Origin of the sequence: Actinomadura sp. 3N508 (assembly GCF_044326375.1) — a bacterium.
Lineage (GTDB): Bacteria > Actinomycetota > Actinomycetes > Streptosporangiales > Streptosporangiaceae > Spirillospora.
The window spans coordinates 115,344-567,170 of sequence record NZ_JBIRAX010000002.1; the positions used below are offsets into that span (position 1 = coordinate 115,344).

At 70.4% G+C, this 451,827-nt stretch carries 416 protein-coding genes, 1 tRNA gene and 3 pseudogenes (2 of these 420 running past the window's edge); 193 read left to right on the forward strand and 227 right to left on the reverse strand.

The annotated features are described in order from the left end of the window. From ACH34S_RS06855 to ACH34S_RS06865, 3 genes are all read right to left on the reverse strand, one after another. Positions 1-597, reverse strand: the 5' portion of a protein-coding gene (locus ACH34S_RS06855; RefSeq protein WP_395951561.1) for a TauD/TfdA family dioxygenase. The gene continues 414 nt to the left of window position 1, outside the view; 597 of the gene's 1,011 nt are visible here — the first part of the coding sequence; the start codon lies at positions 595-597; its stop codon lies off the left edge, out of view. 123 nt (positions 598-720) lie between these two features. Then, a complete protein-coding gene (locus tag ACH34S_RS06860) occupies positions 721-1,884 on the reverse strand; it encodes an acyl-CoA dehydrogenase family protein (protein ID WP_395951562.1) in 1,164 nt (387 codons plus the stop codon). Next, positions 1,877-3,049, reverse strand: coding sequence for a CaiB/BaiF CoA transferase family protein (locus tag ACH34S_RS06865; RefSeq protein WP_395951563.1), 1,173 nt, complete (start codon positions 3,047-3,049; stop codon positions 1,877-1,879). Before ACH34S_RS06865 ends, ACH34S_RS06860 begins: the two co-directional genes overlap by 8 nt. 228 nt (positions 3,050-3,277) lie before the next feature. Here ACH34S_RS06865 and ACH34S_RS06870 point away from each other — a divergent pair, with 228 nt between their 5' ends. From ACH34S_RS06870 to ACH34S_RS06910, 9 genes are all read left to right on the forward strand, one after another. Next, positions 3,278-3,982: an IclR family transcriptional regulator gene (locus ACH34S_RS06870; RefSeq protein ID WP_395951564.1), complete on the forward strand. Its 705-nt coding sequence runs from the start codon at positions 3,278-3,280 to the stop codon at positions 3,980-3,982. Positions 3,983-4,055: 73 nt separating this feature from the next. Next, positions 4,056-4,841 carry a hypothetical protein gene (locus tag ACH34S_RS06875; protein WP_395951565.1) on the forward strand — a complete coding sequence of 262 codons (786 nt, stop codon included), beginning with the start codon at positions 4,056-4,058 and terminating at the stop codon, positions 4,839-4,841. Next, entirely contained in the window at positions 4,834-5,643 is an 810-nt protein-coding gene (locus tag ACH34S_RS06880) for an alpha/beta fold hydrolase (protein WP_395951566.1), read from the forward strand. Before ACH34S_RS06875 ends, ACH34S_RS06880 begins: the two co-directional genes overlap by 8 nt. Then, positions 5,640-6,800 carry a thiolase domain-containing protein gene (locus tag ACH34S_RS06885; RefSeq protein ID WP_395951567.1) on the forward strand — a complete coding sequence of 387 codons (1,161 nt, stop codon included), beginning with the start codon at positions 5,640-5,642 and terminating at the stop codon, positions 6,798-6,800. The genes ACH34S_RS06880 and ACH34S_RS06885 overlap by 4 nt, the downstream gene beginning before the upstream one ends. Beyond that, positions 6,797-7,231, forward strand: coding sequence for a Zn-ribbon domain-containing OB-fold protein (locus ACH34S_RS06890; protein WP_395951568.1), 435 nt, complete (start codon positions 6,797-6,799; stop codon positions 7,229-7,231). Before ACH34S_RS06885 ends, ACH34S_RS06890 begins: the two co-directional genes overlap by 4 nt. A gap of 1,240 nt (positions 7,232-8,471) precedes the next feature. Beyond that, positions 8,472-8,810, forward strand: coding sequence for a hypothetical protein (locus ACH34S_RS06895; protein WP_395951569.1), 339 nt, complete (start codon positions 8,472-8,474; stop codon positions 8,808-8,810). Between the two features lie 367 nt (positions 8,811-9,177). Further along, positions 9,178-9,885, forward strand: a complete 708-nt coding sequence (locus ACH34S_RS06900; RefSeq protein WP_395951570.1) for an ATP-binding protein — start codon at positions 9,178-9,180, stop codon at positions 9,883-9,885. Between the two features lie 56 nt (positions 9,886-9,941). After that, positions 9,942-10,658, forward strand: coding sequence for a GAF and ANTAR domain-containing protein (locus ACH34S_RS06905; RefSeq protein WP_395951571.1), 717 nt, complete (start codon positions 9,942-9,944; stop codon positions 10,656-10,658). Between the two features lie 135 nt (positions 10,659-10,793). Beyond that, positions 10,794-11,567: a GAF and ANTAR domain-containing protein gene (locus ACH34S_RS06910; protein WP_395951572.1), complete on the forward strand. Its 774-nt coding sequence runs from the start codon at positions 10,794-10,796 to the stop codon at positions 11,565-11,567. Between the two features lie 286 nt (positions 11,568-11,853). On the opposite strand, the gene ACH34S_RS06915 is transcribed toward ACH34S_RS06910, so the two are convergent. The 5 genes from ACH34S_RS06915 to ACH34S_RS06935 form a co-directional block, all read right to left on the reverse strand. After that, on the reverse strand, positions 11,854-12,204 hold the full coding sequence (locus ACH34S_RS06915; RefSeq protein WP_395951573.1) for an STAS domain-containing protein: 351 nt from the start codon (positions 12,202-12,204) through the stop codon (positions 11,854-11,856). Between the two features lie 578 nt (positions 12,205-12,782). Further along, entirely contained in the window at positions 12,783-13,970 is a 1,188-nt protein-coding gene (locus ACH34S_RS06920) for a cytochrome P450 (RefSeq protein WP_395951575.1), read from the reverse strand. Next, the gene (locus ACH34S_RS06925; RefSeq protein WP_395951576.1) at positions 13,967-14,815 is read right to left on the reverse strand and encodes a TauD/TfdA dioxygenase family protein; all 849 of its coding nucleotides are present in this window, start codon (positions 14,813-14,815) and stop codon (positions 13,967-13,969) included. The genes ACH34S_RS06920 and ACH34S_RS06925 overlap by 4 nt, the downstream gene beginning before the upstream one ends. Beyond that, positions 14,809-15,774 carry a pyridoxal-phosphate dependent enzyme gene (locus ACH34S_RS06930; protein WP_395951577.1) on the reverse strand — a complete coding sequence of 322 codons (966 nt, stop codon included), beginning with the start codon at positions 15,772-15,774 and terminating at the stop codon, positions 14,809-14,811. The genes ACH34S_RS06925 and ACH34S_RS06930 overlap by 7 nt, the downstream gene beginning before the upstream one ends. Positions 15,775-15,800: 26 nt before the next feature. After that, entirely contained in the window at positions 15,801-16,619 is an 819-nt protein-coding gene (locus ACH34S_RS06935) for a GNAT family N-acetyltransferase (protein WP_395951578.1), read from the reverse strand. Positions 16,620-16,941: 322 nt separating this feature from the next. Here ACH34S_RS06935 and ACH34S_RS06940 point away from each other — a divergent pair, with 322 nt between their 5' ends. Further along, complete coding sequence (locus tag ACH34S_RS06940; protein ID WP_395951579.1) at positions 16,942-20,208, forward strand: AfsR/SARP family transcriptional regulator; 3,267 nt, start codon at positions 16,942-16,944, stop codon at positions 20,206-20,208. Between the two features lie 86 nt (positions 20,209-20,294). Here the strand turns inward: ACH34S_RS06940 and ACH34S_RS06945 are convergent, their stop codons facing one another. Further along, entirely contained in the window at positions 20,295-23,576 is a 3,282-nt protein-coding gene (locus ACH34S_RS06945; protein ID WP_395951580.1) for a BTAD domain-containing putative transcriptional regulator, read from the reverse strand. Positions 23,577-23,730: 154 nt separating this feature from the next. On the opposite strand from ACH34S_RS06945, the gene ACH34S_RS06950 reads away from it, so the two are divergent. Then, positions 23,731-24,321, forward strand: a complete 591-nt coding sequence (locus tag ACH34S_RS06950) for an NADPH-dependent FMN reductase (protein ID WP_395951581.1) — start codon at positions 23,731-23,733, stop codon at positions 24,319-24,321. A gap of 37 nt (positions 24,322-24,358) precedes the next feature. Continuing rightward, positions 24,359-25,810: an MFS transporter gene (locus ACH34S_RS06955; RefSeq protein ID WP_395951582.1), complete on the forward strand. Its 1,452-nt coding sequence runs from the start codon at positions 24,359-24,361 to the stop codon at positions 25,808-25,810. Positions 25,811-25,914: 104 nt separating this feature from the next. On the opposite strand, the gene ACH34S_RS06960 is transcribed toward ACH34S_RS06955, so the two are convergent. Next, a complete protein-coding gene (locus tag ACH34S_RS06960; RefSeq protein ID WP_395951583.1) occupies positions 25,915-26,466 on the reverse strand; it encodes a nuclear transport factor 2 family protein in 552 nt (183 codons plus the stop codon). Between the two features lie 118 nt (positions 26,467-26,584). Then, a complete protein-coding gene (locus ACH34S_RS06965) occupies positions 26,585-27,079 on the reverse strand; it encodes a nuclear transport factor 2 family protein (RefSeq protein WP_395951584.1) in 495 nt (164 codons plus the stop codon). A gap of 290 nt (positions 27,080-27,369) precedes the next feature. Between ACH34S_RS06965 and ACH34S_RS06970 the strand changes: the two genes are divergently transcribed. Then, complete coding sequence (locus tag ACH34S_RS06970) at positions 27,370-28,281, forward strand: LysR family transcriptional regulator (protein WP_395951585.1); 912 nt, start codon at positions 27,370-27,372, stop codon at positions 28,279-28,281. Positions 28,282-28,380: 99 nt separating this feature from the next. Here ACH34S_RS06970 and ACH34S_RS06975 read toward each other — a convergent pair whose 3' ends face one another. Genes ACH34S_RS06975 through ACH34S_RS06990 form a run of 4 tightly spaced genes read right to left on the reverse strand, consistent with a single transcriptional unit; the run spans position 28,381 to position 31,891 of the window. Next, positions 28,381-29,238 carry a metal ABC transporter permease gene (locus ACH34S_RS06975; RefSeq protein WP_395951586.1) on the reverse strand — a complete coding sequence of 286 codons (858 nt, stop codon included), beginning with the start codon at positions 29,236-29,238 and terminating at the stop codon, positions 28,381-28,383. Next, on the reverse strand, positions 29,235-30,101 hold the full coding sequence (locus ACH34S_RS06980; RefSeq protein WP_395951587.1) for a metal ABC transporter permease: 867 nt from the start codon (positions 30,099-30,101) through the stop codon (positions 29,235-29,237). Before ACH34S_RS06980 ends, ACH34S_RS06975 begins: the two co-directional genes overlap by 4 nt. A 9-nt stretch (positions 30,102-30,110) precedes the next feature. Further along, positions 30,111-30,890: a metal ABC transporter ATP-binding protein gene (locus tag ACH34S_RS06985; RefSeq protein WP_395951588.1), complete on the reverse strand. Its 780-nt coding sequence runs from the start codon at positions 30,888-30,890 to the stop codon at positions 30,111-30,113. Between the two features lie 2 nt (positions 30,891-30,892). After that, positions 30,893-31,891, reverse strand: coding sequence for a metal ABC transporter substrate-binding protein (locus tag ACH34S_RS06990; protein ID WP_395951589.1), 999 nt, complete (start codon positions 31,889-31,891; stop codon positions 30,893-30,895). 101 nt (positions 31,892-31,992) lie between these two features. On the opposite strand from ACH34S_RS06990, the gene ACH34S_RS06995 reads away from it, so the two are divergent. From ACH34S_RS06995 to ACH34S_RS07010, 4 genes are all read left to right on the forward strand, one after another. After that, a complete protein-coding gene (locus ACH34S_RS06995; protein WP_395951590.1) occupies positions 31,993-32,493 on the forward strand; it encodes a Fur family transcriptional regulator in 501 nt (166 codons plus the stop codon). A 100-nt stretch (positions 32,494-32,593) separates the two neighbouring features. Then, positions 32,594-32,977, forward strand: coding sequence for a Fur family transcriptional regulator (locus ACH34S_RS07000; RefSeq protein WP_395951591.1), 384 nt, complete (start codon positions 32,594-32,596; stop codon positions 32,975-32,977). Between the two features lie 37 nt (positions 32,978-33,014). Further along, positions 33,015-34,043: a permease gene (locus ACH34S_RS07005; protein WP_395951592.1), complete on the forward strand. Its 1,029-nt coding sequence runs from the start codon at positions 33,015-33,017 to the stop codon at positions 34,041-34,043. Next, on the forward strand, positions 34,040-34,792 hold the full coding sequence (locus ACH34S_RS07010) for a TIGR03943 family putative permease subunit (protein WP_395951593.1): 753 nt from the start codon (positions 34,040-34,042) through the stop codon (positions 34,790-34,792). The genes ACH34S_RS07005 and ACH34S_RS07010 overlap by 4 nt, the downstream gene beginning before the upstream one ends. Positions 34,793-34,841: 49 nt before the next feature. Here the strand turns inward: ACH34S_RS07010 and ACH34S_RS07015 are convergent, their stop codons facing one another. Further along, positions 34,842-36,653: a carboxypeptidase regulatory-like domain-containing protein gene (locus ACH34S_RS07015; protein ID WP_395951594.1), complete on the reverse strand. Its 1,812-nt coding sequence runs from the start codon at positions 36,651-36,653 to the stop codon at positions 34,842-34,844. A 119-nt stretch (positions 36,654-36,772) separates the two neighbouring features. Beyond that, positions 36,773-37,918 (reverse strand): epoxide hydrolase family protein, encoded by a 1,146-nt coding sequence (locus tag ACH34S_RS07020; protein WP_395951595.1) that lies wholly within the window; start codon positions 37,916-37,918, stop codon positions 36,773-36,775. A 62-nt stretch (positions 37,919-37,980) separates the two neighbouring features. Between ACH34S_RS07020 and ACH34S_RS07025 the strand changes: the two genes are divergently transcribed. Continuing rightward, on the forward strand, positions 37,981-38,943 hold the full coding sequence (locus tag ACH34S_RS07025) for a helix-turn-helix transcriptional regulator (RefSeq protein ID WP_395951596.1): 963 nt from the start codon (positions 37,981-37,983) through the stop codon (positions 38,941-38,943). Positions 38,944-39,027: 84 nt separating this feature from the next. Here ACH34S_RS07025 and ACH34S_RS07030 read toward each other — a convergent pair whose 3' ends face one another. Together ACH34S_RS07030 and ACH34S_RS07035 are read right to left on the reverse strand one after the other, a co-directional pair. Beyond that, complete coding sequence (locus ACH34S_RS07030; RefSeq protein ID WP_395951597.1) at positions 39,028-39,453, reverse strand: hypothetical protein; 426 nt, start codon at positions 39,451-39,453, stop codon at positions 39,028-39,030. A 19-nt stretch (positions 39,454-39,472) separates the two neighbouring features. Beyond that, a complete protein-coding gene (locus ACH34S_RS07035; protein WP_395951598.1) occupies positions 39,473-41,392 on the reverse strand; it encodes a WD40 repeat domain-containing serine/threonine protein kinase in 1,920 nt (639 codons plus the stop codon). A 111-nt stretch (positions 41,393-41,503) separates the two neighbouring features. Between ACH34S_RS07035 and ACH34S_RS07040 the strand changes: the two genes are divergently transcribed. Next, on the forward strand, positions 41,504-42,139 hold the full coding sequence (locus ACH34S_RS07040) for a DsbA family protein (protein ID WP_395951599.1): 636 nt from the start codon (positions 41,504-41,506) through the stop codon (positions 42,137-42,139). 49 nt (positions 42,140-42,188) lie between these two features. Here ACH34S_RS07040 and ACH34S_RS07045 read toward each other — a convergent pair whose 3' ends face one another. The 3 genes from ACH34S_RS07045 to ACH34S_RS07055 are packed head-to-tail and all read right to left on the reverse strand — an operon-like array spanning position 42,189 to position 44,598. Then, positions 42,189-43,235: a CU044_5270 family protein gene (locus tag ACH34S_RS07045; protein WP_395951600.1), complete on the reverse strand. Its 1,047-nt coding sequence runs from the start codon at positions 43,233-43,235 to the stop codon at positions 42,189-42,191. Beyond that, on the reverse strand, positions 43,228-43,653 hold the full coding sequence (locus ACH34S_RS07050) for an RNA polymerase sigma factor (protein WP_395951601.1): 426 nt from the start codon (positions 43,651-43,653) through the stop codon (positions 43,228-43,230). The genes ACH34S_RS07045 and ACH34S_RS07050 overlap by 8 nt, the downstream gene beginning before the upstream one ends. Before the next feature lie 24 nt (positions 43,654-43,677). Beyond that, positions 43,678-44,598, reverse strand: a complete 921-nt coding sequence (locus tag ACH34S_RS07055) for a LysR family transcriptional regulator (protein WP_395951602.1) — start codon at positions 44,596-44,598, stop codon at positions 43,678-43,680. Positions 44,599-44,671: 73 nt separating this feature from the next. On the opposite strand from ACH34S_RS07055, the gene ACH34S_RS07060 reads away from it, so the two are divergent. Continuing rightward, the gene (locus ACH34S_RS07060) at positions 44,672-45,019 is read left to right on the forward strand and encodes a hypothetical protein (RefSeq protein WP_395951603.1); all 348 of its coding nucleotides are present in this window, start codon (positions 44,672-44,674) and stop codon (positions 45,017-45,019) included. Next, positions 44,965-45,627, forward strand: a complete 663-nt coding sequence (locus ACH34S_RS07065; protein WP_395951604.1) for an EamA family transporter — start codon at positions 44,965-44,967, stop codon at positions 45,625-45,627. Before ACH34S_RS07060 ends, ACH34S_RS07065 begins: the two co-directional genes overlap by 55 nt. Here ACH34S_RS07065 and ACH34S_RS07070 read toward each other — a convergent pair. Genes ACH34S_RS07070 through ACH34S_RS07100 form a run of 7 tightly spaced genes read right to left on the reverse strand, consistent with a single transcriptional unit; the run spans position 45,531 to position 52,911 of the window. Then, the gene (locus ACH34S_RS07070; RefSeq protein ID WP_395951605.1) at positions 45,531-46,865 is read right to left on the reverse strand and encodes an FAD-dependent oxidoreductase; all 1,335 of its coding nucleotides are present in this window, start codon (positions 46,863-46,865) and stop codon (positions 45,531-45,533) included. The two genes, ACH34S_RS07065 and ACH34S_RS07070, sit on opposite strands and share 97 nt — an antisense overlap. Further along, a complete protein-coding gene (locus ACH34S_RS07075; RefSeq protein ID WP_395951606.1) occupies positions 46,862-47,671 on the reverse strand; it encodes an aspartate/glutamate racemase family protein in 810 nt (269 codons plus the stop codon). Before ACH34S_RS07075 ends, ACH34S_RS07070 begins: the two co-directional genes overlap by 4 nt. Further along, positions 47,668-49,110 (reverse strand): FAD-dependent oxidoreductase, encoded by a 1,443-nt coding sequence (locus ACH34S_RS07080; RefSeq protein ID WP_395951607.1) that lies wholly within the window; start codon positions 49,108-49,110, stop codon positions 47,668-47,670. The genes ACH34S_RS07075 and ACH34S_RS07080 overlap by 4 nt, the downstream gene beginning before the upstream one ends. An 11-nt stretch (positions 49,111-49,121) precedes the next feature. Continuing rightward, on the reverse strand, positions 49,122-49,709 hold the full coding sequence (locus tag ACH34S_RS07085; RefSeq protein WP_395951608.1) for a cysteine hydrolase family protein: 588 nt from the start codon (positions 49,707-49,709) through the stop codon (positions 49,122-49,124). Between the two features lie 24 nt (positions 49,710-49,733). Then, positions 49,734-50,510 (reverse strand): SDR family oxidoreductase, encoded by a 777-nt coding sequence (locus tag ACH34S_RS07090; RefSeq protein ID WP_395951609.1) that lies wholly within the window; start codon positions 50,508-50,510, stop codon positions 49,734-49,736. Beyond that, entirely contained in the window at positions 50,504-51,919 is a 1,416-nt protein-coding gene (locus ACH34S_RS07095; RefSeq protein ID WP_395951610.1) for an FAD-dependent oxidoreductase, read from the reverse strand. Before ACH34S_RS07095 ends, ACH34S_RS07090 begins: the two co-directional genes overlap by 7 nt. After that, entirely contained in the window at positions 51,916-52,911 is a 996-nt protein-coding gene (locus tag ACH34S_RS07100) for an oxaloacetate decarboxylase (RefSeq protein WP_395951611.1), read from the reverse strand. The genes ACH34S_RS07095 and ACH34S_RS07100 overlap by 4 nt, the downstream gene beginning before the upstream one ends. A gap of 157 nt (positions 52,912-53,068) precedes the next feature. On the opposite strand from ACH34S_RS07100, the gene ACH34S_RS07105 reads away from it, so the two are divergent. Genes ACH34S_RS07105 through ACH34S_RS07130 form a run of 6 tightly spaced genes read left to right on the forward strand, consistent with a single transcriptional unit; the run spans position 53,069 to position 58,979 of the window. After that, positions 53,069-54,313, forward strand: a complete 1,245-nt coding sequence (locus tag ACH34S_RS07105; RefSeq protein WP_395951612.1) for a hypothetical protein — start codon at positions 53,069-53,071, stop codon at positions 54,311-54,313. Further along, positions 54,310-55,233, forward strand: coding sequence for a VOC family protein (locus tag ACH34S_RS07110; RefSeq protein ID WP_395951613.1), 924 nt, complete (start codon positions 54,310-54,312; stop codon positions 55,231-55,233). Before ACH34S_RS07105 ends, ACH34S_RS07110 begins: the two co-directional genes overlap by 4 nt. Further along, a complete protein-coding gene (locus tag ACH34S_RS07115; RefSeq protein WP_395951614.1) occupies positions 55,230-56,078 on the forward strand; it encodes an alpha/beta fold hydrolase in 849 nt (282 codons plus the stop codon). Before ACH34S_RS07110 ends, ACH34S_RS07115 begins: the two co-directional genes overlap by 4 nt. Next, positions 56,075-57,268 (forward strand): acyl-CoA dehydrogenase family protein, encoded by a 1,194-nt coding sequence (locus ACH34S_RS07120; protein WP_395951615.1) that lies wholly within the window; start codon positions 56,075-56,077, stop codon positions 57,266-57,268. The genes ACH34S_RS07115 and ACH34S_RS07120 overlap by 4 nt, the downstream gene beginning before the upstream one ends. Continuing rightward, positions 57,265-58,125 carry an alpha/beta fold hydrolase gene (locus ACH34S_RS07125; protein ID WP_395951616.1) on the forward strand — a complete coding sequence of 287 codons (861 nt, stop codon included), beginning with the start codon at positions 57,265-57,267 and terminating at the stop codon, positions 58,123-58,125. The genes ACH34S_RS07120 and ACH34S_RS07125 overlap by 4 nt, the downstream gene beginning before the upstream one ends. An 11-nt stretch (positions 58,126-58,136) precedes the next feature. Then, entirely contained in the window at positions 58,137-58,979 is an 843-nt protein-coding gene (locus ACH34S_RS07130) for a fumarylacetoacetate hydrolase family protein (protein ID WP_395951617.1), read from the forward strand. Positions 58,980-59,049: 70 nt separating this feature from the next. Here ACH34S_RS07130 and ACH34S_RS07135 read toward each other — a convergent pair whose 3' ends face one another. Genes ACH34S_RS07135 through ACH34S_RS07150 form a run of 4 tightly spaced genes read right to left on the reverse strand, consistent with a single transcriptional unit; the run spans position 59,050 to position 63,777 of the window. Further along, positions 59,050-59,772: an ABC transporter ATP-binding protein gene (locus ACH34S_RS07135; protein WP_395951618.1), complete on the reverse strand. Its 723-nt coding sequence runs from the start codon at positions 59,770-59,772 to the stop codon at positions 59,050-59,052. Positions 59,773-59,785: 13 nt separating this feature from the next. After that, the gene (locus tag ACH34S_RS07140; protein WP_395951619.1) at positions 59,786-61,483 is read right to left on the reverse strand and encodes an ATP-binding cassette domain-containing protein; all 1,698 of its coding nucleotides are present in this window, start codon (positions 61,481-61,483) and stop codon (positions 59,786-59,788) included. Between the two features lie 5 nt (positions 61,484-61,488). Next, positions 61,489-62,403, reverse strand: coding sequence for a branched-chain amino acid ABC transporter permease (locus tag ACH34S_RS07145; RefSeq protein ID WP_395951620.1), 915 nt, complete (start codon positions 62,401-62,403; stop codon positions 61,489-61,491). Between the two features lie 57 nt (positions 62,404-62,460). Continuing rightward, entirely contained in the window at positions 62,461-63,777 is a 1,317-nt protein-coding gene (locus ACH34S_RS07150) for an ABC transporter substrate-binding protein (RefSeq protein WP_395951621.1), read from the reverse strand. 191 nt (positions 63,778-63,968) lie between these two features. On the opposite strand from ACH34S_RS07150, the gene ACH34S_RS07155 reads away from it, so the two are divergent. From ACH34S_RS07155 to ACH34S_RS07165, 3 genes are all read left to right on the forward strand, one after another. Continuing rightward, entirely contained in the window at positions 63,969-64,604 is a 636-nt protein-coding gene (locus tag ACH34S_RS07155) for a TetR/AcrR family transcriptional regulator (protein ID WP_395951622.1), read from the forward strand. Positions 64,605-64,609: 5 nt separating this feature from the next. Further along, on the forward strand, positions 64,610-65,242 hold the full coding sequence (locus ACH34S_RS07160) for a TetR/AcrR family transcriptional regulator (RefSeq protein WP_395951623.1): 633 nt from the start codon (positions 64,610-64,612) through the stop codon (positions 65,240-65,242). A gap of 76 nt (positions 65,243-65,318) precedes the next feature. Then, on the forward strand, positions 65,319-65,855 hold the full coding sequence (locus ACH34S_RS07165; protein WP_395951624.1) for a flavin reductase family protein: 537 nt from the start codon (positions 65,319-65,321) through the stop codon (positions 65,853-65,855). Between the two features lie 63 nt (positions 65,856-65,918). Here ACH34S_RS07165 and ACH34S_RS07170 read toward each other — a convergent pair whose 3' ends face one another. After that, entirely contained in the window at positions 65,919-67,094 is a 1,176-nt protein-coding gene (locus ACH34S_RS07170) for an MBL fold metallo-hydrolase (protein ID WP_395951625.1), read from the reverse strand. Positions 67,095-67,250: 156 nt separating this feature from the next. After that, positions 67,251-68,795 carry an SDR family oxidoreductase gene (locus ACH34S_RS07175; RefSeq protein WP_395951626.1) on the reverse strand — a complete coding sequence of 515 codons (1,545 nt, stop codon included), beginning with the start codon at positions 68,793-68,795 and terminating at the stop codon, positions 67,251-67,253. 68 nt (positions 68,796-68,863) lie between these two features. Here ACH34S_RS07175 and ACH34S_RS07180 point away from each other — a divergent pair, with 68 nt between their 5' ends. Then, on the forward strand, positions 68,864-69,217 hold the full coding sequence (locus tag ACH34S_RS07180; protein WP_395951627.1) for a DUF3140 domain-containing protein: 354 nt from the start codon (positions 68,864-68,866) through the stop codon (positions 69,215-69,217). Positions 69,218-69,259: 42 nt separating this feature from the next. Here the strand turns inward: ACH34S_RS07180 and ACH34S_RS07185 are convergent, their stop codons facing one another. After that, positions 69,260-69,853 carry a DUF6461 domain-containing protein gene (locus tag ACH34S_RS07185; protein ID WP_395951628.1) on the reverse strand — a complete coding sequence of 198 codons (594 nt, stop codon included), beginning with the start codon at positions 69,851-69,853 and terminating at the stop codon, positions 69,260-69,262. A gap of 276 nt (positions 69,854-70,129) precedes the next feature. Next, a complete protein-coding gene (locus ACH34S_RS07190; RefSeq protein ID WP_395951629.1) occupies positions 70,130-70,609 on the reverse strand; it encodes a hypothetical protein in 480 nt (159 codons plus the stop codon). Positions 70,610-70,695: 86 nt separating this feature from the next. Here ACH34S_RS07190 and ACH34S_RS07195 point away from each other — a divergent pair, with 86 nt between their 5' ends. Next, positions 70,696-71,271, forward strand: coding sequence for a TetR/AcrR family transcriptional regulator (locus tag ACH34S_RS07195; protein ID WP_395951630.1), 576 nt, complete (start codon positions 70,696-70,698; stop codon positions 71,269-71,271). A 132-nt stretch (positions 71,272-71,403) separates the two neighbouring features. Here ACH34S_RS07195 and ACH34S_RS07200 read toward each other — a convergent pair whose 3' ends face one another. Together ACH34S_RS07200 and ACH34S_RS07205 are read right to left on the reverse strand one after the other, a co-directional pair. After that, entirely contained in the window at positions 71,404-71,682 is a 279-nt protein-coding gene (locus tag ACH34S_RS07200) for a methyltransferase family protein (protein WP_395951631.1), read from the reverse strand. A gap of 143 nt (positions 71,683-71,825) precedes the next feature. After that, on the reverse strand, positions 71,826-72,350 hold the full coding sequence (locus ACH34S_RS07205) for a winged helix-turn-helix transcriptional regulator (protein ID WP_395951632.1): 525 nt from the start codon (positions 72,348-72,350) through the stop codon (positions 71,826-71,828). A gap of 742 nt (positions 72,351-73,092) precedes the next feature. On the opposite strand from ACH34S_RS07205, the gene ACH34S_RS07210 reads away from it, so the two are divergent. The 3 genes from ACH34S_RS07210 to ACH34S_RS07220 all read left to right on the forward strand — a co-directional run bounded on the left by ACH34S_RS07210 (position 73,093) and on the right by ACH34S_RS07220 (position 74,280). Continuing rightward, positions 73,093-73,569 carry a 4-oxalocrotonate tautomerase family protein gene (locus ACH34S_RS07210; protein ID WP_395951633.1) on the forward strand — a complete coding sequence of 159 codons (477 nt, stop codon included), beginning with the start codon at positions 73,093-73,095 and terminating at the stop codon, positions 73,567-73,569. A 239-nt stretch (positions 73,570-73,808) separates the two neighbouring features. Further along, complete coding sequence (locus ACH34S_RS07215) at positions 73,809-74,000, forward strand: hypothetical protein (RefSeq protein WP_395951634.1); 192 nt, start codon at positions 73,809-73,811, stop codon at positions 73,998-74,000. A gap of 34 nt (positions 74,001-74,034) precedes the next feature. After that, entirely contained in the window at positions 74,035-74,280 is a 246-nt protein-coding gene (locus tag ACH34S_RS07220; RefSeq protein ID WP_395951635.1) for an isochorismatase family protein, read from the forward strand. Here the strand turns inward: ACH34S_RS07220 and ACH34S_RS07225 are convergent. After that, positions 74,202-74,378 carry a hypothetical protein gene (locus ACH34S_RS07225; protein ID WP_395952433.1) on the reverse strand — a complete coding sequence of 59 codons (177 nt, stop codon included), beginning with the start codon at positions 74,376-74,378 and terminating at the stop codon, positions 74,202-74,204. The two genes, ACH34S_RS07220 and ACH34S_RS07225, sit on opposite strands and share 79 nt — an antisense overlap. Positions 74,379-74,449: 71 nt before the next feature. Between ACH34S_RS07225 and ACH34S_RS07230 the strand changes: the two genes are divergently transcribed. The 3 genes from ACH34S_RS07230 to ACH34S_RS07240 all read left to right on the forward strand — a co-directional run bounded on the left by ACH34S_RS07230 (position 74,450) and on the right by ACH34S_RS07240 (position 79,068). Further along, a complete protein-coding gene (locus ACH34S_RS07230; protein WP_395951636.1) occupies positions 74,450-75,130 on the forward strand; it encodes an alkylmercury lyase family protein in 681 nt (226 codons plus the stop codon). A gap of 625 nt (positions 75,131-75,755) precedes the next feature. Continuing rightward, entirely contained in the window at positions 75,756-76,469 is a 714-nt protein-coding gene (locus tag ACH34S_RS07235; protein WP_395952414.1) for an ABC transporter ATP-binding protein, read from the forward strand. Between the two features lie 4 nt (positions 76,470-76,473). Further along, a complete protein-coding gene (locus tag ACH34S_RS07240; protein ID WP_395951637.1) occupies positions 76,474-79,068 on the forward strand; it encodes an FtsX-like permease family protein in 2,595 nt (864 codons plus the stop codon). 179 nt (positions 79,069-79,247) lie between these two features. On the opposite strand, the gene ACH34S_RS07245 is transcribed toward ACH34S_RS07240, so the two are convergent. Beyond that, positions 79,248-79,904 carry a DUF4360 domain-containing protein gene (locus ACH34S_RS07245; RefSeq protein WP_395951638.1) on the reverse strand — a complete coding sequence of 219 codons (657 nt, stop codon included), beginning with the start codon at positions 79,902-79,904 and terminating at the stop codon, positions 79,248-79,250. Positions 79,905-79,951: 47 nt separating this feature from the next. Further along, positions 79,952-80,770, reverse strand: a complete 819-nt coding sequence (locus ACH34S_RS07250) for an NAD(P)/FAD-dependent oxidoreductase (protein ID WP_395952415.1) — start codon at positions 80,768-80,770, stop codon at positions 79,952-79,954. 163 nt (positions 80,771-80,933) lie between these two features. Here ACH34S_RS07250 and ACH34S_RS07255 point away from each other — a divergent pair, with 163 nt between their 5' ends. The 6 genes from ACH34S_RS07255 (at position 80,934) to ACH34S_RS07280 (ending at position 88,629) form a co-directional block, all read left to right on the forward strand. Beyond that, positions 80,934-81,992, forward strand: a complete 1,059-nt coding sequence (locus ACH34S_RS07255) for a FecCD family ABC transporter permease (RefSeq protein WP_395951639.1) — start codon at positions 80,934-80,936, stop codon at positions 81,990-81,992. A 77-nt stretch (positions 81,993-82,069) separates the two neighbouring features. Further along, positions 82,070-83,119 (forward strand): FecCD family ABC transporter permease, encoded by a 1,050-nt coding sequence (locus ACH34S_RS07260; RefSeq protein WP_395951640.1) that lies wholly within the window; start codon positions 82,070-82,072, stop codon positions 83,117-83,119. A 3-nt stretch (positions 83,120-83,122) separates the two neighbouring features. Then, complete coding sequence (locus ACH34S_RS07265; RefSeq protein ID WP_395951641.1) at positions 83,123-83,983, forward strand: ABC transporter ATP-binding protein; 861 nt, start codon at positions 83,123-83,125, stop codon at positions 83,981-83,983. 101 nt (positions 83,984-84,084) lie between these two features. Next, the gene (locus ACH34S_RS07270) at positions 84,085-85,128 is read left to right on the forward strand and encodes an iron-siderophore ABC transporter substrate-binding protein (protein ID WP_395951642.1); all 1,044 of its coding nucleotides are present in this window, start codon (positions 84,085-84,087) and stop codon (positions 85,126-85,128) included. Then, complete coding sequence (locus tag ACH34S_RS07275; RefSeq protein WP_395951643.1) at positions 85,125-86,924, forward strand: ABC transporter ATP-binding protein; 1,800 nt, start codon at positions 85,125-85,127, stop codon at positions 86,922-86,924. The genes ACH34S_RS07270 and ACH34S_RS07275 overlap by 4 nt, the downstream gene beginning before the upstream one ends. Before the next feature lie 4 nt (positions 86,925-86,928). Then, positions 86,929-88,629, forward strand: coding sequence for an ABC transporter ATP-binding protein (locus ACH34S_RS07280; RefSeq protein ID WP_395951644.1), 1,701 nt, complete (start codon positions 86,929-86,931; stop codon positions 88,627-88,629). 38 nt (positions 88,630-88,667) lie between these two features. On the opposite strand, the gene ACH34S_RS07285 is transcribed toward ACH34S_RS07280, so the two are convergent. From ACH34S_RS07285 to ACH34S_RS07325, 9 genes are all read right to left on the reverse strand, one after another. After that, entirely contained in the window at positions 88,668-88,817 is a 150-nt protein-coding gene (locus ACH34S_RS07285; protein ID WP_395951645.1) for a hypothetical protein, read from the reverse strand. 31 nt (positions 88,818-88,848) lie between these two features. Beyond that, positions 88,849-89,136, reverse strand: coding sequence for a hypothetical protein (locus tag ACH34S_RS07290; protein WP_395951646.1), 288 nt, complete (start codon positions 89,134-89,136; stop codon positions 88,849-88,851). Between the two features lie 150 nt (positions 89,137-89,286). Then, positions 89,287-91,590 (reverse strand): xanthine dehydrogenase subunit D, encoded by a 2,304-nt coding sequence (gene pucD, locus ACH34S_RS07295; RefSeq protein WP_395951647.1) that lies wholly within the window; start codon positions 91,588-91,590, stop codon positions 89,287-89,289. Then, positions 91,587-92,069 carry a (2Fe-2S)-binding protein gene (locus ACH34S_RS07300; RefSeq protein WP_395951648.1) on the reverse strand — a complete coding sequence of 161 codons (483 nt, stop codon included), beginning with the start codon at positions 92,067-92,069 and terminating at the stop codon, positions 91,587-91,589. The genes pucD and ACH34S_RS07300 overlap by 4 nt, the downstream gene beginning before the upstream one ends. Then, a complete protein-coding gene (locus tag ACH34S_RS07305) occupies positions 92,066-92,956 on the reverse strand; it encodes an FAD binding domain-containing protein (protein WP_395951649.1) in 891 nt (296 codons plus the stop codon). The genes ACH34S_RS07300 and ACH34S_RS07305 overlap by 4 nt, the downstream gene beginning before the upstream one ends. Positions 92,957-92,960: 4 nt before the next feature. Next, the gene (locus tag ACH34S_RS07310; protein ID WP_395951650.1) at positions 92,961-94,310 is read right to left on the reverse strand and encodes an MFS transporter; all 1,350 of its coding nucleotides are present in this window, start codon (positions 94,308-94,310) and stop codon (positions 92,961-92,963) included. A 55-nt stretch (positions 94,311-94,365) separates the two neighbouring features. Continuing rightward, on the reverse strand, positions 94,366-95,574 hold the full coding sequence (locus tag ACH34S_RS07315; protein WP_395951651.1) for a M20/M25/M40 family metallo-hydrolase: 1,209 nt from the start codon (positions 95,572-95,574) through the stop codon (positions 94,366-94,368). Further along, complete coding sequence (locus tag ACH34S_RS07320) at positions 95,567-96,628, reverse strand: LLM class flavin-dependent oxidoreductase (protein ID WP_395951652.1); 1,062 nt, start codon at positions 96,626-96,628, stop codon at positions 95,567-95,569. The genes ACH34S_RS07315 and ACH34S_RS07320 overlap by 8 nt, the downstream gene beginning before the upstream one ends. Continuing rightward, entirely contained in the window at positions 96,625-97,515 is an 891-nt protein-coding gene (locus tag ACH34S_RS07325) for an isoaspartyl peptidase/L-asparaginase (RefSeq protein ID WP_395951653.1), read from the reverse strand. The genes ACH34S_RS07320 and ACH34S_RS07325 overlap by 4 nt, the downstream gene beginning before the upstream one ends. A gap of 126 nt (positions 97,516-97,641) precedes the next feature. Here ACH34S_RS07325 and ACH34S_RS07330 point away from each other — a divergent pair, with 126 nt between their 5' ends. The 3 genes from ACH34S_RS07330 to ACH34S_RS07340 all read left to right on the forward strand — a co-directional run bounded on the left by ACH34S_RS07330 (position 97,642) and on the right by ACH34S_RS07340 (position 101,871). Then, entirely contained in the window at positions 97,642-98,385 is a 744-nt protein-coding gene (locus ACH34S_RS07330) for a FadR/GntR family transcriptional regulator (protein WP_395951654.1), read from the forward strand. 193 nt (positions 98,386-98,578) lie between these two features. Beyond that, complete coding sequence (locus tag ACH34S_RS07335; protein WP_395951655.1) at positions 98,579-98,968, forward strand: hypothetical protein; 390 nt, start codon at positions 98,579-98,581, stop codon at positions 98,966-98,968. Continuing rightward, positions 98,968-101,871: a hypothetical protein gene (locus ACH34S_RS07340; RefSeq protein ID WP_395951656.1), complete on the forward strand. Its 2,904-nt coding sequence runs from the start codon at positions 98,968-98,970 to the stop codon at positions 101,869-101,871. The genes ACH34S_RS07335 and ACH34S_RS07340 overlap by 1 nt, the downstream gene beginning before the upstream one ends. A gap of 35 nt (positions 101,872-101,906) precedes the next feature. Here ACH34S_RS07340 and ACH34S_RS07345 read toward each other — a convergent pair whose 3' ends face one another. The 10 genes from ACH34S_RS07345 to ACH34S_RS07390 all read right to left on the reverse strand — a co-directional run bounded on the left by ACH34S_RS07345 (position 101,907) and on the right by ACH34S_RS07390 (position 113,554). Further along, positions 101,907-103,610, reverse strand: coding sequence for an APC family permease (locus tag ACH34S_RS07345; protein WP_395951657.1), 1,704 nt, complete (start codon positions 103,608-103,610; stop codon positions 101,907-101,909). Between the two features lie 166 nt (positions 103,611-103,776). Continuing rightward, positions 103,777-104,274 (reverse strand): SMI1/KNR4 family protein, encoded by a 498-nt coding sequence (locus ACH34S_RS07350; RefSeq protein WP_395951658.1) that lies wholly within the window; start codon positions 104,272-104,274, stop codon positions 103,777-103,779. 140 nt (positions 104,275-104,414) lie between these two features. After that, complete coding sequence (locus ACH34S_RS07355) at positions 104,415-104,864, reverse strand: hypothetical protein (protein WP_395951659.1); 450 nt, start codon at positions 104,862-104,864, stop codon at positions 104,415-104,417. 67 nt (positions 104,865-104,931) lie between these two features. Next, complete coding sequence (locus ACH34S_RS07360) at positions 104,932-105,426, reverse strand: hypothetical protein (protein WP_395951660.1); 495 nt, start codon at positions 105,424-105,426, stop codon at positions 104,932-104,934. 3 nt (positions 105,427-105,429) lie between these two features. Further along, positions 105,430-105,753 carry a hypothetical protein gene (locus tag ACH34S_RS07365; protein WP_395951661.1) on the reverse strand — a complete coding sequence of 108 codons (324 nt, stop codon included), beginning with the start codon at positions 105,751-105,753 and terminating at the stop codon, positions 105,430-105,432. Continuing rightward, a complete protein-coding gene (locus ACH34S_RS07370) occupies positions 105,750-106,583 on the reverse strand; it encodes a hypothetical protein (RefSeq protein ID WP_395951662.1) in 834 nt (277 codons plus the stop codon). Before ACH34S_RS07370 ends, ACH34S_RS07365 begins: the two co-directional genes overlap by 4 nt. A gap of 151 nt (positions 106,584-106,734) precedes the next feature. Further along, positions 106,735-107,964, reverse strand: coding sequence for a Wadjet anti-phage system protein JetD domain-containing protein (locus ACH34S_RS07375; protein ID WP_395951663.1), 1,230 nt, complete (start codon positions 107,962-107,964; stop codon positions 106,735-106,737). Continuing rightward, a complete protein-coding gene (locus ACH34S_RS07380; RefSeq protein WP_395951664.1) occupies positions 107,961-111,305 on the reverse strand; it encodes an ATP-binding protein in 3,345 nt (1,114 codons plus the stop codon). Before ACH34S_RS07380 ends, ACH34S_RS07375 begins: the two co-directional genes overlap by 4 nt. 73 nt (positions 111,306-111,378) lie before the next feature. Next, positions 111,379-112,047, reverse strand: a complete 669-nt coding sequence (locus ACH34S_RS07385; protein WP_395951665.1) for a DUF4194 domain-containing protein — start codon at positions 112,045-112,047, stop codon at positions 111,379-111,381. Then, positions 112,040-113,554, reverse strand: coding sequence for a DUF3375 domain-containing protein (locus tag ACH34S_RS07390; protein ID WP_395951666.1), 1,515 nt, complete (start codon positions 113,552-113,554; stop codon positions 112,040-112,042). The genes ACH34S_RS07385 and ACH34S_RS07390 overlap by 8 nt, the downstream gene beginning before the upstream one ends. A gap of 304 nt (positions 113,555-113,858) precedes the next feature. Between ACH34S_RS07390 and ACH34S_RS07395 the strand changes: the two genes are divergently transcribed. The 5 genes from ACH34S_RS07395 to ACH34S_RS07415 all read left to right on the forward strand — a co-directional run bounded on the left by ACH34S_RS07395 (position 113,859) and on the right by ACH34S_RS07415 (position 120,061). Then, positions 113,859-115,391: a Re/Si-specific NAD(P)(+) transhydrogenase subunit alpha gene (locus ACH34S_RS07395; RefSeq protein WP_395951667.1), complete on the forward strand. Its 1,533-nt coding sequence runs from the start codon at positions 113,859-113,861 to the stop codon at positions 115,389-115,391. A gap of 2 nt (positions 115,392-115,393) precedes the next feature. Next, positions 115,394-116,860 (forward strand): Re/Si-specific NAD(P)(+) transhydrogenase subunit beta, encoded by a 1,467-nt coding sequence (gene pntB, locus ACH34S_RS07400; RefSeq protein ID WP_395951668.1) that lies wholly within the window; start codon positions 115,394-115,396, stop codon positions 116,858-116,860. A 132-nt stretch (positions 116,861-116,992) separates the two neighbouring features. Next, positions 116,993-117,703: a DUF4386 domain-containing protein gene (locus ACH34S_RS07405; RefSeq protein ID WP_395951669.1), complete on the forward strand. Its 711-nt coding sequence runs from the start codon at positions 116,993-116,995 to the stop codon at positions 117,701-117,703. Between the two features lie 131 nt (positions 117,704-117,834). Continuing rightward, positions 117,835-118,539: a DUF305 domain-containing protein gene (locus ACH34S_RS07410; RefSeq protein ID WP_395951670.1), complete on the forward strand. Its 705-nt coding sequence runs from the start codon at positions 117,835-117,837 to the stop codon at positions 118,537-118,539. A 286-nt stretch (positions 118,540-118,825) separates the two neighbouring features. Next, complete coding sequence (locus ACH34S_RS07415; RefSeq protein ID WP_395951671.1) at positions 118,826-120,061, forward strand: vanadium-dependent haloperoxidase; 1,236 nt, start codon at positions 118,826-118,828, stop codon at positions 120,059-120,061. A 3-nt stretch (positions 120,062-120,064) separates the two neighbouring features. Here the strand turns inward: ACH34S_RS07415 and ACH34S_RS07420 are convergent, their stop codons facing one another. After that, a complete protein-coding gene (locus ACH34S_RS07420) occupies positions 120,065-120,967 on the reverse strand; it encodes a LysR substrate-binding domain-containing protein (protein WP_395951672.1) in 903 nt (300 codons plus the stop codon). Positions 120,968-121,039: 72 nt separating this feature from the next. Between ACH34S_RS07420 and ACH34S_RS07425 the strand changes: the two genes are divergently transcribed. The 7 genes from ACH34S_RS07425 (at position 121,040) to ACH34S_RS07455 (ending at position 130,298) form a co-directional block, all read left to right on the forward strand. Continuing rightward, a complete protein-coding gene (locus tag ACH34S_RS07425; protein WP_395951673.1) occupies positions 121,040-122,098 on the forward strand; it encodes an SDR family oxidoreductase in 1,059 nt (352 codons plus the stop codon). Between the two features lie 63 nt (positions 122,099-122,161). After that, positions 122,162-122,569 carry an ArsR/SmtB family transcription factor gene (locus tag ACH34S_RS07430; RefSeq protein WP_395951674.1) on the forward strand — a complete coding sequence of 136 codons (408 nt, stop codon included), beginning with the start codon at positions 122,162-122,164 and terminating at the stop codon, positions 122,567-122,569. Next, positions 122,569-123,498 carry a cation diffusion facilitator family transporter gene (locus ACH34S_RS07435; protein ID WP_395951675.1) on the forward strand — a complete coding sequence of 310 codons (930 nt, stop codon included), beginning with the start codon at positions 122,569-122,571 and terminating at the stop codon, positions 123,496-123,498. The genes ACH34S_RS07430 and ACH34S_RS07435 overlap by 1 nt, the downstream gene beginning before the upstream one ends. A 43-nt stretch (positions 123,499-123,541) precedes the next feature. Further along, the gene (locus ACH34S_RS07440; RefSeq protein WP_395951676.1) at positions 123,542-124,147 is read left to right on the forward strand and encodes a methyltransferase family protein; all 606 of its coding nucleotides are present in this window, start codon (positions 123,542-123,544) and stop codon (positions 124,145-124,147) included. Between the two features lie 144 nt (positions 124,148-124,291). Next, entirely contained in the window at positions 124,292-124,864 is a 573-nt protein-coding gene (locus tag ACH34S_RS07445) for a glycoside hydrolase family 25 protein (RefSeq protein WP_395951677.1), read from the forward strand. Positions 124,865-125,011: 147 nt separating this feature from the next. Continuing rightward, positions 125,012-125,869 (forward strand): hypothetical protein, encoded by an 858-nt coding sequence (locus tag ACH34S_RS07450; RefSeq protein ID WP_395951678.1) that lies wholly within the window; start codon positions 125,012-125,014, stop codon positions 125,867-125,869. Further along, positions 125,862-130,298: a hypothetical protein gene (locus ACH34S_RS07455; protein WP_395951679.1), complete on the forward strand. Its 4,437-nt coding sequence runs from the start codon at positions 125,862-125,864 to the stop codon at positions 130,296-130,298. Before ACH34S_RS07450 ends, ACH34S_RS07455 begins: the two co-directional genes overlap by 8 nt. Here ACH34S_RS07455 and ACH34S_RS07460 read toward each other — a convergent pair. From ACH34S_RS07460 to ACH34S_RS07515, 12 genes are all read right to left on the reverse strand, one after another. Then, a complete protein-coding gene (locus tag ACH34S_RS07460) occupies positions 130,295-131,305 on the reverse strand; it encodes a hypothetical protein (protein WP_395951680.1) in 1,011 nt (336 codons plus the stop codon). The two genes, ACH34S_RS07455 and ACH34S_RS07460, sit on opposite strands and share 4 nt — an antisense overlap. A 10-nt stretch (positions 131,306-131,315) precedes the next feature. Continuing rightward, positions 131,316-131,672 (reverse strand): hypothetical protein, encoded by a 357-nt coding sequence (locus ACH34S_RS07465; protein ID WP_395951681.1) that lies wholly within the window; start codon positions 131,670-131,672, stop codon positions 131,316-131,318. A gap of 112 nt (positions 131,673-131,784) precedes the next feature. Beyond that, positions 131,785-132,552 (reverse strand): SDR family NAD(P)-dependent oxidoreductase, encoded by a 768-nt coding sequence (locus tag ACH34S_RS07470; protein WP_395951682.1) that lies wholly within the window; start codon positions 132,550-132,552, stop codon positions 131,785-131,787. A 119-nt stretch (positions 132,553-132,671) separates the two neighbouring features. Continuing rightward, positions 132,672-135,503 carry an ATP-binding protein gene (locus ACH34S_RS07475; protein WP_395951683.1) on the reverse strand — a complete coding sequence of 944 codons (2,832 nt, stop codon included), beginning with the start codon at positions 135,501-135,503 and terminating at the stop codon, positions 132,672-132,674. Positions 135,504-135,581: 78 nt separating this feature from the next. Further along, a complete protein-coding gene (locus ACH34S_RS07480) occupies positions 135,582-138,386 on the reverse strand; it encodes an ATP-binding protein (protein WP_395951684.1) in 2,805 nt (934 codons plus the stop codon). 125 nt (positions 138,387-138,511) lie between these two features. Then, on the reverse strand, positions 138,512-139,237 hold the full coding sequence (locus ACH34S_RS07485; RefSeq protein ID WP_395951685.1) for an alpha/beta fold hydrolase: 726 nt from the start codon (positions 139,235-139,237) through the stop codon (positions 138,512-138,514). Beyond that, entirely contained in the window at positions 139,234-140,196 is a 963-nt protein-coding gene (locus ACH34S_RS07490) for an alpha/beta hydrolase (RefSeq protein ID WP_395951686.1), read from the reverse strand. The genes ACH34S_RS07485 and ACH34S_RS07490 overlap by 4 nt, the downstream gene beginning before the upstream one ends. A 191-nt stretch (positions 140,197-140,387) precedes the next feature. Further along, a complete protein-coding gene (locus ACH34S_RS07495; RefSeq protein WP_395951688.1) occupies positions 140,388-140,987 on the reverse strand; it encodes a sigma-70 family RNA polymerase sigma factor in 600 nt (199 codons plus the stop codon). Positions 140,988-141,182: 195 nt separating this feature from the next. Continuing rightward, positions 141,183-141,416, reverse strand: coding sequence for a hypothetical protein (locus ACH34S_RS07500; RefSeq protein WP_395951689.1), 234 nt, complete (start codon positions 141,414-141,416; stop codon positions 141,183-141,185). Positions 141,417-141,455: 39 nt separating this feature from the next. After that, complete coding sequence (locus tag ACH34S_RS07505; RefSeq protein ID WP_395951690.1) at positions 141,456-142,205, reverse strand: SDR family oxidoreductase; 750 nt, start codon at positions 142,203-142,205, stop codon at positions 141,456-141,458. 104 nt (positions 142,206-142,309) lie between these two features. Next, complete coding sequence (locus ACH34S_RS07510; protein ID WP_395951692.1) at positions 142,310-142,882, reverse strand: DUF6506 family protein; 573 nt, start codon at positions 142,880-142,882, stop codon at positions 142,310-142,312. Positions 142,883-142,916: 34 nt separating this feature from the next. Next, positions 142,917-143,408, reverse strand: coding sequence for a hypothetical protein (locus tag ACH34S_RS07515; RefSeq protein ID WP_395951693.1), 492 nt, complete (start codon positions 143,406-143,408; stop codon positions 142,917-142,919). Positions 143,409-143,531: 123 nt separating this feature from the next. Here ACH34S_RS07515 and ACH34S_RS07520 point away from each other — a divergent pair, with 123 nt between their 5' ends. Continuing rightward, the gene (locus tag ACH34S_RS07520) at positions 143,532-144,449 is read left to right on the forward strand and encodes a carbon-nitrogen hydrolase family protein (protein ID WP_395951694.1); all 918 of its coding nucleotides are present in this window, start codon (positions 143,532-143,534) and stop codon (positions 144,447-144,449) included. Here the strand turns inward: ACH34S_RS07520 and ACH34S_RS07525 are convergent. After that, complete coding sequence (locus ACH34S_RS07525; RefSeq protein ID WP_395951695.1) at positions 144,405-145,625, reverse strand: MFS transporter; 1,221 nt, start codon at positions 145,623-145,625, stop codon at positions 144,405-144,407. The genes ACH34S_RS07520 and ACH34S_RS07525 overlap by 45 nt on opposite strands. A 72-nt stretch (positions 145,626-145,697) precedes the next feature. Between ACH34S_RS07525 and ACH34S_RS07530 the strand changes: the two genes are divergently transcribed. The 6 genes from ACH34S_RS07530 to ACH34S_RS07555 all read left to right on the forward strand — a co-directional run bounded on the left by ACH34S_RS07530 (position 145,698) and on the right by ACH34S_RS07555 (position 155,002). Beyond that, positions 145,698-146,669 (forward strand): GlxA family transcriptional regulator, encoded by a 972-nt coding sequence (locus tag ACH34S_RS07530; protein ID WP_395951696.1) that lies wholly within the window; start codon positions 145,698-145,700, stop codon positions 146,667-146,669. Positions 146,670-146,734: 65 nt separating this feature from the next. Next, the gene (gene ligA, locus ACH34S_RS07535) at positions 146,735-148,726 is read left to right on the forward strand and encodes an NAD-dependent DNA ligase LigA (RefSeq protein WP_395951697.1); all 1,992 of its coding nucleotides are present in this window, start codon (positions 146,735-146,737) and stop codon (positions 148,724-148,726) included. Positions 148,727-148,851: 125 nt separating this feature from the next. Further along, a complete protein-coding gene (locus ACH34S_RS07540) occupies positions 148,852-149,826 on the forward strand; it encodes a LysR family transcriptional regulator (protein WP_395951698.1) in 975 nt (324 codons plus the stop codon). Between the two features lie 430 nt (positions 149,827-150,256). Then, positions 150,257-152,701, forward strand: a complete 2,445-nt coding sequence (locus tag ACH34S_RS07545; protein WP_395951699.1) for a N,N-dimethylformamidase beta subunit family domain-containing protein — start codon at positions 150,257-150,259, stop codon at positions 152,699-152,701. Between the two features lies 1 nt (position 152,702). Further along, a complete protein-coding gene (locus ACH34S_RS07550; RefSeq protein WP_395951700.1) occupies positions 152,703-153,947 on the forward strand; it encodes an MFS transporter in 1,245 nt (414 codons plus the stop codon). After that, on the forward strand, positions 153,944-155,002 hold the full coding sequence (locus ACH34S_RS07555) for a TolB family protein (RefSeq protein WP_395951701.1): 1,059 nt from the start codon (positions 153,944-153,946) through the stop codon (positions 155,000-155,002). Before ACH34S_RS07550 ends, ACH34S_RS07555 begins: the two co-directional genes overlap by 4 nt. A 39-nt stretch (positions 155,003-155,041) precedes the next feature. Here ACH34S_RS07555 and ACH34S_RS07560 read toward each other — a convergent pair whose 3' ends face one another. The 7 genes from ACH34S_RS07560 to ACH34S_RS07590 form a co-directional block, all read right to left on the reverse strand. Continuing rightward, on the reverse strand, positions 155,042-155,911 hold the full coding sequence (locus ACH34S_RS07560) for an alpha/beta fold hydrolase (protein ID WP_395951702.1): 870 nt from the start codon (positions 155,909-155,911) through the stop codon (positions 155,042-155,044). Between the two features lie 48 nt (positions 155,912-155,959). Further along, positions 155,960-157,663 carry an ATP-binding cassette domain-containing protein gene (locus ACH34S_RS07565; protein ID WP_395951703.1) on the reverse strand — a complete coding sequence of 568 codons (1,704 nt, stop codon included), beginning with the start codon at positions 157,661-157,663 and terminating at the stop codon, positions 155,960-155,962. Further along, positions 157,660-159,435 carry an ATP-binding cassette domain-containing protein gene (locus ACH34S_RS07570; RefSeq protein WP_395951704.1) on the reverse strand — a complete coding sequence of 592 codons (1,776 nt, stop codon included), beginning with the start codon at positions 159,433-159,435 and terminating at the stop codon, positions 157,660-157,662. Before ACH34S_RS07570 ends, ACH34S_RS07565 begins: the two co-directional genes overlap by 4 nt. Before the next feature lie 144 nt (positions 159,436-159,579). Then, the gene (locus tag ACH34S_RS07575) at positions 159,580-159,735 is read right to left on the reverse strand and encodes a VenA family class IV lanthipeptide (RefSeq protein ID WP_395951705.1); all 156 of its coding nucleotides are present in this window, start codon (positions 159,733-159,735) and stop codon (positions 159,580-159,582) included. Then, positions 159,735-161,606, reverse strand: coding sequence for an alpha/beta hydrolase family protein (locus ACH34S_RS07580; RefSeq protein WP_395951706.1), 1,872 nt, complete (start codon positions 161,604-161,606; stop codon positions 159,735-159,737). The genes ACH34S_RS07575 and ACH34S_RS07580 overlap by 1 nt, the downstream gene beginning before the upstream one ends. Beyond that, the gene (gene lanL / locus ACH34S_RS07585; protein WP_395951707.1) at positions 161,603-164,395 is read right to left on the reverse strand and encodes a class IV lanthionine synthetase LanL; all 2,793 of its coding nucleotides are present in this window, start codon (positions 164,393-164,395) and stop codon (positions 161,603-161,605) included. Before lanL ends, ACH34S_RS07580 begins: the two co-directional genes overlap by 4 nt. A gap of 397 nt (positions 164,396-164,792) precedes the next feature. Continuing rightward, entirely contained in the window at positions 164,793-165,974 is a 1,182-nt protein-coding gene (locus ACH34S_RS07590; protein ID WP_395951708.1) for an epoxide hydrolase family protein, read from the reverse strand. Positions 165,975-166,267: 293 nt separating this feature from the next. Between ACH34S_RS07590 and ACH34S_RS07595 the strand changes: the two genes are divergently transcribed. Together ACH34S_RS07595 and ACH34S_RS07600 are read left to right on the forward strand one after the other, a co-directional pair. Next, a complete protein-coding gene (locus ACH34S_RS07595) occupies positions 166,268-167,530 on the forward strand; it encodes a S8 family peptidase (protein ID WP_395951709.1) in 1,263 nt (420 codons plus the stop codon). Positions 167,531-167,607: 77 nt separating this feature from the next. Continuing rightward, entirely contained in the window at positions 167,608-168,660 is a 1,053-nt protein-coding gene (locus tag ACH34S_RS07600) for a glycoside hydrolase family 113 (protein ID WP_395951710.1), read from the forward strand. 138 nt (positions 168,661-168,798) lie between these two features. Here the strand turns inward: ACH34S_RS07600 and ACH34S_RS07605 are convergent, their stop codons facing one another. Further along, positions 168,799-170,628: a DUF2334 domain-containing protein gene (locus tag ACH34S_RS07605; RefSeq protein WP_395951711.1), complete on the reverse strand. Its 1,830-nt coding sequence runs from the start codon at positions 170,626-170,628 to the stop codon at positions 168,799-168,801. A gap of 282 nt (positions 170,629-170,910) precedes the next feature. Here ACH34S_RS07605 and ACH34S_RS07610 point away from each other — a divergent pair, with 282 nt between their 5' ends. From ACH34S_RS07610 to ACH34S_RS07625, 4 genes are all read left to right on the forward strand, one after another. Continuing rightward, positions 170,911-171,135: a hypothetical protein gene (locus ACH34S_RS07610; RefSeq protein WP_395951712.1), complete on the forward strand. Its 225-nt coding sequence runs from the start codon at positions 170,911-170,913 to the stop codon at positions 171,133-171,135. Beyond that, positions 171,132-172,379: a glycosyltransferase family 2 protein gene (locus ACH34S_RS07615; protein ID WP_395951713.1), complete on the forward strand. Its 1,248-nt coding sequence runs from the start codon at positions 171,132-171,134 to the stop codon at positions 172,377-172,379. Before ACH34S_RS07610 ends, ACH34S_RS07615 begins: the two co-directional genes overlap by 4 nt. A gap of 133 nt (positions 172,380-172,512) precedes the next feature. Further along, complete coding sequence (gene wecB / locus ACH34S_RS07620; RefSeq protein ID WP_395951714.1) at positions 172,513-173,700, forward strand: non-hydrolyzing UDP-N-acetylglucosamine 2-epimerase; 1,188 nt, start codon at positions 172,513-172,515, stop codon at positions 173,698-173,700. 22 nt (positions 173,701-173,722) lie between these two features. Then, complete coding sequence (locus ACH34S_RS07625; RefSeq protein ID WP_395951715.1) at positions 173,723-174,394, forward strand: family 16 glycoside hydrolase; 672 nt, start codon at positions 173,723-173,725, stop codon at positions 174,392-174,394. Positions 174,395-174,398: 4 nt separating this feature from the next. On the opposite strand, the gene ACH34S_RS07630 is transcribed toward ACH34S_RS07625, so the two are convergent. Beyond that, positions 174,399-175,538 (reverse strand): DUF6461 domain-containing protein, encoded by a 1,140-nt coding sequence (locus ACH34S_RS07630; protein WP_395951716.1) that lies wholly within the window; start codon positions 175,536-175,538, stop codon positions 174,399-174,401. Between the two features lie 162 nt (positions 175,539-175,700). Between ACH34S_RS07630 and ACH34S_RS07635 the strand changes: the two genes are divergently transcribed. Both ACH34S_RS07635 and ACH34S_RS07640 read left to right on the forward strand, forming a co-directional pair. Beyond that, entirely contained in the window at positions 175,701-176,429 is a 729-nt protein-coding gene (locus ACH34S_RS07635; RefSeq protein ID WP_395951717.1) for a TetR/AcrR family transcriptional regulator, read from the forward strand. A gap of 160 nt (positions 176,430-176,589) precedes the next feature. Continuing rightward, positions 176,590-177,570: an NAD(P)-dependent alcohol dehydrogenase gene (locus ACH34S_RS07640; protein ID WP_395951718.1), complete on the forward strand. Its 981-nt coding sequence runs from the start codon at positions 176,590-176,592 to the stop codon at positions 177,568-177,570. A gap of 60 nt (positions 177,571-177,630) precedes the next feature. On the opposite strand, the gene ACH34S_RS07645 is transcribed toward ACH34S_RS07640, so the two are convergent. The 4 genes from ACH34S_RS07645 to ACH34S_RS07660 all read right to left on the reverse strand — a co-directional run bounded on the left by ACH34S_RS07645 (position 177,631) and on the right by ACH34S_RS07660 (position 180,923). After that, positions 177,631-178,434 carry an ABC transporter permease gene (locus ACH34S_RS07645; protein WP_395951719.1) on the reverse strand — a complete coding sequence of 268 codons (804 nt, stop codon included), beginning with the start codon at positions 178,432-178,434 and terminating at the stop codon, positions 177,631-177,633. After that, the gene (locus tag ACH34S_RS07650) at positions 178,431-179,408 is read right to left on the reverse strand and encodes an ATP-binding cassette domain-containing protein (protein WP_395951720.1); all 978 of its coding nucleotides are present in this window, start codon (positions 179,406-179,408) and stop codon (positions 178,431-178,433) included. Before ACH34S_RS07650 ends, ACH34S_RS07645 begins: the two co-directional genes overlap by 4 nt. A 41-nt stretch (positions 179,409-179,449) precedes the next feature. Further along, positions 179,450-180,307 carry a DUF4097 family beta strand repeat-containing protein gene (locus tag ACH34S_RS07655; RefSeq protein WP_395951721.1) on the reverse strand — a complete coding sequence of 286 codons (858 nt, stop codon included), beginning with the start codon at positions 180,305-180,307 and terminating at the stop codon, positions 179,450-179,452. Between the two features lie 79 nt (positions 180,308-180,386). Then, positions 180,387-180,923 carry a toxin-antitoxin system HicB family antitoxin gene (locus tag ACH34S_RS07660; RefSeq protein ID WP_395951722.1) on the reverse strand — a complete coding sequence of 179 codons (537 nt, stop codon included), beginning with the start codon at positions 180,921-180,923 and terminating at the stop codon, positions 180,387-180,389. 154 nt (positions 180,924-181,077) lie between these two features. On the opposite strand from ACH34S_RS07660, the gene ACH34S_RS07665 reads away from it, so the two are divergent. Continuing rightward, positions 181,078-181,506: a hypothetical protein gene (locus ACH34S_RS07665; protein WP_395951723.1), complete on the forward strand. Its 429-nt coding sequence runs from the start codon at positions 181,078-181,080 to the stop codon at positions 181,504-181,506. Positions 181,507-181,714: 208 nt separating this feature from the next. Here ACH34S_RS07665 and ACH34S_RS07670 read toward each other — a convergent pair whose 3' ends face one another. The 8 genes from ACH34S_RS07670 to ACH34S_RS07705 all read right to left on the reverse strand — a co-directional run bounded on the left by ACH34S_RS07670 (position 181,715) and on the right by ACH34S_RS07705 (position 189,179). Continuing rightward, a complete protein-coding gene (locus tag ACH34S_RS07670; protein WP_395951724.1) occupies positions 181,715-183,085 on the reverse strand; it encodes an LLM class flavin-dependent oxidoreductase in 1,371 nt (456 codons plus the stop codon). Next, on the reverse strand, positions 183,082-183,873 hold the full coding sequence (locus tag ACH34S_RS07675; protein WP_395951725.1) for an ABC transporter ATP-binding protein: 792 nt from the start codon (positions 183,871-183,873) through the stop codon (positions 183,082-183,084). The genes ACH34S_RS07670 and ACH34S_RS07675 overlap by 4 nt, the downstream gene beginning before the upstream one ends. Further along, a complete protein-coding gene (locus ACH34S_RS07680; RefSeq protein WP_395951726.1) occupies positions 183,849-184,721 on the reverse strand; it encodes an ABC transporter permease in 873 nt (290 codons plus the stop codon). Before ACH34S_RS07680 ends, ACH34S_RS07675 begins: the two co-directional genes overlap by 25 nt. Then, complete coding sequence (locus tag ACH34S_RS07685; protein ID WP_395951727.1) at positions 184,718-185,803, reverse strand: ABC transporter substrate-binding protein; 1,086 nt, start codon at positions 185,801-185,803, stop codon at positions 184,718-184,720. The genes ACH34S_RS07680 and ACH34S_RS07685 overlap by 4 nt, the downstream gene beginning before the upstream one ends. 143 nt (positions 185,804-185,946) lie before the next feature. After that, a complete protein-coding gene (locus ACH34S_RS07690) occupies positions 185,947-186,063 on the reverse strand; it encodes a putative leader peptide (protein WP_395951728.1) in 117 nt (38 codons plus the stop codon). A gap of 29 nt (positions 186,064-186,092) precedes the next feature. Next, positions 186,093-186,275: a SulP family inorganic anion transporter gene (locus tag ACH34S_RS07695; RefSeq protein WP_395951729.1), complete on the reverse strand. Its 183-nt coding sequence runs from the start codon at positions 186,273-186,275 to the stop codon at positions 186,093-186,095. A 106-nt stretch (positions 186,276-186,381) separates the two neighbouring features. Beyond that, on the reverse strand, positions 186,382-187,362 hold the full coding sequence (locus ACH34S_RS07700; protein ID WP_395951730.1) for a DUF389 domain-containing protein: 981 nt from the start codon (positions 187,360-187,362) through the stop codon (positions 186,382-186,384). Positions 187,363-187,388: 26 nt separating this feature from the next. Then, entirely contained in the window at positions 187,389-189,179 is a 1,791-nt protein-coding gene (locus tag ACH34S_RS07705) for an alkyl/aryl-sulfatase (protein ID WP_395952416.1), read from the reverse strand. 277 nt (positions 189,180-189,456) lie between these two features. Between ACH34S_RS07705 and ACH34S_RS07710 the strand changes: the two genes are divergently transcribed. From ACH34S_RS07710 to ACH34S_RS07735, 6 genes are all read left to right on the forward strand, one after another. Beyond that, positions 189,457-189,960, forward strand: coding sequence for a DUF1269 domain-containing protein (locus ACH34S_RS07710; protein WP_395951732.1), 504 nt, complete (start codon positions 189,457-189,459; stop codon positions 189,958-189,960). Positions 189,961-190,025: 65 nt separating this feature from the next. Then, complete coding sequence (locus ACH34S_RS07715) at positions 190,026-190,247, forward strand: hypothetical protein (protein ID WP_395951733.1); 222 nt, start codon at positions 190,026-190,028, stop codon at positions 190,245-190,247. 27 nt (positions 190,248-190,274) lie between these two features. Next, positions 190,275-191,360 (forward strand): amidohydrolase family protein, encoded by a 1,086-nt coding sequence (locus tag ACH34S_RS07720; protein ID WP_395951734.1) that lies wholly within the window; start codon positions 190,275-190,277, stop codon positions 191,358-191,360. 219 nt (positions 191,361-191,579) lie between these two features. Beyond that, entirely contained in the window at positions 191,580-192,245 is a 666-nt protein-coding gene (locus tag ACH34S_RS07725; RefSeq protein ID WP_395951735.1) for a hypothetical protein, read from the forward strand. Beyond that, a complete protein-coding gene (locus tag ACH34S_RS07730) occupies positions 192,242-194,248 on the forward strand; it encodes a GMC family oxidoreductase (protein ID WP_395951737.1) in 2,007 nt (668 codons plus the stop codon). Before ACH34S_RS07725 ends, ACH34S_RS07730 begins: the two co-directional genes overlap by 4 nt. Beyond that, complete coding sequence (locus ACH34S_RS07735) at positions 194,245-195,447, forward strand: ferritin-like protein (protein WP_395951739.1); 1,203 nt, start codon at positions 194,245-194,247, stop codon at positions 195,445-195,447. Before ACH34S_RS07730 ends, ACH34S_RS07735 begins: the two co-directional genes overlap by 4 nt. A 114-nt stretch (positions 195,448-195,561) precedes the next feature. Here ACH34S_RS07735 and ACH34S_RS07740 read toward each other — a convergent pair whose 3' ends face one another. After that, positions 195,562-196,020, reverse strand: coding sequence for a hypothetical protein (locus ACH34S_RS07740; protein ID WP_395951740.1), 459 nt, complete (start codon positions 196,018-196,020; stop codon positions 195,562-195,564). Between the two features lie 99 nt (positions 196,021-196,119). Next, complete coding sequence (locus ACH34S_RS07745) at positions 196,120-196,698, reverse strand: TetR/AcrR family transcriptional regulator C-terminal domain-containing protein (protein WP_395951742.1); 579 nt, start codon at positions 196,696-196,698, stop codon at positions 196,120-196,122. A 455-nt stretch (positions 196,699-197,153) separates the two neighbouring features. Between ACH34S_RS07745 and ACH34S_RS07750 the strand changes: the two genes are divergently transcribed. The 3 genes from ACH34S_RS07750 (at position 197,154) to ACH34S_RS07760 (ending at position 199,696) form a co-directional block, all read left to right on the forward strand. Next, on the forward strand, positions 197,154-198,131 hold the full coding sequence (locus ACH34S_RS07750) for an endonuclease/exonuclease/phosphatase family protein (protein WP_395951743.1): 978 nt from the start codon (positions 197,154-197,156) through the stop codon (positions 198,129-198,131). 138 nt (positions 198,132-198,269) lie between these two features. Then, on the forward strand, positions 198,270-199,370 hold the full coding sequence (locus tag ACH34S_RS07755; protein ID WP_395951745.1) for a zinc metalloprotease: 1,101 nt from the start codon (positions 198,270-198,272) through the stop codon (positions 199,368-199,370). Beyond that, complete coding sequence (locus tag ACH34S_RS07760) at positions 199,367-199,696, forward strand: hypothetical protein (RefSeq protein ID WP_395951746.1); 330 nt, start codon at positions 199,367-199,369, stop codon at positions 199,694-199,696. Before ACH34S_RS07755 ends, ACH34S_RS07760 begins: the two co-directional genes overlap by 4 nt. Positions 199,697-199,705: 9 nt before the next feature. On the opposite strand, the gene ACH34S_RS07765 is transcribed toward ACH34S_RS07760, so the two are convergent. The 3 genes from ACH34S_RS07765 to ACH34S_RS07775 all read right to left on the reverse strand — a co-directional run bounded on the left by ACH34S_RS07765 (position 199,706) and on the right by ACH34S_RS07775 (position 203,452). Continuing rightward, entirely contained in the window at positions 199,706-200,839 is a 1,134-nt protein-coding gene (locus ACH34S_RS07765) for a hypothetical protein (RefSeq protein ID WP_395951748.1), read from the reverse strand. Between the two features lie 4 nt (positions 200,840-200,843). Further along, entirely contained in the window at positions 200,844-201,326 is a 483-nt protein-coding gene (locus ACH34S_RS07770; protein ID WP_395951750.1) for a peptidoglycan-binding protein, read from the reverse strand. A gap of 143 nt (positions 201,327-201,469) precedes the next feature. After that, a complete protein-coding gene (locus ACH34S_RS07775) occupies positions 201,470-203,452 on the reverse strand; it encodes a DNA/RNA non-specific endonuclease (RefSeq protein WP_395951752.1) in 1,983 nt (660 codons plus the stop codon). A gap of 221 nt (positions 203,453-203,673) precedes the next feature. Between ACH34S_RS07775 and ACH34S_RS07780 the strand changes: the two genes are divergently transcribed. Next, positions 203,674-204,303 carry a ClpP family protease gene (locus tag ACH34S_RS07780; protein WP_395951754.1) on the forward strand — a complete coding sequence of 210 codons (630 nt, stop codon included), beginning with the start codon at positions 203,674-203,676 and terminating at the stop codon, positions 204,301-204,303. Beyond that, the gene (locus ACH34S_RS07785) at positions 204,300-204,902 is read left to right on the forward strand and encodes a ClpP family protease (RefSeq protein WP_395951756.1); all 603 of its coding nucleotides are present in this window, start codon (positions 204,300-204,302) and stop codon (positions 204,900-204,902) included. The genes ACH34S_RS07780 and ACH34S_RS07785 overlap by 4 nt, the downstream gene beginning before the upstream one ends. Before the next feature lie 12 nt (positions 204,903-204,914). On the opposite strand, the gene ACH34S_RS07790 is transcribed toward ACH34S_RS07785, so the two are convergent. Next, a complete protein-coding gene (locus tag ACH34S_RS07790; protein WP_395951758.1) occupies positions 204,915-205,316 on the reverse strand; it encodes a helix-turn-helix domain-containing protein in 402 nt (133 codons plus the stop codon). A gap of 118 nt (positions 205,317-205,434) precedes the next feature. On the opposite strand from ACH34S_RS07790, the gene ACH34S_RS07795 reads away from it, so the two are divergent. Next, entirely contained in the window at positions 205,435-206,544 is a 1,110-nt protein-coding gene (locus tag ACH34S_RS07795) for an NAD(P)/FAD-dependent oxidoreductase (protein ID WP_395951760.1), read from the forward strand. Here the strand turns inward: ACH34S_RS07795 and ACH34S_RS07800 are convergent. Continuing rightward, the gene (locus ACH34S_RS07800; protein WP_395951761.1) at positions 206,541-207,344 is read right to left on the reverse strand and encodes an SAM-dependent methyltransferase; all 804 of its coding nucleotides are present in this window, start codon (positions 207,342-207,344) and stop codon (positions 206,541-206,543) included. The genes ACH34S_RS07795 and ACH34S_RS07800 overlap by 4 nt on opposite strands. Before the next feature lie 65 nt (positions 207,345-207,409). On the opposite strand from ACH34S_RS07800, the gene ACH34S_RS07805 reads away from it, so the two are divergent. After that, complete coding sequence (locus ACH34S_RS07805; protein ID WP_395951762.1) at positions 207,410-208,366, forward strand: D-2-hydroxyacid dehydrogenase family protein; 957 nt, start codon at positions 207,410-207,412, stop codon at positions 208,364-208,366. Positions 208,367-208,505: 139 nt separating this feature from the next. On the opposite strand, the gene ACH34S_RS07810 is transcribed toward ACH34S_RS07805, so the two are convergent. The 3 genes from ACH34S_RS07810 to ACH34S_RS07820 all read right to left on the reverse strand — a co-directional run bounded on the left by ACH34S_RS07810 (position 208,506) and on the right by ACH34S_RS07820 (position 210,275). Then, positions 208,506-209,036 (reverse strand): SMI1/KNR4 family protein, encoded by a 531-nt coding sequence (locus tag ACH34S_RS07810; RefSeq protein WP_395951763.1) that lies wholly within the window; start codon positions 209,034-209,036, stop codon positions 208,506-208,508. Between the two features lie 244 nt (positions 209,037-209,280). Continuing rightward, a complete protein-coding gene (locus ACH34S_RS07815) occupies positions 209,281-209,472 on the reverse strand; it encodes a DUF397 domain-containing protein (protein WP_395951764.1) in 192 nt (63 codons plus the stop codon). Next, complete coding sequence (locus tag ACH34S_RS07820; protein ID WP_395951765.1) at positions 209,469-210,275, reverse strand: Scr1 family TA system antitoxin-like transcriptional regulator; 807 nt, start codon at positions 210,273-210,275, stop codon at positions 209,469-209,471. Before ACH34S_RS07820 ends, ACH34S_RS07815 begins: the two co-directional genes overlap by 4 nt. 108 nt (positions 210,276-210,383) lie before the next feature. Between ACH34S_RS07820 and ACH34S_RS07825 the strand changes: the two genes are divergently transcribed. Next, positions 210,384-210,707, forward strand: coding sequence for a hypothetical protein (locus ACH34S_RS07825; protein ID WP_395951766.1), 324 nt, complete (start codon positions 210,384-210,386; stop codon positions 210,705-210,707). Between the two features lie 334 nt (positions 210,708-211,041). Beyond that, on the forward strand, positions 211,042-211,236 hold the full coding sequence (locus ACH34S_RS07830) for a hypothetical protein (RefSeq protein ID WP_395951767.1): 195 nt from the start codon (positions 211,042-211,044) through the stop codon (positions 211,234-211,236). A gap of 202 nt (positions 211,237-211,438) precedes the next feature. On the opposite strand, the gene ACH34S_RS07835 is transcribed toward ACH34S_RS07830, so the two are convergent. The 3 genes from ACH34S_RS07835 to ACH34S_RS07845 all read right to left on the reverse strand — a co-directional run bounded on the left by ACH34S_RS07835 (position 211,439) and on the right by ACH34S_RS07845 (position 214,569). Next, on the reverse strand, positions 211,439-212,221 hold the full coding sequence (locus ACH34S_RS07835; RefSeq protein WP_395951768.1) for an MFS transporter: 783 nt from the start codon (positions 212,219-212,221) through the stop codon (positions 211,439-211,441). Further along, positions 212,218-212,673, reverse strand: coding sequence for an MFS transporter (locus ACH34S_RS07840; RefSeq protein WP_395951769.1), 456 nt, complete (start codon positions 212,671-212,673; stop codon positions 212,218-212,220). Before ACH34S_RS07840 ends, ACH34S_RS07835 begins: the two co-directional genes overlap by 4 nt. Positions 212,674-212,844: 171 nt before the next feature. Beyond that, complete coding sequence (locus ACH34S_RS07845) at positions 212,845-214,569, reverse strand: hypothetical protein (protein ID WP_395951770.1); 1,725 nt, start codon at positions 214,567-214,569, stop codon at positions 212,845-212,847. A gap of 160 nt (positions 214,570-214,729) precedes the next feature. On the opposite strand from ACH34S_RS07845, the gene ACH34S_RS07850 reads away from it, so the two are divergent. Then, complete coding sequence (locus tag ACH34S_RS07850) at positions 214,730-214,969, forward strand: hypothetical protein (RefSeq protein ID WP_395951771.1); 240 nt, start codon at positions 214,730-214,732, stop codon at positions 214,967-214,969. Positions 214,970-215,027: 58 nt separating this feature from the next. Here the strand turns inward: ACH34S_RS07850 and ACH34S_RS07855 are convergent, their stop codons facing one another. From ACH34S_RS07855 to ACH34S_RS07870, 4 genes are read right to left on the reverse strand one after another with little or no spacing between them, the layout of a single operon-like run. Then, positions 215,028-216,656, reverse strand: coding sequence for an ABC transporter substrate-binding protein (locus ACH34S_RS07855; RefSeq protein WP_395951772.1), 1,629 nt, complete (start codon positions 216,654-216,656; stop codon positions 215,028-215,030). Beyond that, the gene (locus tag ACH34S_RS07860) at positions 216,653-218,497 is read right to left on the reverse strand and encodes an ABC transporter ATP-binding protein (RefSeq protein WP_395951773.1); all 1,845 of its coding nucleotides are present in this window, start codon (positions 218,495-218,497) and stop codon (positions 216,653-216,655) included. The genes ACH34S_RS07855 and ACH34S_RS07860 overlap by 4 nt, the downstream gene beginning before the upstream one ends. Next, on the reverse strand, positions 218,494-219,381 hold the full coding sequence (locus ACH34S_RS07865) for an ABC transporter permease (RefSeq protein WP_395951774.1): 888 nt from the start codon (positions 219,379-219,381) through the stop codon (positions 218,494-218,496). Before ACH34S_RS07865 ends, ACH34S_RS07860 begins: the two co-directional genes overlap by 4 nt. After that, entirely contained in the window at positions 219,378-220,355 is a 978-nt protein-coding gene (locus ACH34S_RS07870) for an ABC transporter permease (protein WP_395951775.1), read from the reverse strand. The genes ACH34S_RS07865 and ACH34S_RS07870 overlap by 4 nt, the downstream gene beginning before the upstream one ends. Positions 220,356-220,595: 240 nt before the next feature. On the opposite strand from ACH34S_RS07870, the gene ACH34S_RS07875 reads away from it, so the two are divergent. Genes ACH34S_RS07875 through ACH34S_RS07890 form a run of 4 tightly spaced genes read left to right on the forward strand, consistent with a single transcriptional unit; the run spans position 220,596 to position 226,409 of the window. After that, on the forward strand, positions 220,596-221,543 hold the full coding sequence (locus ACH34S_RS07875) for an LLM class flavin-dependent oxidoreductase (RefSeq protein ID WP_395951776.1): 948 nt from the start codon (positions 220,596-220,598) through the stop codon (positions 221,541-221,543). After that, positions 221,540-223,747, forward strand: coding sequence for a N,N-dimethylformamidase beta subunit family domain-containing protein (locus ACH34S_RS07880; protein WP_395951777.1), 2,208 nt, complete (start codon positions 221,540-221,542; stop codon positions 223,745-223,747). The genes ACH34S_RS07875 and ACH34S_RS07880 overlap by 4 nt, the downstream gene beginning before the upstream one ends. Further along, a complete protein-coding gene (locus ACH34S_RS07885) occupies positions 223,744-225,132 on the forward strand; it encodes a transaminase (protein ID WP_395951778.1) in 1,389 nt (462 codons plus the stop codon). Before ACH34S_RS07880 ends, ACH34S_RS07885 begins: the two co-directional genes overlap by 4 nt. A 2-nt stretch (positions 225,133-225,134) precedes the next feature. After that, a complete protein-coding gene (locus ACH34S_RS07890) occupies positions 225,135-226,409 on the forward strand; it encodes a hypothetical protein (protein WP_395951779.1) in 1,275 nt (424 codons plus the stop codon). On the opposite strand, the gene ACH34S_RS07895 is transcribed toward ACH34S_RS07890, so the two are convergent. Continuing rightward, a complete protein-coding gene (locus ACH34S_RS07895; RefSeq protein ID WP_395951780.1) occupies positions 226,399-226,815 on the reverse strand; it encodes a hypothetical protein in 417 nt (138 codons plus the stop codon). The two genes, ACH34S_RS07890 and ACH34S_RS07895, sit on opposite strands and share 11 nt — an antisense overlap. A 74-nt stretch (positions 226,816-226,889) precedes the next feature. Beyond that, positions 226,890-228,287 (reverse strand): DUF4419 domain-containing protein, encoded by a 1,398-nt coding sequence (locus ACH34S_RS07900; protein ID WP_395951781.1) that lies wholly within the window; start codon positions 228,285-228,287, stop codon positions 226,890-226,892. 277 nt (positions 228,288-228,564) lie between these two features. On the opposite strand from ACH34S_RS07900, the gene ACH34S_RS07905 reads away from it, so the two are divergent. The 4 genes from ACH34S_RS07905 to ACH34S_RS07920 all read left to right on the forward strand — a co-directional run bounded on the left by ACH34S_RS07905 (position 228,565) and on the right by ACH34S_RS07920 (position 233,497). Continuing rightward, positions 228,565-230,829 (forward strand): serine/threonine-protein kinase, encoded by a 2,265-nt coding sequence (locus ACH34S_RS07905; protein WP_395951782.1) that lies wholly within the window; start codon positions 228,565-228,567, stop codon positions 230,827-230,829. Beyond that, entirely contained in the window at positions 230,826-232,184 is a 1,359-nt protein-coding gene (locus ACH34S_RS07910) for a hypothetical protein (protein ID WP_395951783.1), read from the forward strand. The genes ACH34S_RS07905 and ACH34S_RS07910 overlap by 4 nt, the downstream gene beginning before the upstream one ends. Then, on the forward strand, positions 232,181-232,819 hold the full coding sequence (locus tag ACH34S_RS07915; RefSeq protein ID WP_395951784.1) for a 4Fe-4S single cluster domain-containing protein: 639 nt from the start codon (positions 232,181-232,183) through the stop codon (positions 232,817-232,819). The genes ACH34S_RS07910 and ACH34S_RS07915 overlap by 4 nt, the downstream gene beginning before the upstream one ends. A 111-nt stretch (positions 232,820-232,930) precedes the next feature. After that, positions 232,931-233,497 (forward strand): hypothetical protein, encoded by a 567-nt coding sequence (locus ACH34S_RS07920; protein ID WP_395951785.1) that lies wholly within the window; start codon positions 232,931-232,933, stop codon positions 233,495-233,497. Between the two features lie 525 nt (positions 233,498-234,022). On the opposite strand, the gene ACH34S_RS07925 is transcribed toward ACH34S_RS07920, so the two are convergent. Both ACH34S_RS07925 and ACH34S_RS07930 read right to left on the reverse strand, forming a co-directional pair. Next, on the reverse strand, positions 234,023-234,634 hold the full coding sequence (locus ACH34S_RS07925; RefSeq protein ID WP_395951786.1) for a DUF4419 domain-containing protein: 612 nt from the start codon (positions 234,632-234,634) through the stop codon (positions 234,023-234,025). Further along, positions 234,541-234,822, reverse strand: a pseudogene (locus ACH34S_RS07930) (DUF4419 domain-containing protein); the annotation flags it as partial. The gene ACH34S_RS07925 and the pseudogene ACH34S_RS07930, both read right to left, overlap by 94 nt. A gap of 373 nt (positions 234,823-235,195) precedes the next feature. On the opposite strand from ACH34S_RS07930, the gene ACH34S_RS07935 reads away from it, so the two are divergent. Together ACH34S_RS07935 and ACH34S_RS07940 are read left to right on the forward strand one after the other, a co-directional pair. Then, positions 235,196-240,022: a caspase family protein gene (locus ACH34S_RS07935; RefSeq protein ID WP_395951787.1), complete on the forward strand. Its 4,827-nt coding sequence runs from the start codon at positions 235,196-235,198 to the stop codon at positions 240,020-240,022. A 301-nt stretch (positions 240,023-240,323) separates the two neighbouring features. Continuing rightward, positions 240,324-240,929 carry a hypothetical protein gene (locus tag ACH34S_RS07940; RefSeq protein WP_395951788.1) on the forward strand — a complete coding sequence of 202 codons (606 nt, stop codon included), beginning with the start codon at positions 240,324-240,326 and terminating at the stop codon, positions 240,927-240,929. Positions 240,930-240,964: 35 nt separating this feature from the next. Here the strand turns inward: ACH34S_RS07940 and ACH34S_RS07945 are convergent, their stop codons facing one another. The 4 genes from ACH34S_RS07945 to ACH34S_RS07960 are packed head-to-tail and all read right to left on the reverse strand — an operon-like array spanning position 240,965 to position 245,616. Then, positions 240,965-242,197, reverse strand: coding sequence for a barstar family protein (locus ACH34S_RS07945; protein ID WP_395951789.1), 1,233 nt, complete (start codon positions 242,195-242,197; stop codon positions 240,965-240,967). A gap of 19 nt (positions 242,198-242,216) precedes the next feature. Further along, positions 242,217-243,062 carry an alpha/beta fold hydrolase gene (locus ACH34S_RS07950; protein ID WP_395951790.1) on the reverse strand — a complete coding sequence of 282 codons (846 nt, stop codon included), beginning with the start codon at positions 243,060-243,062 and terminating at the stop codon, positions 242,217-242,219. After that, positions 243,062-243,985, reverse strand: a complete 924-nt coding sequence (locus ACH34S_RS07955) for a VOC family protein (protein WP_395951791.1) — start codon at positions 243,983-243,985, stop codon at positions 243,062-243,064. The genes ACH34S_RS07950 and ACH34S_RS07955 overlap by 1 nt, the downstream gene beginning before the upstream one ends. Next, entirely contained in the window at positions 243,982-245,616 is a 1,635-nt protein-coding gene (locus ACH34S_RS07960) for a bifunctional 3-(3-hydroxy-phenyl)propionate/3-hydroxycinnamic acid hydroxylase (protein ID WP_395951792.1), read from the reverse strand. The genes ACH34S_RS07955 and ACH34S_RS07960 overlap by 4 nt, the downstream gene beginning before the upstream one ends. A gap of 171 nt (positions 245,617-245,787) precedes the next feature. Between ACH34S_RS07960 and ACH34S_RS07965 the strand changes: the two genes are divergently transcribed. Together ACH34S_RS07965 and ACH34S_RS07970 are read left to right on the forward strand one after the other, a co-directional pair. Further along, positions 245,788-246,453, forward strand: a complete 666-nt coding sequence (locus ACH34S_RS07965; protein ID WP_395951793.1) for a TetR/AcrR family transcriptional regulator — start codon at positions 245,788-245,790, stop codon at positions 246,451-246,453. 29 nt (positions 246,454-246,482) lie between these two features. Then, positions 246,483-247,325, forward strand: coding sequence for a hypothetical protein (locus tag ACH34S_RS07970; RefSeq protein WP_395951794.1), 843 nt, complete (start codon positions 246,483-246,485; stop codon positions 247,323-247,325). On the opposite strand, the gene ACH34S_RS07975 is transcribed toward ACH34S_RS07970, so the two are convergent. From ACH34S_RS07975 to ACH34S_RS07990, 4 genes are all read right to left on the reverse strand, one after another. Then, complete coding sequence (locus ACH34S_RS07975; RefSeq protein ID WP_395951795.1) at positions 247,322-247,735, reverse strand: arsenate reductase ArsC; 414 nt, start codon at positions 247,733-247,735, stop codon at positions 247,322-247,324. The genes ACH34S_RS07970 and ACH34S_RS07975 overlap by 4 nt on opposite strands. Continuing rightward, entirely contained in the window at positions 247,732-248,799 is a 1,068-nt protein-coding gene (gene arsB, locus ACH34S_RS07980; protein ID WP_395952417.1) for an ACR3 family arsenite efflux transporter, read from the reverse strand. The genes ACH34S_RS07975 and arsB overlap by 4 nt, the downstream gene beginning before the upstream one ends. A gap of 50 nt (positions 248,800-248,849) precedes the next feature. Further along, complete coding sequence (locus ACH34S_RS07985) at positions 248,850-249,137, reverse strand: ArsR/SmtB family transcription factor (protein ID WP_395952418.1); 288 nt, start codon at positions 249,135-249,137, stop codon at positions 248,850-248,852. A gap of 98 nt (positions 249,138-249,235) precedes the next feature. Continuing rightward, positions 249,236-249,772: a hypothetical protein gene (locus ACH34S_RS07990; protein ID WP_395951796.1), complete on the reverse strand. Its 537-nt coding sequence runs from the start codon at positions 249,770-249,772 to the stop codon at positions 249,236-249,238. A gap of 275 nt (positions 249,773-250,047) precedes the next feature. Between ACH34S_RS07990 and ACH34S_RS07995 the strand changes: the two genes are divergently transcribed. Then, positions 250,048-252,876: an AfsR/SARP family transcriptional regulator gene (locus ACH34S_RS07995; protein ID WP_395951797.1), complete on the forward strand. Its 2,829-nt coding sequence runs from the start codon at positions 250,048-250,050 to the stop codon at positions 252,874-252,876. Here ACH34S_RS07995 and ACH34S_RS08000 read toward each other — a convergent pair. Then, positions 252,873-253,523: a DUF305 domain-containing protein gene (locus ACH34S_RS08000; protein WP_395951798.1), complete on the reverse strand. Its 651-nt coding sequence runs from the start codon at positions 253,521-253,523 to the stop codon at positions 252,873-252,875. The two genes, ACH34S_RS07995 and ACH34S_RS08000, sit on opposite strands and share 4 nt — an antisense overlap. Before the next feature lie 247 nt (positions 253,524-253,770). Between ACH34S_RS08000 and ACH34S_RS08005 the strand changes: the two genes are divergently transcribed. Continuing rightward, a complete protein-coding gene (locus tag ACH34S_RS08005; protein WP_395952419.1) occupies positions 253,771-255,129 on the forward strand; it encodes an LVIVD repeat-containing protein in 1,359 nt (452 codons plus the stop codon). A gap of 107 nt (positions 255,130-255,236) precedes the next feature. Here the strand turns inward: ACH34S_RS08005 and ACH34S_RS08010 are convergent, their stop codons facing one another. Continuing rightward, positions 255,237-255,665 (reverse strand): ATP-binding protein, encoded by a 429-nt coding sequence (locus tag ACH34S_RS08010; protein WP_395951799.1) that lies wholly within the window; start codon positions 255,663-255,665, stop codon positions 255,237-255,239. 101 nt (positions 255,666-255,766) lie between these two features. Between ACH34S_RS08010 and ACH34S_RS08015 the strand changes: the two genes are divergently transcribed. Further along, positions 255,767-256,582 carry a helix-turn-helix transcriptional regulator gene (locus ACH34S_RS08015; protein WP_395951801.1) on the forward strand — a complete coding sequence of 272 codons (816 nt, stop codon included), beginning with the start codon at positions 255,767-255,769 and terminating at the stop codon, positions 256,580-256,582. Further along, complete coding sequence (locus ACH34S_RS08020; protein ID WP_395951802.1) at positions 256,579-256,767, forward strand: DUF397 domain-containing protein; 189 nt, start codon at positions 256,579-256,581, stop codon at positions 256,765-256,767. The genes ACH34S_RS08015 and ACH34S_RS08020 overlap by 4 nt, the downstream gene beginning before the upstream one ends. Positions 256,768-256,817: 50 nt before the next feature. Here the strand turns inward: ACH34S_RS08020 and ACH34S_RS08025 are convergent, their stop codons facing one another. The 6 genes from ACH34S_RS08025 to ACH34S_RS08050 form a co-directional block, all read right to left on the reverse strand. Continuing rightward, on the reverse strand, positions 256,818-257,354 hold the full coding sequence (locus tag ACH34S_RS08025; protein ID WP_395951803.1) for a hypothetical protein: 537 nt from the start codon (positions 257,352-257,354) through the stop codon (positions 256,818-256,820). Beyond that, complete coding sequence (locus ACH34S_RS08030) at positions 257,351-257,809, reverse strand: hypothetical protein (protein WP_395951804.1); 459 nt, start codon at positions 257,807-257,809, stop codon at positions 257,351-257,353. The genes ACH34S_RS08025 and ACH34S_RS08030 overlap by 4 nt, the downstream gene beginning before the upstream one ends. Next, positions 257,790-259,244: a hypothetical protein gene (locus ACH34S_RS08035; protein ID WP_395951805.1), complete on the reverse strand. Its 1,455-nt coding sequence runs from the start codon at positions 259,242-259,244 to the stop codon at positions 257,790-257,792. The genes ACH34S_RS08030 and ACH34S_RS08035 overlap by 20 nt, the downstream gene beginning before the upstream one ends. Before the next feature lie 272 nt (positions 259,245-259,516). Next, positions 259,517-260,302 (reverse strand): N-acyl homoserine lactonase family protein, encoded by a 786-nt coding sequence (locus tag ACH34S_RS08040; protein ID WP_395951806.1) that lies wholly within the window; start codon positions 260,300-260,302, stop codon positions 259,517-259,519. After that, positions 260,299-261,351, reverse strand: coding sequence for an Ldh family oxidoreductase (locus ACH34S_RS08045; RefSeq protein WP_395951807.1), 1,053 nt, complete (start codon positions 261,349-261,351; stop codon positions 260,299-260,301). The genes ACH34S_RS08040 and ACH34S_RS08045 overlap by 4 nt, the downstream gene beginning before the upstream one ends. A 9-nt stretch (positions 261,352-261,360) precedes the next feature. After that, positions 261,361-262,800, reverse strand: coding sequence for an aldehyde dehydrogenase family protein (locus ACH34S_RS08050; protein ID WP_395951808.1), 1,440 nt, complete (start codon positions 262,798-262,800; stop codon positions 261,361-261,363). Positions 262,801-262,917: 117 nt separating this feature from the next. Between ACH34S_RS08050 and ACH34S_RS08055 the strand changes: the two are divergent. Next, positions 262,918-264,135: pseudogene (locus ACH34S_RS08055) on the forward strand (RNA-guided endonuclease InsQ/TnpB family protein). Between the two features lie 8 nt (positions 264,136-264,143). Here ACH34S_RS08055 and ACH34S_RS08060 read toward each other — a convergent pair. From ACH34S_RS08060 to ACH34S_RS08125, 14 genes are all read right to left on the reverse strand, one after another. Then, on the reverse strand, positions 264,144-265,526 hold the full coding sequence (locus tag ACH34S_RS08060; protein WP_395951809.1) for an amidase: 1,383 nt from the start codon (positions 265,524-265,526) through the stop codon (positions 264,144-264,146). Between the two features lie 8 nt (positions 265,527-265,534). Beyond that, positions 265,535-266,926 (reverse strand): 3-oxoacid CoA-transferase, encoded by a 1,392-nt coding sequence (locus ACH34S_RS08065; RefSeq protein ID WP_395951810.1) that lies wholly within the window; start codon positions 266,924-266,926, stop codon positions 265,535-265,537. After that, complete coding sequence (locus tag ACH34S_RS08070) at positions 266,923-267,369, reverse strand: Zn-ribbon domain-containing OB-fold protein (RefSeq protein ID WP_395951811.1); 447 nt, start codon at positions 267,367-267,369, stop codon at positions 266,923-266,925. Before ACH34S_RS08070 ends, ACH34S_RS08065 begins: the two co-directional genes overlap by 4 nt. After that, entirely contained in the window at positions 267,366-268,550 is a 1,185-nt protein-coding gene (locus ACH34S_RS08075) for a thiolase domain-containing protein (RefSeq protein WP_395951812.1), read from the reverse strand. Before ACH34S_RS08075 ends, ACH34S_RS08070 begins: the two co-directional genes overlap by 4 nt. 58 nt (positions 268,551-268,608) lie before the next feature. After that, positions 268,609-270,951 (reverse strand): CoA transferase, encoded by a 2,343-nt coding sequence (locus ACH34S_RS08080; RefSeq protein ID WP_395951813.1) that lies wholly within the window; start codon positions 270,949-270,951, stop codon positions 268,609-268,611. Further along, positions 270,948-271,760, reverse strand: a complete 813-nt coding sequence (locus ACH34S_RS08085; protein ID WP_395951814.1) for an enoyl-CoA hydratase/isomerase family protein — start codon at positions 271,758-271,760, stop codon at positions 270,948-270,950. Before ACH34S_RS08085 ends, ACH34S_RS08080 begins: the two co-directional genes overlap by 4 nt. 12 nt (positions 271,761-271,772) lie before the next feature. Continuing rightward, positions 271,773-272,213, reverse strand: coding sequence for a Zn-ribbon domain-containing OB-fold protein (locus tag ACH34S_RS08090; protein WP_395951815.1), 441 nt, complete (start codon positions 272,211-272,213; stop codon positions 271,773-271,775). 14 nt (positions 272,214-272,227) lie between these two features. Continuing rightward, positions 272,228-273,352 carry a thiolase family protein gene (locus ACH34S_RS08095; protein ID WP_395951816.1) on the reverse strand — a complete coding sequence of 375 codons (1,125 nt, stop codon included), beginning with the start codon at positions 273,350-273,352 and terminating at the stop codon, positions 272,228-272,230. 94 nt (positions 273,353-273,446) lie between these two features. Beyond that, positions 273,447-274,124 carry a GntR family transcriptional regulator gene (locus ACH34S_RS08100; RefSeq protein ID WP_395951817.1) on the reverse strand — a complete coding sequence of 226 codons (678 nt, stop codon included), beginning with the start codon at positions 274,122-274,124 and terminating at the stop codon, positions 273,447-273,449. 109 nt (positions 274,125-274,233) lie between these two features. Further along, positions 274,234-275,349 carry an ABC transporter ATP-binding protein gene (locus tag ACH34S_RS08105; RefSeq protein WP_395951818.1) on the reverse strand — a complete coding sequence of 372 codons (1,116 nt, stop codon included), beginning with the start codon at positions 275,347-275,349 and terminating at the stop codon, positions 274,234-274,236. Continuing rightward, positions 275,346-276,359: an ABC transporter ATP-binding protein gene (locus tag ACH34S_RS08110; RefSeq protein ID WP_395951819.1), complete on the reverse strand. Its 1,014-nt coding sequence runs from the start codon at positions 276,357-276,359 to the stop codon at positions 275,346-275,348. The genes ACH34S_RS08105 and ACH34S_RS08110 overlap by 4 nt, the downstream gene beginning before the upstream one ends. Before the next feature lie 76 nt (positions 276,360-276,435). Then, positions 276,436-277,392 (reverse strand): ABC transporter permease, encoded by a 957-nt coding sequence (locus tag ACH34S_RS08115; RefSeq protein ID WP_395951820.1) that lies wholly within the window; start codon positions 277,390-277,392, stop codon positions 276,436-276,438. Further along, positions 277,389-278,333 (reverse strand): ABC transporter permease, encoded by a 945-nt coding sequence (locus tag ACH34S_RS08120; RefSeq protein ID WP_395951822.1) that lies wholly within the window; start codon positions 278,331-278,333, stop codon positions 277,389-277,391. The genes ACH34S_RS08115 and ACH34S_RS08120 overlap by 4 nt, the downstream gene beginning before the upstream one ends. 86 nt (positions 278,334-278,419) lie before the next feature. After that, complete coding sequence (locus tag ACH34S_RS08125) at positions 278,420-280,006, reverse strand: ABC transporter substrate-binding protein (RefSeq protein ID WP_395951823.1); 1,587 nt, start codon at positions 280,004-280,006, stop codon at positions 278,420-278,422. A 393-nt stretch (positions 280,007-280,399) separates the two neighbouring features. Here ACH34S_RS08125 and ACH34S_RS08130 point away from each other — a divergent pair, with 393 nt between their 5' ends. Then, positions 280,400-281,419: a hypothetical protein gene (locus ACH34S_RS08130; protein ID WP_395951825.1), complete on the forward strand. Its 1,020-nt coding sequence runs from the start codon at positions 280,400-280,402 to the stop codon at positions 281,417-281,419. 81 nt (positions 281,420-281,500) lie between these two features. On the opposite strand, the gene ACH34S_RS08135 is transcribed toward ACH34S_RS08130, so the two are convergent. The 3 genes from ACH34S_RS08135 to ACH34S_RS08145 form a co-directional block, all read right to left on the reverse strand. Further along, positions 281,501-283,006 (reverse strand): MDR family MFS transporter, encoded by a 1,506-nt coding sequence (locus ACH34S_RS08135; RefSeq protein WP_395951826.1) that lies wholly within the window; start codon positions 283,004-283,006, stop codon positions 281,501-281,503. 205 nt (positions 283,007-283,211) lie between these two features. Next, positions 283,212-284,507 (reverse strand): DUF2079 domain-containing protein, encoded by a 1,296-nt coding sequence (locus ACH34S_RS08140; protein ID WP_395951827.1) that lies wholly within the window; start codon positions 284,505-284,507, stop codon positions 283,212-283,214. Between the two features lie 1,845 nt (positions 284,508-286,352). Then, positions 286,353-286,904 carry an Lrp/AsnC family transcriptional regulator gene (locus ACH34S_RS08145; RefSeq protein WP_395951828.1) on the reverse strand — a complete coding sequence of 184 codons (552 nt, stop codon included), beginning with the start codon at positions 286,902-286,904 and terminating at the stop codon, positions 286,353-286,355. A 118-nt stretch (positions 286,905-287,022) separates the two neighbouring features. On the opposite strand from ACH34S_RS08145, the gene pdhA reads away from it, so the two are divergent. From pdhA to ACH34S_RS08165, 4 genes are read left to right on the forward strand one after another with little or no spacing between them, the layout of a single operon-like run. Then, positions 287,023-288,132, forward strand: coding sequence for a pyruvate dehydrogenase (acetyl-transferring) E1 component subunit alpha (gene pdhA, locus ACH34S_RS08150; protein ID WP_395951829.1), 1,110 nt, complete (start codon positions 287,023-287,025; stop codon positions 288,130-288,132). Beyond that, entirely contained in the window at positions 288,129-289,139 is a 1,011-nt protein-coding gene (locus tag ACH34S_RS08155; protein ID WP_395951830.1) for an alpha-ketoacid dehydrogenase subunit beta, read from the forward strand. The genes pdhA and ACH34S_RS08155 overlap by 4 nt, the downstream gene beginning before the upstream one ends. A 50-nt stretch (positions 289,140-289,189) precedes the next feature. After that, the gene (locus ACH34S_RS08160) at positions 289,190-290,437 is read left to right on the forward strand and encodes a dihydrolipoamide acetyltransferase family protein (protein WP_395951831.1); all 1,248 of its coding nucleotides are present in this window, start codon (positions 289,190-289,192) and stop codon (positions 290,435-290,437) included. 57 nt (positions 290,438-290,494) lie between these two features. Beyond that, complete coding sequence (locus ACH34S_RS08165) at positions 290,495-290,689, forward strand: hypothetical protein (RefSeq protein WP_395951832.1); 195 nt, start codon at positions 290,495-290,497, stop codon at positions 290,687-290,689. 133 nt (positions 290,690-290,822) lie between these two features. Here ACH34S_RS08165 and ACH34S_RS08170 read toward each other — a convergent pair whose 3' ends face one another. Further along, the gene (locus ACH34S_RS08170; protein WP_395951833.1) at positions 290,823-291,467 is read right to left on the reverse strand and encodes a TetR/AcrR family transcriptional regulator; all 645 of its coding nucleotides are present in this window, start codon (positions 291,465-291,467) and stop codon (positions 290,823-290,825) included. A 114-nt stretch (positions 291,468-291,581) separates the two neighbouring features. Between ACH34S_RS08170 and paaZ the strand changes: the two genes are divergently transcribed. The 16 genes from paaZ (at position 291,582) to ACH34S_RS08250 (ending at position 309,381) form a co-directional block, all read left to right on the forward strand. Beyond that, the gene (gene paaZ, locus ACH34S_RS08175) at positions 291,582-293,621 is read left to right on the forward strand and encodes a phenylacetic acid degradation bifunctional protein PaaZ (protein ID WP_395951834.1); all 2,040 of its coding nucleotides are present in this window, start codon (positions 291,582-291,584) and stop codon (positions 293,619-293,621) included. A 35-nt stretch (positions 293,622-293,656) separates the two neighbouring features. Continuing rightward, the gene (gene paaA, locus ACH34S_RS08180; protein WP_395952420.1) at positions 293,657-294,631 is read left to right on the forward strand and encodes a 1,2-phenylacetyl-CoA epoxidase subunit PaaA; all 975 of its coding nucleotides are present in this window, start codon (positions 293,657-293,659) and stop codon (positions 294,629-294,631) included. A 5-nt stretch (positions 294,632-294,636) separates the two neighbouring features. After that, positions 294,637-294,921: a 1,2-phenylacetyl-CoA epoxidase subunit PaaB gene (gene paaB, locus ACH34S_RS08185; RefSeq protein WP_395952421.1), complete on the forward strand. Its 285-nt coding sequence runs from the start codon at positions 294,637-294,639 to the stop codon at positions 294,919-294,921. A gap of 7 nt (positions 294,922-294,928) precedes the next feature. After that, entirely contained in the window at positions 294,929-295,822 is an 894-nt protein-coding gene (paaC, locus tag ACH34S_RS08190) for a 1,2-phenylacetyl-CoA epoxidase subunit PaaC (RefSeq protein ID WP_395951835.1), read from the forward strand. Continuing rightward, positions 295,816-296,307: a 1,2-phenylacetyl-CoA epoxidase subunit PaaD gene (paaD, locus tag ACH34S_RS08195; protein WP_395951837.1), complete on the forward strand. Its 492-nt coding sequence runs from the start codon at positions 295,816-295,818 to the stop codon at positions 296,305-296,307. Before paaC ends, paaD begins: the two co-directional genes overlap by 7 nt. 2 nt (positions 296,308-296,309) lie before the next feature. Further along, positions 296,310-297,368 carry a 1,2-phenylacetyl-CoA epoxidase subunit PaaE gene (gene paaE / locus ACH34S_RS08200; protein ID WP_395951838.1) on the forward strand — a complete coding sequence of 353 codons (1,059 nt, stop codon included), beginning with the start codon at positions 296,310-296,312 and terminating at the stop codon, positions 297,366-297,368. 475 nt (positions 297,369-297,843) lie between these two features. Continuing rightward, positions 297,844-299,025, forward strand: coding sequence for a DUF222 domain-containing protein (locus ACH34S_RS08205; protein WP_395951839.1), 1,182 nt, complete (start codon positions 297,844-297,846; stop codon positions 299,023-299,025). Between the two features lie 355 nt (positions 299,026-299,380). Continuing rightward, complete coding sequence (locus tag ACH34S_RS08210) at positions 299,381-299,920, forward strand: SigE family RNA polymerase sigma factor (RefSeq protein ID WP_395951840.1); 540 nt, start codon at positions 299,381-299,383, stop codon at positions 299,918-299,920. After that, entirely contained in the window at positions 299,917-301,083 is a 1,167-nt protein-coding gene (locus tag ACH34S_RS08215; protein ID WP_395951841.1) for a TolB family protein, read from the forward strand. Before ACH34S_RS08210 ends, ACH34S_RS08215 begins: the two co-directional genes overlap by 4 nt. Next, complete coding sequence (locus tag ACH34S_RS08220; RefSeq protein ID WP_395951843.1) at positions 301,077-301,847, forward strand: phosphotransferase; 771 nt, start codon at positions 301,077-301,079, stop codon at positions 301,845-301,847. The genes ACH34S_RS08215 and ACH34S_RS08220 overlap by 7 nt, the downstream gene beginning before the upstream one ends. Positions 301,848-302,179: 332 nt before the next feature. Then, positions 302,180-302,398, forward strand: a complete 219-nt coding sequence (locus tag ACH34S_RS08225; protein ID WP_395951844.1) for a hypothetical protein — start codon at positions 302,180-302,182, stop codon at positions 302,396-302,398. 14 nt (positions 302,399-302,412) lie between these two features. Beyond that, a complete protein-coding gene (locus ACH34S_RS08230; RefSeq protein WP_395951845.1) occupies positions 302,413-302,754 on the forward strand; it encodes a PadR family transcriptional regulator in 342 nt (113 codons plus the stop codon). A gap of 1,009 nt (positions 302,755-303,763) precedes the next feature. Beyond that, complete coding sequence (locus ACH34S_RS08235) at positions 303,764-306,541, forward strand: BTAD domain-containing putative transcriptional regulator (protein ID WP_395951846.1); 2,778 nt, start codon at positions 303,764-303,766, stop codon at positions 306,539-306,541. Positions 306,542-306,670: 129 nt separating this feature from the next. Next, complete coding sequence (locus tag ACH34S_RS08240) at positions 306,671-306,994, forward strand: MiAMP1 family antimicrobial peptide (RefSeq protein WP_395951847.1); 324 nt, start codon at positions 306,671-306,673, stop codon at positions 306,992-306,994. Positions 306,995-307,101: 107 nt separating this feature from the next. Beyond that, positions 307,102-308,508: an indoleacetamide hydrolase gene (gene iaaH / locus ACH34S_RS08245; RefSeq protein ID WP_395951848.1), complete on the forward strand. Its 1,407-nt coding sequence runs from the start codon at positions 307,102-307,104 to the stop codon at positions 308,506-308,508. Positions 308,509-308,526: 18 nt separating this feature from the next. Beyond that, positions 308,527-309,381 carry an aldo/keto reductase gene (locus tag ACH34S_RS08250; protein ID WP_395951849.1) on the forward strand — a complete coding sequence of 285 codons (855 nt, stop codon included), beginning with the start codon at positions 308,527-308,529 and terminating at the stop codon, positions 309,379-309,381. Here the strand turns inward: ACH34S_RS08250 and ACH34S_RS08255 are convergent. Next, the gene (locus tag ACH34S_RS08255) at positions 309,370-310,266 is read right to left on the reverse strand and encodes a LysR family transcriptional regulator (protein ID WP_395951850.1); all 897 of its coding nucleotides are present in this window, start codon (positions 310,264-310,266) and stop codon (positions 309,370-309,372) included. The genes ACH34S_RS08250 and ACH34S_RS08255 overlap by 12 nt on opposite strands. Positions 310,267-310,384: 118 nt before the next feature. Between ACH34S_RS08255 and ACH34S_RS08260 the strand changes: the two genes are divergently transcribed. After that, positions 310,385-310,891, forward strand: a complete 507-nt coding sequence (locus tag ACH34S_RS08260) for a nuclear transport factor 2 family protein (protein ID WP_395951851.1) — start codon at positions 310,385-310,387, stop codon at positions 310,889-310,891. Positions 310,892-311,173: 282 nt separating this feature from the next. Here the strand turns inward: ACH34S_RS08260 and ACH34S_RS08265 are convergent, their stop codons facing one another. The 3 genes from ACH34S_RS08265 to ACH34S_RS08275 all read right to left on the reverse strand — a co-directional run bounded on the left by ACH34S_RS08265 (position 311,174) and on the right by ACH34S_RS08275 (position 316,242). Beyond that, a complete protein-coding gene (locus ACH34S_RS08265) occupies positions 311,174-314,278 on the reverse strand; it encodes an AfsR/SARP family transcriptional regulator (protein WP_395951852.1) in 3,105 nt (1,034 codons plus the stop codon). Between the two features lie 54 nt (positions 314,279-314,332). Continuing rightward, entirely contained in the window at positions 314,333-315,643 is a 1,311-nt protein-coding gene (locus ACH34S_RS08270; protein ID WP_395951853.1) for an MFS transporter, read from the reverse strand. A gap of 395 nt (positions 315,644-316,038) precedes the next feature. After that, positions 316,039-316,242, reverse strand: coding sequence for a hypothetical protein (locus ACH34S_RS08275; protein WP_395951854.1), 204 nt, complete (start codon positions 316,240-316,242; stop codon positions 316,039-316,041). Positions 316,243-316,433: 191 nt separating this feature from the next. On the opposite strand from ACH34S_RS08275, the gene ACH34S_RS08280 reads away from it, so the two are divergent. From ACH34S_RS08280 to ACH34S_RS08290, 3 genes are read left to right on the forward strand one after another with little or no spacing between them, the layout of a single operon-like run. Beyond that, the gene (locus ACH34S_RS08280; RefSeq protein WP_395951855.1) at positions 316,434-316,835 is read left to right on the forward strand and encodes a VOC family protein; all 402 of its coding nucleotides are present in this window, start codon (positions 316,434-316,436) and stop codon (positions 316,833-316,835) included. A gap of 35 nt (positions 316,836-316,870) precedes the next feature. Then, complete coding sequence (locus ACH34S_RS08285; protein ID WP_395951856.1) at positions 316,871-317,209, forward strand: YciI family protein; 339 nt, start codon at positions 316,871-316,873, stop codon at positions 317,207-317,209. Between the two features lie 10 nt (positions 317,210-317,219). Continuing rightward, the gene (locus ACH34S_RS08290; protein WP_395951857.1) at positions 317,220-318,458 is read left to right on the forward strand and encodes an RNA polymerase sigma factor; all 1,239 of its coding nucleotides are present in this window, start codon (positions 317,220-317,222) and stop codon (positions 318,456-318,458) included. Between the two features lie 140 nt (positions 318,459-318,598). Here ACH34S_RS08290 and ACH34S_RS08295 read toward each other — a convergent pair whose 3' ends face one another. Then, positions 318,599-319,027, reverse strand: coding sequence for a hypothetical protein (locus ACH34S_RS08295; RefSeq protein ID WP_395951858.1), 429 nt, complete (start codon positions 319,025-319,027; stop codon positions 318,599-318,601). 97 nt (positions 319,028-319,124) lie between these two features. Further along, positions 319,125-319,595 (reverse strand): MarR family winged helix-turn-helix transcriptional regulator, encoded by a 471-nt coding sequence (locus ACH34S_RS08300; protein ID WP_395951859.1) that lies wholly within the window; start codon positions 319,593-319,595, stop codon positions 319,125-319,127. Between the two features lie 95 nt (positions 319,596-319,690). On the opposite strand from ACH34S_RS08300, the gene ACH34S_RS08305 reads away from it, so the two are divergent. Next, on the forward strand, positions 319,691-320,746 hold the full coding sequence (locus ACH34S_RS08305) for an amidohydrolase family protein (RefSeq protein ID WP_395951860.1): 1,056 nt from the start codon (positions 319,691-319,693) through the stop codon (positions 320,744-320,746). 366 nt (positions 320,747-321,112) lie between these two features. Beyond that, positions 321,113-322,183: a S1 family peptidase gene (locus ACH34S_RS08310; RefSeq protein WP_395951861.1), complete on the forward strand. Its 1,071-nt coding sequence runs from the start codon at positions 321,113-321,115 to the stop codon at positions 322,181-322,183. Positions 322,184-322,278: 95 nt separating this feature from the next. On the opposite strand, the gene ACH34S_RS08315 is transcribed toward ACH34S_RS08310, so the two are convergent. From ACH34S_RS08315 to ACH34S_RS08335, 5 genes are all read right to left on the reverse strand, one after another. Then, entirely contained in the window at positions 322,279-322,704 is a 426-nt protein-coding gene (locus ACH34S_RS08315; RefSeq protein WP_395951862.1) for an SgcJ/EcaC family oxidoreductase, read from the reverse strand. An 85-nt stretch (positions 322,705-322,789) separates the two neighbouring features. After that, complete coding sequence (locus tag ACH34S_RS08320) at positions 322,790-323,965, reverse strand: FAD-dependent oxidoreductase (RefSeq protein WP_395951863.1); 1,176 nt, start codon at positions 323,963-323,965, stop codon at positions 322,790-322,792. Between the two features lie 51 nt (positions 323,966-324,016). Beyond that, positions 324,017-324,613: a maleylpyruvate isomerase family mycothiol-dependent enzyme gene (locus tag ACH34S_RS08325; protein ID WP_395951864.1), complete on the reverse strand. Its 597-nt coding sequence runs from the start codon at positions 324,611-324,613 to the stop codon at positions 324,017-324,019. Then, positions 324,610-325,440 (reverse strand): fumarylacetoacetate hydrolase family protein, encoded by an 831-nt coding sequence (locus tag ACH34S_RS08330; protein ID WP_395951865.1) that lies wholly within the window; start codon positions 325,438-325,440, stop codon positions 324,610-324,612. The genes ACH34S_RS08325 and ACH34S_RS08330 overlap by 4 nt, the downstream gene beginning before the upstream one ends. Then, positions 325,437-326,543 carry a cupin domain-containing protein gene (locus ACH34S_RS08335; RefSeq protein WP_395951866.1) on the reverse strand — a complete coding sequence of 369 codons (1,107 nt, stop codon included), beginning with the start codon at positions 326,541-326,543 and terminating at the stop codon, positions 325,437-325,439. The genes ACH34S_RS08330 and ACH34S_RS08335 overlap by 4 nt, the downstream gene beginning before the upstream one ends. A gap of 109 nt (positions 326,544-326,652) precedes the next feature. Between ACH34S_RS08335 and ACH34S_RS08340 the strand changes: the two genes are divergently transcribed. Further along, a complete protein-coding gene (locus tag ACH34S_RS08340) occupies positions 326,653-327,423 on the forward strand; it encodes an IclR family transcriptional regulator (RefSeq protein ID WP_395951867.1) in 771 nt (256 codons plus the stop codon). Here the strand turns inward: ACH34S_RS08340 and ACH34S_RS08345 are convergent. Then, positions 327,395-328,876: an IclR family transcriptional regulator C-terminal domain-containing protein gene (locus tag ACH34S_RS08345; protein ID WP_395951868.1), complete on the reverse strand. Its 1,482-nt coding sequence runs from the start codon at positions 328,874-328,876 to the stop codon at positions 327,395-327,397. The genes ACH34S_RS08340 and ACH34S_RS08345 overlap by 29 nt on opposite strands. 103 nt (positions 328,877-328,979) lie before the next feature. On the opposite strand from ACH34S_RS08345, the gene ACH34S_RS08350 reads away from it, so the two are divergent. Further along, complete coding sequence (locus ACH34S_RS08350; protein ID WP_395951869.1) at positions 328,980-329,729, forward strand: CoA transferase subunit A; 750 nt, start codon at positions 328,980-328,982, stop codon at positions 329,727-329,729. Then, entirely contained in the window at positions 329,729-330,358 is a 630-nt protein-coding gene (locus ACH34S_RS08355; protein WP_395951870.1) for a 3-oxoacid CoA-transferase subunit B, read from the forward strand. The genes ACH34S_RS08350 and ACH34S_RS08355 overlap by 1 nt, the downstream gene beginning before the upstream one ends. On the opposite strand, the gene ACH34S_RS08360 is transcribed toward ACH34S_RS08355, so the two are convergent. Together ACH34S_RS08360 and ACH34S_RS08365 are read right to left on the reverse strand one after the other, a co-directional pair. Beyond that, a complete protein-coding gene (locus ACH34S_RS08360; protein WP_395951871.1) occupies positions 330,351-332,387 on the reverse strand; it encodes a collagenase in 2,037 nt (678 codons plus the stop codon). The two genes, ACH34S_RS08355 and ACH34S_RS08360, sit on opposite strands and share 8 nt — an antisense overlap. Further along, on the reverse strand, positions 332,384-333,838 hold the full coding sequence (locus ACH34S_RS08365) for a tetratricopeptide repeat protein (RefSeq protein WP_395951873.1): 1,455 nt from the start codon (positions 333,836-333,838) through the stop codon (positions 332,384-332,386). The genes ACH34S_RS08360 and ACH34S_RS08365 overlap by 4 nt, the downstream gene beginning before the upstream one ends. 180 nt (positions 333,839-334,018) lie before the next feature. Here ACH34S_RS08365 and ACH34S_RS08370 point away from each other — a divergent pair, with 180 nt between their 5' ends. Further along, entirely contained in the window at positions 334,019-334,954 is a 936-nt protein-coding gene (locus tag ACH34S_RS08370; protein WP_395951875.1) for a hypothetical protein, read from the forward strand. Between the two features lie 33 nt (positions 334,955-334,987). On the opposite strand, the gene ACH34S_RS08375 is transcribed toward ACH34S_RS08370, so the two are convergent. Next, positions 334,988-335,380 (reverse strand): VOC family protein, encoded by a 393-nt coding sequence (locus ACH34S_RS08375; protein WP_395951876.1) that lies wholly within the window; start codon positions 335,378-335,380, stop codon positions 334,988-334,990. Positions 335,381-335,513: 133 nt separating this feature from the next. On the opposite strand from ACH34S_RS08375, the gene ACH34S_RS08380 reads away from it, so the two are divergent. Beyond that, the gene (locus ACH34S_RS08380; RefSeq protein WP_395951878.1) at positions 335,514-336,164 is read left to right on the forward strand and encodes a phosphatase PAP2 family protein; all 651 of its coding nucleotides are present in this window, start codon (positions 335,514-335,516) and stop codon (positions 336,162-336,164) included. An 82-nt stretch (positions 336,165-336,246) separates the two neighbouring features. Here the strand turns inward: ACH34S_RS08380 and ACH34S_RS08385 are convergent, their stop codons facing one another. Together ACH34S_RS08385 and ACH34S_RS08390 are read right to left on the reverse strand one after the other, a co-directional pair. After that, positions 336,247-337,029 carry a hypothetical protein gene (locus ACH34S_RS08385; RefSeq protein WP_395951879.1) on the reverse strand — a complete coding sequence of 261 codons (783 nt, stop codon included), beginning with the start codon at positions 337,027-337,029 and terminating at the stop codon, positions 336,247-336,249. Between the two features lie 272 nt (positions 337,030-337,301). Beyond that, positions 337,302-337,817, reverse strand: a complete 516-nt coding sequence (locus ACH34S_RS08390; protein WP_395951880.1) for a CGNR zinc finger domain-containing protein — start codon at positions 337,815-337,817, stop codon at positions 337,302-337,304. Between the two features lie 186 nt (positions 337,818-338,003). On the opposite strand from ACH34S_RS08390, the gene ACH34S_RS08395 reads away from it, so the two are divergent. After that, a complete protein-coding gene (locus ACH34S_RS08395; protein WP_395951881.1) occupies positions 338,004-338,867 on the forward strand; it encodes an alpha/beta fold hydrolase in 864 nt (287 codons plus the stop codon). Between the two features lie 46 nt (positions 338,868-338,913). Here ACH34S_RS08395 and ACH34S_RS08400 read toward each other — a convergent pair whose 3' ends face one another. Next, complete coding sequence (locus ACH34S_RS08400; protein ID WP_395951882.1) at positions 338,914-339,366, reverse strand: VOC family protein; 453 nt, start codon at positions 339,364-339,366, stop codon at positions 338,914-338,916. A 21-nt stretch (positions 339,367-339,387) separates the two neighbouring features. On the opposite strand from ACH34S_RS08400, the gene ACH34S_RS08405 reads away from it, so the two are divergent. After that, the gene (locus ACH34S_RS08405; protein ID WP_395951883.1) at positions 339,388-339,990 is read left to right on the forward strand and encodes a CGNR zinc finger domain-containing protein; all 603 of its coding nucleotides are present in this window, start codon (positions 339,388-339,390) and stop codon (positions 339,988-339,990) included. Positions 339,991-340,001: 11 nt separating this feature from the next. On the opposite strand, the gene ACH34S_RS08410 is transcribed toward ACH34S_RS08405, so the two are convergent. Continuing rightward, positions 340,002-340,553 (reverse strand): hypothetical protein, encoded by a 552-nt coding sequence (locus ACH34S_RS08410; RefSeq protein WP_395951884.1) that lies wholly within the window; start codon positions 340,551-340,553, stop codon positions 340,002-340,004. Positions 340,554-340,731: 178 nt separating this feature from the next. Here ACH34S_RS08410 and ACH34S_RS08415 point away from each other — a divergent pair, with 178 nt between their 5' ends. Next, positions 340,732-341,328 carry a putative glycolipid-binding domain-containing protein gene (locus ACH34S_RS08415; protein ID WP_395951886.1) on the forward strand — a complete coding sequence of 199 codons (597 nt, stop codon included), beginning with the start codon at positions 340,732-340,734 and terminating at the stop codon, positions 341,326-341,328. Here ACH34S_RS08415 and ACH34S_RS08420 read toward each other — a convergent pair. Continuing rightward, positions 341,325-341,933, reverse strand: coding sequence for a TetR/AcrR family transcriptional regulator (locus ACH34S_RS08420; RefSeq protein ID WP_395951887.1), 609 nt, complete (start codon positions 341,931-341,933; stop codon positions 341,325-341,327). The two genes, ACH34S_RS08415 and ACH34S_RS08420, sit on opposite strands and share 4 nt — an antisense overlap. A gap of 62 nt (positions 341,934-341,995) precedes the next feature. Between ACH34S_RS08420 and ACH34S_RS08425 the strand changes: the two genes are divergently transcribed. After that, complete coding sequence (locus tag ACH34S_RS08425; protein WP_395951888.1) at positions 341,996-342,403, forward strand: RidA family protein; 408 nt, start codon at positions 341,996-341,998, stop codon at positions 342,401-342,403. Between the two features lie 23 nt (positions 342,404-342,426). Here ACH34S_RS08425 and ACH34S_RS08430 read toward each other — a convergent pair whose 3' ends face one another. The 5 genes from ACH34S_RS08430 to ACH34S_RS08450 form a co-directional block, all read right to left on the reverse strand. Continuing rightward, positions 342,427-343,092 (reverse strand): dienelactone hydrolase family protein, encoded by a 666-nt coding sequence (locus ACH34S_RS08430; protein WP_395951889.1) that lies wholly within the window; start codon positions 343,090-343,092, stop codon positions 342,427-342,429. Positions 343,093-343,133: 41 nt separating this feature from the next. Continuing rightward, positions 343,134-343,571, reverse strand: a complete 438-nt coding sequence (locus ACH34S_RS08435; RefSeq protein ID WP_395951890.1) for a hypothetical protein — start codon at positions 343,569-343,571, stop codon at positions 343,134-343,136. Between the two features lie 58 nt (positions 343,572-343,629). After that, positions 343,630-344,871 carry a tetratricopeptide repeat protein gene (locus ACH34S_RS08440; protein ID WP_395951891.1) on the reverse strand — a complete coding sequence of 414 codons (1,242 nt, stop codon included), beginning with the start codon at positions 344,869-344,871 and terminating at the stop codon, positions 343,630-343,632. After that, positions 344,847-346,199 carry an AAA family ATPase gene (locus ACH34S_RS08445; protein ID WP_395951892.1) on the reverse strand — a complete coding sequence of 451 codons (1,353 nt, stop codon included), beginning with the start codon at positions 346,197-346,199 and terminating at the stop codon, positions 344,847-344,849. The genes ACH34S_RS08440 and ACH34S_RS08445 overlap by 25 nt, the downstream gene beginning before the upstream one ends. Positions 346,200-346,276: 77 nt before the next feature. Continuing rightward, on the reverse strand, positions 346,277-346,699 hold the full coding sequence (locus tag ACH34S_RS08450) for a PGPGW domain-containing protein (RefSeq protein ID WP_395951893.1): 423 nt from the start codon (positions 346,697-346,699) through the stop codon (positions 346,277-346,279). 244 nt (positions 346,700-346,943) lie between these two features. On the opposite strand from ACH34S_RS08450, the gene ACH34S_RS08455 reads away from it, so the two are divergent. The 6 genes from ACH34S_RS08455 (at position 346,944) to wecB (ACH34S_RS08480) (ending at position 355,486) form a co-directional block, all read left to right on the forward strand. After that, the gene (locus tag ACH34S_RS08455; RefSeq protein WP_395951894.1) at positions 346,944-348,083 is read left to right on the forward strand and encodes an acyltransferase family protein; all 1,140 of its coding nucleotides are present in this window, start codon (positions 346,944-346,946) and stop codon (positions 348,081-348,083) included. A 247-nt stretch (positions 348,084-348,330) separates the two neighbouring features. Next, positions 348,331-349,749 (forward strand): SDR family NAD(P)-dependent oxidoreductase, encoded by a 1,419-nt coding sequence (locus ACH34S_RS08460; protein ID WP_395951895.1) that lies wholly within the window; start codon positions 348,331-348,333, stop codon positions 349,747-349,749. Positions 349,750-349,970: 221 nt separating this feature from the next. After that, positions 349,971-351,713: a CDP-glycerol glycerophosphotransferase family protein gene (locus tag ACH34S_RS08465; RefSeq protein ID WP_395951896.1), complete on the forward strand. Its 1,743-nt coding sequence runs from the start codon at positions 349,971-349,973 to the stop codon at positions 351,711-351,713. A 39-nt stretch (positions 351,714-351,752) separates the two neighbouring features. Then, positions 351,753-353,714 (forward strand): glycosyltransferase family 2 protein, encoded by a 1,962-nt coding sequence (locus ACH34S_RS08470; RefSeq protein WP_395951898.1) that lies wholly within the window; start codon positions 351,753-351,755, stop codon positions 353,712-353,714. Between the two features lie 54 nt (positions 353,715-353,768). Beyond that, a complete protein-coding gene (locus tag ACH34S_RS08475) occupies positions 353,769-354,386 on the forward strand; it encodes a DapH/DapD/GlmU-related protein (RefSeq protein ID WP_395951899.1) in 618 nt (205 codons plus the stop codon). After that, positions 354,383-355,486 (forward strand): non-hydrolyzing UDP-N-acetylglucosamine 2-epimerase, encoded by a 1,104-nt coding sequence (wecB, locus tag ACH34S_RS08480; RefSeq protein WP_395951901.1) that lies wholly within the window; start codon positions 354,383-354,385, stop codon positions 355,484-355,486. Before ACH34S_RS08475 ends, wecB (ACH34S_RS08480) begins: the two co-directional genes overlap by 4 nt. 37 nt (positions 355,487-355,523) lie before the next feature. On the opposite strand, the gene ACH34S_RS08485 is transcribed toward wecB (ACH34S_RS08480), so the two are convergent. From ACH34S_RS08485 to ACH34S_RS08525, 9 genes are read right to left on the reverse strand one after another with little or no spacing between them, the layout of a single operon-like run. After that, complete coding sequence (locus ACH34S_RS08485; RefSeq protein WP_395951902.1) at positions 355,524-356,102, reverse strand: hypothetical protein; 579 nt, start codon at positions 356,100-356,102, stop codon at positions 355,524-355,526. After that, positions 356,099-357,508, reverse strand: coding sequence for a glycosyltransferase (locus tag ACH34S_RS08490; protein WP_395951904.1), 1,410 nt, complete (start codon positions 357,506-357,508; stop codon positions 356,099-356,101). The genes ACH34S_RS08485 and ACH34S_RS08490 overlap by 4 nt, the downstream gene beginning before the upstream one ends. Before the next feature lie 5 nt (positions 357,509-357,513). After that, the gene (locus tag ACH34S_RS08495; protein WP_395951905.1) at positions 357,514-358,053 is read right to left on the reverse strand and encodes a hypothetical protein; all 540 of its coding nucleotides are present in this window, start codon (positions 358,051-358,053) and stop codon (positions 357,514-357,516) included. Then, positions 358,050-359,306: a glycosyltransferase gene (locus ACH34S_RS08500; protein WP_395951906.1), complete on the reverse strand. Its 1,257-nt coding sequence runs from the start codon at positions 359,304-359,306 to the stop codon at positions 358,050-358,052. Before ACH34S_RS08500 ends, ACH34S_RS08495 begins: the two co-directional genes overlap by 4 nt. 7 nt (positions 359,307-359,313) lie before the next feature. Then, positions 359,314-360,969, reverse strand: coding sequence for a glycosyltransferase family 4 protein (locus ACH34S_RS08505; RefSeq protein WP_395951907.1), 1,656 nt, complete (start codon positions 360,967-360,969; stop codon positions 359,314-359,316). Positions 360,970-361,015: 46 nt separating this feature from the next. Then, a complete protein-coding gene (locus ACH34S_RS08510) occupies positions 361,016-362,326 on the reverse strand; it encodes a nucleotide sugar dehydrogenase (protein WP_395951909.1) in 1,311 nt (436 codons plus the stop codon). 3 nt (positions 362,327-362,329) lie between these two features. Further along, a complete protein-coding gene (locus ACH34S_RS08515) occupies positions 362,330-363,964 on the reverse strand; it encodes a glycosyltransferase family 2 protein (RefSeq protein WP_395951910.1) in 1,635 nt (544 codons plus the stop codon). Positions 363,965-363,983: 19 nt separating this feature from the next. Next, a complete protein-coding gene (locus tag ACH34S_RS08520) occupies positions 363,984-365,003 on the reverse strand; it encodes a Gfo/Idh/MocA family protein (protein ID WP_395951911.1) in 1,020 nt (339 codons plus the stop codon). After that, entirely contained in the window at positions 365,000-366,106 is a 1,107-nt protein-coding gene (locus ACH34S_RS08525) for a DegT/DnrJ/EryC1/StrS family aminotransferase (protein WP_395951912.1), read from the reverse strand. Before ACH34S_RS08525 ends, ACH34S_RS08520 begins: the two co-directional genes overlap by 4 nt. A gap of 566 nt (positions 366,107-366,672) precedes the next feature. Here ACH34S_RS08525 and ACH34S_RS08530 point away from each other — a divergent pair. Further along, the gene (locus ACH34S_RS08530; RefSeq protein WP_395951913.1) at positions 366,673-369,858 is read left to right on the forward strand and encodes an NACHT domain-containing protein; all 3,186 of its coding nucleotides are present in this window, start codon (positions 366,673-366,675) and stop codon (positions 369,856-369,858) included. Positions 369,859-369,867: 9 nt separating this feature from the next. On the opposite strand, the gene ACH34S_RS08535 is transcribed toward ACH34S_RS08530, so the two are convergent. Then, positions 369,868-370,536, reverse strand: a complete 669-nt coding sequence (locus ACH34S_RS08535) for a response regulator (RefSeq protein WP_395951914.1) — start codon at positions 370,534-370,536, stop codon at positions 369,868-369,870. Then, positions 370,533-372,530 (reverse strand): sensor histidine kinase, encoded by a 1,998-nt coding sequence (locus ACH34S_RS08540; RefSeq protein ID WP_395951915.1) that lies wholly within the window; start codon positions 372,528-372,530, stop codon positions 370,533-370,535. The genes ACH34S_RS08535 and ACH34S_RS08540 overlap by 4 nt, the downstream gene beginning before the upstream one ends. A gap of 333 nt (positions 372,531-372,863) precedes the next feature. Between ACH34S_RS08540 and ACH34S_RS08545 the strand changes: the two genes are divergently transcribed. Continuing rightward, the gene (locus ACH34S_RS08545) at positions 372,864-373,133 is read left to right on the forward strand and encodes a hypothetical protein (RefSeq protein ID WP_395951916.1); all 270 of its coding nucleotides are present in this window, start codon (positions 372,864-372,866) and stop codon (positions 373,131-373,133) included. A 105-nt stretch (positions 373,134-373,238) separates the two neighbouring features. Then, positions 373,239-373,796: a hypothetical protein gene (locus ACH34S_RS08550; protein ID WP_395951917.1), complete on the forward strand. Its 558-nt coding sequence runs from the start codon at positions 373,239-373,241 to the stop codon at positions 373,794-373,796. 4 nt (positions 373,797-373,800) lie between these two features. Here the strand turns inward: ACH34S_RS08550 and ACH34S_RS08555 are convergent, their stop codons facing one another. Next, a complete protein-coding gene (locus ACH34S_RS08555) occupies positions 373,801-374,397 on the reverse strand; it encodes a hypothetical protein (RefSeq protein ID WP_395951918.1) in 597 nt (198 codons plus the stop codon). Positions 374,398-374,500: 103 nt separating this feature from the next. Next, positions 374,501-374,671, reverse strand: a complete 171-nt coding sequence (locus ACH34S_RS08560; protein ID WP_395951919.1) for a hypothetical protein — start codon at positions 374,669-374,671, stop codon at positions 374,501-374,503. Between the two features lie 312 nt (positions 374,672-374,983). Between ACH34S_RS08560 and ACH34S_RS08565 the strand changes: the two genes are divergently transcribed. Continuing rightward, entirely contained in the window at positions 374,984-375,193 is a 210-nt protein-coding gene (locus ACH34S_RS08565; protein WP_395951920.1) for a DUF397 domain-containing protein, read from the forward strand. A gap of 214 nt (positions 375,194-375,407) precedes the next feature. Continuing rightward, positions 375,408-375,941 (forward strand): GNAT family N-acetyltransferase, encoded by a 534-nt coding sequence (locus ACH34S_RS08570; protein ID WP_395951921.1) that lies wholly within the window; start codon positions 375,408-375,410, stop codon positions 375,939-375,941. 70 nt (positions 375,942-376,011) lie between these two features. On the opposite strand, the gene ACH34S_RS08575 is transcribed toward ACH34S_RS08570, so the two are convergent. Further along, positions 376,012-376,410: a VOC family protein gene (locus ACH34S_RS08575; protein WP_395951922.1), complete on the reverse strand. Its 399-nt coding sequence runs from the start codon at positions 376,408-376,410 to the stop codon at positions 376,012-376,014. A gap of 253 nt (positions 376,411-376,663) precedes the next feature. On the opposite strand from ACH34S_RS08575, the gene ACH34S_RS08580 reads away from it, so the two are divergent. Continuing rightward, a complete protein-coding gene (locus ACH34S_RS08580) occupies positions 376,664-376,981 on the forward strand; it encodes a hypothetical protein (protein WP_395951923.1) in 318 nt (105 codons plus the stop codon). A 227-nt stretch (positions 376,982-377,208) separates the two neighbouring features. Here ACH34S_RS08580 and ACH34S_RS08585 read toward each other — a convergent pair whose 3' ends face one another. The 6 genes from ACH34S_RS08585 to ACH34S_RS08610 all read right to left on the reverse strand — a co-directional run bounded on the left by ACH34S_RS08585 (position 377,209) and on the right by ACH34S_RS08610 (position 383,698). Beyond that, positions 377,209-378,819 carry a cation acetate symporter gene (locus tag ACH34S_RS08585; RefSeq protein ID WP_395951924.1) on the reverse strand — a complete coding sequence of 537 codons (1,611 nt, stop codon included), beginning with the start codon at positions 378,817-378,819 and terminating at the stop codon, positions 377,209-377,211. Next, positions 378,816-379,184: a DUF485 domain-containing protein gene (locus ACH34S_RS08590; protein WP_395951925.1), complete on the reverse strand. Its 369-nt coding sequence runs from the start codon at positions 379,182-379,184 to the stop codon at positions 378,816-378,818. Before ACH34S_RS08590 ends, ACH34S_RS08585 begins: the two co-directional genes overlap by 4 nt. A 256-nt stretch (positions 379,185-379,440) precedes the next feature. Then, positions 379,441-381,171, reverse strand: a complete 1,731-nt coding sequence (locus tag ACH34S_RS08595; RefSeq protein ID WP_395951926.1) for a cation acetate symporter — start codon at positions 381,169-381,171, stop codon at positions 379,441-379,443. After that, on the reverse strand, positions 381,168-381,545 hold the full coding sequence (locus ACH34S_RS08600) for a hypothetical protein (protein WP_395951927.1): 378 nt from the start codon (positions 381,543-381,545) through the stop codon (positions 381,168-381,170). The genes ACH34S_RS08595 and ACH34S_RS08600 overlap by 4 nt, the downstream gene beginning before the upstream one ends. A 74-nt stretch (positions 381,546-381,619) precedes the next feature. Beyond that, positions 381,620-382,366, reverse strand: coding sequence for a LytR/AlgR family response regulator transcription factor (locus ACH34S_RS08605; RefSeq protein ID WP_395951928.1), 747 nt, complete (start codon positions 382,364-382,366; stop codon positions 381,620-381,622). A 126-nt stretch (positions 382,367-382,492) separates the two neighbouring features. After that, complete coding sequence (locus ACH34S_RS08610; RefSeq protein WP_395951929.1) at positions 382,493-383,698, reverse strand: sensor histidine kinase; 1,206 nt, start codon at positions 383,696-383,698, stop codon at positions 382,493-382,495. A gap of 108 nt (positions 383,699-383,806) precedes the next feature. Between ACH34S_RS08610 and ACH34S_RS08615 the strand changes: the two genes are divergently transcribed. From ACH34S_RS08615 to efeU, 7 genes are all read left to right on the forward strand, one after another. Then, positions 383,807-384,313 (forward strand): hypothetical protein, encoded by a 507-nt coding sequence (locus ACH34S_RS08615; protein WP_395951930.1) that lies wholly within the window; start codon positions 383,807-383,809, stop codon positions 384,311-384,313. Next, positions 384,310-386,796 (forward strand): Hsp70 family protein, encoded by a 2,487-nt coding sequence (locus tag ACH34S_RS08620; RefSeq protein ID WP_395951932.1) that lies wholly within the window; start codon positions 384,310-384,312, stop codon positions 386,794-386,796. The genes ACH34S_RS08615 and ACH34S_RS08620 overlap by 4 nt, the downstream gene beginning before the upstream one ends. Beyond that, positions 386,793-387,656, forward strand: a complete 864-nt coding sequence (locus ACH34S_RS08625; RefSeq protein ID WP_395951933.1) for a flagellar motor protein MotB — start codon at positions 386,793-386,795, stop codon at positions 387,654-387,656. Before ACH34S_RS08620 ends, ACH34S_RS08625 begins: the two co-directional genes overlap by 4 nt. Beyond that, positions 387,653-389,164 (forward strand): hypothetical protein, encoded by a 1,512-nt coding sequence (locus tag ACH34S_RS08630; RefSeq protein ID WP_395951934.1) that lies wholly within the window; start codon positions 387,653-387,655, stop codon positions 389,162-389,164. The genes ACH34S_RS08625 and ACH34S_RS08630 overlap by 4 nt, the downstream gene beginning before the upstream one ends. A gap of 133 nt (positions 389,165-389,297) precedes the next feature. After that, positions 389,298-390,437, forward strand: a complete 1,140-nt coding sequence (gene efeO / locus ACH34S_RS08635; protein ID WP_395951935.1) for an iron uptake system protein EfeO — start codon at positions 389,298-389,300, stop codon at positions 390,435-390,437. Then, positions 390,434-391,672, forward strand: a complete 1,239-nt coding sequence (gene efeB / locus ACH34S_RS08640; protein ID WP_395951936.1) for an iron uptake transporter deferrochelatase/peroxidase subunit — start codon at positions 390,434-390,436, stop codon at positions 391,670-391,672. Before efeO ends, efeB begins: the two co-directional genes overlap by 4 nt. Then, complete coding sequence (efeU, locus tag ACH34S_RS08645; RefSeq protein WP_395951937.1) at positions 391,672-392,502, forward strand: iron uptake transporter permease EfeU; 831 nt, start codon at positions 391,672-391,674, stop codon at positions 392,500-392,502. Before efeB ends, efeU begins: the two co-directional genes overlap by 1 nt. A 37-nt stretch (positions 392,503-392,539) precedes the next feature. On the opposite strand, the gene ACH34S_RS08650 is transcribed toward efeU, so the two are convergent. The 6 genes from ACH34S_RS08650 to ACH34S_RS08675 all read right to left on the reverse strand — a co-directional run bounded on the left by ACH34S_RS08650 (position 392,540) and on the right by ACH34S_RS08675 (position 399,249). Beyond that, a complete protein-coding gene (locus ACH34S_RS08650; RefSeq protein WP_395951938.1) occupies positions 392,540-393,628 on the reverse strand; it encodes an acyl-CoA dehydrogenase family protein in 1,089 nt (362 codons plus the stop codon). Next, positions 393,619-394,557 carry a VOC family protein gene (locus ACH34S_RS08655; protein WP_395951939.1) on the reverse strand — a complete coding sequence of 313 codons (939 nt, stop codon included), beginning with the start codon at positions 394,555-394,557 and terminating at the stop codon, positions 393,619-393,621. The genes ACH34S_RS08650 and ACH34S_RS08655 overlap by 10 nt, the downstream gene beginning before the upstream one ends. A gap of 9 nt (positions 394,558-394,566) precedes the next feature. After that, positions 394,567-395,325: an enoyl-CoA hydratase/isomerase family protein gene (locus ACH34S_RS08660; protein WP_132168723.1), complete on the reverse strand. Its 759-nt coding sequence runs from the start codon at positions 395,323-395,325 to the stop codon at positions 394,567-394,569. Between the two features lie 22 nt (positions 395,326-395,347). Then, positions 395,348-396,580, reverse strand: coding sequence for an acyl-CoA dehydrogenase family protein (locus tag ACH34S_RS08665; RefSeq protein WP_395951940.1), 1,233 nt, complete (start codon positions 396,578-396,580; stop codon positions 395,348-395,350). Beyond that, a complete protein-coding gene (locus tag ACH34S_RS08670) occupies positions 396,577-398,175 on the reverse strand; it encodes an AMP-binding protein (protein ID WP_395951941.1) in 1,599 nt (532 codons plus the stop codon). The genes ACH34S_RS08665 and ACH34S_RS08670 overlap by 4 nt, the downstream gene beginning before the upstream one ends. Positions 398,176-398,550: 375 nt before the next feature. Further along, positions 398,551-399,249: a TetR/AcrR family transcriptional regulator gene (locus tag ACH34S_RS08675; RefSeq protein WP_395951942.1), complete on the reverse strand. Its 699-nt coding sequence runs from the start codon at positions 399,247-399,249 to the stop codon at positions 398,551-398,553. 120 nt (positions 399,250-399,369) lie between these two features. On the opposite strand from ACH34S_RS08675, the gene ACH34S_RS08680 reads away from it, so the two are divergent. From ACH34S_RS08680 to ACH34S_RS08735, 12 genes are all read left to right on the forward strand, one after another. Then, positions 399,370-399,888, forward strand: coding sequence for a hypothetical protein (locus tag ACH34S_RS08680; RefSeq protein WP_395951943.1), 519 nt, complete (start codon positions 399,370-399,372; stop codon positions 399,886-399,888). A 56-nt stretch (positions 399,889-399,944) separates the two neighbouring features. Then, entirely contained in the window at positions 399,945-400,892 is a 948-nt protein-coding gene (locus ACH34S_RS08685; protein WP_395951944.1) for a fumarylacetoacetate hydrolase family protein, read from the forward strand. Between the two features lie 52 nt (positions 400,893-400,944). Further along, positions 400,945-401,973 carry an ABC transporter substrate-binding protein gene (locus tag ACH34S_RS08690; RefSeq protein WP_395951945.1) on the forward strand — a complete coding sequence of 343 codons (1,029 nt, stop codon included), beginning with the start codon at positions 400,945-400,947 and terminating at the stop codon, positions 401,971-401,973. A gap of 35 nt (positions 401,974-402,008) precedes the next feature. Next, positions 402,009-402,551 (forward strand): VOC family protein, encoded by a 543-nt coding sequence (locus ACH34S_RS08695; RefSeq protein WP_395951946.1) that lies wholly within the window; start codon positions 402,009-402,011, stop codon positions 402,549-402,551. Then, positions 402,548-403,306: an ABC transporter permease gene (locus ACH34S_RS08700; protein WP_395951947.1), complete on the forward strand. Its 759-nt coding sequence runs from the start codon at positions 402,548-402,550 to the stop codon at positions 403,304-403,306. Before ACH34S_RS08695 ends, ACH34S_RS08700 begins: the two co-directional genes overlap by 4 nt. Before the next feature lie 23 nt (positions 403,307-403,329). Further along, positions 403,330-403,731 carry a VOC family protein gene (locus tag ACH34S_RS08705; protein ID WP_395951948.1) on the forward strand — a complete coding sequence of 134 codons (402 nt, stop codon included), beginning with the start codon at positions 403,330-403,332 and terminating at the stop codon, positions 403,729-403,731. Beyond that, the gene (locus ACH34S_RS08710; RefSeq protein WP_395951949.1) at positions 403,728-404,555 is read left to right on the forward strand and encodes an ABC transporter ATP-binding protein; all 828 of its coding nucleotides are present in this window, start codon (positions 403,728-403,730) and stop codon (positions 404,553-404,555) included. The genes ACH34S_RS08705 and ACH34S_RS08710 overlap by 4 nt, the downstream gene beginning before the upstream one ends. Positions 404,556-404,613: 58 nt before the next feature. Beyond that, positions 404,614-405,549 carry a 4-hydroxy-tetrahydrodipicolinate synthase gene (gene dapA / locus ACH34S_RS08715; protein ID WP_395951951.1) on the forward strand — a complete coding sequence of 312 codons (936 nt, stop codon included), beginning with the start codon at positions 404,614-404,616 and terminating at the stop codon, positions 405,547-405,549. Continuing rightward, a complete protein-coding gene (locus tag ACH34S_RS08720) occupies positions 405,550-406,173 on the forward strand; it encodes a malonic semialdehyde reductase (RefSeq protein ID WP_395951952.1) in 624 nt (207 codons plus the stop codon). Between the two features lie 26 nt (positions 406,174-406,199). Further along, on the forward strand, positions 406,200-406,862 hold the full coding sequence (locus tag ACH34S_RS08725) for a GntR family transcriptional regulator (RefSeq protein WP_395951953.1): 663 nt from the start codon (positions 406,200-406,202) through the stop codon (positions 406,860-406,862). After that, positions 406,859-407,635, forward strand: coding sequence for an alpha/beta fold hydrolase (locus ACH34S_RS08730; RefSeq protein WP_395951954.1), 777 nt, complete (start codon positions 406,859-406,861; stop codon positions 407,633-407,635). Before ACH34S_RS08725 ends, ACH34S_RS08730 begins: the two co-directional genes overlap by 4 nt. A gap of 184 nt (positions 407,636-407,819) precedes the next feature. After that, positions 407,820-408,143 (forward strand): hypothetical protein, encoded by a 324-nt coding sequence (locus ACH34S_RS08735; protein ID WP_395951955.1) that lies wholly within the window; start codon positions 407,820-407,822, stop codon positions 408,141-408,143. Positions 408,144-408,349: 206 nt separating this feature from the next. Here the strand turns inward: ACH34S_RS08735 and ACH34S_RS08740 are convergent, their stop codons facing one another. Continuing rightward, positions 408,350-409,297, reverse strand: a complete 948-nt coding sequence (locus tag ACH34S_RS08740) for a GlxA family transcriptional regulator (protein ID WP_395951956.1) — start codon at positions 409,295-409,297, stop codon at positions 408,350-408,352. A 70-nt stretch (positions 409,298-409,367) separates the two neighbouring features. On the opposite strand from ACH34S_RS08740, the gene ACH34S_RS08745 reads away from it, so the two are divergent. Together ACH34S_RS08745 and ACH34S_RS08750 are read left to right on the forward strand one after the other, a co-directional pair. Then, positions 409,368-410,792 carry a pyridoxal phosphate-dependent decarboxylase family protein gene (locus ACH34S_RS08745; protein WP_395951958.1) on the forward strand — a complete coding sequence of 475 codons (1,425 nt, stop codon included), beginning with the start codon at positions 409,368-409,370 and terminating at the stop codon, positions 410,790-410,792. Between the two features lie 86 nt (positions 410,793-410,878). After that, positions 410,879-412,594: a BCCT family transporter gene (locus ACH34S_RS08750; RefSeq protein WP_395951959.1), complete on the forward strand. Its 1,716-nt coding sequence runs from the start codon at positions 410,879-410,881 to the stop codon at positions 412,592-412,594. Between the two features lie 52 nt (positions 412,595-412,646). Here the strand turns inward: ACH34S_RS08750 and ACH34S_RS08755 are convergent, their stop codons facing one another. After that, positions 412,647-413,378, reverse strand: coding sequence for an isocitrate lyase/phosphoenolpyruvate mutase family protein (locus ACH34S_RS08755; RefSeq protein WP_395951960.1), 732 nt, complete (start codon positions 413,376-413,378; stop codon positions 412,647-412,649). A 167-nt stretch (positions 413,379-413,545) separates the two neighbouring features. Here ACH34S_RS08755 and ACH34S_RS08760 point away from each other — a divergent pair, with 167 nt between their 5' ends. From ACH34S_RS08760 to ACH34S_RS08775, 4 genes are all read left to right on the forward strand, one after another. Next, the gene (locus ACH34S_RS08760) at positions 413,546-414,574 is read left to right on the forward strand and encodes an alpha/beta hydrolase (RefSeq protein ID WP_395951961.1); all 1,029 of its coding nucleotides are present in this window, start codon (positions 413,546-413,548) and stop codon (positions 414,572-414,574) included. A 303-nt stretch (positions 414,575-414,877) separates the two neighbouring features. Then, entirely contained in the window at positions 414,878-416,449 is a 1,572-nt protein-coding gene (locus tag ACH34S_RS08765) for a M4 family metallopeptidase (protein ID WP_395951962.1), read from the forward strand. A 103-nt stretch (positions 416,450-416,552) separates the two neighbouring features. Then, complete coding sequence (locus ACH34S_RS08770; protein WP_395951963.1) at positions 416,553-418,094, forward strand: M28 family peptidase; 1,542 nt, start codon at positions 416,553-416,555, stop codon at positions 418,092-418,094. A gap of 355 nt (positions 418,095-418,449) precedes the next feature. Further along, a complete protein-coding gene (locus ACH34S_RS08775) occupies positions 418,450-418,668 on the forward strand; it encodes a DUF2277 domain-containing protein (protein ID WP_395951964.1) in 219 nt (72 codons plus the stop codon). A 13-nt stretch (positions 418,669-418,681) separates the two neighbouring features. Here ACH34S_RS08775 and ACH34S_RS08780 read toward each other — a convergent pair whose 3' ends face one another. After that, positions 418,682-419,701: an aspartate-semialdehyde dehydrogenase gene (locus tag ACH34S_RS08780; protein WP_395951965.1), complete on the reverse strand. Its 1,020-nt coding sequence runs from the start codon at positions 419,699-419,701 to the stop codon at positions 418,682-418,684. Between the two features lie 343 nt (positions 419,702-420,044). Here ACH34S_RS08780 and ACH34S_RS08785 point away from each other — a divergent pair, with 343 nt between their 5' ends. After that, a complete protein-coding gene (locus ACH34S_RS08785; protein ID WP_395951966.1) occupies positions 420,045-420,383 on the forward strand; it encodes a PspC domain-containing protein in 339 nt (112 codons plus the stop codon). Between the two features lie 41 nt (positions 420,384-420,424). Here ACH34S_RS08785 and ACH34S_RS08790 read toward each other — a convergent pair whose 3' ends face one another. Beyond that, the gene (locus tag ACH34S_RS08790; protein WP_395951968.1) at positions 420,425-421,765 is read right to left on the reverse strand and encodes an MFS transporter; all 1,341 of its coding nucleotides are present in this window, start codon (positions 421,763-421,765) and stop codon (positions 420,425-420,427) included. 133 nt (positions 421,766-421,898) lie between these two features. Beyond that, on the reverse strand, positions 421,899-422,240 hold the full coding sequence (locus tag ACH34S_RS08795; protein ID WP_395951969.1) for a metallopeptidase family protein: 342 nt from the start codon (positions 422,238-422,240) through the stop codon (positions 421,899-421,901). 32 nt (positions 422,241-422,272) lie between these two features. On the opposite strand from ACH34S_RS08795, the gene ACH34S_RS08800 reads away from it, so the two are divergent. The 3 genes from ACH34S_RS08800 to ACH34S_RS08810 all read left to right on the forward strand — a co-directional run bounded on the left by ACH34S_RS08800 (position 422,273) and on the right by ACH34S_RS08810 (position 424,696). Further along, on the forward strand, positions 422,273-424,003 hold the full coding sequence (locus ACH34S_RS08800) for a metallophosphoesterase (RefSeq protein WP_395951970.1): 1,731 nt from the start codon (positions 422,273-422,275) through the stop codon (positions 424,001-424,003). A gap of 73 nt (positions 424,004-424,076) precedes the next feature. Further along, positions 424,077-424,152 (forward strand) — tRNA-Glu (locus ACH34S_RS08805). Between the two features lie 154 nt (positions 424,153-424,306). Beyond that, positions 424,307-424,696, forward strand: coding sequence for a hypothetical protein (locus ACH34S_RS08810; protein WP_395951971.1), 390 nt, complete (start codon positions 424,307-424,309; stop codon positions 424,694-424,696). Positions 424,697-424,852: 156 nt separating this feature from the next. Here ACH34S_RS08810 and ACH34S_RS08815 read toward each other — a convergent pair. The 8 genes and pseudogenes from ACH34S_RS08815 to ACH34S_RS08850 all read right to left on the reverse strand — a co-directional run. Beyond that, positions 424,853-426,052: pseudogene (locus tag ACH34S_RS08815) on the reverse strand (recombinase family protein); the annotation flags it as partial. An 89-nt stretch (positions 426,053-426,141) separates the two neighbouring features. Further along, the gene (locus tag ACH34S_RS08820; protein WP_395951972.1) at positions 426,142-427,182 is read right to left on the reverse strand and encodes a DNA-methyltransferase; all 1,041 of its coding nucleotides are present in this window, start codon (positions 427,180-427,182) and stop codon (positions 426,142-426,144) included. Then, positions 427,179-427,931, reverse strand: a complete 753-nt coding sequence (locus ACH34S_RS08825) for a replication-relaxation family protein (RefSeq protein WP_395951973.1) — start codon at positions 427,929-427,931, stop codon at positions 427,179-427,181. The genes ACH34S_RS08820 and ACH34S_RS08825 overlap by 4 nt, the downstream gene beginning before the upstream one ends. 190 nt (positions 427,932-428,121) lie before the next feature. Continuing rightward, complete coding sequence (locus ACH34S_RS08830) at positions 428,122-430,029, reverse strand: type IV secretory system conjugative DNA transfer family protein (protein ID WP_395951974.1); 1,908 nt, start codon at positions 430,027-430,029, stop codon at positions 428,122-428,124. A 266-nt stretch (positions 430,030-430,295) separates the two neighbouring features. Then, positions 430,296-430,472, reverse strand: coding sequence for a hypothetical protein (locus tag ACH34S_RS08835; protein WP_395951975.1), 177 nt, complete (start codon positions 430,470-430,472; stop codon positions 430,296-430,298). Between the two features lie 336 nt (positions 430,473-430,808). Continuing rightward, positions 430,809-430,955 carry a hypothetical protein gene (locus tag ACH34S_RS08840; RefSeq protein ID WP_395951976.1) on the reverse strand — a complete coding sequence of 49 codons (147 nt, stop codon included), beginning with the start codon at positions 430,953-430,955 and terminating at the stop codon, positions 430,809-430,811. A 26-nt stretch (positions 430,956-430,981) separates the two neighbouring features. Further along, complete coding sequence (locus ACH34S_RS08845) at positions 430,982-431,182, reverse strand: hypothetical protein (RefSeq protein WP_395951977.1); 201 nt, start codon at positions 431,180-431,182, stop codon at positions 430,982-430,984. Positions 431,183-431,189: 7 nt separating this feature from the next. Then, a complete protein-coding gene (locus tag ACH34S_RS08850; protein WP_395951978.1) occupies positions 431,190-431,399 on the reverse strand; it encodes a hypothetical protein in 210 nt (69 codons plus the stop codon). Positions 431,400-432,214: 815 nt separating this feature from the next. Between ACH34S_RS08850 and ACH34S_RS08855 the strand changes: the two genes are divergently transcribed. Both ACH34S_RS08855 and ACH34S_RS08860 read left to right on the forward strand, forming a co-directional pair. Then, entirely contained in the window at positions 432,215-433,618 is a 1,404-nt protein-coding gene (locus tag ACH34S_RS08855) for a hypothetical protein (RefSeq protein WP_395951979.1), read from the forward strand. 16 nt (positions 433,619-433,634) lie between these two features. Next, complete coding sequence (locus tag ACH34S_RS08860) at positions 433,635-434,933, forward strand: hypothetical protein (protein WP_395951980.1); 1,299 nt, start codon at positions 433,635-433,637, stop codon at positions 434,931-434,933. A gap of 100 nt (positions 434,934-435,033) precedes the next feature. On the opposite strand, the gene ACH34S_RS08865 is transcribed toward ACH34S_RS08860, so the two are convergent. Continuing rightward, positions 435,034-435,501 (reverse strand): ATP-binding protein, encoded by a 468-nt coding sequence (locus tag ACH34S_RS08865; protein WP_395951981.1) that lies wholly within the window; start codon positions 435,499-435,501, stop codon positions 435,034-435,036. Positions 435,502-436,000: 499 nt separating this feature from the next. Here ACH34S_RS08865 and ACH34S_RS08870 point away from each other — a divergent pair, with 499 nt between their 5' ends. Next, positions 436,001-437,278 (forward strand): XRE family transcriptional regulator, encoded by a 1,278-nt coding sequence (locus tag ACH34S_RS08870; protein WP_395951982.1) that lies wholly within the window; start codon positions 436,001-436,003, stop codon positions 437,276-437,278. Here ACH34S_RS08870 and ACH34S_RS08875 read toward each other — a convergent pair. Further along, the gene (locus ACH34S_RS08875; protein WP_395951983.1) at positions 437,255-438,085 is read right to left on the reverse strand and encodes an alpha/beta hydrolase; all 831 of its coding nucleotides are present in this window, start codon (positions 438,083-438,085) and stop codon (positions 437,255-437,257) included. The two genes, ACH34S_RS08870 and ACH34S_RS08875, sit on opposite strands and share 24 nt — an antisense overlap. A 112-nt stretch (positions 438,086-438,197) precedes the next feature. Between ACH34S_RS08875 and ACH34S_RS08880 the strand changes: the two genes are divergently transcribed. Genes ACH34S_RS08880 through ACH34S_RS08890 form a run of 3 tightly spaced genes read left to right on the forward strand, consistent with a single transcriptional unit; the run spans position 438,198 to position 440,507 of the window. Next, on the forward strand, positions 438,198-438,818 hold the full coding sequence (locus tag ACH34S_RS08880; protein WP_395951984.1) for a hypothetical protein: 621 nt from the start codon (positions 438,198-438,200) through the stop codon (positions 438,816-438,818). A 9-nt stretch (positions 438,819-438,827) separates the two neighbouring features. Further along, on the forward strand, positions 438,828-439,739 hold the full coding sequence (locus tag ACH34S_RS08885; protein ID WP_395951985.1) for a nucleotidyltransferase: 912 nt from the start codon (positions 438,828-438,830) through the stop codon (positions 439,737-439,739). A 12-nt stretch (positions 439,740-439,751) separates the two neighbouring features. Then, on the forward strand, positions 439,752-440,507 hold the full coding sequence (locus ACH34S_RS08890) for a restriction endonuclease (RefSeq protein WP_395951986.1): 756 nt from the start codon (positions 439,752-439,754) through the stop codon (positions 440,505-440,507). Positions 440,508-441,088: 581 nt separating this feature from the next. On the opposite strand, the gene ACH34S_RS08895 is transcribed toward ACH34S_RS08890, so the two are convergent. The 10 genes from ACH34S_RS08895 to ACH34S_RS08940 form a co-directional block, all read right to left on the reverse strand. Further along, a complete protein-coding gene (locus tag ACH34S_RS08895) occupies positions 441,089-441,745 on the reverse strand; it encodes a hypothetical protein (RefSeq protein WP_395951987.1) in 657 nt (218 codons plus the stop codon). Positions 441,746-442,126: 381 nt separating this feature from the next. Next, positions 442,127-442,969, reverse strand: coding sequence for an NAD(P)-dependent oxidoreductase (locus tag ACH34S_RS08900; RefSeq protein ID WP_395951988.1), 843 nt, complete (start codon positions 442,967-442,969; stop codon positions 442,127-442,129). Positions 442,970-442,975: 6 nt separating this feature from the next. Further along, entirely contained in the window at positions 442,976-443,740 is a 765-nt protein-coding gene (locus tag ACH34S_RS08905; RefSeq protein ID WP_395951989.1) for an ATP-binding cassette domain-containing protein, read from the reverse strand. Next, entirely contained in the window at positions 443,727-444,443 is a 717-nt protein-coding gene (locus tag ACH34S_RS08910) for an ABC transporter ATP-binding protein (RefSeq protein WP_395951990.1), read from the reverse strand. Before ACH34S_RS08910 ends, ACH34S_RS08905 begins: the two co-directional genes overlap by 14 nt. A gap of 31 nt (positions 444,444-444,474) precedes the next feature. Then, the gene (locus ACH34S_RS08915) at positions 444,475-445,455 is read right to left on the reverse strand and encodes a branched-chain amino acid ABC transporter permease (RefSeq protein WP_395951991.1); all 981 of its coding nucleotides are present in this window, start codon (positions 445,453-445,455) and stop codon (positions 444,475-444,477) included. After that, the gene (locus ACH34S_RS08920; protein WP_395951992.1) at positions 445,452-446,324 is read right to left on the reverse strand and encodes a branched-chain amino acid ABC transporter permease; all 873 of its coding nucleotides are present in this window, start codon (positions 446,322-446,324) and stop codon (positions 445,452-445,454) included. Before ACH34S_RS08920 ends, ACH34S_RS08915 begins: the two co-directional genes overlap by 4 nt. A 31-nt stretch (positions 446,325-446,355) precedes the next feature. Next, positions 446,356-446,775, reverse strand: a complete 420-nt coding sequence (locus ACH34S_RS08925; RefSeq protein WP_395951993.1) for a VOC family protein — start codon at positions 446,773-446,775, stop codon at positions 446,356-446,358. A gap of 46 nt (positions 446,776-446,821) precedes the next feature. After that, positions 446,822-447,565 (reverse strand): SDR family NAD(P)-dependent oxidoreductase, encoded by a 744-nt coding sequence (locus tag ACH34S_RS08930; protein WP_395951994.1) that lies wholly within the window; start codon positions 447,563-447,565, stop codon positions 446,822-446,824. After that, positions 447,565-448,737, reverse strand: a complete 1,173-nt coding sequence (locus ACH34S_RS08935; protein ID WP_395951995.1) for an ABC transporter substrate-binding protein — start codon at positions 448,735-448,737, stop codon at positions 447,565-447,567. The genes ACH34S_RS08930 and ACH34S_RS08935 overlap by 1 nt, the downstream gene beginning before the upstream one ends. A gap of 239 nt (positions 448,738-448,976) precedes the next feature. Further along, positions 448,977-450,128, reverse strand: a complete 1,152-nt coding sequence (locus ACH34S_RS08940; RefSeq protein ID WP_395951996.1) for an acyl-CoA dehydrogenase family protein — start codon at positions 450,126-450,128, stop codon at positions 448,977-448,979. A 78-nt stretch (positions 450,129-450,206) separates the two neighbouring features. On the opposite strand from ACH34S_RS08940, the gene ACH34S_RS08945 reads away from it, so the two are divergent. Both ACH34S_RS08945 and ACH34S_RS08950 read left to right on the forward strand, forming a co-directional pair. After that, positions 450,207-451,355: a thiolase family protein gene (locus tag ACH34S_RS08945; RefSeq protein WP_395951998.1), complete on the forward strand. Its 1,149-nt coding sequence runs from the start codon at positions 450,207-450,209 to the stop codon at positions 451,353-451,355. A 133-nt stretch (positions 451,356-451,488) separates the two neighbouring features. Next, positions 451,489-451,827: the 5' end (the start) of an SDR family oxidoreductase gene (locus ACH34S_RS08950; protein ID WP_395952000.1), read on the forward strand. It continues 414 nt past the right edge of the window; 339 of the gene's 753 nt are visible here — the first part of the coding sequence; the start codon lies at positions 451,489-451,491; its stop codon lies beyond the right edge, outside the window.

Genomic DNA, 451,827 nt, shown 5'->3' on the forward strand with positions numbered 1-451,827 from the left:
GACCCAGTCGGTCGGGAACCGCTTGTAGAGGACGTCGAGCCATTCGGGGTGCTCGTCCAGGACGATGTTGTAGAGCGCCATCGCGCTGGCGACCAGGCTGATCCCTCCGCTGCGCGCCGGGCGCAGGCACATCAGCCCGACGATGTCGGTCTGGTCGGTGTGGAACGCGGCGGCCGAGGCGGTCGCGTACCCGCGCGTGTTGTGGCCCTTGGCGCCGAGGTTGCGGATGTGCCCGATCAGCTCGCCCCTGCGGTTCTGCGGCACCAGTTCGCCCAGGTGCAGGCCGATCGCCCAGTAGATCTTGGCGGCCTCCTCGACGCTGTAGCGGTCGTGGATCGGCAGGCCGCGCAGCAGGACGAAACCGGTGCCGTGCTCGAGCTCGTCCAGGACGTCGCGGACCTTCGCCGAGAACGACGGCAGCGGGAAGTCGCGCTTGGACAGCTCCGGCGCGGACTTCTCCCGGACGCCGGCCAGCGCCCGGTCGAACTCCTGGAGGTCGTCCTCGGTGAACCTCCGGGCGTAGGAGTCCTCGGCGCCGATGTCGGCCGCCGTCCAGACGCTCCGCCCGGTCACCGGCTCTCTCAGAATGTCAACCATCACAGAACTCCGAACAGGGACGATTAGTGATCACGTCGAGCCGCCCGTGACAGGTCGCACGGTCGTGGAGGCGGCCGTCTCGCGCACGGCCGGATACCGGTGTGGGCTTGTGGCTACACCGGGCTAGACGACAGTTCCGTTCTCGTCGTGGAGCCGGGCGAGGAGTTTCGCGATGGTGAGCAGCTGGATCTGCGAGGTGCCCTCGTAGATCCGGAAAATCCGGCAGTCCCGGTAGAGACGCTCGATCTCGCTCTCCTTCACATAGCCGTAACCGCCGTGGACCTGGAGTGCCATGTCCACGGCCTTGAAGCAGTTCTCGCTGGCCACGTACTTCGCGATCGACCCGGCCCGCCGGACGTCCCGGCCCTGGTCGCGCAGCGCCGCCGCGTGGTAGGCGTGCAGGCGCCCGGACTGGACGAGCGCGTCGATCTCGGCGAGCAGCAGCTGGATCGCCTGCAGCTCGCGGATCGGCCGGCCGAACTGGACCCGGGTCGAGGCGTACCCGGTCGCGAGGTCCAGCGCGCGCATGGCGACGCCGCCGGCCAGCGCGGCCACGTCGATGCGCGCGCTGTTGAGCACCTCCAGCGCGATGCGCCCGCCGCCGCCGGGCTCGCCGAGCACGGCGCCCCGCTCGACCCGGACGCCGTCGAAGGAGATCTCGTACGCATGCTCGCCGCGGATGCCGAGCTTCTCGATGGGTGCGGAGAAGGCGAGGCCGTCCGCGCCGGAGGGGACGAGGAACGCGGTGATGCCCTTGAACCCCGCGCCGGGTTCGGTCATGGCGAACACGACGATCTCGTCGGACTCCCGCGCGTTGCTGGTGAAGGTCTTGCTGCCGGACAGGGTCCAGCCGTCCGGCCCGGCGGTGGCGCGGGTCCGGATGCGGCTGATGTCGGAGCCCGCGTCCGGCTCGGTCAGAGCGAAGGCGACGCGGACAGATCCGGCGGCCAGGCCCGGCAGGTACCGCTTGCGCTGCTCGGACGAGCCGAACTGGCGCAGGGTCTCCATGCCGAGGTAGTGGCCGGCGAACACCGACCCCAGGGACGCGTCGGCGTAGGCGACCTCCTCCATCGCGAGGACCTGGGTCACCATGTCCAGGCCCAGGCCGCCGAACTCCTCGGGGATCGTGATGCCCATCAGCCCCATCCCGGCGAGCCGGGTCACCAGCTCGGCCGGGTACTCGGCCTCGGCGTCGCGCCGCGCCGCGCCGGGCATCACCTCCTTGCGGCAGAACGCCCGCAGGGTGTCGCGGAACTCCCGCCGCTGGTCGTCGAGCAGGTCAAACATCGGTTCCCTCCCGTCCGGCGCCGGTGCGCACCGGTTCGTCGAGCCAGCCGGCGATCAGGTCGTCGTGCTGGCCCAGCGCGGGCGCGGGGGCGGTGTCCGCGCGCGAGCCGGCGATCCGGAAGCCGCCGGCCAGCGTCGGGAAGCCGTCCGGCTCGGTGCGCACCATGCCGCGGGCCTCGGCCTGCGGGTGGCGCAGGGACTCGCGGACGCCGAGCACCGGCCCGCAGGGGACGCCGGCGTCCGACAGCGCGGCGATCGCGTCGTCGCGGGTCATGCCCGCCAGCGCCGCCTCCAGCTCCTTGCGCAGCTCGTGGCGGTTCCGGCCGCGGTCGGCGTCGGTGCCGAAGCGGGCGTCGCCGGTCCACTCGCGATGGCCGAGCGCGGCGGCGAGGCTCGCGAAGAGGGTGTCGTTGGCCACCGCGATGGCGATCGGCTCGTCGCGCGTGGCGAAGGTGCCGAACGGCGCGCTGATCGCGTGGTGGCTGCCGGTCGGCTCGACCGGCTCGTCGGTGAGCAGCGCGCGCATCGCGACGGACTCCAGGATGGACAGCAGCCCGTCGAGCATGGCCACGTCGACGTGCTGGCCCCGTCCGCTCCGCGCCCGCTCGTGCAGCGCCGCCAGGACGGCGGTCGCGGCGTACATGCCGGGCACGATGTCGCCGATGCTGACGCCCACCCGCGCCGCCGGGCCGCCGTCCGGGCCGGTCACCGACATCAGCCCCGACGCCGCCTGGACGATCAGGTCGTAGGCGGGCCGGTCGGCCAGCGGACCGGTGCGGCCGTAGCCGCTGATGGCGACCGCCACCAGCCGCGGGTTGAGCTCCAGCAGCCGTGCGGGCGGGAAGCCGAGCCGGTCGAGGACCCCGGGCCGGAAGTTCTCGACGAGCACGTCCGCCCGCTTGATCAGCTCGGTGAACGTCCGGCGGCCCGCGTCGGACTTCAGGTCCAGCGTGATGCCGAGCTTGTTCCGGTTGAGCAGCCGGTGGTAGCTGCTGACGCCGTCGTAGAAGGGCCCGAAACGGCGCCCGTCGTCGCCGGACGGCGGCTCGATCTTGATGACCTCGGCGCCGAGGTCGGCGAGGATCCGCCCGCAGAGCGGGCCCGACAGAACTCGCCCGAGGTCGAGGACCCTGATGCCGCCGAGTGCGGCCACCTGCTCACGCACCGCGCCTCCCCGCCTTGACGGAACGTTCCAGGCGAGGCCGCCGAGCCCTGCCCGCCCCGGCCGGGAACGCGACCCGGAGGTCGCTGTGCGGCGGGGCTCCAGTGCTGGACAGCTCGGCTCTCATCTGCAACCCTGTCATCTAGTAAAAATCGAAGGTCACTAGATGAAAGCATACGACCGGGGACCTGGCAAGACTTGCTCCCGGGACGACCACGGAGGACAGACAGGGTGTCGACAGGCAACGGTCCAGCGCCGACGCGCACGGTGGAGCGGGCTCTCACGCTGCTGGTGGAGGTCGCCACCAACGACGGTCTCGGCCTGGTGGACCTCGCGCGACGGGTCAACCTGTCGCCCGCGACCGCGTCCCGGCTGCTGCGCACGCTGGAGGCGACCGAGTTCGTGCGGCGGGACGAGGACGGCGCGTACCACGGCGCGAGCCGGCTCATCCAGGTGGCGGTGACGTTCATGGGCAGCGTCCCGATGTACCGGCTCGCCGAACCGCACCTCGCCGCCCTGCGCGACGAGGCGGGCGAGAGCGCCTATCTGGGCGTCGCCGGCCCGCAGAACACGGTGCTGTACGCGCGCATGGCCGAGAGCGGCAAGTCGATCCGGCACAGCGGCTGGCTCGGCCGGACCGTGCCCGTCGAAGGCACCGCGATCGGCACCGCGCTGCGCGGCCGCTGCGGCGACCTCGGCTACGTCACCGCGAGCCACGCGCTGGAGGACGGCGTCACGGCCATCGCCGGAACCGTGCGCTGGGCGGACGGCAGCGTCGCGGCCGCGATCAGCGTCGTCGGCCCGACGTTCCGGCTCCCGGACGCGCAGGTGCGGAAGATCGGGAAGCTGGTCGCCGCGCGTGCCCAGGCGATGTCCCGGGAACTCGGCACGCCGGACTTCGCCACAGACGAGGCGTCCGACCCGTCCGACGGCTAGCCGAGGCAACGGCTCCCGAAGACGGCGGCGAACGCCCCTGCCCCGCTCCGAACCCGACCCCGAGGGGGACCTGATGTCCGAGGATGCCGCACCGGCCGTGGGCACGCGTTCGCGCAGCGCCCGTCATGTCGCCGGGGCCGCCGGCGCCACGGCCGACCCGCCGTACGCCGCGGACCTGCCGACCCTGCTGCGGCTGCTGGAGCAGGTACGCCCGGCCGAAGGCGCGGAACTGGTGTCGTTGCGCTGGGACCCGCAGAGTCCGCCTCCGCCCGTGGAAAACGGCGGGACGGCCGTGCGCCTGGAAGCCACCGTCACCAGAAGGGTGGCCGGCGCCGCGCAGGCGACGATCCACCAGACGGTGCACGTCGTGGACGATCTCGACCGTGTCCGGTCACGCTCGACGGTGGCCTGGAGCGTCCCGGTCGCGCTGGACCGGGAGGCGGCCGCGGAGTGGGAGGCGGCCGACTTCGCGTCGGTGCGCTGGGGCGGCCGGCTGCGCGAGCGGCTGGCCGGCGACGCCCGCTTCGCCGCCGCCGCGCGCAGCTTCGACGGCGCGATCGCGTTCGCCGCCCAGGACCGGCAGGCGCACTTCCGGATCTACCGGGGCGAGGTCATCGACGTCGCCCGCAAATCCCTGGACGGCGCGACGTTCACGGTCGAGGGCGCCGACCTCGCGTGGGTCGGCCTGCTCACCGCCGATTCCAACGACTTCATCCGCCGCACGAGCGACGGCCTGTTCCGCGTCCAGGGCAGCGGCTACCAGTACCTGCGCATGATCAAGGCAGTCATGATCATGCTCGACCATGCCCGCGAGCTGGCCCGCGAAAGCGCGCACGAGAGGGAGGCGACCCGTGCATAACGCCGACTACCTGGAACTCGACGGCCGGCTGGCGTTCGTCGAGAGCTGGCCGGGCGAGCGTCCGGCCGTCCTGTGCGTCCACACGGCCGGGCAGAGCGGCGTGCAGTACCGGCACGTGGCCGCCGGGCTGGCCGAGCTGGGCTTCAGGGTCGTCGTGCCCGACCTGCCGGGACACGGCCGCTCGGAGCCGGCACCCGGCGGCCCGGTCAGCGACCTGTCCTGGTACACCGACTGGTGCGTACGGCTGATCACCGCGCTGGGGCTGGAGCGCCCCTACCTGCTGGGCTGCTCGATCGGCGGCAGCATCGCGCTGGACATGGCCACGAAGATGCCCGATGGCCTGTCCGGGGTAGTCGCGCTGGACCCGTCCGGTGTGCTCGGCAGCGACGGCAGACCGCCGCCGCCACCGTCCCTGGAGGACTCCGGCTCCCCGAGCATGCGCGACCGCACCTACTACGGCACGCTCGAAGCCTGCGGACGATCGGTCCCGCCCGAACGGGTCGAACTGATCGCCCAGATGCACTGCCGCGAGGACTGGCACATCACCGTCAGCGACATCCACGGCGCGCTCACCCACGACATCCGCGACGCGCTGGCCCGCATCACGTGCCCGGTGCGCATCCTCGCCGGCGAGGACGACTACTTCGTGCCGCCGAGCCGCGTCCGGCGCATCGCCGCCCTCGTCCCGCACGCGGCCTTCGAGCTGATGCCGGGCATCGGGCACTACCCGATGGAGGAAATCCCGGACTTCGCGGCGCGCTTCGAACGCTGGGTGAAGGACTTCGAGGAGGTCACGCCATGACGGTGGTACGCGGCGCGGCGTTCATCGTCGGTGCCCACGAGCATCCGCGCCGCGACATCCCCGACCTGTCGGTGGCGGAGATCCACGCCGAGGTGGCGCTCGCCGCGCTGGCCGACGCCGGGCTGTCCCCGCCGGACGTCGACGCCTACTTCTGCGACTCCGACGCTCCGGGCGTGGGGCCGCTGTCGATGGCGGAGTACCTGGGGGTGCGCTCCCGGTACCTGGACACGACCGAGACGGGCGGCGCGTCGTACCTGTCGCACGTCGGGCACGCCGCCGCCGCGGTCGCCGCCGGCAAATGCCACGTCGCGCTGGTCGTCATGGGCGGCCGCCCGCGCACCCTGCGGCTCGCCTCCGGACCGAACCTCTCCGGGGCGCCGGAGACGCACTACGAGACGCACTGGGGGATCACGGACACCGTCCACAACTACGCGCTGGCAGCCATGCGGCACATGCACGAGTTCGGGACGACGAGCCGGCAGCTCGCCGAGGTGAAGGTGGCCGCGTCGCTGCACGCGCAGCACAACCCGAACGCGTTCCTGCGCAAACCGGTCACCGTCGACGACGTGGTGAACTCGCCGATGATCAGCGATCCGCTGCACCGGCTGGACTGCTGCGTCATGACCGACGGCGGCGGCGCGGTGGTCGTGGCCGGCGCGGAGGTCGCCCACCGGCTGCCGCGCCAGTCCGTCGCCGTCCTCGGCCACGGCGAGGCGGCCAAGGGCACCGGCAGCGACCTGACCCACACCGCCGGGGTCTGGTCCGGTCCGGCGGCGTTCGCCGAGGCCGGGGTGACGCCCGCCGACATCGACTACGCCTCGATCTACGACTCCTTCACCATCACGGCGCTGATGGCGCTGGAGGACCTGGGCTTCTGCGAGAAGGGCGAGGGCGGGCGGTTCGTCCAGGACGGCGCACTGCTCGCCCCGCACGGAGCGCTGCCCATGAACACCGACGGCGGGGGCCTGTGCAACAACCAGCCCGACAACCGGGGAGGGATGGCGCGGATGATCGAGGCGGTGCGCCAGCTACGCGGCGAGGCCGCGACGGAGGTGCAGGTGCCCGACTGCCGCCTGGCGGTCGTGCACGGCTCCGGCGGGCGGCTGGCCACCCGAAGCTCCGCGGCCACCCTGATCCTGGGACGTGAGGACGCATGAGCACCCCTTTGCCCCCGGCCGATTTCACATCAAACGAGACCTTCTGGACGGCCACCGCCGAGGGGCGGCTACTGCTCCCCCGCTGCGAATCGTGCGCGACGGTGATCTGGTATCCGCGCCCGTTCTGCCCGCGCTGCGGCGGCCGCCACGTCACCTGGTTCCCGGCGTCGGGCGAGGCGACCGTCTACTCGTACACGGTGGTACGCAAGGCGCGCGGTGAGTACCGCGACCTGACGCCGTACGTCGTGGCCTATGTCGAACTGGCCGAGGGGCCGAGAATCCTCACCAACATCGTGGGCTGTGACCCGTCCGAGGTAAGCATCGGCCAGCCCGTGACACTGATGTTCGACCCCCCCGAGGAGGGCGCCGCTGCCGGCCCAAGGCTGTACCGCTTCCGCCCGCACCCCGCACCCAGCGGCGGCACCCCTTGAGAAGGCGCACGAGCGACGCCGGCCACCCCTTCCTTGCCGTAGCCGCTTGACACGCGGCAGTTGACCCGGATCACCTCGCCAGCGCCTCGTGGCGCTCGATGTCCCCCAGCCACAGGCGGTCCGCCCAATCCGCGGTGGCCGCCGGTCGACCAGGTCCGGGAGGTCGGAATGAATCCAGCAACACCGCGACAGCAACGCTCGCCCGCCTGGACCTCGGCCGGCTACCGCTGGCCGAACACGTTTCCTCGTTGTCCGCTCGGCGGCTCGTTCCCGGCCAGCGATGGCCCAGCTGCTCTGGTCTTCCTAAGCCGGTCCAGCGGGAGTTGACCAGTCCCCTCCTCTGCCCCTGCTGGCATTGGTAGGGAACTGATCGAACTGGCGCGCGGCGGTCGTCCGCGGCGCTCGGCCGCTGCCATGCGCGGTGTTCGAACCACGTTTCTCCGGGCACGCCCTCCCTTAGGACCTGGCTCTGACCTGGGAGGACGTTCCGACAAGGGGGCCGGCCGATGAAGGTGAGCAGGCCAAGCGCGGATGCGCGGATTTCCGAGTTTGAAGGCCGCGCCCCGAATGCGCTGCGTCAACGGGAGGATCTCCCAGCGATCGGGCCTCCGCCGGGTCGGAGTGCACCCGTCCAGAAGTCATGCGCGAAGTTCGCAATCGCAACGATCATGGGGGCGGCGGTGCTGGCCACCGGATGCGCGCAGGAGGATCCACCCGCTCCCCCGACGACTCGAACATCGCCGACCACTCAAGCGCCCAGCCCGACGACGTCGCCCCCGAGTCGGACTCGACAGGCTCCGGCATCGAGCCCTCAGCGGACGACTCAGGAGCCCGAGCAGCGCCTTCCAGCCGAGTGCAGGCACCCGCCAGGAGGGAGTGTTCGACAGAGCTGCATTGAGAAGTACGGACCGGAAGGTGTTGGGTCGGTCGAGCCGGTTCAGCCGTCGGGCGACGAGACCGAAGAGGCACCGGGGGTGCCGCCGAAGGAAGAACAGATCCGGCAGTGCATCGAGCAGGAAGGGGATCCGGAGGGCTGCCGGGAGAAGATCGACCCGCAGGACTCAGAGGACCCGTCGGAGTCGCCGACCGGGCCGGACGGCCGAGAGCCCCGGTAGGCGCGAAGGGAATGCCTACCGCCAGTTCGAGCAGGTGCGGGAAGCGAGGTCAAGCTAACCCTCCGCAATAACCGAAGGCGTGGCAGAGCTGTTGTCAGCCGCGCCCGACCAGTTGACTCCTCGGAATGGTGGTCATCCTTCTTCAGCTTCTTTCAGCCGATCTGGTGGCCCCATTGCGGGGGGCTTCTCTCCCTCCGCTTTCAGAACGCCGAACGTCCGGCACCGCCGTCCCTTCCCCAGGTGGTTCGCCGATATCTCCGAGCGGCGGAGGCTACAGCGCCGAGGTGCGCTTTGATGCCGATGCGATGAGGAGGCTCGGCGCGCAGATCGAGACGTGGCTTCAGGCGATCTTCAAGGTGATCCGCGACGCCGTGGTCGTCGGCCGGCGGTCGGTCTCGGGTAACGGACGCCCCGCGCCTTTCCTTCCTGCGGGTCCACGCAGCCGTATCGAACCACGAAGCTGAATCAGACCAGATCACGCACCCCCTTGGGGACACGGCGTAAGGCGCGCTGGGCGCCGGGTTCGTTGACGGCGCGATGTCGTCATGTTGTGCGGGGTTAAGCCCCCTGGCGGGGGGTAGCGGTGGGTATCGACGGGTTCGCGGCGGCGACGGCGACCAGGGTCGTACCGCCGGTGGGCCTGAGGGGCGTTCGCTCCGGACCCTGGTGTCGCCCTGGTCTGTGCAGGTTTCCGGATCGGGTGAGGTCGTGATGGTGTCCAAATGGCCGAGGTCTTCGGATGTCTCCGCCGACGCGAATGCTCGGGCGGCCGCGGATGCGTCGGTCAGGGGCGCGCGGTTACGGGTAGAGATCGACGCCGAGCAGTGGGACGTGCTGGCTGAAGCCGCCGCGTTGGCCGGGGTGAGCGTCGCGGAGTATGTGGATCGAGCGGTGGCCGCCCGGGTCCGGCGGGAACTGACGGCCGCGGCCGGTGCGCCGAGTGGGCAGGATCGTGGACGGCCTGACCGTGGGCCGGGCGAGCCGACGACGGCGCTGGTGACCGCCTTCGGGTGGCAGAAGGCGGTGGCGGACGCGGCGGCCGGCGCCGGCGGGTGGGCGGATCGGGAGTGGGTGGGTGCGGACACGGCGCTGCCGCGGGGCCGGGAACTGCTGCGCGACGCCTGGCTGGGGTGGGGTGCTGCGGCGCTGGCCGGTGAGGGGATGGTGATGGTCAGCGAGCTCGTCACCAACGCGGTGGTGCACGGTGGCGGGAACGTGTCGCTGCTGCTGGCAGGTCCGGCGGCGGGTGACGACGAGGGCGGCGAGGTGGTGTGCGGCGTGGGCGATGCGAGTACGGTTCCGCCCCGGACGCGGCGGGCGCGTCCGGGTGATGAGAGTGGTCGTGGCCTTGCGCTGGTGGCGGGGCTGGCGTCCCGGTGCGGGTGGTATCGGGCCGGGGCGGGCAAGGTGGTGTGGTTCTCACAGCGGCTGACGGCCGCGGACGGTTGCCGCGGGGACGGTTTCCCCGTCGATGCGGGCCCGCCGCATCCGCTGCTGGACGGGGCCGCGCGGTGGCGATGGTCGGCGCGGCACCCCTAGCGGCTGCCGGGGGCGTAGGTTAATGGTGCATACGTCGGAGCGCGGGGCGGTCGTTGGTGGTCGACGGTGGTGAGGTCGATGTCTGGGCGTTGATCGCCGCGTGCGCGCGACGGCGGGCCGCCCCGATCGCGACGCAGGACGCCTGCACCGCATGCCTGCAGGCGCTGGCGCTCAGCGGGGTCGGGGTGTCGCTGGTCACCGATGGCTGGTTGGAACCGGTGCATGTGGCCGGGGAGCTGGGCCGCGGGCTGCTGGAGGCCGAGCTGACCAGCGGGGACGGCCCGTGCGTTGAGGCGATGGCCACCGGTGGTCCGGTGCTGGCGGCCGACCTGGCCGCACCCGAGTGCGGACGGCGGTGGCCGGCGTTCACCGCCGTCGCGCAGGCCGTCAGGGTACAGGCGGCGTTCGCGTTCCCGTTGGCCAGTGGCGCGGCCAGGGTCGGGGTGCTGGTGCTGTGCCGGGACCGGCCCGGCGGGCTGGAGGTCGCCGAGTGCACCCGCGCCCTGATCTTCGCTGATGCGATCTTGGCGCTGCTGCTCAACGACCGGGCCGGCGCCGGTGCGCAGGCGCTGCCGGCCGGTTCGCTGGCGCTGGGCCCGCAGATCCATCAGGCGGCCGGGATGGTGTCGGTACAGATGGACTGCGGGATCGACGAGGCGCTGGTGCGGCTGCGCGCGCACGCCTTCGCCCACGACGTCCCGCTCACCCAGGTCGCCCGGCAGGTCGTCGAGCGGCACCTGCGGTTCACGCCGGACGCCCCCTCGCCGAGCTGACCCCGCCGCGCACCCGTCCCGCCTACGACGCCGCAAGCGTCGATGTCGGTGGTTTCGGACGACCGGTATCCAGGACGGGTTCGGAGTGCGGCTTGGACCGCTACACACACCGGCGGCGGGCGTAGGCTGCGATGTGTGAGCGGCAACCCGGCCCCAGCGCAGCAGAGCGTGGCCCAGACGTTCGTGGCGCTGGCCGACACGTTGGTGTCGGAGTTCGACGTCATCGACTTCTTGCAGCAGCTATCGGAACGGTGCGTGGAACTGCTGGAGGTGGACGCTGCCGGGCTCTTGGTCACCGACCAGCGCGGCCATCTGCGGTTGATGGCCGCCTCCAGCGAGCAGACCCGGCTGCTGGAGCTGTTCCAGCTCCAAACCGAGCAGGGCCCGTGCCTGGACTGCTTCCATACCGGCACCGTCGTGCACTGCGCCGACCTTCGCCAAGACGACGCGACGCGGCAATGGCCGCAGTTCGCTCCGCGCGCCCGCGACACCGGATTCGGGGCGGTGTCGGCGCTGCCGATGCGGCTGCGCACCGAACTGATCGGCGCGATGAACCTGTTCCGCGCCCGGCCCGGCCCGCTGACCGCCGACCAGGTCACCCTCGGGCAGGCGATGGCCGACGTCGCCACCATCGGACTGCTACAGGAACGCGCGATCCGCCACAGCCAGATCCTCACCGAACAGCTGCAGACCGCGCTCAACAGCCGGGTGGTGATCGAACAGGCCAAGGGTGTGCTGGCCGAACGGCACGACTGCTCGATGGAGCAGGCCTTCACCGCCCTGCGTGATCACGCCAGGAACCACAACCATCGCCTCACCGACCTGGCCCACGCCCTGGTCACCCGCACCTTGAACCCCACCGACCTCGACCGGCTCGCCGAGCGCGCCGCCGGCGGCACCACAGGCTGATCATCCCCGGCCACCAAGCGTCCGGGCCGGCGTGCAGTCCCGCCCCGACGACATGTCGGCCGCCGGACCCGGGTGACCTCACCCGTCCAAGCCCGGCTCCACCCTCGACCGGCATCCCACAACCTGCCGGGCGACCTGGTCGGCCGACTCATGACCGGGCGGCGACCTCGTCCAGCGCTCCGGCTGCCAGACCCGCCCTGCTGGGCCCCACCGGCACCGTAAACCGGCAGGCGACGCGGACATCCCGCATCAATCGGCGGCGCCGCACACGCCGGCATGCCCGGGCTCAGCCGTCCTCGATCTCGCCCGGTCCGGCCAGCCCGGTCAGCCCGGTCAGCCTCAGCAACCGCCACAACGCCGGAGACACACCCACCAGCAGCAGCCGCACTCCCTCCCGCCGAGCGCGTTTCCGCAGTTCCACCAGCGCCCCCAGCCCCGCCGCGTCGATGAACGACACGCCGCTGACCTGCATCACAACCCGCTCGGCGGCCCGCCCGTGCACAATCCCGGCCAGCACAGCACCCACATAACCGCGAAGAAGTTCGACCGTGGCCATGTCCACCTCGCCGACCACGGTCACCGTCACCGTGCCACCGGCACGGCCAATCGACACACGAAACGCGTCGACATGATCCATCCAGCCCAGTCCCGGGGAAGTCGCGACAGAAACGTTCACCGGCAGCCGCGAACACGCGGCCCAGCCGGTACCCGGCACAGGCCCGGCACCGAACCAAGAGACACGCCAACGACCACCGGCACCGACATCCGCCGTGACGCAGGGTCTGGACGACACGCATCAGATCATTCGGTGTGCGATGCACCAGACGTTGTGATCATCCTGATCACATCATCTGCCACTAAACGTAGCGATACACGCGAGATCAAATCCGCCGAACACCCACTCCGCGCTCCTACCGCACGACGGCACCGGGCCGGTCGCCACACAGGCACTGACGGCTCAGCGATGTGTCCGCGAGCCACCGCCGGTGGCCTCGTCGGCCTCGTGGCCCGGAGTATGGGGTCTGGTCCCTGGCCCACGCCCCTTGCGGGGGGCGTGCGGCCTCCGAACGGTGGCTTGGCGGCCCGGGGCATCCTGCTCCCCGTGCGGAGGGGGTTGTGCGGGATGGGAATCCCAAGGGCAAGTCGATGTGATGATCTTGCTTAGCTGATATCCGTCTCTGGCCTATCGCGGACAGCCGGTCGAGCAGTGTGCTGCTAGGAGATGGGATCGCAGGGGGACGGAGATGTCCAGGTTACTCGCAGCGGAACCGCGGTGGGGCAGCGAAAGATTGGATTGGGCAGGTAGCTGATTTTCTGCTCTGCTGGACGGATCTGCACGGTATTGGCCAGCAGGGTTTGGAGAATGATCCGGCTTTGCAGCCGTACCAGCGACGAGCCGAGACAGGAGTGCGCGCCATGGCCGAAGGTGAGGTGATTGGCCGCGTCGGTGCGCCGCGGGTCGAAGGTGGCGGGGTCGGCCCACCGGGCCGGGTCGTGGTTGGCGGATCCGAAGAGCACCAGGATCCGGGTGCCCTCGGGGATGGGGACGCCACCGATTTCGCAGTCGCGTGTCGCCTTCCGGTACATCCCTTGCAGCGGGTTCTCCAAGCGCAGGGTCTCTTCGACGAATCCGGCCATGTCGGCGGGGTGGAGGCGCAGATGGTCGGCGAGTTCGGGAGAGCGCGCGAGGATGTGAATGGCGCTGGACAGATAGGCGGTGGTGGTGAAGTTTCCGGCCACGAGGAGATCGATGACGAAGCGGGCGGCGTCGGCGGGTGGAATGCCGGACTGGTCGATGAGGGGTAGGACGCCGTGGCTCGCGTCGCTGAAACGCCGGGTGATCCGTTCGGCGAGGCGGCGCCCCGGCGGGATGATCCGCTGCGGCTCGAACTCCTCCACGCCCACCGTGGCCTCGACGAGCGCCTGGGACCAGCGCAGCAGCTCGGGCAGGTCTTCATCGGGGAGGCCGAGGACGTGGGCGATGGCCGAGATCGGCAGGGGGACCGCGATGTCCTTGACGAAGTCGACGTCGTCCTTGTGCCGTAGCGAGTTCACCAGCCGTTGGCAGATTGCCTCGATGGCCGGTTCGTGCTCGGCGATGTGTCTGGGAGTGAACGCCCGGTTGACGATGGACCGGCGGTGGGCGTGTTCGGGCTCGGACGAGGTCAGCAGGTAGGGCAGATAGTTCGACATCTCCTCTTCGGGCCCGGGCGCCGGCGCGCCCAAGGCGTTGGAGGACGAGAAGGTCTGCGTGTCCAGGACGATGCGGAGTACGTCCTCATAGGAGCTGACGACGTAGGCGTTCATCGACGCGGAGAAGTGCACCCCCTTTTGACGGGCGCTGTGGTATGCCGCCGCGGGGCACTGCAGGGCGGCGGGATTGCCGCTCAGGAGGTCGGTCATTTCTTGCCCTCCCCTTGCAGGACGTTCATGCGATACATCAATCGCTCGTGAGGGAAGTAGTCGGCGACCGCGTAGTGCTGCAGGCAGCGGTTGTCCCAGATGAGGAGATCGTCGTCCTGCCATCGGTGCCGGTAGACGAACTCGTTCGTTTCGATGTGCCGGTAGAGGAAATCGAGGAGGGCCCGGCTTTCCTGCATCGAAAGGCCGTCGATTCCCGTGATATAGGGAGCCGAGATGTAAAGGGCCTTCCTCTTGGTCTCGGGGTGGATTCTCACGATGGGATGATGCACCGCCTCACCGCCACCGAACCTGTCGTTGATCTCGATGGACTTCCTCTTGAGCATCTCGCTCAGTTCGGGGTAGTCGGTACCGAAGGCCTTCTTGACGTCGTGGGTCGCGGTCAGCCCGCCGAGCATCTCCTGCATCGACGGCGAGAGCGACTCATAGGCCAGGTACATGTTGGAGAACAAGGTGTCACCGCCGACGCTCGGCGTCTTCTTCGCGTACAGGACGGTGCCCAAGGGCGGTTCGGGCCAGCCGCTGTTGTCGGTGTGCCAGGCGTTGAGTCCGGGCGGATTGTCCGCGTCATTGTGCAGCCGCATGCACTCGGGGTGGCCCTCGACCGTCATCGGCAGCAGGTGCTCGTGGATCAGCAGCTCACCGAAACGGCGGGAGAACCTTATCTGATCCTCGATGGTCAGCATCTGATCGGGGAAGATGAGGACGCTGTGCCGGTGAAAGGCCCGCCTGATCTCCGTCCACTGCTCTTCGGACAGTTCCCGGGAAAGGTCGACCCCGGTCACCCGGGCACCGGCGGCCACGCTGACCTGTTCGATGGTTAGCATACTTTCTCCCTTTTCTCAGGCGCGTCGTTGAGTACGCCCAGCAGGCTGGAGAGATCGATGGTCCCGCCGCTGACAATGGCGCACGGAGTTTCCCACTGGTAGGCGTTCCGGTACTTGCGCACGGCCGCGAGGGCTGCCGCTCCGGCGCCCTCGGACAGCATCTTGTCGTCGAGGAGCAGCGAGCTCAGCGCTCCGGCGACCTCGTCCGGTGTCACGGTGAGGACGCCCGCGATGACGTCCTTGACCCGGTAGAACTGCTGCGGGAGGACGAAGCTGGCGCCGATGCCGTCCACGAACGAGGATCTGTACTCCACCTCGACGGGTTCTCCCGCGCGCAGCGAGGCGGAAAGGGCGGCGCCGGTGGTGATCTCGACGGCGAAAACGCCGATGTCGCGCTCGGCGAACAATGTGGCGAGGCTGTAGGTCAGGTTACCGCCGCCATATGGGACCAGGACGGCGTCGACCTCGGGTAGGTCCTGGAGTATCTCCAGCCCGACGGTGCCGTTGCCCCGCGTCACGTACTCGTCCGTTTCGCAGGAGAGAAAGAAACCCGTGAAATCCGGATGCTCGCCGGCCAGCATCGTCTCCCGCCACTTCTGGTACGGGACGTGCACGATTCGCGTGAGCGGATTGTTCTCGATGATGCCGGCCAGCTTCGCGGGCGCTATCTGCTCGGGCACGATGACGGTGTAGTCCAATGCCAAACGAGCCGTCGCGTGCGCCAGCGCCTGGGCGAAGTTTCCTGAGCTGCAGGTCACCACCCCGTGCGTTCTGATCCGGGCCCACGTCTCGGGCTGGAAGCGCCTGTAGCCGAGGAGACCGCTCAGCGCGCCCCGCACCTTGAACGATCCGGTGAGCTGAAGATTCTCGCATTTGAGGAAGACGTCCCCATGGCCGGCCGACTTCACGAGAGGCGTCCGCCGGATGTAGGGCGAGATCATCTGATGGGTGTCGGCCACCAAGGAAGGCGCCGGTGTGTGGACGCTCATGAGCCCAGCAACGCGACTTCGTAGCGGAAGTCCTCGGTCAGGCCGATCCGCTTCGCCACCGCGACGCTTGCCCCGTTGTCGGCCTGGCACGACAACACCGGGCGCAGGCCCAGTTCCGCGCCGTACCCGATGACCTGGGCGCTCATGGCGGTGTACAGATTCCGGTGCCGGTATTTCGGATGGGTGAAGCCGCCCAGTTCGACGAGCCCTCCGCCCACCACTCCATGGCCTTCCGCCGCGACGTGTCCGTCACGGGCCAGGCAGAAGCCGTACCCGTTTCTCAGGTAGTTGGCGGCCGACCCGAAGATGGAAAGGACCATATCCCGCCAGTTCAGCTTCTCGAACAAGCGTGCGTCGACTCTGTGCAGATCGAACTCTGCGCGCGGCGCACGTTCAGTCCCGTTGGAATCGTGATGGCGGCTGAACTGGACGCGTTCCGCCTTGCGGAAGCCCCGTCGCAGGCCGACGTCATGTCCCGCGGGATAGATGAGCGTTATCGGCGGCCTGCCCCGTACCAGGGCGCAGACCTCGTCCATGAGCTCCGATGTGATCGCCCCGGCGACGAAGCAGAAACGAGAGCGCGTGGTGATGAGGCACGCCGAAGCGTCGTCGCCTTCGTGCTGCGCCCATATTTTCGCAGGAATCTTCTTCTCGAAGGCGGCATGGACGAATGCGAGGTTGGGATAGGACGGGCCGAAGAGTGACGCGATTGTCTCGTACCGGCTCGGCTTCACCGTTCGCAGCATCGTGTCACTCCATTCATCGGCGCCGATGTCATCGCTCGTGCCATGACGTCTCTCGTTGTCCGTCGGCACCCTCCCGGCACGGTGTGACGAAATGGCCCCGTTGCATTTCCGTTCGTGTGCTCGCCGCGACGGCCGGCCATCGCTGAGGCACCTAGACCCGATGGATTTCGATATGGCATGCGAGCAACGTAGATAGCGCCATCCCGGCCCGGTCCTCGCCGGGTCCTGCTCTCGTCCCAGCTCTCGGAGGACGCGGATCATGACGCGTAGAAAGAGACGTGACGGACAGCCTTAATGCGGACGGCCTGCGGCGGATCTCCCACCGCCGCGTATGCTGCAAACCGAGTTGACATGTGTGCTGGCGGTCAGACGATTCCCACCGGTGAGGGCGATGGAATTCAAGATCCTGGGGCCGTTGGAGTTGCGGACGGCTGACAAACCATTGCATCCGGGGACGGCACGCCATCAGAAAGTACTGGCGGCCCTGCTTCTGGCCGCCGATCAGGTGGTCCCGCTGAACCGGCTGGTCAACGCCGCCTGGCATGAAGACCCGCCGGCCACGGCGAAAAAGCAGGCCCGCAACATCGTTTCGGACCTGCGCCGCGTGCTGAACGGCACGGCCGCGGCCGATCTGCTGACGGCGGGACAGAGCGGCTACCGGCTGTCGGTCGACGCGGAGGCACTCGACGCGCTCGTTTTCGACGACCGGGTCTCCCGGGCGCGCAGGAACGCCGCCGAGAACCGGCGCCGCGCCGCCGTCACCGAGTTCCGCACCGCGCTCGCATTATGGCGGGGAACGGCTCTGGCGGGTCTGGACAGTCCCGCGCTGGCACCCCAGCAGAACGCTCTGGACGAGAAGCGCCTCGCCGCCCTTGAGGAATGCTTCAACCTGGAACTGGCCCTCGGACGGCATCATGCGCTCTCCGTCGAACTGGTCCAATGGGTGGCGGAATATCCGCTGCGAGAGCGCCTTACCCGCCTTTTCATGCTGGCGTTGTACCGGTCCGGCCGGCAGGCCGAAGCGCTCCGGGCCTTCCAGAACGTCCGGGGTGTACTGATCGAGCAGCTCGGAATCGAGCCCGGCGAAGAACTGCAGCATCTGCACCAGCGGATACTCACCCGCGACGCCGTGCTTTCCCCATCACCGACCTCGCCCGCACCGACCTCGCCCGAGCCGAGCTTGTCATCGGCCTCGCCCGCGCCGAGCTCGCCGCCGGCCTCGCCCGCACCAGGCCCGACATCGGCGTCCTCCACCCCGGTGGAGTCATCGGCGTCGTCCGCGCCGGAGCCGTCACCGGCCTCGTCCTCCACGTGCGCCCATTTCCTGCCTCGCGACATCACCGACTTCACCGGCCGCTCAGCCGAACTGGACCGCCTTTTCTCGGTCCTGCCGGCGGATGGGAAAGGCACCGAGGCCGTGGTGATCGGTGCGATCGACGGGATGGCCGGCATCGGCAAGACCGCTCTGGCCGTCCACGCGGCCCACCGCATGGCCGATCGCTACCCGGACGCCCAGCTGTTCGTCGATCTCCACGCGCACAGCCCCGAGCAGGAGCCCATCAGCGCGGCGGCCGCGCTGGACACGCTGTTGCGCGCGGTGGGCGTCCCCAGCGAGATGATCCCGGGAGGAGCCGAGGAGCGGGCCGCGCTGTGGCGCGCCCGGCTCGCCGGGCGCCGTGCCGTGGTGGTCCTCGACGACGCGGCCAGCGCCGCCCAGGTCCGGCCGCTGCTCCCCGGCGCCCCCGGTTGCGTGGTGCTGATCACCAGCCGTCGCCGGCTCGCCGACCTGGAGAACGCCCACGCCCTCTCGCTCGACGTCCTGTCCCCGGACGAGGCGGCGGCGCTGTTCACCGGCGTCGTCGGCGACGCCCGCGCGGCCGCCGCCCCGGAGGGCGTCAAGGAGGTGGTGCGGCTGTGCGGGCGCCTGCCCTTGGCGGTCCGCATCGCCGCCGCACGGCTGCGCACCCGTCCCGCCTGGGACCTCGCCCATCTGATCGAACGGCTGCGGCACGAGCATCGGCGGCTGGGAGAACTCGCGGTCGGGGACCGCGGCGTCGCCGCCGCCTTCGCGCTCTCGTACCAGCACCTCACCGGGGACCAGCAGCGCCTGTACCGGACGCTGGGGTTACACCCCGGCGCCGATTTCGACACGTACACGGCCGCCGCGTTGGCGGGCATGACGTTCGACGAGGCGGACCGGCTCCTCCAGCGACTCGTGGACGTGCACCTGCTGCAGCAGCGCACCGCCGACCGCTACCGCTTCCACCGGCTCCTCCGGCTGCACGCCGTCCACCTCGCGAACGTCGAAGACCACGAAAAGGATAGGCGCGCCGCTCTGACGCGGGTGCTCGACCATTATCGGCACACCGCCGCCCTCGCCGTGAATTCCGCCGTCTGCTACGACCAGTACTACTGGCCCAGGATTCCCGCCGCCACGACCCCGGCACCGCATTTCGCCGACTTCGACCAGGCCGTGGCGTGGCTGGAGACAGAACGGGCCAATCTCATCTCCGCCGCCACGCACGCCGCCGAACACGGCTGGCCGGCCCATATCGCCGATCTCGCCAACGCCCTGTGGTGCTTCATCGAGCACCGCTGCAGCTACGACGAGGCCATCGGCCTCTACACGCATGCGCTCGAATCCGCGCGCGGAGCCGGAGACCGCGAACACGAGAGCCAGGCGCTGCATTACCTCGGCCTGTTCCATCGGCACCGAGGGTGTAACGAGCAGGCCCTCACCCATTACGAACAGGCCCTCACCCTGGCAGGCGAAACGGGCAATCGCCTCCTTCAGGGCCGCATCCTCGGCAACCTCGGCGCAACATTGTGGTATTTGGGACGCGGCGACGATGCGCTTGACCGCTACGGGCGGGCTTTGACGCTGGCACGCGAGATCGGCGATCTCGCCCTCCAGAGCAATGCCTTGGAGGGGGTCGGTTCCGTTTACAAGCAGCAGGGACGCTACGAACAATCCATCGCTCATTACAGGCAGTCCCTCGCCCTGACGCGTGACAACGGAAACCGCCGGCACGAGCCCTTCGTGCTGTGTGAACTCGCCGGCGTCCACGGCCGGATGGGGCGGTACGACGAAGCGCTGGACCACCTTCACCAGGCACTCGACCTCGCCCGCGCGACCGCCAGCCGTCTCCTTGAAGGCTCGGCGTTGTGCGAGCTCGGCGCCGTTTACGGCCGGACGGAACGCCACGACCAAGCGCTGGACCACCTCCACCAAGCACTCGACCTGGCCCGCGCCACCGCCAATGCTCTCCTCGAAGGCTCGGCGTTGTGCGAGCTCGGCGGCGTCTACGGCCGGACGGAACGCCACGACCAAGCGCTGGACCACCTCCACCAAGCACTCGACCTCGCCCGCGCCACCGCCAACCGTCCGCTCGAAACCGAGACGCTGAACAACCTGGGCGAGACGGTGCGCCGCACTGGCGATCCGAACAGCGCCCGCGCCCATCACCAGGAGGCCCTGGCCGTCGCCGTCGAGATCGGTGACCGCTACGAGCAGGCCCGCGCCCACGACGGCCTCGCCCGCGCCCACCACGATCTCGGCCGCCACCAGCACGCGGGCAGGCATCGGCGCCAGGCCCTGGCCGGGTACACCGCGCTGGGCGTCCCCGACGCCGAAAGGGTCCACGCGCCCACTCGCTGACCCGCCCCCCGCGCAGCGCGTCCGCGCAGCGCGCGCCCTGATGGACGACCTGGACGTCCCCCGGTGCCGGCGGTTCAGGGTGGTCGTTAGCGGTCGGGGCGCTCTGGTGCGCGTTCAGGTGGGTGAGGGCGGTCGGAGGTATGGGGCGTGGTGAACGCCTTGGTGAAGGCTTCGTCGCCGAGGACCGATCGTGCCGTGTTCGTGATGCGGTCGACGTCCGTGCGTTCTTCGGGCGGCAGGGGTGCGCCGGTGGACTCACGCAGGGCGGCGGCCTCGCCGAGGAGCCGGGCGGCGTCCTCCGGGGCGCCGGTGAAGGCCGCCACGCCGGCCAGCCCTTCGAGGGCCAGTGCGATCGCCCGGGGGTCGCCGGTGTCCTGGGCCACGGCGAGGGCCGCCCGGTGGAGTTCCGCTGCCGCCGCGGCGTCCCCGCGCTGTTCCGCGGTGAAGCCGAGTTCGGCCAGGGCGAGCGTGATGCCCGGCGCGAACCGCACCTCGCGTTCCCAGGCGAGGGCGTTGCGCATGTGGGTCTCGGCTTCGTCGAGGCGGCCCGCGCGGCGAGCGGTGAGGGCCAGGCCGGTGAGGGCGAAGGCCTCGCCGGGGCGGTAGCCGTGCTCGGCGGCGAGGCTCCTGGCCCGCTCGTGGCGGCGGTCGGACTCGGCGTGGTCGCCCGCCAGCAGGGCGAGCCGGCCGAGCCCGGACTGGAGCAGCGAGACCTGCAGCCACAGCCCGAGCTCCTCGGCGGGGCGGAGGCCGGCGCGGACGAGCGCGGCGGCCCGGCGGTGGTCGCCCTTGATCTCCGCGAGCTTGGCGAGCAGGTCGGTGGCCCGGACCTGCCCCCACCGGTCTCCCAGCTCGTCGAACAGCGCCAGGCTCTCCGTCCCGGCCCGTTCGAGCGTGCCGAGGTCGCCGCGGACGAGGGCCTGGTTCGCCTCGGTGGCCAGGGCCGCGGCGGTGCCCCAGCGGTCGCCGAGCCGCCGGAACACCGGCAGCGCCCGGTCCACCAGGTCGCGGCTGACGGTCAGATCGCCGGCGCCGAGCAGCACGTCGCTGAGAAACCACTCCGCCCTGGCCCGCTCGCCCGGATCGGCGATGCCCTCCGGGGGCGTGCGGAAGTCCGCGGTCCGGTCGCCCAGGAGGTCCAGGCCCGTCTTCCATGCCTCGGCCCGCGCCCTCGTCGCGGTGGGGGCCTCGTTTTGGACGCTCATCGCCGCCGCGAACGCGCGCCGTCCCTCGCCGATCCTGCCGCGCAGGTACCAGTACCAGGCCATCGCGTTGACCAGCCGCAGCGCGAGGGCGGCGTGGCGGCCTCGGACGGCCTCCTCCAGCGCCCCGCGCAGGTTGCCGTGCTCGGCGTCCAGTCGCTGAAGCGCGCGCCGCTGGTCAGGGCCGCGCAGCCGCCGCTCGGACCGTTCGGCCAGTTCCGTGTAGTAGATCAGGTGCCGCAGGCGAAGCCGTTCGGTCTCCCCGGCCTCCGCCAGGCGGTCCAGAGCGTACGCGGCGACCGATTCCAGCAGCCGGTAGCGGGTCCCGGCCGGGCCGCCGGCCATGACCACCATCGAGCGGTCGATGAGGCGGGCCAGCAGGTCCAGGACGTCCTCGGGCGCGACGTCGCCGTCCGCGCAGACCTCCTCGGCCGCCTCCAGCGTGCAGCCGTCGGCGTGCACCGCGAGCCGCCGCAGGACGAGGCGTTCCGCCTCGGACAGCAGCTCCCAGCTCCAGTCGATCATCGCGCGCAGGGTCCGCTGCCGCGCCGGGGCGCCGCGGTGCCCGGACGAGAGCAGCCGGAACCGGTCGTCGAGCCGGTCCGCCAGGTCGTGGACGTCCAGCGCCCGCAGGCGGGTGGCCGCCAGCTCCAGGGCCAGCGGGACGCCGTCCAGCCGGCGGCAGATCGCCGCGACCGCGCGGGCGTTGGCGGCGTCGATCTCGAACCCCGGCGCGGCGGCCGCCGCCCGCGCCTCGAACAGCCGGACGGCGCTGAACCGCCGGAGGGTCGCGGGCCCGCTGTCGGAAGGAGAGTAGGGCAGCTCCAGCGGAGGGACCGGCCAGACCGACTCTCCTGCCAGCCCGAGGGGCTCCTGGCTGGTGGCGAGGATCCGGATCTCCGGCGCCGCCCGCAGCAGCCGCCCGCTCAGCGCGGCGACCGCGTCGATCACGTGCTCGCAGTTGTCCAGGACGAGCAGCGCCCGCCTGCCCCGCAGCACCCCGGCGAGCCGGTCGACCGGATCGGCGGGCACGCCGGAACGCGGCAGGCCCGCCGCGGCGTCGTCGCGGACGTCGAGGACGGCGATCACGGTCTCCGCCAGCCGGTCGCCCTCGCGCGCTCCGGCCGTGCGCTCGCCCTCGCGCGCTGCGGCCGTGCGGTCGCCCTCGCAGGCTCCGGCCGTGCGGTCGAGTCCGGCCAGCTCGACGAGCCACACACCGTCCGGGTGGCTCCCGGTCGCCCTTGAGGCGGTCTCCAGCGCCAGCCTCGTCTTGCCGACGCCGCCGGGTCCGGTGAGCGTGACCAGCCGGGCGGACTCCAGCAGCGCCCGGACCCGGGCCACCGCCTCGTCACGGCCGACCAGCTCGCTGATCTGCGCGGGGAGGTTGGTCCGCGGAGGCGTCCCGGACGGCACGGCGAGGGCGGAGTCCTGTTCGAGGATCCGCCGGTGGAGTTCGGCGATCTCGGGACCGGGGTCCACGCCCAGTTCGTCGCGCAGGCGCGCCTGGAGGTCGGCGTAGGTCTCCAGCGCCTCGCCCTGGCGTCCGGCGCCGTACAGGGCGCGCATGTACGCGGCACGGAGCCGTTCCCGCAGGGGATGCCGCTCGACCAGGTCGCCCAGCTCGCTCACCGGCGATCCCTGCTCGCCGAGCTCCAGGCTCGCCTCCGCCCGTTCTTCGACGGCCGTGAGCCGCTGCTCCTCCAGGAGGGCGATGGCGGGACGCGCGAACTCCTCGTCGGCGAAGTCGGCGAAGGCCGGTCCGCGCCACAGGCTCAGCGCCTCCGTCAGCAGGCCCGCCCGCGACCGCGGGCCGGAGGCCTCGCGCGCCCGCGCCAGCAGGCCGGTGAACCGCGTCGCGTCGACGGCTTCGGCGTCCACCCGGAGCCGGTAGCCCAGCGCCTCCTCGAAGGACACCAGGGCCCGGGAGCCCGGCTCGGCCTCGTCCAGGGCGCGGCGCAGTTGCGAGACCTTGACCTGCAGCGCCCCCGCCGGGTTGCGGGGCGGCGCGTCGCCCCACAGGTCGTCGATCAGCCGGTCCACCGGCACGGGCCGTCCCGCGTGCCCGAGGAGGACGGCCAGCAGCGCCCGGACCTTCGCCCCGCGCATCGCCACCGGGGCGCCGTCCGCCGTCCACACCTCCAGCGGCCCGAGCACCCCGAATCGCATGTCCCCCACGATAACGGGCGCCTTCCTCAAGATCGGCTCGGCTTACGCCCACTCCGCGCCGAGGGAAAGCGCACGGTAAGTGCCGGATCAGCGCTGGTCGGCAGCCTCGACTCACCGAACCGCACGGGATTCGAGACTTCGAAGGGAGCGCGCGATGACCGCGACCGGACCGCTGAACATCGCCATCATCGTCGGCAGCACACGGCACGGCCGCTTCGGCCCCACCGTGGCCCGATGGTTCGCCGGGGAGGCCCGCCGGCGTCCCGACCTCGCTCTCGACGTCGTCGACCTGGCCGAGGCCGTCCTCCCCGAGGTCCTCCCCGCCGAGGCGGGCGCTCCCGGCGCGCCCGTGCCGGTGCGCGAGCTGGGCGTACGGCTGGCCCGAGCCGACGCGTTCGTGGTCGTCACACCCGAGTACAACCGCAGCTTCCCCGCCTCGCTCAAGACGGCCATCGACTGGTTCGTGGACGAATGGCGGGCCAAGCCAGTCGGCTTCGTCTCCTACGGCGGAGCGTCCGGCGGCCTGCGCGCCGTCGAGCATCTCCGGCAGGTGTTCGCCGAGCTCCACGCCATCACCGTCCGCGACACCGTCAGCTTCCCCTCCTGCCGGGACAAGTTCGACGACCACGGCCGGCCGATCGACGCCGCGGGCTGCGGCGCGGCGGCCGAGAGCCTGATCGACCAGCTGGCCTGGTGGGCGCGCACCCTGCGCGACGCCCGTGCCGAACGCCCCTACGCGGCATGACCGAAGCCTTGATCCCGACTCTGTGAAGGAGCCCGTCATGAAGCCCCGAACCGAGACCGCCACCGGCAGGAGGCCGCGCCTGGCCCTCGGCCTGCTGGCCTTCTCCAGCCTGATCACTTCGCTTGACTTCACCATCGTGTACGTGGCGCTGCCCAACATCGCGCGGGACGTCGGGCTGTCCGGCCATGCGACCCAGTGGGTGGTCAGTGCCTACGCCATCTTCTTCGGCGGTTTCCTGCTGCTGGGCGGCCGCTCGGCCGATCTCCTGGGCCGCCGCCGCATGTTCGTCCTGGGGATGCTGGTGTTCGGCGGCGCGTCGCTGCTGGGCGGCCTGGCCACATCGCCCGCGATGCTGATCGCCGCGCGGGCCGTCCAGGGGATCGGCGGGGCGGTGCTGTTCCCCGCCACCCTCTCGCTGGTCACCACCAGGTTCGCCGAAGGCCCCGCCCGCGTCCGGGCGCTGGCGGTGTGGGCCATGGCCGGCGCGGGCGGGCTGAGCCTGGGCGCGCTGCTCGGCGGCGTCCTGACCCACGCGTTCGGCTGGGAGGCGGTGTTCCTGGTGAACGTGCCGCTGGTCGCGGCGGGAGCCGCGGGCGCGTTCGTCCTTCTCGACCCCGACGGCCCGCGCCGGCGGGGACGCGGTTTCGACATCCCGGGCGCCCTGACCGGAACGGCCGGGCTGACCCTGCTGGTGTTCGGTATCGCCCAGGGCCCGGAGGTCGGCTGGACCCAGCCGCCGGTCATCGCGTCCGCCGTCCTCGCGGCGGCGCTCCTGACCGCCTTCGTCATCATCGAGGCGCGCACCGAGAACCCGCTGATGCCGCTGCGGCTGTTCGGCAACCCCAACCTCCGCGCCGCCCTGCTGGTGATCCTCACCTTCGGCATCACGATGCAGAACCTCGTCTACTTCCTCAGCCTGTACATGCAGGGCGTGCTCGGCTACTCGGCCCTGCAGGGCGGGCTGGCGTTCCTGAGCCTCTCGGTGGTGATCGGGATCGCCAACTTCGCCGCCGAACGGCTGATCATCCGCATCGGGGCCCGGCCGACCCTGGTCATCGCGCTGCTGCTCGGCTCCGGGGGCGGCGCGCTGATGGCCGCCGGGATGCTCGCCAACGGCTCGTACTGGACGATCCTCGCGGGCCTGATCGTCTACGGGCTGGGCATGGGCTCCATCTATCCGACCATGTTCGGCGCGTCCGGGACCGGGGTCGCCGACGAGGACCAGGGCGCCGCCGGGGGCATGGCCAACACCGCACTGCAGATCGGGACGAGCATCGGCCTGGCCGTCCTGGTCGGGATCTCCACCTCCGGTCTCGGCGACCTGACCGGCGAGGCGCTGCGCACGGCCACGGCCGGCGGCCTGCGCGACGCGGTCTACGTCGCGTCCGGGCTCACCCTGGCCGGCATCCTCGCCGCCCTGGCCCTCCCCCGCCGCGCCGCCCCGTCCCCCACCGGCACCACCGAGGAGCCCGCGCCCGCCCTCCGCTGAACGGCTGAATCGAGCCGCCCCTTGGAGCCCACTCCAAGGGGCGCCTCGATGGCACATCGGCCTTCTGCATCGCGCTCGCGTGGTTGACCGCGTGAGACGCGTTTTCAGCGTCGCGCTTGAGGGTGGAGCCGGTCCGGTAGGTCGGCCAGCGTGAAGACCTTCCAGAAGTAGGCATCCGCCGCGTGCTGGTCGCCGGGATAGTTGATCGCCTCGGCGATGCGGCCCTCCTCGACGCGGAAGGCCAGCGCCCAGGTGATGTCCAGTCCCTCGGGTTTCGTGCTCCACCCGCGGTGCAGGTCGACCACCCAGTCGCCGTCCGCGGCCAGGAAGATCGTCTCGGCCTTGAAGCCCGCCCGGCCGAGCGCCTTGAAGAAGGCCAGCACCTCGTCCGGACCCTCCTTCGTGCCCGCCAGGGGATGGTGTCCGGGGATGGTCCAGGTGATGTCCCGGGCGAAGAACCTCGTGCGCAGCGCTTGGAGATCGCCCTTTCCGTAGGCCTCGTAATACTTGCGGATCAGGCTGACGTTCGGATGCTCGCGAGGCCTGCCGACGGGCGCCGCCGCGGCCGGTTCGGGGCCCGCGATGGTTGCGGCGGCCGCGGCGGCCGCGGTGACGCCAGCGGCGCGCAACAGGCTCGCGCGAGAGATCTCGGTCAAGAGGAACTCCTTTCGGGAACGGGGACGGCATTTGTCCCGCCCATGTAGTGGCCGTAGGAAAGGGACGGCGATTGCCGGCGCGCCCAACGCCGCTACGGTGGTGCCGCATACCGGCGGCTCAGTAGCGGCCTACAACGTCGCGGATCAGCCCGTCCTGGATCAGGAATGCGTAAGAGAAGCTCTCGCCACCGCCCCCGCTCGTCGTGAATTCGTAGTTCACGACGTACCGGTCGCCGTCCCAGCGGCTCCCGGTGACCTTGTAGCGGCCGCCGACATCGAGCACTTCGGGAATGAGGAAGCGATTCATGATGTCCGCGCGCGACGGGTAGACGCGGCCAACGCTGTCGAAGCGGGCGTTCTCCGCGAAGGTGGCCGCGACCCCTTTCGTGTCCCCCGCGTTGGCCGCGTCCAGGAAGCGGCGCGCGACCCGTTCGGCCTCCGCCTTGTCGGCGGGCCCGGCGACGGTGGACGCCCGAGGGGAATCCGGGGCGCCCGCCCCTATGCCGGCGCCCGCTGAATGTTCCGGCGAACCGCCGGTATCCCCCGCGCCACCGCAACCTGCGAGCAGTAACGCCGCCACCATTGCGAAGCCGATGTGCATACGAAAGCGCATGACAAATCTCCAGCCCCTGCTTTTCCTTCGCTTCCCGGCCGACGAGCGGACCCTGTGCCCCGTCCTGGCGAGCGCGGCGTCTCACGCGGAGCCGAGGGGATGCCTCCGCTGCCGAAGGTCGTCTGGGCTCAGCAAAGCGCGGTCTCCCCGCGCGAGTCCAAGACCTTTGTCCATGCAAAAAGCGCATAGAGGTCCAGGGCGGTCGTCTCACTCGAGATGGCAAAGGAGTGTGAGACCCGTGCCCATACAGTTGACGCCTAGATCAGCCCTTGGGTCAGGGAGGCCTGCGCATGGACGTGGACACGCGGTCCCTGCGGTATTTCATCGAACTCGCCGAACAACTGAACTTCACCCGCGCCTCCGAACGGCTCTTCGTCTCCCAGCCCGCGCTGAGCCGAAGGATCCGCCGGCTTGAAGAGGACCTGCGCACGCCGCTGTTCGAGCGGACCGGTCGCGAGGTCCTGCTGACCGCCGCGGGCGAGGCGCTCCTCCCGTTCGCGCGGCAGCTCGTCGCCGACTGGCAGGCGGCCCAGCGCGCCGCGCGCGTCGCGGCCGCGGCGAGGTCCCGCATCCTGCGAGTCGGGTTCGAGGCTTCGGGCGCCGGGACGATGGCCACCCAGGCTTACACCGAGTTCATGCGGCGGCACCCCGATTCCTCCGTCGAGCCCAAGCGCTTCGAGTGGGGCGGAGAGGTGACGGCGCTGCACGAGGGCCTGGTCGACGTCGCCTTCGTCTGGCTCCCCGCCGACACCACCGGATTGCACACCGAGGTCGTGGCCGTCGAGCGGCGGATGGCCGGACTGGCCGCCGGTCACCCGCTGGCAGGACGGGACACCATCTCGATCCTGGAGCTGAACGACGAGCCGATCGTCTGGACCCGGCAGGCACCAAGGGACTGGGTCGACTGGTGGGCGGTGAACCCGCGTCCCGACGGGCGGGAGCCGCTGTGGGGACCAGAGAACGACAACGTCGAGGAGATGCTCGAACACGTGGCCTCCGGCCGGGCGATCTGCATCAGCCCTGAGTCGATGACACTGCACTACAGCCGTCCGGATCTGGCGTGGGTGCCTGTGAACGACGTCTCACCGCTGCGCATCGCTCTCTGCTGGCCGGTGAGCACCACCAACCAGTCCGTCGCCGACTTCGCCTCCGTGGTCAGGCGTCTGTCCAGAAGACCCACGTCCGAAGGGGCAGGACGCTGAAGACCCCGATCATCCCTTCCGCTGAGCCCTGGCACTCGCCGACGGGATCACCGGGACACACCTGGCAGCCGAGACCTCCCACCCCGGGCGGCGGCTCGTTCACCGTGCGGGCGCCGGCTTGGGGGGTGTTTGGTGTGCGGGGGGACGGCTGCGGCGGTGGTGGGAGGCCATCGCGCTCCATGCCGTGGTCGTGGCCAGGGACAGGACGAACAGGGTTCCGGTGACGAGTGTGATGGTGCCGCCCGCGGCGACGTCGTAGCGGGTGGACAGGTGCACGCCGATCAGCCCGCTGGACGCGCCCGCGGTCACGGCGATGGCGGTCATGGCGGGGATGTTGTGGGTCCACAGGCGGGCGATGGCGGCCGGGCCGACCAGGACGGCGACGGACAGGATCGCGCCGGCGGCGGGTACGGAGACCACGATGACCGCCTCGATCGTCAGCAGCAGCGCCAGGTCGGTCAGGACCGGGCGGTAGCCGGCGGCGGCGTATCCGCCGGGGTCGAAGGCGCGGAAGGTGAGCTGCCGGCCCGCTCCGAGGAGGAGGGCGGCGACGATGGCGCCGGCCACGGTCACGGCGATCAGGTCGCCGGTTCCGACGGTGAGGATCTGGCCGACGGTGTAGGCGGTCAGATCCTTGGAGAAGCCGTCGCGCGTGGAGGCCAGGACGACGCCGAGCGCGAAGCCCGCCGACAGGACGATCCCGATCGCCGTGCTCATGGCCTGGGCCGGTCGCCGGGACAGGGCCAGCACCCCCAGCACGATCAGTACGCCGAACAGGCCGCCGCCCGCGTACAGGTCGATGCCCGCGACCGCGGCCAGGACGACGCCCGGGAAGGTGGCGTGTGTCATGGCCAGGGTGAAGAACGGCAGCCTGCGCAGCACGATCTGCACGCTGATCATTCCGCCGACGACGCCGAGGAGGACGGCTTCGATGAGCGCGCGGTCGACCGCCGTCATGCCGCGCTCCCCCGGACGCGCAGCCGCCGCCGGATCGTCCCGGTGGCGAGGGCGCCCGCGTAGCAGGCGATGAGGACGAGCACGACGGTGCCGCCGGAGGCGAGCCGCAGCCCGTGGTGGATCGAGGCGTCGTAGCTGATCGCCAGGCCCGCCCAGCCCGCCAGCGCGCCGAGGGCGGCGGCGAGCGGCACGATCAGCGCCAGCCGGTCCGACATCGCGCGGGCCGCGGCGGCGGGCACGATCAGCAGCGCGATGACCAGGACCGTTCCGACGGCCCGGACGGAGGCGACCACGACCAGGGCGACGAGGGTGTTGGTGACCAGGTCCAGCAGGCCGATCCGGTACCCGGCGGCCTGGGCGCCCTGCGGGTCGAACGCGCGGGCGGTCAGCGGTCGCCGCAGCACCGCCAGCGCGGCGATGACCAGAATGGTGACCGCCAGGGTCTGCGCCAGCTGCTGCCCGGTGACGGTGAGGATCCGGCCGAACAGGAAGGCGGTCAGGTCGGCGGTGTAGCCCGACTGCCGGGAGACCAGCACGACCCCGACGGCGAAGAAGGTGGTCAGCAGGACCGCCAGGGCGGTGTCCTCGGTGACGGCGCGGTGCCGGGTGAGGAGGGTGAGCAGTGCGGCGGTCGCGGCGCCCGCGGCCAGCGCGCCCCAGAAGATGCCGCCGTCCCCGCTGAGGAGGTGGCCGACGACGACGCCGGGGAAGACCGTGTGGGTCAGCGCGTCGGTGATGAACGCGAGGCGGCGCAGCAGGATCAGCACGCCGACGGTCCCGGCCAGCGCGCCCAGGATCACCATCACGGCCAGCGCCCGGCCCATGAACGGGAACGTGAACGGTTCGACGAAGAACTGGTACATGGCAGCCGCCTACGAGTGGGCGACGATGACACGGTCGCCGCGCAGTTCGAGCGCGTGACCACCGTAGGTGGCGCGCAGCCGGTCGGGGGTGAGCGTGGCGCGGGTGGGCCCGAAGCCGAACTGCTTCCGGTCGAGCAGGCACACCTCCTCGCAGGCCAGGTGGGCCAGCGCCAGGTCGTGGGTGGCCACGACCACGGCCGCGCCCCGCTCCTTCAGCGCGGCGATCGCGTCCAGCAGCGCCTGCTCGCTGACGGCGTCGACACCGTTGAACGGCTCGTCCAGCAGCAGCAGCCGGGGTTCGGCGGCGATCGCGCGGGCCAGCAGAACGCGCTGGCGCTGCCCGCCCGAGAGCGTCCCGAACCGGTGCCGGGCGCGGTCCGCCAGGCCGACCTGTTCCAGGGCATGGTGGGCGGCCTGCCTGTCGGCGGCCTTGGGACGGCGCAGCCAGCCGATCCGCCGGTAGCGGCCCATCAGCACGACCTGGCCGACCGAGATCGGGAACTCCGGATCGAGCGTGTCGGCCTGCGGGACGTAGGCGACGTCGCGGCGCGCCTTGGCGGGCGAGGTGCCCAGCACGGTGACCCGTCCCGCGACCAGCGGCACCAAACCCAGAATCGCCTTGATGAGGGTCGACTTGCCCGCACCGTTCGGGCCGATCAGCGCGACGGCCTCACCCGGCGCGACCTCGCCGTCGATCTTCTCCAGGGCCAGCGCCGGACCGTAGGCGACGCTGACCTCCTCCAGCCGCAGTGCCCGCGGCCGGACCTCCGCTTCCTCGTGAGTGTCCACGTTCAGCCCTTGAGCGCCGTGACGATGGTGGTGGTGTTGTGCCGCTCCATCTCCAGGTAGGTCGCGCCCGCGGAACCCGCCGGGCCGAGCGTGTCCCCGTAGAGGGAGTCCTCCCCCGCCACGACCTTCACCCCGGCCTCGCGGCCGATGGCCTCGGCGGTCTTGGGCGGCAGCGAGGACTCGGAGAAGACCGCCTTGACGCCGGTCGACCTGATCTTGGCGGCCAGCGAGTTGAGCTGCTTGCCCGACAGCTCGGCCGAGGTGTCGAAGCTCGGGATGATCGAGCCGACGAACGTCAGGCGGTAGCGGTCGATGTAGTACCCGAAGGCGTCGTGGTTGGTGACCAGCTTGCGCTGCTCAAGGGGCAGCGAGCCGATCTGGCCGGCGATCCAGGCGTCGAGTTGCTTGACCTTGGCGGTGTAGGTCGTGAGGTTCGTCTCGTAGGCCGCCTTGTCGGCGGGGTCCTCGGCCCCGAACGCGGTGGCGATGTGGCGGATCATGATCTCGACGTTCCTGGGGTTGTGCCAGATGTGCGGGTCCCCGTCCGCCTCTTCCTCCTCGTGCTCGTGGCCCTCCTCCCCGTGCTCGTGGCCGCCCTTGCGGATCGCCACGCCCTTGCTGGCGTCGACCACCGTCCCGTCGAAGCCGGCGGACCTGATCGTCTGGTCCAGCCATTTCTCCAGGCCGACGCCGCCCTTCACCACCAGGTCGGCGCCGGCGATGGCCTGGATGTCGGCCGGTGAGGGCTCGTAGTCGTGCGGATCGACGTTGGGCTTGAGGATCTGGGTGACCGTGACCTTGTCGCCGCCGATGTTGCGGGCGAAGTCGGCCACCTGCGTGGTCGTGGCGACCACCTTCAGCTTCATCGCGCCGCCGCCGCCGGCGTTGTCCGCGGAGCTGGAGCTGCCACAGGCGGTGGCCGCGGCCAGCACGGCGGCCAGCGCGCCGGCCAGCACGGCGGCCGGGACCGGTAGGGCGGGCCCGAGGGTTCGGATGCGCAACGTGTCTCCCCGCAGGTCGGAGGTGAGAATGAAAACGGATCCCATATTCTTCTTATTGGGAATGATTGTCAATGTCGATCGATGCTCATACCGTCACCCCCATGGGCTCCCACACCGCCCCCGCCGGCCATCACTCCCGCGATGGGAACACCGACGAGACCGCCCGACGGCTTCGGGCGGCCGGGCTCTCCCCGACCCCGCGCAGGCGCCAGGTACTCCAGGCGCTCGACCTCCGCCAGCGGCCCGCGAGCGCGCATGAGCTGTACGTCGACCTCACCCGCCAGGGACACGACATCGGGATGTCGACGGTCTACCGGACGCTGTCCGCCCTCGCCGGCGCCGGGCAGCTGCACGCCTTCGTCCGCGACGGCGAGACCCGCTACCGGCTGTGCGCCCCAGGCCGCCACTACCACCTGGTGTGCCGCGGGTGCGGCGACGTCCAGGAACACGCCGCCGCCGACGACGGCGGCTGGCTCGACGGCATCACGGCCACGGCCGACTTCCTCCCCGACCCGCACGAGACCGAGGTGCACGGCCTGTGCGGCCGCTGCCTGCGTGGTCAGAGCGATGATCCGGCCGATTGGTACCCTGTGGAAAAGTGAAGATCGGACCGTCGACCGGCCGGAGCAGCTCCCCATGACTTTGCACGCGTCCCCCCGCCGCCCGACACGACAGCCCCCCGCGTCCCGCGGAGGAACGCGGGTGCGGGGCACCCAGCAGGCCGAGGCCCTCTCCCGGGTGCTGGCGGACCTGTCCGAGTTCCGCAGCGCCCAGGACATCCACGGCGAGCTGCGCCGCCGCGGCGAGGGCATCGGGCTGACCACGGTCTACCGCCATCTTCAAGTGCTGAGCCAGGACGGCACCATCGACACGCTCCGCGACGAGACCGGCGAGACCCGCTACCGGCGCTGCCGGACCAGCGCCCACCACCACCATGTGACCTGCCGCTCATGCGGGCACAGCGTCGAGGTGGAAGGGCCCACGATCGAGCGCTGGGCCGACCGCGTCGCCGCCGAGGCGGGCTTCACCGACATCAACCACACCGTGGAGATCTTCGGCCTGTGCCCCGGCTGCCGGCAGGACTGACCGCCGGAGTTCCTTTCCCTCTGGGACGATGACGGGCATGAACGACCATGTCGGCCTTCGATCGCCCGAGGACGACCTGCTCCCGCCCGCGGACTGGGGCCGGCGCGGACCCGCCGCGCCCGGCACCCGCGCCGCGTGGGCTTTCGGGGTCCTGGCGGCCGGGCTGGTGGCCGGCCGGACCTGGGTCGCTCCGGCCGTCGCCGCACGCGAGCTGGACGCCTGGGCGACGATCTTCATCGCGGTATGCGTCCAGGCGCTGCCGTTCCTGGTCTTCGGGGTCGCGGTGTCGGCCGCGATCACCGCCTTCGTCCCGCCCTCGGTGTGGCGGCGGGTGCTGCCGCGCCGGCCGGGGGCCGCGGTGCCGGTCGCCGGGGCCATGGGGGCGGTCCTGCCGGGCTGCGAATGCGCGTCGGTGCCCGTCGCGGGCGGGCTGATGGCACGCGGGGTGGCTCCGGCCGCCGCGCTGACCTTCCTCCTCGCCGCCCCCGCGATCAACCCGATCGTGCTGGTCGCCACCGCGGTCGCCTTCCCCGGGAATCCGGAGATGGTCGCCGGCCGGTTCGCCGCCTCCCTCCTGGTGGCCGTGCTGGCGGGGTGGGCGTGGCTGCTGTGGGGGAAGGGCGAGTGGCTCAGGGTCCCGGCACGGCCGCACGCCGCCGGAGCGGCCGGTCGGCTGGAGGCGTTCCGGCAGGCCATGCGGCACGACATCATGCACGCCGGGGGCTTTCTGGTGGTCGGCGCCGCCGCGGCCGCCGCCATCAACGTGGTGGTGCCCGCCGGCTGGGTCACCGCGGTCGCCGGGATTCCGGTGGCGTCGGTGCTGCTGCTGGCGCTGCTGGCGGTGCTGATGTCCATCTGCTCGGAGGCCGACGCGTTCGTGGCGGCCAGCCTGTCGCAGTTCTCCACCACGGCGCGGCTGGCCTTCCTGGTGGTGGGGCCAATGGTGGACCTGAAGCTGATCGCCCTCCAGGTGGGCTTCTTCGGCCGCCGCTTCGCGGTCCGCTTCATCCCGCTGACCTTCTGCCTGGCAGTCGGGGTCAGCATGGTCATAGGGGGCCTGCTGTGAGCCGGGCCGCGCAGAACCTGCTGCTGCTCCTGATCGCCGCCGCGGTGTTGTGGATCACCCTGGGCAGCGGCGAGTACGTCAACTACGTCCGGCCCGGCTTCCGGTTCCTGCTGGTCCCCGCGGCGGTGGCGCTCCTCGTCCTGGGCGCCGCCGGGCTGCGCCGGGAGTGGCGCGCCACCCAAGGCACCTCCCGACACGAGGAGAGCGAAGCGCCGTCCGGTGACGACCACGGGCACGACCACTCCCGCGGCCCCAGGACGGCCTGGCTGCTCTGCCTCCCGATCCTGGCCGTCTTCCTGATCGCCCCGCCCGCCCTCGGCTCCTTCACCGTCACCCGCGACACCAGCCGCACCGCACCGCCTCCCGCCGGCCCGGCCGGAGGGTTCAAGCCACTGCCGGCCAACGGGACGCCGGTCACGATGAGCATGGGCGAGTTCATCGGCCGCGCGTGGGAGGCCCACAACAGAGACCCCAGCAGGCTCCAGGGCGTCACGGTCCGGCTGACCGGCTTCGTGACCCCCGCGGGCAAGGGCTGGCAGATCACCCGGCTGAAGATCGCCTGCTGCGCCGGCGACTCCGTTCCGTTCCCGGTACGCGTACGCGGCCTCCCCCGCCCACCGGCCGACACCTGGGTCGAGGTCATCGGCGTCTGGAAACCACCGCGCCCCGGCACCAAGGGCACAAGCGTGCCGGAACTGACCGGACACTCGCTCAAGCGAATCAAGAAGCCCAAGAACCCATACGAATAGCAGGGACGCGCCGTCATTCAGCTTGATAAGAGCGGCCGGCACCGATTGGTCACTCCTTCGGGACCACCAGATCGGGGCCGTTGCTCGTCTCTCCTGCGACCACATGCAGGGGCCGGGGATACCAGATCAGATCGCCGGGTCCGCCCGAATAGCCGAGCCTGATCCATTGCGTGGCCAGACCGTACAGGGCGTATTCAGCGTCGCCCGTGACCGTGGCCCAGGGCGCGGCGATGTCGCCGGTTCGCGCGCTGACGGCGACGACGGTCACGTACTCGTTGGGGACCACGGCACCGATGACCTTGCCGGTCATCTTGCCGGTCTGCGGCAACCGGGCGTCGGCGGTCGCCGTCCGCCCGGCCACGACCCGCACCGGGCGCGCGGCGAAGCGATCGGGCGCTCCACCGGACCATTGCCAGACATACCGTCCGTGGAAGTCCGGGTACTGGACGCGCCAGTCGTAGGGCCCCAGGCCGTCGATCGTGTAGCGGCCGCCGGAGCCGGTGCAGTTGCGTTCCCACACGTCCGGGCCGGACGGGCCCGCCGGCTGCACCCAGGCGCACACATCCTCGACCGGCTTGCCGGTGCGGGCGTCGGTGACGGTCCCGGTGATGGCTCCGGCCGCGTCCATTCGCACCCCGGACCTGACGACCCGACCGCTGGTCAGCGTGAACCACGCCGCCTTCTCCATGTCCCCGGTGCCGCCGTTCGCACCGACCCACTGGCGGCCGTGCACCCCGTCGGTGGGCGTGATGAACAGCCGGTACCTGCCGGGCGGCAACTGGGGGAGGCGGAGCGTGCCGCTGGCGTCGCTGCACTCCTCGCTGAGTGAGCCGCGTCCCCGCTTCCGGGCGGCGGCCTTGGTGGTGGCGGCCTGCGGGCCGAACAGCGTCACGCAGGCGCCTGGTACCGGTTCGGCCGTCCTGGAGTCACGGAACGTCAGGACGATCAATGCCTCGCGCATCAACCTGCCGGTGACGCTCGCGGTGGCGTCCGCCCGTACGACGACATCGTCGATCGTTCCGTAGAGGTAACCCTCCGGCGGTGCGATCGAGAACGAATAGGTCCCGGTGAGGACGTCGTCGAACGACACCTTTCCCTCGGCGCCGGTCACGCCGGAGAGCGTCCTGGGCCCTTCCCGCGTCGCCACGGTCGCACCGGCCAGCGGTTTGCGGGTCCTGGAATCGACGACGCTCACCTCGATGTCCCCTGTCGGGAACGCGGTCTCGGTGACGGTCGTCTCTTCGCCGGGCCGCACCGTGATCGGATCGGCCTGATCCTGGTGCGGCTTCCCGTGGGCCCATTGCAGGTTGCCGTTCGAGTCGAAGGACAGCCGGTAATCACCGGGCTCCAGCCGGGGGAACCTGAACGCTCCGTCGCCGTCGGTGATCTGGCGGTCGCGCTGGTTGCCCGAAGCGTCGAACACCTCCACGGCGGCGCCGGCCACCCCGGATCCGGAAGCCGTCGTGAACCGGCCTGAGATCGAGCCGTACTCGACGGGCTTCAGGCGCAGCGAAGCCGTGCCGGGCGAGGCCACCGGATCGGCCGACGCCTGTTCGGACCTGTCGAAGGCCCATTGGTCGTGGTAATCGGTGGCGACCACTTTGATCCGGTATTCCCCCGGGCGCAGCCAGAAAAGATCGTAATGACCGGACTCGTCGGTGTTCGCGCCACCGGAGTTCCCGCCCGAGGAATTGAACGCCTCGACCCAGGCGCCGGCCACCGGATCTCCGGTCTTCGCGTCAGTGATCGTTCCTTCGATTCCGGTGCTGTCCGCCCTGGCCGGGGCCGTCATGGCCCCGACCAGGACGACGGCGATGAACGCTGCGATGAACCAACGGCAGCGTCGAAACAACACGGACATGGCCCCCTCCGTCCGCTCGACGGGCAATCGGTGACGTAAAGGAGACCTCCACCCCCGCGGCCCGGTTGACCGAGAACCGCCGGAACGCCGAAAGCTGGCCTCATCCGGCCGACCAGGGGTCAGGAAATGCCGCGGAAGAAGGTGCGGATGTCGTCGGCGAGCAGTTCCGGCTCCTCCATTGCGGGGAAGTGACCGCCCTCGGCGAACTCGCTCCAGTGGCCGATCGCCTTCCACGGGTCCATCGCGCGGCGAATGAGCGGGTGGGTGTCGAACACGGCCCATCCAGACGGCACGCCGGAGCCCATGACCAGGTCGAGTCCGGAGTGCTCGGCCTCGTAGTAGAACTGCGCGCTCGACTCGCCGCTACGGGTGAACCAGTACAGGCTGATGTTCGTGAGTAGCTGGTCGCGGTCGACCGACTCGTCCGGCGTCCGGTGGGCGCCGCCGCCAGCCCTGGTCTTGAACTTCTCGGCGATCCACGCGAGCTGACCGACCGGCGAGTCGGTGAGCGCCGCGCCGATCGTGTCGGGACGGTGGTTCTGCATCAGGAGATACCCGCGGTCGGCCGCGTCCTCGGCGCGCACCGCCTCGATCTGGGCGATCTCGTCATCGGACAGACCGTCGGGGTAGGGGAACTTGTCGCCGACCAACCCGAGCAACCGGGGGTCGCATCCGATGTGCGTGCCGACTACGCGCTCCGGGTAGAGCGCCGCGAGGCGGCCGGCGATGCCCGAGCCGATGTCGGTGCCGTGGGCCGCGAACCTCTCGTAGCCGAGACGCGTCATGATCTCGGCGTAGGCATCCGTCGTCCGCGCCAGCTCCCAGCCGGTCCCTGACAGCGGGGTGGAGAACCCGAAGCCCGGCAGCGACGGGATGACCACGTGGAACTCATCGGTCAGCAGCGGGATGAGCCGCCGGTACTCGACGAACGAGCCCGGCCAGCCGTGGTTCAGGATCAGCGGGGCGGCCTCCGGGTTCGCCGACCGCGCGTGGACGACGTGGAACGTCTGGCCGTTGACGACCGTCGTGACCTGTTCGTATTCGTTGAGCTTCGCCTCCTGCGCACGCCAGTCGAACCCGTCGCGCCAGTACTCGGCGAGCTCCTTGAGGTACACCAGCGGGATGCCGCGGCTGAAGTCGGTGCGATCGTCTCGGCCCGGCACGGGGATCGGCCAGCGCGTGCGGGCCAGCCGGTTGCGCAGGTCGTCGATGTCGGCCTGCGGGACGTCGATGCGAAACGGCGTGAGCGCGTTGTTCTCGTTCATGACACCCACGCTCCTAGGCAATGCGGAAGGATAGCTTCCGCAATTGCTGGATGATGGAGAACATGTTGGAGACCTCGGCCCGCCTGCTGGAACTGCTGTCCTTGCTCCAGCTCAAGCGCGACTGGACGAGCTCCGAGCTCGCCGGCCGCCTCGGCGTGAGCACCAGGACCGTGCGCGCCGACATCGGCAGGCTGCGCTCCCTCGGCTATCCCGTGGACGCGCGCCCCGGCGTCGCGGGCGGGTACCGGCTGGCCGCCGGGACGGCGATGCCCCCGCTGCTGCTCGACGACGACGAGGCCGTCGCCGTCGCGGTCGGGCTGGGCGTGGTCGCGACCCAAAGGCTCGGCGTCGAAGAGACGTCGCTCACCGCGCTCGCGAAGCTGGAGCAGGTGCTGCCCTCGCGCCTGCGCCGGCGCGTCGAGGCGGTACGCGAGGCGACGAGCGTCGTTCCAGGGGCTCGGCCGCCGCTCGATCTCTCGGTTCTCGGCGCGGTCGCCGCCGCGATCCGCGGCCAAGAACGGCTCCGGTTCGGCTACACCAAGCCCGGGGGCGGCGAAGAGGCCCGCCACACCGAACCGCACCGGCTGGTGACCTGGGGGCCGCTCTGGTACCTGCTCGCGTGGGATCTCGACCGTGACGACTGGCGGGTCTTCCGTGTCGACCGCATGGTTCCGCGCGCACCGACCGGTGCGCGGTTCCAGCCGCGTGTGATCCCGGCGGACGATGCCGTCGACTACGTCGTCAGACGCGTCAGCAAGGCGGGCTGGAAGTACCGCGCCCGGGTACTCGTGCATGCCCCCGCCGCCAAGGTCGCCGCGAAGATCCCCATCCCGGTCGACATCGAGGTGGCCGACGAGTCCACGTGCCTTGTCGAGCTGGGTTCCGACGACCCGGACCGGCTCGCACTGTGGATGGCACAGCTCGACGCCGACATCGAGGTGATCGACGGAGACGAGCTCGCGGTGGCGTTCGATCGCCTCGCGACGAGGTTCCGCCGCGCGGCGGGCGACGCATCCACGACGTGAAACTCGGCCGCCGGTCATTCGACGATGTCGCCGAGACCCGGCGGCCGGGCCCCGTGGCTTCGCAAACTGCGGACCGCAACGCTGCTAGGGCAGTCTAATGAGCGCGAAACTGCCGCTCTGGAAGAGCGCGGTCGACGTGCCGAAGAACTTGTGCTCGTAGCGCTGGCACGGGTTGCCGAAACACGCGTCCACGTTAGCGGTCGCCTCGTAGGTGACGTTCGACTCCGGCGGACGCGCGGGCAACGAAAAGGCCTTTAGATCGACGAAAATAATGGGATCCGGCACCGCGGGTTCGACTATGTCGAAGCTCAGTTCTCTGGTGAAAGCCAGGTCGCCGATGGCGCACCGTTTCACGAAGGCGGTGAAGGTGTAGACGACCCGCTTGGTGTCGGTCCGGAAGATCCGGCTGCGGTACGTCTGGCCCGCATCGCACACCTCCCCATCCGCCGCTGCTACGGGTTCACCGAGCAATTCGGCTGCGCCGCGCTTCTGGATGTTCAGAATCGTCAATATCCTTCGACGGCTGGGCTCACCCGTCCCACATTCGCACCGACCCGTCGCTGAAGCCGGTGGCCAGGAGCAGACGTCCATTCGGCGCTTGTGGGGCGAAGGCCAGTGACTTCACTGGTCTGGTGTGGTGGGTCTGACCGAGCGGTGCCCCGGTGGCCGCGTCCCACAGCCTTACCGTTTTGTCGTCGGAACCGGTCGCCAGCAGCAGCCGACCTTCGACCGGCTGCGGCGCGAACGCCACCGCCCGCACCGGCCTGGTGTGGCCGGTCAAGGGGTGGCCGACCGGTTCTCCCGTGGTCGCGTCCCATAGCCGCACCGTCCCGTCGGCGGAGCCGGAGGCCAGGAGCAGGCGCCCGTTCACCGGCCGGGGCGCGAACGCCACGGCCCGTACTGGTCTGGTGTGGCCCGTTAGGGGTTCGCCGACTGGCTTCCTTGTGGCCGCGTCCCACAGGCGAATGGTCTTGTCGAGAGAACCCGTGGCCAGAAGTGTCCGCCCGTCGATCGGGTGCGGCGCGAACGCCACGGAGTTCACGGCCTCGGTGTGGCCGGTCAGAGGCCGGCCGACCGGCTTCCTCGTGGCCGCGTTCCACAGCCGTACCGCTTTGTCGTCCGAGCCGGTCGCCAGTAGCAGGCCTGGGCCAGGGACGGGCTGCGGCGCGAATGCCGCCGCCCGTACGGGTCTGGTGTGGCCGGTCAGGGGTTCGCCGACCGGCTTCCTGGTGACCGCGTTCCACAGCCGTACCGTTTTGTCGTCGGAGCCGGTCGCCAGCAGCAACTCTCCATCGACGGGTTTCGGCGCGAATGCCACCGCTCGCACCGGCTTGGTGTGGCCGGTCCGAGTGCGCCCGGTCGATCTTCTTGTGGTGGCCTCCCACAACCGTCCCAGCTTGGTGTCGGCGGCCTGGCCAGCTGGTTCTCCGGTGGCCGCATCCCACAGTTGCACCGTGTTGTCGTGGGAGCCGGTTGCCAGTAGCAGCCGCCCATCGACCGGGTGTGGCGCGAACGCCATCGCTTGCACCGAATTGCTCTCACCGCGCGTTGGAGCATGCGGTTCGCTGGCCCAGAGTAGGTGCCACTCTGGTTTCCAGCCCGTGTTGAGCGCAGGGACCTGCATGTGCGGTCGATCCGCGTGGCGGGAGATGGCGTGTAGGCGGTCGACTACCGCGGCCGCGGACTCGGGTCTGTGCTCGGGACTGTCAGCGAGTAGAGCGCTGATGAGGGCGTCGAGGGCCGGGGGGACGCCGGTCCGGTGAGCACCGGGCGGGTCGGAAGTGCGCGCACTGCCGGTCAGAAGGCGGTACAGGGTCGCGCCGAGGGCGTACAGGTCCGCCCGGTGGTCGACGGTGAGGCCCTGGCGCTGTTCGGGGGCCATGTAAGCGGGCGTGCCGAGGGCCGCCCCAACTCTGGTCAGGCCGCAGGTGGCGTCGTCGATGCGGGCGATCCCGAAGTCGCAGATCTTCAGCGTCCCGTCGGCCACCAGCATCAGGTTGGCGGGCTTGATGTCGCGATGCACCACACCGGCGGCGTGGACCGCGGCCAGACCCTCGCACGCCTGGACCGCGTACTCGAGGACCTGGCCGATCGGCAGGCCCTGCCCGCGAGCATCCGCCAGCAACGACCCCAGGTCGCCACCCGCCAGAAATTCCAGGACCAGGAACGGGACTATCTGGTCGTCACCGGCGCGGCGATGCTCGCCGAAGTCATGGACCGTGGCGATGTTGCGATGGTTGAGCCTGGCCGCGGCCTCACCCTCCCGCCGGAACCGGGCCATCACCTGCTCGGCCACCTGAGGGTGATCGCGCAGATCGGCACGGACCAGTTTGACCGCCACCCGGCGCCGCAGAACCTGGTCGTTCCCCTCCCACACCTCACCCATCCCGCCACCGCCCAGCCGCCGGTCCAACCGGTAGCGGCCCGCCAGCACGGTCCCCTGCTCCATGCCGCCAAAGTATCGGGACCGCGGCTTCATCGGCCGCCGCCACGGTTGACCTCAACTGTGATTGAGGTTGCACGATGGCGGCTTGTTACCTCCTCTCTGCGCGGGACGTTCATGAAGCTCGAGATTTACGCCGACGTACTGTGCCCCTGGTGCTACATCGGCAAGAGGCGCCTGACGGCCGCGTTGGCCCGGCAGCCCAGCGGCACCGACATCGACATCGTCTGGCGTGCCTACGAACTCGCGCCGGACGAAGGCCGGACCCCCGGCCCGACCGCCGCGGAGGCCATGGCCGGCTGGTGGGGTGAGCAGGCGCCTGCTCGCATCGCCCGGATCCGGTCGCTTGGCGCGGCCGAGGGCCTGGAGTTGAACCTGCATCTGGCCCGTCCGGTGAACACCTTCGACGCGCACCGGCTGGTCAAGCTCGCCGCCGACCACGGCCGGGCCGACCAGATGATGGAGTCGCTGCTGCGCGCCTACCACACCGAGGGCTGCGATGTGGCCGACGCGCAGGTCCTGCGGCGCCTGGGTGGCGAGGCCGGGCTGGACACCGGAGAGATCCGCGCTGTCCTGGACGGCGACGACTACGCCGATGAGGTGCGCGCCGACCGGCGCCGCGCGGTGGAGCACGGTGTCACCGGCGTGCCCAGCCTCGTGATCGGTGGCCGCCCGCCGGTCCCCGGAGTCCAGCCCGTCGCCGATCTGCAGGCGCTCCTGCGGGAGGCCCGACCGGCTCACCCGTCGTCCTGACCGAGCCCCGCAGGCCGGACGGTCTGCGGGGCGGTCGCCGGTCGCGTGGTCAGCCGGTCTCGGCGGGGCGGTACTCCGGGACGGTGTCGGTCCAGCCGTAGGAGACGACGGCGTCGTAGGAGACCCGGTCGCCGGCCTTGAAACCCTTCCAGTCCGGGCCCGGCTTGATCAGGACGGTTTCGAGGGCGAGCAGCCGCCCGGACGAGGCGTCGATGACCAGCCGCTCCTCGGTGTCCGCGCCGGGGGTGGGGCGGGCGATCGCCGTTCCGCGCCGGCCCAGCGGGTCGGTGACGGGGCCGATGACGCGCAGGCCGGGGTCGGCGGCGAGCATCCGGTACGCCGCGCCCAGCACCCGGGGCGGCACCGGCGCCGTCCCGATCTTCTGGATGTTGCCGAAGAGCCACTCGCCGGGCTCGATCCGGAAGCCAGGCCCGTTCGCCTTCGTGGTGCGCTCGAGGGCGTCGTCGAGGAAGCGCTTCAGCGCCGCGGGCTCGGCCGGCAGGCGGCGGACGTCCGGCGCGGTGATCCCCTCCCAGTCCGCCAGGCGGTACGCCTCCCCGCCCTTCACCCTGGTCCGCGTCCATTCGGTCGGGCCGGCGTCGCCGCGCGCGGGGGCGCCGCGCGGGCCCACGACCACGGGGCCTCCGGCCGGGGCGGGGCCGAGGTCCCGGCGGCCGAGGTCGCGGTGGGCGATCCACGCCTCGCGGCCCGGTCCCGCGTCCCAGAGCCCGATCTGCTTGAAGGTGTCGAACGCGTGGCCGCCGGCGGTCACCAGCATGCGTTCCTGGCGCACCACCGACCAGTACCGGCCCTTGGCGGCCGGGGCCCGCTCGGCCTTGGACGCGACGGACAGCAGGACGGTCCTGGCCGTCGGCGCCGGGCCGGCCGGCCCTTGCGGCGCCGTCCCGCCGGGGAGGACGGCGACCGCCGCGACAACCGCGACCACCGCGCCGAGGCCGGTGAGCGGCCAGGTCAGGCGGCGGACGCGCCGGGCGGGACGGTGGATCTCGCGCACCAGCCGGTCGCGGCCCGCGGCGGCGCTCCTCTCGGACGGCTCCTCCGCCAGCGCCGCGCCGATCATCTGCAGCTCATCCATGGTCGAGTCCTTCCTGCCTGAGCGTGGTGCGGAGCTTCTTGCGGGCGCGGCTGAGCCGGGAACCCACCGTGCCGTACGAGACGTCCAGCGCCTGGGCGATCTCCTCGTGGGTGAACCCGCTGAGCGCCACGAGCAGCACGACGTCTCGTTCCTGCGGGGACAGCGCGGCCAGCGCCCGGCCGATCCGGGGCTGCATCCCCTCGGCGGTCACCCAGCTCACGACCCGGTCCTCGTGGCTGCCCGCCGCGGGTTCCGCGGCCACCCGGGCCAGTGCCCGGTAGCGCCGGGCCTCGGCGCGCCGGTGCTGCGCGACCAGCTTGGTGGCGATGCCGAACAGCCAGGGCCGCACGGCGCCCTGCGCCGCGTCGAACGCCCCTCCTGGCTCATGGATCCTCCGGGGGGTCGGGACGATGGTCACCCCGTACTCCGCCGGACCCCCCGATCACTTTCCCGCCCGCTCACCGCCCTCGATGGTTCGCGCGGCGTCCTGGAGGGCCGCGAGGCCGTGGGCGATCGGTGGCTGGCGTTCGCTGCCCCGGCGGACGCAGGTGACGATGCGGCGCACCGGCACCACCTCGCCCCGCAGCGGCACGCGGACGGTCCCGTCGTCCGGTGGCAGCGGCGCGAGCCGCGGCACCAGGCCGACCCCGAACCCGTGCGCGACGAGAGCGGAGACCGCGAACCACTCGTAGGCCTCGTGGACGATCCGCGGCGCGAACCCGGCGGCCGAGCACGAGGCGAGCATCAGCCGGTGCTGGTCGGAGCGGTCCGGTGAGCCGATCCAGGGCTCCTCCGCGGCGTCGGCGAGCCGTGCCGTGCCGGCGGCGAGGTGGTGCCCGGCCGGGACGAGCAGGTCCTGCGGCTCGGCCAGCAGGGGCCACTGGCCGAAGCGGGTGTCACCGGGCGCGGGCGTGTGCGCGCTCGGGATGAAGACCGCGATGTCGGCGCGCCGGGCCAGCAGGAGGTGGGCGGCGTCGTCGCTCTCCCTCTCGCTCATGTGGACGGTGAGGCGCGGATGCTCCCGCCGGAGTGTCGCGGCGGCGGGCGCGACGAGCGCCGCCAGCGCGCTGGACACGCTGCAGAACCGGACCTGCCCGGACGTGCCCTCCCGGTGCTCGGCCAGATCGGCGCGGGCCTGTTCCCACTGGGCGTGCAGGACGTCGGCGTGGCGCAGGACCGTCCGCGCCGCAGGTGTCAGCCGCACCCGCCGCCCCTGTGCCTGCAGCAAGTCCACGCCGAGGTCGCGGGCGAGCTGGCGGAGCTGCTGCGACACGGTCGAAGGGGTGAGGTGCAGCGCCTCGGCGGCCGTGACCGTGCCGCGCTCGGCCAGGACCCGGAGCGTCTGGAGACGGGGATCGACCATACGGCCATTCAACATGGTTCCGTTCGGAATCTTTCGATGGACCCGAACGATCGGGTGATCGCAGACTGGCCGCATGACCGCGACGATGCAGCCGGCCGCGCGCCCCGGCGGCGGGCGGAGCGGGCGATCCCGCGTCCCGGGCCCGGCGCTGGTCCTTGGCAGCGTGGTCTCGATACAGGCCGGGATGGCCTGCGGGAAGGGGCTGTTCGCGTCCGTCGGACCGGCCGGTGTGGTGGCGCTCCGGCTGGGGTTCGCCGCGCTGATCCTTCTGCTGCTCTGGCGGCCCCGGCCGCCGCGCCGGGAGTCGTTCGGCCTGGTCGCCGCGCTCGGCAGGCCATCGCCGGAATGCATCTCATCTTCCCGGCGATGGAGCGGCTGCCGGTCGGGGTCGCGTCGGCGTTCCAGTACCTCGGCCCGCTGACGCTGGCGCTGCTCCGCGCGCGCCGGAGGCGTGACCTGCTGCAGGCCGCGGTCGCGGGCGCGGGCGTGCTGCTCCTGCACGGCCCGGCGGGCGGCCCGCTCTCCCTCACCGGAGCCGCGTTCGCCCTCGGATCGGGCGCCTGCATGGCGGCCTATCTCGTCCTCAACAAGAGCGCCGGCGCGCGGGCGGCGGACGGCGCGCCGTTGGCCTGGGCGGTCGCCTTCGCGGCCCTGCTTACCCTCCCGCTGGCGCCGCTCGCCGGTCGCGAACCGGCGCGGCCCGGCCTGCTCGCGGCCGGGCTGGGCGTCGCGGTCCTGTCCGCGGTCGTTCCGTGGTCGCTCGACATGGCGGCGCTGCGCCGCCTGCCCGCCGGCGTGGTCGCCGTGCTGGTGAGCCTCGAACCCGCCGCGGGCGCGGTCGCCGGGCTCGTCCTGCTCGGCGAGCACCTCACGTGGTCCGGCTGGGCGGCGATCGGCTGCATCTCCGCCGCCTGCGCGGGCGCCTCCCTCGGCTACGGCGCGCGGCGCCGGCCGTGTCCGGTGGCGAGGTCGTTGCCTACGAGCCAGCCCATTCCGAAGGCCGAGAGCAGACCGTTGCCGGACAGGTAGCCGTCGGAGTGAGCGCCCGCCAGGCCGCAGGCGGTGCCGCCGCCCGCGTACAGGCCGGGGATGGGGTCGCCCGTGGCGGTCAGGACGCGGCCGGACGGGTCGATCACGAGCCCGCCCTGGGTGGCGAGCAGGCCGTGGGTGACCCAGGCCAGGTGGTACGGCGCGGTGAGGTGCCGGCGGCCTGGGAGGGGCGTGAGGGCCTTTTCGGTTTGCTGCGGTGTGCGGTGCAGGGACGCGGCCAGGGCCTCGATGGTGGGCCGGTCGTGGATGGCGCCCGCGGCGAGGCATTCGCGCATCATCTCCGACTCGCGGGTGGCGGCCATGGCGGTGGCGTCCCAGATCATCGCGGCTCGTTCGCCCGGCTGGTGCCGCAGGACGCCCGCCATGGACGAGTAGCCCTTCGACTCCTCGTCGACGAAGCGCTCGCCGTGCAGGTTGACCAGGACGGCTCCGTTGAACGGCAGCGCCGGGGACACGCGGGTGCCGTGGTCGACGACGACCAGGCCGGAGCGCAGGGCGGCTCCCATGTTCCGCGGCTGGGCGCCCAGGCGCAGTGCCCAGCCGAGCGCGTCGCCGGTGGAGGTGGAGACTCCGCCATAGAAGGGCGTGCCGAGGTGGGGCAGGTGTTCCTTGAGCAGTGCGTGGTTTCCCGCGAAACCGTCGGCGGCGAGCACGACGGCGCCGGCCCGGATTCGCTGGACGGAGCCGTTCTGGGAGACGACGATTCCGGTGACGTCGCCTAGGAGGTCGGTTACGGGGGCCTCGTCCACGAAGGCGATGTTGTCGCGCCTTTCGAGGAGGGCGCGCAGGTGGCGCATGAGGCGGGCGCCGCCCTGGCGTCCGGTGTCGGTGTGCAGGCGGCGGGCCGTCATTCCGGCCCTGGGCATGTCGGTGCCGAGCTCGATGGGATAACCGGTGTCGGCGATCCAGTGCACCATTTCCGGGGCCGCCGTGCAGAGTGCCTCCACTACCGGACGCCATTCCTCGTCGCCGCTGGCGCGCAGGATGTCCTCGGCGTGCCGTTCCGGCGAGTCCTCGATTCCGGCGGCGGCCTGCCAGCGGGTGCCTCCGGCTGCGAGAGAACCCGAGGAGATGGCGGCGTTGCATCCCTCGCGGGTGGACTTCTCGAAGACGGCGACGGTCAGGGAGGGGTCGCGCGCCGCGCGAAGGGCGGTCATCACGCCGCAGGCCCCGCCGCCGACGACGGCGACGTCCACTTCGGCGTCCCAGGCGGTCATCCCAGGGTCCTCGACGTCCCGTAGAAGTTGCGGGCGGCGTCGACCAGGGGACGGGGCGGGCGCGCGCCGTAGAAGCCCGTGCGCGCCGGGGCCAGGCCGGTGGCGCGGAACTGCTCGGCGCGGAGTTCCGCGACGCGGACGCAGGTGCCGAGGGAGTCCAGCACCGGGACGTCGTCGACCCGGGAGATCCCCTGGTCGGCGAGGAACACGTTGAGCGGCCCCTCGCCGGGGACGATGACGTTCGCGCCCGCCTCGATCGCCTTCCGCGCGGCACGGGTGAAGGCGTCGAGGAGCGGCCCTGGGTCGGCGTAGGCGGCCATCACGTCGGCGAACTCCGCGTCCACCTGGACGATGGGGCCGACGAGCGGATCCAGCCGGTAGCCGCGCATGTTCCGGCGCAGTTGCGGTTCGAGGGCGCCGATGAAGTTGACGATCCCGACGCGGTCGCCGAGCTGGGCGGCCATCAGGACCGACGTCTGGCCGAACGCGATGACCGGGATGTCGATGAGCGTCCGGACCTTCTCGTACGCGGTGTCGGGGATGGTCGCGATCAGGAAGGCGTCGTATCCCTCGTCCTCGGCCTGGAGCGCCGCGTGCACGAACTGCTCCTCGTGGAGCCCGGCGAGGTAGGCGTAGCCGATGTGCGTCCCCGGATAGTCGGACGGGTACGTGCCCGGCCTCATCCCGTGGAGGTCGATCTCGGTGCCGGGCCGCGCCTGCGAGCGCAGATGCCGGGCCAGGGCGTCGCGGTAGTGCGGGACGTCGTCCAGGACCGTGAACGACTGGTGCCAGATCCGCATGCTCATGCCCCCGCGGCGGCGTTCTCGCCCGCGATGCGCCCGAACGTCGCGCCGCGCAGGACCGAGGTGGAGCCGGTGTAGTTCGAGTAGTACAGCCCGGTCAGCTCCCCGGCCGCGTACAGGCCGGGCATGGGACGGCCGTCGCGGTCCACGACCTCGGCGGAAGCGGTGGTCTTGAGCCCGCCGAAGCTGAAGACGTTCGCCGCCATGATCGGGTAGGCCGCGAACGGCCCGTCCGCGATGGGACGGCTCCAGTTCGACTTCGCGGGGACGAGCCCGCTGGTCGAGAGCCCGTCGGGACGGGTGTGGTCGAAACCGTCCGGGGGCGGGCAGGCCGCGTTGTACGCCGAGATGGTCGACTCCAGGGTCGCGGCGGGAAGCTCCAGCCGCCGCGCCAGATCGCCGATGGTGCCGGCGGTGACCGGCGCGACGTCGGTGCGCACCCCGGCCATCAGGTTCGGCACCGCCAGGCCCCGCTGGTCGAGGATCACCCAGGCGATCCCGCCGGGCTGGTCCTGGATGGAGCGGGTCGTGCGCTCGTACCAGGCGTCGACGGTGCCGCGCGCCTCGTCCACGAACCGCCGTCCCTCCGCGTTGACCAGCACGCCGTAGGGGAAGCAGAAGATCGCGGCTTCGGGCTCGCCGCTGCGCGGGTCGACCGGTTCGGCGTGGAAGAGCGCGAAGTTCCCGGCGGTGGCGGCGCCGAGCGCGAGCGCCATCTCCAGCCCTTCGCCCTTGTTGTAGTTGCCGCCCCTGGCGACGGGGCGGCAGGTCAGCGCCCGGTCGCCGTGGTAGCGGGCCATCAGCTCGAAGTTCCCCTGGTAGCCGCCGCTGGCCAGGACGACCGCGCCCTTGAACTCCGCCGGGCCGGTGGGAGTGTGCGCGAACACGCCGCCGGCGCCCTGCCCGGACGGGATGAGCCGCCGGGCCGTGGTCTCGAAACGGAACTCGGCCCCGAGCCCGCGGGCGGCCTTGCCCATCGTCTCCACGATGGCGAGCCCGCCGCCGACCGGCGCCATCCGGGTGGTCGACCGGGTGAGGAACGGGGTCGGCATGAAGTCGAACCGCACGCCGTGCGCGGACATCCAGCGCAGCGTCGGCGGCGCCTTCTCGGCCAGCGTCGCGACGTAGTCGGGGTCGACGGTGTGGGTGGCGCGGTAGAGGGCGCTCTGCCGTCGCGGCGGGAGCGCGGCGTCGTTGACGATGGACGGGTCGGGGTGGCCCATGAAGTCGTCGACGAGGGCGTCCTCGAAGCCGTCCGCGACCTCGTCCAGCGACTTCATGCGCAGGAACGCCTCGGTGTAGCGGGTGTTGCCGCCGGTCTCGGCCTCCGGGGAGCGCTCCAGGACCGCGACGCGGGCGCCGTTCTCCGCCGCCGCGACGGCGGCGGACAGGCCCGCGACTCCCCCGCCGACCACGACGACGTCATAGGTGTGGGACTGCACGACCGCCTCCCTCAGAACCCGAGCTCGGCGGAGCCGATAACGGAACCGAAGAGCGGCAGCATGTTCGTCACGGAGAACTCGTGGAAGTCCGGGCGGAACGAAGCGCACATGTCCTCGACCACCGTCACCTGGAGGCCGGAGTCGGACGCGTGCCGCGCCGCCGACTCGACCACCAGGTTCGTCGCGACGCCGCCGAGGACGACCTCCGTGATCCCTTCGGCGGCCAGCAGGTCGCGCAGCGGCGTCCCGACGAACGGGTCGACGCAGCCCTTGTCGATGACGGGCTCGCCCGCCTCCGGAGCGAGCGTCTTCACGATCTGCGCCTCCGGCGAATCGGCGAGCATCGCGCGCTGCTCCTCGTAGGGGTCGAAGCGCGGCAGCCGGTTGGTGCGCAGCTTGTAGGACGGGTCGAACGCGAGCCGCACGTGCACGACGAGCGTCCCGGCCGCGCGGGCGGCGGTCAGCACCCGCTCCGCCGTCGCCAGGACGCCGCGTTCGGCGATCTGCGCGGCGAGCGGCGGCATCCGCAGGTGCGGACCCTCCTCGCATAGCGCGACCTGGTAGTCGAGCATGAGCAGGGCCTTCTTGGCGGCGGTCATCACAGTCTCCTCGATCGGAAGGGGTTACCAGGCGGACCAGCCGCCGTCCACGTACACGACCTGCCCGGTCATGTACGCGGCGGCGGGGCTCGCGAGCAGCAGCAGGGGGCCGGCGAAGTCGGTGTCGGGGTCGCCGAGGCGGCCGAGCATGGTGCGGTCGCCGAACCACTTCAGCCGGTCGGGCCGGTCGCCGAGCGCGGCGGTCATCTGCGTGGGGTAGAAGACGCCTGGGGCCAGGCAGTTGACGGTGACGCCGTGCGGGCCGAGTTCGGCGGCGAGCGCCCGCGTCACGTTCACGACCCCGGCCTTGGACGCGTAGTACGCCGACTCCGGCACGGGCCCGACGCGTTCGGCGTAGACGGTGGTGAGGTTGACGATGCGCCCGCCCTGTCCCTGCCGGGTGAGGGCCTTGCCCGCTTCGCGCCCGACCAGCCAGGTGCCGGTGAGGTTGACGCGGACGACGCGCTCGAACTCCTCCACCGTCGTCTCGTCGTAAGGTTTGCGCAGCATGACGCCCGCAGCGTTGACGATGATGTCGAGCCGTCCGTGCTCGGCGACGGCCGCCTCGAATAGAGCCGTGACGGACGCCTCGTCGGTGACGTCGACCTCGTGCGGGCTCGCCCCGCAGGCGCTCGCGGTGGCGGCGAGGTCGGCGGCGCGCGACGCCAGGTCGGCGGCGGCGACCCGTGCGCCCGCGTCCGCGAGGGCCCGCGCCGCGCGCTCCCCGAGACCGCCGGACGCCGCGCCCACCACCAGCGCCACCTGCCCGGACAGGTCGAACAGCTCCGCCGGCCTCACCATTCGAGCTCGCTTTCCTCGGTAGCGGCGCGGATGCCTGCGAGGCGTCCGAAGACGCCCGACTTTCCGATGGACGTGCCGGTCATGTAGCCCGCGCCGTGGAACCCGCCGGTGATCTCCCCGGCCGCGTAGAGGCGTCCGATCGGCGCGCCCCACCAGTCGAGGACGCGCATTCGCGTGTCGACCGTGAGCCCGCAGTACGTGGCGAGCACGACCGTGCCCGACGGGTGCGCGTAATAGGGTGGGCGGTCGATCGGCGCCGGCTTCCCGACTCCGCCGGAGAGGTGGGCTCGCCCGAATGGATCTGGGCGGCCCTGCAGAATCGCCTCGTTGTATTCCTCGACGGTGCGCTGCAAGGACCCTTCGGGAAGGCCGATCTCGGCTTCGAGTTCCGCGATAGTGCCGGCCTTGGCGAGCATTCCGGCGCGCTCGCGTCCGGCGAACTCGTAGATCGGGACCTCGTCGTTGGCCTGCGCCATCGTCCGGGAGTCGAAGACCTGCCAGGTGGTCACGCCCGGCTGGGCGAGCGCGGCGTCCCCGATCTCCTTGTAGTTCTTCGATTCGTCCACGAACCGGCGCCCTTCGCGGTTGACCGCGATGGCGCCCTTGTAGACGGCGAGGATTCCGGTGCCGTCCTCGTCCGGGTGCTCGACGTGATAATGGCCGTAGGTGCCTTTGATGTAAGGGGTGTCGCGCAGCCCGGCGCCCAGCGCCATGGCCATCTTCAGGCCGTCGCCCTGGTTGCCCGCACCGCCCTGGCGCAGCGCGTGCTCCATTTGCGGCGCGAACGTGGCGAGCAGTTCCGGGTTCATGGAGAACCCGCCGGTGGCGAGGACGACCGCGTCCGCGCGGACCTCGCGCCCGTCCGCCAGCCGGACGCCGGTGACCCGCGAGCCGTCGTGCAGCAGCCGGTCCCCGGCCGCGTCGAACATGATCCGGGCGCCCCGCGCACCGGCCGCCTTGAGCAGCAGTTCCAGCATGCGGGTGGTGTCGGCGGGATGGCTGCGCGGCGCCGACTGGCCCGACGCCGCGTGGATCTCGCCGTACCGGACGCCGTGCCCCTTCAGCCAGCGGTACGTCTCCAGCTGATGCTCGCAGTACAGGTCTACGAGCGCCGGATCGTTGCGGTGTTTGCCGACGTCGAGCAGATCCTTGCGGAGCAGGTCGACGGAGTCGGCGATGCCCTGCTCGGCCTGCTCGTCCGTCCCGGCGAAGGCGGAGAGCCCGGCGGACTTCACGGTGGAGCCGCCGATCGCGCCGGTCTTCTCCAGCAGGAGTGCGTACCGTCCCGCTTCGGCGGCGGCCAGCAGCGCGGCGCATCCCGCGAGCCCCGCGCCCAGCACCAGGACGCCGACGCGCTCGGGCGGCTCGGTCTCGACCGGCAGGCCGGTGGCGCCGGTGCCGCCGTTCACCCGAGCTTCCCGTACTCGCGGTCCAGTGCGCTTTCCGCGGCGGTGAAGCGCGGCAGGTTGAACAGCTCCTGGCGCTGCGCCCAGCCGGCCATCCGCCCGGTCCGGGACGCGGTCTCGCCGTGCTCGCGCAGGTGCGCCAGCGCCTCGCGTCCGGCGAAGTGCATCGAGCGCATCAGGTAGTTGGCGAACAGCACGACCGCGAACCCGAGTTCCGCGTACTCCGCGACCGTGAGCTGCGGGGTCTTGCCGCCCTCGACGACGTTGACGACCAGCGGGACGCCGGCCAGCTCGCGCCCGACGCGGGCCAGCTCGTCGACCGTCCGGGGCGCCTCGACGAACACAACGTCGGCGCCCGCCTCGGCGTAGGCGCGGCCCCGCTCGATCGCCTCGTCGATGCCGTACACGGAGCGGGCGTCGGTGCGCGCGATGATCACCAGCGCGTCGTCCGTCCGCGCCGTGCGGGCCGCCGCGATCTTGGTCTGCATGTGCCCGGACGGGATCAGCGCGTGCGAGTCGAAATGCCCGCACCGTTTCGGGGACTCCTGGTCCTCGAGTTGGAGGCCCGCGACCCCGGCGCGCTCCAGCAGCCGGACGGTGCGCATCGCGGCGAGCGGCCCGCCGTAGCCGGTGTCGGCGTCGCAGATCAGCGGGACGCGGGTCGCCTCGGTGAGCCGCCCGGCGTGGGCGGCGACCTCCGCCTGGGAGATCAGCCCGATGTCGGGCAGCCCGTAGCCGGCGTTGGCCAGCCCTGCGCCGGTCGCGTACGCGGCGGCGAAGCCCGCCTCCTCGGTGAGCCGGGCGCCGAGCGCGTCGGTCACGCCGGGCAGCACCAGCGGCTCGCCTGCCGCGCCGGGGACGGCCGCCGCCAGCGCGGCGCGCAGCGCGAGCCGCTTGTCGCGGGCGCTCGGGCCGGGCCCGACTCCGGTCAGCGACGCGAGCAGGCCCGGCTCCGGCTCCCAGGGCGGGGTGTGCGGCACGGCGAGCTCCTCCATGTAGTGATTGCTACAGAACTTAACCGTGACATCAGTCACCGCCTAAGCGCAACCTCGGGGGCGGGCTCCGATCTCCGCAGAGATCACTGCGGGCGCGGTCACGATTTACCGCCCGACCTCTTGCGTTCCCCGGAGCGATCGTTCTACCATCCATGTAGTGACTGCTACAGAGATGCCGGTCACGCCCGGGATCACCCGCTCTCGACTACCGAAGGAACTGACGCCGATGACCGTCCTGGACGAGCTCCGCCGGCTGGAGCCGGAGTTTCGCGCCGAGGAGGACCTGTCGGCCGAGCAGCGCACGCTGACCGGCCGGGCCTTCACGCTCATGCAGGAGACCGGCCTCATGCGCGGCCTGCAGCCGAAACGCTGGGGCGGTGCCGAGCTGTCGCTGCGCGAGCACCTCACCGCCGTCTACGAGCTCGGCCGGATCGCGCCGTCGGCGGGCTGGGTCGCCGGGGTCATGGGCTCGCACCCGTGGCAGCTCGCGCTGTTCCCCGAGGAGACGCAGGCCGAGATCTGGGCGTCCGACCCGGACTGGAACGCCTCGTCCTCCTACGCCCCGACCGGGAAGATCGAGCCGGTCGACGGCGGGTACCGGGTGTCGGGACGCTGGTCGTTCTCGTCCGGCTGCGACCACGCCCAGGGCGTGATCCTCGGCGGCTTCGCCGGGAAGGTCGAGGTCGCGCCCGGCGTGGAGGTGCCGAACTACGGCTCCGCGCTGCTGCACCGCGACCAGTACGAGATCGAGGACACCTGGCACGTCCGCGGCTCGCGCGGCACGGGCAGCAAGGACATCGTCGTCGCGGACGCGTTCATCCCCGGACGCCGCTTCCTGTCCAGCCCCCTGTACGAGTACAACCCGGACCGTCCCGCCCCCGGCATGGAGACGAACCCGGCCGCGCTCTACAAGGTGCCGTGGGCGGTGATGTTCAACCTCGTCCTCGTCGCGCCGATGCTGGGGCTCGGACGCCGCGTCCTGGACGACTGGACGTCCGACACCCGCGTCCGCAAGGCGAACTGGGGCGGCACCTACGCCGACGACCCGCTGATGCAGATGCACCTGGCCGAGGCCGAATGGGTGCACGACGCCGCCGTCATGAAGATGTACGACGCGATCGACACGATCACCGAGGCCGCCGAGGCGGGCGTGCACCTCGGCAAGCGGCAGCGGGCCCGGCTGCGCTGGAACATCACCAAGGGCTGCCAGGACGTCGGCTTCGCGATCAACCGGCTGATGCGCGCCGCGTCCGGCCGGACCGTCTTCGTCGACCACCCCCTCCACCGCGTCTACCAGGACGTGGTCGCCGAGCTGGGGCACGCGTTCCTGGTCTCCGACGGCGTCGGCCGGTACTACGGCGCCGCGCTTCTCGACTCGTCCGCTCCGGAGGTCATGCTGTGATTTCGCAACTCGCGTACCTGGGGATCGCGTCCCCGAAGGCCGAGGAGTGGCGCGACTACGCCACCCGGCTGCTCGGCGCGGTCATCGCCGAGGACGGGCCGGACGGCGCCGTCCGGGTCAAGGTCGACGACCGGGGCTACCGCATCGCCGTCCACCCGGCGGAGGAGGACGAGCTCCGCTACGTCGGCTGGGACTGCGCCAACGAGACCGTCCTGCGGGACTATGTCGCGGAGCTGCGCGGCAAGGGCGTCGAGGTGCGCGCGGGCGGTGCCGACGAGCTGAAGGAACGGCAGGTCGCCGAGCTGTACTGGTTCACCGACCCGTTCGGGAACCGGCACGAGCTGGTCTGGGGCCAGTACTCGAACCCGAACTCGTTCTTCCCCGGACGCCCCATGCGCGGCCGCTTCGTCACCGGCGACCTCGGCCTCGGCCACGTCGTGCTGATCGTCCCGGACCTGGAGAAGGCCAACGCGTTCTACGCCGGCACGCTCGGCTTCCGGCTCTCCGACCGGGTGAAGAGCGACATCTTCAACCTGCGCTTCTACCACTGCAACGGCCGCCACCACTCGCTGGCCGTCGCCGAGATCCCCGGCATGACCGGCATCAACCACCTGATGCTGGAGGTCGAGTCGTTCGACGATCTCGGCACGGCGATCGACCTGTTCACCGCCGACCCGGAGCGGGAGATCCTGCTGTCGCTCGGACGGCACACCAACGACCTGATGACGTCCATCTACGTGCAGACGCCGTCCTCGATGCAGATCGAGTACGGGTACGGCGGGATCACCGTTGACGACCTCACCTGGGTCGCGGGCACGCACGACCTGCCGTCCATCTGGGGCCACCACCGCTCGCAGGCGTACCTGGACGGTCCGCCCGGGATCTTCCGCACGATCGCCTCGCCGGAGGCGGCCGGATGAGCGCCGCGATCCGGGTCGAGGACGTCGCGATCGGCGGCGGCCGGCACCTGCGCGTCAACCAGACCGGCACGCCGGGCACGCCCGCACTGCTCTTCCTGCACGGCTCCGGGCCGGGCGTGACGGCCGCGTCGAACTGGCGGGAGGTCATCGAGGGGCTAGGCGACACCTACCACTGCGTCGCGCCCGACATCCTCGGCTTCGGCGACTCCAGCTACCCCGACCCGCAGCCGCAGGGCTTCGCGGCGCAGGCAGAGGTGCGCATCGAGGCGCTGTTCCAGCTCCTGGACGCGCTCGGCCTGGAGAAGGTCGTCCTCGTCGGCAACTCGATGGGCGGGATGTACTCGCTGCGCATGGCACAGCTCCGCCCCGACCTGGTCGACGGGATCGTGCTGATGGGCTCGGGCGGCATGCCCGCCCTGGAGCCGACCCCCGAGCTGATCAAGCTGATCACCTATTTCGACGACCCGACCGTCGAGGCGATGGCGGAGCTGCTGATCCAGTTCGTCCACGACAAGAGCGCGTTCGGCGACACGGTGGAGAAGGTCGCGGCCGAGCGGATGCCGGTCGTGGAGCGCCCGTGGATCGAGGCGGGGCACCGGGCCATGTTCGGGCCCGAGATGCTGAGCTTCGCCCCGGACGACCTCGCGAAGATCGACAAGCCGGCGCTGGTGGTGCACGGCCGCCAGGACGTCATCGTCCCGCTGGAGTGCGGCTACTACCTGGCCGAGCACCTGCCGCAGGCCGACCTTTACGTGATCAACGAGTGCGGGCACTGGACGCAGATCGAGCAGGCCGCGCGCTTCCAGGCGATCGTGCGGACCTTCCTCGGAGGACGGAACCTATGAGCATGATCGACCCTATGAGCATGATCGGCAGGGCGCGGGCGGCGGCGCCCGCGCTCGCGGCGGCCGACGCGGCGAGCGCCGAGCAGGGAAGGCTGACCGCCGAAGCGGTGGAGGCGCTCGAATCGACGGGCGTGTTCCGCGCGCTCCAGCCCGCCCGGTGGGGCGGCGGCGAGGTCCATCTCGCCGAGTACGCGGACACGGTGATGGAGATCGGGCGGGCGTCCGCGTCCGCCGGGTGGGTGGCGTCCGTCGTGGGCGTCCACCCGTGGCAGATCGCCCTGTTCCCGGAGGAGACGCAAAAGGAGATCTGGGGCACGGACCCGGCGCGGCGGATCGCCTCGTCCTACACGCCGACCGGGAAGATCGAGAAGGTGCCCGGCGGATATCGGGTGTCGGGACGCTGGAGCTTCTCCTCCGGCAGCGGGATCTGCTCCGGCGTCATCCTCGGCGGCATCGCCGGGCGCCGCGAGCTGAACGGCGTGGAGTACCCCGACTTCACGTCCGTGCTCCTCGACGAGGGCGACTACCGGATCGAGGAGACCTGGAACGTCGCGGGCCTGCGCGGCACCGGGTCCGACGACATCGTGGTGGACGGCGTGTTCGTCCCCGAGCACCGGGGCCAGTCGCACGTGTTCTACACGCACGGGCTCGGCACGCCGCTGCCCGGTCAGGAGCTCAACGACGGGCCCCTGTACCGGACGCCCTGGGCCGTCGTCTTCAACCTGATCATCGCGGCGGGCGCGGTCGGCGCGTGCCTCGGCTTCTACGACCAGTGGGTCGGTGAGACCCGGGGCCGCCGCACCAACTACGGGCAGCTCCTCCGCGAGGAGCCGACCGTGCAGAACCAGGTCGCCGAGGCGGCCTGGCAGCTCGACGCGGCCGTCCTCAAGGTGCGGCGGACCGCCGGCGAGCTGATGGAGCACGCCGGGCGCGGCGAGATCCCGTCGCTGGACCAGCGCGCCTTCTGGCGGTGGGACGTCGCCCGGTCGGCGAACGCGGCGCTCGACACCGTCCAGGCGCTGATGCGGGTCTCGTCGGGCCGTTCGGCGTTCGTCGACCACCCGCTCCAGGCGAAGTTCCAGGACGCGGTCGCGGCCGGAAGCCACGCCTTCCTCTTCGGCGACCCGCTCGCCAAGGCGTGGGGCGGGCGCCATCTCGGCGCCGAGAAGCCCGCGGAGGTGCACCTGTGACGGCCGTGATCACCTCGTCGGACGTGGCCGTCCGCGTCCGCGGGGACGAGCTGTCCTTCCGGCTGCACGAGACCGGCGAGCGCGGCCCGGAGGCCGTGCTGTTCCTGCACGGTTCCGGGCCCGGCGCGACCGGGCTGTCGAACTGGGAGCGGATCATCGCCGATCTCGGGCACCGGTTCTGGTGCCTGGCACCCGACCAGATTGGGTTCGGCGACTCCTCGCACCCGCTCGACGCGCCGCGCGGGATGGGGCCGTTCAACGAGCTGCGGGCCGAGGCGCTGCTCGCCCTGGTGGACGTTCTCGGCCTGGAGAAGGTCCACCTGGTCGGCAATTCGATGGGCGGGCAGCTCGCCGTCCTGATGACGCTGGCCCGTCCGGAACTGGTGGGCAAGGTGCTGCTGATGGGCAGCGGCGGCGCGCCGGACATGCCGGTCAGCCCCGGCCTCAAGCATCTCCGCGAGTTCTACGCGTCGCCGAGCGCGGAGTCGTTGAAGGGGCTGCTCAGCGAATTCGTGTACGACCTCGAACCGCTGCTCGGCACCGTCGACCGGGTCGTGGCGGAGCGGATGGCGTATGTGAACCGGGACGACGTCCGCCGGTCGCACGAGGCGTCCTTCGACCCGGACGGCGCCCGCCGGTTCTTCTCCCGCGAAGAGCTCGCGACCATCACGCACGACGTGCTGTGCGTCCACGGCCGCGACGACCGCATCATCCCGGTGGACGCGAGCCGCTACTTCGCCGGCTCGCTCCCCAAGGCCAATCTCTACGTCATCGGGCAGTGCGGCCACTGGACCCAGATCGAGCATCCCGAGACGTTCGAGAAGCTCCTGCTGGGTTTCGTCGACGGCCAGATCTGAGGAAGCGGCACATGCGCATCGCCAACCACGCGGGACGGGCCGTCCTCGTCCTTTCCGACGGCAAGGGCGCGGACATAGCGACCGCCTCGGGCGGACGTTTCGGCCCCGGCCCGCAAAGCGTCTACGACCATTGGGACGCCTTCACGGCCTGGGCGGAGAAAGCCGCGCCCGTGCCGGATGTCGAGATCGACCGATCCCGGCTGGAATCACCGTCGCCGGAACCGTCGCAGGTGGTCGCGATCGGGCTGAACTACGCCGATCACGCGGCGGAGACCGGATTCGAGCCGCCGAAGGATCTGCCGCCGGTGTTCACGAAGTTCGCCTCGTCAATCACCGGGCCGTACGGCGAGATCGCGCTGCCGGACGGCGGCCACACCGACTGGGAGGTCGAGGTCGTCGCGGTCATCGGCCGCACGGCCCACCGCGTCTCGGCCGGCGACGCCTGGGACCATGTCGCCGGTCTCTCGGCCGGCCAGGACCTTTCAGAGCGGATCCTGCAATTCGTCGGTGAGGCGCCCCAATTCGGCTTCGCCAAGTCGTATCCGGGATTCGCGCCGATCGGCCCCTGGCTGGTGACGCCCGACGAGTTCGCCGACCGCGACGACCTCGCGCTCGGCTGCTCCATCGACGGGGAGACGGTGCAGGACGGGCGCACGTCCAAGCTCATCTTCTCCATTCCCCGGACGATCGCGAAACTGTCCGAGGTCATCACGCTGCGCCCAGGCGACGTCATCTTCACGGGCACGCCGGACGGCGTCGGACTCGGCCGCAGCCCGCAGCGCTTCCTGCGCTCCGGCGAAACACTCCGCACCTGGGTGGAGGGCATCGGCGAAATGGAGCACACCTTCCGCTGAACCGCCCGCGCTGAACCGCCCATGCCAAGGCCCCGGGACTTCACCTCATCCCGGGGCCTTGAGCGCGTCCTTAGAACAGATCCCAGAAATCGGTTCGCTGCTTCATCTGCTCGGCGGTCTCCTCAAGGATGACCTCGCCGGAGCGCATCACGTAGGCGCGGTCCGCGATCTGCAGGGCCTGCTTGACGTTCTGCTCCAGCAGCAGGATGCCGATGCGCTCGCCGTCGGCGAGCGAGCGGAGCCGTCCGAAGATGGTCTCGACGACGGACGGCGCGAGCCCGAGGGACGGCTCGTCCAGCAGCAGCAGGCGGGGACGCGCCATCAGCGCCATTCCCAGGCTCACCATCCGCTGCTGCCCGCCCGACATCGACCCGGCCGGCTGCTTCTCCCGCTCGTCCAGGATCGGGAACAGTTCCCTGACCGCCGCGAGCCGCTCCCCGGTGTCCGACCCGGACGGCGCGTTCGCCGCGCCGAGCAGCAGGTTGTCACGCACCGAAAGGTCCGGGAACACGAACCGCTCGGACGGGATCATCGCGACGCCCGCCGCCACGACCCGGCGGACCGGGCCGCGCGTCAGGTCCCGTCCGCCGATCCGGACCGTTCCGGACCGGGGGCGGACGGCCCCGAGCACCGACCTGATCGCGGTGGTCTTCCCGGCGCCGTTGTGCCCCATCAGCGCCACGATCTCGCCCGCGTCGACCCGGAGGCCGACGCCGTGCAGCACCTCCTTGCGGCCGTAGCCCGCCACCAGGTCGCTCACGTCGAGCAAAGGCGCGTCCCGCACCGCGGTCATCGGCGGTCCTCCCTCACTGTGCGCCGAAGTAGGCTTCGGCGAGCCGGGCCGAGCCGGTCAGCTCGGCGATCGTGCCCGACGCGGTGATCTCGCCGAGTTCCATGAAGCAGGTGTGGTCGGACAGCTCGCGCACCACGTCGAGGTTGTGCTCGACCAGGCAGACGGTGCGGCCCTCGTCCCGGACGGCGGCGACCATGGCGAGCATGGTCTCGACCCAGGTCGCGTCCACGCCGGACGCGGGCTCGTCCAGCAGCAGGACGTCCGCGCGGGTGGCGAGCGCCCGCGCCAGCGAGACGAGCTTCGACTGGCCGTAGGAGAGCGCCCCGGCGGGCGTCCCGGCGTGGTCGGCCATGCCGACGAAGCCGAGCCATTCCATCGCCTCCGCGGCGGCGGCGCGGTCGGCGCGGGAGACGCCGCGGCCGGGCACGAACAGCCGGCCGAGGCGTTCGCCCGGCTGGCCGGGCACGGCGAGCATGACGTTCTCCAGGCACGTCAGCCGGTCCAGCAGCCGGACGTCCTGGAACGTGCGCACCAGCCCGGCCCGGACGATCAGGTCGGGGCGCATCCCTACCAGCTCCGCGCCGTTCAGCCGCACCGATCCGGAATCGGGGACGACGATGCCGGTGAGCAGGTTGAACGCGGTCGTCTTCCCGGCCCCGTTCGGCCCGACGAGCGCCGTGATCGTGCCGCGGCGCAGTTCGAGCGCGATGTCCTTGGCGGCGGTGATGCCGCCGAAGCGCTTCGACAGCCCGTCCGCGCGCAGCACCACCTCCGCGTCCGCGTAGGCGACGCGGCCCGACGACGCTTCGCGAGGCGACACCGCTACCCGCGCCGTCCCGGGCGGGGCGACCCGCCTGGACCGCTCGGGGAACAGCCCCTGCGGCCGGACGATCATCACGAGCACCAGCAGCGCGCCGTACAGCACGACCTGCCACAGCGCGGCCTGCGTGCTCTGCACGCCGAGCACCTCGCGCAGCACCGGCTCGATCATCGTGAGCGCGATCCCGGCCACGACCGAGCCGAGCAGGTTGGCGTTGCCGCCGACGATCACCATCGCGAACACCGCCATCGCGAGCGGGAACCCGAACGCCGACGGCGTCGCCTGCCCGAGCCAGCCCGCGTAGACGCCGCCGACCAGCCCGGTCAGCCCGCTGGTGATCGCGAAGATGCCGACCTTGCGGCCGAAGGTGTCCTTGCCGAGCGCCCGGGTCGCGACGGCGTCCTCGCGGATGCCCTTGAGCACCCGCCCGTACGGCGACTCGCCGAGGCGGTGGCAGACCGCGAAGACCAGCGCGAGAACGGCCGCGGACGGGACCAGCCAGTCGGACGGCCCGTCCAGTTCGAACCCGAACAGCCGCAGCCCGCCGACGCCGGTGATGCCCATGACGCCGCCGAGGGAGTCGAACGTGGCGAAGACTCCGATGATCCCGAGCGAGAACGCCAGCGTCATCAGGATGAGGAACTCCTGCGCGAGCCCGAGCGCGATCAGCCCGATCACCACGCCGAACGCGGTCGCGACCAGCACGGCGACGGCCAGCGACGCGAGGTAGGGCCAGCCGTGCACGCCCGCGAGGAAGCAGACGGCGTACCCGCCGACGCCCGCGAACGCGGCGTGCGCGACGGAGACCTGCCCGGCGTAGCCGACGAGCAGGTTGACGCTGACGGCGAGCGCCGCGAGCAGGAGCGCCTGGTCCAGATAGTTGATCCACATGGCGTTCAGGCCCTCCGCACCGGCGCGAGACGAATTGCGGGCAGCCGGTCCTTCACGGCGAGGAACGCGAGGTACCCGGTGAGGACGGTGAACACGGCGGTCTGCGTCCATTGCAGCGACAGCCAGATCGACGCCCACTGCTCCAGCAGCCCGAGCCCGATGCCCACCGGCAGCGCCCGCAGCGGGGAGGAACGCGTCCCGGCCAGGAAGGCGACCACGAAGCCGTAGATGACCGTCGTGTCGCCCATCGTCGGCTGCACCGTGTAGAGCAGGCCGTACCAGAGCGCGCACACGCCGGAGACGAGCCCGGCGATCGCGAAGCAGACGAGGTTGACCCGGCGGACGCTGATCCCGAGCACGGACGCCAGTACCGGGTTGCTGCGCACGGCCTTGATCGAACGTCCGATCGGCGTGAACGCCAGGAACGCCGCCAGCCCGGCGACGAGGACGAGGCACGTCGCCACCAGGTAGAGCTCGAAGTTGGAGACCCGCACCGGGCCGACGTCGTGCCGCACCTGGTCGGGGCCGTAGAACGGCACGCCGCTGGTCCCGAACTTCAGCTGGAGCAGCGCGATGCCCGCGGTGCTGACACCGATCGACGTCACCAGCACGGCGAGCATGGCGCGGTCGGCGGCCCGGCGCGCGACCGGCTCGTAGACACCGGCCTCCAGCAGCATGCTCACCGCGACCGCCGTGCCGAGCCCGATCAGCGCGGACGGCCAGAACGGCACGCCGAGACCGTCCATCACCCAGAAGGCGGCGTAGGGCGCCGCGGTGTAGGTGAGCGCGTACGCGAAATGGAAGCGGGCGGTGACCCCGATGACGAGCGCCAGCCCGGCCCCGAGCGCCGCGTAGAACGCGCCCCGGACGAGGCCGTTCGCCGTCAGCTGCCAGAGTTCGGCGTCCAGCAGGTCATGCATGGCTCCTCCGGAATCGAGGGACGGGGACGGCCCGCCGGGCCGCCCCCCGACAGTCGGTCACTCCGCGAGGCGGAACTCCTGCCCCTTGACGTCATAGGTGGCGAGCGCCTTGACCTTGCCGTCCTTGTACTCGAAGACGCCCATCGGGCGCTTCGCGACACCGTGCGTCGCGAGGTCGATCTGGAGAGAGCCGACCGTGCCGGTGTCACCGCCGTAGACCGACGCGAACTTCGGGTCCTTCTCCAGCGCGGCCTTGAGCTGCGTGCTGTCGGAGGGGTTCCCTCCGGCGGCCACGACGCGGCGGATGAGGTCCCAGATCATCAGGGTCTCCTCGTAGGCGTTCGCGGCGTAGAAGTCGGCGGGCTCCCCGTACGCCTTCTCGTAGGCCTCGGCGAACAGCTTGGCCAGCGGGTTGGACGGCTTGGACGCGTCGAAGTAGTCCATCGCGAACTTGAACCCGTCCTTGTCGAGCACGCCCTTGGACGCCTTGACCGCCTCCTGCGTGAACTCGATCCCGAGCAGCTCGCTGCCGATCCCGGCGCTCTTGGCCTGCGCGACGAACGCGCCGGGCGCGGCGCCGCCGAAGGCCACCCAGAGCAGGTCGGGCTCGTTCTTCTTGACCTTGGAGATCATGCTCCCGTAGTCCTGCGAGGTGGGCGCGACGGTCTCCCAGAGGCCGTTGTAGGTCAGGCCCGCGGCCTCGATCTTCGCCTTCATGTCGGCCTGGATCGCCGCGTTCAGCGGGCCGAGGTCGACGCCGACGAGGCCGACCGTCCGGCCCTCGGGGTGGGCGCGCTTGAACCACTCCAGGGCGCCGGGCACCGCGTCGGACGGCGCGACCTCGCGCGTCCCGTAGAAGTACTGGGTGCCCTTGGTGAAGACCTGGGCGCCGCCGACGCCGTCCAGGCTGAGGATCTTGTTCTTGTCGGTGTCGGCGAGCATCGCGCCGAGCCCGTCGCCCATCGAGGTGATCTTCGCCGGGACGCGCTCGGCCGCCAGCTCGGACGCGGCCTGCTTGGCGGCGACGGGGTCGGGGCCCTTGATGTCCTTGACGCTCAGCTTGATCGCGGGGCCGCCGGCCGCCTTGATCTGCTTGGTCGCGAGCTCGATGGCGTTGCGCATCGACTCGCCGTTGGCGGCGGACGGGCCGGACAGCGTCAGCGCGGCACCGAGCGTGAAGCCGACCTTGCCGCCGAGGTCGGCACCGTCCTTGATGCCGAGAAGTTTGACCAGGTCGGTGGCCTGGGTCTTGGCGTCCTCGGCACTGACTCCGGCATCGCCGGAGCCGCAGGCCGCGAGGGTCAGGGCCGTGACCGCCGCGAGGACGGGGGCGATCAGCCGCCGGCGGCGGGGTCCGCTGCGAGGGATGGGCATGTTCTTCTCCGTTTCGCTGACCAACGCCGCGGCGTTGCCACGAAGCAACCGCGCCCGAAGAGTCCGTATTGATCACTACACTGATTGGAGTGATCACTACAGGGACGCATGGCGACCGTACCCATGATGTGATGGGCGGCACAACCCCCTGCAGGGGCCGAGTTTTCACAGGCCAGAGGAGCGACAAGCAGATGCGGAAGACGGCGCGCCGCCACCAACAGGGCGAGGAGTCGAGGGTGCGGATCCTGGAGGCGACCCTCGCCATCGCCGCCGAGCGCGGCTACGACGGCACCTCGATCGCCCTGGTCACGGAGGCCACCGGGCTGCCGGCCAGCTCCGTCTACTGGCACTTCCGCAACAAGGACGAGCTTCTCGCCGAGACCCTGGAGTTCAGCTACCGGCGCTGGCGGGAGACCGCCCCGACCTGGCAGGACCGGGTCGGGATCGCCGACCCCGCCGAGGAGGTCCGCGACCGGCTGCAGCGGGCCTCGCGCGCGATCGCCGACCGTCCCGAGTTCTGGCGGCTCGGGCTGATGCTCGGGCTCGCGAACCGCCCGAAGGAGCCCGCCGCGCGGCGCCGCTACATCGAGGTCCGCGCCGAGACCCGCGACGCCATCCGCGACTGGTGGGAGCAGGTGCTCCCGGACGGCGCGCCGGAGCGGGCGCGTGAGGTCGCCGACCGGATGTCCCGGTTCCACCTCGCCGTCATGGACGGGCTCTACGTCGGCGTCCACGCGGGCCGGGACTGGAACCTGGAGCGCCTTGTGAACCTGATCGCCGCGGGCGTGCACGCGCAGGCCATGACGTGGCTCGGCGAGTCGAGGTGAGCGCGATGCCGCCGTCCTCCCGCCGCGCGTCCCGTCCCGCCGAAGACCGTGAGATCTCCCGGGTCCGCATCCTCAAGGCCGCCGCCGAGATCGCCTCCGAACTCGGCTACGAGGGCACCACGATCTCCCGGGTCACCAAGCGGTCCGGCCTCCCGGCCAGCTCCGTCTACTGGTTCTTCCGCGACAAGGACCACCTCATCGCCGAGGTCGTCCGGCACAGCTTCGAGCAGTGGATCGCCGCCCAGCCGCGCTGGGAGCGCGACCCGCGCGACGAGCGCCCGCTGGCGGACGGGCTGCGCGCGATCCTGTCGCGCTCGGTGCGCACCCTGCCCGGCGCGCCGGACTTCCTCCGCATCGGCCACATGCTGCTGCTGGAGTCCCGCGAGGTGGAGGCGGAGGCACGGCAGTACTTCCTCGCCACCCGCGACGCGGTCGCCAGCAGCATCGCGGCCTGGTTCACCTCGTACTTCGACACCGAGCTGCGGGCCCGCCGTCCCGAGCTGGCGATGGACCTGGCCCGCATCGTCCTCGCCTCGACCGACGGGCTGTTCCTGGCCCACCAGATCCACGACGACTGGGACCCGGACGACTTCATCGAGATCATCGTCGCCATCGTCGAGGCGGCCGTCGCGGACTGAGTCCGGGGAGACGGTTGTCACGCGGGGGTCGCCCATGGCAGTCTCTGTAGTGATCGCTACAGGGAGGAGTTCCGCCATGCCGCTGACCGCGAACGGCGCCATCGACCCGGATTGCTTCCGTCACGTGCTGGGCCGGTACCCGACCGGCGTCGTCGTCGTCACCGCGCTCGCAGCGTCCGGCGCGGCCATCGGCATGACGGTCGGCTCGTTCACCTCCGTGTCGCTCGACCCGCCGCTGGTGGCGTTCCTGCCCGACAAGAACTCCAGCTCGTGGCGGGCGCTGCGCGAGTCGGGCGAACGGTTCTGCGTGAACGTCCTGTCCGCCGCCCAGGAGGACGTCTGCCGCGCGGTCGCGATGCGCAAGACCGACAAGTTCCACGACATCGGCTGGCGCCCGTCCCCCGCCGGGAACCCGGTCATCAACGGCGCGGTCGCCTGGATCGACTGCGTCACCGAGCAGCTGCACGACGCCGGCGACCACCAGATCGTCATCGGCCGGGTCGTCCACCTCCAGCTGGGAGACGACGACACTCCCCTGCTCTTCCACCGCGGCGCCTACGGCACCTTCACCCCCACCGACTCCGCCGCCCGCCGTCGCACCCCCACCGGCTGAGGCGCCTGCCCGCGACGGCACAGGACCCCCGGCCCCGCGCGCGGGGCCGGGGGTCCCGGCGGTTCAGCGCTTCCTGCGCCCCACGCCGATCTGCATGAGGTCGCGCCCGGGGACGACCGGCCCGCCGAAGTCGCGGCCCGGCCGCCGCCACCGTCCGTCCGGGAGGTGACCGGGCGTGAAGTGGTTCAGGACGAGCTTGCCCGCCCCCGCCCGCCGCGCCACCTGGCCGACCTGCTCCGTGGTGGTGTGGGCGCCGATCATGTGGTTGATGTAGCCCTCCTTGATCTCCGGCGGGACGGGCAGCGCCGCGATGCTCTGCTCGACCCACGCCTGGTCGATCACCTCGTGGACGAGGACGTCGCAGTCCCCGGCCAGGTCCACCAGGTTGTCCGAGACCGTGGTGTCGCCGGAGAACACCACCGAGCCGTCGTCGGTGTCGAACCGGAACCCGAACGCGGGGAACATCTGCCCGTGGTCGACGAGCGTGGCCGTCACGCGCACCCGGTCGTCCTCGTAGACGCGGATGGGCGTGCGCAGGCGCGGGATCCTGTTGGCGGGCGAGGCTCCGTCCGGCAACGCGATGTCGTGGGCCCTCACCCGAGCGGTGATGGCCGGGGACCCGGTGTCGAAGAGCCGGTCGTTGAAGTCGGTGGCGAACGCGGCGACCAGGGACGCGGTCATGTCGGCCGTCCCGGCCCCCGGGTTGTCCGGGTGCACGGGGTCGGGCACGGGCCGGGCGGGCGGGAACACCGCCGGAAGCGCCCCGCGCCTGCCCGGGCCGAACACCTGGACGGGCCGGTCGTCCCGGCCGAGCCCGCCGCCGCAGATGCCGTAGAGCAGCAGCCCCGGGTAGTCGGCGATGTGGTCGGAGTGCAGGTGGGTGAGGAACACGGCGCGCAGGTGGCCGAGGTCGTTCTTGCCCTCGCCCGGTCCGAGCAGCCCCGCGTCCCTCAGGTTGTGGACGGACGAGTTCCCGCAGTCGACCAGGTAGAGGGCGTCGCCGACGACGAGTGCGGAGGACACGCCGTCCCGGTCCGACCCCTTCCACCAGATGGGCCCTCCAGAAGTGCCGAGGAGGACGAGCCGCGTCCCGTACCCCTGCGCGGCCGCCGGGGACGGCGCCCCTTCCGCCGACGCGGTGCCGCCCAGGAAGCCGGACACGGTCACCGCTCCGGCCGCCGCTCCGGCGGATCGCAGCAGCCCTCTGCGGGACAGCCGCGGACGTGACTCTTCGCACATGATGACGACCTCTTCTTTCGCTGGGGTGGCCAGAGGCTTGAGACGAGACGCGCACCGGCGACCGGCCCGCGCACGTTCCCTGTAGTGTTCACTACAGGGACTGGCCGCGACCATACGGCCGATCGAGGCGCGTTGACAAGGGCCCGGCCGCCCGTCCTAGACGGTCTTGGAGCCGCCGTCCGGCTCTCGGCCGGTCGCTTGAGAGGTCTGCTCGGCCGTGCGGGCGATGCCCCGGCACATCCCTCCGAAGATCCGGTCGTGGAACGGCCGGAACGCCCACCAGTACGCGTGCCCCGCGAGCCCTCTGGGGTGGAACAGCGCGCGTTGCGCGAGGACGGTGCGGGAACCGTCCCGGCGCACGCCGAATTCAAGCCAGGCCAGACCGGGCAGCCGCATCTCCGCTCGCAGCCGCAGCAGCCGCCCCGCCTCGTTCTCCTCCACCCGCCAGAAGTCCACCGTCTCCCCCACGCGCAACCGCCGCGGGTCCCGGCGGCCGCGCCGCAGCCCGACCCCGCCCACCAGCCGGTCCAGGGCGCCGCGGACGCGCCAGGCGATCGGGAACGAGTACCAGCCGCGTTCCCCGCCGATCCCCTCGATGACCTCCCACAACCGCTCGGGCGTCGCGCCGGTCCGGCAGGTTCGCTCGTCGGTGTAGAGGCTGCCGCCCGCCCAGTCCGGATCGGTCGGCAGCGGGTCGCTGGGCGCGCCGGGTGTGCTCGCCGACGACCACCGCGTCGCGACGTCGGCCTCGCGGACCCGGCGCAGCGCCAGCTCGACGGAGCGCTCGAAACCGACCGGCCCATCGGGCGGCGAAGGCAGGTGCTCGGCGATGTCGTTCTCGGCGCAGACCACCTCGTTGCGCAGCGACTCCACCAGCGGACGCGCGATCCCGCCGGGAACGGGCGTGATCGCCCCCACCCACAGACTCGACAACCGCGGGCTCAGGACCGGGACCGGCACGATGACCCGGTGCCTGAGCCCGGCCACGGCGGCATAGCGCCGCATCATGTCGCCGTAGGTGAGGACGTCCGGGCCGCCGATGTCGAACCCGCGGGTCACGTCCGCGGGCAGCTCGGCGGCGGCCACCAGGTAGTGCAGGACGTCCCGGATCGCGATCGGCTGGATGCGCGTGTGCACCCACCGCGGCGTGACCATCACCGGCAGCCGCTCGGTCAGGTAGCGCAGCATCTCGAACGACGCCGAACCCGAGCCGATGATCACGGCGGCCCGCAGCCACACCGCCGGGACCCCGCTGCCGAGCATGATCTCGCCGACCTCGGCACGCGACCGCAGGTGCGCCGACAGCTCCTCCTCGGGATCCATGCCGCCGAGATAGACCAGCCGCCCGATGCCCGCCTCCCGCGCCGCGCCGGCGAAGGTCCGGGCCGCCCGGCGGTCGGTCTCCGCGAAGCCGCCCTTGCCGCCGATCGCGTGGATCAGGTAGTACGCGACGTCCACTCCGTCCAGGGCGCGCCGGGTCGACGCTGGATCGGTGGCATCGGCCTCCACGATCTCCACGCGCCCGGCCCATGGGTGATCACGCAACCGCCGGGCCGAGCGGGCCATGCACCGCACCCGGTGGCCGGCGTCCAGCAGCTCCGGCACCAGTCGGCCGCCGATATAGCCGCTGGCCCCCGTCACCAGGCACAGCCGCGGGTGGTGGTCGAAGGCGACGCCGGGTCGATCGGGTTCCGCGGGCATGTCCATCTCCAGGTTGACCAGGTGTTCTGTGGTGACTACCCATCTCGGCGGCGGGTACCGCGAGGCATATGGGCAAGAAGGAGACGAAAGATCCCCATGAGGCGGACGAGAAGGTGGCCGCCGAGTTCGGCAGGGTCGTCAATATGGGGTCCGAGGAACTGGAGCGCTGGCTGCGGACCGAAGAATCGCAGTCGGTCGGCCAGAAGGACGGCGGCGGAGAATCGACCGGCCACGCGTCCGGCCGGAGGATCGTCGAACTTCTGCGCACGAAAAGCTCGGACCTGAGCGAGCAGGACTACGCGCACATGAACAAGGTCGTCGGCTACGTCCATCGCCATCTCGCGCAGAGGCCGTCCGGCGACGTCACAGAGACCAGATGGCGCTATTCATTGATGAACTGGGGCCACGACCCGCTGAAATGACATCACGGACCTATCGGCCACGTGCTTTAGAGCGGTGTCGGGTCAGTCCGGCACGACGCCCAGCAGGTAAGCCGCCTCCTCGAACGTCTCCTCGGTGAGGGAGACACCGGTGATGTGTTCTGCCAGCGCGAACGCCTTGGCGATCGGATTGGTCTCGCCTTCGTCCTCGACGAGCTGGAAGCCTATGGCGCGCATGGCGTCCGTGAGGTCGGTGACGGCGGGGCCCTCCCGCTCCTCGGGCCAGAACGGCGGGAGGTAGAGGCGCAGGTCTCCGTCGTCCAGCCAGTAGAAGTGATCCTGGGTGTAGATGCTGTTGGAATGGCAGACCAGCCGGGTGCCGGCTGACAGCCCAGTGAGCCGTTCACGGTCGGCGAGCAGGTACGCGCCGGGCTCGAACGCCACCGCCCAATCGTCGATCGAGAAGATGCCGACCAGGTCGTCGTGCTCGCGCTCGTTCATCCATTGCTCGTACAGGGCTTCAGCTCCGATGATGCGCGGCGGATCGGTCGGGCGAAGTCTCAGCCTCTCCAGAAGGTGTTGAGGCGACAGGCCGCGCACCATCGCCACGGCGTAGTTCTCGCGAGGGTCCCCGGGGCAGCGGCCCGTCCAGGCGAAGTCTTCGACAGACTTGATCATGGGGTGGCATGTTGTCATCTATGGCGGACATTTCACCCTAAGACCCGAGAGTCACATCGTGCGGTGAGAGCGCGCCCAACCCTCGGCCGAGGGGCTGGTACCGCAGTCCGTCCGCACTGCCGGCTGGTGTGGCGCTACTCGCACCCGGGGTGGTAGGCGGCGTGTACGGCAGCGAACGTCAACGACAGAAGGCAGGACGACCGCTCACTCGATGACGCCTGCCAGGGAGTGGTGGATCACGCTCAGAGGCGAACCGCAGGGATGGCGTGCCGTGCGCTATTGAGGCGGGCCGATCTTTGCCGCCGCGCCATGGAGCAGACCGGGTGCGAGCCGGCGGTGCACAGCGGACAGCGGTGACCACGCGAGACGGCCGAGGGTCCGGTCGTAGCGGAGGAAGGTCGCCAGCGACACGCGCCCGTCGGCCGCCTGGACGAGAAGGTTGCCGGTCAGGAACCAGGAAGCCGCCTCGAGCCGGATCCAGTCCTGGCCACGTCCGGTGATCCGCCATCCGGCCACGGTGTCGGACGATCGGCCCTTGGCGAGCCGGAGTCCGAGCAAGGCGCGCCAGATGAATCGTTCCGCGAGGGTGGGAACGTCGCCGAACATCGCCCGGGCCCACCGTTCCGGCGTGGCGTCCTTGTCGGTGGTGAGGGTGAACATGTCGACGTAGTCGACATCGGACAGCGAACTGAGAGCGCGGACGGGGCGCGGAACGTTGAGCGTCCCCACAGATCTGTCGACCAGGCCGACTGCCATTTCGCGGCCTCCATTCATATATACGGTAGCGTATAGATAGAGGCTAGGCGATGTATACGGTGGCGTATATATCGTGGAGAGGTGAGGTGGGGCACATCGTGGGCGCGACTCGCACGCCGCGTGACAGATGGATCGAGGAGGGGCTGCGGGCGCTGGCCGCGGGCGGTCCGGACGCCGTCCGCGTCGAGGCGCTGGCGAAGAGGCTCGGTGTCACCAAAGGCGGGTTCTACGGGTATTTCGCAGACCGCGGCGCACTGCTGGCGGCGATGCTGGACGCCTGGGAGCGGGAGAGCGTCGACGAGGTGATCGACCGCGTCGAGCGCGAGGGCGGCGACCCGAAGACCAAGATCCAGCGAGCGGGCGGGCTCACCTTCTCCAACGACCGGCTGCTGCCCATCGACCTCGCGATCCGGGACTGGGCCCGGCGCGACGAGGCGGTCGCCGCGCGCCTGCGGCGGGTCGACAACCGGCGCATGGCGCTGCTGCGCGAGGTGATCGGCACCTTCTGCGCCGACGCCGACGAGGTCGAGGCCCGCAGCCTGCTCGCCTTCTGCGCGGCGATCGGCGAGCACTTCCTGGCCGCGGACCACGGCGGCCGCACCAGGGCCCAGGTCCTCGCCCGCGCCGCCGACCTACTGCTCGACCGCCCCCGCAGCGCCTGAAGGGCCTGGTTCGGAAACTCCGAGCGGACGCACGGCTCAGTCAGCGGTGAGGCTGCCACCCGAGCGGACGCGCATGGTGCGAGGCCGCCCGACCGTGCGCGCATGGGCGGGACGCCACTGCCGTAGGCGGTCTCACGGGTTCCGCGGATGCGGGCGCGGCAGCCAGGCCGGGACCGCGCGCCGGTACTCCTCGTGGGCGCCGCCGAATCGCCGGTGCAGGGCAGGCTGCTCGTACAGGTGCACGAAACCCGCGCACGTCACGAACACCGCTGCCGCGTACCAGACCAGTTCGAGCCGGGCGAGCACCAGAACCTGGCCGAAGATCACCGCGAGCACCGCCACGTACATCGGGTTGCGCACATACCGGTAGGCGCCGCTAACCACCAGCCGCTCCGGCGCGGCGACCGGCATGGGCGAGCCGGACGAACGCGTGCAGCACAGGGCGACCACTACCGCGCCGACGGCGAGCAGGGGCAGACGCCGGCACCCCCGAGCCGCTCGGACGTGCCGCCCCCAAGGGGGAGGCTGATCTGGCTGCGGCGGTTCGCCGCACTTCATTCGCTGGGTGCGCTCGTCCCCTCGGAAGAGCCGGGCAGCATCCTTTCGCGAAGGAGCTTCGCCAGGTCGTCGGGCAGGCCCGGTCCTGGCATCGCGACGATCTGGCGAATGTCGACCGGGCGGCCGGTTCTCGCGTCGACCACCTCGATGTCGATCGGCCGGCCCGTCACGCGGTCACGCAGTTCGATGGGCGGCCCGGCGGGATCGGAGAGCCAGCGGTCGCCCCAGCGGATCATCGCGGCGAGCACCGTGAAGAAGTCGCGGCCCTTCTCCGTCAGCCGGTACTCGTGCCGGACCGGGCGCTCCTGGTAGGGGACGCGGTCGAGCATGTCCTCCTCGACGAGGCGGTCGAGGCGCTGGGTGAGGACATTGCGGCTCAGGCCGAGCCGCTGCTGGAACTCCTCGAAACGGCGGGCACCATAGAACGCCTCGCGCATGACCAGAGGAGTCCACCAGTCGCCGGCGAGATCGACGGTGCGAGCGATCGAGCAGTGCCAGGTATCGAAGCGAGTGCGGCGCATGCACCCATGTTAGTTGCCGTACTGAACTGACCCCTTCTAGAGTGAGTCTCTCTAGAGAACTTACCCCGGGAATGCGGGTGAAGGGGCGGCTGATGAGCGTCCGGCTCGACGTGCCCGTCCTTGCCCGTGATCTGGTGCGGTTGGAGCCGCTGACGATGCGGCACGCGCCGGCCCTCGCCGAGGCGGTCGAGGAGGACCGGTCCTCCTGCGACTTCACGCTGGTGCCTCGCGGTGACGAACCCCTGGCACCTGGACGGTCGATGCGATGGCCTGGTCAGGCTTCCGCGCGTTGGCCATGCGACACGTCACGTCGGGAAGGCTCAGCCCTTCCCGCCAGTACCACTCATCCGGATAGATCATCCCGGTCGGGAAAGCGGCCCGCGAAGAGCCCGGCGAGACGGTCGCGCGCCCATCGGAACTGCTCGGTCGTGAACGCAGGTTCCATGACACCGAACCCGTCGAGGTGAAAGCGTTCCCGCGCGGCGCCGGGCTCGTCCCAAGGCGGCGCTGATTGGGCGGGACCGCGGTGTTCCGTCCTTCCCCTGCAGCCTCGACCGTCCACTTCGATCCGGTCGGCTGGCGCACGTGAGAACGGGTCCTACACCGGCACCCCAGGCTGTCCAGAGAGCAGGCACTTCTGGATGTCGGCGACACATGTTCCGAGGTTAGTTGCTGTATTGAACTGACTGGCCTAGGGTAAGTAGCACTAGTGAACTTAGCTGGAAGGGATCCAGACGTGCCGATGATCGACCTCACACTGCCACGCGGTGTGCTCTCGGATGACGCCAAGGCCGAGCTCATGCAGACGCTCACTCGCACCCTCCTGAAATGGGAGGGGGCGAAGCCGGGGAACGAGGCGGCCGAGTCGATCGCCTGGACCTTCCTGCACGAGCCCGCGCTGGTCACGGTGGCCGGACGGCCCGTCCAGCAGCCCCGCTATCGGATCGTGGTCGGAGTGCCGCAGGCCACGCTCGACGACGACGCCAAGGCGGGCCTGGTCGCGGAGGTGACCGATCAAGTCCTGCGCGCCGAGAAGAACGGCCTGGACCCGTCCCCCCAGGACGGCTTCCGCGTCTGGGTGATCGTCAATGAAATCACCGACGGCAACTGGGGCGGCGCCGGTCAGATCTTCCGGCTGCCCGACATCCTCGCCTTCGCCGGCGCGAGCGAGAAGGAGATCCAGCGGCGCACGGGCCGGCTCCATCCATCAACCGGCTAATGCCGCAAGAGGCACCGTTCGCCAGTTGACCACCCGAGGAGCCGCTTCTCCTTGGGGCCGGCGTGGTCGGTGCCGTCGAGAGCGGGCATGCCACGCCGGTACGGGGCGTAGGTGTAGCGCCCGGCTCGGCCGCCCGGTCGAGCAGCCCGGCGCTGATCAGCTGGTTGATCACCGGGTAGCGGCTGCCGTCGCTGACCGGCCGACATGGCTGCATACCCCGAATCGACAAAGAGACTGGGATGACATACACCGAAGAATGGGTGATCGAGCGGGCGCGCGGCGCCTACGAGCATGGCCGGGCATCGTTCGACGTACGGCCCGAACGGGCGGCGCTGCTGGTCATCGACATGCAGGACGAATTCGTCCGGCCCCCTGGAGTCCCTACTGGGTGTCCGCCGCCACCCGGATGGTGCCCCGGCTGCGGCTGCTGACCGAGGAGTGCCGGGCCGCGTCCGTCCCCGTGCTGTGGACCATTTTCGACAACACCCACCTCGGACTGAACCGCCCGCACACCTTGCGGCTTCTCCCACATGCCGACATCGCCTGGCGCCGGCCGGGCCCTGCCGAGGTGTGGGCTCCGATGGGCCGCCGCCCGACGAGGTCGTGATCCGCAAACCGTCCTATGGAGCGTTCTACGGCACCCCGCTCGACACGATGCTGCGCAACCTCGGCCGCGACACGGTCATCATCAGGGCTTCGCGCTCGTGCTGACCGCCGAAGAGGTCACCGACCGGCTCCTCGCAGCCACTCCAGCGCCCGAGGACAAAGGTCGGGAGAGCGTCGCCTGACGCGGCATCGGCGACGTCCATCAGACCGGTGAGAAGAAGGCATCCCTGTCACGATCAGAGTCGAAACTCGAGCGCAGAAGCAGGAGACGCCATTGGACACGCCGGATTCGCGGAAAGTGCGTGATCTCGTCTACGGGACGTTCGCATCGGAGGGGCGCGCGCCGTCGGTGGCCGAGCTGGCACGCAGGACGCGCAGTACCACCGAAGCGGTCCAGGGGGTCTTGCGCGACCTGGCGGAGGCCCACGCTCTGGTCTTGACGCCTGATGGGGATGCGGTGCGGATGGCGCACCCGTTCACGTCGGCGCCCATGGCGTTCACGGTGACTCCGCTGGACGGGTATGACGACCGCCGCTGGTGGGGCGGATGCGCGTGGGATTCCTTCGGCATCAGCGCCGCCCTTCATCTGGACGTCCGTGTCGACACGGCATGTCCGCAGTGCGGGGTCCCGATCAGCGTTGAGACCGGCCCGGAAACTCCGCCTCCCCCGGGGCTCGCGGTCCGCTTTCCACGCCCCGCTCAGGAATGGTGGGACGACGTGGTCGCCACCTGCACCATGATCCGCATGTTCTGTGACCGGGGGCACGCCGAACAATGGACGGCCGACCACGCGCCGGGCAACGGGCATATCGCCGACGCGACTACCGTCTGGCGACTGGCCGGCCCGTGGTACGGCGATCGCCTGGACCCCGAGTTCCAACCCCACAGCCGCGACTACAACCAGGGCCTCCTCGATGAATGCGGCCTTACCGGCCCATTCTGGAAGCTGCCGTAGGTGACACGACCGGACGGTGCCCGGCGAAGACTCAACGCAACGCGCCGCCCGGCGCCTCCCGTGGGACGGGCACAGTCGGGAGGAACGGGCTACCGCCGATAGCTCACCTCCTACGGCTGGCGCATTCCCGGCCTGTCGGAGATGAAGGTCGCCCCGCGTTTGAGAGTTTGGGCACTTTGTGTGCGCCCACCGAGCGTCTGCGCGAGGCGAGGGAGGCGAACCGCGAAGGTCCCGCGCCATGCGCTATAGAGGCGGCAAGTTCTTTGCCGCCGCGTCATGGAGCAGGCCGACCGTTAAGCCGGCGCTTCCTTGCCCGTCTCACCACGAGGTAAGCGATCCAGTCGCCGACCCAGGGCGCCTGGACGATCGAGGCGCTTGCCTGGTCGGATTTCGTGCGTTGGCCATGTGACGCGTCGCGTCGGGAAGGCTCGACCCTCCCGCCAGTCCCGCTCGCCCGGATAGATCCCGTTTCCGCGCGACGCCGGGCCTGTATAGTCTCATGTGAGACTATCTCAACTGGAGTAGTGATTCGGCGATCGATGGGGAGACGTCCATGCCCGAGCGACCCACCGGGCGGGCACCGGTGGCCGGGGTCCGGCCCGGCGCAGTAGCCCATGACCGGGTCATGGTGGCCGCTGACGTGCTGAAGACCTATGGCTCCGGCGACGGCGCGGTCACCGCGCTGCGGGGGGTTTCGGCGGCGTTCGCCCGGGGCCAGTTCACGGCGATCATGGGGCCGTCCGGGTCCGGGAAGTCGACCTTCCTGCACTGCCTGGCCGGGCTGGACACCGTGACCTCCGGCACCGTCGTCCTCGGCGAGGTCGAGCTCACCGGCCTGTCGCGGACCCGGCGCACCAAGCTGCGCCGCGACCGGCTCGGGTTCGTGTTCCAGTCGTTCAACCTGCTGCCGATGCTGACGGCGGAGGAGAACATCCGGCTCACCGGGCGGCTGGCGGGCCGCCAGGCCGACCAGGGGTGGTTCGGCACGATCGTGGACGCGCTCGGCCTGCGCGAGCGGCTGGGCCACCGGCCGGGCGAGCTGTCGGGCGGGCAGCAGCAGCGGGTCGCGGTGGCGCGGGCGCTGCTGACCCGTCCCGAGGTGCTGTTCGCGGACGAGCCCACCGGCAACCTCGACTCGCGGTCGGGCGCCGAGGTCCTGGGGTTCCTGCGCACCGCCGTGGACGCCTACCGGCAGACCGTGATCATGGTCACGCATGACCCGGTGGCAGCCGCGCACGCCGACCGGGTGCTGTTCCTCGCCGACGGGACGATCGTCGACGAGTTGCCCGCGCCCACCATCGACGCCGTACATGCCCGCATGCGCAGGCTGGAGGGCTGACGCCATGGGAAACGCCTTGTGGCTCATCGCGCGCCGTTCGTTCGCCGAAGGCTGGCCGCGGCTGACCGCCACGCTGCTGGCGGCGCTGGGGTCGATCGCGCTCATCGCTGGTTCGCTGCAGTTCGCGCTGCGCGCGCAGGAGGCGGTGGCAGGCAGCGACGCGAGCGAGTACTTCCGCGCGGACGTTCTCGTGCAGGGCGGGACGGTCGATCCGGACGACCCGTACGCGCCGTCCAACGGCCGGGTCCGCCTGGACCGCATCGCGGCCCGGCCTGGAGTGGCGGCCGTCGCCGGGGACGCCACGGTGACGGTGACGGCCGCCCGTCCCGGCGGACGGGCGATCACGGCGTCCGCCGAGGGCCGCACGCTGCTGCGTCCCTGGGTGCCCGACCCGCAGCTCAATCCCTACCGGCTTGAGGCAGGACGCTCCCCCACCGCCGAGGGCGAGGTGGCGATCGTCCGGCACATGTCGCGGGCCGGGAAGGTGAAGGTCGGCGACACGCTGACGTTGACGCTGCCCCGCCGGACGCAACGGGTGCGGATCTCCGGCATCGTCAGCGTCCAGGACCGTGACGCGGTGGCGTCCGGTGACCTGGTGCTGGCCCCGGCCGAGACCGTCCGGCGCGCCGCCATGCTGCCCCCGGGCTCCTGGCAGAGCGTCTGGGCGAAGGCCGGCCCGGGCGTGCCCGCCGAACGGCTGCGCGGTGAACTGGCCCGGGACCTGGGCGGCGCGGCCACGGTCCGGACCGCGGAGTCCGTACGGCGCGCGCAGAGCGCCGCCGCGGAGGGCGAGGGCGCCTCGATCGCCGGCGTCATCGGCATGCTCGCCTCGGTGGCGATCTTCGTCGGGCTGTTCGTGGTGGCCAACACGTTCGGGACGCTGGTCCGGCAGCGCACCCGGCGGCTCGCGCTGCTCGGGGCGATCGGCGCCACGCCCCGGCAGGTCAAGCGGCTGATCCGGCTGGAGGCGCTGGTGCTGGGCGGCGTCGCCGCGGTGGGCGGGGTGGCCGCGGGCTATCCGGTGTGCGCGCTGATCACCCGGCTGTTCGCGCGGGACGGCTTCGACGTCTCGGCCGCGGGCGCCCAGTTCGGCTGGGTCGCGCTGGCCGTCCCGGCCGCCGCCGGGATCCTGGTCACCCAGGCCGCCGCCTGGCGGGCCGCCCGCCGCGCCGCGGGCGTCTCACCCGTCCAGGCGCTGCGCAGCACCGTCACCGAGACCCCGGAACGCCGCTGGCCGCGGCTGCTGGCCGCGTCCGCGATCTTCGCCGGTGCGGGTTTCTGGTGGGCGGTGGCGGTCGCGGTCCGCGCCGGCGACCCGCCCGGACCCGACCGCACGTTCGGGGTCTCGCTGATGGTCGTCTTCGGCGCGCTGCTCGCCGTGACCGGCCTGGCCGTCCTCACTCCGTTCTTCGTCCGGCCGCTGGGCGGGCTGGTCGGCCGTTTCGGGACGCTGGTCGGCGGCGAGACCGGACGGCTGGCACACGCCACCATCACCCGCAGCCCGCGCCGGGTCTCCTCGGCCGCCTCATCGCTGATGCTCGGCGTCACGCTCGTCGCGTCCGTGGCACTGGTCACGCTGTCGGTGCACGATCGGTTCCAGGACGCGGGACGGGAGGTGATGGCGGCCGAACACGCGATCACCTCGACCGCCAGGACCACCGAGGGTGCGCCCGCGCCGCTGGCCCGGGACGTCGCGGCCCTGGTGACGGGCACGCCGGGGGTGTCGCGGGCGACCGCACTCACGCAGACCGAGGTCAAGCTGGTCTCGCCCCCATCGAACGAACCGGAAGAGGAACCCGAGCCGTTCTACTTCTTCGTCAGCGGCGCCGAGCAGTCCGGGCTGCGCGACGTCCTGCGGCTGGGCGGACGCCCGCCCGCACTGCGTCCCGGCCAGATCGCGCTGTCGTCGACCGTCATGAAGGAGCGAGGGCTGCGCCGCGGCCAGGAGATCATCGTCCGGGGCGCTCAGGGCCGGGTCACCCTCACGGTGGCGGACGCCTACCACGACCCGTCCCACCTGTTCGCCGAGCAGGCGCTCGCAGCGCCCGCGACGATGGACCGGCTGGACACCAACGCGGCGACCCGGGCCGTCCTCGTGCGGGGCGGTTCACCCGAGGACCTGAAGCGTGCGGTCGCCGGAGTGCCCGGCGTGCGGGTCCTCGACCGCGACGCCTATGTGGACGCCGCGTCCGGCTCGCTCACCCGTCCACTTCGGGCGACGTACGGGTTCGTCGGCATGGCGCTGCTGCTGGCGCTGTTCGGCATGGCGACCACGGTGTCGATGAGCGTCACCGAACGCACGCGGGAGTTCGGGCTGCTGGGCGCCGTGGGGACGACCATGAGGCAGATCCGCTCGATCGTCCGGTGGGAGGCGGCGACCGTGGTCGTCCTCGGCACGATCCTCGGCCTCGTGATCGCCATGGGGACGCTGACCCTCCTGCACGTGATGACGGGAAGCTCGTTCCTGCGCCCGGACCCGCCGTGGTGGCTCTTCCCGATACTGGCGGCGGGCGCGACGGCGGCGACGCTGGCCACCTCGGCCCTACCCGCACGCCGGGCCGCCGCCATACCGGTTTTGGAAGCCGCCAAGGCCGAGTAGGCCGACAGATACGTCCGAGGGAATTCGGATTGCGCTCAATCTCTCGCAGGAAGAACTCGCCGGCTGGGTCGGTGCGTCCAGGGGAGGCGGTCAGCAAGGCGCTCAGCACACTGCGTCGGCAGGGTTGGATCGAGAACAAGGGCATCTATCCAGCCGATACCTAGAACGGTGATCGGGGCTCAGTTCGGGCAGTTCTTCCAGGTGAGGTTGTAGGTCGTCCAGACGCCTTCGCCGGGGGCGTCCATCGCGATGTAGCTGGTCTTCGATGGATCCGAGGCGCCCTCGTCGACTCGCAATCCGGTGACGAGGACGGCGTTCCACTCCTCGCCGCACGGCTTGAAGACGAGTTGGTCCGCCGGCGGGCGGTGAATGAACCTCCAGAGGTCGTCGTAGGCGCCGTTCACGTTGTGCGTGACCACTCCGCCCCGAGGCTGACCTTGGAGGTGGTGGCCCACTTTCAGGGTGGCGTTCGCGCCGCTCTCCAGGTGGGCGAACCCCTGGTGGTCCGACGACGAGATGGCGTAGGTGACGTCCTGCGGGACGCTCACCCGCACGGCGACCTGGCATTGCTTTTGAGAGTCGATCGGGCTCGACGAGCCGCCCGCCTGCGCCATGTACGCGCTGTAGACGACCCTGAACGACTCCTTTTCCGGCCAGGCGTCCGCCCAGACGGTGTTGACCGGACACCCCGAACCATTGACGGTCACGACCTTGACGCTGAATTCCGCTGGGCCGCGGGCGGTCCGCGGCCCAGCGGCGGCGGTCGGCGTACCCGTGGCCGCGGTAGCGGCTAACACCGTGGCGGCCACAGCGGAGACTGCATTTTTTTTGCGCATGCGCTTCCTCTTCACTTGAATGGGCGCCTATGCGGTGACCTAGGTGGTCACGTCAGATCATCTTCTCCGGCATCATGACGTCGCCCGCGAAGCGCGATAGGCGGAACGCCTCGATCGGGCGGTCGGTGTGCCCCTTCAGGGCGAGGTCGGCCGTGATCCTGCCGATCACCGGGGCCGATCGTGAGGCCGTGGCCGCTCAGGCCCGTGACGAGGACGAGGCCCCGCGGGCCCGCGGAGCCGTCGATGATCGGCAGCCCGTCCGGGGACATGTCGATCATTCCGGCCCAGTACCGGCGGATGGACGCGTCGCGCAGTGCCGGGAGGACCTCGCGCATCGCGGCGAACGCGCGGCGCATGATCCGGGTGTCGGGAGTAGGGGGCGGGGCGCCCTTGGGGACCAGGCGCGGGGAGAGTGTGGAGAGGGCGCCGATCTGCTGGAGGATCCGGCGCGTCCCCAGCCGTAGCTTCACGTCCCGGCGGTGGGCGCGCAGGCGTGGCCCCCATACCGGCAGGTCGACCAGGTCGTACAGGGTCACGTCGTGCCGGACGACGGCGTTGACGCCCGCGCTGAGCACCACCTCCCCGGACGGCCGCTGGTGGCCGCCGAAACCGAACGCCCGGATGGACTGGGTGAACAGGGGCGGCAGCGGGGTGGTCTCGCATTCGCTCAGCGAGACCGGCATGATCGGCACGCGGACCCCGGCGGTGCGGGCCAGGGGGGGCGTCCAGACGCCGGAGGCGATGACGACCGCCCCCGCCCGCACGACGCCCCGGTCCGTGACCAGGCCGGTGACCCGGCCGCCCGCGCTGATCACCCGCAGCGCCTTGGTGCCGTAGGCGAACCGCGCCCCGGCCGCCGCGGGGATGACCTCGCGGGCAGGATCGGGATCAAGCCTGCGGACGCCGAACGGTCCCGCTGATCCGAAGCGCGGGGGTGGAGCGCGGCAATTCTGGTGGTTGAGGTTAGGCTGCCCTTATTTACCGCCGTTTCGGAGGAAATGTGGTGCAGGCCGGACTCGGCGGGCGCGGATGAGCACGGTGGTCGCGGAGCGGCCGCCCGTGTCCCGGGTCGCGGCCGCCCGCCGGCGGCGGGTCGTGGGGCTGGGCGTGCTCGTGGCCGTCCTGCTGGTGGCGGGGGCGCTGTCGATGGTCGTCGGGGCGCGGGCGCTGAGCCCCCGCGAGGTCTGGCACGGGCTGTTCGCGGCCCCGGACGCCGACCGGCGGCTCACCGAGATCAGGCTCATCGTGCAGACCGTCCGGGCGCCCCGGACGGTCCTCGCGATCGTCGCGGGCGCCGCCCTGGGGATCGGCGGGGCGCTGATCCAGGGGTGCACGCGCAACCCGATCGCCGACACGGGGCTGCTCGGGGTGAACGCCGGTGCCTCGTTCGCCGTGGTGTCGGTGGTCTCCCTGTTCGGGCTCGCGAACCCGTTCCAGTACGTCTGGTTCGCCTTCCTGGGGGCGGCGGTCTCCGGGGCCGTCGTGTTCGGGCTGGCGAGCATCGGGCGCGGGGCCGGGAACCCGCTGACGCTCGCGCTGGCCGGGCAGGGGGTCGCGGTGTTCCTGGCGGCGATGACCACGGCGGTCGCGCTGTCGGACAAGGCGTCGCTGAACGCGCTGCGGTTCTGGAACGCGGGCTCGGTGGCGGGGGTGAAGTTCGACGTCATCTGGCCGGTGTCCGCCTTCATCGCGGCCGGGCTGGTCCTGACGGTGCTCATGCTGCCCGCGATCAACCTGCTCAACCTGGGCGACGACGTCGCGCGCGGGCTCGGGGTGAACGTCGCGCTGACCCGGACGGCCGGCATCGCCGCCATCACCCTGCTGGCGGGCGCGGCGACGGCGGCGTGCGGACCGATCGCGTTCCTCGGCCTGATGGTGGCCCATGTCGCCCGGTATCTGACCGGGCCTGACTACCGCTGGCTCGTCCCGTATGCGGGCCTGCTCGGGGCGGTGGTCCTGCTGGTGTGCGACATCGTCGGGCGCGTCGTCGTCCGGCCGGGCGAGCTGGAGGCGGGCATCGTCGTCGCCCTCCTCGGCGCCCCGTTCTTCGCGGCCCTGGTCTGGCGCGGAAAGCTCAAGAGCGCATGAACCGACCGTCCTCCAGCCCCCACCCACCGCCATTCAACGGACGAGCTCCGCTCGGCGGGACGGATGTGAAGCGGCCCGTGACGCCGGGCGTGCGGGTCGGCCGGGTGTCGTTCGTGTGGCGGCCCTGGCCCGTCCTCGTCTCGGTGGTGCTGGCGGCGGCGGCGTTCCTGGTGTTCTGCCTGTCCATCGGCGTCGGCGACTTCCCCATCGGGCTGCCGCGCGTGATCGCCACCATCCTCGGCCGCGGCGAGCGCGTCGACGAGTTCGTGATCATGGATCTGCGGATGCCGCGCGCCCTGGCCGGGCTCGTCGTGGGGGTCGCGCTCGGGGTGTCGGGGGCGATCACCCAGTCGATCGCGCGCAACCCGCTGGCCAGCCCGGACGTCCTGGGGATCACCGGCGGCGCCAGTGCGGTCGCGGTGTTCCTGGTGACGGTGTCGGGCGGGGCTTCCGCGGCGGTCGCCGGGGCGGTGGGCCTTTCGACGGCGGCGCTCGCGGGCGGGCTCGGCACCGGCCTGCTCGTGTACTTCCTCGCGTGGCGGCGCGGGGTCGACGGCTTCCGGCTCATCCTCATCGGCATCTCGGTGAGCGCGCTGATGCAGGCGATCACGGCCTGGCTGCTGGTCACCGCCGACATCAGGGACGTGGCCCGCGCCCAGGCATGGCTGATCGGCTCGCTGGACGGACGGTCGTGGGACGACATCCGGGTGGCGCTCTGGTGCACGGTCGTCCTGCTGGCCGTCGTCGCGGCCGCCGCGTTCCAGTTCAGGCCGCTGCACTTCGGTGACGACGTCGCGGCGGGGCTGGGCGTCCGGTACTCGGCGGTGCGGGCGGTCATGCTGCTGTGCGCGGTGCTGCTGGCCGGTGTGGCGGTGAGCGCGGCGGGGCCGGTCCCGTTCGTCGCGCTGGTGGCGCCGCAGGTGGCGATGCGGCTGGCGCGCTGCCCGACGCCGCCGCTGGTGGCGTCCGGCCTGGTGGGCGCGCTGCTGCTGATCGGCTCGGACCTGGTGGCGCGCACCGCGCTGGAGGTCACGCTGCCGGTCGGTGTAGTGACCGCCGCGATCGGCGGGCCCTTCCTCGTGTACCTGCTGGTGCGGGCGAACCTCCGCCAGGCGACGCGGGGGTAGGCGATGGCGAGCAAAGGAGATCCGGTGACCGCTGAGCAGATCACGCAGGTCGAGGCGCCGCTGGCGGCGCGGGACGTCACGGTCGGATACGGCGGCCGGACGGTGCTCGACGGCCTCGACGTGGCGATCCCGCCCGGGGTCATCACGACGATCATCGGCCCGAACGGCTGCGGGAAGACGACCCTGCTCCGGACGCTGTCGCGGCTGCTCAGGCCGTCGAAGGGCTCGGTCGTCCTGGACGGCGAGGACATCGCCAAGCTGAAGACCAGGGACGTCGCGAAGCGGCTCGGCCTGCTGCCGCAGGCGCCGGTGGCGCCGGACGGGCTGACGGTCGCCGACCTCGTCGCGCGGGGCCGCCATCCGCACCAGAGCTGGCTGCGGCAGTGGTCGTCGGACGACGCCGCCGTCGTGGAGCGGGCGCTGGCCATGACCGGGGTGTCCGATCTGGCCGACCGTCCGGTGGACTCGCTGTCCGGCGGGCAGCGCCAGCGCGTCTGGATCTCGATGACGCTGGCGCAGGGCACCGACCTGCTGCTGCTGGACGAGCCGACCACCTACCTGGACCTGGCGCACGCGATCGACGTCCTCGACCTGGTGGACGACCTGCACGAGTCGGGGCGCACCGTCGTCATGGTCCTGCACGACCTCAACCTGGCGACGCGCTACAGCGACAACCTCATCGTGATGCGGGCGGGGTCGATCCTGGCGCAGGGGCATCCGCGGGACGTGATCACGGCGGGGCTGCTGGACGAGGCGTTCGGCCTGCGCGCGGAGGTGATCGACGACCCGGTGGGCGACCGTCCGCTGATCGTCCCGATCGGCCGCACCCATGTCCGCCCCGGCAGAGACGAAGATCCTATTTAGGTTAGGCTGCCCTTATTTATGCATGTTAATGTACCTCTGCCTTGGAACGATCCAGTGGCGTCCTGCCTGAAAGCAAGGGATTTCGCATGCCCCTCCCCCGAATGACACGTCCGAGATCCCGGCGGCGGCTGGCCGCGCTCCTGTCGGCCGCGACCCTCGGCGCCGCGCTCCTCACCGGCTGCGGCTCCGGCTCCTCAGACGACGCGGGCGGCGGCGCCCAGGCCGCCGCGGGCGGCGCCTTCCCCGTCACCGTGGAGCACGCGTTCGGGTCCACGAAGATCACCGAGGCGCCGAAGCGGGTCGTCTCCGTCGGCTACACCGACGACCAGGCCATCCTGGCGCTCGGCACCAAGCCCGTCGGCATGGTCGACCAGTACCCGAACCCGCCTGGCACGACCCCCGACATCAACACCCAGTGGCCCTGGGTGAAGGACAAGTGGGGCGACACCAGGCCCGAGGTCGTCATGAACAACGGCGACACCGGCCCGAACTTCGAGAAGATCGCCGCGCTGCGGCCCGACCTGATCATCGCCGTCTACTCCGAGATCGACCAGGCCGCCTACGACAAGCTCTCCAAGATCGCCCCGACGGTGGGCCGGACGAAGGCGGAGAAGGAGCCGTTCAGCGCGCCGTGGCAGGACAACGCGGTGCACATCGCCAAGGCGCTCGGCAAGGAGACCGAGGGCAAGAAGCTCGTGCAGGACATCCAGGCCAAGCTCGACGCCGCCCGCAAGGCGCACCCGCAGTTCGCGGGCCAGACCGCCGTCGCGCTGTCCTGGTACAAGGACTCGGTCGCGCCGTTCACCACGACCGACGTGCGCGGGCGGATGCTCTCGGGCATCGGCTTCAAGGGCGCCACCGAGATCGACAAGATCGCGGGCGGCAAGTTCTTCACCGTGCTGTCCCCCGAGCGCATGGACCTCATCGACGTCGACCGCATCTTCGTCATCAACGACAAGGCCGACCAGGAGGCGCTGAAGAAGTTCGAGCTGTTCGCCAACCTCAAGGCGGTCAAGGGCGGGAAGGTGTCGTACCTGCTGGACAGCGAGGGCCCGGCGGTCGGCGCGGCCATGTCCCAGGGCACGCTGCTGTCCCTGCCGTACGCGATCGACGAGCTGGTCAAGGCAGCAGCCGGCCAGGGGTGACCGCCACCGACACGCCGCGCGCCGCCGCCCCGACGGCGCCGACCCTGCACACGGCGACCGGACGCGAGGCGGCCCGATGGGTCGCCTCGCACTGCCGGGACGTGCCATGGCTGACGTCCGCGACCGTCCTCACGACGGTGGCCGGGGCCGCGCTCCAGGTGCTGCCGGTGCTGCTGCTCGGCCGGGTCGCGGACGGGGTGATCGGCGGCGAGCCGCAGTCGATCCTGGTCACGATCGGCGCGCTGATGGTGGGCGCCGCGCTGCTCGGCGCGGCCGCCACCGCGGCGTCGACGTACCTGATCGGACGGCTCGGCGCGGACCTGCTGGCGCGGCTGCGTGAAGGCGCCGTCCGGGCGGTGCTGGGGATGCCGAGCGCGCGGATCGAGCAGGTGGGGCGCGGCGACGTGCTCTCCAGGGTCGGCGACGACGTGGCCGTGGTGTCCAAGGGCATCCGGACGGCGGTCCCCACCGTCTTCTCGGCGGGCGTGCTGGTCATCATCGCCACCGGCGGCATGTTCGGGCTGGACTGGCGGCTCGGCCTGGCGGGCGCGGGCGCGCTGCCCGCGTACGCGCTGGCGCTGCGCTGGTACCTGCCCCGGTCCGCCCCGCTCTACCGGCGGCAGCGGGCCGCGCAGGCCGACCGGGCGCAGGCGCTGATCAGCGGCCTGGACGGCATCGGCACCGTCCGGGCGTACCGGCTGGAGGACGCCTTCCGCGCGAAGGTCACCGCCGAGTCGTGGCGGGTGCGCGACCTCGGCATCGAGGTGTTCCGGTTCTTCGGCCGGTTCGTCGGGCGGGAGAACCGCGCGGAGTTCATCGGGCTCGTCCTGATCATCGTGGTCGGGTATGCGCTGCTGGAGGCGGACGCCGCCACCCTGGGCGAGGTCGCGGCGGCGCCGCTGCTGTTCCACCGGCTGTTCAACCCGCTCGGCTCGATCATGTTCACCTTCGACGAGGCGCAGAAGTCGGGCGCGAGCCTGACCCGGCTGGTCGGCGTCCTGGGCGAGGCCGCTGAGGACCGGCTCGTCGGCGACCCGGCCGTCCCGCCGCCGCCCGCCGCCGCGTACCCGGTGACGGTCGAGGGGCTGACGTTCACCTATCCCGGCGGCGAGGAGCCCGTCCTCCGGGACGTCGACCTGACGATCCCGGCCGGCGGCTCGCTCGCGCTGGTGGGCGCGACGGGCGCGGGCAAGTCGACCCTGGCCGCCCTGGTCGCGGGCATCGGGACCCCGCAGAAGGGCACGGTCCGCATCGGCCCGGCGGACCTCGCCGACCTGGACGAGGCCGCGGCGCGGACCATGGTGAGCATCCTGACGCAGGAGTCGCACGTGTTCTCCGGCCCGCTCGCCGACGACCTCCGGCTCGCCGCACCGGACGCGACCGACGCCGAACTGATCGACGCGCTGCGCACGGTCGGCGCGGGCGAATGGGTCGACGCGCTCCCCGACGGCCTCGACACCAGGGTCGGCGAGGGCGGCGAACGCCTCGACGTCACCAAGGTCGCGCAGATCGCGCTGGCCCGCCTGGTCCTCGGCCGCGCACCGGTCGTCGTGCTGGACGAGTCGACCGCCGAGGCGGGCAGCCAGGGCGCGGCCGAACTCGAACGGGCCGTCCTGGCCGCGTGCCGGGGCCGTACCACGTTGTTCGTCGCGCACCGGCTGACCCAGGCGATGGCCGCCGACCGGATCGCCGTCCTGGACGCTGGCCGCGTCGTCGAGCAGGGAACCCACGATGACCTCGTCGCCCAAGACGGCCGGTACGCGCGGCTGTGGCGAGCCTGGCGAGAAGGCGGATAGGCCGATGACGACCCCCGGCGAGAAGCAGCCCCGCACGGGCTCCGCGATCCTCCGGACCGCGCTGCGCCGCAACCTCGGCGCCATGACCGGCGGCACCGCCCTCATGGGCCTGTACCAGGCGGGCGAGACGGCCTTCCCCATCGCGCTCGGCCTGATCGTCGAGCACACGATGCGGGACCGGAGCCTGAACGCGCTCGCCCTGTCGATCGCCGCGCTCGCCGTGATCATCACGACGGTGTCGTTCTCGTGGCGGTTCGGGATGCGCATCCTGCAGAAGGCCAACACGACCGAGGCGCACCGCTGGCGGGTGGAGGTCGCCTCCCGCGGGCTCCAGCCGGTGGCCAGGGACACCGGCCTCAAGTCCGGCGAGGTGCTGACCATCGCCACCGAGGACGCCGACCAGACCGCCGACATCATCGAGGTGGTGCCGCTGCTCATCAGCTCGCTGGTCGCGGTGCTGGTCGCGGCGGTCGCGCTGGGCATGGCGAGCGTCCGGCTCGGCCTGCTGGTGATCGCGGGGACGATCGCGATCCTGACGATCCTGAGCGTGCTGTCCCGGCGGATCGGCTCCGGCACCCGCGAGCAGCAGGCCCGGGTGGCGCGGGCGGGCGCGAAGGTCGCCGACCTGATCACCGGGCTGCGCCCGCTGCGCGGCTTCGGCGGCAACCACGCGGCTTTCGGGTCCTACCGGACGGTCAGCACGGAGGCGAAGCACCAGGCGTTCGTCGTCGCGCGGGCGAACGGCGCGTACGCGGGCGCCGCGCTCGCCCTCAACGCGCTCCTCGCCACCGCCGTGACGCTCATGGCGGGACGGCTCGCGTTCCAGGGCCGGATCACCATCGGCGAGCTCGTCATGGCCGTCGGGCTCGCGCAGTTCATCATCGAACCGCTCAAGCTGTTCTCGCAGATGCCGACGTATGTGATGATCGCGCGGGCGTCGGCGCAGCGGATGGCGCTGGTCCTCGCCGCGCCGCCGGTAACGACCCCGGGCAGTGGCCGTCCGGCGCCGGGCGGCGGCCTCGACGTCGACGGCGTCCGGTACGGGGCCCTGAACAAGCTGACGTTCACGGTGCCGCCCGGCGAGTTCGTGGCGATCACCGCCTACCAGCCGCGCGCGGCGGCCGACCTCGCGTCGGTCCTGGCGGCGACCGTCCCGCCCGACGCGTACGAGGGCGTGGTGCGGGTCGGCGGGCAGGCGACGGCCGACCTGTCGATCGAGGCGCTCCGCGAGCACATGCTGGTGAACCCGTACGACGGGGAGATCTTCGCGGGCACCCTCCGCACGAACATCGACCCGTCGGGCACCGGACGGATGATCGCCGAGGCCGTCGAGGCGTCCATGCTGACCGACGTCGTCGCCCTCCACCGCGACGGGCTCGACCACCCCGTCCGCGACCGGGGCGCGAACCTGTCCGGCGGGCAGCGCCAGCGGCTGTCGCTGGCCCGCGCCCTCGCCGCGGACACCGGCATCCTCGTCCTGCACGACCCGACGACCGCCGTCGACGCCGTCACCGAACAGCTCATCGCGCGGGGCATCGCCGCGCTGCGCCGGGGCCGCACCACCATCGTGATCACCAGCAGCCCGCCCTTCCTGGACGCCGCCGACCGGGTCCTCGTCCTGCACGACGGCGTCATCACCGCCGAGGACACCCACCGCAACCTCCTCGGCACCGACGAGACCTACCGCCTGGCCGTGGCCCGCTGACCCACGAACCGCGAGCCGAGGCCGGTCATCTCGGCCCTTCATAAATGTCGAAGAATGTCGCTGAGGAGTTCGATGGTGCGTTCCGGGGTCGCACTGTCGACGCACAGGCGTTCCATCGCCTGCAGCAGTCCCGAGACGGACTGCAGTTGATACGTGCGTATGAACGCCGCCTCCTGCTCCAGATTCACGTAGTTCTGGGACTCGACGGACGGTACGTCGTCAGGGCTGCTCTGGACGGTTTCCAGCCAGTTGATCAGGTCTTCTAGGGCTTGGCAGCGTTGTTCGGCCTTGGTGGCGCGCCGCTGCGCGTGGTCCAGACTGGACGGTGAGGTTGGCGATCTCGGCTTCGCGTTGGCCGACGACGGCGACGTGCAATTCGTCGCGGACCAGCCGCACCCGGTACTCGTGCGGGTGGGCCACTTGCAGGGCCGCCAGTTGCAGCCCGGTCAGATGGTCACGGACCTGTGGCGAGACGTCCATGCCCTGCTCGGCCTTGATGGCCAGCAACCGGTCCAGGAACGTGTGGTCGCCGGGAATGCGCGTGCCGCTGAGGTAGCGCGAAACGGTGCCCTTATCGAAGTGGTAGGTCCGGGCGAAGTCGCTCCACCCCGTTCCCTCAATACGGGTGTTGCCATCTTCTGCAACACCCGTCCGCCGCTACCGCTGATCCCCGGCGATGTGTTCGGGGCGCACCGGGATGCGCGGCAGCGCGAGGCCCGTGGCGTCCCGGACGGCCGCCGCCACCGCGGCCGGTGAGGAGATCATCGGTGGTTCGCCGACGCCGGTCAGGCCGTACGGGGCGTCCGGGTGCGGGGTTTCGAGGATCTCCGCGCGGACCGGTGGCATGTCGGCGATCGTCGGGATGAGGTAGTCGGTGAAGGAGGCGTTGCGGATCAGGCCGTCCTCGACCTGGATCTCCTCCATCAGCGCCAGGCCCAGGCCCTGCGCGACGCCGCCGTTGATCTGGCCGATGATCGCCGTGGGGTTCATCGCCTTCCCGACGTCCTCGGCGGTGGCGATCTCGACCACCCGGACCAGGCCCAGCTCGACGTCGACGTCCACGGTCGCGCGGTGGGCGGCGAACGCGTACGCCACGTGCGCGTCGCCCTGGCCGGTCTCGGGGTCGGGGACCTCGGTGGCGCGGTGGTGGAACTCGTACGTGCGCTCGATGGCGCCGTCGCCGAGCAGTTCCGCCAGGTCGGCGACCGGCTGCCCGTCCGAGGTCACGACCCGCTCGCCCTCGGCGCGCAGCGTGGCGGGCGGCAGCCCGGAGCGGGTCGCGGCGCGGTCCAGGAGTTCCGCCCTGACCAGCTCGCATGCGGCTTTGACGGCGCCACCGGTCATCCACGTCTGGCGGGACGCCGATGACGTTCCCGCGTCGCCGACGCTGGTGTCGGCCGGGTGCAGGTCCACCGTCCGGACGCCCAGCTCGGTCCGCGCGATCTGGGTCAGGACGGTCACCAGCCCCTGCCCGACCTCGGCCGCGGCCGTGTGCACCCGCGCCCGCACCGCGCCGCCCGGCGCGCTCAGCGTGACCCGCGCCGTGGAGTAGTCGTCGTACCCGGCGGACTTGCAGACGTTCTTGATGCTGACCGCGTACCCGACACCGCGCCTGATCCCCTCGCCATGAGTCGCGTTCGCCACGCCGCCGGGCAGCGCGTACGGGTCGTCCGCGGCGGTCGCCGCAGGCGGCGGCATGTCGCGGACGCGGCGCAGCAGCTCGGCGACCGGGGCCGGGCCGGTCACCCGCTGGCCGGTCGCCGCCGTCGAGCCGGTGGCCAGGGCGTTCCGGCGGCGCAGCTCCACGGGATGCAGGCCGAGCTCGGCGGCGAGCCTGTCCATCTGCGACTCGTAGCCGAAGCACACCTGCACGGCGCCGAAGCCGCGCATCGCGCCGCAGGGCGGGTTGTTGGTGTAGACGACGTCGGAGTCGACGGTGACGGACGGCACCTCGTAGGGGCCCGCCGCGAAGTAGGTGGCGTTGCCCAGCACGGCCGCCGACGTCGAGGCGTACGCGCCGCCGTCCAGCAGGATCTCCGCGCGGACGTAGACGAGCCTGCCGTCGCGGGTGGCGCCGTGCTCGTACCGCATCCGCGCCGGGTGCCGGTGGACGTGCCCGAAGAACGACTCCTCGCGGCCGTAGGACATCTTGATCGGTCGGCCGGTGCGCAGCGCGAGCAGCGCGGCGTGCGCCTGGACGCTGAGGTCCTCCCGGCCGCCGAACGCGCCGCCCACGCCGGACAGCACCAGCCGGATCCGCTCCTCGGGCAGCCCGAGCACGTGGGAGAGCTGCCGCCGGTCGATGTGCAGCCACTGCGTGGAGCAGAGCAGTTCGAGCCCGGCGCCGTCGTCGTCGGGCAGCGCGAGCGCCGACTCGGGGCCGAGGAACGCCTGGTCCTGCATCCCGACCTCGTACTCGCCGCGCACGACAACGTCGGCGGCGACGTCCTGCGGGCCGTGCCGGAGCCGCAGGTGCCGGACGAGGTTGCCGCCCTCGTGGACGGCCGGCGTCCCCGCGGCGAGGGCCCGCTCGGGGTCGGTCACCGCCTCGATCGGCTCGTAGTCGACCTTGATCAGGCCGAGCGCGTACCGGGCCGTGTCCGCCCGGTCGGCGGCGAGGACCGCCACCGCCTCGCCCCGGTAGCGGACGACGCCGGCGGCCAGCACCGGCTGGTCGGCGCGCTCCAGCCCGTACGCGTTGGCGCCCGGAACGTCCTCGTGGGTGAGGACCGCGCGGACGCCCGCGACGCGCAGCGCCGGGCCGACGTCGATCGACCGGATCCGCGCGTGCGGGTGCGGGCTGCGCAGCGTCACCCCGTACAGCATCCCCTCCGCCTGGAGGTCGGAGGAGTAGGCGAACTCGCCGGAGACCTTCGCCGCGCCGTCCGGCCGGCGTGCGCTGTCGCCGACCTCGCCGCGGGCCGTCGCCGCCGTCGCGGGCGGTGGAGGAGCGATCGTCATCGGCCGCCTCCGGCCCGCTCGCCGGCCGCCTTGACCGCGTCCATGATCTGGCCGTAGCCGGTACAGCGGCACAGGTTGCCGGCCAGCGCCTCCTTGATCTCGCCGTCCGAGGGCGCCGGGATCTCGCTCAGCAGCTTGTGCGCCGCGACGACCAGGCCCGGCGTGCAGAACCCGCACTGCACGGCACCCGCCTCCAGGAACGCCTCCTGGATCTCCCCGGCCAGCCGGGCGCCTTCGCCGTCCCGGAGCTCCTCGACGGTCTCGATCTCCCGGCCCTCGGCCTGCGCGGCGAGCACCAGGCAGGCGCACACCAGCTCGCCGTCCAGGTACACCGAGCACGACCCGCACTCCCCCTGCTCGCAGGCGTTCTTGGAGCCGGGGAGCCCAGCGCGCTCGCGCAGCATGGTGAGAAGGTTCTCGTCCGGCCCGACCTCGGTCACGGTGCGGCGGCGCCGGTTGATGACGCAGGTGACGTTCATGATGTTCCCCCTTGGGCGGCGGACGCCCGGTATTCGGTCCAGGTCCAGGACAGCGTGCGGCGGGCGATGACGCCTGCGGCGTGCGCGCGGTAGCCGGCGGTGCCGCGGACGTCGTCGATCGGACGGGTCGCCGCGGCGACCAGCCGCCCGAACTCGGCGAACGCGGCCGATGGGATCGGGCCGCGGGAGTCCCAGAGCCCGTGCTCGTCGAGGACGCCTTCGATGAACCGCTCCGCCTCCCGGACGCGCAGTGGCGTCGGCGCGACCGACCCGGCGCAGCCGCGCACCCGCCGCGAGCCGGGACGCAGCGCGAGGGCGAACGAGCAGACCGCGATCACCATCGCGTTGCGCGGGCCCACCTTGGCGAACGCCTGCGGCCCGGTGGCCGCCGGGACCAGGAAGCCGGTGATGAGCTCGCCGGGCCGCAGGTCGGTGCGGCGCGGGGCCTTGACGAAGTCGTCGATCGGCACGTCGCGCTCGCCGCCGGCCGACGACGCCACCCGGACCAGGGCGTCCATCGCGTACAGGGCGGGCAGCGCGTCACCGGCCGGCGAGGCGGTGCCGGCGTTGCCGCCGATCGTCCCGCGGTTCCTGATCTGCGGCGACCCGACCGTGCGGGCCGCCGCGGCCAGAGCGGGCAGTAGAGCGCCCAGGTCGCGGACGGCCTGCGCGTGCGTCAGCCCGCCGCCCAGCCAGAGCGCGTCACCGTCGCGCCCCCATCTGGCCAGCTCGCCGACCCGGCCGAGGTCGAGCATCGCGGCGGGCGGCCGGCCGCGCATGTTCAGCTCGACCATGACGTCGGTGCCGCCGGCCAGCGGGCGGGCATCGGGCCGGGCCGCCGCCATCTCCAGCGCCTCCGGCAGGTCCGCGGGGCGGAGCACGTCCACGCGGCTACCTCCAGTTCACGTTGTTCGGGGCGGCGGCGGGAGCCGCGGCGGACGGCACGTCGGCGGTCTGCGTGTGCGCCCCGAACCTGGCGAGGAACACGGTGGCGACGGCCGAGAGCACCGCCATCGCCCCCATGTAGCCGGCGATGGCGCCCGATCCGCCCGTTTCGAGCAGGGACTGCGAGACGAGCGGCGCGACGGCGCTGCCCGCGATCGTCCCGGCGGTGTAGCCGAGCGAGTATCCGGAGAAGCGCAGGTGCGCGGGGAACAGCTCGGCGTAGTAGGTGGCCATCGCGCCGTAGCAGGCGGCGTACGGCAGCATGATCATCAGGAAGCCGGCGACCATGAGCCCGAACGAGCCGCTCTCCATGAGCCGCAGCCAGGGATAGGCCATGATCCCCATGCCGATCGTGCCGCCGATGAACAGCCCGCGCCGGCCGATCCGGTCGGAGAGCGAGCCGAAGTACGGGATCGCGAACAGCGTCATCACGTGCCCGATGAGCAGCGTCGTGACCATGGTGTTGTAGGACATGCCGAGGTCGTCCTCGCCGTACTTCAGCGCGAAGACGGTCACGATGTAGAACGTGACACCGGCCGAGATGTAGGAGCCCGCGACCAGCAGCATCTTCAGCCAGTGGTCGCGCAGCAGCGACCCCAGCGGCCGCTTGCGCACCTCGCCCCGCTGCTTGACCTTCTGGAACTCCGGGCTCTCGTCCAGGGTCAGCCTGACGTACATCGCGACGAAGATCAGGATGGCGCTGAGCAGGAACGGGACGCGCCAGCCCCAGCTGTTGAAGCTGTCGTCGGCCTGCGCGCCCAGGATCAGGAAGAGCCCGTTGGCGAGGATCGCGCCCATCGGCGAGCCCGCCTGGATCAGCGCGCCGTAGAGCCCTCGCCGATCTTGCGGCGCGTGTTCCACCGCCATGAGGATGGCGCCGCTGTACTCGCCGCCGAGCGAGAAGCCCTGGAGGAAGCGCAGCGCGAAGAGCAGGAGCGGGGCCAGCACACCGGCCGTGGCGTACGAGGGCAGCAGGCCGATCAGGAACGTCGACAGGCCCATCAGGGTCAGCGTGGTGATCAGGACGCGGCGGCGTCCCAGCAGGTCGCCGTAGTGCCCGAAGACGATGCCGCCGATGGGCCGCGCCAGGAACGCCACCCCGAAGGTGGAGAACGACAGCAGCGCGGACGCGACCGGCGAGAAGTCGGGGAAGAACAGCTTGGGGAAGACCAGCGCGGAGGCCGTCCCGTAGATCGCGAAGTCGTACCACTCGATGGTGGTGCCGATGAAGCTGGAGATGAGGACTTTGGGCCTGTTCTTCGCTCCCGTCGCGGGGAAGGGGGTGCTGGAGCTCATCGTTCACCGTCCTCGGTTGGGGTGGGCCTGCGTCAGGGGTCGCAGGCGTGGCGGGTCAGATCTCGAAGAAGCGGGTCACGGCCGAGCGCAGGATCCGCGTCTGCCGTTCGAGCGCGGACACCCGGACGAAGTCGTCGCCCAGCAGGCCGCCCTCGCCGGGCAGCCCGAACATGATGGTCGGGATGCCGAGACCGGCCGGGCCGCCCGCGTCGAAGCTGCCGGAGTAGACGATCTCCGGCGGGGCGTGCCCGAGGTGCCGCTCGCCTGCGTCGCGCAGCGCCCGCAGGATCGGCGGGTCCGACTCGACCAGCACGGGACGCATCAGTACGCCCGCCTCGGCGGTCACCTCGCAGGCGGGGGTGGTGAGCTCGGCGGCGATCGCGCGGATCTCGCCGACCGCCGCGTCGACGCCGGTGCCGGGCAGCAGCCTGCGGTCCACCGTGATCTTTGCGCTGGACGGCAACGTGTGCGGGGCCACCGGGTCGAACGTCAGCTGGTACACGACCGCGCGCTCGGCGCCGAGCCGGTCGTGGGTGCGGCGCCGCACGTCCTCGTCGAGGCGGCGCAGCCGGGTCACGAACTCCGCGGCGGTGTCGATGACCAGGCCGTCCAGCGGGGCCCGCGCCGAGTGCTCGGCCGTGCCGCGGACGTGCACGTACACGTCGACCCGGCCGCGGTTGCCGACGCTCGACGCGAAGCCGGTCGGGAAGAGCTGCAGCACGTTGTCCGGCCGGACCGGCAGCGCCTCGATCGCCGCCTCGCTGCACGCGTGGCTGCTGCGGCCCTCGTTGTTGATCACCAGCCAGAGCGTGCCGTTGATGTGGCCCGCGTCGTGGTGCAGCTCGCGGGCCAGGCCGAGCAGGGTGGCCTGGTGCGCCTTGTTCTGCGAGATGCCCTGGCCGAACGCGCACGGCTCGTCCACGCCGAGCTCGTACGGGATGCGGACGTCGCCCGACCACGGGTCGGCCATCAGGTTGTTGTGCTGCGTCGGGGTGTAGGCCATCACGGCCAGGCAGGGGCCCTGGCCGTCGCCGAAGCGGACCGCGAGCTGGTTCATCGGCAGCTCGACCAGGCCGGTGACGCCGAGGTCGTCGAGCTCCTTGCGCGGGCCCTTCGCCAGGTAGCCGACGATGATCGGGTCGTCGGGCTCGATGAGCGTGTCCGGGCCGAGCGGCACCGCGGACGGGATCCGGCAGAGCCTCCTGAGGACGTCCAGGACGTACCGGTCGGTACCGGCGGTCGGGCCGGTCAGGGCCTCAGCCATCGTCGGCCTCCGTCCCGCGGCGCAGCCTCGGCAGGACGTCGCCGCCGAAGGAGTCGATCAGCTCGTGCGGCAGCGAGTAGTTGCCGACGTGCCGCAGGTAGAAGCCGGTGGCGCCGAGCTCCACCGCCCGCTCCATCCGCTGGACGATCTCCTCGACCTCGCCGAACAGGCAGAACGTGCGCGAGAACCGGACGGCCATCTCGTCGGTCACGTACTTGTCGGCGAAGGACATGGCGGACTCCCAGTCCTCGGCGTGCACCATGTCCGGGTAGACCTCCGGCAGGCGGGGCGGCGGGGGCAGCTCGATCCCGGCCAGCCGGAGGAAGTCCTGCGCGCCGATGCTGGCCATGTGCAGGCACATCGGCTTGAGCACGCGGGCGTCCCGCTCGATGTCGTCGGTGACCTTGCAGAACGCGCCGACCGTGAACTCCAGGTCGGCGATGTCCCGGCCGGCGGCGGCCGCGCCTTCGGTGACCGAGGAGTGCGTCTCCTTGAGGGTCTCCGGGGAGATGCCCGCGAGCGTCAGCACGCCGTCGGCCAGCTCGCCCGCGAGCCGCAGCGTGCGCGGCCCGCTGGCGGCCAGGTGGATGGGCACCGTCCCGTGCGCGTCGCGCAGCCGCGAGCTGCGCTCGCCGAACTCCAGGAACTCGCCGTCCAGCAGCCCGCGCACCATCGCGACCGAATCCCGCAGGTGGACGAGCCGGCTCGGCTTCATCGACAGCAGCTTGACCGAGCTGTCGCCGCTGCCCACCCCGAGGCCGATCCGTCCGGGAGCCAGCTCCTGGAGCGTGTTGGCGGCCGAGGCGACGACGCTCGGATGGCGGCTGGCGAAGTTCGTGACGGCCGTGATCAGGTCGATCCGCTCGGTCCGCGTCGCGGCGACCGCCATCGTGGCGTACACGTCGCGCCAGAGGAGCTGCGAGTCGGCGATCCAGGCCGCGTCGAAGCCCCGGGCCTCCGCCGCGCGGACGGCGTCCGCGACCTCGGTGGCCGGGGCGCACGGCGGGAACCTGACCCCGACTCGGATGTCGCGTTGCTGGGAGCTGGTCGTCACGGGACCTCCAAACGAACGGATGGGATGTGCTCGGTGCCTTCGGGCGTGGCGCTCATGACGGGGAAGGACGCCCCGTGGTGCGCCGCAGAGGCGCGGTCGGTACGCGGGTCGTAGGTCAGCACCCCGGCCGCGATGTCCCGCGACCCGAGCAGTTCCCGCACGGCCGCGGCGGCGGGGTCGCCCTCCGGGATCAGCCGGACGGCCCGCCGCGCCAGCAGGACGCGCATCGTCGCCTCGCCGAGCCCTGAGCACACGGCCGCGCCGGCCGGGTCTGCGTAGAACCCGGCCCCGTGGACGGCGGCGTCGCCGATCCGTCCCGGCACCTTGCCCTGGAACCCGCCGGTGCTCGACCCGGCCGCCGGCCCGCCCCGCGTGCCTTCCGGGGACACGGCCACGCAGCCCACGGTCTCGGTGCGGACGGCCCGGCCGGTGAACCGGCTGACCCCCGCGCCGTCGCCGCGCCACGAGGCGAGCTGCTCGCCGGTCACCAGCGACCCGGTGGCGATCCCGCGCTCGGCCGCGTACCGCGCCGCCCCCTCGCCCGCCAGCAGCACCGGCCCGTCCGCGTCGGCCAGCAGCGAGCCCGCGGCCTGGATCGGGTTGCGCACCCCGGGCGCGGCGCCGACCGCCGCGTACCGTCCGGTGGCCCCGTCGGCGAGGCCGGCGTCGACCTCGACCCGGCCGTCCCGGTTGAGGACGCTGCCGTATCCGGCGTTGAACAGGGGGTCGTCCTCCAGGACCGAGATCGCCGCGACGACCGCGTCGCACGGCGTCCCGTCGCGGAGCAGCGCGGCGAGACCGGCCCCGGCCGCCCGCGCCAGCGCGGCCCGCACTTCGGGGGTGTCCGGGCAGTCGATACCGCCGTGGACAAGGACCCGTGACCTCATGGACCACCAAACGTCATGATCTTCCAAATGCCGAACCAGCAGGTTAGGGGGGTTGTGTGACAACAGTCAACACACTGCAAATCCGGCTGCGTTAAACTCAGAGCTCCCCCAGGAGGAGGTAGCGAGGTGCTGGAGCCCCTCTCTCGCAGGCCCGTTCCCGACGTGATCGCGGAACGGCTCACGGTGGCGATCGCCAACGGCGACCTGCGCCCCGGCGAGAAACTCCCCAACGAGCCGGAGCTGGCCCGCCGCCTCGGCGTCGGCCGCACGTCCCTCCGGCAGGCGCTCCGCCAGCTCCAGCTCATGGGCGTGGTCAAGGTCGTCCGCGGCCGCGGCACCTATGTCTGCGATCCGCCGGAGGACAACCCGACGCTCCGCTTCCTCGACTGGAGCGCGCGCAACCAGGCCGAGGTCGGCGAGATCCTGGAGACCCGGATGGCGCTGGAGACCACCGCCGCCGGCCTGGCCTCGGTCCGCGCCGACGACGCCCAGATCGCCGAGCTGGCCAAGCTCTCGGCCGCCCACGACGACGCCCGCCACACCGGCGACGTCGACGCCCTCGTCGAGACCGACGAGCGGTTCCACCACGCCCTGCTGAGCATCTCCGGCAACGCCTACATGACCCGCGTCTACGAGATGCTCGTCCCCCAGCTCCAGGAGTTCCGCCGCCGCTCCCTCTCGCTCAGCGGCGCCCCCGAACGCTCGGCCGGCGACCACGACGCCATCGTCGCCGCCATCGCCGCCCGCGACGCCCGGGAAAGCCGCCGGCAGGTCGTCCGCCATCTCTGGACCCTCTACAAAGAGGTCCGCACCCTGTCCGCCGCCGGGCCCGACCACCCGTTCCCCGAACACTCCGACACCTTCGCCTGACGGTCATTCCGGCCTCGACCTCGCCCTCCATCCCGCCGAGGGCCATGTCGTGGACGCCGATACGGCGTTCACCGCAAGGGTCATTGCCCAGCTGATTCTCATCTGAAGGTGAAATAGACGCGGTGCTTGACGGTGCTCTCGGCGAGAATGATCCCGATTCGGAAAAACAATGAAGGTGACCGAAGGGAGACCAATGGTCGAGACCATCAGCGTTGCCGCCGCCGGCCCGCTCAGCCGCGAGGACATCGCCGATCTCGTTACCGACCTTCAGCGCGACGCCACCCCCCTCACCTGGCGGCATGAGCGTCAGGAAGAGCCCGACACGCTCGGGCCGGGGCTGGACGTCGTCACGGCGGTGCTCGAGCACGGCTCCGGGGGAATCGCCGTGGTCGGCGCCGGCGCGGTTCTGGACGTGGTGGTCCTGACCGTCCGCGGTTGGTTCCGTGCTCGAAGATCGGCCGCGGACGCGACCGTCGACATCACCATCACCTACGAGGGGCCGCCCATCGAGGTGAAGGAAATCGAAGCCGCGATCGGGGACGTCCCGGCGAACATCCGGGTGCACATCGTCCGGAGCGAGTAATGACGTCCCAGGCGGTCATCGTCGCGGTGCGCGATTCCACCGTGCTGGAGGACGGCGCGTCAAAGCCGGACGACAGCGTGCCGATCCGGATCAGCGGCGACCTCTACGAGGAGGTGCTTTCCGATCCGAAAATCTGGGACGGGAACGTGACTCGCCTCCCGGACGGCGACCTGGACAATCCTCAGGCCGTCCTCGACAGGATCCGCCAAGCCGCCAACCTGACCGGTTCCGGCGAACGTCTTCTTGTGATTTATGTGGGCCATGGCCAGAACTTCAGCGGAGAGGTCTTTCTCGCCACACGCTCCGCTCACATCAATCGCCGGGAGGGATGGATCTCGATCAACGCGCTCTACGACGCGATGACCGGTCAGCTGGAGAACAGGCAGGTCGCCGCCGGCCTGAAGATGCTCATCGCCGACGCCTGTCACACCGGCGCCATCCGCACGCTCGGCGCGGGGACGGACCACGTCGAGACGACGCCCGCGGATGATTTCGCGCTCCCCGGCTTTCCAAAGATCACCGAACCCGGCACGTTCGTGCTCACTTCGGCGAACAGAAAACAGCCGAACCCGAAATTCACCCCCTGCGACTACATCGGCGATCCCGGCGACCCGGCACGCATGGCGACGCCGTTCAGCGGCCATATGGTCAAGATCATTCGCGACGGCCTGGCGGCCGAGGAGCCGTACTTCACGGCCGTGGGGCTCCACGACGCTCTTCGCGAGGCGATGCGGACCTGCCCGACCGCGCACATCGACCCCGATCACGACGGCACGCCGTCCGGGCGAACCTCCGTGGTGCTCCGCAACAGGAAAGGCCGGGACACGCCGGCCGATGCCGGATCCGCCCCGGCTCCGCTGACGACGCGCGAGTGGTGGGTGGAGCATGTGCTGTCCGGCGCCGCGGGCAAGCTGCCCGAACTCGCGAGGCAACCGGCGGATTGCGCGACGATAATGGTCGACGCGGCGAGGCGATCGGCCGATTCCCAGGACGGCGCCCAGCAGCAGAACGTGCTCACGGCGCAGCGCATCCTGCTCGATCAGCTCGCCGCGCCGGCGTCGGTCACGAGCTATCTGACCGGGCTCAAGCGGAAGGTGCCCGACCAGGGGCACGACCTCTGGTGGCTCGTCGACGACGCGTTCCACAACATCCTCGACGTACCGGTCCGCGGTGATCAGCCGGTACCGCCGGCCGGCGCGTTCCAGCGCGCGGGCGAGGCAGCCGATTTCGCGGCGCTGCTCCAGGCGCTCCGCTCGGGTGGGGAGGGGGCGCTGGCCGTCGAGGTCCTGCACATGTTCGGGATGATGCACAAGGTCGATCAGCTGCCGCAGCTCGTCCGGACGTTCAGCACCCCGCTCGACCGGGTCCTCGTCCTCACGGCCGCGGCGCTCAACCGGAAGCCCCAGGACGCAGCGCGACTCGTGATCCTGCTGGGCCGGGAGAACGACGGGGAAGCGATCGCGAGCATCGTTCACGACGTCGCCTGCCAGCGAACCGTGCCGGACGTCATGACCTTCCTGCGCGGAGTGCGCGAGCACCCGGAGATCGTCAGAAGCGTCCTCACCATGTTCACCGGAGAGTCCTCCGGGCGGTCGGACTTCGACAAGGTTCAGCTCTGCAGCGCGCTCCGCGCCGACGTTCATTTCCGGAGCCAGGAACGGGAGCACGAGTACGCTCACCAGGTTCTGGGACGCGCCCTGCATGTCGCCTACCGGCGCGATCACCGCTCGGACGCCCCCCGCGACGTCGAACGCGCTCGGCTGGACGACATCCCCGCCGCCCTGCACCACGTCGACCGCGACCTGGAGACGCTGCGGACCTGGATCCTCACCGAGCTCAACCGGAACGACACCCCGGACCTCTATGCCGACATCTATGCCGAGGATCAGCGCCGCACGACGGTGGACGAGATAGCGGCCTGGGCCGTCACCCACAGCCCGAACAGGGCCGCCGCCGACGAGCTGATCCACTTCGCCGTGAAAGACCTGCCCGCACAGCACGTCGGGGTCATCTGCGAGCAGCTCGCCGATCCTGGAAAGGCCGGAAAGCGCGGCGGCGCCGCCGGCGGCGGCCAGTTCCACATGCTGCGGCGCGCCTTCGCCGCCCATGCGACCACCGACAAGATCGGCGACCTGCTACGGCAGCTCGACGAGTTCTCCCCGCTCAACGATGAGTCCGACGCCCTGCTCACCGAGATCGTCCTGAATGGAGGTCCCGGCAATGAGGGCGCCTTCCGTCCCGTGGCGTCGCTGGGGACGATCTGCGAGAAGCTGTCGGGGTCTCGAAACCAGGCGCTCGCGTCCGCCCTGCGGCGCATCGCGCTGGGACGGCTCGGTGGCCGGCCCGCGCGGGACGTCCCGGCCCTGGTGGAGCTCGCCGGTTCGGCTCGGGAGCGCAGGCGGCTCGAGCGCCTGGCAGGAGCGGGCGTCGCCGCGGCGACTCTCGACGCCACCGCCCCCGCTGCCGAGCGCACCGCCTGGTGTGTCGACGTCCTGCAAACCCTGGAACGGGCCGGGCTCTCGCTGGCCGTGACGTTCACGCTTCGCGGGCTGTCGGAACCGGGCCGGTTCGACAACGAGGCCGCGGAGCGGATCGCGGCCGTGGCCCAGCGGATCGGCCGAGCGCCCGAGCTAGAGAAGCAGGCCTTCTACCTCCTTGAGCGCACTCTCGAGAATGAACAAGGCGGACGGGGGACGCAGCAGCGCGATGTCGTCACGCGAACCGTCACCATCATCAACGCGGTGGCCACCTGGTTGCCGCGGCCCCGGCGGCAGGAGCTCGTACAGGCGACCGTGGGCAGGTGGTCGGATACGCACCTGCGGTATGAGACGGCACGTGGCCTGACCGGCATCGGTGATGTCGACGCCGCCTCGTGGATCTACGAGGTCCTCGAACGAAGGTGAACGCCCGCCGCCAATCCGTGGTGATAGCAAGGGCGTCACGAATTGTGATCGGGAGCGTCCATGTATTTCCGCGAGGATCGCAATAGCAGCCCGAAGAGCATCAGCGAACCGCACGACGCCAGCCCCAGCAGGACCGCCGCCATTGACTCGGCGATGCTGCCCAGCCCGGCACACACCCCTAGGAGCACGAGGTAGGCCACGAGCCAAACGAATGGCGGGACTGACGCATCACCGAACCAGGCTCCCAGGCGCGAGAGGTGGTTTTGGGCATCGAGGCCGCCGAGTACTCGCCCCGCCACGGGAAGGTCTCGTTCCGCCAGCCACGGAGCCGCGAGCAGAATCAGCGCCGCCAGCGACATCACGATCATTCCGCCCACGAGGTGTCCCGAGACACTCGCTGCCCATGGCCCGCCGTCCTCGCGGCCACCGATCCCAGTTCCGACGACGATCAGAGCTGTCAGAACGAAAATGGCTCCTGGGAGCAGCTTCACCCGGCGACCTGGGCGAACTGCCAGCACCACTCCGGACATGGTGTAGACGAGCAGAAGCGAGACGCTGTTCAGCCCATGGAGTGACCGGATGGACGACGATCCCGCCCCGATCCCGATCCCGATGGCGAAGATGGCGATCAGGAGCGCGACGCCGAGGTTCACCAGGGTGATGAGCCAATACACGTCATAGCGGCCTGAGGACCGGATCCGGGAGAACCGCGCGGTCTGAAGTCCGCGGCCGACGAGATGAGCCCGGCACAGGGCCGCGACCTCACGGGTCAGGGCAAGGCTGAACACGATCGCGGACCCGAGGGGCGCGATGATCGCCGCGACGACGACGAGAACCCACAGCCACCGGGTGCCTTGAACCGCCTCGACGAAGTTGGCGGGGGCACCGCCGCCGGCGGTTTCGGACTTGTCCTGGACGAGGAGGGACCATGCCACTTGCATGGCCGCGTAGAGAACGAAAGAGCCGGCGACCGTTCCGTAAACGGCCGCCCGGATCGTCCGGGCCACCTGCCGCTGATTACCTTGAACGTCGCCGGCGAAGTCGACGGGCGCCTGGAAACCGATGTAGGAGAATATGACCGAGGCGCTGATCAGGCCGGGCACGACGGCTTTCAGCGCCGTGAACATGCCGTCGAGAGAAAAGGCCCCCAAAGACGGGCCGCTGAAACCGTCCGCGTGCCGCGCGACGATTGCCGCCACCACGGTGACGAGCACAAGGATCTTCACCCCGGTCAGGCTGACCGTGACCATGAGCAGCTGCCGGGAGGGCAGCAGGGTGAGCAGGAAGACACCGGCCATGATGGCCGCCGCCAGCATGAGCCACGGCAGCACCTCCCCGAGGGTTGCCGCCTCCGTCAAAGGGGATTTGCCGTCCCGATCGCCGGCGACCGCCGAGAGCGTGTTCGCGACGGATAACGACTGGACGGCCGGGTTGATCGCATACGCCACCCACATCGACCCGGCGACGACCGTCGCCACCAGCGGGCCGCATGCCCGCAGCGGATGGAAGATCAGTCCCCCGGTCCGCTGATCCGCGATCCCCAGCTCGACGACGACCACGGCATATCCCGCCATCAGCAGGCACCCGACGGCCCAGGTGAGCAGGGATTGCGTCAGCGAGCCCCCGATCTGCCCGGGGGCCGTCATCCAGCCGGATCCGAGCACGCCGCCCGCGGCCAGTGCGACGAGTTCCCACAAACGCATCCCGCGGCGTTCCGAACCGAACTCACCAGGGGTCATCCGCCTTTTGCCCACCCTCCGACCGCGCAATGGATGCAGCGCGTCGCAGCATAACGCCGAGTCGAAATGGGACGGGTACCGCTCAGCCGATTCGGCCGCGCCGCTGATCTGCGCGACCGGCTGGTTCCGCCGGAGCGGGTTTTCGACCTACAGGTCGCGTTGCAGGTCAGGGGGTGTTGGCGGCGCGGCGTTCGAAGTCTTCTCTGCGGTGCTGGACCATGAAGGCCATGAAGGTCGCGAAGTCCTCGAAGCGGCCGATCTCCTCGCCGTCGATCCAGGACACCTCGCCCGCCGCGGGCCAGCCGTCCCGGACGATCAGCAGCAGGTCGCGCATGCCCTGGCCGGCGCCGACCGGCACCACGCCCTTCGGGTCGAGGTCGGCCGCTTCCAGGGCGTCCTCGGAATAGACCGTCAGCAGCCTGTTGGCCACCGGCCAGTTGCCGCCGCCGCGCAGTTCGGGCAGGCCGAACAGGTCCATCAGGTAGTAGAACTCGAGCCACCCGTCCGCGTGCAGCAGGAAGTTCCGGTAGGACGCGGGCAGCCGCTCCCCGATCCCCTGCTCGAATTCCGCCACTTCCGCTTCACTGGCCTTGACGCGCGGAAGGGTGTAATTTTCGTTGCTATTGCCGGGCAACTGGTCAATATCGGACTTGACCATGATCATTGCCCCTATCAGGGCTCGCCAGTCTTCCTGACCAGACATGCGCGCCTTCCTTGGCGAAAATCGGTTCGTACCGTAGCGATGTTGTGGACACAGCGTAATCCAGCAGGAAAGCGGCCGCAAGTCGCGTCATCGTCGCGCCATTATTCGAGACGGAATTCGGTGGGTTGATAGCCCTCCGGATACAGACCGGACTGGGAGCCGAGAGAGGAATTGATCCGGTCCGTATGTCGGCCCCACCCGGGTGGGTCTGGCACCCCGACCCAGGTGGTGTCCGGGAGGTGGGCCGCCACCAGCGGACCGTAGGGCTGCCCGGCGTTCGCCGCCCGGGTGCGTTCGGCGGCGGCCGCGGCCTCCTTGTCGCTCTTGAGCTTGCCGCTGACCTTCACCCGGCCGGTCGGGGAAAGGTCGCCCTTCTTCAGCGCCCGGTTGGCGTAGTCACAGTACTCCTGGGCCTGTTTGATCTCAGCCGGTGTCGCGTTCTTCGGCATACGGAACACGACCGGGCCGCGCTTGATGCCGTACCGCTTCATCACGGTGCCGTGCTTGACGGGATTCTTGTGCGCCCGCTTGGAATACCTGAGGAAGCTCATGGCGGCTTTGAAGACGCCCTTCGCGGATCCGCCGCCGGCCCCCCGCGGCGGCTGGTGTCCCCGCCGCCTACCCATCGAGGACCGCGCTCAGCGCCATGTCGATCAGCATGTCGATGATGAAGCCGGTGATCATCTTGAAGATGGGGATCTCCAGCAGGGAGGCCCCGAAGGTGACCACGGCGGTGGCGATGGCCTGGGCGATCTGGATCGCCAGGACGATCAGCTGGACGATGACGCTGATCTTCAGGGCCAGCACGATGGCGGCGCAGACCATCAGCCCGGCACCGATGATGTAGCAGGCGGTCAGCGAGTCCTGGAGGTTGGTGACCGGGGCGTCCTCGGACGTCCAGTCCTGGCGGAACGCCTCGATCCCGGCGCCCTGGTTGCCCGTCCACACCTGCTGGGCGTGGCCCTGGGCGCCGTCGATGGGTTCCCGGAAGGTCCCGGCGAAGCCCAGCCACTTCCCGCCCATCTCGAACAGTTTGGTCTCGTCCGCCTCCGGCCAGTCGTAGCCCAGCATCGACAGCAGCGAGCGCAGTTCACCCGGCAGTTGCAGGCCCATCGGTCACCCCAGAATGTCGCGGACGCGGTTGACCTCGATTTTGGAGAGGTCCTCCGACTCCCGGTAGGTGGCCGCCATGACCTTGACGTCGTCGCCGACGGCGGACATATCCTCGATATTGCCCTGGAAGCACTCCATGGCCGCCTCATAAATGCCCTGGTAGCACATGCCGATCAGCATTCCGATCTCGTCGGCGCCCCATGGCTGGCCGAAACCTTCGAGTTCGGAGGTGAACGCCTCCAGCTTCGACTTCAGCTCATTGGCGGAAATCTGGATGCGGTCGCCCGAGCGCTGGATCTGGGTGGAGTCGAAACGCAGTTCGGTCATTTCTCCGGCCTCTGGTCAGGGCTTATTCCAGCCATCATCGAAGAGAGCGATCGGGTGAAGGTGCGCATCTGTTCCAGAGTGAGATCCTGAATTTCCTGGGCGCGGCCGAGCAGTTCGGCACGGTCCATCGTGGTGGCCTGCGCGGTGCCGCCGTCGCCCAGGTCGTCCAGGGCGGCGTTCACCGCGGCCACCACCGCCTCGGCCAGCCCCTCGGACCCGGCCCGCAGCGCCCGGCTCCCGATCTCCAGCGACTCCAGCCGCTCACCGGCGCCCGCCACCGCGACCACCTGGGCGGACGGATCGCGCCCGACGCCCGTCACCTCTTCGGGCACGGGAACGTCCGAGGGTGCGGCGGCGGCCGCCATCTCCCGGGTCCGCTCCAGCAGCGCGTCGAACACGGCGGGGGTGGCCGGCGCCCCCGGGACGCTAGCCCGCTCCCGGATCTTGGTGATGGCCTCGTCCAGGCCCTGGCCGATGAGCGCCATCATCTGCATGCCCTCGTCCTGGACCTCGCGGAGCCGCCCGGCCAGCACGGCCGGGTCGATCACCGGCTCGTCGGCGTCCGGGGCCCCGGTCCGCGCCTCGCCGAACGCCGCGTTGATCGCCGTGACGAGCCGCTCGGTCAGCTCGGGCATCTCCCACCGCAGCACCCGCGGGTTCAGGACGATCTCGTCGAGCCGGCCGTCGACGGCCACGACCCGCATCCACCCGTCCGCGTCCGACGACTCCCCCCGGCTCTCCGGCCGGGGGCCGGTACCGGGCGCCGACAGCCGCGCCCGCGCCTCCCGCAACCGTTCGTCGAGATCAGCATCGCTGTCGTCAATGGTCATGCCGAAAACCGCCCCCTTGGCACACAACTGGATGCTCAGCGATCATTTTGGCGCAAAGTTCCCACGAGTGCCATATGCGGCTCAGCCAGGATCTTTTTGCCGTTCGCGAGGCCTGTACGAGTGCGTGGAGCCGCGCAGCCAGAGGCCCAGATCAGTAATACGGTTCGAACCTCTTGGTGACGTCCTGTAGCCGCGTCGCTGCGTCGGCAAGGGGGATTGCTTCCTGTTCTATGCGGCGGAAGGGGGTTGGCCCCTCGGTCGCGATGGTGTCGTAGGCGGTCGTCTCGGCTTCGGTCAGGTGCGGAAGGTTTATCGAGGACGGCTTGATCAGGCGTCCCCACTTGTCGTGGTTCACCCCGTGCTGGGCGTACCGGTGCAGGTCAGTGGCGTCCATCAGGATCGAGGTGACCCGTTTCGGTGGTACGTCGTCGCCCGGTAAGGGCTCGGCAAGTGCGGCACGGAAGCCATCGAGAATCGCGTATCCGTCCGCGTCGATGTCTCCCCAGTAGACGATGTGGCCGGCGGAGCGAATCCAGGGGACGTTCGCGAGCAGGGGCGCGGCCGCCTTGCCTCCGCCCTCGACGACGATCGTGCCCTCGGTGGGTGGGAACCAGAGGCGGGAGTCGCGGTTCTCCACGACCAGGACGATCCGCGGACGGTAGGCGATGTCGTGGGTATCACCGGTGGTCCAGGCGTCGTGCCTGCGGCGGCCCGACGCGAGGTGACCGGGGTCGACGTAGGTCAGGTGCAGGACGGCGGGGCGAGGGCGGACCTCGTCGCGGACGTCGCGGCCGGCCACGTCGCGCAGCAATGTGCCGTGAGTGTCGAGCCACTTGGTGTGCATGCCGGGGATCGGGAGCTGTCGGGCGGTCCATTCGCTCGCGTTCGGGTGTTCGCGCAGCCAGGTCACGGCGCTGAGCAAGACTTCCGCGTCTGCGGGCCCTAACCGGTAGGCGGCTCGGAGGGTCGCCGGGGTAAGGACTGCGCCAGTGGATTGCAGCGAGGACGCTAGCGTGCGGGCTCGGGCGATGTTCGGGGGCGGCTCGGAGCCCGAGGATAGGGCTGCGGCGGCGTCCAGGTCCGCGACGAGTGTGCTGGGGTAGTCGTCCGTCACGCCTTGGACGGATAACGGCTTCCGGACGATCAGCACGTGGGGATGCCGGTCGGCGAATTCGCGCCAGCTCATGTGCCACTCGTGCCAGGTGGCGTGCCCTATCCGCGCCACCGCGCTGCCGGTCGACACGCCGGGGCGCAGCGGGACGGCGAACGTGACCGGTTCTCCCGCGCCGAGTTCGGCGCATACGGCTGTTGCCCACTTCTGGTCTAGATTGCGGCGGAGTGACTTGACCGCGTCGTCGGGGGTGACCAGGCGGGGGGTCATGCGTCGGGGACCGCCACTATGGGTTTCGCCCAGGAGCGGCCCTCGGCGTTCTTGAGGATCAGGAACTCGGCGTCCACGTGGGGTTCGATCGCGCTGTGCTTGTCGTTGGGGGCGCTGATGACGAGCTGGAAGCCCAGCCCGCGCCAGGCGCCGATGGCCCGGCCGGTGAAGTGCGCGTCCGCCTTGATCAGCGCCTCGTCGAGGAAGACGGGGGCGTAGCGGGGACGTTCGGCGCCCGCGTCGCCCAGCTGGTAGCGCAGGGCGGCGCCTACGATGAACGCGACCAGTTCCTGGGACTCGCCGCCGGACTTCTCCCCGATGTGGTCGTAGATCGCGACATGCTCCCCGGCGAGGTTGCATTTCTCCGCGCTGATCCGGACGTGATTGCGCACGTCGATCAGGTCGGCGAAATCGGGTGCCGTGCGGCGGATGCGGTCGATGACCTTGGCCATGCGGTGGTAGGCGCGTTCGCGGTCGGCGTCCGAGGCCGCCTTGTCGATGATGGCGCGCACGTCGCGCAGCTCCTTGCGGAACCGGGCGCGGACCGCGGAGTGGCTTTCCTGCGGGTCGATGCGCAGCCGGTGGCCTTCGTCGGCGAACGGCAGTCCGGCGAGGATCCGGTTGACCGGGTCGATCCGGTCGCGGATCTCCCGGACGGCGGCGGCGAGCTCGCTGTCCAGGCTGGTCAGGTCGTTGCCGGAGAGTTTGAGCAGGCTGTCGCGCCACTCGCTTTCCAGCTCGTGCAGGCCGCTGGTCTCAAGGTCGGTGAGCAGGCGGTCGAAGTCGCGGTAGGAGGCGTCCGGGTCGGTGCCGAGGTTCGGGTTCGGCCAGCGTTCGACGAACGTCGAGAACGTGTCGTGCAGCGCCTTGCGCGAGCGGCCGATCGCCTCCTCCGCCAGCGTGCGGTCGGCGCGCATCCGCTCGACGCCGCGGCGGTGCGCGGCGTCGAAGTCCGCCAGGGCCGTCGCGGGATCGGTGCCGTCCGGGGCGTCGTCGAACAGCTTCGCGAGGTACTCCCGGTGCTCCTCGCTCACCTCGGTGCCGGTCTCGGCGGCGGTGTCGAGCGCCCGCTGGGCGCCGTCGACCTCGTCGACGATCGACTCCCAGGACGTGTTGAGCCGTTCGACCTCCTGCTTCTGCCCGCCGACGCGCTCGGTCAGCTTCTTGACCTCCCGCTTGAGGTCCTCCGCCTCCCGCTGCAGCCGGTCGATCTCCGGGTTGCCCTCGCGGACCTCGTCGATGACCCGCTGCCAGCGATCCCGTTCGGCGGTGACCGACTCGACGTCCACCTGCTCCCAGGACAGTTCGGTCACGGCCTGGTAGGCGGCGCGCCTCTCCTCGAACGAGTTGAGGGTCTGCTCCGCTTTCGCCGCCCGTTCGACGGCGTCGTCGTGACGCACGCGGGCGTGATCGATCCGGGTGTCGAGGTCGGCGAGCAGGCGGCTGTTGGTGAAGCCCAGCAGGTTGGCCCGGCCGTGACCGCCGTGCGCGCCCCGGCCGCCCTGCGAGGTCTGCCCGGTGATCGTGAGCGCCTTCGAGTGCTGCATCAGCAGCTTGGGCGATTCGACGCAGACGAAGTCGAAGCCGCGGACGAGTTCGCTCTTGAGCCAGGCGGTGAACGGCGACGGCCGGTAGTCGAGCCGGCCGGGGAGCCTCTTGTCGTTCAACCCGATGTCGTCGTCCCTGCCGGTGCGGACGCCCTCGAAGTGGATGCGCCGGCCCAGCTTCACCGTGTTGATGGCTTCGCGGAACGTGTTCAGCCGGCCGATGTCGATCAGCATCCGGGTGGCGAACCCGCCGAGCGCCAGGTTGAACGCCTCCCGCCACGGCTCGAACTCCGTGCGCACCTCGATCAGCTCAGCGACGAACGGCAGGTCGTCGGGGGTGAGCCCGGCGGCCTCGGCCAGCAGGTCGCGGGCGGTGTGCAGGTCGGTGGGGATGTTCCCGCGACGAGCTTTGACCGCTTTGTACTCGGCCTGCAGTTCGGCCAGTTCGCGTTCGGCGGCCTTGCGTTCCGAGGTCGCCTCGGCGAACTCGTTCTGGGCGGTCTTCCTGGCCTGGGAGTCCGCCAGCGCGCGGTGCGCCGTGTCGAGCAGCGCGGCGAATTCCTCACGGGTCGACGCGGTCGCGCCGATGGTGCCTAGAGCCCGGTCAAGCCGTTCCCGTACTTGTTCGACGTCGGCCAGCCGCCGTTCCACGTTGCGGATCTCCCGGAGCGCGGTCTCCAGCCGGTCGCCGCCGGACGCGCGGAGGGTGTCGAGCAGCGCCTCCCGCCGGGTCTCCGTGCCGTCGATGAGCGCTGCCGTCTCGCGCACGTCGTCCTCCGCGCGGCGGCGCCGTCCGGTGAGGTCCTGCTCGGCCGCGCGCAGCAGGTCGAGGCGGCGCTCGTGCCGCCACAGCGCCGCGGGGGACGACGGGTCGGTGAACGACCCGACGTCGTCGATCACCAGCAGCCGCGCCACCGCCTCGTCGATGCTCCTGCGGTGGTCGCGGATCGGGGCCAGCGCCCGCACCTGCCGGCGGGCGGTGATCATCCGCTCCCGGGTGCCGGACAGCTCGTCGAACTGCTGCACCACCTCGTCCGCCGTGGCCAGGGTGGACGGCTCCTCCAGGACCATCGTCTTGTACAGCGCGTCGACGGTGGTGATCTGCTGGCCCGCCTGGATCCGGCCGAGCAGCCCGACCGCCTTGTGGCCGTCCCCGGCGGCGCCGATGCCGAGCGCGGTGTGCAGCCGGGCGGTGAAGTCGCGGTCGGTGCCGAAGCAGGTCAGGCCCGTCGCGGTGACCGCCTCGCGGGCGAACCTGCTGCCCGCCGGGCCGTCCAGCTCGCGCAGGTCGAAGGAGTCGTCGCGGACGGCGCGGACCACGACGACGTCGTCGAGCGCCCGCGCGGACGACGGCACGTACCAGGCCCGGAGCGCGGTGAACACCGCACCGCTCGGGTCCGCCCAGGTCATCGCGATCGCCGACCAGGTGTCGCGGCCGTCGCCGCGTAGCACCCGCACCCGCGTCTCGCCGCCGGTCCGCGACTCGTCGAGCTTCCCGCGCGCGTAGGAGAGGATGTTGCGCTGGTCCTTGCCGCGCGGCCGGCCGACAACCCCGCCGTTGGACGCCCCGTTGAACGGCGTGGTGTGCGGCATCAGCAGCGCGATGTAGGAGTCCATCAGCGTGGACTTGCCCGACCCGGAACCGCCGCTGAACAGGGTCGCGCCGGGGGCGAACCGGATGCGGTGATAGCCGTCGTAGCCGCCCCAGTTGACGAGCTGCAGGTCCCGCGCCACCCACTGCTGCCCGCGCGATGCCGCCGGGATCAGCCCGAACAGCGTGTCGATCATGCTCATGGCGCCCTGCCTTCCTGGGGGGCGACCCCCAGTCCCCCGGAGGGGAGGGGCCCTGATCCTCGCTTCGCTGCGGTCATGGCCCCTCGTTCTGTTCCCGTAGCCACCGGCTCAGCTCAGCGATCTTCTCGGTGCTCAGCACGACCTCGACCAGCGGCGTGATGCGGTACCGGCCCGCGGACTCCTCCGCGAGCAGGCCCTCGGTGGCGAGCCGCTGCACCGCGTTGCGGATCTCGCGCTGGCCGCGGGCGAGGTTGTGGTCGTCCGGGTCGAAGTAGGTCAGCACGGTCTGTTCCAGCTCTTCGATGTCGACCCGCGCCGAGATCTCGCCGGTGCCGCGTTCCCTCTGGTAGACGGTCCGCAGATGGACCAGGACCAGGGTCTCGGCGCGGCTGTAGGGGTCGTCCTTCAGCAGGATCGGGACGTCGAGTTCCGCCGAGCGGACCTGGTGCTTGTAGGCGATGCCCCGGTCGTGGTCGACGACGAGCCGGACGAACAGGTCGTGCAGCCGCGACTCGATGAGCTGCTGGTTCTCCAGCAGCGTGCGCCACTGCGCGGGGTTCTTCTCGGCCAGCAGGAACCTGCGTTGCAGCAGCCGGACCAGCACGCGCCGCACGTCGACGTCCAGCGTGCCCGTGTCACCGGCGAACAGTTCGGACGGGTCGTCCTCCATCGCCACCGGGTCGATGAAGCCGGCCTCCTCGCCGGTCGGCCAGCTCTCGTCGGCGGCCTCCGGTTCACTCACCGTCGTTCCCGCCCTCGCCGGCAGCGGCGCGGGGTGTCGCCGGGTTCGCCGCCAGGACGCCGCCGAACGCGAAGCGCCGCCTGGTCTGGTCCGGGCGGACCGCGTCGACCACCGCGACCTCGGCCGTGTCGGTCATGCCGAAACCATGGGCGATCTCCAGGAGGCCGAGCAGGTCCACCGGCCGCCGCATCCGCTCGGCCGCCGCGCGGAACGCGGCCGCGACGTCGACGCCGTCCGCGTCGCCCGCGAACGCCGCCAGATGCTCGCGCAGCTCGGCGTACTGGGGGCCGCCCCATGCCCGGGTGTCGGCGTCCGGCATGTCCTCCGCCTCGTCCCATTCCCGCAGCGGCGTCGGCGGCTCGGGCGGGCGCAGGTCGCTGACGGTCTGCCGCAGCTGCTTCACGTCGGCCACCGGCAGGCGGCGCAGCGGGTCGACGGCCGTGCCGCGGCGCGATCTCGGCACCCAGGTCTGGAAGCCGGACATCACCTCGCGCAGCAGCTCGTCCACCTGGCGGTCGCGCATCGGGTCATGGTTGCGCACCTGGGTGGTGATGACGTGCGACGCCTGCCGCTGCGCGGCCAGCACCTCCTTGACGCCCTGCTCGATCCGGCGCGCGATCTCGCCGAGCTCGCGCCGCTGCGGTTCCGGCATCTGGTCGGTGAAACCGTGCCGCAGCACGGTGCGCAGCAGGTTCCACAGGTCCTCGATCCGGGCCGGGTCGCCGATCAGGCGCAGCGCCCCGGCGAACGCGCGGCCCTCCGGTGTGGTGTCCATGATCTGCCGGCCGCGCTCCAGGTACTCGCGCAGCACCTCCCCGGTCGGGCGCACGTCCTGCCGCAGGTCGGCGACGACGTCCCGCTGCATGGCCTTGATCGACTCGGCGACGCGGGCGAAGTCGGCGGGCAGCTCCCGCGCCAGATGCAGCACGTTCTCGGCCGCTTCGAGCAGCTGGTCGTCGGGGACGGTCTCGACGGCGCCGCCCCGTTCGAGCCGGTCGAGTTCCCGGCGGCGCTGGTCGATCTCCGTCTGGAGCCGCGCCATCCGGGCCATGACGTCCGGATCGGCGTCCTGCGCGAGCCGCTCGACCGCCTCCAGCAGCGTCCGCACCCGGGACTCCGACACCCGCGTCCGTGCCCCGCCGACCCGGCCGGCCACCTCCAGCGCGCCGACGCCGTGCGCGGACAGCCGGTACACCTCGACGTCGTCGGACACCTGCCGCACCAGCCAGCCCGCGTGCACCCACTGCCGGCACAGGTCACGGGCGTTCCCCGCGGGCAGCGGCTGGTCGCCCTCGTCGCCGTAGCCCGCCGCCCGCAGCCGGTCGAGGGCGCCGGCGATCTCCGCGTGCGCGTCCGCCACCGGCACCGTCGGCCGCTCCGGCGTGAACATCATCGCCAGCACCGTCACCACGAACGGCGCGTACGTCCGGTGGAGCAGGTCGAGCATCGGGTTCTGGAACGCCCGGAGCGCACCCTGATATGCGCCCTCCACACCTCGTGTTCCCATCGCCGACAAGAGTACGACCTGCGGCCCGGTGGCGGCGCTGACTGCTTCGGGACGGTGGGGCGGGGCCTTAGCGCGTCGCTGTGATCACTGTGCGTGGCGCCTTGTTTCAACTTCCCAAGCATTCGTTGCGAAGACTGGCACACACCGCAAAGCCGAAGCGGGCGCGCGCGTGGCAGAATTAACTTGATGTCGAGATATCCGACGCCGTCCGACCGCCCGCGCCCGCGCCGGCGGACAGGCACCCGCGGCCCCATGGCGCGCTGCCCCGCACCGCGCCCGCCGCGAAACATGTGAGGTGGTTGCCATGATCGTTGGGGTTCTCAAGGAGGATCCGCCCGGGGAGCGGCGGGTGGCGGTGACACCGGACACCGTCACCCAGCTGCAGAAGCTCGGATACGAGGTGGTCGTCGAGCCCGGCGCCGGAGCCGGGTCCGGGTTCCCCGACGACCGGTACGAGGCGGCGGGCGCCGCCATCGGTGCCGCGGACGCCGCGGACGTGGTGCTCGGCGTCAACCCGCCCGCTCCCGAGCGGCTGGACGCGCTGCGCCCGGGTGCCACGCTGATCAGCCTGCTGAGCCCGCGGTTCAGGCCGGACCTGGTGGAAGACCTCGCCAAGCGTCCCATCACGGCGCTCTCCCTGGACGCGGTGCCGCGGATCTCCCGGGCGCAGTCGTTCGACGTGCTCTCCTCGATGGCCAACATCGCCGGGTACCGCGCGGTGATCGAGGCGGCGCACGAGTTCGGCCGGTTCTTCACCGGCCAGGTGACCGCGGCGGGCAAGGTCCCGCCGGCGAAGGTGCTGGTCGCGGGGGCCGGGGTCGCCGGGCTCGCCGCGATCGGCGCGGCGGGCAGCCTCGGCGCGATCGTCCGGGCCACCGACCCGCGACCGGAGGTCGCCGACCAGGTCCGCTCGCTCGGCGGGGACTACCTCGCCGTCGCCGAGCCCGAGCAGGACGGCGCCCCGGACACCGGCTACGCCAAGGAGATGTCGGACGACTACAACGTCCGCGCCGCCGCGCTTTACGCGGATCAGTGCCGTGACGTCGACATCGTCATCACCACCGCGCTCATCCCCGGCAAGCCCGCGCCGACGCTGATCACCGCCGAGATGGTCGCGACGATGCGGCCGGGCTCGGTGATCGTCGACATGGCCGCGGCGAACGGCGGCAACGTCGAGGGGACGGTGCCCGGCGAGCGGGTCGTCACCGACAACGGCGTGATCATCCTCGGCTACACCGACCTGGCCGGGCGGCTGCCCGCGCAGGCGTCGCAGCTTTACGGCACCAACCTGGTCAACCTGATGCGGCTGATGACGCCGGAGCGGGACGGCGTGCTCGTCCTGGACTTCGACGACGTCGTGCAGCGCTCGATGACCGTCGTCCGGGAGGGCGAGCTGACCTGGCCGCCGCCCCCGGTGGCGGTGTCGGCGGCACCGGTGACCGAGCAGCCCGTGCGGCAGGACGCCGAGGCGGCCGAACCGGCCCGCAAGGCGAACCCGCTGCTGCGTCAGGTGGGCGTGGCCGTCGCGGCCCTTGGAATGTTCGGGCTGATCGCGCTCTCGCCGGCGGCGCTTCAGGTGCACCTGACCGTGTTCGCGCTGGCCATCGTGATCGGCTACTACGTCATCGGGAAGGTGCACCACGCGCTGCACACCCCGCTGATGTCGGTGACCAACGCGATCTCCGGGATCATCGTGGTCGGTGCGCTGCTGCAGATCGGCACCGGGAACGCGGCCATCACCGTCCTGTCGCTCGCGGCGATCCTGCTCGCGAGCATCAACGTCTTCGGCGGGTTCGCGGTCACGCGGCGCATGCTCGCCATGTTCATCAGGAGCTAGCCATGACGATCGCCACCGCCGCGACCGCGGCGTACATCGTCGCGGCGCTGTTCTTCATCCGCGCGCTCGCCGGGCTGTCCCGGCACGAGTCCGCGCGCCTCGGCAACACCTACGGCATGCTCGGCATGGCCGTGGCGCTCGTCGCCACCGTCGCCCTCACCATCGACGGCGACATCGGCGTCCCCGCGTTCGGGCTGCTCGTGGCCGCGATCGCGGCCGGTGCGGTGATCGGCCTGAACCGGGCCGGGGCCGTGGAGATGACCGCGATGCCCGAGCTCATCGCGCTGCTGCACAGCTTCGTCGGGCTGGCCGCCGTGCTGGTCGGCTGGAGCGGCTACCTGCACGTCGAGCGCCATCCGGACGGGGCGGAGGCGGCCGCGCTCGCCCGCGACGACATGCTCGGCATCCACAGCGCCGAGGTCTTCATCGGCGTGTTCATCGGCGCCGTCACCTTCACCGGCTCGATCGTGGCGTTCGGCAAGCTGTCGGGCCGGATGAAGTCCGCGCCGCTGATGCTGCCGGGCAAGAACCTGCTCAACGTCGGGGCGCTCGCGCTCTTCGCCCTGCTCACCGTCGTGTTCGTCGTCGAGCCGGGGGTGTGGCCGCTCATCGCGGTGACCGCGGTGGCGCTGCTGCTCGGCTGGCACCTGGTCGCCTCCATCGGCGGCGGCGACATGCCGGTGGTGGTCTCCATGCTGAACAGCTACTCCGGCTGGGCGGCCGCCGCGTCCGGGTTCCTGCTCGGCAACGACCTGCTGATCATCGTCGGGGCGCTGGTCGGATCCTCGGGCGCCTACCTGTCGGCGATCATGTGCAAGGCGATGAACCGCTCGTTCCTGTCGGTCATCGCGGGCGGCTTCGGGCTTGAGGCGCCCGCCGCGTCCGGCGGCGATCAGGGGCGGCACCGGGAGATCACCGCCGAGGAGTCGGCCGAGGCGCTCGCCGGCGCCTCCTCGGTGATCATCGTGCCGGGCTACGGCATGGCGGTCGCGCAGGCGCAGGCCCCGGTCGCCGCGCTGACCGCGCGGCTGCGGGGCCACGGCGTCCAGGTCAGGTTCGGCATCCACCCGGTGGCCGGGCGCCTGCCCGGCCACATGAACGTGCTGCTGGCCGAGGCCAAGGTGCCCTACGACCTGGTGCTGGAGATGGACGAGATCAACGACGACTTCGGCGACACCGACGTCGTCCTGGTGATCGGCGCCAACGACATCGTCAACCCGGCCGCCGAGGAGGACCCGGCGAGCCCCATCGCGGGCATGCCCGTCCTGGAGGTCTGGAACGCGCGGCAGGTCATCGTGTTCAAGCGGTCGATGGCCACCGGGTACGCGGGCGTCCAGAACCCGCTCTTTTTCCGCGACAACACCCAGATGCTCTTCGGCGACGCCAAGGAACAGGTCGACGAGATCCTCCAGGCGCTCAAGCACCTGACGCCCGAGGCCGGGCGTCCGAAGGCCGCATTGCGATCCTGACGAGCGAGGGGACGCCTCCCCATCCGCGCGGCTTGAACCGGCCACGCGCGGATGGGGACAACGTCCGTTCAGCGTGGTTCCCTACCGTTGGCCCGGAATTCGCGCGGGGCCGCTTCAAGCCTTGGGAGCCACGTGACCACGATCGAATCCCGGACGCCGGAGATCCCGGCGGACGCCTTTCAGCGGACCGCCAGAATCGCCGGTGTCTGGTTCATCCTCACCTTCGCCTTCTCGATCCCGGCGGTGTTCCTGTACGACCCGGTCCTCAATGACGCGGACTACATCCTGGGAGCGGGCGCGGACACGCAGGTGCGGCTCGGGGCCTTCCTTGAGATTCTGACCGCCGTGGCGAACATCGCCACCGCGCTCGTGCTGTTCCCCGTCCTGAGGCGGCAGAGCGAGAGCATCGCCCTCGGCTATGTCGGCCTGCGCATCGTCGAATCGACCATTATCGTGATGGGGATCGTGAGCGTGCTCGCCATTGTGGCGCTGCGGCAGGACCTGGCGGGCGAGGGCGGCGCCGACGCCGCCCTGATCGGCCGGTCGCTGGTGGCGGTGAAGGACCAGACGTTCCTGCTCGGCCCCGCCTTCTGCGCTGGCCTGGGCAACGGTCTGCTGCTGGGCTATCTGATGTACCGGTCGGGCCTGGTGCCGCGTCCCATGGCGCTCATCGGGCTCATCGGAGGACCCATCGCCTGCGCCACCGCGACCGCCGTCCTGTTCGGCGCCTACGAGCAGCAGTCCCCGGTGAATTTCCTGTTCACGGCGCCGGAAATCGTCTGGGAACTGTCCCTGGGGATCTGGCTCGTCACCAAGGGCTTCCGCGCCGCGCGCAGTACGTGATCAGCCCGGCGGACAACGAGTCCGGAAGGCGGCATATGGAGAGGAAGGCGGCTTTACGGATACCGTGACCGGCGTCTGGTGGCGATCAGGCGACCAGGTCGCCGGAACGGTTCCGGCGCCCGATCACGACCATGAGGGATTTCCATGCGAAGAACGACCGATCCGAGCTCCCCATGACCGGCAAGCTCCCACAACGCCGTCACGGGCTCCGCACCACCGCCAAGCCGCTCCCGCACCGTGACGCCCCCCGCTCCCGGCACCATGTGCTCGCAGGAATGCTCTTCGCCTTCGTCATGCTGCTGACGGCATGCGGCGGCGAATCGAAGGCGAGCGATCCGGGCGACGCCAAGCCGAAACAGAACGCGTCGGCCGCGCACAACGCCGACGACGTCATGTACCTGCAGATGATGATCGTGCACCGGCAGCAGGCGCTCGACATGGCCCGGCTCGTCCCCGGCCGCTCCAAGGACGCGGAGGTCACGAAGCTGGCCGCCGCCGTCGAGAAGGAGAGCGCCGGTGAGATACAGCAGATGAGGTCATGGCTCACCGCGTGGTCGAAGCCGACCTCGCTGCAGGGCCCGGCGAACTCCCACGCCGCCCATGGCGGGCTGCCGGCCATCGGCCCCGCGGAGATGAAGACCCTGAAACAGGCCGAAGGCCGCGGTTTCGACATCACCTTCCTCAACCTGCTCCTCGGACACCAGGGCAACGCGGTGGAGATGTCCAAGGTGGAATTGCAGAAGGGAGCCAACCCCGCCGCCAAAACGTATGCCCAAGGCACCATGGAACGCACCAGAGACATGACCAGCCGGCTGCTCGGCATGCTCAACACCTGACACCGGCCGCGAGCGCGACCTCGGCACAGCGCCGAGGTCGCGTTCAACGCGCAGCCGGCACGGGTGACGAGGGCAACCGAGCGGCAGGCGCCCCTCCGGCGACCGAAAGTCGAAGCGTGGATTTCCGCGGCACATCGTGTAAGTGTTGATGTCGGAGCACACTCGTCCGACGTCAATTCCAAACACGGGCATTACCGCAATTCATCGTTTATCGGCATTAAGCACTGAGGGGACTGCAATGGCACACCGTCCAGGCAAAACCGGAAGATTACGCGGCGTTGCGGTCATGACCGCGCTCGCCGTGACCCTGCCACTGGTGGCCACGGCCCCGGCGGCGCAGGCGCGTCCGGCCGCCGCGCCCAACGCCGCCATCGCCTGGCACGTCCACGCCCAGACCGCCATCTACGAGGTCGCCCGCCAGTCACCGACACCCGCCACCCGCAGCTTCGCGATCGTCCAGGGCGCGGTGTACGACGCGGTCAACGCCATCGCCGGCACCCCGTACGAGCCGTACCTGACCGCGCCGGACGCCCGTCCCGGCGACTCGACCCCGGCGGCCGTCGCCACGGCCGCCTACCGCGTGCTCCTCTGGCTGTTCCCCAAGCAGGCCGGCTCGCTGGACGCGCAGTACCGCGAGTCGCTCGCCGCGATCCCCGCCGGCCGGGCCAAGCGCGGCGGCATCCGCGTCGGCGAGGCCGCGGCCGCCGCCATGATCGAGGCCCGCCGCGACGACGGCGCGTTCTCCGACGCGACCTGGCCCGTCGGCACCGAACCGGGCCAGTGGCGGCCGACCCCGCCGGACCATCTCCAGGTCGGCGCCTGGTACGCCACCCTGAAGCCGTTCGTCATCCGGCCCGCCGACTACACCTCCCCCGGGCCCCCGGCACTCGCCGGCAAGGCTTACGCCCGCGCCCTGAACGAGGTGAAGGCCCTCGGCTCGGCCGGCAGCACGGTGCGCACGCCCGAGCAGACCGAGGCGGCGGTCTGGTGGGACGACCTGCGCATGGTGGAGTGGGCGATCGTCCGCCAGCTCGCCACGACGCACCGGCTGAGCACCCTGGAGACGGCCCGCCTGTTCGCCATGGTGGACATCGCGGCGGCCGACACGCTGATCGCCTGCTACCGGGAGAAGAAGCGCTGGCGATTCTGGCGTCCGGTGACGGCGATCCCGCTGGCGAACACCGACGGCAACCCGGCCACCGACGCCGATCCGTCCTGGGCGCCGCTGCGGACCACCGCGCCGTCGGCGGAGTACCCGTCCGGCCACGCCTGCTACACGACGGCTGTCACGGCGGGCCTGCGGGAGTTCTTCGGCCGCGACGATCTCTCGTTCAGCGCGTCCAGCGCCGACTCCGGCACGACCCGCCACTACGACAGCCTCTCCGTCGCGCTGGCCGAGCTGCTCGAAGCCAGGGTCTGGGCAGGGGTCCACTACCGCTTCGCCTCCATCGATGGTTGGCGGCTCGGTACGGCCGTCGCCCGCGACGTCCTCGATCAGGAGTTCCGTCCCCGCCACGGCTAAGGGTCACGGATCGGGCGTGGTGGTGAGGAGGCCGGAGGCGTTCTCGGCGAGCACGGCGAGGAAGGCACTGCTCAGCTCGTCCATGTGGGTGCGCGCGTAGGCGGCCAGGACGCGGGTGATCGCGGGCCTCGGGCGCAGGATGTGGCCCTCGTAGCCGTCCGGGACGAGGTTCGCCGGAAAGAGGGCGGGGCCGAGGCCGGTGGCCGCGAGGATCGGCGCGGACGCGGTCTGCTCCGTGCGCACCGCGGCGTCCGGCCGGAACCCGGCGGCGAGGCAGGCCCGGTCCAGGACGGCGGCGAGCCCGTTGTCCGGCCCGTAGTGGACCCATGGGCGATCGCGGAGCGCGCCGAGCTCGACCTCGTCCGCGCCCTGGAGGGCCAGCGGATCGTCCGCCGGGACGGCCACCACGAACTCCTCCGTGCCGAGCGTCCGCACCGGGCCCGTCCAGCCTGACGGCGGCGGCCCGATGGCCAGGTCGGCCTGCCCGCGCGCCATGGCCTCGGCCAGCTCGCCGGCGTGCCGGTGCTCGAACAGCCGGACGTCGATGCCCGGGTGCAGGCGGCGCCAGGCGCGCAGCGCGGGCGGCAGCACGCCGATGCTGATCGAGTAGACCGTGGCCAGCCGAAGCTCGCCCGCGGCCAGCCCGGCCGCGCGCCGGACGGCGGACTCCGCCTTCGCGGCGTCGGCGAGCGCGGCCCGCGCGTGCGGGAGCATCGCCCGCCCGGCGGGGGTCAGCCCGACCGCCCGCGGCAGCCGCTCCAGGAGGGGCGCGCCGGCCGTCCGCTCCAGCGCCCGGATCTGGTGGGACAGGGCCGGCTGCGTGACGTGGAGCGCCTCCGCCGCCCGGGTGAAGGACCCCTCGTCGACCACGGTGACCAGGTACTGGAGCTGCCGCAGGCTGAGCATGCACGGATTCTATCGATGCGATGAAAAAGATGACTTGGACTTATCCATGCAGGTGGGCCAAGACTTGAAGCCATGCGTACACCATCCAAGGTGGCTCTGGTCGTCGGCGCCCAAGGCGTCATCGGCCGCGGGCTGGTCGAGCACCTGGCGGAGCTGGGCGACTGGGACGTGATCGGCCTGTCCCGCCGCGGCGGGACCGACGCGGGCCGGGTCCGGCACCTGCCGGTCGACCTCCTGGACCGCGACGACTCCGCCAAGCGGCTCGGCGAGCTGGCCCACGTCACCCACATCTTCTACGCCGCCTACCAGGACCGGCCGACCTGGGCCGAGCTGGTGCCGCCCAACCTCGCCATGCTCGTCAACGTGGTCGACGCCGTCGAACCCGTCGCGAAGGGCCTGCGCCACATCAGCCTGATGCAGGGGTACAAGGTCTACGGGGCGCACCTCGGCCCGTTCAAGACCCCGGCCCGCGAGGACGACCCGCCGCACATGCCGCCGGAGTTCAATGTCGATCAGCAGGACTTCCTGGAGAACCGCAGGCAGGGGGCGTCCTGGACCTGGTCGGCCATCCGCCCGTCGGTGGTCTGCGGCTTCGCGCTCGGCAACCCGATGAACCTGGCCATGGTGATCGCCGTCTACGCGTCGATCTCCAAGGAGCTCGGCCTGCCGCTGCGCTTCCCGGGCAGGCCCGGCGCCTACGGCTCGCTCCTGGAGATGACCGACGCGGGGCTGCTGGCCCGCGCCACCGTCTGGGCGGCGACCGACGAGCGCTGCGCCGACCAGGCGTTCAACATCAACAACGGCGACCTGTTCCGCTGGAGCGGGCTGTGGCCCAAGATCGCCCGCTTCTTCGAGCTGGAGGTCGCCGACCCCCTCCCGATGAACCTGGAGACCGTGATGGCGGACAAGGGGCCGCTCTGGTCGTCCATGATCGAGAAGCACGCCCTGGAGCCGCACCCCTACGAGCGGCTCGTCTCCTGGCCCTTCGGCGACGCGGTGTTCTCCTGGGACTACGACGTGTTCGCCGACGGTTCCAAGGCCCGCCGCTTCGGCTTCCACGACCACGTCGACACGGAGCGGATGTTCCTCGACATCTTCACCGGCCTCCGGAATCGCCGCATCATCCCGTGATCCGCCGTCCATGAGGCGCCTCGCGGGTTGACGGGGCGGCGGGCCTGCCGTCATGCTTGATATGTGAACAGTTCTTCAGATGAGCAGCTCTTGATGGCGGACGGCTGCGCGGTGCGGGTCGTGGACGCGCCCAGGGTCGCCTCGGTCCGGGAGCGGATGCCGGCCGAGGCCGACCTCGCCGACACCGCGGAGGTGTTCGGGCTGCTGGCCGACAGCCGGCGGCTGCGGATGCTGGTCGCGCTGCTGGACGGGGAGCTGTGCGTCTGCGACCTCGCCGCCGTCAGCGGCATGAGCGAGTCGGCGGCCTCGCACGCGCTGCGGCTGCTGCGCGCGCACCGGGTGGTGACCGCGCGCCGGTCGGGACGGATGGCCTACTACCGGCTGGCCGACGCGCACGTGCGGATGCTGCTCGATCTGGCGGTCGCGCACATCGAGCACACCGAGGCCGTCCATCCCGAACGGGAGTCGTGATGGGCGTCGGGCACGGGCACGGGCATTCCCCCGGTCCCGCTCAGGCCGCCGGGCACGCCGCCGGGCGGCATCGGTGGCGGCTGGGCGCGGCCTTCGCCCTGATCGGGTCGTTCTTCGTGGTCGAGCTGGTCTACGGGCTGGTCTCGGGGTCCCTGGCGCTGCTCTCGGACGCCGGGCACATGGCCGCGGACGTGGTGACGCTGGCCGCCGCGCTGGTCGCGACCAAGGTCGCCACCCGCCCCGACAGCACCGGGCGGCGGACCTACGGGTCCTACCGGGCCGAGGTGTTCGCCTCCGGGTTCGCGGTGCTCGTGATGCTGGGCACCGCCGCCTACATCACCATCGAGGCCGTGGGACGGATCGGCAGCGAGGTCGAGGTGTCCACCGGGCCCATGCTGGTGGTCGGGGCGCTCGGGCTGCTCGCGAACCTGGCCGCGCTGGTGCTGCTGCGCGGCGGCGCGGCCGAGAGCCTGAACGTCAAGGGCGCCTACCTGGAGGTCGTGGCCGACACCGCCGGGTCGGTCGGGGTCATCGTGGCCGGGATCCTGGTCGCCGCCACCGGGCGGCCCCTGTTCGACACCCTCGTCGCGCTCGCCATCGGGCTGTTCGTGGTGGTCCGCGCCGTGGCGCTGGGACGGCAGGTCGTCGCGGTGCTCGGCCAGCACGCGCCCGAGGGGCTCGACACCCGGACGGTCGAGGGCGAACTCGCCGCCCTCGACGGCGTCCAGGACGTCCACGACCTGCACCTGTGGACGCTGACGTCCGGCATGCACGTCGCCACCGCCCACCTCGTCACCACCAGCGGCGCGGACGCCCACGCCGTCCTGGACCGGGCCCGCGACCTGCTCCGCGACCGGCACGCCATCGCCCACGCCACCCTCCAGGTGGAGCCGCCCGACCACGTCGGCTGCGACGAGGTCGGCTGGTGACCCGCTTCTCCCCGAACCCGCATCGACCCGCCCGGAGGACGTCGTGGCGCTGACCGCGTTGATCATCTATCTCGTCGGGATCGCCACGGCCTTCGGGCTGCGCAGCCTGCTCCAATGGCACCGCACCGGCGACACCGGATTCCGGGGCGGCGGCCTGGCCCCGGGCAGCGTGCAGTGGTGGGCCCGCATCGCCTTCGTCGCCGCGCTGCTCGCCGGCCTCGCCGGTCCCGTCGCCGCGCTGGCCGGGCTGGACCCGGTCGGCGTCCTCGACCGGCCGGTCGTGCGCGGCGCCGGGCTCGTGCTCGCCGTCCTCGGCGTGGCCGCCACCCTCGCGGCGCAGACGTCCATGGGGGCGTCCTGGCGCGTCGGGGTCGACGAGGACGAGCGCACCGCGCTGGTCACCTCCGGCGCGTTCGCCCTGGCCCGCAACCCCATCTTCACGGCCATGATCGTCACCGCCCTCGGGCTGGCCGCCATGGTCCCCAACGCCGTGTCGATCTTCGGGTCGCTGCTCACGGTCGCCGCGATCGAGCTGCAGGTCCGCGCGGTCGAGGAGCCCTACCTGCGCCGCCTCCACGGCGCGGACTACGACCGCTACGCCGCCGCGGTGGGCCGCTTCCTCCCCGGCCTGGGCCGCCGCCCCGCCTGACCGTCCAACCGTCGAATCAGCGCCCGGCGCTAGAACGGTGTGGCCGGAATGAACGGGTTTGTTGCCCGGCGGCGCGTTGGCACCGGCGGTGGTGGAGGAACGGGTGGTACAGGGGGTCGGCTTGAGAGCCGAAAGGGGGCCGTCATGCTGCACGGCATCGACGTCTCGTCCCACAACCCCTCCTTCGATTCCGAGGGGCTGGACTTTGTGATCGTCAAGGCGACCGAGGGCCGCACCTACGAGAACCCCAAGCGGGCCCGGCAGGCCGAGCAGGCCCGCCGGGACGGCTGCGTGGTCGGGTTTTACCATTTCCTGCTCGGCCGGCGGGGCCTGAAGCTCGCCCGGATCAAGGCGCAGGCCCGGTACTTCGTCGAGAACTGCGGCGCCGCGGACGGTGACATCCTGGCCCTGGACTGGGAGACCGACCCGAAGGGGCGCCGCGCCACCAGCGCCCAGAAGGACAAGTTCCTGCGCGAGGTGAAGAAGCTCCGCCCCGGCCACCGGCTGATCCTCTATTGCAACCGCGACCTGTGGACGAGGAAGGGCACCGGCGACTACAAGGCCGACGGGCTCTGGATCGCCGACTACCGCGAGGCCGGTGACCCGCTCATCAAGGACAAGTGGCTCTTCCACCAGTACACCTCCAAGCCGCTCGACAAGAACGTCGCCGACTTCGAGTCCAAGGACGCGCTGAAGGAATGGGCGTCGGGCGCCTGACGGAGGGCCCACGAGCTGCGCGGGAACGGCGGCCGGTCACCGGTAGTGGCCAGTTGTGACCGGGTCACTTGAAGAAAGGTGATCGCCGGGGCCAGGGTGGTCCTTCAGACGCAGCGGGTGGGCCCTCTTCTTTTCCTAGGTGATCTGATGTCGATCGTTCTGGTGCACGGAATCGGCAAGCAACTGGACGGTTCCGTCACCCTGCACGCGCGGCTGTTCCCCGCGCTGCGGCAGGGCCTGCGGTTCGCGGGACGGGACGTCGTCCCGGAAGACGTCACGGTCGCCGGTTACGGCAGGCTGTTCCGTCCGGAGGCGGAGGTTCTCGGGCCCGAGGCCTACTTCGACGCCAACGACGTCGAAGAGGGCTACGAGCAGGAACTCCTCTCGGCCCTGTGGGAACGCGCGGGCGAGGTCGACGACCGTGTCGTTCCGCCCGGTGAGGAGACGCTTTTCCGGAGCCCGGCATGGGTGCAGAAGGCGCTGTACGCGCTGGCCATGTCGCGGTTCTGGAGCGGCGTCGGCGAGCGCGCCTTCATCGGCGATCTGAAACAGGTCCGCCGGTACTTCACCGACGACGCCCTCCGCGCCGCGGCGCAGGCGGAGGTCGCCGCGGCCGTGACGCCCCGGACGCGCGTCATCGTCGCGCATTCGCTCGGGTCGGTGGTCGCGTACGAGGCTCTGTGCGCCCATCCTGAATGGCCGGTGACGACGCTCGTCACGCTGGGTTCGCCGCTCGGGCTGCGGCATCTGGTGCTCGACCGGCTGCGTCCCGCCCCCGGCGAGAAGGACGGAACCGTGCGGGCGCACTGGCCCGGCGGAGTCGGGAGCTGGACGAACATCACCGACGCGGGCGACGTCGTCGCGGTCGTGGAGGATATCCGTCCGTTCTTCGGCGACCGGGTCAGGCAGATCCGGGTGCACAACGGGTCGCAGGCCCACGACATGCGCGCCTATCTGACCGATGAGGCCACCGGCAGGGTGATCGCGGAGGGCATGGGTGGATGAGCCGGGACGGGAGGTCCGAAGGCATCTCATCGCCACGGGCGTGACCGCCGGGCTGGAGAAGAGCGGCGACCTCATCGTCGAATCCGTCGCGCTCATGGCCGACCTGCTGGTCGGGGAATTCGGCTACGAGCGGGTTCCGGGGCTCGGCATCGATCCGACCAGAGAGGAGATGGTGAAGGGCGTCCGGGAATTCTGCGTGCGCTGCACGCCGGACGATCTGCTGGTGATCTACCACACCGGGCACGGCGACATCGGGACCGGCCGCCACCGGCTCTGGATGGGCGACGCTACCGGGGACAAGCTTCTCGGCACGCTCCTGACGGCCGATCTGGTCGAGGCGGCGCTGCTGGACACGGAGCTGAAAAGCCTCCTGCTCATCATCGACACGTGCTTCGCCGGACGCGGCGGCGCCCAGTCCCTCACGGCGGGGATGGAGGCGAGCGGCCGTTCCACCGACAAGACGCTGATGGTGCTGACGGGCGCCCATCCCCTCGAACAGATACGGCCGGGCGACTTCGCGGCATTGTTCAAGGAGGCCGTCCACCATCGGGCGACCGCCGGGCACGAACCGCGTTACCTCGCCCCGCAGGCGCTCTCCGATTACATGAGCACCAGCCCGAACAGGAAAACGTGGCAGACCATCTCGTGCAGCACGCTTTTCAGTTCGGCTGAGAACCAGCGTTTTTTCGCCAACCCGCGCTACGAACCGCGGCTGCACGGCTTCGACGTCCTTTCCCAGCTCATCATGGTGGAACAGGCGGCGCGCGAGGAGGAACTGCGCAGCCATTTCCTCCCCCGGGCGCGCGGCGTGGACGTCCCGTCCGAGGTCGCCTGGCGGTTCGTCGGGCGGCACGCGGCGCTGGGCGAGCTCACCCGCTGGCTGTCGGATCCCGCCGCGGGGACGCTGCGGGTCGTGACCGGCGGCCCCGGCTCGGGCAAGTCCGCGGTGCTGGCCAGGCTGGCCGTGCTCAGCGACCCGGGGCAGCGGTCCACGGTCCCGCTCGACGGGGTTCCGGCGCATACCGTCCCCGCCGCCGGGTCGATCGACGTGCCCGTCCACGCCCGCGGCAAGACCGCGGGCCAGATCCTGGCCGCGCTCGCGGCGGCGGCCGAGGTGAACGCCACCACGCCCGGCGAGCTGCTCCGGGGCGTGCGGCAGCGCGGCGGGCTGGTCGCGATCATCGACGCGGTGGACGAGACCGTCGATCCGGACCATGTCGTCACCTGGCTGCTCCGGCCGCTGATCCGCGGCGCGGAGCCGGGCGGGCTACGGCTCGTCCTCGGCACCCGGAAACATCTCGTCCACCGGCTGGTCCGGGCGGAGCAGCCGGAGCAGGCGCTCGACCTGGACGCGCCCGAGTACGCCGACGGGCCGAGCCTGCGCCGGTACGCGACGCGGTGCCTGCGCGAGAGCACCGCGGGCTCCCCGTTCCGCGACGTGCCCGACGAGGTGGTGGAGCCGGTCGCGGCGGCCGTGGCGGCGGCCGGCCGGTCCTTCCTCGTCGCGCTCATCGTCTCCCGCACGCTCGCCGCCGGCGACGGGATCCCCGACACGGCCGACCCCGCCTGGCGGGCATCGCTGCCCGCGACGGCCGCGGACGCCATGCACCAGGACCTGGAGACCCGGCTGGGCCCCGACGCGGAGCGGGCGAGGGAGCTGCTGCGTCCCCTCGCGTACGCGCACGGGGCGGGCCTGCCCTGGGCGGGGACGTGGGCTCCGCTGGCCTCGGAGCTCAGCGGCCGGATGCACACGGACGAGGACATCGTCTGGCTGATGAAGAACGCCGGCGCCTACGTCATCGAGGCCCTGGAAGACGGCTCGTCGGTCTACCGCCTCTACCATCTCGCGCTGGCCGAGTACCTGCGGATGGGCCAGGCCGACAGCGACGTGCACGGCGCATTCGTCACGTTCCTGGAAAGCCGGGCCCCCGAGCTCGCGCCCGGACACCGCGACTGGACCCGCGCCCCCGCCTACGCGCGGGCGCACCTCGCGACGCACGCGAGCGCGGCGGGGACGTTCGGCCGGTTCATCACCGACGGCCTCTACCTCGCGACGGCCGCCTCCGCCGCCGTGATCGCCGCGCTCCCCTCGCTCACCGCCCCGGCGGAGACCGGGGCGGCCGCCGCCTACCAGCGGACGCTCCATCTCATGCGGGACGCCACCGTCCCCGAGCGGCTCTCCTACCTGGAGCTGTGGGGGCACCGCCTCGGCGCCGGCGCGCTGGTCGCGCACGTCCGCGCCTGCCCCATCGCCCGCCCCTGGAGCACGGACTGGGCGCAGTGGCCGGTGGAGCATCCGCACCGGGTCCTGCCGGGCCACGCCGCGATCGCCTCGGTCACGGTCCCGGCCATGGAACCGCCCACGGCGATCACCGCCGGAAGGGACGGCTCCCTCCACGTCTGGGATCTGCGGACCGCCGAACCGCTGGCCCACCGGGACCTCGGCCGCGCGCCGCTGCTCTCGGTCCGCGCCGTCGCCTCGCCCGGCGGGCCCGGTCTGGTGGCCGTCCTCGGCGCCGACCTCAAGCTGCACCGCCTGGACCTCGGCACGTGGACGCCGCACGAGCCCATCCTCCCCGCGTCCTGGCGGCGGCGCGCGGTGGCCTGGCTGACCGAACCCGACCCGGTGCTGCTGTGCGGGCGCCTGGCGGACGGTCGCCTCGCCGCGTTCGTCGGCGGCAAGGGATGCCCCGCGGCGATCTGGGACCTTCGCTCGGGAGAACGGCTGAGCGTGCTCCGCGACACGGGCCCGTTCTGGAAGCCCGTCGCCTTCGGGGAGCTGCGCGGCCGCCGCCCCGTCCTGCTGATGCGACGTCCGAGAGGCCCGCAGACCGCCTTCCAGTACTGGGATGTGGCGACCGGGCAGTCGCTGGTCCCCGTGACCAGGATCCCTCCCGGCAAGGCGACGTTCCTCGTCGCCGACACCGTCTACTTCCGGGACGCCGCGAAGAGACCGGTCGCGGCGCTCATCTTCGGCAGGCGGGTGCGCTGCGTGGATCTGGTGCGCAACGTCGAGATCTACAGCGCGGAAGCGCTCTCCAGCGGAGCCGGCCAGCGGGAGATGCGGGCGGTCACGAGACGCGTCCAGAAGCTCGTCGCCCGCCACTACCCGGACGCGGAACCCCTGGTGGGAGCGGCCGAGCGTGCCGAGGAGCTGGTCATCGACCTCGTCTCCGGCGAGACGGCCGGGCCGGGCGGCATCGGCGGCGTCTACACCGACGACCGCCACGCTCTGCGGATCGGCCTGACCGTGGACGGCGTCGAGAGGGAGGCCACGCTCTCCGGGCACACGGCCCGGATCGCGGAGGTCGCCGCGGCCGCCGTCGACGACGGCAGCGTGATCGTGACGGTGAGCGACGACGGCTCGGCACGCCTGTGGGACCTGGACGCCATCGCGCGCGCCGCACCGGGCGAACGGCCCGGCCGGTCGTCCCCCGTCTACCGGGTGACCGTCGGCACCCTCCCCGGTGGTGACCGCGTCCTGCTCTCGCTGGGCGCGGCGGGAGTCCTCCTCTGGGAGGCCGAACGCGGGGCCGTCCGGGCCGAACTCGCGGGACCCGACGCGCCGGGGTCGTCCACCGTCGCGCTGGTGGACGACGGGGCAGGCCGCCTCGCCGCCGTCGCCTTCGGGACGGACGGAGCGGCGCGGATCTGGGACGCCGGGACCGGCGAACCGAAGGGCGCCGTCGGCATCCATCCCCGCAGCTGGGCCATCAGGACGGCCTCCCTGAAACGTGATGACGGGACGGTCGCGCTGGTGACCTCGGGCCACGGCGACTTCTCGCTCGCGTGGGACCTGCCGGGATGGTCGTTCCGCAAGAGGCTGCACGGGCACGCGGGCCGGGCCGCCGACGTGGACTGCGGCCGGGACCACCGCGGGCGGCCCATCGCCGTGACCGCCGGAACCGACGGCCGCGTCTGCGTGTGGAACCTCACCACCTTCCGGCGCCGGAGACTGCGCTCGTTCCGCCGGTGGCGATCCCTCTCGCGCCGGATGTCCCTCCGCGCGGCCGCGGTCCGCCTCCTGACCGGCGCACACCCCGCCCGGATGGCGGTCGTGCTGCTCCAGAACGGCACCATGCAGATCATCGACCTCGGCACCGGCCGGGTCGTTCCGCTGGGTATGGACCGGATCCCCGCGAGGGCCTCCCATCTGGCGACCGCGTCCCTCACCGATGGCCGGAGCATCATCGTGACGGCGAACGACCGGGGCGTCGTCATGGCCTGGGAGATGTCGATGGGCTCGATCCGCCACCGCACCGCCGTGCTGCTCGACCTGGCAGCGTGGATCGACCTGGAGGTGCCCCTGCACAGCATCGAAATGGAACCGGACGGGCTGCTGGTGGCCGGCACGGCGCACGGCATCTCCTGCCTGCGCCTCACCCTGGAGACCGACCCCGTCCCCGGTCCCGGCCCGGCGCCGGGCTAGCGCCAGCCGTACAGCCACCGCGTCGCCTGGATCGCGGCGAAGGACGCCACGACGCCGATCACCCCCGCCCAGCAGGACACGCCCACCAGCTGCGAGGTGGCGTCGCGGGCCAGGTCGCCGAGCCACGGCGGCCCGGCCCATGGCGTCCCGTCCCGCAAGGGCGCGAACACGCCGATGATCCCGGTCACGCCCAGGGTGAAGCCGAAGAGGCCGGGGAGTTCCCACTCGGGGCGGCCGAAGGGGAGGGCGATGAACAGGAGGACGATCGGCCAGCAGGCGGTGAAGCCCGACGCCACGAGGTCCATGCTGCGCTGATCGATCGTCCCCGAGCCGTCCAGCCCGGCCCGGACGATGAGCAGCGACCACAGCAGGCCCGCCTCGACCAGCAGCGTGAGCGGGGCCGCGTGCGCCGCCCACAGCGGGGTCCGCCACCGGAAGCGGTCGCCGAAGAGCCGTCCGAGCCGCGGCGTTCTGGAGGCCGGGGCATGCTCGGAGACGAACCGCCAGCGCGTGTCGGCGGTCGCCCTCCGGGCCACGTAGAGCGCGAACAGCATCAGTGCCACGGATTTCAGCATCGCGGACCAGCCGGTCCAGCCGACGACGGTGAGCAGTTCGTCCCGCGCGGCCATCGGGAGGGTGAGCGCCTCCGGCGGGGCGGGCAGATCCGCCATCGAGAATCCCAGCCACCCGGTTCCGGCGACGGCGTAGACGACGTGGTGGACGGTGCCCGGGGAGAGGAGGGTCAGCATCAGGCCGGCCACCGCGATGACCGGAGCCATCTCGACCAGCCGGCCAGACGCCGCCGCCGAAACCTCCGCGCCGATGCCCGGCGCGCCGTCCTCCACCATTCTCATGGCGACGCCCGTCCAGAACGCCGCGCCGAGGACGATCGTGGTCATCAGGCCCGCGAGCAGCCGGTCGGCCGCCGCTCTCCACGCATGCGACATGCGCGCCCGCAGCGGTGGCCTGAGCGCCCGGCTGTCGAACACGATGGGAGCGCCGTCCATGGGGCCTCCCCTAGGCCGACGACCGGGACGCGTGCGTGACCTCTGTCCAGATGCGGACCACGAGCGTGACCAGGGTCAAGAGCAAAGCGCCAACGAGCAGGATCCGAAGGATCGCGCTGTCGGGGAGTATCCCGGCCAGGGCCGACACCGCGGCGGCGAGCCCGGTGACGATCACCACCGAGACCGTGATGACGTAGACGCGGACGCGGCCCTTCGTCCAGAACCACACGCCGTTGACCGGGTCGTCTCGCCGGGACGGCCGAGGCCGGACGCGCAGATTCTCCAAATACCGGGAGTCCCAGAGTAAGGCCAGCAGCAGCACGGGAAAGACCTGAGCGATGGTGGTGTAGAACTCGCCATGACCCATCGCCCGCCGCTCGCTTCCCGCTCGCCCGTTCCGCCCGATTCACCGTATCGAGGGACAGGAACGGCGTCATTGGGTCGCCAGGTCCGGTCACCAGGTCCGGTCACCGGCTCTGTCACCAGCTCTGGTCACCGGGGCGGACCGTCATCTGGTTGACGGCGATCCGGCGCTCTCGCGTGACGATGTAGCCGATGGCGTCCGCGACGTCGTCCGGCCGCAGCGGTTCGATCCCGGCGACCTGCCGGCGGGCCGCGTCCTGGGTGATCTCGTTGAGGTGGTCCATCAGCTCGGTGTCGACGGCGCCCGGCTCCACCACGCTGACCCGGACCCCGTCCGCGGCGAGCTCCCGCCGGATCGACTCGGCGAACGCGTTCAGGCCCGACTTGGTCAGGCTGTAGACGCTGCTGCCCGGCCAGGCGGCCGGGCCGGCCGCCGAACCGACGTTCACCAGGTCGGCCACCTCCCGCGGCGACGTCGACGCCGCGTAGATCAGGTGCGGGACGGCGGCGTGCGTGACGTGCAGCAGCGCCGCCACGTTGAGCGAGACCATCCGGTCCCATTCCGCCACGGTGGTGTGCAGCGCCGAGCCGAGGAGCCTGATCCCGGCGTTGTTGACGAGCACGTCCAGGCGGCCGAGCCGGTCCAGCGTCTGCTGCACGGCGTGCTCGGCGCGTTCGGGCTCGGTGATGTCGGCGGCCACGGTGATGGAGTGCCCGCCCGATCCGGTGATGTCGCGCGCGACCCGGTCCAGGCGGTCGCCGCGGCGGGCGACCAGCGCGACCGCCGCGCCCTCCCGGGCCAGGCGCCGCGCGGTCGCGGCACCTATCCCGCTGCTGGCGCCGGTGACGAGCGCGACGGCTCCGTCCAGCGGCTGTTCGGCCACGGCGGCCTCACTCCCTCCCACGGTCGGCTCGGCGCGAACGCCGGTACGGCAAGGCTCGCCAGGAGGGCCGCCGGGCCGCACCAGGGTGTCTCCCTGGTCGGGCCGGGCCAGGGAGTGCGTCAGCCGGGTTCGCCGTGCGGGAGGGTGCCGGGGAGCTGCCTGCGGGAGGTGATCCCGAGCTTGGTGAAGATCTTGCGGAGGTGCCACTCGACGGTGCGGGGGCTCAGGAAGAGGCGGGCCCCGACCTCCGGGTTGGACAGGCCGTCCCGCACGAGCAGGGCGATCTGCCGTTCCTGCGGCGTCAGCGCCTCGCCCGCCGAGCTCTCGGCCTTGCGCCTGCGGACGGTCTCGCCGCCGGCGAGGAGCTCGCGCCGGGCGCGCTCGGCGAACGCCGCCATCCCGATCGACACGAACATCTCGTAGGCGGTGCGCAGGTGGGTCCGCGCCTCGTCGCGCCTGGCGTCCGGCCGGGCGTCGCGCCGGGCGTTCCGGCGCAGCCACTCGCCGTAGAGGAGGTGGGCGCGGGCCAGTTCGGGGCGCAGGATCGTCCGGCCCAGCCGTTCGATCGCCTCGCGGTAGAGGCCGTCCGCGGCCGCGTCATCGCTCAGCAGGGCGCGGCAGCGGGTCAGGATTCCCTGTGCCCAGTCCGTGTCGCAGGGTCCCGCCGCGCCCGCGAGGTCGTCGAGTGCCCCTTGGGCGGACGTGCCGTCCCCGGTGCGCGCCGCCGCCTCGACCAGCTCGGACAGCGCCCACTGGGCGCTGAGCACGTTGGCGCTCTGGACGGCGGCCCGCGCCGCCGGCAGCGCCCGCTCATGGTCGGCGAGCCCGTTGTAGAGGATCGCCGCCGCCCGCTGAGCGGACGCGACGCCGTTCAGCTGGCCGCCGGCGGCCGCCTCCTCGATCGTGGCGGCGATCAGCTCCTCCGCCTCGGGGCGCCCGCCCCGCATCGCCGCCAGCAGGACCCGGGTGTGCGGCGTCATGGGCACGCCCGTCGCGGCGGTGGCGGCGTCGGCCTGCGCGGCGATCGCGTCCGCGGTGGCGAAGTCGCCGGTCAGCGTGACCGGTATCCCCCACGCGTGGAGGTAGATCGGCAGCTCGGACAGGGCTCCGGCGGCGCGGATCTCCTCGACGGCGCGGGCGGGCAGCTCGGGCATGATCCGGTCCTCCCAGAGGAGCCCGGTCAGGCCGCAGGCGGCCCAGCCCCATTTCAGGACGTCCCGCATCGGCAGGCCGGCGAGCGCGGCCAGCGCCTTCCGCAGTGTGGGCAGCGCGGCGCTCCGGCCGTCGGTGATGAGCAGCGCGTAGCCGGCGATCACCAGGTCCAGGGCGCTCGGGGCGCCCTCGGGTGCGGGCAGGTCCCGCATCGCGCGGGAGACGGCCATGAGGCTGTCGCGGTTCGCGGCCCCGAACGACGCGCTGCCCCAGGCGACGAGGTAGGTCTCCCGTGCCAGCGCCGGGTCGAAGGGCTCCAGACGCCGCGCGGCCGTGAGCAGCATCGGCGGCGCGTCGTTGTTGAAGCCCGCCGCGAAGGTGAGGTGGCCGCGGACGAGGTGGGCCCGCGCCCGCTGGAACTCGTCCTGGGCGTCCCGGTCGGCGATGCCGGCGAGCCTGCGCGCGACGTCGAGGTCGCCCGCGCGGAAGCCGGCGTCGGCGGCCGCCAAGGCGCGTTCGGCGCGCCGCGCGGGATCGGCGGTCAGCGCGACGGAGCGCTGCAGGAACGCCGCCGCGGTGGCCGGCCCGCCGCGCGCCTGCGCCCGGTCCGCCGACCGTTCCAGCTCGGCGGCGACGGCCTCGTCCGGCAGGACCGTCGCGGACGCCAGGTGCCAGGCGCGGCGGTCCGGGTCGGCCTCCGGGTCGGTGACCTCCGCCAGCGCCAGATGCACCGCGCGGCGGTCCCGCTCCTCCGCCGCCCCGTACACGGCCGACCGGACGAGCGGATGCCGGAAGATCACCCGCGCGTCGAACACCAGCAGGCCGTCCGTCCCGCTCGCCAGCGCCGGGGCCGGGTCGATCCCGAGCCGTTCGGCGGCCCGCCAGACGAGGGCGGGATCGCCGGTCGGCTCGGCGGCGGCGATCAGCAGGAGCGTGCGGGTCTGCTCGGGGAGGTCGTCGATCCGGGCGAGGAAGCTCTGCTCGATCCGTCCCGGCAGGGTGTCCGGCCGGCCGGGCGGCGTGCCGGCGCGTCCCGGCCGGGTGCGGGCATGCAGGAGACCGAATCCGCCCGCTATCTGGGTCACGGTCAGCCCGCGCGGCAGTTCCAGCAGGGCGAGCGGGTTGCCCTGCGCCTCGGCCACGAGCCGCGCGCGGATGGGCCGGTCGAGCCGGGCGTGCGTCACCGAGTCCAGCAGGGTGTGGGCGTCGGCGTCGCTCAGCCCGGTGACCTCCAGTTCCGGCAGCCCGAGCAGGTCCCTGGGCCGCTGCCGGGCGGCGAAGACGAGGGCGACCGACTCGGCCAGCAGCCGGCGGGCGACGAAACCGAGGACCTGCGCCGAGGCCCGGTCCATCCACTGCGCGTCGTCGACCGCGCACAGCAGGGGGCTCTCCCCGGACGCCGCCGACAGCAGGCCCAGCACCGCCAGCCCGACCAGGAAGCGTTCCGGCGGGGGCCCTTCGCGCGTCCCGAACACCGTCTCCAGAGCGTCGCGCTGCGGTCCGGGGAGTTCCCCCAGCCGGCCCAGGAGTGGCGCGCACAGCTGGTGGAGGGTGGCGAAGGCCAGCTCCACCTCGGACTCGACCCCGCCCGCGCGCAGCACCTGCACCCCGGTCGCGGCGCGCTCCGCGTACTCCAGCAGCGCCGACTTCCCGACGCCGGCCGTGCCGTGCACCACGAGCACGCGGCTCTGCCCGGTGCGGACGGCCGCGAGCAGCTGATCGAGGGCGGCGCGCTCCGGGCCCCGGCCGAGCAGTTCGACGTTCTCTCCGTGCCCGGCCCCGCGTGCGCGCTGGTCCACCCGCCACCCGACCTCTATTGCGGACAAATGTTGCCAAGACGGCCAATTATGTCCGGAATGGAGGGTTCGGTGCGCTCATCAGCCCGGGGTGAGGGCGTGGTCGCTGGGCGGCAGGACGTCCCGCAGCTGCCTGCGGGACGTGATCGACAGCTTCGCGAAGATCTTGCGCAGGTGCCATTCGACCGTCCGCGGGCTGAGGAAGAGCCGGGTGCCGACCTCCGGGTTGGACAGGCCGTCCCGGACGAGCAGCGCGATCTGCCGCTCCTGCGGTGTCAGCTCCTCGCCGGACGCGGCCTCGACCGCGCGCTTGCGGACGCTGTCGCCCGTCGCGAGCAGTTCACGGTGCGCACGCTCCGCGAACGCCTCCATCCCGATCGGCACGAACATCTCGTACGCGGTGCGCAGCTGGTTCCGTGCCTCCACCCGCCGGCGCCCGCGGCGCAGCCACTCCCCGTACAGCAGGTGAGCGCGCGCGAGCTCGGGGCGCAGCTCCGTGCGGTCCAGCCGCTCGATCGCCTCGCGGTACAGCGCCTCCGCGTCCGGCCCGTCGCTCAGCAGCGCGCGGGAGCGGGCGAGCACGCCGAGCGCCCAGTCCGTGCCGGACGGCTCCGCCGCGCCCGCCAGATCGTCGAGCGCCGTGCGGGCGACGTCGCCGTCCCCGGCGCGCGCCGCCGCCTCGACCAGTTCGGGCAGCGCCCACACCGACACCCACAGCTCGGCCATCCGGGTGCAGACCTGCGCCGCCGACAGCGCCTGCCCGTAGCGGCCGAGCCCGTTGTAGAGGACCGCCGCCGCCCACTGGGCGACCGTGACCCCCATGAGCTGGCCGCCCGCGCCGGCCTCCTCGATCGTCGCGGCGATCAGCGCCTCGGCCTCGTCCGGCCGGCCGCGCAGAGCGCTCAGCCTGAGCCCGACGTGCGGCGCGATGGGCAGCCCGGTCACCGCGGAGACGTCCTCGATCTCGGCGACGATCGAGTCCGCGGCGGCGAGGTCGCCAGTCCAGGAGATCGCGATCCCCAGCGAGGTCAGCGAGAACGGGAGCTCGGTCAGGGCGCCGGCGGCGCGCACCCCGTCGGCGACCCGGCCGACGAGGACGCGCATCGCCCGGTCGTCCCAGACGGCCGCGCTGACGGCGTTGGCGACCCAGCCCCACTTCAGCACCTCGGCCGCCGGGAGGTCCGCGAGCGCGGCCAGCGCCCGCCGCAGCACGGGGACGGCGGCGGCCCGGCTCTCGGTGACGAGCAGCGCGTAGCCCTCCAGCACGAGATCGAGCGCGTGCGGGGTGCCCGCCGGGGGCGGCAGCGCCCGCATCGCCTCCGAGATCGCCATCAGGCTGTCGGAGTGCGCGGCGATCAGCGCCGCGCCGCCCCACGCGATCAGGTAGGTCTCGCGGGCGAGAGCCATGTCGAAGGGTTCGAGCCGCCGCGCGGACTCCAGCAGCAGCGGCGGCGCCTCCTGGTTCAGCCCGGCCGCGAACGTGATCCGGCTCCGGATCAGCCGTGCCCGGACGCGCTGGAACTCGCTCCCGGCGGTCCGCTCGGCGATCTCGGCGTAGCGGCGCGCGGCGTCGAGGTCGCCGGCCTGGAGGGTGGCGTCCGCGGCGGCGGCCGCGCGCTCGGCGCGGCGCGACGCGTCAACGGTCAGCGCCACGCAGCGCTGCCGGAACGCCGCCGCGGCGGCCAGCCCGCCGCGCGCCTGCGCCCGGTCCGCCGACCGTTCCAGCTCCGCGGCGACGGCCTCGTCGGGCGCCGCCGCCGCTGACGCGAGGTGCCAGGCGCGGCGGTCCGGGTCGGCCTCCGGGTCGGTGACCTCCGCCAGCGCCAGGTGCACGGCGCGGCGGTCGTCCTTGGACGCCGACCGGTACACCGCCGACCGGACGAGCGGATGGCGGAACGTCACGCGGGCGTCCAGCGACAGCCACTCCTGCGTCCCGTCGGCGAGCGCCTCCGCCGGTGTCACGCCGAGCCGTTCGGCGGCACCCCACACCAGGGCCGGGTCGCCGACCGGTTCGGCCGCGGCGATCAGCAGGAGCATCCGGGCCTGCTCGGGCAGGGCGCCGATGCGGGTGAGGAAGCTCTGCTCGATCCGTCCCGGCAGGGTGCCGGTCCGGCCTGGCGGCGCGTCGGCGCGGAGGAGGCCGAACCCGCCCGCCATCTCGGTCACGCTCAGGCCGCGCGGCAGCTCCAGCAGGGCGAGGGGGTTGCCGCGGGTCTCGGTGACGATCCGGTCGCGGACGAGCCGGTCGAGCCGCCCGTAGGTGACCGAGTCCAGCAGGGCGTGCGCCTCGGCGTCGCGGAGGCCGGTGATCTCCAGTTCGGGAAGGCCGAGCAGGTCCCGGGAGCGCTCCCGGACGCCGAACAGCAAGGCGACCGACTCCGCCAGCAGCCGCCGCGCCACAAAGCCCAGGACCTGCAACGACGCATGGTCCACCCACTGCGCGTCGTCGACCGCGCAGAGCAGCGGCCGCTGCTCGGAGGCGTCCGACAGGAGGCTCAGCACCGCCAGCCCGACCAGGAACCGTTCGGGCGGCGCCCCCGCCCGTATCCCGAACACCGTCTCCAGCGCGGCGCGCTGCGGCGCGGGCAGCCGGGCGAGGCCGTCCAGCAGCGGCGCGCACAGCTGGTGCAGCGTGGCGAACGGCAGCTCCATCTCCGACTCGACGCCGGCCGCGCGGAGAACGTGCATGCCCTCCGCCGCGCTCTCGGCGTACTCGATGAGCGCCGACTTCCCGACTCCGGCGACGCCGTGGACGACGAGCACGCGGCTCTCGCCCGCGGCGACGGCCGCGAGCAGCCCGTCGACGGCGGCGCACTCCGCCGCCCGCCCGAGCAGCGCGGCGCCGTCCCCCTGCTTGCGCTGTTCCACCATGACCGCCTTCGGCACGGCCGCCCCTGGTCGACCGCATGTCAGGACCCCATCGTGACCCACGATGATCGCCAGGGAAATCCCCCGCCGAAGGTGATCCACCGGCCGGGCCGGAGGCGGCCACGGCCGGTGGAGGGCTCCGGTCAGCCCTGCCCGTCGCGGACGGCGTCGAGGATGGCCGCGGTCACCGCCTCCGGCTGGGACGCGGCGACCGCGTGGGACGCCCCGGCGATCTCCCGGACGCCCCGCGCGGAGGCCCGCCCGGCCATGAACCGGATCAGCTCGGCCGGGATGTTGAGGTCGAGGTCGCCGAGGACGAACCAGGACGGCTTGGCGCGCCAGGCGGGCTCGCTCACCTCCAGCCCGTCGGTCAGCGCCTTCTCCGTCACCGGCCGCTGCGTCGCCGCCATCAGCGCGGCCTCCTCGGCGTCCAGGTCGGCGCAGAACTGGGCGTGGAACTTCTCGTCGGCGATCCGGAACTCGTTGCCGCCGGACGCGAGCGGATACGCGGCCAGCGCGCCGCCCAGGGTGCTGCCCTCGAACTTGCCGGACAGCTGCAGGGCGCTCTCGCCGGTGTCGGGCGTGAAGGCCGCGACGTAGACCAGCGCCTGGACGGCGGCCAACCCGGCCGCCGCCTGGGTGATCACCATGCCGCCGTAGGAGTGGCCGACCAGGACGACCGGGCGCCCGATCCCGTTGATCACATCGCGCACGTAGGCGGCGTCGCCCGCCACGCTCCGCAGCGGGTTGCCGGCGGCGACGGCCTGGAGCCCGTGGCCGTGCAGGCGCCGGATGACGCGGTTCCAGCTCGCCGACTCGGCGAACGCGCCATGGACCAGGACGACGACGGGCTGCTCATTGGTGGTCATCGGTTCTCCTCATCGGTGTGCAGGGCGAACGTGAGGGCGGCCACGGCCTGGGCGGTGGCGGCCCGTGAGGCGTGCGTGTCGCGGACGGGGTTCAGCATCATGAAGTCGTGCAGCGTGCCGTTGTAGCGGACGCTCGTGGTCGGCACCCCCGCCTCGGTCAGGCGCCGGGCGTAGGCCTCGCCCTCGTCGCGCAGCACGTCGTTCTCGTCCACGATCACGAACGCGGGCGGCAGCCCGGCCAGCTCGCCGAGGGTGGCGCGCAGCGGCGAGGCGGTGATCTCGGCGCGCTCGGCGGGATCGGTGGTGTAGGCGTCCCAGAACCAGGCCATGGCCTTGGCCGTCAGGAACGGGCCGTGGGCGAACTCGCGGTAGCTCGCGGTGTCCTGCCCCGCGTCGGTCACCGGGTAGTACAGCGACTGCTGGACGAAGGTCACATCACCCCGCCGCTTGGCCATGAGGGCCAGCGCGGCGGCCATGTTCCCGCCGACCGAGTCACCGGCGACCGCGATCCGGGCGGTGTCCAGCCCTTCGGCGGCGCCGTGCGCGGTGAGCCACCGGGCGGTGGCGTAGCCCTGCTCGATCGCGACCGGGTACCGGGCCTCGGGCGAACGGTCGTACTCCACGAACGCGACGGCCGCATGTGCACCGGTGGCCAGCTCGCGGACCAGGCGGTCATGCGTGCCGGCGTTGCCCAGCACCCATCCGCCGCCGTGCATGTAGAGCACGACCGGCAGCCCGTCCCCGGCACCGGCCGGCCTGACGATGCGGACCCGCACGTCACCGACCTCGGCCGGCACGGTGATCCACTTCTCGTCGATCTCCGGCATGCCGACCGGTCCCGCCTGGAGGTCGTCCAGGACCTTGCGGGCCCCCTCGGCGCCCAGCTCGTACAGGAACGGCGGCTTGGACGTGGCGTCGGCCAGCTCCTGCGCCGCAGGCTCCAGCACGTGTTCACTCATCGGTGCTCCCCTTCCGAAACTTTGGTTGATCTGCCGGCCTTTCCCGTCGCTACCTGGGGCCCTACCCACCCACGGTCGCCCGGCCCGGTCGCCGGGACACCAGGGAGGAACCCTGGCGAGAACCCTGGGACGGCGTCATCGGAGGGCGCCCAGGGCGGCTTCCACGGCCCGGTGGACGATCCGCGGCGCGTTCACGCGACCTCCGCGGCGAAGAGGTCTTCGAGGGCCGCGGTGTTCCCGGTCTGGGCGGCGCTGAGGAACACCGCCAGCAGGCGGCGGTGCTCGGCCCGGTCGATCGGCCCGCGCCGCGCCGCGGTCAGCCGCTTGCGGGCGCGGCTCACGAGCTGGCGCGTGTTGGCCGAGCTGACCTGGAGGATCCCCGCGATCCGCGGGTAGGGGTAGTCGAACGCCTCGCGCAGGATGTAGGCGGCCCGCTCGGTCGGGGTGAGCCGCTGGAGCAGCAGCAGGAGCGCGAGTTCGAGCGCCTCGGCCCGTTCGGCCTCGACCGCCGGGTCGGCGCCGGAATCGGCGGGCTCGGGGAGCCAGGCGCCGAGGTGGATCTCGCGCCGCGACCGGGCGGATTTGGTGATGTTGATGGCCAGCCGCGTGGTGATCAGGGCCAGGTAGGCCGCCGGGTTCGCGATGGCCGGACGGTCGGCGTGCTGCCAGCGCAGCCAGGTGTCCTGGACGACGTCCTCGGCTTCGGCGGCGCTGCCGAGCATCCGGTAGGCGATGCCGAAAAGGCGCGGGCGCGTCCGTGTGAATTCCGAAGTGGCCTGTTCGAGCGTCATGAACGGTCGTCCTCCTGCTGCGCGGCGGGATCTGCCGATACCGTTCACACTCGCCGGGCCAGGGACCGGAGGGCACCAGGGAGGCTCACTGGCCGGCCCGCCCGGGGTGCCGCGCACCCCCTGGGCGCGCGGCACCGGGGCACGGGCGAGGCGAGGAAGCCGACGTCATGCGGGCACCGGCGCCAGGCGGACGGCTCAGGACGTCCCGCTCCGGCCGTCGCCGCGGGGGCCCTCCAGCTCCTCGGCCGCGTCGAGGAGGTTGCGGAGCCCGACCTCCTCCCGCTCGACGTCGACGGGGTCGAACAGCCATTGCGAGACCGGCAGGGCCGCGGCCTCCTCCGGGCCGCTCGACTCGGCCAGGCTCAGCTCCGCCTCGATCTCGGCCACGAACTCGACCTCGAAGCCGTCGTCACCGCTCGTAGTGCTCATCTCTTCTCCACACCTCGCTCGAACCGGTCGCGGCCGTGGTCAGCGCGCGTTGCTCTTCAGCCAGTCGGTGTAGGTGATCTCGCCGAGGGTCGCGTCCCCGGCCGGGACGAGGTCCGGCTCGTTCAGCTCGGCGCCGAAATAGTGCGCGTGCGGGTCGGTGACGACCTCGCGCGGGTCGCCCCAGGCGGCCAGGGCGGTGCGGAAGAACTCGTCCATCTGGAACCGCTCGGGACCCGCGATCTCGATCGCGCCGTTCAGCGGCGCGCCCAGCGCGGCCCCGCCGACGGCCTTGGCGACCTCGTCGCCCGCCATGGGCTGGAAGGCCACGGGCGGCATCCGGACCGCGCCGCCGTCCGTCGCGCCGTCGGCGATGCGCCGGGCGAACTCGAAGAACTGCGTCGCGTGGACGACCGAGAACGGGATCGGCGACTCCTCGATCAGCTTCTCCTGGGCGAGCTTCGCCCGGAAGTAGCCGATGTCGGGCCGCCGCCCGGTCCCGACCACCGACAGCGCGACGTGGTGCCCCACCCCGGCCGCGGCCTCCGCCGCCAGCAGGTTGCGGGTCGAGGTCTCGAAGAAGTCCAGCACCGCGGCGTCCTCGAACGACGGGGAGTTGGACACGTCGATCACCACGGACGCGCCGTCCACCGCCTCGGCGAGGCCCTTGCCGGTGAGCGTGTCGACGCCGGTGTTCGGCGCGGCCGCCACGGCCTCATGACCGCGCTCGCCGAGCTTCGTCACGAGCTTCGATCCGATGAGGCCGGTACCGCCGATAATTACGATCTTCATGAGCGAGCCCTCCAGTCAGCCGGGGCGTCCGTCCACCCCCGGTCGCCAGCTAAGACAGCCGACCCCGCCGACCTGTGACAGCCTCGCGGAAAGATCTTCAACCCCTAGCGGCGGTAGCCGCTGACGCCGACGGGGACCCGGCCGTCCACCGCGCGGATGACCGGCTCGGCGCCCTCCGGGCCGGAAGCGCCGTACAGCTCGATCAGCTGGAGGTCGCCGGCCATCGCCTCGGCCACCTCGCCGGCGGTGGCCTCGTCCGGGACCGCGACGAGGGTCGTCCTCCCGCCGTCGGACCGCTCGCGGACGATCACGTCGCTCGACGGGTCGGCGCCCTCGTGGACGATGATGAACGCCTCCGACAGCACGTCCCCGTCCTCGAAACGCGCCTTGTACGAGGCGACGCCGGTGAGCGACTCGAACCCGTAGTAGATGGCGCCCACGGGCACCTTCCCGCCGGCCGCCCGCCCGGCGGCGGCGTGCCACACCGCACCGAACGCGCCGCAGATCTCGACCTGGGTCACCCCTTCGCCGACCAGCCGGGACACCAGCTCGACCATCTCCTCCTGCTTGCCGACGGCCCGCACGCGCGTGCGTCCGCTGCCGTTCTGGACGGTCATGACATCGATCGTGGGGTCGGCGCCGGTCTCCTCGTAAATGATCACCTTGTCTCCGCTCATGCCCAGAACGCTGCCACCTCAACAAGGCTTGAGGTCAACCCGGCCGGTCGCCTTGGACGATCCGTCCCTGCGGGAGTCCGTAGAACCAGTGACCTCCCGGCGGATCAGGGGGAAGCGTGCCGGCCTCCAGATCGACCAGCGCCGCCGCCAGCTCGACGAGGGGGGCGGCATCGATGTGCTCCGCATGCCGCAACCAGCTCGCCGCGTCCCCCTCGACCTCATCCCAGGTCTCCACCTCCGCCAGGCTGACACCGCCGCGAGCCTCGACACGGCGTGCCGCCTCGGTGAAGGAGTCCAGCAGCAGCCGGCGCTGTTCATCGGTGTAGTCGTCGAGCAAGAATGCCCAGTTGGCGCCCACGGCGGCATGATCCAGCAGGTTCCTCTCCAGGTCCGCCCACCACCCGGGCCGCGCGTCCGCCGGCGTCTCCGCGCCGACCCGCGCCGCCTCGACACACAGGATCTGGAACGCGACATCGTAGGCCCAGAAGAAGACATCGTTGTACTCCACCGGCACCGTCTTGCTCACCATTCCTCCTCGGCCAATGGGCCATTCTCTGCCCCAGAATGACCGCAGCCGCCCGGAGGAACCACTTGATTTTCCCCACGCGAGTGGTTGGGGTGTCGGGGGATATTTGGGAAGATCACTGGCATGCGCGTCGCTGCGGCTCAGGCTCGGTGTCCATGGCTCGATTCCGCTGCCGGGGTCGCCAAGGTGGTGGAGTTCCTTGAGCGGGCCGCGGCCGACCACGTCGAGCTGGTCGCGTTTCCCGAGACGTTCCTGTCGGGGTATCCGTTCTGGGTCGAGCAGACCGGCGGGGCGCGGTTCGACGACCCGGACCAGAAACGCGCCTATGCCGCCTATCTGGACGCCGCCGTCGAGGTCGACGGGCCCGAGCTGCGCGTGATCGCGGAGGCCGCCCGCGATCTGAACGTCTTCACCTATCTGGGTATCACCGAGCGTGTTCGCGGGACCGTCTACTGCTCGCTCGTGGCCTTCTCTCCTGGTGAGGGGATCGTCGGCGTCCATCGGAAGCTGATGCCCACGCATGAGGAGCGGCTGGTCTGGGGCATCGGCGACGGTCATGGCCTGCGGACTCATCGGGTCGGCGGCTTCGCGGTCGGCGGCCTGATCTGCTGGGAGAACTGGATGCCGCTGGCCCGCCACGCCCTCTACGCCCAGGGCGAGAGCCTGCACGTCTCGGTCTGGCCCGGGTCGTCCGGGCTCACCGGCGACATCACCCGGTTCATCGCCCGGGAAGGCCGCGTCTACTCGCTGGCCGCCGGCGCTCTGTTGTCCTATGCCGACATCCCCGCCGATTTCCCTTTCCACGACCGGCTCGCCGACCGCGCCTCCCGCTACGACGGCGGCTCGGCCATCGCAGGCCCGGACGGGCAATGGGTCGTTCCTCCGGTCTCGGGCGAGGAATGCCTCGTCACCGCCGACATCGACCCTGCCGTCGTCCGCGCCGAACGCCACAACTTCGACCCGGCAGGCCATTACGCCCGAGCCGACATCCTCCACCTACAGGTTGACCGCCGTCGCGTCTCGACGGATTTCCTCGACTGAAAGCCGCCATCCGGGCGGCTGGGGGTCGCGGCCCAGGCGCCTGACCGGTTTGATCAGCAGCAGGGCCGCCACGACGGCGATCGTCGTCAGGGCCGAGACCAGCATGAACGTGCGCGGGGCGATCAGTGCGGTGGCCGGGCCCGCGAGCGCCTGCCCGGCCGCCATGCCCGCGACCGAACCGGCGATCTGGTAGGCGTTGACCCGGTTCAGGACGTCCGGCGCGACCTGCGTCTGGACGCTGGTCGACCACATCACCGACCAGAACGCCAGCGCGGAGCCGCCGAGGAGGTGCCCCGCCATGAGGAGCGGGAGCGGCAGGCCGAGCGCGATCGTCAGCGGCACCGGCAGGTACGCGATCACCGCGACCGCACCGGCGGCGAGCGGCCTGCGCGGCCGGAGCCTGATCGCCACCAGGCCGCCGAGGACGGTGCCGAGGCCGAGCGCCGCCATGACCCAGCCGTAGTCGTCCCCGATGACCTGCGACGCCAGCGGCACGGACGGGCCGATCACCAGGACGCCCCAGAACACCCAGACCAGGATGACCGACCACATCCAGCTCCGCGCCCTGAACTCGTCCCAGCCGCGACGCAGGTCGCCGAGCACGTTGGAGGGGGCGGACTTGGGCACGGTGACCCTGATCAGCAGCAGGAGCACGCCGCTGACCAGGAACGTCGCGGCGTCCACCGTGTAGACGACGACCGGGCCGGCGGTGACGATGAGGACGCCCGCCAGCGCGGGGCCGGTCAGGTGGGTGATCGCCTCCGCGATCTTCAGCGTCGCGTTGGCGCGCTGGGGGTCCTTGGCGACCAGCGGGACCATGCCGCCGACGCCGGGCTCGAACATCCCGGCGGCCGTGCCCGACAGGAACGCCATCGCCAGCAGCAGGGCGTACGGCGGGGCGCCGTCCAGGAAGGCGACGGCCACCAGGCCCTGGGTGCCGACCCTGACCGCGTCCGCGCCGATCATCACGCGGCGGGCGCCGATCCGGTCGGCGACGACCCCGCCGAACAGCATGACCAGCACGGCGGACGCGGTCCAGAGCCCGAGCACGTAGCCGACGCCCGCGATCCCGTAGACCTCGCCGACCGCCAGCGCCGAGGCGACGGGCATCATGGCGTCGCCGAGCAGCGAGATCGTGCGGGCGCCGAAGTAGAGGGTGAAGTTCCTCGTCCACATGATCCCCAATCCTGGGTCGTGCCAGGTCAGGTCACTGGTGTCCCAGATGACATCATTAGGTACATTTGCGCCATGCCGCTGGACTGTCCGGAAACGCCCCCTGAGCCGGTCGGGCCGCATCGCGTGGTCGCCCTGGTCGCGCCTCATCAGGAGCTCTATCCGGTCACGTCCGCTTCGGCCGTCTTCGGCTATCACGGGCCCGACATCCCGCAGCACTACAGCTTCGTTCTGTGCGCCGAGAATCCCGGCTCGCTGGGCACCACGCTCGGCGTCCCCATCCAGGTGGAGCGCGGGCTCGACGCCATGGACGAGGCGGACACCGTGGTGATCGCGGGCTGGACGTTCGTCGCGTCGCCCGGTGTCCTCGACGCGGTGTCCCGGGCCCATGCGCGCGGTGCCCGCATCGTCGCCGTCGCCGCCGGGATCTTCATTCCCGCCGCCCTGGGGCTGCTGGACGGGCGCCGCGCGTCCGTCCACTGGGAGCTCGCCGCCGAGCTCGCCGCCCGGCACCCCCGCGTCGTCCAGGACGCCACCGTCATCTACGTCGACCACGGCGACATCGCCACCGCCGGAGCCTCGGCCGCCACGCTCGACCTGTGCCTGCACCAGGTCCTCCAGGAGCACGGCGCGGCGCACGCGATGCGCATCGGCCGCCAGCTCGCCGCCGGGCCGCACCGCGAGGGCCGCCAGCGCCAGTACCCTCCGCTGCCCACCACCGGCCCCATGCCGGACTCCCTGGCGCCCCTGCTCGAATGGCTTCTCTCCCGCCTGGACAAGCAGATCACCGTCGAGGACATGGCGGCCTTCTCGGGCGTCTCCCCGCGCACCCTCACCCGCCAGTTCACCGGCCGGCTCGGCGTCCCGCCCGCGCGGTGGCTGCTGGAACGCCGCCTCGCCGCCACCCGCGCCCTGCTGGAGGACACCGACCTGCCCGTCGAGACCATCGCGACCCGCGTCGGCCTCTCCTCGGCGGTCAACCTCCGCCGCCGCTTCCACGCCGCCCTGCACACCACCCCGGCCGCCTACCGAAGCTCCTTCCGCTGACCGTCCGGCGCCCGCCGTCACCACGGACGATCACCGCTGTCGGTGGCATCGCGTTTAATCGAGGGGTGGACGTTGGAGAACGCATCGCGGAGCTGGCCGCCGAGGTCAAGCGGCTGAACGACCTGTACTACGGCGCCGGTGACAGCCCCGTGCCGGACGCCGACTACGACGCGCTGAAGGACGAGCTCGCCGCGCTCGTCGCCGAGCATCCCGAGCTGGAGCCGCCCGACAGCCCGCTCGGCAAGGTCAACGCGCCGGCGGAGCTGACCGGGCCGACCGTCCGGCACGCGCGGCCGATGCTGTCGCTGGCGAAGGCGACCGGCGAGGAGCAGATCCGCACGTTCTGCGAGCGGTTCGGCGGCCAGGTCTTCCGCGTGTCGGAGAAGCTCGACGGGCTCTCGCTCAGCGTCGTCTACGTGGACGGCAAGCTCGACTACGTCGCCACGCGCGGCACCGGCACCGTCGGCGAGCTCGTGACCGCGAAGGTGCGGCACGTGATCCCGGGCCTGCCGCTCGAGATCGACGCGCCCGGACGCGTCGAGGTCCGCGGCGAGGCCGTGATGCTGCGCTCGGTGTGGACCGCCTACAACGAGGCCCACCCGGAGCGCCCGCTGACCAACCCGCGCTCGGGCGCCGCCGGCACGCTCGTCCTGAAGGACCCCGAGGCGGCGGCGCAGGCCAAGCGGCTGCTGCGGTTCTTCGCGTTCGGCACCGACCGCGACGGCGTCGCGATCGACGACCCGGCGGGTTTCGAGCCCGTCGCCCAGTACGTGTGCACGACCGTCGAAGAGGTCATGGACGCGATCCACGAGATCGGCTCCCGCCGCGACGGGCTCGACTACGAGATCGACGGCGCGGTGGTGCGGCTGCACGAGCCCGCGGCGTTCGAGGCGGCGGGGTTCAACAGCGCCGAGCCGCGCGGCGCGATCGCGTTCAAGTACCCGCCGGAGGAGAAGCTGACGACGCTGCTGTCGGTCGAGTGGCCGGTCGGCAAGATCGGCCGGGTCCCGCCGCGCGCGAAGGTCGCGCCGGTGTTCGTCGGCGGCGTGACGGTGGAGAACATCACCCTGCACAACCCGCGCCTGATCCGCGAGCGCGATCTGCGGATCGGCGACACGGTCGCGGTCGTGCGGCGCGGCGACGTGATCCCGTTCGCCGGGCGCTCGCTGCCGGAGAAGCGCGACGGGAGCGAGGTCGAGATCGTCCCGCCGGAGCGCTGCCCGTCATGCGGGTCCGAGCTTGAGGTCCGCGGCACCGGCGAGGAGCGCTGGTGCCTGAACCTGCAGTGCCCGGCGCAGGCGACGCGGCGGCTGATGCACTGGGCCTCGCGCCCGGCCGCCGACATGGAGGGCGTCGGCGACACGTGGATCGAGAAGCTCGCCGACGAGGGCGTGCTCCGCCGCCGCAGCGACTTCTACGACCTGACCGCCGAGCAGCTGCTCGGCTACGAGCGGATGGGCGAGGTCAGCGCCAAGAACATGGTCGACTCGATCGCCTCGTCCAAGGGGATGGGGCTGCGGCGGGCGCTGATCGGGCTGGCGATCCCGATGGCGTCCGAGGGCACCGCCAAGCGGCTGTGCCTGGCCGGCTACGAGCGCATCGAGGACGTCGCGGCGGCCACGGTCGACGACCTGGTCGCGATCCGCGACATCGGGCCGAAGGTCGCCGAGAGCGTCGTGGCCTTCTTCGCGCGCCCCGAGGTCCGGGATGAGATCGCGGCGCTGCGCGAGCGCGGCGTGAACCTCGACGTCCTGGACGAGGACCGCCCGGTCGACAAGGCGGCCGCGGGCGACTCCCCGCTCAAGGGCAGCGCGGTCGTGATCACCGGCGCGTTCACCGACCCGCGCTCGGGCGCGAAGATCAGCCGCCCGGACGTCACGCGGCTGGTCGAGCAGGCCGCGGCGACGACCGCCTCCTCGGTCTCGGCCACCACCGACTACCTCCTCGCCGGCGAGAACGTCGGCGCCTCGAAGACCGGCAAGGCCGAAAAACTCGGGGTCACCGTCGTCGACCAGGAACAACTCTGGCGGTGGCTCGCCGAAGCCGGGGTCATCTGACCTCGCGAAGGCGCCGCGTTCGGGAATGGAAGGACGGCGGCCCCGGCATTCAGTCTTTATAGAATGAAATGTGAAATTCACATCATGCTTGCGGGGGCCGGACATTACGGCATAGCTTCCCGGCTATGCAGGTGGAATTGCGCCATTTGCGGGTGCTGTGCCAGGTCGCCGAGACGGGCAGCATCACGCGCGCCGCGGCGAGCCTGGGCGTTTCCCAGCCGACGCTCAGCAACCAGCTCCGGCGTATCGAGAAGGCGTTCGGCGGGCCGCTGTTCGTCCGCGGCCCACAGGGCATCACGCCCACGGCGCTGGGGCGGCACGTCCTGGCCCGTGCCCGCGGCGTGCTGGCCGACATGGACGATCTCCTCGCCTCCATGCCGGGCGACGGGTCGCGCAGCGGCATCCGCCTGGGCACGCACCCGCACATCCTGCTGGGCGAATGGCTGCGCAGGCTCGAAACCGAGATGCCGCACCGCACCGTCAGCGCCAACCTGGACTACTCCGGCGCCGTCCTGACCCGGATGCTCGCCAACGACCAGGCCGACGTCGTCCTCATGGGGCGCGTCGCCGACCACCACGCGCCGCCGTGCCCGCCGGGGATCACCGAGCGGGTCATCATCATCGAGCCGTGCGGGATCGCGATCGCCTCCAGCCATCCGCTGGCGGCGCGCGGCCGGGTCGGCCTGGCCGATCTCGCCGGGGAGACGTGGATCCCGCCGCTGGGCGGGGACGACGGCGGCACCGCCCTGCTGCGCGCCGCCTGCGAGACCGCCGGGTTCACGCCCCGGTTCCGGTACGCGGGCGCGGACAGCAACGTCATGGTCGGGTTCGTCGCGGCCGGGTTCGCCATCGCGCTGGCCTCGCCGACCTGGCTCGCCCCCGAGGGGATCACCGTCGTCGCGCTCTCCGACCACGTCACCGACGCCTACCGGGTCCTGCGCTGGCGCACCGCCGCCGTCCCGGCCGGGGAGATCGACATCCTGCACCGGACGTATCACGATCTGTACCGGCCGATCGTCCAGCGCAACATCGCGACGCTGCGCTGGCTCGCCGACAATCCCGACGCCCGGCCCCAGATCATCGACGTTCCCGCGGCCTGACGACGCCCGCTCCGACCGGCCCCCGGATGCCGCCGGCGGCGGTATAGCTCTGAAGCTATGCAGAATTAGCAGGCCCCATATGCCTCCGCGGAATGCCACCCTTCAATCCGGGCGCCCATTCCGAAGGCCACGCGAATGGACTCCCCCGCACTTCCCCGGCCGCCCGTGCGCTCTCCACTCCTCCCCGCGGGCGGCCGGGGCACCATCCCGCCCTCCTCAGCCGTCTCGGCCGCGACCCGAAATGGGTGCCCCGGCACGTCCCTTCGCCGCCGCCGGTCCGGCTGGACGGCGATCCGGCGAGGTAACGCGCAGGCGCGATAATCCGAGGCCCACACCGGTCAAATGTCCGAAAAATACGCTCCCTGGGCTATTTCTCCCGCTTGATCTACTTTGAGGGCGACCGAGGCTCGGACCGGCGAAGGGTGGGCGAGTGTTCGCGCGCACGCGTATGGGAACGGCTCTGTCGATCGCGCTGCTGGTCGCCGTGGTCGGCGGGTCCGGGCCGCTGTCCACGGACGTGGGGGCGGCGGGCTGGCCGCAGACCCCCAAGGTGGATCCGCCCCCGCTCCCGGCCGACCCCAGGTCGCCCCAGGAGGAACTGGACGCGCTGGGGATCAGCGGATATCCGGACCGGTTGAGCGCCCGGCCGGGCGAATCCGTGAAATTCATGGTGAGCACCAAGAGCCCGCAATTCCGGGCGACGATGGTGCGCGTGGTGCACGGTGACGCGGACCCGCGCGGGCCTGGCATCAAGGAGCAGGCCGTCGCGTCGGACGTCAACAAGGAGTACCCGGGCCGGCACCAGCCGCTGCCGCTGGGCTCGTACGTGACCGTTCCCGACGACGGCGGGCTCCGCCCGGACGGGAGCTTCACCCTCGCCGCGTGGATCGCCCCGACCACCGTCCCCGGGTCCAAGCTCAACCCCATCGCCTACCAGCGGACCCCGGTCGGCACGGGAGCGGTGCAGGGGATCGTGACCAAGTGGTCGGACGCGGAGCAGGCCGGATACGGCATGGTCGTCGCCCGGGACGGCGGGCTGGGCCTGCGGCTCGCCGACCGCGCCGGGAACGTCCACTCGGTGAGCACCGGCGTGCGGCTCAAGCCGTGGGCCCCGGCGCTGCGCGGTGTCGAACCGCGCGGGGCCGTCCGGCCGCAGCACGTGAACTCCTCCGGCTGGTACTTCGCCGCGGTCTCCTACGACGCCGGGACCGGCAAGGTGAAGCTGTACCAGGAGCCGCTGACCGGCCACCCCAACGACTCCCACGCCGTCGTCACCCGGACGATCGGGGCGCGCGGGCTGAAGAACGCCGCCGCCCCGCTGCTGATCGCGGCCCACCAGGGAGAACGCGACCGTCCGGCCGGGTTCTACAACGGCAAGATCGAGGCGCCGCGGGTGTACGACCGGGTCCTGGACGACGGCGAGATCCGCGCCCTGCGCCGCGGCGGCACGGCCGGCGGGGCGGTGGCGGCCCTGGACTTCTCCCAGAAGATGGACACCGACCAGGTCGTGGACACCTCCGGCAACCGGCTGCACGGCCGCGCGGTGAACCTGCCGGTCCGGGCCGTCACCGGCCACAACTGGCGGGCCGACGAGCAGGACTTCAAACGGGCGCGCGGGCAGTACGGCGCGATGTACTTCCACGACGACGACCTGGGCGACGCCGCCTGGGCGCCGAGCTTCACCTGGCGGGTGCCCGACGACGCCCGCAGCGGCGTGTACGCGGCCAAGCTGGAGGCGGACGGGAACGTCTACCACGCCACCTTCGTCGTCCGTCCCAAGCGGGCCGCCTCGAAGACCGCCCTGCTGGTGCCGACCTTCAGCTACCTGGCCTACGGCATGACGGGCAACCTCCAGAGCGGCCTGAGCCAGTACTCCCGCCATCCCGACGGCAGCGGCGTCGTCTACTCCTCGCCACTGCGCCCGCTCACCAACCTGCGTCCGTACACCACCGGGCGCACCGGACAGGGCAGGCCGTGGCAGTTCGAGGCCGACACCCACATCACCGACTGGCTGGAGTCCACCGGCCGCGACATCGACTACATCACCGACCACGACCTGCATGAAGAAGGGACGAAGCTGCTGGACGACTACGAGGTCGTCATCACCGGCAGCCATCCCGAGTACACCTCCGAGCCCATGCTCGACGCCCTGCAGAACTGGCTGAACGGCGGCGGCCGCCTCATGTACCTGGGCGGCAACGGCTTCTACTGGGTCACTCCGCTCGACCGCACCGGGACGTACACCGAGCTGCGCCGCCATGACGGCACCGAGGCATGGCAGGGCGCCCCCGGCGAGCACTACCACAGCACCACCGGCGAGTACGGCGGACTGTGGCGCTTCCGCGGACGCCCGCCCCAGCAGCTGGTCGGCGTCGGGTTCACCGCGCAGGGCTTCGGCTCCCGCATGGGCACGGGCAACTACAGCAGACCGCTGGTCCGCTCGCCCCAGAGCCATGACCCAAGAGGCGCCTGGGTGTTCGACGGCGTCAAGGCCACCGGCCCGATCGGCGACTTCGAGTCGCTGCAAAGCCCCGGCGGGCCCATGGGCGAGGAACTCGACCGGGCCGACTACGCCCTCGGCACCGCCGACAACACGATCGTCCTGGGCTCGGGCACCGGCTTCGGCGACGAGTACCTGTTCGTGAAGGAGGAGAACAACACCGCCAACCTCATGGAGGGCGGCACCGTCAACTGGCTCGTCCGCGGCGACGTCACCCTGACCCACTACCCGCACGGCGGCGCGGTCTTCTCCGCCAGCTCCATCTCCTGGGCGGGCAGCCTGTTCTACAACGGCTACGACAACGACATCGCCAAGATCACCGGGAACGTCCTGGACGCCTTCGCCTCCGGCAAGCCGCTGCCCGGCTCCGGCTGACGTGTACATATCGGTACGCGGCCTCCCGGCCGGGACCCGCCCGGCGGCGCGGGTGCCGCGCGTCGTCGTGGTGCTCGGCCTGGTGAGCTTGATCACCGACGTGTCGACGGAGATGGTCGCGGTCGTCCTGCCGCTGTTCGCGACCCTCGCCCTCGGCCTCACCCCCGTCGCCTACGGGCTCCTGGACGGTCTCTACCAGGGCACGACCGTCCTGGTGCGGCTGGCCGGCGGGTTCTTCGCGGACCGGCTGCGCCGTCCGAAGCTCGTCGCGGGCACCGGATACGCCCTCGGGGCCGCCGCCAAGCTGATGCTGCTCCCGGTCGGGGGCGCGGGAGCGCTGTCGGCGGCGGTGGCCGCCGACCGCATGGGCAAGGGGCTGCGGACCGCCCCGCGCGACCGGCTGATCGCCACGGCGGGGCCGCACGACGGGCTCGGCAGGTCCTTCGGCGTGCACCGGGCCCTCGACGCGACCGGCGCACTGCTCGGCCCCCTCGTCGCGTTCGGGCTGCTCGCGCTCGCGCCGGGCGACTTCGACATGGTCTTCGTCGTGTCGTTCTGCGTCGCCGTTCTCGGTGTGCTCCTGTTCGTCCAGCACGTTCCGGAGCACCGCGCGGCAGGGCACCGCGTCCCGGAGCACCGCACGCCGGTCTCGCTCCACGACGTCGCGGCCCTGCTGCGGACGGGCGCGTTCCGGCGGCTGCTCCTCGCCGCGGCCGTGCTGTCGGCGGCGACGATCAGCGACGGCTTCCTGTACCTCGTCCTGCTGCGCGACGGAGCGATCGGGACCCGCTGGTTCCCGCTGCTGTTCCTGTGCACGAGCCTGGTCTACCTCGCCCTGGCGGTGCCGCTCGGCCGGGCCGCCGACCGGATCGGCCGGAACCGGGTCTTCACCGCCGGTTACGGCCTGCTGCTGTGCGCCTACCTCACCGCGGTCCTCGCGGGCGGGCCCGCCGGGGCCCTGCTGTGCCTGGTGTTCCTCGGTGCCCACTACGCGGCGACGGACGGCGTCCTGCCCGCCGCCGCCGCGCCGCTGCTGCCCGCCGGGCTCACCGCGACCGGGATCTCCCTCGTCCAGGCGGCGGTGGCGGGCGGGCGCGCCCTCGGCGCGGTGGCCTTCGGCGCCGTCTGGACGGCCGCCGAAAGCGACGTCGCCGTCTGGACGTTCGCCGCCGCCCTCACCGCCGCGCTGCTCACCGCCCTGCCGCTGATCACGCGAGCCCGCGACCGCCGGACGGAGACCCGATGAACCGCCTCGACCCGCGCGGGCTCCACAACGGCAGGATCATGACGGCGATCGCGCTCCTCGTCATCGCGGTGGCGGCGGGCTGCGTCGCCACCTCGGCGCTGCGTGCGGGCACGATCGGCGGCGGGCCGGGCGACGGCTCTGTGGACCTGCCCGAGGGACGGCAGATCGTGTTCCGGTCGCTGCGTCCGGGACCCGCGTTCGGGCACGTCGCCGTGCTCCCGGCCGCCGATGTCCGGCGCGAGCGCGCCGTCCTCCCGACCCGCTGCGAGCGGGTGGCCGCGTCCCCCACGGGCGGCCTCTGCCTGCGCCAGACGCGCAACCCGACGCAACTGTTCGCCGCCACCCTCCTGGACGGGCGGCTCCGGCCGGGAGAGAAGTTCCCCCTGAACGGGATCCCGAGCCGCGCGCGCGTCTCCAGGGACGGCCGCTACTTCGCGACGACCGCCTTCGTGACGGGACACTCCTACCTCTCCGACGGCTTCTCCACCGAAACCGTCATCGGCCGGGTGGACGGCGACAGGGACGGCGACAGGGACGGCGACGCGGTCGGCAACATCGAGCGATTCACGTTCCTGCTGAACGGGCAGCCGAACCAGAACGTGGACCGCAACGTGTGGGGGGTGACGTTCGTCCCCGGCGGAGCGCGGTTCTTCGCCACCGTGGCCACCCAGAACCGCAGGTACCTGGTCGAAGGCGATATCGGGCGGCGCACCCTCACCGCGCTGCGCGACAATGCCGAGTGCCCGTCGCTGTCCCCGGACGGTCGGCGGCTGGTCTACAAGAAGCGGACCGGGCCCAACGCCGACGTGTGGCGCTTCCACGTCCTCGACCTGGCGACCGGCGCCGAGCGCCCGCTCGCGGAGACCCGCAGCGTGGACGACCAGGCGGAGTGGCTGGACGACGACCGGGTGATGTACGCGGTGCCCAAGGGCGGCGCGGGCGGCCGGAACGCCGACGTGTGGGTGACGTCCCTGCGCGGCACCGCGCCGCGCCTGCTCATCCCGGACGCCGACTCGCCCACCGTCCGGACCACGAAACGGGGCCGGCTCGGCTGACGTCCGCCTGGCTACCGCCCGCGCTCGGGAGGACGATCGTCAGCCCGCGCCGTCGAGGACTTCGCGGAGCTTGCGCGCGAACGCCTCCGGCTGCCCGGCCTGGCCGAACTCGCCGCCCATGAAGCCCGCGTGGTGGCTCGGGAACACCGTCGCCTCCTGGCCGAGCAGTTCGGCCGTCGCCACAGAGGTGCGCGCGGTGAAGGTGTTCGCGGACTCCTCCCCGACCGCGATCACGATCCGCGTCGGCGCCGCGGCCAGTGCCGCGGCGTCGGGCCGGTAGTCGCTGATGGCCCAGGACCGGTCGGACAGCAGCGGATCGTCGCGGGAACCGTCGTCCTCGGACGGCATCCCGAACATGGCGGGGTCCGGCACGGGCTGCGCGAAGTAGTCGTCGGTGAACTCGCCCTGCCACGACGTCATCGCGATGAAGGCCGCCATGCCGGCGCCCCAGCCCTTGGCCTCGTAGACCTCCTTGAAACCGGCCCTGGCCCGTTCCGCTGCCGGGGCGTCGGGAAGCACCGGGATGATCGGCGGCTCGTGCGCCACCAGGGTGGTCACGTCGCCGGGGTGGGCCGTCACGAGGGCGAGCGCGGTCACCGCGCCGCCGCTGCTGGCGAACATCTCGACCGGGCCCGCGCCGAGCGCCTCGATGAGGGCGTGCAGGTCGCCGGCCTGGGTCTCGGGCGTGCTGTCGACCCGGCCGTCGTTGCGGGTGCTGCGGCCCACGCCGCGCGGGTCGTAGGTCACCACGGTCCGCTCGGGGAAGTGGGACGCGAGCGTGCCGAACCCGGTGGCGTCCATCGGCTGGCCGATCATGACCAGCACCGGGCGTCCGCCGGCGGTGGGCAGCGGGCCGTGAACGTCGTAGACGAGGTCGACCCCGGGAATCTGCAGTGTGTGCGTACTCATGCCCTTATGGACCACCCCCACCTCGAAAACTCATCGGCCCGAAAAGAGTCAGTTGTGCCAGTGGCCGACGAGTTCGGCGTACAGGGGGCTGCGGCGCAGTAGCGCCTCATGGGTGCCGAGGACGTGCGCGGACCCGTCGAGGAGCAGGATCAGGCCGGCGCGCTCGGCGGAGCTGATGCGATGGGCGATGACGATCAGGGTGCCGCCGCGGTCGGCGAGCGCCCGTTCGGCGCGGGCCTCGGCCGCCGGGTGCAGGTGGCTGGTCGCCTCGTCCAGGACGGTGACCGGCGCCGCGGACAGGTAGGCCCGCGCCAGCGTGATGAGCTGGCGCTCGCCCTGCGAGAGCGTCGCGCCGCCGGGCGGGATCTCGGCGTCGTAGCCGCCGGCGCGGTCGACGGTCTCGGCCAGCCCGATCGCGTGGACGGCCTCGTCCAGCCGCGCGTCGCCGGGGTCAGGGCAGAGGTAGGTCAGGTTCTCGCGCAAGGTCCCGGCGAAGATGTAGCTCTCCTGCGGGATGAGCGTGATGGCGGACCTCGTGCGCGCGGGGGCCAGGGGCGCGCCGCCGAGCGTGATGGCGCCGCGCTGCGGGGTCGCGAGGCCCGTGAGCAGGTTGGCGAGGGTCGATTTGCCCGCTCCGCTGGGGCCGACCACGGCGAGGTGCGTGCCGTGGGGGATGTGGAGCGACAGGTCTTCGATCACGGGCGCCGCGCGCGGGGAGTAGGCGAACGTGACCTGCCGGGCTGCGAGGTCGAAGGTCCGGGTGGCCGCCCCCCGGGCCGGGCCCAGGCCGGGGGCGCGGCCGGGGGTGCAGATCTCGGCGAGCCTGCCGAGGACGACGGCGAGGCTGAGCAGCAGCGTCCCGCCCGCGTCGACGAGGACGGTGATGCCCGGCTGCAGCCCGGTGACGAGGTAGGCGGCCGCGCCCGCGATCTCCCCCGCCGTGAACCCCTGGTGCTCCGTCAGATGGGGGGACAGCAGGAGCAGCGCGAGCAGCGGGATGTGCACCCCGAACGCCAGCACGGGAATGCGGACCAGGCGCGTCCGGGCGTAGGCGCGCAGGGCCCGCGCCTGGGCGTCGACGACCCGTCCGACCGTGGCGGCGGCGCGGTCTTCGGCGGCGCAGGCGACGACGTCCCGGACGCCGTGGACGACCACCGCCGCCGCCTCGCCGATCTCCTCGGCCCGCAGCACGACCGCGCGGTAGCGCCGGACCTGGAGCCCGGCGAACGCGCCGAAGATCCCCAGCCCGAACGCCACCGACAGGGCGGCCACCAGCGCCAGCCGCGGGGAGAGCAGCGCCAGCCCGGCGAGCGCGGCGATCCCGGCCGACAGCAGCTGCCGGACGTTGCGCAGCGCCGATCCGAGCAGCGCCCGGACGGCCTCGGCCTGCTCGGTGACCTGCGAGACCCCGGCGCCCGCCATGCCGGACGGCGTCCCCCGGCGCAGGACGGCGGTCACGACCTCCTCCACTAGGGAGTCGCGGAGCGGTTCGACGGTCGCGGCGAGCCACGGGTAGATCCGTCCCGTCGCGACGGCGCCGAGAACGTACAGCACGGCGAGGACGGCCAGCCAGGCCAGCCCCACCAGGGGACGGCCGGCGAGGAAGCCGTGATCGATGGCGTGGGCCAGCAGGAGCCCGGAGGTGAACGCCGGGACGGCCTCGACGGCCGACCACGCGGCGAGCCGCCGCATCGCCGCCCACTGCCCCCGGACGTGCCGGTGCAAGAGGCGGGCGGCAGGCGCCGCCGTCATGTGCCTGCGGCTTCCCGTGTGGTGGTGGTCGGGCGGGTCGCGAACACGGCGCGGTAGCCGGGGTCCGGCCAGAGTTCGGCGTGGGGTGCGAGCTCGCGGATCCGGCCCGCGTCGAGCCAGGCGACGAGGTCGGCGCGGGCGGCCGTGGCCGGGCGGCGGGCCACCACGAGGCTGGTCCGTCCGGCCAGGACGCGCTGCAACGCCTGGGTGACCTTCAGCTCCGTGGCGGTGTCGAGGCTGCTGGTGGCGTCGTCGAGGACGACGATCTTCGCGTCGCTGAGAGCGGCCCTGGCCAGGCCGAGCCGCTGCAGCTCGCCGCCGGAGAAGGGCGCGCGGTCGAGCGGGGTGTCGTACCCGTCCGGGAGCGCCCGGATGAAACCGTCGGCCGCAGCAGTGCGGGCCGCGCGGCGGACCTCGGCGCGCGTCGCGCCGGGGCGGGCATAGGCGATCGTGTCGTGCACGGTGGCGCCGAGCAGCGCGGGGCGTTCGAAGGCATAGGTGACGGCGTGCCGCAACCGTGGGAGCGGAAGATCGGTCACGGGCACGCCGTCGAGCTCGACGACCCCTTCGTCGGGGTCGAGGAGCCGCCCTATGGTCGACACCAGCAGGCTCTTCCCCGTCCCGGACGCGCCGACGACGGCGACGGTGACGGCGGGCGGGACGTCCAGGTCGAGGCGGTCGAGGACGGCCCGGTCCCCGATCCGGACGGTGACCTGCCGCAGCCGGAGCCGTCCGGGGCCGTCCGGGAAGGGCGCCGGGTGCGCCGGCGGCCGCACCGCTGGGACGGCCGCCAGCACCTCGCCGACCCGGCCCGCACCGACCTGGCAGTTGAGCAGCGCGACGAAGGTGTCGAACAGGGACGCCGCCGCGACGGCCATCGCGGCGTAGGACGCGCTCGCCACGAGCTGGCCGGGAGTGACGTCGCCCGTGGCCAGCCGCATCCCGGCGACGCCGACCACCAGGACCTGGGTGAGGGGCGCGAGGAGCGCGAGACGGCGGCCCGCCCGTCCCTGCACCGCCCACGTCTCCTCCCCCGCCCGGCGCAGTCCGGGGAGCGGCGCTAGGATCCGCCGGACTTCGGTGGCGGCGGTGCCGCTCGCCTGGATCGTCCGGATGCCCTGCCGGGCGTCCAGCAGCCGCGTCGCGATCGCCGCCTGGCACGCCTGGTAGCGCGCGAACGGCTCGGTGGCCTGCACGACGAACAGGCGCAGCGCCACGATCAGCGGCGCCGCGCCCGCCGCGAACGCCACGGCGAGCCACCGGTCGATCAGGGCGAGGGCGATCACGGCGCCCGCCGTGGTCGCCAGCGCGGCCGCCGCCGTCACCATGAGGACGGGGAACGCCGAAGGCCCCGACGCGCTCTCGGTGAGCCGGGACAGCACGTCGCCTGTGGGGAAGCGCCGCCGGCCCTGCGGCCCGAGCGCCAGGATCCGCGCGAGCAGCCGGCGCCGGAGCCACACCGTGATGTGGCTGCCGCAGTAGGCGCCGGCGACGTCCTCCGCCGCGTCGGCCAGGAGCGCGACGCCCAGCGTGACGGCGAGCTGTGCCGTCGCAGCGCCCAGGTTCTCCTGGGCGTGGGCGGCGTCGACGGCCCTGGCCAGCATCACCGGCGTGGCCAGCATCGCCGCGACGCGGATCGCCGTGAGCACCGACAGCAGGGCCATCCGCACCCGGAAGCGTCGCATGGCCTCGCGCAGCAGCCGCCGCCCACCGGCACGCAGGACGGCGGACCCGCCCCCGCCGGCGGCGATGACTGTCGGCTTCCGGGCCACCTCGTCCTCTCTGTTCCGTTCGCGTGGCGTCTTCTAGACTCGTGTGTGGGTCCGGTCACGGACCGGCATCAGCCGGTCCGTGACCGGGGTTCTGCGGGCCGGACTCTTCTCAGGGGTCACGGGGTCCGCATGGGGTGCGCGGTACTACGCGCAGGAGATGCCGACGCAGATGGTGTTCAGCAGCGTCAGCAGGCCGACACACGCGCACGTGCCTCCGAGCTGGATGCCCTCGATCTCGATGGGCTCCGACTCGGGCAGCTCCTGGAGAGCGGCCACGAGGTCACCGTCGAACGTGTCCATTACTTCACCTCCTTTTCTTTCTGGGTGGCGTAGGTCCGCTCCGCCGTCAGGCAGAAGCGGACCACCGTTTCTCGCAGGACCGCAGGCCATGCCTGGACGACGCCGTGATGGTCGTCGTCGACCTCCAGGTAGCCGAAGTCGGCTCCTTCGGTCCTGCCGAGTTCGAGGAGGCGCCGCCGCAGCGCCCGGGACTGCCCGACCGGGACGATCTCGTCCCGGGTGCCGTGGGCGATGAGCAGCGGCGCGGTGATCGACGCGCAGGCCCGCAGCACGTCGCGTCCGGACGCCGGTTCGCCGGTCGCGCACCGGCTCAGCCGCGCGACGCGCTCGCGGACCGCGCCGGGCGCGGCGGCGCGCAGGCCGTCCGCCGAGGTGAAGGGCGCGAGCGCCGCGCAGCCCGACCACAGTTCCGGGGACCGGCAGGCCGCGAGCAGCGCGAGGTAGGCGCCGTAGCTCCCGCCGAGCACGACCGGGCGGGGCAGCCCGGCGGCGTCGCGGTCACGGGTGATCGCGCCCGCCAGATGGACGATGTCGTCCAGGTCGGGGCCGCCCCAGTCGCCGATGACCGGCCGCAGGTGCCGCTCGCCGTAGCCGGTGCTGCCCCGGTAGTTGGGCGCGACCACGGCCGCGCCCGCGGTGGCCAGGTGCTGGAAGAGCGGCTCGAACTCGAACCGCCAGGCGGACAGGGGGCCGCCGTGCAGGGCCAGCACCAGGCGCGGGCGGTCGAGGTCGCCGTAGACGATCGTCTCGATCGGCCCCGCCGCTCCGGGCAGCTCCATCAGATCGGCGCGCCGCCAGCCGCCGCGACCGCTTCCCGGCGCGTCCGGGGCCAATGTCCAGGCGGATCGCGCCGGGGCGGGCACGGTCGCCAGGGTGGGCGGACGGTGCGGTGCGGCGAACCGCACATGGATCCGGCCGTCGTCCGCCCAGCCGGCGGGCCCCCAGACCATCCCGCGCGGGCCGGGGACGGCGGTGAGCCGGTCCGCCACCGGGCTGTACACGGCGAGCCGCGCCACCGCGCCGTGGATCTCCCTGACGAGCAGGCGCGCGCCGGTGGCGTCGAAGGTCAGCGGCGTCCGGAGCCGGGGCGGCAGGTTGAGCGTCTCGGGGAACCGCACGGGGCCGCCGTCCGGGAACCGCAGCCCGATCTGCTCGGCCCCGGGCTGCTGGACGCCGGGCGCCGTGGTGGTGACGGCCAGGACGCCCGAGCGGCGGCTGCACGCCGCGATGCGGTCGGTCGAGGCGTCCGACACCGACCAGACCCGGCGCCAGGCGCGTTCGCGCAGGTCGACGAGGATGCCGCTGGTGCGCTGCCCCGGTGCGGTGTGGTCGAGGGCGAGGGTGCGCCCGCCGTCCACCCAGACGCCGCCCGCGAGCACCCCGGGGATGCGCAGCACCGGTTTGAGGCCGGTCGCGGCGAGCCGCCAGATCCGCGAGGTCCGGGCGTCCTCGACGGTGACGAGCAGGACCGTCCGCGCCGGTCCGGGCCCGGCGAGCAGGAACCCGCCGAGCATGGACGGGACCGGCCAGGACCGGGTGACCTGGAGCCCGGGCCCGGCCGGTCCCACCGCGAGCACGGTTCCGTGCCCGGCGGGTACTCCGTCCGCGTCGGCCGCCGGGCGGACGACCAGGAGGCGGCCGTCGTCCAGCGGCAGCGCGCCGCACCGCCGGTCGACCACCTGGCGGTCACCGGCGGCACCGGCGGCACCGGCGGCACCGGCGGTGGGACGGTCGAGCGCGCGGCGGGTCGGCGCGGGGCACGCGAGGTCCCATCGTTCGAGGGTGACGTCGTCCTCGACGGCACTCAGGCACGCGGCCCACCGGCCACCCGACGAGAACGCGAACCCGAACCGGCTCGGCACGGCCTTCATGACGCCGGCCCCGACCCGGCCGCAGCGGTCGCGTCGACGCGGATGGCCGTGTCGGCCGTCCACAGGCGGGGGGCGCCGTGCAGCAGCCGGAGCAGGAACGCCAGGACGCCGCTCATGCCGTCGCCCCAGGTCACCGAGACCTGGCCGAACTCGTCGGGGAACGCGGTGTGCCCGTCGCGGTGCGCCCGGTTCGCGAGGATGATCTCGGCGAGCCGCCAGGCGGCGTCGTGGTGGCGGTCCGCGCCGGTGAGCGCCGCCATGTCGAGCAGGAAGTCGCCGTTGCCGGACAGCCCGTGGCACTGGCCGAGCGGCGCGCGCCAGCGGTGCTCCATGACCGCCCGCGCGGAGCGCTCGGCGCAGTGGACGAACCGCTCGTCGCCCGTCGCGCCGCCCAGCCGGGCGAGGAACGCGCCGATCCCGGCCGCGCCGTGGCACCAGTAGGGCGCCGTCGGCGCGTCCCCGGCGCCGGCGCCCCACATCGCCGACCGCCCGCTGGCGTCCGCCGCGTCCAGCAGGTTCTCCCCGGCGGCGACGGCGAGGTTCCGGTAGTCGTCGCGGCCGGTCGCCTCGGCGCAGGCGATCAGGAAGTAGCCGACCCCGGCGATGCCGTGCGCGAACCCGTAGTACCGCTTCCCGGCGAGCTTGGACGCGTGCTGGGCGGGGGTGCTCCAGCCGAGCCCCTCCGGCCCCTGCTCGGCGCCCGCGACCAGCGCGTCGGCGGCGGCGACGGCCCGGCGGGCGTACTGCTCGTGCCCGGTGCGGGCCCACAGGTGGAGGGCGGTCAGGCCGAGGCCCGCCGTCCCGTGGGTGACGTCGGGGCCGGGCGCGGCGCGGGGCAGCCGGTCGGCGACGGCCAGCGCGCCGCCGATCAGGCCGGCGTCGTCCAGCGCCAGCCCGGCGTCGAGGACGGCCCACGCGGCGCCGGCGGTTCCGAAGTACAGCCCGGCGGGACGCGGCGTGCCGTCGTCGAGCCGCGCGAGGATCCACCGGCTCGCGTCGCCGATCGCCTCCGGGAGGCCGGGGACGGGCGCGGACACGGCGGTGAGCTCGTGGCAGCGGACCAGCGCGCCCAGGACCCCGGCCGCGCCGTGCTGGACGCTGCACGGGTCGGGCGCCCCGTGCACGCAGGACGCGGGCCACAGGGCGCCGCCGTCCCCGCGGGTCATCGTGGCGAGCAGGTATCCGGCGATTCCGGCGACGGCCTGCCGGCTCTGCTCCCGCAGCCACTCGGGGCCGTCGTCGGGGAGCGGGATGTCCGGCTCGGTGACGGTCAGGGGCGGCGCGAGCGCTTCGCGGGCCTGCGCCGGTGTCCAGCGCTCGGCGGGGTCGTCGGCCATCAGCCCCAGGAGCAGGGCGGTCACGGGTGCGGGCGGCGTCAGGTCGCGGGTGCGGGCGCGCAGCCACTCCGCGAGCCGCTCGGCCGCGGGCCTCGTCGCGGGACGCTCCTCCAGGAGGTAGGGCGGGCCGCCGGTGATCACGTGGCAGAGCGTCGCGCCGAGGCCGAAGTGGTCGGCGGTGGGGTGCGGGGCGGCCCCGTCCAGCTGCTCGGGCGCGGCGTAGCCGGGGGTGCCCGCGCGCAGCGGCGCCGGTTCGGGGTCTGCGGCGGTGACCGCCAGCTCCAGGTCGATGAGGACGGGCGTGCCGTCCGGCCGGACCATGACGTTGTTCGGGTTGAAGTCGCGCAGGACGAGCCCGGCGTCATGCGCCTCGGCCATCAGCCCCGCCAGCCGGCGCGCCATCTCCAGCGCGCCGGGCAGGTGCGGCCCCCATCCGCGGTCGGCGATGAGGTCGGCCGTCCATTGCCGCAGCGTCGTTCCCGGGATCATCTCCTGCGCCAGGAACAGGTGGCCGCTCTGGGTGAACAGCCCGACCGGGCGCGGCGCCAGCCCCAGGTGCTCGATCGCGGTGAGCGCGCGGGCCTCGGCGCGGAGGCGGTCGCGGACGTCCGTCCCGTTCTCGTCGGCGGCCACGTGCGGGCGCGCCTCCTTGATGACCACCGGGTCGCCGGTATGGGTGTCGACCGCGCGGTACACGCCGCCCTTGTTGGTGTGGCGGATCGCCTCGCGGACGGCGAAACGCGTACCGAGCAGTATCTGATTCCGGTCGCCGCCGTCGTTGGCGACGCCGCCGTCGTTGGCCGCGGGTTGACCGGCCGGCCGGTTCTCCGGAAAGGGACATTCAACCCAGGAGGGAGGTAGGTATTTTCCGGTGCGCACATCTTCGACGGCATTGCCGTCGGGGTCGAGAATCATCCACGCGTAGAACCCGTCGTTGGTGATCCGGCGATCTTCGACGAAGGCCCCGTACCGGTAATGCACGAGGCTTCCCGGCGCATAGGGCCGGTCGGACAGAATGCGCGGCCCGGCCAGGCCGTCCGTCGCCCGGTGCAATTCCAGCGCCAGCCGGACGGCTTCGTCATCGTTCTGCGGGTAGACGGTGATGAACTTGCCCGAATGACCGCGGGAGGTGTTGCGCGCGTTCAGCGCCGCGACGTGATCATGGCTCGCGGCGAACTTGAAGGAGGAGCCCGCGGCCAGCAGCACGGCGAGCGAGCGGGCGAGGACCTCGGCGGCCGACGCCGGCGTCGCGGAGACGTGCAGTTTCCAGCCCTGTGCAGGGCAGACTCCGCCTTCGCGTTCGACGTGGCACCATATGCCGCCGCGGCGAGCCGTCCAGCGGGCGGTGCCGGGGAGCGCGGCGAGCGCCCGGTCCAGCACATCGTTCAGGCGGCCGTCCCCGGGGCCCGGGGAGGTCGCGCCGGAGAAGACGCTGAAAGTGAATTCCGCCATGGTGGGTTGCCGCCCTCTTTCCGCTTCGTCCGGGTTTCCGGTCCGGTTCGCGGTTCGATCTCGTCCGTCTTTCCGATCTATCGCCTTCGATCATTAAATGTGCGTATTCGGCGAACGAGAACACGGTAGCCACGGAACCCCGGAGGCGCCAGGGGAGCTTCCCGGGGGCATTTTGCCCAAGCGATACAAGAGGCTTACCGAAGGAATGAGATCGTGTGACGGCTGGGGCGGCAGCGCTGATCCAAATACCGGCGACATCCCGGAATGTGCATAATGTCCGGTTCGATTGGCTCATGAATCGGCATGGATTTTACCAATTCGGCGGCGAATCCGTTTTGATGCCGGTCATGGCCGGAGAACGCCACTCGCACCGCTGGCGAACCGCCGGTGCGATGTGCTAAACGCCGGTCGCGGAAAGTGACCGGTAGGGGCGGAAGAAGTCCCGGAGTTCCGCGGCGTAGAGCTCAGGCTCCTCGAACGGCGCGAAGTGCCCGCCGCGCTCCGGCTCGGTCACGCGCACGGCGTTCGTGGTCCGCTCGAGCCACGCCCGCGGGGGCCGGACGATGTCGCCGCGGAAGAGCGAGAACCCGGACGGCACCTCGACACGGCGGGCGTGCTGCGCGAGCGGGATCGCCGCGTTCGCGTGGTACATGCGCATCGCCGAGCCGATCGTCCCCGTGAGCCAGTAGAGCGTGACGTTCGTGAGGATCTCGTCCTTGGTGAAGCGCCGCTCGACGTCCCCGCCGCAGTCGCTCCACGCCCGGAGCTTCTCGACGATCCACGCGGCGAGCCCGGCCGGCGAGTCGGTGAGCCCGAACGCGGCGGTCTGCGGCTTCGTCCGGTGCATGGCCCCGTAGGCGCCCTCGGCGGCGCCCCAGTCCGCGACGGTCTTGAGCCAGGCGCGCTCTTCTGGGGTGAGGTCCGCGGGGTCGCCGGTGAGGACGGGCAGACCTCCGTCCATGCGATGGACGGCCACGACCCGGCCGGGGTGGTCGAGCGCGAGGTAGCGGCTCACATGGCTGCCGAGGTCTCCGCCCGCCGCGCCGAACCGCTCGTAGCCGAGAACGCCCATGAGCTCGGCCCACAGCCCGGCGACGGCGATCGAGTCGAGCGGCGGCCCGGCAGGACGGTCTGAGTACCCGTAGCCGGGAAGGTCGGGCACGACCACGTCGAACGCGTCGGCCGGGTCGGCGCCGTGCGCGCCCGGGTCGGTGAGCAGCGGGATGACCTTGGTGTAGCGCCAGAACGAGTCCGGCCAGCCGTGGCTGAGGACCAGCGGCAGGACGGGCCCCGCCGGTGCGGCGGCACGAGCGTGCACGAAGTGGATCCCCAGGCCGCCGAGCCGGACGCGGAAGCGGGGAAGCCGGGCGAGCGACGCCTCCTGCGCGGGCCAGTCGAACCCGTCCGCCCAGTAGGCGACGAGTTCGCGGAGGTAGGCGAGGTCGGTCCCGAGCGACCAGCCGGCGTCCTCGGGCGCGTCCGGCCAGCGCGTCGCGCGGAGCCGCGCGCGGAGATCCTCAAGCGCCGCGGGCTCGGTCTTCGGCGTGAACGCCTCCGGCCGGTTCGCCGTGTCCGACATGATCCTCACCCTACGCGCGACGCCGCCTGACCGACGATCGTAGGGGCTCACTATGGCGCCCCTATGGCGCCCCATCGCGCCCTACGGTGCCCCTCGGCTCCCCCTACGGTGCCGCGGCGGAAAGCCGGTCCGGAAACGGCCGCTGAGCACCGGAGGCGCGGGCAAGCTGCCGGAAGAAGCTCCCTTTTTGGTCACTTTTCTCAGATTGTTCGCCGTTCACCCGAAACCTAGCGTCATGGCCCGGCGGCCCCGCTCCCGGCCGCCCGCGCCACGCTCGACGGAGGCGAACGAAGATGGAAACGGCCAGGAAGAACCCGAAACGCACCGGGACCCGCCACCCGGTGCTGATCATGATCACCGCGCTGCTGAGCGCCGGCGGCGCCGGTGCCCTCGCCGCCCCGGCGGCCGCCGCCGAAGGCAGTGTGATCAACGCGAACGCGCCCGGCGCGGTCGACGGCCAGTACATCGTGGCCCTCAACGGCACGACGTCCCTCGCGCCCGGAGCCGACGCTCCGGTTGCCGCCGAGGCGAACGATCTGATGCGCCGTTATGGCGGCTCCGTGCAGGGCGTCTTCAGCGCCGTGCTGCGCGGCTTCGCCGCCGACCTGACCGCCGGGCAGGCCCGGCGGCTGGCGGCCGACCCGGCGGTGCGGTACGTCCAGAAGTCGGTGATGGTCCGCACGGCCGAAGGCGGCACCCAGCCCAACCCCCCGAGCTGGGGGACGGACCGCGTCGACGGCAAGCAGGACCGCGTCTACAACTACCCGGGCGCGGGCACCGGCGTCAGCGTCTACGTCCTGGACACCGGGGTCCGGATCAGCCACCGGACGTTCGAGGGCAGGGCCGTCGACGGCTACGACTTCGTCGACAAGGACACCACCGCGCAGGACTGCCATGGCCATGGCACCCACGTCGCGGGCACCGTGGGCGGCGAGGAGTACGGCGTGGCCAAGGACGCCAGGATCGTCGCGGTGCGGGTCCTGGACTGCGACGGCTACTCCCCCGACCGGCTCGCCATCCAGGGCCTGGAGTGGGTGGCGAAGAACGCGCAGAAGCCGGCGGTGGGCAACATGAGCATCGCCTCCGACCCGCCCGCCCCCGAGCCGCAGGCGTTCCGCGAGGCGACCAGGGGCGCCATCCGCGCGGGTATCCAGTTCGCGATCGCCGCCGGCAACGACACCAGGAACGGCTGCGACGCGCCCGGCGACGTGGCCGAGGCCGTCACGCTCGGGTCGACGGACGAGGGCGACTGGGTGTCCTCCTTCTCCAACTACGGCCGCTGCCTCGACCTCTTCGCGCCCGGCGGCGACATCGTCTCGGCGGACAACTGGTCCGACACCGGCTCGACGGTGCTGGGCGGCACGTCGATGGCGACGCCGCACGCCGCCGGCGCGCTCGCGCTCCACCTGGAGAAGCACCCGGACGCGACGCCGCTGGAGGCACGGAACGCGGTGGTCAACGCGGCGCAGCGCGGCGTCATCTCCAACCCCGGCACCGGCTCACCCAACCTCCTGCTGAACGTCACCGCACTGGGAAAGGCGGCCGGACGCCCCTAGCGCACCGTCCTGTCGCATTCCGGCCAAGGTGAGGCCTTCGCTCGCGCCACGCCGCCGGTTGGGCTGGAATGGAGCGGGTGAAGAGCCGGGGAGTGCGGGCGGCGGCGCTGCTCGCCGCCGCGACCATGTCCGTGTCCGCGGCCGCCTCGTGCTCGATGGGCGGCGATGCGGGGCCTGGTGAGCGTCCGGTGAACCACTCGGCAGCGCGGCAGCACGGGATAGCGCTGCCCTCCTGGGACGCCGGCGACTACGCCGGTCCGCAGGCGGGCGCCTATGTCGCGTCGATCGCCGCGGCGGGCGCGACCTGGATACAGCTCAACCCGACCTGGTACCAGCGGACGCCGCAGGACGGCGAGATGCGCCGCACGGAGCAGACGGCCAGCGACGCGAGCGTGCGGCACATCGCCGGCCTGGCACGGCAGGCCGGGCTGCGGGTCCTGCTGAAACCGCACGTGGACCTGCCCGGCGACGAGGACCGCGCCGCCATCAGGCCACGCGACGCGCGGCGCTGGTACGCCGCCTACTCGCGCTTCATCGCGCACTACGCCGACCTGGCGCGGGAGACCGGCGCGGCGGCGCTGTCCGTCGGCACCGAGCTCGCCGGGCTGTCGGGCGACCGGCGCCCCTGGCTGGACATCGTCCGGACCGTGCGCGCGAGATTCCACGGGACGCTCGTCTACGCCGCCAACTACGACGAGTACGAGCGGGTCGCGTTCTGGGACGTCCTCGACCTGATCGGCATCGACGCCTACTGGCCGCTTGCGGGCCGCCCGACCACCGACGTCGCCGAGCTGCGGCGCGCGTGGGAGCCGATCCTGCGGCGGGTCGGGCACTTCTCCGCGAGCCGGGGACGTCCCGTCCTGTTCACCGAGGCCGGGTACGTGAGCCAGCGCGGGTCCACGACCGAGCCGTGGGCCTGGGCCATCAGCCGGGCGGACGGTGCCGCCGAGCAGGCCGCCGCCTACGAGGCCCTCCTCGCGAGCTGCACCGGCCGGTCGTGGTGGGCGGGCGTCCACTGGTGGATGTGGGACGACTGGCCCGGCTCGGCCGAGACCCCGCCGCACCTGTCGTACTCGCCGCACGGCAAGCCCGCGGAGCGGATCCTCCGGCGCTGGTGGCGTCCTCGGTGACACCCAGCGCGTCACCGGCGGCGCGCCCCGGCACGTCACCGGTCGCGTCCCGGCTCGTCACCTGTGACGTCCGGTCCGGGCGCCGGAGGATCCGCTGTCTCTTACGGATCGCCGTCCCTCACGGGATCAGGCTCGCTCCTACGGGATCAGGCTCGCCGGGTCGACGAAGGTGTAGCCGAGATCCCGGATGCCGGTCACGATCTCCGCGAGCGGGCCCGTCCCGAAGTACGGGTGGTAGAAGGTGCTCGCGAAGCCGTCGCGGACCACGAGGTTGTACCGGGCCGCGCGGACGATGTCGGCGGGCAGCCGCCCCGCGTTGTTGTTCTGCGCCTCGGGCTCGTAGTTCCCGAGGTTCTCCGGCAGGACGGTCGCGCCGCCGATGTCGCGGACCGGGTACGGGAAGTACTGGCCGATGTAGCGCTGCCCGTCGATCGGGGCGCCGGAGAGCTGGCCCGCGAAGTACAGGCTGCGCTCCAGCCGGGCGGCGTAGGACTGCTTGACGGCCTCGTAGGTGGGGGCGGAGCCCGCGTAGTGCGGGGTCGTCCAGATGGTGGGCGCGGGCAGCCCGGCCGGCTCGTAGAGGGCCTTGCCCGTGGTGATCCGCTGGGACGCCCAGGCGACGGAGTCCTCGGCGACGGGGCCGTCGAGGACGACGGAGTTCGTCGCGTTGATGTGCGCGCGGAAGAACTCGAAGTCGTCGCCGGTCACCCCGGTGTAGGGGTTCTGGATGTTCTGGTACTGGTGGGTGTAGCCGTGCGCGACGATCCGCCCGCCGTTGGCGACCATGTACTTCAGCGCGTCGACGACCTGCGGCCGCTGCGCCAGCGTGATGGTCTCCGGGACGCCGTCGTTGTAGACGCCGTTGGGGTCGGTGTAGACGGGGATCACCTGGAACGCGTACGGGATGTTCTGCGCGGCCAGGTACTGGGCGGCGGCCATCAGGTCGGCGGGGTCGCTCGCCGGGCTGATGTCCTCCAGGCGCAGGAGCGCGCGGTGCCGGGTGGGAGTGTCCGGCGCGAGCGCGTCGAAGAGCAGGTCGTGCCAGGCGATGAGCCGGTCGGTCTCGTTGGTGTAGGTGTAGGGGATCTCGCCGAGGTAGGTCAGGTTCGACGACTTGATCGCCCACGGGAAGGTCGTCGCCGGCGTCGTGCTGGTGTCATGGGCGGTCGCGAGGGTGGTCACCACGGCCGGGTCGGTGATGGCGGGACGCAGGATGCCGCCGTCGCCGCCCGCCGGGATGGTGCGGGTGAGCGGCTCGTTCTTGTACTCCACCTGGGTCACGTTGCCGACCGGCTCGAAGGACGAGCGGGTCGGGTCCCAGCCGTACTTGCGGGTGAAGGCGGGCACGCCGATCTTGCCGGCCAGCGTCCAGATGTTGTCGTTCATCCACACGACGGGCTTGGCGGTGGCGGCCACGTCGGCGTAGAAGGCGTCCGGGATGGCGTCGGGGACCGTCCCGCCGTAGTAGGTCGAGCCGATGTAGATCGTGGCGGTGTGCTGCTCGGTCTCCCCGGCGGCGTACTGCTGGACGGGCTTGGCCGTGACCGCGCCGAAGTGGCCCGCCAGGTTCGCGGTGGCCATCCCGTACAGCTCGCCGAGGAACCCGTACGGGCCGGCCGTGTCGTAGAGCACCAGAGCCGAGGCGTCGGCGGCCTTCCGCGGCCGCGTCACGGAAGGCGGCCTGAGCTTGCCCCCCTTGAGCGGACGGATCGCCGGCGGTTTCTGCTTGCGGAGCCGGTCGGCCGTCCGCTGGGCCTTGGCCCACTCCTTCAGTTTCAGCGCGGACGCCGGTTGCCCGAGTGACTGCGGCCCGGCGTGCCGCACGCCCGGCCCGGTAGCGGCGGTGTGGCCGCGCCGGGCGGCCTGATCACCCTGGCCGGCCTGGGCGGTCGCCGTCCCGGGCACGGCCAGCGCGGCCACCACCGCGAGCAGGACCGCGCCTTTTCGGCTGCGCCATTTCATGGTCATGGAACTGCCTCCACGTCCCTTAATGAAGAGTGAAAAACTCCGCGCCCCGGCCTCAAAGTCGTGGCACCGCCCGGCTATTCGACGTGGCGTTGGCACGATCCGGCCGTTCCGCGGCTTTTCCATCTTCTCGACTTTGACAGGACTTTACTTCGGGGTACCGTTCGCGAGGAACACTTGACGAGTTCCAGGGTGGAACAGCACGGAGGAGCCCCGCATCCGTCGAAGGGGAGCTACGGAGAACGCGGCCCTTCCGCTCGCAGGCATGCGCGGAAACGGGGGTATATGGCGGTGTACATAAAGTCTTCGATCGGCGTCCTGCTCGCCTTCACGGGCATCATGGCGGCACCGGATCAGACACCTGTCATGCAGGTGGCGCGAATATTCCTGCAGATAACCGGCATCGGCTTCGGGTTATATTGCGTGGCCGCTTTCGGCCTTTTCCTGGCCGGTGTGCGGATCCGCGCGGCGGCCGGTGTAAGGGCCCGGCGCGGCAGGGAATGGCCATGATCGGCCAGTTCGCGGTGGCCGGCAGCCTGGCCATCATCGTGTTGGCGGTCTCGTACAACAGCGGAATGTTCGTGCTGTCGCGGCGCCGGACACCACATCCGCGCGAGACGGGAAGGGAGCGAACCTATGTCTTCATGCTCGCGTGCCTGAACGAGGAAAAAGTGCTCGGCGAAAGCCTGGCACGCCTCACCGGGCTCCCGCTGGACGATTTCATGGTGCTCGTCGTGGACGACGCGTCCGATGATGGAACGGAACAAATCGTCGCCGCCGCGGCGGCGTCCGCACCGGGCCGAATCCACCTCCACCGGCGGGAATTTCCGGATGCCCGCAAAGGAAAAGGCGCGGCGCTCAACGCCGGGCTGGAATGGCTGACCGAAACCGACGTCCTGGACGGCCGCGACCCGCACGACGTCATCATTTGCGTGGTGGACGCCGACGGCCGCCTCGACCATCACGCGGCGGAACAGGTCGATCCGTTCTTCAACGATCCCGGCGTCGGTGCCGTCCAGGTGGGCGTGCGCATGTACAACCGCCACAATCGTCTTCTCGCCCGGCTGCAGGACATGGAATTCGTCGTCTACGGGGAGATATTCCAGAACGCCCGGCGGCATCTCGGCAGCGTCGGGATGGGCGGCAACGGCCAGTTCATGCGGCTCGCCGCGCTGCGCTCGCTGCCCGGCAGGCCGTGGAGCGACTGCCTCACCGAAGACCTCGACCTCGGCGTCCGGCTGATCGCGGCCGGGTGGACGAACGCCTACTGCGGGACGGCCGCCGTCCACCAGCAGGCGGTGCTCACGCTCGGGCGGCTGCTCAGGCAGCGGTCCCGCTGGTTCCAGGGGCACATCCAGGCCTCCCGCCTGGCGCCGCTGATCCTGCACAAGATCGCGCCACGGCCGGCGGCGGACCTGCTGTACCACCTGTCGAGCCCGGCGCTGCTGCTGCTCACCTCGCTGCTGCCGATCTCGTTCGCGCTGATGCTCGGCGACACGGCCGTCTCCTCGATCCGCACCGGGCACAGCGCCCTGTCGCTGTGGTGGCTGCCCTGGTTCTACGTGATGACCTTCGGCCTCGCGGCCGCCTACGCGTTCGTCTACCGCAAGCGTGAGCCGGTGAGTCGGCCGTACTCGCTGCTGCTCGGGCACCTCTACGTGATCTACGGCTACGTCTGGTTCGTCTCCGGCTGGTGGGCGCTCGGCCGCGTCCTCACCGGCAGGCACACCTGGTTCAAGACCGCACGGACGTGACGCACCGACCCACCTGACCGACCCGGCCGAACACCCGCCCCGTCGCAAGCCCACCCCGACCTCCGCCGCGCGGGCGGCCTCGTCGTCGCACCTGGCCGCCGCGCGATCCGACATGCCTGCGAGGAGCAGATACATGGCTGTTCTCCCTCAGCGTGATCCCGCCCGGAACCGGTCGGGGGGCGCCCTGACCGAGCCCCCGATCCGGGCCATGATCGTGCTCGGCACCCGGCCCGAGGCGATCAAGCTGGCGCCGGTGGTCCGGGCGATGGACGCCTCCCCGCTCTGCGAGCCGCTCGTGGTGAGCAGCGGTCAGCACCGGGAGATGCTCGCGCCGATGCTGGCGGCCCTGGACGTCAAGGCGCACGCCGACCTCGCCGTGATGCGGGACCGGCAGCGGCTGTCCGGGCTCACCGGGCGGCTCGTCACCGCGCTCGACGCCGTCCTGCGCGCCGACCGCCCCGACGTGGTGCTCGTCCAGGGCGACACGACCACCGCGCTGTGCGGTGCGCTCGCCGCGTCCTACGAGCAGATCCCCGTCGCGCACGTCGAGGCCGGGCTGCGGACCGGCGACCTGTACAACCCCTTCCCCGAGGAACTGAACCGCCGGCTGATCGCCCGCATCGCCCGCTGGCACTTCGCGCCGACCGAGCGCGCCGCGGAGCACCTGCGCGCCGAGGGGATCGCGGGGCCGGACGTCCGCACGACCGGCAACACCGTCATCGACAACCTCCACTGGATGCTCCGCCAGGGCGGGGGCGAGGCGGCGTTCCGGACCACCGGCAAGCGGATCCTCGTGACGCTGCACCGCCGCGAGAACCAGGGCGGCGGGATGCGCGGGCTCGCGGGGGCGGTCCGCCGGCTCGCCGACCGGGGCGACTGCGAGGTGCTGCTGCCGCTGCACAAGAGCCCGGCGGTGCGCGAGGCCCTGCTCCCGGGCCTGTCCGGGCATCCCGGCATCACGATCTGCGAGCCGCTCGGCTACCCCGACTTCACCGCGACGCTGGCCGCGTGCGATCTCGTCCTCACCGACTCGGGCGGCGTCCAGGAGGAGGCGCCGAGCCTGGGCAAGCCGGTGCTGGTCCTGCGGACGACCACCGAGCGTCCCGAGGCGATCGAGGCCGGGGTGGCGCGGCTCGTCGGGACCGACCCCGGCGAGGTCTACGCGGCGGCGTCCCTGCTGCTGGACGACCCCGCCGAACGCGACCGGATGACCCGCGCGGTCAACCCGTTCGGCGACGGCCGCGCCGCCGAGCGGATCATGGACGCGCTGCTCCGCGACTGCCTCCGTCCCGACGCCCTGCGCCGCAGGGCACGGGACTGAGCAGTGCCGCATGATGGCAGCCATGTCGCTCTCCGCCACTCCCCGAGCCTTCCGATGGTCACCGGCGTTAGCCCTGGCCGCCCTGCTCACCGTCGCCGCCGTGACCGCCGTGCTCGACCGCGGCGGGGACCGGTTCGTCCGGTGGCGGGACGGCAGCGTCCACCACTCCTGGCGGGCGGTGTTCGACGGCCACGGCGTCAACGGCTCCCGCGGCGGGGTGATCTCGCTGCGGCCGAAACCGGCCACCGACCCGGCGGAGACGCACGCGGGCCTCGTCGTCTCCGAGACCCGGTACGGGCGCATGACCTACCGGCTGCGCGCCCGCACCGTCGCCCAGCTGCGCGACCGGGCCCCCAACCCCTGGGAGGCGGCGTGGGTCGTCTGGGCCTACTCCGACGAGCACCACTTCTACTACTTCATCCTGAAGCCCACGGGCTGGGAGCTGGGCAAACGCGATCCCGCCTACCGGGGAGGCCAGCGGTTCCTCGCCACCGGCGACCGCGCGTTCACCATCGGCCGGTGGAACCGGGTCAGCGTCGTCCATGACGGCGCCGCCATGACCGTCCGGGTGGACGGGCGGCCCGTGACCTCGTTCACCGACACGGAACGCCCGTACACGTCGGGGTCCGTCGGCCTCTACACCGAGGACGCGGAGGTCGAGTTCCGCGACATCTCCGTCCAGCCTCGCGGCTGAAGCGCTACGCCTCGCCGCGGAGGGCGCGCAGGACGGCGGCCTCCGCGGCGGCGTCGCGCAGCTCGGCGGGCCCATCGGTGAGCGCGCTGAGCGCGACGCCCGCCGCGTCGTGCGGCTCGGGCCACAGCGCGGCGTTCAGCACGATGGTGAACCAGTTCCGCAGGTTGCCGGTGTTCTGCTCGCCGGCGTCCATCTCGACGGGAGCGACCGATTCGTCGGGTGGCCCGGCGGCCCGGCGCGCCTGCCACAGCCAGGACCGGACGTGCGTGCCGAGCTCGGACTCGGGCGAGACGGTGACCGGCTCGCCGCGCCCGGCCGCGGCGACCGCCTCCGCCAGGCCGGGCGTGCCGTCCAGGCCGAGGACGGAGGCCAGCCGCATCGTCTCGCCCGCGACGACCGCACGGAGCACGTCCGGCGAGGCGGCCTGGATCGCCGCGACCATGGCCGGATCGGTGGGGCTGTAGGACTCCTTGGGCGGCGCGTCGCTGAACCAGGGGGCGATCTCGGCGGAGGTCAGCTGCCCGGCCAGCGCGTCCGGATGCGGGACGGCACCGGTGATCAGGCCCGCGAGCAGCAGCGCCGGGACGTAGGCGCTCGGCACGGAGCCATCGTCGTCGTACCCGCCGTCCTCGGCTTCGGCGCCTTCGTCGTCATCGGCGTCGAGGGCCAGATCCAGGTCCAGGCCCACCGCGCGCATCTGCCCGAGCAGCCGGTCGGGCTCGCTCCCCCATCGGACGTCGGGCCAGCTCGGGTCGAATCCGGTGACGAGCGTGCCGTCGACGGCGTGCCGGAAGGCGTGGTCGGCGTAGTCGTGCCGCATGACCGCCACCGCCTCGGTGCCCCGCGACAGCGCCGCCAGCGGCTCCTCCAGCGACCCCCGGACACCGCTGGGCTCGATCAGCACCGTCCAGTCGCCGAGGTTCAGCGCGAACGCGTAACGCGTGTAGGCGGCCTCGAACGACAGGAGCGCCTTGTCGGCCTCCTCCAGGGCGCGGGGGCGCAGCGTGTCCGGCAGGCCGCCCAGGCGGGTCAGCGCCTCGGTCTCGTCGACCCCTTTGACGAAGGTGAGGCAGAAGATCTCGCCGAGCGGGCCGTCGCCGTCGCCGTCGATCCAGTCGACGCCGTCGTGCGTCACCTTGAGCATGCTTTCTCCGGGAGGGTCGTCGTTGGCATGGCCCGTCGATGATGGCAGCGTCCTGTGACAAAGGGCAGTGAATCCGCCGGACACTGGCAGCCGATGCACAGCCGGGAGCGGGGCAGGCTTACCGTGTACGGGTAGCGAGTTCGCCGGGAGGACGATCCATCCATGACCCTACGGACCGGCGCCGGCGAGATGGCCGAGCAGCCGCGCGTCCCGCTGAGCCGCAGGCGGGTGCTGCGCGGGGCCGTTGCGCTCGCCGACCGTGACGGCCTCGGCTCGCTCACCATGCGCCGCCTCGCGCAGGAGGTCGGGGTCGAGGCGATGTCGCTGTACCACCACGTCGCCAACAAGGAGGCGGTCTTCGACGGCATCGTCGAGGTGCTCCTCGACGAGATCTCGGCGGCGGTGGAGAGCGTCGAGGCGCCGCCTCCGGAGCAGGACTGGCGGGCCGCGCTGCGCGCGCGGATCCTCGCCGCCCGGGACGTCTTCCTGCGCCACCCCTGGGCCCCGCAGGTCCTCGAAAGCCGCACCACCACGAGCCCGCTGGTCATCGCCTACTACGACCATGTCGTCGGGGTGCTGCGGGCGGGCGGGTTCTCCTACGACCTGGCCCATCGGGCACTGCACGTCCTGGGCAGCCGCGCCCTGGGTTTCACGCAGGAGCTCTTCACTCCCGACGCTCCCCAGCCCGCTGGAGCCGAGAAGGCCGATGACGGGTCCGCCGCCATGGCCGAGATGGCCGACCGGTTCCCCAACCTCGCCGGGATGGTGGCGGCGTCCGGCCACGACGATCCGGACGGCACCCTCGGCTTCTGCGACGACCAGTTCGAGTTCGAGTTCGCGCTCGACCTGATCCTCGAAGGCCTGGAACGCCGCCGCGCCGCCGCCCAGTAGCACCGCCGCCGCCCAGTAGCACCGCCGCCCCTCGCTGAGCCCGTTCTTCCCGGCACCCCTTGACTCCCTTACGGCGTACGATAGCCTTACGGTGTATGAGAACCTTACGCCGTACGACGGATGGGACGGCCCGCCGGCGGCCAGCCGAAAGGAACAGCGCATGAAAGCCTGGAGCTGGGACCGCTACGGCCCGCCCGACGTGCTGGCTCTCAAGGACCTCGACGCACCCCGCATCGCACCCGGCGAGGTGCTCGTGCGGGTGCGGGCGGCGTCCGTCAACCCCTACGACTGGCGCCATGTGGGGGCCGACCCGAAGCTGGTCCGGCTGAGCATCGGCCTGCGGCGGCCGAAGCCGGGGCTGGTCCCCGGCGCCGACCTCGCCGGGGTGGTCGAGCGGGTGGGCGACGGCGTGACCGGCCTCCAGGCCGGCGACGAGGTGTTCGGGGAGGTCCGGCTGGGCTCGTTCGCCGAGCTGGTCGCCGTCCCGCAGGACAGGCTCGCCATCAAGCCCGCCGGCCTCACCTTCGAGCAGGCGGCGTCGGTGTCGATGGCCGCCCACACCGCGCTGCAGGGCCTGCGGGACGTGGGGAGGATCGCCGCCGGGCAGCGGGTCCTCGTCAACGGGGCCTCCGGCGGCATCGGGACGTTCGCCGTCCAGCTCGCCAAGTCGTTCGGGGCCGAGGTCACCGGCGTGTGCAGCACCCGCAACGTCGAACTCGTCCGCTCCCTCGGCGCGGACGACACCGTCGACTACACCCGCGAGGACTTCACCGAACGGACGGGCCGCTACGACCTGCTCGTCGACATCGTCGGCGACCGCTCGCTCGCCCGGCTGCGCCGCCCGCTGACGCCTCGCGGGACGCTCGTGATCGTGGGCGGCATCCGCTCGGGCCGGGGCGGGCTGCTCGGCCCGGCCGCCCAGGTGATCCGCGGGACCATGGCCAACCCCTTCGTCCGCCAGCGCATCGGCACCGTCCAATGGAAGCCCAATTCGACCGACCTCCGCCTCCTGGCCGACCTCATGGAGAAGGGCGAGGTCACGCCGGTCATCGACCGGACGTATCCGTTCGACCAGATCCCCGATGCGCTGCGCTATATCGAGAAGGGCCACGCACGAGGAAAAGTGGCCATCACTTTCTGACCACGAGAAAGGCGCCCCTCGATCGGCTCAAGGGGCGCCTTCGCATTGGGTCTTGCAAGGTCAGGAACTGACGGCCTTCTTGTAGAGGCGGGTCGCCAGCGGGACGAAGACGAGCAGTATGACGGCGATCCAGATGAGCGATGCCGGAACGGCGTGCTGGATGGGCCAGGCGTCCGAGGTCTTCATCGCGGTGCTGGTGTTCCCGAACAGTTCCCGTGCCGCCTGGGTGAAGGCGGAGACGGGGTTCCAGTCGGCGACGACGCGGAGCGGCGTGGGCAGCTTGGCGCTGTCGATGAACGCGTTGGACACGAACATCAGCGGGAAGGAGACCATGGTCGCGATGTTGTTGAAGTTCTCCGGGGTGCGCAGGGCCAGCGCGACGGTCGCGGTGAACCAGGAGAACGCGTAGGCGAAGAGCAGCAGCAGCGCGAACCCGAGGACGGCCTCGAACGGCGAGGTGTGCACCCGCCAGCCGACGGCCAGGCCCATCCCCGCCATGACGACGAGGCTCGCCAGGTTCATGATCAGGTCGCTGACGGTCTGCCCGATCAGCACCGCGGACGGGGCCATGGGCAGCGAGCGGAACCGGTCGAAGATGCCCTTCTGCAAATCAAGGGTCAGCGTATAGCCGGTGGTCTGCGCACCGATGATCACGGCCTGGACGAAGATGCCCGGAAGCAGGAACTCCTTGTACGACATTCCCGGGACGTCGATGACGCTGCCGAAGACGTAGGCGAACAGCAGGATGAGCACGATCGGGAGCATGAGGGCGCCGCTGAGCAGGTCCGGCTGCCGCCTGATCTTCAGGGTGTTGCGCTTGGCGATCGTCCAGCCGTCGACGACGGGCATGGTGAGGGCGTTCATCGGGTGGGCTCCTCGGCCTGGTGGGGGTCGGCGCCGGGCGTCCGGTGCCCGGTCAGGGTGAGGTAGACGTCGTCGAGGGTGGGGCGGCGCAGGCCGGCGTCCCGCACCCGGACCCCGGCGTCGGCGAGCCCGCCGAGGACCCGGTGCAGCGCCTCGGCGCCCTCCGAGACCGGGACGGTGAGCTGCAGCGATTCCGGCACGGTCCGGATGGCGCCGACGGCGACCCAGGCGAGCGTGTCCCGGGCGGTGTCCAGGTCGGCGGGGTCGGTCACGGTCAGCTCGATGCGGTTGCCGCCGACCTGGTCCTTGAGCTCGTCGGCGGTGCCGCGGGCGATGGCGCGGCCGTGGTCGACCACCAGGATCTGGTCGGCGAGCTGGTCGGCCTCCTCCATGTACTGGGTGGTCAGCAGCAGCGTGCTGCCGCCCGCGACGAGTTCGGAGATGGTGTCCCACAGCGCGGCGCGGGCCCGGGGGTCAAGGCCGGTGGTGGGCTCGTCCAGGAACAGCACCGGCGGGTCGGCGACGAGCGCGCCCGCGAGGTCGATGCGGCGGCGCATGCCACCGGAGTAACCCTTCACCGGACGGTCCGCGGCGTCGGCAAGATCGAAGCGTTCGAGCAGCTCGCGGGCGCGGGCTTTGCTGCGCTTGGCGCCCAGGTGGTAGAGGCGCCCGACCATTTCCAGGTTCTCGGCGCCGGTGAGGTGCTCGTCGACGGCGGCGTACTGGCCGGACAGCCCGATCTTCGCGCGCAGCCGCCGGGCGTCGCCGACAACGTCGTGCCCGGCGACGACGGCGCGCCCGCCGTCCGGCCGCAGCAGTGTGGTCAGCACCCTTACCGTTGTGGTCTTCCCCGCGCCGTTCGGGCCGAGGAGGGCGAGCACCGTCCCTTGCCGGACGGAGAAGCTCAGCTCGTCCAGCGCGGTCACCTCGCCATATCTCTTGACCAGACCTTCGGCCGTGATCGCGTCATTCATGAGGGGTCTCCTTTTGCAAGTTCAAGGGGGGAGGGGTCGGGTCAGGACCGGTGGACGTCGATGTCGCCCCAATTGGTGTGCGCGTGCACCTCGACGACCGCGTCGGTGGTCTCGGGGCCGTCCGCGGCGGTCAGCGTGTTGCGCACCACGCCGTTCTTGGAACGGAGGTCCAGCAGCGCGGCCGTGCCTTCGGGAATGCCGATCCCGACCCGCCCGTGCCCGCCGTCCACCTGGACGCTCCCGCGCACCGCCGCACCGACCCGGATCCGGCCGTGCGCGGAGGTGAGAACGAGCCCGCCCAGCGCGCGGTCGACGGTGATGTCCCCGGTGCCGGTCTTCAGCCGCAGGTCACCGGTCACCTCGCCGATGGTGATGAGGCCGGTGGAGTTCTTCACCGTGCCGGGCCCGGCGACCGAGCCGAGCCGGATCGCCGCGACGGAACCGGTCACCTCGGCAGACCCGGTCACCCGGTCGACGGAGATCTCGCCGACCGACGACTTGACCTCCAGCGCGCCGGTCTCCTCCAGCCGGACGTCGCCGTTCGAGCTGTGCATGACCGTCCGGCCGAGCGCCCCGGTGGCGACGAAGCCGGCCATGCCGCCCGCGGCGACCCCGGCCTCGACGCCGGACCCGGTCGGCAGCTCGATGGTCACGTCGATGGAACCGCGCCAGGACCGCAGGTACCCGAGCCCCTTGGGCCGGGGGCCGCCGACCCGCAGCCGCCCGCCGGAGAACTCGACGACCGTGCGCTCGGCGTCCTGCACGCACGCCTCGTTGGCCGGATCGCTCGGGCGGACCTCGACCACGGTGTCGGCGCGGTCGGTGGCGTGGATGCGGACCTGGCCGACGAAGACGTCGATGTCGGCGATGATCGGTTCGGGAGTGTCGAAAGTTGGCATGGCGGAGCCCTCCTCATGGGTCCGGTGGAGCTTCCCGGCCGGGGGCCGGGCGACGAGTGATGGGGTCGAGCGGGTGCGGCTAGCGCACCCAGCCGGTGTAGTTGCGCCCGCTCTGGGGCTGTTGCCGCGGGGCGGCGGGACGGTTCCCGCCGCCGGTCTCGAACGCGGCGGACACGGCACGGACCAGCCAGGCGTTGACCGAGATGCCCTGCCGTCCGGCGGCCTCCTCCACGCGCACCTTGAGGTGCTCGGGCAGCCGCAGGGTCATCCGCGCGGTCCCGCCCTCCTCACCGGCGGGCGGGGGCGGTGTCGGCCCGGCGTCCCACGAGATATCCGGCTCACCGCCGGCCGTGCTCACCGGTGCCGGGGCCGGTTCGGGCGGCGTCACGACGAACGCCGGATCGCCGCCGCGCAGCCGCACGTCGACCGACCCCGGCGCGAGCTCGCTGGTGATCTCGTCCGCCGCGGCCGACAGCGCCTCCAGCAGCGCGAGCCGGGTGGCCGACTCCAGCACCCCGGTGAGGCGCTCGGCCAGCGCCCGGGCGTCCGGCCCGCCCGCCTCGGCGGCGACGACGAGTTCGCGGCGGAGGTTCTCCACGTACGGCATCAAATCCATGCCCTCATCATGACGTCATAGCGACGTCATGTCAACCCCGAAATGACGTCATCCATGACGCACATGACGCCACCTATGACGCCATAGACAGCACACAACCCATCTGCTTACGATCTGTGATCGAAAGACTATGGAGAGTGACCAAAAAGGAGACGTGACAGTGAGGTCTTTCGGCAAGCGGAAGCTTCTCGCGGCACCCGTCCTCGCGCTGACCCTCGCGGGCGGCGCGCCCGCCACGGCCACCGCGCAGGAGACCAGCACGAAGGCCGCGGTGAACCTGACCAGGCTCGTCTGCTACGAGACCGAAGACTCCTCGGGAGGCGACGAGATCTATATCCGGATCAACGGCAAGAAGGTCTGGTCGATAGCGGACTCCATCAACTGCGACCACGACAAGCCGAACCACTACCCGATCAACCGGAAGGCGAAGACCGGGGACCAGGTCTCGCTGTACGACAAGGACGGCGACCTGCCGGGCGACTCCGACGACCACCTCGGCACCGACACCGTCGAGGGCAACCGGGGCAGCCTGGTCTTCAACCTGGACGAAGCCCTCTACACCATCGAATACGGCCCCGCGTAGCGGACCGGCTCAGCGCTGGACGGCGTCCTCCCGGAGACGCAGCCGAGGTTCGACCCGGGAGGCGTCGCCCTCCACGACCGCCGGCCCGGGAGGGACGACGGCGGTCAGGCGAGCCGGGCGAAGCCGCCGAACGCGCCGCCGTAGTAGAGCAGCGGTGATGTCCGGCGGTTCAGCGGCGCGCGCTGTGCCTCGGCGACGTGCGAGGCGGTCATGACGGCCGTCCTCCTTCCGCGACCGGCTCCGCATGGACCGGTTCCGCGTGCCGGCTCGGGCTCGGCGGGCGCGGGAGCCCGTAGTGCTCGCGCAGCGTGGTGCCGGTGTACTCCGTCCGGAACAGGCCCTTCGCCTGCAGCAGCGGGACGACGTGATCCACGAACGCCTCCAGCCCGGACGGCAGCACCGCCGGCATGACGTTGAACCCGTCGGCCGCCCCGGCGGTGAACCAGTGCTCGATCGTCGCGGCGATCTGCTCGGGCGTGCCGGTGAAGGTGCGGTGCCCGCGCCCGCCGCCCAGCCTGCCGATGAGCTGCCGGACCGTGAGGTTCTCCTCCCGGGCCAGCTTGACGATCAGCGTGTAGCGGCTCTTGGCGCCCTCGATCTCGTCCTCTGCGGGCAGGTCGGGCGGGAGGGGCGCGTCCAGCGGCAGCCGCTCGGGGGCCAGGCGCAGCGTCTTGGCCAGCTGCGCCCGCGCGTACTCGGGGATGATGAGCCGGTCGAGCTCCTCGTCGAGCGCCCGCGCCTCCCGTTCCGTGCTCCCGAGCACCGGGACGATCCCCGGCAGCACCTTGATCTGCTCGGGGTCGCGTCCGGCCGCGGCGCCGCGGCGCTTGACGTCGGCGTAGAACGCCTGCGCGTCGGCGAGGGTCTGCTGCGCGGTGAAGATCGCCTCGGCGTGGCGGGCGGCGAAGTCGCGGCCGTGCTCCGAGGAGCCCGCCTGGACGAGCAGCGGATGCCCCTGCGGGGAGCGCGCGGTGTTCAGCGGCCCGCGCACCCGGTAGTAGAGCCCGGAATGCTCGATCGGCCGGACCCGGTCCTGGACCGCCCAGGTGCCGGCGGCCTTGTCGCCGATGGCGGCGTCGTCCTGCCAGCTGTCCCACAGCCTGCGCGCGACCTCGACGAACTCGTCCGCGCGCGCGTAGCGGTCGCGGTGCGCGGGCAGGTCGTCGAGGCCGAAGTTGCGCGCGGCGTCCAGGGTCGCGGTGGTCACGATGTTCCAGCCGGCCCGGCCGCCGCTGATGTGGTCCAGCGAGGCGAACCTGCGGGCCAGGTTGTACGGGTCGTTGTAGGTGGTGGACGCCGTCGCGATGAGCCCGATGTGCGTGGTCGCGGTCGCCATCGCGGCCAGCAGGACGGTCGGCTCCAGGATGCTCGACGGGCGCCGTCCGACGTTCCCCATGACCGCGGGGCTGTCGGCGAAGAAGACCGAGTCCAGCAGGCCGCGCTCGGCGGTCCGGGCGAGCCGCGCGAAGTAGGTCGCGTCGTGGTTGACGAGCGGGTCGGCGCCGGGGAGCCGCCAGGCCGCCTCGTGGTGTCCGTTGCTCATCAAGAAGGCGTTGAGGTGCAGCCGTCGCGCGGTCATCGTCCGACCGCTCCTTCCTTGCCGGAGGGTTGCTCGTCGTCGTGGGGGCCGGCGATGCCGAGGTCGGCCAGGAGCCTGCTCCTGATCCGGGCGAACCGGGGGTCGGTCACCGTGCGCGGGGACGGCAGGTCGACGGCGAGGTCGGTGCGGATGACCCCCGCGTCGAGGACGAGCACCCGGTCGGCCAGCGTGATCGCCTCGTCGACGTCGTGCGTCACCAGCAGGACCGCCGGACGGTGCCGCTCGCACAGCCGCCGCAGCAGCGCGTGCATGCGGATGCGGGTGAGGGCGTCCAGGGCGCCGAACGGCTCGTCGGCGAGCAGGAGTTCGGGCTCGCCGACCAGGGAGCGCGCCAGCGAGGCGCGCTGCTGCTCGCCGCCGGACAGCTCGTGCGGCCAGGCGCACTCCCGCCCGCCGAGCCCCACCTCCCGCAGCGCGGCCAGGCCCCGCGCGCGGCCGTCGCGCGAGCGCAGCCCGAACGTGACGTTGGCGAGCAGCCGCTGCCAGGGCAGCAGCCGGGAGTCCTGGAAGACCATGGCGATCCGGCCGGGCTTGATCAGCGTGCCCGAGCCCGCCACCCCGTGGTCGAGCCCGGCGAGCGCGCGCAGCAGGGTGCTCTTGCCGGAGCCGCTGCGCCCGAGCAGCGCGACGAACTCGCCTTCGGCGATGGTGAGATCGACGCCGTCCAGCACCGGCTTTCCGGCGAAACCGCGCCTGAGCCCGGAGATCTGGACCGCGGGCCCGGTGCGCGGCGCGGCCAGGGTCAGTCGTCCAGCGTCAGCCGCCATGACAGCGCCCTCCTCTGCACCAGCCGGACCGTTCCATCGAGGAGCAGCCCGAGCGCCGCGTAGACGACCAGGCCGACGATGATCACGTCCGTCTGCCCGTAGGTCCCGGCGAGCGTCATCATGTAGCCGATCCCGCTGGTGGCGTTGACCTGCTCCACCACGACCAGGGAGAGCCAGGCCGACATGACGGCGAACCGCATGCCCAGCAGGAATCCGGGCAGCGCGCCCGGCAGCACGACCCGCCGCAGGAACTCCGGCCGTCCGGCGCGCAGCGTCTCGGCCAGCTCGACGTAGCGCTTGTCGATCGCACGCAGCCCGTTGTGGGTGTGCATGTAGATGGGGACCACCACCGCCAGCGCGATCGTGATGACCTTCATCTGCTCCCCGATGCCGAACCACAGGATCAGGAGCGGGAGCAGCGCGAGGTTGGGCACGGCCCGGTTGATCTGCATGGGCCCGTCGACCAGCCCCTCCCCCACCCTGCTCAGCCCGGCGACGATCGCCAGCACCAGGCCCGCCGCGACGCCGAGCCCCAGGCCGAGCAGCGCACGCCTCGCGGAGGTGACCAGGTGGTTCTGCAGCTCGCCCCCGGAGACCAGGTCTCCGGAGGTGGCGACGACCGTCCACGGCGCGGACAGCACCCGGGGGTCGATCCAGCCCAGGGCCGCCCCCGAACTCCAGCCCAGGAGCAGAAGAACCGGGCCGATGGCCAGCCCGAACGGGATCTTGTTCCCGGGCCCGAGCCGTTTGGCGCGCGGTGTGTCGCCGGACGGACGGCTTGCCACCGCGCTCGCGGCAGGAGCCGCGGCCGCTTCCGCCGGACGTTCCGTGCCGGTGTCGATGCTCATGATCCCTCCCCGGACGCGACCGCCGGCTCGCTGGACACGAACGCGGCCCCTCCGATGGGCTCGAACCGCAGGTCGTAGAGGTCCGCGCGGACGTCCACCTGCGGGTGCCCCTGCTCCTTGGCGAGCAGGTCGGCGACCTGCTGGTGCCGCTCGATGACCTCGTCCCAGGTCGCCGGGATCGCGATCCGCCCCTCCCGGCGGACGACGTATTGGGCGTCCACCGGGGACAGCCCCTCGTGCTCGACGTAGTAGCCCTTGGCCCATTCGCTCGGGTGCTCGTTGATCCACCGCGAGGCGCGGGCCCACAGCCCCACGTAGGCGCGGATCGCCGCGGCCTTGCCGGGGCTGCTGAGGCTCGTCTCCGCCACATACAGATCGGCCGGGTCGTCGCGGAGCCCGTGCGGGATGGTGGTCGCGCCGTCCCGCCCGAACTTGCTCAGGTACCTCTTGATGAGGACCCCGCCGAGGGGCGCGGCGTCCACCTGCTTGCCGGCCAGGGCGTTGACGTAGGCGTCGTCGGTGCTGGCCATTTCGACGAGGGTCACGTCGTTCTTCCGCAAACCCGTCTTCTTGAGCACCTGGAGCACCAGCGCGCCCTGCGCCTGCCCGGGGCTGTAGGCGATGCGCTTGCCGCGCAGGTCAGGCAGGTTCTTGATGTGCGCGCCGGGCGCGATGCCGAACTCGTAGATGGGATGCCTGATGGGGTCGTCGCGGACCGCCGCCGCGACGATGCGGACCTTGAGGCCCGTCCAGCGGGCGTGCAGCGGCGGGATGTCCGCGACGGCGCCCACGTCGAGCGCGCCGGCGCGGAAGGCCTGGGACGTCCTGGGCCCGCCGGAGATGTTCGCCCATTCGACCTCGAAGGGCAGGTCGTCGATCAGGCCGGACAGCTCCAGCGCCCGCTGCGTCTTCGGGTCGCCGACGACGAGCTTGGCGCCGTCGGGGACGCGCTTCGGGAGCGCGGCGGTCAGCGCGAGCCCGCCCTCGCCCGTGCGGTCCACACCGGAACCGCCGCAGGCCGTAGTGATCGCTAGCAGAGTCAGGGCCGCGCCGAACGCGAGGCCGGAAAGCCGTGAACGCATGGTCGCCTCCTGGGGGGAGTCGGACACCCAGCGGCGCGGCGAGGCACGGCTGTGCGACGGGGCGGGCCGCTGGGGGCCGGGGCGCCGCTCAGCTCGTCGGGGCGGCCCCGGCTCGGGGAGTTGGCCGGATGAGGGAAACTCCGCTAGCGACAGACCGCGCTGGCCACGCGGACCAGATCCACGTGCCGCCGGACGGTGAGGCGCGGCCCTCCAGACGTGTTCTGCATGCCGGTGGCCTCCTCCCGCCGTCGCGATTCCATGTAAATCCTACCTTTTAAGTAGGAATACCTCAAGAGCGGCGTGCCGCGTACAGGCCGGTCACCGGGGGAAGCCCGGCGATCTGCGCGTATCCGATGTTCAGCGGGACGGCGAGCGCCGCCGGCGTCGCTCCGGCGAGCACCTCGCGGGGCAGTGCCGACCGCGGGACGCCGCGCAGCCCTCCGGCCCAGCGCGGCGGATCAGCATCGGTCACGCGGCCCCCAGCCCTCACGACGCAGGACGCACAGCGGAGGTACCCGGCATCTCGCCACGAAATGACCATGAACGCACCAGGATCGATCACCGTGCCGTTCGGGCGGTCACACCTTTCCGGCGTCGATCGTGCGGCCCTGGGTCGTCTCGACGACCACGGACAGGCCGCCGGGGACGGTCCCGTGCAGGCGGTCCAGCAGGTCTTCGACGGGCGGCAGCCCGCCGGGCGTGCGGACGGAGACGTGGAACGTCCGGGATTCCGTCCGGACGCTCGTGACCGTGGCGCCGGGCTCGGCCTCCAGCCACGCGTCGGCGGCCCGTTCCACCCGATCCTCCCAGGCGGCGACCAGGTAGTTCGCCGCGGTGCTGAGGGTCAGCGGGACGAGGACGAGCAGCCCGAGCCCGGTGAGCGCCAGGACGACGCGGGCGCGCGTCCGGCCCCGGGGCGGCGCGTCCCGGTAGCCGAGGGCGGCGAAGACGAACGTCCCGGCCAGGACGAGGGACAGCAGGTTCGACAGGAACAGCACCAGCGCGCCGAGCGCGAGGACGAACGCCCCGTCCCCCAGGCACACGCCCGCGACGACCAGCGGCGGCACGAGCGAGATCGCGATCGCGACGCCGGGCAGGACGGCCGCGACGTCCCGGCGGGCGAGGGCGACGGCACCGGCCAGCCCCGTCGCGAGCGCGGCGATCAGGTCGGCCAGCCCAGGCGAGGTCCGGCCGGAGATCTGGGAGTTGGACAGCAGATCGTAGGACCGCGGGACGGCCAGCGACGCCACCAGCCCGACGGCGACGACCGCGGCGACACCGCCCAGCACGGACCGGCCCGCGCCGGTCCGCGACCGGGTGACCAGGCCGAGCGCCATGCCCATGATGGGCGTGGACAGCGGGGCGATGATCATGGCGCCGATGACCGTCGCGGTCGAGTCCGCCAGCACGCCCGCCGCGGCGATCACCGCCGACAGGACGAGCATCGTCCAGTACGCCGATCTGCTCGCGCCCGAGCGCAGGTCCAGCTCGGCGCCGAGCTCCTCCGTCGTCCGGCGCCGGGCCACCGGTACCAGCAGCTCCCGTACCCGCGTCAGCATGCGGTGAGGTCAGGCCGGAGCGGGTGTCACGGGGTGACGATGTCGAAGCCGCGGTCGACGTCGTCAAGCAGCCCGAACAGGGTGGTGAGCACGCGCGGGTCGCCGGCGGCCTGGATGTCGCCGAGGTCGTGGCCGGCGACCAGGCGGAGCAGTTGCGGCTTGGTCAGCGTCAGCGTGAGGTCGGCCGGGGTTCCGTCGTGGGCGCGGGTCTGGGCGAGGACGCCGTTGGCGAGGGTGAGCCTGACCTCGTCCTTGAGGTCGGTGAAGTTCCAGTCGATGGTCAGGCGGTGCTCCCAGGCGCGCGGGCCGTCGACGCGGATGGCGATGGAGTCGAAGACCTGCTCGACGCTGAGCGCCATCATGACGTCCGGGGACGTCGTGTCGAGGGACTCGGCGGGCTTGTCACCGCGCAGCTCGGCGGCGCCCTGGAGGTAGTAGCTGCGCCACGTCCCGTTCTCGCTGCCCTGCCCGAGCGCGTCGTAGACCTGGGCGAGAAGCTCGCGCGCCTCCATGTCGCCCGGTTCGGCGAACACGACGTAGTTGAGGACCTGGGCGGCCCAGCGCAGCTCGCCCGCCTCGAACGCCGCCCTCGCTTTGGGAAGGATGATCGCCGCACCGCCCATGAACTCGACGTGCCTCCTGGCCGACTCCTCGGGCGGCAGCTCCCACAGGTGCGCGGGATTGCCGTCGAACCACCCCATGTAGCGCTGGTAGATCGCCTTGACGTTGTGGGAGACCGAGCCGTAGTAGCCGCGCGCGTGCCACGCCCGCTCCAGCGCGGGCGGCAGCCGGATCATCTCGGCGATCTCGATGCCGGTGTGGCCCTGGTTGAGCATCCGCAGCGTCTGGTCGTGGAGGTAGGCGTACAGGTCCCGCTGCTCGTGCAGGAATCGGGTCAGCTCGCTGGTGCCCCAGGTGGGCCAGTGGTGCGAGGCGAACAGCACGTCCGACCGGTCGGCGAACATCTCGATCGCCTCGGTGAGGTACCGCGCCCACACCCGCGGGTCGCGGACCAGCGCGCCGCGCAGCGTCAGGATGTTGTGCAGGTTGTGGGTGGCGTTCTCGGCCATGCACAACGCCCGCTTGTCGGGAAAGTAGAAGTTCATCTCCGCGGGCGCCTCGGTGCCGGGTGTCAACTGGAAGACGATCCGGACGCCGTCGACCGTCTCCTCCTGGCCGGTCTCGGTGATGTACAGGGTCGGCTCGATCAGCGAAATGGTGCCGGTGGACGTGGTCGGCCCCAGCCCCGCACCGATCTGCCCGGTGGCGTTCCTGGGCAGTTCCGCCCCGTACATGAAGATGGCGCGCCGGTTCATCGCCGTCCCGGCGTAGACGTTCTCGGCGACGGCGTGCTCCAGGAACCCGGCCGGGGCGATGACGGGGATCTCGGCGCCGTCCGGCACCACTCCCCTGACGCCGCCGAAATGGTCGGCGTGCGAATGGCTGTAGATGACGGCGGTGACCGGCCGGTCGCCCCGGTGCTCCCGGTACAGCGCCAGCGCGGCCGCCGCGCATTCGGTGGAAAGCAGCGGGTCGACGACGATGACGCCGGTGTCGCCCTCGACGAACGAGACGTTGGACAGGTCGAATCCGCGGACCTGGTAGAGGCCGTCCGCCACCTGGTAGAGGCCGTGCCTGGCGGTGAGCTGCGACTGCCGCCACAGGCTCGGGTTCGCGGTGTCGGGGCACGGGCCGTCGAGGAAGGCGTAGGCGTCCAGGTCCCAGACGACGCGTCCGGACGCGTCCTTGATCTTCGCCTGCGACGCCGTGCCCACGAACCCCTTGTCCGCGTTCTCGAAATCGGTCCGATCCTCCATCGACGGCTTGGCGCCCACGGCAACTCCTCGGCGTGCGTTCGGGTAATACCGAAGCAATTCCCCACCGGGGCGGGCATCACGACCAGCGACGAGACAAAAGATCGTGAACTCTCCGGCAGCGCATCCGCTGCATCCGGCGAAGCTCTTTGCCAATTCATCACCCGCCACAACGAAATCTTGACGAACGGGCCGGAAGACCCGGCGAGAACAGCGGTAGGAAAGAGATACGTATATTTCCTGCGCCATCAGCAGGGAACAGACCAATCGGGGGAAACGCATGAGCGACCTGCTCGCCGTCGCGTACGACGACCTGGCCACCGCTGAACAGGCCCGTGACAAGCTCGTCCAGCTGCAGAAGGAACACGTCATCGAGCTGGCCGACGTCGTCGTCGTCGAGCGCAAGCAGAACGGCAAGATCAAACTTCACCAGGCCCGCAACCTGACGGCCGGCGGAGCGGTGGGCGGCGCCGCCTGGGGCGGCCTTATCGGCCTGATCTTCTTCATGCCGCTGCTCGGCATGGCGGTCGGCGGCGCCACCGGCGCCGCGATGGGCGCCGCGTCCGACGCCGGGATCGACGACGAGTTCATGCGCAACCTCGGCGATCACCTGACCCCGGGCGCCGCGGCGGTGTTCGTCCTGGTCGACAAGCGCAACCCGGACAAGGTGATCCCGGAGATGGCCCCGCTCGGCGGCGAGCTCATCCAGACGTCGCTGTCCACCGAGGAGGAGAAGCACCTCCGCGAAGCGATCAAGGCCGCCCACGCGCCCCAGCCCGCCTGACCCGCACCCCGCAGCGCACGCCCGGCGGCTCGGCGAGCCGCCGGGCGTCCTGCGAGGATGGGCCGATGGACCCGCGACGCATCCGCCTCAACCGCCGGCACAGCATGGAGATGGGCCGGCTGTTCGCGCAGTTCCTCGAAGCCCATCCGAATGTCGAATCAGAGATCGGGATGACCCCGGCGGAGGACGCCGCCTGGACGGCCTACAGCGCCGGCCTCCTCGCCCGCCACCAGGCCGAGCGCTCCGCCCTCGCAGACCAGATCGAAGCCGAGCAACGCCGCCCCTGACGGCCCTGTTTGGTCTTTCATGAAGCCATGACGCCATGGCGGGTGACGGCACTAGGGCTCCCTGACGGCCATCCGGTCGAAGGCGGAATCGACCGTCACGGGCGCTGGACCGACGCTCCGCCCGCGGACGCCGAACCGCTCCCCGGCCGGTTCGTGCTGGCGGGCCTGGTCGACGCCCACTGCCACCTGAGCATCGCCGACGGCGGGGCCGCCGCCGGCCCGCGACCGCTGCCCCTCCCCCAGGCCCGCCAGAACCTGCGCGCCGCACAGCGGGCGGGAATCACGCTGGTGCGCGACATGGGCAGCCCCGGCGCCGTCACCTTGCGGATGCCCACCGCCGGCGAGGGCGCCGGGCTGCTCGCGGCCGGACGGTTCCTGGCCCCGCCCGGCGGATACTTCCCGGAGTTGCACGAACCGGTGACCGCCGGCGGCCTCGTCCAAGCCGCGCTTGACCAAATCGCCGCCGGAGCCCGGTGGGTGAAGCTGATCGGCGACTTCCCCGCCATCGACCAGGGCGTGCTGCGTCCGGATCTGGCAGGGCCGACCTACCGGATCGACGACGTCCGGCGGCTGGTGCGGGCCGTCCACGAGGCGGGCGCCCGCGTCGCCGCGCACACCACCACCGCCTGGGCCGCCGACCTGGTCGCGGCGGGCGTGGACTCCATCGAGCACGGCGACGCCCTCACCGGCGACGCCCTGCGCGCCCTTGCCGAGCGCGGCGGCGCCTGGACGCCCACCCTCTGCGCCGTCCTGGCGCCCGCACCCGCCGATGACCCCGAACGCCGCCGGCGGTGGGCCGAGCGCCGCGAACGGCTCGTCCATCTGCTGGACGAGGCCGTCCGGCACCGCGTGACCGTCCTGGCGGGCACCGATGTCGTCGGCAACCTGCCCCACGAGGTTCGCCTCCTCACCGAGCTGGGCCTGCCGCCGCAGAGCGCGCTCGCCGCCGCGAGCAGCAACGCGCGCCGCTACCTGCTCACCGGCGACACGGCCGGTGATTTCACGCCGGGCCGCCCGGCCAACCTGGTCACCTACCACGACGACCCCCGCGACGATCCCGAAGTCCTCCGGCGGCCTGCCGCGACGTTCGCGGCAGGCCGGCGCCTCCTCTAAGCGCCGGCCGGGCGAAACGGATCTCGGGACATTTCCGAGATATCGGCCATTTCCCAAGAATGCGCGTGCGCGACGTTCCCCTGGCTGCCGGGTAACCGTTGAATGGCGGCATTTCAGCGGCGTCAGTAATTCACTCCCCGCGGACCTCTCATTACAATGAGTTACCGGCGAGCTTGATCGAAATTCGGCGCCCGGAATTGGATGGGAGAAAAGATCCTGATGGACGACGTGCGCGAAAAAGCCCGCGAGGCCGGCCACGCCGCCGGGGTGTCCGAGGACGTGTCGGCGTTCGTCGAGCTCTCGGAGGTCCTCACCGGCTTCAGCCGCTTCGACCTGCGGGGCACCGGGATGGCCGAGCTGTACCTGGACACGGTCAAGCGCCAGATCGGCACGTCCGGCTACGGCGCCCTGATCGCCATCCTGGCGGCGGCCCCGCGCGAAAGCCCCGGCTGGGACGAGCGCCCGGAACTGCTGGAGGCCGCCAGGGCGATCGCCTACCTCTGGTACACCGGCGCCTGGCCCCGCCTGGCCCCGGCCGCGCACGCCGCGCTGCGCCGGCAGATGGCCAACGAGGAATTCGTCGTCTCGCCCAGCTCCTACACCGAAGGGCTCGTGTGGCGGACGTTCCACGGGCACCCGGCGGGCGCGAAACCGCCCGGCTTCGGCACCTGGTCGATGGCGCCGCCGCCCGTCCCGCCCATCGAGGAGATCTTCGACGAGCTGGAGCCCGACTTCGCGGGCCGCCCCGCCGTGTTCACCGCCCCGGTGTCGGTCTCCGACATCGACCCGTCCATGCTGCCCGGCCTGGCGCCGGAGCGTTACGTCACCCCGTCGGCCCAGCCCAGAGCCGCCGCCTCGCCCACCCGACAGGAGGACCGGCCATGACCGGCAACGGCACCGTGACCGCACCCGGCCGGCTCGACGGCCGCCGCTACGACGTGATCGTCGTGGGCGCGGGCATGTCCGGCAGCCTGATCGCCAAACGGCTCGGCGCGCAGGGCTGGCGGGTCCTCGTGCTGGAGGGCGGCAACGGCGGCACGCAGACCTGGCCCGGCTATCTCGACTCGCTCGACACCTTCCACTCGGCCGCGATCAAGGTGCCGAACTCGGCGTACCGGCACAACGCCGCCGCACCGTCCCCGGACGTCCTCGACCTGTCGCCCATCCCCGGCGGCGACGGGTACCGCGCCAACGGCTACTTCCTTCAGGACGGGAAGCTGCCGTACGGCACCGACTACCTGCGCGTCCTCGGCGGTTCCGCGATGCACTGGCTGGGCGCCGTCCCGCGCATGCACCCGACCGACTTCAAGACCCGCACGCTCTACGGGTACGGGCGCGACTGGCCCATCGACCCCGCCGACATGCAGCGCCACTACGCCGAGGCCGAGCACGAGATCGGTGTCGCGGGCGACGCCGCCGAGCAGCGCGCGTGGCTCCGGGACGTCGACGACCCCCGCGACCCGTCCGTCATCACCGACCCCGCCTACCGCTACCCGATGCACCGGATCCCGCCGAGCCACATCGACGAGGTGTTCCGCACGATCGACGGCACCGAGATCTCCGACGAGGTGGGCCGTCAGTCGGCCGGCCTGCACGTCACCGCGCTGCCGCAGGCCCGCACCAGCACCCCGGACCCGGAGTACGACGGCGGCGCCGGATACCGGCCGACCGGCGCGGTGGGCCTGCCGAACTACGGCGAGCGCTGTGTCGGCAACGCCAGCTGCGTACCGATCTGCCCCGTCCAGGCGAAGTGGACTCCGCTGCGCTTCCAGGCGCAGTGGAGCGACTCGGTCACGCTCGCCACGCGAAGCGTCGTGAGCCGCGTGCTCCTGGGCGCCGACGGACGCGTCCGCGGCGTGGAGTACCGCTCCTACGGCGACCCGGCGACCCCGGTCAGCGACGTCTTCACGGCGGAGGCGGACATCGTCGTCCTGGCCGGGCACGCCATCGAGAACGCCCGGCTGATGCTGACCTCGCGCCTCGCCCCGAACAGCGGGCAGCTCGGCCGCAACCTCATGGACCATCCGACCATGCTCGCCTGGGCGCTGATGCCCTCGGGAAACCAGGTGGGGCCGTTCCGCGGGCCCGGCCACACGTCCGGCTACGAGAGCTTCCGGTTCGGGGACGCGCGCAGGCTGCGCTCGCCCTTCCGCATCGAGATCAGCAACTGGGGCTGGGGGTGGCCGATGGGCGCGCCGTTCAGCAACGTCGCGGCCATGCTCCGCATCGGCGGCGACTCCGCCGGTGAGGTGCACGGCCCCGATCCCGACCTGGACAAGTTCGGCCCCGCGCTGCGCACGTCCCTGGGCGAGACGATCGGACGCCAGATCTCCCTGCAGATCGCCGTGGAACAGCCTGCGAACCCGTCCAACAGGGTCACCCTCGCCGCCAGGGACCTGGACGCGCTGGGCAACCCCCGGCCGGTGCTCACCTACGACCTCGACGACCACGTCAAGAAGGGCGTCTACGCGGCCCGGCGGGTGTCCGAGCGGATCTTCGGCGCGCTCCGCGCCGTCGACCACACCAGCTACGGGCCCGGCCCGGACGGCACGTACCCGATCGGCCATTTCCGCTACGCCCCGAGCGCCTCGTTCGAGCCGCTCGACCTGGGCTACCGGGGAGCGGGCCACGGCGCCGGGACGCACATCATGGGCACCGGCACCGCCGACTCCGTCGTCGACTCCTACCAGCGCACCCACGAGCACCCGAACCTGTACGCGGTGGGCTGCGGCAGCATGCCGTCCGTCGGGACGTCGAACCCGTCCCTCACGATGACCGCGCTGACGCTGCGCAGCGCCGAGGCGATCCACCGGCACCTGGCCGGGCTGCACCGCCCGGTCAACCTGACCGCACCGTCGAGCACGCGTCGCGCGGAGGTGAAGGCATGACCGCCGGAAGCACGGCAAGCACGTCCGGTGGACGGATCGTCCAGGCCCACGAGCTGAAGTTCGAGCCGCCCGCCTCCCTGGACCAGCTCCGCACCTACCTCCAGTACGCGCTCCAGGTCGAGCACATCACGATCCCGCCGTACCTCACCGCGATGTACACGCTGCGGCCCGGCACCAACCGGAGCGCGTTCTACGTCATCCGCAGCGTCGTGCTGGAGGAGATGCTCCACATGACGCTGGTGTCGAACCTGCTGAACGCGGTGGGCGGCACCCCGTGCGTGGCGCATCCCGAGTTCGTGCTGAAGTATCCGGCCACGCTTCCGCTCAGCGCCGGGAACATCCCCGTCCCGCTGCGGCACTTCTCCCGGGAGGCGCTGAAGACGTTCCTGCGCATCGAGCAGCCGCAGTCGTTCAGCGGCCCGCCCGACCCGAGGGGCTGGACGTCGATCGGCCAGTTCTACGACTACATCCGCCGGGGCCTGATCGGCCTGATCCGCGACCTGGGCGAGGCGCGGGTCTTCACGGGCCACCCGGGACGGCAGGTCGGGCCGGAAGACTTCTACAACTCCGGCGGCGAGGTCTTCAAGGTCACCGGCCGCGACAGCGCGCTGCTGGCGCTGCGCGTGGTCAGCGAGCAGGGCGAGGGGCTCGGCGATTCCATCTGGGACAGCGACGACCAGATCTTCGGCGAGGAGCGCCAGGTCGCGCACTACTTCCGGTTCAACGAGATCGCCGAGGGCCGCCTCTACGGCCCGCACGATCTCCCGAAGGACCGTCCCAGCGGCCCGCCCATGAACGTCACCTGGGAGGACGTCTACCGGATCGACGGCGGCTCGACCGTCGCCGAATACGGACGGTTCCCCGACAAGTCCGTGTACCACCACGCGAAGGCGTTCAACGACGCCTACGCGGGCATGCTGGCCTTCCTTCAGGAGGGGTTCACGGGAAGTCCGCGCGACATCGCCCACGCCATCCCCGTCATGCTGGAACTCCGTGACCGCAGCCAGGCGCTCTACCGCAACCCGCACCCGGACCCGCGCAAGGCGGCCGAGGGGCTGTCGGCCAGCGCCACGTTCGAGATCGATCAGGACACGATCGACCGCGCCGTCGCGCATGCCGCCGCCCGTATCGAGGCGGCCGGCCTCTCCGCGGGCGAGCCCATCGACCTGTCCGCCCTGACCGCACCCCGCCCGTCATGACACGCGGTCATGTCATGGCATGACGGACGGGATGGTTCGTTCAGCGAGGTGATTCGTTCAGCGGAGCCGGCCGGTCAGTGGGCCGGGCCGGGCCGGTCCGGTCGGCGGGCCCGGTCAGCAGGCCGCGGGGGTGAGCACGTCGGCCCAGTCCCCGTCTCCGAGGTCGTCCGTGGAGAGCCGGCCGCGCTCGGGGGCGTCGATGCCGCACGTCCAGTGGTTCGGCCCGCCGAACCAGTGGGTCGTCGAGCCGGAGCCGATCGTCTTCGGGCCGCCGCCGTCGGTGGCCCAGCCGCTGGCCGCGGGGTCCCAGTGCTGGACGATGAAGTCCGCGTCGACGGGGAGGAGGCCGCGGTTCCGCGCCTCCAGGAACGGCTGGGTGGTGTAGGTGGTCTCGCCCACGTGGACGACGTCGCTGCACATCTTGTAGACGACGGCACCGAGTTCGACCTCAGGGCCGCAGACGGTTACGGGGTCGTCCTGAGCGGAGGCGGTGGCCGCCCCGCTCAAGGCGGTGGCCAGCACGGCCGCACCCGTGATGACCGCCAGTCGACGTGCGCCGGGTAATAACTTCATGTGTTTCTCCCAGGTGAAATGAAGCCGTGTTCGACCTCGCTAGCAGTATCGAACGTTCCAGCGTCACTTCAAGCTGATCACCTTGGCCGCAGTCGGCCATCAGGGAGATAGGCGCAGGCCGTCGACTAGACCAGTGGCGTACTCGTGGCGCGGGGGCACCGCGTCCTCGCCCAGCAGCAGGACGGTGAAGGCGCAGTTCAGGCAGGCGCCGATCAGCAGCCGGGCGGCGGCCGGCGGCTCGACCTCCGCCGCCACCCGCCCCAATTCCTGTTCCTGGCGCAGGTACGCGGCGACCGCATTCTCGGCCTGGTGGGGGCCGAGCTGGCGCGGCCCCATCACCTGCCGCAGCCGGACCAGCTGCGCCGGGCTGGCCAATACCGCCACCTTCGCGGCCAGGACCTCGTCGTAGAAATTGATGGTCGCCTCCGCGACCATCACGAGGTTCTTGTGAACGCTGGCCTGCCCAACATTCGAGAGAAGGTCGGCGACCGTCGCCACGTAGACGGGCAGCCGGTCTTGCAGCAGCGAGAGGTAGAGGTGCAGCTCACCGTGTTCCCTGTGCTGCACCGACCGCATGGAGTCACTGACCGCCTCGACCACGCGGCGCCGCACGCGATCGGCGCGATCGGCGGGACTTTCGGGCACGGAGCCGGTAGCAGGTCCCCGGTCGGACTGCATGATCTCCCCAGGCTATTTCGGCGTCCCTTGCGTGCATAAAGCCCATCCCGCTCAATGGACCGCCATCAAGTGACACGCCTGACCGGCGGCCGGCGCCGCGTGATGGCGAATCCCACATTATGACCTTCGCCTTTTGCGGGCAACGAAAACGAAAATCTTGACCGCGAAGATCTTCCTGCCCGGCGCCATGGCTGCCCGCCCGCAGACGCCTGACCTGGAGGGGCGCGCCATGAGAACGATCGCATGACGCGGCGGGCGCGTCCGGTCGGCTCAACTCCGCCGCGGCACGGCGTCCGGGCGTCGCCGGTGATCCCGTCCTGAAGATCCACTACGCGACCGCCGGGCGGCTCGATCTCGGCGGAAGCGAACATTTATCGACATGGCTTTTATCCGTTAGAACATTGTGCTCTCATATTCGGTAGTGACGGTCCTGGATCCGGGCTGGGGGCACAGTGATGTCGACCTACCATGCGGCTTGGTGGAATCTGGAGAATCTGTTCGACGAGGAGAACTCGCCGCGGCGCACCGAGAAGGTGGCGCGGGTGATCAAGAACAGCATCGCCGGGTGGACGCCCCGGCTCAGGGACCGGAAGGTCGCCCAGCTCGCGTCGGTCATCGCCCAGATGAACGACGGCGCCGGGCCCGACCTGCTCGGCGTGTGCGAGGTGGAGAACCGGTTCGTCCTGGACCTGCTCGCCGGCGCCGTCCACGAGCGGCTGCCGCGGCGGCGGTATTCGATCGTGCACGCCGACACGGGCGATGCCAGAGGTATCGACGTCGCGTTCCTCTACGATCCGGATCTGCTGGAGGCACCGGCCGATCAGGTCTTCTTCCATGTGGTGATGCGGCGTAACGCGACACGGGAAATCGTCCAGGTCAACTTCCGCACCAGGAACGGCCGCACATGGGCGGTGTTCGGCAATCATTGGCCGTCCCGCAGCGGCGGCGCGTTCGAATCCGCGGGCTACCGGCACATCGCCGCCGAAACGCTCGCGTTCTTCCATCAGCGGGTGCTGGAAGAGCACGGCGCCGACACCCCGGTGCTGGCGATGGGCGACTTCAACGACGAACCCTGCGACACCTCCCTCGTCACCCACGCCCTCAGCACCCGGCAGCGCCGCCGCGTGCTCGAGGCCGACACCCCGCGGCTGTGGAATCTGATGTGGCCGGCGATCGGCACCCCGGACGGCAGTTTCTATTTCAACAACGAGCCGAACATCCTCGACCAGTTCCTGATCAACGCGAACATGGCCCGGCGCGAGTCCCCGATCCGCGCGGACGCCGACACGGTCCGGATCCTGAGGTTCCCCGGCATGTCCGCCACCGGCCCCTACCCCCGCCCGATCCCCTTCGGCGGCATGGGCAAGAAAGTCGACGAGGACGGCTTCTCCGACCACTTCCCCATCGCCCTGACCGTCACAGAATCCCCCTAAAGCGGATATTACGGGTATTTGCGGGTTCCGGGGCTTGGATGATGGCGGGGGGTGGGTAGGGCGGGCAACGCGGCGGGACGTGGCCCTGCGGCCGATGCGGCGCGGGGCGGCGGAGATCAGCTCTGAAAGGAACCCGCCATGACGGAACCCAGCCCCTTCCCGGCGCCGAGGCGCGACCTGTGCGGGGCCATGCACGTCCACCGCCGGCTGCTGAACGAGAGCATGACGTACCGCGCGCGGCGCGCGCAGATCGAGGACCGGGCGCTCCAGTTCGAGATCGGGCGGCTCAGCTCCGCCCGGCACGAGGTGATCACCATCCCCGTGGTGGTGCACGTGGTGTACCACGACGCGGAGGAGAACATCGACGATCAGCAGATCATGAGCCAGCTCGACGTCCTCAACCAGGACTTCCGGGGCACCAACCCCGACGTCTCCAAGGTGCCGGACGTGTGGACGTCCCTCGTCTCGGACGTCCAGATCGAGTTCGCGCTCGCGGCCACGGACCCGCTCGGCAAGCCGTCCAACGGGATCGTCCGGGTCGAGACCCGGCGGACCGAGTTCGGGACCGACGACGCCGTGAAGGCCACCGCCACCGGCGGCTCCGACCCCTGGCCGACCGACCGGTACCTCAACATGTGGGTCTGCAAGCTGGGCGGCGGCCTGCTCGGCTACGCGCAGTTCCCCGGCGGACCGCCGCAGACCGACGGCGTCGTCGTCCTGCACGCGGCGTTCGGGACGACCGGAACCGCCGCGTCCCCGTTCGACGGGGGCCGCACCGCCACCCACGAGATCGGGCACTGGCTCGACCTGTTCCACATCTGGGGCGACGACGACGGCGCGTGCAGCAACGACGACCGGGTCGCCGACACCCCGAACCAGGCGGACGCCAACGTCGGCAAGCCGACCTTCCCGCACGTCACCTGCAACAACGGCCCGAACGGCGACATGTTCATGAACTACATGGACTACGTCGACGACGCCGCGATGTTCATGTTCACCAAGGGCCAGCGGGAGCGGATCGACGCCTGCCTGGAAGGGCCGCGGGCGCCGTTCACGGTCGCGAGCCAGACCCGGCGGGCGCCCGTCGCGGCTCCCGCGAAGCAGCCGGTTCCTGCGGGCGGGGTCATGCACGACGGTGACGTCGAGCGGCTCCTGCACGATTCGGAGCGGCTGACCAAGGAGGTCCTGGAGGACATTCACAACATGCTGGGCCTCGTCGGCCACCGTCCCAGCGGATGAGCGGGCCGGGACAGCCGCCCGACGTCACGGGCGCATGGGTGCACGCCTTCGAGGAGGACACCCCGGAGGGGGCGGTGTACCACCGGGACGACCCCGACCATCCGTTCCCTCCCGCGCGCCGCCCGCGCCGCCGTTTCGAGTTCCGTCCGGACGGCGCCTACATCGAGCGCCGTCCCGGGCGGGACGACCGGCTGAACGAGGTGCGGGGGCGGTGGGAGGCGCAGGGCACGGACCGGGTCGCCGTCACCTTTCCCGACGGCGACGGCTCGCCGTTCACGCTCACGGTCCTCTCCCGGACGCCCGGCAGGCTCGTGATCGCGAGGTGAGGCGGCCGGTCAGCGCTTCGGCTCGGCGGGCGGAGCGGGTGCGGAAGGCGGCGACGGGCCGCGCACGCCGTCCAGGACGGCCTGGCCCTGCCTGTCCACGAACTTCGTGAACAGCTCCTGCGAATAGCCGAGGACTACCGCCCAGGCGATGATCTGCCCCGGCGAGTCGAGCGCGCTCAGCCCGGGGACGAACCCGCCGCGCATCAGCAGCAGGCCGAGCACCGCGGTCAGCGCCCCGGTCGGCAGCTTGAGCAGGGCGAGCGCGATCGGGATCCCGAACGCGGTGGACGTCCCGCGGATCTTCCGCAGCGCCGACGCCGCCGCGATCCCGGCCGCGACCAGCCCGATGAGCATCACGACGATGTAGTCGCCCCATCCGGCGGCGGCGCGCGTCCGCGCGTCCAGCTGACCGGCCGGGACGGACGCCGACGCGCCCGTGGGGCACACGACGCTGAAGTCGCCCCGCGCTCCGGGGCTCGGCGCCGGGGTGAAGCACAGCGGGACGGCCGTCCGCCACAGCGCCGACAGCACCCCGACGCCGATCACCGCGCAGAACAGGAACACGGCGATCCACCGGACGATCCGCGCGAAGCTGCCGGCGCGCAGCTTCTCCCGCAGCCCCGCCTGGTGCGCGGTGTCCACGGCGGCCACGAGCGTGACGAGCTGCCCCTCGGTGAGGGACGCGGGACGCCCGGCCTCCTGCGCCTCGCGCAGCTCCCTGGCCAGCCGCTCGACGAAGATCCGGTGCTCGTCGGCGGGCGCGAGATGCTGCTTGACGGCGGCGCACACGGCGGGCAGGAACGATTGCAGCTCCGCGGGTGAGAGCGTCCGCATCCATAGGGAACGCGCGCAGTTCAGGTGGAGCTGGGCGGTCGTCACGTGGGACGCCGTCAGGTTCCTGCGGTGCGCGCCGGGGTCGATGACCTCCATCGCCCGGTCGAGGGCCTCCTGCGCACCGCGCCGCAGCTCAGCATGCTCGGGCGGCTGGTTCTCTCGTGGTGCGGCGAGGATCGCGCGGAGTTCGTGGACGTCCGCGCGCACTTCCTCGCACAGCACCCACGAGCCCCGCTCGCGCTCCCATTCGCCGAACCTCCGGGCGCCGGGACGCCGGCCGGTCCAGGGCGCCATCCTCCAGGTGGCCACGGGCTCAGGCGGCCGACGTCGGCACGTTCTCCCACCAGGTGGCGTTCCAGGTGTCGAAGTCGACGATCCCCGTAACCGGGAGGCCGAAGGCGCGCTGCATCTGCTTGCACACGCGGGCGTCCTCGTCGTCGTAGTGACCGTCGATGTTCTTGATCCGCCAGCCGCGGCGGTTCGCCTGGCGCTCCCACGTCTTGACGTGCGCTCCCTCGGACCCGTGTTCGAGGTCCTCCTCGGGCCACGGCTCGGGGTCGGTGGGGTGCGCCTCCCACGTGGCCTCCCAGGTGGCCGCGTCGACGACGCCGTCGGGCTCCAGCCCATGCTCGGTCTGGAAGTTCGCGCAGGTGCGCCTGCTGATCGGGCCGAACTGCCCGTCCGGCTCGATGTTCCAGTTGCGCGTCTTCATCTGCTGCTGCCACTGCTTGACGCGCGGACTTTTCATGACCGGCGGGTAGGACAGCTTCGGTGGCTTGAACGGTGGGGCCAGCATGGCGCCTCCTTGGTCGATCTCCCTTAGAAGGATCCCGTCCCAGCATCCAGCGAATCAGCGAATGCGCGGAGAAACCACCAAGCGGGGGTAGCAGGACGCCTCTTTTCCACATTTTCGCGCCATTATCATTTTCGCCGGCGCCATTACAGGATCAGGTCCTCGGGGCGGACGACCTCGCGCGGCCCCGGGACCGCCTCCAGCCGCTCCAGCGGGTCGGCCTGGATGTGCGGTTCGAGGCCGAGCCCGGTGATCTCGCCGATCTTCCGGACCGGGACCTGGTACGTCCGGTACGCGCCGTAGGAGAACTCCTCCTTCCCGGCCAGGTCCTCGATCAGGGCCGCCTGGCTGAGCAGGTACCCGGTCGCCGACAGCTCGCCGGACGGGCCCGCCATCGCGACGATCTTCCAGAACTGGCGGGGCAGCCGGACGCCGCGGTAGACGTCGTCGTCCGCGGCCAGCACCGGCCCGGTGAACACGCTGACCGCGAGGTCATGGTTGTCGGCGTTGTTCAGGACGTAGTCCTCCAGCCCCAGCCAGAGCGTCTGGCCCGCGTTGAACGAGTGGTGCTGCGGGGTGGAGTTGGTGAAGTGGAAGGTGTCGTCGTTGGCGGCCAGCGCCATGGCCTCGGTCCCCCAGGCGGGGTCGAGCCGCCGGACCAGGTGGCCGCGGTCGAGGTCGTTGGCGCGGTAGACGTCCTCGCCGGTCTGCTCCCCGGCGGGCAGGCGGGGGTCGAAGAACCAGCGGTCGGCGTCGCGCCGGGGACGCCGCGCGCTCCGGCCGTCGATGTTGCACGCGGTGAACAGCGCGAGCGCCCGCTGCCGGTGCATGACGACGCTGAAGTGGTGGTAGCGCAGCTCGGCCGAGGCGACGGCGGCGAGGTCGGGCGACGGGACGGGCAGCGGCAGCGGCCGGGCGAGGAACGCGGGATCGTAGCCGTCGCGGGTGCTGTAGTCGGGGTCGATCGCCTCCGTCTCGCGCGCGGCCGCCTCGACCGTCGCCGGGCCGTCCGCGAGCCGGACCGTGACCTCCAGCGGGATCGTGACCATCCCCTCGCGGGACTGCGCCAGCGGGACGGCCGCCATCGCCCGCGTCCCCGACGCCGGAGCCGGAGCCGGAGCAGGCGCCGAGACCGGGGGCGGGCCGACCGGGGAGGACTGCAGGGAGGCCGCGGTCTCCGTTCCCGGCGGGGCGAACAGCTCGTCGACGAGCGCCCGCTGCGCCTCGGGCAGCGCCGTCTCGCGCACCATCGCGCAGATCCGGCTGATGCGGATCCCCTCGTTCACGAACGAGCCGGACTCCTCCGGTTCGGGCACCGGGACGCTCGCGTGGTGCAGCGCGACGACCTCCCACTGATCGTTGAACACCGGCGAGCCGGACGACCCGGGCTCGGTGTCGGCCACGTAGTGCAGGAACCGCTCGGGAATGTCGACGATGCGGTTCTCGCGCAGCGCGACCTGCTTGCGGTCCCCGCGCGGATGCTGGACGATCGTGACGAACTCCCCGATGATCGCCTTGCCCTCGGCCTCGATAAGCCGGTTGTGGCCGAACGCCGCCAGCTCGGCGGCCGGGGCGTCGACCGCCACGAGCGCGAAGTCGAGCCCCTCGTCGGCGAGGAAGAAGCGCTCCGGATCGAGCTCGAAGGCCACGACGGCGAGCGGCCGCCCGTCGACGCCGTCCTGGTAGTTGAACTCGATCATGCTGGTCAGCGCCGTCCCGGCGTCGGGCAGCACGTGGTGGTTGGTCAGGAACAGGGACGGGGAGACGAGCGAGCCCGACCCGTACCCGACCGTGCGGCCGCCCTCGTCGCGGATGTTCACCCGGCCGACGGTGCGCGCCGCGGCGACCCCGGCGTCCAGGTAGCGGACGCCCACGTAGTCGACCGTGTTGATGATCTTCTCCAGCCGCGCGGCGGGTTCCGCCGCGCCCGGCTCCAGCAGCGAGCCGTCGCCGTAGAACCGGCTCAGCCGGTCGACCCGCTTGGCGACCCGCTCGGCGGTGTCGGCGACCGCCACCCCGCCGGGCGAGGCCAGGACGGTCTCGTGCTCGCGCCGCTGCGGAACGCGCTCGGCCACCCGCCGCTCCGCCGTCTCCCGCTGGCGCTCCTGCTCCCGCTCATAGAACTGCATTTCATTTCCCCCGGGTCGGTGAATATGCGCGTACCACCCGCCTCTCTTTAATTTCCTCGGTTTTCGCCGGATCTCGCCAGACCCCGGGTGCCCTATTTACCCCGCATCGGGAAACGTTTGACGCTCGACGCGAACCCCGCCGGGGGTCTTGCTGCTGTGGGCGGATCTGCCGTGGGCAGATCCGGCCACGAGTGGTGCGCGGCGCGGCGCATGGTGAATGCATGAGCGACGAACAGAGAACTCCGATGTTCAACGAACGCGTGCGACGCGAGCTTTATCAGCAGCGCGTGCTCGTGCTCGACGGTCCCCTCGACGACGACAACGGCACGCTGCTGGCGACCCAGCTGATGACGCTGGCGCGGGAGGACGCGTCGACCGACATCGCGCTGTGGATCCACTCCCCCGGCGGGTCGGTGCCGTCGATGCTCGCGATCCGCGACGTCATGCGGCTCATCCCGTGCGAGGTGTCCACGATGGTGCTCGGCATCGCCTACAGCGCCGGGCAGTTCCTGCTGTCGTCCGGAACCCGCGGAAAGCGCCGCGCCATGCCGCACGCCCGCGTCCTGATGCACCAGGGGTCGGCCGGGATCGCGGGCGCCGCCGTGGACATCGAGCTGCAGGCCGGGGACCTGCGCCACACCCGCGACACGGTCCTCGGGCTCATCGCCGAGGACACCGGGCAACCCCTTGAACGCGTCTTCGAGGACTCGCTCCACGACCGCTGGTACACGGCGCGGGAGGCGCTCGAATACGGGTTCATCGACGCGATCGTCAGCGATTTCGACGAGGTCGTCCCGACCAGCCACCGGCCCATCGGGCTCGGAATCCCCTCGGAAGGAGCCGCCCGATGAGCACCTACACGATCCCGAACGTCATCGCGCAGCACCCGCGCGGCGAGCGCATCATGGACGTCTATTCGCACCTGCTGACGGAGCGGATCATCTATCTCGGCACCGCCATCGACGCCGGTGTCGCGAACGCGCTCGTCGCGCAGCTGCTGTACCTGGAGGCCGACAGCCCCGACCGCGACATCCAGCTCTACATCAACTGCGAGGGCGGGGACCCGAGCGCGATGCTGGCCGTCTACGACACGCTGCGCTACATCCGCGCGCGGGTCGCGACGACGTGCGTCGGGCAGGCCGTCGCGGTCGGGGCCGTGCTGCTCGCGGCGGGCAGCCCCGGGATGCGGTCCGCGCTGCCCCACACCCGCGTCGTCCTGCACCAGCCGATCGGGCAGAGCCGCGGGGCGATCCCGGACCTGATCCTCCAGGCGGACGAGGTCGTCCGCGTGCGCGGCGACATGGAGCAGATCCTCTCCCGGCACACCGGGCAGGACACCGCGACGCTCCGCGCCGACACCGACCGCGACCGCGTCTTCACGGCGCAGGCGGCACTCGACTACGGCCTCATCGACCAGGTGATCGAGGAACGCAAGCCGCTCCCCATGTAGGGCCGGCCGTGCCTATGCGGCCAGGGCGTAGGCGGTGGCCTGGCAGGTCACACCGGTCGTCCGGGCCGGGACCGCCGCCGCCCGGGAGGTCAGCAGGGTCGTCGCGATCGCGAGCGTCAGGTCGCCGAGCGTCACGTCGAGGGCGCCGGCGACCGCGGCGATCATCTCGCTCGACGGCTCCTTGACGCCGCGCTCCATCTCGGAGAGGTACTGCGGCGAGACCCCGGCCCGCCGAGACGTCTCGACCAGCGTCTCCCCGCGTTCGAGGCGCAGCCGGCGCAGGCAGTGCCCGAGCGCGTCCCGCCACAGCGGCTCCGCCTCCGGGGCCGGCGCGGCGGGCTCGTGCGGCGCCTCGCCGGCGGGCTTCACGGGATCGACGGGCTTGAGCGGGCGGGTACGCGTGATCTCGGCCATGCGGACATCGTAAATCGGCGATACCGGCAGGCCCTAGGCGTTCCGCCGACCGCAGAATGGCGCGGGTCTCGCCATGCCCAACACCGGGTGCCATTCTGAGGGTGTGCGGATATTGGTCGTGGGCGCGGGAATCATCGGGGCCTCGCTGGCGGACCGGCTCACGCGTCCGGCCGCCTCCGGCGGTTCGCGGGACGAGGTCACGGTCGTCGAGGCGGAGGTGCCCGGCGCCGGGACGTCCGGCACCAGCTACGCGTGGATCAACGCCAACGACCCCGCGGACCCGTCCTACCACCGGTTCCGGACGGCGGCCATGGCCACCTGGCGCGACCTCGCCGCCGGGTTCGGCGCCCCGGCCTGGTACCGCCCGGCGGGCAACACGATCTGGGCGACCGCCGACGACGCGAAGTCCCAGCTGGCCGACCGGGTCGCAAAGCTCGCAGACCTCGGCTACACCGCCGAACTGATCGATCCCGCCCGGCTGCGCGAACTGGAACCGCACCTCCGCCCCCAGCCGGACGCGCTGATCGCGCACTACGCCGGCGAGTCCTTCGTGCACGGAGGCTCCGTCTCTCAAGCACTCACGGACCGCGCACGCGAGGCGGGCGCCACCCTCGTCACCGGGCACCGCGCCCTTCGCCTCAACACCGAGGGCGACCGCGTGATCGGCGTGCATCTGGACGACGGCCGCGACCTGGACGCCGACCTCACGATCTGCGCGGCGGGCCGGCACAGCCCCGCACTCCTGGCGACCGCCGGTGTCACCCTCCCGCTCGTCGACCCGTCCGTGCCCGGCTCGGAGGCCCCGTGCCTCGTCGCCACCACCTCACCCACGGACGCCGTCGTCAACGGCCTCGTCCACGCACCCGGCCTGTCCGTCCGTGCGGCGGAGGGCGGCGGCCTCGTCCTGGAATCGGTCGAGCTGGACGCCGGCGTCGACGAATCGGCCTCCCCGGCGCTCATGCAGATGGTCGGCGACGAACTCCTCACCCGAGCGCGGGCACTCATCCCCGGCCTGACGGCGGAGATCGCCGGCATCCGCAGGTGCGTCCGCCCGCTGCCCCTCGACGGATACCCGCTGATCGGCGCGCAGCGGCCCGGCCTTTACACCGCCGTCGCGCACAGCGGCATCACGCTCGGGCCGCACCTCGCCGCCCTGATCGACCGGGAGATCCACGGCCACGCCGCACCCGAACTCGCCCCCTACCGCCCGGACCGCCCGATCTCCTAGGGCTTGCGGGCGACGCCGCAGAACGCGTCCACCTCGGGCGCCTCGCCGAACGGGTTGGGTTCGGGACGCCAGCGCGACACCGACACCACACCGGGTTCCAGCAGCTCCAGCCCGTCGAAGAAGCGCGCGATCCGCTCCGGGGTGCGCAGCTCGTAGTCGTAGCCGGATTCGTCCCGGACGCGTTCGGCCTCCGCGGCGTCGTCGGGCCGGATGGTCTTGGTGCCGTCCTCCAGCGCCAGGTAGCTGCCCGGCGGGAGCGCGTCGAGCAGCTGGCGGAGGATGGCGTGCGCCTCACCATCGTCGGCGATCGTGCCCAGCACACCAAGGATCATCAGGGCGACCGGCCGGCTGAAGTCGAGCGTGGCGGCAGCGGCGGCCAGCACCCCGGCGGGGTCGCGGGCGTCGGCGTCGATGTAGTCGCAGGCCCCTTCGGGCGTGCTGGTCAGCAGCGCGCGGGCATGCGCCAGCACCAGCGGGTCATTGTCGACATAGACGATCCGGCTATCGGGGGCGACCCGCTGCGCGACCTCATGGGTGTTGTCGTGCGTGGGCAGCCCGGTGCCGATGTCGAGGAACTGGCGGATCCCGGCCTCGCCCGCCAGGAACCGGACGGCCCGTCCCAGGAACACCCGCGCGTGCCGCGGCACCTCCTCGAACCCGGGATAGACGCTGAGGATGTTCTCGGCGAACGCGCGGTCGACCGGATAGTTGTCCTTGCCGCCGATGAAGTAGTTCCAGACGCGGGCCTGGTGCGGCACCGTCGAGTCGATCTCGGGCGGGTGAACCGGGGGGTCGTCCATACCGCCCCATCCTGCCGCTGATCCGAAGGTTTGACATGCTCGGGACGAGACTCGAAAGGACATTTATGCGCGTCGCAATTCTCGATGACTACCAGGACGTCGCACTCCGGGTGGCGGACTGGTCACCGGTCCCCGCCACGATCGACGTGTTCCGCACGCCGCTCGGCGACGCGGAGGCGGTGGTCGCGGCGCTCCAGCCCTACGACGTCCTGGTCACCATGCGGGACCGGACGGCGCTGCCGAAGACCGTGCTGGAGCGGCTGCCGAACCTGCGGCTGATCGTCGTCACCGGCCACCGCATCACGGCGATCGACATCGCGGCCTGCGCAGCGCTCGGCATCACGGTCAGCGGCACCGCCCCGCCGGCCGGCGGCGGGGGCGGGCCCGCCGCCGAGCTGACCTGGGCGCTCATCCTCGCCGCCGTGAAGCGGCTGCCCGCCGAGCTGGCGAGCGTCCGCGCGGGCGGCTGGACGACCAGGCTAGGCACCTCCCTCACCGGCCGGACCCTCGGCGTACTGGGCCTAGGCCGCCTCGGCTCGCAAGTCGCCGCCGTGGGCAACACGTTCGGGATGCGAGTGGTCGCCTGGAGCCAGAACCTAACGACGGAGCGCGCCGCCAAATCCGGCGCGACGCTAGTCGGCAAAGATGAGCTGTTCGCGACGTCCGACGTGGTGACGATCCACCTCGTCCTGTCGGACCGCACCCGCGCATTGGTCGGCGAGCCAGAGCTACGCCGGATGAAGCCGGACGCGTGGCTGGTCAACACCAGCCGCGGCCCGATCTGCGACGAGAACGCCCTCCTGCGCGCCTGCCAGGAACGCTGGATAGCCGGAGCCGCCCTAGACGTATACGACCAGGAACCTCTCCCACCCGACCACCCACTACGCACCCTGGAAAACGTCCTGGCCACCCCACACATCGGCTACGTGACCGAGGAGACCTACGCCTCCTGGTACGCCGACGCAGTAGAAGACATCGTCGCGTACGCGAAGGGCTCACCAATCCGGATCCGCCACTCCTGAAGTGAACGCGAAGGACGAGCACACAGTCAACGAGAAGAGCGCCGCCCATCTCGTATGTCGGCGGACGGTGCAGCTGGGCGTGCCGGTGGTTCGGAACGTAGAGGTACGGGCGGACGGCTAATCCAATTGTCCGGAATACCTAGGTCCAGGGTTCGCACACAGGGTCTTCCACGGGGAGTAGGTGGTTAGACCTGAGGGTTCCTCGGAGCCATGCCGCGAGGGTCTGCGTCGCGGAGAGAGGAATGGCGGCACCCGTGTCGTCTCCGCGTGGCGGGTACATGGCGATGGGCCATGTGTCTGGGTGGCCGATGGTCAGCCAGCCCACATAGTCGCCGTTTTGTGTGTGCGCCCAGGGGATGAAGCCTTCGGGCTCAGGCCAGACCTTCATCCAGTATGTGTCAGGGTCATCTTCGCGGTGGGCGCGGTAGGTTTCGGCGAATCTGCGCACGAAACTGGTGACGAAGTCGCCTTCGCGTGGATCTGAGATGCCAAGGTACTGATCGATCTCGCACGAGCCGTAGCGCTCAATGAAGGCCACATAGTCCGCTGGCAGGTGAGTGCCCAAGTCTGCGGCGACGGTCTCCCAGGCGTCGACAGCGCCGAAGGCCGGTTCATCAGGTGGCGGCAACAGGACGAGCAGGTCGGCGAGTGCGTCATCAGGCGGGATCACGAAGTGAAGCATGGCGCACGGGAAGGGCGTCCTCGGCGTCGGGTAGTGCTAACAACTGTCCTGGCCCGCTTCGTTGTCACTCAGTGTCTACGCCACAAGCTTGGGACTGTCCGCGTCGCACCGCGCAGCTGAGGCCAGGGCACCGCGTGAAGGAGACCGTTGAAGGGGACGGGCATCTAGAATCCGGCAGACATAACGAGGCCCCGTCCCAAGGCACAGCCGGAACGGGGCCACGATGTGCGGGTTAGGCCTTGTCCAGGTCACCGCGCTTGATGCGGGTCAGGAACGCACGCACGGCGGAGGCCGGGAGAGCCAGCTTCGGTCCATCCGGATTCTTGCTGTCGCGGATGCCGACCGCGCCGGGGAGAACCGCCAGCTCCACGCAGTCCGACTGCGCGGTTGAGCCGCTGTGCGACGACTTACGCCACTCGGTCATTGGTAGGTCTCGATGCTCCTGTGGAGGATGGTTCGCGACGTGCCGACAGGTGCGGCTAGGTCGCCCAGTCGGTCGTAGCGTACTGCGTACTTCATCACGTCCGTTGGAGTGGTCACGAGTCGTCCCCGTTCGGGGGCATCTATGAACGCGACCTCCCTATCTCCCACGCTCAGGAGCCGAAAGGCTCCGTCCAGCCCGTTGTGCGCCCCGCTGGCCGCCTCTAGGACGCGGATGGACACGTGAGGCGCTTCCGCCAGTTCCGCCAGGTGCGAGATCTGTGCGCGCATCACATCCGAGCCGCCCACAGGTTGCGCGAGTACGGCCCAGCTCAGGATGACGCTCACTAGCGGTGGTTCGACCCGTTCCCAGACCACCGCCTGCCGCGCCAGCCGCTTCTCTAGTGCCTCTTCGACACCCGAGACCATTCCGGTAGACAGCATGGCCCGCGCGTACTCCGGAGTCTGGAGAAGGCCGGGGACCAGCAGCGCGGCCCACATGCGGTGCCGTGTCGCACGCGCCTCGTGCTCCGTGAGCCCCGTGAACCAGTCGCCGTCATCGCTCGCTTCCGCCAATCGGACGATTCGGGCGAAGGTTGTGTCCCAGAGGGCGTCCAGCCTTTGGGCGTAGCCCGGAGAGAGGTGCAGCCGTCCGTTTTCAACTCGGGAAACGTACGAACGGTCGCAGCCGAGTTGCTCGGCGAGCTTGTTCCCGGACAGCCCGCGAATCTGGCGCAGTCGGCGCACCTCAACGGCGATGTAGTTCCACAACGATCTATCGGGGTCGAGATCCTCGGGCTCGGACATTTTCCGCTCCGCACGTTTCCGACGTTCCGCGAACGTAGAAACGGTAGCGCTTCACAGCGCAGACTTGCAGCGCTGAACAGACATCTGCCCTGTGAGGTGATGACGACCATGGACACCGAGACTGGAGAAGGCCCCCGACCCACGATCCATCCGGAGGTGAGGCGAGAGCACACCATCAAGCTTGCCGCCGCCGCGAACGACACCAGGGACCTCACTGGCGACATCCTCCGCCCCGACGGCGAGATGTCCGCCAGGATCGGCCTTACCGGGTCAGGCCAGGCGGCCGACGTAACGGTGATCCTCAACGGAGGGTTCCCGTACTTCGCATGGACAACCGACCACGGCCCCATTGGGGCGGTTGAGAACATCGCCAAAGCGCTCGGCACGGTCCGACACGAGCTCGTGATGCGGGGCCAGAGATGTCGACCGTAGCCACTCTCAGCATGTTCACGACGTCGGGCGATCCGGGCGAGCTGGCTTGGACGACGGTTGCGTTCGGAATCGTCGCCGTCGCGTTCCTGATGTTCGGTCTCCTCCTTGGAGCCCTCTGGGGGACGCGGCACAGACCACCCCAGCGCGGTCGGCACGTCGCCGGGAAGCCGTCCACCAGAGGAGGACCCGGAAGCGCCCGCGTCCGCCCTCCACAACCCCGCCAACGTACGAAGCAGCCCGCGCAACGTGATGCACGGCCTTCTCCGCCACCTCCGCCCCAGGTTCAGCCGCGAGCGGTGGTGAGGGCCCAACCGCTTCAGAGACGGACGGCACCGTGAACGAGACCCCCAGCCCCAGTGCCGATCGCGCGGGACTGATCGAACTCGTGTCCGCCGCATTCCGCGAGGCGATGAAGGATCACGGCCTGCTTCGGGGGACGGTGGACACGATCAGCGTCGGCGCCTACGACAAGGTCTCGGCCGTGCTCGATGAGGCGGAGCCGAGTTCCCCGCCGGAGCCGTCCAGGTAGGGGGAGGACCGCGCGGGAGGTAGGCCCGCGCGAAGGGGGCGCACGATGACGGACTACCCCTCGCCCAGTTCGCCGCGCGTCCCGTGTCCCGCTCCGCCAATGGGGCCGGACACGAAAGAGGGGGTCCCGGGCGCCAGACCCGGGACCCCCTCTCGCAGGAGGACTACCACTCAGGCGAAGCTGATCAACCTGGGCTAACGAGTTATCTGAAGATGTGGTGTCGGCAGATTGGTTCGTCCGGCACCTTGGCGGCTGGGCGGGGCACGCCGAACCAGACGATGAGGCCGCCTGCGACGAACAGGGCCGCGCAGATCAGCATGCACGCGTCGAAGCCGCGGTCGAATTCCGCCGGGTTGCTCGCGGCGTTTTGCGGCAGCCCCGCCAGCAGCGGCAGTGCGGCGACGATCACCAGCCCGGCGGTCCGCGCGACGCCATTGCTCACCGCGCTGGCGATCCCGGCGCGCGCGTCGGGGACGGCGCTAAGCACGGTCACGGTGATGGGCGGCGTGATCAGCGGGATGCCCACCCCGATGAGGCAGACGACGGGGAGCACGTCGGTGAGGTAGGACGCGTCCCGTCCGACCCGCGTCGCCAGGACGAGCGCTAACCCGCTGATGAGAGCACCCGCGGCGAGCGGGACGCGCGGACCGGCCCGCTTGGTGAGCGACCCGCCCCGCGCCGACAGCCCGAGCGTCAGGACGGTGAGCGGAAGCAGCGCCAGCCCGGCCGCCAGCGTTGTGTACCCGGCGGTGACCTGCAACTGGATCGGCATGAGGAAGAACAGCCCGGCGAGCCCGCCGTAGAGGAAGAAGCTCGCGAGGTTGGCGACGCTGAACGGACGCGAGGAGAAGAGCCCGAGCGGCAGCATCGGGTCCCGGGCGCGCCGCTCGACCCACGCGAACGCCAGCGCGACCGCGTGCCCGAGAAGCGCGGCGAACGTCGCGGATGCGGGTGTGTCGGTGGCCTGGATCAGCGTGTAGCTCATCGCGCCGAGTCCGAGCGCCGCGAGCACCGTCCCGGGCGACGTCGAACCGTCCGGGCAGCCCGTCGTCGCGGCTCTCCGGCACGTGCAGAATCAAGTGCGGCGGCGTCCACCAGCGTCCCGCCGAGCAGCGGGCCCGCCGCACCGGCCATCCCGCTCGTCCCCGGCCACTTGCCGATCGCTCGCGCCCGATCATCGGGATTGAACGAGGCTTGGATAAGGACGAGCGAACCCGGCACGACCATGGCGCCGCCGATCCCTTGCAGGGCGCGACCGGCGATCAGCCACTCCAGGCTCGGCGCCACCCCGCAAAGGAGTGACGCGGCCGCGAACCACACCACCCCGACCAGGTACACGCGACGGCCTCCGAACCGGTCGCCTAGACCGCCACCCAGGAGGATCAGCGCGGAAAGGGTGAGCGTGAACGCGTTGACCGTCCATTGCAGGACCGCCATCGACGCGTCCAGATTTCCACTGGAGCGCCGGCAAGGCCACGTTGACGACCGTCGCCACAAGCAACACAAGCTCGGGACCCGGCGGCGGTGACAACCAGCACCCACCGCCCGCCGGGCTCGTCCAGCCGAGCGGACGCCGCCTTCACCGGCCCCGGTGGAGTGACCACATGATCAAGCCTGCCCCGCCCCACCCAAAACGTCCACCGCCGAGTGGGGCGCGTTCGCCTCGCGGGACTCGCACCGCAGGAGCAGGTCCTCGCGCGGGCCGTGGGCATTTATTGCCCGCAATTCCTCCAGCAGCACCGCGACGCCACCGGCGAGGTCGACAATGGGGACGGCTCGCTCAGCCAGTGCCAGGGCCAGGCTATGGGCACCCGCCCCATGCACTTCCGCCAACATCATTGCAACGTCAGACGGATTGGTCGTCGTCCCATCGATAGCCAGAACTGCTCGCTCAGCCAATGCCAGGGCGAGCTGCGCGTCCACCCTCCGTACTTCCTGCAGCAGCTGCGCCATGGTGAACGTGCCGGCGATGTCGACCGCTGGAACGACTCGTTCGGCCAACGCCTTCGCCAGGGGCCAGGCATGCAGCTCCCGCAGTTCCCGCAGCATCTGCACCATGTCGTAGGCGTTGGTCACGTTGACGTCGGGAACGGCCCGCTCGGCGAGCATCCGAGCGGGCTGCGGGTGCAGCCTTCGCAGTTCCACCAGCATTCGCACGACGCTCCACGAGTCGCTGACATCGACACTGCGTGCGGCCCATTTGGCCAATGCCCAGGCGGGCTTCCGGACACTCAGCCGACGCAGTTCCTCCAGCAGTTCCGCCACGTCGTCGGTGTCGGTCGTGAGGCTGACCTCGCCTACGACCCGTCCGGCCAGCTCCGTCGCAAGATCCTGCGCGCCGGTCTGCCGGAGCCCGGCCAGCAATCGCGCCGCGTCGCCCGGGGCGGTGACACGCACAACGGGGACGGATCGTTCGGCCCATGTCCGGGCAGCGTCATGGGCTTCCAGCTCGCGCATTTCTTCCAGCAGTCTCGTCACGTCACCGGGGTCGCTGGTGACGCTGACCTCGTCGGCGGCCCGTGCCGCCAGTGCCAGCGCCTGGGGTCTGGCGTCCGCCTTTCTGAATGCCCCCAGCACTTCCGCCGCGATCTCAGGCTTGGTGAGGGGCAGATCACCGACAGAAGCGGCCGGGGTTCCCGAGCCCGTGTCGTCGTGAGCGGAATCGGAGCGTTCGCCGGAGGCTCCGTCCTGCAAACGGTTGAGGACGTCTTCGAGACGGCGGCAGCGGTGTTCGGTCTGGGCGATGCGCTCCTGGGCCGTTTGCAGGCGGTGTTCGAGTTCGGCGATCTCCCGCTCCAGCCGCTCCTTCTCGGCCGCCATGGCGGCGCGGTCGTCATCCCAGGACGCGCGCAGCCGGCCGTGCTGGTCGGTGAGCTCCTCGATCTGGCGGATCCGGTCGGCCAGTTGCTCCTGGAGGGCGCGGACGTACCGCTCCGCCTCGTGCTGGCCGACCAGGGCCAGCTCCAGCTCGTCGCTGACCACTCTCACCTGGTACTGGTGCGGGTGGGCGACCTTCAGCGCCTCCAGATGGAGCCCGGTCAAGTGGTCGCGGACCTCCTGGGAGACCTCCTTGCCCTGCTCGGCCTGGATCGCCAGCAGCGTGTTGAGGAACCAGTGGTCGCGGGGCACGCGCCTGCCGTTGAGGTAGCGCGACAGGGTGCCCTTGTCCAGGGGGTACCGGCCGGCGAACCGGTTCATCGTCACACCGGCCGCCGTCCAGATCGTGCGGAGCTCGCGGACCCAGGTCGCGACCTCCGGCTCGAGGTCAGGGCTGAGCGTCTTGAAGCCGGGCGTGGCGCAGGCGGCCGGCTGCCGAGGGGTCAGGTCGGTCATGGGTCCATGGTCCGTGCTCGCGCTCTGGAAAGCCGCTCATAGTTGCCTTTCGGGTGTTGCCATTTGCTGCAACACCCGGCGCCGGACCGGTTGCGGCGTGGTGCAACGCCGCGCGGGTCTGGCTTGCTGGAGGCCACGATCGGAGAAAGGACCGTCAGGAATGCCTCAGCCCGCCAGCAACGTCCCCCTGCCCGCCCCGTCTCCGGCTCCCCCGCCGGACGGACGCGGCCCGGGGGTGTTCGTGCCGCAGCATGTGGTCGCCACCGTGGCCTGCATTCTCGTGGGGAGCGTGGCGGGTGTCCTGGTCTGGCTCGCTCCAGAGATCTGGCTTCCCATCGGCGCCGGGATCACGGTCACGTGTCTGTCGCTGACGCTGTACGGCCTCTGGCACCAGCGCTGACCACGTCGTGCCCGTCCGTTCGCGGACACGGACGGACGGGCAAGGCGCGGGGCCTGGGTTACTCGGTCAGGTAGACCTGTTCGAAGTGGGCGTTGCCGAAGGTGCGGCCCGAGAAGTCGTTCTTGGGCCAGCCCGCGTTCTTCACGTTGTGCGCGTTCTCGACGTTGGCGAAGAACGGGATGATCCAGCCGCCGCGCTCGAACTGGATCTGGTAGATCTGCTGGGTGAGCTGATCCTGTTTGGCCTGGTCGGTGGTCGTCTGCGCCTGCTCGTAGAGCGAGCGGATCTGGTTGAGGTCGTCGCCGCCCAGGTGGGTCAGGGAGTTGGTCTCGCTGAGGTCGGTCAGCGCCATCAGGGTCAGGTAGTTGCCCTGTGTCGGCCATTTGTCCACAGAGAACTTCCAGCTGTGGAAATTGGGGCCGAACAGCGTCGCGGTGTCCACCTGGCGGACCTTGATGTTCATGCCGATCTCGGCGGCGTTCCGCGCCAGGACGGTGCACATCGGCACCGCCTCGGTCGAGACCGGGCCGGTGACCAGCTCGACCGTGACGCCCTCCTGCCCGGCCTCCTTGAGCAGTTGCTTCGCCTTGGCGATGTCGCGCTTGCGCGTGAGCTGCTTCGGGTACGCGGGGGCGAACGGCTCGGGCAGGTCGTGGGCGACGACGCCGTGCCCGGACAGGGTGGCGGTGAGCGCCTGCTCCCGGTCGATCGCCAGCCGCAGCGCCTGCCGGACCCGGACGTCGTTGAACGGCGGCTCCTTCATGTTCATGTAGATGCCGGTCCACGCCCCGGTCTTGGACTCCAGCAGCTTGAGCCGCGGGTTCTTCTCGATGGTCGGGATCTGCGGGTACGGCAGCTGGTTGATGGCGTCGACCTGGCCGGTCACCAGCGCGTCGAGCCGGGCCGAGTCGTCGTTGACGACGTTGACGACCAGTTCGTCCAGGTAGGGCTTGGGGCCCAGGTTCGCGGGGGCGGCGGAGTCGCTCGGCTCGGACTTGCCGTTGGCGTTCCAGTAGTTCGCGAACCGTTCGCAGACCCACTGCCGGTTCGGGGTGAAGCTCTTGTACTTGAACGGGCCGGTGCCGACCGGGTTGCGCGGGTCGAAGTCCACCGGGACGATCTTGAACGGGCTGGCGAGCGTGCTCCGGAAGGTGGCGGCGGGGCGCAGCAGCTTCAGCCGCAGCGTCCGCTCGTCAAGCTTCTTGATCTCGTTCAGGTCGACGAGCGGCTTGAACTTCCCGACGATCACCGACCCGGGCAGCGTGATGGCGCGCTTGAACGTGAAGATCACGTCGTCGGCGTCGAGGGTCTTGCCGTTGTGGAACTCGATGCCCTGCCTGATGCGGATCGTCCACTCGTCGCCCTTGGCGTTGGGCTCGATCAGCTCGGCCATCTGCAGGTGGTACTGCATCTCGTTGCTGTAGTCGGCGAGCTGGTCGTAGAGGACGCGGGCCATGAAGCTGACCGGGACGCTGTTGAGCAGCATCGGGTCCAGCGTGTCGGAGCCCTTGGCGCCGCCGGTCGCGACGGTGAGCCGGCCGCCGCGGCGCGGTTTGCCCGCGGCCTGCTTCTCCTGCTCGCCGCCGCAGGCCGCGAGCGTCGCGCCGCCGACGGTGGTCAGGCCGAGCGCGGCCGCCGTGCCCAGGAATCCGCGTCTGCTGAGACCTGATGGGGGTTGCGTGGTCATGTCCGGTCCTCCTGCGACCGTTGTTCCGCTGGGACGCCGCCCGCCGCCGCCTTGAGTTCGGGGGACCCGAATTCGGGGGTGGCCGCGATGAGCTGCTGGGTGAACGGGTCATCGGGGTGGTCGAGCACGTCGTCCACCTGGCCGGTCTCGACGAGCCGCCCGGCGCGCATGGCGATGACGCGGTCGGCGATGGTCCTGACCAGCGCGAGGTTGTGCGTCACGAACAGCAGCGCGAGGCCTTCCTCGTCCTGCAGCGTGCGGAGGAGGCGGACGATGGACGCCTGCACGGAGACGTCGAGGGCGGAAGTGATCTCGTCGCAGATCAGCACGTCGGGGCGGCACACCAGGGCCCGCGCGATCGCGACCCGCTGCCGTTCCCCGCCGGAGAGCTCGCCGGGGTAGGACGACGCCACGCTCGGCGACAGCGACACGCGTTCCAGCGCCTCGGCGATCGTGGTCGCGGCCTTCGCCGACGGCATCGAGAACAGGATCTTCAGCGGCTCGCGCAGGGTCTCGCCGATCGAGCGGCGCGGGTTGAGCGAGTTGTAGGGGCTCTGGAAGATGTACTGCACCGCGCGCCGCTGTTCGAGGGGACGGTCGCGGGCGCGTGTCGCCATCGCGGCGTCCCGGAACGTGATGCCGCCGCTGTGCTGGCGGTGCAGGCCGATGATGCTGCGCGCGAGGGTCGTCTTGCCGCAGCCTGACTCGCCGACCAGCGCGAGGCATTCCCCGCTGGTCAGCTCCAGGGACACGTCGTGGAGGATCTGGCGTCGGCCGTGGAAGGCGTCCAGATGCGACACCCGCAGGAGCACGTCGGCCTGGCTTCCGGTGCGGGCGGCGGCCTGGCGAGGGGCTTCGCGGGACGGGCCGGACGCGAGGTGTTCGGCGCGGATGCAGAGCACGTCGTGTCCCTCGTTCACCTCCACCGGTTCCGGGACGGTCGTCGCGCATTCCGGCAGCGCTTCTGCGCATCGGGGGTGGAACATGCAGCCGGTCGGGCGCCGTCCGGGGGGTGGGGTGTCGCCGGGGATCGCGGCCAGTTCCCGGCGCTCCGAGACCACGGGCACGGCGGCGAGCAGCGCGCGGGTGTAGGGGTGCACGGGGCGGTCGAAGATCTGCGCGCTCGAACCGGCCTCGACGACCCGTCCGGCGTACATGACCATGATCCGGTGGGCCAGCTCGGCGACGACCGCCATGTCGTGGGTGACGTACAGCGCCGCCACCTGGTGCTCGGCGCAGAGTTCGCGCACCGTTTGCAGGACGCGCGCCTGGGTCGTGACGTCGAGGCCGGTGGTGGGCTCGTCCAGCACGATCACGCGGGGACGGAGCAGGAACGCCAGCGCGAGGGTGATCCGCTGCTGCTGGCCACCGGAGAGCTGGTGGGGGAAGCGGTCGAGGAACGCGTCGTCGGAGTCGAGCCCGACCTCGCGCAGGGTCGTGCTCATCCGCTCGTCGCGCTCCTTGGCGGGCATGTCCGGGCGGTGGAACTCGAACAGCTCGGTCAGCTGGCGGCGGAGCCGGAGTGCCGGGTTCAGCGCCATCGACGGGTCCTGCGGCACGTACGCGACCGTGCTGCCGCGCAGCGCGGTGAGCTTGCCGGGGGCGAGGCTCGCGACGTCCTGGCCGTCGATCAGGATGCTGCCGCCGACGATGCGGGCGCCGCGCCTGGCGTCGCCGAGCAGCGCCAGCCCGACCGTTGTCTTGCCCGACCCGGACTCGCCGACGAGGCCGAGCACCTCGCCCGCCGCGATCGTGAAGTCCACGCAGTCGACGACGTCGACGCCGCCGCGTCCGGTCAGGTCGATGCGCAGGCCCTTGACCGTCACCGCCGCCGCCGTCATGCCTTCACCGCCTCGGACGAGACCGCCTGAGGCGAGACCGCCTGGGACGAGATTTCCCGGGACGAGACGCGGGCGACCGTCCAGGAGAAGCCCTCGGTGATCAGGTTGGTGCCGAAGGTGAACACCGCGATGCACAGCACCGGCAGCACCACGCCCCATGGCTGGAGCGCCAGGCCCTGGTAGTTCTCCTTGATCATCAGGCCCCAGTCGGCGGCGGGCGGCTGGAGGCCGACGCCGAGGAAGCTCATCGCGGTGACGATCCCGATCGACCAGGTGAGCCGGAGCCCGAACTCGACCATCAGCGGGGTCATCACGTTCGGCAGGATCTCCCGGCGGACGATCCGGAGGCGGGGCGCGCCGAGCGTCTCCGCCGACTCGACGAACTCGCTGGACACCACCTCCCTGGACGCCCCGTACGCCACCCGCGCGACCTGCGGCACCCATGCGACGGCCACGATCAGCGGCAGCAGTGCCGTGCTGGCCCTGGCCATCGCGACCAGGAGCAGGATGAGGACGAGGGGCGGGAACGCGCGGAGGACGTCCATCGCGCGCATCAGGATCTCGTCCAGGACGCCGCCGCTGTAGGCCGCGGTCATGCCGATCGCGGCGCCGACGGCGACTCCGGCGAGCGTCCCGGCGAACGCGATCCACACGATGCTCCGCCCTCCGGCGAGGACCCGGGAGAGGACGTCCTCGCCGAGGTAGTCGGTGCCGAGCAGCGCGGTGGACGACGGGGCCGCGTAGGGCGCGCCGACGATGTCGTCGTGCCCGTGCGGCGCGAGGAACGGTCCGGCGAAGGTGACCAGCAGGACCAGCCCGGTCAGGACCAGCCCCACCCGGATTCGGGGTTCGCGCAGGCAGCGGCGCAGCAGTGCGGTGTTCATGCGCCGGCCGTCCGCAGCCGGGGTGTGACGTACACGGTCAGGACGTCTCCGAGGAGGTTGAAGGCCACGTAGCAGGCGGCGAACAGCAGGCAGATCAGCTGGATCACCGGGACGTCGCGGTTGTTCACCGCGTCCACGAGGGCGCTGCCGAGGCCCGGATAGTTGAACACCTGCTCGATCACCAGGATCCCGCCGGTGAGGTAGGCGAGCGCGAGCGCGGTGCCCTGGATCGCCGGGACGAGCGCGTTCGGCAGGACGTGGCGTCGCAGCACGACCCGCTCCGGGACGCCCTTGAGCCGCGCGGTCCGCACGTACTCCGACTCGTAGGCGTCGATCACCGATCCGCGCACGAGCCGCGCCAGATACGGCAGGACGCCCAGCACCAGCGCGACCACCGGGAGCACCAGCTGCTCGGCGTTGCTGAACGGGCTCTCCCCCGGCGCGAGCAGGACCGTGCCCGGCAGCAGGTGGAACACCGACGTCGCGAACAGGATCACCAGCAGCAGCGCGATGATGAACTCGGGCAGCGCGGTGAGCCCGAGGGTGACCACGAGCATCGCCCGGTCGGCGAGGCGGTCGCGCCAGCGGCCGGTCAGCGCGCCGACCAGCACCGACAGCGGCACCACGATCGCCGCGGAGATCGTCACCAGCACGGCGGAGTTCAGCACCCGGTCCCCGACCAGCGCGCTGACCTGCTCCTTGGTGACCAGCGACTGGCCGGGATCACCGCTGAGGATCCCGCCCAGCCACGAGAAGTACTGCCGCACCACCGGCTCGTCGAGTCCGAGTTCGGCGCGGAGCGCGGCGACCCGGTCCGGTGTCGCCTCGCGCCCGAGCGCCGCGCGGGCCGCGTCGCCGGGTAGTACTTGCGTCGCGAAGAACACCAGGATCGACACCAGCAGCACGACCGCCGTGCCGAGCAGCAGCCGCCGCAGCAGCCACAGCCAGCGGGCATGGGGGGAACGTTCGGCCAACGTCATCACCTCGCCGTCCCCGGCAGAATGCGGCGAGGTGTTGTGAATGTCAACAGTCGAGCAATGGAAAGGGCATCGCACTTCATGGTGACCCCGAAGCTACTGTTGACTTTCACAACAGAACGCTCAGATAATCGGAGCGCTCCGGGACCGTCCGACGGGAGTGGCCGGCCGGGCAGCGCGGGAACTCGAATCGAAGAGCCGGGGCGGTGGGGCGTGGTGTCCGTTACTGACAGGGTCGTGCCGGGTGGTCCGAGGCTCTCCGTCGGGGCGCCGAACGATCCGGAACTGCTGGTGCCGTTCGCGCGGCGCGCGGAGGAGCTGGGGTTCGACGCGATCTGGACGCAGGACACCCTCAGCACCGCGAACTTCTCGCTCGACGGCCTGCACGTGCTGTCATACCTGGCCGCGGTCACCGAGCGGCTCCGCCTCGGCATCGGCGTGCTGTACTCCGGGCGCCGGAACCCGGCCGTCCAGGCCCGTGAGCTGGCCACCATCGACCAGCTGTCCGGCGGGCGGCTGATCGTCGGGGTCGGCGTCGGCAACGACTACCACCGGGAGACCCTCGCCGCGCTGGGGATCGCGACCGACCGGCCCGTCCGGCGGCTGGTCGAGGGCATCGGCGTGATGCGGGCGCTGTGGAGCGGCACCGAGGCCGGCTACGACGGTGAGCTGTACTCGTTCTCCGGCATCCGGTCGCAGCCGGACCCGGTGCAGCGACCCGGCCCGCCGATCTGGATCGGGGCGCGCGCCGAGCCCGCCCTGCGCCGCGCCGTGCGCATCGCCGACGGATGGACGGGCGCCGCGCCCGCCGGTATGGACGACTTCCTTCACCAGCTCGAATTCGTCAAGCGGGAGCTGGCCGACCAGGGACGCGACCCGGCCGGGTTCACCATCTCCAGGAGCCTCTACATCGCGGTCGAGGACACCGTGGAGAAGGCGCGGCAGCGGCTGATCCCCGCGTTCGACCGGGCGTTCGGCGGGAACCCGGTCTACGACGCCGCCGGGATGGCCGACCGGGTCGCCGTGTTCGGCCCGCCGGAGCACTGCGCCCAGCGGCTCGGCGAGCTGTTCGACGCGGGAGTGGACGAGCTGGTCCTCTACCCGATGTACGACCGGATGGACCAGCTTGAGGCGTTCGGCGAGCTGGTGCCCGCGCCGGCCGCCGCGCCGAACCATCCCGCATGACGGCCGGGCCCACCCTGCTCGGCTACGTCGACCCGCTCAGCGTCGCGGCGGGCGACGAGGTCCGGCTGATGGTGAGCGCCACGTCCGGCTACCAGGTGGAGCTGGTGCGGCTCGTGCACGGCGCGGACGATCCGCGCGGCCCGGGAGTGCGCGAGGAGCGCGTCGGCATACCGTTCGAGACGCGGGCGGGACGCGTCCAGCCACTGCGGCCCGGTTCGTACCTGCGCGCGCCCGCGCACCCGTCGCTCGACATCGGCGCCTTCACCGTGACGGCGTGGATCACGCCGACGATGCCCGCCGGCGGGAAGCCGCGCGCCGTCATCGCCCGCCGCGACGCCACCGGCCGTCGCGGCTGGGCGCTCGGCCTCACCGGCGACGACCGGCTCGCGGCATGGGCGGGCGGCGGCGCCGAGCCGGTCGCCGCCACCGGCACCGCGATCCCGCCCGGCCGCTGGACGTTCGTCGCCGCCTCCTTCGGCCCCCAGGGGGTCACCCTGGTTCAGGTCCCGGTGCCGGAGTGGCCGGTCGGTTCATGGCGTGCGTCGGCGGCGGCGTCCGGCGGCGTCGACGCCTCCGCGACCGGCATCCCGCTCCAGATCGGCGCCTGGTGGACGGACGCGGCGACCGCGGGCGCATGCTTCAACGGCCGCATCGACCGTCCGACGATCCGCGCCGGGACGGCCGACGAGGCCGCGCTCGCCACCGCCGCCCCCGAGCGGCTCGGCCTGCCGGTCCTGGCCCGCTGGCGTCCCGGCCAGGACGCGGGCGGCGTGATGGTGCCCGACGCCGGTCCGCACGGGCTGACCGCCGAGGCCGTGAACACGCCGGTCCGCGGCGTACCCGGCGCCAACTGGACGGGCCGGGAGATCGACTTCCGGCTCGCCCCGGACGAGTACGACGCGATCCACGTCCACGACGACGACCTCACCGACGCGGGCTGGGAACCGCAGGTCACCCTGCGCCTGCCGGACGACCTGCGCAGCGGCGCCTACGCCTTCCGCCTGCGGGCCGGGGACGAAAGCCTGAGCATCCCGTTCTTCGTCCGTCCGCCGCGCGGCACGACGACGTCCCGGGTGGCGGTGCTCCTCCCCACCTTCACCTACCTCGCCTACGCCAACTCGCACACGAACCTGGAAAAGCTCGGCCCGGACGGTCTCGACTACCCCACGACCGAGCAGCACCAGTGGTCCGCCGTCCACAAGGTGTGCAGCCTGTACGACTTCCACCGCGACGGCAGCGGCTGCTACTACGCCTCGCGGCTGCGCCCCCTCACCACCCTCACGCCGGACTACATCAGTTCGTTCGGCCCGTGGAACCTCAGCGCCGACCTGTGCCTGCTCGACTGGCTCGAACACGAGGGCATCGGCTACGACGTGGTCTGCGACGACGACCTGCACGCGGAGGGCGTGGCCGCGCTGGCCGGGTACGACGTCGTCCTCACCGGCTCGCACCCGGAGTACTACACGGCGCCGATGCTCGACGCGCACGAGGCGTACCTGGCGGGCGGCGGGCGGGTGATGTACCTGGGCGGCAACGGCTTCTACTGGGTGACCGGGGTGTCGCCGCAGCAGCCGCACGTGATCGAGATCCGCCGCGCCCACACCGGGACGAGGGGCTGGGAGGTCCCGCCGGGCGAGACCCATCTGAGCACGACCGGCGAGGCGGGCGGGCTGTGGCGGCACCGGGGCCGCGCGCCGCAGCGGCACGTCGGGGTCGGCTTCGCCGCGCAGGGCGGGCGCGGCAAGGGCCGTCCCTACTCCCCCGCCCCGCCGGCCGGCGACGAGCGCGGTGCGTTCGCGCTCTCCGGGGTGGACGGCCTCATCGAGGCGGACGCGCTGGTCAGCGGTGGCGCCGCCGGGATGGAGGTCGACCGGGTGGACGCCGCTCTCGGCTCCCCGCCGCACACCGTCGTCCTGGCCACGGCCGACGGGTTCAGCGACGCCTACCAGCTCGCGGTCGAAGAGGTGTTCCAGTCGAACTCGCGGCTGGGCGGGACCGTCGAGCCGCGCGTCCGCGCCGATCTGGCGTTCTTCGAGTACCCGAACGGCGGCGCGGTGTTCAGCACCGGCTCGATCGCCTGGTGCACGGCACTGGGCGCCAAGGGATACGCCAACCCCGTCGCCCAGGTGACGGGCAACGTCCTGCGCCGCTTCCTAGACCCAGCACCACTTGAACCGCGAAACGCCACCCGGGGAGAACGATGACGAGCGATCGACCGCGTCCGGTGCCGCCGGGAATCGACCCCGACCGGCTCGCCGCACTGCTGGACGCCGAACGCACCAGATGGATCGAGGCCCGGCCACGGGCGGCGGCGCTGCGCGAGCGGGCGCGCCGCTCCCAGCTGCACGGCACGCCGCAGCATTGGATCAGCCAGTTCCCGCCGCCCGTCCCGCTGGTGGTGGACCGCGCGGTGGGCGCCCGCCTGTACGACACCGACGGCCACGAGTACGCGGACTTCGGGCTGGCGGCGACGGCCGCGCTCTGGGGCCACGACCACCCCGCCGTCGTCGCGGCCATACGGGACCAGCTCGACAAGGGAAGCGTCACCCTCTGGTCGGGCGAGGACCACGTCGCCGTGACCGAAGAGCTGGCGCGCCGCTTCGGCCTGCCCTTCTGGCAGTTCACCGTGTCCGCGACGGACGCCAACCGGTTCGCCCTCCTCCTCGCCCGCGTCACCACCGGACGGCAGAAGATCCTCGTCTTCCACCGCGCGTACCACGGCTCGCTCGAACAAGCCGGGGTCGTCCTGGAGCCGGACGGCGCCGTGGCACCGGAGCCCGGCGTCCACCCCAACGGCGTGGACGTCCGCCAGACGACCAAGGTCGTGGAGTTCAACGACCTCGACGCGCTCGAACGCGCCCTCGCCCCGCGCGACGTCGCCGCCGTGCTCGCCGAACCGGTGATGACCAACGGCGGCGCGGTGATCCGCCCGGAGCCGGGCTTCCACACCGCCCTGCGCGACCTCACCCGGCGCACCGGCACGCTGCTGATCATCGACGAGACGCAGACGATCCCGGCGGGTCCGGGCGGCTGCACCCGCGAGCTCGGCCTGGAACCCGACCTGATCACCATGGGCAAGTCGATCGCGGGCGGCATCCCGGCGGGCTTGTACGGGATGTCGGACGAGGTGGCCGCCGCGGCGGAGCGCTACACCGAGCACGGCGACGGCGGCCTCGGCAGCACGATGGCGGGTGGGCCGCTGGCCGCCCGCGCCATGCGCGCGGTGCTCACCGAGGTCATGACTGACAAGAACTACGCCCACATGAGCCGCCTGGCCGGACGCTACGAACGCGACGTCGCGGCGGTCATCGCCGAGCACGACCTGCCGTGGCACGTCGGGCGGCTCGGCGGCCGCGTCTCCTACGCCTTCACCCCGTCCCCGCCGCGCAACGCCGGACAGCTCTACCCGCGCGTCGGCTCCGCGGCCCGCACCGCACTGTGGCTGTATTTGGCGAACCGCGGCGTCGTCCTCAACGCCATGAGCGGTGCCGCGCTGATGTCGCCGATGACGGCCGAGTCCGATGTGGAATTGCACGGCGCGCTGTTCGCCGAGGCGATCGGCGCACTCACGGGCAAGAAGACCCGCTAGCAATGGACGAAGGCCAGCTCGAACGATTCCGCGCGGACATCAACCGTTCGAGAACCCCTGGCGCCTACGAACCGGGCCGCTGGTCGGTGGCCCCCGCGAACCGCGACACCGCAGTAACCGGCGTGATGCCGGAGCGGGTCCGGCTCCGCGACACGTCCATGCGGGCGATCGAGTCACTGCCCGGCGTCACGACCACCCGCGAGGCGAAGACCGCGTTCCTGCGGCTCCTCGCCCGCTCCGGGGTTCCGGAGATCGTCCTCGCGCCCCCGCCGCGCTCGCCCTCCGGGCACGACGCCGTCCGAGCCGACATTGCGCTGGTCAAACGGGAGCAACCGAACTGCGTCGTGTACTGCCCATTCATATCCGCAACGGACGGCGTTGACCTCGCCCGCGACCTCGGGTTCGACGGCGTGCAGATCGCCGTCCCCGCGTTCGGCCCGGCTGCGGGCATCTACGGAGGGCCCGTCCCGGCCTCCCGGGCGGAGGTCATCGCGCAGGCGGCCGAGATCGTCGCCCACGCCCGTACCCAGGGCCTGCGGGTCGCAGTAGCCGCCACGATGGTGTCCTACCTGACGGAAGAGGAACTCGCCGAAACCGCAGAATCCATGGCCGCCGCAGGCGCCGACGAAATCACCCTCTTCGACGGCCCAGGCGCACTCGGCCCCGAAGCATTCGGACACCTCGTTCAAGCGGCCAAGTCCGCCGCACCGCACCTGGAAATCGGTCTCCACCCGCACAACACATTCGGCCTGGGCGTCGCCTGCGCCGTGAGCGCGGCGCGGGCCGGAGCGACCGTCATCGAGTCATCGGTGAACGGCTATTGCGGCGGCCCTGGAAACGCCGACCTCGCCGCGACCGCAGCGGCCTTCGAGGCGCTGTACGGCGTGGACACGGGCATCCGCCTCGCCACACTGACAGAACTGTCCCGGACGGCCGCGGAACTGACCGGCCACCACCCGGCGACCAACCAGCCCATCACCGGCCCGGACGCGTTCTGCTGGGGCGGCGGCGACTGGGTCGTCCTCGAATCTGAAGTAGACCCGCTGATGCACAACTGCGTGGAACCGACCCTGTTCGGCAACGAGCGCCGAATTCCCGTTACACCTCAGAGCGGCCCGCGCGTCATCGCAGCGACCCTGCACCGCCTGGGCGTCAAAGCAGCCCCGGCCCTGCTCCCGTCCATCACAGAGCAGTGCCACGCGGAACTCGCCCGGCTAGGACGTCTCCTCACTGACGAGGAAATCCGCGCCATAGCGAGAACCGCCCTCACTCGCTGAACAGCGAGAGCCAGCCGCCCGTGTCGCGATGACGCCCGAGCCCGACCGCGTCGAACTCGTCGAAGTGCTCGCCCTTGTCGACGCCGAGCCGCCGCAGCGCCTGGGAGATCGGGCTGCCGGCCTCCGGCCACCGCTCCCCCTCGGCCACGTGCAAAGGCCCGAGGACGATCTCACCGGCGTCCCAGACCTGCGCGGCCTGGCTCCCCGTCCCGCCGAAATACTCGGCCTCGACATAGGCCACCGGCCCCGTCGCCGAGCAGTCCGCCAGCACACGTCCGAAATCTGCAGGCACCTTCCAGTCCCCGTCGAGCTCAACCACCTCGTCAAGCAAGGCACCGGTCAACGGCAAAAGCGAAATCCCTTGCCCGACAGAAATAACCCGCGCCTCCGCAATGGTCTCGGTCACCCGCCGAGGCACAGGCCCGCCGCCGGCCACCGTCCGCAAGCAATACATCCCGCCATTCTCCATCCACCCGAGATTCAGGTGGACGTTCCGTCGAGCTGGTCGAGACGGCAGGTCTCCAGGTGGGAGATGTCGCCGCCGGAGTCCAGTGCGGCGTCCAGGAGCAGTGCGAGCGAGGTTCCGTAGACCGGGATGTCCGCGGGGTCGTCCAGCAGCCGGCATGCGTTCCTCTGCATGGGTTCGTCGTCGGCCCGCTCGATGCGGCAGACGATCCAGTGGGAGGTGGAGGTCTCGAAGTCGATGGCGGCGCAGAGGCTCCTGCCGTCGGCGAGGTCGATGATCGATCTGATCAGACCCGGGGTCACGCGGCGCCAGATCATGCCGTGGTCCGCGGCGGGAAGCAGCCGCCAAGCGCCGTCGAACATCGTGCCCGAGCCGATGCGGCGGAAGAGCGCCGCGAGTTCGGCGGACGCCTGGAACCCCCAGCCGAGGGGCACCGGCGGATCGGTCTGGTGGTCGCGGACGATCCGGTCGATCACGTCGTCGATCTCGACCGTCGCCGGCGCCAGGTACCAGCCGCCCATCGGCCGCAGCGCCCCGTCCTCGTCCTGGGCGACGCCGACCAGTCCCGCGTTCAGGGCCACGACCCGGTTGAGGTGGTTGACGCGGTCGTTGACATTGACCCTCACCCGGGACACGACGGCCGGCACACCACTGCTTCTGATCCCCGGACCGTCATAGTGCCCGTTCGGGTCGGGCGCGACGTCGCGGGGTTCGCCGATCGGCAGGTCCAGCAGCGGATTGGGCCTGGTGACCTCGCCGTCGCCTTTCAGGTACGGATAGAACCGCGCGGCCCAACCAGTGATCACCTTTCCGCCGTAGGCGTCGATCGGGTTGTAGACGCGCCGCCAGAAGGCGATGTCCACGTCACCCGCCGCGGCCCGGACGAACTGGTCGCAGATCGCCGCGAGAGACCGGCACCAGGTCTCCAGGCCGAACGAGGCGATCGTGTCCACCCGGCTGCGAATCTTCCGCCAGTCCTCGACCGTGCCGGTCAGGGTGATGGCCGGGATCCCGCACACGACGTGCAGCCACACGGCGAAGTACGGCGAGTACACGTCGAGCAGCACGATCCGTCCCGCCACCCGCTCGACGTCGGTACTGGTGGAGAAGTCGCAGTCGAATTCGACGGCGTCGTTGATCTCCGCCAAGAGCAGTTTGCCGAACTTCTCGACAACGTCCCGCCATTCGGCTGAATCCTCGGGCAGCCGCAGGACCCGCACCGCCAGCCGCTTCTTGCCGGAGTGGGCCACCAGCCGCGGACGCAATTCCTCGGCATGCAGCCGCACATGCTGCGCCAGACCCTGCATGATGGTCAGCCAAACCGCGTCCGGCGACAGGATCAGCGGACGATGCCCGCCGAACGCATGTCCCACCGCACTGAGCAACGGATGAACGCCGTCGTTCTCCAACACCTGCACACCTGGATCACCACCCACGACCAGCGCATCCGTAAACCGCTCACCCAGTGGCACCGTTGGCAATGGCTCCGTGGCCGGCACCACATCATCGACCCGAAAGGTCACCATCACCGGACTGTAACCCGCTCCCGGGGCTCCACGGCGAGGGCCCGGGGCCGATGGCGGCCAAGGAGTTCGGGCGCGTGCTCGCAACGAGTCGCCCTGGCTGGCTAGCATTTGTGTGTCCCGTACTAAGGCGTGTCCTCATTGGTGCTCCCAGGGGGTCGAGACGATGCAGGATCCCGCCGAGTCGGGGGAAACGCGACGGGAGACCACGGCGACCTCGCTGGATCCGATCGGCGGAGCCGACGCCGGCGCCGCGCCGGCGGAAGACGGCGGGGACCAGGCCGGGAGGACGCGGCGCGAAGACGTTCCGGTGGCCAGGGCGGAGTCGCTGCTGACGCTGCCGCCCGAGCTCGCGGCCCGGTTCGAGATCGTCGCGGAGCTGGACGCGTCCGGCGCCGAGGCCGACATGCTGCGGGTGCGCGACGACGCGGGCGAGGAGCTGGTGCTCAAGCTCTACCGGCGCGGGATCACGCCGAACCGCGAGATGTGGGAGACGCTCCGGGGCGTGCGCTCGCCGCACATCGTGCGGCTGCGCGACACCGGCCAGGCCGGCGGGCGCGCGTTCGAGGTCATGGAGTACCTGCCGCACGGGACGCTCCGCGACCTCGCGAACGAAGGGCGGGGCGGCGGCGCACCGGAGATGATCACCGAGGTCGTGCGGCAGGTCGCCGAGGGGCTGACCGTCCTGCACGAGCATCGCGTCATTCACCGGGACCTCAAACCGGAGAACATTCTGCTGCGGGGGCGCGAGCCGCTGCGGCTCGCGTTGGCGGACTTCGGGCTCAGCCGCTACGTGAAACAGACCGCGATGTTCTCCACCGCCGGTCACACTCTCGCCTATTCGGCCCCGGAGACCTTCGCGGGATTCGTCTCGGTGATGCGCGACTGGTGGTCGCTCGGGATGATCGTGCGGGAACTCGCGCTCGGTGAGCCGCCCTTCGCCGAGCTGGTTCCCGAAGCGGTGATGCTGCACCTCGCCTCCCGGCCGATCGACGTGTCCGGGGTCGAGGACGAGCGGCTGCGGCTCCTCTGCCGGGGGCTTCTCGTCCGCGACCCGGACGACCGCTGGGGCGGCGAGGAAGTGGCGGAATGGCTCTCTGGAGGTTCCCCGCCGGTTCATGAAAGCGCCGATTCGCCATTGGCGGGCTCGGAGCTCAAGCCCTTCCTGTTAGGCGAGCAGCTTTATACGGACCGCGCCGAACTCGCGGCCGCGATGGCGGAACGCTGGGACGAGACCGCCGAGCGCTACTTCGTCCGCGGCGGGGCCGCCCGCGAAACGCTGAAGGCCTGGCTCCGGCAGTTCGACGACCCCCGGATTCACGACGTCCAGGCGCGCGACGAATTATTGGACCAGATGGAGGCCCAGCTCCCGGCCGACGTCCGCCTCCTGATGCTTCTGCGCTGGCTGAACCCGCGCATGCCGCCCATCTACGCGGGCGGCGCCATCACCACCGGCAGCCTGGGCGCGCTGGCCGCCGCCGCGCTCGACCCCACCGCCGACCGGCACGGCAGATCGCGGCGCGTGGTGGAAGACCTGACCGAGCACCACGTCCTTTCAACGCTCGCCCAATGCGACGGCGGGGTCGAGCTGGGCGAGGTCAACACCAGGCTCGACGACGTCACCCGCCGCTGGCGGGACCGCACCGTCCAGGCACGCGAACGCCATCCGCGGCTCACGGCCGAGCACACCACCGAGGTCAAGGCCGAGCTGCTGCTGATCGCGCTGGACGCCGACGAAGCGAAGGCCAGGCTGGCCGGGCAGATCCCGGCGGGCCGGGAGTCGCTGCCCGTCCCCGTCCCCTGGTTCGATCAGCTGGCCCGCGAGACCGCCGCCGACGACGACGCGACCGGGCTGCTGGTCGTGCGGCAGGCGCTGCCCGCCGCCGCCGAGGAGGCCGGGCGGCTGCACCGGGAGATCGCCGCCCGGCAGCGCCAGGAGCAGGAGCGCATGATGCGCTGGCAGCAGCGGGAGGCGGACCGCCTCGGCGGACGGCCCGCCGCGGTCGCGGCCGCCGTGGCCGGTTGCCTCCTGATGGCGGCCGTCTGGGCGGGCTTCCTCCTGCTGTCGGCGTTCTCCGGCAAAGGCGACATCGCCATGGCGGTGGCCATGGCGGTGCTGATCTTCCAGGTCGGCACGGAGGTCACGCTGGCCGTCGTCATGGGCGCGATGTACCACCCGAGCCATTCGCTGCTGCAGAAGGTCGGTGTGCTGGGCGGGCGCGCCGGGGACGTCGTCGGCGACAACGGCGGCTGCGCCGGCTGCCTGATCATCGTCCTGACGGCCGTCGTGCTCAGCGTCCTCACGAAGGTGTTCCCGCCGCTGGTGCCGCTCGTCGTCGCGGCGGTCTACGGCGGGTGGACGTACTCGCGCTGGACGGGCTGGACGCGATGGCACGAAGGCGAGAGGCGGAAGGCATTGGAGGGCGAATGAGCGCCGCCGGAATCTACGAGGTGGGGGTGCTGCTCGGGGGCGCCGTCGTCCTGGCCGCGGGCGGCACCGTCCTGGCGGCGCGGGCCGCCGGGGCCCTCACGGAGGCGGCCGGCGGGGCGATGGCGTCGCTCGGCGAGCGCCTGGAGGCCGGTCAGGCGGAATGGCAGCGGCGGCAGGACTGCAACTCCGAGTGGGAGAGCGCGGCGCTTCGCGTGATCGACCGCAACGCCCGCATCGCGGTGCTGGCCGCCGAGTGCGCGGCCGTGACCGCCGGCACCGGACGCGCCGCCCCGCGCTCGCTGCCCGGCCCGATGCGGCTCGCCTGCGAGATCGACGACCTCGCCGCCTGGTGCGCGAGCGCCGACGAGGCGATCGCCGAGGTCGAGTCGTGGCTGGCCGAGGCCGCCGCGATCGAGATCGGACGGCACCTGGCCGAGGCGTGGCGGATCGTCCGGCCCGGTGAGGCGCAGCCCGAGATCTTCTCCGCCGAGAAGGTCGCGGAGGCGATGCGCGCCGCGGCCAAGCCCAGGGCCAAGCCCGGGGCCCGTCCGGCGGCGTCCTCGCGCGCGGCCGATCCGGAGTCGCTGTCGGCCGACGTCGCCCGGATCGTCGCGCGCCTGCCCGCCGACGTCGCCGCCGAGGATCTCACCGCCATCCGGCGCGCCGCCGAGAAGGCGCTGGTCCGCGACCTCGGCGAGGCGCGCACCCGGCTCGCCGATCTGCGGCAGCGGGTCGACGTCGCGGACACGCGGGCCGCCACCCAGCGCTCTGACGCCGAAGACGCGGCGGTCATGCTCCAGGCCCTCGCGGACGCCGCCGACCAGGAAGGCGCGGCGCTCAAGCAGGAGCTCTCCGACGTGGTCGCCCGGCGCCGCGCACTCGATCCCGCGCTGCGGGCGCGGGCGCTGGACCGCTGCGCGCGGATCCAGGCCGCCGCCGAGCAGGCGTACCTCCGCGAGGCGGTGCTGGCCGCCGCCGACGATCTCGGCTTCGAGGTGTCCGCGGACGTGACGACGCTGACCGGCGCGAACGGCCGCCTGGAGCTGTCCCGCGACGACTGGCCGGAACACGCCGTCGCGCTCGTCCTCGACGGCGGCGAGCTCCGCTCGATGGTGTTCCGCACCGAGCAGCGCGACGGCCAGGACGCGCGCCGCGTCGACCTGGAACGCGAGCAGGACTGGTGCGACGCCTTCGAGGAGGTGCGCGAGCGGCTCGCCGGCGACGGCGTTCAGGTCGGCACCCGGATGGAGCTGCGGCCCGGCGAACGCGACCAGGTTCCCGTCACGAAGGGCGGCGCGGCACCGGCACGGGCCCGTCGCAAGCCCAAGGCCCGGGAACGGGAAAAGCCGCAATGACCGGCCTTCTCCTCAACCGGATCCACTATCCGGTGACGACTCTGGGTCCGGGCCGGCGCGTCGGCATCTGGGTTCAGGGATGCACCATCGGCTGCGACGGTTGCGTCGCCAGGGACACCTGGGCCACGGAGTCCGCCTCCCGCGTCACGGTGGCCGCCGTGCTGGAATGGCTCGATTCGGTGGACGGCGCGACGGGCGTCACCATCTCCGGCGGCGAGCCCTTCCAGCAGCCGGAGGCGGTGGCGGAACTCCTCGACGGCATCCACGAATGGCGCGCCGAACGCCCGATCGACATCCTCGTCTATTCGGGATATCCGCTGAACCGCCTGCGCCGGGACGCGTCCGCCCGCCGGATTCTGGCCCTGTGCGACGCGGTGCTGGCGGGCCCGTACGTGGCCCGCCGCGCCACCGACGAGCCGTGGCGCGGATCGTCCAACCAGCGGCTGGTGCCGCTCACCCCGCTCGGCGAGGACCGCTACCGAACCATGCCGCCGGGCGGCCCGCGCCTCCAGGCCGTCCAGGACGGCGACCGCCTCTGGTTCATCGGCGTCCCCCGGCCGGGCGAGATGGACCGCATAGCCGACCACCTCAGCGGCACCGGCATCACCTTCACCACGACGACCTGGCGCGCCTGACACCCGCCAGAACCGCGACCAAGGTGGAGGGCAATCTCCGAGTAGTACCCCACTCCGCGCAGGTGTTGGATCAAAACGCGGGATGAGTCAACGTGGGAAGGACCCGGGGACATGGCGACCGAAACCGCGTCGGCAGGTCGATTCGGAGCGGGACTGCGGCCGCTCAATCAGCGTTATCACCGCGCCGCCCTGGGCTTCTTCCTCGTGATCGTCATTGCGCATTGGGCCGAGCACATCGCGCAGGCCATTCAGATCTACGCGCTCGGCTGGCTGCTGAAGGAATCGCGGGGCGTGCTTGGAATGCCGTTCCCGTGGCTCGTCACGTCGGAGTGGATGCACTACGGCTACGCGCTCCTGATGCTCGCCGGGCTCATCATGCTGCGCCCCGGATTCGTCGGCAGATCGAGGGCCTGGTGGAACGCGGCCCTGCTGATCCAGGTCTGGCACCATTTCGAGCACCTGTTACTGCTTCTGCAGGCGCTCACCGGGAACAACATCGCCAGCCGTCCCGTCCCGACGAGCATCATCCAGCTTCTCATTCCACAGGTCGAACTCCACCTGTTCTACAACGCGATCGTCTTCATGCGGATGGTAGTGGCGATGCTGCTCCACCGGCGACCGCGCGCCTCCGAGCACGGTCGCTTGCTGTGCACCTGCGCCGTCGTTTCCGGGCGGTGAAGTCGGGATGGCCCGCCGGCGCCGCTCCCACGGATTGACCGTGGTCTTGATCCTCGTGGCAGGCTATCTGCTCTACCTGGCCATTCCGAACGTGCGTCCCGCCTTTCGCGCCGCCAGCGCCGAAGGGACGCCGGGCGTGTTCACAGCGCGGCAATTGCAGTGCATTCGACATTCGGGCCCATGAGAGCTGCAACTGGAAGGGCGAGTTCACGTCCGCAACCGGAAAATCCACCGGACCGACGTCTCCCTCCACGGCGCGGGCCGCGACGCGCTGCGCGTCGGAGCGCAGACCAAGGCCGTCGACGTCGGACGTCCCAGCCGGGTATACGGCCCGGACGGCTCACGTGAATGGGTGGCCGTCGCGCTCATGGTCCTTACGAGCGTGGTACTCCTCTCATTCGCCTACTCAGATCAGGTCCCCGTCTCAGGGGGCGGTCGCGGCAGCGTTCCGAACGAAGTCCGTGACGAGGCGGTTGAACTCGGCGGCGTGCTCGATCATCGCCCAGTGTCCGCAGCGCACCGTCCTCATCCTGGGCGACGCCGACCGATCCCGCGTGCAGGGCCACGACCCGGTTGAGGTGGTTGACGCGGTCGTTGACATTGACCCTCACCCGGGACACCACGGCCGGCACGCGGCTTGGCCTCGCCGCCGACGCCTTCCAGATACGGATAGAACCGCGCGGCCCAACCAGTGATCACCTTTCCGCCGTAGGCGTCGATCGGGTTGTAGATGCGCCGCCAGAAGGCGATGTCCACGTCACCCGCCGCAGCCCGGACGAATTGGTCGCAGATCGCCGCAAGGGACCGGCACCAGGTCTCAAGGCCGAACGAGGAGATCACGTCCACCCGGCTGCAAATCTTCCGCCAGTCCTCGCCCGTCCCGGTCAGGGTGATGGACGAGATCCCGCACACGTAACGCATCCACACGGAGAAGTACGGCGAGTACACATCGAGCAGCGCGATCCGTCCCGCCACCCGCTCGACGTCGGTGCTGGTGGAGAAGCGGCTGAATCCTCGGGCAACCGCAGGACCACCACCTCCAGCCGCTCCTTGCCGGAGTGGGCCACCCGCCGCGGGCGCAATGCCTCGGCATGCAGCCGCACATGCTGCGCCAAGCCCTGCATGATGGTCAGCCAAACCACCAGCGCCGACAGGACCAGCGGACGATGCCCGCCGAACACATGCCCCACGGCACCGAGCAGCGGATGAACGCCGTCGTTCTCCAGCACCGGCACACCCGGATCGCCACCCACGACCAGCGCATCCATGAACCGCTCACCCAACGGCACCGTGGGCAAATGGCTCGGTAGCCGCCACCACATCATCGACCCGAAAGGACACCATCACCGGACTGCACCCGCTCCCGCGCTAAGGAGTGAGGAGCCGTTGCGGGTCTTCAGCCGCCGGCAACATCGCGAGGTCCCGGTCCAGCGCGATGGTCAGCCATAACGCGCCTATCCGCAAGGTGACGGTCTATTTGCCGGGCCGTGCCGTTTGCCCCAAGACGACGCGAGCCGGTTACGCAGGAACGCGCCGCACGCCCGATCTTTGCCATAACAACCTGGCACGCCCGGCCCCGAGCGGGCGCCCCGCCGAGAATTGGCAACAATCGGACGCACCGGAGGAGATGCGCGACACCCCGCCCCTAAGGTGTGGAAACGTCAAGTTCGACACTGCGGGCCGAAGCATGGAGGACCGGTGGCAGTCACGCGGCAGGCGCACCTCATCGGCGTACCGTGGGGCCGGTATTCCGGCCTCGACGACATCACGGCCGCCGTGACCGCGGACGTTCATCGTATGGAGGAGGCGCTTCGCCAGTCGGAGTACACCGTGGAGACCTGGGGGCTAGACGGTGGCCAGCGCACCACCAGAAATCTACTGAAAAAGATCATCAAGGACGCCTGCGACAACGCACCGGAAGAGGGCGTTCTGCTGCTCTACTTCACCGGGCACGGAGTGTCGATCGATGGACGCGACTACCTGGTGCCCAGCGACGCCACCCGGCACGGTGAGCAAGGTCCCCTCGACGTGGACAGCCTCGTTCCGGTGATGCCCGTCGATCTCACCGACTGCCCGGCCAAGCTGGTGGTCTACTTCGTCGACGCCTGCCGCGAGCCGGTGCAGCGAGACGACGGGATCCCGTTCGGGGGATTCGGCCAGACCCTTCCTGCGTTCCCGTCGGATGGCCATTTCGTCCTGATCACCGGCTGCGCAGCCGGACAGGTCTGCAACTACAACGAGAGCGGCAGCACCTTCACCCAGGCACTCGCCGAGGTCCTCGACCACCGCCACACCGCGCGCACGCTTTCCGAGGTGTTCGACGAGGTCAAGCGCCGCATGGCCCACCAGGCCCGGTGGGTGAGCCAGCCGGACCAGCAGCCCGCCGTCGGCCATCGGCTAATGCTCGTGTCCGCCGGAGACCAGGTCGTCTGCGATGGCGATGAACTCGCCGCCGCCTGGCAGAAGTCGGTTGTCGGCAGCCGCCTCTGGGACCTCTGCCGCGACCGGGCCAAAGCGAAAGCGGCTCTGGACTGCGCGCGAGACATCATCGACGCCTGCGCGCAGCGGTATGGAAACGCCAAGGATACTCTGCTACGCCATACCGGGCTGGCCGACCTCTGGACGGACCAAAACTATCCGAGTCGGGTGCTGGCCTGTGTCGAGACCCTCCTCGGTGACGAGGCGGAACTGAAACCGGCCGAGGCGGCCATGCTGGCGACGGCTCCGTTCCTGCGCGAGGCCGTTCTGTCCGAGGGCATCAGGGAAGCCGCCGGTACCCATCCCGAGAACCTGGAAAGGACGTATAGGCCAGGCCCCCGGACCGATCTGGAAGGCATCCATGAGATGCACCAGCACATCGTCCGCAGGATCGAGGGCTTCGAGAAGCGGGGACGCAAGCGCGAGCGGGACCTGCTGGTCACCTGGCTGATGCACCAATGGCTCGGCACCCGGCGATCGGTGTGGCGGACACCGGCGGCGACAGAGGCCTATGCGCTGGGCGCCTCGCTGATCGCCGATGCCCCCGGGGCGGCCGGTGCCAGAGAGCTGGCCCTGCTGGCTGAGGCACTGGTGCGCGCGGTCGGGGGCGAGCCCGTCGACTCGCAACTCCATAAAAAGCTGAACGACGCTTACGTCAGCAAACGGTGGCGTGGGATGGGCGCCGTGCTGTGGCTGGCCGGGACGCTGGCCGCCGACGTCCGCCGGACCCGATCCGTGCTCGCCGACCTGGTCGGCACGCGCATGGAGCTGCCACCGCAGGACGTGCAGAACGCCGCCGGACGCGACGCGGTATGGACCTTGGCCGCCGAACGGCTCGACCTCCAGCTCACCTGCGACCACCCGGCCCTCCACGACGTCTTCGCGAATGTGGTGCAGAACGCGAACCTGATCTGCGCGAAGGTCGGCGGCCTCGAACTGGAGCCGTGGCTGGCCGAGCGGTTCCCGCGACGGGTCACCGACGGGGCGCTCCGCCCGGTCCGGACGTCGGCCAACGAGGACGCCTACTCCGTCCCGCTCTCCCGGTTCCAGCTGTCCGAGGACAAGATTCGCGAACTGCTGATGGGCCGGCAGCTGTATGACGACCCGGCGCTGGCGATCCGCGAGCTCTACCAGAACGCGCTGGACGCCTGCCGCCTCAGGCAGGTGCGGATCGAAGCGCTCAAGCTGCGCGGCAAGCGCCCGGGATCGTGGACGGGAGAGATCCTCTTCCGCCAGGGCAAGGAAGGCGACCGGCAGTACATCGAGTGCGAGGACAACGGCGCCGGCATGGACGAGGACATCCTGAGGAAGGTCTTCGCGAACGCGGGCGAGCGGCTTCTGTACCAGCTGGAGTTCCGTGACGAGCAGGCCGACTGGCAAGTGCTCGAACTGCAGTACATCCCCAACAGCCAGTTCGGCGTGGGGGTCTTCAGCTACTTCATGCTGGCCGACGAGATCACGGTGGTCACCCGGCACGCCCCGCGCGGCGGCGGCGTCGCGCCCCACGGCTGGGAGGTGCACATCGCCAACAGCGGCAGCCTCTTCCAGATCACACGCACCAATGATCTCCCCGATGGTGGGACGCGGGTCAGGCTCTACCTGACGGAAGGCGAGGAGAGCATCTCCGTTCTCCGCACCATGCGGCAGTTGCTGTGGATCTCCGAACACCATGTCGAGGTGACGGAAGAAGGTTCGGGGGCGGTGGTCTGGGAACCGGGCAGGCTGCGCTACCACGACGAGGTCGCGGAGTCGGAGCAGCACGGCGACGACCTGTGGTGGGTCTCGGGCGAAGGCGGCCTGGCCGCGGACGGAATCCGCACCAACGAAGAGATCTACGGACTCATCGTCAACCTGCGCGGTGAGCGCCGACCGCAGTTCACCGTGGACCGCAAAAAGCTTCGCGAATGGAACCGGCCATGGGTCACCGAACAGATCTCGGCGGCGCTGCCGACCCTGATGGACTGGAAGGGCTTCACCCTGCCCTGGCTCTGGAAAGTTGCCGAATCCAAGCCCGAAATAGGACAGCTGATCTTCGACTATGCGGTCGAGCACGATCATTCGATCAGTTTGGGCGGGATATGGGGCCAGAACCGCAAGGTCGCGCTCAGTGCCGTGGGTTGCTTTCCTCTCGATCGTGAACTGTTCAAGATGAACCATTATTTTTATGGCTATGCGAGCTGGTTCACCTCATGGCGTGGTGGCCTCTGGAGAGCCGCGACAGGCGCCCTGTTGAACGCCCGAAGCGCTCCCTTTTCGGCCACCAACGAAGGCTTTCCCCAAGTCGGCCCCCTGGACGCGGAATTGATCGAAATGCTGGACTACTACAGAAATGGAGCATTGGGCATTGATGACCTCCTCAAAGCCATTGAACATCCCGAGCAGAAGGGAGCGGACCGGCTGAGACGACTGCGCAGGTACGCCGTCACCGGCGTCGGATTGGCCAGGCTGCGCGAGATCCCACCAGTCGAGGCCACGTGCGATGAATCCGACACCGGCCTTTACCGGGTCTTCGCGGCCTGGTCTCCGGAAGAACGACCGCCCCGGCGGTCGGTGGCCGGCTGGGTCGTGAAGACCTCCGCCATGCTGGACCGGAGCATCGGCGAAGTCCTGGACCGAGCCGGCAGATTGATGCCGCCCGGATGGAAACTTCCCGAACTGGACCTTGGGGCTCTCGTCAACCACACGTGCACCAACACGGAGGCCACCCTCGTCTCAGCAGAACTGAATGGCCGACCGCCCTGGGTCGAGGCTGAAATCAGCCCGGCGCACGTCATCGCTGCCACCGTCGCCCTGGGCCGCTCGGTGGATGAGATTTTGATCAACTGCGACCGGCTCGCTCCGCTAGGCGTGCAGGTGGCCGCGCGAGAATCCTATCCCGCCGACCTGACCAAGATCGAGACAGAGGCGCTCGGGCGAGTGCGCCGTCCGGGCGAAACGCTGCACATGGCGGCGCTGATGACGGTCGCGGGTCGCACCGGTTCCGGCCTCGTCGAGACCCATCGGAATCTGTCCCGGCTGGAGCGGCTCGGCCTCCTCGCGCTGCCTTCGCTGGATGGACTCACCGACATCGAGATCGGTCCGGCGGAGATCGATTTCATCGAGAGCGAGCTCGCCATTGACATTCTTTTCAGCCGAGAAGGGGCCTACAAGTCGTCACCGCATATAGAGATCGTTTCAGCGATATATAATCGGTTCACCGCAGGCAGCAAGAAAGCCGTTGCAGCACGGCGCCTCGCACCTTACTTCACGCCTACGGAACCGATTATCGGTGCCGAAATATTTTGGCTCTCGTACGACGCTTCCCGCCCAGTGGGCGAAGCCCTGAAAAGCTTTGCGGAAATCTATCCAGAGGCCCACCTTCCACAACTACCCAAAGAATGCCTGAAACAGGATCCACACTATCAGATCGCCAAGGTATTCATGGGAAATTCGCTCTGGAACCGAAAAGATATAAAGTGGCTTGACACGGCCGCTGGGGCCGTCTCTGGTGCATTTGAGAACAACTTGAAGCTTGGTGACTTCCTGGCTAAACTTGAACCCTACCGGGCACTGGGAGCCCCATTGCCGGAGTTGAGTCAAGATAGCCTGGACTCACTCAACAAGATCGAAATCGATGAATACGACTATGAGATTCTCACCTATTTCGATGACAGCGGTAATCGCGCATACTGGGAAAGCCCGGACCGATTGTACAGATCGTCTGTGAGCGCTCTGGAGCTGGTGCGCGCCGCCGGCCGTATCGGCTTGACACCAGCCGAAGCGCACCGGCGAATGAAGGCGTTCGCACCACTTGGGCTGACACTGGATTATCCAGACGTGGAACCACCCGACGGGCCGGTCCTCTGGCAGGACCTACTGCTGCTCACCGTTCATTGCGACGGTTACGCCCCCGCTCTGTCGGGCGAGGTGGACTCCGCTCATCTCAAAATGGTCGCCGCCGAGACCGGGGAAAGCACGAGCTGGCTGGCCGATCGGCTGAAGCTGTACGCGCCGCTGTTCTCGATAACCGACGTCCCCAGGGGTGAAGAATGCCCGACGACCAAATAGAGAACCATCAGTCGATCGAGTACGTCGAAGTATTCGTCAGCGCGCAGGCAGCCTTCACGCAGACTCCCTTCCCGGACGACCGGGGATTCGTCATGCAAGGTATCTGCCCAGCCTGCGGTGGCCATACAATGACGCCCTTCCCGCCAGGCATGGTCACGGGCCACAAAGGAAAAGGGCGTCGCCGCGTCCTCCCTCAACCCACCGAGGTCACGATGATCTGCATGTGCGGGTATGTCCATGAGAACCGTCCCCCGGAAGCGCACGACGCGGGCTGCGGCCGATTCTGGACCGTCCCATTGACATGAGTCTCGACCTCAAGCGGTGGGCCTTGATGGCCTACGAGATGCAGTTCCAGCAGCTCGACGCGGCACGCAAGCAGGCCGAGAGTTGGCGCACCGGTTTGACGGCTCTCACCGCCCTGCTCGGCACCGTACTGATCGTGAAAGGGCGAGACAGCTTCGCCGAACTCACACCGCCGTTCCGCTGGCTGATCGCGCTCCTGCTCGGTGCCGCCCTGGCGATGCTCGTCTGGGCGACCATGCTCGTGGTCCGCGCCGTAGCGGGTCCACCGGGCGAGAAGATCATCTTGAGCGGCGAGGCGCTCAAGGCCTGGACCGCCGCGGAAGTCGCGCACATAGCCACGGCCATCCGCGCGGCGACACGGCTTACTCTCGGGGGTGTTTGCGCCATCGCACTGGCCGTGGGGCTGACATGGCTGGGCCCTGCCGAAAAGCCCACCTCCTCGCTCGTGCAGGTGGAGCACGACCGTGGGCGACTCTGCGGCGAACTCATTGGGGCCGACCAGCGGCAGCTCGTCATCAAGAACAGCCGATCCAAACGGACCGAACTGGTACCGCTGACCACCGTCGTCACGATGACGTCGACATCTCGCTGCGGGACGAAATAGACGAAATATTGGAAACGCAACCGCGGGGGACGGCGTCAGCGCGGTTCGACGTCGATCTCGTGTTCGGCGAGCAACTCCAGGAGGACGTCGAACGCGACCGCCGGCGCCTTCCGGTGCCGGTCATAGCCGGCTACGAGATGCCGCCGCGCGACCGCCGAGTCGTGCCAGACCAGCCGGAACGGTGAATCCGCGCCCCATCCGCCGTTCAGGCAGTCGTGGAGGGCGTCGAGGTTCCAGCCGAAGTAGCCGCCCGGGCCGTTGACCGCCTCACCGATGGCGCAGTAGAAGCCCTCGATGTCGGTGACGAAGCGGCCGTCGAGGTGGAACGTCGTCGCTGGTGGCCGGTCCGGGGCGTCCGAACGATGGCGCGCCAGTGCCACGCCGGACCATTCGTGGCGCAGCGTCCGGTCATAGCCAGCCCACAGGTTGCGCTCTGTGGGGCGGCCGGTGCGCCACAGGTCGAGGATGCCGCGCGTGCCCTCCGGGTGCGGTTCGCCTGTTTCGCTGGCGATGGTGACGTCCAGGAGCCCGGAGCCGAGCGCGGACGGGACGCTCGACACGAGCGTCCCGGTCAGGCTGCGGCCGATCAGGCCCGCCGCCGAACCGTCGGCGGCGACGGCGTTGACCTCCCCCGCCACCCAGCGGCGGCGGAGGCCCGCCTTCGTCGTCTGGGGGATCGCGGCGATCGCGGTCAGCAGCGGCGGCTCGGGACGGCAGCCGAGCAGGGTGACGTACGGCACCGGCGGCGCGGCGGGCTCCCGGAAGACGCCGGTGATGTCGGTGCAGGTCCCGCATGGCGTGTCGGCCAGGTCGGTCAGGACGAAGCCGGTGACGTCATCGGGGCGTGCGACGCCGTCCGAGCGGTCGTTGACGTCGACCAGGCCCTCAAGGTCGATGTCGACGCGCCCCGGCGAGGATGCCGATGGTCGCCGGCCCAGGACGGTCACGTCCAGCAACTGCTCGCCGAACCAGCCGCGCCGCGTCGCCGGATCGTCCGGCATCGCCGAGAGCCAGAGGTTGCCCAGGTGCGGCTGTCCAGACCCGGCTGCGGCGAGCGCGCCTTCGGGGACGCAGCCGAGAAGGGTGAAGCGCTCCCGCGGGCGGGGCGGCAGATCGACGAAGAAGCCGTCGATGTCGGCGCACAGCGCCAGGGGATCGTCGTCGGGGAACTGGGGGACGCCCGTGTGTCCGATGAGCAACCAGCGTGGCGGGGACGGGTGATCCCACGTCCACCGGCGCCGGTCGAGGGGCTCGTGATCGGTCGTCACCCCTCGACCGTAGCGGCGATCAGTTGTTGCGGACGAAGTCCGTGACCAGGCGGTTGAACTCGCCGGCGTGCTCGATCATCGCCCAGTGGCCGCAGCGGTTGAGGAGCACCAGGCGGCTGTCGGGGATGGTGGCGAGCAGGTACAGCGAGCTCTCGAACGGGACGACCCGGTCGTCGCGGCCGTGGATCAGCAGCGTCGGAACCTGGATCTTCGGAAGGAGTTCGGGCTTGACCCAGATCGGGAGCGGCGCGCCCTTCGGCAGCCCGTCGACGTAGTTGCGCAGGTGTTCCGGGCGGGCGAGCGCCGCGTCCGACCGGGCCTTGCACAGCTCCGGCGTGGCGAATCGGGCCTTGTCGAAGCACATGATCTCGACGAGGCGGCGCATGTTCTCGGGGCTCGGGTCCCGGTACGCCTCGATGAGCACCTTCAGGCCCTCGGACGGGCCGTCGCCCGCCGCGAACAGGGACGGCAGCCGCCCGACCGGCGGGCCCATGGTGACCAGATGCGTGATCCGGTCCGGGTGCTCGGTGGCGAGCCGCATCGAGGTCTGCCCGCCCATCGAGTTGCCGACGAACGCGGCCTTCTCGATGCCGGCGGCGTCCAGGAACTGGATCGCGGCCTCGACGTGATCGAGGCGGTCGACGGTCGTGGCGTCGGAGTCGCCCCAGCCGGGCATGTCCACCGCGTACACGTGGAAGTGTTCGGCGAGCGCCTCGATGTTGCCGGCGAAGTTGCTCCAGCCCGTCGCGCCCGGTCCGCTGCCGTGCAGCAGCACGACCGGGTGCCCCTCGCCCGCCTCGTAGTAGCGGAGCGTCCAGTCCTTGGTCTGGACGGTGCGCGCCGCGTCGGCCTGGGTCAGCCCCATCAGTCCTCCGCCTTTCCCGCCTGGGCGAGCAGCCCGGCGACGACCTCCGGCGGGCGGTGGCCCCAGCTGTGCAGGCGGTCCAGCGTCTTGACCTCCCACGTGTCGTCGTCCACGAGCAGGCCGCCCCAGCCGTACTCGACGCTGAAGCCCGACGGCGTCTGGACGTAGAAGCTGAACATGTGGTCGTTGGGGTGCATGCCCAGCGTCATCTCGAACGGCTGCCCGGCGTCCATGCAGCGGTCGTAGGCCGTGCCGACGTCGCGGACGTCGGTGACCTCGATCATGAAGTGGTGGGTCCGCTTCGGGTGCGGCATGTCGCCGAACGCGACGGAGTGGTGGCGCGGGTTGCAGCGCAGGAAGATCAGGTCGGCGACGACGCCCGGCGCGACCTCCTCGACGATGATGTCGGAGATCCGGAAGCCGAGCAGCTTCTCGTAGAACTCCAGGTAGGTCTCGCGCGCGACGCCCTTGGAGAGCAGCACCTGGTGCCCCGCCCCTCCGGAGCCGGTGACGAACTCGCCCAGAAGGACGTCCGAGCGGAACGGGCCGTCGGCGTCGGCGAAGCCGGTGACGAGCTCGAGGCGGTTGCCCATCGGGTCGGCGGTCACGAGGATGCGGTCGACCCTGCGGGACGCGGCGAGCGCGGCATCCCCCTCGGTGACCTCGACACCGGCGGAGGCCAGCCGCCCGGCGATCTCGTCCAGCGCCGCGTCGCTGTCCACCTCGTAGCCGCTGGCCGCCAGGTCGTCGGCGGGTCCCTGCCGGACGAGCCAGCGGTAGGCCTTCTCGTCCGTCCGGAGTGCGAAGCCGTCGGCGGTCTTGCCGGTGAGCTGCATGCCCATCAGGTCGACACCGAAGTGCTCCCAGTCGCTGAGGCTGCTCACCTCGTACACGACGTACGCCAGTTCCTTGACTCCAGTCATCGGGCACTCCTCTCAACGGGCGGATTGGCGGGCAGGCTGGGCGCGGGCACCGCACCAGCGGCGGCAGCGGCAGCGGCGGGGGCGGGCAGGTCGGGGGTGGCGAGGCCGGAGACGTCGGCGGCCGCGATGAACCGGTCAGGACGCACCGCGATGGCACGAACCCCGTACCGCGCCAGCCACGGAAGCAGGACCTCGTCGAGGTCGACCAGCTCGTCCAGCCCCTGCGTGTAGGCCGACTTGGGCCGGATCGCGACGTAGCGGGCGCCGAGCCCGTCCCACTGCGCCTTCTCGGCGGGCGTGAGCAGGGTGGACGGGTCGACGTCGGCGCCGAGCAGGACGAAACCGTCGCCGAGCAGGTCGTCGAGCCGCGCCATCCGCCCGGCGGTGTCGCCGGTGATGGGCTGCGGGACCATGCGTCCGACGATGCTCGCGTCCCCGATCGGGCCGCGGATCCAGCCCGCGTCCAGGACGGGCGGCGCGGTCAGCGGCGGCTCGAACGGGGTGACCGTGCCCTCCGGGACCCGGTTCATCTCCTCGATCTCCGCCGGGGTCGCCTCCTGCTTGATGACCCGGCCGAGCTGGACGGCGAGCCCGGTGTAGAACGCGGCGTTGGGGCGGCGCTCGGCCTCGTAGGTGTCGAGCCAGCTCTCGTCCAGTTCGCCCTTGAGGACGCGGGCGAGCTTCCAGCCCAGGTTGTGGACGTCCCGCATCCCGGTCTGCATCCCGGCTCCGGCCCACGGCGGCATGAGGTGGGCGGCGTCCCCGGCGAGGAAGACCCGCCCCGCGCGCCAGGTGTCGGCCATCCGGGTGTGGTGGCGGTAGAACGCCCACTGGTGGATCGAGACGTCGTCGGTGGTGACGCCCATGGCGTCGAGCAGCGGCCAGACGGCGTCCTCGGTCGCGAAGTCGACCTCGGTCTCGTTCGGCTTGAGCGGGATCTCCCAGCGGTGGTTCCCGGCGGACAGCGCGATGTCGACCACCGGACGCTGCCTGTCGGACCAGAACGTGAGCAGGTCGCGGTCGGGCCACCAGCGCTTGACGCGGCAGTCGATGACGATCCACTGCACGTCGAGCGTGTCGCCGAGCAGCCGGCTGCCGATCATGGCCCGGGTGGCGCTGCCGCCGCCGTCGGCGCCGATCACGTACCGGACGCGCGCCGTCCGCGTCTCCCCCGTCGCGATGTCCGCCGTCGTGACCGTGACACCGCCGGCGTCCTGCTCCAGCCCGGTCACCTCGACGCCGTAGCGGACGCCGATCAGCTCGCCGCACTCCGCCGCGCACGCGCGGAGCTCGGCCTCCATGACCGGTTGGTAGATGTTGTAGAAGCGGGGCGTGGGGCCCAGCGCCGACGGCGGATGCTCGACCCGCATGATCTCGGCGCCGTCGTAGGTCACCCAGCGCAGCGCCCGCTGCGGCTCGATCACCTTGGTGATCCGCTCGTCGATGCCGAGGCTCTGGAAGATCCGCATCGTCCAGTCGTTGACGGTGACGGCGCGGGCGCGGGGATAGATGTCGGCGTCCCGCTCGAACGCGAGGGCCGACACGCCGTGCTTCGCGAGCGTGAGGGCGGCCGTCACGCCGGTGGGGCCGTAGCCGACGATCGCGACGTCGGCGTCGAAATGCTGGGTCATGTGCGCTCCGGAAGAACGATCCGATCTCGCAGTATTGTACCGATCGGTCGGTACGATCGTGACCACCCTCACATGACCCTCCGGAGCGGGTCCAGGAAATTCCACAGTGCAGAACCGCAGGTGACAGGCGTGGTGACCGGTGTAAAGACGAGGACATCTATGCTTCAACCCGTGGAGGCCGAGAAGAGCGGGAACCGTCGTGGCCACCGGTCCCGGGAGGAGATCCTGGACGCCGCGTCCCGGATCATGGCGGAGCGCGGCTACGCCGCCACCTCGCTGTCGGTGCTGAGCCGGGAGAGCGGCCTGCCCAAGAGCGCGGTCTACCACCACTTCCAGTCGAAGGCCGGGCTGCTCACGGCGGTCATGGCACGCGGCGCCTACGACTTCTTCGCGGCGATGCGCGCGGCACAGGCGGGCGGGCCGGACGCGTCCACCCCCCGCGAGCGGCTCACCTGGTACCTCCAGCGCACCGGCGAGGTCTTCCTGGCACGTCCGGACTTCCTGCGCCTGCACCTCCTCCTCGTCATGAGCGCCGAGGCCGCCGAAGCCGAGGTCGACGCGATGATCGAGCAGGTGCGCCGGGACGGCCGAGCGCACATGAACACGATGATCGCGGCGTCCTTCGCCCCCGAGGGCGCGGAGATCGCGCAGGCCGTCGCCGACGAGCTGGACTACTTCGCCATCGCCGGATTCGACGGCGCCTTCGTCGCGCTGCAGGCCGAACCCGACCGCGGCCTGGCCGACCAGATGACGCTGCTCGCCGAGGCCATCGCCGCGCTCGGCGAGACCCGGATAGCCAGGCTCCGCGCCGGCGCCCACGCCCGTCCGGCCGGTTGATCGCACCCGGAAGGGGGAATTGGATCATCGTGTCCATCGCGCGTGATTTCTGGATGGTCCTCGAACCCCTCCACAACGTGACCTACTTTTCGCCTGAGTGCATCGACGGGAACAAGGACGTCGGCCTCAAGGGCTACTGGATGGGGTACTTCGGCAGCCGGGGCGCTCCGCTCGGGCCCGTCCCCGCCGCTGTGATCGAGGCGTCCTTCTACGGTTTCCATCCGGCCCGGGTGCGGCGGGCGGTGCCGGACGCCTGGACCTTCGCCTCCCCCGAGAGCATCCTCCGCATGCGCGCCGCGACGGCGGCGAAGGCGCTCCGCCGGGTGGCACCGGAGATCGACGACGTGGCGGCCGAGGCGGTGCCCCGGCTGCGCCCGGCCATCGAGGCCGCGGACGGCGCCGGACGGGTCCTGTTCGCCGCCAACCGCGAGCTGCCCCTGCCGGACGATCCCGTGGCGGCGCTCTGGCAGCTGGCGACCACGCTGCGGGAGCACCGCGGCGACGGGCATGTCGCCCTCCTGGCGGCGGAGGGCCTGAACGGGCTGGAGTCCAACGTCCTGGCCTCGGTCATGGGCAACGTCCCGGTGGCGATGGTGTTCCAGAGCCGCGGCTGGACGCAGGAGGACTGGGACGAGGCGACCGCCGCCCTGACCGCCCGAGGGCTCCTGAATGAAGACGGCGCGACCGGCAAAGCCCGGGCCCTGCGAGCCGAACTCGAGCGCCGGACGGACGCCCTGGCCACCCCGCCCTACGAAGCACTGGACGACGCGGAAGGCCTCTACCGGTTGCTGGCCCCGCTCACCCGCACCGTGACGGATCGCGGCGACATGCCTTTCCCCAACCCGATAGGCATGCCGCGCCCGACCGCTTAGGAAGACCCAGGCACGAGCTCGGCGACAAGAGCCTCGACACGTCCACGGATCTCATCCCGGATGGGACGGACGGCGTCCACCCCCTGCCCGGCGGGGTCATCGAGCCGCCAGTCCAGGTAGCGCTTGCCGGGGAAGACGGGACAGGCGTCGCCGCACCCCATCGTGATCACGACATCGGACGACCGGACCGCGTCGGTGGTAAGGACCTTGGGGATTTCGGCGGAGATGTCGATGCCCTCTTCGGCCATCGCCTGGACGACGGCGGAGTTGACCTGATCGGCGGGCGCCGACCCGGCGGAGCGGACCTCGACCGCGTCCCCCGCGAGGTGGGTCAGATAGGCGGCGGCCATCTGCGAACGCCCCGCATTGTGGACGCAGACGAACAGAACACTGGGCTTGCCGGCGGTCATGGGTTTCCTCCGAGTTCAGACGTGGGGCGGCTCTCGGACATGCGGCGGCGCAGCCACAGCGAGACGTAGACCAGCGCGACCAGGACCGGGACCTCGATCAGCGGCCCGACCACGCCGGACAGCGCCTGGCCGGACGTGACCCCGAAGGTGCCGATGGCGACGGCGATCGCGAGCTCGAAGTTGTTGCCGGCGGCCGTGAACGCCAGGGTCGCGGTTCGGGGATAGGGCAGGCGAAGGGCGCGGCCGAGCGCGAACGCCCCGCCCCACATCAGCGCGAAGTAGAACAGCAGCGGGACGGCGATGCGCGCCACGTCGGCGGGCCGCCCGGTGATCGTGTCGCCCTGCAACGCGAACAGGATGACGATGGTGAACAGCAGCCCGTAGAGCGCGGCCGGGCCGATGCGGGGCAGAAACCGGGACTCGTACCAGTCGCGCCCGCGAACCCTCTCCCCTGTGCGGCGCGTGAGATATCCGGCCAGCAGCGGGACGCCGAGGAACACCAGCACGTTCATCACGATCTCGCCGGTGGAGAAGTGCAGGCCGTCGTCCGCCGCCAGGCCGAGCCAGCCGGGCAGGACCTTGAGATAGAACCAGCTGAGCGCACCGAACGCGACGACCTGGAAGACGGAGTTCAGCGCGACCAGAACGGCGGCGGCCTCGCGGTCGCCGCACGCGAGGTCGTTCCAGATGATGACCATCGCGATGCAGCGCGCCAGCCCCACGATGATCAGGCCGGTGCGGTACTCCGGCAGGTCGGGCAGGAAGATCCAGGCCAGCGCGAACATCACCGCCGGACCAGCCACCCAGTTCAGCACCAGCGAGGCGATCATCAAAGGCCGGTCGCCGGTGACGGTGCCGAGCCGGTCGTAGCGGACCTTCGCCAGCACCGGATACATCATGACCAGCAGCCCGAGCCCGATCGGCAGCGAGATCCCGCCGATCTCGACCTTGGCGAGGGCGCCGTCCAGCCCGGACACCGCGCGACCGAGCCCGAGCCCGGCGGCCATCGCGGCGATGATCCACACGGGCAGCAACCGGTCGAGCGTGGAAAGCCTGCCGATCAGCCCGGACGCGTCCGCCCCGGCACTCGCGCCGGTGGCCGCTTCGGTGGCGGTCACGTGCAGGGCCTCTTCCGGTCGCCGGCACGTGCGGCGCGCGCCGCGTCGGCGAGTTCGCCGAGGAACGCGGCCAGAGCGTCCAACGCGTCCGGACGGAGCCGGTAATAGGTGAACCGGCCGCACGGCTCGGTCTCCACCAGCCCCGCCTCACGCAGTGCGCGCAGGTGGTTGGAGATGTTGGTCTGCTTGGCGCCGGTCTCCTCCACCAGGTGACAGGTGCACAGCGCCTCACCGGCGAGCAGGGTCACGATGCGGGCGCGAAGCGGATCAGCCAGCACCTTCAACGTATCAGTCTCAACTGACGTCACCCGGTGATGATATGTCATGGCGAGGGCTGATCGCCTGCCGTCCCCCGCGCGGCAGGCGATCATCAGGGTGCGCCTCAGGAGATGACGAACGAGCTCGTGACGTTGTCGAACGGCTTGTTCTTCGGATCGGTGTGGTAGAGGCAGGTCGACGGCCGGCTGATCCGGCGGCAGTAGTCGGCGAAGCCCGTGCTGCCCTTCTTGTTCGCCGTGAGGTTGTGCCCGTCGTACATCTTGATGTTGCAGTTGGTCGCGTCGTTGCTCTGCACGGAGCTGATCCGGTTGTCCCAGAAAGAGTTGTGCTCGATGTCGACCGAATATTCGTTGTCGAAGGCTCCCGAGCACTTGTCCACTCCGGCGGGTAGCACGAAGGTGTGCTCCTCGCCCTCGTAGTACGGGTGCTGGTGAATCTTGATCGCCCACGGGCCGGCGGCGAGACGCTGGGCGGCATCGCTGCAATCGGCGCCGCCGCCGCGCTTGAGCACGCAGGTCCGGCTATTCGCGGACGGCTCCGAGTCCTGGGCGAGGGCGGTTGGAGCCGCCGTCCCCGCCAGTGCGACGACCGCGCCGGCGGCGGCCGTGCGGACCGCCACACGCATGACCTTGTTCCGCATGAGATCTCCTTTGTCCCCGGATGAATGGCCAGTACGTGCGGCACGCTAGGAATGGGATGTATAGCCGCTGTACATTCGTCGTAGATCACAAACAGAGCCGCCGGTGACGCGGGCACCACCCTGATCACCGAACCGGGCGCTGCACCCGATTGCGATGTCAAGACCGGGTGTCAGTTTTCATCACGACCACCGATAACCCGGTCAGGTCGCGTGCTATGGTCCCGCGTAAGAGATGGGGGATCTCTATGCGGTTCGGAATTCTGGGACCACTGTCGGTGACGGAAGACCAACGCGCCCTTGAGCCGACCCCGTTGAAATTGCAGGTCGTGCTGGCCGTTCTGCTCCGCAACGCCAATAAGGCGGTATCCGACGACCTCCTCGCCGACGCCCTGTGGGATGACCGGCCGCCCCGGTCGGCGGCGGCGAACCTGCGGATGTACGTGCACACCCTGCGCAGGACACTGGGGGCCCCGGAACGGATCGCCAGGCTCGCCTCCGGCTACGCCCTCACCGTCCGGCCAGGGGAACTCGACGCCCAGCGCTTCACCGACCTCGTCGGACGCGGACGCGAGGCCACCGAGAGCGGCGACGTCTCCACCGCGCACTCGATGCTGAGCGAGGCGCTCGAACTGTGGCGCGGCGCCGCCTACGAGGGGCTCTGCGAATGCCGGGCCCTGCGCGACGAGGCCGTCCGGCTGGACGAGCTGCGCCTGGGGACCGTCGAAGACCGGATCTCCGCCGCCCTGGATCTGGGCCGGCACACCGAACTGGTCTCCGAACTCCGGGTGCTGGCCGCAGAACATCCGCTGAGGGAACGGTTCCGGGCGCAGCTCATGCTCGCCCTGTACCGTTCGGGCCGCCAGGCCGAGGCGCTGCAGGTCTACCGGGACACGCGCCGCACGCTCACCGAGGAACTGGGCATCGAACCCGGTGCCGCGCTGCGGCGGCTTGAGGCGGCGATCCTCGCCAACGACCCGTCGCTGGACCTCGCCGCTCCGGCCGACCCGCTCCGCCCGCTCCGCCCGCTCCGCACGGTCCGCCCGGCGGACGGCGCGGGGCCCGGGTCCGGGCCCGGGCCCGGCCCCGGCGGACCGGTTCCCCAGCAGCTGCCGCCTGACGTGTCCGGCTTCAGCGGCCGCACCGCCGAACTCGCCCGCCTGGCCGGCCTGCTGCCGGAGCCCGGCACCCGTCCGGGCACCGTGGTGATCGCGTCGATGTCGGGCATGGCGGGTGTGGGCAAGACGACGCTGGCGGTGCACTGGGCGTACCGGATACGCGACGAGTTCCCGGACGGAACCCTCTTCGCCGACCTGCGCGGCTACAGCCGGATCGGCCCGCCGGCGCGCCCCGACGAGGTTCTCGACGGGTTCCTGCGCGCCCTCCAGGTCCCGCCCGCGGCGATCCCGCCGACGCTGGAGGAGCGCGCCGCGATGTACCGGTCCCAGCTCGATCGGCGGCGCATGCTGATCATCCTGGACAACGCCGCGTCGTCCGCGCAGCTCAGGTGGCTGCTGCCGGGCACGGGCGGCTGCCTGGCGGTCGTCACCAGCCGCAGCTGCCTGTCCGGGCTCGTGGTCCGCTCGGGCGCGCATCGCGTTCCCGTCGACGTCCTGTCGCGGGACGAGTCACTGTCACTGCTGCGCGAGGTGATGGGGGCGGGCAGGGTCGACGCCGAACCCGAAGCGGCCGAGGAGCTGGCGCGGCTGTGCGCGGGCCTGCCGCTCGCGCTGCGCCTGGCCGCGGAGCGCGCCGCGACGCGCCCGCACCTCACGCTGGCCGATCTGACCAAGGAACTGGAGGACGAGCACGACCGCCTCGACCTCCTCGCGGCGCCCGACGACGAGACCACGGCCGTGCGCGCGGCGTTCTCCTGGTCCTACCACGCGCTGCCACCGGACGCCGCCCGCACCTTCCGGCTCCTGGGCCTGCATCCCGGCCCCGACATCAGCCTCGACGCGGTCGCCGCGCTCACCGGCCAGGAAAGGCAGTGTGCACGCGGGCAGCTGGACACGCTGACCAACGTCCACCTCCTCCAGGAGACGGCGCACGAAAGGTATCGGCTGCACGACCTGCTCCGCGTCTACGCCCGCGACCGCGCGCACGCCGACGAACCGGCGGCGGAGCGGAACTCGGCCGTACGCCGCGTCCTCGACTGGTACCTGCACTCCGCCGACGCCACCGACCGGATCCTGATGCCGGGCCGCCGCCGCGTCCCGCTCGACGCCGCGGACTGCCGCCCCGCCGCGCCGGCCTCCCCCGCCGCCGCGCTGCGGTGGTGCGAGAACGAGCGGCTCAATCTGGTGGCCGCGACGCGCCACGCCGCGCGAACCGGCCTGTACGACGTCGCGTGGAAGCTCCCGTTCACGCTCTGGAGCTATTTCAGCCTCCGCACCCGGTGGACCGACTGGGTCACCACGCACGAGCTCGGCCTCGGCGCCGCCCGCCGCAACAACGATCGGTTCGCCGAGGCGCACCTGCTGACCAGCATCGCCAACGCGTACCGCGACCTGCAGCGGCACGACACGGCGTTCGAGCGGTTCGAGGCGGCCGTCGCGATCGGCCGGGAGATCGGCGAACCCTGGGTCGAGGCGTCCGCCCGGACCCTGCGCAGCGTGGCGCACGCCGACCTGCGGCAGTTCGAGGAGGCGATGGACGACTGCCTGCGCGCGCTGGTCATCTTCCGCGCCATCGGCGATCAGTGGGGGAAGGCGTGGGTCCTCTACCAGCTCGGCGACATCTGCGCGAAGGTCCGCCGTCCCGACGACGCCATCGAGTACTCCCGGCAGGCGCTGGCCCTCTTCGACCACGTCGACGACCACTGGGGAAGGAGCCGGGCCCTGTGGGCGCTCGGCCAGACCTACCGCGACCTCGGCCGCCTCGACGAGGCCGAAGACCACTCGCTGCGCGCCCTGACCGTCGCCCGCGCGATCGGCAACCGCCTGGGCGAGGGCCTGGCCCTGTTCAATCTCGGCAAGATCAAGAACGACACCGGCGACTGCGCGGCCGCGCACCGGCTGTGGGGCCAGGCGCTCGGCATCTTCGAGCAGCTGGGCGCCCCGCAGGCGGCGAAGGTCCGCGCCCGCCTGACGGTCACCGAGCGCTAGCCACGGTCCGAGAGCAGGCTCTGCATGCGGCCGATCTCGGCCATCTGCGTGGACTGGACGTCGCGCGCCATCTCCTGAACGGTGACGTCGGTCCCCTTGTCCAGGACGTCCTTCACCATGGTCAGCGCACCCTGGTGATGAGTGATCATCAACGTCAGATAGAGCTTGTCGAACGCCGCGCCGTCCGCGTCCCGGAGCTGCTTGACCTGATCGGGCGTCGCCATCCCCGGCATCCCCGCGTGCCCGCCGTGGCCACTGCCGGACGCCTTCAGGACGGCCTCGGCGTTCTGTTCCAGCCACGACCGCATCGCCGAGATCTCGACCTTCTGCGCCGTGTCGATACGGGAGGCCAGCGACCGCACCCGCTTGTCGGACGCCCGGCCCGGGGCCAGCTTCGACATCTCCAGCGCCTGGGCGTGGTGCGGGATCATCATCTGCACGAACCGCACCTCGGCCGCGGTGGGCGGAGCCGCCGTCCGCGGGCCTGCGACCTGCGTCTTGTTGGGTTCGCCCGGACGTCCCGGGACCACCACCGTCCGCGATGGGGCCGCCTCGGGCTCGCCGTCGCCGTCACCACCGCCGCATCCCGTCAGGACACTGGCGGCCAGCGCGACCGCCGCGCCCGCCACCGCGATCCGGTGCCTCATCGAACCTCCCGCGTGCGTCCGGCGTGGTCCAGACGGTATCCGCCGAACAGGATTAAACAAAAGGACCTTCGGTATCAAGTCGTGTACAGACACGTCCAGACCTATACATTGAACTCAAAACACTCCATACTCCGGAAGATCAGGATCCATTCATGGAGCCGTGCAGACAAAGGAGTCCGGGGTGACGCCAGCTCCGAAGCGAAGGAACAGACGCAGAACCATCTTGGGGACCCTCACGGGCATCGTCATGGTGATGTCCACCGTGCTCGTCCCGTCGGCGTCGGCGGGACGCGCCCCGGCCGACGAGATCACCAAGACCCCGAACATGCACCATCTGGCGAACATCCCCAAGCAGGGACCGCTCGCCGCGCCCGCCGCGTACGGCTCGGACTGGGCCTTCAAGGGCCGGTACGCCTTCGGCGGCAACTACGAGGGCTTCACCGTCTACGACATCAGCCGGCCGACGCAGCCGAAGGTCGTCACCGTCGTGCACTGCCCCGGTTCGCAGAACGACGTGTCGATCGCCGGGGACCTGCTGTTCCTGTCGACCGACAGCTCGCGCAGCGACGACTCGTGCCAGTCCGTCGCCAAGCCCGCGACCGAGAAGGACGCGTGGGAGGGCATCAAGATCTTCGACATCAGCGACGTCCGCAACCCGCGGTACGTCAAGGCCGTCGAGACCAAGTGCGGCTCGCACACCAACACGCTCGTCCCGAGCAAGCGCAACGCCTACATCTACGTGTCCTCGTACTCGCCGAACGACACCTACCCGGACTGCAAGACCCCGCACGACCTGATCTCCATCGTGAAGGTCCCGCTGCGGAACCCGGAGGCGGCGCACGTCGCGGCCGAGCCGGTGCTGTTCCCGGACGGCGGCAACCCCGGCGACCCGCCGGACACGCAGTGGCCGAACCAGACCCGCGCCACCTCGGGCTGCCACGACCTGACCGCCTACCCCGACCGTGACCTGATGGCCGGGGCCTGCATGGGCGACGGCGTCCTGTTCGACATCTCCGACCCGCTGGAGCCGCGCACCATCACCACCGTGCGCGACGACGAGAACTTCGCGTTCTGGCACTCGGCGACGTTCAACAACAGCGCCACGAAGATCGTGTTCACCGATGAGCTGGGCGGCGGCTCGGCGGCGACCTGCAACCCGGAGATCGGGCCGGAGAAGGGCGCCAACGCCATTTACGACATCGTCGGGAAGGGCAAGCACCGCAAGCTGAAGTTCCGCAGCTACTACAAGATTCCGCGGCACAACAGCGTCAACGAGAACTGCGTGGCCCACAACGGCTCGCTGATCCCGGTGAAGGGCAAGGACATCATGGTGCAGTCCTGGTACCAGGGCGGCATCTCGGTCATGGACTTCACCGACTCCAGCAACCCGAAGGAGATCGCCTGGCTGGACCGTCCCCAGTGGGCGGACAACCTCCAGTACCTGGCCGGAACGTGGTCGACGTACTACTACAACGGCTACATCTACTCCAACGAGATCCAACGTGGCCTGGACGTCATCGACCTCCGGGACCGCCGCACCGACAAGGCGAAGCGCGTCAGGCTGGACATCCTGAACGCCCAGTCGCAGCCGAACTACTTCGACTGACCTGATTCGCCCCTGACGGGCCCCCGGCCACAGCGGCCGGGGGCCCGTCCCTTTCCGGCGCACTGCCGTCAGGCCCCCTCCCGCATGACGCCAGCACACCGCGCCGATCAGGGCCGCATCCTGGCCCAGACCCACTTCCCTCCGGCCGGGTCACGAGTGGCACCGCAGCGGACGCACAAGGCCTGGACGATGTGCAGCCCATGGCACCCGTTGTCGTCGAACGCGTCCTCGGAGATGTCGAGGTCGTCGAGGGTGAGCGCGCTGCGCGGCTTGACGCGCGGGTACTGCGGGTCGCGGTCCCAGACGGCGAGGATGAGCCCGTCGCCGTCCCGGCTGACCTGGACCCGAATCTCCTCATTCGGCGTCTGCCGCGCCGCATTGGTGACGAGCTCCGAGATAATGAGAAGCGCGTCGTCGAGAATGTGGGAATAGTCCCAATTGCGCAGCCGCGAGGCCGCAAGCGTCCTAGCAAGCCCCACCGAGGCCGGCGTCCCCATAAGGGGAACGATCATTTCCCCCGCCGCCGTCATCACCATCGCTCCCCCTTGTCCGGGATTCTGAATTCCTATGACAAGGATCACCGCGATGTTCTACGTTTCGCCTGTAGGCACCAAAGCCGGATACAGGGAGGACCGCAATGCCGATCGTCCGCGAGCCCCTCAACCCCAAGCTCTCGATGTGGGTCTTTCTGGCCTTCTACCTGCGGTTTTGGCGCGAGAAGATGGGTCTCTCACTAACCCAGTGCGGCCAGATCATGGGAGTGACCCGAGGAACTGTTTCCAATATCGAAGCGGGTCGGCGCCGCCTCCAGGACGACCACGCGCAGGCACTCGACCGGCATTACGGGACGGGCCTGCTATTTCAGCTCTTGCTCTGGTTTGCCCGAATGGCCCACGACCCCGACTGGGGAAAGCAGCTCGTCAAGTACGAGCAGGAGGCGAACCTGATCAAGACCTACCACGGCCAGGTCATTCCACTCGCCCTCCAGACCGACGAGTACACCTGGGCATACGTCCAGTCCGGCACTCCGAAGGACTTCGAGGCCGCGATGGCCAGGCGAGTCGCCCGGAAGAAGTCCTTCTTCGACAGGGGGACCGACGTGGAAATGTGGGCCGTCCTCGACGAGAGCGTCTTGGCGCGCGAGGTCGGCAGCCCGGAGGTGCAGAAGGCGCAGCTGGAGCATCTGCTCACCATGGCCGACCTGCCGCAGGTCAGCCTCCGCATCGTCCCCTTCAAGTCAGGCGCTCACCTCGGCGTTGACGGATCACTCCAGGTCCTTAGCCTGGAGAGCCGCGACATCGCATATTCGGGCGCCCAGAACGGTGGCCGCTTGATCGAGACTCCTGGCGAGGTCCGCGAATTGTCGGTTAAGTTCGATCGCATCGGCGCGAAGGCGGCTTCCCTGGAGGCCTCTCGCGAGATCATCAAGCGGTACCTGGAGAGCTACGAATGATCGTGCACTGGCGCAAGAGCACCCACAGCGGCGGAGCAGACGATGAGCACTGCGTTGAGCTGGGACGGCTTACCCCGGGGATCGGAGTCCGAGACTCGATGGCCCCGGACGGCGGCCACCTCACCCTGACCGTCACCCAGTTCGCCGCCCTGCTGGAGCAGCTCAAGCAGCACGTCACCCACTGACCGTCCGCCCCAAGGTATCGCCCCCACCCAATCGGGCCGAAGAAGCCGACTTAACCCGTCGGCTCTTGCTCCTTCGCCTGCGCGTTCTGCCGCTCGCTCACCCACCGCCGCGCAAGGTGGGTCGCCTCCCGCACGTAATCCTCCACTCCGCCCTCGCCAGATTTCTCTTCCGTGAGGAGGACGTCGAACAACACGAGCAGCTCAACGGCCATCAGGTGCTCAAGATTCTTCTCGTCCCCGTCTACCAGGGGATTGTTCTCTTTCTGAAGAGTCGCTTCCCCAAGGCTGCCGCGGATGGCGTTCTCCGCAATGCGCGGACTCAAGTCCTCATCACTATACTTCTTGAGCTCAATCCGCAGTTCCGCCACATAACGAACAACATCGTGGACGCTGTAGCGCGGAGCAAACTTCCGTCGTACTGCGACGTAGAACGCGGCATGGAACATTTGCACATAACCGGCAGCAGCCTGATCTGAGGTCGTCAACTCTTTCTGCAACCGCTGCCAGGCCTCAGGGCCTTCCTGTAAGGGCAGACGCAGCGCGGCAATATGCTCGTCCCCGATCTCTACCACAGACCAATCGATCACTGCAGCGACTCCAGAGCGAGTTCTCGAACCTTGGTCATAAACGCGTCCAGCTCGACCTCGCTAAAGTCTTCGTCTGCGACCATTACAGCCACCAGCAGGCTTTTGACCCGGAAGCCAACATTACCGTCGACGTCGTCATAAGCATCCAATGGAAGCTTGCCGAGCACGTAATTGATTGCGAGCTCGGCAACCTCTGGATCGATGATCTCGGCCGCGTCCGTGGTCCTTCCGCGCGCTTCTGCAACGAACTCGATGATCTCGGCGTCACTGGCAGGCTTGCCGCCCCTGATGAAGCGTCGCCGCGCGAGCTCAAAGAAGGCAGCAGATATGACGGCTGCGTAGCCTACGTTCAACTCCTCGTGGCTCAACTCACCCAGCAGGCGCCTGTTCTCGTCGGCGCGCCCTGCGAGTTGCGCGTGCAGCGCAGAAACCTGCTTATCGATGGCTATTGTCATCTCTTCCTCCACGCTCTCTTGCCCATCCAGTCAATGTTTCGTGTAGTTTCCACGCCACCATGGCGATACCTAGCGCGGCATACACTACACTTCCGCCCTGTACACCTGGCTGCTGATCGCCCTGGAGTTGCCCCCCACGATTGCTGGTGTCCTGCATGCTTACCGCATTACCGGACGGCGGCCTCTCAAAGAGCTCATCCATATTAGAGGACAGATTATTTAGGTTCCTCTGCGCGTCATCCGGGTTTTCTCTGTTGCGACGCAGAATATGCCTCATCTTTTCCGCGTCATCGGATTCGGACAGGTCCTGGTTCTCGTTGACGGGGGCGAGGGGTTCGCCGCGTTCGGCGGTGAGTTCTCCGGCGCTGGCGGGGTCGAGGTCAGCGCGGGTCGGGAGTCCGGCGAATTGGTCGGTTTCGGTCTCCTCGGGCGCCGGGGACGCGGGCTGGTTCTCAGAATTCCTACCACGGGCGTTGTTGGCGTCGCCGGGGCCGTCAGCAATTTCGTCGGGTCTTTCCGCGTCCTCGGAGGACGGCTGGGGATCGTCGTGGTCGCCGGCCTGCCGTCCGCTTTCCGGGGTCTGCTCGGCGTCAGGTGCGGAGGGCTCTGCGTTACCGGTGCCTTCGTCGGTCTGCTCGGCGGCTTCGCGATCGGGCTCTGGCGGCGTCTCGGTCCCGGGCCGTGGTTCGGTGCGCGGTTCGCCGGTCTCAGTGCTCTTCGCCTTGGTCTCGCCCGTGCCAGGTTCGGCCTCGCCGCCGTCTCCGGCAGCAGGCTCGCGGTCGGGAAACAGGGGCTCGGCGTCGTCCGTCCCGGGACGCGATTCCTGGCCGGGCATGTCCTGTCCGTCGGTCCCGGCGGCTTGCTCATCCGGACGGTCAGGTGCGTTGGGGTCGCTGTCGAATGCACGGTCGGCGGGCAGCGCTGCGACTCGTTCGCCGTTCTCGATCGTGGCCGGTGCAGGGGCGTCGGTCTCGGCGGTCTCACTGCCCGCCGCCGTGCTCTGCGCTTCGGCCGCACGCGCCCACGACTCCGCCCGTGGTCCTCGTCCCGGCTCGGGCGGCTCTCCGGGCTGTTCGCCTGCCGATTCGGCCGGTTCTTGCAGGTCCTCTGCGCGCCGCTCGCCCGTGTCCGACTGCTGTGTTTCCCGTGCGCGTGTCCATGAGTCGGCTCGTGGCGTGCCTGGCGGTTCCCCGTCGTCGTCTGCCTCTGGTTCCGGGGGCTCTGGTGTTCTGGCGTCGGGCTGCTCTGTGCTGGGCTCGTCTTCGTTGGTCTCGTCCGAGGTCTGTGGGGTCGTCTCGGTGGGGGTGCTGGCGGCGGTCCAGCTTTCCTGGCGCGAGGGGCGTCCTGGCGAGCCGGGGCGGTCCGGGGGTGGCTTTTCGCTGGACGGCTGCGGCTGGTCGGTGGTCTCGGTCCCGCTGGTGTGGTCGACGCCCACCAATCAGCCCTTCCGCCGGACGGCACCGGACCAACAGCCCGGCCATGGGCGGACGCCACCCGGGACGCGCGGGGCCAACGTCGGGAAACGCCGCGCGTCAATGAAACCGTGCTCGCCCGGGAATTGCACCCCTCCCGAACAATGCACAGAAAGCGATCACACGAATCCGTGACGTCTCGTCCGGTGGGCCTCGGTTTCGTGTCCTGGTGGCGGGTGTGCCGACGAAGCTTTTGTGAGGGGGCGCATATCCCCCGAATCCGCTAGTCGGGGCGTCAGGAGGCAGCTTGGCTTTCGGTCGTGACGGTGTGCTGGAACAGGGGGCTCTCGATGATGCGGTGGTCGTGGCTTGGGATCACTTCGCAGTTGAGGCCACCGACGAACTCGAAGGTCTCGTAGCAGTCGAAGAGGTTGGTGTGGATGGTCGGCGCGACGCTCTTTCGCCAGTCCTCCGGGTTCCAGTTCTCGTAGACGCCCATCGCGTCGCCGGCGAGCAGGTAGCGGCCGGATTCGGATTCGATTAGCACGCCCTGGGACCCGGGTGTGTGGCCCGGCAGCGGGACAACGGTGACGCCCGGGCAGATCTGCTGTTCGCGGGATATCGCCTCGATGCGGTCCCAGGCCGACATCCACGGTGCCTGGAGGCCCGGTAGTTTCTCGTACGCGCGCTCGTGCAGCGGCAGCGGGTTCATCGCGTATTCGAGTTCGCGCCGGTGCACCAGGATGTGGGCGTTCTTGAACAGGTTGTTGTTCGAGCAGTGGTCCCAGTGCAGGTGCGTGTTGACGACGTAGTCGACGTCATCGGGGTCGAAGCCGCATTCGCGTAGTGCGGTCTCGGGCAGTTCCTCGGGGGTGCGGACGAACGCGTACGGGTGGTGCCGCCGGACGTATTCGGGGTCCAAAGTCCCGGTGTCGACGACGATGCGCGTGCCGTTGGCCTCGATCACGAACATGAACATGTGAATGTCGATGGTCGTGTTGCTCGCCGAGCCGTAGACGGCGGCGGCCAGGGGGACGTCCTTCGACCGTCCGACGCGTATCGGGGTGACGGTGATGCTCATCGTTCCTCCATCAGCACGTCGACGCCCAGGTCGCGGGCTACCTGGCGCAGGTCGGCGATGGTCCGTTCGGGAAGGAGCAGGCCCTGTTCGGTGTTCCGCGTTTCGGCGAGGGTTTCCAGTTCGCCGGGGTAGCGCACTTCTTCCGCACCCGGCCTGGACCCGGATTTTAGTTCCGCGACCAGAGCCTGCATGCGCTCCTCGAACTCTTGCACGGGGGTGAAGGCTGCAATGTTAAGGGCCAGGTAGAGGTGCCCTGACCGGCCCGGCAGTTCCGATTGGTAGGGACCGCTGACGCCCGAGCCGAAACCGCTTCCGCTCAGGACGCCCGAGAGGACGTCCATCATCACCGAGATGCCGTATCCCTTGTGGGCCGCCATGGGCAGGACGGTCCCGAGGAGGGCTTGTTCCGGGTTCCGGGTGGGTGTTCCGTCTGCGCTGACCGCCCAGCCGTCCGGGATCTCCTCGCCCCTGTTCCGGGCCAAGTAGATCTTTCCTCGGGCTACGGCGGTGTTGGCGATGTCCAGCACCATTTGGTTGTCGGCGTCTACGGGGGCCGCTACCGACCACGGGTTGCTGCCGACGAGTTTCCCGCGGCCGTCCCAGGGGGCCATCGCGGGGCTCGAATTCGTCGTCAGGATGCCGATGCAACCGCGTGGCGGCGCCATTCTGGTGAAGTACGCGGCGGTTCCGAAATGGTTGGAGTTCCGGACGGAGACGGCACCGATCCCGTGCTTCAGGGCCCGGTCGATGGCCTCTTCGGCGGCGCGGGCCGTGATCACCTGGCCGACGCCGTCGTGCCCGTCGAGGGTCGCGACGGCGCCGTGGTCGGTGACCAGCTCGGTTTTCGTCTCGCCCGACATCACTCCTGATCGGATGCGGTCGACGTACCAGCCCACGCGCAGCACGCCGTGTGACTGGTGTCCCCACAGGTCGGCCTGGACGAGGCTGTCCGCGACCAGCCGTGCGTCGTCGGGGGGCACGCCGGACGCGGTGAATATGCGGGTGGCGGCGTCCCGCAGTTCGGCGGCGGAAACTCGGACGGTCGACATTGGGCTGCCCTATTTCGATCCGCCGGCGGGCTCCATCAGGATCAGGCGCTCTTCCGTCATGTCCCGGATGGCGTAGCGGGGGCCCTCGGTGCCGTAGCCGCTGTCCTTGACGCCGCCGTACGGCATCAGGTCCGCGCGGGTGCTCGACGTCGAGTTGATCACGACGCCGCCCATGCGGAGGGTCTTGGCGGCGGTAAGGGCGGTGTCGAGGTCGCGGGTGAAGATGCCCGCCTGGAGTCCGTACGGGGTGTCGTTCACCTTGTCGATCACGGCCTCCAGGTCGTTGAAGGGGACGACGGAGACGACGGGCGCGAACGCCTCCTCGCAGAGCAGGCGCGCGTCCGGGGCTACGTCGACCAGGATCGTCGGGGTCATCACCGGGCCCTGCCGGTCGCCGCCGGTCACGATCCGGGCGCCCTGGTCGACGGCGGCGTGCACCCATTCCTCGGCACGCTTCGCCGCCGCCTCACTGATCATCGGGCCGATGTCGGTTGATGGGTCCTCCGGGTCCCCCAGGACGAGCTTCGATGCGGCGGCAGATAGTTCGTCCAGGAATTCGTCCAGGATGTCCGCGTGGATGTAGAGGCGCTGTACGGATGTGCACACCTGGCCTGATTTGCGGAACGCGCCGCGTGCGCATTGCTGGGCGGCGGAGAGGACGTCGGCGTCCTGGCAGACGATTGTCGCGGACACGTTGCCGCATTCCATCGTCGCGCGGCGCATGCCGAGCCGTGCGGAGATCGCCTTTCCGGCGGCGGTGCTGCCGGTGAAGGTGATGAAGTCGACGCGCTCGTCGTCCACCAGGGCCTGTCCGACCGGGTCGCCCGGGCCGAGCACCAAGCCGATCAGGCCCGGTGGCAGGCCCGCGTCCAGCAGCATCCGGCAGAGCGCGGCGGCGGCGATCGGCGTGAACGGCGACGGCTTGACGATCACCGCGTTCCCGGCCGCCAGCGCCGGTCCGACCTTGTGGGCGACGGTGTTCAGCGGCGAGTTGAACGGCGTGATCGCGCCGACCACGCCGACCGGTGTGCGGATCGTGAACGCGAGGCGGTGCGCGAACCCGGGCGCGGCCTGGATCGGGACGACCTCGCCGTCGATCCGCTTCGCCTCCTCGGCGGACGTCAGCATGGTCTGCACGGCGCGGTCGGTGTCGCCCAGGCAGTCCTTGATGCTGAAACCGGACTCGCGGGCCACGTCTAGGGCCAGTTCCTCGCGGTTCGCCGCTATCTGGTCGGCGACCCCGCGCAGGATCTCGTAGCGCTGCAGGGGGTTCAGGGGGGTGCGGCTCGCGGCGCGGGCGACGGTCACGGCGTTGGTCACCATGGCGGGCGTCGCGTCGTACGACGTCGCGAGCGGTGCGCCGGTGAACTTGTGGTGCACCGTGCGTTCGTGGTCGCTGCGCAGCCATTCCCCGTTGATCAGGTTCTCGACCGTGGGTAGCTCCGTCATCATTCTCCTTGAAGTGTGGGGACCCCGCCTTCAGGCGTGGGGGGAAACGCGGCCCGGTGCCACAGGAATGCGAACATGTGTGCGACGATCGGCCACGCTCCGGGTATGATTCATGACATGGCGCAGTCGGTGAAGCGGGCTTACAAGTACCGCTTCTATCCGACCCCCGACCAGGCCGCAGAGCTCGCCCGGACCTTCGGCTGTGTGCGCCTGGTCTACAACAAGGCGCTGGCCGAACGCTCTCGCGTCTACATGAAGGAAGGCCGGAAGGTCTCCTACGCGCAGACGTCCGCGTTGCTGACGGCGTGGAAGAGGACGCCGGAGCTGGCGTTTCTGGGCGAGGTGTCCTCGGTCCCGTTGCAGCAGGCCCTGCGGCACCTGCAAACGGGGTTTGCCAACTTCTTCGCCAAGCGCGCCGGGTACCCGACGTTCAAGTCCCGCAAGAAGTCCCGGCAGTCGGCGGAGTACACCCGGTCGGCGTTCCGCTGGCGGGACGGGACACTGACACTGGCGAAGATGGACGGGCCGCTGCGCATCGTGTGGTCGCGTCCGTTGCCGCCAGGCGCCGACCCGTCCACCGTCACGGTAAGCCTGGATGCCGCCGGACGCTGGTTCGTGTCCATCCTGGTGCAGGAGACGCTCAACCCGCTGCCGCCCGCCCGGCAGGTGGTGGGCGTGGATGCGGGGATCACGTCGCTGGTGGCCCTGTCCACCGGGGAGAAGGTCACCAACCCCCGGCACGAGCGGCGCGACCGGCGCAGGCTGGCCAAAGCCCAGCAGGCCCTGTCCCGCAAGGCGAAGGGGTCGAAGAACCGAGACAAGGCCCGCCTCAGGGTCGGCCGGGTGCACGCCCGGATCACCGACCGCAGGCGGGACTTCCTGCACAAGCTCACCACTCGGCTCGTCCGCGAGAACCAAACGGTCGTGCTCGAGGACCTCACCGTCACCAACATGCTCGGCAACCATGCGCTGGCCCGCGCGATCTCCGATGCCGCCTGGCGCCAGATGCGCGGCATGCTGAAGTACAAGACCGCCTGGTACGGCCGCGAACTCCTCGTGATCGACCGGTGGTTCCCCAGCTCGAAGCTGTGCAGCGGGTGCGGAGCCCGGCGGGCTGCGATGCCGCTGGATGTCCGGTCCTGGCAGTGCGCCTGCGGCGTGACGCATGACCGGGATGTGAACGCGGCCCGCAACATCCTCGCGGCCGGGCTGGCCGAGAGATGAAACGCCTGTGGAGCCGGTGTAAGACCCCAAGGGCGCAAGCCCGGCGGGCGACTGGCGGCGAAGCAGGAAACCCGACCCGCGAGGGCCGGAACCCCCCGGCTTCAGCCGTGAGGAGGAAGTCAAGCCTGCTGTCCTCTCGTCTCGTAGGCGCGGCCCGCTCTGAGCACGCGGGCGTCCTGGTGGCGGGGACCCACCAGCTGGAGTCCGGCCGGAAGCCCGGCGGAACGCGTGCGGCCGCACGGCACGCTCAGCGCCGGTTGCCTGGTCATGTTGAAGGGGTAGGTGTACGGCGTCCACGACGCCCAGACCTGCGACTGTTCGGGGGTCGGGCCGTTCTGGCCTGCGGCGAACGCCACGCATGGGACGGTCGGAGTGGCCAGCAGGTCGTAGGTGTTGTGGAAGCGCGCCATTCGTAGGCCTAGGTCGGCGCAGACGGCTAGCGCGTCCAGGTATTCGACGGCGGTTATGGCGCGGCCCTTTTCCGCGTACTCGAGGAGGGCCGGGTCTACACGGGTCAGGTCGTCTGGGGCGTAGGGGTTTAGCGTGCGGGCTACTCCGGCACACCAGAGTGTTTGGAATGCCTCTACGGGGTCGTCGAAGATCGGCTCGATTTCTGTGACGTGTGCGCCCAGGTCGGCTAGGGCGTCGATCGCGTTGGCCACGAGTGACGCCACTTCCGGGTCGTTGGTTCCGTAGCCGAGGTCGGGCGAATAGCCGATGGTCAGGCCCTTGATGCCCGCTTCTATGTCGTCCGTGAATGAGCCGGACGTGGCGGGCAGCGCGGCCCAGTCTCGGGGATCGGGGCGGCCGATCACGTCGAGCATGATGGCGGCGTCGAGGACGGTGCGGGTGATCGGTCCGCGATGCGAGAGGTGGCCGTTGCTGCCTGGGGGGTATGTCGCGATCAGGTCGCCTGTTGGTTTGAAGCCGACCGTTCCCGTGAAGGACGCCGGGACCCGGACGGACCCGCCGCCGTCCGTGCCCACCGACCACGTGCCCATCCCGGCCGCGACCGCCGCCGCCGAGCCGCCGCTGGAACCGCCGGGCGTCAATGCCGGGTCCAGCGGGTTTCTGGTAATTCCGAAACGGTCGGAGTCGGTGACGCCTTTCCAGCCGAACTCGGGTGTTGTGGTCTTGCCGATGAGGACGGCGCCCGCTTCGCGCAGCCTGGCGACGCTGGGCGAGTCCTCCGGCCACGGGCCCGCGGCGTCCGCCAGCCAGGTGCCGCGCAGGGTCGGCCAGCCGCGGGTTCGTTCGAGGTCCTTGACCGATGTGGGGACGCCATCGGCCGGGCCGCGCTGCGTGCCGGTCGACCAGCGGGCCTCCGATTCGGCGGCCGACTGGAGCGCGGCATCCGCGTCCACCAGGACGAACGCGTTCAGCTCGGCGTCGCGTTCCTCGATGGCGGCGAGCGCGGCGCGGGTCGCCTCTACCGGCGACGTGTCGCGCCGCGCGTACGCCTCGGCCAGTTCCGCGGCGGTCAATCCGGCGAGATCCGACACGGTGGCCTCTACGCCGCCGGCTCGAAGTCCGAGGCGTCGATTTCGAATTCGGTGAGCGCGGCGACCTCGTCGGTGGTGAATCCCGGCGCAACGTATTCGAGCTTGAACACGTCGCCGACGCGGCGCAGTACGCACAGGTCGGTGACGACGATGTTGACGCAGTTCAGCCCGGTCAGCGGGTACTCGCAGGAATTGACGAGCTTCGGGTTCCCCTTGGAGTCGCAGTGCATCATCAGCACGATCACGTTGACGTCGCCCGCGACCAGGTCCATCGCGCCGCCGATGCCGCCGCCGACCATGTTCGGGGTGCTCCAGTTGGCGAGGTTGGCGTCGGCGTCCACCTGGAACGCCCCCAGCGCGACGTAATCGACCTTGCCGCCGCGCACCATCTCGAAGGACGTCACGCTCTCGAAGAACGACGCGCCCTTCTCCAGGTGCACGTACTGGCCGCCCGCGTTGTAGATCTCGGGGTTGTAGTCTTCGCGGGACGCGATCGTCCCGTAGCCGAGCACGCCGTTCTCCGAATGCAGGACGATGTCGCGCCCCGAAATGTAATCCGAGATCAGCGTCGGGATTCCGAGGCCAAGGTTCATGTAGCTGCCGCTCGGCACTAGCCCGGCCGCGACCTCCGCCATCTGCTTGCGGGTCAGCGCCTGCTTGCCGTTGTAGGTGCGGGCGCTGTCGGCGCCACGGCCCTCCCGCACCACCGGGAAGTCGTGTGGGACGTCGACCGTCTTGCGGACGACGCGGCTCACGAAAATGCCGGGGAGACCGATTCGCTCGGGGTCCAGTTCGCCTTCGACGATCTCGTCCACCTCGGCGATCGTTATTTCGGCGCCCTTGGCGAAGGCGGGCATGAAATTGCGTCCCACGCCGTCGAACTCCAGGTTGCCGAAGCGGTCTGCGCGGGCGGCGCGGATGAACGCGTAGTCGACCTTCAGCCCCATTTCCAGAACGTGCTCAACACCGTCGATCACGCGGGTTTCCTTGCCGTCCGCGACCGCCGTGCCGACGGCGGTGCGGGTGAAGAACGCGCCGATCCCGGCGCCGCCCGCGCGGAGCCGCTCGACGAGCGTGCCCTGCGGCACCAGCTCGACCTCGATCTCGCCCGCCGCGATCTGCTTCTCGGCCGCCGACGTCGCCTCCCCCGCCCGCGCCGAGAACGACACGATCAAACGGTTGACCTGCCGGTTCTCCACGAGTGTGATCGAACGGTAGGGGCCCTCGCCGAGCGAGTTGGCGACCAGGCAGAGCTGCCGGGCGCCCTGCTCCCGGAGCGCGACGGTGAGGCTCGTCGGGAAACTGTGCGTCTTGCCGAAACCCGCGATCGACACGCTCGCGCCGTCCGGGACGTCGGCGACGGCCGCCAGCGGAGACTCGTACACCTTGTTGATGGTCATGCCTGTCCCTTTTCCTCTGCGCTCTGCACCGGACGGAAGCGAGGCAGCGCGCTGCCGTTCCCGGTGTCCTCGAACACCACTTCCACCGCGTCCCCGATGGCGACCTTCGTGACGTCGCAGTCGACGATGTTGGTCATCACGCGGGGCCCTTCCTCCAGCTCCACATATGCGAGGACGTACGGCGTCACGCCCTTCCACGCGCCCCCGGCCCGGTGGACGACGCTGTAGGAGTAGACGGAGCCGCGCCCGCTGAACTCCTCCCACCGCGTGTTCGAGCCGTGGCAGAACGGGCAGATCGGCCGCGGGTACCAGATCGCCGACCCGCAGTCGTCGCAGCGGCGGCCGAGGAACGTGCCCTCGGTGGTCGCCTTCCAGAACTCCGCGGTGTCCGGGGTGGTCACCGGCGGCGTCGCGGGCAGCACCGGGCTCCGTACCTCGCTCATTCGCCGTCCCTTCCGAGAATCATGGTGGCGCTGCGCATCCGGGTGCCCAGGTCGCCGCCGTTGCCGTGCACCAGGGCGATCTCGCAGTCGGGGACCTGCGTGCCCTGGTTCGCCTCGCCCCGCAGCTGCCGCACCGCCTCGATGGTCTTGGTGATCCCGCCGCGGTGTCCCGGATGGTTGTTGCTCAGCCCGCCGCCGTCGGTGTTGAACGGGAGTTTGCCGTGCGGGGCGACGAGCGTCCCGTCCATGACGAAGCGGCCGCCCTCGCCCTTCGCGCAGAAGCCGAGGTCCTCCAGGATCTCCAGGACGGTGATCGTGAAGCTGTCGTAGATCGACACGTAGTCGACGTCCTGCGGTGTCACCCCTGCTTGCTCGAACGCTCGCGGGCCCGACCACACCGCGCTCGTGTAAGTCAGGTCGACCCTGCCGCCGTTGGTCAGCTTCGCCGCCTCGCCCTGGCCCATGATCTTCACCGCCTGCCGGTCGAGGGTGCGGGCCACCTCGCGGCTGACGACGACCACGGCGCCGCCGCCGTCCGTCACCACGCAGCAGTCGGCGCGGTGCAGCGGGTCGGCGACCATCGGCGAGTTGACGACGTCATCGACCGTCAGCACCTTCTGCAGGAACGCGTTCGGGTTGTGGGACGCGTGCTTCGACGCCGCCACCTTGATCTCGGCGAGCTGCTCGCTCGTCGTGCCGAACTCGTACATGTGGCGCCGGGCCGCGAGTGCGTAGGTGCTCACCAGGCCTGCGCCGGTGTAGATCGCGGTCTCGAAGTCGTCCTCCGGGCGGGCCGGGCCGCCGCCGCCCGGCTGGATGCCCGTCCGCGGCTTCCCGGCCAGCGTGATCAGCGCGACGCTGCACTTCCCGGCCGCGATCGCCGCCGCCGCGTGCGACACGTGGTAGATCGGCGAGGCGCCGCCGCTCTCCGTCGAGTCCATGTAGGTGAGGTTGCGCAGGCCCAGGTACTCGGCCATCGTGACCCAGCCGCCGCCGTATCCGGGCGCGTCGTGGCCGCAGAAATAGCCGTCTACGTCGTCGAGGGTCAGGCCCGCGTCCGCTAGCGCACCGATCGCCACTTCGGCGTGGATCTGCGCCAGCGACTTGTCCGGCAGCTCGCGGCCCGGATGCTCGTAGGCGCCGATGATGACGGCGGCATCGTTGGCGTTGAACATTTTCATCCGGCCTTTCCGTGGAGGCATGAACTGGGACGGCCTATCAAGGATGAAAATTGTTCATTCACAGTGATCCTCCCGGACGCGGGGACGGGAATTCGGCGGGGCGCGGGGCGGGCACGTCGCCGAGGCCCGGCAGAAGGCCGTTTCGTATCTCGATGTCGTGCTGACCCAGGCTCGGGGCCGGGCGGGGCTGCGGCGGCTCGTAGCCGAACAGCCGCAGCGGGAAGCCCTTCTGGCGGCGTGGTTCGTCGAGGAAGACCCGGCGGCGCCGGAAATGCGGATCTTCGGCGCGTTCGCGGGCGGACTGGACCGGCGCGGACGGTACGCCGGCCCTGGTCAGCTCGCGGACGCACGCATCCTTCGGGCGCCGCCGGGTCCAGGCACTGATCGCGGCGTCGACCTCCCGGTGGTTCTCCTCCCACCAGCGGGCCGGTTCGCCCGCCATTCGGTCCGCGCCGATGAGGGCCGCGAGTGCGGCACGTTCGGTGTCCGTGCGGCAGGCGATGGCGACCCACTGGTCGTCGCCGTCGCACCGGTACACGTCGTGCGGGGTGCTGCCGGGGCGCCGGTTGCCGGACGGCCCCGGAACGGTCCCGGTGTCGAGATGCTCGATGATGCGGTCGGCGAGCGTCCAGCTGACGAGCTCGCGCTGCGACACGTCCAGGTACGTCCCACGCAGGTCCTGGGCCGCGCAGTACGCGATCAGCCCGGCGCCGAACAGCGAGACGATCTGGTCGGGGTAGTTGATGTCGGCCGACGACCACATCGGGCGCTCCCCCGCATACCCCGTGACCGACGCGAGGCCGGACAGCAGGTCGAGGCTGGAGCCGTAGGAGCGGGTGCCCGACTCGGGGCCCGACTGCCCCTGGCTGGACAGCGACAGGTAGATCAGCCGCGGGTTGACCTCGATCAGCGTCGGGAAGTCGATGCCGAGGCGGCGCGTGACGCCGACGGTGAAGTTCTCGATCAGCGCGTCGGAGCGGGCGACGAGCCGCCGCATCTCCGCCCGCCCGGCCTCGGTCTTCAGGTCGAGCGTGACGCCCAGCTTGCCCGCGTTGTTCGACTCGAAGAGTGGAGACTCCTCCATGACCTCGGCGTCGCCGGCGCCGGGCACGGGCCACACGCGGAACGCGTCCGGGCGGTCCCGCGTCTCGATCTTGATGACGGTGGCGCCGTAGTCGGCGAGGAGCCGCCCGGTGGCGGCCCCGGCCGTGATGGTGCCAAGGTCGAGGACGACGAACCCTTCGAGCGGGGCCGTCCGGCCCGCGCCGTCCGCCGGGCGCGGGGCGGCGGGTGGGGTGTCGGGCTCGGTGCCGTCGCCGGTCAGGGACGGTGGGGGGCCGAAGCGCCAGGGGAGGCCGGCGACCGGGGCCAGCCTTGCGGCGCCGCCGTCCGAGATGAACGATCTCGCCTGGTACTGCGGGTCGGCGGCCAGGTCGGCCAGGTCGGCGCCGTAGCCGAACGGCAGGCCGAGGCGTTGCGCGGCGTGGTAGATCTCGCGCTTGGTGCGCTGCGCGGCCCACCGCTCGACGGCCGGCCACCAGGAGTCGACCAGCTCGAAGCGCGCCTTGTCGCCGCGCAGCCGCGGGTCTTCGAGTGCGGGGTCGCCGACTAGCGTGACGACGCTGTCCCACTGCTCGGGCTGGAAGATGAACCCGATCCAGCCGTCGGCGGCCTCGACCGTCCGCCAGCGTCCGATGCTCGTGCCCGTCCGGACGGGGATCTGGCCCGTCTCGGTGTAGACGATGTCGCTCTTCCAGTCGATGTACGCGGCGACGTCGCAGAGCGCGACGTCCACGACATCGCCGGACGGGCGGCGGAGCGCGAGCATCGCCCCGTAGAAGGCCACGAACGCGGCGGCGTGCGCCACCTGCTCGCCGCCGAGGCTCAGCGGGCGCCGGTCCGGCTCGCCGACCATCGTCGCCAGGCCGCCGTAGCACTCGGCGAGCAGGCTGTCGCCGTGGACGTCGGAGCGCGGGTCGGTGACGCCGTAGGGCGTGATCGCGACGATGACCAGCCCCGGATATGCGGCGCGCAGGCCGGCCGGGGACAGCCCGGTCTCCGCCGACCTGCGCGGGCCGACGTCGGTGATCAGGACGTCGGCCGCCGCGAGCAGCTCCGTCAGGCGGTCGCGGCCCTCGGGGGTGGACGGGTCAAGCCGAACGCTCCGCTTGTCGGCGTTCAGCGCGGCGAAGGTGTAGCTGAGGCCGTCGGCGTCGACCGGCTCGCGGGTGCGGAGCGGGTCGCCGCCGGGCGGTTCGCATTTGGTCACGGTGTGGCCGAGGCCGGCGAACAACCGCCCGCCGACCTGGGCGGCCACGCCATCGGCGAGCTCGACCACGCGGAGCACCCTGCCGGTCCGCGCGCCTCCCCCGCCGGCGGCGACGGCGTCTGGACGGTTCATCGCGCGCCGTCGCCGGTCCGGCCGACGGCCATCCGGTGCGTCGCATGGCGGTCGTCGAGCACGTCGGTGCGTGCCGCGATCTGGTGCCGGACGTCCTCGCCGTATTCGAGGGCCTTCGTCCAGTCCGAGATGTACATGGGGATCTCGTGGAGGGCGCGCTTCGCGCAGGTCAGCGTCACCGCGTTGTGCCGGGCGACGCGCCGGGCGAGGTCGAGCGCGGTGGACTGGAGCTCGGCGGCCGGGACGGCGGCGTTCACCAGCCCCCATTCCGCGGCCGTCGCGCCGGTGATCCGGTCGGCGGTCAGCACCATCCAGGCCGCACGCTTCGCCCCGAGCCGGAGCTGCGTGGACGGGCCCGCGAGCCCCGGGTACAGGCCGAAGCCGACCTCGGGCATCCCGATCGGGGCGTCCTCGGCGGCGACGGCCAGATCGCTCGAATTGATGAGGGTGAGGCCGCCGCCGAGCGCGAACCCGTTGACGGCGGCGATGACGATCGCCGAGTGCTGCCGGATGCGTTCCTGGACGGTGAGCCAGCTCGTGCGCCGTCCCGGGCCGCGCCGGTCGGCGTCGATCTCCTCGTCCGCGGACTCCTTGAGGTCGACGCCCGCGCAGAAGGCCGGTCCGGCGCCGGTGAGGATGATCACCTTGACGGCGCCGTCGCCGTCGCAACGGTCCAGGACGTCCAGCAGCGCCGCTCGCGCGGCCCGGCTCATCGCGTTTCGCTTCTCGGGACGGTTCAGCGTGATGCGCGCGACGCCGTCGGACAGATCCTCGTACCGGACGAGATCGTGGTCAGCGATCGGATCCATGGGAGTTCACCCTCACTTCCCTGCGGCAACGCCGGTGCTGAACTGTGGAATGACCCGCCCGCCGGGACTCGGCCGGAACACCGCGTGAACCGGCTGGTCGAGGCGCAATTCTTCGGCCGCCTCGCCGGACGGTTCGTCGGCCAACACGCTGATCACCAGCGGGCCCTCGGCCAGGCGCACATAGACGAGCCGATAGGGAAGCTCGTCGGCGAAGGCGGCAAAGTACTTCTGGTGCATCGTGCACCACGACCAGATGGTTCCGGCTCCGCTCACTGCCTCCCAGGTGGCCGAGCTGGAAAGGCACTTTGGGCAGACGGGTGCGTCCGGGAAGCGGTAGCGCCCGCAGTCCGCGCATTTCTGGAGGCGGAGCTCGCCGGCTTCACAGCCGTCCCAGAACGGCTTGTTGCGCGAGGTGATGTCCGGCAAGAGTTTCGCGTAGGCCGCGACGTCCATCGGCTAGCCCCCTTCTAGTCGGCCACGAAGATGTGCGAGGTCACGATGGGCGATACGCACATGTACTGCACTGTGTTGCAGTTCGCGACCTGCCGTTCACCGGCCTCGCCGCGCACCTGCCGCACCGCTTCCACATGGAGCGCGAACCCCTGCATGTAGCTCTCGCTCGTATGGCCGCCCGAGGTGTTCAGCGGACAATTACCGCCGAGCTCGATCTGGCCGTCCCGGATCCATTCCCAGGCGCCGCCGCGAGGCGCGTAACCGAACCCCTCCAGCGTGAAGAGAATGGTCGGGAGGAAGTTGTCGTACACCTGCATGCAGTCGATCTGATCCCGGCCGATTCCCGTCTCCCGGTAGAGCTGGTCGGCGACGGCGGCGCTCGTCTCGAAGTAGAAGTCGGGGCTGATGTAGCTGCGGCTCAGCTCGGCCCGGCCCGCCGTGCCCGCCACCCGGACGGGCTTCTTCCGCAGGTCACGGGCCCGTTCGGTGGACGTCACGATGAACGCGACGGCACCGTCGTTGATGATGCAGTAGTCGAGTTTGCGCAGCGGTTCGGCGATGTACCGCGACGAGAGGTACTCGTCGCGGTCGATCTCCTTCTGGAACACCGCGATCGGATTGCGGGCCCCGTTCGCGCGGTTGTTGATGGCGAGCGGAGCCAGCGCGTCGTCCGGCGCCCCGTACATGGCGCGGTACCGCTGGTACATCATCGACACGTAGGCGCCCGTGGACGTCATTCCGTACATGGCGTCGTAGGCGCCCGCCGGATCGGCGTCCCCGCCGCCGTATTTCGTGCCCGCCGTTCTGCCGTTCGTCGCGTACACGCAGGCGACCATGTCCGCCATGCCCGAGCGGACGAGGGCGCATGCCTCCTGAAGGGCGACGCCGCTCATGCGGCCGGTGCCCTCCAGGTCATGGACGAATCCGGGGCCGGTGAGCCCGACCGTTTCTCCGAACTGGCCGTACTTGATGTTGATGCAGAGGAGTCCGTCGATGTCCTGCTGAGTGGCGCCGCAGTCGTCCAGTGCATCTCTGAACGCTTCTGCCGCGAGTTCGTACGCATCGTTTGGCTGGCTCTTGTCCGCGTACAGCCGCCGGAAGTCCGACGACCCGACGCCTACGATTGCCACATCCTTCATGGCCATGGCGATATCACCCTCGTGCTCGTGCCGACGGGGTCCTAGGTGGCCTTGGTGGCCACCGATACTTCTCTTTGCTTCTCTTTGCTTCTCTTTACTTCGGGTGCTTCTTCTCGAGGATTTCCACAGCTTCAAGGGCCGCCTTCGCGGCCGCCCGGACATGGCGGTGTGCCGCCTCGGCCGCGCGCTCGGGCGAGCGGGCGGCGATCGCCTCGGCGAGTTCGAGGTACTCCCGCGCGGACGCCTCGTGCCGGCCGGGAATGGTCACCGAAAGGCTGCGCAGCGCGTGGATACGCGTGTGCAGGGGCTCCAGCATCGATTTCAGCAGCGAGTTGCGGGCGCCGGCGAGGAGCAGTTCGTCGAACTCGTATATGGCCTGGAGGCGCTGGTCTCCGGTCTCGCGCGGCTGGACCTTCTCCACGAGCGCGGCGACCTCTTCGTCCGTCGCGCGCAGCACGAACAGCTCCGCCGCGGCGGGCTCCAGCGCGTCGCGCACCTCGTAGATCTCCCGGACCTCGTCACTGCCGAGCCTGGCGACGCGGACGCCGCGGCTCGGCGACGGCTCCACGAGCCCCAGGGTCTGCAAGTGCCGCATGGCCTCCCGCACGGACGTCCGGCTCACGCCGGTAAGTTCGACGAGTTCGCGCTCGGTGAGCTGACGACCGGGAGGGAGCAGGCCCGCGGCGATCGCGTCGCGAATCCGCCGCACGACCATCTCCGGTACGGACTCGGCGGGGCGGTCGATCGTCAGGTCGAGCTTCGGGTCGGTCACGGCAGTCCTTTGCTTTTGTCTGACGTACTACAGATTACGTCTGCCAGTATATGTAGGTCAATGTGGATCACGTCACGGGCGACGCGTCCACATGGCGCCATCGCGACCCTCATGGCGCCGCCGCGACACGGGTCGGCGCGAGATCGTGCAGCGGCGAGCCCGCCAAGGTGGGGCCGCTCGTCTGCAGATGGCACGCGACCTCCCCGCCGCCCTCGACGGCGGTGTGCTCGGGCATCTGCCGCCTGCAGACGTCCATGACGAACCTGCACCGCGTCTGGAACGGGCACCCCACCGGCGGCTTCGCCGGGTCCGGGAGATCCCCCTCCAGGACGATCCGCTCCGACTCCCGGCGCGGGTCGGGGATCGCCGACAGCAGCGCCTGGGTGTACGGATGCGCCGGCGCGCCGTACACCCGCTCCGCCGGGCCGGTCTCCACGATCCGGCCGAGGTACATGACCCCGACCCGGTGCGAGATGTGCCGGACGATCGCCAGGTCGTGCGCGATGAAAAGGTACGTCAGCCGGAACTCCGACCGCAGCCGCTCCAGCAGGTTGATGACCTGGTTCTGGGTGGAGACGTCCAGCGCGGACACGGCCTCGTCGCACACGACGAAGCGCGGGTTCAGCGCGATCGCCCGCGCGATCGCGAGCCGCTGCCGCTGCCCGCCGGAGAACTCGTAGGGATACCGGTCGGCGTAGCTCGCGCGGAGACCGACCATCTCGATCAGCTCGTGCACCCGGCCGCGCGCCGCCTTCGCCGACAGCTTCTCGTGGACGACGAGCGGCTCGGCGATGCTCGCCGCCACCGTGGACGACGGATCCAGCGACGAGTACGGGTCCTGGAACACCATCTGCATGCTCCGCCGCGCCTTGCGCAGAGCACTGCCGTGCAGGGACGTGACGTCGTGCCCGGCCACCCTGATGGACCCGCTCACCGCCGGCACCAGCTTCAGCAGCGCCCGCCCGGTCGTCGACTTCCCCGACCCCGACTCGCCGACCAGCCCGAACGTCTCGCCCTCGTCGATGTGGAAGGTGACGTCGTTGACCGCGCGCACCTGCCGCGCCGCCGCCAGCGTCCGCCTCTTCCGGAACACGACGCTGACATCGCGGACGTCCACGAGCGGCCCGCCCGCAGGCGACCCGTCCGTGGGCGACCCGTCCGCGGGCGCGGCGCCCGGCTCGGCCACGGGCCCCGACTCCGAGGGGCCGACCTTCTTGATGCTCATGGGGAACCCACCAAACGCAACTGCTCGGTTCGGCAGCAGCGGGCGCTGCGGCCTGCCTCGACGATCCGGAGCGCGGGCGGCGCGGCCACGCATTCGTCGCTCGTGTACCCGCACCTGGGACTGAACCTGCAGCCCTCCGGCATCCGCCAGGGCTCCGGGGTGCGGCCGGGGATCGTCGGCAGCTCCTCCCCGCGAACCCCGAGATGCGGCATGGCGCTCAGCAGCCCCGCCGTGTACGGATGCTTCGGCGCGTTGTAGAGGTCGAGCGCCGCCGCGGTCTCCACGACCTCGCCCGCGTACATCACGACGACCCGGTCGGCCAGCTCGACGACCAGCCCGAGGTCATGGGTGATGAAGAGGATGCCGCAGCCGGTCTCGTCGCGCAGCCGCGAGAGCAGCGCGACGATCTGCGCCTGGACGGTCACGTCGAGCGCGGTGGCGGGCTCGTCCGCGATCAGCAGCTTCGGCTCGCAGGCCAGCGCCATCGCGATCATCGCCCGCTGCCGCATCCCGCCGGAGAACTCGTGCGGGTAATCCTTGACGCGGCTGCCCGCGTCCGGGATCCCGACCAGGTCGAGCATCTCCGCCGCGCGGGCGAACGCGGCGCGGCGCGACCCGCCCTTGTGCCGCCGGTACACCTCGGCGATCTGGTCGCCGATGGTGAACGCCGGGTTCAGGCTCGTCATCGGCTCCTGGAAGATCATCGAGATCTCGTTGCCGCGGATGTCGCGCAGCGCCCGCGCGGGCATGCCGATCAGGTCCGTGCCCTGGTAGAGCACCCGGCCGGACGGGGTGCGCGCGTACCCGTCCGGGAGCAGCCGCAGCACCGACAGGCTCGTGACGCTCTTGCCCGACCCGGACTCGCCGACCAGGCCCACGATCTCGCCGGGCCCGACGTCGAAGGACACGCCCGCGACGACGTTCGTCCACCCGCGATCGGTCAGGAAGTCGACGTGCAGATCCTCGATCTGCAACAGCTGGTCGCCGTCCTTCTTCTTCTCCATCGTCATCAGGCCTTGCCTTTCTGGGGGACGACCCCCAGACCCCCGGGGGGAAGGCCTGAAGATCCTCGCTTCGCTCCGGTCATCAGGCCTTCCTCGTTTCCCGGCCGAAGGCGTCGCGAAGGCCGTCGCCGACGAGGTTGAAGCACAGCGTCGCGATCGCGATCGCGATCCCGGGGTAGACGGCGAGCGACGGCTGGCTGCGCATCTCCTGGAACGCCTGGCCGAGCATGCTGCCCCAGCTCGCCGTCGGCGGCAGCGCGCCGAGGCCCAGCAGGCTGACCGTCACCTCGGCCAGCAGCGCGGACGCGAGCAGGAACGACAGCTGGACGAGCGTCGCCGGCAGGATGTTCGGCAGCACCCGCCGCCGCAGGATCATCAGGCTCGGCGTCCCGATGCTGGTCGACGCCTCGATGTAGACCTCGCGCCGGACCTCGATCGTGCTGCCGCGCACCACCCGGTACATGCGCGGCGCGTACACGATCCCCAGCGACACCATCGCGGTGGTGAGCCCCGGCCCGACCGCCGCGATGATCGCGATGGTCAGGACGATCGCGGGGAACGACATCAGCACGTCCGCGGCCCGGTCCAGCAGCCAGTCGACGATCCCGCCGAAGAAGCCGCCGATGAGCCCGAGCGGCAGGCCGATGACCGTCGCGATCAGCACGGCGAGCCCGGCCGCCGCGAGCGACACGCGCCCGCCGTACATGAGGCGGCTCAGCGTGTCGCGTCCCAGCGCGTCGGTGCCGAGCCAGTGTTCCCCGGTCGGCCCGGCCAGCCGGTCGCTGATGTTGACCTCCGCCTGCCCGTAGGGGGCGATGAGCGGGGCCGCCGCGGTCACGAGGATGATCAGGAGCAGCAGCCCGCCGCCGATGACGGCCGACTTGTTGGCGCGGAACCGGCGCAGGGTGGCGCGGCTGCGGGAGACGTGCTCGACGAGATCGGCGCCGTCCTCGCCCGGCACGGTGACCAGTGCCGTGGCCGATGCGGTGTCCGATGCGGTGGCCGCCTTGTGGAGGTCGACGCTGTCACTTTGACTCATGACACCTTGACCTTCGGGTTGAAGTAGCCGTACGACAGGTCGACCGCGAGGTTGACCAGCATGATCAGCACGGCGGTGATCAGCAGGATGCCCTGCACCATCGGGAAGTCCCGGGAGAACACCGAGAAGTACGCGAGCTTCCCGACGCCGGGCAGCGCGAACAGCTGCTCGATGACGACGGTCGCCCCGATCAGCCGGTTCGCCTCGACGCCGAACGCCGTGACCACGGGGACGGCGGCGTTCTTCATCACGTGCTTGACCGCCACCCGCCGTGGATGGAGGCCCTTGGCCTTGGCCGTCCGGATGTAGTCCTCCTGCATCACCGAGGTCACCGCCGCGCGGGTCTGCCTTGCGACGACGGCGGTCGGGACGGTCGCCAGCGAGACGGCCGGGAGGAGCAGATGGCTGAACCAGTCCAGCGGGCTCTCGGCGAACGGCACGTAGCCGACGGCCGGCAGCGCCCGCATCTGGATCGCGAAGACCAGCACGAGCATCATGCCGACCCAGAAGTACGGCAGCGCCATGAACGCGCTGGCGGTGACGGTCGAGATCCGGTCGACCCAGCTGCCCGGGCGCAGGCCCGCGGCCAGGCCGAGCGCCAGCCCCGCCACGGCCGCGATGAGCAGCGTCAGGACGACCAGCGACAGCGTCACCGGGAACCCGGCCGCGACCGCCGACCAGACGCTCTGGTCGTCGACGAACGAGTTGCCCAGGTCGCCGTGCAGGACGTCGGTCAGCCAGTTCCAGTACTGGATCAGGAACGGCTCGTCCAGGCCGAGCTCCTCGCGGATCGCCTGGATCCGCTCGGGCGTCGGGTTGCTCCCGGCCAGCGCCACCTCCGGGCCGCCCGGCACCAGCGCGATCAGGCTGTAGATCAGGAAGCTGACGATGACCAGCAACGGGATCATCGCCAGGAGTCGCACGCACAGCAGCCGCAGCACGCCGATCCTCCGTTCTGTCCGAGCGGGTCCCAGCCGGCCCCGTGCTCCGGCTGGAACCCGCTCCGCCTAGGGGCGAGGGGTGGTGGTCACTTCTTCACCGCGACGCCGCGGAACTGGCGCGACCCGTCCACGTAGACCTCCACGCCCATGACCTTGTTGTTCATCGCGAGCGGTGTGTTGAGGTGGCACAGCGTGATCGGCTGGGCCGCGTCGTCGTGGGCCGCCTTGAACAGCTGCTGGTAGATGCTCTTGGCGGCGTTCCGGTCCGCGGCGCCCTTGGCCTTGGTGGCGAGGTCGGTGATCGTCGGGTTCGAGTACGCGCCCGGGTTGCTGAACCCGTCGGGCAGGTAGTACGAGGCGATCTGGATGCTCGGGTCGGCGTCCGCCTTCTGCTGCACCATGATCGCGTCGACGTTCTTGTTCACCGAGAAGCCCTCCATGAGCTTGGGCAGCTCGACGGGACGGATCGTCATCTTGACGCCGACCTCCTGGAGGTTCGCCTGGATGAGCTCCGCGACCCGCTGGTAGGCGTCGAGGTTGTCGGTCTCCAGCGTGAACGAAAGGTTCGTCACGCCCGCCTTGGCGAGCAGTTCCTTCGCCTTTCCGGGGTCGTGCGGGTAGGCGTCCGGGCCGAGCGACGGGTCGGACGCGTAGTAGTTGTTCGGGAACATCTGCACGCCGGGCTGGCAGAACCCGCCCTGCAGCTCATTGATGGCGTTCCTGTCGATCGCGTAGTTCAGCGCCTGGCGGACCTCCTTCTTGTCGAAGGGGGCCTTTCCGGTGTTCACGGCGATGGTGAAGCTCGCCAGGCTCGGCTTCTGGCAGACGGCGAGTTTCGCGTCCTTGGCCGGCTGGTACATGCTGGACCGCAGGAATGTGGAGTCCGCCGTTCCGGTGATGGTGGCGTTCAGCCGCGCATTGTCGTTGCTGGAGATCAGGAACACCATTTTGGCGACGTTGACCGCCTTCGGGTCCCAGTATCCGGGAACGGGCGTGTACTCGACCTTGGTGTTGGGCTCGTAGGCCGTCACCTTGAAGGCGCCGGACCCGCCGGTGGGCTTGCTCGCCTGGTTCGGGTCGTCGAACACCTTCGGGCTCATCATCATCCCCGCCGAGCTGGAGAGGATGCCGATGAGCGGGGCGGCGCCGCTCTTGGTGTTCACCTTCACCGTGGAGGCGTTGACGACGTCGACCCCCGTGACGTCGCTCAGCGCCTGCTTGTTGAAGCTCTTCCCGCTGCGGTGCCGGTCGATGTTCGCCTTGACGGACGCGGCGTCGAACGCGGTCCCGTCGTGGTACTTCCAGTTCTCGATGAGATTCAGCGTCAGGCTCTTGCCGCCGTCGCCGACCTCCCATTTCTTCGCCAGCATCGGCGTCGGCTCGCCGTTGGCGTCCATGCGGATGAGCGTGTCGTAGACCGGATACAGGTACATCCAGCTGTTGCTGGTCGTGATCTTGTCCGGGTCGAAGCTCGTGTTGGCGACGCTGTACATCCAGGTGAACGTCGCGCTCCTGTCGATCGCGGCCTCGTCGAGCGGCGGGCACGCGACGTTCTGCTTCGGTTTGGCCGCACCCCCGCCGTCGCCGCCGTTCGGATCATCCTTGTCGGCGCTACACGCGCTCGCGATCATCAGGAATGTTGCGGCAGCCGCAACGAAGAGCTGTTTCCGCATCTGGGGGTCCTCCGAACCAGAATGTGGTGATGGTGAAACGGGGCTTGATCCTCGCCCTCCGGTGAATCAGTGGGGTGGACGTCGGAGAGTGAACCCTTTTCATCCGGCCTGTCCGCGACGGCCGGGCCCGTGACTGATGGCCGAGGATGAAAAGTGTTCAAGGACCCGATCGCTCGCAGGGTTCCTGCGTTCGGAGGTGACGGGCCCGGAATCGGTGGTCGCAGGGTTCCTGCGCGGGGCTGCCTGGGGGTAGTCGGTGCGGCGAGTTCGTACTTTGTCTGATGAATGAGAACATACGTATGCTTGCCAGTCAAGGAACCGTCCACCCGGCGTCCGGTAATCTTGATCGGCCCGGTCTGGCGGGTGACGGGGGGTCGCACGGTGGACGTGAACATGAGCGCTGAGACCAACGAGAGTCCCGCGCATACCGATGAGAGTCCCGCGCACGCGGGCAGGCGCGCACGCCTCCGCTCCAGGCGTCCCAAGGCACCGGCCCCCGCACCAGCGTCCGCCTTCGTCATCGGGACCCTGTTCTCGGGATCCACGCTGATCGGGCGCGCCATGACCACCCGGATCAGCGGCGCCCACTACGTCGGCGAGCTGAACAACCTCACGCAGTTCCCCGGCCTCAGCCACAAGACCGCGGCGCGCAACTGCGGGCCCTGCTCCGTCCTCGGCAAGGACTGCCCTCACTTCACCGGCAAGCTCCGCGAACAGGTCACCTACGACGACATCCTCGGCATGCACCGGCGGCTCGCCCGGTCACTGAACGCCTCGGTGATCATCGACGGGAGCAAGTACGTCACCTGGCTGCGGCTCGCCATCGCGCAGCAGCAGGCCGACCCGGCCGACCGCACCCGGCTGAACGTCATCGTCACGGCGCGGAACCCGATCGCGTACGCGATCAGCCACCGGAACCGGACGGGCCAGGCGCTGTGGCAGGGCGCGAGCGTCTGGCGGGACACCTACGTCGACGCCGTCCGCACCGCCAACACCTACGGCCTGCCGCAGCTGGTGATGCGCTACGAGGACTACATGGCCGACACCGAACGCTCGCTGGAGCGCCTGAGCGGCTTCCTGAACCTGCCGCTGAACGCCGCGCCTGACACCTCCGCCCTGCATGACACCGGCGGCAACTGGAGCTCCTTCGTCCCCTACGTGGGCAAGGCGCAGGTCGAGAAGCACATGGAAAGGTTCGACGGGGCGGTGCGCGCGGAGGCGGAGCAATTCGTGCGGGCCGCGCGGGCGTACTGGAACGACGAGAAGCCCAGGGAGGACACCCGCTGGCATGGCAGCCTCGACGCCGCCGACGCCAACGCCCTCCTGAGCACCCCCGGATTGACCGACGTGGCCGGGCTCCTCGGCTACAACCTCGTCGACATCGTCCAGGCGGCCGTCCGCCCGAAGGCGTGATCTTCACAGCCGACGGGCCCGGTCGCCGGGCCTCTCGGCCGGACGACCGGGCCCGCGCCCTGGTCTAGCGATTCCCCGTGGTCAGCCGACCGGTTCGAGGGCCAGGTCGTCGGACGTGCGGTGCTCAGTGGGCGTGTTGCCGAGGTTCTCGGGCTCGTCCGCCGGGGCGATGTGCTTGGGGAGCAGGAAGGCGATGGCGACCATCAGGACGGAGAGCGCGGCGGTGACGAGGAACGCCAGGCGCATGCCGTCGAGCTGGGCGACGGCCTGGGCGGCGCCGTCCGCGATCCGGGACCCGGCCCGGCCGGACATCACGGTCACCACCAGCGCGGTGCCGAGCGCCGCCGCGACCTGCTGGAGGGTGGCCAGCATCGAGCTGCCGTGGGAGTACAGGTGGGCGGGCAGCGCGCCGAGGCCGAGGGTGAACACCGGGGTGAACGCCACCGCCAGCGAGATCATGAGCAGCGCGTGCAGGCTGAGGATCTGCCAGTACGGCATGGCCGCCGAGATCTGGGTGAGGCCGGCCAGCGCGAGCACGATGCCCGCCGAGCCGGGGATGATCAGCTTGCGGCCGCCGAAGCGGTCGAAGAGGCGTCCGACGCCCGGGCCGATCAGGCCCATCGCCAGCCCGCCCGGCATCACCAGCATTCCGGTCTCCAGCGGGGTGAGGCCGCGCAGGTTCTGCAGGTAGATCGGCAGCAGGATCATCGAGCCCATCATCGCCATGAACCCCAGCGACATGAGGAGCAGCGAGAGCGCGTAGGTTGGGTGGCGGAGGATGCGCAGGTCCAGCAGGGGGACGTCGCGGCGCTGCAGGCGGAGCTGCCGGACGACGAACACCGCGATCGTGGCCAGCCCGAACACGACGATCGACGCGGGGACCAGCTTGTCGCTCTCGCCGAGCCGGCTCAGCCCGTACACCAGCGAGCCGAAACCGAGGGCGGCGGCGCCGACGCTGAACCAGTCGATGGTGCTGAGCTGCGGCTCCCCGACGTTCTCCAGCTGCGCCAGCCCGCGCCAGGCGATCAGTGCCGCGATCGGCAGCACCGCGGCGAACAGCAGCCGCCACGAGCCGAGCTGCAGGATCAAACCGGACACCGCCGGGCCCATCGCCGGTGCGACCGAGATCGCCATCGTCACGTTGCCCATCACCCGGCCGCGGTCGCGCTCCGGCACCACGGTCATCAAGGTCGTCATCAGCAGCGGCATCATCACCGCCGTGCCGGTCGCCTGGACGATCCGCGCCAGCAGCAGCACCTCGAAGACCGGCGCGACCGCCGCGAGCGCGGTCCCGGCGAGAAAGACGCCCATCGCGGTGGCGTAGGCGCTGCGGGTCGTGACCCGCTGCAGGAACCAGCCGGTCACCGGGATCACCGCCGCCATCGTCAGCATGAACGCCGTCGACAGCCACTGCGCCGCCTGCTCGGTGATGTTCATGTCCGCCATCAACCGCGGAATCGCGTTGATCATGATCGTCTCGTTGAGGATGACCACGAACGTCGCGAGCACCAGCAGGCGAACCACGGCGGGGGTACGGCGCCGCTCGGAGGTCGGCTTGGCGTCAAGGGCTTCCTGCGTAGTTGTCATGCCGGGTTAGACCAGCGCCCCCGCAAGAACTCATCGATCGGCCCCAACATTTCTTGAACGGATCTCATTTGCCCTGGACAGGGCCCTCCTCACGCTGTCGCTTGATCCAGTCGATGACGGTCGCCAGCCTCCCGTGCGGCCAGGGCACCGACGCCACGAACTGCGGCGCGCGCTGGGCGAGCCTGGCCATGGTGGGCCCAACTCGCTACGGATCTGCCACGAACAACATGATGCCGTCGTCCTGTCGAACCAACTTGAAGCCTTCGGAGGGCAGAGCACTCAACCTCGCCTGCTGCACGGCAGGGGGAGCCGGGACGCCGCCGAGGCGCTTGCTGTCGACGATCACCCAGTCCACGGGGCGGTGGTGAACGTCCGCAAAGAGGGTGACCTCGCATCGATCCGTGAGTTGGGCTGCCAAGTAGTTACTGGCGGCGACGGACGCACCGTCAGGAATCTCTGCGAGCAGCCGCTGTGCGGCGGCGACGTGCGGCGACGTTCGATAGAAAGCCGGATCCGTGAACCGCCAGAACGAGAAGTAAGGAAGCAGCGCCAAGCTCACTACAACCGAAAACACAGGCGCGGTTCGCGCAACACGTCGAGATATTTCCCGATTGCCGGCACCGAGGATTCTCACGGCATCCAGTAGTGCCACATAAATAATGGGCATCAAGATCGCATTGTAATGAACCTCTCCAATGCTCCATTGAGGCGGCTGTGTTGACACGATCCGGTAGAGGACAACAGGTAAGCCTACAAGCAAGATGGGTGACCGGATGGCCACAAAGGACGTCACTACAAGCAGGCAGAGGATGAGCACCAACTTCTGAGGGTGTTGAATCATGCTTGCCGGAAGTTCCAGCACAGTCTGAAAGACATTCTGCTCCCCTCCTTCGCTCATCTGCCCCCAGTAGCGATACTTTCCATTCCAACTGAAGGCGGGAATGAGTACAAGGAGAATCAGGAGCAGCCCGGCCACCCCGGTGACTATCACGCCTATTCCAAGCCGGTAGCGCTTCTTGAACACCAGGTAGACGCCGACGGATGCAACGACGAGACCCAGGTCTTCTTTGACGAGGAGAAGCGGAAAGGTCCATGCAACAGCCGCTCGCCAGCGCTCCTCCGCCAAGCTGACGACCCCAAAGGCAACCAACGGAACGGCGAAAGCAACCTCGTGGAAGTCGAAGGCGATCGCTCCTTGCAGGCCCCAGGACAGGCCATAGGCCAGTGAAATAGCGGCACCTCTGGCATACCCGAGCCTCGCGATCGCCAGACGGCTGATCGGAATAACGGAAGCCGCCACTAATGCAGCTTGCGCGAGAAGTAACGTTCTCGCATCCGGCCAAACCCAGTAGCCGGGAGCCAGGGTCACCAGTATGGGATGAAAATGATCCCCAAGGAGATTGGCCCCAGGACCTTTTATTGGCACTACTGGCGCCCGGAACTCGGAATATTCTCTCATGACCTGATCAAAGATCCCGAGATCGTACGCCGCGGTCTCCATACGAGCATGCCGGATGAGCGAAAATAAGGAGTAAACACCCCAAAGCGCAACCGCCAGAAGCGGCGAAATCAATGCCCGCCACGAAAAACTTCGCGATACAGTTGACAAGATGGGTCTTGGGGGTGTAAGGGTCTCTGTATTCACAATAGGCGATTTTAGCGGCTAATAGCGCCAGTTTGCACGGTTGACGCGACGTTGGTGTCCTGTCAGCCATGGCCGGCGGGCGGCGCGATATACCGTCTTCTGTTTCAGGCCATCCCTGACGTGCTGGGCGAGACGGACGCCGTGGTGGCGGCCAGACCACCATGCCCTCAGTGAGCGGCTATATCGGTCGTGCTTACCGGTCCTTTTTGACGAGGGCATTTAACGGGTGGCCGTGGCGTTCGTGGTGTTCGGGGACCAAGCCCCCGGTTGCAGATCCCACCCTCCAGATGCCAACCCGCACACCGCACTGCGAACCCGTCCGTCACCAACGGTTAGGTCGCGCTCACGTACACCATTCACATCTCCAGCAGAATCAGCGTCCCGTCCACGCTGTACACGTCTTCACCCTCTTCGGGCACCGCCGAAGCGACTGAAAGTCCTCGAACAAACTTCAGTGGCCTCAGCTTCACGCAAACATAAAGGGAGACCACAGTGCGGGAACTGCGCGGCAACAATTTGCCCTGGCCGCTAGCTCGTCTAACGTTGAATGCAACAGTGCCTGGTAGCTTGCAGTCCCAACCAGTCTCGAACTGGGCTACCAGGCCTGTCTTTTCGCACTGCGGGGTTTAGTCATCCTCGTCCTAGTCGAAATCCCATCCGCCGCTTGAGCCCCTCTTGCGGCTTGGGCAGAGGGCGGTGGATCCACGCCTGTCGCCGTGCCAGCGCCACTGTCCGTACTTCCAGCCGACGCCGCTGCAGTAGACCTTGGCCCGATAGGAATCGGGGCCGGTCCCGTCGCACCAGCCCGAGAACTTCCCGGTCGGCACGCGAGCGTATTCCCACATGTAGCAAGGGCCTCGCCCGTCCTCCTTCTCCCTCACATCAGCCGAGGCAGGGGTAGTCGCTGCCAGCAGTGAGCTGGCGACCCCCAAGGCTAAGACGCTGCTGACGACGAGCTTTCGCATGTGTATCACCCTTCACGAGTGGCTCTTTGGTGGTGCTTTGTACCACCAAAGACGAGGAGATCATGCGCGCTCTGGAACGATCAAGCTCCTGGCCGAGTTCGGACAGAGATACTAACTTCCAGTATTCTAGCTAGTAAGGATCGTTTCTCTGGCTTGTTTCTAGGCTTGCGGCTCGACCTGCAGTAATGGCGCGTGGTGACGCTCTAATCACGCACGCGGGTACTGGTATTCGCCACGCACCGCGAAGGCCGAGGCGAGTCGGGCGCTGGGCAAGCAGAACCCGGGGGCCGCCAGTGGCGGCTTTCGGCGGGCCGGATTCGTGGATTGGGCTCACACGGAGCTACTTGGCCAAATGTTTGTTGCCCACGGTCAAACAGGGTCGTAATTCGCCGCGGAACGTACCATTACCTCTCGCAGTTGGAGTCATCCACCGTATTCGCGGCGAGGAGGGTGGTCCGCACTCGTTTGGCCTCGCACACCTCGTCGGACGCGGGCATGTAGGCCGGTTCGCGCTCATGGGCCAGGCGGCCGCATTGTGATGATGCGGCCCGAATCGACGGCGGGTTGCGGCGCCGCTGTACTGCCCACACGCGCTTTTCCACGCCCTGGCGTCTCGTCCTGGACGCGGGTCACGCCTTACAGGCGGCGCCGCCGGCCATCCCCCTCGGCAGCGCCCGGTGAGTGATTTTCGTCCTCTGCGCCGGAACTGAGCAGGCCCCGCGTCCAGGGACGAAATTTACTCGTGTGGGGTCTCGTCGAAGATCAGCCAGGTGCGGGTCGAGCGGACGCCCTCGACCGTATGGATGCGGGACAGGACGATGTCGCGCAGCGAGGCGTTGTCGGGCGTCCGGACCAGCATGATCAGGTCGACGTCGCCGCCGACGAAGGCCAGGTGCTCGATGCCGGGGACCTGCCCGAGCTGCGCCGACACCTTCCGCCAGGAGTTCTGCTCGATGTTCACCAGGACGTAGGCCGCCGTGCCGAGGCCCGCGCGGACGGGGTTCACCCGGGCGGTGAAGCCCGTGATGACGTCGTCGGAGATCAGGCGCTCCACGCGCGTGTAGGCGTTGGAGCGGGAGACGTTGACGCGCTCGGCGAGGGCGCGCATGGACAGCCGCCCGTCGGCGACCAGCTCGCGGAGGATCGCGCGGTCGAGGTCGTCGAGCGCGGCGGGCGTCCCTCCGGCGGTCGGCGCCGGTCCGGCGGGCCCGGCGGGGCCGGCGGGGCCGGCGGGGCCGGCGGGCGTTCGTCCGGTCAGACCGGGCGGCAGCGGGGTCCCGGAAGACATTTGGTCCATGTGACCTCCCCAGCTCGGGCCATGTGTCCTGACTTCTGACGGGGTATTGAGACTTCTGTCCCCATCGGTTCATATTTCTAGCATCGATGGAGTTGCGGAGGTGGAGTCGATGACGGGTCGGACGGAGGCGCTGCTTCCCTCGGCGGAGCCCGTGCGGTTCCTGACCGACAGCGGTGCGGTGGCGCGGAAACAGGCGAACTACCCGATGCCCGACGCGGAGCTTCTGCGCCGGGCCTATCGGGCGATGGTCGTCGGACGGCGGTTCGACGCGCAGGCGACGGCGCTGACCAAGCAGGGGCGGCTGGCCGTGTATCCGTCCAGCCATGGGCAGGAGGCGTGCCAGGTCGGCGCGGCGCTCGTCCTGGACGACGGCGACTGGCTGTTCCCCACCTACCGGGAATCGGTCGCGCTGGTGACGCGCGGCATCGATCCGGTCGAGGTGCTGTCCCTGCTCAGGGGCGACTCGCACTGCGGATACGATCCGCGGCGCCATCACACGGCACCGCAGTGCACGCCGCTCGCGACGCAGGCCGTCCACGCGGCGGGCCTCGCCTACGCGGAGCGCCGCAAGGGGACGGGGCAGATCGCGCTCGTCTGCGTCGGTGACGGAGCGACCAGCGAGGGCGATTTCCACGAGGCGCTCAACTTCGCCGCCGTGTTCAAGGCGCCGCTCGTGGTGCTGGTCCAGAACAACCAGTACGCCATTTCGGTGCCGCTGGAACGCCAGACCGCCGCGCCCGCCCTCGCCTATAAGGGAATCGGCTACGGGGTGCGCTCCGAGCGGGTGGACGGGAACGACCCGGTCGCCGTGCTGGCCGTTCTGACGGCGGCCGTCGAGCACGCCAGGGCCGGCAAGGGGCCATTCCTCGTCGAGGCGCACACGTACCGGATCGAGCCGCACACCAACGCCGACGACGCGTCCCGCTACCGCACGGAGGCGGAGGCGGAGGAATGGCGGGGGCGCGATCCGATCCCCCGGCTGGAAAGTTATCTGCGACGGCGCGGGCACCTCACCGACGAGGACGTCAAGGCCTTCTCCGCCGACGCCGACGCGCTCGCCGAAGACCTCAGGACGCGCATGAACGCCGACCCCGACCTCGTCCCGCTGGGCCTGTTCGACCACGTCTACCGCACCCCGACGCCCCAGCTCGACGAGCAGCGCGCGCTGCTCAGCGCCGAACTCCACCCCGAGCTCCGCCACGAGGGGACGCCGTCATGATCACGATGGCCAAGGCGCTCAACAAGGCCCTCCAGGACGCTCTCGACGGCGACGAGCGGGTCCTGGTCTTCGGCGAGGACGTCGGCGCGCTCGGCGGCGTCTTCCGCATCACCGACGGTCTCGCCGCGAAATTCGGCGACGACCGCTGCTTCGACACCCCGCTCGCGGAATCGGGCATCGTCGGGTTCGCCGTCGGAATGGCGATGGGCGGTTTCCGTCCCGTCGTGGAGATGCAGTTCGACGCGTTCGCGTACCCGGCCTTCGAGCAGATCGCCTCGCACGTCGCCAAGATGCGCAACCGCACGCGCGGGCGCGTCGAGCTGCCGCTGGTCATCCGCATCCCGTATGCGGGCGGGATCGGCGGTGTCGAGCACCATTGCGATTCCAGCGAGGCGTATTACGCGCACACGCCGGGGTTGAAGGTCGTCACGCCCGCGACGGTGGAGGACGCCTATTCACTGCTGCTGGAGGCGATCGACGACCCCGACCCGGTCGTGTTCTTGGAGCCGAAGAAGCTGTACTGGTCGAAGTCGGACATCGAGCGCCTGGAGCGGACGGAGCCGTTCGGCCGCGCCGTCGTCCGGCGAGCAGGGGGCGACGCGACGGTCGTCGCGTACGGGCCGGGTGTTCCGGTCGCGCTGGAGGCCGCCGAGGCGGCGTCGGCGGAGGGCTGGGACCTGGAGGTCGTCGACCTGCGCACGATCGTCCCGTTCGACGACGCGACCGTGGCCGCGTCCGTCCGCCGGACGGGCCGCTGCGTCGTGGTCGCCGAGGCCGCCGGCTTCGCGGGCGTCGGCGCGGAGATCGCGGCCCGTGTGCAGGAGCGCTGCTTCCACAGCCTGCTGGCGCCGGTGCTGCGGGTGACCGGATTCGACATCCCGTACCCGCCGCCGATGCTGGAGCAGCACCATCTGCCAGACGTCGACCGCATCCTCGACGCCCTTGACCGCCTCCAGCGTGACGACCAGCCCGACACCCGGTATCTGAACGTCGGCGGTGCGGCATGAGCGAAGCGAACCGGGGGGTGTGGGGGGTCGACCCCCCACAAGAGGCAGGCATGAGCGGCACGGTCTTCCGGCTGCCCGACCTGGGTGAAGGGCTCACCGAGGCCGAGGTCCTGGAGTGGAAGGTGTCGGTCGGTGACGTCGTGACGGTCGATCAGGTCGTCGTCGAGGTGGAGACCGCGAAGGCGGCGGTCGACGTGCCCGTCCCGATCGCCGGGACGGTCGCGGAGCTGCACGCCGAGGCGGGCGGCGTCGTGACCGTGGGCGCCCCTCTCATCTCGGTGAACGCCGGACCGGCACCCCACACCGGACCGGCGCCCCGCAATGGTGCGGCCGAACGGTACCGGGAGGAGGAGCGGGCCGGGTCGGGCAACGTCCTGGTCGGGTACGGAACGGCGGCGACGGCCACGACTCGCCGTTCCCGGCGGCTGGCGGCACCGTCGCGCGACGAGGCGCCCCGCGTGATCTCCCCGGTCGTGCGCCGCCTGGCGAAGGAGCACGGCATCGACGTGGCGGCGTTGACGCCGAGCGGGCCGGGAGGCGTCGTCCTGCGGAAGGACGTCGAGGACGCGATCGCCGCCGCGGCACGCCCGGAAGCGCCCGAAGCGGACGAGGTGCGCGTCCCGCTCAGGGGCGTCCGCCGGACGATGGCGGACAGGGTGTCCCGCAGCCGCCGCGAGATTCCCGATGCGACCACCTGGGTCGACGCCGACGCGACCCGCCTCGTCAAGCTCAAGAAGAAGATCCAGCGGGCCGATCCCGGCGCGCGCGTCGGAATGCTGGCCTTGTTCGCGCGGATCTGCGTGGCCGGGCTGCGGCGCTTCCCAGAGCTGAACGCGTATGTGGACGACGAGCGGCACGAGATCGTCCAGCTGCCGCGGGTGAATCTCGGGTTCGCGGCGCAGACCGACCGGGGCCTGGTGGTGCCGGTCGTCCGCGACGCGCAGCGGCTGACGCTGGCCGAACTGGGCGCGGAGCTCGCGCGGCTGACGGACGAGGCGCGCGAGGGCCGGCTGTCCCCGGACGACCTCACCGGCGGCACGTTCACGCTCAACAACTACGGCGTGTTCGGCGTGGACGGCTCCACCCCGATCATCAACCACCCCGAGGCGGCGATGCTGGGCGTCGGCCGCATCACCGAAAAGCCCTGGGTGTGGAAGGGAAAGGTCCGGCCCCGGCAGGTCACGCAACTGTCGTTCACCTTCGACCACCGGGTCTGTGACGGCGCGGTGGCAGGCGGTTTCCTGCGTTTCGTCGCCGACTGCACGGAGCACCCGGAAAGGTTGCTCACCAACCTGTAGCCGGATACCAAGTGGGAGGCTGCGGTGTAGCCGTGTAGGTGCGCGGAGGGAGCTTCGATGGACAAGAAGACGGTCATCACCGTGTCGGCGGCCGCCCTCCTGGCGGTGATGGGCGCCGTCGTCTGGAAGCTCAGTAGCGCGGACAGCTCGGCCAGGCCGAGCGACGGGGTGCACGTCCACTCGACCCAGGACCCTGGAGAGGTCGCCGAGTATTGGACGCCGGAACGCATGCGGCAGGCGACAGGAGGCTAAGCGACGGCGGCGACCGCGGCGACCGCGGCGACGGCGAGGCGGGGGCGAGGGCGAGGCGGGAGCGAGGGCGAGGGCGAGGGCGAGGCGGCAACGACGGCGGAGGCGGCGGAGGCGGCGGGCCGGAGTGGGGGCGTTATTCGGGTGGGCGGGTGCGGAGGCCGTCGAAGGCGACCTTGCACAGCGCGTCGGCTATCTCGTCGGCGCCGGCCCCTCCCCGCCGTGGCCGGTACCACTCGATCAGCGAGTTGACCAGCCCGAACAGCAGCCGGGCCGTGATCGCCGGGTCGATGTCGGGACGGATGTCGCCGTCCGCCTCCGCCTCCGCGACCAGCCCGGACACGAGATGGTCGAACTCCCGGCGGCGGGCCAGCGCCCGCTTCTCCACGGCGGTGTTGCCGCGCACCCGCAGCAGCAGGGTCACGAACGGCTGCTCAGCGACGAGGACGGCGACGCTCGCCCGGACGAGGTGCTCCAGCCGGTCGATCGCGCGTCCCTCCACGGCCCCGGCCTGGTCGGCGGCGGCGAACAGCCCGTCGAGCGCGCGGTCGACGGCGAGCTGGAGAAGCTCGTCCTTGCCCGCGACGTGGTAATAGATCGCGGACTTGCTGATGCCGAGCCGCTTGGACAGCTCGTCCATGCTGGTGCCGTCGTAGCCGCGCTCGTTGAACACCTTCACAGCGACGCGCAGCAGCGACTCCTTGTCATACCCGGGCCGCCCCCGCCGGGTCGCCTTCACCTGCTGGTCACGGCCGTCGCGTCCGTCCCGCTCGTTGCTCACGGCGGTCATTATCGCAGCGCCGGGGCCTTCTGAACGGGCCGGATCAGGGGTAATATCCTGACTGAACGGACGGTCGGTAATTCAGGCCGGCCGACGACGCGGAGGAGAGGCCCGATGGCTCCACTCGCCAGCTACGTGTCCGGTGCCTGGCAGGTTCCGGCGGACGAGGGCGTCCCGCTCGCCGATGCCGTGACCGGCGCGGAGATCGGGCGGATCTCGTCGTCGGGCATCGACATGGGCGCGGCGCTGGAGCACGGGCGCCGGGTGGGCGGCCCGGCGCTGCGGGAGCTGACCTTCCACCAGCGCGCGGTGCTGCTGAAGCGGCTCGGCCTGGAGCTGCGCGAGCACCGCGACGAGCTGTACGCGCTGTCCGCCCGCACCGGCGCGACCCTCGCCGACTCGAAGATCGACGTGGACGGTGGCATCGGCGTGCTGCTGTCGTACGCGAGCAAGGCCAAGCGCGAACTGCCGAACGACACCGTCCTGGTCGACGGCGACGTCGAGCCGCTCAGCAAGGGCGGGACGTTCGCCGGACGGCACATCTGTACCCCGCTGCACGGCGTCGCGGTGCAGATCAACGCGTTCAACTTCCCCATGTGGGGCCCGCTGGAGAAGCTCGCGCCCGCGTTCCTGGCGGGGATGCCGACCCTGGTCAAGCCGGCGAGCCAGACCGCGTACCTGACCGCCCGCCTCGTCGAGCTGATCGTCGAGTCGGGCATCCTGCCGGAGGGGACGCTCCAGCTCGTCTGCGGCAGCGCGGGCGACCTGTTCGACCATCTCACCGAGCAGGACCTCGTCGCCTTCACGGGTTCCGCTGCAACCGCCCGCAAGCTGCGCACGCACCCCGTCGTGGTCGGACGTTCCGTCCGCTTCAACGCGGAAGCCGACTCCCTCAACTGCTCCATTCTCGGCCCGGACGCCACCCCCGGCACACCGGAATTCGACCTCTTCGTGAAGCAGCTCGTCACCGAGATGACGGTGAAGGCGGGCCAGAAATGCACGGCGATCCGCCGCGCCCTGGTGCCCGCCGCCCAGCTCGACGCCGTCGCCGAGGCGGCGAGCGAGCGCCTGGCACGGGTGAAGATCGGGAACCCGGCCAATTCGGACGTCCGGATGGGCGCGCTCGCCGGGCTCGAGCAGCGCGAAGAGGTGCGCCGACGCCTGAAGACACTGCTCGACGCGGGCGGCATCATCTTCGGCGACCCGGAGCGCGTCGAGGTCGTGGACGCCGACGCCGAGCGCGGCGCGTTCATGTCGCCCGTCCTGCTGCGCGCCGACGACCCCGAACGCGCCGAGCCGCACGAGGTCGAGGCGTTCGGGCCGGTCAGCACCCTGCTCCCCTACGACGGCACCGCCGAGCAGGCGGTCGCGCTGGCCGCCCGCGGGCAGGGCAGCCTGGTCGGCTCGGTCGTGACCGCCGACCCTGGGTTCGCCCGCCGGACCGTGCTGGGCGCGGCGCCGTGGCACGGGCGGCTGCTCGTCCTGAACCAGGAGGACGCCGCCGAGTCCACCGGGCACGGCTCGCCGCTTCCGCCGCTCGTCCACGGTGGTCCGGGGCGTGCGGGCGGTGGCGAAGAGATGGGCGGAATGCGCGGCGTCATGCACCACATGCAGCGCACCGCCGTCCAGGCCGGGCCGTCCATGCTGGCCGCTATCACGGGCCGCTGGACGGCGGGCGCACCCACCCCGTCCACCGATGTTCATCCGTTCCGCAAGCACCTGGAAGAGCTGCGCGTGGGCGACACGGTCGTCGCGGGCCCGCGCACTGTCACGCTCGCCGACATCGAGCATTTCGCCGAATTCACCGGCGACACCTTCTACGCCCACATGGACGAGGAAGCCGCGAAAGCGAATCCGTTCTTCGGCGGGCGGGTCGCCCACGGCTACCTGGTGCTCTCCTTCGCCGCCGGTCTGTTCGTCGACCCGGATCCCGGTCCCGTCCTGGCGAACTACGGGCTGGAGAACCTGCGATTCCTGGCCCCGACCTTCCCCGGCGACGAACTGACCGTGAGACTCACCGCAAAGCAGCTCACCCCACGCGAGGACGCCGCATACGGCGAAGTCCGCTGGGACACCGAGGTCACCCGGCAGGACGGCGCCGTCGTCGCGAAATACGACGTCCTGACCCTGGTCGCCAAGCGGGAGGCACCATGACGCAGAAGCAGTCCGTGACTCAAGAGCCGTCCGGGATGGCTCAAGAGCAGTTCGAGCAGACGATCGGCCGCGACCAGCGCATCGAGCCGCGCGACTGGATGCCCGACGCGTACCGGGCGACGATGATCCGGCAGATCGCCCAGCACGCCCATTCCGAGATCATCGGAATGCAGCCGGAAGGCCAGTGGATCACCCGCGCGCCGTCGCTGCGCCGCAAGGCGATCCTGCTGGCCAAGGTGCAGGACGAGGCGGGCCACGGCCTTTACCTCTACTCGGCCGCCGAAACGCTCGGCGCCGACCGCCCCGACCTCACCGCCAAACTGATCTCCGGCCGGCAGAAATACTCGTCCATCTTCAATTACCCCACGCTCTCGTTCGCGGACGTCGGGGTGATCGGCTGGCTGGTGGACGGTGCCGCGATCTGCAACCAGGTCCCGCTGTGCCGCAGTTCCTACGGCCCTTATGCCCGCGCGATGATCCGGATCTGCAAGGAAGAGTCGTTCCATCAGCGGCAGGGCTACGAGCTGCTGATGACGCTGATGCGCGGCACGGACGCGCAGCGCGAGATGGTGCAGGACGCGACGAACCGCTGGTGGTGGCCGTCCCTGATGATGTTCGGCCCGCCGGACGCCGACTCGACGCACACCGCGCAGTCCATGGCGTGGAAGATCAAACGGCACACGAACGACGAGCTCCGGCAGCGGTTCGTGGACATGACCGTCCCGCAGGCGGAGGCGCTCGGCGTCACGCTCCCCGACCCCGACCTGCGCTGGAACGAGGAACGCGGCCACCACGACTTCGGCGAGATCGACTGGTCGGAGCTCAAGCGCGTGATCAGCGGCGACGGCCCCTGCAACGCCGAACGCATCGAGATACGGCGCGCGGCCCACGAGGACGGCGCCTGGGTCCGCGAGGCCGCCGCCGCACACGCCGCACGGCACGCTGCACGGAGCGCCGCACGGCACGCTGCACGGAGCGCCGCTCGGCGCGGCGCGGAGAGGGAGGCGTGATGGAGATGGAAAAGGATTGGCCGCTGTACGAGGTGTTCGTTCGGGGCAAGCGCGGCCTGAACCACGTCCATGTCGGTTCGCTGCGCGCCCCCGACGACACAATGGCCTTGCACAACGCCCGCGACCTCTACACGAGGCGGAACGAAGGCGTGAGCATCTGGGTGGTAAAGGCACGCGACATAACCGCGTCCAGCCCGGACGAGAAGGACCCGTTCTTCTCCCCCAGCGGCGACAAGGTCTACCGGCACCCGACGTTCTACGACATTCCTGAGAACGTCCCGCATATGTGAGGCCGCCATGGCGTTCGACAACGCGCTCGGCGCGATAGCCGAGGACAACGACGAGGCCCGCTGGGCCTTCGGCACCGGTTTCCACGACCCGCTCGCCGGTATCGACACATCCGTCCCGGAGGGGATCGACAGGCACGCCCTGTCGGCCTACTGCCTCATGCTCGGCGACGACGCCCTGATCATGTCGCACCGGCTCCAGGAATGGTGCACCCACGCACCCGAACTGGAGGAGGAGGTCGCCCTCGCGAACATCGCGCTGGACCTCCTCGGTCAGGCTCGCCTCCTGCTCTCCCGAGCCGGAACCGCCGAGGATGAGGGCCGCTCCGAGGACGACTTGGCCTACTTCCGCGACGCGGAGGATTTCCGCAACGTGGTTTTGGTCGAGGCCGAGAATGGCGACTTCGCCCATTCCACCGTCCGCCTCCTCCTTTTCGCGACCTGGCGCCTGGCCCTGCTCGACCGCCTCACCACGTCCCGTGACCCGGTGCTGGCCGCGATCGCCGCCAAGGGCGTCAAGGAGGTCGCCTACCACCGCGACCACGCCGCCCTCTGGACGATCCGCCTGGGCGACGGCACGCCCCTCTCCCACGACCGCACCCAGCAAGCCCTGGACACGCTCTGGCCGCACACCGCCGAACTGTTCACCGCCCACACGATCGAGCGTGACCTGGTCACCGCCGGCGTGGCCGTCGACCCGTCCGACGTCCGCGCAGAATTCGACGCCGTCCTGGACGAGGTTCTAGCCAAGGCCACCCTGCAACGCCCGGCCCCCGCCCCAGCCCCTCCCTCATCCCCACCCGCATCTCCGGCCGGCCGGAACGGCGAGCATTCCGCCGCCCTCTCCGACCTGCTGGCCGAGTTGCAAAGCGTGGCCCGTGCCCACCCGGGGGCGACATGGTGACGGCCCGCACGATCGCCGAAACGGTCACCGACCCCGAGCTGCCGATGCTCACCCTCGCCGAGCTCGGCGTCCTCCGCGACGTCCGCGAGATGTCCGGCCACGTCGAGGTGACGATCACCCCGACCTACACCGGCTGCCCCGCCCTGGACGCGATGCGCGACGACCTCCGCGCCCGCCTGACCGATGCCGGGTACGCCGACGTCCAGATCCGCACCACCCTCGACCCGCCCTGGACGACCGACTGGATCACCGAGCCGGGCCGCCGCAAGCTGCGAGCCGCCGGGATCTCACCGCCAGACGCCGCCCCCCAGCGCCGCCGTCCCGGCCCGATCCCCTTGACTCTGGGCCCGACCCGCCGGATCGCCTGCCCCCGCTGCGGCTCGTCCGACACGGTCGAGCTGTCCCGGTTCGGCGCCACCGCGTGCAAGTCCCTGCGCCGCTGCGACGCCTGCCACGAGCCGTTCGAGCACTTCAAGGAGATCTGACCGTGCCCGGTTTCCACGCGCTACGCGTCGCCGAGGTCGAGCGCCTGTGCGACGACGCGGCCGCGGTCACCTTCGACGTGCCACCGCCGCTGCGCGAGGAGTACGCGTTCCGTCCCGGCCAGTTCCTCACCCTCCGCCGCATGATCGACGGCCGCGAGGAACGCCGCTCCTACTCGATCTGCGCACCTCTCGGTGCCGCCCCGCGCATCGGCGTCCGCGAGATCCCGGACGGCCTGTTCTCGTCCTGGCTGGTCCACGACGTACGCTCCGGCGACACGATCGAGGTTCTCCCGCCCTCCGGCAAGTTCACGCTGTCGCCGTCGCCGGACGCCGCCGCGCATCACGTGCTGATCGCCGCCGGTTCCGGGATCACCCCGGTCCTGTCGATCGCCGCGTCCGCGCTCAGCGAGCCGTCCACCCGGGTCACCGTGCTCTACGGCAATCGTCGCAGCGGCACGGTCATGTTCGCCGACGAGCTGGCCGACCTCAAAGACGCGCACCCGGACCGTTTCGAGCTCGTCCACGTCCTGTCCCAGGAACCGCGTGAAGCGGAGCTGTTCACCGGCCGCCTGGACGCGGACAGACTCCGCGCCCTCCTCCCCCGCCTGGTGCCCATCTCGGCCGTCGACGACTGGTGGCTGTGCGGCCCCTTCGCCATGGTCCAGGACGCGCAGCGCGTCCTCCGGGACTTCGACGTGCCGCGCGACCGCGTCCACCAGGAGCTGTTCCACGTGGACGAGGTGCCGCCGGAACCGAACCGTAAGAAGTCCGCCCCGACCGGCCCGGCCAGCCAGGTCACGGTCATCCTGGACGGCCGCTCCACCACCCTCTCCCAGCCTCAGGACGCGACCGTCCTCGAATCGGCTCAGAAGGTGCGCCCCGACCTCCCCTTCGCCTGCAAGGGCGGCGTCTGCGGCACCTGCCGCGCCAAACTCGTGGAAGGCGATGTGGAAATGCGCCGCAACTACGCCCTCGACCAAGCCGAACTCGACGCGGGCTACATCCTCACCTGCCAATCAACGCCTGTCGCCTCTCAGCTCACCATCGACTACGACGCCTAACGGCTAATGGCACGAATGGCGTCGAGGAGGGGTGTCCGGGCTTTGGGCGGGTTTCTAGTTTCGAGGCTCTAGGGTTCCAATGTTCTAGGGTTCGGGGTGGGGTGGCGCTGCGTACGGGGCCGCCCCTCCAAAGTCAAGGGCGCCTTCGGCGTCGCTTCGCGATGGGACTCCGTCCCACCCTTGACTTCGGAGCCTCTACGGCCCCTAGGCGCAGCTTACGTCGGGCAGGCTCCGCCTGCCCCCCGCCCGACGCGCCACCCCACCACCTCCAAGTCCCTAAAATCGAAAAAGGGAGGGAGCGGGTCTTGGAATCCGGTGCCCGCCAGAATATGGTTCCGGTTTCACTTGACTCCGACTATCCGACCGGTGACAGAAATCGAACCCGTATTCGGTGCGTAGCCGCCCCATTACTTGATATTCTTTGAATATGGGTTCGGTTGAGGTTGACCTCGCAGCAGCGTCCACCATGGAATTGGTGAACGCCATCGCGCAGATCACCCACGAACTCGCCCAGCGCGACGCCCCCGACTCGCCCGCCGCCTGCATGCACATCGCCGAAACCCTCGCAGCCGCCACCGACCGGCAGGAAAGCGCGCTGGCCGCGTTGATCGGGCGGGTGGACGCCTCGGGGGAGATGCGCCGCTGGGGCCTGCCCTCCACCCAAGCGTGGCTGCGCACCCGCCTGGGCATGCGCGACACCCGCGCCAAAGAGCGCATCACCCTGGCCCGGCAACGCCACCGCCTGCCCCGCGTCACCGAACGCCTCGCCGCCGGGGAACTGTCCTACGGCTATGCATCGACCGTCGCCGACGCCGTCGCGCGGCTGGACGACGCCGACTGCGCGAGTGCGGAGAGCCTGTTGCTCGACATGGTCGGGCAGGGGTTCTCGGCCGGGAAGGTCGCCTCGTTCGGGCGCCGTATCCGTGATGTGATCGCCGAACGCGACGGCACCGACAAGCCCGATGCCGAGTCGCGGCGCGGTTATGCGCGGTCCTGGGTCACCTCCACCCGCTCTCTGGACGGCGGCCGTTATGTGAAGGGCTGGCTGAACGCCGAGGACGCCGCCGTCTGGGACGGCACCCTCGCACCCCTGGCCAAACCGGCCGGCACCGATGACCGGCGTGATCTGTCCGAGCGGACGGCCGCCGCGCTGACCGGGGTGCTGGCGGGCGGGCACCGCGCCACCAAGGTCACCGTGATCTGTGATCTGGACACCCTCACCGGTGGTGCCGCCCCCGGCCGTCTCACCGACGGCACGCCCATCCCCGCCGAGCAGGTCCGCCGCATCGCGCTGAGCGCGGGCGTCTCACCCCTGCTTCTCGGGCGCGGCCACGTGCCGTTGTATCTGGGCCAGCGGGTCCGGTTCGCCACCCCCGCGCAGCGCCAGGTCCTCGAAACCCTGTATCCGACGTGCGCGGTACAGGGGTGCGAGGTGCCCGGGACCCTGTGCGAGGTCGATCACGTCACCGGCTGGGCCCTCGGAGCCCCCACCGACATCGACCGGCTCGCCCTGTGCTGCGGATGGCACAACCGCTTCAAACACACCAACGCCGAACAGATGAACATCGTCCGCGACAGCACCGGACGCCACATCTACCGCGTCCTCCCACCACCCGACGCGCACGGGCCACCCGTCCACCTCGCCCAAGCCGCCTAACAACCGCCCCCCGACCACTCCCCCGGCAGGCAGCCGCATCCACAAGCGAGACAGGCCGGATGGGAGATCGGCCCACGGGTCGTCTGCCACAGCACCGCGCTGACAGCTCAACCTGTACTCGAAGGCCAAGGCCAAGGCCAAGGTGCGCTGGGACGCACAACGCGCCCTCGGAACCTTCGACGTTTCACCCGAGCGCGCCATTAGGACCCGGCACCCCGTCGTCCCAGGCCAAAGGCACCCTTCTCAGCTGAACGGGCACTCCCGACCCGATGCCCGGCGAGAATCCGGGGCTAGGACGTCCTAGAAAATCGGCGGTCGGGAGCAACCGGGGCCGGGCGCGGCGGGTGTCATAGGTGTGGAGACAGAGGAAGCGGTCGCCGAAGGAGCCGGGGCCGAGGACGACGACCCAGCCGCCCCGCTCGTCGCGCTGTTCGCAGACCATCACGTGGCCCTGGTCCGGATGGCCCTGCTCATCGTCGGCGACCGGCCGACGGCGGAGGACGTCGTGCAGGAGGTGTTCATCGCCATGCACGGCAGGCTGGAACGCCTCCACGACCACGACCGGATGCTGCCCTACGCCCGCAAAGCGGTGATCAACAGGTGCCGCACCGCCCTGCGTCGCCGCAAGCTGGCGGAACGCCTGCACCGCCGCCACTACGAACCGCCCGTCTGGTCCGCCGAGTCGGCCGTGCTGCTGGATGAGGAGCACCGGGAGGTGCTGCACGCCCTGCGGTCCTTGCCGGGCCGGCAGCGGGAGGTCCTGGTCCTGCGGTTCTACCTCGGCCTTGACGAGGCCCAGATCGCCGAGGTCACCGGGATCTCCTGCGGCACCGTGAAGTCGACATCGTCGCGGGCGCTGGCGGCGCTCGCCCGGAAGCTGGGGGAGGACCAGTGACAAGGATCGAGGATCGGCTCGGCCGGGCGCTCGATGCCGCCACCACGGCGGTACGGCCCGAGGACCTCGCACCGCTGACGGCGCCCGGCCCGCGACCGTCCCGGCCGTCCCGCCGCTGGGCGCCGGTCGTCGCGGCGCTCATGGTCGTCACCGTGGTGGCCGCCGCCGTGGTGGTGACCGGGCGCGGCCAGGAGCGGGACACACGCCCCGTGTCGGCCGCCAGCCGCTACCTGCTCACGCTGCCCCCGGGCGAAGGCCCGGGCGTCAACGATCCGGCCCGGATCCTCGACTTGTACTCCGGCCGCGAGTTCCACCGGGTACCCGCTCCACGCGGTGTGGGCAGGTGGTCCGCGGCGGCGGGCACCTCCGGCAACCGCATGTTCTACCTACTGGGCACGCCCAAGGACGGGGAGAATGGTCCCGACCGCCTGTACCGGCTGCGCATCGACGACCGCGGCCGCCCCGTCCAGCTCGCCCCCATTCCCGGCGGCGAACTGCCAGGCATGGGCAACGGAAGGCTGGTGGCCTCCGCGGACGGCGGCACGCTGGCGTTCACGTCCGACGCCAGCGGCAGGCCTGAGCGTCCCCGCACCCGCGTCCACCTGCTGAAGGTGGCCACCGGGCAGCGTACGACGTGGGAGTCGGCGGGCGTCGCCGAGTACCTGTCCCTGAGCGCCGACGGCCGCCGGCTCGCCTTCGCCTGGTTCCAGTCGCTTCACGGCGACGGCATCCGAGTGCTGGACACCGTACGGCCCAGCGGGGACGTCCTCGCCCGCAGCCAGCGCGTCGCGATCATCCCCGGCCCCCTGGACGAAGTGACCAGCCTGTGGACGGCGGCGAACGGGCACCGCTTCCTCCTGGTCTCAGCGGAGGCAACCCGCACCAGGCTCGTGGAGGTCTCCCCCACCACCGGCAAGGTCACCGCGACGGTGCTGCAACGTACCCCGTCCCCTCCGGCTAGCGGCCCGGCTTCCAACGGCCCCGGCCCCGGCCCCGCCACCGGCCCGAACGAGCCCGCCTTCAGCGTCCTGTGCCGCTCCGGCGACTCGCGACACGTCCTGCTCAGCACCGGGACCGCCAGGCAGTGGCTCGACCTCCGCAACGGCCGCACCACCACCCTCCGCCACCCCGATGCCCTCTTCCATGGAGACGTCGCATGCTGACGGAACCGATGGCAGCACAGCAGGATGGTCGGGTGGCTGAGACTTCGCTGCCTGGTGGCTTCGTGAACGTCAGCGTCAGGGTTGGTGACACGGTGCGGCGGAGGCCTGCCGCTCAAGCGGAGTTCGTCCATCGCCTGCTCCAGCTGTTGGAGCGGGCCGGTTGGGACGGGGCACCACGGTTCTTGGGCATCGACGAACAGGGCCGGGAAATGCTGAGCTTCGTCGAAGGTCATGTGGCCTGGGAGCCGGTTCAGCCTCCTGGGGTCTGCAGTGACGAGAGCTTGATACGGGTCGTCGAAATGGTCCGGGAGTTTCACGCTCTGACGGCCGCCACGGACCTTCCCGGGGACGCGGAGGTGGCGTGCCACAACGACCTCTCGCCGAAGAACACGGTGTACCGGGATCTGGGTGCGGGTTTGCGGCCGGTGGCCTTCATCGATTGGGACCTTGCGGCGCCCGGACGGCGGATCCATGACGTTGCCCACGTGTGCTGGCAGTACCTGGGGTTGGGGCCGAGCGTCATCGATGTCGAAGAGGCGGCGCGGCGTGTCCGTTTGGTGGCTGACACCTACGGGCTGACCGACCGGCACGAGCTGGTCGATGTGATCCTGTGGTGGCAGGACCGATGCTGGCGCGGCATCACGACCGCCGCCGCAACCGGCGACCCGGCGATGATCAAACTTCGCGAAGCCGGGGTCGTTGATGAGGTGCAGGCCGCTCAAGCCTGGGTCGAGCGCCACCGCACTGAGTTGGCGTCGGCCTAAAGGACGAGCCCGCCCCTGTGCCCAGACACTGTCGCAATCAGGAAATCAGCACACTCGTGGGCGCCTGAAAACGGAGGATCACTTCCCAGGCGCACCAGGGCTGTCGCAACGGATCAGCTTCAGGGCTCAAGCTCATCTGGGGCCCGACGATGAATGGCCCTGACCGTCCTACATTTCTTGCCATCATCCAAACCGAGTTCAGACCCCCGCAGCGGACACGCCTCCTCGCTTCGACAGGACCCCGGTACCAGAGGTTTTCGTTGGACTCGGTGAAGCACTGGCTGTGTGAGCGACGGTGGCGGCCCCGGCCGGAGCGTATGTAGAGTACGAGCATGGGCTATGTAGAGTTCGAGCGACGCGGGAGCGGGTCGGGGCGGTCCGGGGTGTTCGTCGCCTGGGAGCTGCTGGCGTGGCTGGGGATCGCGGTGGTCGCGTTCGCGGCGGCGGTGCTGGCGGTGCTGGTGCCTGCGGTGGCGGGGCCGGTCGGGTTGGCGGCGGCGGTGGCGGGGTTGCTGTTGGCCGTGCGAAATGGGAGGAGGGGATCGCAGTGAGCCGGGGGCCGCGGATGACGGTGCAGACTCAGATGGTGCTGCGCCAGGCGCTCCTGGAGCCGGGTCGGGAGTGGTACGGGCTGGAGATGGTGCAGGCCACCGAGCTGCCGACCGGCACCGTGTACCCGATCATCACCCGGCTGGAGCAGGCAGGGTGGATCAAGTCCCGCTGGGAGGAGCCCCGCGAGCAGCGCGAGGCCGACGCCCTCGGCCGTCCCCGCCGCCGCTACTACCAGCTCACCCAGGAGGGCGCCGAGAACGCCCGGATCGCTCTTGCCAAGGCCCACGCCAACCGCGCCACCACCCCCAAGCCCTGGGACACCCTGCGCCCGCACACCCCCGGAGCCACCCCATGACGTGCCCTAACTGCGGCTCTGTCATCAACCCCGCCGTCCCATCAACCTGTATGCGTTGCGACGCCGACCTCACATGGGAGCCCCAAGACCGCGACATGTACGCGCTACAATCCGCGCGCTATTCGCTCGCCACCCGTGTACTTCCCGCCGCCCTCGCGACCAGGTACGCGGCAAGGATGGCGGCGGAGGCGGCGACTCGGGCGGCCGAGGCGGCGTACTCGGCGAGATGGGGGGCGAAAGCGGAGGCGGCGGCAGCGGCAACCGCGGCACAGGCAGCTTTCGCCGCAGAGGCGGCGGAACGTGCGGCGCTCGCCGCGGAAGAGGGCTCCGCGGCGGAAGCGACGGCACGTGCGGCGGCCGCGGCGTTCGCGGCTGGTCGCGCGGTGAAGGCGGCGCGCACAGCGGGACGTATGGCGAAGGCAGCCAGGGCGATAGACACGAGATATCCGGAGGACATGGGGAATTCAGCGGCATACAGGGCGCAGGCGATCACGGACGCGGCGGACACGGTGCGGATGGCGACGGACGCGGCGTTGCATGCCTTGGTGGAGGCTGAGCAAGCCCTTCTGAGATTGTCCAGCAGCGGGCCCTCGACGCGTGCAGGGGTGGTCGGGGTGGGGCGGGCGCCTGGGGTGGTGGTGCGGCGGTTGGTGGCTGTTGGGTGTGCGTTACTGCCTGCTGGTGATCGGGGGCGCTATGCCCAGGAATGGCTGGGACTGCTGACCGAGTTGCCTACCCGGCGGGCGCGGGCTTGCCACGTGTTGTCCATTCTGCGTGGGGCGCCGCGGCAGGCGTAGGCGCTGCGGCGGCCGCTTAAGCCCGTCCCGCCCACCTGACCTGGCCGCTGCATTCGCCGGGCGTCGACGAACGCCTTCCGGCACCCCGGCCGGTAAGATATGCCTGCGGAGAGTAGTTGCTTGGTTACTTTTTGTTTTATTCTTCGGTGGTGAGCGTCCGGTACGAGTTTGGGATCTTGGGGCCCCTCAATGTCATGCGTGACGGGGTGCCTGTGCCGGTTCGGGCCGGGCAGCAGCGGTGTCTATTGGCGGCATTGCTCGTCGATGCCGGGCAGGTCGTCTCGGTGGACGCGCTGGTGGAGAGGCTGTGGGGAGAGAGCCCGCCGCAGGGAGCGCGGAACGCGGTTCAGAATTATGTTCTGCGGCTTCGCCGGGCTCTGGGGGCGGGCGTCGTGGTCACCGATGGGCGTGGGTACGTGCTGGACGTCGCGTCCGACGGGCTGGACGTTCGCCGGTTCGACTCGCTCGTCCGGGAGGCGGACGTCCTTTCGTCCAAGGGAGATCACGGGCGGGCGGCGGCGATGCTCGGTGAGGCGCTTGAGCTGTGGCGGGGTGAAGCGCTGGCGGATTTGCCCGCCGAGCGGTTTCAGGACGTCGTCGCGGGCCTTCATGAGCGGAGGCTGGCCGCGCAGGAGCTGTGGATCGACGTCGTCATCCAGTGCGGGCGTCCCGCCGATGTGCTTCCGGAGCTGCGGCGGCTGACCGGGCGGCACCCGTTGCGGGAGCGCTTCTGGGCTCAGCAGATGCTGGCCCTGTACCAGTGCGGCCGGCAAGGGGAGGCGCTGGAGTCCTACCGGCAGGTCACCCGGCTGCTGGCCGACGAGCTTGGGGTCGATCCGGGTGAGGAGCTCCAGGCGATGCATCGGCGGGTGCTCGCGGCGGACCCGGAGATCGCCGGGGCGCGGGCCGGGAGGCCGAGCGGGAACGTGCCCGCCGAGACGACGTCCTTCATCGGCAGGGAGCGGGAGCTGGCGGAGACACGGCGGCTGCTGGGCGTCTCCCGCCTGGTGACGCTGACCGGGGTGGGCGGGGTCGGCAAGACCAGGCTCGCCCTGCGCGCCGCCGGGCAGCTTGCGCCGTCCTTCCCGGACGGGGTGTGGCTGGCGGACCTGGCCACCCTGACCGACGCGACGCTGGTGGCGCGCGCCGTCGCCGAAGCGCTGGGGCTGCGCGACCAGTCGGTGCGGTCCGCGGTGGACGCGCTCATCGACCATGTGCGCGAGCGGCGGCTGCTGCTCGTCCTCGACAACTGCGAACATCTGGTGGACGCCGCGGCACTGCTGGTGCAGCGGCTGCTGCACGCGGCGCCGGGGCTGCGGGTGCTCGCCACGAGTCGTGAGCGGCTCGGCATTCCGGGGGAGCACGTCCTGCTGCTTTCGGGGCTCGCCTTTCAGGGCGACGCCTGCGAGGCAGTCCGGCTGCTGAGCGACCGGGCGGCGGCCTGCGCGGTCCCCGTCCGGGACGGCGGGACGGCCGCCGAACTCTGCCGGCGTCTGGACGGCATCCCGCTGGCCATCGAGCTCGCGGCGGTCCGGCTGACCTCGCTCACCGCCGAGGAGATCCTCGAACGACTGGAGGACCGGTTTCGGCTGCTGTCCGCCGCGCGGGCGTCCGCCACGAGCCACCATCGGCGCACGCTCCGCGGGGTCATGGACCTGAGCTACGACCTGTGCACGCTCGGGGAACGCCTGCTGTGGACGCGGCTGGCGGTCTTCGCCGGCAGCTTCGACCTCAGGGCGGCCGAGGCCGTGTGCGCGGGGGACGGCATCGACGGAGGCGACGTCCTTGACCTGCTCACCGGGCTCATCCACAAGTCGGTCGTGGTGGTCGACGGGCACGGCCGCGCCGCCCGCTACCGGCTGCTCGAGACCATCCGCCAGTACGGGCTGGACCGCCTCCGGGCGGACGGCGACATCATCGAGTACCGCAACCGGCACAGCGACCATTACCATTCGCTGGCTCGGGCGGCCGTCGCGGACTGGTGCAGTCCCCGCGAGGTCGAATGGCTGGACCGGCTGCGTACCGAGCTTCCCAACCTCCGCGCCGCCCTGGATTTCTGCGTCACCCGTCCGGACCGTGTCGGGACGGGCGCGGACATCGCCTCCGGCCTCACCCGCACCCGCTCCTGGTTCTTCAACAGCACCCTCGGCGAGGCGCGGCACTGGCTCGAACGCCTGTCGGCGAATCTCGGCCCGCACGTCCAGGAGGCGGTCGTCGGGGTGACGGCCATGAAGGCGTTCGTCGCGTCCGTCCAGGGTGACCTGGCCGCCGCCGAAACGTTCATGGACGAGTGCCGCTCCCTCGGCGCGCCCCAGTCGCAGGCCCCGCTCGTGGCCTACGTCGAGGGCGTGTACGCGTTGCTGGTGCCCGGCGACCCGGCGTGCATCGAGCGGTTCGTCCAGGCCAGGGAAGGGTTCCGCGCCGCGGGCCAGGCCGGGGACGCCCACATGGCCACGATGTTCTGGGCGATGGGCGCCGCCTTCCTGGGGACGCCGGGCGTCGCCGTGTCCGCCTGCGACGCCTACGTCGCGGACGCCGACGCGTCCGGCGCGGAGTGGGCGCGCACCTGGGGCCAGTGGTGCAGGGGCCTCACCGAACTCCTGCACGGGGATCCCCGCGACGCGCTGACGCCGCTCTGCGACTCTCTCGTCCGGCAGCGGGACATGGACGACCGCTGGGGCCCCGCGTGGGGCCTGGAAGTACTCGCCTGGGCGGTGGGCGCGCTCGGGCATCACCGGCACGCCGCCCGGCTGCTGGGGGCGGCACACCACCGGCGCCAGGTGACCGGAGCCGCGCTCGCCGGGCTGAAGCCCTTCCACGTTCAGCATGTCCGGGCGACGAACCGGGTGCGCGAGTGCCTGGAGCCGCAGGCGTATGCCGATGCCTGGGAGTGCGGCGCCAACGCCGAAGACGGCGTCGCGCTGGCGCTCGGCATCGCGAGCGAGGTCCGGGCGGTGCGGGCGACGGGCGGACACGGCCCGGCCGCGTGACCGGGGAGTGACCGGGGCGACAGCCGGCGTGCGCAGAGTGTGACGTGCCGGGGGCCGCGAACGGGTCCCGGCGGCACAGCTCCCCATGTGTCTGAGGCATCACCGTCCACAGGACAAAGGAGAAATCACATGAACGCCCGTCACGCCGTTCGCACGGCGGTCACGACCTCCGTGGCGGCCGCCGTGGTCGTCCTCGGAACCGGGTCGGCCTACGCCAGCAGCTTCCTCAGCTGGGAGGGGCCGCAGAACACCGGGAGGGCCAAGGTCGTCCACGCCTGCGGCTGCAACCCCATCGACGACAACTTCAAGGCGGCGTACCGCTTCACGTACACGGGGCAGACCGCGGCCATGTACAACACGCCTGACTGCACGGGCAAGGTCCACACCACCTTCCGGGGTAGCCAGGAGAGCAAGGACCCCTTCGGCTGGCGGAGCATCTTCTTCCACTGCTGACCGCTCCCGACTCGGGCAGGTGAAGCGGCCGCGACCCGGCGCGCTTCGCCTGCCCGATCGCGCGCCGGCCATGTGAAGCAGCCGCCTGATAGGGCAAGGTGGGCGCCATGGTCGACGATTTGCACTGGTTGTCCGCGGTTGAGGCGGTGCGGCGGCTGCGTGACGGGGAGCTGGATCTCGGCGAGTACGTCGAGGCGTTGATCGAGCGGAGTGCGCGGCTGGCGCGGCTCAACTCCTACGTCTCGCATGAGCCCGACCTTGTCCGGCGGTCGATTGAGAACGCTCCGACGCGTCCTGGTCCCCTGTACGGGTTGCCGTTCGCGCTCAAGGACATCATCGACACCGCCGATCTCCCCACGACGGCGTCCACTCCGGCTTTGCGCGGCTCGCGTCCGCGGCGCAACGCGCCCGTCGCGCAGGCTCTGCTGGACGCCGGTGGCACGCTCATGGGCAAGCAGTCCCTGGGCGAACTCTCCTTCGGGATGACGGGCAACAACCCGGTGTTCGGGATCGTTCGCAATCCCTACCGCGAGGACTGCATCCCTGGTGGGAGCAGCGGCGGGACGGCGGTGGGCGTCGCGGCCGGGCTGGTGCCCGCCGGGCTCGGCGCCGACACCGGCGGGTCGTGCCGCATCCCGGCCGCGCTGTGCGGGTGCGTCGGGTTCCGGCCCACGCATGGACGTTACGACGGGCGCGGTGTCGTGCCGATCTCGTCGACCCGTGACACGGTGGGGCCGCTCGCGCGTTCCGTGGCGGACGTCCGGCTGATCGACGGTATCTGCGCGCCGTCCGGGGCCTCTGCCGATCCGGTCGAGCTGGCCGGGCTTCGGCTCGGGGTTCCCCGTGAATTCTTCTACGACGGGCTCGATCCGGACGTCGCATCGGTGACCGAGAGCGCGCTGGACGGGCTCGCCGCGCGCGGTGTCGTGCTCGTCGAGCGGGACATTCCCGACCTGGAGCAGCTCAACGAGGCGGCCAGCTTCACGCTGGTCCTGTACGAGGTGGGCCGGGAATTGTCGGCCTATCTGTATCAGCATTCCTCGCCGCTCACGCTGCGCGAGCTGGTCTCGCAGGTCGCGACCGAGCAGATCCGGGAGATGCTCGAATCCATCCTGGACGACGACGCGGTGCCGAGCGCCGAATACCGCGCGGCCCTCGCCGTTCATCGTCCGGCCCTCCGCGCTGCTTTCGCGGCCTATTTCGACCGGAACGACGTCGGCGCCTATCTCGTGCCGACCACGCCGCTGCCCGCGCGGCCGCACAAACCCGCTGGTGAAGACCGGACGGTCGAGCTGAACGGCAAGACCGTCGACACCTTCCACACCTATATCCGCAACACGGACGCGGCGAGTACCGCGGGCCTCCCCTGCCTGTCGATCCCTTCGGGAATGTCCCGGGACGGACTCCCGATCGGCCTCGAACTCGCCGGGCCCGTTTCGTCCGACGCCCTGCTTCTCGCCATCGGCGAAGCGGTCGAAAGCACGCTGCCGCCTTTGCCGCGGCCGCCCCTTTGAGGTCTGCTGTTATCGTTGATGATCTTTGGGGGGCGAATCGTGGATTCTGGGAGTTTTCGTATTGCGGGTGAGCTGAGTGTGCGGCGGCTCGGGTTCGGGGCCATGCAACTGCCGACCGCGCCCCGGCAGGCCCGGGACGGGGCCATCGCCGTGGCGCGGCGCGCGGTCGAGCTGGGTGTGACGCTGATCGATACGGCGCATCTGTACGGGTGGGGTGCCAACGAGGAACTGCTGGCCGAGGCGCTGTACCCCTACCCCGACGACCTGCTCATCGCCACGAAGGTCGGTGTCGCGCCGCCTGACCCGCCGCGCGAGGCCGACATCTGCGGGCGGCCCGACTTCCTCCGCGGCCAAGTCGAGGAGGGGCTGCGGCGGCTGCGCGTCGAGCGGCTCGAACTGCTCCAACTGCATCGCATCGATCCGAACGTGCCGCTCGCCGACCAGCTGGGGGCGCTCCGCGAGCTGCAGGTCCAGGGGAAGATCGGGCACATCGGGCTGTCCGAGGTGACCGTTGAGCAGCTTGCTCAGGCGCGAGAGATCGTCGACGTGGTCAGCGTGCAGAACCGGTACAGCGTGCTCGACCGGGAGCATGAGGGTGTTCTCGACGCTTGCGCGGCGGCGGGGATCGCGTTTCTGCCCTGGCGGCCTGTGCATCCGGCGGCGTCCGGAGGGGCGGCCGAGATCGCCGCGGTGGCCGCCGAGAGCGGTGCCACGGCGGCGCAGGTCGCGCTGGCCTGGCTGCTCGACCGGTCTCCGGTCATGCTGCCGATCCCGGGCACCGGCTCGATCGTCCACCTGGAGGAGAACGTCGCGGCGGCGGACCTGCGGCTGAGCGACGACCAGCTCCGGCGGCTCGACCGGCTAGGCGGTTAGGCGGCGCAGGTCGTGCGCGGCCTGGGCGAACGCGCGGACGCGGGCGGTGGCGCTGTTGGAGCGCCACAGCAGCCCCCAGCGCACGGGCGGGGCATCGTCCAGGAGGACGTAGGCGACGTCGGGCCGTGCGTAGTAGCGCCTGGTCTGCGCGCCGACCGGGAACACGCCGTGGCCCGCGCCGACGAGGGTGAGCATCTCGTTGAGCGTCGAGGCCGAAGGGCCCGGCTCTATCGGACGGCCCGCGGGCGTGATCTGCGGGGTGTGGTCGTTGCGCAGGGATTCGGGAATCGGGTCGGGGAATTGCAGCAGTTTCGTTCTGGCCAGGTCTTCCATGGAAACCGACTCGCGGCGGGCGAACGGATGCTTGGACGGGACGGCCAGCATTCGCGCCTCGGAGACCAGAACCGGGCCGCTGGTGATGCCCGGCTCGTCAATGGGGAAGGTACCTAGGGCGACATCGATTTCCCCGGCGCGCAGCCACGGAATCGCATCGGCGATCTGCGCCTCGCGGAGCTGGACGTCGCAGTCGGGCTGCCGTTTCCGGAACAGCTCCGTCACCCCGGCGAGCAATTGCCCGCCCGCCGCGCCGACGAAGGCCGCGCGCAGCGTGCCGTTCAGGCCGCGACCCGTGCAGATGGCCTCCTCGACCGCGGCGTTGATCCGGTCCCAGGCGGGGCGGACTTCCTGGTAGAGGCGCTCACCGACGGCGGTCGGCTCGACGCGGCGGCTGGTGCGGTCGAACAGCGGGACGCCGACGCGCCGTTCCAGTTTGGCGATGATCTGGCTGATCCGGCCCGTGGACATGTGCAGGCGTTCGGCGGTGCGGCCGAAGTGCAATTCCTCGGTGAGCGTGACGAACGCCTCTATCTCATGCCGCTCCAGCACGACGCCCCCAGATCGTTAATTCCGGCTTCACGATTCTTGCCCGGTCACGCATTGATCGGCTTCCTTCCGCCGCGCAGGGTGGAACTGCTGGAATGCCTCTGACCTGTGTGGGAGCGCTATGTACGTCATCGATGAGCACGCGGTCGCCGCTTCGGAGGACAGCGGCGCGGTCGTCCGGGAACTGCGGGACCGCGCCGAGATCCTGGACACGCTGTACCGCTTCGCCCTCGGCCAGGACCTGAAGGACGCGGCCCTGTTCGCCTCGGCGTTCACCGCCGACGCCGAGCTGGACTTCCGGCCCGCCGCGGCGCGGTGGGGCGGCCGCCCGCCGGTGCTGGCCGGACGGGACACGATCGTCACCACCGTCCTGGCCTCGTTCACCGGCCGGATCGACACCACTCACCAGGTCACCAACGCCCGGATCGCCATCGCCGGCGACACGGCACGGCTGACCGCCCTGGTCGAGGCCCAGCATCTCCTCACCACCGACCACGACACTTTCGCCCTGCTGAAGAATCCCTATGACGTCGAACTCGTCCGCGAGGGGGAACGGTGGCTGATCCACCGGATGCGCATCGACAACACCTGGTACATCGGCGATCCCGCCACGATCTTCGGCACCTGAGCCACCGGCACCCGGTGCGGTGACGGGGCCACGCGGCCGGGACGGGGCCGTCCCGGCCGGTATGGCCGGTTCTCTATCGACTACGAACCCCGACATTCAACTGCGCCCCCGCGTCAGTTGGCCCCACGACGGAGAATCGCTTCCGTGTACGGCACCCTGTTGCCGTGCTGATCTCGACGCTACCGAGACCGGCCTTACCGATCGCTAACCGGACCGCTAACGGTGCGGAGCCGGATCAGTTAGCCGATCCGGTCGAATCAGGCGATCCCCGGCCCCTACGATCTAGCCGATCTTGTCGCCGGAGGCGAGGCGCTCCTCGATGGAGGAGTGCCCGGCGGTGTCGTCGATCCCGTCGAACAGCTCGCGCGCCTCCGTCCAGCTGGCGCGGGCGGCGTCGTGGTCTCCTGCGGCGGCCTGCGCGTCGCCCAGGGCGCGCAGCGCGCGGGCCAGGAACGGGATCCAGCCGCGGGTGCGCCAGACCTGCACCGACCGTTCGAGGCAGGCGACGGCCCCCGGGATGTCGCCCTCGGCGAGGTTCAGCTCGCCGAGGACGCCCAGCGCGTCGGCGAGATGGTGGCGGAAGTTGCCGTTGCGGCTGTAGGTCAGCGCGAGGTCGATCGTCGCCCGCGCCCTGCCGTCCCCCGTCGCGACGAACAGTTTCGCGAGATAGAGCAGCGAGAACGTCTCCAGGTAGCGGTCGCCGAGGTTGCGCGCCATCATGATCGACTCGTCCAGCAGCTCCCGGCCGCCCGCGATGTCGCCGGTCAGGGCGCGGCCGGCGCCGAGGAACTGCACGATCGTCGCGGTGACCCTGGGGTTGCCCAGCCCTTCCGCGACCACCCGCGCCTCGATGAGGCATTCGACCGCGTCGTGCGGGTTGCCCTCGCCGTGCGCGATGGCCATGACGTGCAGCGCGCGGACCCGCCCGCCGTCGTAGCCGGCCTCGCGCGAGATGCGCAGCGCGCGGTCGGCGAGCGCCAGCGCCTCGGTGGCGTCGCCGCGCGCCACCGCGGCCCAGACCATCGCGACCAGCGCGTCCGCGATCCCGGCCGGGTCGTCGAGCTCGGTGAACAGGTCCAGGAGCCGGACGGCGAGGCTGTGCATGCGGGTCATGGCCGTCCCGGACCCGGAGGGCGAGGTCCAGGTCGTGACTTCGAGGAGCCCGCGCAGGCTCACGGCCTCGCCGCGCTTGTCGCCCGTCTCCCGGCACAGCGCGTGGGCGCGCTCGTGCATGCGGCGCCAGTCGTCGTAGAGGCCGCGGACGTCGCAGTACTTCTCCATGGACGCCGCGAGATCCCAGGCGAAGTCCGTCCAGCGCAGCTCGCAGGCGTGCCCGACCTCCGCGACGAGCGCCGCCCGCTCGGACCTGAACCACTGCATCGGGTCGGCCAGCAGCCGGGTCGTGACGGCCGCGGGCGGCGACCAGCGCGGCGCGGGCCCGTGCATGGCGGCGTAGCACGGGCCGGGGACGTGCTCCGCGGCCTCCTCCGCCAGCGACAGCCAGCCGCCGAGCGCGCGGCGCAGCGCCGCCTCGCGCTCCGGCTCCGGGTCGTCGCGTTCGGCGAGCTCGCGGGCGTAGAGCCGGAGCAGGTCGTGCAGCCGGTACCGGAGCTGGCCCGTCTCGTCCACGCCGGTGATGCCGACCAGGTGCGCGTCGATCAGCGTCTCCAGGTGCCGCTGCACCTCCGCCATGGGACGGTCCAGAAGCGCGGCGACCGTCCAGGACGCGAAGTCGGGGGCGTGCAGCAGCCCGATCAGCCGGAACACGCGCCGGGCCTCAGCGGGCAGCAGCCGGTAGCTCATCTCGAACCCGGCCCGCACCTCCAGATCGCCCGCGACCAGCTCGTCGAGCCGGCGGCGCTCCTCCCGCAGCAGGTCCGCGAGATGCGCCAGCGTCCAGTGGCCGCGGCCGAGCAGCCGGGCCGCCGCGATCCGCACCGCCAGCGGGACATGGCCGCACAGCTCGGCGATCTCCACCGCGGCGTCCGGCTCGGCCGCGACGCGCTGCTCCCCGATGACGGTCGCGATCAGCTGGACGGCCTGCGCGGACGTCAGCACGTCGAGGTTCAGCAGCTTCGCGCCCTCCAGGCCGAGGAGGGCGGTGCGGCTGGTGATGAGCACGGCCGCCTCCGGCGTGCCGGGCAGCAGTGGCCGCACCTGCGGCTCCCCCGCCGCGTTGTCGAGCACGACGAGGATCTTCTTGCCCGCCAGCCGGCTCCGGAACAGCGCGACGCGCTCGTCCAGCGACGGCGGGATGCCCGCGCCGGACATGCCGAGCGTGCGCAGGAACCGGCAGATCACCTCGGTGGGGTCGGCCGGGTTCGCCGAATCGCCGCGCAGGTTGGCGTACAGCTGCCCGTCGGGGAAGAAGCTCGCGATCTGGTGCGCGACGTGGATCGCCACCGTCGTCTTGCCGAGGCCGCCCATTCCGGCGACGGTGGCGACGGACACGGTGCGGTTCCGTGCCGTCCCGCGACCGGCGATGAGGGTCTCGGCCAGGTCCACCACCTCGGCGCTCCGGCCGGTGAAGTCGGGAATGTCGGGCGGGAGCTGGGCGGGCGGCGGCAGCGGCGGCGGCTCCGGCGCCGCGTCCCGCTCGTCGAGCGTGCGGTTGGCGGACAGGACGCGCATGTGTGCGCGCTGCACCTCCTCGCTGGGCTCGACGCCGAGTTCCTCTGCGAGGTGCTCGCTCAGCCGCCGGTAGGTCTGCAGCGCCTCCGCCGACCGGCCGGACGCCATCAGCAGGTCGATGAGGACGGCGTGCAGCGGCTCGTCGAACGGGAGTTCCGCGGTCAGCGCGCTGACGGCGGTGACCGCGCCCTCCGGGACGCCCGCGTCCAGCGCGGTGGCGGCGAAGCCCATGGCTGCGCCGCGGATCTCCTCCTCCAGGCCGCGGACGAGCGCGTCGGTACGGTCGATGCGCGACAGGCCCGCCAGCAGCGGCCCCTTCCGCTCCGCGAAGGCGGACGAGAAGGCCCGGTACACGTGCTCCGGTTCCGCCGACGACGAGCGGGCCTCTTCGGCGAGCGCCAGGAAGCGGCCGAGGTCCGAGCGGTCGGCGGCGCAGTCCAGCAGGTAGCCGTCCTGGTAGTCGATCTTGATCCGGTCGGGCCGGCCGGGCTCGTCCGCGCGGTCGGTCTCGAGGCCGGTCAGCCACTTGCGCAGCCGCGAGACGCCGACATGGACCGATTCGCGGCTGGTCTCGCCGGCGCGGTCCGTCCACACCAGCTCGGCGAGCCGGCCGGTCGGCAGCGGCTCGCCGCGGGCCAGGAGCAGGACGCCCAGCAGCCCCTGGAGGACCGGAGAGCGGGGCGGCGCGACCGCGACCCCGTCCACGGTGACCGCCAGCGGACCGAGGACCCGGAAATACACGCCTTCCGCAGCCATATGCCTCCGACACCCCCGTCGAACACGACTCAGAAGTAACTCATGACGGCCTTTTCAAGAAACTGTTTTGATCGGCTGGATGAGGAGCCCGCCCAATACTGCCACGACGCCCGCGAGCAAGAACAGGAGTGTGTAGCCACCGAGGTCGACGCTTCCGGCGGCGACGAGCGGAGCGACCGCCGCCGCCGCGCTGCCCGCCATGTTCATCACGCCGAGATCCTTTCCGCGCTCGCGCTCGCTCCGCAGCACCTGCGTGACGAGGGCCTGGTCGACGGCGAGGTAGGCGCCATATCCGGCGCCGAGCGCGGCGGCGGCGACCACGGCGACCGACCAGCTGGGCACCAGCGCCATTCCGGCCAGCCCGCCGGCCATCAGCAATGCGGCAATGATCACGAAGATCTTGCGCCGTCCGGTCCGGTCGGACGCGCGCCCGACCACAAGGCCGACCACGATGATTCCCGCGGTGAACATCAGGCTGAGGACGGCCACCCCCTGCGCCGGATCGGCGTGCCTGATCTCGTCGCGGAGAAAGTACAAGAGGTAAACCGTTGCCAGCGACGTCGCGAATTGCGCCATGAATCTTCCGCAACAGGCCCAGACGAAATCCGGCCCCAGAGCGCGCGCGGCGGCGAGCGGGCGCGGGCGCCGCATCCTCGCCGGTTTCCGCGCCGGCACCGCCGCCGCGTCCGGCCGGCTGGACCGGCCGAGCTGGTCGGGCTGGTCGAGCTGTTCGGGCTGGTCGAGCTGTTCGGGCTGGTCAGGGCTCTGTGCGGGGGCCGGGACGGGGCCAGCGGGGCGGTGGACGGGGACGTCCCGTCCGATGAACGCGTACGGGAGGGCGAGCATCCCGACCAGGACGGCGATGAGCGGATAACCGGCGCGGAACGAGATGCCGGACACCAGCAGCGTCCCGAACACGAGCCCGAGCGGCTGCGCGAATCCGAGGATGGCGAACACCGTCCCGCGCCGGTCGACGGACACGCGATCCGCGACCACCGCGCAGAGCGCCGCGGAAATGCCGCCGACGCCGCCGTGCACGATCGTCCAGCAGATGCCGACCCCGACGGCCGTCGATTGCCAGGGCAGCGCGAGAAGGGCCAGCGCGCAGCACACCGTCCCGCCGATCACCCAGGAGCGGCGTTTCCCGAACCGCCACCCGGTCCGGTCGGAGAGCGCGCCCACGAGCGGGGCGGCCAGCACCGCCGCCACGGCTCCGGCGGCCGTCACCGCGCCCAGCGTCCAGACCTTCCGGCCCGGCGCGATCGCCTCGATCTGGCTCGGCAGCAGAACCTGGACGGACGCGAGCAGCCCGATCCACATTCCGAGGCTGACGGTGAACAGCGCCAGCACCCACGAAAAGGACAACGGCCTGAATGTCGAAGGCTGCTCGGCGGGGGACGACGCCCTTACAACAAGGGGTTTCTCCATTGCGAGTCCACAGATCCCGTACCCTCGGCAAGATTTCAAGATCTAGGTGGCCCACAAGGTAGCACAGGCATCGCGGGGGTCCCGGTGGTCCAATGCCGGGTGATCGACGGGCCGGGCACGGGGCGGGCGCGGACCAGGCAGGGAGTCCCGCTGGCCGGGTTAGGACGTGTCCGGCCATAAACCCGCAACGACGCGCTGCATACGGTATAGAGGCCGCCCGTCCCGGGCCCTTGACCGATCACGGAAAGCTCATTTTCATTCCGCAATAGAAATTGATTCTAATATGGGAATGAGTGCGCGATCCGGCGGGGCGTGGCCGGGCTATGGCGAGGCTATGCGGTGACGTCGTGCTCGGCGACGGGGACGCCGCCGTCCTGGAGCTGGGCGACGTCCACCACGGCCACCTCGTGGACGGTCTGCCAGCCGCCGGACTCGCTCTCCCGCTCGAAGATGTAGCGGGAGCCGGCGTGCCTGCACCGGTCGGCCGAGAGGTCGCGCCGCGCACCGTCGACGAGGTAGATGCGATAACCGGCCAAGGCCCCTCCTCAGTGTCGCCGGCTGCCGATCCGTAGGGTCACGATTACTATCCGTGACGACGCCGACTCTACCGCACCCCGAAATCGATGCCCGGACGATGTCGGATCGGGCCGCCGCCCGATCGTCTAGGGGGTGAAGACGCACATCACCGGAGGCCGACGCGTCCGGCCGCATCGAGAGGAGCGGGTCAATGAACCCGACGCTGAACGTCATCGACATCATCGTGTCCGACCTCCAGGCCGCGATCGACTTCTACGCCCGGCTCGGCGTGGAGTTCAAGGTCGACGAGGCCTACCCCGACCACGCGGGCTGCGACCTGCCGAACGGCGTCCACCTCATGCTCGACACCGAGAGGTTCCGCGGCGGGACGCTGCGCGGCGGGTGGCACCGCCCGACCGGCGACCCCCGCACCTACCTGGCGTTCGAGTGCGCCGACCCGGCCGCCGTCGACGCCAAGTACGCCGAGCTGACCGAGGCCGGGTACACCGGCGCGCAGGAGCCGTGGGACGCGTTCTGGGGGATGCGGTACGCCGTCGTCCTCGACCCGGACGGCAACGGCGTCGACCTGTACTGCCCGCTGCCCGCCGGGTAGCGTCCACCTGGCCCTTGACGGGAAGGGAGCGGCATATGAAGTACGTCATGCTGTTCGTGGAGACCGAGGAGTACGCGCGCGAGCTGGAGGAGATGGACGAGGCCGCGCGGGAGGCCGCGTTCGAGGCGGTCGGGCGCTGGTTCGCCGAGCACTCGGCCGTGATCAAGCACCACGGGCACCTGCGTCCCGCCGAGACCGCGACGACGGTGCGGCTGACCGGCGGCGACGCGCTGGTCACCGACGGCCCGTTCGTGGAGGGCAAGGAGGTCGTGTCCGGCTACGCGGAGATCGAGGTCGCCGACCTGGACGAGGCGCTGGCCGTGGCGAAGGCGTGGCCCGCATGCCCGATCATCGAGATCCGCCCGGTCACGTGACGGACCTCCCGTGACGGACGCTCCACAGGACCGGGTGCACGCCGAGCTGGCCCGCGTGGTGCGCGAGCACACGGGCCGGCTGACGGCGTGCCTGGTGCGGGTGCTGGGCGATTTCGCCGCCGCCGAGGACGTCGTGCAGGACGCCGTCGAGACCGCGCTGGAACGCTGGCCGCAGGACGGCGTCCCCGACCACCCGGACGCGTGGCTGCTGACCGTCGCCCGCCGCCGCGGCCTGGACGTGCTGCGCCGCCAGGAGCGCTACCGCGACAAGCTGGCCCGGATGCGCTGGCCGGTGCCGTCCGAGCCCGACGACCGGCTCAAGCTGATCTTCACCTGCTGCCATCCCGCGCTGCCGCGGCCCGCGCAGATCGCGCTGACGCTGCGGGCGGTGTGCGGGCTGACGACCGCGCAGATCGCGGCGGCGTTCCTCGTCCCGGAGCCGACCGTGGGGCAGCGCATCACCCGCGCCAAGCGGAAGATCGGCGAGGCGGGCATCCCGTACCGGGTGCCGCCGGACGCCGAGCTGCCGGACCGCGTGAACCAGGTCCTGGCCGTCATCTACCTGCTGTTCAACGAGGGCTACCTGCCGACGGCGGGCGACCGCCCGCACGCCAGGGACCTCGCCGACGACGCCGAATGGCTCACCGGCCAGCTCGCGTGGCTCCTGCCGAAGCAGCCCGAGGTGCTCGGCCTGCTGGCGCTGATCCGGCTGCACCAGGCCCGCACCAGCGCCCGCTTCACCGCGGATGGACGGATCATCGCGCTCCGCGACCAGGATCGCAGGCTCTGGGACCGCGACGCCATCGCCGAGGCGATCCGGCTGATCGAGCGCGCCGCCGCGCTGCGGAGCCCGGGCCCCTACCAGTTGCAGGCGGCCATCGTCGCCTGCCATGCCGAGGCTCCCACCTGGGCGGACACCGACTGGCCGCAGATTCTCATCCTCTACGACATGCTGCTGGCGCTGTCGCCGTCACCCGTCCACTGGCTCCATCGCGCCATCGCCCTGCACCACCATCCCGCTCCGCGCGGCGGGCCGCGCAACGCCCTCACCGCGCTGGACGCGCTCGCGCCCGCCGACCGCAAGACCTTGGAGCATTACCCGCTCTACCACGCCACCCGAGCCGAACTGCTCCGGGCGCTCGGCGAGCCTGAGGCCGCCCAAGCCGCCGACCAACGGGCCCTATCTCTCACTACCAATCCGGCCCAGCAGGCCCTTCTGGAAGAGCGTCTTACCAACCCGGTGCACTGACTATTGGAGCGGACCCGTCCCGGCCGGCGGGAAAGGCGGGCGGCGGCGGAGCGGGGTCGCCGCCGTCGCGCCATTCCGCGGCCCGGACGGGTCCGCCCGGTCATTCACCCGCCGAACGAGTCATTCGCCCGCCGAACGAGTCATTTGCCGGTGGCGCCGGCCTGGGGCGCGCAGAGCGCGTAGATCAGCAGGACGCACAGCGCGATGGTGAGCACCGACCACAGCGGGAACGCCACAAGGAAGGCGAGGTGGCCGATCGCGGCGAGGGCGGCGAGCACGACACCGGCCGCACGGGCCCACATCTTGCCGGCCATGATGCCCGCGCCGATCCCGATCTGGACGATGCCGACCGCGAGCCAGATCCAGCCCCAGGTGGTGTAGTCGAACACGAGGATCTGGTTCTGGCCGACCAGGTAATAGTCGTCCTTGAACAGCGCGACCAGGCCGTCGATGACGTTGAACGCGCCCACCACCAGGGCGAGGGTGCCGGCGAACGTCAGCCACCCGGACGTCCGGTGCCGCTCACCCGCCGGAACCGATGCGGAACCATGGGTCATTCTGGTCGTCATCGAGCCTCCTTGAATCGAGCCCTGGTTCAGTCACCAATTCCCTTCCGGAGAACAACCCCAAACCGGGATCAATACTCGCTTAACCATTTCTTTTAGGCTATTTGGCGGTGTGTTCGGCGAGCCGGCGCAGCAGGCCGGTGAGCTGGTCGCGCTCGCCGGGGCCGAGCCAGCCGAAGAGGCGTTCGCCCACGTCGGCGGCGATGCGGCGGGCGTCCGCGAGCGTGCGCTCGCCGTCCGCGGTGAGGGTGATCGAGTAGGCGCGACGGTCCTGCGGGGCGCGTTCGCGGCGGACCAGGCCGCCCTCCTCCAGCTCGTCGACGATGCGCACCATCGTGGACTTGTCGATGCCCGACAGGTCGATGAGGCGCCGCTGGCTGGACGGCCCGTACAGCTTCAGGGCGAGCAGCATGGAGAGCCCGCGCACGTCGACGCTCAGCGCGCGCAGCTCTTCGTTCATGGCCTCCCGGCTCTGGTTGTGCGCGGTGGCCAGCAGCATGCCGAGCCCCACGTGCCGGAGGGCCGCGTCGCCGTCCTCGGCCAGTACCCGTATGACCAGGTCATCAAGCATGAGGCCAGCGTAGACCCGTCTGATATAGTCTTAGATGAGACTTTCTCGTTAGGTCCGAAGTGGGCGGCACCCGCAACGACCGACAGGAGAAGCGCATGCCCGAGATGACCCGCCGACGTGCACTCCAGGTCTCCGGCCTGACCGCCGCCCTGGCCGCCGTCCCGGCAGGCGAGGCGGCCGCGAGGGGCCGGCGGCCCGCGCGCGGCAGGATCGACGTCCACCACCACGCCGTCCCGCCGAAGATGCGGCAATGGCTGGTCGACATGGGCATGGTCCCGCCGACGGGCGGCCCAAGCTGGTCCCAGTGGACGCTCAAGGACACCCTGCGGACCATGGACGCCAACGGCATCGCGGTAGGCGTCGCGTCCGCGCCCGCCCCCGCCGAGGTGTTCAAGGACCGCAAGGTCGCCGTCTCGGGCGTCCAGGTGTGCAACGAGTCGCTGGCCGAGTTGGTGCGCGACAACCCCACCCGGTTCGGCTTCTTCGCCAACGTCGCGATGCTGCACCCGGACCTCGCGCTGCGGCAGGCCGCGCACGCGCTGGACGAGCTGGGCGCGGACGGCGTCCTCCTCAACACCTCCGCCGACGGCCGCTACCTCGGCGACCCGATGTTCGAGCCGCTGTTCGCCGAGCTGAACCGGCGCCGCGCGGTGGTGTTCACCCATCCGGTCGCGCCGAAGGGCATCGTCGAGGTGCCGAACGTCGGCGACTGGCTCGGCGACTTCCTGCTCGACACCACCCGCACCGCGCTCAGCCTCATCGCCGCCGGGACCCTGGAGCGCCACCCGCACGTGTCGATCATCCTGTCCCACGGCGGCGGGATGCTGCCCTACATGGCCGGACGCGCCGAGCGCTGGGGCCGGGAGGACGACGGACCCGACCCGGCCAAGATCCGTCCGGCGCTGCGCCGCTTCCACTACGACACCGCGCTGCCGACGTCGCCGTACGCCACACCGTCCCTGCTCGGCGCCGTCGGCGCGGACCGCGTGCTGTTCGGCACCGACTGGCCCGCCAACTCGGCCCGGGAGGTCGCCATCAACACCGCTGAATTCGACCGCGACCCGGGCCTGAACGGGCGCGCGCACCGCGCCATCGTCCGGGGCAACGCGCTGCGGCTGTTCCCGCGCCTCGCCGCCCGCATCGGCGGCTGAGCCGGCGGCGGGACCGATGGCCGCCCGGTCGCCGGTCGGTGGCCGATCGGTGGCCGGGGGGGCGGGCGGGGGGCTGCCGGGCGGCGGCTACCCGGCGGCCGCACGGCAACGGCACGGAGGCTGGACGGCGGCCGTGTGGCGGCTAGGCGCCGTTCCCAGGTCGGAGCCATTTCAGGACCGACTGAAATTTCAGTTACGGCTTGAAATCTGGTTGTTGACACCTCATCGAAGTACGTTGCTGCCACGGCGTCGCCCTTATCACGGAGGCCATTCCGGCCTGTTCGCGTGATCAAGGCGGCTGCCCCCCGCCAACCCCCGAGATGCCGCTTACGCCTACAGGCGAACGGCGGCGAAAGGTGGACCAGAGTGAACCGTGGATCGCATCTCAAACGCGTGGTACCCCCACTTTTGAGTGCCGCGGCGCTGATCACGCTCCCCGCGCTCGGAGCCGTCCCCGCGACGGCCCAGGCCACCCCCGCAACCGCGGACTACGTCAAGCTCGCAGACCTCCCGCAGACGAAGCTGGCCAACAAGGTGCAGGCTCAGCTCGGCTCCCAGCACGCGGGCTCCTACGTCGACGGCGCCGGAAACCTGGTCATCAACGTGACCAGCGCCGCCGCCGCCGAGCAGGTGAAGGCCGCGGGCGCCAAGCCCCGCATCGTCAAGTACGGCATCCAGCCGCTGACGGCCGCCAAGAACTCCCTCGACCGGCACGCGGGCACCCCCGCCGTCACCGGCCTGACCTGGGGCCTCGACGTCATGACGAACTCCGTCGTCGTCACCGTCCCGAAGGCCGACAACGACGCCGCCACCAAGGCGTTCGTGAAGCGCGCCAAGGCGCTGAGCAAGGCCGTCCGGATCCAGCGCGTGGACGGGTCGCCGCAGCTGGCGCTCGGCCCCGGCGACGCGATCCACACCAGCGGCTCGCGCTGCTCGGTGTCGGCGATCGGCACCGCGAGCGGTACCGAGTACGTCATGACCGCCGGGCACTGCACCGCCATCGGCGCCACCTGGACCACCGCCGGTGGCCAGACGGTCGGCACCCGGAACCTGAACAGCTTCCCGGGCAACGACTACGGGTCGCTCCGCAGCTCCGGACAGGTGCAGCTGACGAACGCCAACCTCACCGAGGTCGGGCGTCCGGCGGTCGGCAGCCCGATCCAGAAGAAGGGCTCCACCACGGGCACGACGTCCGGGACCATCCGCGGCTACGACCGCACGGTCAACTACCAGCAGGGCGCGGTCACGCAGCTCATCGCGACCACCGCCTGCGCCCAGCCCGGTGACAGCGGCGGCTCGCTCCAGGGCGGCAACGTCGCCATCGCCATCACCTCCGGCATCAGCAGCTCCAGCTGCAGCGGCTCCGGCTTCGAGTCGTTCTTCCAGCCGCTGGACGAGGCCCTCCAGGCCCAGGGCGCGACCCTGAAGACGGGCTGAAGCACCACCTCGATCATCTGATGTGAGGCGAACTCTCTCCGCTCATGTGGGGCTCCCGGTACACCGGGGGCCCCACATTTGCTGTTCCTGCGGCCTCACTCGCCGGAGCCGAAGATGGGACGGTCGCCGGTCCCCGCCTCCTCGTCGGGCACGCCCGTGTTCTGGCAGGCGGTCAGGCGCCATCGCCCGTCCTCCTTCGCCATGACCCACAGCGGGGTGCCCACGTCCGGCCCGTCGGGGGTCCGGTAGAGCTGGCGCACCTTGACGGCGGCGACGTCGGGGCGGATGAACAGCACGTGTTCCAGCTCGAACGTCACCGTCATGCCCCGCATCCCGCCGGGGAGCACCTTGCGCGTGAACGCCGAGATCTCGTCGAGGCCGTAGAGGCGTTTGCCGGCGCCGGTCGTCCAGATCGCGTCGGACCGGAACAGGCTGAGGAACTCGTCGGGGAGCTCGTTGTTCTGCGCGTGTTCGACCACGGCGACGACCTGCCTGATCGCGTCGATCTCCGTTTCGCTCATTGGCCCAGTCTTGGACGTCAAGCGAACTTGAGGTCAAGAGGCGTCCGGCGTCAGGCGTCGGGCGTCAGGCGTCAGGCGTCAGGCGTCAGGCGTAAAGCCAGTCGACGTGGCGGTAGTCGCGGGGGTCGCGCTGCTGGAACACCTCGTTGCGGAGCAGCCGGGCGACGCCGTCCACATGCCAGATGTCGCCCCAGAGGCGGGCGTTGGCCTGGACGCGGGCGGTCCGGCCGGTGCGTTCGGCCTCGTACCGCTTGACCGCGCCGTCCCAGTCGGAGGTGCCGGCGCCGCCCAGCTCGGTGGCGAGGGACGCGGCGTCCTCGATCGCCTGGCAGGCACCCTGCGCCAGGTACTGCAGCATGGGGTGCGCTGCGTCGCCGGTCAGGACGAGACGTCCGTCCACCCAGTTCGGGATCGGCAGCCGGTCGTACATGGCCCAGCGGCGGTCGCGCCACAGGGAGCCGAGGCCCTCACGCACCTCCTTGCACGCTCCCGAGAAGACCTCGTCGAGCTCCTCCGGCCCGCCCCAGTCCTCCTCGCCGCGCTCGTAGGCGGGGGATTTGAAGACGGCGACGGTGTTGAAGATCTCGCCGCGCCGCAACGGGTACTGCACCAGGTGGCAGCCCGGGCCGACGTGGCAGACGACGTCCTGGAGCGCGTCGTTGTCGATGCGGTCGCCGAGGTCCGCCACGGGGAACGCGCCACGGTAGGCGACGTAGCCGGAGCAGATCGGCTCGTCGTCGCTGAACCTGGCGCGGAGGGTGGAGTGCAGGCCGTCCGCGGCGACGGCGAGCAGGCCCTGGTGGTCGCCCTTGGCGCTGTGGACGGTCACGCCGTCCGGCTTCGTGGTGACGTCCCGGACGTCGCAGTCCGGCACCAGCGCCACCCCGGCCCGCTCGCACGCGCGGGTCAGGATGGCGAGCAGGTCGCTGCGGTGGATGACGACGTACGGCGCGCCGTAGCGGCGGACGAACGCGTCGTCCAGGCCGAGGTGGGTGAGTTCGGCGCCGTCCAGGACGTCCTTGAACAGCAGCCGGCGCGGCGCGACCCCGGCGTCGAGGACCTCGTCGAGCAGGCCCCAGTCCGCCAGGATGCGGGTGGCGTTCGGCGCCATCTGGAGCCCGGCGCCGACCTCGGTGAACTCCGGTTCCCGTTCCAGGACGCGGACCGAGCGGCCGGAGCGGGCCAGCGCGTAGGCGGTGGACAGCCCTCCGATGCCGCCACCGGCCACGACGACATCGACGGGAGCGGGTGCTGAGTTCATGCGGCTTCCTTCCAGAGCCAGGGGCCGGCGTTCAGAGCCAGGGGCCGGCGTTCAGAGCCAGGGGCCGAGCGTGGGCGGGCGGTCGGTGCGTCCGGTGAGCCACGCCGCCAGGCCGGCGGCGTGGCCCTTGGCGGTGTGCCTGGCCACGGCTTCGGCGGCGAGCGCGGCGTTGAAGCTGTCCGGGAGGTCGGCGAAGGTCACGCCGTTGTCCAGGTCGAGGGCGTGGACGCACACCTCGCGGGCGCGCATCCACGGGATCTCCTCGGCGGGGACGGTCCGTCCCTGCGCGGTGATCACGAGGGCGTTCCAGGCGTCCGCCGGGAGCGCGTCCATGTCGGCGGCGAGGGCCTTCGCGGAGCCGTGGACGAGCGTGCGCAGCTCGCCCGCGGGCAGCGCGGACAGCTCCTCGATCTCCCGCGCCCGCTGGCCGGCGTCGGCGTACATCCGGTTCTCGACGCCGGTCGCCGCCCAGGTCAGCAGCCTGCGCAGCGCCTCGGCGTTGCCGTGGACGTGGGCGATGACGTGGCGGCGCGTCCAGCCGTCGAGGGCGGTCGGCGCGGAGAACTCGTCGTCGGTGAGGCGGTCGACGGCGGCGAGGAACAGCTCGGTGCCGTCGTCCGCCCAGGAACGGGGGCCGTCGCCGCTCACGCGGTCCTCGCCGTGTTCTCCAGGCGCCCGATGCCCTCGATCTCGGTGATCACGGTGGAGCCCTCCGACAGGTAGCGGGGTGGCTTGCGGGCGTGGCCGACGCCGCCGGGCGTGCCGGTCGCGATGACGTCGCCCGGCCGCAGCGTCAGGATCGTCGACGCGTACCGCACCAGCGCGACCGGGTCGAACACGAGGTCGGAGGTGTCGGTCTTCTGCGTCACGTCGCCGTCCACGCGGCAGGTCATCGCGAGGGCGGGACGGACGCCGCCGGGCAGCTCGTCCGGCGTGACCAGGACGGGCCCGAGCGGCGTCGTGCCCTCGAAGGTCTTGCCCTGCAGCCACTCCTTGGTGCGGAACTGCCAGTCGCGCATGGTGACGTCGTTCATGATGGTGAACCCGGCGATCGCGGCCTCGGCCTCTTCCTCCGAGGCGCGCCGGACCGTGCGGCCGATGACCAGCGTCAGTTCCGCCTCCCAGTCGACGGCGGACGACTCGGGCGCGAGCTGGATGTCGTCGCGCGGGCCGATGAGCGCCTCGGCGAACTTCGCGAACAGGGTCGGGTGCTCGGGCAGGTCCCGTCCCATCTCCAGGATGTGGTTGCGGTAGTTGAGGCCGACGCAGAGGACCTTGCCCGGACGGGGCACGACGGGCGCGAGGTCGGCGTCGTCCACGGGACGGGCGTCCCCCCGCGCGGACGCCGCCACACCCGCCCAGTCGTCGCGCCCGAGCAGCCCGCCGACGTCGGGGGCGTCGAGAAGGACGGCGCCGCCGGGGGTGATGCGGGCGGCGCGGGTTCCGTCGTCCGTGCGGATGGTGGCGAGCTTCACTTGGCGTTCTCCTGGTGGTCGGTGTGGGCGCGGTGCTGGTGCAGCCGCTCGAAGATCGGGGTGTCGCTGAACCGGAAGAGCTCCAGGCCGTGCTCGGTCGCGAGCGTCATCGGCTGCCACGACGGGACGGCGAACAGGTCGCCGCGCTCCACCGTCCAGCCGCGGTCCCCGGCCGTGACCTGCCCGGTGCCGTCGAACACCTGGTAGACGGACGAGCCGACCTCGCGGGTCGCCGCCGTCTGCGTGCCGGGCGCGAGCCGGTGGAACTCGGTCCGCAGCGTCGGCATGACGTCGCCGCCGGTGGTGGGGTTGGTGTACCGGACGGCGGCGTGCCCCGGCTCCACCGTGGCCCGGTGCCCGTCCGCCTCCAGCGCGAGCTGCTCGGACAGCGCCCGGTCGGTGTGCTCCCACCGGTAGGCCAGCAGCGGCGTCGCCGGGGCCGGCTCCAGGTGGGTGAGCGGGCGAAGGCCCGGGTGGCCCCACAGCCGTTCCGACCGCGACCGGTCAGGGGCGTCGCGCGTCTCGACCTCGTCCGGGCCCAGCTCGAAGAACGTCGACCCGGCGAGGTACTGGAACGGGATGTCGAGCCCGTCGATCCAGGCCATCGGGCGGTCGCTGATGTTGTGGTGGCCGTGCCAGTGCCAGCCCGCCTGCGGGAGGAAGTCACCGCGGCGCATGGCGACGGGGTCGCCGTCGACGACCGTCCACACGCCCTCGCCTTCGACGACGAACCGGAACGCGTTCTGCGTGTGCCGGTGCACGGGGGCGTCCTCGCCCGGGTTGAGGTACTGGATCGCGGCCCACAGCGTCGGCGTGGCGAACGGCCTGCCGCCGAGCCCGGGGTTGGCCAGCGCGATCGCCCGGCGCTCGCCGCCGCGCCCGACCGGGACCAGCTCGCCCGCCTGCTCGGCCATCGGCAGCAGCGCGTTCCACCGCCACAGGTGCGGCAGGGCCTTGGACCGCGGGGACGGCGGCATCAGGTCGCCGATCTCGGTCCACAGCGGGACGAGCAGCTCGGCCTCGAAGCCGCGGTACAGCGCCTCCAGCTCCGGCGTCCGGGCTGGCTGGTCGGCGGCGTCGGTCGCGACGATGCTGAGGGTCATGGCGAGCCCTTCTTCGTGCGGGAACGGTGCTCAGGCGGGGGGACGGGTACGTGTCTGCCTTGCCCCCAGGATGCCAACATTTCCAGATAGCAGATAACATCTTTCTTCTATGAGGAATAAGCCGCCGTACGCGCTCAACTCCGTGGACCACGCGCTGCGCCTCGCCGCCCTGCTCCAGCAGGAGGGCCCGATGCGGGTCACCGACGCGGCGGAGCGGCTCGGGGTGGCGGCGTCGACCGCGCACCGGCTGCTGACGATGCTCGTCTACCGGGACTTCGCCGAGCAGGGCCCGGACCGGCGGTACGGCCCGGGAAAGGTGCTGCGCCCGGCGGAGCCGTCCGGCGCGCCCGTCGCGCTGCTGCGCGAGGTGGCGGACGGGCCGCTGCGGACGCTGGTCGAGCGCACCGGCGAATCCGCGAACCTCGTGGTGCTCGCCGGGACGGAGGTGCGCTTCATCCTCACCGCCGAGTCCGACCAGATCCTGCGGGTCGGCGACCGGACGGGCGTGTCGCTGCCCGCGCGGCTGACGTCCGGCGGCAAGGCCATCCTCGCCGCCCTCGACCCGGCGGACCTGGCCGCCCGCTACGGCGACGCGCCCGGGTTCGACCTCGACCGGCTGCGGCGCGAGCTGGCGCTGGTGCGCGACCGCGGATTCGCGATCAACGACCAGCTCACCGAGACCGGCCTGACCGCGCTCGGCGTGGCGATCAAGAACCCGGCGGGCGTCCCGCTGGCCGGGCTGTCCATCGCGCTGCCGACCGCCCGCTTCGACCGCGACCGCCTCCCCGGCTGGGTCGGCGCGCTGTCCGCCGCCGCCCAGCGCATCGAGACCGCCCTGGCGGTCAACGCCGCTAGAGCGGAAGGGGCTGGTGGCGGGTGAAGGCCGCCACGTCGGCTTCGAGCGCGCGGGCGGTGGCGCGCAGCTCGGGGAGGAGGCGTTCGCGCATCTGCTCGACGGGTTCGCGGGCGGCGGGCGCGGCGATGTTGAGCGCGGCGACCACACCCCGTCCGGCCGCGTGGATCGGGACCGCGATGGACCGCAGCCCCGCCTCCAGCTCCTGATCGACGACGGCGTACCCGTCGTCGCGGGCCGTGGCGATCTCCCGGCCCAGCTCGGCGGCGCCGGTCAGCGTGCGATCGGTGAAGGCACGGCGGTCGGAGCGCCCGATCAGCTTTGCCGCCTCGCCGTCCGGCAGCCCGGCCAGCAGGACGCGTCCCATCGCGGTGGCGTAGGCGGGGAAGCGGGTGCCGACGGTGATCTCGACCCGCATGATCCGGGACGCCTGCGCGCGGGCGACGTAGCGGATGTCCGTGCCGTCCAGCACCACGACGGACGCCGAGTCGTGGACGCGCACCACGAGATCACGCAGATGCGGGCGGGCCAGCTCCTCGAACGTCAGACTGCTCACCTGCCGGTATCCGAGGTCGAGGACGCGTGGCAGCAGCGCGAACCGGCCCTCGCTTTCGCGGGCGTAGCCGAGGGCGGTCAGTGAGAGGAGCGCGCGGCGGGCCGTGGCGCGGGCCTGGCCGGTCAGGGCCGCGGCTTCGGAGATCGTCCGTCCGCCGGCCCGGGTGCCGATGGCGTGCAGGACGTCCAGGCCGCGATCTAGCGACTGGAGGAATTCCGCTCCGAGCCTGGCCTTCAGGTGGCCGTTCGAGCTGGGCGCCGCTGTCTCGTCCGGGTGCGGCTGCCGCTGCGCTGCCGTGAGCTGCTCCATCTCGGCGACGCACGCCATGACGGCCGCCCGCGCATGCGCCTGAAGGGACGCGGCCGAGTGGCGGCTGGCATGGCTGACCACGATCAACGCGGCCGCTTGGAGAGGCGCCCTGACGGGGACCGCGACGGGGACCGCGACAGGGACCGCGACGGCGACGAGCCCCGGCTCCAGGAAGTCGTCGTCCAGCTCCCACCCGGCCGAGGGGAACGGGCGTTGCAGCAGGTCACCGACCTTGAACGCGATCGCCAGGGACCCGCCGGGCCGCGACTGGCCGACGATGCGGAGCCCGTCCCGGTCGGGCACGGCGAGCACGACCGACTCGTCCAGTTCGCCGGCAAGCCGCGCGATACGTCCGGCCAGAACGCCGTCGGGGTCGAGCCCAGACAGGTAGAGGTTGCCGATGTCCATCGTCCGGGGCGTGGCGACGACGTCCCGGCCCTTCCAGCGCAGGTATCCGGTCTCGGCGAGCGTGCTGAGCACGCGGTCGACGGTGGAGCGGGCCAGCCCGGTCTCCGCGACCAGGTCGGCGGGACGCGGCGGCGAGCCCGCGCGCCCGACGACCTCCAGGATCTCCAGCCCCCGTTTCAGCGGCCCGACCGGATCGACGTCGCGCATCACCCCTCCTCTCGGCCTCTTGACATCGCCCGGACGACCGCCGACACTGCATCGACAATTCTGAAGCAAAGTTCACCAGGCGAACAGGACGGACGATACCGGCATGGACAAGGTGGTGGCGAACGCGGCGGCGGCCGTCGCGGACGTTCCGGACGGGGCGTCGCTGGCCGTGGGCGGGTTCGGGCTGAGCGGCGTCCCGAACGTCCTCATCGAGGCGCTGCACGCGGCCGGGCCCGGCGAGCTGAGCGTGGTGTCGAACAACTGCGGCGTCGACGGCGGCGGGCTCGGCATCCTGCTGGAGGCGGGGCAGATCGTCCGGGTGACCGGCTCCTACATCGGCGACAACAAGACGTTCGCCCGCAAGTACCTGGCGGGCGAGGTCGAGGTCGAGCTGATCCCGCAGGGCACGCTGGCGGAACGGCTCCGCGCGGGCGGCTGCGGCATCCCCGCCTTCTACACCCCCGCCGGGGTCGGGACACCCGTCGCCGACGGCGGCCTGCCGTGGCGGTACGGCGCGGACAAGTCGGTCGTGGTGGCGTCCCCGCCCAAGGAGGTCCGCGAGTTCGACGGAACGCCGTACGTCCTGGAACGCGGCATCCGCACCGATTTCGCGCTGGTGCGGGCGCGGCGCGGCGACCGGCACGGCAACCTGGTGTTCGGCAAGGCGTCCCGGAACTTCAACCCGCTCGCGGCGATGGCGGGACGCGTCACGCTCGCGGAGGTCGAGGAACTGGTGGACGCCCTCGACCCCGACGAGGTGCACCTGCCGGGCGTGTTCGTCCAGCGGGTCGTGGAGCTGACGCCGGAGCAGGCGGCCGGCAAGGGAATCGAGAAGAGGACGGTGCGCGCCTGATGGCCTGGTCCCGCGACGACATGGCGGCCCGCGCCGCCGCCGAGCTGACCGACGGCTCGTATGTGAACCTCGGGATCGGCCTGCCGACTCTCGTCCCCGGCCATGTGCCGCCCGGCGTGCACGTCGTCCTGCATTCGGAGAACGGCATCCTCGGCGTCGGGCCCTACCCGACCGAGGACGAGGTCGACCCGGACCTGATCAACGCGGGCAAGGAGACCGTCACCGTCCTGCCGGGCGCGTCGTACTTCGACTCGTCGCTCTCGTTCGGGATGATCCGCGGCGGCCACATCGACACCGCGATCCTCGGCGCGATGCAGGTGTCGGCCGGCGGCGACCTGGCGAACTGGATGATCCCCGGCGCGCTGGTGCGGGGCATGGGCGGGGCGATGGACCTGGTCCACGGCGCGCGGCGGGTGATCGTCCTGACCACGCACAACGCCAAGGACGGGACGCCGAAGATCGTCGAGAACTGCGACCTGCCGCTGACCGGCCGGGCGTGCGTCGACCGGATCATCACGGACCTGGCCGTCCTGGACGTCACCCCGTCCGGCCTGGCGCTGGTCGAGACGGCCCCCGAGGTGACGGTCGCGGAGGTCGTGTCCCGAACCGGCGCCAAGGTGATCACCTGAGGCTGCGGCGGGCGGGCCGGACCGGCTGCGTGGACTGCGTGGACTGCGTGGACTGCGTGGACTGCGTGGACTGCGCGAGCTGCGCGGACTGGGCGGACTGCGTGGGCTGGGCGGGCTCCGCGCAGGCGCCGGACGCGCATCGGGCGAGCCACACCTGCCAGTCGGCGTCGTAACGGTCGCCGATGGTGGTGGTGAGGAACGTCCGGGCCGCGTTCCAGTTCCCCACCCGGTAATGGCCGAGCAGCGTCGCGATATCGCCGGGATGTTTCTCGAACATGTACCGGACCGCGAGGTAGCTCCACTGATAGATGCGGGCCGCGTCGTGGCCGTAGTTGGTGTCCCACAGCTTGCTCAGCGCGTACGTGTGCTTGGCCGCCTCCGCGATCGCCGCAGCGTTGGTGACCTTTCGGTAGGAGTAGGAGACGTATTCGGCGAACCCTTCGATCCACCAGATGGTGGGCGTGCTGACGTTGGCGCCGAAACCGCCGTACAGGTCGAACCGGCCATCGAGATAATGCGTGTACTCGTGGTTGAGGTTCCGGATCTCGAATCTGGGGCGCACCCGCTCCTCCTCGAAGGTGATGGCCCGAGCCTGATTCCCGGGCACGGCCGGATCGCCCTCCAGATACATGCCGCCGGTGTTGACGTTGACGCCGAACATCACGCCCGCGTACGTCCGGTAATCAGCGCGGGAGTCGAAGACGGAGACCTCGATCGTGGAGTTGTGGTCGTCCGCGACGGGCTGGTTCCCGTCCTTCACCAGGCCGTGGAAGTAGGCGTCCTGCCCCATGAGGCTCGTGCACGTGTCGGATAGCTGCTCGGCCGTCATCTCCTGCGCACGGATCCTGAGTCCGGCACTGCACGCGTGAGCGATGGTCAGGACGCTCCGCGCGAGCCGTTCCTTCAGATCGCACGTGTCGTAATAGGAGCAGTTGGCCCGGTCGTAGTGGTCGGTCATCTCGGCGACGCCGACCCACAGCGGCGCCGTCCTCCCGGTCATGCCGCTCTTGCCGAGCAACCCCTTGGCCAGTGGCCTCACCTTGGCCCGCAGCGAGGCATGCTGCAGGAAGCGCCCCAGCTCACGCCCGGCATTGGACGTCAAATGGCTGCGGCCGGTGCCGAGCAGATCAAGATGGCCGACCGCAAAGGAATTGAGCGTGTCAAGAACACCCGGGTCCGCTTCCACCGCTGTGACGAATTCGGGTACCTGGTGGCCGCGGAACAGGATCACGTAGACGTTGTTGACCGCCTTGAGCATCCGCCGGTGTGCGTCGTAGGTGCTGTTGTAGCCGTTCAGGAGCCGCTCGACGACGTAGATGTAGCGGGCGTTCTCCTGCGCGCTGTCGACGAGCGTGACCGCCTCGGCGAGTACCTCCCCGTTCGCGTCACTGACCGTGGACGATGCCGAGTTCCCAAAGAAGGCGTCCAACCCCGCCTGAACGGCCGCCTTCAGGGCCGCCCCATAGGGCCCCACAGTTGACGGGTTGTACCACTGGACGTAGTAACCGGCGCGCAGATACACCACCAGCTGGGCGGTACTCCCGCTGTTGTCGCCCGCATAGTGCACCGCGTTGTCGCGCAACGCACCAGCGACCGTGACCATCTGAGATTCGCGGAACGCGTCGTGGGCGTCCTTGCCGGTCAAGCCGAAAAGCGTATTGATACAAGCCGTCGTGGACGTTTTGATCTGCTGCACCAGCGCGCTGCCCGAGCGGCTCCCGAAGTCGCCCGGACTGCACTCCGCCCCCGTCCACTCCCGCCGCCCCTCGGATTCACGCGGCGAAGCCGACAGCGGCGGACGCTCCTCGACCGGCAACGCGGATCCCCGGCCATGCCCGCCCGCGTATTCGCCGTTCTGCCCCGTGACCGGATGCGGTTTCGGATGAGCGCCGGGGGGCGAGACCACCAGCACGATCCCGAGCACCAGGACAACCCACACCCCCTCCCGCATTTCCTGCGCCGCACTCCGCGAAACCCACTGACCACGAACCGAAATGCAAAGTCCCGGCCCCTGGCCGGAACGCGTCACCCACCGGGCACGGCCGCCGCACCGCCGCTGATCCTGACAATGCGGTCGTCCAGGTCGAAGAGCACGACCAGCCGATAGGGGCCATCACCATCCGACCGCTGACCCTGCACACGAGCAGGAGTGTTCTCCACAATTCTGGCGCCGTCCCGGCTGAGCACGGCGTTGACCTCCGGATGCTCCTTGGCCCTCTCCAGCGGACACCGAACGGTGATGCGATGCCCGTCGTCCGATTCGACGACAATGACCGCGGGCGATTCCTCGATCTCGAAGCCGTGCCGCTCCATGAAGCCGCGAACCACCCGGCGCTGCTCGTCCGGCCACACCTCCGCCGCACTCGTGAGAAGGCGGGGAACCGCCGGCCGATCGAACTGCGCCTCAGGAAGGCTCGGATCATCGATCGCCAGAACGAGGCGACCCTTCCCGTCATTGACGGTGACGAAGCTGACCCCTCTGGCGCCGATCAGCGGAGCCGCGGCCAGCGCCATCGTGAACGCGCCCTCGGCCGGATGGTTGAAGCGGGAGAAGTCGAGATGCCCCTTGATCAGTTCGGGAATCTGATGCCGCTCACCGAACTCCCGGATAATGCCCAGCTTCGCCAGCGCGGGCAGATCCTGCTCCCAGCTGGAGTTGTCCCACGTCCACAACCAGGTCTGGGACAGATTGGAGAAGCTGCCCAGGATGGTGAGACCCTGCAGCACGCGACCGTCCAACGTCACGGTCGCCTCCTCCGGGTTCCATTCGATGTAGTTCTGCTCGAAGCCGTCGTTGAAGGCGTCCTGTTGCTGGATCGCGGCGGCGCAGTTCTCACTCGCGAACGCCTGGAACTCCGGGCTGTAGAAGGTCGGCCCGTCGGGGAACTCACCCCAGAACCGCGCCATCCGCTGCCGTCCCGAATTCGCGTAGATGTCACTCAGCCTGCGCGCGGACTTCTTGTTCCCGACCTCCAGGACCGCCCTGCGCAACCACGTGACACCCTCATTCACATCCTGCTGCGCCAGATAGAGGCCCGCGAGCGCGTCAGCGGCATTGGGATGCTTGAGCTCCGCAGCGCGCCGCCACGCCTCCATGCGCTTCTCGGGTTCACCCCGGTCCTGCCAGACGAACCCCAGTTTGTAGGCGGCGATGGCGTTCCCGAGATCCGCCGCTCGCCCGTACCACTCCGCCGCCGCGACAAGGTCGCCTTTCCCGTCATCGTCGTATATCGCTCCAAGGTTGGAGGCCGCCTTGTCATCGGAGGCCAGCTCCCAGGCGCGCAGGTAGCACTGCTTGGCCTCGTCCACGTCCCCCCGCTCGCCCAGGATCACCCCAAGGTTGAGATAGGCCCCGGCGTGCTCCCCCGCAACAGCCTGCCGATACCACCGCTCGGCCTCTGCCAGATCGCCCTCACGCTGTGCCTGAACCCCCCGCTCGTACAGACCATTCGCATCATCCATCTGTCCGGCGTCGCTCATGCGGGCACTCCTCGTGATTCGGGTCGGGGCGGTTGATCACAGAGAACGACGCCAAGAACCCGTCCCCGGTTCGCCCGTCGGTTCCGCGAGTCGATATCGGGAGGCTGGGTGAGTGCTTTGTGCGCGGTACGATCCGCGGATCATGACGATGGTGAACCTCGGCGCCACGGCCGGCACTTGATGTGGAGGGACCGGTTTCCTCCCGCTGACGGGTTCGTCTCGAACCTGCTCGGGGTCGTCAACGACTATCCGACCTGCGATCCGGTGGAGCTGCTGGAGACGGTCGCCGAGCTGAGCGTGGAGCACCCCGATCCCCGCGTGCGGGCGGGGCAGATCCTCGCGCTCTACTCGACCTGTTTCTGGGCCGCTCACCTGCTCCGCGACCAGCAGGTCTACGACAAGCTGATCGCCGCGGCGGCGCTGGCCGACGAAACGCTGGACACCTGCGACGAAGATCATCCGGGCCACGTCGAGCTCGACAACCTTGAGCGCATCGTGCGGTGGATCCCGGCGATCGAGGACCCCGACGTGGCCACCGCCGCCGGACTCGCGGACCGCGACGAGCTCGCGCTGTTCTCGTGCCCGGCCTGGCTCCGGACGATGGCCTGCGAGGCCGTGGAGGTGCTGCTGACACGGCGCCCGGCCGAGTTCGGGATGCCGGACTTCAGCTTGCTGACGCCCGCGTACGTGGTCGACGGCGCCCTGGACGTCATCGCGCTAACCGTCAGCGTCGGCCTCGATCCCGAGGACGCGTCGTCGCAGGTCACGAGCCTCTGGGCAGCCCAGAGGCTCCGCAGCGGCGTGCCGGGGCGCGAGCTGCTGCCGTTGACGGCGGCGGTCTGCTTCGCCCTGGCCGGACAGGACGCGACCGCCCCGCCGGCCGTCCCGACCTACCTGCGCGAGGTCCTCAACCGGGTCGTGGCGGACTCGGCGTGCGCGCACGGCGAGCGCCACGACACCGGCCCCGGCGCCTGGCTTCCGGGCGTCGAGTACCTGTACAAGCCGGCGCGCTTCGACGATGACGAGCCGGTCGACGAAGCCCTGTGGCACTGCCCCGGCCAGCGCGCCGCGATGATACGCACGGCATTGCGCCTCAGCGCGCCGCTTGAGCAGTGAGCTGATTCCATGCTCTGCGAGCGTCCACCATTGTCAGGAGGCGGTGGCGGCCTTCCATAGGTGGCCGTCGGGGTCGCTGAAGTAGCCGGAGTATCCGCCCCATTCGGCGCCGGTCGCCTCTTTGACCACGGTGCCACCGGCCGCCACGGCGGCGCGCATTACCTCGTCCACCGTGTCGCGGGAGTCGGTGATGAAGTGGAACGAGGTGCCGCGGAATCCCGATCCCTCCGCGGGGACGCCCGCGTCCTCCGCCGCCGCGTCCCACTTGTACAGGACGAGCGAAGCGCCCTCGCCCAAGCCGCATTTGACGTAGTCGCCGTAGTCCTGAACGATCTCGCAGCCCAGGCCCTCCCCATAGAACTTCTTCGCGCGGGCCACATCCGCGACGCCGAGCATGATGGCGTTCACCTGCAACTTCGTTTCCATGCCGGTCACGTTAGGCGCGGGCCGGTCGGCGCCGCTTCTCGATTCCTGATCGGTCCGGGCAAAGGTCGATCTCCGGGGTTTCTCCGGGTTATCCCTGATGTCCGGTGGTGCCGTCCGTCCGTACGGTCCTTCTATGACAGAACGGTTATCGCTCGTGATGACATGGCGGCTCAAGGCGGCCGCAATGGGCGGCCTCTGCCTGGCCGCCATGGTGACCGCCGGAATCGCGCTGGGCGACCGCGTCCCGCCCTTGGACTCCTGGATCGTCGACCACCTGTACTCCCGGCCGGAGACGACGGCCGCCGTGATCGCCACAGTGATCAGCGGCGCCGGAACGCTCGCCGGGCTTGCCCTTCTCCTGGCGGCCGCGGCGGGTCTGGTGTGGCGGCGCGGTGCTCGGCTGCTTCCGCGTCATGGCCTGCTGCTCGTGGCGTGCCTTGCCACCGTGGCTCTGCAGGCGGCCTTCCGACGTCCGGGCCCGCCGGTCACGTCCCAGGACTGGACCTACCCCAGCGGACACGTGACCGTGCTCGCCGCGCTGGCCTTCACCACCTTCGTGATCAGCCTGGAACTGACGGCCGCATGGCGCGCCACCGTGCTCGTCGGCAGCGTGACGACCCTGGCGGCGGTGGCGGCGAGCCGCGTCACGCTGGGCGAGCACTATCTGGTGGACGTGGTCGCCGCGTTGTTCGCCACGGTCGGCGCCGGGCTCCTCGCCGTCGCCGTTCTGGATCTCCGGCCACGCAGGCGGGTCCGCCTCCCCGCGCTGGGAGGCCGCCTGTAGCGCCCGTATCGGAATGGCCGGTCACGATAGGACTCCTGTCGTGACCGGCCGTCCGGTCGTCACCGCGTTCGCGGGGACGTGATCAGTTGCGCGAGCAGAAGCTGCTCTGGGTGTCGTCGGCGTGGCGGCCTTCGGCGTCGTAGACCGAGACCGAGACGTAGGTGTCCTGGTACGGATCGCATCTGCCGCTGATGGTGACGTGGTTGTTGTCGTAGTCGTTGATGCGGCGAGCCTGCGAGCCGTTGGAGCTGACCTGGACCTCGTCGGGTTCGGTGCCGCCCTCCCAGAAGAGATCGCAGGTGAAGGGGTTGCCGTAGAGGTCGTCCGCGAAGCAGAAGAACCCGGTGATCCGCGGGGGCGGGATGACGAGGGTCGCCAGGCACAGGTTCAGGATGGTGGCGTTGTAGTCGAACTGCCGCGGCAGGTCCCCGTTGTGGTCGCCTTCCCGGCCGGTCAGGTGACCGATCTCGTGCAGGACGGCGATGGTGCGCTCCTGCTCGGGCGTCGGGGCGAACACCGCGACGGGGGAGATCGGCAGCCCAGGGTCGGGGGCGAAGAAGCTGGGGTGCACGGTGATGGTGCCGCGGACCCCGGCGTTGATCGGTGCGGACGCGACGGCGCCTGCGGGCTGGCCGGCGGGGACCGGCCCCGGGACGATGGGCACGCGCACCGCCACCGCCTGGGGATCGCGGTCTTCCGGTCGCTGGAAGTCCGGGCCGGTCAGGTATCGCTTGCAGGTGGGGCGCAGCAACGCGATCTGGGCGTTGAACCGGGCCCGGTCGATGATCTCCTGCTGATCCTGCGCCGCCGCCGGAGTGCTGGTGATAACCAGGAAACAACCGGTGGCGACGATGGCCGCGGTCATGGCGGCCACCAGGCGCCGGCTCCAGCTTCTGGGCGGCCGGTGGCTGGGAGGTGGGACGGCGACCAATGGGGTCATTGCGGTCGGCACATTGGCTCCTTCGGCAAGAGAGGGGCGCCCGTTCCTGGGACCGGGCATCGGGGTATTCGTCGCCCGGGCCCGAGCGGATCTCCCGTCCGCATGCCGTAAGGGGTTGGTAATGCCGCCTCGCCGGGCCTACTCGGTCCTTGCGTCGAAGGCGTAGGCCGCGCCGCGGTGGTGGCGTTCGCCGGGCGTCACTGGCGGGTGCGGGCGTAGTGGGCGTTGACCTTGGCTCGGTTGCCGCAGCCGGTCATGGAGCACCACCGGCGACGGCCGTTGCGCGAGGTGTCGAGGAACCACAGGACGCAGCCGGTGCCCGCGCAGTGGCGGAGCCGGTCCGGGGGCGCGGTGGCGAGGAGGTCGAGGTAGGCGCGCGCCGCGAGCCATGCGGGATGCCATGACTCGTCGTCCAGGTTCACGTGCTCGGCAGGGTCGCCGTCTTGCAGGGAGAGGCGCAGCGTGCCGTGTTCCAGGACGGCGTTGACCTCGTCGTCGACGCCCTCGTCCAGGGAACGCCGGATGGCGGCGCGCGCCGTCCGGAGAGGCTCCAGGTAGCGCGCGGAGCCGGCGGACGGCAGGCCGTGTTCGCGCAGCCAGGCGTCGAGGGCGACGGGGTCGTCGAACTCGTCCAGCGTCACCCCTCCCTCCGGCCATCGCGTGTTGACCAGATCCAGCGGCAGGGGTTCACCCATCAGCGGTCTGCGCGCCATGCCCCCACCCTAACCGACAAGACGAGCTTGACAAGTTAGGTCCGGCGATGCAATAACTCTAACTGTTGTAATCATTTTTACCGGTTAGAGGGGACGAGCGATGGGGCAACGACGCGTCACCGGGGCGGCACTCGCCGCGCCGGCCGCCCCGTCCACCCGCTGGAACGACCGAAGGGAAAGCGCACGATGAACGTCCGTCACCGCACCGTCCAGATCAAGGGCCTCGACGTCTTCTACCGGGAGGCCGGCGACCCGGCGAACCCCACCGTCGTCCTCCTGCACGGCTTCCCCACCAGCTCGGCGATGTTCCGCGAGCTGCTACGCGAACTGTCCGGCGAGTACCACCTCATCGCCCCCGACCACATCGGCTTCGGCCAGTCGGCGACGCCCCTGGTCCACGAGTTCGAGTACAGCTTCGAGAACCTCACCGAGATCACCCTCGGCCTGCTCGACGCGCTCGGGCTCGACCGGTTCGCGCTCTACATCCAGGACTACGGCGCGCCCATCGGGCTGCGCATCGCCAGCCGCCATCCCGGCCGGGTCACCGCCATCATCAGCCAGAGCGGCAACGCCTACACGGAGGGCTTCACCCCCTTCTGGGAGCTGCTGTTCGCGTACGCCAAGGACCGGGAGGCGAACGAGGCCGCCGTCCGCGAACTGCTGGAGCCGGACGCCACCCGCTGGCAGTACACCCACGGCGTCCCCGCCGACCGCCTGGACCGGCTGTCCCCCGACACCTGGACCCTGGACCAGGCCTACCTCGAACGGCCCGGCAACAAGGAGATCCAGCTCCAGCTTTTCTGGGACTACCAGTTCAACCTCGACGGCTATCCGGCCTTCCAGGAGTACTTCCGCACCCACCGTCCGCCCACCCTGATCGCCTGGGGCCGCAACGACGAGATCTTCGGGGCCGAGGGCGCCACGGCGTACGCCCGTGACCTGCCCGACGCCGAGATCCATCTCCTCGACGCCGGCCACTTCGCCCTGGAGACCCACGGACGCGAGATCGCCGACCTCATCCGCGCCTTCCTGGCCCGCACGCTCACCTGAGGAGCCGGACGGGGTCATCGGCTCGGACCGGTGCCCCCGTCCGGGGCTAGGCTGCGCAGAACTCGTTGCCTTCGGGGTCCTTCATGACCCACCAGTGCCCGGCGGGGCCCTGGTTCTGTTCGAGGACGCGGGTCGCGCCGAGGGCCTCCAGCCGGGCCACCAGGTCGTCCAGGCCGCCGGGCTCGCTGTGGACGTCGATGTGCAGCCGGTTCTTGCCCGACTTGGGCTCGGGGACGTCCTGGAACAGCAGCCGCCTGCCGTGGCCGACCCCGCTGGCCGGGTCGAACGGGTCGTCGGGGTGGCGGATCGCGGCGTAGCCGCGGAAGGTCTTGCGGCCGTCGTGCTCGACGACCGCCTCCGCGCCGATGTGCCCTGCCGCCAGCAGTTGCTCGATGAGCGCGCTCGGGTCCTCGACCTCGTAGTCCAGGGCTGCGGCCCAGAAGTCCGCGAGCGTGGACGCGTCGCCGCTGTCGATGACCAGCTTCCATCCGAGTGCCATGTAACCAGTTATATTGGTTACATGGGCATCGCCGCAAGCAAGGGGCTGACGCTGCGCACCCATCGCGGCTTCGAGTTCCGCTTCGATCCGGGCGCGCTGTGCCTGGAGTTGCTGACCACCGGCGGTCCCGGCCCGTACCGGCGGTTCGAGGTGCTGCACCGGCCTGCCGATCTGGCCGCCTGGGCGGAGCGGTCGCGGCTGACCCCGACGCCCGAGCTGGAGATCACCGACGCCGAGGTGGCGGACGCGCGGGCGCTGCGCGACGCGCTGTTCCGGGTGGTGATCGGCCACCTGCGCGGGGAGCCGTACCCGGCCGGTGAGCTGGAAACCGTCAACCGCGCGGCGGCCCGTCCGGCGCTGGCGCCGGCCGTCACGCCGTCCGGGGAGCGGCGGTGGGCCGGGCCGTCCGGCGGGACGAACCTGCTGGCCACCGTCGCGCGGGACGCCGTCGAGCTGCTGTCCGGGCCCTTCGCGCGCCGCATCCGCACCTGCGCCGCCGACAACTGCGAGCTCGTCTACGTCGACACCTCGCGGCCCGGCCGCCGCCGGTGGTGCTCGATGGAGCACTGCGGCAACCGGCACAAGGTCAAGGCGCTTCGGGCCCGCAATTCCGAGCCCGAATAGCCCCGGTGGCATCAGCGGCCGCTGCGGCGGATGCGGCCCCAGGGCTTCGCCACCGCGAGGACGGTCGCCAGCGTCAGCGCCGTCAGCGACACCGCGGGCGGGAAGAACAGGTTGGAGACGCCCGCCGGTTCGGGCGCGCCGCCGGCCAGGTCGCGGCCGTAGTCGCCGATCTCCCCCATGCCCGGACGCAGCGCCACCAGAATCAGCGTGCACAGGACGAGGTTCAGCACCAGCTTGATGCCGACCCACCAGTAGCGCACGAGTCCCCATTTCGTGCCCAGGCCCAGGATGAGCCCGGTGAGCAGGGTGAGCAACCCGCTGACGAGCATCGGCCACACGACGAACGTCGCCAGCGTCTCGTACGCCAGCCCGCGGACCTCGTCGCTGGTGCCGAACTTCCCGGTCAGCACCAGCACCGCGACCATCACGTCGATCCCGATCCACGTCCCGGCGAACACGATGTGCGCGACGAGCGCCGACTTGCGCCAGCGGCGGCCGAGCTTGAACCGGCCGCCCGGCCGCCGGGCCCCTGCCTGCTCTGGCTTCTTCTCACGTACCGCCATGTCGTCACGTCCTCCAGTCCGGTATTGGCACCGCATGAATGACGATGGCCGTTTACTGTGCGGATTCCGTCCGCTGGGAGACGACACTGCGGGTACGACGACCGGAGCATGCGGCGTCCCGCGCGCTACGCCGGGTGGGGTACCGGCCGGGCGGGGCCGGGATGCCAGGATGGCGAGCATGCCTTTCGCCGAACCGCCGGCAAGCGCGGCCTGGCAGCACCGTGACGCCCGCGCCGGATTCGAGGTCCTGCGCACGAGCCGCGGCCAGGGCATCGGCTGGACGCTGCACGGGACGACCACGGCCGTCGAGAACGGCACGGCCTGGGCCGTCGAGTACGTGATCGAGGTGGACGACGACTGGCGCACCCGCCGCGCCCGCGTCCGCCACCCCCTGGACGGCCGGCCCGGCGAACCGGCCGAGGTGACGCTGGAGAAGGCCGCGGACGGCCGCTGGCTGGTCAACGGGCGGCACGTCCCGGCCGTGGACGGCTGCGTCGACGTCGATCTCGAATCGTCCGCGGTGACGAACGCGCTGCCCGTGCACCGGCTGCGGCTGGACGTCGACGAGGCCGCGGACGCACCGGCCGTCTACGTCCGGGCCGCCGACCTGACCGTCGACCGCCTGGAGCAGACATACACGCGGCTGCCCGACAACGCCGCCGGACGCCAGTGCTACGCCTACGCCGCCCCGGCCTTCGACTTCACCGCGCGCCTGGTCTACGACGAGTCGGGCTTCGTCCTGGACTACCCCGGACTCGCCGTCCGCCGAGCTTAGAGGCGTGCCCAGCCCTCTTCCACTGATCGGCGGCAGGCGGCCGGGTCGTCGCCCGCGCTGACGAACAGGGCGGTCAGCATGGGAATCCCGTGCGCGAGCGCCGCACGCGGGAGCGGGCCCGTGGCGACGAGTGCCACCAGCCCATGGCCCATGGCCCAGCTCTGGGCCGCCAGGTCGAGCGGGTCGACGTCGCCGCGGAAGCGTCCGGCGGCCTGGGCCCGCCGGATCGCGTGGACGAGGGTGTACAGGGTGTCGTCGGCGGCCTGGGGGTCCTCCAGCTCGAAGCCCGCGTCGAACATGACGCGGTAGAGGTCCGGCTCGTCCAGGGCGTTGGCCAGGTAGGCGGCGCCCAGGGCGGTGAGGTCCCGTACCGGGTCCTCGGTCGCCTCGACCGTGGCGAGCTTGGCGGCCAGCCGCGTGAAGCCTTCCTGCCGCATCGCCTTCCACAGGCCGTCCATGCCGCCGAAGTAGGTGTAGACCGCCATGGTCGACACCCCGGTTCCGGCGACGAGGGAGCGGAGGCTGATCGGCTGCCGGGTGCGCAGCATGTGCGCCGCGCGCTCGATCAGCAGCGCGCGGACGGCGGGATCCTTCGGCCTGGGCACGAGCACCACATTACATAACACTGCTATGTTATGAGCAATATCGACTACAGGGAGGACGAGACATGGCCGTAACGACGCTCAATCCCGATGGTCTGCCGAAGCCGGACGCCTACCGGCAGCTCTCGATCGCCACCGGATCGCGGACGGTGTACCTCGCCGGCCAGGTCGCGCGGGACGCCGAGGGCGGGAAGATCGGTGCGGGCGACCTCGCGGCCCAGGCCGAGCAGGCGCTGCTCAACGTGGGCACGGCGCTGGCGGCGGCCGGCGCCACCTTCGACGACGTCGCCAAGCTGACCTTGTACATCGTCGACTGGACCGAGGACAAGATGCCGCTGCTGGGCGAGGGCATCTCGCGGGCCGCGGAGCGGATGGGGGTCAACCCGATCAAGCCGGCCACGCTGCTGGGCGTCGCGGCGCTCGCCGAGCCCGACCTCCTGATCGAGATCGAGGCCATCGCCGTCCTCGACTGACCCGTCCTCCAGCCCACCACCATTCAGGAGACGGGGGCGTGCTGGGTCAGGTAGCGGTCGAACCAGCGGGCGGCCATGTCCGTGACCTGCTCCAGCGTGCCCGGCTCCTCGAACAGGTGCGACGCGTGCGGCACCACTTCCAGCCGGTGGACGGCGCCGTGCATCCGCCCGGCGGCGTCGTCGTTCAGCCGCAGCACCTCCGGGTCGCGGGCGCCGACGATCAGCAGTACGGGCGCGGCGACCCGGCGCAGCGCGTCGCCCGCGAGGTCGGGGCGGCCGCCGCGCGAGACCACGGCGCCGACCCGGCCGGGGCGTTCCGCCGCCGCGGCCAGCGCCGCCGCGGCGCCGGTGCTCGCGCCGAACAGGCCGATCGGGTAGCCGGTGGTCGGTGGCGCGGCGGCGAGCCAGTCGATCGCGCCGGCGAGGCGCCGGGTCAGCAGGCCGATGTCGAAGCGCAGCTCGGCGGTGACGGCGTCGCGCTCGTCCTCCGCCGCGGTGAGCAGGTCGATCAGCAGCGTGCCGATCCCCGCCGCGTTGAGGCCCGCGGCGACGGCGCGGTTGCGGGGGCTGTGCCGGGAACTCCCGCTGCCGTGCGCGAAGAGCACCACGCCGCCCGGCTCGTCGGGCAGGGCCAGATCGCCTGGCAGCGCCGCGTCCGCGAGTTCGATCGTCACTTCTGCGGTGTTCATATCGCGTGGCTACCCCGCCGCCGCGCCGCCATGCCGGGGGCTCAGCGCGGGACGGGCGCGTCCGAACGGTGCTCGCCGCGCTCCGCTCCCCGGCGGACGGTGAAGAACCCGACCAGCGCGGCCAGCGCGGCGACGGCCTCCCCCGCGAGGCTGATCGTCTTGTCGGCGTACCACGACGGGTCGTACATCCGCGGAATCGGGCCGAGCCGCCCGAAATCGACGAAGTAATAGAGCAGAACCGCGCCCGCCGCGCTCGCCGCGACGAGGAACGCGATCGCGTACGTCCACCGGCGCGCCCAGAAAAGGACGAGCAGGGCCGCGACGGCGGCCGCGATCGCCTGGGCGTAGAAAAGATCGTCGCCGTGGATGGTGCCGCTCGGAGTGTTGGGTCCCGGCGCCATGTCGGGCGCGAACCGCCAGTGGACGACGGCGTCCGCCGCCAGCCCGCCGGCCACGAGTACACGAAGAAGAATGCCCATACCCATTGCACGGTGATACCCGCTCCAGGGATCAATTCCCCGGCACGAATTTCACCGGTCAGCCCGGTCGCTTCGCAATGATCATTGCGAGCCAGGTGGACGCCATCGCGCCGTAAAACGTCAGCAACGCGGCGACCGGGACCCAGCCGAGATGCGGGGCCGCGACCGCGAGCGGGGTCAGGACCGCGACGAGCGCGCCGAGCGTCCCGGCCAGCGCCACGAATGCCATGCGGCGCGGGCCGTCGAGCAGCGACGCCTCCTGCACGGGCATGACGAGGGAGAGGAAGGCGAGGCCGGGGAGGATGAGCGTGGGCGTCCACAGGGCTGTGGACATCGCCAGCAGCGCCGCGCCCGCCCCGACGAGCCCGGCGGTGACGCGTGCGGCCCTGATCTCTGCACCGTCCAGGAGCCGGCGGTGCCGCGGATCGCGGGCGAGCGACAGCGTGACCGCGGCCTGGGCCACCCAGTTCAGCCAGAACGCCCAGGTCAGCAAGATCATGAACACGAACCACGGCACGAACAGCGCGGCGGCGATGTTCAGCAGGATCTGGCGGCGCGGGCGGTACCGGACCCGCGCCAGCACCGTGTCCAGGCCGCGCAGCGGGTTGCGGCGTTTGAGGGCCCTGAGCAGGAGCCTGCCGGCGTCCGCCGACTCGGGTGCCAGCCGCAGCGCCTCGCGGAACGCGTCGGCGGCGGCGCGGTGATCGCCGGTCGCCAGCGCGACGGCGCCGTACGTGCGGTGGGCGTGCGCGCTCTCCGGCGCGAGCCGGACCGCCCGCGCCGCGTGCTCGCGCGCCCCGGCCGGGTCGCCGGTCTCGACGAGCGCCAGGCTCATGATCTTGGCGAGGTCGCCGTCGTCCGGCGCCAGCCGCAGCCCGGTCGCCGCGGCCCGGGCGGCGAGCTCGTACTCGCGGACGGCGTAGTGCGCGCGGGCCAGCCTCTCGTGGATGATCGGCTGCTCCGCGTCGCAGGCCAGCGCGTCGTTGAAGGCGCGCAGCGCTGTGTCGTGGCGGCCCGCGTTGGACAGCACGACGCCCCGCACCCAGTGCGCCATCCAGGCGCCGGGGCTCAGCTCGGCGGCGCGGTCGGCCTCCTCCAGCGCCCCGGCCGCGTTCCGCTGGGCGGACAGCGCGAGCGCGACGATCATGTGCGCGCCCGCGTGCTCCGGCTCGCGGGCCAGCACGGCGCGGGCCTCCCGCTCGGCCTCGCCGGGGCGGCGCAGCTGCAGCAGGAGCTGGGCCCGCGCGACCATGTCCCGGACGCGGGGCGCGGACGTCATCGCCGCTTGCCGCCGAGCCACGGGAGCAGGTCGTCCCACACGCCGCTCTCGTTGGCGTGCATGACGTAGTTGCGCGCCGTGCCCATCCACTCGGGGACCGCGGTCGGGCGCGCCGAACGCGCCGCGTCCAGCAGGTCGGCGGTGGACAGCGGCAGCGGGCGCCCGGCGCGCAGCGCCTCCTGCAGCTTGGCCTCGACGGCCCGGTCGACGACGCCCTTCAGGTCGGCGCCCGCGAAACCGTCGGTGGCCTCGGCGACGGCGCGGAAGTCCAGCTCGTCGAGCGGCACCTCGCGGCAGAGGAGCGCCAGGATCGCGGCGCGGGCGGGCAGGTCAGGCGGCGGGACGAAGACGAGCTGGTCGAACCGGCCGGGACGGCGGAACGCGCCGTCGACGTACCAGGGCGCGTTGGTGGCGGCGAGGATCAGCACGCCCTCGTTGGCGTCGCCGTCGACGCCGTCCATCTCGGCGAGGAACTGGTTGACGATCTGCCGGTTGTGGGCGCGGTCCATGTCGGCGCGGCGGGCGGCGAGCGCGTCGACCTCGTCGAAGAACAGCACGCAGGGGCGGTTGCGGCGGGCGGTCTCGAACGTCGCGTGCAGGTTCCGCTCGCTCGACCCGATGTACATGTCGAGGATGTCGGACAGCCCGACGCTCATGAACGCCGCGCCCAGCTCCCCTGCGGCGGCCCGCGCGAGGTGGGTCTTCCCGCAGCCGGGCGGCCCGTACAGCAGGACGCCGCCGCCCGCGCGCTTGCCGTACGCGGCGAACATCTCCGGCTGCTGGACGGGCAGCAGCAGCTTCATCCGCAGCGACTGCTTGACCTGCTCCATTCCGGCGACGTCCGCGAACGTGACGCCCGTTCTCTGCTCTTCGGGGGCGTCGTCGGACGGGCCGTCCACGGGCGCCGAGACGTCCGCCAGCGCGTGCGCGAAGGCGGGCTCGGAGACCGAGGAATGGCCGAGTTTCACCTCGAAGTCGGTGTCGGCGAGCGAGGCGTCGCGGGCGACGGCCTCCCAGTAGCGCGGTCTGGCGGCGGGCACGTTCCCTTCTGCCACGAGCGCTTTCGCGACGATGAGGCCCGCCTTCGCCGGGCCCTCCCCTGGGCCGAGGCGTTCCAGCGCGGCGAGGGCGGCGCCGTGTTTGCCCTGGCGGAGGAACGCTTCGGCGAGGCCCGTCGCGAGTTCGGCGTCGCCGGGCGCCAGGGCGAGGGCTTCGCGGAATTCGTTCTCGGCGTCTAGGAGGAGGCCCGCGTCGAGGAACTGTTCGGCCAGGTGGCGCCGCAACGGCAGGTTGCCGGGCGACACGCGCACCGCCTCGCGCAACGCGTCCAACGCTCCCCGATCCGCCACAGATGCCAGCCTTTCAGCGCGATCTGACAAAAACGCCCACGGGCGATGATGTCACGATCGCGACTGGCCGTAAGCGGTCAGTGCTGCGGCTCGGCCCCCGCGGCCCGCGCCGCGCGGACGCGCCGGTAGCTCCAGTACAGCAACCCGAAAAGGATGAAGCCGGACAGGATGAGGCCCGATCCCGTGCTCCACCCGGAGAGCGGCAGCTCCGGCACCGTCCCCCAGACGATGCCGGCGGCGAACAGGGCCAGCCCGGTCAGGATCGCGCCCGTGAGGCGCCACCACGACGTGACGCTCTCCTCCGCCGCCTGGATGGCCCGGTTCTGGACGGGTTCGACGAAGCGCTCCACGGCCGGGAACTCGCGGGCGAGGATGAGCAGACCGGCGAGCACGAGCAGCAGGCCCGGCCCCGGCAGCACCAGCAGCGCCACGCCGGTGAGCAGCACGACACCGCCCACGACGAGCACCACCACGCGCTTGGCATGCCTGCTGTACCCCATCTGGGTCCCCCTCGCTCCACCGTCCGCCAGGCCCCCGCCCAACCACCAACCAAAACGACGTGCTCCGCGCGGCGATGGTTCCCCAGCGTAGATCTTCAGCCGGGTTCGCGGTCGGTAGCGGCGGAGGCGTGCGCGTCGTGTCGGCACCGCCCCACCCTAGGACGGCCATGACCGGCGGATTTGCGGATTCTGCACGATTTGGTCGGATATGCTCACGAGCCCCTCTCCAGGATCAGAGCCACCGATGACACAGACTCCTGAGGCCGCCGTCACGGGCGACGCGGCGCAGCGCCGCGCGTCCGAGCATGCGCCCAAGGCGTCCCAGTCGGCGGAGCCGTCGCAGGCGCAGGTGGCGGGCGGTGGCGGTGTCCGTGGTGCGGTCCGGGCTCGTGATCCGCATCTCGACAACGCCAAGTTCATCGCGATCCTGCTCGTCGCGACCGGGCACGGGATGGCGGGGGTGGACGAGGTACCGCTCGCCTCGGCGGCGTACTACTTCCTCTACCTGTTCCACATGCCGGTGTTCGTCGTGATCTGCGGCTACGTGTCGAAGCGGTTCACGCTCACCGACGAGAACGCGCTCAAGCACGTCCGCTCCACCCTCGCGCCCTACCTGATCTTCCAGGCGGCCTACAGCCTGTTCGCCTGGGGGTTCGGCGACCGCCCGTTCGAGATCGGGCTGCTGAACCCGTACTACATCACCTGGTTCCTGCTGGCGCTGTTCGTCTGGCGGATATCCACACCGCTGTGGCGGCGGATGCGGTTCCCGGTGGCGGTGGCCGTGGTCGTCGCCCTGCTGGCGTTCATGAGCGACCTCGGCGGGACGCTGGACCTCTACCGGATCCTCGGCCTGATGCCGTTCTTCGTGCTGGGGCTCGTCCTGCGGCCGGAGATGCTGGAGTTCCTCCGGCGGCCCGCCGCCCGCATCCTGGGCGCGGTGACGCTGGCCACCGCGTTCGCCGGCATGTACTTCGCCTACCCGCACATGGACGCGCGGTGGGTGCGCTGGACGCACTCCAACGCCGACATGGGCGTCGGCGAGCTGACCGGAACGGCGATGCGGATGGGGCTGCTGCTCACCGGCCTGGTGCTCGCCGCCGCGTTCCTCGCCGTCGTCCCGTCCCGCCGGACCTGGTACTCGGGCATGGCGACCCTCTACACGTACCTGCTGCACGGGTTCTTCACCCGGCTGTTCACGTTCACCGGGTGGAACGAGGCCGACTGGCTGAACACCGTGCCGGGGGTCCTGCTGGTCGCGGTGGTGTGCTGCGTCGGCGCCACGCTGCTCGGCACGAGCCCGGTCCGCCGGGTGACGCGCTGGGCCGTCGAGCCCGATATACGGCCTTTGTTCAACAAACAGGGAGCGAAGTTCAGCAAGCAGTGACCGACCGGTCGCCAACAGTTCTGACTGGTCACACCGGGATCACGGCAAACCGCAAGATCGCTGAATTCGTCACATTCCCCCACGAACCAGGTACAGTTAACCGTCAGTTCTCCCCGCGTGCATCCATACGCCCTGCACAGCGCCGCAGCCCCGTCGCTCCCAATGGATCTCCACCGGTGACTGAACGGCTTCATCGCGGCGGCCATCCATGGCCGCCTAACTGAAAACAAGGACGGTCGCATTGGTCATGGCGCCGCAGGGCGAACATCGAACCGTTGCCGTCATCCTGGCGGGTGGCAGTGGGCAGCGGATGGGCCTGAGCACCCCGAAGCAGCTTCTCAAGATCGCCGGAAAGACGATCCTGGAGCACACGTTGGGCGTCTTCGAGGAGGCGCCCGACATCGACGAGATCTTCGTTCTGATGAACCCCGGTTTCCTCCAGGACGCCGCGGAATGCGTGAAAAGGGCCGGCTGCACGAAGGTCACCGCCGTCCTGCCCGGCGGGACGTCCCGCAACGCGACGACGCAGCTCGCGCTGGACGCCCTCGCCGACCACCCGGCCGAGACCACCAACGTGCTGTTCCACGACGCGGTCCGCCCGCTGCTGTCGCAGCGCATCATCCGCGACTGCGTCAGCGCGCTCCGCGAGCACCTGGCCGTCGACGTCGCCATCCCGTCCGCCGACACGATCATCCAGGTGGACGAGGACGTCATCGTCGACGTCCCCCGCCGCGCCAGCCTGCGCCGCGGCCAGACCCCGCAGGGCTTCCGCCTCGCCACCATCCGCGCCGCCTACGACAGGGCCTGGCAGGACGACGCCTTCGAGGCCACCGACGACTGCTCGGTCGTCCTGCGCTACCTGCCCGGCACGCCGATCTACGTCGTCCCCGGCGACGACCACAACATGAAGGTCACCGAGCCGGTCGACATGTTCGTCGCGGACAAGCTGTTCCAGCTCGCCTCCTCCGACGCCCCCGACCTGTCCGAGGAGCAGTACGCCGAGGCGCTCACCGGCAAGACCGTCGTCGTGTTCGGCGCGAGCCAGGGCATCGGCGCCGCCGTCGCGGAACTGGCCCAGGGATTCGGCGCCCGCGTGTTCGGCTACAGCCGCGGCGCCACCCGCACCCACGCGGAGCGCCCCGACGACGTCGCCGCCGCGCTCGCCCAGGCCTACTCGGCGACCGGACGCGTCGACTTCGTCGTCAACACGGCGGGCGTGCTCCGGATCGGGCGGCTCGACACCATCGACCCCGAGGCGATCGAGGAGGCGCTGCGCGTCAACTACCTCGCGCCGATCCACATCGCCCGCGCCGCGTTCCCCTACCTCGCGAAGACCGGCGGGCAGTTGCTGCTCTACACGTCCAGCTCATACACGCGCGGGCGCGCCGAGTACAGCCTGTACTCGTCGGCGAAGGCGGCCACGGTCAACCTCACCCAGGCCCTCGCGGACGAGTGGTCCGCCGACGGCGTGCGGATCAACTGCATCAACCCGGAGCGCACGAGCACCCCGATGCGCACGCGCGCCTTCGGCGACGAGCCCCCGCACACCCTGCTCAGCGCCGACCAGGTGGCCAGGACGTCGCTGAACGTGCTGCTGTCCGGCCTCACCGGCCAGGTCATCGACGTCCGCCGCGAGGACCCGCTCACCAGCGGCCGCACCGGCTGACGGCCCCGGCCCCCCGGACCCCGAACCCGGCCCCTCGAACCCGGGCCCCTCGGACCCGCGCCTCTTCTCCTTCTCCTCGCACCCGTCGCCGCCCCCCTCGGCACCGGGCGGGTGCCCCGACCCTCGATCGCCGCCCCAGGGCCGCGCTGACCAGACGGAGGTGTGCCGTGCGACGTCTCGCCCGGTACTCGAAGCTTCTGCGGTTTTCCACGGTGTTGTCCTTGCCCGCCACGCTCGCGCTGATGGTCGTCGCGGCGGTGGCGGGGTCGCCCGGCTGGTTCCTGGGCGGCGCGATCGCGTGCTACGTCGCCGAGCCGGTCGTCCACCGGCTGCTCCCGGACGCCGACCGCCCGCTGCGCTGGGGCGAGCTGAACGCCGGGGCGCGCACGCTGATCCGGCAGGCGGCGTTCGTGCTGCTGCTCGTCCAGGCCGGCGGCGTCGGGGACGCGGCGATCTGGACCGCCGCCCTCGGCTTCTTCGTCCTCGACTGGCTGCGCGCCGGGATACTGATCGGCGCGACCACCATCCGCCGCGCCAACACGATCCCGTACGCCAGCCGCAACCTCGGCGCCGGCGAGCCCGCGTTCCCGGCGGCCGAGCCCGCCTGGCACGTGCGGCTGGTGACCCTGGTCGAGGGCTACGCCGACGTCCCGACCCTCCTGCTCGGCGCGATCGGCCTGCTGGCGGGCGTCCCCGAACTGCTGATCGCCGGGCTGGTGGTCGCGGCGGCGGGCACGCTGGCGTCCTGCGTCGCGCAGGTCCCGTACCTGAAGGAGATGCGCCGCCTGCTCAACGGCAGGCGCACCGGACGACTCGTGCAGCGCCGCGTGAGCGAGTACGAGCCCGAGGTCGTCCTGTACTTCACCGGCATGGCCGTGAACGCCTACCAGGCCAACATGTGGCTGGAGACGCTGGAGCGGCTGGACCGCAAGGCGATGGTCCTCGTCCGGACGCCGGAGGTCGTGGGCGCGCTGGCGCCGACGCGGCTGCCGGTCGTGTGCGTCTCGCGGGCCGAGGACGTCATGAACTTCGACTGGTCGACCGTCCGCGTCGCGCTCTACACCGGCAACACCGGCAAGAACCTCCACCTGCTGCGCGAGCCGGCCATCAAGCACGTGTTCGTCGGCCACGGCGACAGCGACAAGGACTCCAGCTCCAACCCGGTCAGCAAGGTCTTCGACCAGGTGTGGGTCGCGGGCCCCGCCGGGCGCGACCGCTACCGCAACTCCGACGCGGGCGTCCGCGACGAGGCCATCGTCGAGGTCGGGCGGCCGCAGCTCGCGGGCGTCGCCGAGGGGCCCACCGGCAACGAGGTGCCGACCGTCCTGTACGCGCCGACGTGGGAGGGCTGGGACAGCGAGCACAGCTACTGCTCGCTCCTCACGATGGGCGAGAAGATCGTCGCCGCGCTGCTGGACGAGGCCAAGGGCCTGCGCGTCATCTACCGCCCGCACCCGTACACCGGCACCCGGATGGCGATAGCCGCCGCGGCGCACAAGCGGATCATCGCCATGATCGAGCAGGCGAACCGGACGGGCCGGGGCGGGCACCGGGTGGTGACCGGCGCCGAGGCGTCGCTGCACGAGTGCTTCAACCAGTCGGACATGCTCATCACCGACATCTCCAGCGTGATCTCCGACTACATGCCGAGCCTGAAGCCGTACGTGGTCACCAACCCGCACGCCGCCAACGACGCGGAGTTCCGCGCCGACTTCCCGTCCGCGTCCGCCGCGTACCTGCTCGGCCCAGGCTGCGCCGAGCTGGCGGATATCCTGGCGGTCACGACGACACCCGGGCGGGACCCGCTCGCCGAGGAGCGCACCAGGCTCCGCGACTACCTGCTGGGCCCCGCGGAGCCGGACGCGATGACACGGTTCGCCGCCGCCGTCGACACGCTGGCCGAGGCGGGCCCCCGGTCCACGATGTACGCATTTCCGGCATCGCGGGTGCCCGACCACGCATAAAGTGTCGCTCGGTATTCCTCCACACCCTGCCGAGGCACCATGAAGCAACCGCTGGTCAGCGTGATCACGCCGGTCTACAACTGCCGGGACACCGTGGTCCGGGCGCTGGAGTCCGCGTTCGCCCAGACCCTGCCCCCCGAGCAGGTCGAGGTGATCGCCGTCGACGACGGCTCGACCGACGGCAGTGCCGAGCTGCTGGACGAGCTGGCCCAGGCCCACGAGCAGCTGACGGTGCTCCACCAGGCGAACTCGGGCGGCGCGGGCGCGCCCCGCAACCGGGCCCTGGACGTGGCGACCGGCGAGTTCGTCTTCTTCCTCGACGCCGACGACGCGCTCGGTCCCGAGGCGCTGGAGCGGATGACGGCGATGGCGGAGCGCAACGGCACCGACATCGTCCTCGGCAAGCAGGTCGGCACCGGCGGCCGCAAGATGCCCCAGGTGTTCGGCGCGACGGTCGAGCGCACCCACGTCCTCGAACCCGGCTCCGACCTCTTCTGGCGCATGTCGATGGCGGCCCTGCAGCTGTTCCGCCGCTCGCTGATCGAGGACGCCGGGCTCCGCTTCGCCGAGGGCATCCCGACCCACGAGGACCAGAGGTTCACCGCCGGTGCCTACCTGCGCGCCCGGGGCGTGTCCATCCTCGCGGACTACGACTGCTACTACTGGGCCGCGCGCGCGGACGGCAGCAGCATCACCCAGCTCGGCGGCACCCGCGCCGCCGACGTCTACGCGATCGTCACGACCGCGATGGAGGAGGCCGCGGCGTTCGCCGAACCGGGCGACATCCGCGACCAGCTCCACCGGCGCTACCTCGACCAGGAGGTGTTCGCGCGGCTGCGGCGCAAGTACCCGGACGCCTCCGAGGACGAGCGCAAGGTCACCTACTGCGCGTCCCGCGACCTGCTGGAGAAGTGGCTGACCCCCGGGCTGCGGAAGAAGCTCGTCCCCGCCCAGCGCGTGGTCGCCCACTGCGTGCTCAACGACCTCACCGAGGAACTCGACACCGTCCTGCGCTTCCAGAACGAGACCGGGCGCCCCCGCCTCCACCTGGAGGACGGCCGGTCCTTCCTGAAGTACCCGTACTTCCGCGACGCGTCCGCCGGCATCCCCGACGACTGCTACGAGATCGAGACGGCGCCGACGATCCAGCATCGCCTCTCTCCCCCGTCCTGGACGGACGACGTCCTCCAGCTCAGCGGCACCGTCGTGGTGCGTGACACCGACGAGGGCACCCCCGACCTGCACCTGATCGTGGACGGCGACGGCGGCCCCCGGCGCGTCGCGTGCGAGATCGGCACCGCCGAGCGCACCGACCAGGGAATGGCCACCTCCTACACGGCCGAGCTCCGCCCCGTGTCCGAAGGCTGGCCGGACGGCCGCTGGACGATAGCCGTCGAAGTGGACATCGCCGGGCACCAGCAGACCATCACCGTCCAGAAGCCGGGCGGCATGCACGTCCCGGCCGTGATCGACACACGTCCGGCGGAGGGCGCGCGGCTCGTCCGCCTCCTGCCGGTACGCGGCCGGGGAGACCTTGGCCTGGAGCTGGGCGGCGGGCCCGTCCCCGGAGACCTTTCCGACGCCGAGGCGAGCCTGGCCGGCGGGAACCGGCTGCGGGTACGGATCGACGCGCCGCCCGTGCTCGGGCCCGGCCCGGCGCCGGCGATGAGCGTCGTGCTCCGGCACGCCCGCGACGAGAACGCGGCGATACGCGCCGTCCTAGAGCCCGATGGGCCGTCCCACCTGCAAGCCGACCTGCCCCTAGGGCGGGCCCGCCGCGGACGCTGGAAGGCGTTCTTCGAGATCGACGGCATCGGCGACCCCGTCCGGACGCGGCTCCAGGAAGGCTCCGGCGCCCTGGGGCCGGTGAGCGTGTCGTGGGTGCCGCCGCGGCGCCTGCACGTCCGGCTCGACGAGAAATGGCTGGCGGCCTCCGTCACCGACCCGGTGCGGCAGCGGGCGGCGGGTCTCCGGAAGAGGCTGTCCCGCAAGCCGCGATAATGGCGGCAGCGCTTTGACGACTTCACCGCCGCAGACCCGCCAGAAAGGCACCGAATGACGCACCGCATCCTCCCGAGCGCGCAGGTGGACCCGTCCGCCGAGATCGGCGACGGGACCACCGTCTGGGACCTCGCCCAGGTGCGCGAGGACGCCCGGCTCGGCACCGGCTGCATCGTCGGCCGCGGCGCGTACGTGGGGTCGGGCGTGCGGATCGGCGACAACGTCAAGCTGCAGAACCACGCGCTCGTCTACGAGCCCGCCGTGCTGGAGGACGGCGTGTTCGTCGGCCCCGCCGTCGTCCTCACCAACGACCGCGAGCCCCGCTCCGTCGACCCGGACGGCAGGCTGAAGCGCGGCGGCGACTGGGAGGCGGTCGGCGTGCACGTCGCGGAGGGCGCGTCCCTGGGCGCCCGCAGCGTGTGCGTCGCGCCGGTGCGGATCGGGCGGTGGGCGATGGTCGCCGCGGGCGCCGTCGTGACCCGCGACGTCCCCGACTTCGCCCTCGTCGCCGGTGTCCCGGCCCGCCGCATCGGCTGGGTCGGCCGCGCGGGCGCCCGCCTCACCGAACTCCCGGACGGCACGTGGGAATGCCCGCGGACCGGCGCCCGGTATGTCGAGACACCCGCCGGGGACGACTCCGGCACCACCGTTCTCATGGAAAAGGAAGCATGAGCCTCAAGGTCCTCAGCGTCGTCGGCGCACGCCCGCAACTGGTCAAGCTCGCCCCGATCGCGTCCGCGCTCGCCGCGGCGGGAAGCCGGCACGTCATCGTGCACACGGGCCAGCACTATGACGCCGACCTGTCGGACGTGTTCTTCTCCGGCCTCGGCATCCCCGACCCGGACGTGCACCTCGGTGTCGGGTCCGGCAGCCACGGCGTCCAGACCGGCGCCGTCATGGCGGCCCTCGACCCGATCCTGGAGCGCGAGCGCCCCGACTGGGTCCTCGTCTACGGCGACACGAACTCGACGCTCGCTGGCGCGGTGTCCGCGGTGAAGCTGCACCTTCCGGTCGCGCACCTGGAGGCGGGGCTGCGCTCGTTCAACCGCCGCATGCCGGAGGAGCACAACCGCGTCCTCACCGACCACGCCGCCGACCTGCTGCTCGCCCCGACGGAGGAGGCGATGCGCCACCTCGCCGCCGAGGGGCTCGCGGAGCGGAGCGTGTGCACGGGCGACGTGATGGTGGACGTGTGCCTCCGCATCCGGGACACCGTCCTCGCCCAGGCCGGCGGCGGGCTTCCCGAGGGCCTGCCGGACGGGATCGACCCCGAGCGGCCCTACCTGGTCGCCACCCTGCACCGGGCGGAGAACACCGACGACGCGGCCCGGCTCGGCGCGCTCGCCGACGCGCTCGCCGACCTGCCCGTCCAGCTCGCGCTGCTCGCCCATCCCCGCCTGCTCGCCCGCGCCGAGACGCACGGGATCAAGCTGGGGCGCGGCGCGGTGCGCGTCGGCCGCCCGCTGCCCTACGCGGCCATGGTCGCGGCGGTGCTCGGCTCGCAGGGCGTGATCACCGACTCGGGGGGCCTCCAGAAGGAGGCGTTCCTGCTCGAACGCCCGTGCACGACGCTGCGGACCGAGACGGAGTGGCCGGAGACGCTCGCCGGCGGGTGGAACGTGCTGGTCGCCGACCCCGGCACGCTCGGCGCCGCCCGCTGGGCGGAGACCGCCACCCGTCCGGCCCCGGACGTCGCGCGCGGCACCCCGTACGGGGACGGGCGCGCGGCGGAGGCCGTCGCGGCGGTCCTGGCCGAACGCGCGCGCAGCTAGGAGCGGCCCCCGGGGGGTTCTCAGGCCTCGGGGGTTCTCAGGCCTCGGGGTCGAGGGTCCGTGTCTGCCGCGTCGTCACCGTGAGGCCCGGGTGGCGGCGCGCCAGCCGGTAGGCGAACGGCACGGACGTGTCATCGATCACGATGACGCGGGTGACCGTGGCCATGTCGATGGCGCGGTCGAGGTACCGCCGCGCGATCCGCATCAGCAGGAGCGGCCGGACGTGCTTGTAGAAAGGCATGAACAGCCGCCGGTGGACGATCCCGGATGCCCGCGTCTGCGCGCGGTCGAGGAACGCGCCAGCACGTCCGAGCCGCCTCAGCGGCCACACGATCGCCCGGGGCGCCCTGCTGACGATCGTGTGCTCCAGCCACGGCAGCGGGTGCCTGGCCTCGGCGCCGTCGAGCAGGTGCAGCCGGGCGCGCTCGTCCAGCCGTCCCCAGCCCGGCGAGTCCGCGGACACGACGTCGACCTCCGCGCCCTCCTCGTCCAGGAAGTGGGCTGCCAGCCCGGCGGCCCTCCTGGTGTCGCGCTTGTGGCTCCTGGCGTCCAGGGCCAGGATCAGCACCCGTGGCGGCGGCCCACCGGTCACCTCGTCGCCTCCCCGCTCGGTCATCCGGCGTCCCCGGTTCCGGTGCCGGCGCCCCTGCGAGCGGCCAGTTCGGAAAGCCGCCGCACCATCGGCTCCAGCGTCACCGTGCGTTCGTAGCGCGCCGCGTAGTCGCGCGCCTCGGCGATCTGCCGCTGGTCGAGGCCCGCCGCCGCCTTCGCCGCCTCCACCATCGACCGGGCGATGGCGTCCGGGTCGAGCCCGCCCGGGTTGAACCACAGCGGGTAGTCCCGCAGGACCTCCTCGGCCGCCGAACCGGGCGCGTGGACCGACACGATCGGACGCCCCGCCGCCATGTACTCGAAGATCTTCCCCGAGGTGACGTAGCGCGCACCGCCCGCGAGGAACACCAGGACGTCGGAGTTCCGGTACACCTCGTGCAGCTCGGTTTTGGACACCGGCCCGCAGTAGTGCACCCCGGGCGCCAGGTCCCGCTCGCCCTGCTCTTTCTCCCCGGCGCCGTCCTCGTCGTCGGACGGGGACGCGAGCCGCTTGCGGAGGGTGCCGTCGGCCCCCTTGAAGAACCCCAGATACCCGTGCAGGTCGAGGCCCGCTCCGGCCAGGTCCGGATGCTCACGGGCGCGGCCGAACCCGTCGATCATCGCCTCGATGGGCTGCTTGCCGGTCAGCGTCCCGACGTAGGAGAAGCGGGGGCGGCGCTCGTCCCGCCCGTTGCGGATCTTCGCGGGCGGTTCGACCGTGGCGTCGAGCGTGTCGGAATCCCAGCCGTTCGGGACGACCATCATCCGGTCCGCCACCCGGGGATAGCGCTCGGCGTGCCAGGACCGCAGTGCCTCGTTCACGAAGACGACATTGGACGCCCGCTTCAGCACCCGCCGTTCCCAGGAAAAGGCCGGGTGGCCCTTCTCGAACGCGGGCTCCTCGTTGAAGAGGTCGAGGGTCCAGGCGTCGCGGTTGTCGAGAATATAGGGGGTCCGGGTCAGCCGGTTGAAAAGCCAGGCCGCCGCGAACGAGGCGAACGGATTCCCCGTCGCCAGCACGACGTCGAACCTTTTCCGGCTGTGCATGCGCAGCGCCTTGCGGACGCTCGCCCAAGCCCACGACGCGTAGTTCTCCGGGAAGACGTGCTTCTGTTTCCAGCCGTACAGCGAGCGGGCGAAATGCGGGAACGTCCCCCGGAACCCGCCGTAGTCGCGGAGGTTGTGCTGCCACACGAACAGGTCCAGGTCGGGCCGCACGACGTCGACCCGCGGATCCACCGAATCCAGCAGCCGCTCGTCGAACGAGCCGATGGCGTCCCGCAGGAAGGGCATCGGCGCGGCGAAGACCGTGACGTCCCAGCCCCGCTCGACCAGGAGATTGGCCGTCGCCCGGGGACGGTACACGCCGCTGGCCCGTGACGGCGGAAAGTAGAAGGCGAGGTACAGCAGCCGTGGGCGGCGGTTGGACATCTGTCTCATCCTCCGACGTGACCGGACAGCGGCCGTTCTTGAGTGCCGGTGTAGGCGAGCCGCGCCCCCGAGCGCACGATCACCTCGCGCAGTTCGGAGGCGATGACCATCGATTCGGGGTCACCGACGATGACGAGGTCGATCGACCGGCTCCTCAGCAGATCGCGGTCGATGACACGCTCCCGGGCACGGACCGGATCGCGCCGGTAGAGGCGGGCCAACCGGCGGTCGACAGGGCGCTCGATGCGGCGGACGTAGGCCGACCGCAACCGCTTGCTCATCCCGCGCAACGGGCCGGGCAGGCACACGCGCAGCAGGAACAGCGGGACGCGGGTCAGCAGCAGCCGCACGACGGCGGGCCGGGAGTCGCGTTCGAGCCGCGAGAGCTCGACCAGGTCGGCTCCTTCCGGGAGCGGCCCCTTGCGCCATTTGGCGGCCGTGCCCACGAGCACGGTCACCTTGTCGCCGTGCGCGATCACGTGTTCGGCCTCGGAGATGACCGCGGGACGCCGGGAGCCGCCGAGCGCGAGGAAGAGAACGTTCACGGCGCGTCCGTCCTCTCGTCGCCGGCGGGGTCGGCGGCGGCGCCTTCAGGGAACCAGTGCCGGTAATGCTCGTCGGCCACCGTGCGGTGGCCGTAGCGCTCGTCCAGGACCCGGCGGGCCTCCGGCAGGTCGAGACCGTCCGGGAACCGCTCGCGCAGCCGCCGGTACCCGGCCACGATCGTCTCGGGATCGTCGTCCACGTCGATCATCTCACCGGCGGCGTCCTCCACTCCGGCGAGGGTGACCTGCGGACCGCCGCAGCGGGTCACCAGCACGGGCAGGCCCGCGGCCACCGCCTCGACGATCGCGACCCCGAAGGTCTCCCCGCGGGACGGGTGGACGAGCACGTCATGCTCTCGCATCCGGCGCAGCGCCTCGTCGGGCTGGAGGGCGCCGGTGAGGGTCACGGCGTCCTCGACCCCGAGCTCGACGGCGCGGGCGGCCAGCTCCTTCGCGAGCCGCCCGTCCCCCACCATCGTCAAGGTCAGGTCCCGGTCCTCGGCATGGCATTTGGCGAACGCCTCCAGCAGCAGGCCGACGCCCTTGTGCTCGATGAGTCCGCCCACGAAGAGCCAGCGGCGCAGCTCGGTGACCGGGCGGGGCCTGGGCATGTCGAAGAAGATCGGGTTCGAGATCATGTCGATCTTGTGAGCGTGCGCCGGGAAGGCGTCCGCCAGCTGCTCCCGAAGCGCCTCCGAGACCACGAGGAAACCGGTACAGCGCTCCAGCACCTCCCCGTACATCTCCCGCGAGTCGGGCTCGTCGAGGACCTGCGCGAGGAAGGACGCGTGCTCGGTGACGAACACGCGCGCGTCCGGCCTGGCGTTCTCCACCGCGGTCCAGCCGCCGCGGAGCCCCACGTGCGCGTGCACGACCGGCGCGGGAATCGGTTCGCCGCCCAGCGCCTCGCGGAGCCACAGGGCATGGCCGCGGGCGAGGTCCGCGAACGACCGCTGCCCGGCCACCCGCCGCCCGGTCAGCGCCGGGACGCGCACCAGCCGCGCACCCGCGACCGTCGGCTCGGGACGCAGCGCGCTCGGCAGCAGGCTCCGATGAGCGTCGGCCACCGTGGCCGCGTCCTCCGCATCCGGATCCACGATCCAGGCATAGGTGTGATACACGGTGACATCGCCGCAGCCCGGCGCCGTCGCCTTGACCATCCCCTCCACGAACGCGCCCCGGGCCTTGTGCTCCGGAGTCGGGTACCAGGGCGTGACGACGGCGACGTCCCTGCCGTGGGCTGTGTTCTTCATCGGCTGGTCACTCGTGATCGGACGTCTTCTGGGAGGACGTCTTCTGGGAGGACGTCTTCTCGGAGGACGTCTTCGCTGCGGACGGCCTCGCGGAGGACGGCAGCAATTCCGTGTAGACGCCGTCCAGGATCTCGGCCTGCGCGGGCCACGTCCACTGGTGGAGCAGGTCGGGCCGCTCGTCGTACACGTCGCGGTACCGCTTCAGGTTCTGCATCACCGCGGTGACGGCCCGCACGAAGTCGTCCTCGTCCTCGGCCTTGAACACCTCGCCGTGCCCGGTCTCCTTGACGACATCGCTCATCGCCTTGACGTCGCTGACGACGATCGGCAGCCGGGCGTGCGCGTACTCGAAGAACTTCGTGGCCAGCGCGATCTCGTGGTTCGGCAGGTGGTGGAGCGGGTGGATGCCGAAGTCCGCCGCCGACAGGAACGGGACGACCTGGTCGAACGGAACGAACGGGAGCAGGGTCACCCGGTCCCGGACGTCGAGTTCCTCGGCCCGGTTCATCAGGGCCTTCACATAGTCGGCCCGCGACGAGGGGACGATCAGGGCGACGTGCAGCCCGGGCAGCCGCGGCAGCGTCTCGATGATGATGTCCAGGCCGCGCTGCTTGGTGGCGCCGCCGCTGTAGACGGCGAGGGGGGTGTCGGCGTCGATGCCGCACATCTCCCGCATGTCGGGCACCGGCTGGTCGGCGCTCACCTCGACGTCGGTGACCGGGGCGTTGAGCACCACGGCGGGCTTGCGCTTGAGTCCGTGCTCCTCGACGAGCCACTCCGCGAGGGGCTCCGAGACCGTCACGATGGCGTCCGCCACGGGGGCGTACTCGCGCTCCATCGCGATCATGGCGGGATGCCAGCGCGGCGGGTTGTTCCAGCGGACGCCCGGAAGGTACTCGTGGGCGTCCCATACGAACTTCACCTGCCGCCCCCGCGCACGCGCCCGCAGCGTGGCGCGCGCGCCGATGGCGAGCATTCGGAAGTCGTTGCCGTGGATGATGTCCGGCTCGAGCTCGTCGATGACCTTCCCGTACGCGGCCTCCCAGTCCCACATGCCGCGGTCGAGGACGCGCCAGGCCCGGTCGCCGAGAAGCTTGAGCCAGACCGCGACCATGAACCGTTCCAGCGGCGACTGCTGGCTGTTACGGGCGGCGGTGAGCGAGTCCGTCTGCCGGGCCCGCAGCCCGACCCACTTCTGCTGGACCTTCGCCGCGACGCGCCGTCCGAGCAGCCAGGTCTTGCGCACCTGCCCGGCCGCCCTCGGCTCCAGCCGGCTCGCGGAGAGCTCGGCGCGGCGGGACTGGACGAGCCGACGCCGGTACACCGCGATGTCCGGGTGCCCGTAGGCGAGCGGACGGCGGACCATGGAGCGCAGCGGGCGGTACTTCGGCTTGTTCAGGACCTCGCCCAGCGGCACGAGCATCACGTTGGCCTCGCCGAGCGTCCAGCGCTTCTTCTTCTTGCCCCGGTGGAAGCCGATGAGGTGCACCTCCCACCCCGCCGCCGCGGCGTACATCGCCTGCTTCTGCACCCGCGAGTCCCGCTCGACCATGTTGTCGACGAGCATGACAATCCGGCCACGCGAGCCCGTGCGTCCGGCCTCGTCCTCTTTCTGCAATTCCTTCTCCGTTTCGGTCGGCCCGGACACCCGGCGTCCGGTCATCCGGCGAGATCGATGATCCGAGGTGCGGCGGCGGGCGGGGGTGCGGTCACCGGTTCGTGCGGGAGCTCTGGCCGGGGGCGCCGATGACGGCGCGGTGGACGCCCGTCCAGCGGGACGGGTCGGTGACGCGGCGGCCGTCGACCAGGGCCTTGACGCCGGGCAGGTCGTCCGCGCCCAGGTCGCGGTATTCGGCGTGGTCGGCCTGGACGATCGCGGCGGTCACCGCTTCGCCCCGGTGCGGCGGCAGGCCGAGAGCCTCCAGCTCCTCGGCCGTGTACATCGGGTCGGACACGTACGGGACGGCACCGCGCTTCCGCAGCGCCTCGACGGTCGGGAAGACGCCGGAGAACGCCGTCTCCTTCACGCCGCCCCGGTAGGCGGCGCCCAGCACCAGGACTCCGGCGCCGGTGAGGTCGCCGTACGCGTCCGCGAGGAGGCCGACGGCGTATTCGGGCATCGCCATGTTCGCGTCGCGGGCGGCGCGGACGACGGTCGCCTCCGGGTCGTTCCACAGGTACATCCGCGGATACACGGGGATGCAGTGGCCGCCGACCGCGATGCCCGGCCGGTGGATGTGGCTGTAGGGCTGGGTGTTGCAGGCGTCGATCACCTTGGTGACGTCCACCCCGACGGTGTCGGCGTAGCGGGCGAACTGGTTGGCGAGGCCGATGTTCACGTCGCGGTAGGTGGTCTCGGCGAGCTTGGCCAGCTCGGCGGCCTCCGCCGAGCCGAGGTCCCACACGCCGTTCGGGCGGTCGAGGTCGGGCCGGTCGTCGAAGTCGAGGACCTGCTCGTAGAACTCCACGCCGTGCCGCGCGGACGCCTCGTCGATGCCGCCGACGAGCTTCGGGTAGCGGCGCAGGTCGGCGAACACGCGGCCGGTCAGGACGCGCTCCGGGCTGAACACCAGGTGGAAGTCGCTCCCGGCGGTCAGGCCGGACCCCTCCGCCAGCATCGGCGCCCAGCGGTCCCGGGTGGTGCCGACCGGCAGCGTCGTCTCGTAGCTGACCAGCGTCCCCGGACGCAGGCCCGCCGCGATCGACCGGGTCGCCGCGTCCATCCAGCCGAAGTCGGGCGTGCCGGCCTCGTCCACGAACAGCGGGACCACCACGACGACCGCGTCGGACTCGGCGACCGCCGCCGCCGTGTCGGTCGTCGCCGTCAGCAGCCCGGCCCGCACCGCCTCGGCGAGGTGGACGCCGAGGTCCGCCTCGCCGGGGAACGGCTCGCGACCGGCGTTGACGTCGGCGACGACGCGTTCGTTCACGTCGGCGCCGGCCACCCGGTGGCCCTTGCGGGCGAACTGCACCGCGAGCGGGAGACCGATCTTGCCGAGCGCGACCACGCAGATCCGCATGTGCTACTTACCTCCAGGAGACTTCGCGGCTCCGGCGGGCAGTGCGCGCCGGAGCCGCCGGACGACGGCGCGGGCCGGAAAGGACGGGCGGGTCTCGATCGCCGTGGTGCCCCGCCCGTCGGCGCGGACCGACAGCCGGTAGGGCCTGCCCCGATGCCAGACGAGCGATCTGCACGGGGCGGACAGGCGGGCGGGCACGGCGACGTCATGCGTCGCGCCGGACGCGCTGACGATCAGCCTTAACGTGCGCTTGGCCGAGCCGCGCGCGAACACCACCGATTTCGGCATCCGCACGGTCAGGGTCAGGGCGCCGTCGTCGCCGATCGTGCGGTCGAGCCGCGCACCGGACGTCTCGTCCAGCCGCACGCGCCCGTCGCGCCCCCGGACGGCGAACGCGAGCCCGACCACCTCCGGGTCATCCGCGTCGGCCCCGTTGATCGGCGTCCGGACGGTGATCTCCAGGATGCCGTCCGCGCGGCGCGCGGCGACGGCCCCCAGCTGCTTGCCGAGCCGCCCGCGCAGCCCTTTGGTGATCTCGTAGAGCTCGTCGGGCAGGCCAGCCTCGGCGTCCTCGAAACCCTCGTAGGCGTAGTAGGCGCGGCCGTTCTTCAGCGTGACGGCGTAGGGCTTCTCCGCCGCGTCGGCCCTGATGGCCGCGCAGAGGCGGTCGACGTCGCCGCGCTGCGCCAGCCGGAGCCGCACGCGCCGCGTGATGGGAAGCAGGGCCATGACGTCGTCGGAGACGTACTTCTCGACGAGGGCGCCGACGCGCGTGCACACGTCGCGGCGCTTGTCGTCGTCCAGTTCGAGGAGGCCCTCGCGGATCGGCTTGGTCAGCTCCCACTTGGTGTGCCGGTGGACGATCGCGTCCCGGCCCGGCCCCGGCTCCAGCAGTCCGGCGACGAACTCGAAGAGCCGCTCGGCGCACTCCAGCCGGGTGTAGACCTCGACGGTGCCCTGCGTGATGTTGCCGCCGTCCTCGCGGAGCATCGCGTAGTAGCAGGTGTAGTCGGCGAGCACGGAGATCCGCTCGGCGCGCACGCACGCCTCGATGGTGAACGGCTGGTCGCTGCCGATCGGCATGTCCTCGGGGAAGCGGAGCTTGTGCCGCTCGACCAGGTCGCGGCGGAACAGCTTGCAGTTGGACAGCAGCCACGGGAGCGGCGAGTCGAACAGGTCGACGTCGGCGCGGTTCTCGGCGAACAGGTCCTGCCTGACCTCGCGCCCGTTGACGCCCATCATCTTGCCGACGAGGACGTCCGAGCCCCATTCGTCGGCCGCGTCGACCATCCGCTCCAGCGCCTCGCGGCCGAGGCGGTCGTCGGCGCCGACGAAGTACACGTAGCGGCCTTTGGCGACGTCCAGGGCCCGGTTGCTGGGTGCGCCGGGGCCGCCGGAGTTCGGCTGGCGCAGCACCGTCACGATGCCGGGGTACTCGGCGGCGAACCGGTCGAGTTCGGCTCCGCTGCCGTCGGTGGAGCCGTCGTCGACGGCGATGACCTCCATGCGGCCCGAGCCGATGCTCTGCTCAACGAGCGAGTTCAGGCAGTCGGTGAGGTACGGCATCGTGTTGTAGACGGCGACGACGACCGTGACGTCGACGCCCTGCGAGTCCGCTGCGGGGGGACGACCCCCCACACCCCCCGACGGCCTGGAGTCAGACGGCACCTAGCACCCCTGAAGGCTGGAGCGAGACGGTCTCTCCGAGCCTCGCCGACTCCAGGACCGCCGCCGAGACCTCGACCGTCCGCAGCCCCTGCCGCAGCGTCACGATGTCCCCGCTCTCGCCGCCCGACTTGAAGGCGTCGCGGAACCGTTCATGCTCCACCAGCAGCGGCTCCCGCTTCGGGATCGCGTACCGGATCATGTCGCCCTCGGAGACCCCGCGGAACGCCCGCAGCGCCTCCCACTCGGTGCTCAGCTCGCCGTTCGCGTAGAACGTCAGGTCGGCGGTGAGGGTGTCGGCGACGAAGCAGCCGCGCTCACCGGTCACGACCGTCGTCCGCTCCTTGAGCGGGCTGAGCCAGTTCACCAGGTGGTTGACCATGCTGCCGTCGCTGAGCCGCCCGACCGCCGCGACCATGTCCTCGTGCGGACGGCCGCTGCGCGCGACCGTGTGCGCGCAGATGGACACGTAGTCCTGGCCGGTCACCCACCCGGTCAGGTCGATGTCGTGGGTGGCGAGGTCCTTGACGACGCCGACGTCGGCGATGCGGTGCGGGAACGGCCCCTGCCGCCGCGTGACGACCTGGAACACGTCGCCGAGCTCGCCCGCCTCCAGCCGCGACCGCATGCTCTGCAGCGCCGGGTTGTAGCGCTCGATGTGCCCGACCCCGGCGACCAGCCCCCGCGACTCGAACGACTTCACCAGCCGCTCCGCCGCCTCCACCGACTCGGCGAGCGGCTTCTCGATCAGCGCGCCGACCCCGGCCTCCGCCAGCTCGACCCCGATCTCCTCGTGCAGCGCGGTCGGGCACGCCACGACCGCGTAGTCGATGCCGAGCTCGAGCAGGTCGGCGAGGGACGCCAGCAGCGGGACGCCGTGCGGGGCACCGTCCGGCCGCCCCGCCGGGTCGACGACGCCGACGAGGTCGACGCCCTCCAGACCGGCCAGGACGCGCGCGTGGTTGCGTCCCATCACCCCGAGCCCGATCAGGCCCGCCCGCAGCGCGGTCACGACGCGCTCCCGGTCTCGTTGACGGCGTCGGCGACCCGGGCGAGGTCGTCCTCGCCGAGCGAGGGATGCACCGGCAGCGACAGCACCTCACGCGCCGCCCGCTCGGTCTCGGGCAGGTCCCAGCGCGGATCGGGACCGCCGTCCTTCAGGAACGGCTTCAGCCGGTGGACGGGCGTCGGGTAGTAGACGGCGTTGCCGACCTTCCGCTCGTCCAGGTGCCGCTGGACGGCGTCCCGGTCCCCCACCCGGACCGTGTACTGGTGGTAGACGTGCTTGGCGCCCTCCGCGACCGGCGGCGTGACCGCGGCGGTGATCTTCGCGTCGAGGTACGCGGCGTTCGCGCGGCGCTGCTCCGTCCACCCGGCGAGCTTCGTGAGCTGCACGCGCCCGACCGCCGCGGCGACGTCGGTGAGCCGCATGTTCGCGCCGACGACCTCGTTCGCGTACCGCTGCTCCATCCCCTGGTTGCGCAGCAGCCGCAGCATTCTGGCCGTCTCCGCATCGGCGGTGGTGATCATGCCGCCCTCCAGGGCGTGCATGTTCTTCGTCGGGTAGAAGCTGAAGCAGCCGACGGTGCCGAGCGCGCCCGCCGGGATCCCGCCGACTGCCGCGGCGTGGGCCTGGGCGGCGTCCTCGACAATGGCCAGCCCGTGCCGCTCCGCGAGCGGCCCGATGCGCTCCATGGCCGCCGGGTGCCCGTACAGGTGCACCGGCATGATCGCGGCCGTCCGCGGCCCGACCGCGGCGGCGACGGCGTCCGGATCCATGCAGAACGAGCCCGGCTCGATGTCGACAAAGATCGGCTCGGCACCGACGAGACGCACCGCGTTGGCGGTGGCCGCGAACGTGAACGACGGCACGATGACCTCGTCACCTGGCCCGATGTCCAACGCGAGCAGGCTGAGGTGCAGGGCCGACGTCCCCGAGTTGACCGCCACGCAGTGCCGTCCCGCCACGATCTCGGAGAACTCCTCCTCGAACGCCGCGACCTCCGGCCCCTGGACGACCCGCCCGCTGCGCAGCACACGCACCGCGGCCTCGATCTCCGCCTCCCCGATCACGGGACTCGCCGCGGGGACGAGCCCATCAGATTCCACGGGCATGCACAGACTCCTTAGGGCAAAACGGTGACCGGGCGGCTTCCTCGCGGGAAACGGAGCGCAACAGGATGCTCACAATTAGCGGAAGCCTCGCCTAACAGGCAGATTCTAGCCAAGTAAGACCGTTGCGAGGACGTTCTCGATCATATGCCGCCCCATGCCCGCGCTGGGAGAACGCCGAACCTTCCCCAGATTCACGGCAGGTATCAGATTGGCGACGGGACGGCGAGCACGAGGTAAAGCCGATTTAGTGGGTACGCAAGCTCTTGCCTACCTCCCGAGGGCCGGCCGCCGTGCGAACACCGAGATTCATGGGACGCGCCCTACTCGGAGCATCACTGCTGGTAGCGGCAGGTGTTGCGGTCAACCAGATCCTGAACAACGGGAAGCTGAGCTGGAGCTGGGGCTACCTGGCCCTGGTGTTCACCGTCCTGGGCACCTTGGCGCAGGCAAACCCGCAGTCCGCCCCGCAACCCGCAGAGGCCACTCCCCCGCCTTCAAGCCCGGCGCGGCGGCCGTGGAGACCGAGACACGCATATCTGCGGCGGATGCGTTCTTCGGTCAACCAGATGGAGACCATCGGGCTGGTCACCCAGGCGGAGTTCGTGCTGCGGACCCGGCAGGTCTACGTCAACGTGATGCTCCAGCCTAAGCCGGTGACCGACACAGTGACCGATTCCGGCATCGGCCTCGTCCCGCCCGACAGCGCTCGGCGGGACCCGTTGGCGTCCTTCCTGACCGCCGGTCGCGTCCTCGCAGTGCTGGGCGCCGCGGGTTCAGGGAAGACGACCCTGGCCCGTTACACCGCGCTGGAGCTGGCCGAGCGGCGGTGGTGGCGCCGCGGACTGCTCCCCGTCCTGCTCTACTTGCGCGACCATGCGGAGGCGATCCAGGCCGGGCAGACGGAAAGCCTGGCCCGGATCGCTGCGGCCGCCCCATGGCTGGACGACGCGGTCCCCGCCGAGTGGCTGGAGCGGCGCCTGGCGCGCGGCCGATGCGTCGTGCTGCTGGACGGCCTGGACGAGGTCGCCGACGCCGGGCAGCGCAGCCGTGTGGTCCAGTGGGTGGAGGAGCAGATCAGCCGCTATCCGGGCAACGCGTTCGTGGTCACGTCCCGTCCGCTGGGGTATGAGGCGAACCGGCTGACGCGCGCCGACGTCCTGCAAGTGCAGCGGTTCACCAGCGCCCAGATCCGCGCCTTCCTGCACGCCTGGTATCGGGCCATCGAGCGCCGTTCCCGGGACGCCGACGCGGAAGAGATCGACCGGATCGCCGCCCAGGCCGCCGACGACCTGTTCCACCGCGTAGGCGGGCGCCCCTCCCTCTACGACCTGGCCGCGAACCCGCTCCTGCTCACCATGATCGCCAACGTGCACCGGTATCGCAGCAGCCTGCCCGGCAGTCGGGCCGCCCTGTACGAGGAGGTGTGCCAGGTCCTGCTCCATCGCCGCCAGGAGGCCAAGAACCTCCCCGACGCCGAATTGGAGAACCTGAGCGGCGAGCGAAAGGAACGCATCGTCCAGGAACTGGCCTGGCACATGATGCGCCAGAACCTGCGCGACATTTCCGTCGATCGGGCCGCGCGCGCTATCCGGCTGGTGCTGCGGCGCACCGCCCCCGACGTCACGCCCGAGGCCTTTCTCGCCCACGTCAGGCGCAGCGGCCTCCTGCTGGAGCACCAACACGGCCGCTACGGCTTTGCCCACCTGACCTTGCAGGAGTACCTGGCGGCCGCGCTTGTCCCCGATCACGCGTCCCGCCGCCAGATCCTCGTGGACAAGGTCAATGACCCCTGGTGGCGAGAGACCACCCTCCTATGGGCAGCCCGCGCGGATGCCGGCCCGGTCGTCGAGGCGTGCCTGGCCGCCCGCACCATCACAGCGCTCAGCCTCGCCTACGCCTGCGCGAGCGAGGCCCGCGAACTCGATCCGGCGCTCCGAACCGAACTCGACCGCCTTCTTACCGTAGCTCCCAGCGACCCAGATGAGATCCGGCTCCTGGACGGCGTCGCGGCCGCCCGCGCCCTGGAGAACACCTACACCATCGACGACAACGGCACGCTGATCTGCGCCCGGCCCGTCCCCGACGACCTCTGGGCCCGCTACGCCCGCGCCGTCAACCTGCAAACCGTTACGGGCAATCCGTTGTCGGGGGACATCGACAAGTTCCTCATCTGGCTCAGCAACCTGTTCAGCGACGGCACCCGCTACCGCCTGCCGGAACCCGCGGAGGCCCGGCAGGCTCTTGGCAGCGGACGGTATTCCGGTGCGGCGCCGATTCTGTACGCAGCCGACGGCGACGTGCACAGTCAGGGTCAGGCGTGTTTCATTTTCGCTGAACCGGCCCGTCATCCTCATGAGCCCACCCGAGATCAGATCGACGGCTACCCAGCCCTGATCATTGAGCACATTCAGCTCATCCTCAGGTTCCTCGCTCCGTACTCCGACGTTCCCCTCCCGCACCTCTTGGCTTACGCGGCCCCCCGCGATCGCGGCAATCCCGCCCATCAGCTGCTGTACATCATCGACCTCGCCTACGAACTCGCCTGCGCTCTCTCGCAATACCGTTGTCTTATCAGCGAGCGCACATTAGGTCGCGGCCAGGTCTTGAGTTGGAATCCGGCTCGTTCATTAGAGTCGGCCCGCGAACTGGCCAATGATCTCCACCGGGCCCGCGGCTTCACCGACCCTGCCGTCGAGAGCGTCCTCGACGAGGTCTTCGACCTCGTTCTCCAGGTGGACTCCGCAGGCTTCCCCGCTGATGTCATCACCCTGAACCAAGCCCTCGGCCGGGCGATCGTCGTCGTCCTCAACCTGGCGCCCACGAGCACTTCAGCCCGAGGGATGCACATCTCCCTGCTCCCCATGCTCGACAGGATCGGCGAGCTTGCCCTCGCATTCGCCCGTGATGTCCCCGGTGCCCGGGGCCCTGGTCACATCGACGCTCTCGGCGACCTGCTCCGCGACCTCCTCGCCTATGACGCCGATGCTCGCGGCCTCGGCCGCGCACTCACCTTCGAACTCACCCAGAAAGACAACATCCACCCCTTCATCACCCGCCTTTCCGATGCCGAGGTCGCCCGCGCCTCTCTCGACGAGGTCATATATCGCGAATTGTATCTCCGCCTCCCCGCCCTGGATTATTGCATGACGCTCGGGCTCCGTCCGGCGAGGGAAATAGCCGCCGCACGCGCCATGAGCCGCGGTGTCGACCTCGCATGCGACCTGGCCATCGCTCGCTTGCCCGCCGCTGGCGCCGTCTGGCCGCCGGAAGCGGACACCGTGATGGGCCTGGCCAAGGCCTGCGACCAGCTGGCGCGTCACTTCACAAAGCCATCGTTCGAGAAACGGTCGATCCCCAAGAACCGGAGAAGTGAATCGATCACGGCGCACGCGCAAGAGCCTTTTCAGCACCATTTAGACATCGTCGCCACTTCGTCACCTGCCGATGATCCGATCAAGGCGTTGACGTATGCGAGAGACCTTGCGAGGCATTCCAGTTCGGAAGTCTCGGAAGCCTTGATTTCGACCGCGCAGGGGTTCGCCCGCCCGCTTCAGGACAGGAACCGCCCGACCCGGCAGAGCGATCTGGTGCCGGCGGTCACCTGTCTCCTGGCGGCGCTGACTCTCGATGAGGTGACTCCCGAACCGGAGATGTCGAGGCTGCTTCGCGGCGCGGTGTGCGCACTCATCGCGCTGACCCCGGACACACCCGGCCGATCGGAGCGGGCGCAGCTGGTCCTGGTGCGGAGCTGAGGCCCCGTGTCAGGTTTGGGTGCGGGGGGTTGCGAGGCCCATGTCGTAGGCGAAGATCGTGGCTTGTACGCGGTCCCGGAGGCCGAGTTTGCCGAAGATGGCGTTGACGTGGGTCTTCACCGTCGCGGTCCCGATGCCCAGCGAGGTGGCGATCTCGGTGTTGTTGAGGCCGTGGGCGACGCTGCGCAGGACGTCGATCTCCCGGTCGGTGAGGAGCCCGAGCCGCTCGTCCGGACGGGGGCGCGCGCCGACCTTCCCCGCGACGAACGCGTCGATGAGCTGCCGGGTCACCGCCGGGGCGAGCATGCCTTCGCCGCTCGCCACGATCCGGATCGCGTCCAGAAGTTCCTGCGGTTCGCAGTCCTTGAGGAGGAAGCCGGAGGCACCGGCGCGGAGGGCGCCGAACACGTACTCGTCGCGCCGGAAGGTCGTGAGCACCAGCACCCGGGTCGCGGGCGCCGCTGCGGCCAGCTCACGGGTGGCCTGTAGGCCGTCCATGCCGGGCATTCGGATGTCCATGAGGACGACGTCCGGGCGGCTGTCCGCGACCGTCCGCAGGACCTCGGCTCCGTCGCCCGCCTGGCCGACGACCGTCAGGTCGGGCTCCTCGTCGATGATCGCGGCGAATCCCATCCGGACCACGGGCTGGTCGTCGGCCACGAGTACGCGGATCGTCACGGCCGGGCTCCCGTCGCCGCGTCCATGGACCTCTCCATCGTGTCGAGCAGCTCCCGCATGCCCGCCAGCGCGGCCCGCGCCTCGGCCGCCACCAGGGTCAGCGCCGCCCGCCGGTCGCTCGCGGGCCCGCCGCGCAGCGCTGCCTCAGCGGCCCGCACGAACCGGACGGTGTGCTCGAACACCGCGTCCCGCAGCCCGGCGGCGACCCGGGACCGCTCGGCTCGCACGATGTGGTCGGTGCGCACCGCCACCGACTCGGCCATTGATCGCTCCCATGCGCTGCTCCGGTTCCGTCCGGACTTGACGACGGAGCCCCAAGCCCAGAAGGGCAGCATCGCGAGCGTCACGAGGACCCCGAAGAACACGACGCCGGCGACGGCGTCCACCGCTGTGAACGGCTGCTCCGCCGGGTCGGTGGAGAGGGCCGTCGCCGCGAGCAGACCGCCCACGGCACCCGTCGCGGTGGTGCCGAGCAACCCTGCGCCCGTCGACGGCCCGGAGGCGGCCAGGGAGTACACCGCGATCAGCTCGGTCGTCCAGGCCAGCGCCAGCGCCGGCAGCCAGCTCACGGGGATCACGTCGGCCAGGGTCAGTCCGGCCCAGAGGAGGTCGACACCGGCCACTGCGGCCAGGGCCGCCACGGGTGCGTTCCGCCGCCACCACAGGGCGAGCGCATGCGCCGACAACAGCCCAGATAGGGCGGCATGGCCGAGCGGAGAGGCCGGTATGAGCGGGTCGGGCGGGATGACCGCGAGCATCGGCAGTCCGACGCACATGGCCACCGCCATCAGGTCCACCAATCGGGGCCATCCGAACTCGCGGCGGCGCGGACGGGCCGGCGTCGGAAGAGTCGCGTGAACCGACCAGCCACCGGCACGGGCAGGCCCAGCGCGCAACCTGCCACCGGCCTCCGCTACGCGGCTCCGCATGCCCTCGACCCCGCGGCCTCCGCCCAGTTCCGCGTCATCGTTCCAACCTTCGCCCTTCTCGTTGCATACGAGCAGGACGAGCGCACCGGTGCGGTACTCGACGCGGACAGTGACCGGTGCTCCCCTCGCATGACGCATCGCGTTCGTGAGGGACTCCTGGACGATGCCGTACGCCGCGGCGGCCGTCTCGTACGGCAGCGCGCGCGAGTCGCCGGACACGGTGACCGACACCGGGACGCCTAAGCGGACGAGCCCCGCGCATAAGGGTGCGAGAAGCCCCGGCAGATCGGCGTCTGGCAGCTTCCCGGTCGGCCTGCTCCGGGACGGCTCGCCCTCGAACGGCCCGGTCCCGGACGGCCGGGCCACCACGTCCACCAGGCGGTTGAGCGCCGCCAGCACCTCCCGGCCCATGCCGACGGCGGCGTCGAGAGCCTCGGGCACCATCTCGGGCCGCCGGTCGGCGAGGCGGAGGGCGGCCGTCGTATGCACGGTGACGGCGCTGAGATGGTGACCGGCCACATCGTGCAGGTCGCGGGCCAGCCGCTCCCGTTCGGCGACGGCGAGGAGCACGCGTTCCCGCTCGGCCGCGTCCAGCCGCTCGACGAGCCGTCGCCGCACGCCCACCCGCTGCCGGCGCACCTGGCCGAAGGCGATGACGGCCGCGTAGCAGACGGCGCTGAGCACGATGATGGCCGGCACCTCCAACGGCGAGCCCGCCCGCACGGCGGCGACGAGGCCTGCAGCCGAGGCGGCCAGCGCGCCGCCGGTGACGGCGGTCCGCGCCCGGCGGTGCACGGCCAGCGAGTACAGCGCGATGAGATCGGCCGCCCAGAGCACGAGGGCTCCGGCGGAGGACGGGAGCGTCAGATCGACCGCGGCCCCGACCACCACGGCGACGCCCAGCACCGCCGCCGGACGCTCCCGGCGCAGGCACAGCGACAACGCCACGACCGCACCGGCGACTAGCCCGAGCACCCGTTCCCGAGCACCGGCGGGTTCGTCGAGCAACGCCGCCAAGCCCGGGCCTGCGACGAGCTGGACCGTGAGAAGGACCAGGGGCAGCACAACGTCATTCGCCCGTGGCCGATGATGTGTCAACTCGCTGAACGAGAGCACTTCGCCACTCTAATCCTGATCATCTCGACGCCGTCAATGACCGACGACGGAAATCGGCCACAAAAGGCCGAACACCTCCACCCGTGGGTGGACCTTTCGCGCCACCCTGGTCTGGTTCAGCTCCGTTCCAACGGATGAGGCACAGGGCTCCCGGCCCCCATTAATTTTCTAGCAGGGCCTCGGCATGGGCCTCCCGGGGCCGACGGCCTCGACCGGCGCGGCGGCGGCAGCGGGCGGGAGTCTCGCGTCGGGCATCGGCATGTCTATCGAGCGAGGTCGTCAATGGACGCAGAGTCGGACACGAATTCACCTGCGCGCGTATCCGAAGCCGCCTGGGAGGCGACATCGGTCATCGCGTTCGCGGCATTCGGGGCGAGAATGCTTTCCCACGACGGCTTTCTCTGGTACGCGAGCCTCGCGCTCACGGCGGTCGCCACGCCGCTCTCGGTCGTCCTGCTGGTGCGCTCGTTGCAGGAGGGGACCGAATCGTGGTTCTCGGCGAGCGTCGCGCTGTCGCAGGTGACCGCGGCGTTGTTCCGCCTTGCGGTCTAGATCGTCGCAGCACGCCTGCGATCCGATCATTTCGGGCAGGATGGCGGGATGGCAGATGCCGTGCCGCGTGGTCGGCGCACCGTCCTCTGGTGTGCTGGTGTTTACATGGCGCTGATCGCCGGGACCGGCGTCGCCTCGCTCATGTTGCTCTCCCATTCGCTCAACGTGGGCCTGGACGTGTGGCACGACGCGCAGTCCGACCCGCAGTTTCTCGCCGCTTGGCGGGGTGCGGCCGTCTCCGGCTACACGTCCGGCAGCGGCGTCGGTCATATCTGTGCACTGCTGGCCGGTCTGCTGGTCGCCCATGCTGGGGCGGCGGCGGGGCGTGGCAAGCGAATCGGGGCGGCCGTGGCGGTGTTCGCCGGGACGGTGCTGGCGCTGGTGAACCTTTCGCTGGCGTGGTGGAAGGCGTCCCCCCGCCTTACTCGCCTGGACGCCGTGTCCATGGACGCCATCGACCCGGGTTTGCGGCACCATCCGTCCGTCATCATCGCCATCGTGCTGGTCTTTGCGGCGTACCTGGTTCTCGCCGCCATCGGTTACGGACTCGGCGTGCTGCGCAGCGTCAAGGCCGTGGTCGCCGCGCTCGGAATCCTCGTCATCGTGGCGCTGCCCGGCTCGCTTTTACTGGCGATGGCCCTCGTCCCGCGCCCTGAGGTCTGAGCCGTCACGGGGATTGCAGCCAGAATTCGCGCAGATCGTAGAAGACGGCTTCCTGGTCGAAATGCGTCATCTGCTCGTCGCGCCAGGCTTTGTATTCCGGCGGCATCTCCGTGCGCTCGCCCTTGCGGGCTTCCTCGAGTGAGGTGAAGTACGCGACGCCGGTGCAGGTGCCGTCGGGGTGCACGCAGAACATGCCGCCGATCATGTCGGGGCGCAGCCGGGTCAGCGTCTCCTGGAACTCCTCGGGCACGTGCGGACGCACCGCCTCCCGGTCGCGGATATGGGTGCGCAGGATCTGGACGAATCCCGCGTCGTCCGAGCCGCCGCGTCCGAACGTCTCCACGTCGGTGGACTCCTCGACGGTGACCTCGCCCTCGAACAGCTCGGCTACCTCGTCCCACCATTGTCCCTGCGCGCGCCGCCTGTCGTTGCGGTGGGCCGCTCGCGGGGAGTCGAAGCGCATCAGGTTGAAGTAGACGCCGTCCTCGGTCACGCCGCCGGTGCTGCCCAGCCAGCCCCGGGCTCCGGGAGCGACCTCGCGATGCCAGCGTTCGGAGGCCTCACACAGGCGCGCCGCGTCGTTCGTCCGGCCCTTGAGCACCTGGACACACGTCTTACGCTGGCCAAACACCTATCCGACGCTACCGATCGCGGCGCAAACCCGACGTCATCCCCGGTTGAAGAACAACCGAAACACCAGCAGGTCAGGCCGGGTATCGGGTGGCCTCGTCGACCTCGACACTGCGCGGATCCGCGATCACCTGCGGCTTGGGCGGAACCTCCTGCCCGGCCATCGTGTCCTCCAGCCGGATGCGCGGAGGAAGGCTACGCCACCGGTCCGCCCCAGACTCTTGCCGCAGCTCGTCATCGCTCATAACCCCATAATGCGCCTGCAACGGGCATTTCGGCATCCTCTGCGGCCACCGAGATCGCGTTCGCGCCCGGCCGGCCCCGCCACGCCGCCGTCCCTGCGGGCCGGCGCACCCATCGAGCCGGCGCCCCGGCCGCGCCGAGCCCGTCCAGCGGTGAGTCGACGGCGTTTCCCTAACAAATCGTGAGTGATGCACACTTTTGCCCATATTTATTGCTTTATATAAACACCAAATGTCACACTCTCAAAGGATTAGGGATCTTTGGCCGGGGGCATGCCTGAAGGGTCATCGCATACGCTTTCTTAGGAGCGAAATATGGAGAGAGAGGAACTGTACGCGCGCGACATCAGCGGTGCCCAGTGGCGCAAGAGCAGCCACAGCCTGGTGGTCTGCGTCGAGGTCGCCGAGATCGGTGACGGCGCCATCGCGATGCGGGACTCCAAGAACCCCGGCCTGGGCGACCTCCGCTTCACCGCCGAGGAATGGAACGCCTTCCGCGAGGGAATCCGCGCGGGCGAGTTCTGAACCCTTTCGGAACATTGACGGCCGGGCACCGGTAGGCGGGCAAGGACCGCCTACCGGTGTTCAGCGTCCAGCCCCCTTTGCGACGTCAGCCTACTCACGGAACCTGGTGTGCTACGTGATCGATAACGAACTGCCGACACGCCCGCCAACGGACACAGAGTGCAGTGACATGTCACGTCCTGTCTGGAGGGGAGAGAACACCGTTCTGCGCCGCGTGGAACCCGACGACTGGGAAGTCGTCATGGCCCTCGAATCTTCGTCTTCCTATCAGCGCGCCTGGGAGCGAGTCACCGCGCCGCGCTCGCCTGAGAACTGCCGAGAATGGCTGAAGCGGGAGGCGGCGAAAGACCCCCTGGACGACAACTTCCTCCTGGCGATCACCGATCGCCAGCACGGCGGCATGGTGGGCTGCATCAACACGACCCAAGCAGACCCCGTGGCAGGACGCTTCTATCTGGGTCTGGCGGTCGCGCCGGAGCACCAGCGCAAGGGATATGCCTGGGAAGCCGGAATCCTGCTGCTCGGCTACATGTTCGGCGAACGCCGTTATCAAAAGGCGCAAGCTTATGTGCACGACTTCAACGAGGTCTCGCAGGCGGGCATGCTCGCCTTCGGCGCCACCCTGGAAGGCCGCCTGCGACGGCACGACTTCTTCGCCGGCCGCTACCACGACAACTTGATCTTCGGCCTCACCGCCGAGGAATTCTTCGCCGCCCACGGAACCGCAGGACCACGGCCATCAAGCTGACGTCCCGCATCGCCTGTCGTCCGGCCCTGGCTCGCCGTTCCCACCACCGTCACACGCAGAGGACGGCCGATCAGGCGAAGTCGGCCGCCGTCATTCCTGCCGGATGGCCGGGCGGCCACTGCACGAGCTCGATCCGGTAGCCGTCGGGATCGGTCAGCCAAGACGTCCGGACCCCCGGCCCCGGCTCCGCCGGAGGCTCGGCCGTGACACCCCTCCCCGCGAGCTCCGCGATCGTGGCATCGAGATCGTCCACCTGGACGACGAGATGGTTGACGGCGCTGACGTCCTCGACCGGTTTCGCGGGATCATGCACGAGCTCAAGGCTGACGAACGGATCGTCGGGCAACTGGAGCATGGTCAGGCTGCCGAATCCCGTCTCGGGAACGCCGCCGACCACGCTGTAGCCGAGCGCCGTGTAAAAGGCGAGCGAGCGTTCAAGATCGGTGACCCGCAACCCGAGATGCAGCATCCGCATGCTCGGCAGAGTAGCCCTGATCAATTCCAGGCTGACTGGGCCGTACTCCAAGGCCGAGAGTCGTACGCCGTCCGCCTGTGGCTCACAGCCTAAGAGCGCAGCAGAAGGCCGATTGTGCGCGAAATAGCCGTCGGTGTTGAGCCAGACTGATACGGTCTGTGATCAATTGAGTGCGACGAGTAGGCGGTCGTCGCCTCGCTCCCGTTCGGCACACCATGTCGACAACCAAGAAAGGTCAACCCCCACGATGCGACTCGTGAAGGCCACGGTGGTGGTGCTCGGCACCGTCGGAATCCTGGCGATGGCCGGCCCCGCGATGGCCTCGGAAAACATGCTCGGCGCTCCCCTGGTCTACGCCCCGGTGACCGGCACCGTCGAAAAGGGTGCCGTGGACACGGACGCCCCGGTGACGGGAACCGTCGAGAAGGGCGCGGTGGACACGGACGTGACCGGGACCGTGGAGAAGGGCGCGGTGGACGGGGACGCTCCGATCTTCGCCCCGATCTCGGGGAACGCCCCCATCGTCCCGATCGGATCCCCGGACGCCGGTCTCGGGAACGGTTGAGCCACTCCTAGGCCACGACGCGGCGGGTCCCGGAGGCACTGTGCCTCCGGGACCCGCCGCATGTGCGAATGCGCCGGTCCGGGCGAGTCCGGAAACGCGGCGCGTCCCCCTGACGTCCGCTGAGCGTCAGGGGGACGCGTCTGGGGCGCGGCCCCGTCCCGGGAGGTACGGGGGACGGGGCCGCGGGCCGCGCGGGACCGGGCGACGGTCGCCCGCGCGGCACGGCCTCAGTGTTTGGTCGCCTCCTCCGCGCCCGCGCCGGTGAGGGAGCGGACTTCGATCTCGGCGTACTTCTCGGCGTTGAACTCCTTGCTGAGGATCGTCCCGAGCCAGCCGGCCAGGAAGCCGATCGGGATGGAGACGATGCCCGGGTTCTCCAGCGGGAACCAGTGGAAGTCCACGTCGGTGAACAGGGCCTTCGGGGACCCGGACACCACCGGGGAGAAGGTCACGAAGAAGATCGCGGAGCCCAGGCCGCCGTAGATGGCGGCGACGGCGCCGGCCGTGTTGAACCGCTTCCAGAACAGGCTGTACAGGATCGCGGGCAGGTTCCCGGACGCCGCCACCGCGAACGCCAGGGCGACGAGGAACGCGACGTTCAGGCGCTGCGCGTAGATGCCGAGGACGATCGCGACGGCGCCGATGACGAACGCGGAGATCCGGGCGACGCGGACCTCTTCCCGCTCGGTGGCCTTGCCCTTGCGGAACACGTGGGCGTACAGGTCGTGCGAGAAGGACGACGAGGAGGCGAGGGTGAGGCCCGCCACGACCGCGAGGATCGTCGCGAACGCGACCGCGGCGATGACCGCGAGGAGGATGGTGCCGCCCGCGTCGCCGAACACGATGTCGCCGATCTTCTCCGCCAGCTGTGGCGCCGCGGTGTTGCCGGCCGGGTTCTCCTTGGCGATCTCCTTGCTGCCGACGAGGGCGGCGGCGCCGAAGCCGAGGACGAGGGTCAGCAGGTAGAACGCGCCGATGATGCCGATGCCCCACAGCACCGACTTGCGGGCGTCGCGGGAGGTCGGGACGGTGTAGAAGCGGATCAGGATGTGCGGCAGCCCGGCGGTGCCGAGGACGAGCGCCAGCCCGAGGCTGATCAGGTCGAGTTTGCCTTCCAGGCCGCTGGCCTCGGTGCCGTAGCGCAGGCCGGGTTCGAGGAAGTCCTTGCCCTTGCCGCTCTGGTCGGCGGCGTCGTTCAGCAGGGACGACAGGTTGAAGCCGAACTCGCTCAGCACGAGGATCGTGATGAGGGTCGCGCCGGTCATCAGCAGGACGGCCTTGACGATCTGGACCCAGGTGGTGCCCTTCATGCCGCCGAACACGACGTACACGATCATCAGGACGCCGACCAGCGCGATCGTCGCGCCCTTGGCGAACTCGCTGGTGAAGCCGAAGAGCAGGGAGACCAGCGCGCCCGCGCCGACCATCTGCGCCAGCAGGTAGAAGATCGACACGACGATGGTGGAGACGCCGGCGGCGGTCCGGACGGGACGGGGGCTCATCCGGAACGACAGCACGTCCGCCATCGTGAACCGGCCGGAGTTCCGCAGCAGCTCCGCGACGAGGAGGAGCGCGACGAGCCACGCGACGAGGAACCCGATCGAGTACAGGAACCCGTCGTAGCCGTAGAGGGCGATCAGGCCGGCGATGCCGAGGAAGGACGCGGCGGACATGTAGTCGCCGCCGATCGCGAGGCCGTTCTGGACGCCGGAGAAGGACCGTCCGCCCGCGTAGAAGTCGGTGGCGTCCTTGGTGTTCCGGCTCGCCCAGACGGTGATGGCGAGCGTTCCGGCGACGAACGTCAGGAACAGGATGATCGACAGGGTTTCGTTGCTCATCGGACGTCCTCCGCCTTCCCGGCCTCTCCCGGCTTCCCGGCTTCGGCCTCGATTCCGGCGCGGATCTTGTCGGCGAGCGGGTCGAGGCTGCGGTCGGCGTGCCGGGAGTACAGCCACGCGATGACGAACGTCGATAGGAACTGGAGGAGGCCGAACACGAGCGCGACGTTGATGGCGCCGAACAGCTCTGTGCCCATGAAGCCGCGCGCCCACCCTGACAGGACGACGTAGAGCAGGTACCAGCTGAGGAAAGCCGCGGTCATCGGGAATGCGAATCTGCGGAATCTGCGCCGGAGTTCCTGGAACTCCGTGCTGCTCTGGAACCGTTCGTAGACGGTGCCGGAGGCACTCTTATCGACGGACACGACCGTCCCTCCTCTGTAGTGACGCCGGTCACGCGACACGCTAAGGAGCGTGTCCGTGCAGGCGAAGGGGCCCGGCGGGAGGGTGCGTTCAGCTGCCGCTCATCGTCGCCGGTCTGCGGGCCGTGTCGATGAACGGTCCGTTTGGCGCGACGAACGGTCACCCGTTTCGGTCGCCGTGCGTGGCGGCGTCAGAACCGTTTCGGTCGCCCGGCGCCCCGGCGAACACGCCCGTTTCGAACGCCGCGTGTTCTGAGGGTCACACGCGTTTCGGGCGCCAGGTGCCGCGGTCGACGTCCAGGGACTCGGGGGTGTGCAGGCGCACCATCATCCGGGCCACGCCGGGCGGGACGCGTCCCGGCGTGCACCAGGACACGGCGATCATGACGGCGAAGGCGATGGGGACCGTCCAGGCGGCGGGCTCGGCGAGCATCGCGCCGAGGCGGCCCTCCGGCGGCCCGGCCGCGATGGTCACGATCACGGCGGTGCCCGCGAGCAGGCCCCCGGTGACCAGGCCCGCGAGCGCGCCGGGGACGGTCAGCCGCCGCCACCACACGCCGAGGACGAGCAGCGGGCAGAACGTGGACGCGGCGACCGCGAACGCGAGCCCGACGACGTCGGCGACGGCGAGGGAGCGGGCCGCCATCGCCAGGCCGAGGGGGACGACGAGCGCGAGCAGCGTCGCGGCGCGGAACGAACGGACCCCGCCGCGCAGGATGTCCTGCGCCAGGACCCCGGCGACGGACACGGTGATCCCGGACGACGTCGACAGGAACGCCGCGACCGCGCCGCCCGTCACCAGCGCGCCGAGCAGGTCGCCGCCGACGCCGCCGATGAGCCGCCCGGGGAGGGTGAGGACGACGGCGTCCGCGCGTCCGGTCATGAGGAGTTCGGGCGTGTAGAGGCGTCCGAGCACCCCGTACAGGGCTGGGAACAGGTAGAACGCGCCGAGCAGTGACAACACCATGACCGTTGTACGGCGTGCGGCGCGTCCGTCTGGGTTGGTGTAGAAGCGGACGAGGACGTGCGGCAGGCCCATCGTCCCGAGGAACGTGGCGAGGATCAGCGAGTACGTGGCGTAGAGGGAGTGTTCGCGGCCGTCCAGCGGCAGGGCCCATTCGCGGTCGGTGCTGACGGGCTCGCCGATGACGTGCGGGACGTCGGCGCCAGCGGGGAAGGTGACTGACGCGTCCTGGTCGATGTGGTGCCGCCCAGGGTTCAGGGTCAGCGGGACGTCTTCGTACGCGCGGCCGTCGATCCGCCCGTCGACGACGACCTGGACGGGTGCGGTGACGTCCACGGTCACGGCCGTCCCGACCGCGACCGTGGTGCGGTCGTCGAACCGGGGCGGTTCCTCCGACGTGAGGCCGGGCGCGCCGTCGTACCGCCACGCCAGCAGCAGGAACACGAGCGGGACGGTCAGCGCCGTGAGTTTCATCCAGTACTGGAACGCCTGCACGAGCGTGACGCTGCGCATGCCGCCTACCCACACGTTCACGGCGACGACGACCGCGACGAGGACGCCGCCCGTCCAGACCGGGGCACCCGTGACCGTCCGCAGCACCAGCCCGGCGCTCTGGAACTGCGGCAGCAGGTACAGCCAGCTGATCAGCACGACGAGGACGCTCGCGACGCGCCGCACCGCCATGGACTCCAGCCGCGCCTCCGCGAAGTCCGGCAGCGTGTAGGCGCCGGAGCGGCGCAGCGGCGCCGACACCAGGACGAGCAGCACCAGGTAGCCGCCCGTCCAGCCGACGGGGAGCCACAGCATGTCGGCGCCGTAGGCGAGGATCAGGCCCGCGATTCCAAGGAACGAGGCGGCCGACAGGTACTCGCCGCCGATCGCGGACGCGTTCCGCAGGGGTGTGACCGTCCGGGACGCGACGTAGAAGTCGGACGTCGTGCGGGAGATGCGCACCCCGAGCACCCCGATGAGCACCGTGGCGACGACGACCAGCAGCACGCCCGCCATCCCGTACGCGGCGCTCACGCAAGATCCTCGTCGCGGGGGGCGGACGCGCGGTCGACGAGTTCGGCGAAGTCGGCCTCGTTGCGTTCGGCCTGCCGGACGTACCACCAGCCGCAGGCGACGAACCACGGGTAGATGAGCCCGCCGAGCAGCACCCACGGCAGCGGCGCCCCCAGCACCTCCTGCTCGCGGACCTCGGGGACCAGGGCGAACAGCAGCGGCAGCCCGGCCACCACCGCGGCGAGGACGAGGCACAGCCGCATCGCGAGCCGGAGCTGCGTGCGGACCAGCGAGCGCATGTACGCCTCGCCGAGCCCGGTCTGCTCGTCGATCTCCCGCGTGACCGGGTAGCGGGGGCGGCGGACGGTGCGCGTCCGCGGGCCCGTGACCAGCACGCGGCCCGGCGCGGGTCCGGGCGGGCGGTCACCGTCCGGGCCGTCGCCGGACGTGGCGCGCCGGTCGCCGGGGCTCAGGAGGATCGCCTCGCCCTGCGGACCAGCAGGTCGCGCAGCTCGCGGACGTGCCGGCGGCTCACCGGGAGCTCCGCGCCGCCGACCATGACGGTGCAGCGGCCCGAGTCCAGCCGCAGCTCCTTGATCGCCGACAGCGCGACCAGATGGCTGCGATGCACCCGGACGAATCCTGCACCGCTCCATCGCTCGCTCAGCGCCGCCAGCGGGATGCGGACCAGATGGCTCCCGCCGGACGTGTGCAACCGCGCGTAATCGCCCTGCGCTTCCACGTACAGCACTTCCGCAGGCGTGACGAACCGGGTGACGCCGCCCAGCTCGACGGGCATCGGCTCCGGCTCGGACGGTGACGACGGCGAGCCCGTCCCGTCGTCCTCCATCCAGTCCTCGGTGGACTCGGTCACGCGCCTGATCGCCTCGTTCAGCCGCTCGGGGCGCACCGGCTTGAGGATGTAGTCCGTCGCCTTGATCTCGAACGCGTCGACGGCGTGCCCCTCGTACGCGGTGACGAAGACGATCTGCGGCGCGCGGGCGAACTGCGCGAGCACGCGGCCGAGGACGGTGCCGTCCAGCCCCGGCATCCGGATGTCGAGGAACACGGCGGCGATGGGGCGCCCCTCGGCGAGGGCGCGGTCGAGCTTGCGGAGCGCGGCGGCGCCGTCCCGCGCGGTGTGGATCTCGCCGATGCGCGGGTCGGCGCGCAGAAGGTGGACGAGGTCGTCCAACGCGGGCGCCTCGTCATCCACCGCAAGGACACGAAGGCCCACAACAAACCCCGCCCTTCCTGTACCGCCCGCCACATTCCAGTAAAAGGACGTCGATGAGTCAAGGGGCCGGGACCCGCCTCACCTGGCCGATTCGCCCGAAAGCGGTCACAGGGGGCCGGACGACGCGGTCACGCCGGGGCGGTACTTCGGGACACGGACGGTCACTTTGGTCCCCGCGCCAGGGCCTGTTTCCACGGCGAGACCGTACTCGTCGCCGTAAACCTGGCGGAGCCGCCCGTCGACGTTCGCGAGGCCGATCCCGGCCGCGTCGCCGTCCTCGCCGAGCGGGGGCGCCTCCCCGGACAGCAGCCGCCGGACGTCGTCGGGCTCCATCCCGATCCCGTCGTCGTCCACGCTGATCACGCAGTCGGACCCGGCGTCCTCCGCGACGATCGTGATGAGGCCGGGCTCGGACCTGTCCTGCAGCCCGTGCCGGACGGCGTTCTCCACGAGCGGCTGCAGGCACAGGAACGGCACCGCGACCGGCAGCACCTCGGGCGCGATCCGCAGCGTCACCCGCAGCTGCTCGCCGAACCGGGCGCGCTGCAACAGCAGATACCGGTCGATGGAGCGCAGCTCTTCGGCGAGCGTGGTGAAGTCGCCGTGCCGCCGGAACGAGTAGCGGGTGAAGCCGGCGAATTCCAGCAGCAGTTCCCGCGCCCGCTCCGGGTCGGACCGGACGAACGACGCGATCGTCGTCAGCGAGTTGTAGATGAAATGCGGCGAGATCTGGGCCCGCAGCGCCCGCATCTCCGCCTCCATGAGCAGCGTGCGGGAATGGTCGAGTTCGGCGAGTTCGAGCTGCGCGTCAACCCAGAGGGCGACCTCTTCGGCGGCGCGGATCAGCCCTGCGGGGATCTCCTCGCCGTAGGCGGCGAGCGTCCCGACGACGCGGTCGTCGGTGGCGAGCGGCACGACGACGACGCGGCGGATCGGGCAGTCGAGCCGGTCGCAGACCACGTCGTGGACCTGGGTGCGGCCGCTCGCCAGCGTGGCCTCGGCGTGCCCCGGCCCCTCCTCCGCGTGGTGGTCGTGCTCGCCGTCCCAGGCGAGGAGGCGCTCCCCGTCCGTGATCGCCAGCGCGGCGCAGCCGAGCAGTGCCCGCAGGTGCCGGGCGGCCTTCTGCGCGCCCTGCTCGGTCAGCCCGGCCCGGAACGCGGGCGCGGCCCGGGACGCGGTGTGCAGCGTCTCGAACGTCGCGCGCCGCGCGGGCCCGCCGAGATCGCCGGGGCGCCCGCGGCGCCTCAGCCACACCAGCGCCGGAACCCACGTCACCAGCAGCGCCGCGACGACCGCAATGCCCACATGCATAGGCCGAAGTTACGCGGTGGCGTGCCTTCCCGGGAGGGGTCCCGCGACGGCGCTGTCACCGTTGCGGCGAACGCGGCGACAGGGCCGCCTTGGGGAGGACTCACGGGCATGGGGCGTGTCTTTGCACGGGCCGGGGGCGCGCTCCGGCAATGGCGGCACCCGCCGGAATTCAGGATCAGCGCGTCGGCGTGGCCCGCGGACGCGCTCGCCGAACTCGCCCGCGCCATCGCCGCCCACCCGGCGGACGGCGTCCAGGCACCGGTTCCGGAGTTGCCGGACGGGTCGCTCGCGGAGCTGGCGACGAGCCTGTGGCGGCTGCGGGCGCGGATCGAGCGGATGGACGACCCGCCGCGCCCGGTCGTCCGGCATCTGGAGTCGGCGTGGGACGTCCTCGCCGGCACCGGAATCACGATCAGGGACCACGTGGGCGAGCCGTTCGATCCCGGGCTGGCCATGTCGGTGGTGGCGTACGAGCCCACGCCGGGCCTGGCGCGCGAGCAGATCACCGAGGCCCTGCGCCCCGGTGTGTACCTGGACGGACGCGCCGTCCAGATGGCCGAGGTGATCGTCGGCACCCCCGAGACACCGGCGACGGAGGAAGCGGGCAAGGGATGAACAGGACCACGATCGACTTCGGCATCGATCTCGGGACCACCAACAGCGCCATCGCGCGGCTGGACGGTGTCGAGACCGAGATCATCAAGAACAACGACGGGGCCGAGACCACGCCGTCGGCCGTGCTGGTCGACCGCCGCGGCCGGATCAGCGTCGGCCGCGCCGCGAGGGACCGCAGCGAGCACGATCCCGAGAACACCTGCGTGGAGTTCAAGCTGCGGATGGGGACGACCGGCCAGCCCAAGCATTTCGCCGCCGCCGGGCGGTCGATGGAGCCGGAGGAGCTGTCCGCGGAGGTGCTGCGGTCGCTGCGCCGCGACGTCGGGCAGCGGACCGGCGAGGAGATCGGCGCGGCGGTCATCACCGTCCCGGCGGCGTTCGAGCTCAGCGCGTGCGACGCGACCCGCCGCGCCGCCGAGATGGCGGGCATCGTCCACGCGCCCCTCCTCCAGGAGCCGACCGCGGCGGCGCTCGCGCACGGCTTCCAGGAGGACGCCGAGAACGCGTTCTGGCTGGTGTACGACTTCGGCGGCGGCACGTTCGACGCCGCCGTGATCCAGATGCGCGACGGCGAGTTCACCGTCGTCAACCACCGGGGCGACAACTTCCTCGGCGGCAAGCTGCTGGACTGGGCGATCGTCGAGGAGCTGCTGATCCCGGCGGTCACGCGCGAGCACGGGCTGACCGATCTGCGGCGCGGCAACCCGCGCTGGCGCAAGAACATCAACCGGCTGAAGATCGCCGCCGAGGCGGCGAAGATCCAGGCGTCCCGGGCGGAGTCCGCCGAGCTGTTCCTCGACCTCGACGACGAGTCCGGCCGGACGGTCGAGTTCGAGTACGAGCTGGCCAGGGCGGACGTGGAGCGGCTCACGGAACCGTTCGTCGTCCGGTCGGTGAACCTGTGCCGCAAGGCGCTGGCGGAGAGCGGGCTCGGGCCCGGCGACGTCGAGCGGGCGCTGCTCGTCGGCGGCCCGACGCTGTCGCCGTACCTGCGGGAACGGCTCGCCGACCCGCGCGAGGGGCTCGGCATCCCGCTCGACCACAGCCAGGACCCGATCACGACCGTCGCGCGCGGCGCCGCCGTCTTCGCGGGCGGCCAGCGGCTCGACCCGTCGCTGGCGGGCCCGCCGCCGCCCGCCGGCGAGTACGCGGTCGACCTCGAATACCGCCCGCTCGGGCCCGACATCGAGCCGTTCGTCGGCGGGCGCGTCACCGGCGCCGACCCGGCCGGATGCTCGATCGAGTTCGTCAACCCGCACACCCAGCCGGTCTGGCGCAGCGGGCGCATCCCGCTGCCCGCCGAAGGGACGTTCACGACCACGCTGTGGGCGGAGAAGGGCCGCGCGAACACGTTCCAGATCGAGCTGACCGACGCGACCGGCGCGGGCCGTCCCATCACCCCGGACACGCTGACGTACACGGTCGGGGCCGTCGACACGCAGCCGCCGCTCACCCACTCGATCGGGGTCGGACTGGAGGGCAACGAGGTGGAGTGGCTGTTCAAGCGCGGCACCCCGCTCCCGGCCCGCCGCCGGATCCTGCTGCGGACGGCGGTGGGCGTCCTGCGCGGCGCCGGGGAGGGCATGATCCGGATCCCGGTGCTGGAGGGCGAGCACCACCGCGCCGACCGCAACCGCCGGATCGGCCGGCTGGAGATCAACGCCGGGCAGGTCAGGCGGGACGTGCCGGAGGGCAGCGAGGTCGACTTCACGATCGTGATCGACGAGTCCCGGATGGTGGTCGCGCGCGCCTACGTCCCGATCCTGGACGAGGAGTTCCAGAGCGCCGTCAACCTGCAGACGGAGACCGTCCCGGACCCGGCCGCGCTGGCCAAGGACGCCGCCGCGGAGAAGCGGCGGCTGGAGTCCGCGCGGCGCCAGGCCGGGGAGCTCGGCGACTCGCGGGCCGGCGAGGTGCTGGCCCGGATCGACGCGGAGGGCATCGTCGCGAACCTGGACGCCGAGGTGAACGCCGCCGAGGTCGACCCGGACGCCGCCGTCGCGGGCGGCAAGCGGCTGCTGGACCTGCGCGCCGCCGCCGACGAGGTCGAGGACGAGCTCGAATGGCCCGGCCTGGTCAGCGAGGCGCGGGAGGTGCTGCCGCTGGTCCGCGAGGTCGTCGAGGAGCGGGGCCGGGCGGGCGACGTCCCGGCGCTGGAGGCGGCCGAGGCCGCGGTGCAGGAGGCCATCGCCGCGCACGACGCCGACCTGCTGCGCCAGCGCGTCACCGAGCTGCGGCGGCTCGCGACCCGGGTGCTGGACGCGTCCGGCGACCTGCCGTTCATCGCGTTCCGGGAGCTGTCGGCGCTGCAGCCGGAGATGCGCGACCAGCGGGAGGCCGCCGCGCTGATCGCCACCGGCCGCCGCGCCGCCGACGCGGGCGACGCGGGCACGCTCCGCGACGTCAACGCGGCACTCGCGGACCTGCTGCCCTCGGCCCCGCCCCCGACCGACCCGTTCAGCACGGTGAGGGCGGGCCGATGAGCGTCCCGGCACAGGCCGTCCGGGAGGTGGCGGTCGCGCAGGCGCGCGCCCTGGCCCGCGCGGGCCGCTACGCGGAGGCGGAGGAACTGCTGGAGGGCGAGGACGGCTCGGTCGTGCTCGACCTGAAGGCGCGCATGTACGCGCAGCAGGGCCGGCTGGACGAGGCCGACCGCTGCTGGGCCGGGGTCGCCGCCCTCTCCCCCGGCGACCCCGGTGCCGCGGAGGGACGCCGCCGCATCGCCCGGATCCGGGCGACGGCGGCGTCTCCCCGGCGCTTCGTCCTCGCACGCTCGGCGTTCCGGCTGGGGACGGCGTCCGTGGTGCTGCTCGCGTTCGTCATGCTGGCGGACGTCTGGCTGGACCGCGACGAAACCGGCGCGCCGCCGCGCCCTTCCTCGCCGGTGGTGCCGTCCGCCGCCGGTTCCCCAGATCCGATCGCGGCGCTGAAGCTCGAAGGCCAGGGCATGCGCATCGTCCACCGGGCCGACGAGATCGAGGTCACGTTCGAGCGCGGGCTCTTCCGCCGCGACGCAACCCTGACCTCGCGGGGACGGGCCACGCTGAAGGATCTCGGCGAGCAGCTGCGGCCCTACGCGGCCCAGATCTCCGTCACCGTCATCGGGCACACCGACCGTCGCGCCGTCCACCCGGGCGGCGGGTACGCGAGCAACGCCGAGCTGGGGCTGCTGCGCGCCACGGTCGTCCGGGAGGTGCTGCGCTCGTCCGCGCGGATCCCCACGGCCCGCTTCTCCGTCTCGACGCTGGCCGGTCTGCTGCCGCCGCATCCGGGCGAGGCCGCGTCCGGCGATCCCCGCAACCGGACGGTCAGCGTCCGCATCTCCGCGGCAGGTGGACGATGAACACCACGAAGACGTCCTTCCTCGACCAGGTCGGCCCGGACCTGTACCGGGAGAACCCCTTCCGCGTCACCGGCCTCGCGGTGGACGCCGCCGCCCGCGACATCCGCCGGCGGTCCGAGGAACTCCAGGTCACGGCCAAGCTCGGCACGTCCCCCGGAACCGGCTCGGCGCTCCTGCCGCTGGACCCGCCGCCGGACGCCGACGCCGCGCAGCGGGCGATCCAGCGGCTCCGCGACCCGGTCCGCCGCCTGGAGGACGAGCTGTTCTGGTTCTGGCCCTCCCGCGACGGCGACGAGGCCCTAGCCGCCCTGCGCGACGGGCGTTTCGAGGACGCCGAGCGGCTCTGGTCCGCGCCCGGCCCCGGGCGCCCGGCCGCCGTCGCCGCGCACAACCTCGCCGTCCTGGCCCACGCCCGCGCCCTGGACGGCAACGACCCCGGCCTCTGGGAACGCGCCCTGCGCCACTGGCGGACCGTCCTCGACACCGACGCGTTCTGGGACCTCGTCGCCGGCCGCGCCCGCACCGCCGACGATCCCCGGATCGGGCCGGGCGCCGCCGCGGAGCTGCGCGAACGCCTCCCCGCCGCCCTGCTGTCGATCAGCGCGCGGCTCGCCGTCCAGGAATCTCAGTCCGGCGAGCATGAGAAGGCGTCCGCCCACATCGGCCTGATGCGCGGCTCCGGATTCGACGACACCCTGGTCGAGACGGCGCTGCGCGACGCCGTCGCCCCCGCGACGTCCCGGCTCAGGTCGCAAAGCCGCTCCGCCCTCGAACGCGCCGACGCGACCCCCGAGACCGGGTACGGCGAGGCGATCCGCCTGCTCGAACGGGCCGAACCCGTCCTCGCGGGGCTCGGCGCGGTCCTGCCCGGCGACCACTCCCTCCTGGAGGGGCTGCGGGACGAGATCGCCGACTCCGCCATGCGCTGCGTCATCCTGTACGGCAACGAGACCGGCGACTGGAGCCCGGCGGAGGGCGTCCTGGAGCGCGCCGAGGCCACCGCCGTGTCGGCGAACGTCCGGACGCGCATCGCGGAGAACCTGGAGACCGTCCGCGAGAACCAGATCTACGACACCTGCTGGTTCTGCAAGGAGCAGCCGAGCCACGACCGCGCCGGGTTCAAGGTGAAGATGCACGGCGAGGTCAACGAGGAGATCACCGCGTACTACGCGCGGCGGATCACCTGGCGGAAGCTGACGATCGCGGTGCCGCGCTGCGCCGGCTGCGCGTCCGCGCACCGGACGCGCCGCGCCAAGGTCTGGGCCTACGGCCTCGGCTCCAACGTCGCGCTGTTCGCGCTCGGGCTCGTCCTGACCTCGACGGACGCCTTCGGCGCGGGCATCGTCCTGATGATCCTGACCTTCGCCGGGTTCGCGTTCGCCGCCGGTTTCGCGGCCACCACCCCGCTCTCCCGGGAGGCGCGGGACGTCCTGCACGCCTTCCCCGCCATCCAGGAGAAGTTCCGGGCCGGCTGGTCCTTCGGGCACAAGCCGCCGGGCGTCCAATAGCGATGATCATGCAGGTCAGCAGTGAGATGGATCATCGGTCCAGGGGCAGATAGTTAGGTAAAGTTAAGCTAAATTAGGCTCGCCTAACTTTCGTGGCGGGTTGGGGGGCACGCCACCGACCCTGGAGTACAGCTTGAGAGCCGTCCATCACCTCCGCGGCGCCGCGGCAGCTGCCGCCGTCACCCTCCTCGCCGTCGCCGGCTGCACCGAGAAGGGCGGCGGCGGGGAGTCGGGCGCCATCCAGGTCACCGCGAGCGACAGCGAGTGCAAGGTCTCGCGCACCGAGTTCCCCGCCGGGCACGTCAAGCTCGCCGTGGAGAACAAGGGCTCCAAGGTCACCGAGGTCTACATCTACGCGCCCGGCGACCGGATCGTCACCGAGCGGGAGAACATCGGGCCCGGGACCAAGGCCGACATCACGGCCGAGGTCAAGGCCGGATCGTACGAGATCGCCTGCAAGCCCGGCATGAAGGGCGACGGCATCCGGCAGAAGGTGACCGCCACCGGGCAGGGCTCGACCAAGCCGCAGGACCCGCGGCTGGACAAGGCCGTCGCCGAGTACCGCAAGTACGTCCAGGCCCAGGCCGACGACACCCTGCCCAAGGCCGAGAGGTTCGCCGCCGTCATCAAGGCGGGCGACATCGAGTCCGCCAAGAAGATCTACGCCTCGTCCCGCGTCGGCTGGGAGCGCACCGAGCCCGTCGCCGAGTCGTTCGGCGACATCGACCCCAAGGTGGACGTGCGGGAGGACGGTCTCGAACAGGGCCAGGCATGGACCGGCTGGCACCGCCTGGAGAAGGCGCTGTGGGCGGACAAGAAGATCGGTGCCGAGGAGAAGAAGCTCGCCGACCAGCTGATCACCGACCTGAAGGACTGGCAGAAGCGCGTCGGCACCGCCGAGATCAACGCGACGAGCATGGCCAACGGCGCCAAGGAGCTCCTGGACGAGGTCGCCACCGGCAAGGTCACCGGCGAGGAGGAGCGCTACAGCCACACCGACCTGGTCGACTTCCAGGCCAACGTGGAAGGCGCGCACAAGTCCTACGAGCTGCTCAAGCCCGTCGCCGCCGAACGGAACCCCGCCCTCGCCACAGAGCTGGACAAGCAGTTCAAGGCACTGTTCACCCTCCTCGACAAGTACCGCGTCGAGGGTTCCTCTGACGGCTTCGTCACCTACGACACCGTCGGCAAGGACGACCGCAAGGAACTCTCCGACGCGGTCAACGCGCTCGCCGAACCGCTGTCGAAGCTGGCGGCGGCAGTCGTGTCATGACCTCCGAGCGCACACCGAAGTCGTTCTCCCGCCGCGCGCTGCTCGGCTGGGGCGGCACCGGCCTCGCCCTCGGCGTGACCGCCTCCGGCGGTGTGGCCGCCGCCGCGATCGGCATCTCCGACGACGCCGAACCCGGCCAGGCCATACCGTTCCACGGCGCGCACCAGGCCGGGATCGCCACCCCCGTCCAGGACCGGTTGCATTTCGCCGCGTTCGACGTCACCACCGATGACCGGAACGCCCTCGTCGCCATGCTCAAGGAGTGGACGCGGGCCGCCGAGAAGATGACCGCCGGGCGCGCGGTCGGCGAAGGCGCGGTCGGCGGCCCGCCCGAGGGGCCACCGGACGACACCGGTGAGGCGCTGGGGCTCAGGCCGTCCCGCCTGACCCTGACCATAGGTTTCGGCCCAACCCTGTTCACCAACGACCGTTTCGGCCTCGCCTCCCGCCGGCCGCCCGCGCTGATCGACCTCCCGGTCTTCCCCGGCGACAACCTGGACCCGGGGCGCAGCGGCGGCGACATCTGCGTCCAGGCGTGCGCGGACGACCCGCAGGTCGCGGTGCACGCGATCCGCAACCTGGCCCGCATCGGCTTCGGCAAGGTGTCGGTGCGCTGGTCGCAGCTGGGGTTCGGCAAGACGTCCTCGACGACGCCGGACGCGCAGACCCCGCGCAACCTGATGGGTTTCAAGGACGGCACCCGCAACATCTCCGGCACCGACACGGCAGCCCTCAACGACCACGTATGGGTCTCGTCCAAGGACGGCCCGCCCTGGATGGCGGGCGGCTCATACCTCGTCGCACGCAGGATCGCGATGCGCATCGAAACGTGGGACCGCACGTCCCTCAAAGAGCAAGAAGACATATTCGGCCGCACCAAGGGCGAGGGCGCCCCCGTGAACCGCAAACGCGAGCACGACGAGCCGGACCTGACGGCGATGCTCCCGGACGCACACGTCCGGCTGGCGCACCCCGACAGCAACAACGGCGCCCGGATGCTGCGGCGCGGCTATTCCTTCACCGACGGCACCGACGGCCTGGGACGGCTCGACGCGGGCCTGTTCTTCCTGGCCTACCAGCGCGACATCCGCCGCGGCTTCCTCCCCGTCCAGACCCGGCTCGCGCGGATCGACGCCCTCAACGAGTACATACAGCACGTCGGCTCGGCCGTGTTCGCGATCCCGCCCGGGGTCCGGGACGCCACCGGCTGGTGGGGCAAGGAGCTGTTCTCCTGATGTTCGCGAACTACCTGATCGGACTGCGGGAGGGCCTGGAGGCCAGCCTCATCGTCTGCATCCTGCTCGCCTACCTGGTCAAGACGGAGCGGCGGGACGCGCTGCCCGCCATCTGGACGGGCGTCGCCATCGCGGTCGGCGTCAGCCTGGCCTTCGGCGCGATCCTGCAGTACGGCACCACCACCCTGACCTTCGAGGCGCAGGAACTCCTCGGCGGCACGCTGTCGATCATCGCGGTGGGCCTGGTCACCTGGATGGTCTTCTGGATGCGCCGCACCGCCCGCCACCTGAAGGCCGAACTCCACGGCAGGCTGGACCGCGCCCTGGTCATGGGCACCGGCGCCCTGGTAGTGACGGCCTTCCTGGCGGTGGCCCGCGAGGGCCTGGAGACCGCCCTGTTCATCTGGTCGGCAGTACAGGCCACCGGCGACGGAGCCCGCCCACTGGGAGGCGCACTCCTGGGCCTGGCCACCGCCGTAGTGCTCGGCTGGCTGTTCTACCGAGGCGCACTGAAAATCAACCTGGCCCGCTTCTTCACCTGGACGGGCGCGATGCTCGTCATAGTCGCCGCCGGCGTCCTGGCCTACGGCTTCCACGACCTCCAGGAGGCCCGCTTCCTGCCGGGCCTGAACACCAAGGCATTCGACATCAGCGAGGCCATCCCGCCAGGAAGCTGGTACGGCACCCTCCTAAAGGGCACGGTCAATTTCCAGCCCGACCCAACGGTCCTGCAAGTGGTCGTGTGGCTCCTATACGTAATCCCGACCCTGACCCTGTTCCTACGCCCCACCACCCGCAAACCGACCCCAACCCCAACCCCGACCACCTGACCCGGCCGGTGGGCGGGCCGGCCGGGTCTCGTGTCCGTCAGGGGATGTCGAGGTTGGTGGCCAGGGATTCGTAGTGGGCGTCGCCGTCGCCGAAGGACAGGGACGCGGACATGGCGTGCTGGGAGAACCAGTGCAGGTCGTGCTCCTGGGTGAAGCCGATCGCACCGTGTACCTGGTGGCCTAGGGCGCAGACGCGTTCGTACGCCTCGCTCACCCATGCCTTGGCCATGGACACTTCTTGCGTCGCGTCGCGGTTCGCGGAGAGGCGCCAGATGGCCTCGTAGGCGATGAAGCGGGAGCCCAGGACGTCGATGGCCATGTCGGCGCAGTGGTGCTGGACGGCCTGGAACGACCCGATCGGGCGGCCGAACTGCTCCCGTTCCGTTGCGTACTGCACCGTCATGTCCAGGACGCGCTGGGCGGCGCCGACCATTTCGGCGCAGGTGGCTGCGGCGCCGAAGAGGGAGATGGCGTGGGCGGCGTCCGCGTTGAGGGCGTCGGTGGCGGGGACGCGGACGTCCGCCAGGTCGACGTGGCAGGGACGGTCCGGGCCGATCGTGTTCAGGGGGCGGAGTGTTATGCCTGGTGATGAGGCGTCCACCCAGAACGCGCGCGGCTCGTCGCCGACGCGGGCCGCTATGAGGAGGCTCTCGGCGGACGCGGCGAACGGGACGAACGTGGCCGTTCCGTCGAGGACGAAGTCCGGGCCGTCGGGTGCGGCTGCGGGCCCGTCGTCCGGGCGGTCCCACGGGAGTGGGGCGGCGGTTGCGATCTGGCCTTCCGAGAGGGCCGTCAGCCAGCGTTCCTGCTGGTCGGGGGTGCCGTGGCGGGTTATGGGCATGCCGCAGGACGCCACCGAGGTCAGGAGCGGGCTCGGGACCTGCGCGTAGCCCAGTTGCTCGAACAGGAGGCATACGTCCAGGAAGTCGCCGCCCACGCCGCCGTGCTCCTCGGGGAAGGCCAGGCCCGTCCAGCCGAGTTCGACCATCTCCTTCCACAGGGCGGCGGAGTGGCCGGACGGGTCGCCGTCCATCGCCCGCGCCCCGGCGGTCGCGGCGCGGGACTCCAGGAGGTCGCGGGCGGTGGAGGCGATCAGCTCCTGGTCCTCGGTGAGGCTCAGGTCCATGGCGGCGGGACCTTGTCGGAGCGGACCCACACGCCGGGGCGTTCCTCCCAGAACAGCTGGACCAGGACGCCGCCGGTGTGCTTGGGGTGAATGAACGTGTGCTTCCACGCGGCGCCGTCAGTGACGCCCTCTTCGTCGTCGAAGGTGGGGATCTCGTGGTGCTCGCAGGCCGCGAGGGCCTTGTCCCAGTCGGCGACCTCGAACGTGACGTGGTGGGCGGCGGCGCCGTTGCGGTCCAGGAAGCGTTCGATGAACGAGTCCTCGCCGCGCGGCATGATCACTTCCCAGCAGATCGCGGAGCCGGGGATGTTCAGGACGAGGTCGGCCATGTCGGGATGCTCGTCGTCCGGCGTCCGCCACACCTGCGTGAACCCGGCGAGGCCGTGGTACCAGCCGGCCAGGAGGTCGCGGTCGGGGAACGCCTGGCAGATGTGGTCGAGCGCCACGATGCCCAGGGACGGCCCGGAGGTGGACGACGTTTCCGGGACGGAGGCCGACGAGTCGCCGCACATGTCGAGGTTGCCGGGGCCGCGGAGCCGGAACAGGACGCCGGGGCCGTGCTCGGGCGGGGTCAGCGACGCCTCCAGCCAGCGGCCGCGTGCGCCGTCGGTCGGTTTGATGCCGCGGACTTCGAGTTCCGCGCGGACGGCCTCAAGGTCGGGGACTTCGGCGCCCACGTGGTGCAGGCCGGGGCGTCCGCCGTGGTCGTCCAGGAATGTCTGGAGTGCCGAGCCGTCGCCGGCGGGCGTGACCACCTCCCATGCCTGGCCGTGGCTGCCCGGGATCTCCAGCCGGGTGCCGCGCGCGCCCTCGTCGGGGCTGTCCCAGCTCCGGACGCGCCGGAACCCGAACAAGCCCTCCAGCAGCGCGACCTGCGCGTCGAGGTCGGGGGTCACCTGCGCGACGTGATCGATGCGATAGATCTGCACGGGGTCCTCCTAGCTCGGGTGCGGCTCGATCCAGTCGTAGCCGTTGGTGACCAGTTCCTTGACCAGACGCAGGTTGTAGCGGTTCATCGCGGCGATCCGCTCGGCGAGCTCACCGACCCGCTTGTCGAACTCGTCCGCCGGGTAGACGTCGTTGACCAGGCCCAGCTTGAAGGCGCGGTCGGCGTCGATGCGGGCGCCGGTGAAGAGGAGTTCCTTCGCGCGGGCCTTGCCGATGCGTTCGGGCAGGCGTTTCACGCCGCCCCAGCCGGGGGCGGAGCCGCCGAATTCGGGCTGGTCGGGGTCGCCGTCCTCGGTCATCTTCGGGCGGTAGGGCGGGCGGGCCGAGAGGGTGATCTCGACCAGGCCGACCTTCGCGTTGTCCGATGCGACGATGAAGTCGGCGGCGAGGGCCAGTTCCAGGCCACCGCCGACCGCGTAGCCGTGGACGGCGGCGATCACGGGGACCGACAGCCGCTCCATCATGGCGAACGTCTTCTCGCCCAGGCGTCCCTGCTCGATCCGCTCGCGGGGGGTCAGCTTCTCCGACCAGCCGAGGTCCATCCCGGCGCAGAACGCGCGCTCGCCGGCGCCGCGCAGCACGACCACGCAGACGTCCTCGTCGTCGTCGACGCGGGTGAAGATGTCGCGCAGCTCGGTCATCGTCGTCGGCGTCAGCGCGTTGAGCTTCTCCGGCCGGTTCAGCGTCAGCCAGGCCACTCGTTCTTCGATCCGCAGATCGACGGTCTCGTAGGCGTTCTCGTCGGGCATGCGTGCTCGCTCCTCCTGATGGTCAGCTGCGGGGCAGGTTCAGGCCCCGGGTGGCGATGACGTTCCGCTGGATCTCGGTGGTGCCGCCCAGGAAGGTGGACGCCACCGAGTCTCTGCGCATGTGGGTGAACGTCGCGTTCATGGGGGCGCCTTCGCGTTCCCATAGCGCGGCGGACCGCCCGAACGCGCGCGCGCCCGTCCGGGCTAGGCGCTGGTGCAGTTCGGCGCCGAACAGTTGGTTGATGGACGCCTCGAAGTCGGGTTCGTCCCCTGCGGCCTGGCGCGACACCGTGTAGCGGGCCAGGTTGTACAGGACGCGGATCTCCGTCTGGCGGCGGGCTATCTCCTGGCGGAGGGCGGGGCTGCGGCGGGCGAAGCGGCGTCCGTCCGGGGAGCGCAGGTAGGTGACCAGCTCGGCGAGGGCCTGCTCGTACTTGATCGTCGCGCCGATCCCGGCCCGCTCGAAGCCGAGCGCGGACATCGCCACGTACCAGCCGCGGTTCTCCTCCCCGACCCGGTTCGCCACCGGCACCCGGACGCCCTCGAAGAAGATCTCGCAGAACGGCACCGCGCCCCGGATGTCGGTGATGGGACGGATCGTCACGCCGGGCGCGTTCGCCTCGATGAGCAGGAACGTGATGCCGCGGTGGGGACGGTCTGCGTCGGGGTCGGTGCGGACCAGGACGAACAGCCAGTCGGCGTATTGGCCCAGGGATGTCCAGACCTTCTGGCCGTCGACGATGTAGTCGTCGCCGTCGCGGACGGCTCGGGTGCGCAGAGACGCCAGGTCGGAGCCGGAGCCGGGCTCGGAGAAGCCCTGCGCCCAGGTCGCCTCGCCCTTGGCGATGGGCGGGAGGTGCGCGGCTTTTTGTTCGTCCGTGCCGTGGACCAGGAGGGTCGGGCCCAGGAGGAACGCGCCGATGCCGTTCACGGTGGGGACCCGGGCCCGCATCATTTCCTCGTGGAGGACGAATTCCTCCAGTGCCGACAGGCCCGCGCCGCCGTACTCCTTCGGCCAGTGCGGGGCTATCCAGCCGCGTTCCGCCAGGGCCTCGGCCCATGCGCGGGCGCCCTCACGGCGGCCGGGGTCGTCGGCGACGCGGTCGACGGGCCAGTTGTAGCCCGCGACGTCCTCCGGCTCCAGGCTCTGCTCCTCGTCCCCGGCCGGACGGTACGACTCGGGAAACCGCTCCCGGACGAAGGCCCGCACCTCCTCCCGGAACGCGGCCTCCTCAGGCGTGTCGTCCCAGTTCACCGTCCGCCCGCCTCCCGGTCCCAGGTCGTGTCGGTCAGGCCGTGCTCGCCCTCGGCGCGCAGCTTGTACTTGGCGACCTTGTCGGTCGGGGTGCGCGGCAGCGCCTCCACGAACTCGACGTAGCGGGGCACCATCGAGCGCGGCAGCCGCTCCTCGCAGTAGGCGATCAGCTCGGCCGGATCCATGCCGGTATCGGGTTGCACCACGATCGACACCTTGATGTCCTCGTCCTCCAGTTCCGAGGGCACGCCGATCGCGGCGCACTCCAGCACCGCCGGATGCTGGTTGATCTCCGTCTCCAGATCGAAGGCGGAGATGTTCTCACCACGGCGGCGGATGGCGTCCTTCATCCGGTCGAGGAAGAAGAAGTACCCGTCGTCATCGCGCCATACCCGGTCTCCGGTGTGGAACCACATGTTCCGGAAGCACTGCGTCGTCGCCTCCCAGTTCCCGTAGTAGCCGGTCGTGAGGACGAACGGCTGCTTCGGCCGCAGCACCAGCTCCCCCGGTTCGCCGGGCGGGAGTTCGCGGTCGTGCTCGTCCACCACGGCGACCTGGAAGCGCTCCTCGTGGGCCTGCCCGCACGACCCGACCCGCCACTCCCCGTACGGGCTGCCCGTCGCGATCCCCGCCTCGGTGCTGGTGTAGGTCTCCACCGACCGGACGCCGAACCGCTCCCGCATCGGCTCGTCGAGGCTCGACTTGCCCATGTAGAACGTCTCCAGCCGGTGGTCCTTGTCCTTGGACGTCGGCGGCCGGTTCAGCAGGATCGGGATCATCGAGAACACGCTCATGCAGACCTGCGCGTCGAAGCGGCGGACGTCGTCCCAGAACCTCGACGCGCTGAACCGCTCCACGATCGCGATGGACCCGCCGCCGAGCAGTGCCGAGAGCATGCCGTCCCACAGCGCCGCCGCGTGGAACAGCGGCAGCGGGCAGTAGATCGTCTTGCCCCACCGGTCGAGGAAGTCGAGCGAGTCGTAGGCGCAGGTCAGCGCCAGCGCGTGCGGCACCATCGCGCCCTTGGACGGTCCCGTCGTCCCGGACGTGTACATGATCGCCTGCATGTCCGCGAACCCGACCGGGACCTCGACGCGCCCGGCGCCGTCCCCGTCGTCCGGCAGGCTCGTCAGCTCCCGCGCGGGCTTGCCCAGCCGGTCGAGCAGCACCTCGCTCGCGGCGGCGTCCCGCACGAACACCCCGCCGAGCTTCGGCAGCCGCTCCGCGATCTCGGTGACCCGCTCCGCGTACGGCCCGTCGATGATCAGCCACTGGGAGTCGGAGCTGTCCAGGACGTGCCGCAGCAGCTCCCCCCGGTAGGCGATGTTGATCGGCACGGCCACTGCGCCGAGCCGCGCCAGCGCGAAGATCAGGTGCACGAAGTCGGCGCAGTTGGGCAGCATCAGTCCGACATGGTCGCCGCGCCCGATCCCGGCTCCGGACAGCGCGCGGGCCATCCGGTCGGCGGTGGCGTCCACCTCGCCGTAGGTGATCTCGCCGTCCCGGAACTTGAGGAACGTCTGTCGTCGGTGAACCTGCGCCTGTGACCGGAGAACGTCCCCGAGGACGAAACTCTCCAGCGTCTCCTTCCGCATCGGACCTCCGCTGTCGCCGCGTGCGTCGTCATGGATGGTGAGTGGGCCGGGTGGGCTGGCGGGTGTGGCAGTCGGCCGGCCGGTGGCGGCTGTCGGCGGACTGGTGGTGGCGGGTGGGCTGATGGCAGGGCGGATCACCGATGGCTGGCCGCAACCGGACATCGCCCTAAATAGATGAACACGAAACGTCATACCCGGCAACAGCGGCAAAAGCGGCCGAACACGTTCTCCAGGGCATCCAGCGGGGACAGCGGTCGATCTCTGTGACAAGAACCACACAAATCGACCCGCTGATTTCGGACGACCAGCCCTTACCTGCTACCCAGACCGTTAATGGATGGCGACCCGGGACGTCCGCCCCGGTCGAAGCCGCGATCATCCAGGCTCTGGGGCGCCATCGCGCTCCCTGACCCTTCGCTCCAGCCCGTCGAGGAGGGCCTGGAGGCCGAATTCAAAGGCGTCGCCAGGCCCGGCGGCGTAGTCGGCCGCGGCCGGCGTGTCCAGGCGGGCGCGCAGGCGCGGGTAGCCCATGGCGATCTCCTGCGCCTTGGCCATGGCTTCGTGGAGCTGCTCGTCGGCCTTGCCGCCCTCCCGGGCGAGCCTGCGGCCGTGTGAGGCGGCCGCGGCGGCCCCGGCCGCGTTGCCCAGCACGTAGGTGAACACGGCGGCGGCGGCCTGGTCCGCCTGCGCCTCGGTGAAGCCCGCCGCCTCGTACACGGCCAGATGGTGATCGTCGTGGCGGGCCTTGCCCTCCCCGTAGACGATGTGCGCGGCGAACGCCTGGACCAGCCAGGGGTGCCGGGTGAACATCCCGTAGAGGTCGGCGGCCATGGCGGCGACCGCGGCGCGCCACCCGGCCGCCGCCGGGTCCGGCAGGGCCAGCTCGCCCCACACCTGGTCGGTGGCCAGCAGGACGAGGTTGTCCTTGCTCTTGACGTGCCAGTACATGGCCGTGGCCGCGGAGTCGAGCCGCTTGCCCAGGGCGCGCATGTTCAGGCCTTCGAGTCCTTCGGCGTCCAGCAACTCGACGGCGGTGCGGACGATGCGGTCCCGGGTGAGCGTGTCGCGCGGCATGACCACCACCGTACGCAGGCGCTTTCACTAAGTTCAAGTCAGTTCTTGTACTTAGTTCAAGTTCTGGGCTACGGTCATGCTCGTCCGCCACTTGAACTAAGTACAAGTCAGGGAGTTGTCATGAACGTCCTCGCCGCCGCCATGCAGCTGCTCGTCGCCGTCGCCTTCGTCAGCATCCCGGTCGTCCGCCACCGCTTCGGGCCCGCCGCGAAGGCCGCCGCCGTGGCCGAGCTCCGGCGCCAGAACGTCCGCCCTGAGGTCCTGGAGGAGAACAGGCTCCGCTTCGACGCGAGCGGCCACGAGACCGCCGCGCCCGCGACCGTCGCCGCGATCATGACCGCCGTCGCCGTTCTCAATCTCGCGGGCGCCGACCTGGCCCGTCCGCTGACCTGGGTCTTCTCGTCCCTGGTCATCCTCATGAACCTCGGGATCGTCTACAGCAACCTCACCGCGGTGAGGTCGGTGACGGCCGCCTTCCGCCGCAAGAACGACCCGGAGCTGGCCCGCGTCGAGGTCGCGCCCTTCCTCAAGGCCGCCGAGAACGCCTTCCCCGGCTGGGTGCGCGCGCAGACATACGTGCGCAACACGACGGTCTTCGCCGGATCCGCCATCGCCCTCCTCGCCGTGACCCTCGGCTGAGAAATCCCGTGTGACCTATTGCACGCTCAGAGCGCCACATGTATACATACTGAGCTATGAGCACACGAAATGAAGCGGATGTGGACTGGTTCGCGCTCGCCTCGTACCGTTCCGGGGCGGATGGCGCGCTCCGTCCCGCGCTGGTCCTCGACCACGGGCGGATCTACGACCTGGCCGGAACGCGCGACGCCCTCGGCCACGGCGGCGACGCGCTCGCCGGCGCTGTGGACGACCTGCTCGCCGACTGGCCGCGGACCCTCGACGCGCTCCGCTCCCTGGCCGCCGCCGCCCAGGCCCGCCCGGACGCGCTGACCGAGATCCCCGGCGGCGCGGACCTGCTGGCCGCGCCCTACCGCCCGGCCCGGATCTTCGCCGCGACCTCCAACTACCTCGACCACGCAGACGAGATGGGCACGGTGCTGGCGGCGAAGGCCAACAGCCAGCCGTACGTGTTCATGAAGGCCGACTCCAGCGTCATCGGCCCCGGCGAGACCGTGGTGATGCCGGAGTCGTCCGAGCAGGTCGACTGGGAGGTCGAGCTCGCCGCCGTGATCGGCGGGGGCGGCCGGAACATCCCGGTGGACGAGGCCCTCGACCATGTCGTGGCGTACACGATCATCAACGACGTCTCGGCCCGCGACCTCAACATGCGGGACGACTTCCCGTTCAAGTTCGACTGGTTCCGCGGCAAGTGCTTCGACACCTTCGCACCGCTCGGGCCCTGGCTGGTGCCCGCCGGGTGCATGCCGGACCCGCAGTCGCTGACGCTGCGGCTCGCCGTCAACGGCGAGGTCATGCAGGACGCCAAGGCCAGCGAAATGATCTTCACCATCGCGGAGCAGATCGCGTACCTGTCCGGGATCCTCACGCTGCGGCCGGGCGACCTCATCGCCACGGGCACCCCCGACGGGGTGGGCATGGGACGCGGCGTCTACCTCAAGAGCGGCGACGTGATGCGCGCCGAGATCGAGGCCATCGGGGCCCTGGAGAACCCGGTCCGCTGACCGGTCATCGGGGGTGGTGCTTCTTCCTTCGTCCATCCATGTGGGAGTCCCCATGAGAAAAGCAGACCGACGGCGTCCGGTGCCGATCGTCGCGCTGGTCGCGGCGCTGATCCTGGCGCTGGCCGGGTGCGGTTCGGACGGCGCCGCCGAATCCGGCAAGCCGCTCCGCAAGATCACCTTCAATCTGGCGTATTTCCCGCAGGGCAGCACGGGCGGCGTGTTCGCCGCGATCGACCAGGGCTTCTACAAGGCCGAGGGCCTCGACGTCGAGGCCGTGCGCGGATACGGGGGCACCCGCACGGTCAACGAGATCGACCAGGGCAAGTGGGACTTCGGCTACGGCGACCCGGTCAGCGTCATCCTCAACCGGGCCGCCGGCGGGAAGGCCGTCATGGTCGGCGCGCTCAACACCGTGTGGCCGGGCGGGCTGTGCTACGACGCCGGCAAGCACCAGATCAACACGCTGCAGGACCTCAAGGGCCTGGTGCTCGGCGGCGGCGCCACGTCCCCGATCCAGAGCCTGCTGCCGGTGTGGCTGGAGGCCAACGGGCTCCCCCGCGACCACATCAAGCTGCTCAAGATGGACCCGGCCGTCGTCGACACCTCCTTCATCCAGGGCAAGACCGACCTGGACGACTGCTGGGCCGCGAGCAACCGCGCCAACGTCCTGAAGCTGGCCGAGCAGGCCGGCAAGAACATCAAGTGGATCGAGTACCGCGACCACAAGCTCGACATGTACGGCAACGGGATCGTCACGTCCACGCAGCGGATCCAGCAGGACCCGGCGCTGGTGAAGGCGTTCCTGCGCGCCACCTACAAGGGCTACGCCTACATGCGCGAGCACCCGGAGAAGGTCGCCGAGTACATCGCCTCGAAGAACCCGCAGCTCGACCCGAAGGTCCTGACCCAGCAGGCCACCGACATGAACAAGCTGATCAACGATCCGCGCACCGCGTCCCAGGGCCTCGGCTGGTTCGACGCGGCCCGGATGACCTCGACCGTCGAGACGATCCGGCGCGCCTTCCAGGTGAAGCGGGAGATCGCGCCGACCGACGTCTACACCAACGACCACCTCAAGTGAGAGCCACGTCAGACCCCGCGAGGAAGGTGACCGCGATGCCGGCCGCACGTCCCAGAAAGCTCGGCCACCTGGTGCTCCAGGTCCGCGACATCCACAAGTCCGTCGAGTTCTACACCGAGATCGTCGGGCTGACCGTGTCCGACTGGATCGCCGACCAGATGGTGTTCCTGCGCTGCGGGCCCGACCATCACGACCTCGGCCTCGCCCAGCTTCCCCCCGAGGAGGCCGCGGCGGCGCCGCGCCGGGTCGGCGAGCGCGCCGGGCTGGAGCACTTCTCCTACGAGGTCGGCGGGCTGGAGGAGCTGGAGGCCGCCGCCGACTTCCTCGCCGAGCGGGACGTGGAGATCGTCCGCGGCATCGGCAAGCACGGGCCCGGCGAGAACCTCTTCCTCGTCTTCCTCGACCCGGACGGCAACTACGTCGAGTTCTACGCCGACATGGTGAAGGTCGACGCCGACCACCCGCACACGGCGCAGGTGTGGGACGACACGGTCGAGGCGTACGACCAGTGGCGGTTCGAGCGGTTCCGCGTCCCGGCCCCGGCCCTCTATGAGGAGAAGGCGGAGGGCCGCCCATGATCCGCCGCGCGCTCAGGGTGGCGGAACCGGTGCTGCTGGTCGCCGTCATCCTGGCCGCTTGGGAGTTCCTGCCCGGCGCGCTGAACGTCAAGGCCTACCTGCTGCCCACCTTCAGCGACGTCCTGTCCGCGGGGTGGACGGCCCGGTCGAGCCTGACCGACTTCCTCTGGATCACCTCCCGGGAGGTGCTGCTGGGCTTCCTGCTCGCGGCGGCCGGCGGGCTGCTGCTGGCGGTGCTGATCTACGGGTCGGCCTTCCTGCGCCGGACGCTCTACCCCCTGCTGGTCGCCCTTCAGGGGCTGCCGAAGGTGGCGCTGGCGCCGCTGTTCGTCATCTGGTTCGGGTACGGCCTGGGCTCGAAGGTGCTGATGGCCTTCCTGTTCGCGCTGTTCCCGGTGGCGATCTCCACGCTCGGCGGGCTGGCCGGGACCCCGGCCCATCTGGAGGAGCACTTCCGGGCGCTGCGCGCGTCCCGGTGGGCGACGTTCGCGCAGCTGCGCGTCCCGTACGCGCTGCCCGCGGTGATCGACGGCTGCAAGGTCGCGATGCCGCTCGCGGTGATCGGGGCGATCGTCGGCGAGTTCGTCGGCGCGGACGAGGGGCTCGGAATGCTGATCCAGTCCGCCGCGTCCAGCAACCGCACCGACCTGGTGTTCGCCTCCCTGCTGCTGGTCACCCTTCTGTCCTTCGTCCTGTACGGCGTCATCGAGCTGCTCGGCCGCCTGGTGTGGTGGCGGGGCCGAGCGGCCGCCTGAAAATCTGATTGGAGCTGATCCCCGTGGCGAAGCTGCGGCACATCGCGATCGCGGTCAACGACCTTGAGGCCGCGTCGAAGTTCTACCGCGAGACGTTCGAGATGGAGGTCGCCGGCGAGACCGAGTCGCCGATCGCGTCCGGCGTCTACCTGACCGACGGCACGGTCTGCCTGGCGCTGCTGAACTACAAGACCGACGAGGCCGCCGGGCTGGAACGCGGCAAGGAGTACGTCGGCGTCCACCACTTCGGCTTCTGGTGCGACGACCTCGACGAGCAGGGGAAGCTGATCGAGGCCAACGGCGGGCGGTTCTTCATGGACCTCCCGCTGGCCAAGGACTCCCTCTACTACGAGGCCAAGTACCGCGACCCCGACGGCGTGATCTTCGACATCTCCGAGAACGGCTGGGTGGGAGCGGCCCGATGACCCGGTCCACCCGGCGGGTCCTGGAGCCGTCCCCGCAAGCGGCGGGGACGGCCGCGCCCGACGCCCCGGCCGCGGTGCGGCTGGCCGGGGCGGCGAAGACCTTCCGGGGCCGCGAGGACGTGCGCGCCCTCGACCCGATCGACCTGACCGTCCCGGCCGGGGAGTTCGTGGCGATCGTGGGCCCGAGCGGCTGCGGCAAGAGCACGCTGCTGCGCATCGTGGCCGGGCTGGTCGACGCCGATCCGGGCGGGCAGGTGGAGGTGCAGGGCCGTCCGGTCGACGGCACCCCGCCCGGCCTGGGGGTCGTGTTCCAGACGCACAACCTCCTCCCGTGGCGGACGGTCGAGGCGAACGTCGGGCTCGGCGCCAAGCTCGCCGGGATCCCCAAGGCGGAGATCGCCGGCCGGGTGCCGCCCATGCTGGAGATGCTCGGCCTGTCGGGGTTCGCCGGCAAGCACCCGCACGAGCTGTCGGGCGGCATGCGGCAGCGGGCCGCGCTGGGCCAGGCGCTGGTGTGCCGCCCGGACATCCTGCTGCTGGACGAGCCGTTCGGCGCCCTCGACGCGCTGACCCGCGACCGGCTCAACGTCGAGCTGCTGAGGATCTGGCAGGAGCTGCGGCAGACCGTGCTGCTGGTCACGCACAGCATCGCCGAGGCGGTGTTCCTCGCCGACCGGATCATCGTCATGTCCCAGCGTCCCGGCACCGTGGTCGAGGACCTGCGGGTGGACATCGCCCGTCCCCGCGACCCGTCGACCACGCGGGCGCTACCCGAGTTCACCGAGGCCGCCCAGCGGCTGAGCCACCTGATGGGCGTCACGTAGCCGCGCGGAAGGACGGCCTCGAAGCAGCGGCAACGACTTTGAAGCAGGAGGAACGACCTTGAACCAGCAGGACCGGACGCGCGAGCGCCTCCACGGCGTGGTCACCGCCACGCCGACCACCTTCGGCGCGGGCGGCGACCTCGACGAGGGGCGGTTCCGCGAGCTCGTGGAGGGCTACGTCGCGGCGGGCGTGCACGGCATCTCCGTGGCCGGCAGCCAGGGCGAGTTCTACGTCCTGGACGCGGCCGAGCGGCTGCGGCTGATGGAGATCACCGTCGAGACGGTCGCCGGACGGGTCCCGGTGTACGCGGGCACCGGCGCGGTCTCCACGCGGGAGTCGATCGCGCTGACCCGGGCGGCCGAGTCGATCGGCGTGGACGTCGCGATGGTGATCACCCCGTACTTCCTGGCGCCGTCCGGCCGCGAGCTGGCCGAGCACTTCCGGACGGTCGCCGCCGCCAGCGCGCTGCCCGTGCTGCTCTACAACAACCCGCCGCGCACGGGCGTCAACGTGACCCCCGACGTCTACGCGGACTGCGCCCGCTCCGGCAACATCATCGGCGTCAAGGACAGCAGCGGCGACCTCAGCCAGGGCGTGGAGTACCTGCTCACCGAGCCGGGCGGCTGCCTGCTGTTCTCCGGCCGCGACACCATCACGATGGCGCTGCTCGCGCACGGCGGGGCGGGCGCGATCTCCCCGGCGGCGAACGTGTTCCCGCGGCTCGTGTGCCGGATGTACGACGCCGTCCGGGCGGGCGACCTGGCCACCGCGCGCCGGATCAACGACGCGCTGGCGCCGCTGCGCCGGGCCTGGGCGCTGGGCTCGTTCCCGGTGGTCATCAAGGAGGCGATGGCGGTCGTGGGCCTCGACCCCGGCCCGGCACGCGCCCCGATCTCCCCGCTGCCGCCCGAGCGCCGGGCACGGCTCACCGCCGTGGTGGAGGAGATCAGGGAATTCGAGCGGGACGCCGTTCCGGCGACAAGCGGGGTGTGAATGGCGGAGGTGATGAACGCGGCCGCACCGGGCGCTCTCGCGGATCATGTGCTGGAGCGCCTGTTCACCGGGGCCAGGACGGCGAACCGGTTCGTGGGACGTCCCGTCCCCGACCGGCTGCTGCGCGAACTGTACGAGCTGGTGAAATTCGGCCCGACCGCAAGCAACCTTTGTCCGGCCCGATTCACCTTTGTGCGGGGACACGAGGCCAAGGAACGGTTGCTTCGCGCTCTCGATCCGGGGAACGTGGAGCGCACGAGGGAGGCACCGGTCACCGTGATCGTCGGCTGGGCAGAGGACTTCCATCTCCGGGGGCCGGAACTCTTCCCCGGGCGGCCCGATCTCGTCGCCGTCCACGCGGGGGACGAGCGGAAGGAGGCCAGGCGGGAAGTCGCATTCCGGAACTCCAGCCTGCAGGGAGCGTATATGATCCTTGCCGCCCGGGCACTGGGTCTAGATTGCGGGCCGATGTCGGGTTTCGACCCAGAAGTCATCGAAAGGGATTTCTTTCCCGACCGGAAGACGCGGGTCAACTTCCTGTGCAACCTCGGCTACGCCGATCGTGCCGCGCAGTTCCCGAGGCTTCCCCGGCTGCCGTTCGACGAAGCCTGCACGCTTCTGTAGCCGGGAATTCGACATCGATATGGAGGATGGTCCACATCGCTGGGACTAGGTCGGAGGAAATCCGGCAGCGGATCGCGGAGGACATCGTCTCCGGCCGGCTCAAACCGGGGCAGCGGCTGGAGGAACTGCAGCTCGCCGATCAGTTCAACGTGTCCCGTACACCGGTGCGCGACGCGCTGCGCGAGCTCAGCGGCACGGGGCTGGTCGAGATCCGCCCCAACCGGGGCACCTGGGTCGCCGAGATCGACGCCGAGCAGCTGGAGGAGCTCTTCGAGGCGTTCGCCGAGATCGAGGCGCTGTGCGCGCGGCTGTGCGCGGTACGGCTCACGGTGATCGAACGGCGGCGGCTGGAACTGCTCCACGAGGAGTCCGAGTCGTACGTCACCGCCGGCGACCACGAAGGCTACGCGCGGCTGAACGAGCAGATCCACAACGCGATCTACCAGGGCAGCCGCAACCACGCCCTGTTCGAGATCGTCCGCGGGCTGCGGCATCGCACGGCGCCGTTCCGGGTGCCGCAGTTCTACATCACGAACGACCGGATGAAGAACTCCTACGCAGAACACGGCGCGCTGCTCGCGGCCATCCTCCAGGAGGACTCGCAGGCCGCCTACGCCGCCATGTACTCCCACATCGCCAACTCGTCGGTCAACGTCATCGGCTACCTGCGCGAGAGCCTGCACAAGTGAGCGACGAGCCGGTCACGTACGTCCGGACGGGCACGGCCGGGACCCCGGCCGTGGTCTGCCTGCACGGCATCGGCTCCAACGCCGACGCGTTCCGCGACGTCCTGGCCCTGCTGGCCCCCACCCACCAGGGCATCGCCCCGAACACCCCCGGCTACGGCGGCTCGATCCCACTGCCCACCGCCCACCCGGCGGTCACCGACTACGCGACCGCCCTGGTGGCCTTCCTTGACCGCCTCGCCCTCCCGGCCTGGCATCTGGTCGGCAGCTCGATGGGCGCGTTGATCGCAGCCGCGGTGGCCGCCGCCCACCCCGGCCGGGTCGAGTCGCTCCTGCTGACCGCCCCGGCCACCGGCGCGGGCCGGACACCCGAGACCCGCCAGGCCGAACTGACCGCCCGCGCCGACCTGATAGCCCTGGGCCCCGCCCGGATGGCCGAGACCCGGGCCCCTCAGCTCATCGCGGGCAACGCGCCGGGCCCCCTCCACGCGGTCAAGGAAGCGACCCGAGCGCTGGACCCCGCCGCGTACATGCAAGCCGCCCACGTCCTGGCCGGCGGCGACATCTTCACCTACACCCCGCACATTCAGGCCCGGACCCTGATCGTCTGCGGCACCGCCGACAAGGTCGCCCCACCGGAGGACCACGCCCGCCCGATCTCCGAAGCCATCCCCGGCTCGGAACTGGTCCTCCTCCCAGACCTGGGCCACGTCATCGAGCTGGAGGCTCCCGAGGCCCTGGCGGCTCTGATAGCCCGCCACACGACCTCGCCCTGACACCCGTCGGCCAGGTCGCCGGCGGCCGAAGGCACCACCACCCGGCCTGAGAAATCCGATCGATCGGTCATCCGGCGTCCGCCCGGACACGAACGTTGGGCGATCGCTCGCGGTCGGGTGGACGTGATGCCTCGGTCACCGGAGGCGCGGGCGGCGCGACCCCACTGTGTGAAGGGACGGAAACATGAAGGGCAAACGCGTATCGCAGATCGGCAGGCGGACGGCGATGATCTCGCTCGCCGGCGTCGCCGCCGCGACGGCGCTGGTGGGCACCGCGCCCACCGCCGCGGCCGCCCCGACCGGCTGCGCCGGCAGGCAGGTCAACGGCCAGAACTACGAGAGCACGTGCACCGGCGGCACCGGAGAGCACCGCGTGTGGGCGCGGCAGGACGTCCCCTTCCTCGGCATTCTCGATTGCTTCGGGCCGTGGGTGCCGGCGAGTTCCGTCTCAAGCGTGACCTGCAGCATCCACCAGACCGTCTTCGTCACGCACCAGACCCGGGGATGACGCCCGGCCGCTGACCGGAACAGCCCTTGATCGTCCGCCTCTCCGCCTGGAGCAGGCCGAGATCAAGGGCTGTCCCCTTGGGAGGATGCGTGGATTCACACCGTGCGCGGGGAGGGTGGCGATGCGGGCCTGACGTTCGCCTGCCGGACGGGCAGGCAGGACGCCTGGCTCGGCCTCATCGAGCTTCAGTGGGCGACTCGGCGGCGCTAGCGGATTCGGGCGGAGAAGGCCCGCCGGTAGGTGGTCGGGGGGACGCCCACCACGCGGGTGAAGTGGTGGCGCAGGTTGGCGGGGGTGCCGAGGCCCGAGCGCCGGGCGATCTGGTCGACGGGAAGGGACGTCGTCTCCAGGAGTTCGCGGGCGTGGTCGATCCGGATGCCGCGCAGCCAGGCCATCGGGGTCGTGCCGGTCGTGGCGTGGAAGCGGCGGATCAGGGTGCGCGGGGTGACGTTGGCGCGGCGGGCCAGGGTGGTGACGGTCAGGGGCTCGTGGAGGCGGCCGCGGGCCCAGTCGAGGAGCGGGCCCAGTTCGTCCGGGGCCTGGACGGGGACGGACGCGTCGATGTACTGGGCCTGGCCGCCGGGACGGTGCGCGGGCATGACGAGCCGTTTGGCGAGCGCGCTCGCGACGGCGGCGCCGTGGTCGGTGCGGACGACGTGCAGGCACAGGTCGAGCCCGGCGGCGGTGCCCGCGCTGGTCAGGATGTCGCCGTCGTCCACGTAGAGGACGGACGCGTCCACCCGCACCTCCGGGTGGCGGCGGGCGAGCTGGTCGGCGTGCATCCAGTGGGTGGTGGCCGGGCGGCCGGCGAGGAGCCCGGCGGCGGCGAGGACGAACGCGCCCGTGCACAGCGCCACGATGCGGGCGCCGTTGGCGTGTGCGGCGCGGACGGCGTCGACCAGGTCGGGCGGCTGGTCGTCGAGGACGTTCGCGCAGGCGGGGATCACGACGGTGTCCGCGTCGGCCAGCGCATCGAGCCCGTGCTGGGTGTGGGCGGCGAATCCGGCGGCGGTGCGCGTTCCGGCGGGTGCGCACAGGCGGAAGTCGTACCACCAGCCGGCGAGGCCCGGACGCTCGTAGCCGAACACCTCGCACGGGATCGCCAACTCGAAGATCGGCACACCCTCGGTCACGGCCACGGCGAGCTTGTGCATGTCACAAATTTAGCGATGATGGTCGCTTGTGCCACTTCTGCCGCCGCCCCGGCGGCGCGAGGCTGAGGGCATGGACGATTTCCCTGATGGGCGGGGCTCCTTCGATCCGGCCTCGCCGGCCGCCGAGCGGGTGTGGCGGCATGTGGTCGAGCTGCTGGAACGCGAGCGCGCGGAGATCGCCGGGCGGGACGTGAGCGCGCCGGTCGACGTCAGAGGGCTGCGGGCCGCGATCGGCGCCTACGACTTCGGGCGCCCGGTGTCGCCGGAAGATGTGATCGACGAAGTCGCGGGGTTGCTTCGCGCGACGACCGTCCACACGACGCATCCGCGCTATTTCGGCCTGTTCAACCCGACTCCCACGCTGATGGGAGTGGTCGGGGAGACGCTCGCGGCCGCGTTCAACCCGCAGATGGCGGCGTGGTCGCATGCCCCGGCCGCCGTCGAGATCGAGGCCCATTTGCTGCGCTTCCTCGGCGGACGGCTCGGCTACCCGCCCGAGCAGGTGGCCGGGTCTTTCACCAGCGGCGGTGCGGAGGCGAACCTGACGGGCGTGCTGCTGGCGCTCACCCGGACGTGGCCCCGGTACGGCGAGGACGGCCTGCGGGCCCTGCCCGGCCGCCCGGTGATGTACGCGTCCGCGGAGAGCCACCTGGCCTGGCTCAAGATCGCGCACGCCACGGGGCTTGGGCGGGACGCGGTCCACCTCGTGCCCACCGGGCCTGACCTGCGGCTGGACGTCCAGGCGCTGGCCCGGCGGGTCGCGGAGGACCGGGCGAACGGCGACCTTCCGTTCCTCGTCGTCGCGACCGCCGGGACGACCGGCGCCGGAGCCATCGACCCGCTGCCCGAGCTGGCCGACCTCTGCGCCGACCGCGGGCTCCGCCTCCACGTCGACGCCGCCTACGGTGGCGCGGCGGCGCTCTCCGACCGGCTGCGCCCGGCGCTGAACGGCATCGAGCGCGCCGACTCGATCACCCTGGACGCGCACAAGTGGCTGAGCGTCCCGATGGGGGCGGGCGCGCTGCTGACCACCGACGGCGAGGGGCTGGCGGAGACGTTCCGGGTCACCACGTCCTACATGCCGGACGACGTCCCCGACACCGTCGACCCGTACACGTCCAGCCAGCAGTGGTCGCGAAGGTTCATGGGCCTGAAGCTCTTCCTCAGCCTGGCCGTCGCGGGCCGCGCCGGATACGCCGGGCAACTCGACCACGACGCGGCCCTCGCGGACGACCTCCGCGATCGTCTCCGCGCCACCGGCTGGACCATCGTCAACGACACCCCGCTCCCCGTCGTCTGCTTCGCCGACCCCGCCGACGCGACGTGGGATCACCACGACGCGCTCGCGCGGCGGGTCGTCGGCAGCGGGCGGGCGTGGATCAGCCCCGTGAAGGTGGCCGGGCGTGCCGCGCTCCGCGCCTGCGTCATCAGCCACCGGACGACGCCGGCCGATGTCGGCGAACTCGTCCAGGCGGTGAACGACGCGAGGAAATGAGGGCCCCGCGCGCCGGAGGCCCTGGTCGGGAACGAATTACTTGCTCATGAAACTGATCGGTGATTAATCGGGAATGACTGAGGGTCATGAAGACCCTCAAGATCGGATCCGGCGGGCGGGACGGCGAACCCGGCGATTCCTCCACCCTCTTCAAGGCGGAGGGGCCGGCCCGCACCGACTGGATCGTGTACGGCCTGACCGCGGGGCTGTCCATGGCGTTCGTGATCTGGGGCGCGGTGTGGACGGACAGCCTCAGCTCAACGGCCCAGTCCGTCCTGGACTGGCTCCTCGCGAACGTGGGCTGGCTGTTCGTCCTCGCCGCGACCGGGTTCGTGATCTTCTCGCTGTGGCTGGCGCTGAGCAGGTACGGCAGGATCCCGCTCGGCCGGGAGGACGAGGAACCGGAGTTCCGGACGATCTCGTGGATCGCGATGATGTTCAGCGCGGGCATGGGCATCGGGCTGATGTTCTTCGGCATCGCGGAGCCGCTCACGCACTACGTGGAGCCGCCGCCCGGGACCGTCGCGCCGCAGAGCGAACCGGCCATCGAGACCGCGATGGCCACGACGATCTTCCACTGGACGCTGCATCCGTGGTCGATCTACGCCGTGCTCGGCCTCGCGATCGGGTACGGGCACTACCGGCGCGGCCGCAGCCAGCTGATCAGCTCGGCGTTCGTGCCGCTGATCGGGCGGCACGGGACGGGCCCGCTCAGCAAGCTCATCGACATCCTCGCCCTGTTCGCGACGCTGTTCGGCTCGGCCGCCTCGCTCGGCATCGGCGCCCTGCAGATCCGCACCGGGCTGCAGGAGGCCGGCTGGATCGAGTCGCTCGGCACCACCGTCCTCGTGCTGATCATCGTGGTGCTGACGATCGGCTTCGTCCTGTCGGCGGTGTCCGGCATCGCCCGCGGCATCCAGTGGCTGTCCAACATCAACATGGTGCTGGCGGCCGTCCTCGCGTTCTTCGTGTTCGTCGTCGGGCCGACGGTGTTCATCCTGGAACTGCTGCCCACCACGATCGGCGCGTACATCCGGGACTTCGGCGACATGGCGTCGCGCTCGGGCGCGACCGGCGGCAAGCCCATGCAGGACTACCTCGCCGACTGGACGATCTTCTACTGGGCGTGGTGGATCTCCTGGTCCCCGTTCGTCGGCATGTTCCTCGCCCGGATCAGCCGCGGGCGCACCATCCGCCAGTTCGTCGCCGGGGTGATCCTCGTGCCGAGCGTGGTCAGCCTGGTCTGGTTCGTGATCTTCGGTGGGACGGCGATCCGCCAGCAGCACGAGCAGCTCGACCCGTACGGCGACGGCTCGGAGGAGCAGATCACCTTCAACGTCCTCGGCAACCTGCCGTGGGAGCTGCTCACCGCGATCGTCGTGATGGTCCTCGTCGCGATCTTCTTCGTGTCGGGCGCGGACGCGGCGTCGATCGTCATGGGCACGCTGTCGCAGCGCGGCTCGACCTCGCCCGCCCGCTGGATGGTCATCTTCTGGGGCGCGATGACCGGCGGCGTCGCCGCGATCATGCTGGTGATCGGCGGGGACAAGGCGCTGAGCGGCATCCAGAACATCACCTTCATCGGCGCGCTGCCGTTCGCGATCGTGCTGATCCTGCTGTGCTTCTCGCTGGCCAAGGACATCCGCGACGACCCGATGATGCGCCGCCAGACCAAGGGCGCCGAGGTGCTGGAGGGCGCGGTCGTCGCCGGCACCGAACGCCACAAGGGCGACTTCGAGCTCGTGACGCAGCCCTCCCCGGAGGACGACGAACCACCGCCCACCGACGCCCCGCGCCCGTGACCGTCCGCTGCCCGGCCTCCCCGCGGCCTCTCCCGCGCCGCGGGGTGCCGGGTCAGGCGTAGGGGTTCTTGCCCTCCTTCAGGCGGGTGGCGAACTCCTTCAGGGCGTCCAGGGCACGGAGGTAGGGCATCGGGCCGTAGGAGATGCGGGCCACTCCGGCGGCGGCCAGGGCGGCGACGGACGAGCCGGGCATCTGGTTCGCGTTGACCGGGCCCGGCAGCTCCTCGACCAGCGTCGGGACGGCGTCCAGCGGCGCGGTGATCGGGTAGACGCAGTCGGCCCCGGCCTCAAGGTAGAGGCGGCCCCGGGCGATCGCGGCGTCGACCGCGTCGGGCAGCTGGGCGATGAACGTGTCGGTCCGGGCGTTGATCACCAGCGCGTCACCGGCGGCGGCGCGGACGGCGGCGAGGTACTCGGCCTGCGTCTCCGGCTCGGCGAGCTTCCCGCCGTAGGTGTCCTCCAGGTTGCAGCCCGCGGCGCCGATGGCGAGCAGCCGCTCGGCGAGCTCGCCCGGCGCCAGCCCGTAGCCCGCCTCGGCGTCCACGGTGACGGGCACGGACACGGCCCTGATCACCCGTCCGGCGGCGGCGAACATCTCCTCGGCGGGCGCGCCCTCGTGGTCGGGATAGCCGAGCATCGCCGACACGGCGGCGCTGGCCGTCGCGAGCGCCGGGAAGCCCGCCTCCTCGACGGTCGTGGCGCTCCCCGCGTCCCAGACGTTCGGCAGCAGCAGCGGGTCACCGGGTCGGTGCAGGTCACGGAGTACGGCGGCATTGTCGGTCATCGGTTCTCCCTTCCCCTCATCGAATGGACTAGACAGACCGCCGAAGTGTGACATCCGCCCCGGACATTAAGCCGGGCAATTCTGCGGGACGCCGTCCCGGGCGTTCACCCGCCGGGCGGGCTGGGTTAGCGTCGAGATGATCAGCCGAACCGGAAGAGGGAGTGCGCATGCTGCCGTGGTCCGCCGAGCTCGCCGGCCGCCTTGAAGAGCACGTCGTCAGCAGCGAGCTGCTGCGCGGCAACCCGCTGGGCGACCCGCACGAGCGGCCCGTCCTGGTGTACGTCCCGCCCGGTTACGACGACGAGCCGGAGCGCCGCTACCCCAGCGTGTACGCGATCCAGGGGTTCACCGGGCACATCGAGATGTGGCGCAACCGGATGCCGTACCGGCAGCCGTTCCCGGAGACCGCGGACGCGGTGTTCGCCTCCGGCGAGGCCCCGCCCGCGATCGTGGTGTTCGTGGACGCCTGGACGGCGCACGGCGGCAGCCAGTTCGTCGACTCGCCCGGCACCGGCCGCTACCACTCCTACATCTGCGACGAGGTCGTCCCGTGGGTGGACGCCAACTTCCGGACGCTGGACGCCCCGCGGCACCGCGCGATCAGCGGCAAGTCCAGCGGCGGCTACGGCGCGATGATCACGCCGATGCTGCGTCCCGACCTGTTCGGCGCGCTCGCCACGCACGCGGGCGACGCGCTGTTCGAGTACTGCTACCTGCCCGAGTTCCCCAAGTGCGTCCGGCATCTGCGCAAGTACGACGGCGACATCTGGCGCTGGTGGGACGACTTCAAGGGGCGCGTCGCGTTCACCCAGCCCGAGGACATGGAGCTGATCAACGTCCTGGCCATGGCGCTGTGCTATTCCGCCCGTGAGGACGGCACGCCCGAGCTGCCGTTCGACCCGGTCACCGGCACGCTCCGCCCGGACGTCTGGGACCGCTGGCTGGCGTGGGACCCGGTCCGGATGGTGCCGGGTCACGCCGAGGCGATGCGCTCGCAGCGGGCGATCTGGATCGACGGCGGGACGCGCGACGAGTGGTTCCTGGACGTCGGCGCGCAGGCGTTCCGCCAGTCGCTCCTCGACGCCGGCGTCCAGGAGGACGTGATCCGCTTCGAGCTGTTCGACGCGGGCCACGGCGGGATCGACTACCGCTACCCCCTCGCCCTCGCCTGGCTCTGCCACGCCATCGCCCCCTGACGCCCCTTCGGCGCCCCTCGACACCCCGCGACGCCCCTCGGCGCCCCTTGGCGCCCGGCGGCGTCCGCGCTGCACAGCGGCGGGGTTTCGAGTTTTCGCTTAACTACGCGCCATGGATTGAAAATCCAATCCCACTTGGACTCATTGACACAATTCATAACTAGGAGTGCACTTCGGGACAGCTCACCTGGTTGAGCTGTCCCGTCCCAACCCCCCCGCCGGACGGGTGCCGGCTCGCGCGGAGGCGCTCCCACAAGTCCTCCACGTGCCGCGCCATGCCCGGCACGTGGAAGGAGCACCCCCGTGAGACACCAGACCGCGATCGGGGCGGCGGCGCTGTCCGCCTGCCTCGCCGTGGCGTTGTCCGCCCCCGCCATAGGTGCGACAGCCGGTACCACCTCCCCCGCCAAGCCCGACCCGCGCACGCTCGCCGCCGGCTCCGCCGACCGCGTCGTCGCGGCCCAGCCGTCGACGTACAAGACGGCGCCTGAGGACGACATCTTCCGCCTCGGAGTCGTGTCCTCCCTGAACGGCCTCCAGCACGTGTCCTACGCGCGGACGCACGCCGGCCTGCCGGTGTTCGGCGGCGACTTCGTCGTCACGACGGACGCGAGCGGCACCGTGCTGAGCAGCTCCGTCAGCCAGACCAAGGCGCTCGACGTCGACACGACGGCGAAGATCTCGGCGGCGCAGGCCGCGAAGACCTCCCGCGCCCGCGTGTCCAAGGTCGAGAGCGCCTCCACGCCGCAGCTGACGGTGCTGGCGGACGGTGCCGGACGCCTCACGTACGAGACCGTCGTCACCGGCGTCCACAAGAAGGCCCCGACGAAGCTGCACGTGTTCGTCGACGCCAAGACCGGCAAGGTCGTCCGGACGTTCGACGAGGTCACCGCCGCGGGCGCGGGCGCGGGAGCCGCGGCCGTGGCCGACGACCGCAGCCACTACCACGGCACCGTCGACATCAGCACCGCGGCGACGTCCATGACCGACCCGGCGCGCCCGGGCCTGTCGTGCGGCGGCCAGAACGGCCAGACGTTCACGGGCGCCGACAGCGCCTGGGGCAACGGCAGCGGCACCGACCTGGAGACCGCCTGCGTCGACGCCATGCACGCCGCCCAAAAAGAATGGGACATGCTGAAGGAGTGGCTCGGCCGCAACGGCATGAACGGCAGTGGCCGCGGCTTCCCGATGCGCGTCGGCCTGAACCAGGCCAACGCGTTCTGGAACGGCCAATACACCAACTACGGCCGTAACCAGGCCGGCACCAAGCAGGCCACGGGCATGGACGTCGTCGGCCACGAGAACGGCCACGGGATCTTCCAGAACACGCCCGGCGGCTCCACCGGCGGCAACGGCAACGAGAAGGGCGGCATGAACGAGTCGGCCGGCGACATCTTCGGTGCGCTGGTCGAGTTCTACGCCAACGAGCCCGAGAACCTCGACCCGCCGGACTACCTGGTCGGCGAGGAGGTCGACCTGGTCGGCCGCGGCCCGATCCGCAACATGTACAACCCGTCGCTGGTCAACAACGACCCGAACTGCTACTCGTCCTCGATCCCGCGCACCGAGGTGCACAAGGCGGCCGGCCCGCAGAACCACTGGTTCGTGCTGCTGGCCGTGGGCTCGAACGGGACCCCGGCGAGCCCGACGTGCAACAACTCGACCGTCACCGGGATCGGCATCCAGAAGGCCGGAAAGGTCTTCATGGAGGGCCTGAACCGGAAGACGACGGCCTGGAGCCACGCGGCCGCCCGGACGGCGACCGTCAACGCCGCCAAGCAGCTGTTCCCCGGCTCCACCGCCGAGTGCACGTCGGTGAAGGCCGCGTGGGCAGCGGTGAGCGTCCCGGCGCAGTCCGGTGAGCCCGCCTGCTGAGTGACGGCCGGTTCCTGACCATCTCGTAACCCGCGGCCCGTGACGGGGCCCGCTCCCCCGTCGCGGGCCGCTCCCTTTGCCCGTTCTCCAGGAGGAACAACGCATGAGATCGCGCACCATGGCGACTCTGGGGGCGGCCGCCCTGGCCCTCTCCACCCTGCTGCCCGGCGCGGCCGCGTCGGCATCCCCGGCGGCCCCGGCAGCGCCTCCTGCGGCACGCGCCGCAGCGCCCGACATCCCGCTCGCCAACGTCAAGGCACACCTGTCGCAGCTGCAGACCATCGCCAGCAGCAACGGCGGGAACCGCTCCCACGGCCGTCCCGGGTTCCGCGCGTCCATCGACTTCGTGAAGGGCAAGCTGGACGCGGCCGGGTACCAGACGTCCATCCAGTCGTTCACCTACCTCGGCGCGACCGGCTACAACCTGATCGCGGACTGGCCGGGCGGCGACGTCAACAACACCCTGATGGTCGGCGCGCATCTCGACAGCGTCTCGGCGGGCCCCGGCATCAACGACAACGGCTCGGGTTCCGCCGCGAACCTGGAGGTCGCCCTCGCCGTCGCCCGCGAGGGCTACAAGCCGGACAGGCACCTGCGTTTCGGCTGGTGGGGCGCCGAGGAGCTCGGCCTCATCGGGTCGAAGTACTACGTCAACAACCTGCCCGCGGCCGAGCGGTCGAAGATCAAGGGCTATCTGAACTTCGACATGGTCGGCTCTCCCAACCCCGGCTACTTCGCCTATGACGGCGACGGGACGAGCGGGGGCGGCGGCCCGGCCGGGTCCGCGGAGATCGAGAGGGTCCTCCGCGAGCACTTCGCGTCGATCAACGTCCCCGTCGAGGACACGGCGTTCGACGGCCGCTCCGACTACGGCCCGTTCATCCAGTACGGGATCGCCGCCGGCGGCCTGTTCACCGGCGCCGAGGGACGCAAGACGACCGCGCAGGCGCAGAAGTGGGGCGGCCAGGCGGGCGTCGCCTACGACCGCTGCTACCACGCGTCGTGCGACACCACGGCCAACATCAACGACACGGCGCTCGACCGCAACGCCGACGCCATCGCGCACGCCGTCTGGACGCTGGCCGGTGGCGGCGGCACCCAGCAGCCCGGCGACACCGTCTTCGCCGACGACCTCGAGTCCGACAAGGGCTGGACGGCGGACTTCGGCGGCGCCGACACGGCCACGGGGGGCGCGTGGGAGCACGGCACCCCGGAGCCGACCACCTGGTCCGGGACGGCGCTCCAGCTCGCCGCGGCGGGCGGCTCCGGCGCGCTCGTCACGGGCGCCGCGGCCGGGTCCGCCGCCGGGACCTACGACCTCGACGGCGGCGCCAGCAGCATCCAGTCGCCGGAGATCGCGCTGCCGGCCGGGGCGAAGACGCTGTCGTTCTCCTGGTTCCTCGGGCACCTGAACAACAGCTCCGCGGACGACCATCTGCGGGTGCGGCTCGTGGGACCGAACGGGTCCACGACCGTCCTGGACGAGCGGGGCGCCGCGGCGAACCGTGCGGCGGTCTGGCAGACGAAGACGGCGGATGTCTCCGCATATGCGGGTCAGAACGTCCGTCTCGTCGTGGAGGCCGCGGACGCGGGCACGGCGAGCCTCATCGAGGCCGGCCTGGACTCCATCAAGATCACCAAGTGAGCCGCCCGCGTTCACCCAGCTCAAGGGGACATTTCAGAATTTTCGATGGCCCCGTTCACCGATGTTGAAAATCCAGTGGCGAATGGATCCGTTGACACCCGACCCGCCGTCACGGTCCAATTTTGGACAGCCCGACATCACTCCCAAGGGCTGACATAAGGCGGCCGCACGGGACGAAATCTCGGCCCGGCCCGTGCATCGCCGCCGCCCAGTCGGGGCCCCGCCCCCCGCCGGGCCCCTGGCGCCCTCGTCCGGCCTCTCCGCCGGACGGGGGCCCGGGGCCCTTAAACCCTCCCTGGACGAGCGCCCGCCCCCGCGCCACCGGGATGTCGGCCCCACGGGTCACAATGGGGGCATGTGCCGCAGTATCAAGACTCTTCGACCGCCGTTCACCGACGACGTGACCGACCAGGACGTCAGGGCGGCAGCGCTCCAGTACGTCCGCAAGATCTCCGGGTTCCGGGCGCCCGCGTCCCACAACGCCGAGGCGTTCGACCGGGCCGTCGAGGAGATCGCCCAGAGCACCGCCGCCCTGCTGAACTCCCTGCAAGTCCGAGGCCGCCGGGCGAGCTGACCCCGGGTATGGCCTACTCGGCGGCGACGAGCTCGGCGATCTGGACGGTGTTGAGCGCGGCCCCCTTGCGGAGGTTGTCGCCGGAGCAGAACAGGGCGAGGCCGTTGTCGACGGTCTCGTCGCGGCGGATGCGGCCCACGTAGGTCGGGTCCTGGCCCGCGGCCTGGAGCGGCGTCGGGACGTCCGACAGCACGACGCCGGGCGCGCCCGACAGCAGCTCGCTCGCCCGCTCAGGGCTCAGCGGCCGTTCGAAGCGGGCGTTCACCTGCAGCGAATGGCCCGTGAAAACGGGGACGCGGACGCATGTCCCGGAGACCTTCAGGTCCGGGATCTCCAGGATCTTGCGGCTCTCGTTGCGGAGCTTCTGCTCCTCGTCGGTCTCGGCGAGCCCGTCGTCCACGATCGACCCGGCCATCGGCAGCACGTTGAACGCGATCGGCCGCACGTAGACCGACGGCTCGGGGAACTCCACCGCCGCGCCGTCATGGGTCAGCCGGTCCGCGTTCTGGACGACCTTGGTCGCCTGGTCGTGCAGCTCCGCAACCCCGGCGAGCCCGCTCCCGGACACCGCCTGGTAGGTGGACACGACGAGCGCGGCCAGCCCGGCCTCGGCGTGCAGCGGGCGCAGCACCGGCATCGCGGCCATCGTCGTGCAGTTCGGGTTGGCGATGATCCCCTTGGGGCGGCGCGCCGCCGCGTGCGGGTTGACCTCGGCGACGACCAGCGGCACCTCCGGGTCCATCCGCCAGCCGGACGAGTTGTCGATCACGACGGCGCCGGCGGCGGCGACCTTCGGCGCCAGCTCCTTCGACGTGGTCTTCCCGGCGGAGAACAGCACGATGTCGAGGCCCGAGTAGTCGGCGGTCGCCGCGTCCTCGACGGTGATCTCGGAGCCCTGCCATGGCAGTGTGCGTCCGGCCGAGCGGGCCGAGGCGAACAGCCGCAGCTCGGTGACCGGGAATCCGCGTTCGGCCAGGATGTCGCGCATCACGCCGCCGACCTGTCCGGTGGCCCCGACGATCCCGATTCTCATGCCGCTCCCTCTGGTAGTCGCTGTGACCTGGAGTGTTGCCCAGGCCGTCTCAGGTCGTCCAATCAATAACCCTACGCAGAGGGTTCAAGCGTTCCTAAACGGAAGCCCCCGGACGGCCGCCCACCGGAGCCCGCCTGGGAGCCCTCCCGGAGCCCGCCGGGAGCCCGCCGGGAGCCCGCCCAGGACGCAACGGAACGCCCTGGAACGGCTCGGAACGCCCGCGGGGCGGCCCGTCCACGAGCGTACGTCGGGGGCCGCACCCTGAGCCGCCACGGGCGCATTCAGGGATGAATCAGGGCGAATCCGGATGTCAGGGTTACCCGCCACTGGGCATGATCGGGGCATGGACATGAACAAGAACTCCGCCACCGCCGCCGCCACCACCGACGAGAAGAAGCTCAGACGCACCCGCGACGACCGGATCCTCGCCGGCGTCTGCTCGGGCGCCGCGCGCTTCCTCGGCATCGACGCCAACATCATCAGGGTCGCCCTGGCCGTCTTCACCATCTTCGGTGGCGCCGGGATCGCGCTCTACGCCATCGGCTGGGTGCTGATCCCCGAGGAGGGCGCCGAGAAGGCCATCGCCGAAGACATGATCAAGAAGGCGAGCGACTCCCCGGCCTTCCAGGACGCCGTCAAGAAGACCCGGGACGCCTTCAACAAGCCCCGCGCCAACGCCTGACGGCGCCAGGGCGCATGAGCCGCCCAGGGGCCAGGGACGGGTCAAGGCGCGGGAGCGGATCGGCTGACGCCGGACAGCTCGTCGTCGCCCGCGGAGGGCGCGGCGACGACGACGGGCTCGACACGCTCCCGCATGCCGGCGATGACGCCGCCGCGGACCTGGTTCCAGCCGAGCGTGAGCATCGCGGCGACCGACAGCCCGAGCACGCCGGCGAGCGCCACCACCGTCTCCGGCCCGAGCACCTGGGCCGCGGCGCCGCCGACGAGGATCCCGACGCCCTGTCCGGCGAGGATGCCGGACTGGGCGAGGCCGAACGCCCGTCCCCGTCCCGACGCCGGTACCGCGGCCACGAACGCGGCGTTGGCCGCGAGCTGGTAGGCGCTGCCGACGCCCGACAGCGCCCACAGCGCCACCACGCACCACACCGGCGGATGCAGGGCCGCGCCGATCAGCGGCAGGCAGGCCAGCATCGACATCCAGCCCATCGCGTGCAGCCGGTTCGCCGGCCGGACGAACCGGCTGAACAGGAACGCGCCGACCACCATCCCCGTAGGCATCGCCGACAGCAGCACCCCGACCGTGACCGCGCCGCCGCCGAAGGTCGCCGCGTACGGGGCGGCGAGACCCTCGGGGATCACGTAGAACGCGCACAGCCACGCGAAGAGCACCAGCGAGCGCAGCACCGGGTCGCCGAAGACGAGCCGGGCGCCGTCGCGCGTCCCGCGCCAGAGCCCGAACGGCTCGCGCTCCCGCCGCCGCGACGTCCCCCTGCTCCGCAGCCCGCCGACCAGGATCAAGGCGGACGCGCCGAACGTCAGCGCGTCCAGCGCAAGCGCCTCGTGCGTCCCGACCACGGCGACGATCGCGCCGCCCGCCAGGAAGCCGAGCATCTGGGTGCCCTGGTGCGTGATGTTGTTGATCGCCGACCCGGCGACATACCGGTCGCCTTCCAGGACGTCCGGCAACAGGGCCGCGCGAGCCGCCGAGAAGGGCGTTCCCAGCAACACGGTGAGGAACACCAGCGCCGACAGCGCGCCGACCGGCATCGCCACCACCGCCATGACCGTGACCAGGCCCGCCCGCACCACATCGCAGACGATCATGACGGTGCGGCGCGGGAACAGGTCGGCCAGCCCGGACAGCACCGGGCCGCCCACGATCGGCGGGATGTAGGTCAGCGCGTACACCAGCGCGGTCAGCAGCGCGGACTTCGTGCGGTCGTACACCAGCACGGCCAGCGCGACCTGCGCGAGCTGGTCGCCGATGAACGACAGCGCCTGCGCCAGCCAGAGGGCACGGAACTCGCCGACCGCGAAAACCTCGCGATAGGTCGCCTGCTCCTCCGGCGGACGGCGATGCCGCCCGGTCTGCCTTCCCGCCACGCTCGCTCCAGTTCAGCCCGCCCGGTGTTGGACGGCCCTCCCATTAACTCACGCTGCGTGGCCTTCATGTGACCTACAGTGCACAATTCCTCGGCCCGGCGGGCTATTTTGAGCCACCGAACCCGGAAAGGGCTCAGTATCCGAGCTCGTGCAGCCTCCGGTCGTCGATCCCGAAATGGTGCGCGATCTCGTGCACCACGGTGATCCTGACCTCTTCCACCACGTCGTCCGGGGTGTCGCAGATCTGGAGAATCTCACTACGGTAGATCGAAATGTGATCGGGCAGGACGGCGCCGTACCAGTCACCCCGTTCCGTGAGGGGTACGCCTTGATACAGGCCGAGAAGCCCGCGCTCGGGCGCATCGTCCTCGACGACGATGACGACGTTGCGCATGTGCGCGGTCAGCTCGGGTGGGATGGTGTCGAGGGCCTCAGCCACCAGGTCCTCGAACTCATCGCGCGACAACTCCATCACGCCGACAATTCTGCTCGACAGAAGGGGAACCCGTGCCCAAGGCCCGCGCCGCGACGCCCGACCCCTCCGCACCCAGCGGGAACCGCGCCACCCAAGCCGCCCGCCGCGCGTCCCACGCCATGGCCCACGCCGCCCGCACCATCGCCCGCCCCTTCGGCACCGTCCGCCGCCGAGCGACCCCCGCCGTCAACCGCATCCGGACCTTCTGCGCCCCCGCCGTCCGCCGCGCCCGCCCGGTCGTCACCAGCCGCTGGACACGCCTCCTCCTCGTCTTCGCCATCGGACTCACCGCCGCCTACGCCGGCCTCCTCCTCGGCGGCCGCTACGTCACCCCGGTCGGCCCCACCGACGTCGAGCTGTCCCTCCAGCCGTCCCTCCACGGCGGGACGACCTTGGAACTGCCGCCCCTCGGCTCCCTCCAGCTCGACACCCACTGGGGGCCCGTCGCCCTTGAGGCGAGCATCACCGACGTCCGTCCCGAACAAGCACAGCGCCTGATCCAGAACGACGCCGAGGTCGACCGGCTCACCGACCAGATCGCCGAGCAGCTCGCCGACGGCGTGAAACAGCTCCTCGTCCGCGCCGTCCTCCTCGCCCTCCTCGCCGGTTTCGCCGCGGGCCTCCTCCTGTTCCGCTCCCTGCGCCGCGCCCTCCTCGGCCTCGCGTCCGCCGCCCTCGGCCTCGTCGCCGTCACCCTCCTCACCTGGGCGACGTTCAACCCCCACTCGATCGCCGAGCCCCGCTACACCGGCCTGCTCGCCAACGCGCCCCAGATCGTCGGCGACACCCGCAGCCTCGTCGAACGCTTCTCCGCCTACCGCGCCCAGCTCGCCCGCCTCGTCGGCAACGTCTCCGAGCTGTACGCGGCCACCTCCACCCTCCCCACCTACGAGCCGGACCCGTCCACGATCCGCGTCCTGCACGTCTCCGACATCCACCTCAACCCAGCCGCGTGGAACGTTGTAAAGTCCGTCACCACCCAGTTCAAGGTGGACCTCATCGTCGACAGCGGCGACCTCATGGACCACGGCAGCAGGGCCGAGAACAGGTTCGCCGGCGAGATCTCCGACCTGAAGGTCCCCTACGTCTACGTCCGCGGCAACCACGACTCCATGGACACCCAGCGGGCCGTCGCCCGCGAGAAGAACGCCGTCGTCCTGGACGGCGCCACCCGCGAGGTCAAGGGCCTGCGCGTCTACGGCGTCGGCGACCCACGCTTCACCCCCGACAAGAGCACCCGCGACGACTTCGTCGGCGCCGACCAGATGCGCGCCGAGGGAACACTCCTCGCCGGGAAACTCCGCGCCTCGGGCACAACGCCGGACCTGGCCGTCGTCCACGACCCCAACGAAGGCGAAGCCTTCTCCGGCCTGACCCCCCTCATCCTCTCCGGCCACGCCCACGCCCGCTCCACCAAACTCCTCCCCACCGGCACCCGCCTCTTCGTCCAGGGCTCCACCGGCGGCGCCGGCCTCCGCGGCCTGGAACACGAGAAGCCCACCCCGATCGAACTCTCCGTCCTCTACTTCAGCCGCGCCACCCACCGCCTCCAGGGCTGGGACGACCTCCGCCTGGGCGGCCTGGGCCTGACCTCCGCCCAGATCGAACGCCACCTGGAGCCCGACCCCGACAGGGCCATCAAACCCACCCCTCCAGCGACGTCCCCGCCCCCGTCCCCCACCTCCCCGTTCCCGTCCGAGTTCCCCTCCGACTGGCCGTCCCGCAGCCCGACCCCGCTCCCCCGCACCACCCGCCCCGACTAACCGTTTGCGCGCCGCCCTGCTACGTCCTCTACACTTGACCAGGTCTAGTGGCGACCATCACCGCCACACCCGGGCCCCCTTCGTCTAGCGGCCTAGGACGCCGCCCTTTCAAGGCGGTAGCGCCGGTTCGAATCCGGTAGGGGGTACCAAATGAATCTTGTGCAAACCGTTGAAGATCGCCCCTGGGCGATCTTCTTCGTTGTTGCCCCCACCCCCGTACAGCGCCCTGAACACGCTGGACGGTTGGCCACGGTCGGATGAGTCCACCGTCACCCCTGGAGCTGCCGCCTCGTCAGGGAGCATTTGGGCGTCTGCCATCGCTGTTGGCGGGTCGAGCAACTGGGCGAACGGCTCCGTCAGGTCGCGGCGCTCCACCTCACCATCCCGCCCGATGTACAGCTTGCGGAACAACCCCTGGTTGATCTGTCGTCTGACCTTCGGCGGTGCGGTCACGTACCGCTGTTCGCAGTGGGCGGCCACGGCCAGCGCTCTGGCCAACGTGTCATCCAGCTCACCCAACGCTTGGGTTGCCCCCTGGATGGCTTGCTCGGCTTCGGCGGTCTCTCGGGTGATACGCACCATTTCGCGCTTCATCAGGTCGAGCGGTACGGCATCGGCATAATGCGCTTGGAGCAACTTCTCGCGTTCGCGGCCAAGTCCCTCCAGCAGCTTTCGCGCCCGGAGGGCTGCTGACTCGCTGGCCTGCCGCTCAGAGGCCAACTCTTGGCGAACCGCTTCCTGAATGGCTTTCACATGGTGTGGGGCGATACGAAAGCCACTGTAGAAATGAGCGATGCCCGCTTCGATCTTTTCAAGTCGCACACTGGTGCGACTGCACGGATTCCGCTTGGTGCGACGGTTGATGCAAATGAAGTATTCGTAGTAGTCGTTGCGCCCCTTGTTGCGGCTGTAAACCAGTCGGCTACCACACTCGCCACAAAAGATCGACGACTTAAGGTAGTGCGGATGCTGGCGGGTCTTTTCACCAACATAGTTGTGGGAACGCAGCACCTCTTGGATACGTAGCCAAATCTCCGGCGAGATAAGCGCCTCGTGCTTCCCTTCATGAAACACGCCCCGATACGGCACTACCCCGAAGAAATAGGGGTTAGTGAGCAACCGGTGGATGGTCTGTGGGGCGATGGGCTTTCCGGCTGTCTTCTTGCCGCCGCGAGTCTTGAGTCCTTGCGCGTTCAAGGCGTCGGCGAGTTGAATCACCGTCCACTGGCCGGTGGCATATTCCATAAGCATCCAGCGAACCAGCGGCCCGCGCTGCGGGTCAACAATGACATCTCGAATAATCTCCCCGTTCTTCACCTCCTGCACATTGAGATATCCCAACGGGCAGCGGTACGGCGTGCCGCCTGTTTCGGCTTTCTTGTTCATGCCCTTCAATACTTCAACCCCGAGGTTATCGGAGTGGTACTGGGCAACATCGGCCATCATGTTGTAGAGCAACCGACCGGCGGGCGTGTCGTCAACGGGCTCCGACACTGAAATAAGCTTGGCCCCAGCTTTGGCGATCGCCGCATTAATCTCGACGTCATCGGCCCGGTTACGAGCCAATCGGTCAATCTTGTGGACGATCACATAGTCGATATGTCGCCCCTTCAATTCACGCAGCATCCGCTGCAAATCTGGGCGGTTAGCCGACTTTGCCGATTCTCCCGCATCGATGTAGTGTTCAACCACAATCGCATGCATAGCCTGGGCTTTTCCGAGGCATGCGTCACGCTGCGCTGGAATCGAGTAACCCTCGGCTTCGCCACCGACGCTTGCTTGTTCTTCGGTACTGACCCGCAGATAGATCACCACGCGAAGGATATGGCCGGATTCGCTAGCGGCTTTCAATGTTGCATCCGCCATGTGAACGCGACCGACGACCTCGGCGATAGCATCTCCGTCATTGAGCTTGGAAATGAGCGTTTGGCGAGCGTCCTTGTCGCGTGCGCGACGCACTTGCCGTTCGTCATAACCAGGTGCCCATTCGCGGTGATCGTCCGTAACGCCTTGTTCGTGCTCATCGTAGAGCGGAAGATCGTCACTCATGTTTCCAGCCTCCTCCGTGGTGCTTAATCAGGTCTATTCTCTCGCTGTTGCTCAGCGCTGCCAAGGAGATGGTTCTGGCCCGTTGCGCCCTACGCGGTTGATTCTCTGGTAGCTCGCCACGCCGCCAATCGCCCAAGGGCTAGCTGCGCATAAGTTTGATTCAACTCCACCCCGAGCCAATCGCGCTCATACGTTTCGGCAACAATCGCGACTGTCCCCGCTCCAAAGAACGGATCGAGTACTATTCCTGACCGCCAGCCAGCGTCGCAGGCGCACGAGGGCCGCCACGCCCCAGTTGCCAGAATCCGCCCATGAAGCCGCTGTTTGCTTCGCTGCCACGGTTGCCCACACGACTCGCAGATTCGCGCCGGACACGTTGCCAGCAATGGCCGTTCGACGAGCTTCGTTGGAAACGTCGCGAAGTGGTTGCCGTGATAGCTCGCCGTCCCAATGGGCCATACGTCACCCGGATTCTTGCCGAGTGGATGGCCTGGCAGATCAGCGGCACCCAACTTGGATAGCCCGTTGTTGATGTTCTGTCCGCGATCAGTCCTCCGAGGCAATACGCCTTTTGGTGGATATGACCGGTTACTCTTCGCGTAACGGCTCGTATGCGCCCGATCGTCCTTATGCGGCACACGAATAGCGTTGAGGTCAAAGAAGTAGCGCGACGACTTCGTAAAGAAAAAGACGCTCTCATGGGTTGCGCTCAACCGGTCGGTGACGTTGCTCGGCATTGGATTGGTCTTGGCCCACACCACCCGGTTGCGAAGTAGCCAACCCTTGTGCAGCATGGCCAGCGCCAGTCGTTCCGGTCCCATCAACAGGCTCTTTTTTGAAGCACCTTCCCGATGATGGTGCGCGTAACTGTCGCCAAGGTTGAGCCAGAAGCTGCCGCTAGGCTTGAGTACGCGCCAGATTCCTGCTGTCACATTGAGTAGATTTTGTACCCACGCCTCGATATTTGTTTCAAGCCCAAGCTGCTCAGGCTGGCCGTAGTCTCGGAGGGCAAAGTATGGCGGCGAGGTAATCACACAATCGACGCTGCTAGCGGGGAGGCTGGCAAGCTGCGCGCGGGCATCGCCAACCAATACCTCATTGCGCGGTAGTCCGCGCTGGGGTAACTTCATTCCCCCTCTCCGGAAGGGGCCGTCAGCCAGACGGCACCGTCCCTTTGAAGCGTTACGGCAAAGAGCTGATGGGTTTCTTGGGCCACGTGACGAATCACCTCGCCAATCTTTGCTCGTCTGCTTTCATTTGGGACAAGCCACAGCACTAGTGGAAAGATGCCAGTGGCTTGCTGTTCAATGCCTGTGCGCCAGTAATCGCCAAACGTTTGCAGCTTGCGCCGGATTGCTGGGGCGCGCTCGCTTCCCATATCCATCTCGATAAAGGTGTGCCGCTCGAAGTCGCCAACACCAAGCCGCACGTAGGCATCGGATTTCAAAGCAAGCACCGCACCTCCAATGCCAGTGAACTGTCGCCAACAAGCAGGTTCGCTATCGAAGGCGAGTAGTTCCGCCTTTCCCTCCCTGCTCGCCTCAACCAATTTCACATAGAGATCGGCGACGGCGAGCACGTGATCCTGAAACGCCGGTTTGGTTTCCCAGATAGTGCGGCGACGCCCACCAAAAGGGCCGCTCGATTCGAGGACTGCCAGGCCGAGGCCAGACAAACCGTAGATAAATCCGCTCGATCCTGCCCGCACCCCGCCAATACGGCGCGCAAACCGCACTATCACTTTTAGCTCGTACAGCCGTTGCAGCAGATTACGAGTGCGGCGTGCTTGGGTTGCCGCTGATCCGTCTGCCACATGCAACCGTTGCACTTGATCTGCGCGAAGTAGCCGCAGGCGAAAGAGTGATCCAAGTACAGCCATGTCGCGATCAGAGAGCCGAGCCCTCAGCCGAACCGCTCTGCCGCCCGCACCCCGCCCACTCATGAGAGAACCCCTTGTGACTGGCAGAGAGTCACTGGTGTTTGCGTGTCATCTTCACTGGCCAAAGGGCAGGCGCACTCAACGCGGCCGGTAGGCCGAACGGTAGGGTTCTTCTTGGGGTGTCTACACGTCATTTCTGGTTCCTCCTACGCGTACCGATCGCACCACCAGACGGTGTATTTGTGCCATACCAACGCTGGCGCAGGGCGGCATCCACGGCGATACCCGACGACGCATACTGCTGCTGGCTGGCTTGCCGCAGCACATGCATATCGACGCTGGCCGGCGGCAGTGGCAGCGTTTTGACCGCAAAGGGCTTCGACATGCTGTTGCCGATATAGAGCTGCGCACAGACTTCAAATGCCCCTAGCCGTGCCAATTCCTCTGGAGTGGCAGGCTCACCGTAGATGGTCGCTAGGAGTTTGGCATCCGCTGGCGAAGGACGGAAAGACACTCGGGATCGGGCATTGGCGGTCATCGCCGCTTGCAATTTGGTGCTGAGCTGTGCCTGATGTTGATGTGCCGCCACCACGAAGCCGCCAAGCCCGCGAATCTGGGCCAGCACTTTGCCGAAGTCGAGAGCGCCGACGTAATCCTGAAATTCATCAATGATCCAGGCCACCGGAAATCTATCCGCTGGCGCGATCTTTGCGCGCCGCTGCAGGGCATGCCATGCTGCGGTAAGCAGCAAACTACCAAGCAAGCGGCTTGCCTCAGGCCCGTTTACCCCGCGATTCAGGTTGATAAGCACGATGCGCGGCTGGCGAGTGAATACTTCATCGAACGAAAACTTGGGCTGCGGTTGCCCCAGCATCCGCCGAATCGGCTGGCGCGACAGGAATGCACGGAGCTTATTCAAAAGCGGCGCGGCAATCTGTTGCCGCTCCGCTTCAGATACTGATTCAAACCAGGCCCACCAAGGGGCAAGGGTAAGCGGGTCGCTAACCTTGCTGAGCGCCTGCCGACGAAATGCCGCATTGCTGAGCAGCACCGGCACATCCGCCAAGGTGCCGTCTGACATCCTCGCTACGGTAAGCAATGAATGCAGCAGCACATCGCCACTACGCGGGCCAATCGCTGTCCCAAATATCTCCCGGAACAAGCCCGCAAGCTCGTCGGCCCGTCGCTCGGCTTCCTCCGGAGGCCCCGCGAGTGGATTAAATCCGACTTGATTCGCGTCGGCGGGGTCAATAACAACCACATCGCCATGCCGAGCGGGAGGCAGCCGCCTCAAGACATCTGCCACCAAATCGCCACGCGGTTCAATCGCCACGATGCCGTGACCGGCTGCCGCGTGACTCAGAATGAGTCCTGCAAGGAGCGAACTTTTGCCGGAGCCAGTCGGCCCGCTGACGACAACGTTGTGCCGACTGGCCGCCAGGGGTACCGAGACGAGCTGGCCCCCGTCGGCCGGATGCAGGCCCACCCCAAGTACCCGTTCATTGCTCGGCAAGCGTGGGTCGTTCGGCCGGATGAGCAACTGCCGGGGTGCTGGTGCCAGTAGGAGCGGTTGCCCCGGTACGTCAACGCCCTCCAGGGGCCAAGCCAGCAGTTCCGCCAGCTCTGCGGCGTTCACCACTGAACTCCAGAGGCTTCCCAGCCGGTACGCCGTTGCAACGCTCCGCGCCCGCCAAGCGGTGGCTGCACTGGCCCCCAGCTGGCAACTGGCGCTACCAGCGACGCTCAAGGCGTGTACAAGAGAGCGGATGATGACGTGTCCCCGCGAAGTGCTGGGGGCGTTGGCGGCAATCCGGCAGCGCACACCAAAGAGCGGTTCGGCCACTTTGGCCCGCCATGCCTGCCGCAAAGCGGCATCTGGCGGGGTTGGCTTGGTGATGCCGAGCGCCTCACGGACGCTGAACTCCTTCGGTTCACCACCTCGGGTGTGGGACGGACCAATGACCCATTGCACAACGGCCGTCTCTCTGGCGGCAATGCCGCCCAGCGCCGCGAGAACACCCGAACTGACCGATTGCGCGACATCGAGGCGCAGTGGAAACGACATATTACTGAGCCGAACATCTACCGCGAGGTCCATCGCCGGCCGCCTTGGTGTTTCCCGCGGGACAATCGCAAGTTCAGGCAGCTGGCCCCGAAGCTGCTGTACAAAGCCGCTTCCAAGGGATGAGGCCACCCCAAGTAGCCACCGTATTTCTCCCTGGTGTGACCAGGATTCGACTATGACCGGTGGCGTGATCCGCAACATTCCCCGGGGCGACCGCTGCGCAAGCGCGCGCATAAGGCCGGTGATTGCGGAAAGGGTGGGATTGCGGGGTGGGTGCAGGTCATACCATATGAACTCGCTCATTGATCGTCCTCCCCACGCTTCTTATCCTTCGGCTCAGTCTGATTTGCTGGCTTCTTGCTTGCCAGCTCGACCCGTGCAAGAGCGATAGCCGCACGGGCCAGAAGTTTGTATGCCAAGTGCCGACGCTCCTTGGCGGTCACCTTGATTGGTGAGTGGTTTTCATTACGATTCATACGCAAGCCCTCCTTTTACGCTTGTGCTGAATTACTTCCCGCTGTTTTGGAGCACAATAAACCACACCTACCGAGTGATGCCTCGGTGGTGCACAAATATCTGGAATACCCACTTCGCGAGAGTCCGGTAGCTGATAAATGATGCCTGCTCGACCCAGCGATTTAGTTGATGTTCCCAACCACCTCCCTCCAACTATGCAAGCAGGTTCTGAGAAATAGAAGTAGAATTTACAATCTAACAACACCGATTTGTTGGTGCTGGCCTCTGATCAAACACCAGACAAAAAGATTTGATATGACTGCCCACCGGATTGAATCGGTGGGCAGTCGTACCCACTACTCGGAGGCGGTTCCTTCGCTCCGCTCGTCCACCATCTGGCTACGGGACTTGCCGCCTCGTTGGGCGGCCGCTACGAGGCGGCGAATCTTCCTGAGCTTCTCCTCGGTCTGGCGGCGGATGAGTTCGTCGCTGTTGCCGACCATCTGAATACGCGTCCTTCGCGGCAACGTCATCGAGCCTCCTGCTTCCGCTGCTTGAGTACGAATCGCGTCACGCGGTACCCGACGTACAGCACCAGCGCCACGAGAAGGAAAGGCCAGATCTTGAGGAACAGCCACACACCGAACAGGCACAGCCCCAGCAGCCCGATGATGAAAAGGCAACCTTGATTGGCCTGCCGGTTCAGTTCATCCCATGGATTGGTGAACATAAGGATTTCACCTCCTTCCGATCACGACGAAGAGGATTGCGAGCAGAATCGCGATGGCCATAGCGGCTGGAATCGCGGGGCCGGCTGTGCTGTACAACAGATGCCAGCCGGAACGAAACCCCTGCATAAATTCAGGAGGCAGCACCGGCGAGAGAATCCCGCCGATGAGTCGAAGAACGATGCCCACTAGGGCGAGACCAGCAACCACGGCCACCACCCGGAGCAGAATGTCCCATAGAGAGGAACGGGGCATTACTCATCACCGCCGTTCACTCGAAGCGGGCATTGCCAGTATTCGCAATGCTGAATACGACGACGGCAGTTGGCCAGCTCGCTTTCACGGCGATGAAGCCTTTTGCGAACGCGCTTGACGACCTGATTGCTGTAAGCCGTAGCCGCAACGCCGGTCAGTACCCACCCCAGAAACAAGGTGGTGATGGCTGTCGCGAGGCACGGTAAGAATGTGCCGAGCATTGATGGGGTTTCCCTTGCGCTCTTGCCCCTGCGGGCCAGTGGCGCGAAGGGGGTGCGCACTCCCAACGCCTTGCAACTTCGAGACTGCCCAATAGAAAGGGCTCTGTCACCGATTGACCAGGGACTGAGAAGAGTATGACCAGTAGTCAACGAGTTTCCGCAGGTGGCGGGATGACTGGTCAAAGTGTGGTCATTGGGCTACTTGGCTTCAGGGGGTCGCGGAGCTGGGGGTGTCGGCTCGTTATCCTCGGCCGATGTAGACCCCGCGCGATCCTTCCCGCCAAAATCAAGGGGTGCCCCTTCAGGAATGTACCTCCCGAAGTCGTACTCTTCACCTTCCTTCAAGCCAAAGTCGAATTCTCCATCGGGCAAACCAAAATCGTATTCCTCTGGTTCGGCTGAACTGCTGTCACCTTCCTTTGGGTCACTAGGTTTATGAACTTCTTCTGGCATATCACTTCTACTTGTAACATAACTATCCAGTTACGCCAATGGAGATATGGGCTCACCAGAGGTATACTCGATCGGTTCCAGGTGGCAGGGGTTATGGGGGGTCGCATGAAAGACGAAGCCTTGCCTGAGAAGGCAGACAGAACCTCACCACTATGGAAATCTCTCCAAACACTCACCAACGGGCTTGGGGTGCAACGGCTAGACCTTTATAAGTCGGGCATACTCAGCCAGGAACTTTGCGAGCTATGGCACATTGACCTTGAGCACGATTCGCCGGCCACGGTGCAAGCCAAGGTGATTTGGCAAGTCGAGCAACTATTTGAGGGTATGCCCTCAAACTCTAGGACGGCCGTCGTCAAAGTCTGCTTCAATCTGGCGGATAAAGAGGGCCGTACTGTTAAAGGCAACCTGTCAGCCCGGCAGGAAGATCTGGGCAAGCGGCCCGAGCTAGGCGGACGTGGCGCGAAAACCGGACCATCGAAAAGCACTATCCAGCGCTACTTGAACGAAGCCATAGATACCTTCTGGCTAGAACTTCGCCGCAAACCCTCACCGCCCATGCCCGAGGATGTTATTCCTAAGCTCAGAATGAACAACGATGAGACTAAGGAATCCAGCGCGACCAGCACGCCTCCTTCACCCCCTAAGACAGTCTCCAAACGCACCATCTACATAGCGCTTCCTTCCTTGGCGATCGGTGCAACCGTAGCGGTACTGGCGGCATTTATCATCAACAGCCAATGGCAGAACTCAAACGAGCCCGCTACCGGCTCCAGCCCAAAACCAGCCCCTAGTTCTGCCTTGCCGCTCCACATCAGCAGCATTACGGAGATGCGCAGCGAATCAGGTGACGGCAGTTTTGTACTTCCCGGCAAACTCACCATGTCGCAGGAACAACTAACTACCTTCAATGATCTGACCGTCCCAAGCACGGAAGGGTTCGCCAAGTGGTACACCGACCACAAGGGAGCCGCTGTCGATTTTGGCTTCACCAATATCACCGTGCGAGGCAACGCCAAGGGGGTAGTGCGCATCACGGACGTGAGGGTCATCAAGGAGTGCAACCGTCCATTGACAGGCACCTATTTCCAGGGCTTCAAACAGGGCGAAGGTGACACTATTGGCTTGGCTTTTGACTTGGATGACCGCGATCCCATTCCCCAAGAGATGGCCAGTACCGCAATGGAAGGACTTAAGCCGCTCGACAGGAACTACTTCGCCTCGAAGGTCATCACCTTGAAGCCAGGCGAAGAAGAGACGCTGAGCGTCGGGGCGTATACCAAGCAATATGCCTGCAAGTTCCGGCTGCGCGCCGTCATGTCCACGCCCGACGGGCCGCAGTATCAAGATATTAGCTATCACGGCAAGCCGTTCGAGGTAACGGCCACAGCGCCGTCACCTAAGCCAGGCGTACCCTACGCGGCCTACCAAGCCGCTTACGCCGTCTTCGATAGAGGTGGCGTGCGCAACTGGGAGCGGGTCAATCCGGCTACTTATAGAAAGCCCTAGCCTCAAGGGATGTGGCATGACGGGGAAGCAGCTCGCGGCAATCATCGTGGCGTTTTGCCTCTGTGTCTTTGGTGCCACCCTGGGAGTCCTTCGGTTCTCCTCTGGAGACCCTTCTTCGGGTGACACCGCCCCACCAAAATCAACCCCGCCGTCTAAAGCTCCGGTTTATGCCTACGCTACCAGCCAAGAACTGGTCGTGATGCGGGGCCGCCAGGTGGTGGGGCGAACAAGCCGTGCGTTTGATCCGGCGAATTATGCTGTTAACCAGATTTCTTGGACTCATGACGGCAAGTACGTTGTGTTTCTCTCCGACGCGGGACTTCTACCTGGCAGTGCCGGCCTCTACGATGAGTCGAAGCAAGAGCTGAGATTCATCAATACGCAGACTGGCACCGAAAAGCGGCTCCCCTGTCCCGACTGTAAGTGGTTCGCTACGCTTGAAGATGATACGGTGCTTGCTACTGCTGTGCATACCACTAACGAAGGCTACGACGAGCAAAAGGTTTGGCTATTCGATCTTGACTCAGGTTCTCCCGGCGTATCGCAGCCACTGAATACAGAGCAGTACAACGGACTGCCAGGGAGTACCTGGCTTGCCAACACTCGAAACCATATGATGGTGAATCTTCTAGGGGATTCTCCACGTATGGCTTTCTTCTCTTCAGATGGCTTGGAAGTTCTGAACAACACCCTCTACTCAACATCGAATAGTTATATGCTCGCAACTGGCGCTGAGCATACCATTTATGGGTCGGAGGTGTTCGCGCTAGCGGCTCCAATTAGGCCTGGGGAGTGCACACAAGCATTCGCAGTTGACGTGCATACGCCTTCACGGCAAGAATCGATTGGCTCAGACTCATCAGCCATCGAGCCTCCAGGATACAAAGATGGCAAGAGCGGGCTTGATATTCTAGATATGTGGTGGGGTTTTGATGGAAAGCTTCACGCCACGATCGCATCCTGGACATGCGATGAAACCAAGGAAAGTGAGGAAACAAAGCAGGTGCTTGTAAGTCCTCCCACCGTCTGGCGGCTAGATTGGGATAAATGGGTAAAGGAAGGAAACCAGCCTGCAACGATGGTGCGTCCTCTTGACGCGCGCACAAGCATGGTGCTTGTCGTCCCAGATTGCATTGGCATTACTCCGCCAGATGGGCCGTATTGCTACGTTGGCAAGCTATACCGAGAAGAGGCTGGGAAGCGCACTCTCGTAGCTGACCAAGTTTTCTCGGTCTCGACACCACCAATTAAGGGTGGGCCGTCGAAGGCAATCCGTCCTTGGCCTACTCCGACATACGATCATAAGGGTGAATGAGTCCGTGAACAGAAGTGCGCTTGCGTCGTAGTTTTGCGGCCTTAGCAAGGCCACGTGGCGTTGTCACCGCGTCGTTGCCGGGCTCTCATTGCCCTTACGATCACGCAGCCACCTCCGCCCACACTACCTTCCCCCCGCCTTCCGCCAGGTACCATCCCCACTTCTCACAAAAGGCGCTCACCACAAACAAGCCTCGCCCGCTCTCTGACACAAAGTCGGGCAACTGTTCGGCAGGCGGGGTTTCGCTCTTGTCCCACACTTCAATCAGCAGCCGGCCCTCACCATAGGAAAGGCTCAGTCGCACGCTGACGCCTTCGCCCTTCTTGGGGAAGACTGACTTCGCGGGCACTGCCCGTCCGCCAGTAGTAACGACGTTTGGAAGCTCCATCGAGCCACCCGAATGTTTTACGCCGTTGGTCACTAGCTCGGTAGCCACCAATTGGGCGTTCATGACGAGCGAGCCAGCGCCCCACTTCGGGAGAATATCCTCAATGTGCCGCCTTGCCCAGTAGGGGGCATCTGCCATTGCCGCTAGGGGTAGATCGGTGTGGTACGGCCAGTCGGTCATGGGGCACCTACTAATTTGCGGGGATTTGGCAGCAGGGCCAACGCCGGAGCAATGCTCTCCCAGCACCGGCTACGGGGTCGCTGGTTCGGGGACGGCGTTGGCTCTGCGTCATTACACGGCTGGCGAACCCCCTCCCGTGATCCGTGTCCGCCAGCCGTGCGCTTCATGGCCTTAAGCTTCAGCTCAGAGGCCGCAGCTCCCCATGCACGTCATGCGTAGCCCGCATGAAGCCGATGCATAAGTTTGTGTCACCTGACCTAGTAACGTCGCTAGACTGCCTGTAAGCGAGCCGCTTGCAGCGAAGCGAGGTCAGGGCATGGAGCCGCTTCCCCCAGAGCGCCACTGTCCGCAGTGCGGTTCACGGCTGGCACGTGACAACGACGCCCAGCTTTGCGCCGCTTGCCAGCGTAAGAGTCGAAATGTCTTGTTCGGTGCGCCGGATGTGCCTGCCTGGTTTTGGGGTACAGCCGAAATGCAAACCGCCCTGGCCACTCGCCACATGGGCAAGGTGATCAAAGCCTTCCGCACCCATCCCTACCACGGGAAGCCCATCCCCCAAGCCATTGCCGCCGGTTGGCTGTTTCTCACCCAGTCACAGCTCAGCCGGATCGAGGGCGGCCCACCTGTCCAGGATTTGGACAAATGTATTCGTTGGGCGCATACACTGAGGATTCCGGCTGAACTACTCTGGTTTACCTTGCCGGACGAGGAAACGCCAGAGTATGAGCCGCCAATCCCCGAGCCGCCTGTCGAATTTCAGTCGCCAGATGACGAGTGGCAGCGCATGAGCGAGATTCTGCGCCGCACTTTCCTAAAGCGTGGCCTTGCAGCGGTGACGCTGCCTGCGATTGGGCTTGAAGAACTACAACACATTGCAGCCGCACTCAACGATGCTCGCCGTTACGCAGACCATGAGCTAGTAAGCCACTTCGAGCAGCGCCTTGCCGACTGTGCCGCCAATGACCGCACGCGCGGCCCCAAGCAAAGTATCCCGATGGCCCTTGGCCTGGTGGCGGCTATCGAGGAGATTGCCAAAGAGGCCAAGCCGGAGATTCGCCGCTCACTGCTGCGTGTAGGCGCAAAGGTGGCGGAATTTATCGGCTGGCTCTACCGTGATATTGCCATGCCAGAACTTGCGGGCTACTGGCGTGATCGGGCGGTTGAGTGGGCGCAAGCGTCAGCAGACTTCCCGATGCAAGGCTACGTGCTGCTGAAAAAGAGCCAAGCCGCTTGGGGCGAACGCGATGCCCTAAGAATGCTCACCCTTGCCGAAGCCGCCCAAGAAGGCCCCTGGCAGTTGCCGCTTCGAGTCCAAGCCGAAGCAGCCCAGCAAGAAGCACGTGGCCATGCCATGCTGAGCCAGGATATTTCTTTGGTTGAGCCTAAGATTGATCGTGCTCGGGAGCTGCTTGCCGAGGACAAGGAAGCATCCGGCATCGCTGCCCACTACGATGCTGCCCTATTCGGTTTGCAGGTGGCCATCTGTTACACCGAAGTGGGACAGCCGGCACGCGCCCTTGATCTGTATGAGTACTGGCTTTCGCCACAAGCTTTTTCACGACGCGACTACGGTTACTTCTTGTCGCTCAAGAGCGGCACATTGCTGGCTGATCACTCACCTGATGATGCTGCCACCGCTGGCCTCGAAGCGTTGACGCTGGCACGCGAGACAAATTCCGCGCGGACGCATCAGGAAGTCTTGCGCCTCGTTGGAGAGTTGCAACCTTGGGGCAAGCTGGAAAGCGTGCGCGAGCTACGCCACGCTATTTTGTCGTAGCCAGTCGGCAATAGTGCGGATGGCCTCAGCCTGCCACTGTTGCGTTTGCGGGTCGGCGTACTGCGGATCGTCGTGAACGGCGATGCCATGTTGCGCGCCTTCTATTTCAATCAGTCGAGCGTTACCACCGAAACGGTTAACGGCATCCCGTGAAGATTGCACTGGAATAAAGGTGTCGCCAGTACCATGCACGATGAGCGTTGGCGCGGTGATGTTGCCAAGTTCTTCGTGCGGCTTGAGATAGAACAATTCGTTGAGGAGTGCCCGCCCCAGTTTGAAGCTTGGCGAGTGCGCCACGAAGCCATGCGTAAGAAGTTCCCGCCCGGCTTCCTCGTTGATGTGGTCAGCATCCCAATACGGCTTATCGTCTACGAAGCGCTTTTTATAGTTAAGTAGCGGATTGATGAGCACGAGCCGACGGACTGTTGCAGGGTGACGAGCGGCGTAGAAGGCGGAGATGCCACCACCAAAGCTTGCACCGAGGATATTGGCTTGCTCACTACCCGTTTCAGCGCAGATAAATTCCACTGCTGCCCGAATGTCGTTGGCGACGCCACCGATGGTCAGGTCTTCTTGCCGCCCCTCACTCTCACCGTGGGCGCGGAAGTCGAAGCGGAGGGACGGTAGGCCAGCAGCCGCCAGGCCAAGCGCCAGACGGCCGAAGAAGCCGCCTTCCTCCCTGGTGACGCCTCCACCATGCACGAAGACGGTTGACGCTCCCTGGGGCGCGTCAGGGGTGACGAGTGTTCCCCGGAGCTGGAGGCCATCGCGCGCAGCGAAGGTGATAGCAGCCTGGCCGTGGTTCATGGAAGAATCATAGGCCACCGGCTATATCTACGGCGAGGATGGCGTACTAGCACTCACACTTCACGACTGCTAAGCCTAGAGTTATAATATGACACATAAGGGAGATCATTCTATGGGCGGTTCCAAGAGAATCACTATTGCCGTCTACATTGCTACTGGGGTCTGGTCTGTGGCCCTTTTCATTGCAGGTGTTCGGTTGCCCGGTGCGGGTAGCAAGATTCTTGGATTCTTGCCCCTAGCTATCGTTGCATTGTTTGCAATTTATGACCACTGGCTCTGGAAGCTGAAGCTCATAGCCCCCCTTGTGCGTAGGCCAAACCTTAACGGCACTTGGAGAGGGACGCTTACTTCCATGCGTCCAGACGCATCAGGATCTGAAGCGCCCCATGCTCCAATTGACATCTTCGTTGTAATAAAGCAGACTTTTCTTGATATTACTGTAACGCTGTTGAGTGCAGAAAGCCGGTCGCGGTCGATTTCCTCACTGTTGCAGTCGAATCGTTCTGGCGACTTCACGGTGTACTATCACTACAGTAACGTGCCGGGTCTCGCAGTACGGGATCGAAGTTCTATTCATAGCGGTGGCGCAAAGCTTGAAGTCGATGACCTGTTCCCGCATGAGCTAGCTGGTGAGTATTGGACTGATCGACGCTCAAGGGGAACATTTCAAGTTGCATGGGCAAGTAAGAAGCATTACGGAAGCTTCGATAAAGCTTCTACGGAGCTTGCATAGGAGGATTTGATGGACTGGGAATCCTGGCTGCGTAACAGTGCCGCTCCACCGAGCGACCACGAAGACAGTAAGCGAGAGCGCACCGAGAAGCAGATTCGCGATGCCCTGAAGTCCCATGAGCCATTGCAGGATCGCGACTATGTTGTCTATGCTAAAGGGTCTTACGCCAATAACACAAATGTGCGATTGGATTATGACGTAGATATTGCTGTCGAGTATCGGGGCTATTTTTATTCCGATTTAGCGTTTGAGCTTGAGGGTATGCCAGATTCAAGTGTGGGCGTCGTTAGCTCGACTGACTCGTATTCTGTCGCTGACTTCAAGCGGGACATTCGCCTCGCTCTCGAAGTCGCGTTTGGCAAGAGTGCTGTTAAGCCAGGACGAATCGCCTTTCGCGTGCGAGAGCAGAAGACGACGCTGCCTGCCGACGTGGTTCCCTGTTGGGAATATCGTCGATACGACCGCATCAAGAATGGTGAACCCGTGTACCACCAGGGTGCGCGCATCTTTCCTTCAAGTGGATGGCCCATCAATAATTATCCTGGCATACAACTTGAGAACGGCAAGGATAAGAATTCTGGTTTCCGTACTGGTGGCCGATACAAGAGGATGACACGAGCGCTCAAGCGCCTACAGACCCGACTGGTTGATGATGGACTTCTGGAGGATTCGCTACCTTCGTATCTCATCGAGTGCTTGGTTTACAATGTCCCTGATGATTCTTTCGGCCATTCAACCTATAAGGCGGATATGCGGGCCGTCTTGGCTCGCATCTTTAATTCCACTCTCGCGTCTGGTGATTGGAACGACTGGCATGAAGTTCACGAGCTTAAGTACTTGTTTCGAGGGGATTGCGACTGGACGCACCAGCAGGTGCATAGGCTCGCTGACGCTGCCTGGAACGAGATGGGCTTTGAGTAGGTAGATATTCTAATGGCCAAGAAAAAGCTCTCGCTGGAAAACCTAGATGTCCTCGACAATACCGAGTTCGAGGAATTTTGTTTTGAGCTCCTCGGTGAACTGGGTTTCGTTAATATCGACTGGCGCAAAGGAACGGCGCTTCGCGGGAGCCCAGCGGATAGAGGGCGTGACATCGTAGCCCAACATGAGCGCCAAGATATTGATGGCACTAAGCATTTGGAAGATTGGTTTATTGACTGCAAGCATTATAAGAAGGGTGTACCGGCCGAGAAGCTTCAAAACCTTCTTGCGTGGTCAACTGCAGAGCGGCCGCATGTGGCTTGTTTCATCGTGAGCGGCTTTCTGGCTAATGGGGCCAAAGATTTTCTTCGGGACTACGAGCTAAATAATCGACCCCCGTTCAGAGTTAAGTATTGGGAACGGCCCACACTGGAGCGGATGCTTCTCGGTCACGAAGACTTAGTGCGCCGATTTTTGTTTGATGTTGCTCGCAACGACAGTGAAATCTTGCTGGCCGAGGAGGAGCTTTTCGACCGTGTTTGGTACAACCGGCATTTGAACTGGGTCTATCGGGTCGAAAATGGCCAGACACCGAAACCAACTCCCGAGCTATGGCGGACTTCGCACGAAGCGGCTCAGCGTGTTCGGGAGCGTTGGGGTGAAGATAACCTCGGACCCTACGACGATTTCGAGTGGGGCATGATCAATGGGAAGCTATCAGCCTTGCGCTGGGCCCTTGGTAGCGAGTGGGACTTCCTTGATACCTAGATCCCGAGTGTTTCCCTCAAGATGTCGATCATGCCTCGCCCGAGCGTTCGCGTCTTGCTGCTACCTTCGGGTCTGATTCTGACTCCGAAGCACGCTTTTCCCACTCACCTGCTATGTTCAGGAGGCGTTGCACCTCCCACGAGGGGTTAGCAAGCGCCCCCAGCAGGTGTACCAAGCAGACCGGCGCTCGGTTCAGTTTCCCGGGCCCGATCGCCGCAGACGTCACATCGCACCGCGTGCCCACGATCTCGGCCGTCGGCCCGGACACGCGGGGATGGTCCGCTGTCCAGCACCGTCCACCCGCCCCGCTCGTCGTCGGCCCCGCACGCGCGGGGCATGGTTCGCACAAGAGCTGGTAGTTGCGGCCCTGGTAGGGGGTTGGCACCTACGAGAATGGTTCTGCAGAGGGCGGAGTCAACAGCTGCCCCGTCTCCAGAGGCATGCAAACTCAGGCTCGTTACAGCTACTGAGACCAGGCATTTTAAAATTCGTGGCCTAGCGGTAACAACCCGAAGGGCGCAGGTCGTTCAGCGTGAGACGCGAAATCGCCGGCGTGCGTTTGACCTCGCCCGTTGTGTGTGCTACTTGAGCAGATACCTTGGACCTTCGTTCATCGCTACACGACCGTCGGCGTATAGGACCGGCGACTTCTCGGTTCCGGGCCTGCTGTACTGCTCAACTGGTCTCACGACGTACCCTTGCGGGGGTGTGAAATCCACCAGAGCGACCGTCACCCAATAGCGATTAGGGTGACTCTCGGCCAGGTTGACCCGCGTCTCGTTACCTTCTGTGTCGGTGACGACCACGTGGGCGTCGAAGCTCTTTAGCGACCCCGCGCCGTTGCCGAACGCCTGGTAGACCCCGAAAAGCACGTAACGGATCACGTCCAGCGATCCGACTCTTATCGTCTCCACGCCGGGGACGCGAGAGTCTCCGCTGTGCTCGACATGAGGAGCCTCGTGGAGCGACCCGAGGTTCTTGTGATAGATCACCTCCGCCATTCCATCGGACATCCCGCTGAACATTCCCTTCAGGCCACCTCTGCGACCCCTGGTGTCCGGGCCGACGACCCAGCCGAACAGGTCCAGATCGGACCGCTTTGCCCCCACACCGGAGCGCCAACGCAGCTCGGCCGTGACGAGGCCTGACGCCTTCTTGGCAAGCTGGACGCCGACGCCTTCGCCGGCGGACTTCTTGTCCAGGATCACGCCCGACCGCTTCTCGAAATTGATCGGCACTGCGCTTCCCTTCCGTTCTGTTCCTGGTTATAGCCTAGATTGGGAGTTCAGCAGCCGACCATTACCGAATAACGCCCCTTCGCCTCGGCTGGCATCTCGGCGCCGTCGTCTCAACAGACGGGGCACCTTCGATGAATCGGGCGAGCACGGCCCGAGGCGGGATGGACTGCTCCAGGCAAAGGTGCGAGTTGTAACTGACGCCTCACATGACACCAGATTCTTGCGCCGACCAGCAGCACGTTCGGAACACCAGGATCGAGTACGGCGACCTCTTCAGGTGGGGAGCAGAGCCTTATTAACAGCCTGGCGTTTGGGACGGCTGCGGTCGTCGATTTCTGATGATGTGGCGCTGGCCGATGTCGGCCGCCAGAGGTGATCCGCCTACCTGCGTGCGAGTGCGGCGATGTCCATGTCGGCGCTGACATTCTTGAGGTGGCGCTCCAGGACCTGGCGGATGGTGGGAAGCAGGTCCACTCGCGCGCCAAGGCTATCGGCGAACTCGGCGGCCAGGGTCGCGTCCTTGTGCAGGATCCGGGTACTGCCGCGCACGGTTCCCGGCTCCTCTGCCAGCCGCGCGGCGAGGATCTGGAGCATCGCCGAGTCGGCTGCCGTCCCCGCCAGCAACTCGGCGATCACGGTTGCCGTCAGTCCCACCGACGCCGCCACTCGGATCACCTCGGCCGCCGCGACGACGTGGGCCGCGACCATGTGCTGGTGCAGGAGCTTCACGGTCGTCCCCGCTCCGAGCGCGCCGCATGCCACCACGCGGGACGCGTACGCCGTGAGCACCGGCTCGGCGGCGAGGAGGGCGCCGTTGTCTCCTCCCGCGAAGACCGTCAGCGTTCCAGCGATCGCCGATTCGGTGCCGCCCGAGAATGGGGCGTCGAGCACCTGGCAGCCGGTCTCTGTGAGTGAGCCGATCGCGATCGCGTCCTGTACCGCGACGGTGGAGTGGTTGACCAGCAGGTGGTCCGGGCCCAGGAGCGGCGTGAGTTCCCCGGTGACGCCGTGCACCGCCGACGGCGTAGGGAGGACGAGCAGGAGCACGGACGCCGTCTCGGCCAGTTCGGTCAGGGTGTCCGCTCGGCGGACCTGAGCGGTGCCGCCGAAGGGGTCGTGGCCGAGCACCGGCCGACCGGTCTCCGCGAGGCGGTCGGCGAGCCTTCCGCCCATCGCCCCCAGCCCGACGACTCCGATGGTCGAGCGTTCCGTCGCCGGGCGCATCGGCGCTCAGGCCCCGTGTCCGGCGGCGGAACCGTCGCGCACGTTCCGCTGTATCCTGCCGAGCGCTTCGGCGTAGGCGCCCTCGAGGTCGTCCGGAGCGAGTGGTCCTGCGTGGACGCCGCCGCGGACGAGCACGTACCCGCGGTCGATGTAGCGGACCAGCCGGGTGATGGTCGGGCTGGTCAGCAACGATGCCACCCCCTCATCGGCCAGGCCGGTCAGGAGGTCGAGCAGTTCGCTGACGATCCTCGGCGCGAGCCCGGTGGAGAGTTCGTCGAGGAGGAGGACCCGCGGCTCGTTGAGCAGCGCCCGCGAAATGGCCAGCATCTGCTGCTCGCCGCCGCTGAGCACGCCGGCGGACTTGCGGACGCCGCGGCGCAGCGGCTCGAACCGCTCGATCCCCCGCTCCACCGCCTCGTCCGGAAGGTCCAGCATCTCCGCCATCACCTGGAGGTTCTCCCGGACCGTCATCCGGGGGAACAGCTGCCGCCCTTGGGGGACCAGCGCCATCCCCCGGCGGGCCCGGTCGACCGCGGTCGTGGCCGAGACGTCCTCGCCGTCGAGGAGCACCACGCCCGTGCTGCGCACCGCCCCGTACGCCGCGTTCACGAGCGACGACTTGCCCGCCCCGTTGGCGCCGAGAAGAAGCGTGACACCTCCGGCGGGGACGACGAGTGCCTGACCGGTGAGGTTGAGGGCCACCGCCTTGCCGTAGCCGACTCTCAGGTCGCGCACCTCCAGGGCGGCCCGGTCGTTCTCAGGCGTCGCCAAAGTACACCTCCTTCATCTCCGCGCTTGCCACGCACTCTTCCGGGTCGCCGTCGAAGCGCACCTCGCCGTCCGCCATCAGGACCACCCGGTCGACGAGGGAGACCACGATGTCGATGTTGTGGTCCACCAGCAGGACCGCGCGGCCGGCGTCGGCCATCGTGCGGATCGCTCGGGAGAGTCCCTGGATGCCGTCGTCGTCCAGCCCGGCGAACGGCTCGTCGAGGAGCACCACCTCGGGTTCCTGGCTGAGCGCGCGCGCCGCCTCCAGCAGGCGGAGCTGGCCGAGGGTCAGCTCGGAGGCGGGACGGTCGAGATCGGTGAGGCTGAGCGAGCCGGCGATCTCCGTCGCGCGGCGGCGCAGCCGCTCCGCGCGCGGGTCGAGCAGTCCGCGGACCAGCGTCATGGCGAACGAGAACGGTCCGGTGAACGTCGTCGCGTAGGCGCCGATCAGCACGTTCTCCAGGGCGGTGAGCTCGTGCGCGACCTGTGGATACTGGAAGGTGCGCGCCAGCTTCGCCTTCTTGGCCCGCCGGGCCGCGGGCCCGCTCAGCACCCGGTCGGCGACCAGGACCTGGCCGGTGTCCGCGGGCTGCTCACCGCTGATCAGGTCGACGACCGTGCTCTTTCCAGCGCCGTTCGGCCCGACCAGGCCGACCACCTCGCCGCGGTTCACGTGGAAGCTGACGTCGTGGACGGCGCGCACGCCTCCGTAGGCCTTGTGCAGACCCTGACAGCTAAGCACCGGACTCGGCATGGTCCCTCCCCTTCTTGCCACCCGGCCGGGGCAGTCGCGTCAGGACGTCGCCGAGCAGGCCGAGCAGGCCGCGCCGTGCGAAGATCAGCACCAGCAGCACGGCGACCGCGAACGCGAGCGTGCCGGTGTCCTGGAACCAGGTCAGGTTGAAGGTCAGCTCGGTGACGATCAGCGCCCCGACCACCGCTCCCCACGGCGACCGGTAGCCGCCGAGGAACGGGATGAACAACGCCACGAAGGCGAACGAAAGCGGCACCGACTCGGGCAGCATCGACAGGTTCACCGCGGCGAAGTACCACCCGGCGACAGAGCCGAGAGCGGCGCCTATGCCGAGCGAGATCAGGGTGAGCGCGCGCGTCGAGACACCCGAGGACTCGACCGCGCGGACCGCGTCGCCCTTGGCCCGCAAGGCGATCCCGAACGGCGAGGTGCGCAGCCGGTCCAGTCCCCAGGCGGCGAGGAAGAGCGTCACCAGGGCGGCGATCACCAGGTGCTGGCGGGTGGCCTCGTGGCCGAACACCGTCAACCCGCGGTCGAGCGTCACCCCGGCCGGGCCGCCGGTGAAGCCGGTGCTGTCCACCAGCCAGGCCGCGAACGCTTCGCCGAACAGCAGTGTGACCGCGGCCAGGTAGAAACCGGAGAGCTTGTGCGTCGTCAGCCCGAGGAGCACTGCGACCACTGCCGAGATCACGATTCCGATCGGCAGTGCCAGGAACAGTGAAACGTCGGTGCGCACGCACAGGATGCCCAGGGCGTAGCCGCCGATCGCGACATAGGCGTTGTAGGCGACCGACATCGAGTTGCCCATGATGTAGTGGCTGTACAGCCCTAGGCTGATCAAGCCGTAGGTGACCATGAGGATCGCCAGGTCCTGGCGGTATCCGTCCTGGCCGACCCACAGTGCGACCAGAATCAGCAGCAGGAACGCGATAGGCGTCCGCCAGCGACTGAGCCCGCTCATGCGCGCACCCGCTTGACGAAGATCCCCTCTGGACGCAGCGCGAAGAAGAGCACGGCGACGCCGAAGGTCATGTAGGCCAGCGCGGCGGGGCCGAAGTAGTAGATGGCCGCCGCCTGCATGATGGCCAGTCCGAGTCCTCCGGCGAGCGGCCCCCAGACGTTGGCCGCGCCGCCGATCACGAAGGAGAGGAACCCGAACAGGGTGAACTGCAGCGCGCTGGTGAACGCGATACCCGCACGGTTGGCGAACAGCACGCCTGCCAGCCCTGCGATCAGGCCGGAGGAGGCGAACGCGAGCAGCCGGATCCGCCGTACCGGCATCCCGAGCATCGTCGCGGCCTGCGTGTTGTCGCCGATCGAACGGAACTGCCGCCCGAGCTTGGTGCGACGCAGAAGCAGCCCGATGGCGACGAACAGGCCGACGGTGACCACGATCTCGACGAGCGCCTGCGCGCTGACAACGAACTTGCCCAACTCGAGCACGTCTCCCTTCACCCAGGTAGCGCCTGGCAGCGCCGACTTGCCGAAGGCGACCCCGGCGATCTGCTGCAGGGCGAAGAGGCCGGCCACGAGGGCCATCACGACGTGGTGGTCCTCGCCCTTACCGGGCTTGACCAGAGGTGCCACCACCAGAGCCTCGATGCACAGGCCGAGGGCGACACCGATCACGACCGCGACGAGCACGCCGAGTACCAACGGCAGACCGTGCTCGACCGCGATCGACGAGCCGGCCATCCCCCCGACGACCACCAGGCCGCCGACGGCGAAGTTGAACAGCGCGGCGCTCTCCTTGACCATGAACAGGGCCAACGCGATCAGGCCGAAGAAACACCCGGTCTCCAGCGTGGGGATGACGAGCTCGATGGGCATGGCGACTCCTTCTCCGTCTCTCGGCGCGGGGTCAGTCGACCCGCTGGTTCACCTCCACGACGTTCATGGACGGGTCGTAGGTGTAGAGCTGGTGGAAGCCCTTGTAGGACCAGGTGCCGGCGTCGTTGTAGCGCACGCCCTGCTCGGTGAGGCGCTGCATCACGCCCTTGATGTCGTCGACCTGGATGGCGATGTGGCCGTTGATGACCGGGTGCACCCGCAGGTCGTTGTCCCAGGGCAGTGACGGGGTCGGCTTGCAGATGTGGATCTGGCGGCCGTTGCCGTCCTCGAACAGGGCGACGAAGTCGCTCCCGGTCTGGAGCTGGCCCTGCTCGCCTTCACCGGACCAGGGGAACTGGATCTCGTTCATGCCGAAGACGTTGTTGTAGAAGCGGACCATCGCCCGGACGTCGTGGGCGGGAATGTTGACGTGGTGCAGGTTCCAGCTCATGGTTTCCTCTCGTTCCTCTCGGTTTCGGTGCGAGCACGGGGGACGGTCAGATCCGCAGCGGGAAACCGCCGCCGACGACGAGGGTCTCGCCGGTGACGAAGGCCGCGGCCTCCGAGGCGAGGAAGAGCGCGGGGCCGACCAGGTCCGCGGTCCGGCCCTGCCGCCCGATCAGCTGTTTGGTCGAGATGAAGTCCTCCAGCAGCGCCGGTGGCAGGTCGGCCATGGCGGAGTCGGTGTCCATCGGCCCGGGGGCGACGCAGTTGACCCGGATCCCGTCGGCGGCGAGCTCGGCGGCGAGCGCGGTGGTCACGCCCCGCACGGCCAGCTTCGTGACGCCGTACACGTCCCGGGGCGCGATGCCGGACACCGACGAGACGTTGATGATGCTGGCGTTCGGGGACTCCGCCAGCCACGGCCGGGCACTGCGGGCGCATCGCACCAGGCCGACGACGTTGACCGACAGGATGGACATCCAGCCGGCGCTGTCGATCTCGGTGGCCGGGCGGGACCAGGCCATCAGGTGGAGGCCGGCGTTGTTGACCAGGCAGTCGATCCGGCCGGCCCAGCTTGCGATCTCCTCCATCGCCGACTGGACGGACGCGTCGTCGCCGACGTCGCAGCGCACCCCGCGGGCGACGTCCTGTCCGAGCTCGGCGGCGGTGGCTTCGGCCTGTTCGAGGTCGAGGTCCGCGAGCGCGACCCGGGCACCGTCGGCGACCCACGCCTCGGCGAGGGTGCGTCCGATTCCCCGGGCGCCTCCCGTGATCACCACCAGCGGTTTGCCCGCCATCAGCCGCAGCTCGGCTGGTAGGTGGCCCAGTTCTGCCCGGGCTGGTTCTGCGCGTCGAAGGTGCGCAGGACGATCCCGCACAGCCCGTCGGACCCGATGTGCTTGTCGGCGCTGAACGACATCGTGAATCCCGTGCCGCCGAAGCTGGCCTCGAACTTGGAGACCTTCTGCAGCGCGGTGTTGATCGCCTTCGAGTCGGCGTCGGAGCCGGCGTCCTTGAGTACCTTCGCGACCAGGTGGACGCTGTCGTAGCCCTGTGCCGAGAACGCCGTGAGCGCCTTGAACTTGCCGCCGTAGCGGGACTTCAGCTTGGTGATGAGCTCGTTGGAACGGGTGTTCTGCGGAGAGATGGCGCTCGCGTACACCAGGCCGTCCAGGGTTCCCGGCTTGGCCAGCGCCCAGGTCTGGGGCTGGTTGCCGATCGAGGCGAGCGAGAACCGCGGCGTGGTCGGCAGCGCCTGCTTGAGGGCGTTCTGGAAGAGGATCTCCAGCTGACCGCCCAGCGAGGAGACCAGCACGGCGTCCGGCTTGGACCGGCTCAGCCGGCTGACCTGCGAGGTGACGTCCGTGGCGGTCATCGGCGCCTTCTCGTTGGCCACCAGATCCACGCCCGCCTTCTCCAGCGTCGGCAGCAGCGCGTCGTTGAGGCCCGCCATCGTCGGTGAGTCGTCGGTGAGCACGGCCACCCGCTTGTAGCCGGCCTTGGTGAAGGCGGCGCCGTAGACGGTGCCCACGTCGGTCACCGGGTTGGCCAGGATGTAGGAATAGGCGTTGTTCGGCGGCTGCGCGATCGCGCCGAGGATGTTGGTCGGCGAGATGGTCGCGACGTTCTCCTGATTGGCGACCGGCTTGACCTGCGCGGCCGACGCGGAGCCGGAGTTCATCAGGATGACCCGGGCCTTCTCGTTGACCAGCCTGCGCACGAGCGCGGGCGACTGGCTGGGTTCGCCGCCGTCGCTGAACCGGACGAGCTTCAGCTTCTTCCCGTCGACGCCGCCGCCCTCGTTGATCTCCGACAGCGCCAGCTCGATCCCCAGGGTCGCCTCGGCGGACGTCGCGGCGGTGCCGCCCGCGGTGTCCTCGATCATGCCGAGGACGATCTCGTCGCCGTTCCCGGAAGAGCCACTGCAGGCGGTGAACGAAAGGGTCATCGCGGCCGCGGCTAGGCTCACCCCCAGAATCCGAGTTCTATCCGCCATGGCGAGCCTCCATCGTGTGCAGTTCCGAGGGGTGGGGTGATGGTGTTCCGGATGGTGTTCTCATGTCAGAACGATGTTCTGCATAACGTAAGCCAGTGCGTAGGAGCACGTCAACCACCTGAGAAACCCGATTTCACGGTGGCCAGAGGGCACCGGCGAGCATCTGTAGCCAAGCGAGCCTCAGGACGAACCAAAGGGCGACGACGAGACGCTCACCGCAGCGCGGATCGGCCGAGGAGGTGCTTGCCCATCTGCAGAACCTGGATCTGCGAGGTGCCCTCCGGGATCGTCGCCTCACGGGCGTCACGGAAGTACCGCTCGACGGGGAACTCCTCCATGAGGCCGGCGCCGCCGTGCACCTGCAGCGCCAGCGTCGCGCTGCGTCCAGCGGTTTCACCGCAGTAGTACTTCGCCATCGAGCACTCGTAGCGTCCGTCTCCCCCCGCGTCCAGGACGCGGGCGGCGTCATACCCGAGGAGCCGGGCGGTCTGGGTGCCGACGGCGATATCGACCACCATCTGCTGGACGAGCTGGAACTCGGCCAGGCTCTTGCCGAACTGGCTGCGCTCCCGGCTGAACTTCACCGCCGCCTCCAGGCACGCCTGCGAGAGGCCGACCGCGCCCATGGCCATGTTCAGCCGTCCCTGGTTGACGGCGGCCATCGCGAGCCCGAACCCGGAGCCGGGCTCACCGAGCAGGTTCTCGGCAGGGACGCGCACGTCGTCGAAGACGAGCTCGCAGCTGGTGGTGCTGCGCACCGGCATGTGCGCGATGTCGTCGACCTCGTACGGCGACTCGGCCCGGTCGACCAGGAACGCCGAGACCCCGCGGTCCGTGCCGTCCTCGTCAAGCTGGCGCGCGAGCAGGATCCCGAAGTCGGAGTGCATGGCGTTGGTGATGTAGAGCTTGCGGCCGTTGAGCACGAACGAGTCGCCGTCGCGGCGGCCGGTGCCGCGCAGCGCGCCCGCGTCCGAGCCGGCCTCCGCCTCGGTGAGCGCGAACCAGCCGAACCGGGACGCGGCGAGCATCGGATCCAGGAACCGGGCGCGCTGCCCGGGGGTACCGGCCCGGCTGAGCAGCATCGCGACCATTCCCTGGACGTTGACCGTGGTCCGCAGCGAGCCCCAGCAGCGGCCGGCCTCCTCCATGAGGATGGCCTGCACCATCGCGCTCACCTGGTCACCGCCGTGCTCACGGGCGACCGCGCCGCGGACGTATCCGAACTCGTAGAGCTCGCCGAGCACCTCCCAGGGGAACTCGCGGCGCTGCTCGTACTCCGCCACGACCGGCGCGATCTCGGCGTCGAGGTACCGGCGCAACGCCTGCTGGAGGTCCCGCTCTTCGGTGTTCAGCACGATTGACATCCGGCTTCCTTTCCCTAATCTTGTTCACTAACAAGAACATCGAACTATATACAGAACGTCCTGTCGAGAGGGTCGGACATGAGCGCCACAGCTGTCATCGTCGATGCGGTACGCACCCCGATCGGACGCCGCAACGGCTCCCTGGCGGGCGTCCACCCGGTGGACCTGACCGCGCACGTGCTGACCGCGATCCTCGATCGCAACGGTCTCGCCCCGGATCAGGTGGACGACGTCGTCTGGGGCTGCGTCACCCAGATCGGCGCCCAGTCGAGCAACGTCGGCCGCCTCGGCGCGCTCGCCGCGGGCTGGCCGGAGTCGGTCCCGGGGACCACGGTCGACCGCGCTTGCGGCTCCAGCCAGCAGGCGCTCCACTTCGCCGTCGGCGCCGTGGTCTCCGGGCAGCAGGACGTCGTGGTCGCCGGCGGCGTCGAGTCGATGTCGATGGTGCCGATCGGATCGGCGCGCGCGGTCGGCGACCCGTACGGGCCGCGAGTGCGGGCCCGCTACGGCACCGACAGGTTCAGCCAGGGCATCGGCGCTGAGATCATCGCCGACCGCTGGAAGCTGAGCCGGATCGAGCTCGACGAGCTCTCCCTCCGCTCGCACGAGCTGGCCGCCGCCGCCACCGACAGCGGCGCCTTCACACGGCAGCTCGCCCTTGTCGATCTGGCTGAGGGGGCACTGGCCATCGACGAGGGCATCCGCCGGGACACCTCGGCGGAAAGGCTCGCGGCGCTCAAACCGGCCTTCCAGGACGACGGCGTGGTCACCGCCGGCAACGCGTCGCAGATCTCCGACGGCGCCGCCGCGCTGCTGGTCATGACCGAGCGCAAGGCGACCGAGCTCGGATTGCGCCCGCTGGCCGCCTTCCGGCACGGCGTGGTCGTCGGCGACGACCCGGTCACCATGCTCACCGGGCCGATCCCCGCCACCCGCAAGCTCCTCGCCCGCGCGGGTCTCGGCATCGGCGATATCGACGCGTTCGAGGTGAACGAGGCGTTCGCCTCGGTGGTCGCCGCCTGGCAGCGGGAGACCGGGGCCGACCCCGCCCGGGTCAACCCGCTCGGCGGCGCCATCGCGGTGGGGCACCCGCTCGGCGGGTCCGGCGCGATCTTGACGACCCGCCTCGTGCACCACCTCCGTGACCAGGACCTCCGCTTCGGCCTGCAGACCATGTGCGAGGCCGGCGGGATGGCCAACGCCACGCTCATCGAGCGCTGGTCGTGAACGGCGTCGTCCCGGCTCCGCGGGCCCGACGCCGGCCGTGGCGGTGCTCCGGAACCGCAAAGCCCCGGCTTGTGGCGGTCAACGACCCGGAGTCTGCCGGATGGCATGCTCCCAGAACTGATTAGGACGCAGTGTGAAGATCGAGCTGTCCACCATCGTCGTCACCGGCGCCGCCTCCGGTCTCGGGCGGGCCACCGCCGACCTGCTGCTCGCCCGCGGCGCGAACGTGGTCGGGACCGACCTGCGGCCGCAGGCGGCGGACGCGGCCGCGATCCCGTTCGTCGAGGGCGACATCACCGATGAGGCCGCCATGAACGCGGTCTTCGACACCGCGCGGGAGCACTTCGGCGCCGTCCACGGGGTGGTCCACTGCGCCGGGCGCGGCGGGGACCGCGTGCGGATCCTCGACCGCGACGGCCGGCCCGGCTCGCTGGAAACGTTCGGCGACGTCGTCCGCACCAACCTCATCGGC

What these genes read in the sequence shown, in the direction of transcription:
- ACH34S_RS06860 (WP_395951562.1), bottom strand. Translation starts at nt 1,884, where the DNA reads ATGTTTGACCTGCTCGACGACCAGCGGCGGGAGTTCCGCGACACCCTG.
- ACH34S_RS06875 (WP_395951565.1), top strand. Translation starts at nt 4,056, where the DNA reads ATGTCCGAGGATGCCGCACCGGCCGTGGGCACGCGTTCGCGCAGCGCC.
- ACH34S_RS06885 (WP_395951567.1), top strand. Translation starts at nt 5,640, where the DNA reads ATGACGGTGGTACGCGGCGCGGCGTTCATCGTCGGTGCCCACGAGCAT.
- ACH34S_RS06890 (WP_395951568.1), top strand. Translation starts at nt 6,797, where the DNA reads ATGAGCACCCCTTTGCCCCCGGCCGATTTCACATCAAACGAGACCTTC.
- ACH34S_RS06895 (WP_395951569.1), top strand. Translation starts at nt 8,472, where the DNA reads ATGGTGGTCATCCTTCTTCAGCTTCTTTCAGCCGATCTGGTGGCCCCA.
- ACH34S_RS06915 (WP_395951573.1), bottom strand. Translation starts at nt 12,204, where the DNA reads ATGGATCATGTCGACGCGTTTCGTGTGTCGATTGGCCGTGCCGGTGGC.
- ACH34S_RS06920 (WP_395951575.1), bottom strand. Translation starts at nt 13,970, where the DNA reads ATGACCGACCTCCTGAGCGGCAATCCCGCCGCCCTGCAGTGCCCCGCG.
- ACH34S_RS06925 (WP_395951576.1), bottom strand. Translation starts at nt 14,815, where the DNA reads ATGCTAACCATCGAACAGGTCAGCGTGGCCGCCGGTGCCCGGGTGACC.
- ACH34S_RS06940 (WP_395951579.1), top strand. Translation starts at nt 16,942, where the DNA reads ATGGAATTCAAGATCCTGGGGCCGTTGGAGTTGCGGACGGCTGACAAA.
- ACH34S_RS06945 (WP_395951580.1), bottom strand. Translation starts at nt 23,576, where the DNA reads ATGCGATTCGGGGTGCTCGGGCCGCTGGAGGTGTGGACGGCGGACGGC.
- ACH34S_RS06950 (WP_395951581.1), top strand. Translation starts at nt 23,731, where the DNA reads ATGACCGCGACCGGACCGCTGAACATCGCCATCATCGTCGGCAGCACA.
- ACH34S_RS06955 (WP_395951582.1), top strand. Translation starts at nt 24,359, where the DNA reads ATGAAGCCCCGAACCGAGACCGCCACCGGCAGGAGGCCGCGCCTGGCC.
- ACH34S_RS06965 (WP_395951584.1), bottom strand. Translation starts at nt 27,079, where the DNA reads ATGCGCTTTCGTATGCACATCGGCTTCGCAATGGTGGCGGCGTTACTG.
- ACH34S_RS06970 (WP_395951585.1), top strand. Translation starts at nt 27,370, where the DNA reads ATGGACGTGGACACGCGGTCCCTGCGGTATTTCATCGAACTCGCCGAA.
- ACH34S_RS06975 (WP_395951586.1), bottom strand. Translation starts at nt 29,238, where the DNA reads ATGACGGCGGTCGACCGCGCGCTCATCGAAGCCGTCCTCCTCGGCGTC.
- ACH34S_RS06980 (WP_395951587.1), bottom strand. Translation starts at nt 30,101, where the DNA reads ATGTACCAGTTCTTCGTCGAACCGTTCACGTTCCCGTTCATGGGCCGG.
- ACH34S_RS06995 (WP_395951590.1), top strand. Translation starts at nt 31,993, where the DNA reads ATGGGCTCCCACACCGCCCCCGCCGGCCATCACTCCCGCGATGGGAAC.
- ACH34S_RS07005 (WP_395951592.1), top strand. Translation starts at nt 33,015, where the DNA reads ATGAACGACCATGTCGGCCTTCGATCGCCCGAGGACGACCTGCTCCCG.
- ACH34S_RS07015 (WP_395951594.1), bottom strand. Translation starts at nt 36,653, where the DNA reads ATGTCCGTGTTGTTTCGACGCTGCCGTTGGTTCATCGCAGCGTTCATC.
- ACH34S_RS07020 (WP_395951595.1), bottom strand. Translation starts at nt 37,918, where the DNA reads ATGAACGAGAACAACGCGCTCACGCCGTTTCGCATCGACGTCCCGCAG.
- ACH34S_RS07025 (WP_395951596.1), top strand. Translation starts at nt 37,981, where the DNA reads ATGTTGGAGACCTCGGCCCGCCTGCTGGAACTGCTGTCCTTGCTCCAG.
- ACH34S_RS07035 (WP_395951598.1), bottom strand. Translation starts at nt 41,392, where the DNA reads ATGGAGCAGGGGACCGTGCTGGCGGGCCGCTACCGGTTGGACCGGCGG.
- ACH34S_RS07040 (WP_395951599.1), top strand. Translation starts at nt 41,504, where the DNA reads ATGAAGCTCGAGATTTACGCCGACGTACTGTGCCCCTGGTGCTACATC.
- ACH34S_RS07045 (WP_395951600.1), bottom strand. Translation starts at nt 43,235, where the DNA reads ATGGATGAGCTGCAGATGATCGGCGCGGCGCTGGCGGAGGAGCCGTCC.
- ACH34S_RS07055 (WP_395951602.1), bottom strand. Translation starts at nt 44,598, where the DNA reads ATGGTCGATCCCCGTCTCCAGACGCTCCGGGTCCTGGCCGAGCGCGGC.
- ACH34S_RS07060 (WP_395951603.1), top strand. Translation starts at nt 44,672, where the DNA reads ATGACCGCGACGATGCAGCCGGCCGCGCGCCCCGGCGGCGGGCGGAGC.
- ACH34S_RS07065 (WP_395951604.1), top strand. Translation starts at nt 44,965, where the DNA reads ATGGAGCGGCTGCCGGTCGGGGTCGCGTCGGCGTTCCAGTACCTCGGC.
- ACH34S_RS07070 (WP_395951605.1), bottom strand. Translation starts at nt 46,865, where the DNA reads ATGACCGCCTGGGACGCCGAAGTGGACGTCGCCGTCGTCGGCGGCGGG.
- ACH34S_RS07075 (WP_395951606.1), bottom strand. Translation starts at nt 47,671, where the DNA reads ATGAGCATGCGGATCTGGCACCAGTCGTTCACGGTCCTGGACGACGTC.
- ACH34S_RS07085 (WP_395951608.1), bottom strand. Translation starts at nt 49,709, where the DNA reads ATGACCGCCGCCAAGAAGGCCCTGCTCATGCTCGACTACCAGGTCGCG.
- ACH34S_RS07090 (WP_395951609.1), bottom strand. Translation starts at nt 50,510, where the DNA reads ATGGTGAGGCCGGCGGAGCTGTTCGACCTGTCCGGGCAGGTGGCGCTG.
- ACH34S_RS07100 (WP_395951611.1), bottom strand. Translation starts at nt 52,911, where the DNA reads ATGGAGGAGCTCGCCGTGCCGCACACCCCGCCCTGGGAGCCGGAGCCG.
- ACH34S_RS07115 (WP_395951614.1), top strand. Translation starts at nt 55,230, where the DNA reads ATGAGCGCCGCGATCCGGGTCGAGGACGTCGCGATCGGCGGCGGCCGG.
- ACH34S_RS07120 (WP_395951615.1), top strand. Translation starts at nt 56,075, where the DNA reads ATGAGCATGATCGACCCTATGAGCATGATCGGCAGGGCGCGGGCGGCG.
- ACH34S_RS07130 (WP_395951617.1), top strand. Translation starts at nt 58,137, where the DNA reads ATGCGCATCGCCAACCACGCGGGACGGGCCGTCCTCGTCCTTTCCGAC.
- ACH34S_RS07135 (WP_395951618.1), bottom strand. Translation starts at nt 59,772, where the DNA reads ATGACCGCGGTGCGGGACGCGCCTTTGCTCGACGTGAGCGACCTGGTG.
- ACH34S_RS07140 (WP_395951619.1), bottom strand. Translation starts at nt 61,483, where the DNA reads ATGTGGATCAACTATCTGGACCAGGCGCTCCTGCTCGCGGCGCTCGCC.
- ACH34S_RS07145 (WP_395951620.1), bottom strand. Translation starts at nt 62,403, where the DNA reads ATGCATGACCTGCTGGACGCCGAACTCTGGCAGCTGACGGCGAACGGC.
- ACH34S_RS07150 (WP_395951621.1), bottom strand. Translation starts at nt 63,777, where the DNA reads ATGCCCATCCCTCGCAGCGGACCCCGCCGCCGGCGGCTGATCGCCCCC.
- ACH34S_RS07155 (WP_395951622.1), top strand. Translation starts at nt 63,969, where the DNA reads ATGCGGAAGACGGCGCGCCGCCACCAACAGGGCGAGGAGTCGAGGGTG.
- ACH34S_RS07160 (WP_395951623.1), top strand. Translation starts at nt 64,610, where the DNA reads ATGCCGCCGTCCTCCCGCCGCGCGTCCCGTCCCGCCGAAGACCGTGAG.
- ACH34S_RS07165 (WP_395951624.1), top strand. Translation starts at nt 65,319, where the DNA reads ATGCCGCTGACCGCGAACGGCGCCATCGACCCGGATTGCTTCCGTCAC.
- ACH34S_RS07170 (WP_395951625.1), bottom strand. Translation starts at nt 67,094, where the DNA reads ATGTGCGAAGAGTCACGTCCGCGGCTGTCCCGCAGAGGGCTGCTGCGA.
- ACH34S_RS07175 (WP_395951626.1), bottom strand. Translation starts at nt 68,795, where the DNA reads ATGCCCGCGGAACCCGATCGACCCGGCGTCGCCTTCGACCACCACCCG.
- ACH34S_RS07180 (WP_395951627.1), top strand. Translation starts at nt 68,864, where the DNA reads ATGGGCAAGAAGGAGACGAAAGATCCCCATGAGGCGGACGAGAAGGTG.
- ACH34S_RS07185 (WP_395951628.1), bottom strand. Translation starts at nt 69,853, where the DNA reads ATGATCAAGTCTGTCGAAGACTTCGCCTGGACGGGCCGCTGCCCCGGG.
- ACH34S_RS07190 (WP_395951629.1), bottom strand. Translation starts at nt 70,609, where the DNA reads ATGGCAGTCGGCCTGGTCGACAGATCTGTGGGGACGCTCAACGTTCCG.
- ACH34S_RS07200 (WP_395951631.1), bottom strand. Translation starts at nt 71,682, where the DNA reads ATGCCGGTCGCCGCGCCGGAGCGGCTGGTGGTTAGCGGCGCCTACCGG.
- ACH34S_RS07205 (WP_395951632.1), bottom strand. Translation starts at nt 72,350, where the DNA reads ATGCGCCGCACTCGCTTCGATACCTGGCACTGCTCGATCGCTCGCACC.
- ACH34S_RS07210 (WP_395951633.1), top strand. Translation starts at nt 73,093, where the DNA reads ATGATCGACCTCACACTGCCACGCGGTGTGCTCTCGGATGACGCCAAG.
- ACH34S_RS07215 (WP_395951634.1), top strand. Translation starts at nt 73,809, where the DNA reads ATGACATACACCGAAGAATGGGTGATCGAGCGGGCGCGCGGCGCCTAC.
- ACH34S_RS07225 (WP_395952433.1), bottom strand. Translation starts at nt 74,378, where the DNA reads ATGGACGTCGCCGATGCCGCGTCAGGCGACGCTCTCCCGACCTTTGTC.
- ACH34S_RS07235 (WP_395952414.1), top strand. Translation starts at nt 75,756, where the DNA reads ATGGTGGCCGCTGACGTGCTGAAGACCTATGGCTCCGGCGACGGCGCG.
- ACH34S_RS07240 (WP_395951637.1), top strand. Translation starts at nt 76,474, where the DNA reads ATGGGAAACGCCTTGTGGCTCATCGCGCGCCGTTCGTTCGCCGAAGGC.
- ACH34S_RS07245 (WP_395951638.1), bottom strand. Translation starts at nt 79,904, where the DNA reads ATGCGCAAAAAAAATGCAGTCTCCGCTGTGGCCGCCACGGTGTTAGCC.
- ACH34S_RS07255 (WP_395951639.1), top strand. Translation starts at nt 80,934, where the DNA reads ATGAGCACGGTGGTCGCGGAGCGGCCGCCCGTGTCCCGGGTCGCGGCC.
- ACH34S_RS07265 (WP_395951641.1), top strand. Translation starts at nt 83,123, where the DNA reads ATGGCGAGCAAAGGAGATCCGGTGACCGCTGAGCAGATCACGCAGGTC.
- ACH34S_RS07270 (WP_395951642.1), top strand. Translation starts at nt 84,085, where the DNA reads ATGACACGTCCGAGATCCCGGCGGCGGCTGGCCGCGCTCCTGTCGGCC.
- ACH34S_RS07280 (WP_395951644.1), top strand. Translation starts at nt 86,929, where the DNA reads ATGACGACCCCCGGCGAGAAGCAGCCCCGCACGGGCTCCGCGATCCTC.
- pucD (WP_395951647.1), bottom strand. Translation starts at nt 91,590, where the DNA reads ATGACGATCGCTCCTCCACCGCCCGCGACGGCGGCGACGGCCCGCGGC.
- ACH34S_RS07300 (WP_395951648.1), bottom strand. Translation starts at nt 92,069, where the DNA reads ATGAACGTCACCTGCGTCATCAACCGGCGCCGCCGCACCGTGACCGAG.
- ACH34S_RS07310 (WP_395951650.1), bottom strand. Translation starts at nt 94,310, where the DNA reads ATGAGCTCCAGCACCCCCTTCCCCGCGACGGGAGCGAAGAACAGGCCC.
- ACH34S_RS07315 (WP_395951651.1), bottom strand. Translation starts at nt 95,574, where the DNA reads ATGGCTGAGGCCCTGACCGGCCCGACCGCCGGTACCGACCGGTACGTC.
- ACH34S_RS07325 (WP_395951653.1), bottom strand. Translation starts at nt 97,515, where the DNA reads ATGAGGTCACGGGTCCTTGTCCACGGCGGTATCGACTGCCCGGACACC.
- ACH34S_RS07335 (WP_395951655.1), top strand. Translation starts at nt 98,579, where the DNA reads ATGGTCGAGACCATCAGCGTTGCCGCCGCCGGCCCGCTCAGCCGCGAG.
- ACH34S_RS07340 (WP_395951656.1), top strand. Translation starts at nt 98,968, where the DNA reads ATGACGTCCCAGGCGGTCATCGTCGCGGTGCGCGATTCCACCGTGCTG.
- ACH34S_RS07345 (WP_395951657.1), bottom strand. Translation starts at nt 103,610, where the DNA reads ATGACCCCTGGTGAGTTCGGTTCGGAACGCCGCGGGATGCGTTTGTGG.
- ACH34S_RS07350 (WP_395951658.1), bottom strand. Translation starts at nt 104,274, where the DNA reads ATGATCATGGTCAAGTCCGATATTGACCAGTTGCCCGGCAATAGCAAC.
- ACH34S_RS07355 (WP_395951659.1), bottom strand. Translation starts at nt 104,864, where the DNA reads ATGAGCTTCCTCAGGTATTCCAAGCGGGCGCACAAGAATCCCGTCAAG.
- ACH34S_RS07360 (WP_395951660.1), bottom strand. Translation starts at nt 105,426, where the DNA reads ATGGGCCTGCAACTGCCGGGTGAACTGCGCTCGCTGCTGTCGATGCTG.
- ACH34S_RS07365 (WP_395951661.1), bottom strand. Translation starts at nt 105,753, where the DNA reads ATGACCGAACTGCGTTTCGACTCCACCCAGATCCAGCGCTCGGGCGAC.
- ACH34S_RS07370 (WP_395951662.1), bottom strand. Translation starts at nt 106,583, where the DNA reads ATGACCATTGACGACAGCGATGCTGATCTCGACGAACGGTTGCGGGAG.
- ACH34S_RS07375 (WP_395951663.1), bottom strand. Translation starts at nt 107,964, where the DNA reads ATGACCCCCCGCCTGGTCACCCCCGACGACGCGGTCAAGTCACTCCGC.
- ACH34S_RS07380 (WP_395951664.1), bottom strand. Translation starts at nt 111,305, where the DNA reads ATGAGCATGATCGACACGCTGTTCGGGCTGATCCCGGCGGCATCGCGC.
- ACH34S_RS07390 (WP_395951666.1), bottom strand. Translation starts at nt 113,554, where the DNA reads ATGGGAACACGAGGTGTGGAGGGCGCATATCAGGGTGCGCTCCGGGCG.
- ACH34S_RS07395 (WP_395951667.1), top strand. Translation starts at nt 113,859, where the DNA reads ATGATCGTTGGGGTTCTCAAGGAGGATCCGCCCGGGGAGCGGCGGGTG.
- pntB (WP_395951668.1), top strand. Translation starts at nt 115,394, where the DNA reads ATGACGATCGCCACCGCCGCGACCGCGGCGTACATCGTCGCGGCGCTG.
- ACH34S_RS07410 (WP_395951670.1), top strand. Translation starts at nt 117,835, where the DNA reads ATGAGGGATTTCCATGCGAAGAACGACCGATCCGAGCTCCCCATGACC.
- ACH34S_RS07415 (WP_395951671.1), top strand. Translation starts at nt 118,826, where the DNA reads ATGACCGCGCTCGCCGTGACCCTGCCACTGGTGGCCACGGCCCCGGCG.
- ACH34S_RS07420 (WP_395951672.1), bottom strand. Translation starts at nt 120,967, where the DNA reads ATGCTCAGCCTGCGGCAGCTCCAGTACCTGGTCACCGTGGTCGACGAG.
- ACH34S_RS07425 (WP_395951673.1), top strand. Translation starts at nt 121,040, where the DNA reads ATGCGTACACCATCCAAGGTGGCTCTGGTCGTCGGCGCCCAAGGCGTC.
- ACH34S_RS07435 (WP_395951675.1), top strand. Translation starts at nt 122,569, where the DNA reads ATGGGCGTCGGGCACGGGCACGGGCATTCCCCCGGTCCCGCTCAGGCC.
- ACH34S_RS07445 (WP_395951677.1), top strand. Translation starts at nt 124,292, where the DNA reads ATGCTGCACGGCATCGACGTCTCGTCCCACAACCCCTCCTTCGATTCC.
- ACH34S_RS07450 (WP_395951678.1), top strand. Translation starts at nt 125,012, where the DNA reads ATGTCGATCGTTCTGGTGCACGGAATCGGCAAGCAACTGGACGGTTCC.
- ACH34S_RS07460 (WP_395951680.1), bottom strand. Translation starts at nt 131,305, where the DNA reads ATGGACGGCGCTCCCATCGTGTTCGACAGCCGGGCGCTCAGGCCACCG.
- ACH34S_RS07465 (WP_395951681.1), bottom strand. Translation starts at nt 131,672, where the DNA reads ATGGGTCATGGCGAGTTCTACACCACCATCGCTCAGGTCTTTCCCGTG.
- ACH34S_RS07485 (WP_395951685.1), bottom strand. Translation starts at nt 139,237, where the DNA reads ATGACCACCAATGAGCAGCCCGTCGTCGTCCTGGTCCATGGCGCGTTC.
- ACH34S_RS07490 (WP_395951686.1), bottom strand. Translation starts at nt 140,196, where the DNA reads ATGAGTGAACACGTGCTGGAGCCTGCGGCGCAGGAGCTGGCCGACGCC.
- ACH34S_RS07495 (WP_395951688.1), bottom strand. Translation starts at nt 140,987, where the DNA reads ATGACGCTCGAACAGGCCACTTCGGAATTCACACGGACGCGCCCGCGC.
- ACH34S_RS07500 (WP_395951689.1), bottom strand. Translation starts at nt 141,416, where the DNA reads ATGAGCACTACGAGCGGTGACGACGGCTTCGAGGTCGAGTTCGTGGCC.
- ACH34S_RS07505 (WP_395951690.1), bottom strand. Translation starts at nt 142,205, where the DNA reads ATGAAGATCGTAATTATCGGCGGTACCGGCCTCATCGGATCGAAGCTC.
- ACH34S_RS07510 (WP_395951692.1), bottom strand. Translation starts at nt 142,882, where the DNA reads ATGAGCGGAGACAAGGTGATCATTTACGAGGAGACCGGCGCCGACCCC.
- ACH34S_RS07520 (WP_395951694.1), top strand. Translation starts at nt 143,532, where the DNA reads ATGCGCGTCGCTGCGGCTCAGGCTCGGTGTCCATGGCTCGATTCCGCT.
- ACH34S_RS07525 (WP_395951695.1), bottom strand. Translation starts at nt 145,625, where the DNA reads ATGTGGACGAGGAACTTCACCCTCTACTTCGGCGCCCGCACGATCTCG.
- ACH34S_RS07530 (WP_395951696.1), top strand. Translation starts at nt 145,698, where the DNA reads ATGCCGCTGGACTGTCCGGAAACGCCCCCTGAGCCGGTCGGGCCGCAT.
- ACH34S_RS07540 (WP_395951698.1), top strand. Translation starts at nt 148,852, where the DNA reads ATGCAGGTGGAATTGCGCCATTTGCGGGTGCTGTGCCAGGTCGCCGAG.
- ACH34S_RS07555 (WP_395951701.1), top strand. Translation starts at nt 153,944, where the DNA reads ATGAACCGCCTCGACCCGCGCGGGCTCCACAACGGCAGGATCATGACG.
- ACH34S_RS07560 (WP_395951702.1), bottom strand. Translation starts at nt 155,911, where the DNA reads ATGAGTACGCACACACTGCAGATTCCCGGGGTCGACCTCGTCTACGAC.
- ACH34S_RS07565 (WP_395951703.1), bottom strand. Translation starts at nt 157,663, where the DNA reads ATGACGGCGGCGCCTGCCGCCCGCCTCTTGCACCGGCACGTCCGGGGG.
- ACH34S_RS07575 (WP_395951705.1), bottom strand. Translation starts at nt 159,735, where the DNA reads ATGGACACGTTCGACGGTGACCTCGTGGCCGCTCTCCAGGAGCTGCCC.
- ACH34S_RS07580 (WP_395951706.1), bottom strand. Translation starts at nt 161,606, where the DNA reads ATGAAGGCCGTGCCGAGCCGGTTCGGGTTCGCGTTCTCGTCGGGTGGC.
- lanL (WP_395951707.1), bottom strand. Translation starts at nt 164,395, where the DNA reads ATGGCGGAATTCACTTTCAGCGTCTTCTCCGGCGCGACCTCCCCGGGC.
- ACH34S_RS07590 (WP_395951708.1), bottom strand. Translation starts at nt 165,974, where the DNA reads ATGTCGGACACGGCGAACCGGCCGGAGGCGTTCACGCCGAAGACCGAG.
- ACH34S_RS07595 (WP_395951709.1), top strand. Translation starts at nt 166,268, where the DNA reads ATGGAAACGGCCAGGAAGAACCCGAAACGCACCGGGACCCGCCACCCG.
- ACH34S_RS07605 (WP_395951711.1), bottom strand. Translation starts at nt 170,628, where the DNA reads ATGACCATGAAATGGCGCAGCCGAAAAGGCGCGGTCCTGCTCGCGGTG.
- ACH34S_RS07610 (WP_395951712.1), top strand. Translation starts at nt 170,911, where the DNA reads ATGGCGGTGTACATAAAGTCTTCGATCGGCGTCCTGCTCGCCTTCACG.
- ACH34S_RS07615 (WP_395951713.1), top strand. Translation starts at nt 171,132, where the DNA reads ATGATCGGCCAGTTCGCGGTGGCCGGCAGCCTGGCCATCATCGTGTTG.
- wecB (WP_395951714.1), top strand. Translation starts at nt 172,513, where the DNA reads ATGGCTGTTCTCCCTCAGCGTGATCCCGCCCGGAACCGGTCGGGGGGC.
- ACH34S_RS07625 (WP_395951715.1), top strand. Translation starts at nt 173,723, where the DNA reads ATGTCGCTCTCCGCCACTCCCCGAGCCTTCCGATGGTCACCGGCGTTA.
- ACH34S_RS07630 (WP_395951716.1), bottom strand. Translation starts at nt 175,538, where the DNA reads ATGCTCAAGGTGACGCACGACGGCGTCGACTGGATCGACGGCGACGGC.
- ACH34S_RS07635 (WP_395951717.1), top strand. Translation starts at nt 175,701, where the DNA reads ATGACCCTACGGACCGGCGCCGGCGAGATGGCCGAGCAGCCGCGCGTC.
- ACH34S_RS07640 (WP_395951718.1), top strand. Translation starts at nt 176,590, where the DNA reads ATGAAAGCCTGGAGCTGGGACCGCTACGGCCCGCCCGACGTGCTGGCT.
- ACH34S_RS07645 (WP_395951719.1), bottom strand. Translation starts at nt 178,434, where the DNA reads ATGAACGCCCTCACCATGCCCGTCGTCGACGGCTGGACGATCGCCAAG.
- ACH34S_RS07650 (WP_395951720.1), bottom strand. Translation starts at nt 179,408, where the DNA reads ATGAATGACGCGATCACGGCCGAAGGTCTGGTCAAGAGATATGGCGAG.
- ACH34S_RS07655 (WP_395951721.1), bottom strand. Translation starts at nt 180,307, where the DNA reads ATGCCAACTTTCGACACTCCCGAACCGATCATCGCCGACATCGACGTC.
- ACH34S_RS07660 (WP_395951722.1), bottom strand. Translation starts at nt 180,923, where the DNA reads ATGGATTTGATGCCGTACGTGGAGAACCTCCGCCGCGAACTCGTCGTC.
- ACH34S_RS07670 (WP_395951724.1), bottom strand. Translation starts at nt 183,085, where the DNA reads ATGACCGCGCGACGGCTGCACCTCAACGCCTTCTTGATGAGCAACGGA.
- ACH34S_RS07675 (WP_395951725.1), bottom strand. Translation starts at nt 183,873, where the DNA reads ATGGCGGCTGACGCTGGACGACTGACCCTGGCCGCGCCGCGCACCGGG.
- ACH34S_RS07680 (WP_395951726.1), bottom strand. Translation starts at nt 184,721, where the DNA reads ATGAGCATCGACACCGGCACGGAACGTCCGGCGGAAGCGGCCGCGGCT.
- ACH34S_RS07685 (WP_395951727.1), bottom strand. Translation starts at nt 185,803, where the DNA reads ATGCGTTCACGGCTTTCCGGCCTCGCGTTCGGCGCGGCCCTGACTCTG.
- ACH34S_RS07690 (WP_395951728.1), bottom strand. Translation starts at nt 186,063, where the DNA reads ATGGAATCGCGACGGCGGGAGGAGGCCACCGGCATGCAGAACACGTCT.
- ACH34S_RS07700 (WP_395951730.1), bottom strand. Translation starts at nt 187,362, where the DNA reads ATGCTGACGCGGGTACGGGAGCTGCTGGTACCGGTGGCCCGGCGCCGG.
- ACH34S_RS07705 (WP_395952416.1), bottom strand. Translation starts at nt 189,179, where the DNA reads ATGGAGGATCGGACCGATTTCGAGAACGCGGACAAGGGGTTCGTGGGC.
- ACH34S_RS07710 (WP_395951732.1), top strand. Translation starts at nt 189,457, where the DNA reads ATGAGCGACCTGCTCGCCGTCGCGTACGACGACCTGGCCACCGCTGAA.
- ACH34S_RS07715 (WP_395951733.1), top strand. Translation starts at nt 190,026, where the DNA reads ATGGACCCGCGACGCATCCGCCTCAACCGCCGGCACAGCATGGAGATG.
- ACH34S_RS07720 (WP_395951734.1), top strand. Translation starts at nt 190,275, where the DNA reads ATGACGCCATGGCGGGTGACGGCACTAGGGCTCCCTGACGGCCATCCG.
- ACH34S_RS07725 (WP_395951735.1), top strand. Translation starts at nt 191,580, where the DNA reads ATGGACGACGTGCGCGAAAAAGCCCGCGAGGCCGGCCACGCCGCCGGG.
- ACH34S_RS07730 (WP_395951737.1), top strand. Translation starts at nt 192,242, where the DNA reads ATGACCGGCAACGGCACCGTGACCGCACCCGGCCGGCTCGACGGCCGC.
- ACH34S_RS07735 (WP_395951739.1), top strand. Translation starts at nt 194,245, where the DNA reads ATGACCGCCGGAAGCACGGCAAGCACGTCCGGTGGACGGATCGTCCAG.
- ACH34S_RS07740 (WP_395951740.1), bottom strand. Translation starts at nt 196,020, where the DNA reads ATGAAGTTATTACCCGGCGCACGTCGACTGGCGGTCATCACGGGTGCG.
- ACH34S_RS07745 (WP_395951742.1), bottom strand. Translation starts at nt 196,698, where the DNA reads ATGCAGTCCGACCGGGGACCTGCTACCGGCTCCGTGCCCGAAAGTCCC.
- ACH34S_RS07750 (WP_395951743.1), top strand. Translation starts at nt 197,154, where the DNA reads ATGTCGACCTACCATGCGGCTTGGTGGAATCTGGAGAATCTGTTCGAC.
- ACH34S_RS07755 (WP_395951745.1), top strand. Translation starts at nt 198,270, where the DNA reads ATGACGGAACCCAGCCCCTTCCCGGCGCCGAGGCGCGACCTGTGCGGG.
- ACH34S_RS07760 (WP_395951746.1), top strand. Translation starts at nt 199,367, where the DNA reads ATGAGCGGGCCGGGACAGCCGCCCGACGTCACGGGCGCATGGGTGCAC.
- ACH34S_RS07770 (WP_395951750.1), bottom strand. Translation starts at nt 201,326, where the DNA reads ATGCTGGCCCCACCGTTCAAGCCACCGAAGCTGTCCTACCCGCCGGTC.
- ACH34S_RS07775 (WP_395951752.1), bottom strand. Translation starts at nt 203,452, where the DNA reads ATGCAGTTCTATGAGCGGGAGCAGGAGCGCCAGCGGGAGACGGCGGAG.
- ACH34S_RS07780 (WP_395951754.1), top strand. Translation starts at nt 203,674, where the DNA reads ATGAGCGACGAACAGAGAACTCCGATGTTCAACGAACGCGTGCGACGC.
- ACH34S_RS07785 (WP_395951756.1), top strand. Translation starts at nt 204,300, where the DNA reads ATGAGCACCTACACGATCCCGAACGTCATCGCGCAGCACCCGCGCGGC.
- ACH34S_RS07790 (WP_395951758.1), bottom strand. Translation starts at nt 205,316, where the DNA reads ATGGCCGAGATCACGCGTACCCGCCCGCTCAAGCCCGTCGATCCCGTG.
- ACH34S_RS07800 (WP_395951761.1), bottom strand. Translation starts at nt 207,344, where the DNA reads ATGGACGACCCCCCGGTTCACCCGCCCGAGATCGACTCGACGGTGCCG.
- ACH34S_RS07805 (WP_395951762.1), top strand. Translation starts at nt 207,410, where the DNA reads ATGCGCGTCGCAATTCTCGATGACTACCAGGACGTCGCACTCCGGGTG.
- ACH34S_RS07815 (WP_395951764.1), bottom strand. Translation starts at nt 209,472, where the DNA reads ATGACCGAGTGGCGTAAGTCGTCGCACAGCGGCTCAACCGCGCAGTCG.
- ACH34S_RS07820 (WP_395951765.1), bottom strand. Translation starts at nt 210,275, where the DNA reads ATGTCCGAGCCCGAGGATCTCGACCCCGATAGATCGTTGTGGAACTAC.
- ACH34S_RS07825 (WP_395951766.1), top strand. Translation starts at nt 210,384, where the DNA reads ATGGACACCGAGACTGGAGAAGGCCCCCGACCCACGATCCATCCGGAG.
- ACH34S_RS07835 (WP_395951768.1), bottom strand. Translation starts at nt 212,221, where the DNA reads ATGAGCTACACGCTGATCCAGGCCACCGACACACCCGCATCCGCGACG.
- ACH34S_RS07840 (WP_395951769.1), bottom strand. Translation starts at nt 212,673, where the DNA reads ATGGCGGTCCTGCAATGGACGGTCAACGCGTTCACGCTCACCCTTTCC.
- ACH34S_RS07845 (WP_395951770.1), bottom strand. Translation starts at nt 214,569, where the DNA reads ATGACCGACCTGACCCCTCGGCAGCCGGCCGCCTGCGCCACGCCCGGC.
- ACH34S_RS07850 (WP_395951771.1), top strand. Translation starts at nt 214,730, where the DNA reads ATGCCTCAGCCCGCCAGCAACGTCCCCCTGCCCGCCCCGTCTCCGGCT.
- ACH34S_RS07855 (WP_395951772.1), bottom strand. Translation starts at nt 216,656, where the DNA reads ATGACCACGCAACCCCCATCAGGTCTCAGCAGACGCGGATTCCTGGGC.
- ACH34S_RS07860 (WP_395951773.1), bottom strand. Translation starts at nt 218,497, where the DNA reads ATGACGGCGGCGGCGGTGACGGTCAAGGGCCTGCGCATCGACCTGACC.
- ACH34S_RS07865 (WP_395951774.1), bottom strand. Translation starts at nt 219,381, where the DNA reads ATGAACACCGCACTGCTGCGCCGCTGCCTGCGCGAACCCCGAATCCGG.
- ACH34S_RS07880 (WP_395951777.1), top strand. Translation starts at nt 221,540, where the DNA reads ATGACGGCCGGGCCCACCCTGCTCGGCTACGTCGACCCGCTCAGCGTC.
- ACH34S_RS07885 (WP_395951778.1), top strand. Translation starts at nt 223,744, where the DNA reads ATGACGAGCGATCGACCGCGTCCGGTGCCGCCGGGAATCGACCCCGAC.
- ACH34S_RS07890 (WP_395951779.1), top strand. Translation starts at nt 225,135, where the DNA reads ATGGACGAAGGCCAGCTCGAACGATTCCGCGCGGACATCAACCGTTCG.
- ACH34S_RS07905 (WP_395951782.1), top strand. Translation starts at nt 228,565, where the DNA reads ATGCAGGATCCCGCCGAGTCGGGGGAAACGCGACGGGAGACCACGGCG.
- ACH34S_RS07910 (WP_395951783.1), top strand. Translation starts at nt 230,826, where the DNA reads ATGAGCGCCGCCGGAATCTACGAGGTGGGGGTGCTGCTCGGGGGCGCC.
- ACH34S_RS07915 (WP_395951784.1), top strand. Translation starts at nt 232,181, where the DNA reads ATGACCGGCCTTCTCCTCAACCGGATCCACTATCCGGTGACGACTCTG.
- ACH34S_RS07920 (WP_395951785.1), top strand. Translation starts at nt 232,931, where the DNA reads ATGGCGACCGAAACCGCGTCGGCAGGTCGATTCGGAGCGGGACTGCGG.
- ACH34S_RS07940 (WP_395951788.1), top strand. Translation starts at nt 240,324, where the DNA reads ATGAGTCTCGACCTCAAGCGGTGGGCCTTGATGGCCTACGAGATGCAG.
- ACH34S_RS07950 (WP_395951790.1), bottom strand. Translation starts at nt 243,062, where the DNA reads ATGGGGCTGACCCAGGCCGACGCGGCGCGCACCGTCCAGACCAAGGAC.
- ACH34S_RS07955 (WP_395951791.1), bottom strand. Translation starts at nt 243,985, where the DNA reads ATGACTGGAGTCAAGGAACTGGCGTACGTCGTGTACGAGGTGAGCAGC.
- ACH34S_RS07960 (WP_395951792.1), bottom strand. Translation starts at nt 245,616, where the DNA reads ATGACCCAGCATTTCGACGCCGACGTCGCGATCGTCGGCTACGGCCCC.
- ACH34S_RS07975 (WP_395951795.1), bottom strand. Translation starts at nt 247,735, where the DNA reads ATGACCGCCGGCAAGCCCAGTGTTCTGTTCGTCTGCGTCCACAATGCG.
- ACH34S_RS07990 (WP_395951796.1), bottom strand. Translation starts at nt 249,772, where the DNA reads ATGCGGAACAAGGTCATGCGTGTGGCGGTCCGCACGGCCGCCGCCGGC.
- ACH34S_RS08000 (WP_395951798.1), bottom strand. Translation starts at nt 253,523, where the DNA reads ATGAGGCACCGGATCGCGGTGGCGGGCGCGGCGGTCGCGCTGGCCGCC.
- ACH34S_RS08005 (WP_395952419.1), top strand. Translation starts at nt 253,771, where the DNA reads ATGGTGATGTCCACCGTGCTCGTCCCGTCGGCGTCGGCGGGACGCGCC.
- ACH34S_RS08010 (WP_395951799.1), bottom strand. Translation starts at nt 255,665, where the DNA reads ATGGTGATGACGGCGGCGGGGGAAATGATCGTTCCCCTTATGGGGACG.
- ACH34S_RS08015 (WP_395951801.1), top strand. Translation starts at nt 255,767, where the DNA reads ATGCCGATCGTCCGCGAGCCCCTCAACCCCAAGCTCTCGATGTGGGTC.
- ACH34S_RS08020 (WP_395951802.1), top strand. Translation starts at nt 256,579, where the DNA reads ATGATCGTGCACTGGCGCAAGAGCACCCACAGCGGCGGAGCAGACGAT.
- ACH34S_RS08030 (WP_395951804.1), bottom strand. Translation starts at nt 257,809, where the DNA reads ATGACAATAGCCATCGATAAGCAGGTTTCTGCGCTGCACGCGCAACTC.
- ACH34S_RS08040 (WP_395951806.1), bottom strand. Translation starts at nt 260,302, where the DNA reads ATGAGCATCACCGTCACCCCGATACGCGTCGGACGGTCGAAGGACGTC.
- ACH34S_RS08045 (WP_395951807.1), bottom strand. Translation starts at nt 261,351, where the DNA reads ATGTCGACCGTCCGAGTTTCCGCCGCCGAACTGCGGGACGCCGCCACC.
- ACH34S_RS08050 (WP_395951808.1), bottom strand. Translation starts at nt 262,800, where the DNA reads ATGACGGAGCTACCCACGGTCGAGAACCTGATCAACGGGGAATGGCTG.
- ACH34S_RS08065 (WP_395951810.1), bottom strand. Translation starts at nt 266,926, where the DNA reads ATGACCATCAACAAGGTGTACGAGTCTCCGCTGGCGGCCGTCGCCGAC.
- ACH34S_RS08070 (WP_395951811.1), bottom strand. Translation starts at nt 267,369, where the DNA reads ATGAGCGAGGTACGGAGCCCGGTGCTGCCCGCGACGCCGCCGGTGACC.
- ACH34S_RS08075 (WP_395951812.1), bottom strand. Translation starts at nt 268,550, where the DNA reads ATGAAAATGTTCAACGCCAACGATGCCGCCGTCATCATCGGCGCCTAC.
- ACH34S_RS08080 (WP_395951813.1), bottom strand. Translation starts at nt 270,951, where the DNA reads ATGAACCGTCCAGACGCCGTCGCCGCCGGCGGGGGAGGCGCGCGGACC.
- ACH34S_RS08085 (WP_395951814.1), bottom strand. Translation starts at nt 271,760, where the DNA reads ATGGATCCGATCGCTGACCACGATCTCGTCCGGTACGAGGATCTGTCC.
- ACH34S_RS08090 (WP_395951815.1), bottom strand. Translation starts at nt 272,213, where the DNA reads ATGGACGTCGCGGCCTACGCGAAACTCTTGCCGGACATCACCTCGCGC.
- ACH34S_RS08095 (WP_395951816.1), bottom strand. Translation starts at nt 273,352, where the DNA reads ATGAAGGATGTGGCAATCGTAGGCGTCGGGTCGTCGGACTTCCGGCGG.
- ACH34S_RS08105 (WP_395951818.1), bottom strand. Translation starts at nt 275,349, where the DNA reads ATGAGCATCAAGAAGGTCGGCCCCTCGGAGTCGGGGCCCGTGGCCGAG.
- ACH34S_RS08110 (WP_395951819.1), bottom strand. Translation starts at nt 276,359, where the DNA reads ATGACGATGGAGAAGAAGAAGGACGGCGACCAGCTGTTGCAGATCGAG.
- ACH34S_RS08115 (WP_395951820.1), bottom strand. Translation starts at nt 277,392, where the DNA reads ATGAGTCAAAGTGACAGCGTCGACCTCCACAAGGCGGCCACCGCATCG.
- ACH34S_RS08125 (WP_395951823.1), bottom strand. Translation starts at nt 280,006, where the DNA reads ATGCGGAAACAGCTCTTCGTTGCGGCTGCCGCAACATTCCTGATGATC.
- ACH34S_RS08130 (WP_395951825.1), top strand. Translation starts at nt 280,400, where the DNA reads ATGAGCGCTGAGACCAACGAGAGTCCCGCGCATACCGATGAGAGTCCC.
- ACH34S_RS08135 (WP_395951826.1), bottom strand. Translation starts at nt 283,006, where the DNA reads ATGACAACTACGCAGGAAGCCCTTGACGCCAAGCCGACCTCCGAGCGG.
- ACH34S_RS08140 (WP_395951827.1), bottom strand. Translation starts at nt 284,507, where the DNA reads ATGGAGACCGCGGCGTACGATCTCGGGATCTTTGATCAGGTCATGAGA.
- ACH34S_RS08145 (WP_395951828.1), bottom strand. Translation starts at nt 286,904, where the DNA reads ATGTCTTCCGGGACCCCGCTGCCGCCCGGTCTGACCGGACGAACGCCC.
- pdhA (WP_395951829.1), top strand. Translation starts at nt 287,023, where the DNA reads ATGACGGGTCGGACGGAGGCGCTGCTTCCCTCGGCGGAGCCCGTGCGG.
- ACH34S_RS08155 (WP_395951830.1), top strand. Translation starts at nt 288,129, where the DNA reads ATGATCACGATGGCCAAGGCGCTCAACAAGGCCCTCCAGGACGCTCTC.
- ACH34S_RS08160 (WP_395951831.1), top strand. Translation starts at nt 289,190, where the DNA reads ATGAGCGGCACGGTCTTCCGGCTGCCCGACCTGGGTGAAGGGCTCACC.
- ACH34S_RS08165 (WP_395951832.1), top strand. Translation starts at nt 290,495, where the DNA reads ATGGACAAGAAGACGGTCATCACCGTGTCGGCGGCCGCCCTCCTGGCG.
- paaZ (WP_395951834.1), top strand. Translation starts at nt 291,582, where the DNA reads ATGGCTCCACTCGCCAGCTACGTGTCCGGTGCCTGGCAGGTTCCGGCG.
- paaA (WP_395952420.1), top strand. Translation starts at nt 293,657, where the DNA reads ATGGCTCAAGAGCAGTTCGAGCAGACGATCGGCCGCGACCAGCGCATC.
- paaB (WP_395952421.1), top strand. Translation starts at nt 294,637, where the DNA reads ATGGAAAAGGATTGGCCGCTGTACGAGGTGTTCGTTCGGGGCAAGCGC.
- paaC (WP_395951835.1), top strand. Translation starts at nt 294,929, where the DNA reads ATGGCGTTCGACAACGCGCTCGGCGCGATAGCCGAGGACAACGACGAG.
- paaD (WP_395951837.1), top strand. Translation starts at nt 295,816, where the DNA reads ATGGTGACGGCCCGCACGATCGCCGAAACGGTCACCGACCCCGAGCTG.
- ACH34S_RS08220 (WP_395951843.1), top strand. Translation starts at nt 301,077, where the DNA reads ATGCTGACGGAACCGATGGCAGCACAGCAGGATGGTCGGGTGGCTGAG.
- ACH34S_RS08225 (WP_395951844.1), top strand. Translation starts at nt 302,180, where the DNA reads ATGGGCTATGTAGAGTTCGAGCGACGCGGGAGCGGGTCGGGGCGGTCC.
- ACH34S_RS08230 (WP_395951845.1), top strand. Translation starts at nt 302,413, where the DNA reads ATGACGGTGCAGACTCAGATGGTGCTGCGCCAGGCGCTCCTGGAGCCG.
- ACH34S_RS08240 (WP_395951847.1), top strand. Translation starts at nt 306,671, where the DNA reads ATGAACGCCCGTCACGCCGTTCGCACGGCGGTCACGACCTCCGTGGCG.
- iaaH (WP_395951848.1), top strand. Translation starts at nt 307,102, where the DNA reads ATGGTCGACGATTTGCACTGGTTGTCCGCGGTTGAGGCGGTGCGGCGG.
- ACH34S_RS08250 (WP_395951849.1), top strand. Translation starts at nt 308,527, where the DNA reads ATGATCTTTGGGGGGCGAATCGTGGATTCTGGGAGTTTTCGTATTGCG.
- ACH34S_RS08260 (WP_395951851.1), top strand. Translation starts at nt 310,385, where the DNA reads ATGTACGTCATCGATGAGCACGCGGTCGCCGCTTCGGAGGACAGCGGC.
- ACH34S_RS08265 (WP_395951852.1), bottom strand. Translation starts at nt 314,278, where the DNA reads ATGGCTGCGGAAGGCGTGTATTTCCGGGTCCTCGGTCCGCTGGCGGTC.
- ACH34S_RS08280 (WP_395951855.1), top strand. Translation starts at nt 316,434, where the DNA reads ATGAACCCGACGCTGAACGTCATCGACATCATCGTGTCCGACCTCCAG.
- ACH34S_RS08285 (WP_395951856.1), top strand. Translation starts at nt 316,871, where the DNA reads ATGAAGTACGTCATGCTGTTCGTGGAGACCGAGGAGTACGCGCGCGAG.
- ACH34S_RS08295 (WP_395951858.1), bottom strand. Translation starts at nt 319,027, where the DNA reads ATGACGACCAGAATGACCCATGGTTCCGCATCGGTTCCGGCGGGTGAG.
- ACH34S_RS08300 (WP_395951859.1), bottom strand. Translation starts at nt 319,595, where the DNA reads ATGCTTGATGACCTGGTCATACGGGTACTGGCCGAGGACGGCGACGCG.
- ACH34S_RS08305 (WP_395951860.1), top strand. Translation starts at nt 319,691, where the DNA reads ATGCCCGAGATGACCCGCCGACGTGCACTCCAGGTCTCCGGCCTGACC.
- ACH34S_RS08315 (WP_395951862.1), bottom strand. Translation starts at nt 322,704, where the DNA reads ATGAGCGAAACGGAGATCGACGCGATCAGGCAGGTCGTCGCCGTGGTC.
- ACH34S_RS08320 (WP_395951863.1), bottom strand. Translation starts at nt 323,965, where the DNA reads ATGAACTCAGCACCCGCTCCCGTCGATGTCGTCGTGGCCGGTGGCGGC.
- ACH34S_RS08335 (WP_395951866.1), bottom strand. Translation starts at nt 326,543, where the DNA reads ATGACCCTCAGCATCGTCGCGACCGACGCCGCCGACCAGCCAGCCCGG.
- ACH34S_RS08340 (WP_395951867.1), top strand. Translation starts at nt 326,653, where the DNA reads ATGAGGAATAAGCCGCCGTACGCGCTCAACTCCGTGGACCACGCGCTG.
- ACH34S_RS08345 (WP_395951868.1), bottom strand. Translation starts at nt 328,876, where the DNA reads ATGCGCGACGTCGATCCGGTCGGGCCGCTGAAACGGGGGCTGGAGATC.
- ACH34S_RS08350 (WP_395951869.1), top strand. Translation starts at nt 328,980, where the DNA reads ATGGACAAGGTGGTGGCGAACGCGGCGGCGGCCGTCGCGGACGTTCCG.
- ACH34S_RS08355 (WP_395951870.1), top strand. Translation starts at nt 329,729, where the DNA reads ATGGCCTGGTCCCGCGACGACATGGCGGCCCGCGCCGCCGCCGAGCTG.
- ACH34S_RS08365 (WP_395951873.1), bottom strand. Translation starts at nt 333,838, where the DNA reads ATGAGCGACGCCGGACAGATGGATGATGCGAATGGTCTGTACGAGCGG.
- ACH34S_RS08370 (WP_395951875.1), top strand. Translation starts at nt 334,019, where the DNA reads ATGTGGAGGGACCGGTTTCCTCCCGCTGACGGGTTCGTCTCGAACCTG.
- ACH34S_RS08375 (WP_395951876.1), bottom strand. Translation starts at nt 335,380, where the DNA reads ATGGAAACGAAGTTGCAGGTGAACGCCATCATGCTCGGCGTCGCGGAT.
- ACH34S_RS08380 (WP_395951878.1), top strand. Translation starts at nt 335,514, where the DNA reads ATGACAGAACGGTTATCGCTCGTGATGACATGGCGGCTCAAGGCGGCC.
- ACH34S_RS08385 (WP_395951879.1), bottom strand. Translation starts at nt 337,029, where the DNA reads ATGACCGCGGCCATCGTCGCCACCGGTTGTTTCCTGGTTATCACCAGC.
- ACH34S_RS08390 (WP_395951880.1), bottom strand. Translation starts at nt 337,817, where the DNA reads ATGGCGCGCAGACCGCTGATGGGTGAACCCCTGCCGCTGGATCTGGTC.
- ACH34S_RS08395 (WP_395951881.1), top strand. Translation starts at nt 338,004, where the DNA reads ATGAACGTCCGTCACCGCACCGTCCAGATCAAGGGCCTCGACGTCTTC.
- ACH34S_RS08400 (WP_395951882.1), bottom strand. Translation starts at nt 339,366, where the DNA reads ATGGCACTCGGATGGAAGCTGGTCATCGACAGCGGCGACGCGTCCACG.
- ACH34S_RS08405 (WP_395951883.1), top strand. Translation starts at nt 339,388, where the DNA reads ATGGGCATCGCCGCAAGCAAGGGGCTGACGCTGCGCACCCATCGCGGC.
- ACH34S_RS08410 (WP_395951884.1), bottom strand. Translation starts at nt 340,553, where the DNA reads ATGGCGGTACGTGAGAAGAAGCCAGAGCAGGCAGGGGCCCGGCGGCCG.
- ACH34S_RS08415 (WP_395951886.1), top strand. Translation starts at nt 340,732, where the DNA reads ATGCCTTTCGCCGAACCGCCGGCAAGCGCGGCCTGGCAGCACCGTGAC.
- ACH34S_RS08425 (WP_395951888.1), top strand. Translation starts at nt 341,996, where the DNA reads ATGGCCGTAACGACGCTCAATCCCGATGGTCTGCCGAAGCCGGACGCC.
- ACH34S_RS08430 (WP_395951889.1), bottom strand. Translation starts at nt 343,092, where the DNA reads ATGAACACCGCAGAAGTGACGATCGAACTCGCGGACGCGGCGCTGCCA.
- ACH34S_RS08435 (WP_395951890.1), bottom strand. Translation starts at nt 343,571, where the DNA reads ATGGGCATTCTTCTTCGTGTACTCGTGGCCGGCGGGCTGGCGGCGGAC.
- ACH34S_RS08450 (WP_395951893.1), bottom strand. Translation starts at nt 346,699, where the DNA reads ATGGGGTACAGCAGGCATGCCAAGCGCGTGGTGGTGCTCGTCGTGGGC.
- ACH34S_RS08455 (WP_395951894.1), top strand. Translation starts at nt 346,944, where the DNA reads ATGACACAGACTCCTGAGGCCGCCGTCACGGGCGACGCGGCGCAGCGC.
- ACH34S_RS08460 (WP_395951895.1), top strand. Translation starts at nt 348,331, where the DNA reads ATGGCGCCGCAGGGCGAACATCGAACCGTTGCCGTCATCCTGGCGGGT.
- ACH34S_RS08470 (WP_395951898.1), top strand. Translation starts at nt 351,753, where the DNA reads ATGAAGCAACCGCTGGTCAGCGTGATCACGCCGGTCTACAACTGCCGG.
- ACH34S_RS08475 (WP_395951899.1), top strand. Translation starts at nt 353,769, where the DNA reads ATGACGCACCGCATCCTCCCGAGCGCGCAGGTGGACCCGTCCGCCGAG.
- wecB (WP_395951901.1), top strand. Translation starts at nt 354,383, where the DNA reads ATGAGCCTCAAGGTCCTCAGCGTCGTCGGCGCACGCCCGCAACTGGTC.
- ACH34S_RS08485 (WP_395951902.1), bottom strand. Translation starts at nt 356,102, where the DNA reads ATGACCGAGCGGGGAGGCGACGAGGTGACCGGTGGGCCGCCGCCACGG.
- ACH34S_RS08490 (WP_395951904.1), bottom strand. Translation starts at nt 357,508, where the DNA reads ATGTCCAACCGCCGCCCACGGCTGCTGTACCTCGCCTTCTACTTTCCG.
- ACH34S_RS08500 (WP_395951906.1), bottom strand. Translation starts at nt 359,306, where the DNA reads ATGAAGAACACAGCCCACGGCAGGGACGTCGCCGTCGTCACGCCCTGG.
- ACH34S_RS08505 (WP_395951907.1), bottom strand. Translation starts at nt 360,969, where the DNA reads ATGACCGGACGCCGGGTGTCCGGGCCGACCGAAACGGAGAAGGAATTG.
- ACH34S_RS08510 (WP_395951909.1), bottom strand. Translation starts at nt 362,326, where the DNA reads ATGCGGATCTGCGTGGTCGCGCTCGGCAAGATCGGTCTCCCGCTCGCG.
- ACH34S_RS08525 (WP_395951912.1), bottom strand. Translation starts at nt 366,106, where the DNA reads ATGCCCGTGGAATCTGATGGGCTCGTCCCCGCGGCGAGTCCCGTGATC.
- ACH34S_RS08530 (WP_395951913.1), top strand. Translation starts at nt 366,673, where the DNA reads ATGGAGACCATCGGGCTGGTCACCCAGGCGGAGTTCGTGCTGCGGACC.
- ACH34S_RS08545 (WP_395951916.1), top strand. Translation starts at nt 372,864, where the DNA reads ATGGACGCAGAGTCGGACACGAATTCACCTGCGCGCGTATCCGAAGCC.
- ACH34S_RS08550 (WP_395951917.1), top strand. Translation starts at nt 373,239, where the DNA reads ATGGCGCTGATCGCCGGGACCGGCGTCGCCTCGCTCATGTTGCTCTCC.
- ACH34S_RS08560 (WP_395951919.1), bottom strand. Translation starts at nt 374,671, where the DNA reads ATGAGCGATGACGAGCTGCGGCAAGAGTCTGGGGCGGACCGGTGGCGT.
- ACH34S_RS08565 (WP_395951920.1), top strand. Translation starts at nt 374,984, where the DNA reads ATGGAGAGAGAGGAACTGTACGCGCGCGACATCAGCGGTGCCCAGTGG.
- ACH34S_RS08575 (WP_395951922.1), bottom strand. Translation starts at nt 376,410, where the DNA reads ATGCTGCATCTCGGGTTGCGGGTCACCGATCTTGAACGCTCGCTCGCC.
- ACH34S_RS08580 (WP_395951923.1), top strand. Translation starts at nt 376,664, where the DNA reads ATGCGACTCGTGAAGGCCACGGTGGTGGTGCTCGGCACCGTCGGAATC.
- ACH34S_RS08585 (WP_395951924.1), bottom strand. Translation starts at nt 378,819, where the DNA reads ATGAGCAACGAAACCCTGTCGATCATCCTGTTCCTGACGTTCGTCGCC.
- ACH34S_RS08610 (WP_395951929.1), bottom strand. Translation starts at nt 383,698, where the DNA reads ATGCATGTGGGCATTGCGGTCGTCGCGGCGCTGCTGGTGACGTGGGTT.
- ACH34S_RS08615 (WP_395951930.1), top strand. Translation starts at nt 383,807, where the DNA reads ATGGGGCGTGTCTTTGCACGGGCCGGGGGCGCGCTCCGGCAATGGCGG.
- ACH34S_RS08620 (WP_395951932.1), top strand. Translation starts at nt 384,310, where the DNA reads ATGAACAGGACCACGATCGACTTCGGCATCGATCTCGGGACCACCAAC.
- ACH34S_RS08625 (WP_395951933.1), top strand. Translation starts at nt 386,793, where the DNA reads ATGAGCGTCCCGGCACAGGCCGTCCGGGAGGTGGCGGTCGCGCAGGCG.
- ACH34S_RS08630 (WP_395951934.1), top strand. Translation starts at nt 387,653, where the DNA reads ATGAACACCACGAAGACGTCCTTCCTCGACCAGGTCGGCCCGGACCTG.
- efeB (WP_395951936.1), top strand. Translation starts at nt 390,434, where the DNA reads ATGACCTCCGAGCGCACACCGAAGTCGTTCTCCCGCCGCGCGCTGCTC.
- efeU (WP_395951937.1), top strand. Translation starts at nt 391,672, where the DNA reads ATGTTCGCGAACTACCTGATCGGACTGCGGGAGGGCCTGGAGGCCAGC.
- ACH34S_RS08650 (WP_395951938.1), bottom strand. Translation starts at nt 393,628, where the DNA reads ATGGACCTGAGCCTCACCGAGGACCAGGAGCTGATCGCCTCCACCGCC.
- ACH34S_RS08660 (WP_132168723.1), bottom strand. Translation starts at nt 395,325, where the DNA reads ATGCCCGACGAGAACGCCTACGAGACCGTCGATCTGCGGATCGAAGAA.
- ACH34S_RS08670 (WP_395951941.1), bottom strand. Translation starts at nt 398,175, where the DNA reads ATGCGGAAGGAGACGCTGGAGAGTTTCGTCCTCGGGGACGTTCTCCGG.
- ACH34S_RS08675 (WP_395951942.1), bottom strand. Translation starts at nt 399,249, where the DNA reads ATGCCGCGCGACACGCTCACCCGGGACCGCATCGTCCGCACCGCCGTC.
- ACH34S_RS08680 (WP_395951943.1), top strand. Translation starts at nt 399,370, where the DNA reads ATGAACGTCCTCGCCGCCGCCATGCAGCTGCTCGTCGCCGTCGCCTTC.
- ACH34S_RS08685 (WP_395951944.1), top strand. Translation starts at nt 399,945, where the DNA reads ATGAGCACACGAAATGAAGCGGATGTGGACTGGTTCGCGCTCGCCTCG.
- ACH34S_RS08690 (WP_395951945.1), top strand. Translation starts at nt 400,945, where the DNA reads ATGAGAAAAGCAGACCGACGGCGTCCGGTGCCGATCGTCGCGCTGGTC.
- ACH34S_RS08695 (WP_395951946.1), top strand. Translation starts at nt 402,009, where the DNA reads ATGCCGGCCGCACGTCCCAGAAAGCTCGGCCACCTGGTGCTCCAGGTC.
- ACH34S_RS08700 (WP_395951947.1), top strand. Translation starts at nt 402,548, where the DNA reads ATGATCCGCCGCGCGCTCAGGGTGGCGGAACCGGTGCTGCTGGTCGCC.
- ACH34S_RS08710 (WP_395951949.1), top strand. Translation starts at nt 403,728, where the DNA reads ATGACCCGGTCCACCCGGCGGGTCCTGGAGCCGTCCCCGCAAGCGGCG.
- ACH34S_RS08720 (WP_395951952.1), top strand. Translation starts at nt 405,550, where the DNA reads ATGGCGGAGGTGATGAACGCGGCCGCACCGGGCGCTCTCGCGGATCAT.
- ACH34S_RS08725 (WP_395951953.1), top strand. Translation starts at nt 406,200, where the DNA reads ATGGTCCACATCGCTGGGACTAGGTCGGAGGAAATCCGGCAGCGGATC.
- ACH34S_RS08735 (WP_395951955.1), top strand. Translation starts at nt 407,820, where the DNA reads ATGAAGGGCAAACGCGTATCGCAGATCGGCAGGCGGACGGCGATGATC.
- ACH34S_RS08740 (WP_395951956.1), bottom strand. Translation starts at nt 409,297, where the DNA reads ATGCACAAGCTCGCCGTGGCCGTGACCGAGGGTGTGCCGATCTTCGAG.
- ACH34S_RS08745 (WP_395951958.1), top strand. Translation starts at nt 409,368, where the DNA reads ATGGACGATTTCCCTGATGGGCGGGGCTCCTTCGATCCGGCCTCGCCG.
- ACH34S_RS08750 (WP_395951959.1), top strand. Translation starts at nt 410,879, where the DNA reads ATGAAGACCCTCAAGATCGGATCCGGCGGGCGGGACGGCGAACCCGGC.
- ACH34S_RS08755 (WP_395951960.1), bottom strand. Translation starts at nt 413,378, where the DNA reads ATGACCGACAATGCCGCCGTACTCCGTGACCTGCACCGACCCGGTGAC.
- ACH34S_RS08760 (WP_395951961.1), top strand. Translation starts at nt 413,546, where the DNA reads ATGCTGCCGTGGTCCGCCGAGCTCGCCGGCCGCCTTGAAGAGCACGTC.
- ACH34S_RS08770 (WP_395951963.1), top strand. Translation starts at nt 416,553, where the DNA reads ATGAGATCGCGCACCATGGCGACTCTGGGGGCGGCCGCCCTGGCCCTC.
- ACH34S_RS08775 (WP_395951964.1), top strand. Translation starts at nt 418,450, where the DNA reads ATGTGCCGCAGTATCAAGACTCTTCGACCGCCGTTCACCGACGACGTG.
- ACH34S_RS08780 (WP_395951965.1), bottom strand. Translation starts at nt 419,701, where the DNA reads ATGAGAATCGGGATCGTCGGGGCCACCGGACAGGTCGGCGGCGTGATG.
- ACH34S_RS08785 (WP_395951966.1), top strand. Translation starts at nt 420,045, where the DNA reads ATGGACATGAACAAGAACTCCGCCACCGCCGCCGCCACCACCGACGAG.
- ACH34S_RS08820 (WP_395951972.1), bottom strand. Translation starts at nt 427,182, where the DNA reads ATGAAGTTACCCCAGCGCGGACTACCGCGCAATGAGGTATTGGTTGGC.
- ACH34S_RS08825 (WP_395951973.1), bottom strand. Translation starts at nt 427,931, where the DNA reads ATGGCTGTACTTGGATCACTCTTTCGCCTGCGGCTACTTCGCGCAGAT.
- ACH34S_RS08830 (WP_395951974.1), bottom strand. Translation starts at nt 430,029, where the DNA reads ATGGACCTCGCGGTAGATGTTCGGCTCAGTAATATGTCGTTTCCACTG.
- ACH34S_RS08835 (WP_395951975.1), bottom strand. Translation starts at nt 430,472, where the DNA reads ATGAATCGTAATGAAAACCACTCACCAATCAAGGTGACCGCCAAGGAG.
- ACH34S_RS08840 (WP_395951976.1), bottom strand. Translation starts at nt 430,955, where the DNA reads ATGGTCGGCAACAGCGACGAACTCATCCGCCGCCAGACCGAGGAGAAG.
- ACH34S_RS08845 (WP_395951977.1), bottom strand. Translation starts at nt 431,182, where the DNA reads ATGTTCACCAATCCATGGGATGAACTGAACCGGCAGGCCAATCAAGGT.
- ACH34S_RS08855 (WP_395951979.1), top strand. Translation starts at nt 432,215, where the DNA reads ATGAAAGACGAAGCCTTGCCTGAGAAGGCAGACAGAACCTCACCACTA.
- ACH34S_RS08860 (WP_395951980.1), top strand. Translation starts at nt 433,635, where the DNA reads ATGACGGGGAAGCAGCTCGCGGCAATCATCGTGGCGTTTTGCCTCTGT.
- ACH34S_RS08865 (WP_395951981.1), bottom strand. Translation starts at nt 435,501, where the DNA reads ATGACCGACTGGCCGTACCACACCGATCTACCCCTAGCGGCAATGGCA.
- ACH34S_RS08870 (WP_395951982.1), top strand. Translation starts at nt 436,001, where the DNA reads ATGGGCAAGGTGATCAAAGCCTTCCGCACCCATCCCTACCACGGGAAG.
- ACH34S_RS08875 (WP_395951983.1), bottom strand. Translation starts at nt 438,085, where the DNA reads ATGAACCACGGCCAGGCTGCTATCACCTTCGCTGCGCGCGATGGCCTC.
- ACH34S_RS08880 (WP_395951984.1), top strand. Translation starts at nt 438,198, where the DNA reads ATGGGCGGTTCCAAGAGAATCACTATTGCCGTCTACATTGCTACTGGG.
- ACH34S_RS08885 (WP_395951985.1), top strand. Translation starts at nt 438,828, where the DNA reads ATGGACTGGGAATCCTGGCTGCGTAACAGTGCCGCTCCACCGAGCGAC.
- ACH34S_RS08890 (WP_395951986.1), top strand. Translation starts at nt 439,752, where the DNA reads ATGGCCAAGAAAAAGCTCTCGCTGGAAAACCTAGATGTCCTCGACAAT.
- ACH34S_RS08900 (WP_395951988.1), bottom strand. Translation starts at nt 442,969, where the DNA reads ATGCGCCCGGCGACGGAACGCTCGACCATCGGAGTCGTCGGGCTGGGG.
- ACH34S_RS08915 (WP_395951991.1), bottom strand. Translation starts at nt 445,455, where the DNA reads ATGAGCGGGCTCAGTCGCTGGCGGACGCCTATCGCGTTCCTGCTGCTG.
- ACH34S_RS08920 (WP_395951992.1), bottom strand. Translation starts at nt 446,324, where the DNA reads ATGCCCATCGAGCTCGTCATCCCCACGCTGGAGACCGGGTGTTTCTTC.
- ACH34S_RS08925 (WP_395951993.1), bottom strand. Translation starts at nt 446,775, where the DNA reads ATGAGCTGGAACCTGCACCACGTCAACATTCCCGCCCACGACGTCCGG.
- ACH34S_RS08930 (WP_395951994.1), bottom strand. Translation starts at nt 447,565, where the DNA reads ATGGCGGGCAAACCGCTGGTGGTGATCACGGGAGGCGCCCGGGGAATC.
- ACH34S_RS08940 (WP_395951996.1), bottom strand. Translation starts at nt 450,128, where the DNA reads ATGTCAATCGTGCTGAACACCGAAGAGCGGGACCTCCAGCAGGCGTTG.
- ACH34S_RS08945 (WP_395951998.1), top strand. Translation starts at nt 450,207, where the DNA reads ATGAGCGCCACAGCTGTCATCGTCGATGCGGTACGCACCCCGATCGGA.